Source organism: Lysobacter korlensis, from assembly GCF_042434515.1.
Genome location: NZ_JBHLTG010000005.1, coordinates 165692 through 577183 on the forward strand (window position 1 = coordinate 165692; position 411492 = coordinate 577183).

The window sequence follows — 411492 nt, forward strand, 5'->3', positions numbered from 1 at the left end:
CGCGACCCGCAACAGGAGGCCACAGTGACCGAGACGACGAGCCCGCCGACCCTGGAGATGGTGGCCGCGGTGGCCGGCGTCTCGCGGTCGACGGTGTCCCGCGTCGTCAACGAGTCGCCCAAGGTGACCCCCGAGGCGGTGGCGGCCGTCAACGCGGCCATCTCCAAGCTCGGCTATGTGCCGAACCGGGTCGCCCGCTCGCTCGCCAGCCGACGCACCTTCTCCATCGCCCTCGTCATCCCGGAGACCACCGCACGGTTCTTCGCCGACCCGTTCTTCGCATCCGTCGTGCAGGGCGCGGCGTTCCACCTGGCGAAGACGGAGTACACGCTGACGCTGCTCATCTCCTCTGAGACGGACCCCGAGAAGACCAGGCGCTACCTTCAGGGCGGGAACGTCGACGGGGCGCTCATCCTCTCTCACCACACCGACGACCGCTCGTACTCGGAACTGGCAGGGCGACTGCCCGTGGTGTTCGGCGGCCGCCCGATGAGCCAGGAGGGCGAGGACGCCTACGTCGTCGACGCCGACAACCGTGCGGCCGCGGAGCAGGCGACGCGGCACCTGATCGGGCGCGGCCGGACGCGGATCGCCCACATCGCCGGCCGGCCGAACATGGGCGCGTCCGTCGACCGGCTGGACGGGTGGCGGCGAGCGTTGAACGCCGCCGGGCTTGCATCGGACCTCGTCGAGGGCGGCGACTTCACCCCGCACGGCGGCGCGGATGCGATGCGGCGCCTGCTGGAGCGGGATCCCGGCCTCGACGCGGTCTTCGCGGCGAGCGACCAGATGGCGTCAGGTGCGCTGGCCGTTCTGAAGGAGCGCGGACTGCGCGTGCCCGCCGACGTGGCCGTGGTCGGCTTCGACAACAACGACTTCGCGCGATCATCCACGCCGCCGCTGACGACCGTCGAGCAGCCGCCGACGGCTCAGGGGGCGAAGATGGCCGAGGTGCTGGTGCGGCTCATCGAGGGCGAAGAGGTGGAGCACTTCACCTTGCTGGAGACTCGCCTGATCGTGCGGGAATCTTCCTGACTTCTCCAGGCTCGCGCCGTAGGTTGGCGCCATGCGCGTCGAACACCAACCGGACGCCGAGCGCTATGTGCTGCTCGACGGCGAGGAGATGCTCGGTCTCCTGGACTATTACGTGACCGGCAACACCATCCGCTTCACCCACAGCGAGATCGACCCGGGACGCCGCAACGCGGGCCTCGGCGGCAAGCTCGTGCAGGACACCCTCGACCAGGTGCGGGCGGAGACGAGCTATCGCGTCGACCCGGCATGCCCGTTCATGGCGGACTGGCTCGTCGAGCATCCGGAGTACCAGGAGCTCACGCAGCGCTGAACCGGCGGGCGCTCGTCGACCGACGCCCGGTTCGTACTAGCCCTTCGTTGCGCCCGCGGTGACGCCCGCCGTGATCTGGCGCTGGAAGATCAGGTAGACGATCACCAGCGGGATCACCACCAGCAGCACGCCCGCGAGGTACACCGGCACGTTGTCGGGGTACTGACCGCGCAACGCGCTGACGCCGACCATGACGGTCCGCTGGCTCGGCGACTGCATCACCAGCAGGGCGATCAGGATGTCGTTCCAGCAGAACAGCGCGTTCAGGATGCCCATGGAGAGCAGCGCCGGCCGGCCGAGCGGCAGCATGATCCGTCCGAAGACGCCCCAGATGTTGTTCCCGTCGACGCGTGCGGCCTCGGTGATCTCCTTCGGGATGCGGGCGAAGTAGCTCGTCATGAAGTAGACCGTGAACGGCAGGAACTGCGAGACGTAGGCGACGATCAGCCCCTGGTAGGTGTTCAGCATTCCGAGGTCGTTCAGCGTCTTCACGAACGGCACCATGATCACCTGGAACGGGATCATCATCGCGGCAAGGATGATGAGGAACGTCGCCTTGCTGCCCCGGAACGTGAGGTGGCTGAGGGCGTATCCGGCCATCGAGGCGAGGACCAGGATCAGCACCACGGACACCGCCGTGACGAGCGCGGAGTTGAGGAAGTAGCGCCCCATGTTCGCCTGTGTCCAGGCGTCGATGAAGTTCTGCACCTGGAAGGACTGGGTGAGCCCCATGCGGTCCAGCACGTACTCGCGGCGGGATTTCAGCGCGATGTTCAGCGAGTAGAGCATCGGGTAGATGGTCGCGATGGCCAGCAGTGCCATCGGCACCGCGATCGCCCACTTCGAGATCCGTTCGGTGCGCATCAGACGTCCCTCGTTGCGCGCCGCAGCACGCGGATCTGGATGAGCCCGATCACCAGGACGATGAGCAGCAGCATCACCGATGCCGCCGAGGCGAGGGCCGGGCGGGCCTCGCCGTTCAGCTTCCAGATGAGGTACTCGGGCAGGTAGGAGGCGGCGCCCGGACCCCCCGCGGTCATCGTGTAGAGCAGGCCGAAGAGACCGGTGAGCATGCCGATCGTGGTGGTGACGAAGACGAACTGGATGGTGCGGGACATCTCGGGGATGATGATGTGCCAGATGGTCTGCCCCAGGTTTGCGCCGTCGATCTTGGCGGCGTCGAGCAGCTCCTGATCGAGGGTCGAGAACCCCGCGAGGAAGATGACCATCGCCATGCCGAAGGTGGCCCAGATGTGGGTGGTCAGCACGCTCGGCAGTGCGGTCGCGGTCTGTCCGAGCCAGTCGACGACCGGGAGGCCGAGCGACCTTGCGAACTCGTTGAGCGGCCCGTTGGCGGCGAGGACGATGTTGAAGATCGCGCCGATGATGATCGGCGACAGCACCACGGGCAGGAAGTACACGCTGCGGTAGAAGCGGTGGCCGGGCACCTTGAGGAAGAGGAAGGTGGCGAGGATGCCGGCGACCAGCACCTCGATCGGCACGAAGAGCATGACGACGAGCACGTTCCGCATCGACGCCTGGAACCGCTCGTCACCGAAGAGGGTGAAGTAGTTGTCCAGGCCGATGAACATGCCGTTCAGTTCCTGGTCCCCGGTGAAGGAGAAGTTGATGCCGAGGCCGAGCGGGTAGATCCGAAAGAACGCGAGGAGCAGCAGCGCCGGCAGCACCAGCAGGTACGGCGCGGATCCCTCGACGGTGAGGAGGCGGTTCTTCTTCTTGCGGCGGGCCGGTGCCCCCGCTGAGCCGGCCCGCGGGGGGACGCCCTCTCGGGCGTCCCCCCGGGGCCGGGTGACGGTGGTCACAGGATCAGCCCTGTTCCGATGCCGCCAGCTGCGAGGCCGCATCGTCGACCGTGACCTCACCGATCAGCAGCTGCTGACCGAGTCGGTGCAGCAGGTCGAGCGTCTCACCGCTGAGCGCGGTGTGCAGCAGCGGCTTGGCGGTCGGCAGCACCTCCACCATCTGCTGCGCGGACTGGATGTCGGTGTCGATCTCGATGCTGGTGTCGGAGACGATCTGGCCACCGGCGACCGAGTAGTCGGCGAGCGCCTGGGTGTCGACGGTGCTTCGGATCCAGTCGACGCCGAGCTCCTTCTTCTCCTCGTTGATCACGGCGTAGCCGATGCCGCCCTCGATGGGGAGCGCCAGCTCGGTGCCCTCGTTGACGGTGACCGGCATCATGAACCTCAGGTCGTCGCCCAGGAACTCGTCGAACTGCTTCCAGTGCGCGGTGCCGGAGGTGAGGCCGATGACCATCGCGGCTTTGCCGCCCGAGAACAGGTCGAACGAGTCGTTGAACATGGCGGTCGAGTTCGCGCCCTCGTTGTACCAGCCGTCTTCGCTCGTCTGCGCCCACAGCTCGAGCGCCTGCTTGGTGTGCTCACTTTCCCAGTCGCGCTCACCGTCGATCCAGGCGTCGTACTCCTCGGGCGTGAAGATGCCCGAGCCGAAGCCGGAGATGAAGAACTCGATGCCGAGCCCTTCCTTGTTGCCGAGTGCGAAGCAGGAGACGTCGGTCTCTGACTTGATCGCCTCGCAGGCTGCGTCGAGCTCGTCCCACGTGGTCGGCGGCGCCTCGGGATCGAGCCCCGCCTCTTCGAAGATCGCGGCGTTGTAGTAGATGGGGAAGCCCTGGAGGAATGTCGGCGCGGAGTAGGTCTCGCCGTCCGCCTCGAACGCCGGCCAGCCGGCCAGCTGGTCCTGCAGGTCGGCGAGCTCCTCGGTGACCGGCACCAGCGAGTCGACGCGGCTCTTCAGCTGCGTGCCGCCGTTGAACAGCGCGACGTCGGGGCCGGAGCCGGACTCCATCGCGCTGCCGAGCAGCGTGTAGTACTGGTCGAACGGCTGCGAGACGATCTCGACCTCGACGTCCGGGTGCAGTTCGTTGAAGGCGGCGAGCACCTGGTCCTGGTAGGCCTGCGCGGGAGCATCCGCGGAGCCCCAGTTCCAGACCGTGAGGGTGCCGGACTCGGAACCGCCGCCACCTCCTCCTCCGGTCGCGCCGCCGGAGGGTGTCGTGCTCGCGCCACCGCATCCGGTGAGCGCGAGTGCGGCGGCTGTGACGACCGCTGCGGACCCAATCAATCGCTTCATTGCGAGTGCCTCTCGTTCTTCGTTGAGCGTTTCGGTCGAAGCGCCCCGGCTTGGTGCGCGGCGGCGGGGCGAAAACCGCCTCACCGATACTCGCAACCTAGTTCTTCATACGTATGATGTCAAATGTTTATCAGGCGATTGCGATGTCCGGCAGCGTCGGGCGCCGAAGCGGATGCGTCCGCTGATCGGATGGCCTCTGGCCCGCGCCGGAGACGTCCGGCACGTCGATGCCCAACTGGTCGGCCGGACCGCCCGGCAGCACGCGGAAGTCGCGGCCATCGAGGTCGGTGAAGCCCGGATCCGCCACCAGGGAGCGCAGGTCCCGTCCGGCGTCGCGCCACACCTCATCCATCGCCTCGCGCAGCTCCCACCGCATCCCCTCGGCGTAGCCACCGTTGGCCGCGAACAGCGCCCCCGGGACCGGCCGAGGGTCCCAGAACAGGTTCAGCTCACTGTCCACGACCAGGTTGCGGATGTCGCGGTGATCCTGTCTTCCGGCGAACGCCGGAGTGCCGTTCCCGACGACGATGTTCCGCTGAAACGAGAACGCCCGGTGCGCCTCCGGCTTCGTCACGGCCACCTGGCTCTCACCGCCGAAGGCGAAGATGTTGTTCCGCACGACGTTCTCGCGGCCGTAGTTGACGTGGAACGCCTGATGGCTGCAGTCGTAGACGACGTTGTCCTCCACGATCACGTGCGACGATCCCTGGTCGAGGTAGATCCCCCAGCCGCCGTAGTTGCGGCACCGCACGTCGTGGATGTGGTTCCCGCGCACGATGGTGCCGGGCGCGATGCCGAGGAGGTAGATCGCGCCGGTGTCGTTCAGCCTGCCCTGCCCCAGCCGGTGCAGGTGATTGCCGACGATGAGATTGCCGCTCGACGGGCTCGGCACGTAGTCCCACACCCAGCCGACCGAGATACCCGAGTAGAAGAAGTCGGAGATGTCGTTGTGCGCGATCACGTTGTCGGCGCCGTGCTGGAACAGCACCGCGACGGCGTTCGGGTAGACCCTGCCGCCCGTGACCATCACGTTGTCACTCACCTCGTTGGCACGGCAGAAGGACGGCGACCCGGGGTCGGCCGACCCGCCCGCCCGCACCGCGCCGGCGCCGAGGTCGCGCAGGAGCATGCCGCTGACCAGGTTGCCCCGGCTTCCGGCGGCGAGCTGGATGGCGTAGCCGTCGACACGCTCGATGCCGCCGCCCACGAGCACACAGTCCCTCGCCCCTTCGAGAAGGATTGCGCCGGATGCCTCGGTGGCGCCCTGCACGGCGGCCGCGAAGTCGACGTCGGTGGCAAGCAGATCGTCCTCCCGGACCCCGAACGGCGCCCGCGCAGCCGGCATCTCGGCGAAGCCGGCGCACCGGAAGACGATTCCCTCGATGCGGACGTCGCGCACCGGCCGGCCGGCGGACGGATCCCCGACCACCCGGAGGAACTGTTCGATCGCCGGCACGCGAATCGTGGTGGCCTCGAGCGTCTCGGTCGGGAGGGGCGCGTAGAGCAGCGTGGGCTCGGGGCGTCCGGAGACGGCGCCCGTGCGGTCGAGGTACCACTCGCCGGGCTCCTCACCGAATGCCTCTCCGACGTTGTCGAGCCAGTACCGGGCGAACTGCCTCGTCGCGTCGTCGCGCAGGGCGAAGATGCTGTGCCGGCTGCTCACCACCTCGCGGCGCGTGTCGTCGATCGAGGCGATCGGCATCCGCTCCTGCACCCAGAAATGCGGAACGACGACCTCCACCTCGGTCGGATCCGCGAGCGGCGGCAGGTCCCCCTCGGCGTACCGGAACCGGTCCGCAGCGTCGAAGAGGGTGCCGTCGAAGTCGCCGCGGACGTCGAGGCCGACCTGCTCCTCGATCCGCAGCTCGCGACCACGCGGGAATCGGGGGCGCGATCGGCGCTTCCCGTTCACGTAGAGGCTCACGAACCGCCGGTCCGGCGCGGGCGCCGCCCACACCCGTCGACCGCGGACTTCCGTCTCGGCCCATCCCGAGAGCTCGGCGGAACCGTCGAACACGACGCCGTCGCCAGTGGCGGCGATGGTGGTGTGCGAGTCGTCGGGGCCGAGCTCCAGCGTCTCCCGGATCCGGTGATCGCCGGGCATCACCCAGATCACGGCCTGCTGGCCGGGCTCGCGGCGCCGGCGGACCAGCCGCATGGCCTGGGCGAGCTCCCGCACCGGGTAGCCCGCGGACCCGATCCCGTGGTGCGAGCCGTGCGGGCCGAGATAGACCTCGAGGCGGTCGGTCGGCATACGGAACCCCTTTGGTCGAGTCGACGCTGCCGGCGCGCACGGCGAACCGGTCGCGCCGAATCGATCATAGCGCGCTAAGACGTGTGATGTATGCTCTTTCACGCGGACCCCGCCGGTCCGTGCTCTCCACCGGCAGAGGAATCAAGGACGATATGAAGATCACCGGCTACCGCTGCCTCCGAACGTTCCATGACTGGAGACGGCCGGTCGGAGACGTCAACGGCGTCATCGCCTCCGGGCTGACGGATGTCCCACTCGTGCTGCTGGAGACCGACGAAGGCGTGACAGGAATCGGCATGGGCTCCCACGCCGACGTCGACCGGCTGTTCCCGGCGATCGAGGGCGAAGACCCCCGCGCCGCTCCCGCGCTCTATGACCGGATGCTCGCGGCCGTGTTCAAGACCGGCCACGGCGGCGCGACCTTCGGGGGCCTGGGCACCCTCGACTCCGCGATCTGGGACCTCAAGGCGAAGCTCGCCGGCGAACCGCTCTGGCGCCTGCTCGGGGCACGGGACCGCTTCGTGCCCGGCTACGCTTCGGGGCTCGACATCGCCCTCGACGACACCGAGCTCTCGGGCTTCTACACCTCGATGGCCGAGCACGGGTTCACCAGCGGCAAGCTGAAGGGCGGCCGCGACGTGGACGCCGACGCAGCCCGGCTCGACATCCTCGCCGACGCGCTGCGCCGGAACACCGCCAAGCCCGCACTCATGATCGACGCCAACGAGTCGTGGAACCTGAAGCAGGCCATCCGCTACGTCACCGCGATGGAGCAGCGGGTGGATCTGACCTGGGTCGAAGAGCCGCTGCGCCGCTGGGACGCCGCCGGCCACGCCCGGCTCAGCCGATCCGTGAAGGCGGCAGTCGCGACCGGAGAGAACCTCACCGGTCTGGAGCAGTACGCGCCGCTCTTCGAGCACGGTGCCGTCGACATCGTGCAGGCGGGCGCGGTCTGGGGCGTCACCCACTTCCTCCGGGTGGCTGCTGCGGCGCACTCGCGGAATCTGCCGATCAGCCCGGTCGGGCTCAGCGCCAACGCAGCGGTAGCACACGCGGCGTCGTCCGTGCCGAACCACCTGACCGCCGAGGTGCAGGACCTCGGGACTCCGTTCGGCGTCACGCTCGACCAGCACTGCGCGGACGGCGGCATCGTGCTCGGCGACGGCCCCGGCGCCGGCATCGAGGTCGACGAGGACGTGATCACCGCGGGCAACAACGACGGGTCGTGGGCGGTCCCGGCGGGTCCGCACGTGCGGCCGCAGCGGGCGGGGCTGAGCCTCGTCTCCGAGGCTCACGAGTTCCCGAAGTGACCCCGCAGCGTTGACGAGCTCACCGGTCCGTACGATGAATCCTGCACGAGCGCTCGACGAGGAAGGACGACGCATCCGCACGCGATCCACTCCGCGAGGTCTTCCGCTCACCGAGGTCGGCTTCGGCGCGGCCCAGCTGGGCAATCTCAACCGGGAGACCACCGACGAGGCGTCCACCGCGGCCGTCGACGCGGCCTGGGATGCCGGCGTGCGGTACTTCGACACGGCGCCGCACTATGGCATCGGTCTGTCGGAGCGGCGGCTGGGCGCAGCCCTGGCCGGCCGGCCGCGGGACGATTTCGTGCTCTCCACGAAGATGGGGCGGGCGCTCGTCCCGACGCCGGATCGGGCTGCCGCCGGGGAGCTGGATGACCACGATTTCGTCACACCGGCGACCCATCGTCGCGAGTGGGACTTCAGTCGGGACGGCATCCGGCGCTCGCTCGAGCAGAGTCTGGACCGGCTGGGGCTCGACCGGGTCGACATCGCCTACCTGCACGACCCCGACGACCACTGGGAGGCGGCGTCGACGACCGGCATCGCCGCGCTCGTCGAACTGCGCGACGAGGGCGTCGTGCGGGCGATCGGGGCGGGCATGAACCAGTCCGCGATGCTCACGGAGTTCGTGCGCCGGTGTGACGTCGACATCGTGATGGTCGCGGGGCGCTACACGCTGCTCGACCGCAGCGCGGCGGACGACCTCCTGCCGATGGCCGAGGCGCGGGGTGTGGCGGTGGTCGCGGCGGCCGTCTACAACTCCGGACTCCTGAGCCGCGCGGAGGTGACCTCGGACGCCCGGTACGACTACGACACCGCGCCTCCCGAGGTGATCCAGCGCGCTCGCGCCATGGCCGCCGTATGCGCCGAGTACGGCGCGACCCTTCCGGACGCCGCTGTGCAGTTCCCCTTGCGGCACCCCGCGGTCACCTCGGTCGTGGTCGGCACCCGCACACGCGAGCAGGTGGCGTCGAGCGTCGCCCGGTACAGCGCGCCGATCCCCGAGGAACTGTGGGCGAGCCTGGAGGGCGCGTGATCCTCGACGCCCATGTGCACGTGTGGGACCCGGCCCGCGCCGACTACCCGTGGCTCGGGAACGGCACGGGAGGCCTGAACCGCGCGATCGGTCTGGACGAGCTCACGCCGACGCTCTCCCGGCTCGGCATCGGCGGCGTCGTGCTGGTGCAGGCCTCCGACAACACCGAGGACACGGACCTGATGCTCGAGACGGCGCGGCGGCATCGGGAGGTCGTCGGCGTCGTCGCCTGGGCTCCCCTGGACCGGCCGGACCAGCTCCCCGAGCGTCTCGCGTCGCTGACCGGGTCGCTGCACGTTGTCGGCATCCGCAACCTCATCCACGAGCGTGAGCCGGAATGGCTGCTCCGGCCGGAAGGCGATCGGAGCCTCGCCGAACTCGCCCGCTGGGAAATCCCGCTCGACTTCGTGACCGCCGGTCCCGCGGCGCTCGCGGAACTCCCCGTCCTGCGCAGGCGGCATCCGGACCTGAACGTCGTCATCGACCATCTCGGCAAGCCCCCGATCGGCGGCGCCGCAGAGGAGCGGTCCCAGTGGCGCCGGCTGCTGGCCGAAGCCGCGGCCGACCCGCGCACCCACGCGAAGCTGTCCGGGCTGTACTCCAGCACCGGGGATCTCGGCGCCTGGACCACCGAACAGCTGCGCCCCTTCGTCGACGACGCCCTCGAGCTGTTCGGCGCCGAGCGCCTGATGTACGGCGGCGACTGGCCGGTCAGCGACCTCGCCGGCGGCTACGACCGGTCGTGGGCCGCGATGACCGAATTGCTCGCACCTCTCAGCGCTCATGAGCGGGACGCCATCCTCGGGGGCACCGCCGAACGCTTCTACGCACTCGACACACTAGGAGACGAATGAACATCGCACGCCTCGGGCCCGCCGGCTCGGAGATCCCGGTCCTGCAACGCGACGGGGTCAGCTACGACCTGTCGTCCCTCACATCGGACGTCGACGGCGCGTTCCTCGGCTCCGGCGGCGTCGACCGCGCGCGGGCGGCCCTCGAGGCGGGCGAGCTGCCGGAGCTGGCCGACGCTTCGGAACTGCGCGTCGGCGCCCCGATCGCCCGGCCGGGGAAGGTGGTCTGCATCGGCCTGAACTACCGCGACCACGCCGCGGAGTCCGGTGCGGCGGTTCCCGAGGAGCCGGTCGTGTTCATGAAGGACCCGTCCACGGTGGTGGGCGCCTTCGACGACGTGCTCATCCCGCGCGCCTCGACGAAGACAGATTGGGAGGTCGAGCTCGCCGTCGTGATCGGCTCGACCGCGCGATACCTCTCGTCCCCCGACGATGCGCTCGGGTGCGTCGCGGGGTACGCGGTCTCGAATGACGTCTCCGAGCGGGAATTCCAGCTCGAGCGGGGCGGGCAGTGGGACAAGGGCAAGAGCTGCGAGACGTTCAACCCGCTCGGTCCCGTGCTGGTGACGGCAGATGAGATCGCCGACCCGCAGGCGCTCGGTCTGCGGCTGTCGGTCAACGGGGTGCAGCGGCAGGACGGCAGCACGGCGAACATGATCTTCCCCGTCGCGCACATCGTGTGGTACCTCAGCCAGTTCATGGTCCTGCACCCGGGGGATCTGGTGAACACGGGCACGCCCGCAGGTGTCGCGCTGGGCATCGCCGGCACCCCGTACCTGCGGGACGGCGACGTGGTCGAGCTCGAGATCGACGGACTGGGCGCGGCACGGCAGCGGATGGTGCAGGCGTGAGCGCGGCGTCGGGCATCGGCAGGGACTTCGAGGGGCTCGTCGCCATCGTCACCGGCGGCGGCTCGGGCATCGGTGAGGCGACCGCGCGAGCGCTGACCGAACGCGGCGCCCGCGTCGCCGTCTTCGACCTCAACGTCGACGGCGTTCCGGAGGCAATCGCCGGTCATCCGGTCGACGTGCGAGACCGAGCCGGCGTCGTCGCCGCGGTGGAGACCGTGGCGGCGGACCTCGGCGGCGTCGACATCGTGGTCAACAGCGCCGGGATCGGCGCCATCGGCACGGTCGAGGCGAACGACGACGACGAGTGGGCGCGCCTGTTCGACATCAATGTGACCGGCACCGCCCGGGTGGCGGCCGCCGCCCTGCCGCATCTGCGGCGCTCTCGGGCCGCGTCGATCGTCAACGTGTCATCCGTCGCGGCCAGCAACGGCATCCCGGACCGAGCGCTGTACAGCGCGACGAAGGGCGCCGTGCAGGCGCTGACCTTCGCGATGGCAGTCGACCACGTGCGAGAGGGCATCCGGGTGAACTGCGTGCGGCCGGGCACCGCCGCGACGCCGTGGGTGGAACGGATGCTGCAGAAGGCCGCCGACCCGGTCGCGGAGCGCGCGGCGCTCGACGCCCGCCAGGCGATCGGACGCCTCGTGACGGCCGAGGAGGTGGCCGGCGCCATCCTGTACCTCGCGTCCCCCCTCTCCGGCTCGACCACGGGCACGGCCCTCGACGTCGACGGCGGACTGACCACCCTTCGGCTGCGCCCCCAGTGAGTGCGGCCGTGCGGCGCTTCGGGATGGCGGCGCGACTGCGTCCCGAGCTGCGGGAGCGCTACCTCGAGCTGCACCGGAACGTGTGGCCGGAGGTGGAGGCGACGATCACGGCGTGCGGCATCCGGAACTTCACGATCTTCGTGACGGGCGACGTGCTGTTCGGGTATTACGAGTACGTCGGCGAGGACTACGAGGCCGACCAGGCGCGGATGGCCGCCGACGAGGCGACGCAGCGCTGGTGGGCGGAGACGGGCCCGTGCCAGCTGCCGTTCACCGAAGGGTCGGACGCGCCGAACTGGGAGCCACTCGAAGAGGCGTGGCACCTCGACTGACCCGAATCCGGCCCGGTTCGGCGGAATGGGCCGCCGCGGCCGCCCGCGCACGCCGATTCCGGCCGTTCTCGCGGGAGACCGGATCAGCCGCGCTTGGCGTTGGGCAGCCGCCTGCGCTGCCAGGCATCCATGATGTGCTGCCGCATGGCGGCCTCCGCGGCGGGCGCATCCCCCGCGGCGATCGCATCGAGCACCCGCTGGTGCTCGTCGAGCGTGGCGTGGAACGCCGCCTCATCCGCAGCGCCCACGAACCGGTTGCTCTCGCGGGCGCGCTGGAAGAGCACCTTCGTGATGTTCTCGGCGAGGCGGTTGCCGGACATCGCCATCACGAGGAAGTGGAAGTCGACGTCGGCCTGACCGTACGCCTCCCCGTCCGCGATCGTCTCGGCCATGTGGTCGAGCGCGGCGCTCAGCCGCCGCAGCTCGTCCTCGCTGCGGCGCTCGGCTGCATCGGCCGACATCGAGCCCTCGAGGGCGCTGCGCACCACGGCGAGCTCGTCGAGCACGCCGAGGGAGTCGTCGTTCTCCACCAGCGCGGTCAGGACCACGGGGTCCAGCATGTTCCACGACTCCGCCGGCTGCACCTGCGTGCCGCGCCCCTGGATGACGGTGACGAGTCCCTTCTCCTCGATGCGCTTGACGGACTCCCGCACGACCGTGCGGCTCACCCCGAAGTGCGCGCTGAGTGTGCCTTCCGGGGGCAGGGAGTCCCCCGGGGCGACCTCACCGGTGACGATGGCGCTCACCAGGTCATGGACCACGGCGACCCCGAGACGGGCGGCGGGGGTACGGGCGTCGGACGCGCCGAGGAACGAGCGCGCCCCAGCGGATGCCTGGGTCATTCGGTCAGTGTACGACCGAACGCCGATTGGTGCGACGTATTACCGATCTTCGGACAACGGGGCGCGCGGTCAGCTGTCGCGGGGCAGCTCGATGCGCACGTTCCCCTGGTACACGCCCTTGTCGCCGTCCCCCGGCACCGGAGCCGGTGCAGGCAGAACGGTCTGACGGTCGAGCTCGATGGCGGCCTCGTAGCGCGATGGGTTGAACACCTCGTCGCCGATCACCATGGGGCTCGCGCCGCCGCCGGAGGACTTGTTCTTGTCCGAGAGGTCGATCCACCCCTTTCGCTGCGCCACCGCGGCGAGCGCGATCAGGGCCACCGCGAGCGCAGCGAAGATCAACCAGTCCACCCGCTCAGCCTACGCTGGCCCGGCGACACAGAACGCCGCCGGGCGCGTCCCTCAGGTTGACGTTGAGCCCGTGCCCAGGCGGTCGCGCGATCGGCGGTCAGGGAACCCGTCGCAGCCACTCGTCGCTCGCGAACTTCTCGTCCGCCAGCTGTCGCGCCCGCGCCAGCTCGTCCGCGGTCAGTTCGCCCGGCACCGCACCGTACAACCCGGTGAAGGTTTCGACCATCCGCTCGAGAATCTCCCGCCGCGGCAGTCCCGTCTGGCTGCGAAGCGGGTCGACGCGCTTCGCCGCGCTGGTCGTCCCCTTGTCGCTGAGCTTCTCGCGGCCGATGCGGAGCACTTCCGTCATCCGCTCGCCATCCATGTCGTAGCTCATGGTGACGTGGTGCAGCACCGCGCCGCTGCCGAGCCGCTTCTGCGCGGCGCCGCCGATCTTCCCCTTGGGACTCGAGATGTCGTTGAGCGGCTGGTAGAACGCCTCCACACCGAGCGAGTTGAGGGCGACGATCACCCACTCGTCGAGGAACGCGTAGGAGTCGGCGAAGCTCATGCCCTGCACCAGCTCGATCGGCGCGTGGAGCGAGTAGGTGATGACGGCGCCGGCGTCCATGAACATGGCGCCGCCTCCGCTCACCCGGCGCACCACCTCGAAGCCGTACTTGGCGGCGTTGTCGAGGTCCACCTCGTTCTGCAGCGACTGGAAGCTGCCGATCACGACGGCGGGGCTGTTCCACTCCCAGATGCGCAGGGTCGGTGGTCGTCGCCCGGCGCCGACCTCCTCGGTGAGCACCTGGTCGAGGGCGAGCTGCATTCGCGGGGGATACGCCTCACCCCAGACGAGCTGCCATTCGTAGTCGCGGAAGCTGGTCGCGCTGGCGAGCGCCCGGCGGATCGCGACGGCGACCGCCTCCGGTGTGAACCCCAGCAGCACGGCACCCTCCGGCAGCGCCCTCGACACCGCGGTCGCGAGCGTCTTCGCGTCGCTGTCGGCCGGCAGGCCGTTCACGGCGGCGTCGATCAGCTCCAGCGCGGAGTCGGGCTCGAGGAAGAAGTCGCCCGCAAGGCGGAACCCCGCGATGCGCCCGGCGGCAACCTCGAGGTCGACCACGACGAGCTTTCCGCCGGGGACCTTGTACTCACCGTGCATGCGCCCTCCCCGGCCAGGCTACCAACCCACGGCGGCGCCGTCGGCGCTCCCGGACCAGGGGTCCGCTCACCCGGCAGTGCTCTTGCCGAAGCGGGCGTCCAGCCACTCGATCAGGTCGGTGAAGACCTCGTCGCGGTTGGTCTCGTTGAAGATCTCGTGGCGCGCATCCGGGTAGATGATCGCCGTCACGTCGCTCGCGCGAGCGCGCTTCAGGTAGCTCGCGGCAAGCTTCCGGATGCTGGCCTCGCCGCCCAGCGGATCGTCACTGCCGATCGCGATGAGAATGGGCAGGTCCTTGGTGAGCCGATTCGGCATTCCGACGAGGCGGAGCGCCTCCTTGAACCCGAACAGCTTGCGGGCGTTCGCGTCGAAGCAGAGCGGGTCCTCCTGGAACCGGCGGGCGACCTCCGGATCGCGGCTCAGCCATTCGAAGCCGGTGGTGCCGAGGTGGGCGTGCCGCTTGTTGAGCGCTCCGCCGTTCATGTAGCCGGGCAGGCGGTACGCGGTGCCCGTGAGGACCAGCCCGTCGTAGTCATGCGCGTGCTTGTTCACCAGGATCTGCGCGAGCAGGGAACCCCAGCTGTGCCCGAGCAGCACGATCGGCACGCCCGGGTGCTCGGCGCGCAGGATGCCGGTGAGCTGGTGAATGGCGCGGAGCGTGGCGTGCTGCCCGCCGGGTCCCAGCTTGCCGAGCTTCGTGGTGTCGCTCTCCCACTGGCCGAGGCCGGTCTGTCCGTGGCCGCGATGGTCATCGGCATAGACGCTGTAGCCGGCGTTCACCAGCTCCTGCGCGAGCTGCTCGTAGCGTCCGGCGTATTCGCCCAGCCCGTGCAGCAGCTGCACGACCGCCTTCGGCCGGCCATGGATCCAGGCGTAGTAGGAGACCTCCACACCATCGGCGTCGACGAACGTGAAGTCCCGCCGCTCTGCCGTGAATCGAACCATCCTGCCTCCTTCGCCCGCTCAGTGTACGCCGGACTTCTCCAGGTGATTAGCGGGGCTAACTTGTTACGCTGGAAGCCCGTGCCGGACTGTCGCCTCCACCAATCCACTCCGCGCGTTCACCCCGCCCTCCCCGCGGTGACCGCACGGCCTCCTGAGCGCGATGACGCCGCCCGCCTCGTCACCCGGGGCCGGCGACCGTGAGCACCATGTTCCACTCCCTGCGGTCGTTCAACTACCGGCTGTGGTTCGCCGGCGCGCTCGTGTCGAACATCGGCACCTGGATGCAGCGAACGGCCCAGGACTGGATCGTGCTGACCGAGCTCACCGACCACGACGCCGTGGCCGTCGGCATCACGATGGCGCTCCAGTTCGTGCCGCAGCTGCTGCTGCTGCCGTGGACCGGCGTCATCGCCGACACGTTCAACCGGCGCAAGCTGATGCTCGCCACCCAGCTCTCGTCCGCGGTGCTCTGCCTGGTGCTGGCGCTGCTGGTGCTGACCGGCACCGTGGAGCTGTGGCACGTCTACGTGCTGGCGACGCTGCTCGGGGTCTCGGCGGCCCTCGACGCCCCCGCGCGGCAGACCTTCGTGGCGGAGCTGGTGAGCGACTCGAAGCTGCCGAACGCGGTGGCGCTCAACTCAGCGTCGTTCCACGGCGCTCGCCTCGCCGGCCCGGCCGTCGCCGGCCTCCTGATCGCATTCGTGGGCGCGGGCTGGGTGTTCGCGATCAACGGGCTGACCTACGGCGCCGTGATCGCGGCGATCCTGTTCATGCGGGTCGTCGAGCTCAGGGCCGCGCCGCGCGCGAAGCGTGCGAAGGGGCAGCTTCGTGCCGGATTCCGCTACGTGCGCTCCCGATCGGACATCGTCGTGGTGCTCGTGATGATCTTCCTGATGGGCACCTTCGGGTTCAACTTCGCGATCTTCATCGCCACCATGTCGACCGTCGAGTTCGGCCGGGGCGCCGCCGAGTACGGCATCCTCTCGTCGGTGATGGCGGTCGGCTCGCTCGCCGGCGCCCTGCTCGCTGCCCGCCGCGAGCGTCCCCGGATGCGGATCCTCGTCGCCGCGGCCGCCGGATTCGGGTTCGCCTGCACCGCCGCGGCGTTCGCACCGAGCTTCGAGCTGTTCGGGCTGGCGCTGACCCTCGTCGGGGTCACCTCCATCACCCTCATGACGAGCGCCAACGCGTATGTCCAGACGACCACGCCGGCGATGCTCCGCGGCCGCGTGATGGCGCTCTACATGGCCATCTTCACCGGCGGCACGCCGATCGGCGCGCCGCTGGTCGGCGCGGTCTCGAACGGGCTCGGGCCGCGCTGGGCGATCGGTGTGGCGGCCGCCGCCGGGATCGTCGCCGCCGCGGTCGCCGTCGTCTGGGTCGTGCGGTACCGCGGTGTGCGGGTCGCGTACGACCGGTCCGCGCGACTGCGGCTGCGGCTGCGCTACCAGCCGCCGCCGAGGGATCCGAGCGGGGAGCCGGCTGCTCCTCCCGCGTGAGAGCATGCGACCCCGGTCGCTGGGCGTTTCGAAGCGGCGGTCCTTCGACGGGCTCAGAAACCGGGGCTCACGCCTCGCGCGTGATCTCGACGCTCACGAAGAGCTGCGACGAGTGCGGGCCGTCGTACACGCCCCGCAGCGGCGCAACGTCGGAGTAGTCGCGGCCGCGGCCCACCATCACGTGGCGGTCGCCGATGTCGATGAGGTTGGTGGGATCGAAGCCCCGCCACGAGCCGGCGTACCACTCCACCCAGGCGTGCGACTCTCCGGTGATCGTCTCGCCGATCGCGGCGTTGGGGCGGGGATGCAGATAGCCCGAGACGTAGCGCGCCGGGATCCCGACCGACCGCAGCGCGCCCAGGGCGAGATGGGTGATGTCCTGGCACACGCCACGCCGCTGCTCCCATGCCTCCGCCGCCGTGGTGCTGACCCCGGTAACGCCCGGCATGTACTCGACCGCCTCGCCGACGGCCGTGCAGATGGCGAGCGCCGCCTCGCCGGGGGTGCCGGGCGTTCCGGCGACGGAGCGGGCGAGGTCCTCGACCTCTGCCGGAGGCCGGGTGCGCGCCGTCTGGCCGAGGTGGTCGATGAACTCGGTGGCCGTCTCGACGACGGCGGAGAGCTCATCCCAGCCGAGCGTCTCTGTCGGCTGCCGGCGCGGGCGGACCTCGACCACGCTCTCCGCGGTGAGCGCGAGCTCCCGGTGCGGCGCGAGGATGTCGAACGAGCTCACCCGGGTGCCCCAGTAGTCCACGTAGTTGTGCGCGTTCGACACCGGCGAGACGTCGAGGTGGGAATAGAGCACGAGCTGCCCGTCGGCGCTCGCCGGCAGCATCCGCGCTTCGTTGTACGACGCGGTGACCTCGCCGGCGTAGGTGAAGCCAGTCTTGTGCCGGATCCGCATTCGGCTCATGTCGCGTCCTCCCCCACCCAGGTCGGCGCAGCGTTCGTCGGGAAGTAACGCCGGCGGATCGCCTCGCTTGCGGCGCTCGTCGCCAGCTGCACGCCGTCCATGCGCCGGGGCAGGTCCTCGAGGATCTCCGCGATCGGCCGGTACTCCAGCTCGCTGCGGATCTGCCCGAGCAGCCGCTGCGACTGATCACTCACCCCGACCCGGCCGCTTCTGGGCTCGAGCTCCCGCAGGCACTCCTCCGCCCGGCTGACCGAGAACAGGATGCTGCGCGGGAACAGCCGGTCGAGCAGCAGGAACTCGGCGGCGTTGCGGGCACTCGGCATCCCGCGGTAGGTGCGCAGGTACGCCTCGTAGGCGCCGCAGCTGCGGAGGATGGTGGTCCAGCTCGGGCCGCTCGCCTCGGTGAGCGCGCGGGTGGCGAGCAGGCGCGCCGTCATGTCCGCCCGTTCCAGGCTGCGGCCAAGGGTGAAGAAGCTCCACGCCTCGTCGCGGGAGGTGGCGGACTCGATGATGCCGATGGCGAGCGCCGAGCGTTCGCGCACCCAGCCGAAGAACTCGTGCACCTTGTCGCCCGGCACGCGTCGCGGCATCCGCGCCCGGGTGGTGTTGAGCACCTCCCAGAGCTCGGTGCTCACGATCTCGCGCGCCCGGCGGGCGTTCTCGCGCGCCGCGTGCAGCGAGTAGGCGATCGAGGCCGGCTGGTTGCGGTCGATGGCGAGCAGGTCGAGCACGTCGGCACGGGTCAGCTCGGTTCCCTCCGGCGCGTCGGTGCCCATGACGCTGAGCAGCGACCGGCAGGCGATGTCCTCCTCGATCCAGGGGTCTTCGAGCAGCAGCTGCAGGTGCACGTCGAGGATGCGGGCGGTGCCGTCGCTGCGCTCGACGTACCGGCCGATCCAGAAGAGCGACTCTGCGATGCGGCTCAGCATGCGCTGCCCCCGGAGCACGCACTGTTCCCGTTCCGGCTCGATGCGCCTGCCGCGGCGGACACATCGAGCCGATTCGGGAACACCGAGGGCGCCTGGAGCGCCTGCTGCTGTTGCTGCTGCTGTTGCTGCTGGTCGCGGCGGGGGTCGTCCTGCGGGTTGTGGTCCTGCAGGTGCTCCGCGGCGAGGATCGGGATGGCGCCGGTCGGCGATGCCTGATCGCCGACGAGCTCCTGGATGCTGTGCTCCGGCGTGCGGATCGGCTCACGGCCGACCACCCAGGTGTCCTTCGACCCGCCGCCCTGGCTGCTGTTGACGACCAGCTGCCCCTCCGGCAGCGCAACCCGGGTCAGGCCGCCGGGCAGCACCCACACGTCGCGCCCGTCGTTCACGGCGAACGGCCGAAGGTCCGCATGCCGTGGCCGCATGCCGGAGTCGACGAGCGTCGGGATGGTGGACAGCTGCACCACCGGCTGCGCGATCCAGCCGCGGGGATCCGCGATCAGCCGCTGCCGCAGCGCCGCGAGCTCATCCGTCGACGCCGCCGGCCCCACGACGAGGCCCTTGCCGCCGGACGCGTCCACCGGTTTCACCACCAGTTCGTCGAGGCGGTCGAGCACCTCCTCCAGCGCACCCTGCTCCTCGAGCCGCCAGGTGTCCACGTTCGGCAGGATCGGGTCCTCGGCCAGGTAGTAACGGATCAAGTCGGGCAGATAGGTATAGACCAGCTTGTCGTCGGCGACGCCGTTGCCCACCGCGTTCGCGATGGTGACGTTGCCGAGCCGTGCCGCGAGCAGCAGCCCAGGGGAGCCCAGCATGGAGTCGGCGCGGAACTGCAGCGGATCCAGGAACTCGTCGTCGACCCGGCGGTAGATCACGTCCACCCGGCGCGGACCGGCGGTGGTGCGCATCCACACCCGCCCGCCGGAGCAGAACAGGTCACGCCCCTCCACCAGCTCCACGCCCATCAGGCGCGCCAGCAGCGTGTGCTCGAAGTATGCCGAGTTGTAGACGCCGGGGGTCAGCACGACGACCGTCGGATCATCGACGCCCGACGGTGCGGATGCGCGGAGCGCCGAGAGCAGCTTGTGCGGGTAGTCGCCCACCGGCCGCACCCGCATGGAGACGAAGAGCTCCGGCAGCGTCTGCGCCATGACACGGCGGTTGGAGATGACGTAGCTGACGCCGCTCGGCACTCGCACGTTGTCCTCGAGCACCCGCCAGGCGCCCTTCTCGTCGCGGATGAGGTCGATGCCGGAGACCTGGATGCGCACGCCGTTCGCACTCGTGATGCCCGCCACCTCGCGGTGGAAGTGGCTGGACGAGCTGATCAGCCGCGCCGGGATCACCCCGTCGCGGACCGCCTTCTGCGGCCCGTAGATGTCGGCGAGGAACGCTTCGAGGGCGAGCACGCGCTGCTTGACGCCGGACTCCACGGTGCGCCACTCGGACTGCTCGATCACCCGCGGCACCGCGTCGAGCGGGAACGGGCGCTCCTCGCCGGCGAAGTCGAACGTCACGCCCTGTGCCAGGTAGGAGGAGGCGAGCGCCTCGGTGCGGCCGCGGAGCTCAGCCTGCGTCATCCTGGCGAGCGCGGTGTGGATGTCCCGGTAGGCCGGACGCACCTGCTCCGGGTCGGCGAACATCTCGTCCCAGGCGGCCGGACCACGCCGGGTTGCCACCTCGGCCCCATAGCCGTCGAAGAGGTCCGCCATGATGTGAGCCTAATGAGGGCGTGTTGCCGGGAGGTTTCCGGAACCGGAGCGCACCGAAAGCATCCAGCGCGCGCTCAGTGTCCCGGCGCGGGGCATCAAGCCGGCTGCGTCTCTCGCCGGGAGCTGGCGCGCACGCGAAGCTCCGGCGTGAAGACGACCTGCGTCTCGGCCGGCGGGTCTCCGGACACCACTGCGAGCAGCAGGTCGACCGCGGCGACCCCGAAGTCCTCGTGCGGCGGTCGCACGGAGGAGATCGGCACCAGCGCGTTCTCGGCGTACTCGATGTCGTCGTATCCGACGAGCGCGATGTCGTCCGGCACGCGGACCCCGCTCGTGACCAGGGTCTGCGCGATGCCGATCGCGAGCAGGTCGTTCACCGCGAAGACGCCGTCCGGGCGCTGCCCGGCGCTGCGCGCGACGAGCCCCTCGGCCACCGCGTGCCCCTCGGCGATGATCCGGTCGGCGACATCGATCACCTCGAGCGTCACGCCGGGCGCCTCGCGAACCGCGTTGCTCGCACCTTGGAGCCGGTCGCCGACCTGCCGGATCGCGAGCGGACCGCCGATGAAGGCGAGCCGGCGGCATCCGCCCTCGATCAGATGCTTCGCGGCGAGGTAGCCGCCGGAGACGTCGTCGATGGAGACGGACGGCTGCGCGGGCGAGCTGGAGCGCTGGCCGACCAGCACGGACGGGGTGCCGCGGGATCGGGCACCCGCCAGCCGGTCCTCGATGGGCCGCGGGGAGGCCACCAGCATGCCGCGCACCCCGTGCTCCTCGAACAGCTCCAGGTACGCGTCCTCCCGGGCCCGGTCACGGCTCGAGTTCGCGATGAACACGGCGAGTCCCGCCTCGGTGGCACGCTGCTCGACCCCTTCCGCGATCGTCGCGAAGAACGGGTTGCTGACGTCCGGCACGATGTACGCGATCGTGCTGCTCTGCCCGAGGCGCAGCTGCCTGCCGGCGTTGTTGCGCACGAAGCCGAGCTGCTCGATCGCGTCGGCGATCCGCCGGGCCTTCTCTTCGGAGACCCGGTCGGGGTGGTTCAGGTAGTGGGAGACCGTGCCGAGCGACACGTCGGCGAGGCTCGCCACCTCCCGAATGCCCACCCTGGCCATCGACGCTCCCGGCTCCGGCCGCGATCCGGCCTCTTGAAACGTGTCAAGCGTACCGACCGGATCCGTCGGATGACGAGGAGACGCACGCGATGATCGCGATTCGGTCAGATGCTCGGGGAATTGCGCGAGCATTCGGCAGAAGCGCGATCACCAGGGCTCACGAGCGTCCCAGCGTCGATGCGCGCGCCACCAGCTCCGGCTGGAACACCACGTGCTCGCGCGGGCTCCGCGGATCGGCGGCCTCGCGCAGCAGCAGCTCGACCGCGCGGCGCCCGATCAGCACGCTCGGCTGCCGGATGGATGAGAGCGGCACCACCGTCGCCGATGCGAAGTCGATGTCGTCGTAGCCGATCAGCGCGATCTCCTCGGGCACGGCAACGGAGCCGGACATCACCAGGGCCTGCAGCGCCCCGACGGCGAGCAGGTCGTTGGCGGCGAAGACGGCATCCGGACGTTCGTCCCGGGGGCGCTCCCGGATGCGCTCGCCCGCCGCCCGCCCGGCGAGCACGGTCTGCGCGTCGGTCTCCACCACCTCGAGCGTCGCTCCGGGCACCCGCGCCACGGCGCGACGGGCGCCGGTGAGGCGGTCCGCGACTTGGCGGATGTCCATCGGCCCACCGACGAAGGCGATCCGCCGGCGACCGAGGTCGAGCAGGTGCTGCACGGCGAGCTCGCCGCCCGCCACGTCGTCGACGGCGACCGAGGAGAAGCTGAGATCCTCATCCGCCCGGTCGACGAGCACCGCCGGGATCCCGTGCGCGCGCAGGCGCTCGATGCGCGGCATCGCGTGTGCCAGCGGGGAGATCAGCACGCCGAATACTCGCTGCTCCTCGAACAGATCGAGGTGGGCCGCCTCGCGCCGGGCGTCTTCGTCGCTGTTGCCGAGCAGCACCGAGAGCGACGCCTCAGCGGCACGCTCCTCCGCCCCGCGCGCAAGGTCCGTGAAGAACGGGTTGCGCACATCGAGCACCACGAGCCCGATCGTGCGGCTGCGCCCGACGCGGAGCTGCCGCGCCACGTCGTTGCGCACGAAACCCAGCTCCTGGATCGCCGCCTGCACCCGTTCGACGGTGTCCGGCGACACCTTCTCCGGCCGGTTGAGCACGTTGGAGACTGTGCCCACGGAGACCCGGGCGAGCTCGGCGACATCGCGCACGCTCACCGCCATGCGGTCTCCTTCCCCCGGCCGGGCCGCCGGGCGATCGTCGACGCGGCGAACAGTCAGACTACCGGGCGATTGAAACGGTGCAATGCTGGTGCGGTGTTCTCGCTGATCGCCCCTGGATCCATTCTCGAGCAGCTGTACACCGGCGCGGTGTGGAGCGAGGGACCGGTCTGGCTCCCGGAGTCGCATTCCGTGCGGTGGAGCGACATCCCGAACAACCGCATCCTGGAGTACGACGCCCGCTCGGGCGAGACCCGGGTGCACCGCGAGGACGTCGAGTTCACGAACGGCAGGACGCTCGACCTCGACGGTCACGTCATCCAGTGCTGCCACGGCAGGCGCTCGGTCGAGCGGGAGGTCGACGGAGTGCCGACCACGATCGTGGACCGCTTCGAAGGGCGACGCCTGAACTCCCCGAACGACGTCGTCGTCGCCTCCGACGGGGCCATCTGGTTCACCGACCCGCCCTACGGCATCCTGTCCGACGTCGAGGGGCACCAGGCCGACCCGGAATACGACGGGTGCTTCGTGTTCCGCTACGACGAGGCCGCGGGCGTCCTCGCACCGGTCATCACCGACATGGTGCATCCGAACGGACTGGCATTCTCGCCGGACGAGCGGGTGCTGTACGTCGCCGACACCGCGTGGGTCCTCGACCGCTCCGCGCCGCACCACATCCGCGCCTACGACGTCGTCGACGGCCGGTGCGAGAACTCGCGGGCGTTCGCCGAGATCCTGCCCGGCGTCCCCGACGGGTTCCGCGTGGACGTCGAGGGACGGGTCTGGACGTCGAGCGAGGACTCGGTGCAGGTCTTCGCGCCCGACGGGGAAATGCTCGAGCGCATCCCCATCCCGGAGAAGGTGGGCAACCTCTGCTTCGGGGGCGTGGACGGCAGCGACCTGTACATCGTCGCGTCGACGAGCCTGTACCGGATCCGCACCACCACGCGGCAGGCGGGCCGGCCCATCCGCTGAACCGAGGCCCGCTGACCGAGCTAAGGTCAGGCTTGCAGCAGCACGCTCCAGGACGTGCGCTCCCGGGGGATGCGGTACCCATCCGGGAGTGCCGGGCCGCACGATGCTGAGCCGATCCCCTGCTGCGCGGCATCGACGTTCAGCCACACCGCGCCGGAGTCGACAAGGTCGTGCGGTTTCCTCGCCCGCTCCAGCTCCTCGGAGGTCCAGCGCCGCACCGTGAAGGCGAAGGTGGGCGCACCGTCGACGCGCAGCTCCGGCAGGCCGGCTCCGGTGAGCCGCAGCCATCTCGTGTCAAGGTGGTTGCCGTTCTCCTGCGGGACCGGGTACGGCGTCTGCAGCCCGTCGATGCTCGTGCGGAAGCGGCCGACGCGGGCGGCGGCCTGCGAGTCGACGTAGGACTCCCCCGGGCCGCGGCCGAACCATTCGGCGTTCGCGTAGTCGCCCGGCAGCCGGAAGCGCAGCCCCAGCCGCGGCACCACGATGTCGCGCTGCCGGAACGGAGTGTCCGTCCAGGCGCCCTCGAAGTCGACGTCCACGTCGAGGCGCACCGCGGAATCGGCGACCGCGGTCCAGCGGAACACGGAGCGGAGGCCGTGGTTGTGCGCGGCGGTTCCGGTGCGTCCGCGCACCACGAGCGTGCCGTCGTTCTCGACAGCGACCTGGTCGGTGCGGTGCAGCATCCGGTCGAGCCCCACCGCCTTCCAGACGGACGCGAGGTCGTTGCGGCCACCCTGGCCGCGGTCGTTCTCCGTCGGCGCCCGGTACACGTCGAGCTCGGGCCCGTCGAGGGGGATGCCCGCGAACTCGGTGAGGCGCCCGTTGCGGGCGTCGAATACGGCGGGACCGAGGCGGAGCACGGAGGCGGTCAGCGGCATGGTTGCTTCGACGGGGTCAGCCACCGGCGTACTGCGATCCCTGAGCCCGTCGAAGGGACCGTTCAAAAGACCCTGGCCCCATGCGACGACGTGGCCGGCAGAAGCCCAGGAGGCATCGGCCGCGAGCATGGCCTGCACCGTCAGCCATGTCTCCCCAGCCGCCTCACGCGGTCCGGCCGGGAGCGGGACCTCGACCGTCTCCCCAGGCAGCACGAGGGGAACGTCGAGCGCGCCCGACGCGACCTCGACGCCGTCGTCCTCGAGCGTCCAGCGGAACGCGAGGTGCCCGGTGGTGAGGAAGTCGTACCGGTTCCGCACCGTCACCCGATCGGAGATGGAGACCCGCACCGGCTCGAGCACCTTCGCGAGCTCGGCCAGACCGGGCGACGGCGTGCGGTCGGAGAAGAGCAGCCCGTCGAGGCAGAACCGGCCGCCGTTCGGGGAATAGTCGACGTCTGCGCCGTGCATCGTGAACTCGGCGCCCGCCAGATCCACGGAGCGGAAGCCATGATCGATCCACTCCCAGACGAACGCGCCGCAGCACCGTTCGGAGCCGCGGAGGATGCGGTCGTAGTCCGCCAGCGACCCTGGCCCGTTTCCCATGGCGTGCGCGTACTCCACCAGCAGGAACGGCAGCGACCGGCGCCGGGCGTCCTCCTCGTCGGTCACGCGCTCCGGCCGCGGCTCCTCCCGCCGGGCGATGAGCTCCAGCGCCTCCAGCGACGGGTACATGAGCGAATAGAAGTCCGAGTTGCGATAGCTGGGGTCGCGCTCGTAGAGGATCGGCCGCGACGGATCCCGGTCGCGGATCAACCGCTCCAGCACGCCGAACGTCTCGCCGGTCCAGCTCTCGTTCGCCATCGACCAGAGGAGCACGCTCGGGCGGTTCTTGTCCCGCTCGACCATCCGGCGCACCCGGTCCTCGAGCGCCGCCCGCCACTCGGGCAACGCCGGCGGATTCCGGGCCCAGCCGTCGTAGATGAACCCGTGCGTCTCCAGGTCGCACTCCTCCACCACCCACATGCCGAGCTCGTCGCAGAGCCGCAGGAACTCGGGATGTGGCGGGTAGTGGCTGGTGCGGACCGCGTTGAGATTGGCGCGCTTCATGAGCAGGATGTCCTCGCGCATCGTCGCGACGTCGAGGGTCCGACCCGTGTCCTGGTCGTGCTCGTGGCGGTTCACCCCGGCCAGGAAGATGCGGCGCCCGTTGGCGAGGAGCACGCCATCCCGGATCTCCACCCGGCGGAAGCCGACGGCCAGCTCGACGGTCTCCCCCGCGGACCGCAGCACCCCGCGGTAGAGCCGCGGCGACTCGGCGCTCCACGGTTCGACCGGCACGGTGGCCGTCTCGCCGGCCGGCATGCACACGCCGAGCTCCGGAATCTCCACCGTCGCCGGAACGTCGGTGTCGACCCGCAGTGTCCCGGTGCCGGTGGCGGCGTCGTAGTCGGCGTGCACGAAGTGGTCGTCGATCGCAGCGGTGGGCCGCGCGAGCAGCTCGACATCGCGGAAGATGCCGGGCAGCCACCACATGTCCTGGTCTTCGAGGTAGGTTCCGCTCGACCAGCGGTGCACCCGCACGGCCAGCACGTTCGCCCCCGCCCGGACCGGCGCGTCGAACTCGAACGGCAGCCGGCTCCCCGTCGACCAGCCGAGCTCCGCACCGTTCAGCCACACCTTGGCGCACGAATCGACGCCCTGGAAGCGCAGCACACCGTCGCCGTGCCAGTCCTCGGGAACCGTGAACACCAGGCGGTAGTCCCCGGTCGGGTTCTCGGTCGGGACCCGCGGCGGATCGAGCGGGATCGGCAGCGCGGTGTTGGTGTAGAGCGGCCCGTCCGCGGTGCCGCGCAGGGAGCGCGGCGCCTGTTCACCGGGCGGCGTGACGTGCTGGAGCACCCAATGCCCGGGCACCGCGACGCGGTCCCAGGGGGAGTCGTCGAAGTCATCGGCGAGGAAGGCGTCGCCGGTGCCCTCGGCCGTCGGGGACAGCCGGAACGCCCACATGCCGTTGAGGTTCAGCCGTCGTGCGTCGGACAGCGCGTCGGCGCGCGGGCGTCGTCTGCCGGAGCCTGGCGCGAAGGATTCGACGTAGGGCTGCATCCTCGGTCTGCGGGCCGACGTCAGTCGGTGACGGGGCTGGGGGCGGGACCGAGCGCCTCGAGGTCCGCCCACAGCTCGTCAGGGATGCCGGTGGTCCGCAGGCGCTCGAGCTCGGCGATCCGCTCGATCTTGGAGACGCCCACGACGGTCGAGTGGATCATCGGCGAGCGCAGCGAGTAGTGGAGCGCGACGGCGGGGAGGGTCACGCCGTGCCGAGCCGCCACGTCCTCGGCTCTGGCGACCCATTCGAGGAGCGCCGGCGGGCTGGCGGTGTAGTTGTAGCTGCCTCCGCTTGCGGCACCCTTCGCGAGGAGGTTGCCGCCGAACGGCGCCGCGTTGAACACCGCCATCCCGCGGCTCGTGGCCTCCTCGATCAGCGGCAGGGCGCTCTGGTCGACGATCGTGTACCGGTTGTGGGTCAGCAGCGCGTCGAAGAGGCCTGTGCCGACGTACTGGGCGACGAGGCCGACCCGGCCGGCCGCGATGCCGATCGCGTCGACGAGGCCCTGATCCTTCAGCCGCAGCATCCCGGCGACGGCGCCGCGCGGCCCGGTCGCCTCCTCGAAGCTCACCGAGTACGGATCGTGCAGATGCAGCAGCGGGATCCGCTCCACGCCGAGGCGGGTGCAGCTCTCCTCGAAGGACCAGAGCACCCGGTCCTCGTCGAAGACGCCGGTGGCCACGTCGCGGTCGGTCTTCGTGACGATCGCGCGTCCCGGCCCGATCCCAGCGGATGCCGCGATGCCGAGCACGGCCTCGCTGCGTCCCTGGGCGTACTCGTTCGACGTGTCGACCAGCGCGTACGGGCCGCTGAGCATCGCCTCCGCGAACTCGACCGCCGCCTGCTCCCCTGGGCCCCCTGGGACCGTGCCGCGACCGAGGTACGAGGTGCCCAGCGTGATCGGGCTCGCCTTCAGGCTGGTCCGGGGCAGCTCGCGCGTCTCAACCGGTTGTGCGTTCATGCGTAGATCCTCTCCGTTCGGTCGCGACGTGTCACCCCTTGACCGCGCCGCTCGCAAGGCCCTTCATGATCTTCTGGTTCAGGGCAACGAAGAGCACGAGGAGGCCGAACACGTTGATGCAGATCCCCGCGAAGAGCGGCCCGTAGTTCAGCTGGCCGTACTCGCCGGCGAAGTTCAGCAGGCCCGCCTGGATCGGGCGCAGATCCGAGTTGGTGGTGAACGTCAGCGCGATGAGCAGGTCGTTCCAGATGGAGAGGAACATCACGAGCCCGATGGTGAACAGGGAGTTCCGCACCAGGGGCAGACCGATCGAGAAGAACGCCCGAAGCATGCTGGCGCCGTCGATCGTTGCGGCCTCGAACAGCTCACGCGGAATCGACCGGAAGTACGCGGCCATCATGAACACCGTCAGCGGCATCCCGAGACCGGTGTACGTGATGATCATCGGCCAGTACGTGCCGCTGATCCCGAGCTGGAAGTAGGTGATGAACAGCGGGATGAGGATCATCTGCCCGGGGATCATGATCCCCGAGACGAAGAGCAGCAGGGTCAGGTTCCGGCCCTTCCACACCATCACCTCGATGGCGAACGCCGCACCGACGCCGAACAGCAGCACCATGGTGAGCGACGGCGCGGTGACGATGACCGAGTTGAGGAAGTTGCGCCCGATCTCACCCGTGGTCCACGCGTCGATGTAGTTCTGGAAGTTGAACCCCTCCGGGAGCGCGAAGGTCGACTCCTGGATGAACTCCCGCTGCGTCTTGAAGGAGCTGAGGAAGAGCCAGACGATCGGGTACAAGCCGACCGTCATGAGGACGATGATGCCGATCCAGGCGGGGACGGCCGCCCGGAAGCGGCGCGCGCTCCACTTCCGGCGCTTCCGCTCCGGTGGGGTCGGGTTGTGCTCGGTGTGGAGCGGGGCGGTCTGCTGGATGATCGTGGTCGACATGGGTCAGGCCTTCGTCCGGTCCTTGCGCGCGGACCCGAAGATGAACAGGGTCACGAGCAGGCACATGATGGTCAGCACCAGGGCGAGGGTCGACCCGTAGCCGTAGTCCTGGAAAGTGAAGGTGGTCTTGTACATGTAGAGGGTCAGCGGCTGCGTCGACGTGCCCGGCCCTCCGTCGGTCAGCGCGAGCACCGAGTCGAACACCTTGAGCGTCACATTGAAGCTGAAGATGACGGAGGAGAGCAGCACCGGCAGCGACAGCGGAAGGATCACGCTGCGGATGAGCCGCCATCCGTTGGCGCCGTCGATGCGCGCCGACTCGATGATGTCCTCGGGGATGTCCAGCAGTCCGGCGTAGAGCAGGATCGCGTAGAAGCCCATGGACGACCACAGCTCCATGATGACGATCACGATGAAAGCGCTGTCGGCCTGCCCCAGCCACGCGATCGGCTGCATCCCGAGTGCGCTCAGCAGACCGTTGACCGGCCCCTCCTGCGGGGCGATCTCGAAGAATGAGCTGAAGAGCAGCGCGACCGCGACGGTGGGCAGCACGGTCGGGAAGAAGATGATCGCCCGGATCAGTGCGGAGGACCGCCGCAGCACGAAGACGTAGAAGAGCGCGAGCCCGTAGCCGAGCAGCACCTGGCAGATCGTGACGATCACCGCGTACTTCATGCTGAACACGATCGCGTTCAGCAGCTCCGGGTCGGAGAAGAGCTTGACGAAGTTGTCGACGCCGACGAACTCGAACCCGCGGAGGTTCCCCTCGAAGAACGAGAGCCCGAACGACCAGATCACCGGACCGAGCTTCACGGCCGTGTAGAGCAGAAGCGCCGGACCCAGCAGGATCAGGATCGTCTTTTTGTCCCCGAGGACGGATTTCATGACTTGCTGGCCTCCACGCTGATGCCGGACATTTGTGACCGGGCGGCCGGAGGTGCGTTGCGCCTCCGGCCGCCCGGCTGGGGATTGCTGGTTACTGGTCCGCCTCGACCGCAGCCTGCACTGTGGCGGCGAAGTCCTCCGCCGACATCTGACCGGTGAACAGCGGAACCGCGTTCTCACCGGCGGCCTGCGCCGCACGCTGCCCGAACGCCGCCTCGAACCAGGTCACGGTCTCCTCGACCTCGGCCATGGTCTCCTGCACCTCAGCGGTGAGCGGGGGCACCTCGCCCTCGATCGGCTGGTTCAGCGCGAAGCCGGAGATGACACCCTGCTCGTTCATGACGCTGGAGCCGTAGTACTCGGTGATGCAGGTGAGCCAGTCGCCGACGCCCTCGTTGTAGAGCTCAGCGGAGAATGCCGTCGGCGCGCCGGCGTTGGCCGGGTACTGGTTGATGTCACCGGCACCACCCTCGACGGCAGGGAACGGCATGAAGCCGATGCCGTCAGCGCCGAGCTGGTTCAGCTCCTCGTTGTTCACGTCCGCCAGCATCCAGCTGCCGTTGTAGACCATGCCGGCATTGCCCGTGAGCAGCTCCGAGACGGCGGTCTGCATGTCCATCGTCGCGAGGCCCTCGCTGAAGTACGGCTCGAGCTTCGCAACCTCGGCGATGCCCTCGACGTACTCCGGGTCGGTGAGCTTCGCGTCGCCGGCGACGACGTCCTTGATGGCGTCCGGACCGATCGAGCGGAACAGGTAGTTGCCGACGTAGCGCAGCAGCGTCCACGACTCGGCACCCGAGGCCGACAGCGGCTGGGTACCGGCTGCGTCGAGCGCCTCGACGACCTCCAGGAACTCATCCCAGGTCTGCGGCTCCTCGAGACCCAGCTCCTCGAACTTCGCCTTGTCGTAGAAGAAGCCCTCGATGTTGAACTGGTACGGCATGGACACGAACCGGTCGCCGTAGATGTTCTTCACCGTGGAGATCGCGGCGGGAAGGATGTTGTCGATCACACCCAGCTCGGTGAGGGTCTCCTCGAGGTTCAGCGTGATCTCGTCGTCGCCGAGCGCGCCGCCGGGGCGGAGCTCGGAGGTCGAGCCGACGAACATCTCGGGAAGCGCGTTCTGGCTGGCGAGCAGCACCACGCGCTGGTTGACGTCGGCCTGCGGGAGGGTCTCCACCTCGAGCGGCATGGCCTCCTCCTCGGCTGAGCACTCGTTCTCGCCGAGTGTGGCGATCGCGTTGCGGATGACCTCGTTCTCGTTCTGCGCGAGGTAGTCGAAGGTCGCGGCCTCTCCGCCACCGCCGCCACCGCCTCCGCCGCCGTTTCCGCCGCCGTTGCCGCCACCGCCGGCGCAGCCGGCGATCGCGATCGCGGCGAATCCCGCGATGACTGCCAACCCGGCGCGCCGCGGCGCGACCCGGTTGATGCGTGCTGTGGACACAGTTCCTCCTTGAAGTGTGACGGCCGTTTTGACACGTTTCAATCGGCCACAGTATGTGCCTCGTTCGGCAGTGTCAAGCGATGTCACGGTTGAGATCGCATCATGTTGACACGTTTCAATTTGTTGCCGGTCGACGCGATCTGCCCGGTGACCGCTCATCCCGGCGAATCGGGATGAAGGCTCAAAGTGCATAATCCTTCGACCACGAATGATGATACTCTCATCGCACCCGACAAGGCCACCCCGTCCGAGTCACAGGTTGGCAACGGGATTCGGGCAGCATCGCCGCACGCTCACGGATGGGAGTCGACATGGCACCCCGGTACACCGTCGACGGCCAGATGCGCCTCCTCGTCAAGGTGGCTCGGATGTACCACGAGCGCGGGATCCGTCAGGCGGACATCGCCGAGATCCTGCACATCTCGCAGGCCAAAGTGTCGCGGCTGCTGAAGCGCGCGGTCGACGTCGGAATCGTCCGCACCACCGTCATGGTGGCCCCGGGCATCCACGCGTCGCTCGAGGAGCAGCTGGAGGAGCGCTTCGGACTGCTCGAAGCCGTCGTCGTCGACATCGACCCGGACGACGACGAGCGGGCGGTGCTGGGAGCGATCGGCGCCGCCGCCGCGAGCTACCTCGAGGCGACCCTCTCCGGCAGCGACCGGATCGGCACGTCGTCCTGGAGCCAGACGCTGCTCGCGATGGTGGACCGCATGCGCCCCCTGGCGACACGGGGCGCCACCGAGGTGGTGCAGCTGCTCGGCGGCATCGGCGTGCCCGAGGTGCAGAACCAGGCGCAGCGGCTCGTCGGCGAGTTCGCCCGCATGCTCGGCGCCGAGCCGGTGTACGTGCACGCACCCGGCATCGTCGCCGACCGCGCCATCCGCGATGCGCTGCTGCAGGATTCGTCGCTGACCGAGGTGCGGCGCCGCTGGCGCGAGCTCACCATGGCGGTCGTCGGCATCGGCAGCATCGAGCCGTCGGAGCTGCTCGCCGAGAGCGGCAACGCCTTCGAGCCGGCGGAGCGGCGGCATCTGCTGGATGTCGGCGCCGTCGGCGACATCTGTCATCACGTCTTCACCGCCGACGGCACGAACGTGGACGGCGAGGTCGCGGACCGCACGATCGCCATCCCGGTCGACGACTTCGTCCGCATTCCGCGGCGCATCGGTATCGCGGGCGGACCGAGGAAGCAGGAGCCGATCCTCGGCGCGCTCAACGGCCGCTGGGTCAACGTGCTGGTCACCGACCTCCGCACGGCGGAGGCGCTCGTTGACGCGAAGGCGCTCACTCCGTAGGTCGAGGAGACCCCGCCAGACCTCGGCGCTCGCCGAGCGCCGGGTCCTCAACCAGCGGCAGTGGGCAGTCCCTCGACCAGTTCGCGAAGGCGCTTCACGCCCGACTTCAGGCTGGTGAGCACCGGAACGTCGACGTCGACCGCCGAGGCCGCGCTCGCCATCGACGCTTGGGCAAGCACGATCACGTCCGACTCCGCCGCTGCTGCCTCGATCGCGGCCACGACGAGCCGGTCGTGCTCCGGGCGGTCCCCGGAGGACACGGCGGCGAACGCGCCCTCGACGACGACGCTGCGGATCTCGGGCTCGCGGCCGGCGAGCGCGGCGCGTTCGCGGATCAGCCGGGTGGTGGGCGCGCTGGTCGTCGGCAGCGTCGCGATCACGGTGATCCGGCTCCCCGTCGCGACCGCCTCGTCGGCCATCGCCTCATCGATGCGCAGGATCGGAACACCGACATCCGCCGACGTCGGCGCCGCGAGCTCGGAGATGGAGGAGCAGGTCAGCAGGATCGCCGAGGCGCCCGCTTCGACGGCCGCCTTCGCCAGTTCGCCGACTCTGGTCGGGACCGATGGCGCGACGGCGGCGTCGCCGAGATCCGCGACGATGCGATCGTCGAGGTAATTGATCGGCGTCGCGTCGGGCAGCTCCTGCTTCACGAGCTCCATCACGGGCGAGATCACGACCGCGCCGGTGTGCAGCAGTGCGATCCGTGTTGGGCTGGCCATGCGTCCTCCTCGTTCGACCTGCCGAGGTTAACACACCGAACTCGCATTTTGAATATCCATGCAGGTTTGCGAGAATAGTCACGCCGACGGAGCCAGTCGATCGAATCCCCGTCTCCGGCGCGCCACCAGAGGAGACACTGAACCGATGACGATGACCACCTCAGGCACCCATGCCGAACTCGATCCGCTCAGCGCCGCGCACGTGAAATGGTCCGGCGGCTTCTGGGGCGCACGACTCGAGCGCACCCGCGTGGTCACGGTGCCCTCGATCTGGGAGTCGCTCAGCTCGTCGGAGGTGAGCGGCGGCTGGCGCAACTTCCTCATCGCCGCAGGGGAGGCAGAGGGCGAGCACAAGGGCCCACCGTTCCTCGATGGGGACTTGTACAAGTGGCTCGAGGGTGCCGTCAATCTGCTGGAGACCGGCCCCGACCCCGAGCTGCAGGAGCTGGTCGACACGATCGCCCGGAAGATCGCATCGGTGCAGCGCGAGGACGGCTACCTGCACACCCCGACGCTCATCTCGGCTCGGAACAACGAGAAGGTCGACGCGCTCGCGGATCGCTTCAACTTCGAGACGTACAACCTCGGGCATCTCATCACCCTCGCGGTTCGCCACCACCGGGTGACCGGCCGCGAGGTCCTCCTCGATGTCGCACGCGGCGCCGCAGGGTGGCTCGAGGACCTGGCGGAGGGGCACACGGCCCAGCTCGCGGCGAGCGCGATCTGCCCGTCCCACTACATGGGGGTGCTCGACCTCTACCGCGAGACCGGTGACGAGCGCTACCTGCGCCTCGCCGAACGGTTCGTCGAGATCCGCGACGAGTACCACGGCGGCGACGACAACCAGGACCGCATCCCAGTGCGCGAGCAGCGGACGGTCGACGGCCACGCGGTGCGGGCCAACTACCTCTACGCCGGCCTCGCCGATCTCGTGCTGGAGACGGGTGACCCCGAGCTGCGCGAGGTGCTGGAGCGCCTCTGGCACGACGTCGTCGACACGAAGCTGTACCTCACGGGCGGCTGCGGCGCGCTCTACGACGGCGCATCGCCGTACGGCTACCACTGGCAGGCTGAGATCAGCCGCGTGCACCAGGCGTACGGCCGTCCCTACCAGCTGCCGCAGACCACCGCGCACAACGAGTCCTGCGCCAACATCGGCATGATCCTGTGGAGCGAGCGGATGCTCGCGCTCACCGGCAAGGCCGAATATGCCGACGTCATCGAGCAGATCGCGTACAACAGCCTGCTGTCGAGCATCAGCCTCGACGGACGCCGCTACTTCTACACCAATCCACTCCGGCAGGTGCGGGAGCTGCCGTTCCCGCTCCGCATGCCCGGCGAGACCGCCCTGCGCCCCATCCCGGACCCGCCGCCCTCGGACGAGCGCCTGCGCGCCGAGTACATGAGCACGTTCTGCTGCCCGCCGAACATCGCCCGCACCCTGGCGCGGTTCCACGAGCTCGCGATGTCCACATCGGCCGATGGGCTGTGGGTGCACCTGTACAGCGACGCCGAGGCGAATGTCGATCTCGGCAGGGGACGCAGGCTCGGCCTGCGGGTCGAGACCGACCAGCCGTGGGATGAGCGCGTCACGATCACCGTGACGGATGCCGGCGGCAGCGTCCCGCTGCGGCTGCGGATCCCGCGGTGGGCAGAGGGCGCGACGATCACGGTCAACAGCGGCGCGGTCGAGGTCGCGCAGGCCGGCGATTACGCCGTCCTGGACCGCGAATGGCGGTCCGGCGACACCGTCGAGCTCACGCTTCCGTTGCGCGTGCGGCTCCAGCGGGCCCACCGCCTCGCCGAGGAGGCGACCAACCAGATCGCGGTGACCCGGGGTGCGGTCGTGTACGCGCTCGAGAGCACCGACCTACCGGGCGACGTGCGCCTCGAGCAGGTGGCGCTCCGTCGCGGCGTGGAGTTCGCGCCGGCGGAGATCGAGCTCGAGGGCGAACGGGTCGTGGCGCTCGACGGGGAAGCCGTCGTGCTGCCGACGGAGACCGATGAGGCGCTCTACACCGACCTCGAGAACGGGGAGCTGCGGACCATCCCGGTGCGGCTGATTCCCTACTTCGCGTGGGGCAACCGCGGGCCGTCGGAGATGTCCGTCTGGCTGCCGCTGATCTGGTGACCGACGTGACCCAGACCCTTCCGGCGACCGGTTCGCAGACGGCCGAGCCGCCCACCGCCCATGTGATCGCGACCTACCACATCGAGACCTCTCTCGAACTGGAGCGCGCGGCCGAGGTGCTCGCCGGGGAGCAGTCGACCGGAACGTTCGTGCGGGTGGCCCGTGAGTCCGACGACGTCCGTGCGCGCTTCGCGGCGCAGGTCGAGTCGCTCGAGGAGCTGCCGCTCACCGGCTCCTCGCCGCTTCCTGGGGCGGTGGGCGACCCGGCCACCCGCAAACGGGCACGGCTGAAGCTTCGGTTCCCACTCGACAACTTCGGACCGTCGCTGCCCAACCTCCAGGCCGCCGTCGCCGGCAACCTGTTCGAGATCAAGGAGCTCGCCGCGATCAAGCTCGTCGACCTGGAGCTGCCGCAGGCGTTCGCGGACCGCTACCGGGGTCCGGCGTTCGGCGTCGAGGGCACCCGGCGGCTGATGTCCCGCCCGAGCGGGGCGATGATCGGCACGATCGTGAAGCCGAGCATCGGCCTGTCGCCGGAGCAGCTCGCGGAGCTGGTGGGCGAGCTCGCGGAGGCCGGCATCGACTTCATCAAGGACGACGAGCTGCAGGGCAACGGCCCCAGCGCGCCGCTCGCCGAGCGGGTGCGCGCCGTGATGCCGGTGCTCGAGCGGCACGCCGATCGCACGGGCGGGAAACCCATGTACGCGTTCAACATCACCGACGACATCGGGATGCTGGAGGCCAATCACGACCTCGTGGTCGAAGCCGGCGGCACCTGCGTCATGGCGTGCATCAACATGATCGGCCTCGCCGGCGTGGAGTTCCTGCGCCAGCACTCCGTCGTGCCGATCCACGGGCATCGCGCCATGTTCGGCGGCATCAGCCGCTCAGACCAGCTCGGATTCTCCTTCCGCGCATGGCAGAAGCTCGCCCGCCTGTCGGGGGTCGACCACCTGCACACCAACGGCATCAGCAACAAGTTCTATGAGAGCGACGCCGAGGTGCTGGACTCCATCGCCGCGGTGCGCGAGCCGCTGCTGGACCAGCGTCCGATCGTGCCCGTGCTCTCGTCCGGTCAGTGGGCCGGACTGGCGCACGCCACGTACACGGCGACCGGCACGACCGACCTGCTGGTGCTCGCCGGCGGCGGCATCCACGGGCATCCGGACGGCTCCGCCGCGGGTGTGGCGGCGATGCGTGATGCGTGGGCGTCGGCGGAGCGCGGCGAATCGGTGGAGACGGCACTCGCCTCATCCGCGCCCTTCCGCCGTGCCACGGAGGTCTTCGGGGCGCCGCGTGCCTGAACCCGGCTCATCCGGTCTGCGTCTCGCGTTCTACGGGGACGACTTCACGGGGAGCGTCGACGTGCTGCTGCAGCTGACGCGAGCGGGATGGCGGAGCCGGCTGTTCCTCGGGCTGCCGGATCCGGACGAGCTGGCGGCGGCGGCAGCGGAGGTTGACGCCGTGGGGATCGCGGGCATCGCCCGATCGCTGCCGACCGACCGGATCGATGCGGAGGTGCGCCCCGCGCTCACCGCCCTGGCGGAACTCGTCCCGCCGATCGTGCAGTACAAGGCCTGCTCGACCGCCGACTCCTCCCCCACGGTCGGGAGCCTGGGCCGGGTGATCGAGATCGCCCGCGAAGTCTTCGGACAACGCTCCGTCCCGGTGCTGTTCGCCCAGCCGGACTTCGGCCGCTACACCGCGTTCGGCCACCACTTCGCCGCCGAGGGCGGCACCGTGTACCGGCTGGACCGCCAGCCCACCATGTCGAACCACCCGGTCACCCCGATGCGGGAGTCCGAGCTTGCGAGGCACCTGGCACTGCAGACCGACCTGCCGATCGGCAGCCTGCACCACCTGGATTACGTGAACGCCGAAGCCCTCGCCGCCCTGCTCGCGGAACGAACTGATGCGGCGGTGGTGCTCGACGCGCTGCACGATGAGCACGTGGCTCTGGTCGGCGCGGCGGTCGCCGCCGGGGCATCCGCGAACCGCCCTCGCTTCGCGATCGGCTCGGGCGGTCTGAGCAAGGGACTCGGACGTGCACTCGGCCGCACTGGCGACGGGGGTGGCGACTCGATCCGCCCCCTCAACCCGACAGGCCCGGTCCTCGCCGTGTCGGGAAGCCGGTCTCCGCAGACGTCGCGCCAGATCGAGGATGCCAGCCGAAACGGCTGGAGCTCCCTTCCGCTGCCACTGGATGTGCCGGACCCGGTCGGTGCCGTGCGGGACCGGGTGCTTGCGGAGCTCGGTGCCGGCCGGAGCGTCGTGGTCGCGACCGGCGATTCGGAGGCATCCGCGGAGGGCGACGAACTCGTCGCGATCCTGGCCGCACATCTGGCCGCACTGATCGAAGCGGCGCTGCGGGCGGATGCCACCAGCCGTGTCATCGTCTGCGGTGGCGACACGTCGAGCCGGGTGGTGCGGCTACTCGGCGCGGACTCACTGACGATCGCCGCGAACCCGATGGGGAACGTCGTGGTCTGCGCGCTCGCGTCGACCGAGTCGTGGCTCGACGGCACCGAGATCCTGCTGAAGGGCGGCCAGGTCGGCCCGGTCGATCTCTTCGAGCAGATCCGCCTCCTCGGTTCCGACGGTCCGTGAGCCTGCCGAAGGGACCCGAGCGGGCGACTCGGAAGGTTACTTCGACAAGCTCAGCGACCGGCGCATCTCGTTAGCAACGCTAAGAAAGCTATGCTGGCGCCCATGAGCGTCTCGATCGCCCGGCAGAGCACGGAGCTGCGGATGGCGGTGTTCCGCCTCTCCCGACGGCTCCGCCTCGAGAGGACCGACGACGACCTCAGCGATTCGCAGTTCGGCGTGCTGGCGGTGCTGAACCGGTTCGGTCCGCACACGCTGTCGATGCTCGCCGAGCGCGAGCGGGTGTCGCCGCCGTCGATGAACCGGACGGTGAACTTCCTCGAGGCGCGCGGCTACCTCCGGCGCGACGCGGACGCCGCGGACCGGCGGCGCTCCAACATCCTGATCACCGAAGAGGGCGCGAGGCTGGTGCGCGAGACGATCGCGAAGCGGGACGCATGGCTCACGTCGCGGATGCGCGGACTCACGGCCGAGGACAGGGCGACCCTCGCCGCGGCCACGGACATCCTGGACCGACTCGCGTCCGAGTGAGTCGCCCGGCGGTTACGCCAAGACTGTCGCGCGGAGGTGGAGGACCCAATCCTCGTCGTCGGGCGCGGTGAAGGCCTGGTCGCCCGCCGTCACATCGAGCGTCGAGTGCGACTCGCCCGTGCGCGGATTGAACCACTCCCCAGTGCCTTCCGGCGCGACGAGCGACGCTGTTCCGCCGTTCGGGAAATAGACGACGTACTCCTCGTCCTCGGCGGCGAGGCAGAACACGTCGTCGTCCGTCGTCAGCAGCCGGTCGTTCGGCCGCATCCGCCAGAACCTCAGCGCCCGTGACTCGACGAACTCCACCTGCCGGCGGATGTCCTCATAAATCGGCGGGACGCCGTCGAGCCCGAACTTCACGGACTCCCCGAGCCGGTCGCCGATCACCGCGGGATAGTGGCGGTCACTGCGTCCCATCGCATAGCCGGCGGTGAACGCGACCCAGTAGAGGCGTCGCTCCGCCTCATAGTGCCCGTTGTTCCCGGCCGTCATCTCGCCGATCACCACGGGGCGGCCGAACTTCCACATCATCTCGCCGAACGCGTTCATCGCGCGGTACCAGTCGCGCGGATACTCCTTCGGGTAGTTCCGCGGGTCCTGCGTGACGATGAAGTTGTTGTAGGCCGTGGTGACCATGACCTCCTGCCGCCCGGCGTCGCCGAACGACTTGAGCCGCTCGTACGGATCGCGACGGTTCAGCCAGTCCACCCAGTACGAGAACCAGGCGCCCGGCACCGCGGGATCGACGAAGGCCTGCGGGAGGCGCTCGTCGTTGATCCGGGCGAGGTTGCCGTTCTCTCCGCCGAGCGCCCACACCACGTTCCAGAACGCGCCGAACCGCGCCCAGGTGTACTTGACGTACCGGCGGGTGTACTCGACGTGCACGTCATTCCGAAGATCGAAGACCTCCGGCCAGCCGAACCCCTTCTCGTTGCCCTCGAGCCAGCCGCCGTTCGCGACGTTGATCGGGTGATTCGCCCACTCCCGCGACCGCACGACCGAGTTGTCGTAGAGCAGCTCCATCGCGAAGAAGATGCCCTTCTCCTTCGCGTGCGCGGCCTGCCGGTCCATCCGCTGGTAGTAGTCCAGATTGAACCGGTCGCGGTCGATGCGGTTCGTGTCGGCGTCGACCACCTTCCACGGCCAGCGGAACGACGTGTCGGTGATCCGCGACTGCCGCGCGTAGAGCTGCCCCATGTCGACGATCAGATTGATGCGGTGCTCGGACAGGATGTCGAGGTAGGTGAGCCAGTCCCGCTCGCTGGGCTGCTGGAAGTCGACGTCCTCGAAGCCGAGCGCCTGCCCGTAGTTGCCGGACCGGTTGGCGACGTGTGGATACCAGCCCTCGTTCGCCACGAAGAAGTGGCTGCCGTCCTGCCGCTCGAACCAGTTGCCGAACAGCGTGCCGGTGCGCAGCGACCCGGACGAGACGGCCGGCGTGCAGGTGAAGTCGCCGGATGCGGCGAGCGCCGGGTCATTCGACGTGGTCGTGTACGCCCACTCCCCTTCGTGCATCGGCGCGAAACGAACCCGCCACACGTGCCGCCCGTCCTCCACGCCGTCGTAGAACCCGTCGACGACGTGGCGGTGATCGTCGTGCTCGAACACGGCCAGAACGTCGACCTCGAGGAACGGGTTCTCGTACTCAGCAGCCGACGTGAGGGTCGCTTCGAACACTTCCCACTTGGGCGTTGCGGACACGGGGAACCTCCGATCCGGGATGCGGGGAGTCGTCGGCGCGCTCCGCTGTATCGCACTCCGGGATCTTCACGCTAACTCCGGCCCCTCCCGGCGGTCAAGAGGTTGCTTAGCATTGCTAATGAGTTAGGCTAACGATCATGCGAATGGCGGCCGATCCGGCAGCGCATCTCCACGCCTTGCCGGGAACGCGGATCACTCTGCCGCGCACATGAGACGCACTTTCCGGTCGCTTGGGACCCACAACTTCCGGCTCTGGTTCTTTCCCGGGCTGGTGTCGAACGTCGGCGCGTGGATGCAGGCGACGGCGGTGAGCTGGGTGGTGCTCACCGAGCTCACTCCGGGCGACGCCGTGGCCGTCGGCGTGACGATGGCGCTGCAGCTCGCCCCGCAAATCGTGCTCGTGCCGATCACCGGGCTGATCGCGGACCGGATCGACCGGCGGAAGCTGCTCATCGCCAGCTCGATCGCACTCACCCTGCTCACCATCTGCATCGGTCTGCTGCTTGCATCGGGGCTCGCGGAGCTGTGGCACTTCTTGCTCTTCGCGCTGGTCTTCGGCCTCATCACCGCAATCGACCAGCCGGCCCGCAACACGATCGTCTCGGACCTCGTTCCCGAGCGCGACATCCCGAACGCCGTCGCCCTGAACCTGGCGAATCACCACGCCGCGCGCCTCGTCGGCCCCGCGACGGCCGGGGTCATCATCGCGACCCTCGGCTCCGGCTGGGTGTTCGTACTGAACGCGGTCACATTCCTCCCCCTGATCGCGGGACTGGCGCTCATGCGCAAGCGCGAGCTCGTCCCCGTCGTCCGCGCCGCGCGGCAGCGGGGGGACGCCCTCGCCGGATTCCGGTACATCGGGCGGCGGCCGGACCTCGGCGTGCTGCTGGGGATGATCTTCCTGCTCGGCATCATCGGCATGAACTTCCAGCTCTTCGCCGCCACGATGGCCGTGGAGTTCGGTGCAGGCCCGAGCGAGTTCGGGCTGCTCACCTCCGTGATGGCGACCGGATCGCTTCTGGGGGCGCTGCTCAGCGCCGGCCGCGAGCGCGCGCGGCTGCGGGTGGTGCTGATCGCGGGCGCGGCGATGGGGACGCTGTGCCTTCTCGCGGCATTCATGCCCACCTTCTGGACCTTCGCGTTCGTCACCGTGTTCATCGGCCTGGCGGGCGTCACCACGTTCACGACGGCGAACGGCTACGCGCAAGTCGCGACGCAGCCCGCCCTCCGCGGTCGGGTGATGTCGATCCACATGGCGGTGCTCGCCGCCGGCACCCCGGTCGGCGCCCCGCTGATCGGGTGGATCACCAACGAGTTCGGTGCCCGCTGGGCGCTGGGGTCGGCGTTCCTGCTCTCGGTCGCGGCCTGTGTGGTGGGGCTCGGCTGGTACGGCCTCCGCCGTCGCAGACGAGACAACGAACCCCCCGCCACGCGGCCCGGCACGACGGGCGTCACCGAGCCGCTGCCTCGACCGGAAGGAACCGCATGACCTACGACCCCACGTGGGAGTCGCTGCGCGCCCACCGCGTCCCGACCTGGTTCTCCGATGCGAAGTTCGGCATCTGGGCGCACTGGGGACCGCAATGTGTCGCGGAGTCGGGCGACTGGTACGCCCGGCATCTGTACGGGCCGCACCCGTCGAACGCGGAATGGGAGGTGCGGCGCCCGCGACGGCAGCACGCACACCACCTGGCGAACTACGGTCCGCCCTCCGAGTTCGGATACAAGGACCTGTTGCCCCTGTGGGGCGCGGAGCGGTTCGACGCCGAGGCGCTGATGGAGCTCTACGCCGCCAGCGGCGCGCGCTATTTCATGTCGCTCGCGGTGCACTGCGACAACTTCGCACTCTGGGACTCGCAGGAGCAGCCGTGGAACGCGGCCCGCATCGGTCCCCGCCGCGACATCGTCGCCGAGTGGGAGCGCGCCGCGCGGAACGCCGGCCTGCCCTTCGGGCTCAGCTTCCACAACAACTGGACCTGGCGCTGGCTCGACACCGCTCACGGCACGGACACCGACACCGACCTGCCGCATGACGGCCGGCTGACCCGCGCCGATGGGTCGGGTCTCTGGTGGGACGGCCTCGATCCGCACGACCTCTACCTTCGGCCGCGGAGCCCCGGCATCCCGCCCGATCCGGCGTGGATCGCGCGCTTCTGGCGCATGGTGCGGGAGGCCACCGACCGCTTCGAGCCGGATTCGGTCTACTTCGACGATCTCCGCCTTCCCTTCGACGAAGGCAGCGAGCTGCCGGCCGCTCCCCCGGACCGGGAGGGCCTCCGGTTCCTCGCCGACTACTACGCCCGCTCGCGATCCGGCGGCGTGGTGACGATCAAGAACGTGCCCGACGCCGACCGCACCGCGGTCGTCCTCGATTCGGAGCGACGGCAGCTCGACACGATCCAGCAGCACCCGTGGCAGTTCGACACCAGCGACGGGGAGTGGTTCCGCTGCGTGAGCGACGAGGACATCTTCCACCCGCGCAAGAGCGCCCGGCAGGTGATTCGCACGCTGATCGACGTGGTCAGCAAGAACGGCACGCTGCTGCTGAACATCCCGCAGTCGGCCGACGGGACGATCGACGAGCACTCCCGACGGCTGCTCGAGGACGTCGGCGCGTGGCTGCGGATCTGCGGCGATGGCGTCTACGGCACACGGCCGTGGCGGGTGCACGGGGAGGGGCCGACCGCGCTCGCCGCCGCCGAGGGCTACAACGAGGCGGATCTCTACTTCTCCGCCGCGGACGTCCGCTACACGGCCGCCGGCGGCACGGTGTATGCGACCCTGCTGGGCTGGCCGGAGAACGGCGAGGCGGTGCTGCGCGTCTTCGGTCGCGAGGACGGTCCGGTCACCGGGGCAACGCTGCTGGGGTGGGGACCGGTGGAATTGCGTCAGGAGGACGACGGGCTCCACATCCGGCTTCCGGAGGCGTCGCCGACGAAACACGCCGGGATGATCCGGATCGACCGGGGCCGCAGGAAAATCGAGACGCGGTGAGCGCGCTCACCAGTCGTGGATGGTGCCGTCGGCGAGCCGGTTGAACGGCAGGTAGGCCTGCACGTATGGGTACTTGCCTGCCTCGTCGGTGTCGAGCTCCACACCGAGACCGGGCTGGTCGCCGGGGTGCAGGAACCCGTCCTGCCAGCTGAAGGACTGCCGGAACACCGAGTCGGTCTTGGCGCCGTGCTTCATGTACTCCTGGATGCCGAAGTTGTGGATCGCCAGCCCGAGATGCATCGCGGCAGCCATGCCGACCGGAGAGATGTCGGTCGGCCCGTGCATGCCGGACTTGATCTGGTACTGCGACGCGTACTCCAGCACCTTCTTCAGATGCGTGATGCCACCCGTGTGGGTGACGGCGCTGCGGACGTAGTCGATCAGCTGCTCACGGATGATCTGCTGGTAGTCCCAGACCGTGTTGAAGATCTCCCCGATGGCGAGTGGCGTGGTGGTGTGCTGCCGCACCAGGCGCAGCGCCTCGGGGTTCTCGGCAGGGGTGCAGTCCTCCAGCCAGAACAGGTCGTACGGCTCCAGCGACTTGCCGAGCTGCGCCGCCTGGATCGGGGTCATCCGGTGGTGGCCGTCATGCAGCAGCGGCAGCTCCGGGCCGAACTCGTTTCGCACCGCCTCGAACACGGTCGGCACGTGCCGCAGGTAGGAGCGCGTGTCCCAGTCCTCCTCGTTCGGCAGCGCGCCCCGCTGTGCCGGCTCGTGATCGTACCGCACGCCGGTGTTCGCCTCGAAGGTCGCGTTGGATGCGATGCCGTAAATCGACTTCAGCCCCGGCACGCCGGTCTGGATCCGGATCGCCTTGTAGCCGGCCTCCTGGTGTTCCCGGACGCTGTCGAACAGCTCCTGCGTGGTCTTGCCCGACGCGTGACCATACGCGAGCAGCCCGTTCCGTGATGCACCGCCGAGCAGCTGGTAGAGCGGCATCCCGGCCGCCTTGCCCTTGATGTCCCAGAGCGCCATGTCGACCGCGGCGATGGACGCCATGGTCACCGGCCCCCGTCGCCAGTAAGCGCTGCGGTAGAGGAACTGCCAGGTGTCCTCGATGCGGCTGGCATCGCGCCCGAGAAGCAGCTGCACGACGTGGTCGCGCAGGTAGCTCACCACGGCGAGCTCCCGCCCGTTGAGGGTTGCGTCACCGAGCCCGGTGATCCCCTCGTCGGTAGTCAGCTTCAGCGTGACGAAGTTCCGGTCGGGGCTCGTGACGACGACTTCGGCTTTCTCGATGATCATGATGGTCCTTCCGCCTTCCGAATCCATTCAAGCGACGGATCCCGCCGGTGTCTGGAACCGGCGAGGTTCCGGACACGCTCGCCTAAGACCCCGCGATCACCCCTCGGGCCGATACTCGTCCCGCCAGGCGTGCTCGGCGCGGAAGCCCAGCTGCTGCTGCGCCTTCCGCGTCGACATCAGCGACTCGAACTCGCCCAGGTCGTCGGCGACCGGCGTGCCCGGGAACCAGCGCTCGGCGAGCTCCGCCGAGGGGATGCTGTTGCCGCTCTCGGGGGCGGCGATGTTGTACACCTCGAGCCCTGGCTTGCCGTTCGCGAGCGCGAGTGCCACCGCGAGACCACCGTCGCGGGCGTCGATGTAGGAGCCGAGCAGATCCCGCCGGTACGTGGGCTCACCCGCGCGGGCGAAGGTGCCGTAGTCCTCCGGGGCGACGATATTGGTGAAGCGCAGCGCGGTGATGGACAGCTCCGGGTCCCAGCGCACCAGCTGCCCCGCCAGAGTCTCCTCGAGCACCTTCGTCAGGCCATAGGTGTTGTTCGCGGCGGTGTAGCTCTCGTCGACCGGCAGCGCCGGCGGCGGCTCCTCGAAGGGGAACCCCATCGCGGTGATGCTGGAGGCTGAGACGATGCGACGGATGCCGGCGCGGTGGGCGGCGAACAGCACGTTGAACGACACCGTCATGTTGTTGTGGAACGTGGTCGCGTCCGGCACCAGGCCGTTCACCGGGATCGCGGCGAGGTGCACGACCGCGTCGAGGCCGCTGTGGCGGGCGGTCACGCCAAGCAGGGTGTCAAGGGTCTGCCCGTAGTCGGTGAAGTCGACGCGGGTGAACAGACCGCCGTGCGGCGCCGGGTTGAGGTCGAGCCCCAGCACCGAGTGCCCGTCGGCGGTCAGCCGTTCGATGGTCGCCCGCCCGAGCTTGCCGGAACTTCCCGTCACCGCGATGCGCACAGCACTCTCCCTCGTGTCGTTCCAGTGGCTCGGATCATTCTGGCGGACGGCACCTTCACGAAACGCGGGTGATGCGCAGGGCGATGGCCGCGCCCGCCGGCAGCTGCACGGCGCCGGGCGCCGTGGCGGCGTTCCGCCCCACATGATCGAGCTCGAAGATCTCGTTGACCGGTGTGATGGTCATGTGCCACGTGTCGAGGATTTCGACGCGGAACCGGTCGCCGATCTCAAGTCGCTCCCCCTCCACACCCTGCGGCAGCCAGAAAGCCCAGGACCCCGGGCTGCGCCTGCCGAGGTAGCGCAGATACATCCGGCCCGGGATGCCGACCGTCGAAGTGTCGTCGTCCCACTTGTCGATCGGGTCGAGCCCGACACCGTCGACCTCCTCGAGGATGCGCCGCAGAAACTTCAGCCGGGCGGGACTCGTCCCCTGGAATCGCCCGCCGGAGACGATGTGGAGGCTGTCGCGTTCGTCCCGGAAGCTCTCCCCGTGGCTCGCGTATACGCCGCTCACCGTGGCGATCCAGAACCGGTGGACGAGCTCTTCAGGGGTGAGGTTCCCCCACCGCTCCACGGTGTCGCCCTCGTACTTGATCTCGTCGAGCACGATCGGCTTCCGGTACGCGTCCCGGTAGAGCACCGCACGGCCCGGCTCCGCCACCGCCCACCCGTTCTGGATCGATGCGTGGGTGACCCACGGCTTGTTGTAGTCATAGAGACGGAGCCAATTGTGAATGGAGCGCAGCCGCCCATACGGGTCGATCGCCTCGAGCTGGCGGAACACGTCGTCCCACCGCTCCTCCGGCCGTTCGTGCTGGTCGTACTCGTTCGCGAGTGACCACCACACGTTCCGGTACGCGGACAGGCGCGCGACGAGGTAGCGCAGATACGTCGCGTCCTGCTCCGCGGTGAGCCCGTCGAGCCCGTACTGGCCGCGGTCATAGGGATGGAGAATGATGACGTCCGCCTGGATCCCCCGCTCCAGCAGATCGGCGACCGCCCCGTCGATCTGCTGGAAGAACTCCGGATCGGGGCGCTCGACATCCCAGCCGCCGTCGTCGGTGCGGGCGAACGGGAACCGCTCGGGGATGTGTGCGATGTGGTTTCCGCCCTGCGGAAAGACGAGGAACCGCAGCTTGTCGAAGCCCGCCTCCGTCACCGCGTCGAGCGTCTCCAGATACAGCTCGGGCGGCTGGTGCACCCAGTTGTAGACGGTCGTCCCGACCGGGCGGTATGGCGTGCCGTCGGCGTGCGCGAAGTGGAACATGCCTGCGACGAAGACGGGCCCGTGGTTCCCGGCCGTCGGTTCGGACGCCCGGAACCCGCCCTCGAGGCCGTCCAGCCCCGCTGCGTTGCTCGTGATGCGGTACCGCCAGTGCCCCGGCGTCGGCGGCGAGAACCGCACGAGGTACCGGCCATCCCCGTCGTAGAAGCCGTCGACGGTGACCTCGTCGGCGCCGTTGCTGAACGTCGCGCTCAGCGCGACGTCGCGGAACGGGTTTCCGGAACTCGGTCCGTCGAGGACCGTCTCGAACACACCCCACTGCTCGATGGTCATTGGAATCGGTCCTCCGTCGGATCTTGCCACCAACATAGCGCTCCTTTGAAACGTGTCAATCTCTAGCGCGTGCGACAGTTGTTTGCATTACGCTTTCTCTTGAAACGTGTCATTTCTGACGCCCGGCCGACCACAATGAGGTGCATCCATGACGGTGATCCCGTCCGCTCCCACATTCGAGCACCACCGCGAGCCGCTCGGCATCGGCGAACCGCGGCCGCGGCTGTCCTGGCGCACGACGGCGCCCGGCTCGTGGTCGCAGGATGCGTACGAGATCGAGGTGGAGCGCGGCGACGACACGAGCTCATTCCCCGGCATCGGCGACGCGCAGGTGCTCGTCCCCTGGCCGGATCAGCCGCTGAAGTCCCGGGAGCGAGCGCGCGTGCGGGTCCGGGTGACGGGTGCCGACGGTTCCGTCTCGGAGTGGAGTGAGTGGGCGCCGCTCGAGGCAGGACTGCTCGATCCCGACGACTGGACCGCCGCGCCGGTCGGGGGCGCCTGGCCGGAGGACCGCGACTCCGACGACCGTCGCCCGTCCCTCGTCCGCCGGGAATTCGAGGTGCGAGAGGGGCTCGTCGCCGCACGCCTCTACGCGAGCGCGCACGGGCTGTACGAGGTGGAGCTGAACGGGCGGCGCGTCGGTGACGACGCGATGTCGCCGGGCTGGACCGTCTACCCGAAGCGGCTGCGCTACTACACCTACGATGTCACCGGCCATCTCACGTCAGGCGGCAACGCGGCCGGCGCGTGGCTCGGCGACGGCTGGTACCGCGGCCGGCTGGGCTGGCGGGGCGGCTTCCGCAACCTGTTCGGCGACGACCTGTCGCTGATCGCGCAGCTCGAGCTGCACTACGCCGACGGGACGATCGACACGATCGCGACGGATGAGTCCTGGCGCGCCAGCGTCGGCCCGATCCTCCGCACCGGCAACTACGACGGCGAGGACTACGACGCGCGCGAAGAGCTGCCGGGGTGGTCGTCGCCCGGCTTCGATGACTCGGCCTGGACTCCGGTCGCGCTGCGGCACCGGGATCCCGCGACCCTTGCGGCCCCGACCGGACCACCCGTGCGGTGCACCGAGGAGCTCCTGCCGGTCGACGTCTGGACCAGCCCGACCGGCCGGACCGTCCTGGACTTCGGGCAGAACCTCGTCGGCCGTATCCGGATCCGGGTGTCCGGCCCGGCCGGGCACACCATCGCGTTCCGCACCGCGGAGGTGATCCAGAACGGCGACATCTACACCCGACCGTTGCGCGACGCTCGGTCCGCCGACTCTTACACGCTCGCCGGGCGGGAGGTCGAGGAGTGGGAGCCGCGGTTCACCTTCCACGGCTTCCGCTACGCCGAGGTGACCGGCTGGCCGGGCGACGTGGCGGAGGCGGTCGCCGCCGGTGCCGTCATCGCCCGGGTGTACCACACCGATCTGGAGCGCACCGGCTGGTTCGAGTCCTCCGACCCCCTCGTGAACCGGCTGCATGACAACGTCGTGTGGGGGATGCGCGGCAACTTCCTCGACATCCCCACCGACTGCCCGCAGCGCGACGAACGTGTGGGCTGGACGGGCGACCTGCAGGTGTTCGCGCCGACCGCATCCTTCCTCTACGACGTCTCCGGGATGCTCACCGGCTGGCTCACGGACGTGGCGCTGGAGCAGCTGCCGGACGGCACGGTGCCCTGGTACGTGCCGGTCATCCCGGCCCACCACATGTGGACGCCGATCCGCCCCGGCGCCGCTTGGGGCGATGTTGCCGCCTTCACCCCATGGACCCTCTACGAGCGCTTCGGCGACACCGGCGTGCTCGCCGCGCAGTTCGACAGCGCACGGCGCTGGGTCGACCTGGTGGCCGGCATCGCCGGCCCGTCCCGCCTCTGGAACACCGGGTTCCAGCTCGGTGACTGGCTCGACCCCGACGCCCCGCCGCAGGACCCCGCCGACGCGAAGACCGACCGCTATCTCGTCGCGACCGCGTACTTCGCCGCCTCCGCGCGGCGGGTCGCCTGGATGGCCGACGTGCTCGGACGCCGGGACGAGGCGCGCCGGTACGCCGCCCTCGCGGACGAGGTGCGCGACGCTTTCGCCGCCGAATACGTGCTCCCGGACGGACGGATGACGAGCGACGCGCAGACGGCGTACGCCCTCGCCATCGCGTTCGACCTGATCCCGGACCGGAGGAGGCGGACCGCCGCCGGCCGCCGGCTCGCCGAGCTCGTCGCGGCGGCGGGCAACCGCATCTCGACCGGGTTCGTCGGCACGCCGCTCGTCTCGGACGCCCTCACCCGGTCGGGCGCCGTCGACACGGCGTACGACCTTCTGCTCGAGCGGGAGTGCCCCTCCTGGCTCTACCAGGTGGAGCAGGGCGCAACCACGATCTGGGAGCGCTGGGACAGCATGCTGCCGGACGGGACCGTCAACCCCGGCACCATGACCTCGTTCAACCACTATGCGCTCGGCGCCGTAGCCGACTGGCTGCACCGCGTCGTCGCGGGCCTCGCGCCCGCCGAACCCGGCTACCGCCGGATCCGGTTCGCGCCGCAGCCCGGTGGCGGGCTCACCTGGGCGAATGCCCGGCATCGCACGCCGTACGGTGACGCCGCGATCGAGTGGCGACTGGTCGACGGGGAGCTCGTGGTTGAGACCGAAGTGCCGACCGGAACCCGGGCGATCCTCGAACTGCCCGGCGCACGCGCGGAGGAGTTCGGTCCGGGGCGCCGCACGCACCGGGTGCCCGCGCCGGTGACCGTCTGAGCGAGGTGAGGAGCAGCCGGGCTACCGGCTGCTGACCGGCGCCTGGATTCCGCGAGCAGCCCGACGGTCCGCGGCGGCGGCCGGGGCGACCGCGATCAGCAGCACGCCGAGTGCCAGCACTTGGCAGACCAGCATGATGCCCACGGTCGGCAGCATGCTGCCGAGGCCGATCAGTCCGGCGAGGGGTGAGATGAGGGCGCCCAGTCCGGCGTTCGCGGCCCCGAGCAGGGATGCGGCGGTCCCGGATCGCGGCTTGTGATCCTTCAGCGCGAGCGCCTGGCTCGCCGGGTTGAACATCCCCAGGGCGGTCGTGAAGAACCACAGCGGCACCAGCAGCCCGAGGAACCCCGTGCCGGGGAGCAGCACCGCGCTCACCACCAGCACCACGGCGGACACGCACATCCCGATGCCGGCGCCGACGGCGATTCGGGCTGCGGACACGCGCCGGGCGAGCCGGGCGCTGAACTGCGCACCGAGCACCATCAGGCCGCCGTGTGAGGCGAACACGAGTGCGTACTGCGTGGGACTCAGCCCGTACAGCCCCTGGAAGAGGAACGCCGATGAGGCGAGATAGGTGAACATGCTCGCCCAGACCAGCGCGGCGACGGCCACCGTCGCGAGGTAGACGCGATCGCCGAGGAGCGTGCGGTAGTTCCCCAGCGTGACGGAGAGCACCCGGCCGCCGGGCGTCTGCCGCTCCGGCTCCCGGAGCGCCAGCGTGATCAGCACGACGGTGAGCGCGCCGTATCCGGCGAGCACCCAGAAGATGCCCCGCCACGACATCACCTCGAGCAGCATCGCCCCGAGCGACGGTGCGAACAGGATCGCGGTGCCGTTGACCATCGCGAGCCGCGCCAGCATCCGGATGAGCTCCGGACCCGCGAACGAGTCCCGAAGCACGGCGAGGATGATGATGCCGCTCGCCGCCGACGCCATGCCCTGGAACACCCGCCCCACGAGCAGCACCTCGATGCTGGGAGCCAGCGCGCAGAGGATCGAGGAGAGCACGTGCGCCATGAGCACGACGAGCAGCGGCCGCTTCCGTCCGACCGCATCGGACACCGGACCGGTGAGCAGCTGCCCGCCCGTCATCCCGAGGAACGCTCCCGTGAGCGTCGCCTGCACCAGCGCTTCGCTGGTGCCGAAATCGTCGCGGATCTCGAGGAAGCTCGGCAGGTACAGATCCATCGCGAGGGTCCACACCATCTGGGTGAGCCCGAGCACGACGACCAGGCGCAGCTTCGCTCCCCGAGTCATCGGCGGCGCAGCACCGCGAAGCCGAACGGCTCCAGCGACAGTGCTTTCACCTGCTCTCCGGAGGCCAGGTCGTCGACGGGCTCTGCGATCGCGATCCGCTCGGCCATGGTCCCGTGATTGATCACGACCAGCACGTCCCCGCGCTCGGTGACCTCGACCGTTGCCGGAAGTCCCGAGAGGCTGGGCTCGACGCCCGCCTCGTCCGCCAGATACCGGATCAGCTCATCCGCGCCGGACTCGGAGGGCACGGTGGCGAGGTAGTAGGCGCGGCCGGCGCCGGACTGCCGCACCGTGAAGGCCGGTCGTCCGGCGGTGCGGCCTTCGGCGAAGGTGCCGAGCACCTCGGCGGAGTCGACGGAGAGCTCCTCCGCGAGCAGCTCGCCCGCGAACTCCCCGACGACGCTGTCCACCGGTGCGGAGGTCTGGCCCAGCTGGCCGGGGAACGCGAGGGCGCCGAAGTCCTCCACCCGGATGCCGAGCAGCTCGCGGAGCTGGGTCAGGTACCCGCCCGGCCGGAAGCGGTCGTCCTCGTCGACCACGTCGCTGAACGCGGTGGCGAGCAGATGCCCGCCCGCGTCGACGAACCCGCGCAGGTTCGCCGCACCCTCTTCGGTCAGCAGGTACAGCTGCGGGGCCACGACGAGCGAGTATCCGGTGAGGTCGCCGGTCGGCGGAACGACATCGACGGAGAGGTGCCTGCGGTGCAGCGCCCGGTACCAGCGCTGCACCAGCTCGAGGTAGTCGAGGATCACCGGGTGGTCCGGATTCCGGAGGGCCCACCAGTTGTCCCAGTCGAAGACGATCGCCACCTTGGCACCGCTTCCGCCGGGCAGCTGCGGCAGAGCGGCGAGCTCGCCGCCGAGTGCCACCACCTCCCGCCACGTGCGCGTGTCGAGACCGGCGTGCGGAAGCATCGCCGAGTGGAACTTCTCGGCACCGCCCTGCGACTGGCGCCATTGGAAGAACAGGATGCCATCGGCGCCGCGGCCGACCGCCTGCATGCTCAGCGCCGCCATCTGGCCCGGCGCCTTGGGCGCGTTGCTGGGCCGCCAGTTGAGGGCGTTGGTCGACTGCTCCATGAGCAGCCACGGCACCTCGGGCTTCAGCGAGCGGACAAGGTCGCGCTGGAAGGCGGCCGCCCGGAAGCTCTCGGGATCGTTCGGGTCCGGGTAGGCGTCATCCGTCACGACGTCGACCTCCTGCGCCCACCGCCAGTAGTCGAGCGGTGCGAAGGCGCCCATGAAGTTCGTGGTGACGGGCTGCGTGGCGCCGGCGTCCCGGATCGCCTGCTTCTCCATCTGGAACAGCTCGAGGAAGGAGTCGCTGGTGAACCGGCGGAAGTCGAGCAGCTGTGTCGGGTTATGGCTGTAGGGCGCCTTCCGTGGCGGGAACACCTGGTCGAACGAGCCGTAGAGCTGCGACCAGAACGCGGCGCCCCACGCGCTGTTCAGCTCCTCGATCGTGCCGTACTTGCGCTCGAGCCATTCACGGAACGCGTCTCGCGCGTTGTCCGAGTAGTCGGCGTGCAGGTGGCAGGCGTACTCGTTGTTGACGTGCCAGAGCACGACGGCGGGGTGCGACGCGTACCGCTCCGCGATCGCCGTGACGAGCTCGCGGGCGAGCCGACGGTAGACGGGCGACGCGGGCGCGTAGTGCTGGCGGCTGCCGGGCCAGTAGGTGGCGCCGTTGTCGTCCTGCGGGAGGATCTCCGGGTATTTCGCAGACATCCACGGCGGCGGGGAGGCGGTGGCGGTGGCGAGGTCGACGGCGATGCCGCCCTCGTGCAGCAGGTCGATCACCCGGTCGAGCCAGTCGAAGTCGAACAGGCCCTCCTCCGGCTGGATCCGCGACCAGGAGAAGATGCCGAGGCTCACCATCGTGACGCCCGCCTCCCGCATGCGGCGGACGTCCTCCGGCCACACCGCTTCGGGCCACTGTTCCGGGTTGTAGTCGCCGCCGTAGTGCATTCCGTCTCCCGCCTCGATTTGGCGACCACCCTACAGGAAAGCGATTTCCTCCCCCTTCGAGAATCCGCCATCGTGGCGCGAATCCGTTCCGGACCGTGGCGGCACGCAGCCGCAGGCGCTCTGTGCGGCTCCGCTGGAACGGACGCCGCAGCCGTTACGCTCGCGTCATGACTCCCAACCCCTACCGGGCGACGCTCCTCGGTCTCGGCATCGGCCTCGTCGCCATCGGCGCCGTCACGCTGATCGTCGGAATCGTGAAGCAGAACTCCGTGAACGAGTTCGACGCCTTCGGCGACTTGACCGCCGGACTGGGTGAGCTCGCCTGGGGAAGCGGTATGGCGAGCAGCGGGCTCTTCGTCCTCGTCCTGTGGCTGGTCGTTTCGGCGATCCTCCATGCGCTTGCTCCCGCCGAGGACCCGGTCGAGCGGCGGGCGCGCCTCTCCGCCGAGCAACGGGGGTAGCACCGCGTTCCGGCGCGCTGGCTACTCAACCGGCGCGGCAGTGCGCCGTGGCCGCTGCGGGATCGCGAGGATCGCGAGGATCAGGCAGCCGATGCCCGGCACCACCAGGGGCAGCAGTTGCCAGCTGACGGCGCCCACGAACACCACACCCGCCAGCAGGTACAGCACGGCCACGGGATCGCTCCGCCACTCGGGCCAGCATCCGCGCAGCGCCGCGAGCCAGCCGCGCTCCGGCTCCCACAGCCGCGAGGCGGTCAGCAGCGTCGTGGCGACGACCGCGAGCCCCACCCAGCCGACGGCCAGCGCGAGACCCGCGCCCGGGACGACGCCGTCGTATCCGAGCATCAGGTCCACGGCGAGCACGGCGACGAGCAGCGTGAAGCCGAGCCCGACCGGGAGGCTGCGCAGCAGATTCCGGGGGGCCAGGTCACGCCAGACGAGCTCCATCGACGACGACTCGCCGCGCACGAACCGGCGAAGGTGGCGTGTGCCGACGGCGAAGGCCAGAGGAATGCTGACCACCGGCAGTGACAGCCCGGTCACCAGGATGCCGGTGAACAGCACCTCGCCGAACAGGGCGAACTTCGCGGTCGCACCGGGCAGCCTCCCCGGATCGTGCCCGTCACGCGCCGGCCCCGCGCCCGATCGCTCGTCGCGCCGGGCGGCCCGTTCGGCCCGCCGCTCCTCGCGCAGAGACCGCTCGGCCATCCGGCGTCAGCCCTTCAGGCCCTGCGTGGCAACACCCTGCACGAGGAAGCGCTGGAACACGATGAAGAAGATCAGGATCGGCACGAGCGCCAGCATCGACACCGCGACGGTGGCGCCGAAGTCGGACGTGCTCGTCGCGTCGTTGTAGAGGCGCAGCGCGATCGGCAGCGGGTATTTCTCCGGTGTCGTGATGTACAGCAGCGGGCCGAGGAAGTCGTTCCACGTCCAGATGAAGGCGAAGATCGCGGAGGTGATCAGCGCCGGCCGGATGAGCGGCACGATGATCGAGGTGAAGATGCGGATGTGGCCTGCGCCATCGATGCGCGCGGCCTCCTCCATCTCGCGCGGCAGCTGCCGGATGAACTGCACCATCAGGAAGACGAAGAACGCCTCCGTGGCGAGGAACCGGCCGATCAGCAGCGGGACGTAGGTGTCCACCAGGCCGATCTTCTGGAACAGGATGTACTGCGGGATGATCAGCACGTGGAACGGCAGCAGCAGCGTGCCGATCATGGCGGTGAAGAAGACGGCGACACCCTTGAACTGGATGCGGGCGAACGCGTAGGCCGCCATCGCGGAGGAGACGATCGTGCCGACCACCGCCAGGCTCGCGATGATCAGCGAGTTCGCGAAGAAGCGCCACAGCGGTGTGCCGCCGATGCCCTCCGCGACCTTGATGAAGTTCTCGATCGTCGGGTTGTCCGGGATCAGACCCGGGTTCGACCCGAACTCCGACGACGGCTTGAACGTCGCGAAGATCAGCCAGACGAGCGGGTAGAGGACCAGGAATGTCAGGATCGTCAGCACCACCGCCCAGACGATCGTCGGGACGAGCTTGCGCCGGTTCCGCCGGCGACGCGGCATGGGCGGCAGCGCCCCGGCGACGGCGGCCCTCTCGGGCGTGATCTCTCCGGTCGCCGTGGTCATCGGGAGTCCCCTCCGTAGTGAACCCAGCCCTTGGAAGTCTTGAACAGGATGACGGCGATGATCGCGACCACGATCAGAAGCGCCCATGCCATCGCTGAGGCGTAGCCCATCTGCAGGTCAGCGAAGGCCCGCTTGTAGAGATACACCGTGTAGTAGTTCGTCATCCCGGCCGGACCGCCGCTGCCGTTCGAGATGATGAACGCCGACGCGAAGATCTGGAATGCGTTGATGGTCTCGAGCAGCAGGTTGAAGAAGATCACCGGCGAGAGCATCGGCAGGGTGACGCTCCAGAACTTGCGGAACGGTCCCGCGCCATCGACGTTCGCCGCCTCGTAGAGCTCCATGGGAACCTGCTTGAGTCCGGCGAGGAAGATCACCATCGGAGCGCCGAACTGCCAGACGGCCAGGATGATCAGCATCGGCACGACGAGGTCGACGTTCGCCACCCAGCTGCCGAGCTCGATGCCGAAGAAGCTGAGGCCCCGGTCGACCGGTCCGTTGCCCTGGAACATCGCCCGCCACACGATCGCGACGCTGACGCTCGCGCCGATCAGCGACGGCGCGTAGAAGGCGGAGCGGAAGAACCCGGTGCCGCGGTCCTTGTAGTTCAGCAGCATCGCGATGCCGAGCGCGGCGGCGAGCTTGATCGGTGTGCCGACGAGCACGTAGACGAGCGTGATCCCGACGGACTGCATGTAGTTCGGGTCATCCGTGAACATCCGGATGAAGTTGTCGAATCCGATCCAGCGGGGGTCGGTGAACAGGTTGTACCGGGTGAACGCGAGATACAGGGAGATCAGCATCGGCCCGAGGGTCAGACCGAAGAACCCGATCAGCCACGGCGCGAGGAAGCCGTACCCGGCGAGGTTCTCACGCCGGTGGCTGCGCCGCTTCTGCGGACTGACCAGCGGGCCACCCGCCCGGCGCCGGAGCGCCGGGCGGGTGTTGTCCACCGCGGTTGGAGTAGCCACTGTGACAGGTGCTTGACTCACGGGTTCCTCCAGTAGTCGGTGGTGCCGATTCTGCTACTTCGTGCTGATTACCGGGTGTGCCGTTTTACTGGCTGAGGACGACGTCCATCTCGTTGAAGAACTCGGTGGCCGCCTCCTCCGGCGTGGTGGCGCCGAGGTTGAGGTCGACACCGAGCACGCGGAATTTCTCCTCCAGGGTGCCGTAGCCGACGATCGGCACCGGCGGCGCGTCGCCGAGGCGGTCCGCGATGGAGGCCTCGTAGTCGGCGATCTGCTGCGACAGCGGGTCGAGCTCAGCACCCTCGAGCTGCGTCTGCGATGCCGGCAGGCCGCGGTTGGTGCCGAAGGCCTCACCCGTCTCCGGTGCATTCACCAGGAAGTCGAGGAGCGCGACGGCCGCCTCGGGGTTGTCCGTGTTCGCTGCGATCGCGTGGAGCATCGAGGGCTTCAGGTAGAGGTCCTGCGCTCCCTCTTCAGCCGACGGCGGCGCGACGAGACCGAGCTCGGTGTACTCCTCGCCGAGGTTTCCGAGATAGCCGGCGCCGAAGTTGTCCCACGTCAGCTCGCTCGCGGTGAGTGCCGAGTCGAATCCCGACAGCGGGTAGACCTCCTCCAGGCGCTGCCCGGGGATGACCGTGCCGTTCTCACGGATGTCGGAGCCGAGCTCCCAGAACTCGACGAGCTGCTCCTGTGTGAAGTTCGGCTCGCCCTCTTCGGTGAAGAGGTCCTCGCCCTGGGCGCGCAGCCAGAGCTCGAAGTTCTGGATGCGCGACGTGTAGTCGGTGCCACCCCATGCCTCGACCCCCTGCTCCTCGGCGGCCTCCGTCACCTCGGCCATCCACGCCTCGTAGTCCTCGTACGTGCCGCCGCCCTCGTACGGCTCGACGCCGATCTCTTCGAGCAGCTTCGGGTTGAGGTACATGCCCCACGCGTTCGTCGACGTGGTGATGCCGTAGGTGGTGTCATTGACGACGCCGATGTCCAGGATGTTCTGGGCGAGGGGCTCCGTGTCGATGCCGCTGCCGAGGTACGGACCGAGGTCGAGCAGCAGGCCGTTATCGGCGTACTGGCGCAGGTAGGAGTAGTCGAACTGCATGACGTCGGGCAGGCCACCGCTCGTGGCCTCGATCTGGCGCTTCTCCCAGAACTCCGGGAACCCGAGGAAGCTGGAGTTCACCGTGACGTTGGGGTACTCCTCCTCGAACGCGGCGATCGCCTCGTCGTACATCGCGGCACGCACGTCGTTGCCCCAGAAGGCGAAGTCGAGCGTGACCTCTTCGTTCGGGTCGAGCGTCTCGGCGCCACCGCCGCCACCGCCGCCCGCGCAGGCGCTCAGGGCGAGCGCTCCAGTGATTGCGCCCGCCGCAATGGCGGTGCGTCGCTTCGTGAATCGGAACACCGTTGTTGTCCTCCTGGAACCTCGTTGTCGCCTGGTGCTTGGAACGCCGGGAAAGCGCTTCCCCGATAGCATAAGCGGCGGCTCGGGACAAGGCAAGTCGAGCCGGGAATGTTCTTATAACGATTCACTCAGCGCGGAGCGGGGCAATAGGAGCGGGGAGGAATCGTCCCGGTCACACCGCAGATTTCCGCGCTCCGCCCGGAGCCGGGCCGCCTGGAGAACGGTCGTGCGCGAGGCGGGATGCTCGGCCGCGTCGAGCGCGCCGTCCCAGTCCGGATGGGTGAAGTAGACGATACACGCCTCGTGCTCACCGGTTCGGACCACGTCGGCGTGCCTGCCGAACGTGCCATCCGCCGTCCGCCTGCCCGGCCGGCTGAGCAGCAGTCCGCGGTCCGCCTGCTGCACGGTCCACCGCACGCCGTCGGACGAGCGATAGACCCGCTGGCCGCGCCACTCGTCGACGATGAGCCAGTACCAGCCGCCGAGGCGGAACACGTTCGGGCCCTCGTGCGGCCGCCCGCCGATCACCCGGCCCTCCACCGTCCAGTCATCGAGGTCGCGACTCGTCGCCGCCCACGTGGTGGAGCCGTCCGCCTCGTCCTTGTACCAGAGGCGCCACAGGCCGTCCCCGCAGCGTTCGACCGCGGCGTCGATGACCCGGTCGGAGCTGAGCGGGATGTTCCTGACGAAGCGCCACGCACCGAGGTCGTCGCTCCAGTACTCGGCGATCCGACGCGGGACACCATCCCAGCGGTCGGGCACGCCGTCGATGACCGTGACGTATGCACGGTAGCGGGCACCGTCCCAGATCACCTCGGGCGCCCAGTGGGTGACGCCAGGCGTGTCGAGCCCGGGCGCGGTGCCGCGGTACCGCCAGTGCTCGCCGGTCTCGGACACCGCGACACCGATGGCGCTGCCGTGCACCCAGGCGACGCCCGGCCCGCCCGCGGTCGCGCGGCGCTGGGTGTAGAACATCCCCCACTCGCCGGTCGCCTCGTTCCGGATCACGACCGGATCCGCGGCCCCGTCGTACACCGGGTCGCGGAAGAGCGGCGCGTCAGGCACGGTTCACGTCCGGCGCGCTCATGTCACGCGCGGTGCCGCAGGTCGGTCACCGTGCTCTCGAGGCTTGCGCCGATGCCCGGAATGCCACGCAGCTCCTCCCGCCGCACCGGGGCACCGGTCGTCGAAGATGCATAGAGCGCCGCCACGATCTCGAAGCTCCGCGCCGGATCCGCCACCACGTCGGGCAGTGGGGAGCCCGCACGCAGGGCCGGGTACACCTGCCTGAGCAGGTCGAGATGCCCGCTCGCGCGTTCCGTCTCCGGGAAGTCCCACGACGCATCAGGCTCGACGCCGGGAGCCGGGGTGATCGACCAGTTCACATGCGAGTGCCCGTACAGGTGGTCCACGGTGATGGTGGCCCGTTCGGTGTCGATCCGGATCGAGCTGGTCTCCCGCGGGGACAGCACGCTCGTCACCGCCGACGCGACGGCGCCGCTCTCGAACCGCAGCACCGCCGTCGACAGGTCCTCCGTCTGCACGTCCCGCGCGAGCCGCCATAACCGTCCGTCGACACTCGACCACTCGCCGAGCAGGAATGCGAGCAGATCGAGCTGGTGGATGCCATGGCTGAGGGTCGTACCGCCGCCCTCCGTCGACCATTTGCCCCGCCACTCCACCTCGAAGTAGGCAGGTCCCCGGTACCAGAGCGTGTTGCAGAGGGCGACAAGCGGTCGTCCGAGGCTGCCGCCGGCCAGCAGGCGACGCACGTGCTCTGCCGCGCTGCCGGTGCGCTGCTGGAAGACGACGGCGAGCTCACGGCCGGCCCGCTCCCCCGCCGAGACCATGGCGTCCAGCTCATCGAGGGAGAGCGCCGGCGGCTTCTCCACGACCACGTGCGCGCCGGCGTCGAATGCCTTGACCGTCTGCTCGGCGTGCGCACCCGGCGGCGTGCAGATATGAACCACGTCGATCCCGCCGGCGGCGAGGAGCTCGTCGAACGAGTCGTACGACCTGGGGATGGCGTGGGTCGCGGCGAACGCCGCCGCCCTCCCCGGAACGGCGTCAGCGGCCGCGACCAGTTCTGCGCCGTCCAGCTCGGCGAGCGCCTCGGCATGGAGGCGGGCGATGGCACCCGTTCCCACGAGCGCGGCACGCAAGGGCGCGTCGGTTCGGTGTGCGGTGTGCGGTTCGGTCATGGTCGTCCCCTCTTCCTCCGACGGCCGAGGCCGGCGCGTTCCAGTTCGAGCTCGTCCGGGCGCGGGATACCGTCGACGACGGACGACGGCCAGCGAGGGTCAACGCTCAGCACCTCCACGCCGTGCTCGGTCGTCACCACGGTGTCCTCGACCTTGACGAGCGGGGCGCTGGGATTCCACGCGAACGCCTGATGCAGCCGGATCGGGTCTGCCGTGGCCGGCGTTGCGCGAGGGTCGCGGCCCGCGTAGCCCGCGGCGCCACCCTGGTGATGACGGCGCCATTCGCCCGCGGCGAACCCATTGGCGCCGTATGCGGCGATGCCGGCCTGGAACGCGTCGGCGAGGGTCGAGCCCGGACGGGATGCACCGAGAAAGGCCGCTTCCACCCGACGGAGGCGATCGGCGGCCTCCGTCTCGTCCGGCCGGGCGGCGCCGAAGCGGATCCATCGGGTGGCGTTCAGGATGAGACCGTTCCGGCGGGCGCAGACGACCAGCATGGCGCGGTCGCCGAGCGGTGCCTCGGTGGGGAGCGGATGCCGGTGCGCGAGGCGTTCCCGGCCCGCCGCCAGCAGCACGACCGGATCCATCCCGCGGTCGAGCAGCTCCGCGCCGACCCTGGCGGCGGCCTGACGCTCGGTGAGCTCCGGCGTGAGGGTGCTGAGGGCATCCGTCATCGCTGCCGCCGCATCGCGGCCGAGTGCACGGAACCGGGCGAGCTCCGTCGGCAGCAGCTCGGCGCGGGCACGGCGGAGGTCGTCTGCGACGTCCGCCTCGGGAAGCACCCTGCCCGGTGCGACCGTGCTCGGGTCCAGGGTCTCGTGCCACTCGACGGCGGACGTGCGGATGTCGTCCGGCAGCTCCTCGGCGACGAGCCGGTCCAGCTCGTTGCCGAAGGTCAGCACGACGTCCTCCGTCGCCGTCACCACCACGGCGAGCACCGGATCTCCGACGAGGCTCACCTGCACACGCGCACCGTCGAGGTACCAGGCGAGCGCTGGGGTGCTCCGCAGCACCAGCGCATCCGCGCCGCGTTCCTCGAGGATCGCGAGCACCCGCCGCCGTTTGATCTGCCGGTCGGCGGGCGACGGCGCCGAGTGCGGTCTGCCGTTCACGGTCTCCGCCCCGTGCTGTCGCGCACGACGAGCCGCGGCCGGAAGAGCACCGCATGCTCGGCGGGATCGCCGTCGAGAAGGGCCTTCAGCCGCTGCCAGGCCTGGGCGCCCAGCTCCTGTCTCGGCACCGACATCGTGGTGAGGCTGGGGGTTGCGAAGCGGGCGGTCGGCACGTCGTCGAATCCGGCAACGGCGAGACGGTCCGGCACAGGCACATCGAGCTCACGCAAGCGGCTGAGCAGGCCCAGCGCCACCATGTCGTTGAACGCGAGTGCGGCCGACGCACCGGTCGCGAGCGCGTCCTCCGCCGCTCGGTACCCGTCGTCGAGGGTGGATCCGACTGCGAGCTCGGTGATCCGGAACTCCGGATGCGTTGCGCGGAACTCGCGGAGACCGGCCAGGCGCTGCGCATTGGACGTGCTGGCGGGAGGGCCGGCCAGATACACCACATGCGTGTGACCGATTCCGAGCAGGTGCGACGCGAGCTCGCGGATTCCAGACGCGTAGTCGACGCCGACGCTGGCGGCCGCGGATTCGGGAACGGCGCGGTTGACGACGACCACGGGGTGCGAAGCAGCGATAACCTCGGCGAACTCGCGGTCCGGCATGCGCGGCGCGCACAGCACGAGCGCGTCGCAGCGGCGTCGCGCCTCGAGGGACGCGGAGCGCTCTTCCGCGGCGTCCTCCGCGGTGTCGGCGACCAGCACGCGGTACCCGTCCCGCGCCGCGCTGCGGCTGACCCCGCGCAGGATCCCCTGGAAGAGCGGGTTCTCGAGGTCGGGCACGATCATCGCCACCGTGCTGGTCCGCCCGCGCACGAGGCTCTGCGCCGTTGCGCTCGGCCGGTACCGCAGCTCCGTGACGGCCTGCCGCACCCGGGCGGCGATCGCCGGGTCGACGGTGGTCTTGCCGTTGAGCACGCGGGAGACGGTCGCCTGCGACACCCTGGCGTGCAGCGCGACATCGACGATCGTCGTTGCCCGGCGTTCCGCGATCACCGCTCTCCAGTCCTTCCCGGCCCAGGCCGGAAACCGTTTCCTGACCCTACCCGGCGCCCGACCGGCCGACAACACGCGAGTCCGATTGCGGGGGATGCGGCGCTGACGTAGGGTTGCGAGAAAGCGTTTTCTCACCCGAGCGATGGAGGCGGCGTGCGCGTTGTGGTCACCGGCGGGTCGGGCCGACTCGGACAGAGCGTGGTCACGGCCCTGACCGCCGCCGGTCACGAGGCGCTCTCGGTCGACCGGGCCGCGGTCGATCGGCTGTCGTGCCGGCAGGCGCAGATCGACCTTCGCGACCTGGCGGCCACCAAGGAGCTGTTCACCTCCTTCGCCCCGGACGCCGTCGTGCACCTCGCGGCCATCGCCGTGCCGTTCAGCGCGCCCGAGGACGTGATCCTCGCGACGAACACGCAGCTGGCGTACTCCGTGTTCGACGCCGCGGTCGCTGCGGGAGCCCGCGCGGTGCTCGCCGCGAGCAGCCCGACCGTGCTGGGCTACGGATCGCCGACCGGGTGGACCGCGCGCTCCCTGCCACTCGACGAGGACGCTCCACGGCTGCCGTGGAACGCCTACGCGCTGTCGAAGCAGCTCATCGAGGACATGATCGGCATGTTCGTGCGCAGGGTCGGCGACGGTGTGCGCTTCGGGTCCTTCCGGCCGTGCTTCGTGATCTCGCCGGAGGAGTGGGCCGGCGCACCGACGCAGCAGGGGCACACCCTGGAGGAGCGGCTCGCCGATCCGGCACTCGCCGCCGTGAGCCTCTTCAACTACCTGGACGCGCGCGATGCCGGCGAATTCGTGGTGGCGTGGCTCGAGACGAAGCGGCCCGTCCCGAACGGCACCGGCTTCTTCGTCGGCGCCTCGGACGCCCTCGCAGTGAAGCCCGTCGCCCAGCTCTGGCGCGAGTACGCCCCGCAGCTCGGAGAGAGCGCATCCGCCCTCACCGGCACGGAACCCGTGTTCAGCAGCTCGCGGGCGGAGCGGCTGCTGGGCTGGCGGCCGCGGCGGAGCTGGCGAACCGAGCTTCCTGCGGATGCGGTGGCGCGGCTTACCGGAGCATCCGCACCCGAGTCCACCCCCGAGCCGAACAGGATCGAGCCGCATGATGTCTGACACCTCCCGCGCCGCCGACGCTGAGCCGCTGTCGCTCGACGGCATCCTCTTCTTCCCCGTCACGCCGTTCACCGCCGACGGCGGGGTCGACCGCGACGTGCTCGCCGAGCACATCCGATCGAAGCTGCCGTTCGCTCCCGGCGGCATGTTCCCGGCGTGCGGCACCGGCGAGCTGCACGCGCTGAGCACGGCGGAGGCCGCGATCGTCGTCGAGGAGGCGGTCGCCGCCGCCGAGGGGCGGATCCCGGTGGTCGCGGGCACCGGCGGGCCGCTCGGCTCCGCGCTCGAGCTTGCGCGCAACGCAGAGCGGGCAGGGGCGGACGCCCTTCTCGTGCTGCCGCCGTATCTGGTGCAGGGCCCTGGCGCCGGCGTGACCCGGTACATCGAGGAGCTCGCCGCTGCGACCAGCCTCCCGGTCATCGTCTACTCCCGGGCGAACGCCCGCTTCACCGCGAGGCAGATGCGGGAGCTCGCCCTGAACCCGAAGGTGATCGGATTCAAGGACGGGGTCGGCGACATCGGGCTGGCGCAGGAGATCTCGCTGTCCGTGCGGGAGGTGCGGCCGGACTTCCTGTTCTTCAACGGGCTGCTCACCGCCGAGCTCACCCAGGGCGCCTACCGGGGGATCGGCATGCCGCTGTACTCGTCCGCCGCGTTCGCATTCCTGCCGGAGGTCGCGAACCTCTACTACCGCGCCTTCTCGGCGGGCGACGAGGACCTGCGGAACCGGCTGCTGCGCGAGTTCTACGTGCCGCTCGTCACGCTCCGTGACGAGACGCCAGGATTCGGCGTCTCGCTGATCAAGGCCGGATGCCGGCTGCGCGGGCTCGACGTCGGCGGCGTCCGGGCGCCGCTCGTCGACCCCTCGCCCGAGCAGCTGGGCAGGCTCGAGCGGCTGGTCGAGCGGGGACTGGAGCTGGCACAGGAGCTCGAGGGACCGTTCGCGTGACGATCACCGGGCTCGCCGTCCGGAGGATCCGGCTGCCCCTCAGCCGCCCGTGGGGCGCGGACGTGCGGCACGTCACTGTGCTCGCGGTCGACGTGACCACCTCCGACGGCGACACCGGACACGGCTTCTCCTGGACGCCGAGCATCGGCGCATCCGCCGTGCAGGCCATGCTCGAGGAGGACATCAGCGGCTTCGTCACCCGCCGCGACCCCGACCCGGAGCAGCTCTGGGACCCCCTCTGGCGGCACCTGCACGAGGCGGGCGGCGGCGGGATCACGACGATCGCGATGGCCGGCGTCGACCTCGCGCTGTGGGACCTGGTGGCCCGACGGCGCGGGGAATCCGTGGTGGACGCTCTCGGACGGCGGCAGCCGACCGCAGAGGTCTATGGCAGCGGGGTCAATCTGCACTACCCGCTCGACGAGCTGTGCCGGCAGGCCGAGCGCTGGGTCGCCGCGGGATACGGGGCGGCGAAGATGAAGGTGGGGCGTCCGGATCTCGCGGAGGACGTCGAGCGGGTCGCCGCCGTCCGCGGCATCCTCGGGCCGGACCGCAGGCTCATGATCGACGCCAACCAGCGCTGGGACCTCGACACCGCGATCCGGGCGCTCGCCGAGCTGCGCGCCTTCGATCCGGCCTGGATCGAGGAGCCGCTGCGCGCGGACGACCTCGCATCCCACCGGATACTTCGCGAGGCGACGGATGTGCCGCTCGCGCTGGGCGAGAACCTCCACACCCGCTACCGGTTCGCCGAGTTCTTCGAAGCAGGGGTGGTGCAGTTCGCGCAGCCCAACGTCGTGCGCGTGGGCGGCATCACCCCGTTCCTCCGCATCGCCCGGGATGCGGAGGCGGCAGGCGTCAAGGTGGCGCCGCACCTGCTGTTCGAGCTGTCCGGGCAGCTCGCGCTCACGCTCCCCCACCCGGCACTCGTCGAGAACGTGGAGGACGCGTCGTTCTCCGACCTGGGCGCCCTCGCCGAGGATCCCCCGGTCACCGTCACCGGAGGCGAGCTCCGCTTCACGTCGAAGCCCGGCCTCGGCATCCGCTTCCGCGACGACCGGACGTGACGGCGGAGCGCTGAGCTCAGTGCTCTGGCGGCCCCCAGGTCTGCAGCCGGCCGCACATTCCGAACAGCCGAGAACCGGGTCGCGGCTCACCCCGGACGACCGTGCCGTCGGCCAGATGAGCGCCGTCCCCCGCCGTGAGCGCCTCAAGCTGCCGGCGTGTCCGCTCGGTCTCCGCCTCGACCGTCTCCGCCCACAGGCCGCGCCAGCGCTCGACCCGCGGCCGCACCAGCTCGGTGGCCCGCCGATGGAAGTCGGTGAGCGCCGCGGGACCATGCTGTTCGACGGCCGCGCGGAGCTCCCGAAAGCCCTCCAGCGCGAGGTTCCGCCTCCAGCGCGCACGCTGCTCGCGCTGCCGCTCCGGCCAGTCCTGCGACAGCGACGCCGCCGCTTCGTAGGCGACGGCGTCGGCGAGGATCTCCGCGGGGAACGTGAACACGGCATCCCCCGCCTCCGGCAGGCCGGCGTTCTGCATGATGACGACGAGCTCGAGTCCGCCGTCGTTCACCAGTCTGTGGATCGTGCCGGGACTGAACCAGACCAGCGTCCCAGGGGCGAGCGGATGCTCCGCCGCGCCGCCGGCGCTGAGCGTCTGCACGGACCCTGCACCGGCGAGCACGACGTACCCCTCCGTCGACACGGTGTGCAGGTGCGGCGTGCCGCCGCTCACGCCGTCCTCCGACTCCCAGTCGTAGACCCGCAGGCCGCTCACCGCGGTGCCGCCTGGGAACAGCGGCACAGTCACGGACGCAGCTCCCCGGCGATCGCGCGGAGTTCCTCGCCGTCGAGCCTGAGATCGATGAACACGAACCGGTGCTGCAGGCGGAGTGCTCCACCCTCCGGCACGGCGATCGCCTCGTCGAACGACGGTGACGGTGCGAGCGCAGCGAACGGCTCCGCCCGGACGAACCACTTGATCGGAACGGCGGCGCTGGACGTGCCGGCGTAGGCGATCACGGTTGCACCGCCGTCGAGCTCGTCGTGCTCGCCGGAGAAGGACACCCACTCCGCCTCGCTGCCCATCACGTCGTCGGGTGAGGACCCGGTCGAGGATCTGACGGCGCCGCTCGTCCACGACCGCGGTCCCCGCCAGAACAGGCCGGTGTAGCCGGCGTTCTCCCGGCCGAGCGTGGTCGGGCTGCCGAAGACCAGCTCCGACCCGCGGACGTTCACGAGCTCGGTCGTGAAGTCGAGGACCCAGAGGGCGCGGTTCGCGTCGACCGAGAAACGGTGGCTCCGGGTCTCGGCGACCCAGCGCTCGCCCGTGGATGAATGCCAGGAAAGCTCCTCCAGAAACGAGACGGCCGCGCCGGCGCGCTCGACCGAGCGGAAGCGCTCATGGCGCATGCTGCCGAGGTTGTCGCGCCACTGATAGCCCGCGTCGCGCGAGAACGTCGGGCCACCCCAGAAGTTCTCACCGGAGACCTCGGACCAGGTCATCGAGAGGCCCTTGTGCCAGCGGTGGTCCCACGGGCGATAGACCGTCAGCGGGGCCCCGGTGAGCGTCCGCAGCGGATGGAAGAACGGCTTCGGCGATTCCTCGGTCGGCGCATCCGGTTCGAAGACGTACCGGGCGAGTTCCGCGTTCCCCGCGCGCACGACGAGGGCGTCCGGCTCTTCACGGATGGACAGGTCACCGGCCATGCTGCGTCTCCCTCCCCGGTGGATCAGACCCCGAGCTCGAGGTCCGCGATCCGCACCGGAAGCCCGGTCTCCAGGGACCGGTTGCCGGCGATCCCGACGGACACCGCCCGCACACCGTCGGGGTAGCCTGCGACCCGGTGCAGCGGCTCGTCGAGCTTCGTGCGGGAGAAGAGGTGCTGCAGTAGGTAGGCGTCGCCGCCGCCGTGGCCGCCGATTCCCTCCGGGATCTCGACCTCCTCGGCCTGCTGCCAATGCCGCTGCAGGAGCAGCCGCTCGCTGTTCGGGCGGAGGTCGCCGTCCGGAGAGTACGTGGGGTTGGCGCTGGGGTCCACGACGACCCGGCCGTCCTCGCCGATTCCGACGGAGCCGCGCTCCACGACCTCGAGCTCTGCGCGTCCCTCGGTGCCGTTCACGGCGACGCGGTAGCCCTCCCAGGGGCTGTGCGCATTGAGCGAGTAGCTGAGCGTCGCACCGGAGTCGTAGTCGACGACGAGCGCCAGGTTGTCCTCGATGGTGATGCCCTCATCGAAGACGTCGCGGTCGCGCAGATAGCCGTCGTGCTGCTCGTTGTCGAGGTACAGCGCCTTCGCCTTCGGATCCGCCGCCAGGTCGAGCGAGAACGGGTCGCCCTCGGCGTGCCCGGTGCCCCGCTCGGGCCGGTCGGCGAGCCCGCGGGTGCGGGCGTTCTCGGCGCCGTAGAACTTCAGTCCGCCGCTCGCGAAGACGCGGGCGGGGGCGGCGTCGATCCACCAGTTCACGAGGTCGAAGTGGTGCGAGGCCTTGTGGACCAGCAGGCCGCCGGAGTTCTTCTTGTAGCGGTGCCAACGCCGGAAGTAGTCCGCGCCATGCACGGTGTCGAGCACCCACTCGAACGTGACCGACGTCACCGTGCCGAGAGCCCCGGAGGAGATCAGCCGCTTCAGCGCGCTGTTCCGTGGGCTGTAGCGGTAGTTGAACGTCGTGATCACCTCGCGACCGCTCTGCTCCATCGCGGCGGCGATGCGGCGGACGCCCTCGGCGTCGATCGTGAGCGGTTTCTCCACCACCACGTCGGCGCCGGCGAGCAGTGCGCGGGAGACGTATTCCGCATGGGTGAAGTCGGGCGTCGTGACGACGACGCGGTGCACCCCGCTCTCGCCGATCATCCGCTCGATCTCACCGGTCTTGTAGCGCGCCGGTACGGGCAGCCCCGCGTCGCGGAAGATCTGCTCGTAGAAGTCGAGGCGCCCGGGGTTGGTGTCGCTCCAGGCGACGAGCTCGGCGACGTCGCCGTGGTCGCCGGTCGCAGCGCGGAGGTACATCTCCGCCCGGGAACCGGTGCCGATGATCCCGTAGCGTTCCGTGTCGGGCATTGCCGATCCCCTCGCGTCGTCGCCGCTGTTGAGAAAGCGTTTTCCTGCAGTCAGTTCTATCAGCCCGCATCGGCGCCCGCAAACGCGGGGGCGAGGGCTCAGGGGCCGTACAGGTCGCGCCGATCGGCGCCGAGCCGCAGTCCGCCGGCGTGCACGACGACCTCGTGCAGCTCGGGGCGCACCGTGGGCGTGTTCATGCCGCGGTGGAGTACCAGCATCAGTGTGCCGTCGAAGGTCTCGAACAGCATCCCGTGCCCGGCATTGCCGTCGACCAGCACGTCGCCCTGGATCCAGGGGCCGAAGAGGGAGCCGCTCGGCGAGACGGCGTACGTCTCCACGTACTCCCCGGCCGCTCCGTCCGCGCGGTACGACGCCCACAGCATCGCGAGGGCGCCGCCGGGCAGCCGCCGCAGCTGCGGCCCGTCGGTGACATACGGCGGCAGCGCCGCCGTGCCGGGGGTCCGCGTGCGGAGCCACGACGCTTCGGAGCCACGGAAGAGGTGCACGGGGTCCCCGACGGCTGAGCCGAGGTCGTCGGAGAGGCGCACCGCCTCCATCGTCCCATCCAGCAGCTGCACCCATTCGTGGGCATAGACCATCCAGGGCGTTCCGTCGTCGCCGACGAACAGGGTGCCGTCGAGCGCCATGAAGTCCGGTGGGGTCGTCGGACGGTCCGTGCGGATCAGCCGGAAGGGCCCCTCCGGCCGGTCCGCGACGGCGATGCCGACGCCGCGCATCGTGGGCTCGTACCGCGCACCCGTCCGCGCGTTCGAGACGGCGAACTCGTTCTCGCCCCGACGCACCGGGGAGAGCGCGGTGTGCGGGTCGTGCATCGTCAGGAACAGGAAGTACTGACCGCGGTAGGCATGAACCTCCGGTGCCCACGGCGCTGTCCCGGGGTCCGGCCACGCGCCGTCCGGCACCCGGAAGACGACCTCGGGTCCCGCCCAGTCGCGGAGGTTCTGGCTGGTGTATGCGACGATCCCGGTTCCGCGCCCGTCGGCCCGGCCGTCGTAGGCGGTGTAGAGCAGATACCGGCCGCTCGCGCGGTCGGTCAGGAGGAACGGGTCGTGCACCGGGATGCTGTGCAGCGGCGCTGTCGGACGTCCGGTCGGTGGCATGACGGTTCCTTTCCGGTCGAGGTATTGAAGCACGCCTCACGAGACGCGGAATGCGCTTTCTCGGAAGAGCGATGCAAGAATCCGAAGCGACCGCGCCGGCAGAGCGCCGCCGCGGCGGAGAGGAACGCATGGTCGACGGAGTGGTCGCGCCCGGGTTCGAACGGGTACGCGAGCAGTTCGCAGAGGGACTCGAGCACGGCGGTGGCGCCGCCGTCGCGGTCTACGTCGGGGGCTCGCCGGTGGTCGACCTCTGGGGCGGCGTCGCCGACCGGCACACCGGAAGAGTCTGGGAACGGGACACGCTCGGTGTCGCGTTCTCCTGCACCAAGGGCGTGCTGGCGCTGGTCGTCCTGGCGCTCGCCGAGCAGGGTCGGCTCGACCTGAACGCTCCGGTGGCGCGGTACTGGCCGGCATTCTCCCGGGCGGGAAAGTCGGAGATCCCCGTCCGCTGGCTGCTGAATCACCGCGCGGGACTCATCGCGGTCGACGAGCACCTCACGCGCGATGAGGCACTCGACTGGGAGCACGTGATCCAGGTGCTCGAACGCCAGGCCCCGAACTGGGAGCCCGGTACCGGGCACGCGTACCACACGCTCACCTTCGGCTGGCTGGTCGGCGAGGTGATCCGCCGGGTGACCGGTCGGATGCCGAGCGAGGTGATCCGGGAGCTGACCGGATCGATCGCTCCGGACTTCTGGCTGGGCCTGCCACCCGTCCACGAGGCGCGCCGCAGCCGCCCGTACTGGGACGAGGCGGCCAGGGCGGCCGTTGCGCCGGCTGACCCGCCCGCGGAGCCGGTCGTCCGCGCCTCGACCCTCGGCTCCGCCTTCCCGCAGGACCTCATCGCCGACGGGCAGGGCTTCGACGACCCGCGGGTGCTCGAAGCGGAGGTGCCGGGCGCCGGGGGCGTGAGCACCGCCCGCGACCTGGCCGCGATCTTCTCGGCCGCCGTCCGCGACACCGGCGGGGTGCGGCTGCTGAACGAGCGGTCCGCCGCCGCGGCTGCGACCGTCGAGAGCAGCGGCCCGCCGGTGTACGGGGGGCAGCCGCCGTTCGCCGCGTTCGGTCCCGGCTTCCACGTGGCCTCGGCCGGCAAGCCGTTGTTCGGGCCCGGATCGTTCGGGCACGCGGGCATGGGCGGACAGGCGGCGTTCGCGCATCCGGAGCTGGGCGTCGGCTTCGGCTACCTCACCACCCGCCTGGTTCCGGGCGACGAGGCGCTTGCGATGGGGCTCATGCGCACGGTCGCCGACATCCTGCGCGGCTGAAGGCTCCGTGATTGTCGCCGTTCCGGTCCAGTGCGTCCGCCGCGGCGGGCACAGTGGACCGGAACGGGAACAGTTGGACCGCGGAGGCTCGAGGGCGAATTCGGAGTGCACTTTCGGGATCCATGGGTTATGGTGTGAAACGATTCATTAGTCATCCGCGATCTCAAGGGAACTCCTCAATGACGAGCGCCAGCCGACGCCGCGTGTGCTTCCAGCTGCAGGTCAAGCCGGAGCGCCTGGCCGAGTACCGGGACCGTCACGCGGCCGTCTGGCCGGAGATGCTCCGCGCCCTCAAAGACACCGGCTGGCACAACTACTCGCTCTTCGTCCGAGACGACGGCCTCCTCATCGGCTACTTCGAGACCGACTCCCTCGACGCCGCCCGCGAAGGCATGGCGGCCACCGACGTCAATGCCCGGTGGCAGGCGGAGATGGGTGAGTTCTTCGTCGACCTCGAAAGCTCCCCCGATGAGGGCTTCCTCGAGCTCACCGAGGTCTTCCATCTCGAGGACCAGCTCGACTCCCTCGACGCCGGGACCTCTGGACCCGCGCCGTCTCAAGCCCCCGCCTCCTGAACCGCTGCACGACATCAGACAAGGAACACCGTGACGCTGAATTCCCAGATCCTCGGCCAGCTCGAGCAGCAGGCCATCGAGCTCCCCTCGTGGGCCTTCGCCAACTCCGGCACCCGCTTCCGGGTGTTCGGCCAGCCCGGCGTGCCGCGCGACCCGTTCGAGAAGATCGCCGACGCGGCGCAGGTGCACAAGGTCACCGCACTCGCGCCGAAGGTGGCGCTGCACATCCCGTGGGACAAGGTCGACGACTACGCCAAGCTGCGGAACCACGCCGAGGACCTGGGGGTGGCGCTCGGGACCATCAACTCGAACACCTTCCAGGACGAGGCGTACAAGTTCGGCAGCCTCGCCCACTCCGACGCGGCGGTCCGGCAGAAGGCAATCGACCACCACTTCGAGTGCATCGAGATCATGAACGAGACCGGGTCGCAGGACCTCAAGATCTGGCTCGCCGACGGCACGAACTATCCCGGCCAGGACGACATGCGCGGTCGGCAGGACCGGCTCACCGAATCGCTCGCGAAGATCTACGAGCGGATCGGAGAGAACCAGCGGCTGGTGCTCGAGTACAAGTTCTTCGAGCCGGCGTTCTACCACACCGATGTTCCGGACTGGGGCACCTCATACGCCCAGGTGGTCGCCCTCGGCGAGCGCGCCTTCGTCTGCCTCGACACCGGCCACCACGCGCCCGGCACCAACATTGAGTTCATCGTCATGCAGCTGCTGCGGCTCGGGAAGCTCGGCTCCTTCGACTTCAACTCGGCCTTCTATGCCGACGACGACCTCATCGTCGGGGCTGCGGATCCGTTCCAGCTGTTCCGGATCCTGGTGGAGGTGGTCCGCGGCGGCGGGTACGGCCCCGACAGCGGCGTCGCGTTCATGCTCGACCAGTGCCACAACGTCGAGAAGAAGATCCCCGGCCAGATCCGCTCCGTGCTCAACGTGCAGGAGATGACCGCCCGGGCGCTGCTGGTCGACCGCGACGCGCTCGGCGCGGCGCAGCAGGCCGGGGATGTGCTCACCGCCAACTCGATTCTGATGGATGCGTTCTACACCGACGTGCGGCCCGCCCTCGCCGAGTGGCGCGAGTCCCGGGGGCTCCCCGCCGACCCGATGGAGGGCTACGCGGAGAGCGGCTACCAGCAGAAGATCGAGGCCGAGCGCGTCGGGGGCGAGCAGGCCGGATGGGGCGCGTGAGCGCAACGCCGCTGATCCTGGTGCTGCCCGGCGGCGGCTACAGCATGCTCGCCGACCACGAAGCCGAGCCGGTCGCGGCCTGGCTGCACGGGCTCGGCTGGGACGCCGAGGTGCTGCGATACCCCATCGCGCCGGCACGCTACCCGGAGGCGCTCGACACGGTGCGCCGCCGCATCCGCGAGCTCCGCGCGTCCGGCAGGGAGCGGATCGGCGTACTCGGCTTCTCCGCCGGCGGGCACCTCGCCGGCTCCGTCGCCCTGACGCCGGGCGAAGCGGGCGAGCGCCCGGATTTCGCGGTGCTCTGCTACCCCGTCGTGTCGATGATCGACGACCCGCATGAGGGCTCGCTCGAGAATCTGCTCGGCGACCAGCGTCACCTGGCCGGGGACGTGTCGCTCGAGCGCCTGGTGACCCCGGACGCTCCGCCGATCTTCCTGTGGCACACGGCGGACGACGAGGCGGTCCCGGTGCGCCACAGCTACGTGCTCGCCCAGGCCCTCGCCGAGCGGCATGTCCCGCACGAGCTCCACGTGTTCCCGCATGGCCCCCACGGCATCGGCCTCGCCGGGGGATTCGGCGCCCCCGCCGCGTGGACCGCACTCTGCGCCGAATGGCTTCGTGCCACGGCGCCCTCCCAGCCGCATTCCCGCCCGCACCTCACGGGCGCCGCGCTCTCGACGATAGGAGTCCGATGAACAGCCAGAACCCTGCAGCGGAGCTGATCGCCCGCTCCAACCGCCTCGGCGCCGACCCGCGGAACACCAACTACGCCGGCGGCAACACCTCCGCCAAGGGGACGGAGACCGACCCGGTCACCGGGCAGCCCGTCGAGCTGCTCTGGGTGAAGGGCTCCGGCGGCGACCTCGGCACCCTGAAGGAGTCCGGGCTCGCCGTGCTGCGACTGGACCGGATGCGCGCACTGGTCGACGTCTACCCCGGCGTCGAGCGTGAGGACGAGATGGTCGCCGCGTTCGACTACGTGCTGCACGGCAAGGGCGGCGCCGCCCCCTCGATCGACACGGCCATGCACGGCCTCGTCGAGAAGGCTCACGTCGACCACCTGCACCCGGACTCCGGCATCGCGTTCGCCACGGCCGCTGACGGCGAGCGGCTGACCGCTGAGGCCTTCGGCGGCAAGGTGGTCTGGGTGCCGTGGCGCCGCCCCGGCTTCCAGCTCGGCCTCGACATCGCCGAGATCCAGCGCCGGAACCCGGACGCGGTCGGCTGCATCCTCGGCGGCCACGGCATCACCGCGTGGGGCGACTCCAGCGAGGAGGCTGAGCGCAACAGCCTCTGGATCATCGAGACCGCGCAGCAGTACCTCGACGAGCACGGCAAGGCCGACCCGTTCGGCGCCGCCGTCGAGCAGAACGCTGCCCTGCCGGACGAGGAGCGACGCACCAAGGCGGCGGAACTGGCACCGACGATCCGCGGCATCGCGTCGGCCGACATGCCGATGGTCGGCTCGTTCACGGACGACCCGCGGGTGCTGGAGTTCCTCGCCTCGGAGAACGCCCCGCGCCTCGCCGCGCTCGGCACCAGCTGCCCCGACCACTTCCTCCGAACCAAGGTGAAGCCGCTGCTGCTCGACCTGCCGGCGAACGCGTCCGTCGAGGACTCGATCGCCCGGCTGAAGGAGCTCCACGAGGAGTACCGAGCCGACTACACCGCGTACTACGAGAAGCACTCCAACCCGGACTCCCCCGCGATGCGCGGGGCCGACCCGGCCATCGTGCTGGTGCCGGGCGTCGGCATGTTCAGCTACGGCAAGGACAAGCAGACCGCCCGCGTCGCCGGCGAGTTCTACCTCAACGCCATCAACGTGATGCGCGGCGCCGAGGCGATCTCGACCTACTCCCCCATCGACGATTCCGAGAAGTTCCGCATCGAGTACTGGGCGCTCGAGGAGGCGAAGCTGCAGCGGATGCCGAAGCCGAAGTCCCACGCCACCCGCGTCGCGCTCGTGACGGGCGCGGCTTCCGGCATCGGCAAGGCCATCGCCGAACGACTCGCCGCCGACGGCGCCTGCGTCGTGATCGCGGACCTCGACCTCGCCAAGGCGCAGGAGGCAGCCGCCGAGATCGGAAACGCGGACGTCGCGCTCGGCGTGCAGGTGAACGTCACCGACGCGGCCGCGATCGAGCGGTGCGTGCAAGATGCGGTGCTCGCCTTCGGCGGCATCGACATCGTCGTGAACAACGCCGGCGTCTCGCTCTCGAAGCCGCTGCTCGAGACCACCGAGAAGGACTGGGACTTCCAGCACGACATCATGGCGAAGGGCTCGTTCCTCGTCTCCAAGGCCACCGCGCGGGTGCTCATCGAGCAGGGCATGGGCGGCGACGTCATCTACATCGCCAGCAAGAACGCCGTGTTCGCAGGCCCGAACAACATCGCCTACTCCGCCACGAAGGCCGATCAGGCGCATCAGGTGCGGCTGCTCGCGGTCGAGCTCGGCGAGCACGGCGTGAAGGTGAACGGCATCAACCCCGACGGCGTCGTCCGCGGCTCCGGCATCTTCGCCAGCGGCTGGGGTGCCAACCGGGCGAAGACGTACGGCATCCCGGAGGAGGACCTCGGCAAGTTCTACGCGCAGCGCACGATCCTCAAGCGCGAGGTGCTGCCGGAGACGGTCGCGAATGCGGTGTCGGTGCTCACGGGACCCGACCTGTCGCACACCACCGGGCTGCACGTGCCGGTCGACGCGGGCGTCGCCGCCGCCTTCCTTCGATGACGGTCACGGTCGCCGCGGTCGACCTGGGTGCGACGAGCGGCAGGGTTATGCTCGGGCGCGTCGGGCACGATGAGCTCACCCTGCACGCCGTCGCGCGGTTCCCGAACACGCCCGTCCGCACGATCGACGGGCTGCACTGGAACGTGCTCGAGCTCTACCGCAGCGTCGTGGCCGGCCTCACCACCGCAGCCCGGGACTTCGCCCTCGACTCGATCGGCATCGACTCCTGGGCGGTCGACTACGCCCTGGTGCGCAACGGCCGGATGCTCGGAGTGCCGTACCACTACCGCGACGAGCGCACCGCCCTCGGCGTCGAGCGGGTGCACGCAACGGTGCCGGCGGACGAGCTGTACCGCGAGACGGGACTGCAGCACCTGCCGTTCAACACGCTGTTCCAGCTCGCGGTCGAGGAGCTCGACCCCCGCGACCGGATGCTGCTCGTCCCCGACCTGCTCACCTACTGGCTGACCGGAGAGCAGATCGCCGAGCGGACCAACGCGTCCACCACGGGGCTGCTCGACCTGGGAACCCGCGAGTGGAACGCGTCGCTGATCGCGCGGCTCGGCTATCCGCGGGAGCTGTTCCCCCGGCTGGTCGACGCCGGCACCGCCGTCGGGCCGCTGCTGCCCTCCGTGGCGGCGGAGCTCGGCGGCACGGGCGCCCCCGTCGTCACCGCGATCGGCTCCCACGACACAGCCAGCGCCGTGGTCGCCGTCCCGGCCGTCACCGACGACTCCGCGTACATCAGCTGCGGCACGTGGGGGCTCGTCGGCGTCGAGCTCGAGCATCCGGTCGTCACCGACGCCAGTCGCATCGCCAATTTCACCAACGAGGGCGGCGTCGACGGCCGGATCCGCTTCCTGCACAACGTGATGGGGCTGTGGCTGCTGACCGAGTCGGTGCGAGAGTGGGAGCGCGCCGGGGACCGGATCGACCTGCCGGCGCTGCTGCAGCGGGCGGCGGCCATTCCGGGCGACATCCCCGTCTTCGATGCCAACGACCCCGAGTTCCTGCCGCCCGGCAGCATGGCGACCCGTATCCGGAACCACTGCGCGAGCCATGGCATCGCGCTCCCCGACGATCCCGCCTACGTGGCGCGCGTCATCGTGGAGAGCCTCGCCGGCGCGTTCGCCGACGCCGTCCGGAAGGCGGCGGAGCTCTCCGGGCGCGGTGTCGGCGTCATCCACATCGTCGGCGGCGGATCGCAGAACGCGCTGCTCTGCCAGGCGGTCGCCGACCGCAGCGGCCTGCCGGTGCACGCCGGACCGGTCGAGGCGACCGCCCTCGGTAACCTGCTGGTGCAGGCCCGAGCGCTCGGCGAGCTTCGCGGCGACCTGACCACCCTGCGCGCCCTCGTGGCGAAGACGCACAGCCTGTCCACGTACGCTCCGCGCATCGCCGCGGCGCGCTGAACTCGAACGAACCCACGAAGGAGACCCTCATGGTGAAGCGCCAGATCCCCAAGGTGCGCGACCTCGCCCCGCTGATGCGGTTCAAGAAGCCGACGCTGAACCCGAAGACGCGGCGGCTGCAGTCGGCGCTCACCGTGGAGGACCTGCGGCGCATCGCCAAGCGCCGCACCCCGAAGGCGGCGTTCGACTACACCGAGGGCGCCGCCGAGGCCGAGCTGAGCCTGCGCCGGGCGCGGCAGGCGTTCCGGGACATCGAGTTCCACCCCGCCATCCTCCGCGACGTCTCCAGCGTCGACACCGGCTGGGACGTGCTCGGCAGGCGGGTCGAGCTGCCGTTCGGCATCGCACCGACCGGGTTCACCCGGATGATGCAGACCGAGGGCGAGATCGCCGGCGCGAGCGCCGCGGCTGCAGCGGGCATCCCCTTCGCCCTCTCCACCATGGGCACCAGCGCGATCGAGGACGTCGCCGCCGCCGGCGGACCGGACGGACGCAACTGGTTCCAGCTCTACATGTGGAAGGACCGCGAGCGCTCCATGGCGCTCGTCGACCGGGCAGCGAAGGCCGGCTTCGACACGCTCCTCGTCACCGTGGACGTGCCCGTGGCAGGTGCACGCCTCCGCGACAAGCGCAACGGCTTCAGCATCCCGCCGGCGCTCACGCTCGGCACGGTGGTCAACGCACTCCCGCGGCCGGCCTGGTGGATCAACTTCCTCACCACTGAGCCGCTCGCATTCGCGTCGCTCAGCAAGTGGTCGGGCACGGTCGGCGAGCTGCTCGACACGATGTTCGACCCCACCGTCACCTACGACGACCTCGCCTGGATCAAGGCGCAGTGGCCCGGCAAGGTGGTGGTCAAGGGTGTGCAGACCCTCGACGACGCCCGGCGGCTCGCCGACCTCGGCGTCGACGCCATCACCCTCTCCAACCACGGTGGCCGGCAGCTGGACCGTGCGCCCATCCCGTTCCACCTGCTGCCGCACGTGGCGCGCGAGGTCGGCAAAGACCTGGAAGTCCACCTCGACACGGGCATCATGACCGGCGCCGACATCGTCGCCTCCGTGGCGCTCGGCGCTCGGTTCACGATGATCGGCCGCGCCTACCTCTACGGGCTGATGGCCGGCGGACGGGCAGGCGTGGACCGCACCATCCTGATCCTGAAGGACGAGATCGCCCGCACGATGAAGCTGCTCGGCGTCTCCACGCTCGAAGAGCTCAACCCGAGCCACGTCACCCAGCTGGTCCGGCTCGCGCCCCGTGCGCTGCCTGCCGGGACTGCTGAGGCGGTCGCGGCCGCGCGGCCGAAGCGCCCGGCGAGCGAGCAGAAGGAGACGGCCCGGCCGGAGGTCACGCCCTCGGTCGGGTGAGTGCCGCGGCGTTATTTCGGTTGGATGCCGGGGCGCAGCCAGACCTTGTCGTCGTCGACGCGGTCGAGCTCCTCCACAGACAGGTATCGGTCGCCGGTGAAGAGTCCCTTGTGGATCTTCACCCAGCCGAGACGGCTCAGCCGTTGCGCTTCGTGTCGAGGAAGGTCCGCGTCCTCGAGCGCTCCTGCCAGCGGTTCGTCGGCTCCGACGGCGAACTCGTCCGTGCCGTCGCCCGCCTGGAAGTCCCGGATCTTGCCGACGTCCTTGCCGTCCGCGTCGACGACGTGCATGCCTTCCCGGATCTGCGTCATGATGTCCACCGCACGCTCCTTTGCGTTTCCGTTACATCGAGGCTACGCCTGTACGGCGTCTGGCGGGAGTGCCGTTCTGCGGGACGCTCAGCCCAGGTCCACCCCGGTGAGGGCGTGGACGCGCACGACCGTCTCGCCGGGGCGTTCCACCACGGTGAGGAGCACCGCACCGCAGTTGGCGCATCGGGCGACGAAGCCGGCTCCGGTGTACACATGGCTCTGAGCCAGCGACCCGGACTGGCCGCACTCGGCGCAGCTGCCCACCTCCGCGGTCCGATCGGTGCCGTACCGCTCAGAGAGCGGGCCGGCCAGCACGTTGCCGTCCAGGTGAGTGACCATCACGTTCCTCCGAAGCGTTCGGTGCGGATCCGAGCGGGCGGGTGCCCCTCGGCGACGAGCCAGGTGGCCACGGTCTCTACGAAGCGGGTGGGACCGCAGACGTAGACGGTGGCGCCCTCAGACGGCGCGAACACCGCGGTCGCGAGCCGGTCGCGAGTGACCCGCCCGGGCGGCGAACCGTCGCCGGAGGAGCGGGTGTAGACGAACTCCACATCGAAGTTCTCGGCCGCGGCGAGCGCCGTGAGCTCGTTCCGGTAGAAGACCAGCTCCGGTGACCGCACCGAATAGAGCAGCCGGAACCGGGCAGCGGAGCCAAGGCGGGCATGGGCGCGCGCCATCGCCATCAATGGGACGCAGCCCGATCCTCCGGCGATGAGCTGAACCGGCTCCTCCTGCTCCGGCCGCCAGATGAACCAGGTGCCGAGCGGCCCGCGGAGCTCCAGGCTCTCCCCCACCTCGACGTCCTGCACCAGGTAGGGGGAGACCTCGCCGGTCTCCACCTGGTCGACCGAGAGCTCGACGCGCGTGCCGGGGCCCTCGCTGGCGATCGAGTACGACCTGCTCGCCTGATAGCCGTCCGCCGAGGTGAGGCGCAGGTCCAGGTGCTGTCCGGCGATGTTCCCCGGCCAGTCGGGGACCTCGAGGGTCAGGGTGCGGGCGTTGGGCGTCTCCGCACGCGCCGCGACCACGGTGCCCACCCGCCACGTCACCGTGCCCAGCCCCGTCCCGGATCAAGAGCCCCAGTAGCGCTGCTCACGCCACGGGTCGCCGTACAGGTGGTATCCGTTGGTCTCCCAGAAGCCCGGCTCCTCGGTCTCCTCCAGCCTGAGTCCCCGAACCCACTTCGCGCTCTTCCAGAAATAGAGATGCGGCACCAGCAGCCGGGCGGGTCCACCGTGCTCCGCCTCGAGCGGCTCTCCCTCGAACTCGTAGGCGACCCACGCCTTCCCGTCGAGCAGGTCCTCCATCGGGACGTTCGTCGTGTATCCGCCATAGGAGTAGGCGGTCGCGTACGGGAGGTCCGCCTCGACGTCCTCCATCAGCGTGTCGATCGCGACGCCGCGCCAATGGGTGCCGAACTTCGACCAGTGGGTGACGCAGTGGATGTCCGTCTCGATGTCCTCGGCCGGCAGCGCCAGGAACTCTTCCCACGACCACCGCAGCGTCTGCCCCGGCGCCCGGATCTCGAACTCCCACTCGTCGGTCGAGACCTCCGGCGTGGGGCCGTAGGAGAGCACCGGGAAGTCGGAGGTGACGAACTGGCCGGGCGGCAGGTTCTCGCTCGACTCGCGGCGGCGGCGGCCGAAGCCCGTGTTGATGATCCCCATGGCGCGTCCCTTCCCAGCCCGGCCGGGTGATGCTGCGCTTCACACCGTATTCCCGTCGGCGCGTGAACGCGAGTGCTTCTTCGCCATCGGCACCCCGCCGATCGAGGCGGTGCGCGAGCCGTTCCGCCGCTTCAGTCGAGCGTGCCGAGCAGGCTGGTCGCGACGGTGCTGTGCACGGATTCCGTGTCGGACGGGTGATAGATCCCCGCGAGCACATCGCGCTGCAGGCGCGACAGCTCCGCGCCGTTCCGGTAGGCCCCGCCGCCGGCGATCCGCATCGCCTGGTCGACCACGTACCGAGCGGTCTCCGTGGAGCGGTGCTTCACGCCGGTGAGCAGGCGGAACCAGTCGGCGCCGTGGTCCGCGAGTCCATCGACGTCCGCGGCGAGCGACTCGATCTGCGGAGCGAGGGCGTCGAGCGCAAGCGCGGCGTCGGCCACCCGCCAGCGGATGTCCGGGTCTTGCGAGTACGGCCTGCCGTCGTTCTTGCGCGAGGTCCGCCGGGATGCCGCCTCCACAGCCAGCTCGACCGCCCGGTCGGCTATCCCGGCGTAGACGGAGGAGATCAGCAGCAGGAAGTTCGCGAAGATGCCGAAGATGAACGGATCGGCGCTCGGGCCGGCGGGGAGGATGCGAGCGATCCGCTCGGGGGTCACGATCGCGCCCTCGAGCACGGTGGTGTGGCTCTGCGTGGCGCGCTGACCGAGGGTGTCCCAGTCGTCGAGGGACCGCCAGCCGGGCGTCTCGCGGATGAGGAAGCCGTGCACCAGCCGGTCACCGTTCCGGCCGAAGACGCCGAGCCTGGTCCACGCCGGTGAGAGCGAGGTGAAGATCTTCGTGCCGGTGAACGCGTAGCCGCCGTCGGGTCGCGGCTCCGCGAGTGTTGCGGAGTCGAACAGCACAAGGTCGTTGCCGGCCTCGCTGTTGCCGAACGCGAACAGCTCGCCGGCCCGCGCGTCGGCGAGCACCCAGTCGAGGGAGGGGTCGCCGCGCTCCGCGAGCACGCGCGCGACACCGGTCCACACCAGGTGCATGTTGATGCCGAGAGCGGTGGCGGGCGCGTGCGCGGCGAGCAGCCGCTGATCCCGTGCCGTCGCCAGCAGCGACCTGGGCCGCAGATACCCGGCCGCGCGGAGCTCGTCGAGGTCCTCCCAGAAGAAGGCGTTCTCCCGGTCGTACCCGGCGGCCCGGGAGCGGATGCGCTCCACCAGGTCGGGGGCGAGCGGCGAAGCTGCGTTCGTGGAGGGCGCGCCGTGGGAAGTCACGACGCCCAGGCTACGCCGGGCGTCCCGCTCGCTCCTCCGGTGGCTCCTGCGCGGCAGAGCGGGTCAGGTGCGCAGCCGCTCCCGGTAGCCGCGGCCGGGATGCCAGGATTCGATCCTGAGCTCTGACCCACTCGGTGCGATGCTGGTGAGCACCGCCTCGGTGATGTCCAGCTCGAAGTACGCGCCTCCCGGCATCCCCTCCCGCGGCGAGACCGTCACCGCCGTGCCGGAGAGCTTGCCGTCTCCGGCCCACGCTCGCACATCGTCCGGCGGCTCCAGGGTCGGCGAGTGGATCGCGACCCGGGGGTCGCGCAGCAGGTCCGCCAGCTTGCGCGAATCGGGCATCGCCCCGAGCAGCACCCGCTCGTCCTCGATCACGAGCTCGGTGCCGCTGATCCGCGGCGATCCGTCGGCGCGCAGAGTGGCGATGGTCTTGTTCGTGCCGGCGTCGAAGACCGCCCGGAGGCGGCGCGCGAAGTCCGGCGCGTCGCGTGCGATCTCGGCCCAGCTGCTCACACCTCCATGGTGCGACGGACGGCCGACACGGGGCCAGAGCTCCGACCGGACTGGTGCCCGCTTCTCGCCGCCTGCTAAGACTGGATCACCCGACCCCTCCACCCGAAGGAGGCAGCCATGGCGCTCCCCAGCGCAACGATCAGCCATGTCGTCACGCAGCCGAATCCTCGGCTGCCGCCGCTCCCCGTGCTCGGCACCGCCGGCGGTGTCCCGCTTCTTCTGATCGCCGGGGCTGCCGCCGCCGCCGTGATCCCGTCGCGTCGGCGGGGGAAGGACGGCACATGACCGTGAGTCGGGCCACCCGCGTCACTGCCCTCGTCGCAGGCGCGGTCACGCTGCTGAGCGCCCTGAGCTTCGCGGTGTTCGGGTTCAACGCGGGAAGCCTCGCTGTCGTCGTCGTCGCCGGGCCCGTGCTGTTCGTTGCGAGCGCGGTCGCCTTGTTCCAGTGGGGGAACACTCCGGCTCGATCCCGGCGCATCGCCACCGGCTTCGGCTGGTGCGCTGTGGTCGCCGGGGCGGGGCAGCTTGCTGTTGGCGTCGCGCGGTTCCCTACCACCGCGGTCTTCGTCGACGCGGTGTTCGCGCTCGGCGCCGGAGCGCTCAGTGTTGCGATGGGGGTCACCTGGCTGCGCGCCAGTCGCCACATCGTCAAGCAGGTCGCGGACGGTGACACCCAGCCGCCCGCCTGACCGCGGGTGATCAGGGAGACTGGGATCATGATCACCGGCCACGCGACCGTCCTCTCGGTGTCGCGGAATGCCGCACACCGGTTCAGCAAGGCACCGTGCGAGGCGATCACCCTGCTCTCCGGACTCGGCGTGGAGGGCGATGCGCACGCGGGCATCACAGACCAGCACCGCTTCACCAAGCGCCGCGACCCCACCCGGCCGAACCTGCGGCAGGTGCACCTCATCCAGAGCGAGCTGTTCGCGGAGCTGGCGGACCGTGGCTTCGAGGTCGGCCCTGGGGAGCTCGGCGAGAACGTCACCACCCGCGGGATCGATCTGCTCGCCCTGCCGGAGCGCGCCCGGCTGCACCTGGGCGGCGAGGCGGTCGTCGAGGTCACGGGGTTGCGCAACCCGTGCAAGCACATCGACGGGCTGCAGGCCGGGCTGCTCAAGGCGGTGATCGCCTCAGGGGTCGGCCAGGCGGTGCCGCAGCGCACCGGCGTGATGTCGATCGTGATCGCCGGCGGCGTGGTCCGGCCGGGCGACGCGATCCGAGTCGAGCTCCCCGTCGGCGAGCACCGGATGCTTCAGACCGTCTGAACCCGCTCCGCCTCGTCGCTGCCGTGCGGCGATGCGCCGCCGAGCTCGTCGAGCACGGCCTCCAGCTGGTCGACCGCCCACTCCAGGTCGGCCTCCTCGATCACGATCGGCGGGGCCAGCCGGACGGTGGAGCCGTGGGTGTCCTTGGCCAGCACGCCCCGCTCCATCAACAGCTCGCACACCCGCCGCCCGGTGCCGAGGGCCGGGTCGATGTCGATGCCGGCCCAGAGGCCGGCGCCGCGCACCGCGACGACCCCGCGCCCGAGCAGGGCGCGCAGCCGCTCATGCAGGATCATCCCGAGGCGGCGCGCCCGCTCCTGCGGCTCGCCCGTCTCGAGCATCCGCACGACCGCCAGGCCGACCGCGGCGGCGAGGGGGTTGCCGCCGAACGTGGAGCCGTGCTCGCCGGGCCGCAGCACCCCCAGCACGTCGCGGTTCCCGACGACCGCGCTCACCGGCACGATGCCGCCGCCGAGCGCCTTGCCGAGCAGGTAGAGGTCGGGAACGACCCCGGCGTTGTCGCACTGGAACGTGGCACCGGTGCGTCCGAGGCCCGACTGGATCTCGTCGGCGACGAACAGCACGTCGTGCGCCCGTGTGATGCGGCGGACCTCCGGCAGGTAGTCGTCGGGCGGCACGAGGACGCCCGCCTCGCCCTGGATCGGCTCGAGCAGCACGGCGACCGTGGTCTCGTCGATTGCAGCCTCGAGGGCGGCCGCATCCCCGTACGGGACGGTGACGAAGCCAGGCGTGTATGGACCGAAGTCGGCGCGGGCCTGCTCATCGTCCGAGAAGCTGATGATGGTGGTCGTCCGGCCGTGGAAGTTGCCGCTCGCGACGACGATCGTCGCCCTCCCCTGCCGCACACCCTTCACCCGATAACCCCAGGCGCGCGCCACCTTGACGGCGGATTCGACGGCCTCGGCGCCGGTGTTCATCGGCAGCACCATGTCCTTGCCGGCGAGCGCGGCGAGCGCCTCGGCGAAGGGCTCGAGCCGGTCGTTCCGGAACGCGCGGCTGGTCAGGGTGATGCGATCGAGCTGCGCGCGCGCGGCCGCCACGAGCTCCGGGTTCCCGTGACCGAAGTTGACTGCCGAGTAGGCGGCGAGGCAGTCGAGGTACCGGCGGCCGTGGACATCCGTCACCCACGCCCCCTCCCCGGACGACAGCGTGACCTCGAGCGGTGAGTAGTTGTGCGCCAGATGCGCGTCCGGTTCGCGGTTCGGCCGGGCGCTCATCGCCGCAGCTCCAGGGTGCAGCACTTCACGCCGCCGCCGCCGCGCAGCAGCTCGGACAGATCCACGCCGATCGGGCTGTATCCGGCCTCGCGGAGCTGCCGGGAGAACGTGGTGGCGCGGGCGGCGATGACGACGTTCTGCCCGTCGCTGAACGAGTTGAGGCCGAGCACCGCGGCATCCTCCTCGGTGGCGAGGATCGCGTCGGGGAAGCGGTCGCGCAGAACCTCGAGGGATGGCTCGTCGAAGGCGGAGGGAAGGTAGGCGATCCGCGGCCGGTCGGCGCCGGGGCGGGCGTCGAGCACGGCGACGGCGGTGTCGAGGTGGTAGAAGCTCGGGTTCACGAGGTTCAGGCTGACCACCTCGCGGCCGAACAGCCGTGCGACCTCCTCGTGACTCGCCGTGGCGCTGCGGAATCCGGTTCCAGCGAGGATCACGTCGCCGACGAGCAGGAAGTCGCCCTCGCCCTCGTTCACGCTCGCCGGCTCACGGGCGTCGAACCCGGCGTTCGCGAACCACTGCAGGTACGCCGGACCTTCCGGCTGCCGCTCCGGGTGGGTGAAACTCGCGCCGTAGGCGATGCCATCGAGCACGAAGCCGCCGTTCGCGGCGTAGACCATGTCGGGCAGACCCGCGATCGGGTCGATCAGCTGGACATCGAAGTCGAGGTCGAGGTAGGTGCGGTACAGCACCTCCCACTGCTGCACGGCGAGCGCCGTGTCCGTCGGAAGCTGTGGGAACATCCATGGATTGATCCGGTAGCTCACGGTGAAGTGATCCGGGCGGCACATCAGCACGCTGGGGCGCACGGCAGCCGAGGCCGGAGCCTCGGCGGTCGTCTGAGTCATCGTCATATTGTCAGGATCGCAGACACGATGCGCGCGGATCGCGGCATTCCACGCAACGATCGTGCGAGCGAGGTGCGCGCGACGCTCGATCTCGGCATACAGTGGGTTCATGGACGACCTCGACGCCGGCATCCTCGAGGAGCTGCGGCAGAACGCCAGGGCCAGCTACGGCGACATCGGCGCGCGGATCGGGCTGTCCGCATCGGCGGTGAAGCGTCGGGTCGACCGGCTGGTCGCCGACGGCGTCATCCGGGGCTTCACCATCCAGGTGGATCCCGCGGTCGACGGTCTCGCGACCGAGGCGTACGTCGAACTGTTCTGCCGCGGCACGGTTGCGCCTCGGGAGCTGAAACGCATCCTCTCCGGGGTGCCGGAGGTGGTGGATGCCGGCACGGTGACCGGGTCCGCCGACGCCATCGTCCACATGCGCTCGCGTGACATCCCCTCACTGGAGATGGCGCTGGAGCGGGTGCGGGTGGCGCCGAACGTCGACCACACACGAAGTGCCATCGTGCTGTCGCGGCTGATCAACCGGAATTACGACTGAGCTCCGGATGGCGTTTCTCGGGCTGGCACTCGACGCGGAATCCGCGGTGCCGACGTTTCTGCAGCTGCGGGCGCAGCTCATCGACCTGGTGCGCAGCGGCGCGCTGACGCCCGGAACGCGCATCCCGACCGTGCGTGCGCTTGCCGGAGAGCTCGGGATCGCCCCGAACACGGTGGCGAAGGCCTATCGGCAGCTGGAGGAGGACGGCATCCTCGAGACCCGTGGACGCAACGGCTCGTTCATCAGCCCGCAGGGCGGCGCCGCGGAGCGGAAGGCTCAGGAGGCTGCCTTGGCCTACGCCGCGCGGGTGCGCCAGCTCGGGATCCCGCCCGAGCAGGCGCTCGGCTACGTCGAGGCCGCCTTGCAGGGCCACTCGGAACCCCCGTGGTCGGCCCCCGGGGAGGCGGCGCCATGACCAGCGGGAATGCCCACCGGCGGGGAACCGCCGTGACCATCACGAGCCCCGGCACCGTCGAGCTCCTCCCGATACCCGACGCCCGCGATCCGCTGACACCGGCGTCCCTCGAAGTCGTCGGGCGCACGGTCTGCAGCCTGGTGAGCCCGGGCACCGAGGTGTCGGGCGCATTCCGCCCCGGCCCCGAGCGGCCTGCCCGCTATCCGGTCACCCCCGGGTATGCAGCGGTGTTCCGGGTCGAGGCGGTGGGCTCCGAGGTTCCAGGCCTCGCCGTCGGCGACCTGGTGTACACGCAAGGCGGACATCGCAGTCACCAGCGACGCCCCGCGGATGAGGTCGTGCGGCTGCCGGAGGGGCTCGATCCGTTCGCCGCCGTCTTCGCCCGGCTGATGGCCGTCCCGATGGCGACGCTGAGCACGACCGCTGCGCGACCGGGCGATCTCGTGGGGGTCAGCGGCCTCGGCCCGGTGGGCCACCTGGCAGCGGTGATCTTCGCGGTCAGCGGGTACGACGTGACCGCGTGGGATCCGCGGGCAGAGCGACGTGCACTGCTGCCTGCCGCCGTGCGGACCCTGCCCACCCCGCCGGAGCCCGAGCCGATCGGCCAGTTCGGAACCGCGGCGGGATTCGACCTGGTGCTCGAGTGCTCGGGCAACGACGGGGCCGCCCTCGAGTGCGTGCGCCGGGTGCGCGCGCTGGGTGAGGTTGTGCTGGTCGGCACGCCGTGGACCCGGCGCACGGACGCCACCGCCCACGAGCTGCTGCACGAGGTGTTCCACCGCTACGCCGTGCTGCGCAGCGGCTGGGAGTGGCAGCTTCCTGCATCCCCGACGCCGTTCACCGGACGAAGCGCCGCACGGAACCTCGAGCTGGCGTTCCGCTGGCTGCGCTCAGGGACGGTCGGCGTGCAGCACCTCGCCGACCGTCGCGCACCGGCCGACGCGCAGGACGTGTACGACGAGCTCGCGGCGGGGACCGCCGAGCGACTCACCACGGTCTTCGACTGGGGCGTCTGAGGCGCCCGTCCGCTTCCCCCTCGTCGATCCGCGGACTTCCGACCCGACTCGACGGCATGTCGTCTCCGATGTCCGCGACTCGGGACAGCACGGCGCCGGTCACCCTGAGGTGACCGGCGCCGTTCGGTGCTGCTGGGTGCTGCGGGTCAGGCGGCGACCTCTGCGACGCGGACGGTGCGCAGTGCACCGGCCCAGGCCACGAGCTGGTCGAGCTGCACGCCGAGCGCGGTCTCATGGCTGTCGGCCGGGGTGAAGGTCGCGAAGTTCTCGAAGTCGGTGAAGATCGACATCGTGACCTGCTGACGCACGTCGGCGACCTGGAGCTCGCCGAGGATCAGCCGGAGATGCTCGGCGGCGCGGGCGCCACCGACGCTGCCGTAGCTGACGATGCCGGCGGCCTTGTTGTTCCACTCGGCCGAGAGATAGTCGATGGCGTTCTTGAGCACACCCGACGTCGAGTGGTTGTACTCGGGAGTGACGAACACGTACCCGTCGTACTCGGCGATCTTGGCGGCCCAGCGCTTCGTGTGGTCGTTGGCGTACTGGCCCATCGCGGGCGGAAGCGCCTCGTCCAGGTGCGGCAGCGGGAAGTCGACGAGGTCGATGATCTCGTACTCGGCGTCGCCGCGGACGTCTGCGACGTCCTTCACCCACTGGGCGACGGCGTCGGCGTGGCGGCCGGGGCGAGTGCTGCCGACGATGATCCCGATCTTGAGCATGATGTCCTTTCAGAAGTTGATGTGTCAACCATAAGTCGTACTGGTTGATGTGTCAACTTCCTGCTAGCCTGTTCTCATGAACTCCGCAGGAAGCGCGACCGCGACCGCCGAGTGGGCCGTCTCTTCGCAGGAATGGGACGCGTGGCGCTCCTTCCTCGACATGCGGACGTTCCTCGATCGCGAGCTGGAGCGACAGCTGCAGCGGGACGCCGGGCTGAGCAGCGCCGACTACGGCATCCTCACCACGCTGTCCACGGCCAAGGATCGCCGGCTGCGGGCCAGGGAGCTCGGCGAGCTTCTCGCGTGGGAGAAGAGCCGCGTGTCTCATCAGGTGTCCCGAATGGAATCGCGCGGCCTCGTCGAACGTCAGGAGTGCCCGGAGGACGCGCGCGGCACCTGGATCGCCATCACGCCGGAGGGTCGCCGCACGATGCTGCGCGCCACCCGTGATCACGGCGCGACACTCCGGAGGTACTTCCTCGATGTGCTCGAGCCCGGCGAGCTGGAGCAACTCGCACACCTCTCCAAGCGCGTGCTCGGCGTGATCAACCCGTCCGCCTGCGAGATCGCCGAGTCGCCGGACGCATAGCGACTCCGCACCGGCGGACCGGTGCGGCGGGGTGCGGCGGGGTGCGGCGGGGTGCGGCGGGGTGCGGCGGGGTACGCCAGAATCGAGCCATGCAGTCCCCGAATCACGACGTCGTCGTCCTGGGCGGCGGTCACAACGGCCTCACCGCGGCCGCGTACCTCGCGCAAGCCGGGCGCTCCGTCCTGGTGCTCGAGAAGCTGGACGGCTTCGGCGGCGCCGCCGTCTCCGCAGCGCCGTTCCCCGGCGTCGAGGCGCGGCTGTCCCGCTACAGCTATCTGGTGAGCCTGCTCCCGGAGCGGATCCGCACCGAGCTGGGGCTGCGCATCGAGCTGAAGCGCCGCCGCGTCTCGTCGTACACGCCGAACCCCGGCGGCGACGGCGGGCTGTTGATCGACACCGAGAACCCGCGCACGACGAGCGAGTCGTTCGCGGCGCTCGGTGCGCCATCCGACGCAGCCACCTGGAGCGCCTTCTATTCGAGGGTCGGCACCCTCGCCCGCGCGCTGGCCCCGACTCTGCTGGAGCCGCTGCTCACCCGCCGCGAGGCCAGGACGCTGGTCGGCGACGCGGCGTGGAACGAGTTCATCGACCGACCGGTGGGCGAGACGATCGAGCGATCGTTCTCGTCCGACCTGGTGCGCGGCGTGGTGCTCACCGACGCCCTCATCGGAACCTTCGCCCCCAACATCGACGACACGCTCGCCGGCAACCGCTGCTTCCTGTACCACGTGATCGGCAACGGCACCGGGGAGTGGGACGTGCCGGTCGGCGGGATGGGCGCCGTCAGCGGAGAGCTCGCGAGGGCAGCCCGCCTCGCCGGTGCAGAGCTGGTTCCCGGCGCCGAGGTGACCCGCGTGACCCCGGACGGCGAGGTGACCTACGTGGTCGACGGCGACGAGCGGGTCGCGTTCGGGGCTCACCTGCTCGCCAACGTCGCGCCGGCGGTGCTCGACCGGCTGCTCGGCGAGCCACAGGCCGACGGCCCGGCTCCGGAGGGCGCCCAGGTGAAGGTCAACCTGCTCGTCTCCCGGCTGCCGCGGCTGAAGAGCGGCATCGATCCAGCGGTCGCCTTCGCCGGGACGCTGCACGTGCACGAGACCTGGGGAGAGCTCGACGCAGCCTTCCGGAGCGCCGCGGCGGGGAGCATCCCCGACCCGCTGCCGTGCGAGGTGTACTGCCACACACTGAGCGACCCGACGATCCTCTCCCCCGAGCTCGCCGCCTCCGGGGTGCACAGCCTCACCGTCTTCGGGCTGCACACGCCCAGTCGGCTGAATGCGGACCGCCAGGAACTTCAGCGCCGCGTGCTGGCGTCGCTCGATTCGGTGCTGGCCGAGCCGCTGGAGTCGTTGGTGCTGCCGGACACCGACGGCCGCCCGTGCATCGAGACGAAGACCACAGAGGACCTCGAGGCCGCGCTCGGACTGCCCGGCGGGAACATCTTCCACGGCCCGCTGTCCTGGCCGTTCGCCCCCGACGACGCGCCGCTCGCCACGCCCGCCGAGCGCTGGGGCGTCGCGACCCGGCATCCGCGCGTCCTGCTCTGCGGGTCGGGCGCGCGCCGGGGCGGTGCGGTCAGCGGCATCGGCGGCCACAACGCGGCGATGGCGGTGCTCGAGACCGGCTGACGCCTTCCGGCGGCGCCCTTCCGGCGCTATGGTCGGCGCATGTCGCGTGCACTCGCAGACCGCATCGAGGGGACCGTGCTCACTCCGGCGGAGCCGGCGTTCGCCGAGGAGGCCGCGGCGTTCAACACCGCCGTGGTGCACACACCGGACGTGATCGTCGGCGCCGCCTCGACGGCGGACGTCGCGGCCGCGGTCCGGTTCGCCGCCGAACACGGCTCCCCGGTCACGGTGCAGGCCACCGGGCACGGGGCGCACACGCCCATCTCCGGCGGACTCCTCATCTCGACCCGTCGCCTGCAGCAGGTGAGCGTCGACCCCGCGACCCGTACCGCAACGGTCGGCGCGGGTGCGCGGTGGGCCGCAGTGCTGGAGGCGGCCGCCGAGCACGGCCTCACGGGGGTGCCCGGCTCGTCGCCGAACGTGGGCGTCGTCGGATACCTGCTCGGCGGCGGGCTCGGCCCGCTCGCGCGCAGCCACGGCTTCTCATCCGACTACCTGATCGGAGCGACCATCGTCACGGGGACCGGGGAGATCCTGGAGGTGAGCGAGGACGAGAACGCGGAGCTCCTGTGGGCTCTCCGCGGCGGCAAGGGCGGTTTCGGCATCGTGACGGAGGTCCGGGTGCGGCTCGTCCAGCTGTCGACGCTGTACGCCGGCGCCCTGTTCTTCGACACCGAGCACATCGAGCAGGTGCTCAGAACGTGGGTGGACTGGACAGCGGACGCCGACCCGGACGTGACCACGAGCGTCGCGCTCGTGCGGTTCCCCGACCTCGACCTCGTGCCCGAGCCCTTCCGCGGACGGCACTTGCTCAGCCTCCGGTTCGCCTATCCCGGCTCCGATGACGAGGGCGCCCGGCTGGCGGAGCCGTTGCGCACCGCCGCGCCGGTGTACCTCGACATGCTCGGCGAGCTGCCTGCGGAGCAGATGGGGGCGATCCACAGCGACCCGGATGAGCCGGGTCCGGGCTGGAACCGCGGACTGCTGCTGGACGCGATCGATCAGGACTTCGCCACCGCGCTCCTCGGCGCGCTCGGGCCGGGAGCCGATGCGCCGTTCATCGCGGCGGAGCTGCGGCACCTGGGCTCGGCCGCCGCCGTGGATCTCCCTGCCGGCTCGGCGGTCGGCGGGCGCGACGCGGCCTTCACGCTGGTGCTCATCGGTGTGCCGGATCCGTCACTGTTCGACTCCGTCCTCCCACGCGCCGGAGACGCGGTGATCGACGCCATCCGGCAATGGGTGCATCCGCGCACCAACATCAACTTCGCAGGTCACCCGGCGACGACGGAGGAGTTCGAGTCGGCCTGGCCGGTGACGTCGCTGCCGCGCCTGGCGGGCCTCCGGCGCCGTCTCGACCCCGCCGGGATCTTCCCGTTCGGCCCCGTCTCCGTCTGACCCCTCGCCGACCTGCGCGGTCGCCGCTCGGCTCAGTGGCCGCGGTGATCCTGGAGCGTCATCCTCGGACCGCGCCGCGGTGCCGTTCTTCCGCTGATCCAGACCAGCCGGCAGACCCGCTGCCGCGAGCCGCGCCACGGCTCGAGCATGGTGAGCATCTCCTCGTCGTCGATCCGCCGCCCCGCGAGGGCCCAGCCGACGTGTTTCGCAAGGTGGAAGTCGCCGACGCTGACCGCGTCCGGGTCACCGTGCGCCCGCTGCATGGTCTCGGCCGCGGTCCAGATCCCGACGCCGGGGATCGAGCGCAGCGCCCGCTCCACCTCCGGCCCGCCGCGACCGCCCCTCAGCGTCCGCTCGAGCGACGCGGCGACGCGGAGGCAGCGCATGACCGTGTCGGACCGCTGCGGCCCGACTCCCGCGCGGTGCCACTCCCAGGACGGCACGCGGAGCCAGGTGGCTGTCGACGGGAAGACCCGCATCCCGAGCGGCGCGGGACCGGGCGCCTCGTCGCCGTGCCGGTCCAGCAGAGACCGCCACGCGCGGTGTGCCTCCAGCACGGTCACCTTCTGCTCGAGCACCGCGGGCAGCAGCATCTCCATCACCAGCCGGGAGCGGGTGAGACGCAGCCCCGGGTTCCGGCGCAGCACCTCGGCGAGCTGCGGGTGGGCGGCGAGGTCGAGGCCGCTCCAGTCATCGCCGGCGCCGAGCAGCTCCGGCACACCGGCGATGGCCCACTCCGCGCCCGGCCCCCACGCGGTGGCGCGGATCTCCGCCGTCCCGTGCAGATGCAGCGTCGCGGGGCCCTCCGGTGTGCGCATCGTCCGCCACACCGCGCCGGCATCCCACCGCATCGTGGGATCGAGCCGGCCGCGCTGCAGCGGACCCAGCGTGAGCCGCAGGTCGACCGGATGCGGCGGCGTGTAGCTGTCGCGAACCGGTCTCACCCCAGCACCCTACGCGGGTTCGCGGACCTCCAAATGCGCCCACACGCGCATCGGCCCGACGACGCGGAAACCCGCCGCAAGCGGCGCGGCCACCGACGCCGCCGGCTCGAAGCCGACGAGCGGGGCGTGCCCGAACCGTGCGTGGGCGAGCCCCGCGAGCGAACGCCACGCATCCACCCGCTTGCCGTCGCCGAGGAACACGTCGTGCAGCCCGATCACGCCGTCGCTGGAGTGCAGGATGGCGCCGGCGAGGAACCGGCCGTCGACCACCCATTCGAGCACCACGACCTCGGCGACGTCGAGGATCGACGGCTCCAGCTCGTTCAGGGATCCGTGCTCGGCGAGCCAGTCCGGGAACCGCTCGCGCGACACCCGCTGCCATCCGTCGATCCCCACCGGCTCGACCGACGCGCCGGCGCCGACCTCGGCGAGCGCGATCCACTCGGCCTCGAACACGCGCCCGAACCCGTACCCCGTGAGCTCCTGGTCGGCGAAGCTGTCGACGACGGTGAGGCCCGTCGTCGCGTTCCGAATGGCACCCCAGTCCGGTTCCGCCCTCGGACGCAGCAGCACCACGTCCGAGTGACCCTGCGGCATCGGAACATCAGCCGCCCACAGGTCGTCCGTGCGAGTGGTCGAGATCCGCAGGCTCCGGGCGATCAGCTCACACCAGTCGGCGTGGTTGCGGGCGGCGGCGGCCGCCAGGGCATCGTCGGGCTGCTGCATCGGCCCATGCTATCTGCGGCGCCTCGGCAGGCACACCTTAGGATCGTGCGGTGCCCGTCCGGAAGATCCTGCTGTTCTATTCGCTTGCTCCCCTGGCAGACCCCGAGGCGGTGCGGCTCTGGCAGCGCGACCTCTGCGAGTCGCTGTCCTTGCGCGGGCGCATCCTGATCTCAGCACACGGCATCAACGGCACGGTCGGCGGCGAGCTCGGGGACGTGAAGCGCTACCTGCGGAAGACCCGGGAATATGCGGCGTTCCGCGACCTCGACGTGAAGTGGGGCGAGGGCACGGGGAACGACTTCCCGCGCCTCAGCGTCCGGGTGCGCGACGAGCTGGTGAGCTTCGGGGCGCCCGACGAGCTGGTCGTGGACGAGCAGGGCATCGTCGGCGGCGGCACCCGGCTGACACCGGAGCAGCTCCACGAGCTGGTCGCGGAGAAGGAGGTCACCTTCTTCGACGGCCGGAACGCGTTCGAGGCGCAGATCGGCCGGTTCCGGGATGCCGTCGTGCCGCCCGTCGCGGCGACCCGCGACTTCGTCGGGCTGCTCGACTCGGGGGCGTACGACCACCTGAAGGACTCGCCCGTCGTGACGTACTGCACGGGCGGCATCCGCTGCGAGGTGCTGAGTGCGCTCATGGTGAAGCGCGGGTTCCGGGAGGTGTACCAGCTCGACGGCGGCGTGATCCGGTACGGAGAGCGCTACGGGGACGAGGGGCTGTGGGACGGGTCCCTGTACGTCTTCGACGGGCGGGGCAGCGTCGACTTCGGCGCGAACCCGGCCCCTCTCGGACGCTGCCTGGAGTGCGGTGCCGCGACAAGCCGGATGCAGAACTGCGCCGACCTCGCGTGCCGCGAGCAGCTGGTGGTGTGCGAGGACTGTGCCGGGGCAGGGGCGGTGCCCTGCGCCCGGCACGTCCTCACTCAGTAGCAGGCAGGAGGCCTAGCCGCAGGTGTAGGTGACGCCGTCGACGACGTGCTCGCCCGGGCCGAGCTCGGCACACATCTGGGCGACGTTGCTGAACAGCGCCGCACCACCCACGATGAAGACGATGGCGAGGATGATTCCGATCACCATGAAGATGATGCTGAGGATGATCGCTGCCTTGGCCGGGCCGTTCTTGAAACCGGCCTTCTTCGACTGGTTCAGGGCGACGATCCCGAGGATCAGGCCGAGCAGCGCGATGAAGAACGAGGCGACCAGCGCGACGATGCCGAGCGTCTTGCCCGGGTTCTCGACCTCGGTCGGCTGGCCTGCGTAGGCGGGGGTCTGGGACATTCCATTGCTCCTTGGGCTGTGGCGCTTCCTATGAGCGCGCTGGGAGCACGATAGCGGAGGCGATTCCTCCGATGGCGGAACGGCGCGACATGATAGGGATCATGAAGATCGGAATTCTCACGAGCGGCGGCGACGCCCCCGGCCTGAACGCGGTCATCCGGGGCATCGTCTATACGGGCATCCAGGTGTACGGGCACGAGTTTGTGGGGTTTCTGAACGGCTGGAAGGGTGTCTGCGAGCAGACCGCCACGCCGCTCGAGCGGGCGCAGATCATGGGCATCAGCAAGCAGGGCGGCACCATCCTCGGCACGAGCCGCACGAACCCGTTCGAGTTCGGCGGGGTACCGCGCGTGCGGGAGGTGCTCGAGCAGCAGGGCCTCGACGCCCTGATCGCGATCGGCGGTGAGGGCACGCTCGCCGCCGCCAAGCGGCTCACCGACGAGGGCCTGCCGATCGTCGGCGTTCCGAAGACCGTCGACAACGACCTGTCCGCCACGGACTACACGTTCGGCTTCGACACCGCGGTGCAGATCGCCACCGACTCGATGGACCGCCTGCGCACCACCGGCGACTCGCACGGCCGGTGCATGATCGCGGAGGTGATGGGCCGGCACGTCGGCTGGATCGCGCTGCACTCCGGCATGGCCGCCGGTGCGCACTGCATCCTCATTCCGGAGCGGAAGACCTCGCTCGACCAGATCTGTGATTGGGTGACGTCGGCACGGGACCGCGGCCGCGCTCCGCTCGTCGCCGTGGCGGAGGGCTTCTCCCTCGATTCGATGACCGACGTGCACTCGGAGCGCGGTCTCGACGCGTTCGGCCGGCCACGGCTGGGCGGCATCGGGGAGATGCTGGCGCCGCTGATCGAGGACCGGACCGGCATCGAGACCCGCGCCACGACTCTCGGTCACATCCAGCGCGGCGGCACTCCGACCGCGTACGACCGGGTGCTCGCCACCCGGCTCGGAATGGCGGCGCTGCACGCGGCGATCGCCGGTGAGTGGGGACGGATGGTGGCGCTGCGCGGAACCGACATCTTCACCGTGCCGTTCGAAGACGCCCTCGGCAAGCTCAAGACCGTGCCGGACGAGCGCTACGACGAGGCGCGCATCCTCTTCGGGTGACCACCGCAGCGGCGGACGGCCCCGAAGGCTGCCGCAGGGCCCGCCGTAGGGTGGGAACATGACGCGCGGATGGGTGGTGCGGCGCGGCGAGAGCGCCGAGCTGGCCGAGGTCGACCGATTCCTGCATGGCGGCGACCAGGCCGGCGCCGGCGACGTGCTGATCGACGTCTCGCACTCGTCGATCAACTACAAGGACGCCCTTGCGCTCCGCGGGCAGCCGGGCGTCGCGCGGGTCTCGCCCCTCGTGCCGGGCATCGACCTGGTCGGCACGGTGGCAGAGTCGGCGGACCGTCGGTGGCGGCCCGGCGCGGCAGTGCTGGTGAACGGCTGGGGACTCGGCGAGACGCACCACGGCGGCCTCGCGGAACGCGCCCGTGTCGACGGGTCGTGGCTGGTGCGCATCCCGGGCGGCATCTCGCCCGAGCGGGCGGCAGCGATCGGCACGGCGGGGTTCACGGCGGAGCTGGCGGTGCAGGCTGTCGCGGATCGTCCAGCCGGGAACGTGCTGGTGACCGGCGCGACCGGCGGCGTCGGCTCGATCGCCACGGCGCTGCTCGCGGCGCGCGGTGCGCGGGTCGTCGCCGCGACGGGGCGCCTCGCCGAGCGCGACTACCTCACTGGGCTGGGCGCCGCCGACGTGCTCGACCGACGCGAGCTCGAGGAGTCAGGGAAGCCCCTCCAGTCGCAGCGCTGGGCCGCGGCCGTCGACTCGGTCGGGGGCGTGCCCCTCGCCAACATCCTGGCGCAGACGGTGTACGGCGGTCCCGTCGCCGCGTGCGGCCTCGCCGCCGACGCGTCGCTGCCCGCCACGGTGATGCCGTTCATCCTGCGGGGCGTTCGGCTGCTCGGGATCAACTCCGTGCGGTGCCCGGAGGACCGGCGCATCGCCGCGTGGGCCGGGCTCGCCGCGACACTCGATCTGCGGCTGCTGGACTCCATCACCACCACGGTGCCGCTCGCCGACGCCGCTCAGGCCGCCGAGGACCTGCTCGCCGGACGGCTGCGTGGCCGCGTCGTCGTGGACGTCCGCGCCTAGGAGGTCCGCGTCGCCGCTGCCGCTGCAGCAGCAGCCGCAGGCAGGGCCTCGAGGATCCGGTTCACCGCCGCGTCGTCATGTGCCGCCGACACGAACCACGCCTCGAACACGGAGGGCGGCAGCGAGACGCCCGCGTCGAGCGCCGCGTGGAAGAACGCCGGGTAGCGGAACGCGTCCTGCTCCCGCACCTCCGCGTAGTTCCGTGGGGCGCCATCCCGGAAGAAGACGGAGAACAGCGTGCCGGCGCGCGCGACCGTGTGCACGACCCCGGCCGACGTCAGCGCATCCTGCACCCCCGTGACCAGCGCGTCGGCCACCTCCGACATCCGCCGGTACACGGCGTCGTCCGCCGCGACCAGCGTCGCCGTGCCGGCAGCCACCGCGAGCGGGTTCCCGCTCAGGGTGCCCGCCTGGTACACGGGTCCCATCGGCGCCAGGTGCTCCATCACATCGCGGCGTCCGGCCACGGCGGCGAGCGGCAGTCCACCGCCGACCACCTTGCCGAACGTGACGAGATCCGGCGCCCACTCGGCACCGTCGGCTGCCTCGACGCCCCACCAGCCGGACGCGGACGCGCGGAACCCGGTGAGCACCTCGTCCACGATGAGCAGCGCACCGTTGCCGGCGGTCAGCTCGGCGAGGGCGGCGTTGAACCCGGGCTCCGGGAGCACGACGCCCATGTTGGCGGCGGCTGCCTCGACGATGACGCCGGCGATCCGGCCCTCGTACTTGACGAACGCCTCGCGCACCGCCTCCACGTCGTTGTAGGGCAGCACGACCGTCTGCGCCGCGATCGCCTCGGGGATTCCGGCCGAGGCGGGGAGCGCAAGCGTCGCGAGACCCGACCCGGCTTCGGCGAGGAGGGAGTCCGAGTGCCCGTGGTAGTGCCCGGCGAACTTGATCAGCAGGTCCCGGCCGGTGAACCCCCGCGCGAGGCGGATCGCCGTCATCGTGGCCTCGGTGCCGGTGCTGACCAGCCGGACGCGCTCCACCGGCCGTCGCTCAGCCACCGCGTAACGTCCTGCGATGAGCTCGGCGAGCTCGGTCTCCCCGGGGGTGCTGGCCCCGAACGACAGTCCGCTGGCCGCCGCCGCCTGGACCGCCTCGACGACCGCCGGATACGCGTGACCGAGGATCGCTGGACCCCAGGAACCGACCAGGTCCACATACTCTCGGCCCTCGACGTCGGTGACGTACGGCCCTGCGGCCGAGACGAGGAAGCGCGGGTCGCCGCCGACGGCGGCGAACGCGCGGACGGGCGAGTTCACCCCGCCGGGGATGCTGCGCTTCGCGCGCTCGAACTGCTCGGCGTTGCCGGGGATCGCCGGGCTGACGGGATCGCTCATGTGGTCGTTCCTCCCGCCTGGCGCAGCCGTTCGGCAGCCTCCAGTGCGAAATAGGTGAGCACCGCATCGGCGCCGGCACGGCGGATGCCGAGGATGGACTCGTCCACCGCCTGCTCCCGGTCGATCCATCCGTTCTGGGATGCCGCGACGATCATCGAGTACTCGCCGCTGATTTGGTACGCCCACACGGGCACGGTGCTCCGCGCCGCCGTGGCCGCCAGCACGTCGAGGTAGCCCATGGCCGGCTTCACCATGACCACGTCGGCGCCCTCGGCGAGATCGAGGTCCGCCTCGCGCAAGCCCTCCCGTCGGTTGCCGGAGTCCAGCTGGTAGGTGCGGCGGTCGCCGGAGAGCGATGACTGCACCGCCTCACGGAAGGGGCCGTAGAACGCCGAGGCGTACTTGGCGGCGTAGGCGAGCACCGCGGTGTCGGTGTGCCCTGCGGCGTCGAGCGCGTCCCGCACGGCGGCGACCTGGCCGTCCATCATGCCGCTCAGCCCGAGCAGGTGGGAGCCGGCGGCCGCCTGGACGATCGCCATCTCCCGGTAGCGCTCGAGGGTGGCGTCGTTGTCCACACGGCCGCGGTCGTCGAGCACACCGCAGTGGCCGTGGTCGGTGAACTCGTCGAGGCAGAGGTCGGACTGCACGACGAGCGCGTCGCCGACCTCCTCGACGGCGGCACGGATGGCGACGTTGAGGATGCCGTCCTCGGTGGTCGCACAGGTGCCGACCGCGTCCTTCTGCTGCGGGATACCGAACAGCATGACACCGCCAATGCCGAGCTCCGCCGCGCGCACCAGCTCGGCGCGAAGGGTGTCGAGCGTGTGCTGCACGACCCCAGGCATGGACGCGATCGGCACTGGCGCGTCGATGCCCTCGCGCACGAACATCGGCAGGATGAGCTCCGCCCGGTGCACGCGGGTCTCCGCGACGAGCCGGCGCATCGCCCGGGACGTGCGGAGTCGACGGGGACGGACGACCGGGCCGTTCACACGACGCTCCCTGCGTGCTCGACCAGCGCCTCGACCAGGCCCTCCGCTGTGCGGGTCTCCGCGATGACGTGCACGGGCAGGCCCGCGCCGCGGGTGTCGAACGCGGTGCGCGGTCCGATGCACGCGAGCACCACCTGTGGCGGCAGTGGGGCGAACTGCTTGGCGATCTCGCGGGCGACGCTTCCGGAGGTGACGAGGATCGCGGAGATCCGGCCGGCCGCGACGTCGGCGCGGATGTGCTCGGCGACCGGAACGCCGACCGTGCGGTAGGCCGTGATGAACTCGGTGTCGAAGCCGAGCTGCGAAAGACCCGCGACGAGGGTCGGCTCGGCGATGCTCGACTGCGGGATGAGCACCCGACCACGGATCTCCGTCTTCGGCCACTCCTTCACCAGGCCCCTGGCACTGTTGTCACGCTCCGGCACGAAGTCAACGGTGTAGCCGGCGAGGTTCAGCGCGGCAGCCGTGGTCTCACCGACCGCGGCGACCTTGGTCGCCGCCGGTACCTTGGTGCCCTGGCTGACCAGCACGTCGACGGTGGTCGCGCTGGTCACGACGAGCCACTCGTATCGGCCTGCTTGGAGCCGTTCGAGCGCGGCGCTGAGCGCGGCTGGGTCGTCGCTTCCGGCGAAGTTGATCATCGGGGCGATCACCGGCACGGCGCCGTGGCCGCGCAGGACCGAGGCGACGTTGTCCCCCCACTTGCCGCCCCGCGGCACCAGCACGCGCCAGCCTGCAAGCGCCTTCATCCGGCGGCCCCGGACGCATCGGTCGGCTCGGCCGCACCGCTCGAGCCGAGCGGGGCGAGTTCCGCCGCCCCGAGATCGAGCAGCTCGCGGGCGACCCGCTGGGAGACCTCCCCGGCCGGGTCCGCCGAGTCGTCGACGTAGGCCGCGTGGGAGCTGGTGAGCTGGTGCTCGCCGTCGACCGCGTAGACGCGCGCTGAGAGGAACAGCAGGCCGTCCTCGATCATCGCGGAGGCACCGACGGGCGCCGCACAGCCGGCTTCGAGGAGCGCGAGCACCCCGCGCTCGGCGGAGACGGTGATCCGGCTCGTGCGGTGCTCGAGGGCGGAGACGAGCTTCTCGTCGCCCGCCCGGGTCTCGAGCGCCAGCGCACCCTGACCCGGCGCCGTCGGCCACGGCGACAGCTCGAGCAGCTCCGTGATGGCGTCGCTCCGCCCCAGGCGGCTGAGGCCCGCGGCGGCGAGCACCACGGCGTCGAGGTCGTGCCCCACCCGGCCGAGCCGGGTGTCGACGTTGCCGCGGATGTCGACCACCTCGAGATCCGGACGGCTGGCCCGCAGCTGCGCCCGCCGTCGCGGCGACCCGGTGCCGACCCGGGCGCCTCCTGGCAGCTGCGCCAGTCGCAGCCCGTCGCGGGCGCAGAGCGCATCGCGGGCGTCGGCCCGCTTCGGCACTGCCGCGAGCGCCAGCCCGTCGGCGGGCGCGGTCGGCAGGTCCTTCAGGGAGTGCACGACCACGTCGCACTCGCCCGCCAGAAGCGCGTGGCGGAGGGCGCTCGCGAAGATGCCAGTGCCGCCCACGTTCTTCAGGGACTCCGTGGAGGTGTCGCCCTCGGTCGTGATGCGGACGATCTCGACCTCGCGGCCCGTCTTCGCGGCGATCGCGTCGGCCATGGACCCGGTCTGGGCCAGCGCCAGCGCGCTGGCGCGGGTACCGATCCGGAGCTGGTCGGTCATGGGGCGATCCCCGAGACGGCCGGCTTGAAGCCCAGCCGCGTGTTCTCACAGCATCCGGGGCGGCAGACGTCGTACCAGGGGCCGAGCGCTGTGGCCGCGGCACGCTCGGCGGCGGGGGTTCCGGCGAGCCGCTCGATCACGAGATCCACCAGCCCGCTCACGTAGGCGGGGTCGACACCAGGCGTCGGCGTGCGGACCGCGACGATGCCGTGCTCCTGCGCGGTCTCCATCGCCTCCGTGTCGAGGTCCCACATGACCTCCATGTGGTCGCTCACGAACCCGAGCGGCACGATCACGACCGCCTTCGCCCCGTCCGCGGCGATCTCCGCGATCACGTCGTTGATGTCCGGCTCGAGCCACGGCATGGAGGGTGGCCCGCTGCGGCTCTGATACACCAGCCGCCAGGCGGGCGCCTCGGCGCCGGGCTCCGTCGCGCCCGCCATGACCACCTCGGCGACGGCGAGGTGCTGCGCCTCGTACGCGCCGCCCGGTCCGAAGTCCCGGTCCCGGGGGCCGCTCTTCTCGGCGTCGACGCTCGGGATGCTGTGCGTGGAGAACAGCACCCGCGTGTCCGCCACCGCGATCCCGCGCTCTGCCAGGCCGGCGAGCGCTGTGCGCACGCCCTCCAGGAACGGCTGCACGAATCCCGGCGAATCGAAGAACTGGCGGATCTTGTCGATCTGCATCCCGTCCATCAGCCCCGTCTCATCCAGGGCGAGGGCGAGGTCCTCCCGGTACTGCCGGCACGACGAGTAGGAGCTGTACGCGCTGGTCGCCAGCGCCAGCAGCCGGCTGTACCCGCGGTCCCGGGCGTCCTGAAGCGCCTCGCGCAGGTACGGGTCCCAGTTGCGGTTGCCCCACAGCACCGGCAGGTCGATGTCCCGGCGAGCGAGCTCAGCCTCGAGAGCGGCCTTGAGCTCCCGGTTCTGGGCGTTGATCGGGCTGACGCCTCCGAAGTGGCGGTAGTGGTGCGCGACCTCTTCGAGGCGTTCGTCGGGGATGCCGCGCCCGCGCGTGACGTTCCGCAGGAACGGGATCACGTCGTCCTGCCCCTCCGGCCCGCCGAAGCCGGCGAGCAGCAGGGCGTCGTACCGCACCGGCTCCTCGACGTGCTCGGGACCACCGGCCGCAGCAGGGCTGGCCGCGAGCACGCGGACCTCAGCAGCAGCGCCGTCCGGGGAGGCGCTCACGCGACCACATCCTGGAGCTCGGAGACGTCGATCCGGCGGCCCGTGAAGAACGGGACCTCCTCCCGCACGTGACGGCGGGCATCCGTATGGCGCAGGTGCCGCATGAGGTCGACCAGGTCGACCAGCTCGTCCGCCTCCAGCGCCAGGATCCATTCGTAGTCGCCCAGCGCGAAGCTCGCGACCGTGTTGCTGAGCACCTGCGGGTACTCGGCGCCTTTCCGGCCGTGGGAGGCCAGCATGCCCCGACGCTCCTCATCCGGCAGCAGATACCACTCGTAGCTGCGCACGAACGGGTAGACCGTGACCCAGCGCTTCGGCTCCTCGCCGCGAAGGAACGCCGGCGAGTGGCTGCGGCTGAACTCAGCGTCGCGGTGCACGCCCAGCGCGTTCCACCGCGGGACCATCGTCGACAGCAATCCCTGCCGGGTGAGCACACGAAGCGCCCGCTGCAGCGCCTCCGGTGCTCCGCCATGCAGCCAGATCATCAGGTCGGCGTCGGCCCGGAGCGAGGAGACGTCATAGAACCCGCGGACGGTGACCCCGAGCTCGGCGACGGCCTGGAGCCCGGCGTCGATCCCGGCCTGCTTGGACGGGTTCGCCGGGTCGCGCCGCAGCACCGCCCAAAGGGTGTAGCCGTCGACGGCTGGGTTCACAGCGACATCCGCGGTGGAGGTCCCGGTGCCGCTTTCGGGTGCGGGCACGGTGGGGCTTGCAGTCATGAGACCATCCTCCCCCGCCTTCCTGCGCAGACAAAAACGGGGCCGTGCGGGCCGTCGGCGCACGAACTTCAGCGCGGCCGCTCTGCTCGGGCGGCCGCGCTGAAGTCGAGTGCAGGGGTGAGGTTTCTCGTCAGTCGTCGCTGAAGATCGCCCAGGCGACCGTGCCGAGCACGACGATGCCCGCCGCCGTGGCGCCGACGATCCAGGGCACCGGCTTGTCGCGGTACGACGCCTCGGCCTTCTCGCGGTAGCGGGTGAAGGCCGTCTTCCCCTGGTCGCGGTAGCGGATGTAGGTCGTCTTCCCCTGGTCGCGGTAGCGGACGTAGGTCGCCTTGCCCTGGTCGCTGTAGCGGACATAGGTGGCCTGACCCTGCTCGCTCAGCCGATTGAGGTGCTTCTTGACATCGAGCTTGTCCTCGATGCTCGCCAGGGTGCTGTCGAGCTGTGCGCGGGTGGCGGTGATCCTCGCCTGCACCTCCGGGTATTCGGCGTCGCTGCTCATATCTCGCTCCGCCTTCCGTTGCCCTTGATGACGTTCACGTCACGCTGCAGGTTGCGCATCGCCCGCTCAGGCGTTGGCGGCAGCGCCTTCTGCACGGCCTTGTAGCCGATGAAGGCGAGCACCGCGGCCACGATCAGCAGCACGAGCGCGACCAGGAGCGCAGCCAGCCACGGCGGCATGACCTCGCCGAGTCCGAGCACCGCCGCGGTCAGCAGCATGGTGACGAACAGCAGCAGCACCACCAAGGCGGCGACGATGAGGCCCGCCCCGACCCCGAACTTCTTCGCCTTGGCCGTGAGCTCGAGCTTCGCCAGCTCGATCTCACCCTTGACGAGGTCGGTGACAAGGCGCGGCACATCGCTGATGAGAGCGAAGAGGCCCTTGCGCTCCGGTCTTGACGTATCAGTCATTCGAGCCCCTCGGTGGGACGACGCGGAGGGCGCCGCCTAGCTGCTTGTGGACGGCGTCGTGGTTCCGGGGGTGCCCGTGGATGTGCCGGTCGTCCCGGTCGTTCCGGAAGTCGTCCCGCCGGTGGTTCCTCCAGTGGTTCCGCCGCCGCTCGAGCCGCCGCCGGACTTCTTCTTGCCGGTCACGGAGTCGGTGACCTTCTTGGCGTTGTCCTGGACGAAACCGGCAACCTCCGGTCCCTTCTCCTTCACGAAGCCCTCGACCTGCTCCACGCGCTCCTGGACCCTGGGGTCGTTCCAGAACTTGTTGGCAGTGCTCACAAGCTCGTTGTACTTCTCGCGACCTGCTCGTGCACCGAGCACGTAACCGACCGCCACTCCGGCGAGCAGAAGAATTTTGCCTCGCATGGGTCCTCCGTTCATTGGTGTCTCCACCGTAGTCGGGGGCCCAGGTCAGTGAGCGTCTCCTTCGAGGAAACTCCCAGCGGTCTCTCTGGCTTGGCGGACGACCGCGGCGAGCCCGGACCCGGCGGCGGCCTCGCCGACGCGGAACGGCCGGGCCTCCGATGGCTGCTCGGGCTCGGCCCGGCGCCACGGCACGACCGCGCTGCCCACGACGGAGCCGGGGGCGAGCGTCACGCCAAGGAGGGTGGAGGCGTCACGCCGGATGCCCTCGGCGTCGGGCACGCGGTCGGGTGAACCGTCGTAGGAGAGTCGCAGCACATGGCGCCCGGCGCCCGCCATGTCGGCGACCCACTGCCACTTGGCAGTGACGTGGGTGAGCGCTTTGGCGCGCACTCCACGGGCGCCAGGGGCGACGAGCACACCGGTGCCGCGGGGCGCCGCGTCGAGCCGGGCATCGTCCACCACGAGGGTCGCGAGCGTCACCTCGGTGCCTGCGGGCGGGTCGTCGCCGGTCCGGGAGGCGGCGATCACGACGTCCCCGGGGAGGCGCTCGTCGGGCGATCCGGCGACGGCGACGGCGACGGTGACGCCGTCGATGTCGATGCGGCTCGCCGTCACTCCGGTCCGCACGTCGACGCCGAGCCGGCCGAGGTCGGCGAGCAGCGCATCGACGAGCACCGAGACGCCGCCGCGGATGCCCTGCACGAGTGCTCCGGCGGGAGCGGCGGCCCGCAGGTCGCGCACACCGCGGGCGAGGGAGCCCTCCCGGAGCATGGCGATCCGCACGCCCGGTGCGACCCGGTCGAGCGGCAGGTCATCCGGGTGCGCCGAATGCACCCCCTGTGCGACGGGCGTCACCAGCTTGTCCAGCACGGCGTCGCCCATCCGGCGGCGCACCAGCTCGCCGAGGGTCGCCGACTTCGCGCCCACCGGGCCCGGCAGCAGCGCGTCGGAGAAGAAGGCGCGGGACGCCGCCGCGGCGCCGAGCACCGCGATCACGTCGGAGGCGAGCGGTGAGCCGGGGATGCCGAGGATGCTGGTGGCGGGCAGCGGGAGGGCGCGACCTTCAGCCTGGTACAGCCACGCCCCGGCCGGCGAGGGGGAGACGATGTCGTGCTGGAGCCCGAGCTCCGCGGCGAGCGCCGCCACGGTGCCGCCGCGGGTGGCGTATGACTCGGCCCCCGCATCCAGGTCGATGCCGGCAACGGTGTGGCGGGAGAGCTGCCCGCCGACGCGGTCCGCCCGCTCCAGCAGGATCACCCGCCGGCCGGCCCGGGCGACGTCCCGGGCGAACACCAGCCCGGCGATCCCGCCGCCGACGACGATCACCGGACGGTCGTCGTCGCGCCGCAGCTCTGCAGCGGGGCGGTCACTCGTGTCGCTCATCTGTTCCCTCGCTTCGTGCTGCCCTTCCCGCGGCGCGGGTCAGAGTGAGTGAACCAGCTGCACCACACGGCTGAGGACATCGGGGTCGGTCTCGGGCGGCACACCGTGCCCCAGGTTCACGATGTGGGATGGCGCGGTGCGCCCTCGCTCGACGACGTCGCGGACGTGCGCCTCGAGTGTCGGCCACGGTGCTGCCAGGAGAGCCGGGTCGATGTTGCCCTGCAGCGGGGTGGTGCCGCCGAGCCGCCGGTTGGCCTCGTCGAGCGGGAGCCGCCAGTCGATGCCGACCACGTCCGCGCCGATGTTCCGCATCTCGGGCAGGAAGTCGCCGCCGCCCAGCCCGAACGACACCACCGGCACATCGAGTCCGCGAAGCGCGGAGAGCGCGCGCTTCGAGTGCGGTGCGACCCGGCGCAGGTAATCGGTGCGGGACAGCGATCCCACCCACGAGTCGAACAGTTGGCCGGCGCTCGCGCCTGCCTCGATCTGCGCCCGCAGGAACTGCCCGGTGACGTCGGCGCACCAGTTGAGCAGGGTGGCCCAGGAATGCGGGTCGGAGTACATCAGGGTGCGGGCGCGGAGCTGATCCTTCGACGGCCCACCCTCGACCAGGTATGACGCCAGCGTGAACGGGGCGCCGGCGAACCCGATGAGCGGAGTCGATCCGAGCTCCTCGACAGTGCGGGCGACGGCCTCGCGGATGGGGGCGAGCGTCTCCGGGTCGAGCGGTCTGAGCTTCAGGATGTCGCTCGCCGAGCGGATCGGCTCGTCCAGCACCGGACCCCGCCCCGTCACGATCTCGACGCCGACGCCCGCGAGCTTGATCGGCACGACGATGTCGCTGAAGAAGATGCCGGCGTCGACGCCGTGCCGCCGGACCGGCTGCAGGGTGATCTCGCTCGCCAGCTCCGGCGTCAGGCAGGCGTCGAGCATCGCGGTGCCGACCCGCAGCTCGCGGTATTCGGGAAGTGAGCGCCCTGCCTGGCGCATGAACCACACCGGCAGGGTCTCCGGGCGTTCGCCGCGGAAGGCGCGGATCAGGGGGCTGCGCGAGGTGCGGCCGTCGGAAAGCGGATGGGACGTGGGCAGAGGCACGCGCCTAAGTCTTTCACGCGGCGGGTGGCGCCTCCTGCGGGCGGTCGCAGGGCGCGCACGAAGCGAGCGCCCTGCTGCGGACGCGTACCATTGAGGAGTGCTCCTGTGCCTCACGGCGAATCATCGCAACGCGAGTTTCGACCTCCTCGACCGCCTGTCGGTCGCGGCACCCTCGGCGACTGCGGAGCTGGTCGCACAGAGCACAAAGGTGCGCGGAGCCGTCGTGCTCGCCACCTGCAACCGCTTCGAGGCCTACCTCGACGTCGACCCGTCGGATGCCACGCTGCTCGAGTCCGGCTCGGACGCCGTGCAGGCCACCGTCCAGACGCTCGGTGCGGCGAGCGGCGTCGACCCCGCCGAGCTGCAGGGTGCGATCCGGGTGCTGCGCGGCGACGATGTGGCGCACCACCTGTTCTCGGTCAGCGCCGGCCTCGAGTCGGTCGTCGTCGGTGAGGACGAGATCGCCGGCCAGGTGCGCCGTGCGCTGGACTTCGCGCGCAAGGACGGCACCACGTCGTCCGCGCTGGAGCGCCTCTTCCAGCACGCGACCCGCACCAGCCGTCACGTGCGCACCACCACATCGCTCGGCGGTGCCGGGCGATCGCTGGTGCGTCTCGCGCTGGAGCTCGCATCGAGCAGGGTCACCGATTGGGCCGAGGCTCGTGTGCTGGTCGTCGGCACCGGGCAGTACGCCGCCACGACGCTCGCGGCGCTCCGCGACCGCGGTGCCGCAGACGTGCGCGTGTACTCCGCGACCGGGCGGGCGGCGCGTTTCAGCGCGAAGTACGGGGTGCGACCCGAGCAGAATCTGGCGGACGCGATCGGCGACGCGGACGTGGTGATCACCTGCACCGCCCGGTACAGCGTCTCCCCGGCGGATGTGCCGAACGCCGACCGTCGGCTGGTGATCGACCTCGGCCTGCCGAGGAACGTCGACCCGGCGGTCGGCAGGCTGCCCGGTGTGGAGCTGCTGGACCTCGAGGTGCTGAGCTTGCACGCCCCGCTGCCGGAGCTGAACGCCGCCTCGGACGCGCGGGAGCTCGTCGGGTCGGCGGCGAGCACGTTCCTCGCCGAGCGTGCCGCGGCGCCGGGGATCGTCGCGCTCCGCAAGCACGTCTACGACGCGCTCGATGCGGAGATCGGCCGGGTGACGGCTCGCGCTGGCGCGGACGCCGTTTCCGCCGATGCCACGGTCGCCGCGCTGCGACACCTCGCGGGGGTGATCCTGCACACGCCGTCGGTGCGGGCGCGGGAGCTCGCTCGGGACGGGCACGCAGACGAGTTCGAGGCTGCGTTGGCGACGGTCTTCGGCATCCAGATCGAGCAGGCGCCCGCCTCGCTGCCCGCCGGGTTCGCCGCCGACGGTGACGCCGAGGACCGGACCGCCTAGAACGTCGCGGCGGGTCGGCCCTAGACTTCGGCGGCATGACACCGTTCGACTTCGAGGAACCGATCCGCACCGAACGGGTGCTGATGCGGCTGCTCACCGAGGCGGACATCGACGCGGTGTACTCGTACCAGTCGCGGGATGACGTGTGCCGGTACCTGCTGTTCGAGCCGCGCGACCGGGAGACGGTGGCGGCGAAGGTGCGGGAGCATGCGACGCACTCGCGGCTGGAGAAGGACGGCGACTACCTGCAGCTGGCGGTCGAGCGGGTCGCCGACGGCCGGGTGCTCGGCGACATGTACATCACGGTGAAGAGCGCCGAGAACCAGACTCTCGAGCTGGGGTGGACGTTCCACCCCGATGCCCACGGGCAGGGCTTCGCCTCGGAGTGCGCGACGGCGCTGCTGCGGCTGGCGTTCGATCGGATGGGCGCGCATCGGGTGATCGCGGAGCTTGATCCCCGCAACGAGGGCTCCATCCGCCTGTGCACGCGGTTGGGGATGCGCGAGGAGGCGCACTTCCGCGAGGATCTGTGGTTCAAGGGCGAGTGGGCGGACACGGGGGTGTACGCCATCCTCGACCGTGAGTGGCGTGCGCTCGGCGCGTGATGGTCAGGCGACGCTGAGCTGGATGAGCGCCAGCAGCGCCAAGCCGTACGCCTCGGCGGGCTCGGGGTGTTCGAAGGATCGGCCCTCGCCGTGCAGTTCGATCTCGACGCGGTAGGCGTCGGTCAGGCGGGTGAGTGAGCGGAACGTGGTGCGGAGGAGTTCGCGCAGCTGGTCTTCCCGTGGCAGCCAAAGCGCGTCTTCGAGGGCGACGGAGTCGAGCGCCCATTCGGTGGTGCCGTTGAACCCCAGGATCGATCCGGTCGGATAGTGGTGCGCCTCGATCGTCATGTCGCTGACGGTGAAGACGTCCACGTCGAGGTCCGGCACGTTGATCTGGAACTGGTCGCCGGACTGCGGGTGCCAGACAAGACCTGCTGAGCGCAGTTCGTGTGCCAGCTCCGGCGAGATCATGGGGCCATTATCCCGATGCAGCCCGAGTCGAAGCTGGGGTATCTGGGGCAGCGCAGGGTCGGAGCCGGGTGCTGGATCCGCGAGCGGGTCGCCTGAGCGGGGTGGTGGAGAAGCAGGGACGATATCGGCGGAGTTGCTTGTGTGCTTTCCGCCCACAGCGTTTTCGCCCGGGGTGCCGTTCAGCCGGCTCGTCGTCGGCGTTGCAGGTCGGCGAGGGCGTGACTCTTCGACGGCATGGGGATGGGTGTCTGGTCGGGGTCGCGTTCCCGCGGTGGGATCAGGAGGTAATTCGCCCCGTCGCGTTTGATTCGCCAATGGTTGTTGTGGATGAGCATGTGGTGGTGCCGGCAGAGCAGGATTCCGTCGGCGAGGTCGGTTCTGCCGTCGCGGGCCCATTGATGGAGGTGGTGCGCTTCGCACCAGGATGGGGGCCGGTCGCAGCCGGGGAACCGGCAGCCGCCGTCCCTGGTAGCCAGCGCGATCCGCTGCACCGCTGTGTAGAGGCGCTGCTCGCGGCCGACGTTCAGGCACTGCCCGTCGTCGTCGAAGCGGATCGGGATGATCCCGGTCTCGCAGATGGTGCGCCGCACCGTGCCGATCGACACCGCGTCCGAATGGCCCTCGAGCCAGCCGATCCCCCGGTTCTGGGTGCCGGTTTGGTCGCCGTCGGGCTGCTGCACGTCGTCGGAGGTCACCAGCACCCGCACCGCGGGCTTGCGTGTGCCGACGATGCTGCCCGGGTCGGCGGTGACACCGAGCCGAATCAGCTCGACGAACCCATCCGCCTGCAGCTGCTCCGAGGTGCGCGGATCGTCCAGGATCCGCTTCGCACGTTGCTGCTCGGCCGCGTCCACGAATCGGGGACCACCCCGCCGTGGTGCGGTGATCGCCTCAGCGGCGGCGAGCACCTCCGCACCCCCGGACTCCGGAGCCAGCAGACCATCGACCCGAACCATCCCGTCCCGGCGTTTGAACACCCGCAGATAGCGCAGCTCATGCCGCCGCCGCTCCCGCTCGGCCACCCCGGCCGCGTCGATCTCGTCCCGCACCGCCCGGGCACGCTTGAACAGCTGATCCGCGTGAAGCACCGCGGCCTCGGTCACCAATGACCGAGCGGCCAACGTCAGCTGCGACACCGTGACCGTCTCCGACGGCACTCCCAACCCGGACCGGATCGCGTCCGCCGCCGCCACCGGCAGGGAGCCATCCGAGACCGCACGACCCACCGGCGCCAGCCACGCCGTGCCGGTGCCATCCCACGGCCCCTCCACGGCCGGCTCAGTCGCCGGAGAGCCACCCGGATCAGCATCATGGTCCGGCCCGACACCCGCCTCGGGACCGGACGGCAGCAGCTCGGCCTCGGCCATCACGTTCCCGACCCGCACCAGCGTGGCCGCCTCCCGCCCGGTCGACCCGGTCAGCTGCTGCACCAACGACTCCGCCGTCCGCGCACCGGTCCGCTGCGCCAGACCCGCATAGCCAAGCTCCGGCCGAGACCGCCACGCGACTTCACCCGCAGTCGCCGCGGAACTGGCCCGAACCATCCGGTCCACGTCCGCCAGCAGCCGCTGCACCTGCATCAGCTGGTCGTCATCCAGCGGCGCCAGCTGCTCCCGGCTCGTCGGCAGCTGCGACACGGTCGCTTTCGCTTCGACGAGAAGGTCCACCACTGCTGGCATGCCTCCATTCTCCCACGAGGAGAACGTTTGTTCTAGTAGATGTGGAGAAGTTCTCTCCACAGATTTGCTGGTGAGAGGCTGGTTCACCACACCTGTGAGGGAGAGGTGTCGATTGCCCGTAGGCGAAGAAGATGGAGCGAGGCTCGTGATCAGTAGCCGACGGCGTCGGCTCCGAAGTCGGCCTGTTCCGGCGTGAAGCCGTCGAAGACCAACTGGTCGATCAGCCCCTGGCGGGAGAACGAGGTGAACTCGAGATACGACTCCGCCTTGCCTGCGGCCTGCGCGTTCCAGTCAGGGTCCAAGTAGTCGACGGCGAACGTGGCTTCCTCGGTGCTGAAGCCCTCGAACTCCAACTGCTCGATGAGACCCGTGCGGGAGAAGTCGGTGAACGATAGGTACTGCTCCGCCTTCCCCACCGCATTCTGCTGGCCGAGCGTCAACTCAGGCTTCTCCTCGACGGTCAGAGTCACCGTGCTGCCCTCGGTGGCGGTTTCGCCTGCCGCCGGCGATGTGCCGGTGACTGTCGCGTCCATGTCGTCCACGGCGAGAACCTCGAAGCCGGCGGCTTCCAGCTGAGCGATGGCGTCGCCGGCGGGGATTCCGGTGACGTCGGGGACGGTGACCTCCGCGGGCGGCTCCTCCTCGACGGGCTCCTCCTCGACCGCCTCTTCGGCAGAGGCCGCGGGGGTGGGCGTCTGCAAAGCGGCAGGATCGACGCGGGGGCGGTTCAGGGATCCGATGACGATCAACAGCAGCAGCACCGCCCCGACTGCGCCGAGGGTGATCCAAAGCCCCTTCTTCGACTTTTTCGCCGGGGCCGCGGCGGCCGCCGGGGCCGAAGCCTCGACGGGCAGCCATGCGAGTGAACCGTCGGACTGCTGCGTAAGGCGGTGGCCGTTCGCCACGTCGCCGACTTTGTAGTCGGGAGCTCCTGGCGGATCGCTCGGTGTGCTCGCGCGGGAAGCAGCCCCCACCGGGGTGGTGGCCTCAACCGGGACAGCCGCGACCGGCAGCCACGCGAGCGAACCGTCCGCTTGTTGAGTGAGGCGGTGGCCGTTCACGACGTCGCCGACTTTGTAGACCGGATTCTCGGTGCTCATGCTGACTGTCCTTCGGTTGGGCTCCGATCGGGCGGGCGCCGACTTGGGAACCCTGGAATCCGATGTGAGCCGGTTCGTCAGAACGTAGCGTTCGACCGGATCGTGGTAAAAGCACCACGCCGGATCGGGGGTGGACGCCGGAGCGGCAACGCTCGGTAGCGTTTCTGTCATGGCGGCTCGAGGATGAAGCGTGCGATCGTGATCGGCGGCACCGGGCAGATCGCCCGCGCTGCGGCTCCGGCGCTCGAGCAGGCGGGGTTCGCGGTGACCCTTGCCTCGAGGAGCGGGGCAACAGTGGGGAACCGATCGGCGATCGCGCTCGACCGCGAGGACACCGAGGCGCTGCGCGACGCTGCCGACGGGTTCGACACCGTCGTAGACACCGTCGCCTTCACCACTGCGCACGCGGAGCAGCTGCTGTCGCTCGATGCGGGGAACCTTGTTGTCATCTCCACCGGTTCGGTGTACGCCGACTCCGACGGACGCTACCTGGATGTCTCGGAGGAGACCGGCTTCCCGGAGTACCCCGATCCGGTGACCGAGGACCAACCGACCGTCACTGCCGAGGGGCCCGGGTACTCCGCCGACAAGTCGGCCATGGAGCGGGTCCTGCTCGCCGGAAGGACACCGGTCAGCATCCTCCGTCCCGGTGCGATCCACGGACCCGGGGGCAGCGCCCCGCGGGAACTGTTCTTCGTGCAGCGGGCGCTCGACCGGCGCCGGCGCGTACCGCTGGCCTATGGCGGACGCAGCCGCTTCTCGACGAGCGCCACCGCGAACATCGCCGCCCTCATAGCGCTCTGCGCCGAACAGCCCGGCAATCGGGCGCTGAACGCGGTGGACGATGAAGCGCCCACCGTCGCCGAGATAGGACAGATCATTTTCGGCGCGATGGGCTGGGATGCGGAGATCGTCCCGCTGGAAGGCCCGCCGGTCGAGCGCGTGGGCGCATCACCATGGGGCGTGCCGTCCCCGCTCGTGCTTTCGATGGACGCCGCGCACCGGCTGGGGTACCGGCCCGCGGCGACGTACGCGGATGCTGTGCGCGACGCGGTCGAATGGATCCTGGAGGAACTGCGGGACAGACACTGGCGTGCGGCATTCCCGGCTGAGGGCGCGCGAATAGAGCAGTGGTTCCCGTACGAGGCGGAGGATGCGCTTCTCAAGCGGCTGAACGGGCCGGTGTAGCATCCGCTGCGAGCCTCAGTGCACGTACTCCAGCACGTCGTACCCGATGGTGCGCATCGCATCGAGCACGCGCAGGCGGTCCGAGAGGTTCTCGTCCGAGAACTGGACCGCGACCGCGTATGCGACGCTCGCCCGCGACCCGCGCAGCACCCCCACCTCGGCACGCACGCCCAGGTCGGTGCCGGTCTTGTTGATCACCTGCGTGTGATGCTCGGGACCGCGGTGCGAGAGCGGATCGAGGCCGAACGCGCTCGCCACCATCGACAGGTCCGTGTTGAGCGACAGCCAGCCGAGCACCCGGCCGCTCGTCAGCGGGTCGACGATCTCACCGCGGGCGAGCGCGGCGAGCAGCCAGCTCAGCTCCGCCGCCGAGCCGACCGACAGCTGCGGCGCGTCGTCCGGGCCGCGGGTGTCGCGGACATGGTCGAGCAGGGCGGTGCTCATCAGGCCGAGCGACTCCGCCCGGGTGCGCACGGCATCCAGGCCCACCTGCCGCAGCAGCACGTTCGTCGCCAGGTTGTCGCTCGTGGCGCCGATGAGGGTCGCAAGGTCTGCGACCGGCAGCGACGGCGCCTGCAGGTGCTGCCAGACGCCGCTGTCACCGACCAGGTCCCTCGGCGTCTTGTCCAGGATGCCGTAGCCGGCATCGTCGCGGCCGGTGAGGCGGGCCGAGATCTCGATGAGGAGCAGGATCTTGCCGATGCTCGCGGTCGGCAGCACGATCCGGTCGTCGATGGCCACGAGCACCTGGCCCGTCTCGACGTCCACCGCCTTCGCCGACACCTGCGCACCCTCGTACGCGAGATTCCCGAGCGCGCTGAACGTGCGGGCGAAATCCCCCCTCTCGACCTCCCCGCGGTGCCTGCCCACCCGCGGCGAACGCCTGCGCTGCGCGCGCTCGCGCGTCCGAGCGCCGTCTGGCATTACCGATCCCCCCGAATCCGGCCGCGTCACCAGATGGTGACGCGCTCCTCCGGGTCGAGCCAGAGCTCGTCCTCCTCGGTCACACCGAATGCCGCGTAGAACTCGTCGATGTTCCGCACGATCTGATTGCAGCGGAATTCGTTCGGAGAGTGCGGATCGATCGACAGCAGTCGCAGCGCCTCCTCGTCGCGCAGCTTCGCCTGCCACGCCTGCGCCCAGGACAGGAAGAACCGCTCGGCGCCGGTGAGCCCGTCGATCACCGGCGGCTCTTCGCCCGCGAGGGAGAGCTGGTACGCCTTCCAGGCGATCCCGAGCCCCCCGAGGTCACCGATGTTCTCGCCGATCGTGAGAGCGCCGTTCACGGTGTGATCCGGCAGCTGCCGCGGCGACAGCGCGTTGTACTGCTCGATGAGTGCCCCGGCGAGCCGCTCGAACGCCGCGCGGTCCTCGTCCGTCCACCAGTCGATCAGGCGCCCGTCACCGTCGTACTTCGATCCCTGATCGTCGAAGCCGTGACCGATCTCGTGCCCGATCACCGCGCCGATCGCGCCGTAGTTCGCCGCCGCGTCCCTGGACGCGTCGAAGAACGGGAACTGCAGGATGGCGGCTGGGAAGACGATCTCGTTGAAACCGGGGTTGTAGTACGCGTTGATGGTCTGCGGCGTCATGAACCACTCATCGCGGTCGAGCGGCTTCCCGATCTTGCCGAGCTCCCGCTGGAACTCGAACTCCGAGACCGCTCGCACATTGCCGATCAGGTCGGCCAGGTCGATCTCGAGCTTCGAGTAATCCCGCCACTTCACCGGGTAGCCGATCTTCGGCGTGAACTTCTCGAGCTTCTCGAGCGCCTTCGCCCGCGTCTCGTCCGTCATCCAGGAGAGGTCCTGGATGCTCTGCCGGTACGCCTCGACGAGGTTCTCGACCAGCTCGTCCATCGCCACCTTCGCCGCCGGCTGGAAGTGCCGCTCGACGTAGATCCGGCCGACCGCCTCGCCCATGGCGTGCTCCACCAGCGAGACGCCGCGCTTCCACCGCGCCCGCAACTCCGGCGTGCCGGTCAGCACCCGGCCGTAGAAGTCGAAATTCGCGTTCACGAACTCGGTCGAGAGGTAGGCGGCGTTCGAGCGGATGACCTGCCAGCGAAGCCAGTCGCGCCAGCTCTCCAGCCGGTCCTCGGTGAGCACGCCGCCGAGGCTCTCCAGGAAGCTGGGCTGCCGGACGACCAGCTCGTCGAACGCCGCGTCGGGGGCCCCGAGCGCCTCACGCCAGAGCTCGAACGGCAGCCCGGATGCCGACACCACATCGGTCCAGGCGCGCAGGTTGTAGGTCGCGCTGCTGTCGCGGGAGCGCACGTTGTCCCAATGGTGCGACGCGAGCTCCGTCTCCAGCGCGAACACCCGCTCGGCGCGGTCGGCCGCGCCGTCGATCCCGGCGAGCGCGAACATCTTCTCGAGGAACGAGCGGTACTCGGCCCGCACGGACTCGAACTTGTCCTCGCGGTAGTAGGACTCGTCGGGCAGCCCGAGGCCGGCCTGCTCCAGGAAGACCAGGTAGCGCTCCGGGTTGCCGGGGTCGTTGTCGACGAACAGCTGGAACATGCCGGAGATGCCGCCCCGCTCCAAGCGGGCGAGCACCTTCAGGAACTCGGGAACACTCGACCCATGCTCGATCTGCGCCAGCAGCGGGCGGATCGGCTCGGCACCGAGCTCCTGCACCCGCGTCTCGTCGAGGAAGCTGGAGTACAGGTCGCCGAACTTCCGCTCCTCGGTGCCCGGCTCGGCCCGCCGTGCTTCTTCGAGGATGTCGCGCACCGCCTGCTCCGCCTCCTCGGCGAGCACCAGGAACGACCCGTAGCGGGCCTTGTCGTCTGGGATCGCGGTCCGCTCGATCCACCTGCCGTTGACGTGCCGGTAGAGGTCGTCCTGCGGACGGACGCCCGTATCGAGTTCGTCGAGCAGGATGCCCGACGCAAGCGAACCGTTGGACTCCGAGGCGCGCGTAGTCATGACTGCAAGCGTATCTGTGCCCGCTGGCCACTTCGACGTGCCTCAGGACAAGCACTCGGGTTCTCCGCCAGACCGGAGAAGTAGAGTCGCCGAGTCGGGTGATTCCGCCCGGTCGTGCGACGAGGGAGTTCCACATGACCGCACTGCGAGTGCTGTTCATCGGCGGCAACGGCATCATCAGCTCGGCCTGCAGCGCGCTTGCCGTGCAGCGCGGGATCGAGCTGACCCTCCTGAACCGGGGCGAGAGCACCACCCGGCCGCCGATCGAGGGCGCGCGCCACCTGACCGGAGACGCCGACGACGCCGAGTCGATCCGCGAGGCCGTGAAGGGCCATGAGTTCGACGTCGTCGCCAACTTCCGCTCCTTCACGCCGGACCAGGTGCGCGCCGATCTCGAGATCTTCTCCGGACGGGTCGGCCAGTACGTCTACATCTCATCCGCATCCGCGTATCAGAAGCCGGTCGCACGCCTGCCGATCACCGAGTCGACGCCGCTGCGGAACCCCTGGTGGAAGTACTCGCGGAACAAGATCGCGAGCGAGGACGTGCTCGTCGCGGCATATCGCGAGAGCGGATTCCCGGCGACGATCGTGCGTCCGTCGCACACCTACGACCGCACCCTCATCCCCCTCGACGCCGGCTGGACCGCCATCGAGCGGATGCGCCAGGGCAGGCCGATCGTGATCCACGGCGATGGCACATCGCTCTGGACGATGACGCACAACACCGACTTCGCGAAGGCGTTCGTGGGCCTGCTGGGGCATCCGATGGCGATCGGGGACACGTTCCAGATCACCTCCGACGAGGTGCTGACATGGAACGGCATCGCCGACCTGCTCGCCGCAGCCGCCGGCACGGAGGCGAACGTGGTGCACGTCGCGTCGGACCAGCTCGCCAAGCACATCCCCTCGATGGGTCCAGGCCTCCTCGGCGACAAGGCGCACTCGGTGATCTTCGACAACAGCAAGGTGAAGTCCGTGGTGCCGGACTATGTGGCGACCGTGCCGTTCGTCGACGGGGCGAGGGAGATCGTCGACTGGTACGACGCCGATCCCGCCCGCCGCAAGGTGGACGCCGAGCTGGACCGCGCTCTCGACGAACTGGTCGAGCGCTTCGGCTGATCGGCCGCGGCCGCGCGCGCTCCGCACGACGGGCAGGCTGTGATTTGCTGGTGCGCGTGAGATCGCGTCGCGCCCGGCTGATGCGCGGCGGGCTCGCCGGCGCGGCGCTGCTGGTCGTCTCGGCGTGCAGCGCGATCGCCCCCGCGGCATCCCCTCCCCCTGTCGAGCTCCCGCCGTGGTACGCCCCGTTCGACTACCAGCTCGGCGGCGCATACTCGCCTCCGGCCGACGTGGCCCTGGTGGTCCGTGACAGCACCGAGCCACCGGCGACCGGCCTCTACTCGATCTGTTACGTGAACGGATTCCAGACACAGCCGGGCGCCGACTGGCCGGACGACCTCCTGCTGCGTGAGAACGCCGGGGCGCCGGTCGTCGACCCGGATTGGCCTGACGAGCACCTGCTGGACATCTCCACCGAGGCGAAGCGGGAACTGATCTTCGAACGCCTGGCCGTGTCGATCGCCGCGTGCGCGGACGCTGGGTTCCAGGCGGTCGAGTTCGACAACCTCGACTCGTACTCCCGGTCGGACGGGCGCCTGACGCTCGAGCATGCGATCGACATGGCGAGGCGGCTGGTGCTGCGCGCGCACCAACTGGGACTCGCGGCCGGGCAGAAGAACACCCCGGAGCTCGGCAGCCGGGGCCGTGAGGAGGCCGGCTTCGACTTCGTCATCAGCGAGGAGTGCGACCGCTTCGACGAGTGCCGGGTGTTCACCGACTCGTTCGGCTCGAGTGTGTTCAACATCGAATACGCCGACGCGCTCCGCGGTTCGGCCGAGGAGGTCTGCGGCCGCCCGACCACCCCCTCGGCAACCATCATCCGCGACCGCGACCTGATGCCCACCGGCTCCCCCGGCTACTTCTTTCAAGCGTGCTGAGCCGTCTGCGGTCGCCGCTCGACCGCGAGATCTTCCGGCTCGCCCTGCCCGCGCTGGGCGCGCTGGTGGCGGAGCCCCTGTTCCTGCTGGTCGACACGGCACTCGTCGGGCGCCTCGGCGCCGAGCCGCTGGCGGGCCTGGCGATCGCGGGCACCATCCTGCAGACGGCGGTCGGCCTGCTGGTCTTCCTCGCGTACGCCACCACCCCGGCCGTGGCCCGGCGGCTCGGATCCGGCGACCGGCCGGGCGCAGTCCGCGCCGGGATCGACGGGATGTGGCTCGCCGCCGCCCTCAGCGTTCCGCTCGTCGCGGTCGGCGTGCCGCTCGCCGGCCCGCTTGTGGCGGTGTTCGGCGCGGATGCGGAGGTCACCGGGCAGGCGGCGACCTATCTGCAGGTGTCGGTCTGGGGCCTTCCCGGCATGCTGCTGGTGCTCGCCGCCACGGGACTCCTGCGCGGTCTTCAGGACACCCGCACCCCGCTGATCGTCGCCGCGGCGGGATTCGGGGCGAACGCCGTGCTGAACATGCTGTTCATCTTCGGGCTGGGGCTGGGGATCGCCGGGTCTGCGCTCGGGACGGTGGTCGCACAGTGGGGCATGGCGGCGGTGTATCTCGGAATCGCGGTGCGCGCCGCGCGCACCACGGGGATCAGCCTCCGCCCCGGTCTCGCAGGGGTGAGTGGCGCGGCGGCGGCCGGCGGATGGCTGCTGCTGCGCACTGCGAGTCTCCGCGCCGCGATGGTGGCGACGGTGGCGGTCGGCACGGCGATCGGCGCCATCGAGCTCGCGGCGCTGCACATCTCGCTCACCCTGTTCGGCACACTGGCCTTCGTGCTCGACGCGCTGGCGATCGCCGGTCAGGCGATGATCGGCCACGACCTCGGTGCTGCGGCCCTTCCCCGCGTGCGCGCCGTCACCTGGCGGCTGGTGGAGCTCGGGGTCGGCGGCGGGGTGCTGCTCGGTGGGATCGTCGCGCTGCTCAGCCCCGTGCTCGGCCCGGTGTTCACGGCGGATCCCGCCGTGCACGAGGCGCTGCTGCCGGCGCTGCTCATCCTGGCGGCCGGCATCCCGCTCGCCGGCCTGGTGTTCGTGCTCGACGGTGTGCTCATCGGTGCCGGCGATGCACGGTACCTCGCCTGGACCGGGATCGTGAACCTGGCGCTCTACGCGCCACTCCTGGTGCTGGTGGCAGGCGCATCCCTTCCGTCGCCGGTGGAGCTGTTCTGGCTGCAGGCGGCCTTCTCACTCGGCTATCTCGGTGCCCGGGCGCTCACCCTCAGCCTGCGTGCCCGAACCGACCGCTGGATGCGGGCCGGCGGAGGGGCTGAGCCGGAGCCGCAAGAGCGATCCGCTCAGGACGCGGAACCGGTTCGTCGAAGATCCGGCGGCATGTGCCGCTCGAACCACGCCACATGCCGCGCGACGAAGTCGACCACCGCCGGGAAATCCCCGACGACGTGCCCCTCCTCCGGATAGGTCACCAGCTCAGAGACCGCACCTCGCATCGTCAGGGCCCGGTGCAGCTCCAGGCTCTGGCTCGGCGGCACGTCACGGTCGAGCGCGCCGGTGATCATGAGCACCGGCGTCTCGATGCGCGCCGAGTGCATCAGGGGACTTCGCCGGATGTATTCGCCGTTCGGGTCGAGCGGCTTCCCGGGCAGGAAGAACAGGTCGAAGTCGGAGATCCACGTCGTGTGGTGAAAGCTCACCCAGTCCGTGAGACCCGACACCGCGACCACCGCCGCGAACCGCTGATCCTGTGTGGGCAGCCAGAGGGCCATGGTGCCGCCGTAGCTCGTGCCGGTGAGCCCGACCCGCTTCACATCGATCAGGCCCTCCCCGGCGAGCGCATCCACCGCGGTGAGGAAGTCTCCGGTGTCCGCACCGTGCATGTCGCCTGCGATCAGGCGCGCGAACTCCTGCCCCTTCCCGGTGCCGCCGCGCTGGTTGACGTACAGCACGGCGTAGCCGCGCGAGGCGAGGAACGGCCCCGTCGAGCCGCGCATGGCGTACTGGTCGTGCCAGGTCCACACCGGTCCGCCGTGGATGTCGAACACCACGGGATACGGGGCGGTCGCCACCTCCGCGGGTGGGGTCACCAGGAACCCGTCGAGCGGCAGGCCGTCCGCCCCCGTCCAGTGGACGCGCCGGATGTCGCCCGCCTGCGCCAGCAGATGCTCCGATCCCGCATGCGACAGGTCCGCCAGCATCCGCTCCTCCCCGTCCCGCACGGCGACGGCGTGCGGTGCACGCCGGTAGCTCTCGGCGAGCGCGTAGATCGTTCCGGCCGCATCCTGGACCGCCTGCGGGTACACGCCGCTGGTGGAGCCGTCGCTCACCCAGAGCTCCCGGGCAGCGCCGGTCTCCAGGTCGATCTCGCCGGCGACGGTCTGCTGACCGCGGACGCCGGCGAAGAAGAGCACATCGTCGCTCCGCCAGGCGGAGTGCGCGACGTCGGTGCCGAGGGTGTCCAGCCGGCGCCCGGGCGATCCGCCCTCGAGCAGCACCAGGTCGCCCGCGACGAGGCTGCGATCGCTGGAGAATGCTTCCACGACCGCCACCCGGGAGCCAGCCGGTGACGCGGACGGCCTGCCGAGGTGCACGTCGCTGGTGTGCAGCGCCCGCGGCTCGACCGGGCCGGCGTCACCGGCCCCGACGTCGAAGCGCACCAGCTGCGCGCGGTACCAGGCCTCCTCGCCGGGCGCGGTGCTCACGATGGCGACGATCTCGGGTCCTGCCCAGACCGCCTCCCACACCGTCCACCCGGGGGCCGAGATGCGCCGCGCCGCGCCGGACGCGACATCGATCACCTGCAGCTGCCGCCATCCGGCCGGCGCGGCGGGCCGGTCCACCTTCGGCCACCAGGAGGGTGCGCCGGGCCGCGTCGCCGACTCCTCCTCCCGCACCGTGACGAGCAGCCGGTCTCCGGCGGGCGACCACTCGAGGTGCTCCGGCACACCCTGCAGTTGAGGCCCGTGGGTGAGCAGCTCCGGGTCGCCGGGCGCCGTCCACACCACCTGCTGCACATGCTTCTTCGCCCGGTCCGAAAGGTACGCTAGGCGTGTGCCGTCCGGCGACCAGCGGGGCAGCCGGTCGTGGCAGCCCTCGCCGATCGTCCGGAGCTCGCCGCTCGCGGTGTCCAGGAGGGCGATGGTGGTGTGTCGCCCCGAATCGAGGCTGACCCTGCGGCCGGCCGTGAAGGCAAGGATGCCGCCCTCCGGCGTCACCGCCGGATCGCTCCCGGTGGACACCCGGCCGAGCCCGGGACCCTCCACGGCGGTGAACCACTCCCATGCGTCGCGGTGGACTTGGAGCTCATCTGGATCCAGTCCGTCTGCGATGGGGTGCTGCGTCATGGCGTCTCTTCCTCGAGGCGTCGTCCGGCGGGGTTCGCCGGTCGGATGCAGGCCGAAGCCCTGGTGCGTCTGTCAAACGTATTGCAAACGGTCAGTCACCGTTCGCGAGCAGGGTCACGCCCGCTAGCGTGGGCTCGTGATCTCGACCCACCGGCATCGCGGCATCGTCGCCGCGACGCAGCGAACCAGCGTCGCCGCCGACACCGCGGCAGCCCGGGTGGCCACATGAAGCTGACCATCCTCGGCGGTGGCGGGTTCCGCGTCCCCTTCGTGCACCAGGCGCTGCTGCATGGTGCTGGCGTCGCCAAGGTGGACGAGGTCGTGCTCCACGACACCGACGCCGACCGGCTCACCGCCATCACGCACGTGATCGACCAGCTCGCCGCCGACACCGCCGGCCGGCCGGTCCTTCGCAGGACGACGTCCATCGACGATGCGGTCGATGGCAGTGACTTCGTATTCGCCGCGATCCGCGTCGGCGGCGTCGACGCCCGGGTGAGCGACGAGCGGGTGGCGCTGAGCCTCGGCGTGCTCGGACAGGAGACGGTCGGACCCGGTGGGATCGCCTACGGCCTGCGGACGATCCCCGTTCTGGTGCAGATCGCCGAGCGGATCGCGAAGCGTGCTCCCTCCGCGTACGTGATGAACTTCACCAACCCGGCCGGCATGATCACCGAGGCGATGCAGGGGGTGCTCGGCGACCGCGTGCTGGGGATCTGCGACACGCCATCGGACCTCGGCCGGCGCGTCGCGCGTGCGGTCGGAGCCGATCCGGAGCGCCTCCAGCTGGACTACATCGGCCTCAACCACCTGGGCTGGATGCGGCGGGTGCTCGCCGACGGCCGCGACGTGCTCCCGGACCTGCTCGCCGACGACGAGCGCCTCGCGACGCTGGAGGAGGCGAAGGTCTTCGGCGCCGCGTGGCTCCGCGCCCTGAAGTCGCTGCCGAACGAGTACCTCTATTACTACTACCGGAACCGCGAGGCGGTGGAGAGCATCCTCCGGTCGGCGCGCACCCGCGGTGAGTTCCTCGCCGACCAGCAGACGGACCTGTTCCGTCAGATCCTCGCGGACCCGGACCGGGCGGCGGAGCTGTGGGGCGAGGCGGTGTCGCAGCGCGGCGCCAGCTACATGGCGGAGGCGAAGGGCGGCTCGCAGCCCGCCGGTGGGGCTCCCGCCCCAGATGTCGCGGAGCCGCCGTCCGCCCGCGGAGGCGCGCGGCCCGTGGGCGCCCACGACCTCGCCGCGCACGGCTACGCGGGCGTCGCCCTGCAGGTGATGGGTGCGATCGCGCAGAACCGCCGCGCGACGATGATCCTCAACGTCCGGAACGGCACCACCGTCGCGGGACTGCCGGAGGACGCCGTCATCGAGGTGCCGTCGATGGTCGACGCGAACGGCGTGCACCCGCTCGCGACCGCGCCGCCCGACCTCCACCAGCTGGGGCTGATGCAGCAGCTGAAGGCGGTCGAGCGCGCCACCATCCGCGCCGCGCTCACCGGTTCGCGGTCCGACGCCGAGCTCGCGTTCGCGATGCACCCACTGGTCCGCTCGCTCGACGTGTCAGCGCAGCTGGTCGAGGGCTACGTCGCCTCGGTGCCCGCGATCGCCGAGGTGCTCCGCCGATGACTCCTTCGCCGACCCTCGCCGATCCGTTCGACAGGTTCAGGGACCGCGCAGATACGTTCGACGTATTCGTGCAGGGCACGGTGTTCCTCGACATCGTGATGACCGGCCTCCGGGCGCGCCCGGCTGCTGGAACCGAGGTGTTCACCGACGGCATGGGCTCCTGCCCGGGCGGGATCGCGAACCTCGCCATCGCGTCGAGCCGGCTCGGGCTGTCGACGAGCCTCTCCGCGGCCTTCGGAGATGACCTCTACGGCGACTTCTGCTGGGGCACCCTCCAGGATGCAGAGGGCGTCGATCTCAGCCGCTCGCGGCGGATGCCGGGCTGGCCCACCCCGGTGACGGTGTCCATGGCCTTCGCCGATGACCGGTCCATGGTCACGCACATGCGCCCGACGCCGATCGGCGAGGACGAGCTGGTCGGCACGCCGCCGGAGGCACGCGCCACCATCGTGTACCTCTCGCACGATGCGCCCGCCTGGCGGGAACGCGCTCGCGAGCAGGGCACACTGGTGTTCGCGGACGTCGGCTGGGACGGCGGCGAACGGTGGTCATCGGCGGTCCTCGATCAGCTGTCCGGCTGCCACGCGTTCTTGCCGAACGACGTGGAGGCGACCGCGTACACGCGGACCGACGACCCCGAGGCGGCGCTGCGCCGGCTCGCCGACCTGGTGCCGATCACCGCCGTCACCTCCGGGTCGGCTGGCTCCCGCGCGATCGACCACGTCACCGGCGAGCAGGCGTGGGCACCGGGCGTGCCCGTCATCGCCCAAGACACCACCGGGGCCGGCGACGTGTTCGACACCGGATTCACGCTCGGCACGCTGCGCGGCTGGCCGCTGGCGGACCGGCTGGCGTTCGCGAACCTGTGCGCCGCGCTCTCGGTCCAGCATGTGGGCGGCTCGCTCGCTGCGCCGGGCTGGGGCGACATCGCCGACTGGTGGGCCGATGTCCGGCTGCGCGCCCGGAACGGCGACCTGGCCACCAGTGAGCTCGCCCGCCGCTACGGCTTCCTCGACGACGTCGTTCCGGACGGGACGATTCGCACCGTGCGGCGGGCCGCGGCGACGCTCGCCCGGAATTCCGACGCCTGACCGCATCCGCACCCGGAGGTTCTCCCGTGAAGACCAGCTGGCGCCATGTCGTGCTCGGAGCCGGAGTGATCGGCACCGCCGCGGCACTCCGCATCGCGGAGCGTGGCGACGGTGATGTGCTGGTGCTCGAGCAGTACCGCCTGGGACACGACCGCGGCTCATCGAACGACCACTCGCGGATCATCCGCCACACGTACCACAGCGCGTCCTACACCGCGCTGACACCGCAGGCGTTCGCCTCATGGGAGGACATCGAGGAGCGCACCGGACTCGAGCTCGTGCTGCGCACCGGCGGACTGGACCTTTTCGATGGTGCGCACGGCGAGCAGGACCTCACCGCCTACCGCACCGCCCTCGACGCCGCCGGCATCGCGTACGAGCCGCTCGACGTGGCGGGGCTGCGGGCGCGCTTCCCGCAATGGCGGATCGGCGATCACGTCACCGGGATGTTCCAGGCCGACGGCGGCATCCTCGACATCCGGCGGGCGGTCGCCGCGCAGGTGGTGCTGGCGCGACAGCTCGGGGTGACGTTCGCCGACGAGACGCGGGTCGAGCGGATCGACCGGGACGGGTCGCGCATCGTCCTCTCCACCGACCGCGGCAGAGTGGAGGCCGACCGGGTCACCCTCGCGACGGGCTCCTGGGCCGGAGAGCTGCTGCCCGACCTGGGGGTCCCATGGCGGATCACGCTCAGCCAGGAGCAGGTGTCGTACTTCGCCCCGGCGATGGTGCGCGAGTTCACGCCGGACCGGTTCCCGATCTGGGTCTACCACGGCGAGGAGATCTGGTACGGGTTCCCGGTGTACGGGGAGGTCGCCGTGAAGCTGGCGCGCGACCTGGGCAAGCGGACCATCACTCCGGAACAGCGCACTCCGGAGCCGGACCCGGCCGAGACCCGGCTGCTGTCCGGCTTCCTGGAGCGTCACCTGCCCGGCGCCGCCGGACCGGAGGTGCTCTCCAAGGTGTGCGTCTACGACATGCCGCCCGACAAGGAGTTCATCGTCGACCTGCTGCCCGGGGATCCGCGCATCACCGTGGCGATCGGCGGATCCGGTCACGCAGGCAAGTTCGCCGCCTTCCTCGGCGAGGTCGTCGCCGATCTCGCCACGACCGGATCGACGGCGCATCCGGTGTCCATCTTTCGCGCGGACCGCCCAGCGCTCGTCGACCCGGCCTTCCCGCGCACGAACCGGCTGAGCGCGGCCCGTTGAGGCTTGGATCCCGGCCGGATCGGCGCATCGGGCCGCCGCGGCGGACCGCATCCGGCGAAGTGGCCCCCATTCGCGAATACCCCACCGTCACACGCACGGGGACTTGTTAGCGTAGGCGGGTCGCTGTGTCGCGTCGGCCATCCCTTCTTCTCGTCAGGAGCTCCTGCGTGACCACCTCGGTCATTACATCCCGTTCCCAGCTCGTCAACTGGCGGAACGCCGTATTCGTCCTCTTCGCGGTCAACGGGTTCGGCGCGGCGACCTGGATCGCGCGGACCCCCGCAATCCGTGACGCGCTCGACATCACCATCGCCCAGATGGGGTTTCTCCTCGTCGGCATCTCCGGCGGGTCCATCGTCGGGCTGCTCCTGTCGAGCCACCTGCTGCATTGGCTCGGCACGAAGCGGACCATTCTCGGCTCGCTCGCGATCGCATCGGTCGGCCTGCTGCTGATGGGACTCGGCACGGAGGTGCTCGCGAGCTACGCGTTCACGTTCCTAGGACTCGCGCTGTACGGATTCGGCACCGGGCTCTGCGATGTCGCTATGAACGTCGAGGGCGCCGTCGTCGAACGTACGGCGAAGAAGAACCTCATGCCGTTGATGCACGCGTTCTGGAGCCTCGGCACGGTCGCGGGAGCCGGGGTGGGTGCGGCCGCGGCGTACGCGGACGTCGGCGTCGGAATCCACCTCGGGGTCGTGTCCGGGCTCATGCTCGTCACCGCTTTCGTCGCCACCCGCCCGCTGCGCGGCGACGCGATCGCCGAGCCGGAGTCGGCAACGGACCGCAAGGAGCGCAGTGGGTTCGCCGCTCGGATGGCGATCTGGCTGGAGCCCCGCACGCTGCTCATCGGCTTGATCGTGCTCGGCATGGCGTTCGCGGAAGGCAGCGCAAACGACTGGCTGGCGCTCGCGATGGTCGATGAGCGCGACGTGTCGTACGCGACCGGCGCGCTGCTCTTCGGTGTGTTCACCGTGGCGATGACCGTGGGCCGCGTGCTCGGTGGCCCGCTCCTGGACCGCTTCGGCCGGGTGCCCGTGTTACGGGTCTCGGCAGCGCTCGCGGTCGTGGGGCTGCTCGCCGTGATCTTCATCGACCAGCCGGTGGTCATGGTGTCGGGCATCGTTCTCTGGGGACTCGGCGCCTCGCTGGGCTTCCCGGTCGGGATCTCCGCCGCTGCAGACGATCCTGCGAAGGCCGCCGCCCGGGTGAGCGCAGTCGCGACCATCGGCTACCTCGCCTTCCTCGCCGGACCGCCGCTGATCGGCGTGCTCGGCGACAACATCGGGCTGCTCCGCGCGCTGCTGGTGGTGGTGGTGCTCATCACGGTCGCCGGACTCGTGTCGTTCGCCGCCCGTGAGCCCGCCGCGAATTCCAGCAGGTAGCCTCTTCGGGTGCGTCTCGTTCTTGCCCGCTGCTCCGTCGACTATGCCGGCCGGCTGAGCGCCCACCTGCCGCTGGCGACCCGCCTCATCCTCGTGAAGGCGGACGGCAGCGTGCTCGTGCACTCCGATTCGCTCAGCTACAAGCCGCTCAACTGGATGAGCCCGCCATGCACGCTGTCGGAGTTCGAACCGGACGAGGACCAGCGCGCCGCCGGTGTGAGCGCCGTCTGGAAGGTCATGCACACGAAGACTGCCGACCTGCTGCTGATCAGCCTTCACGAGGTGCTGCACGACAGCAGCCACGAGCTGGGCGAGGATCCGGGGCTCCAGAAGGACGGCGTCGAGGCGCACCTGCAGAAGCTGCTGGCGGAGCAGATCAGCCTGCTCGGCGACGGCCACCGCTTGGTGCGCCGCGAGTACATGACCGCGATCGGGCCGGTGGACATCCTCGCCACCGACGGCACGGGCTCCACGGTGGCGGTGGAGATCAAGCGCCGCGGCGACATCGACGGCGTGGAGCAGCTCACCCGCTATCTCGAGCTGCTCAACCGGGATCCGCTGCTGGCACCCGTCAGCGGCGTGTTCGCCGCGCAGGAGATCAAGCCGCAGGCCCGCACGCTCGCCATCGACCGCGGCATCCGCTGCCTCACCCTCGACTACGACGCCATGCGCGGCGTCGACGACCCGCATTCGCGGCTGTTCTGAGGCCGCGATGACCGACTACACCGCCGTCCTCTTCGACCTCGACGGCACGATCACGGACTCCGCCCCGGGCATCACGGCGACGCTCGCCTACACATTCGAGCGGATGGGAATCCCGGTGCCCTCCCCGGCCGGCCTCCTCGAATACGTCGGCCCGCCCATCCTGGACTCATTCCGCGATCTCGCCGGCATGAACGAGGAGCAGTCCGCCCGGGCGCTCGAGATCTACCGGGAGAAGTACCTCGACGACGGCGCGTACGACTCCACGGTCTATCCGGGGATGCCGGCGCTGCTGCGCGACCTTGCCGGGGATAGCCGAAAGGTGTCGCTGGCGACCTCGAAGCCGGAGCTCCCGGCGACCCTGATCCTGGAGCACTTCGGCCTCGCCACCTACTTCGACGTGATCACCGGCGCCTCTGCCGACGAGGTTCGCAGCGCCAAGACGGATGTCGTCGCCGAGGCCCTGGTGCGGCTGCGCGGCCTCGGCGCGGACCTGTCGCGTCCCGTGATGATCGGCGACCGGCACCATGACGTCGAGGGCGCCGCCGATCACGGCGTGCCCACGATCTTCGTCGACTGGGGCTACGGCTCACCCGCCGAGGCCGCCGGAGCGGTCGCGGTCGTCTCCACCCCCGAGCAGCTGCGCGAAGCGCTCCACCTCCGGAACGGAACCCCTCATCTGTCGTAGCTCCAGCTGCGTCCCGAGGAGCGGCGGCGGGATCACCTCGCAAGCCGGTCGACCGCGGCGCCGAAGAGCGCCGGCATCCGGGTCGCCGTCGGCACGAGCAGCCCGCGGGCGGGTGAGGTCGCCCAGGTGACGAGTCCCGTCGTGAGGGTGCGGAACGCACGGGTCTCACGTCGCCACGAATCTTCGTAGTCTTCGGGCTGACCGGACGCGATGGCCTCCACGGCGGCGCGTGCCAGGGCGAAGCCGAGCCGGAGCCCCTCTCCGGTGAGCGCATCCACGTACCCGGCGGCGTCACCGACCAGCAGCACCCGGCCGTTCGTCCGCGATCGGGTGCGGCTGCGGAACGGCCCCGCGCCGCGGAGCGAGCTCGAGACGGGTGCGCCGGCCAGCCGTTCTGCGAGTGACGGCACCGCGGCGAGCGCCTGCTCGAACCGGGAGCCCATCGGCCCCAGCATCGCCACGCCGACCTCTCGCTCCCCCACGGGCGTCACGTAGAATTCCACATCGGCCGCGTAGATCACCTCGATCAGGTCGCTCCACGGCTCCAGCGCGTAGTGCCGCCGGATGCCGAAGCGTCGCGGTCCCCGACGCGGCGGCAGCGCCAGCCCCGAGCGCCGCGCCACCGTGGAATGCAGGCCGTCGCAGCCGAGCAGCCACCGTGCCGCGATTCCCGCCGCCACCACCCGGTCCGCCCGCTGCTCCACGCTCGTCACCCGATCGCGGAGCCGCTGCACACCCAGCTCCTCCGCCCGCTCGGCGAGCTGCCGGTGCAGCGTGGTCCTCCGCACCCCGCGGCCGGGCAGCCCCGTGAACCGGTGGTCCACGATGCGTGCGCCGTCCCGATATCGCACACCGTTCAGGTCGACCCCCGGCGGGTCGACACCGAGCCGGCCGAGAAGGGGGAGCGCGCCCGGCATCAACCCCTCGCCGCAGGCCTTGTCGATGGTGCCGTCGCGCTGCTCGATCAGCGTGACGCTCAGCCCGGCGCGCCGCGCCTCGATGGCTGCGGCGAGTCCGACCGGCCCGCCGCCGACGATGCCGACGTCCACCGTCATGAGCGCGAGTCCCCGGTCACGACCGCAGAGCGGCCAGCGCTTGGTTCTCCACGGGGATCCGGAAGCGCAGCAGCAGCCAGGCATTCAGCACGGTGAACACGACGGCGGTGATCCACGCGGTATGCACGAGTGGCAGCGCGATGCCCTCGATCGCGACGACCCAGTAGTTCGGATGCCGGAGCCACGGCAGGCGGTACGGCCCCCGGCGCACGAGGTCGAGTCCCGGCACGACGATGACGCGAGTGTTCCACTGCCGCCCCAGGGACGCGATGATCCAGTACCGGCCCGCCTGGCAGAGCAGCGCCACGACGAGCATCGGCCAGCCGAGCGCGGGAAGGAACGGCCGGTCGAGCAGCACGACCTCCGCCACGCAGGCCACGAGCAGCCCGGTGTGCAGGGCCACCATGAACGGGAAGTGGCTGCGGCCGTACTCGATCCCACCCCGTTCGAACGACCACTTGGCGTTCCGCGTCGAGATGACGAGTTCCACCAGCCGCTCCACACCGGTGGCGAGGACGAGCAGGAGGTATGCGGTCATGCCGCCCAGCGCAGCAGCACGAGCTCGGCGCTGACGCCGGGGCCGAGCGCGAAGAGCAGTCCGTTCGTGGCGGCGGGCTGTGCGCCGATGTCGGCCAGCACGTGCAGCACCGAGGACGACGACAGGTTGCCGACCCGGTTCAGCGAATCCCAGCTGGCGGCGAGCGCGGACTCCGGCAGCCCCAGCCCGGTCGCGAACGTCTCCAGCACCCGCGGCCCGCCCGGATGCGCCACCCACGCGCCCACATCGGCGACGGTGAGCCCGTGCCCGGCGAGGAACGCCGAGACGTCTGGCTCGAAGTTCGCCTCGATGGCGGCGGCGACGCCCGAGCTCAGCACGATCTGGAATCCGGTGTCCCGGACATCCCAGCCGATCACGTCCGAGGTGTCCGGATAGAAGCCGCTGCGGCTGTCGATGATCTCCGGTCCGGCGATGCCGAGCTCCGCGGCGCGTTCGGCACCCGCGATCACCACGGCAGCTGCGCCGTCGCCGAAGAGGCCGCTCGCCACGAAGTTCGCCATGGAGTCGTCGCTGCGCTGGACCGTCAGCGAGCAGAGCTCGACGGAGAGCAGCACGGCGATGTCCCGGGGACGCCCCAGCAGATAGTCGTGGACGCGGGCGAGCCCCGAGGCGCCCGCGACGCAGCCGAGGCCGAACGACGGAACCCGCTTGATGTCGGGACGGAGGCCGAGACGCGGGATCAGCCGGGCGTCGATCGACGGGGCCGAGAGCCCGGTCACCGAGGTGAAGAAGAGGTGGTCGATGTCGGCCGGCTCGAGCCCGGCCGCGACGAGCGCGTGACGTACGGCCCGCTCCGCAAGGTCGGTGCCGACCCGGATCCAGTGGTCGTTCGCGGTGCCGAACGAGCCGAGATCCCGATACGCGTCGATCGGCAGCGCGGTGTAGCGGGTGCCGATCCCTGTGCCGGCGTGCAGCCGTGCGAGCACCGCGCGCTTCGAGGCGTCGGCCGTGAGGAACGACCCGAGCTCCTCGGTGATCTCCAACTGGCTGTAGGCGTAGTCCGGAAGCACCGGGGCGATGCCGATGATCCGCGACATGTCCGCAAAGTACCACGCAGCCCTGTGCGTCCGTCCAAGCCGTCATTTGCAGACTTCTGTCGGCCCCGGGAAGGGATCAGACGGGCACGCGGCTGTCGGACTGCACGCGCTGGCGGTAGATGCCCCGCCCGATCAGGTCGACGAGACCCGCGGCGCGCGGGCTCGCGGCGATGGCGGTGCCGATCCGGGCGCTAGCCTCAGCGAACCGGTCCTCCGCGAGCACCCGGCGCACGGCGTCGGCGACGGCGTCGGCGCGCGGGCTGCCGGTGCGCAGATTGACTCCCGCACCGCTCCACTCCACCCGGGCGGCGACCTCCGGCTTGTCTTCGGTGTCGCCGGCGACGACGAGCGGGATACCGCGCTCGAGCGCCTGGTGCACACCGCCGTAGCCGCCGTTCGTCACCATGACGTCGACCAGCGGCAGCAGCTTGTCGTACGGCAGCATCGGCGCCACCCGCACGTTGGCCGGCACGGGCCCGAGCTCGTCGACGGGGCGGCCACCGGTGCTCACGACGACCAGCACGTCGTCGTCGGCGAGGCCATCGATCGTCGGCCGCACCAGCTCGTCGAAGTCGCGGTTCGCGATGGTGCCCTGCGTCACGTGCACGACGCGCTTCGCGGAGGCGAGGTCACCCCACCAATCCGGGAGCGGGATGCTGGACGGCTCCACTCTCGTGACCGGGCCCACGAATCGCACGTTCCTCGGCAGGTCGCTGCGGTGGTACTCGAACTCCGGCACGGTGCACTGTGCGACGAGGTCAACCAGGGCTGCCGACTCGAGCAGCGACCCGGGCATCCGGTGGCCGGTGAGCTCCTCGATCCGGCTGCGCGCCTCGCGCTGCAGCGGTCCCAGCACGACCCGGTCGGCGCCGAAGGCGAGCAGCCGGTTGCGGAGCCGGCCGACCGGGCCTTGCATCGGCAGCAGGCCGAGCCCGAACGGCGCCGTGTCGGCGCTCGGAACCGCGAGCGGGATGATGCCGAGGCTGACGAGGAAGGGCCGCGAGTCGAGCGGCTCGAGCGCGAGTGCGCCCATCGCGGCGAACATGGTCTCGGCGATGACGGCGTCGGTGGGCTCCGCGGCGAGCGCGGCACGCACGGCGTCGAGCTGCGCGGGGACCGGTGCGAGGAAGATGTGCTTCACGTCGAACTTCACCCGGTTGAGGCCGTCCACGGCGGAGCGGCCGGGGAACGCCGCGTTGAGGTCGCGGTCGTCGTAGTCCGCCTCGGCCGGAAGCGGCAGGAACTCCGCGCCGGCCGCGACGACCGCGTCGCGGTACCGGGCGCCGGTGAGGAAACGCACATGCCAGCCGGCGTCGCGGAGTGCGCGTGCCACGTTGAGCATCGGTGCGACGTGTCCGTGCACCGGGGTGCTGCAGAGGAGTACTGAAGTCATGGCATAAGTCATGCGGGCGGCTCGTCCCACGCAGCAGGGGCTGCCACCCCGAATCGCGGCACCGCTGTCCCGACGCGCCCCGGGACAGGGCTCGCCCGCGGAGCCGGACGGCGGCTCCTCGCATCTGTCGGCCTGAGACCCGGACGTAAACTCGGCGCATGATCTCCTCCGCACAGTCCATCGCCATCCTCGGAGGCGGATCGCTCGCGACGTCGATCTTCGCCGGCCTCAGGCGTGCGCACGCGACGTTCGCGGATGTCCGCGTGACGACGCGCTCACCCGGAAGCGCAACGGGCTGGCGTGAGCTGGGGGTTCCGGCTGTGGCGACCGAGGACGACCCGAGCGCGAACAAGGACGCAGTGCGCCACGCCGACCTCGTGCTTGCCGCGGTGAAGCCTGCGCAGACACCGGCGCTCGTCTCGGAGATCGCGGACAGCCTTCGGCCCGGTGCCGTGGTGGTCAGCCTGGCGGCCGGCGTACGCTGCGCGACGCTCGAGGACCTGCTGCCCGAGGAGGTGGGCGTGATCCGCGCGATGCCGAACACCCCGGCGGCAGTCGGCGCGGCGATGACGGGGCTGTCCCGCGGCGCACATGCGACCGACGCTCAACTGGAGCACACGGCCGCGTTCTTCCGGCTCGTCGGCGAGGTGCTCGTCGTGGAGGAGGCGCAGATGGACGCCTTCGCGGCGGTCGCGGGATCGGGACCCGCCTATGTGTTCTACTTCATCGAGCAGTACACCCGAGCCGCCGCCACGCTCGGCTTCGACCAGGAACAGGCGCGCGTGCTCGCCGAGCGGACGTTCGCCGGCGCAACTGAGCTGCTCATTTCGAGTGGCGCCGAACCGGCAGAGCTCCGCCGACGGGTCACGAGCCCGAAGGGAACGACGGAACGGGCGGTCGCGAAGCTCGAGGAGGCGGAGCTGGAGGCGCTCTTCACCCGCGCTGCCGCGGCCGCGATCGAACGCGCCCGCGAGCTCTCACAGGCCGTCTGAGCCCCTCCTCAGCAGGTCGACCCCCCTTCCGCTGCGTGCAGGGGATCAGCACCCGCCATAGGTCAGCGCCAGGCGTTCAGGATCCCGGGGTTCAGCAGAGCGGGGTCGACGAGCTCGTGCCGCAGCGCGAACACCAGGCCGAACACCAGCAGCGCGACCGCCACCAGCACGGCGATGCCGATCCCGATCCCCCGGCCCATGCTCCGGCGGCGGGATTCGGGCACCGGAGGCTCTGCTGGGCGCACGTCGGTGCGGGCGAGCGCCGGCACCGTGCTCACCGGCACGGTGCTCACCGGCACCGATTCTGATGGGCTCATCGCTCCATTCCCTTCTCTTTCTGAGGCGCGGGTTGCGCCCAGGACCACCGTCGCCGTCGGCCGTCCCGGGCACCCAGTGGCCGAAACCCCGCGGCCGTCACGCGAAATGTCCCGAATCGATCCGGGACACCGGTCCCGTGACGCAGCGGTGCCGACCTGTCACGATGGTTCGCGTGCTGAAAATGCCTGGTGAGACGAGCGCGCGCGTCGTGGCGCTCGTGGCGCTGGGCCTGGGGCTCGCCGGGTGCATCGCCGCCATCGCCCTCGACGTCGTGATCGCACGGCTCGGCGAGACGCCACCGATGTCCGCCGGCTGGTCCGGCGCGCTGCCCGGACTCGCCATGCTGCTCCCCGGCGCGCTCCTCTTCTGGAGGCTGCCGTGGCATCCGATCGCCTCCGTGCTGCTCGGCTTCGGGATGCTGTGGTGCATCGACGGGACCGCGTCCGCGTGGGTGAACTACGCCGCGCTGATCGACCCGGACGCCCCGCTCGCGACCTTCGCGTTCTGGTTCTACGCGCGGTTCGGGGCGGTGCTCCTGCTGCCGTTCCAGCTGCTGCTGCTGCTCTTCCCCGACGGCCGTTTCCCCAGGCGCGGTCCGTGGCGGGTCGTGGCCATCGCGAGTCTCGTCGCCGTCTGCATGATGCCGCTCGCCGAGATCCTGGCGCCCCGTGGTGTCGGAGACGGTTTCGGCGACCCGCACGCGAGCGAGGTGCTCCGCTTCGATCAGCCCGTCTTCACGCTGCCGCTGACCCCCGAGATCTGGGGTGTGATCGGCGTGGTCGTCACCCCGGTCGTCGCCGCCGGGACGTTCGGCTGCCTCGCGGTGGCACTGTCCCGCCGGATCGGCGCCAGCCCGGAGCAGCGCTCCCAGCTGCGGTGGCTGCTGTGGGCCGGCGTGATCTTCATCCTCGACCTGACCGTCGGATTCGTGGTGCTGCCGGAGGGCGTCGTCCGGGAGATCGTCGGCATCTTCGTCATCGCCCTGTTCTGCGTCGCCGTCGTGATCGCCGTCACCCGCTACCGGCTGTACTCGATCGACCGGCTGCTCAGCTGGACCCTCGTCTACGGCCTCATTCTCGGTGGCGTGGTCCTCGTCGACGTCGCACTCGTCGCGCTCGTCGGCTCGGTGCTCGACGAGCGCACCAGCGCGATCGTCGCGGTGCTGATCGTGACGATGCTCTACGCCCCGCTGCGAGAGCGGCTGTTCTCGCTCGCCAGCCGTCTGGTGAACGGCCGGCGCGACGACCCGTACGGAGTCGTGTCGGCGCTCGCGACCCGCCTCGAGGAGTCGGCCGAGTCCGAGCGACAGCTGGAGGACCTGGCGCACGCCGTCGCGGAGGCGTTCGCGTCGTCGTACGTCCGGGTCGAGCTCGACCGGCCGAGCGGCCAGCGCATCGTCGCCGAGAGCGGCACCCCGCGGGCCGAGACGATCACCCTGCCGCTGGAGTATCGTGGCGCGTCGATCGGCCGGATCGAGATGGAGCCGGGACGCCGCCCCAGACTGTCCGAGCGCGACCGGCGTCTGCTCGACGATGTCGCGCGTCAGGCGGCCGCCGCCGTCCTCGCCACCGAGACCAGCACCGAGCTGCAGCGCATCCGCGCGCGCCTCGTCACCGCGCGGGAGGAGGAGCGCTCGCGGCTCCGCCGGCAGCTGCACGACGAGCTCGGCCCGCTTCTCGGCGGCATCAAGCTCCGCCTCGAGGCGGCGCGGAACCTCGGACCCGAGCGGGTCGATGAGGCGCGCGACCTGCTCAGCGATGCAGCCGCAGAGACCTCAGGCGCGGTCGCGGACATCCGGCGTCTTGTGCATGATCTGCGCCCACCCGCACTCGACGACCTCGGCCTCGCCGGCGCGCTCGCGCAGCTCAGGGAGCGCTTCGAGGGCGCCGAGGACCTCGAGATCGAGCTGCACTTCGATGTGCCGGTGAAGCTGCGCCCGGCGGTGGAGGTCGCGGTGTACCGGATCGTCGCCGAGGCCCTGCAGAACGTCGCCCGTCACTCCGGGGCGAAGCACTGCTGGGTCACCGTCGGCGCCGACTGGCCGGACGCCGATCGCATCGCCGTCGAGGTGCTCGACGACGGCGCCGGCATCGCGCCCGACGCGTTCGCGGGTGCGGGCCTCGCCGCTCAGCGTGAGCGCGCGCTGGAGCTCGGCGGCTCCTGGTCGGTCACCGAGCGGGCCGGAGGCGGCACACGGGTGCTGGCCCTGTTGCCGCTCGGAGCCGAGATCCTGAGCGGCGCGACGTTCGAGCCGGTGCCGGCATGAGCGGCGGCACGGCGGCGGCCGGACGCGACGCGATGGCACAGGGGACGGCGGACGAACGTCGCCTGCGTTCCAGCCGCATCGCGGTCGTCGTCTCCGGCGTGCTGTTCCTCGTTATCACGGCGGGCACGATCCCCGCAGACCTGGCGGTGGCGCGGGCCGGCGCCGGCGTGCTGGAGCTCGGCTGGACGACCAACCTCTCGGGCGCCGCGCTCATCGTGACGGGGCTGCTGCTGCTCTGGCGCCTGCCGTGGCACCCGATCGCGACGCTTCTCACCGGCTTCGGCCTGTTCTGGGCGCTTGACGGACTCGCCGCCGCGTGGGCGAATTACGCGGCTCAGCTCGACCCCGAGGTGCCTCTCGGCACGCTCGCCTACTGGTTCGTCGAGCGAATGGGCGCGGGGCTGCTGCTGTTCCTGCCCCTGTTGCTGGTGCTCTTCCCGGACGGGAGGCTGCTGCCGGGAGCATGGCGGTGGGTCGGCATCGCGAGCATCGTGCTGGTCTCGATGATCCTTGTCGGCGGTGTGCTCGCCGACTTCGACCAGGTGTACATCGAACAGGCGAGCACTCCCGAGCGGGAGGCCCTCGACCAGCCCTGGTTCGTGCTCGCATTGCCCGATGCGGCATGGCCGGTGTTCTACGTGGTGACGCAGACCGCTCCGATCCTCGGCACCCTGCTCGCGCTCGTCGTGGCCATCGCCCGATACGTGAAGTCCGACACGGTGGGCCGCTCGCAACTCCGCTGGCTGCTGTGGTCGGGCGCCGTCGTCGCGGTGCTCCTCATCTTCAGCCGCTCCTTCCCGGACGGCTGGGTGATCTGGCTCTTCTTCGTCGCATTCACCCTCATCTCCGTCTCGGTGATGGTGGCGGTGCTGCGGTACAAGCTGTACTCCATCGACCGTCTGCTCAGCTGGACCCTGGTCTACGGGGCGCTCCTCGCCGGTGTGCTGCTCGTCGACGTGGTGCTCGTCGCGGTCATCGGAGCGGCGATCGACGAGCGGACCACCGCCCTCTTCGCGGTGCTCGTCGTCACCCTGCTGTACGCGCCGCTGCGGGAACGGCTGTTCCGGCTCGCGAGCCGCGTCGTGAACGGCCGCCGTGACGATCCGTACGGCGTCGTCTCTGCCCTCGCCGGACGGCTGGAGGAGGCTGCCGACGCGGGCGAGCAGCTCGAGGAGGTCGCGAAGGCGATCGCCGACGCCTTCGCCTCTCCCTACGTGCGTGTCGAGCTGGACCGGCCGGCCGGCGGGACGCTCGCCGCGAGCGCGGGCACCCGGCACGGCGAGACCACCAGCCTGCCCCTGCAGTACCGCGGCGTGCCCATCGGGCGCGTGGTCATGGAGCCCGGCCGGCGTCCGCGGCTGAGCGACCGTGATCAGCGCCTGCTGGTCGACCTGGTGCGCCAGGCCGCCGCCGCCATCCGCGCCAGCGAGCTGAACGCCGAGCTGCAGCGGATCCGTGAGCGCCTCGTCGCTGCCCGCGAGGACGAGAAGCACCGTCTCCGCCGCGACCTGCATGACGGCCTGGGCCCCCTCCTCGCGAGCATCCGTCTGCGCATCGAGACAGCCCGCAATCTGGCAGCCGTCGCCCCGGAGAAGTCCTCGGAGTTCATCCAGTCGGCGATCGCCGACACCACCGAGGCGGTGGCGGACATCAGCCGGCTGGTGTCCGACCTGCGACCCCCGGCGCTCGACGAGCTGGGCCTGGTCCGCGCCCTCGAGCAGCAGTGCGAACGTTTCCGCTCCGCCGACCGCACCGTGCGATTCGCCTCTGATGCCGCCGGGCCTCTCACTGCGGCGGTCGAGGTTGCGGCCTACCGCATCGTCTCGGAGGCACTGAACAACGTCGCGCGGCACTCCGGCGCGACGGAGGCCGAGGTGCGCCTGGAGTACGCGGATGGCGCGCTGAGCGTCGACGTGCGTGACAACGGCCGCGGTATCCGGGAGGATGCGGTGGCAGGGGTGGGCCTGGCGTCGCAGCGCGAGCGCGCCGTGGAGCTCGGAGGCACGTGGGAGGTCACCGCGCGACCCGGCGGAGGAACCATCGTTCGGGCCGTCCTGCCCGTTCTCGAAGAGAAGGAGCTGGCTCATGCCTGACGACGACATCCGGATCGTGCTCGTCGACGACCACCCCGTCTACCGTGAGGGCCTGTCGGCACTGCTCGGCTCGATTGACGGTGTGAGCGTGATCGGCACCGCCGCGGACGGTGAACAGGCGATCGCGCTCGTCTCGCGCGAGCAGCCAGACGTGGTGGTGATGGATGTGCAGATGCCAAACATGGACGGCATCGAAGCCACCCGGCAGATCGTGGCCGAGAGCCCGCACATCGGCGTGGTGGTGCTCACCATGTCAGAGGACGACGAGACCGTCTTCCAGGCGATGCGCGCGGGCGCCCGAGGCTATCTGCTGAAGGGGGCCGGCCAGGAGGAGATCCTGCGCGCGATCCGGTCCGTGTCGAGCGGCGAGGTCGTGTTCGGGGCTGCGATCGCGCGTCGCGTCGCGGAGTTCTTCGCCGGCGGGCAGAGCGCCGCGCCGACGCACTACGCGTTCCCCCAGCTCACCTCACGCGAGCGGGAGATCCTCGAGCTGCTCGCGGGGGGACGCAGCAACCCGCAGATCGCGACCACCCTGTTCCTCTCCCCGAAAACCGTCCGCAACAATGTGTCGAACATCTTCACCAAGCTGCAGGTGGCGGACCGAGCCGAGGCGATCATCCGGGCCAGAAACGCGGGACTCGGTCGCTGACAGCCGGCTGACAGGAATTCACCCGCCTCTCAGGTGCACCGGCAACGCTGGGAACACCCCAACGAAAGGAGCGGCCAATGGGACTCGACGACAAGATCCAGAACGCCAGCGAGAAGTTCGGCGGCAAGACGAAAGAGAACGTCGGTGAGGCCACGGGCGACCGCGACCTCCAGGCCGAGGGCAAGGCTGACCAGACGAAGGGCAGCCTGAAGCAGGCTGGCGAGAACATCAAGGACGCGTTCAAGTAGGCACACGTCCACACACACGAAGGGCCACCGGAGATCCGGTGGCCCTTCTGCTGTGTCAGCGCGCGGCGTACAGGTCGTAGCGCGTGGTGCGTGCACCGACCATGAACCAGGCCAGCGCACCGAGGAGCGGAATCCCGAGGATCACCACGATCCACATCAACCGCACCGGAAGGATCAGCCACGGCGTGAGCACCACTTGCCCAGCCGCCACGATCACGATCGTGAGCATTCCCGCAAGCGCGATCGCACCGCCAGCGAGCCCCAACAGAACCATCGAATCCATCTCGAACCCCCCTGTTCCCCCTGGGAATATTGGGCTCAGGGTAGGTGCTGCGCTGCTCCCGCGCCGTTGCGTCCCCCGGCGTGTCGGGGAAACCGCCGACCCTCGCACTGGGGGTGTGTGGCTCGCAACCCGACCGGTCGGCGCCCCGTATTGCACCCTCCGGCGCTCAGCAGCAGGAGCCGGCGACGTCCGTCGAGCACACCCCAGTGGCGGGAAGCCGCAGCTGCACCCGGGCCGCCGACTCGAGGTCTCCGTCGAGGTACGCGGCGACCGAGCGCACCTGCTCGTAGCCGGTGGCGAGCAGGAACGTGGGCGCGCGACCGTAGCTCTTCATGCCGACGACGAAGAAGTCCTTCTCCGGGTGGCGCAGCTCCGCGAAGCCATGCGGCTCAACCGTGCCGCATGAGTGCACGTTCGGGTCGATGAGCGGCGCGAGGCGGCGGGGCGCCTCGACGATCTCATCGAGGTCCAGGCGGATCTCACGAAGCATTCCGAGGTCGGGCCGGAACCCCGTGGCGGCCACGACCTCGTCGGTGCGCAGCTCGACCGGTTCCCCGGCTTGCGTTCCAGCCAGCGCGACGGCACCATCCTCGGCCCGATGAAGCCGCGAGAGCTCGAACCGGCGCACCAGCTGAATCACACCGGAGTCCACCAGCCGCTGCAGCCGGCCGCCGATCGCGGCGCGGGCGGACAGCCCGTCGTCCTCGGACGACCCGATCCGCACTGCGCCGTCGTTCCGGATGGCCCACGTGACGCGGGTCCCGGGCGCTTCCGCGGCGAGCGCCGCGAGATTCAGCAGCGTATTGGCCGCGGAGTGACCCGCCCCGAGCACGGTGGTGTGCCGGCCCGCGAAGCGTTCGCGGTGCGCCCCGAGCACGTCGGGCATCGCCGGGCTGATCGCGTCCCGGACGTTCTCGGCACCGAGCGGCTCAAGCCCGTTCGAGGCGAGACCGTTGGGATGGAAGAAGGTGCCCGACGCGTCGATCACCGCGCGCGCGGTCAGCTCGGTTCCCCCGTCGGGTGTGACCACCCGCAGGGTGAATGAGGCGTTCTCCCGCCCGGCGGAGCGCGTGCGGTCCATCCCCGTCCGCGTCACGGCAGTCACCGCACTGCGGGTGCGGATGTGCGACGCGAGCGCGGCCGCAAGCGGGGCGAGGTACCCCTCGACCAGCTCGGCACCCGTCGGGATCGCCGCCGCGCTCGGCGCCGTCCAGCCGTCCGACTCGAGCAGCCGTCGCGCGGCGGGGGCGATCAGCAGCTCCCACGGTGAGAACAGCCGAATGTGGCCCCACGCGGCGACCGCCGCCCCGGCGGAGTCGCCGGCCTCAAGCACGATCGCCTCCACGCCGCGTTCCCGCAGCTCCGCTGCGGCGGCGAGGCCCACCGGACCGGCTCCGATGATGGCGACGGGCAGGTCGCGGCCGGTCTTTGCGACCACGGCCGTCTGGCGGGTGTCGAGCAGCGTCATCCCGGCCTCAGCAGCAGACCGGCGCGGTGGACACTGGAACCGCGGCCGCGACGGGCGACGGTGCCGGGCGCTCTGCACGCGCAGGCCGCCGCCGCGCGGTGCGCTCCGCCTTCTCGAGCAGCTCACGGTGCTCCACGTGGTGGACGGCGAGCCAGCCGTCCGCATTCATTCCGTACATTCTCCGCTCCCTGTGATCCTGCATCGACGGTCATCGATGAACGTCGATGAACCCGAGTATTCCGGCTATATCGATGAGTGTCAATGTTCGATAGGATGAACGCATGGCATCTGGCACGGTCCTCCCGATCGCAGACGTCGCAGCGTGCTGCGCACCCCTCACGCGCGACACGCTGGCCGCCGAGGACGCGGAGAAGCTGGCGCGATCGCTGAAGGCGCTGGCGGACCCCGCCAGGCTGCGGCTGGTGTCGCTCGTGGCGGCATCCGACGGCGCGGAGGCGTGCGTGTGCGACCTCACCGAGCCGCTCGGTCTCAGCCAGCCGACCGTGTCGCACCACTTGAAGGTGCTCGTCGACGCCGGCTTCCTCACCCGCTCGCAACGGGGAACCTGGGCGTACTACACGCTCGTCCCGGGATCGCTGGACGCCGTCTCGCGGCTCCTGGTCAGCGCCCGATCCTGAGCGAATCCCGGAAATCCTGCGCACCGGGCGCGTCGCATTTCGCCGTTCCCCATGCATAGGTATGCTCGACGCCAGGTACCCCATGAGCAGCAAGCGCGAGAACAGCACCGACGATCCCGACCGCGAGCGTGACGCCTCGGTCCCCCTCCTGCGCACCTGGTGGAGCGAGCTCTCCGTGGCCGCAAAAGTGCTCGTTCCCATGACGGCCGCTGTGCTGGTCTTCGTCACCGCGAACGCCATGCCGGCGTTCATCTTCTGACAGCCGAATCTCAGTCCCGCAGCTGCTCGAGGACCGTGGCGAAGCGGATCAGGGCGTGCGCCGGCGAGCCCGCCGCTGCGACGAAACCGTCGGGCCGCACGAGATACAGCCGGTCGCGGCGCAGCTCCGCGGAGAAGCCCGGCGACGCGAACACCTGAACGTCGACGCCCAGCCGCGCTGCGGTCGCCTCCGCCGCTGATCGCAGGGCGCGCGAATAGGCGTGCACCTGCCAGGTGAACGAGCGCAGGCAGGCGAAGTTCTCGCCGCTCCACCTCAGCCGCCGTCCGACGACGCGGCCGCGGCGGCCGCGTGATGCCCATTCGGCCTCAGGCGACATCCAATAGTGGATGCGCGTCTGCGAGAGGTACGAGAACAGCCGGGCCCCGAACGGCAGCCGGGGGACGACGCGCACCGCGAACCGCCCAGCGACCGGCATCACGCGGCTCCGCACGAAGCGCGCCAGTCCGTGCTCCGACGTGACGGCGCCGAAGATCCGATCCGTCGTCGACACCAGCCGCAGCGCCACCGGGCGACGTTCGGCCCCGTACCGGTCGAGGGACCGCTCCCCCGCGCGGCCGGTCAGCACGTCGCCCAGCTTGTAGGCGAGATTGTGGGCGTCCTGCATGCCGGTGTTCATTCCTTGCGCGCCGACCGGCGAATGGACATGGGCGGCGTCACCCGCGAGGAAGAACGGTCCGTCGCGGAACTCCGCGGCGATGCGATGGTGCACACGGTAGGTGGAGAACCAGCGGGCGCGCTCGTAGGTGACGGAGAACACGTCGGACAGCCGGGGCCGCACCGCCTCCTCGGCCACCGCCTCGCCCGTCGGGTTCCGCACCACGCCGAGCAGGCGCGCGTCCTCGCCGCCCATCGGGAAGGCGAGCAGGAAGTCGAGCGGCGCCATTCGGATGTTGATGTGGCCGGGCACGATGCCCTGCGCGCGCACACCGTCGAGCACGAAGTAGGTGTACGGATTGGTCTCGCCCTCAAACGGGATGCCGCGCAGCTTCCGCACCAGGGATGACGTCCCATCGGTTCCGACGCAGAAACGCGCCCGCACGCTGCCGTCGGAGAGCACGGCCCGCACCGGTCGGACACCGTCCAGCAGCTCGAGGCTGAGCAGCGCCGAGTTCCACCGCACTTCTCCCCCGAGCCGCCGGAGGTTCTCCACCAGCAGCTCCTCGTTGGCGCTCTGCTCGAGCACGTACATCCGCGGGAAGGGACTGACCCTGCCCCCGAGCGCCGGCAGGCTCACGGCCCGGAACGCGGTGCCGCGGTACCCGGGGACCACCCCGCGCGCGGGCGTGCAGCGGGCGAGTACGCGATCCGCCATTCCGAGCTGGTCGTAGAGCTCCATGGTGCGCGCCTGCACGCCCAGCGCACGTGACTCTCGCGTCGGGCCGGGCTTGCCGTCGATCAGCAGCGCCGAGACGCCGAGCTTCGCGAGGCAGTTCACAAGCATGAGGCCGGTGGGCCCGGCTCCGACCACGAGCACGTCGGTCGTCTGCTCCGCCACGCGATCCTCAGTCCCCGTCGTCGTCGGCGAGTTCGCCGTGCCAGGCCTCGAATCCCTCGTGCACGGCGAAGGCGGCGATCACGAATCCGGCGACGGGGTCGAGCCAGGCCGCTCCGGTGAGCGCGAAGAGTGCCAGGCCGACGAAGGTCGAGATGCTGAGCAGCACGCAGATCCGCGTCTCGGCCGCGTCCGCCAGGATCAGGTTGTCGCCGAGGCGCAACCCGACTCGGCGCTTCGCGGCAGCGAGGACGGGCATGACGAGGAGCGACGCGCCCAGCACGACCAGTCCGAGCACGCTGGTGTCCGGCCGCTCCCCCGACATCAGGCTGAGGATGCCGTCGACCGTCACGTAACCGGCGAGCAGGAAGAAGGTGAGCGCAACGAGCCGCAGCGCCAGCCGCTCACGCGCCTCATCCGGCCTCCCCGACCGCAGCCGCGCCGAGAGCCGCAGCGCCACCAGCACGCCGGAGATCGACTCGATGCCCGAGTCGATGCCGAACCCGATGAGCGAGACCAACCCGGCCGCCACGCCGGCACTCACGGCGACGACTCCCTCGACCACGTTGTAGCCGACGGTGAACTGCGCAAGCCGGAGGCCACGGCGGGTGAGGCGGTCGACGTCGGTCGCGGTGTCAGGCACATGCCCTCCGATCGGGGAACCAGGCGTCCTGCTGCCACGGTATGCCGTCCCGCCGGATCCGGCCACCCCGCCTGCGCCGTCCGTCTGCCACCCCCGGAAGCCCGGCGCAGGTTCAGCCCGTAGTGTCGTACTGTGAGCGACTCGAGCATCTCCGCGCGCCCGCGGACCGCCCTCCGGTCGGGCCGCTTTGGCGCCGCAGCGCTCTCTGCACTGCTGCTCGTCGGCTGCGCCGTGAACGAGACGGCTGCGGAGCCCGGTCCCCTCCAGGGCGTGCTCGTCGGCGCCGGGTCCTCCGCTCAGTCGATCGCCCAGGAGGTCTGGGTGTCGGAATTCCAGACCGCGAACGGCGGTGTCCGGATCGACTACGACCCGGTCGGCTCCGGCGCCGGACGTGAGCAGTTCATCGAGGGCGGAGTGGACTTCGCCGGTTCCGATGCGGCACTGAGTGAAGACGACCTCGAACGGGAGTTCGCAGGCTGCGCACCCGGCTCGAAGGCGCTCGACCTCCCGGTCTACGTCGCCCCGCTGGTGCTCATCTTCAACATCGACGGCGTCGAGCGGCTGAACCTCGACCCGGATGCGATCGCCGGGATCTTCTCCGGCCGGATCGAGCGCTGGAACGACCCCGCGCTCGCGGCGCTGAACCCCGACGTGGAGCTGCCGGACGAGATCGTCACAGCCGTCCACCGCTCGGACCCGTCGGGCACCACCAAGAACTTCACCGACTACCTCCACGCGAACTCACCGGAGATCTGGCCCGACGAGGCGGCCGACGAGTTCCCGTACGGCGGCGAGGCAGCGCAGGGCAACTCCGGCGTCGTGAACTCCGTGACCACCGGGCGCAACACGATCGGGTACGTGGATGCGTCGCGCGCGGACGACCTGCCGGTCGCGGCGCTGCAGGTCGGCGACGAGTTCGTCGAGTACTCCGCGGAGGCCGCCGCCAGGGTCCTCGACGAGTCGCCGCTCGCCGAGCGCCCGAACGAGCACGATCTCGTCGTCGAGGTCGACCGCACCAGCACGGCGGACGGCGTGTACCCGCTGGTGCTGGTCAGCTACGCCATCGCGTGCGAGGAGTACCCGGACGAGCGGACCGCCGAGCTGGTGCGCGCCTACCTGAGCTATGTGGCCAGCCGCGAGGGTCAGCTCGAGGTCTCGGACCTGGCGGGCTCGGCGCCGCTCTCCGAGGAGTTCTCCGCGGAGGTGCTGGAGGCGGTGGCCGCGATCCGCTGAGCGGATCCTTCCGATCCCGCCGCTCCTACCGTACGGCGGGTACCGTTGGGGCATGCCGGATTTCCAGCAGGCGGCGAACGCGCTGTCCCGCGCGGAAGACGACCCTGCGGCCATGACGCAGGCGCTCGTCGACTTCCTGCCGGTGAGCGGGGCGTCGGTCTCCACCATCGGCGACTTCCTCGGCACCGAGACACTCGCCGCCAGCGACGGGGTGATCGCACGGATCGATGAGCTGCAGTTCGATCTCGGCGAAGGGCCGTGCTGGGACGCCCTCGCCACACTGCAGCCGGTCATCGAGCCCGATCTGGAGGGACGACCGCAGCACAGCTGGCCCGCGTTCTCCCGGGCGCTCGCGGACCACGGCGTGGCAGCCATCTTCGCATTCCCGCTCGCCGTCGGACCGCTGCGCATCGGCGCCATCGACCTGTACGCCATCACTCCGACGCCACTCGGCGAGGAGCGGACGACCGAGGCGACCGCGCTTGCCTCCATCATCAGCCGGCACGTGCTGCGCGATGCGCTCCGCTCAGCGGGCAGCGACGGTCAGGGCGCCGCGGGGCCGTACTCCCGCCGCGCCGTCCACCAGGCGACCGGATTCGTCATCGCGCAGTGCGGGATCTCGGCTGAGGACGCCCACCTGCTGATGCAGGGTCATGCGTTCGCCCAGGGCCTGTCCATGGATGAGATCGCCCGCGACGTGATCTCTGGCCGGCTCACCTTCACCGCGACCGGCACGACGATCGGAGATTCCCGATGACGGCCGTCACCCGCGAGGCGCAGCTCTTCGAGAGGCTCGCTTCGCTCGCCGACACCCTGGTGGCCGGCTACGACGTCGTCGAGCTGCTGCAGGGGCTCGTGGACTCCTGCGCCGAGCTGCTCGACGTCAGCGCCGCGGGGCTGCTGCTCGCCGATGCCGACGGGCACCTCGAGCTCGTGGCCTCGACGAGCGAGGAGAACCGGCTCGTCGAAGCCATGCAGGTGGCTGCCGCGGCGGGACCGTGCATCGAGTCCTTCCGAACCGGCTCGGTGGTTTCGCTGCCCGACGTGAGGGACGCGCCGCCGGAGTGGCCGGACTTCCAGCGTGCCTGCATCGAGAACGGATTCGCGTCCGTCTACGCGATTCCCCTTCGGCTCCGGGACACCACGATCGGCACGCTGAACCTGTTCCGTCCGGCGCCGGGGCCGCTGAATGACCGCGACGCCCAGGCGGCCCAGGCGCTTGCCGACATGGCCACCATCGGCATCCTGCACGAGCGGACCTGGCGGGAGGCGGACACCGTGCGCGCTCAGCTGCAGGCGGCGCTCACGTCGCGCATCGTCATCGAGCAGGCGAAGGGAGTGCTGGCGCAGACACACCGCATCCCCGTGGACGACGCGTTCCTGGTGCTGCGGAGGTATGCGCGGGACCACCAGCTTCCGCTCGGTGAGGTCGCTCAGCGGCTCGTCGATCGCACGCTGATCTTCTAGCTGTCGCGCTACAACTCAGTATTCGTAACCCTCCATCGCAGGAGCGACCTCCGCTGCGACGGCATGCATCGGGCTGCTCAGCCTGGTCACATCCGCACGCATCCGGTCGACGAATGCGCGGTCGGTCAGTTCCCGGCCGGCCAGGTACATCGTCTCCGTAGCCATCTGCGTCGTGGCGGTGAGGAGGACGGCGATCCGCCCGATCGACCCGTCCACCGCGCGCGTCGGAACCGAGACGATGTCGACCTGACCGCGCACCGCCACCCATCGCGCGTACTCGATCAGCACCTGCGCGATGTCGGACCCCGTGACGAAGGAGCTGCCGGCACCGTGATGCACGCGTTCCACAGCCACCTCCGATTGACGTCGATCATGTTCGACGGTCCCGAGGTTCAGGGCCGATCCGCGACGGTACCACGCAGGGCCCGGGATACCCCTGTGCGTCTGCGGAGCATCAGCACCTTGCGCGGCCCCCCGTGCGGCAGCACCATGGGCTGTGTCGACCGAAGGAGCGCCGATGGAACGCCGTAGCGTCGTCGGCCAGGCCGTCGCCGACCACATCGACACGCATCTGGTGCGCGGTGAAGCCGGACGGACCCCTGATGCCGCCTGGTACCGTACGGGCGCACCGACCGAGCATCTCAACGGCGTCGTGTGGCTCTCCGGGTCCGCCGACGCGGAGTTCGTCCGGCGTCTGCGGGAAGGCTTCGCCCCGACACCGTTTCTCTGGAACGCCTGGCCGGAGCTGAATCGGGGGCGCGACGACGCGGCCCTTCTCGCTGCCGGGCTCGAGTTCCAGGAGGAAGAGCCGCTGATGACCATGCCGCTGGACCGCGCGCCGCGGGGTGAGACGGCGGCGGTCGTCGACGTGACGAACGATTCGCGCATCCAGCACTGGCTCCGAGTGTGGATCGGGGACCCCTCCTTGCCGGACATGCCCGACATGGCCGCAGCGGTCCGGCTCGCCGGGAACGCCGCCCGGTATCTGCTGCTCGAGCAGGATGGGGTGCCCGCGAGCTGCGCCACGGTGGTCGTGGCAGGCGAGGTCGGCGCGGTGGAGAACGTCGTCACACGATCGGACCTGCGCCGCCGCGGGCTCGGCACCACGGTCACCGTAGCGGCCCTGCAGCACGCGCACGCGATGGGCGCGCGGCGGGCCGTGCTGACCGCGTCGCCCGATGGCGAGGGGATCTACCGGCGCCTCGGCTTCGACCCCGTCACCACGGTGCGCCGCTACGCCTGACTCCGCGCCGCAGCCGACGCCGGGTCACAGCACGCCGGCGGCCCGGGCTGGTGCGGCGTATGCGGCCGCAAGTGCTTCCAGATCGTGATGCGCGTTCAGGCCGCTCGGGTTGGGCACCACCCACAGCTCGACGCCCGCCAGGTCATTCGGCTGTCGGCCGAGCGTCGCCTTCGGGATGCCGAACGCGTGCCGGTATGCGCTCACCCCTGCGATGGCGACGACCCGCGGCCGCCACAGCGCCACCCGTTCCTCGAGCAGCAGCGCACCCGCCCGGAGCTCCCCCGCGGTGAGCTCGTCGGCGCGAGCCGTCGCCCGGGCGACCAGGTTCGTGATGCCGATCCTGCGCGAGATCAGATGCCCCCGGTCGGCGTCGCCCATTCCGTCGCCGGCCCGGATCTGGTGGCGGGTGATGCCCGCTGCGGCGAGCGCGGGGTAGAACCGGTTGCCCGGACGGGCGAAGTGGGCGCCCGTCGCCGCGGTCCACAGTCCAGGGTTGATGCCGACGAAGAGGAGCCTCAGGCCTGGTCCGACGAGGTCATCGACGGTGGCGTCGCGGAAGGCGAGGAGCTGCGCGCGGGTGAATCCCATGTCCTCGCCTTCCGTCCGTGGGCGTTCGCCGGAGCCGGATTTCGTCTCCATGATGCCGGACGACTAGGAAACCTCGCGCAAGCGCTTCAACCCGAACGAGGTGCCCGCCATGCTCGCCTGCCTGTGGGCCATCTGACGCCGGTCGGCGGCATCCGCGACGACGAGGTTCGGGCGGAACTCCACCGATCGGATGTCCTCGATGCCGGCCCACTGAAGCCAGTCGTTCAGGTACGGCGCCTGGAAGTCGCTGCCGAAGGCGGGCGCCCGGTCGGGGCCGTACACCGCGCTGGTGTACAGCGCCGCGGCCCGCTTGCCTTGGAGCAGACCCGTGTAGCCGGTGTCGGCGTCGAACCCGAAGAGCATCCCAGGCTGGCTCACCACGTCGATGAACTGCTTCAAGATGTAGGGGATTCCTGCGTTCCACATCGGCACGCTGAACAGGTACAGGTCGGCGGCGGCGAACCGCTCGAACGCGAGGCGGGCGCGGTGCCAGGCGGTCTCCTGCGGACCGACCGGCTCCTCCCCGGCGAAGATCCGCATCTTGGCGCCCGCACCGTCCGGTCCGAACGACGGGAGCCGGCCGTCCCAGAGATCCCAGTGGTCGAGAACGACCTCCGGTCGGATGCGGCGGAACGCGGCGAGGAAGGTGTCGGCGAGCGCGAGCGATTCCGAGGCGTCCCCGCGTGGCGAGGAGGAGATGTGCAGCAGCGTGGTCATGAGTCGGTTCCTTGATCCCGTGTCGATTGTGTGCGGACGCACATTGTTTATGTGCGTGAGCACATTATCGCTATGTGCGCGCGCACGCAAGTGGTACGCTCAAGGACATGCCGGACTCGGACGCCGAACGCGCGTGGGCAGCGATCCTGCGGACGCACGCCAGATTCGTCCCGCGACTCGACAAGGAGCTGCAGCGCGCCACCGGCCTGCCGCTGGCCTGGTATGACGTGCTGCTCGAGCTGTCCGCCGCTGGCGGACGACTCCGGATGAGCGAGCTCGGCGAACGGGTGGTCCTCAGCCGCACGCGGGTGAGTCGCATCGTCGACGACCTCATCGGCGCAGGTTTCGTGGCACGCGAGGCGAACCCGGCGGATGGCCGATCCTCCTACGCGATCCTCAGCGAGGAAGGGGATCGGCGGTTTCGTGAGGCCGCCAAGGTGTACCGGAGCGGCATCGAGCGTGAGCTCGCCGGTCGCGCCGACGGCGCGTCATTGCGCTCGCTGGCCACGACGCTGGAGCGGATCCTCGACTCGGACGGCGGCGACTGACCGCCGCGATCGCTCAGATGGACGGCCGGCGCTTGTCCCGGAGTTTCTGGACGAGCTCCCGGGCCTTCCGCTGGTTCTCCGGCTTCCGCGCCTCGCGCATGGCGATCTGCGCGGCCTTGGCGGCCACGCCACTCCGCAGCGCCTTCTTGAGGAATCCCATGGTGTGCCTCCGATTCGTGCTCTCCAGCCTAGAAACGCACCCTTGGCAGTCCGCTGGAGGGGATGCCGTTCCTCAGTGCCTGCCCCAGGGATTCACGGTCGGCACCCAGCGTCGCGAGGCCTGGCCGGGCGGAACGCCCGGTGGAACAATGACCGCATGACCGAGGTCACCGATTACATCGCCTCCCTCGATGAGCCCGGCCGCTCGGTGATCGCCGGATGGCGCGACCGCGCACTCGCGCTCGTCGCCGGCCTGGAAGAGGGCACGAGCTACGGAATGCCCGCGCTGCGGTACCGCGGCCGTTCGCTCGTGAGCGTGATCGTGAGGAAGGGAGGGGTATTCGGTCCTCCCGTTCAGCGCCGAGGTCGTCGCCGACGCGCTGCCCCAGCTGGACGGCTTCTCATCGACGAAAGGCGGCATCCGATTCTCCGACGACCAGCCGCTCCCCGACGGCGCATTCGAAGCGCTCGTACTCGGGCGTCGGGACGAGATCGACGCCGCGATCGACGGCGGGTGAAAGTTCTGACGGCGTGCCGGACCTGAGCTGATCGTGACATCGGATCTCGAGCGGCGACGCGCGTTCGACGACTTCGTGCGCGAGGTCGCGGATCCGGTGCGCCGCTTCCTCCGGCGCCGCACCGACGCCGACACCGCGGACGATGTGCTGAGCGACACGATGCTGGTGTGCTGGCGGCGCTTCGACGATCTGCCGGCGGCCGGTGAGCGCCTGCCGTGGGCTTACGTCGCCGCACGAAACTGCCTGCGCAACGCGGAGCGGTCGGCGCGACGCCGGAGCCGGCTCACCGCCCGCATCGTCGCGCTCGACCCTCCCGCGTCGTCCGTGCCGCCGGCGGACGCGGATGCTGCGGACGCCGTGGAAGTCCATGCCGCGCTCGCCGCGCTGCGCCACAGCGACGCGGAGGTGCTGCGCCTGTGGGCATGGGAGGAGCTCACAGCCGAGCAGATCGGGCGGGTGCTGGGCGTGTCGGAGAACGCGGCGGCGATCCGTCTGCACCGCGCGAAACGACGGCTCCGCGATCGGCTCGAAAGGAACGAGGGGGGACTCGGACATATCTCCAGTGAAGAAGGAGCGAGACGATGACCGGGATGCAGCCCTTCGGTTCCGACGACGACGGCCTCGCCCGCCGGTTGCGCGAGATCGACCCCGCGCGCGGAGTCGCTCCGCTTCCCGAGCACCGGATCGAGGAGATCATGACCCACACCACCACCGACGGCCCCTCCGGGGACACGCAGCCGATCGACCCGCGCGCCGTGCAGGCCCGACGCCGCGGCATCGTCGCCGCCATCACGACCGCCGCGGCGGCGACCGCGGTCGTCACCGCGGTGATCGTCGCCCGGCCTGCCGGCGGCGACACTCTGGCGCTCTCGGCACCCGATCCCGGCGTGTCCACGGCGTGCGCGCCGCTCGCAGCGGAGTTCATCGCCGACACCGACGTCGCGTTCGAAGGACGCGTGACCGGAATCGACGGCTCGACAGTCCGACTGGAGGTGCTTCACCAGTACACGGGCGAGCCGGCGAGTACGGTCACGATTCCACAGGGCACCGAGGACCTGATCGAGTTGACGACCGGGCGCTTCGAACTGGGCGGCACGTACCTGATCAGCGCGGTCGCCGGGGTGGTCACCACGTGCGGGCAGAGCGGGCCCTCCACGCCGGAGCTGAAGTCGCTCTACGAGGCCGCGTTCTCCTGAGGGTTGCGCAAACGGCTGCTCGACCGTTCGCGGCATAGCCTTGATCAGTGCCGACCCAGAGCGATGTGCGGAGCCGAACCGATGCGCCGGGGCGGCTGCGACGAGTCCTCCCGGTCGCCGTCGCGCTGGTGGTCGGTGCGGTCGCCCTGCGCATCCTGTCGCCCGCTGAGGACCTGAGCGTTCCAGACGTCCTCAGCGACTTCACCACCCTGACCCTGAGTGTGGTCATCGAGTCGCTGCCGTTCGTGTTCCTCGGCATTCTGCTGTCGATCGTCGTTCAGCTTTGGCTGCCCGAGCACCTGCTGCATCGGGTCCTTCCGCGCAATGCTGCGGGGCGCAGGCTCGCGATCTCGCTCCTCGGCGTCCTCCTGCCCGTGTGCGAGTGCGGCAACGTCCCGTTGGCGCGGGGACTGATGATCCGCGGATTCAGCGTCTCGGAGTCGATCACCTTCCTTCTGGCGGCGCCAATCCTGAATCCGGTGACGATCATCACCACGTATCAGGTGTTCGGGTGGGACAACGGCATCCTGGCAGCCCGGATCCTGGGCGCACTGGCCATCGCGAACCTCGTCGGGTGGCTCTTCAGCCATCACCCGCGCCCGGGCGCGCTCCTGACCAGCCGCTTCCGCGCATCCTGCGAGTCGCCGCATCACCACTCCCATGGCACGGCGTCGCGGATGACGGAGAGCCTGGCGCTGTTCCGCGGTGAGACTGCGGCGATGCTGCCGGCGCTGTTCTTCGGGTCAGCGATCGCGGGCCTGATCCAGGTGGCGGTGTCCCGCGACATCCTGATCGCGCTGGGCGGCGACCCCGTCTGGTCGGTGGTCGCCCTGATGGCGCTCGCGTTCGTCGTGTCGCTGTGCTCGAATGTCGACGCGTTCTTCGTGCTGGCTCTCGGGTCCACCTTCATGCCGGGATCGATGGTCGCATTCCTGGTGTTCGGGCCGATGATCGACATCAAGCTGCTCGCGCTGCTCCGGACGACCTTCACCACCCGGACGCTGGCAACACTGACGGGCCTGGTCGCGCTGTGCGCCGCCGCACTCGGGCTGGGGGTGAACCTTCTTGCTTGACCGCATGACCGGACGGTGGACCGGCATCCTGCTGTCGCTCGTCGTCGTGATCGGGACGCTGTGGCTGGCAGCCACCGGCGACCTCGACCTGTACGTCCACCCGCGGTACTTCACATTCACTCTCGTCATGGCGGGAATCGGTGGCATAGTGTCGCTCGCGGCGCTGCTCTTCCTCCCGGGACGCGAGGAATCCGGGGAGGCGCACGAGGCGGATGAGGCCACCGCGCGGACGCAGACCCACGCTTCCCCGTTCCTGCGGGTCGGCGGCCGGCTGCTCGTGCTCGCGGCCGCAACCGCGGGCACCCTCGTGCTGCCGCCGGCGACGCTGTCCCCGGCGATCGCCGGAAGCCGCGAGCTCAACGCCGCCTCGGCGACCGAGACCGAGGTGGACGCAGCGCAACTCGCCGGCAGTGACGGGTCGACGTTCACCGTGAAGGACTGGGCGAGCCTGCTCCGGCAGGGGATGCCGGAGCAATTCTTCACCGGCAAGGCGGTCGAGGTCACCGGCTTCGTGCTCGCAACGGAGTCCGACGACACGTTCTACCTCGCCCGCTACCTGATCACGCACTGCGCCATCGACGCGCAGCCCGTCGGCGTCCCGGTGCACTGGCCGGGGTGGAGGGAAGAGCTGCGCCCGGATGGCTGGCTCTCGCTCGCCGGGGCGTTCGACTCGAATCCCAGCACATCCGCGGACGCGCCGATCGTGCTGATCCCGACCGACAGTGAGCAGGTCGAGGAGCCGGACGACCCCTATGTCTACTGATCGCGGCCGGGCCGAGCGCCGACGTATCATTCGCTTCCGCAGGCTCGTCGCCGTCACGGTAACGATATTGGCGGCCCTGGTCGTCGGCCTGACCCTGGCGAACGCCTTTCAGGGGCCTCGGCTGGCCGGCGCCGAGGTGAACACTGAAGCGCTCGTCTCCCGCCCCGCTCAGAACCTGGTACTCCGGCCTCATCAGCGCATCCAGCCCGTCACCGCCTCCGATGTGCGGGTCCAGCCGAAAACATCCGTGACCGTGACCAGCGACGATTCCACCGTCACCATCCGCTTCGACGAGATGCTCGCCTATGCCGCCGACTACACCGTCACGGTCGACGCCGCAACGGCAGCCACAGGCGCGCGGTCGACCCTGCGCTACACCTTCCAGACGCCCGATGCGAGCGTCTTCTCCCTGGTCCGTTCCGGGGCCGGACAGGATGACCGGATCTTCCGCCGCCAGGTCGCGGGTGGCGACGCGACGGAGGTGTTCGCCGCTCCCGCGATCCAGGAGTACGCAGTGGTCGGCGACCAGCTCGCCGTCGTCACCATCGGAGCGGGGCAGACCAGCACGCTGCAGATGAAGCCGGTTGCGGGTGGAGCAGCAGCGGGAATCACCCTCCCGGCCGCCGGCACCGTCACCCAGCTCGCGGCGTCCGGTGCGTCGAACCTCCTGGGCTTCATCTTCACCCCCGAACGCGTCGGAGACACGACCCCGGCGCGCACGCTCATCGTGTACGACGCCGAGTCCGGTTCGGGTGTGGGACGGGAGGTGCTGGGCATCGACGGGACGCCGCTCCGGGTCGTGGACTGGACCTTCGTCCCCTCCTCGACCTCGGTCGTCGCTCAGGCGGCCGATGCGAACCTGTACCTGATCGACGTTCTGGCGGGCGACCCGCCCGTTGCCCTCGGTCAGCATCAGGAGCTTCGCAATTTCATCCCCGGCACTCGGACCCTCACCGTCGCGGATGCGAACGGAGCGACCGCGATCGACCTGGACACCGGAGAGAAGACGCCGCTCTCGCTCCCGTCGGACGGATCGACCGAAGACGATTCCGCAGGCCAGGTGATCATCCTGGGCGAGGACCGCTACCTCGAAACCCTGATGACGCCGGAATACCGCCCTGGTGTCACCCGCCTCAACCCGCGAGTCCTCCACGTCGACGACAGCGGCCCGCGGGTGCTCTACGAACCGGCCACAGCGGACACCGACATCCGCAGCATGTGCCTCTCGCCGAACGGCCGCCAGCTCGCAGTCGAACTGCTGCCCGGTGACCGGCAGCCTGACGGCTACCCCTACGAGCCCGCTTCGACCGGGATCACGACGGTGCTCATCGACGTCGCCACGGGCTCCACGGTTGGCGGCATGAACGGATTCATGCCGAGCTGGTGCTGATCATCGCCACCGTCGCCTGGGGGATGACTGAAACGGAAAGCCCGAAACTTGGCCGAAGCCGGGTCCGGCAGCGGACGCCGAGTGCGGGGACACCGCACGCCGCCGCCAGATACCCAGAAGGGGCCCCCTAGGGTCGATCATGTGGAGTTCTCACTTGACCTGACGCCCGACCTGCTCATCGCGTTCCTGACGCTCTTCATCTTGGAGATCGTCCTCGGCGTCGACAACGTGATCTTCATCTCGATCCTCGCCAGCAAGCTGCCGGTGGAGCAGCAGGCGAAGGCCCGCAACCTCGGATTGACCCTCGCAATGGTCATGCGCATCGGGCTGCTGTTCGCCGCGTCGTGGATCATCACACTCACGTCGGATCTTTTCGAGCTCTTCGGCATGGGATTCTCGGGGCGTGACCTCATCCTGATCCTCGGGGGGCTGTTCCTGGTCTACAAGGCCGTCACGGAGATCCACGAGAAGCTGGAGGGTGAGGAGTCACACGGCACCGGACGGGTGGCGACGGCGACCTTCGGCGCCGTGCTGATCCAGATCCTCCTGCTCGACATCGTGTTCTCGTTCGACTCCGTGATCACCGCCGTCGGCATGGTGGACAATCTCCTCGTCATCATCGTCGCGGTGGTGCTGTCGTTCGGCCTCATGCTGTTCTCGTCGAAGTACATCTTTGCGTTCGTCAATCGGCACCCGACCGTCAAGATGCTCGCCCTCGCCTTCCTCGTGCTCATCGGCGCATTCCTCATCGCGGACGGATTCGACGTGCATGTCGACAAGGCGCTGATCTACGGCCCGATCGCATTCGCGATCGCCGTCGAGGCGCTGAACATGATCCAGCGGCGGCGGCACGCGAAGCGCACCGGCAAGGACGTTGCACCGGTGCCGCTCCGTCACGCCTACTCGAAGGCCGACGATCACGCTGCCGTCGCCGCCGCGACGTCGCGAGCGGCCGATGCCGGTGCCGTCACCCTCTCTCGGAAGCCGGTCACCGGCGCGATCCGGGACGGCGACGGCCACCAGGAGACATCGGGCCTCGGCTGAGGCGACACGGAAAGGATCACACATGCAGCCGCTTCTCTTCGGTCTCGACTTCCTCGACGCCGATTGGCTCATCCGCTGGTTCGGGCCATTCGTGCTGCTCGGCGTGGCCGCAGTCGTCTTCATCGAGACGGGCTTCATCGTCCTGTCGTTCCTCCCCGGCGACTCGCTCCTCTTCACCGTCGGGCTCCTGACCGCAACCGGTTTCATCGGAGTTCCGCTCTGGGCGACGATCGCGGTGATCTTCGTCGCCGCCTTCGCCGGCGATCAGGTGGCGTACCTGATCGGACGGAAGGCGGGCCCGGCCGTCTTCAAGCGCGAGCGAAGCCGCTTCTTCAACCCCGAGAACGTGGAGCGGACGAACGCCTTCTTCTCGAAGCACGGCGGCAAGGCGATCATCATCGCCCGGTTCCTCCCCATCTTCCGAGCGTTCGTACCGGTGGCGGCCGGGGTCGGCCACATGCCGTACCGGCGCTTCGTGCTGTACAACATGGTCGGCGCTCTGCTGTGGGGCGTCGGACTGACGCTGCTCGGGTACTTCCTCGGGCAGATCGACTTCGTCGCCGAGTACGCCGAGTACTTCATCATCGGCATCGTGCTGCTGTCCGGCATCCCGATCCTCCGGGAGCTCTACAAGGCCGGCAGAGGAAGGGTCAGCGCGCGCCGCAATCCGGCGGATGAGATTCCCGAGACGATCAAGAACATGCCATCCGACTGATGCCCGGCCGGCCTAGCCGAGAAGGTCGAGGTCCGAGGGCGGAGCTGCCGGTGCGGCTGCCTCAGTCCTGCGCTGGCCGCCCCGCTGCGCGGCGGCGCCGGCGAGGACGACGGTCAGGATGCCGGCGAGCTGGAGCAGCGATGGCGTCTGGGAAAGCACGAGCAGGCCGAGCACGAGACCGATTGCGGGTTCGATGGCCATCAGCGTTCCGAAAGCGGTATGGGTCATCCGGCGCAGCGCCAGCATCTCGAGCGCAAACGGAAGCACGGGGAGCAGGAGAGCGAGCCCGGCGGCGGCGATGACGACCTCGAGCGTGACATGGCCGAGGGCCTGCGGAATTCCGACGATCGCCGCCGTGGCGGCGGCGACCGGGATCGTGAAGGACAGCGCGCCGATGCCGGTGAACCGATCGCCGACGCGCTGCGTGAGCAAGATGTAAACGGCCCAGCCGAGCGCCGCGAGTCCCGCGAACCCGACACCGAGGAGGTCGACAGTGCCGCCCCATGGTTCCGTGAGCAGGACCACGCCGACCAACGCGAGAACCGGCCAGACGAGCGCCGCCCTGCTGCGGCCGCGTACGGCTGCGACGGTCAACGGCCCGAGGAACTCGATCGCGACCGCGGTGCCGAGCGGGATCCGCTCGAGGGCGGCGAGGAACATGATCGTCATGAGCCCCGTGGCGACGCCCAGACCGAGCAGTGCCGGAAGGTCCGACCGGCGCAGCGAGCGCAGCGGCGGCCGGGCGATCACGAGGAAGATCAGGGCTCCCATGCTGAGTCGCAGCCAGGCGGTGCCCGCCGGCCCCACTGTGGAGATAAGGCCCACCGACAGAGCGGATCCCAGTTGCACCGACAGCATCGCTGCGACGGCCAGGCCCCACGGCGGCACCGGAAGGCGGGAGGCGGGAAGTGCGGTCATGACACTTCGGCCCCGATTCCGCGCCGCGCAACGGTGACGTCACGACCCAGCCGAGTGAGACGAGCGCTGAGATCGGCAGCGGCGTCGTCGAGCGCAGCGTTCGACATCGGGTCGAGCGGGTCGAGGGTGAGCCGGTTCACTCGTGCACCTCGGATCGGGTCGTGGCGCCCACACCGGGCTCGAATACGGCGAGTGAGAACCGCGCGCGCTCCGAGCTCGGGTTGACGTAGGAGTGAGCGACATCCCCTGGAAATGCCACCGCATCGCCGGCCTCAAGTGTGAACGACTGCTCCTCGACCTCGATCAGGATGGTGCCTTCCTGCACCTGCAGGAGCTCCTTGGTTCCCGCGCTGTGGGCCCCGCTCCTGTGATGATCTCCCGGACCGAGGGTCCAGTCCCACAGCTCCACCACATCCGGCGACTCGGTGCCGGCCACCAGCACGCCGCGGCCGCCCGCTGCGCCGCTCCACAGCGTGGCGCCGTTCCCGCGGCGCGTCACCCGGACCGGTCGGGGCTGCGGCGGCTCCACCAGGGCAGGCAGACCGACGCCGAGCGCGTCGCTGATTCTCAGCAGCGTGCCGACGCTCGGGTTGACCGTGCCCTGCTCGACGTTGACGAGCATCCGGCGGCTCACGCCCGCAGACGCCGCCAGCTGGTCGAGTGTCCACTTGCGCGCTTGCCGCTCCTGGCGAACCCGTGCGCCGATCACCGTTGCCAGAATCGCGATGCCGTCGTCCATGAGTGCATGATACTGCACTTCTAGTGCACCGCGCGACGGAGTGCCGGCGCGTGCGGTGACCCCCGGCTCCTCCCTACTCCGCGGGAACGAGGTCGTAGCCGGCCTCGGTGACCGCTGCCCGCACGTCGTCGCGTCGGAGCGTGCTGGAGCTCGCCACGGTGACGCGCGAGACGCCGCCGGCGTTCAGGTCGACGTTCACCGCTTCGACACCGTCGAGCGCCGAGAGCTCCTCAGTCACGCTCCGGACGCAGTGCGAGCACGTCATCCCCGCGACGAGGAAGTCTTCCGACTCCGTGCCGGACACGGCCGGCTCGGCGTCGCCCACCCCGTGGCTGGGGGCGCAACAGGCGCAGCCGCTGTTCGCATCGGTCAGGATGAGGTCGTTCTTGCCGTTGGTGGCGCTCATGGCGCTGTCCTCTCTTCGTGGTGCGGGGAGCTGCGAGGCGGGGCCGAAGGTCAGGAGCGGACCAGGCGTGCGATGGCGAGGGATGCCTCGCGGAGCTTCTCCTCGGCGACGGGTCCGCCCTGCTCGCTCGCCTCAGCGACGCAGTGGCCAAGGTGGTCGTCGAGCAGCGCCAGGGCGACGTTCTCCAGCGCCTTGGTTGCGGCCGAGACCTGCGTGAGCACGTCGATGCAGTAGGTGTCTTCTTCCACCATCCGCTGGATGCCACGGACCTGACCCTCTGCACGGCGGAGCCGCTTCAAGAGGTCTTCCTTGTTCGAAACGTATCCGTTCACTTCTCGCCCTTCTCGCATACCCGGGTGGGGTAAGCCCAGTAGGCCACATCAGCCGCCGGGCTGTCAAAAGCAAATCGTTCTTGACGAGTATACCCTACCCGGGTATACCTTTTACCCCCCGGGGGTATATCGTCCTCCTGAGATCGAGAGGTTCGGAAATGACTGCAATACAAACCCGTGGCGGTGGCCGGCGAGGTCTCGGACTCGCCCTGATCGCCGCGGCACAGTTCGTGGTGATCATGGACACGAGCATCATCGGCGTAGCGCTGCCGGACATCCAGCAAGCGCTTGGGTTCTCCCCTGAGTCGCTGTCCTGGGTGTTCAACGCGTACGTCGTCGCGTTCGGTGGCCTGCTGCTGCTCGGCGGTCGCCTGTCCGACCTGTTCGGAGCGCGGAAGATGTTCACCACCGGCTGGCTGGTGCTGATCGCCGGCTCCATCATGGCCGGAGCGGCAGGCACCGCGGGAGTGGAGATCGCCGGGCGCGCCGTCCAAGGGGCCGGAGCCGCGCTCATCGCGCCGGCCGCCCTCACCCTGCTGATGACCTTGTTCGGCGGAACCGCGGAGCTCGGCAAGGCATTCGCGGTGTACGGCGCGGCCGCACCGATCGGCGGCACCGCGGGCGTCTTCCTCGGCGGCGTGCTGACCGAGTACATCAGCTGGCCGTGGGTGTTCTACGTGACGGTGCCGATCGCCGCGATCGTGGTGCTGCTCACACCGTTCGCCCTGCCGCCGGTGGCCGGGGTGCCGCACGGTCACATCGACCTTGCGGGCGCGATCACCGTCACCGCCGGCCTGGCCTCCGTGGTCTATGGCGTGGTCCGCGCCCCTGAGGTCGGCTGGGGATCGGCGGAGGCGCTGATCGCACTCATCGGTGGCGGGCTGCTCCTGGTGGCGTTCATCATCATCCAGTCCCGGAAGCGGCAGCCGCTGCTCCGCCTCGGGATCTTCCGCACTCCGCAGCTCGGCGCGGCGAACGTGGCGCAGCTCCTGCTTGGCGCGGCGTGGGTGCCGATGTGGTTCTTCCTCAACCTGTACCTCCAGCAGGTGCTTGGAGCCGGAGCGTTCGCGTCAGGTGCGGCCCTGCTGCCGATGACGGCGCTCATCGTTCTGGGGATGGTGGCCCTGGCGCCGCGACTCCAGGCGAAGTTCGGGGCGAAGCCGCTGATCGTCAGTGGGCTTCTCGTGCTCGGCGCCGGCCTTGTCTGGTTGGCTCTGGTCCGGCCGGACGGCTCCTACGTCGCCGACGTCCTCCCCGCATCACTGGTCGCCGCGCTGGGGATGGCGCTCGCCTTCGTTCCGTCCCTTGGGACGGCGATCGGTGCAGCCCGGCCGGAGGAGACCGGTGTCGCGTCGGGGCTGGTGAGCACCAGCTACCAGATCGGCTCGGCGGTGGGCTTGGCGGTCCTGACCGCCGTGGCGGCAGCCTTCACGGGGCCGGCTCTGGACGCCACCGCACTGACGTCCGGCTACTCAGCGGCGTTCGCTGGTGCCGCGATCGTCGCGTTCGTGGGAGCGATCGTCGCGGCAGCCACGCTCCGGAAGACGTCCGCGCCGGCAGAGGCACTGGAGGCGGAACTGGCGGCCTGACGACCAAGACGAGCGGGGTGCCGGGAGACCGGCACCCCGCTCGTCGGCTGGCTCGAAGGATCTACACGCCGGGCTCATCCCGGTGGGCGAGGAGCTGTGCACGGAGACCGGAGTCCTCCTGCTGCATCCAGTATTCGGTGATCATGCCACCCGTAACGCGGTACACGGCGCTGGCGACGGTTCGCAGCGGTCGGCCGGTCGGGGCGAACCCGTCGACCGGGGCACGGTGCCAACCGGTCTGCGTCCAGCGGACATAGACCTTGTCGCCGTCCGCGATGAACTCGTCGATGGTGAGGCTGAACGGTCCGTACGTCGCGACCATGTCGCGCACATGTTCGGTGTAGCCGTCGGGGTCGCGCTGGATGGTGTCCGGGGAGTCCGCGCGCACTTGGTGCGCGAGAACGGCCGGCGCGAGATACTCCCTCGCGAGCTCCGGCCGGTCCCCCGACCGGACGACGCGGAAGAACTCCGAGACGGTCTCTTCCGGCGTTCTCATCTCGCTGATCCCTGTTCCGATCCGGCGGCCTGCACCGGGTTCCCTTCCGTGAACCTCGCGAGCAGTCGGGTCAGGAGAACCTCGAGGTGCTCCTGCTCAGTCGCGGACAGCGGCGAGAGGATCTTCCGCTCGGTGTCGGTACGCAGCGTCGAGCCGGTCGCTGCGATCGACCGGCCGGCCTCGGTTGCCCGGACGAGGATCTGGCGCCGATCGGCCGAGGCCGCGGACCGCTCGACCAGGCTCTGCGCTTCGAGGCGGTCGAGCCGCTTGGTCATTCCTGCTCGCGTCACGGTGCTGAGGTCCGCGAGCGCGGACGGCGTCATCTCGCCCGCCCCCAACGACGTGAGCACAGCAAGCTCACCTCGGTCCAGGCCGAGGTCCCGGAGGACGAAGTCGATCACACCGCCGCTCAGCTGCGCCAGCTGCTCGATCTTCTCGAGGGCGCTCATGCGGCTGACTCGCGGTGCCGTTCCAGTGCCGCTTCCATCATGGGGAGGGGTCGCGCGCCGACGATCCGGTCGACCAGCTGGTCACCGCGGTAGACCAGCGTCGTGGGCATCGACATGATGCCGTGCTCAGCGGCCAGATCCGGCTCCTGGTCGACGTCGATCTTCTTGATGGAGATGTCGGGGTGCCGCGTTGCCAGTTCGTGCATCACGGGCTCGAATGCTCGGCAGGGTCCGCACCATGCGGCGCCGAACTCGACAAGGGTGAACTGAGAAGTGTTGTCGTTCGTCATAGTTGACTAGCTTACTATCTACCGGGCAAACATGCATGGCTCTCCGATTCGATCACGGAGTCATGCGACTATCTTCGTGTGCGCGCAGGTAAGCAGGTATTCGATCGTGACCCTGACAGCCAGTACGTGGAGCTCGCTGTCGAAGTGTTCACGATGCTGGCCGACCCGACACGAGTGCGGATAATCCTCGCCCTGCGTGACGGTCCGCAGTCGGTGAATGTGCTCGCCGAGCTGGTCGGCAAGAGCCCGGCCACCGTGTCGCAGCACCTCGCGAAGCTTCGACTCGCGCGAATCGTCTCTCCCCGACACGACGGGACGCGCGTCTTCTACTCGTTGGAGAACGAGCACGCGCAGGAGCTCGTTCATGATGCCATCCTGCAAGCCGAGCACAGCCTGGGCGGGACCCCGCGGCATCACCGCGCGATACATGAGGAGCAAGCCAAGTGACCGTCCACCCCCGCGGACAAGGACATGCTCACGGTCACGGTGAACACGACCACGACCATCCGTCGGGCTTCGGACGCTGGGTTCGGGACGTGTTCATCCCGCACAGCCACGACGCAGCGGACTCCATCGACGACGCCGTCGAAGCAACCGGCGAAGGCATCCGGGCGGTCAAGATCAGCCTGGTCGTGCTCGGGATGACCGCGCTCGCACAATGGGCGATCGTGGTCATCAGCGGCTCGGTCGCTCTCCTGGCCGACACCATCCACAACTTCTCCGACGCCATGACCGCGATCCCGCTCTGGATCGCGTTCGTTCTCGGTCGTCGAGCGGCGACTCGCCGGTACACCTACGGGTACGGCCGTGCCGAGGATGTCGCCGGCCTGTTCATCGTGGCGATGATCGCCCTCTCCGCCCTCGTCGCGGGGTGGGAGTCGGTGCACCGCCTCATCGACCCGCAACCGGTCACCAACCTCGGCTGGGTCCTGGCCGCCGGTGTCGTCGGCTTCGCCGGGAATGAGATCGTCGCCGTCTACCGGATCCACGTCGGACGACGCATCGGATCGGCGGCACTGGTGGCTGACGGAATGCACGCCCGGACGGACGGTTTCACCTCCCTGGCGGTCGTCCTCGGCGTGGTCGGCATCTGGCTTGGCTTTCCACTCGGCGACCCGATCATCGGCCTTCTCATCACTGCGGCGATCCTTGTGCTGCTCTGGGGAACGGCGCGTGACGTCGGACGCCGCCTGCTCGATGGAGTCGACCCCGACTTGGTCGCGGCGGCGGAGCACGCGGCGCTTCACGTCGTCGACCGGCCGGAGCTCTTGACGACCCGGCTGCGGTGGTCCGGTCACCGTCTTCACGTGCAGTTCTCGGTGGCCGTTGCGCCGGGGGTCACCATGGACGAGTTCGCGCGAGTCAGCGCGGACGTCTCTGCGAGCGCGCGTCACGAGCTTCCCGCGATCGGCGATGTCACGGTGCTCCCTGTTATCGCGACCGAGCCGACGACTCGGCATCCCTAGTGATGCGTGTTGCATCACCCTCAGCCCGTTCCGTCGGCGGACACGAGCACCGGATCATCCGTCTCCTCGAACCCGCCTCACCGTTTCCCGGCCTCGGCACTCAGGAACTCGGTGACCTTGTCCGCGATCTCGGGCGAGTGAGTCCAGTGGAGGTAGTGGCCGCCATCGAGCTCGACCAGTTCGCCGCGTTCGAGGTTCTCGAGCTGGATCTCATGAAGCTCGCGCCAGCGCGGCTGGTTGTCCTTCTCCTTGATGAAGGAGAGCACCGGGAGGTCGCTGGGATAGGTCAGGTCGTCGACCGATGCGAAGTTGCGTGCTCCGTGGTTCGCTTCGTCCGTGACTGCGGGGTTGCCATAGTTCCAGTTCGTCATCGAGCGGATCTGTTCGCGCTCGCCAGCCGTGAAGTCGTCGCCATCGGGCTCGGCGAGCGCCGGCATGATCGCCGTTGCGACCCGAGGCAGTCCCGTCCATGCGACCAGACGATCAAGCGGGCTGGCAGCGCCCGCGAGTCCGTTCATCTGCCCTGGGACTGACGCGTCGATTCCGACGACCGCGGAGACCTCGTTGGGGTAGCGATTCGCGTAGTAGAGCGTGTAGAGACCGGCGATGGAGTGCCCCATCAGGACGTAGGGTTCGTCGACCCCCACCTTCGTGAGCGCGGTGTGGAGCTCTGCGGTGATGTTCTCGACGGTGCGCGGCGGCGCATCGAGGTCGCTGAGGCCGTAGCCGAACCCCTCGACGACGACCACTTGGCAGCCGTCGAGTTCCCGGATGAGTGGTCCGAAATCGGCGACGGGAGCGGCGGTGCCATATCCGGTGAGCATGACGATCGTCGGCCCGGTCGTTCCGTGCCGGTAGACATTCAGCGAGCCGCCCGCTACCTCCACGCGTTCGCCGTACGACAGGCGCTCACGCTCGCTCCGCTCCAACACGGCATTGGCGCCGGCTGACACGAGCACCGCGGTCGCCACCCCCGCCGCGATGATGCTCACCCCGCGAAGGAGGCGCCTCGAACGGTGCCTGCGCGGCGATGGTGCTGGGGCGAGTCCGGGAACCTCGTCGCCGTCAGGTCGATCGGCGGCGGTGCCGAGCAGGGGTGCTGGGCGGACCACTTCGGTCTCCTTCACTCCGTCGTCGACGGCGCTCGTGGCGCCGAGTCGCCTCGTCTGGTTGGTCGCTTCCATCACGTTAAGGTGCCTTCGTTCGCTTCGGTCCGGATCCCGGCTGGACCCCATGAATCGAAGGTAGGAAATCGCGGAGCATCGCAAATCGGAGTGTGGTACCGACACAGGCGCGGACGTCGTGCCGTGGTACTACTCGAAGCAATCCTCAGCGGCAGAGCCGCCGGCGTCGATGAGCTGGCGGGTACTCCTCCCGCGGCGTCGGCTGTCGGCATGGGAGGGCTGTCCCGCCACGGTGTGACGGGACAGCCCTCCGAAGACGCAGTGATCGTTGCTCAGTGGTGGTGGTGTGCTTCGTGACCGTGTGCTGCGCCCACCGGTTCGGGCTGCACCGCCGCGTTGCTGTGGTCGTCAGCGGCTCCGGATGTCTCGGTGCGGTGCCCATGGTCATCGGTGTGGCCGTGATCGTGCGGTTTCGAGGCTGTGCGCCGGTCGAGCAGCGCCCAAGTGACCGCTGCGATGACGAGTCCGGTGGTGGTGATCAGTCCGCCGATCCAGTTCACCGATGCCAGCCCGAGGCCGCCGTCGATTGCGGCGCCGCCGAGGCTGATTCCGATGGCGCTGCCGAGTGTGAACGCTGAGATGTTCGCGGCGGACGCCACGTCGGGGGCATGGCCGGCAGCGCTCATCACCCGCAGCTGGAGAGGTGCGACCACAGAGAACGCGGTCACACCGAAGACGAAGGTCATGACCACTGCGGCGATCGGGTTCTGGATGGCGAAGGTCATCGCGAACAGCACCACAGCGAGTGCTGCGAGCGTCCCGAGCACGGTGGGCATGATCGCCTTGTCGGCGAGCTTGCCGCCGAGCGCGTTTCCGACGAACAGGCCGGCGCCGAACAGCAGGAGCAGCGGGGTGATCCATGCGGCGTCGAACCCGGTCACCTCGGTGAACTGAGGTGCGAGGTAGACGAAGCTGGTGAACACGCCGCCGTATCCGAGCAGTGTAGTGAGCAGGGCTCCCCACACGGCTGGCCGGGTCAGGGCGGTGAGCTGTTCCCGCAGTGTGGGTCCGTGCCCGCCGCCGCCGAGGTGGGCGAGGGCGTGGGCGTCAAGCCCCTCGAACTCGCTTCCGGGTGCAGGTGAAGCGTGGTCGTGCCCATGTGACGCGGCCGGATTGTCGATGTGCTCGACGAGACCGTGACCTCCTGCCGACTGGTGTGCGTGCGCCTCTACGGACTCGTGGGGGTGGTGATGGGCATCGGCCGTGTGCGCCACCTGCTTCGCGGTTCGCGGGAGGGAGGTGAGCAGTCCGAGCAGTGCGATCCCGCCGAAGATCACCAGCGTCCAGAAGGTGAACCGCCAGCCGAAGGCCTGACCGACTGCGGCGCCGAGCGGGGCGCCGAGCACCGTGGAAGCCGTGAGGCCGGAGAAGACGATCGCTACCGCCCGCCCCTTCCTCGTCGCGTCGACGAGCTCTGCGGCGAAGACGGCTGCGATTCCGAGGAAGGCCCCGTGGGCTGTGGCGGAGACGACGCGTCCGGCCATGATCAGCTCGTAGCCAGGCCCGAGCGCGGACAGGGTGTTGCCGAGGAGGAACACGGCGGTTGTCAGCAGCAGCATGGACCGGCGGCCGAACTTGGTGCCGATTGCGGTGAATACTGGGGCGCCGATGGCGACGCCGAGCGCGTAGACGCTTTCCAGTGCGCCGACCTGCCCGTATGTGACGCCCAGGTCTTCGGCGATTTCTCTGACGACCCCGGCGACGATGAACTCATCGGCTCCCATTGCGAATGCGCCGATGACCATTGCCCAGATCGCGAGCGGCAACGTTTTCATTTCTGCAACTCCTTCCTGATGCGGTTCGTGGTGCCCGGGTCGACCTGTATCGGCTCGTCGCGCCATGCACGTCGAAACGGTAATACCCCCCGGGGGTATTCCCGAGTCGCAGAAGTTTTCTCTGCGGAGGCGGTTGTTCTCGACGCAGCGTGCGAGAGCCGGGACGAAACCGCGACGCGGCACAGCGAGGTCGCGCCCGAGTCGCAACGGAACCGGATCCCGGACAGGCAGGCGGGTCAGCGGCTCATGCGAAGTGCGGCGTAGGCGATAACGGCGGCGGGAACAAGCAGGGCGAAGGTGGCGGCCATCGCAGGTGCCAGGCCGATCCCGCCTTGGAGCGCGCCGACGCCGATATAGATCAATCCGGCAGCGGCGTGTGCGACACCGATGACCACCCCAGCGGCGGCAGCCGGTGCCCCAGGGACGGCCGCCTGCGCCGCAACGATGAGCAGCGGTTGGCTCGCGTAGATCAACGCCCCCGCGACCGCCCCGACAGCGACGGTCGCCGGTCCCGGCGGGAGGAAGATCACCGCGATCATCGGCACCACCGCAGCGAGGAGGGTGATGCCCGTTGTGCGCGCGTACCCGAGCTTCTCGCCGAGGGCGCCTCCCCCGATGGCGCCAAGTCCTGCGGCGAGCGAGAACGCGGCGAGTATCCACCCGAGCAGCGGCGCGTCCGCGGCAAGCCCAGCCTCGACGACCAGCCACAGTGGCACGGAACTCGTGAAGGTGATGAACACCAGGCTGACCAGGGTGCCGGCGACGGTCAGAAGCACGATCTTCCGGTTGAGGAGGAGACCGCTCCGCCGTCGCCGCACCGCTCGACGCCGGTGCGGCTCCCATTGCGGCAGCAGCGCGGCGATCGCGACGGCGAGGAGCAAACCGGGAAGCATCAACCAAGGTCCGACTCCGACTCCGTACACCGACACGAGGGAGAGGATGACGACCGGGCCGGCGGCGAATCCCGCCATTCCGCCCGCCGTGAACATCCCGACGGCAAGGCCGGGGTTCTTCGCGCTTTCACCTCCGACGATGCTGGTCGACACCGGATGCAGTGCGGCCGAGCCGATGCCGCCGAGGACCAGCAGGAGCGCGAGGAGGATCACGTCTCCTGCCGTGGAGACGAGGCTGAGCGAGATCGCGGCGAGCGCGACGCCGATTGCGGCGACCCGGCGCAAGCCGATCCGTTCGGCGAGGGCGCCCAGGAATGGCTGGGTGACCGAGGAGCTGACGCTCCACACCGCCACGAGCAGGGCGAGCGTCGTCGTGCTGGCGGCGAATCGGGCATGAAGCATGGGCAGGAGCGCGCCGAGCACCGCGGTGAGTGCGTCATTGACGGCGTGAACGACGGCAAGGAAGGCAGCGATATTGGTTCCGGTGAGAATGCCGGGTCGGCGGATCACGTGTGACACTGTGCGTCCTTTCACCGTGCCGATGGTTCGGGCTTCGACTCAGGCAGGCGCGTGGCCTGCGACAGTGCCGCACAACGGCGTCAATGGCCGCCGTATTCCCGTTCAGTCGCTGGTCCCTCAGGGTTGCTCAGCGGAAATCTCGACTCGGCCTCGCAGCCTCGCCGCCGCGCCGGATTCCCCTTGGATCTGCGACGCAGAGTAAGCGCCGCAAGCGGAGGGCCAAGAGCCTCGCCGGCACGGGCCCACCGTGTCACGGGCCCACCGTGTCACGGGCCCGTATCAGGGGGGCCGCGCTGCTCAGATCGTTCTCCCGGGCGACCGTGTACAGACTTGGGGCGGGCTGAAACTCCGACATCGTGCGACTCAGTTCAACGAACTCCGGGCTCGTGATCGCCGTGCACCAGTCCTCCACCGAGCCGATCTCGGCCACGTTGATGAAGCGATACTTCGCGTCCGGTTGCAGCGCTCGATGCAACCGCGTGGCCTCGTCTCCGGCGGCCGCCTGCAGCAACTCGCTCGCTCGTTCCCACAGTCGCAGGAACTCTTCATCCCGATGGTCCACCCGGTATGACCTTGCGGCCACCGCGCCCGCATCGCCTCGAAATCGTCCGCCTCTTCGTAGTCGGCCAGGATTCGCCGTCGCAACGGAACGAGAATCGCGACAGACAGAACGAGGGTGAGGAGGAAGCCCACGATGGTCGCGATGCCCAGCCCCCGGGCGATCCCATCTCTGTTCAAAGCGAACACAGCGCCTGCGAGAATCGTGATGACCAGGAGGAACGGCTGCGAATGCCGCTCGCGGGTCACGTGGGCGGTCCGCCGTGGTCACCACCGGCATCGGCGCGGTACAGGAGGGCTGTCGTCGAGCGGCTCAGCGTTCTAGCTTTGCATTGAGATGGACGCGAGGTCTCCGGCTTGCGACGCGGCGCCACACGTGCCGCAGTATGCGCGCGCCGTTCCCCGGGTGAGCGCCGGCTAGAGGTGTCGTGGACGACTCGGCAGCCGAGCAACTGAGGCGGACAGCCGTGGACCCGGGCGGCGGGAGCACACCCGCGGACGCGACAGCGTCCAGCACCGGCGAACCAGCCGGTCACACTGCGCCATTCACGGAGCGCATCCTCTCCCGCCTCCCGGGCAGCCGACTCGGCTGGATCATCGCGTGGTCGCTCGTGCCATGGGTGAATGTTGCAATCGTTCTCACCTCCGGCGGGCTGGAGTGGGTCACGACGGCTGACCTCAGTTCGGAACTCCTCAATCGCACGGCTGTCTCCGTCGCGGTGCTGCTTTCTCTGTGGGGAGCGGCGCGCATCGACCGCGATCTCAGCCGGCTCCGCGTCACTCTGACCCACGCCGTCGAGCAGGAGCGCCCGGACGTCGACAGAATCTTCCGCGGCATCGACAGCAGCGCGGGACCGCTCATCCTTACCGCAGCAATCGCCGTCGTACTCCCATTGGACGAGGCGCTCCACGGAGATACCGGCGCGGCCATCCTCCAAGCCGCCACATGGCTCATCTTCGGCATTCCCCTCTCCACCGCGGTGTGGGTTTACCTCGCACTCCAGCTCGGCCTTGACCGCCTCGGACGCGGGCGGCTCACCCTGCGCACCTACAGCGGCGATCGCACCCTCGGCCTGGAACCCGTTGGCGCGCTCGCCTTCACCGGCTTCTGGATGCTCTTCGGCGCGGTCACACCGATCGTGCTGACCAGTTCCGCGGATCTCCCCACCGTCATCGTCGGCAGCCTTGTGCTGCTTGTCGCGCTCTGCCTCTTCTTCCTTTCCGTACGTGGGCTGCACCGGCAGATGACGGCCATCAAGCACCGCGAGATGCACCGCGCGGCAAACCTTTACGCCCAGGCATACGAGAAGGTGCAGGAGAACCCAACGCTCGACGTGCTGGAACAGCAGACCCCGCTGCTCAACGCGGCGGAGAACTTGGAGAAGCGAGCCGAGCGGATACAGGTCTGGCCATTCGACGAGCCGACCTTCGCACGGGCCGCGACCATCGCGACGAGCGCAGTGGCGACGATCGTCGCTCGGATGCTGCTGGCACCGACAGGGCTCTGACGAGCTTCCGACGCCTTGGATCGGCCCGTCCGCAGTCGCTTCCGAGCTCAGGAGCGAACGGTCGCCGTCGTCGGCCGGCGGAAGGGTCCGCAGAGAGGACGCCGTCGCACCCTCGACTTGCATACATACCTACCGGGGGTATTATGGAGTCGCCGGGGTACCCCCCGGGGGTATGAGAAGGAGGCTGCAAATGGCTACGACCGAGTATCAGGTGACCGGGATGACCTGCGGACACTGCGAGATGTCTGTCCGCGAAGAGGTCGGACAGATCGGCGGTGTCGCGGACATCGAGGTGAGCGCGAGCAGCGGCAAGCTCGTCGTGACCGCGTCCGAGCCGATCGACGACGCCGCTGTGCTGACCGCGGTGGACGAGGCTGGCTACTCGGCGGTGCGGGTCTGATGAACGCTGCGGGACGGCTGGGGCTCTACGCCGCAGGGGTGGCTGTGGCCTTCGCCGGTGCCTACGGTATTTCGGCCGCCGTCGTGCCCGCTGGGCTGGCGGCGGAACTGACGAAGGGAAGCAGCATGCAAGAACACCAGGGCATGGCCCACGGCGCATCGACGAACGAAGCGCTCCCGGGTTTGTCGCTCTCTGCGGGGGGTTACGTTCTGTCCTCAGTTCACGCACCCGCCGCCGTCGGCGAGTCCGGTGAGCTGAGTTTCAAGATCCTCGCCGACAACGGCGAGCCGCTCCGCGACTTCGAGCGCTCGCACGAGAAGGACCTGCACCTGATCGCGGTCCGCTCCGACGGTGCCCACTTCCGTCACGTGCACCCGGTGCTGAACCAGAAAACCGGCACCTGGTCGCTGCCGTGGGACTGGGAGGCAGCGGGGACGTATCGCGTGTACGCCGACTTCGCCCCTGCGGTCGAGGGCGGCCCGGACAAGCTGACTCTCTCGCGGACGGTCGACGTCGCCGGTGAACTCGTGCCGGCCACCGCAACCGAAACGAGGACGACAGCTCACGTCGACGGCTTCAACCTGTCGCTTGAAGGTGACCTCGTCGCGGGTTCCACCAGCGAGCTGACCATTTCCATCAGTCGTGATGGCGAGCCGGTTACCGGATTGGAGCCGTATCTCGGTGCGTTCGGCCACCTTGTCGCACTGCGCGAAGGCGATCTCGCCTACCTGCACGTGCACGCCGAAGGCGATGAACCGCAGCCCGGGGACACCTCCGGACCCGAGATCGGTTTTGCAGCCGCGGCACCCACCGCCGGCCGATACCTGCTGTACCTGGACTTCCAGGTTGCCGGTGAGGTGCACACTGCGAAGTTCGTGCTCGACGCCGGCCACGGCACCGGAACGCACGACGACTCCGGATCGCACGACGACTCCGGATCGGATAGCGACTCCGGCTCACACGGCCACTGACGATTCGGCGCCGGTTCGCCGGAGTCACTTGAGAGAAGGATGTTCATGAGCACCACAGCGCCCGCGGACGCGCAGTCCAGCATCGAGTTGGAGATCGGCGGGATGACCTGCGCCTCCTGCGCGATGCGGATCGAGAAGAAGCTGAACAAGCTCGACGGGGTCGCCGCGACAGTCAACTACGCCACCGAGAAAGCAAAGGTCACCGTCCCCGACGGGTTCGACGCGACCCTGCTCATCGCGGAAGTGGAGAAGACCGGCTACACCGCCGCCCTTCCCACACCGAAGGTGACGAAGAAGGACGCGGCACCCGAAGAGGACTCCGACCCGGAGTTCACGGCGCTGCGCAACCGGCTGTTCGTGTCGATCGCGCTGACGGTCCCGGTCATCGCAATGGCGATGATCCCCGCGTTGCAGTTCACGTACTGGCAGTGGGCGTCGCTGGCGCTCGCAGCGCCGGTCATTGTGTGGGGCGCTTGGCCGTTCCACAGAGCAGCCTGGGCCAACGTGAAGCACGGCACCGCCACGATGGACACGCTCATCTCGATGGGCACCACCGCCGCGTTCCTGTGGTCGCTGTACGCCCTGTTCTTCGGCACCGCCGGCGTCCCGGGAATGACGCACCCGTTCGAACTCACCCTGGCGCCCTCTGACGGTGCAGCGAACATTTACCTCGAAGTCGCCGCCGGCGTGACGATGTTCATCCTTGCCGGTCGCTACTTCGAGAAGCGGTCGAAGCGGCAAGCTGGCGCCGCGCTCCGCGCATTGCTGGAGATGGGCGCCAAGGAGGTTTCTGTGCTGCGCGACGGGGTCGAGACCAAGATCCCGGTCGAGGAGCTGGAAGCCGGGAACGAGTTCATCGTCCGGCCGGGCGAGAAGATCGCCACCGACGGGGTCGTCGTCGCAGGCACCTCCGCCGTGGACGCGTCGATGCTTACCGGCGAGTCCGTTCCCGTCGAGGTTGGCGAGGGCGACACCGTCACCGGTGCCACCGTCAACGCTGGTGGGCGTCTTGTAGTCCGCGCGACCCGGGTCGGGTCAGACACGCAGCTCGCGCAGATGGCGAGGCTCGTCGAGGACGCGCAGACCGGCAAGGCGGAGGCTCAGCGCCTCGCCGACAGGGTCTCCGGCGTATTCGTTCCGATCGTGATCGTGATCGCATTTCTCGCGCTCGGGGCCTGGCTGGGTGCTGGGTTCCCAGTCGCGGCGGCATTCACCGCCGCGGTCGCGGTGCTTGTCATCGCCTGCCCCTGCGCCCTTGGGTTGGCAACCCCGACCGCGCTGCTGGTTGGCACCGGCCGTGGCGCCCAGATGGGCATCCTGATCAAGGGCCCGGAGGCGCTGGAGTCCACCCGCAAGGTCGACACGGTGGTGCTGGACAAGACCGGCACGGTGACCACTGGCAAGATGACGCTGGTCGGCGTGATCGCCGAGCCGGGGACTGACCGTGACGAGCTGCTGCGGCTGGCAGGCGCGCTGGAGGACGCCTCCGAGCACCCGATCGCGCAGGCGATCGCCAAGGCGGCCACGCAGGAGACCGGGACGCTGCTGACGCCAGAGAGCTTCGCGAACGTCGAGGGCAATGGTGTGCAGGGAATCGTCGACGGGCACGCCGTTGTCGTCGGGCGTGAGTCCCTGCTCGCGGAGTGGTCGCTGCCCCTCAGCCAAGCCCTCGCCGACGCCAAGGCTCGCGCGGAAGGTGAAGGCAAGACCGCGGTCGCCGTTGGCTGGGACGGTGCGGCTCGGGGCATCCTCGTCGTGGCCGACACCGTGAAGCCCACCAGCGCCGAGGCGATCCGGCAGTTGAAGGCGATCGGCTTGACCCCCGTGCTGCTCACCGGCGACAACCGGGCCGTGGCCCGTCAGATCGCCGCCGAGGTCGGGATCGACGAGGTAATCGCCGAAGTGCTGCCCAAGGAGAAGGTCGACGTCGTCACCCGTCTCCAGAAGCAGGGCAAGATCGTCGCGATGGTCGGCGACGGCGTCAACGACGCACCTGCCCTGGCGCAAGCCGACCTCGGCATCGCGATGGGCACCGGAACAGATGTCGCCATCGAAGCGTCCGACATCACCCTCGTGCGCGGGGACCTCCGCGGCGCCGTCGACGCGATCCGCCTCTCGCGGAGAACGCTCGGCACGATCAAGTCCAACCTGTTCTGGGCCTTCGCCTACAACGTGGCTGCGATTCCCGTGGCCGCCCTCGGGCTGTTGAACCCGATGCTTGCCGGCGCCGCCATGGGATTGTCCAGCGTGTTCGTCGTCGGAAACAGCCTGCGCCTGCGCGGCTTCCGGAGCACATCGCTCTAGATCCGCCTGGCCGATTCACCCACACCAAGAGAGAAGAAGGAGAACAACCATGGGCACCGAGCACGGTCACCACCACCTTCCCGTCACCGAGACGACCGGCAACGCCTGTTCCGGTCACCACGCCGCTCCGGCGGAGGCGGCCACCGGCGACCTCGCCGTCTGCCCGGTGATGGCCGGCAGCACCGTCGTCAAAAGCGTCGCCGAGGCACAGGGCCTCTTCCGTGACTTCGACGGCACCCGGTACTGGCTCTGCTGCGCTGCATGCGGACCGCTCTTCGACGCCGACCCGAACACGTACGCCAACGCCGCCTGAGCCGACAGTGGGGGCTCGCGACACTTGTTGCAGTATCGCCAGCCCCCGAATCGCGCTCTCGCCCGAGTTGGAAGGAACTGAATCCATGCCCAAACACCTAGTTCTGATTCTGGGTGCTGGCGCCGCCGGAACCGCTGCGGCACAAGTTCTCAAAGCCAGCGATGCGGTGTCCGTGGAGCTCGTCACCCGGACCGGGGAACTCCCGTACAACCGCACGTTGGTGAACAAGGGCGTCGCCGTTGGCATCCTTACGGCTGAGCAGGCGACCGTGCCAGCTCACGGTGCAGTCGGAGACACAGCGGAGCTGGTCGACCCTGCTTCGCGGACCGTTCACTTCGCCTCCGGCAACATCGCCCGCTGTGATGCGCTGGTAGTGGCGACGGGCAGCACGCCGAAGAACCTCGCTAGCGTCGTCCCGGGCGCAGCGGAAGCGACCGCAGCGGGGCGGCTCACGACGCTGCACTCGCTCGACGATGCCGTCAGGGTTCGGAGCGTTCTCGCTCGGCAGGACGCCCCGTCGCGCATCGTCATCTTCGGCGCCGGCCTAGTGGCCGCAGAAACCGCGTCACTGCTGCGCGAAAGAGGGCGTCACATCACCCTCGTCGCGCGGTCGACCGAACCGGGAGCTACCGCGTTCGGTCCCGAAATCGCTGCGCGGCTTGCCGCCGCCCACCAAGAGCACCTCGCAACCGCGTTCGGCCGAACAGCCACCGCGATCGAGGTCGACAGCGCTGGGCTCACCATCGCGCTCGATGACGGGTCACGTATTCACGCCGACCTGGCGATCGTCGCTCACGGCAGCACTCCGGCGGCTCCCGCCCCGTGGTTCGCCGGCGTTGCCGTCGACGAGCACCTGCGAACGCGGTACCCAAGGGTCTATGGGGCCGGAGGATCGGCCATCCACACCGACGCGATGCTCGGAACGTGGCGCATCGACCACTGGGCCGACGCGGTCGCGCAGGGTGAGCACGCCGCTCGGGTCCTGCTGCACGATCTTGGGTTCGGCGCCGATCCTGGACCGTATCTCCCCCGCAGCCCCTACACCGCGCTCATTCACGGGCGGACCGTCGCCGGCGTCGGTATGACAGGCGGATATGGTTCCGCGCGAGTCGTCGCGCCGGACCCGTTGGTTGTCGTTCACAAAGAGGACGACGACTCCATCGGCGCTGTCGGTATCGACGCCACAGCATCCGTCTTCGAGTGGATTCCGCGGCTTCACAGCGGCGCAAGGGTCCCCGGTTGACCCTGGCACCAGGCCTCGCGGTCGAGAACTCCCCCGTGTCGGGCATTGCTGCGGGTGGAGTGGGTCCAGTACCTGATGTTCGCCCTGGCGAATGTGTCCGGCAACCTTCGGAAGATCAAGGCCTTCCTTGACGGACTCGAAGGGCCGCGGGACGGCAAGGGCAGCACGCGCGACGTCCCGAAGACCCGGGCGGCTCGCCGGCCAGCGGAAACTCTGCTTCCGCGCAAGGCCCAGCAACAGGACGGCCGGCGCAAGTCGCCACGACCGCCTAGCTAGCCATCATCAGCTAGAACCGAAACGCACGACCGAGGGGTTCTCCCCTACCCAGAAACGCCCGCAACTGTCGGAAAGCCGTCGGAGCGGGCGTTTTCTGCGTCGGACCGTGTTGCCCGCTACGAACAAACGGCTCTCGATGCGCCACAGAGGCGGATGGAGAGCCGTTTGAAGTAGTTTCGCGAACTCGGTACCCCGAGATACGCGAACACCACGTTGTGTGGTGTTCGTGAAACTTCACAGCCCTTGTGAACAATGGACCTCTTCCGTACGTGCCCCATTGCATTTCCAGGCTTAGCCAGAAAACGTTCCAGCATCCTTCCCAGCGATTGCCTACTGCTGTGGCCTTTAGGCGCGGCCGAGCGTCGCGTCGAAGGCGGAAGCGCAGGTGCGTTCGGTTTGTCCCATTCAGGGGCTTCCGTTAGAAGAGCGGACGGAGGGCCGCAGCGTCCCTCATCACCATCTGCAACACGAAACGTAGGTCCTGGATCAAATTCGACTGCATTGGTCGTCGCTGCAGGGCCAGGTGGAGACCTTCGACCGCTCCGGGCGGGGCCAACCAGACAAGACCCGCGCTCACGAGATTGCCAGCCCGAAGCAATCCGCCGGTCTTTTCCTCCTGCACAAAGCGGACGCCTTCGCGCCCCCCGGCGGGCATTCCCGCGTAAACGTCTTGGAGCCATTGGTTCGCGCGCTCAACAGTCTCGCGAACTGCGAGCGGGTCCGTTGGTATCTCCCGCGATCCGGCCGGCTGGCCGGGTGGTGGTGCGATGGAATCAGTGACCGTCATGACGGTATTTTTCAGCCGCTCTTCAACCAGCTCGAGTGAGCCACGTGGACAGATCTCGGCAAGGAATCCGACCAGAGACTGACTGAGCCCCAGATATGGGCCACCGTCGTGGGTCAGAAGCAAATGCCGGTCCGTAGACCCGATACGTTGCTTGAAGTGCTTCTTCCACTCTGCGGCGTTGACCATAATCACGTTTCTACCGCACGGTCTGGAGCGTGACGCTTAGGCACGTAGCCGGAGTTCCGGGGGCCGAGACCGTTGGATCAGATAGTTAGAAGCACCATGCGATCAGCGGCGTTAAGAGGCGCTCGCCCGCACTGGGTCCGGACGAGGTCAATGACGGTTACACGGCGTGCCTCCTTCCGAGCAGCCTTTACCAGCGAGCCGAGACTGGATTTCCATGACTGCCGGAACCAAGGCATAGCGGTGCTCATCACGGCCATCGTGCGCCGGGACCGCCGCCAAAGGGCGGCGACTGAAAGCCAGCATCTACGTGTCGATCTAGAGGCGCAGACGCTCACCCAATCGCGTGCTTAGCCTCGGCCTTACGCCTGGATGCCCATCAGGCTCGAACGTGCCGGTTGCGGATCGGTTTACGGCATTCCCATGTAAAGCCGGGATAGGTCAGCGACCGTGGTCTTCGAGTCCTTGACGTAACCGCACTCCAACGCCTGTTGTGCGAGTTGGATGGACGACATGTGCATCGCGAGGGTCAATGTGCCACGGACAATCTCGTCGGTCGGCTTCGCTCCGACCTCGTCGAAGGCCGCGAGGAAGCGATCCTTTGCCAGTGCAATGTTCTTCGTATCGGTACTAGTAAGAAGGGCGGCGTAGGAAACGGCACGCATCAGGAAGAAGTTGGCGATGCGGTCGTCGGTCAGCTCGCGCTTCAGAGCCGCGGCGCTGAAACTGTCATCACCTGATGCGACGATCAAGGTAGCGATTGCCTGCGCGAGATTCCCGAGGGTAACCACTGCGGCCTCCGGGTTTTGCAGGAGTGCGGCCTGAAGCTCCACCAGAGCTACCCGGTTCTGAGCGGTGCTCGCTGGAGATTGGTGCGGCATTGGGGTGCGGTCGCGCAGGAGGTTCGTCGTAGCGAGTACGAGCTTGTCGGTGAGCCGGTCGACTCGCTCGAGATTTTCCGCCTCAGAGAGGTTATCCATGCAGTGAACCCTACTGGCGCCTCGATAGGACGCGATCGGCGACTGCCCGGTGGAGAATCGTCTTACGGACACTCGCCGACTCACCTGCGCTGCGTTAATCGGCCTCTTCCCGCCGTGATCACCGGCTCGCGCGAAGCAATAGCTCGTTCGCCAGCGCTTGGTTGTGGTGGCGCCCGAGCGGAGCGGACCCTTGCCGCATCGCTGTTACGACAAGCCGGTACACAGCGTCGAGCACAGTTTGCTCCCGTACCAGGGCGGGAAGGTCGCGAAGCTCGACACCGACCGCGGCGACGTCCGCTATTGAGCCGTAGTCGGGAAAGGTCACCGCCTCGTTCGGGTCGTAGCCCAATGCGATGATCCTCTCAAGAATCCGATTCGCCTCCGGCTCTCGCTCCTCGGTGAGATTGAGCCACGCCCACCGCTCGACGGCGGCACCCCCGGTCACCTCGTGCACCCGTAGGATTTCGAGCCGGCCAGCCGACAAGGTGAGCATCCGGTGGGACCCTTCGGTCTGGCCAGTCGACGGCAACGCAGACACCGTCCATAAGGCGCGTTGCGACAGGGTTGGCGCTGGCACCGCCTCCCGGATCAACACAGAAGTAGCAGCGGCGAGGTGCTCCCAGCCAGTCCGTTGCTGCAAGCGCGCGAACCGTGCCTGCTCCGCTTCGGTGGGAGTTGGGAGAGTGCCGATCTCGAGACCGCCACGCCGGGCGCGATCCCAGGGCAAGGCCAACGAGACTCCCTCGCGGACCTCGACGATGGTGTCCTGGCCGCCTCCGGGCCGACCGGTGAGCAGTTTGTTCCGCAGGTTCACCCGAAGGCTCTCGGCATGTCTGATCGCCGCGACCTCGAGTCGGTCCAGATCCTCGGCCGCACACGGCGCAAACTTGACCCGGACAGCGTCCGCCCAGCGACGTCGGTGCGTGGCCAACCGCGACCGTACCGCTACCGACTGGCCGACATACGAGTAGCCGTCCGCAAAGTCCAGCCAGTAGATGCCTGTCCGGGATTCACTCGCCGGCAGCATAAGTGCAAGCGAGGCGCCATCCTCGATCACATGTTCCGTGAAGCGAAGCTCTGGCGGCGCCGCTACAGCCCGGTCCTCGAAGGTCATGCACGCGACCATAGCGGTGACGCACGACGCCGCCTTGCCGGCGGATCGCTCTCGGACAGGTCTACTGCTCGCTGACGGTTAATGCGAGTGTGGTGCGCATGGTGGCTTCTCTCGCTACCTTTGTGCCTGCCAGATCGCAAGACGCGCACCACAGCTTTTTCCAGGGCGGAATGATCGGGCGACGTCCGCGGCCTCAGATACCTTTTGTTTGGGGCTCTTTCACCCCGGAAGTGGTGACCTTGAGCGACAAGATCGAACTCATCAGCGACGGGGACGGCGTCGCGGTCTTCGGCGAACCGATGACCGTCGAGCGTTTTCTCTCCTCCGCAGGTGTCCCGTCAAAGGACCTGCAGCTCACGACAAAGCTCAGGCCGGCCCTGAACGCGGGCTCCGGCATCGCGCAGGCCGGGTCACAGATCGCGGCCAACTCGGGCCGGTGGGTGCAGCTCACGGAAGAGTCCGCCAAGGCGCTCAAGGTCGGTAAGGCGATGAAGGGGTCGTCCGACGGCCTCAGCCGGGCGGTCGCGACGACCGGCAAGGGCAAGATCACCAAGATCCTGGAATTCACCAAGCCCGGCACGGTCGGCTCCATGCTGACGAATCCGGCAATGCTGGCCGGAGCTGCGGGGATCATGGCGCAGTTCGCCATGCAGCAGACGATGGAGGAGATCACCGAGTACCTCGCCGTCATCGACGAGAAGGTCGATGACATCCTCCGCGCCCAGAAGGACGCCGCTCTCGCGGAAATGATCGGCGTCGGCTGGGTCGTCGATGACGCCATGCTGAGGCGCGAGCACGTGGGACGGGTGTCCGACGTGACCTGGTCGAGTCTGCACGGCGCGGCGCAGACGATCGCCACGGCACAGGCGTACGCCCTGCGTCAGCTCGACGCCCTAGCCGAGAAGATGGAGAAGAAGTCGCGAGTTGGGGAACTCACGAAGCTTTCCGGTACGGCCGAAGCGACGGTCGAGGAGTGGCTGGCGGTGCTGGCGCGATGCTTCCAGCTCCAGGACGGCCTGGCGGTGCTCGAGCTTGACCGGGTCCTGGACTCCAGCCCGGGTGATCTCGATCGCCACCGGGCCGCGGTGCGCGCAGCGAGGCAGAAGCGACGTGACCTCATCTCGAAAAGCACGGCGCGGCTGCTGTCCCGTATGGACGCTGCCGCAGTGGGCGCAAACGAGCAGGTGTTCTTCCATCCGATCAAGGCCGGCAGGGTGGTGCGCTCCGGTAACGAGGTCGCGAGCGACATCGTGACCTTTCATGAACGGCTCGGTATCGAAGTGGGCAGAGCTGCCGTTGAGGTCAAGCCCTGGCGGGAGGCCGCCATCGACGCCCGCGACGATGCCGTCGGGATCAGCGAGCGCGGCGCCAAAGCGGTGGGTCGTTTCAGCGTTAGGACCCTCGAGGGCGCCAAAGCGGGCACCGAGAAGCTTGCCGAAGCGGCAACGGAGCGGCTGCCGTGGCGCCGAACCGACGCCCAGTCCCCCGTTCCGACCGAGCAACACATCGCGGTGGAGGGCGCGCAGCCCGAGAACACGCCGAGCTGAGCAACCGATGCCCTTGACTCTCGGCCCGCTGCTGCTCGACGCGGGTATCGACCACGCCACCGCGCTTGTCATGCGTCACGCGTACGTGCGGGAGCACGAGGACAGTGGCCTACAGGGGATTCATGCGGATTCCACCGACGCCGAGATCCTGCAGTACACCCGAACTCAGTCCTCGGACACCAGGCGTTTTCCCCTCGACCCGCCTCGTGTTTGGGTGGTATTCATCCGCGAGGGCGGCGACCAGGCACGGCTCTGGTCGGTAGTAGAGAACCGCGGCGAAGTGGCGAGCGACGGGATCCTGCGGACCTTCGATGTCGTACAGTCCGAACACATGGCGGACCTGCGCGGTCGACTGGTAATTGGGTGGAAGTCCCCACGCACGTGGCGCATGAGCGGCACCGCTGCCGCCAAGTACCCGGTTATGGGCATCGCCGACGCCGAGCCGATCCCCTTTCCCGGGTTCGATCGGCTCGTTCTCAGCCACGCACAACTGCAAGCCGTGATGCGGGAGCATCGCTACGCCGCGTGGCGAACGGCTCTTGCATCGGTCTTGGGGATCTACCTGATCACTGACACCAGCGACGGGCGCCACTACGTCGGCAAGGCGGACGGGGAGGAAAGCGTTCGGCAGCGCTGGAGCGCCTACGCGACCAACGGGCATGGCGGCAACGTCGAGCTCCGTGGTCTCGACCCTTCGAACTTCCGCTTCTCGCTACTCCGGGTCTTCGACCCGGCAACGCCGAAGCGCGATATTGAGCTGGCCGAGAGCCACTTCAAGGAAGCCCTCGGCACGCGCCGCCACGGGCTGAACCGGAACTGATTGCATCGCACCTGATCCCCCGACCCGGAGGGCCTTCAACATCTCTGAACTGGCCGGCCTGGCTCGCCGGGACAAGGGATAAAAGCACACGGCCTAACCACAAGCTAATACGCCGAAGAGTCCCATGCGTTTCCCGGCCTCTCATTGAGTTGGTCGGCACAGGCCGGCGAGTTGGGGGGAGTGGATCTGTTCTCGCTGGCACCCCTGAACGACCCGATGAAGTCACGGTAGTGGCGGATCCCGCGGCTGATCCATCTTCGCAACGACATTCGCGCCCTCGTATGTGGCCTACGGCGGAAAGATAGTCCAGCGCAACGAGCGGGGTAGTAGTGGGAGGCCGGGCCGAAGGAGCTTTCCGTCGACGCGCCCGGCCACGCTGTCGCCGAGGCGCGGCTGATCATCTCACGTTGTGCTCGAGCCTCGGCGCTATGACCGTGAAGTAACGGGTCGTGGTAGACGGCGGCGCTGATGGCCACACTCGCAACCATCTCCGGTAACGTCCGCAAGCTGAAGACCTTTATCGATCGCCTCGGCGGCCCTCGTGACCCGAAATCGCCCGAGCGCGCCACCCGTGCGCCACGCCGCAGTCCGAAGCAACGGCTCGCGATGAAGCGGGCACCGCAGGACGGCCGGTCCCACCGACACCCGGCGCGAACCTAGAATCCCCAGGGCGCAATTTCCCAACAGCAGCACTTCCGGCGCTTCGCCATGCCCGAAATCGGCTGAGCAGGCTGGAGACGGCGTCATACGCGCCCTACGAGATGAAGATCGCAGGCCGCGTCGGCGCTCTCGCCACCATCAGGCGTTCCAAGAGCCGCCGAAGCCTCGACGTATCCAGTTCTACGATCCGGGTTCGCGCAGATTCACGAACACCATGTTGTGTTGTGCGCGAGGGGGGACTTGAACCCCCACGCCCTTGCGGGCACTGGCACCTGAAGCCAGCGCGTCTGCCAATTCCGCCACTCGCGCAGGAGGCCGCCTGAGCGGCCAACCCAGTGAGATTATCACAGCCGCCCAAGCACCGCGGACGGGCCCGGGCGGCCGACCGTGGCCGGTTTCGCCGCCGCTCCCACAGCCCGCGCTCCACGTTCCTTCAGGCCGGTCCCAGTAGCATGTGCGCAGGGCCGACGGCCGGGAAAGGGACACCGTGGGGCTACTGGACAGTTTCGAGCAAGGTCTCGAGCGCGTGGTGAACGGGGCATTCGCCAAGACGTTCAAGAGCGGGCTTCAGCCACTCGAGGTGACGAGCGCACTGCGCCGGGAGCTCGACACGCGCGCGGCGGTGGTCGCACGAGACCGCATCCTGGTGCCGAACAAGTTCGTGGTGCGGCTCAGCCCGCGCGACTACGAGCGGATGTCGCAGCTCGGCCCCGCGCTGATCGACGAGTTCACCCAGCTGGTGCAGCGCCACGCCACGGCGCAGCACTATTCCTTCGCGGGTGGGATCAGCATCCGTCTCAAAGAGGACGAGTCGCTCGCCCAGGGCATGTTCGAGATCGACTCCGCGAACGTTCAGGGCCGAGTCAACTGGGTCGCAGTGCTCGACATCGACGGTAAGCGGTACCCGCTGCATGCTGGCCGCACCGTGATCGGCCGCGGCAGCGATGCCGACATCACCCTCAATGACACGGGCACGTCCCGCCGGCACGTCGAGGTTCTATGGGACGGCGAGCGCGCGCAGGTCAACGACCTCGGCTCCACCAACGGATCGAAGCTCAACGGTTCCCCCGTGTCGAAGGCGCCACTCCCGCCGGACTCCGTCATCGACATCGGCCGAACGCGTATCGTGTTCCGAGTGCTCGCCCAGTCCGCCGACGTCGACCAGTTCGCCGATCCACGCCGTGAGGACAGGGCGCGCTGAATGGATGAACTGACCCTGCTGCTGCTGCGCCTCGGGTTTCTGGCGCTGCTCTGGATCTTCGTGTTCTCCATCGTCTATGCGCTCCGGTCGGACCTGTTCGGCAACCGCGCGCGCCGCGACCTGGAAGCCGGAAGCGCCGCTCCGGCGCCGGTCGCGGGCCCCGCACCCACACCCGTTCCGCCGCAGGCCACCGTCACGGAGCGGCTGGCCGCTCAGCGCCGGTCCCCGTCCACACCTCCCCCGCCGCTCAGCAACGGCGCGCCGGTGCGCGCCAGCCGGCTCGTGATCACCGGCGGGCCGAAGGAGGGCCTGGAGGTCGAGCTGCCGACCGAGCAGCTGACCATCGGCCGGTCCAGCGAGTCGGGGCTCGTCATCCGTGACGACTACACGTCCACGCATCACGCGAAGCTGATGCTGTGGAACGACCGGTGGGTGATCCAGGACCTGGATTCCACGAACGGAACCTTCCTCGACGGACAGCGCGTCACCGTGCCGGTCGAGGTCCCCCTGAACACTCCCGTCAAGATCGGCACGACGAGCTTCGAGTTGCGGCGGTAGCGCATGGCGAGCACGAGCGCCGCTGTCTCGCACGTCGGCAAGGTCCGATCGAAGAACGACGACTCCGGCTACGCGGGACACCACCTCTTCGTCGTGGCCGACGGCATGGGCGGTCACGCCGGCGGTGACGTCGCCTCCGCCATCGCCACCACCCGGATCGCGGAGATCGATGAACAGTACGCCTCCGCCGCGGACGCGGAGTTCGCACTGCAGTCCGCGCTGATCGCCGCGAACTCGCTGCTGGCCGAGACGGTGTTCGAGCACCCCGAGCTCACCGGGATGGGCACCACGGTCAGCGGTCTGGTGCGGGTCGGCGACCAGGTCGCCATCGCCCACATCGGCGACTCCCGCGTCTACCTGCTCCGCGACGGCGAGCTGAGCCAGATCACCGCCGACCACACCTTCGTGCAGCGCCTCGTCGACAGTGGACGCATCACGCCGGAAGAGGCGGCGGTGCACCCACGCCGAAGCGTGCTCATGCGGGTGCTCGGTGATGTCGACGCCGCGCCCGAGATCGACACGTCGATCCTCGACACCCGTGCCGGGGACCGCTGGCTGCTCTGCTCCGACGGCCTCAGCAGCTACGTGTCCGAGGACAAGATCCTGAACGTGATGACCAACTGTCCGGACGCGGATGAGGCAGCCCGGCAGCTGGTCAAGGAGAGCCTCGACGCGGGTGCGCCCGACAACGTCACCGTGATCCTCCTCGACATCGACGAGAGCCGCGACACCCCCGACACGGCTGTCGGCCTGGTCGGGTCCGCCGCCGCACCGCTGAGCTTCGAGCCGGAGCCCGCTCGCCGCGCCGTGCGCCTGCCCACGCTGCTGCTGCACCCGCTGAAGACGACGGTCGAGGACAGCCACTTCGAGCCCGAGTCCGACGAGTACCTGCAGGAGCTCATCGCGGAGGACCGGCGTCGCGCGCGCCGCCGGAGGATCACCTGGCTCACGGTGATCGTGCTCGCCGCCCTGGCCGTGATCGCCATCGTCGTGCTGGCATACCAGTGGACGCAGTCGCTGTATTACGTGGGCGCGGATGGCGGACAGGTCGCCATCTTCCAGGGGGTGCAGCAGGGCATCGGCCCCATCCCGCTGTCGAGCGTGTACGAGCGCACCGACATCCGTCTCGACGATCTCCCGACCTTCACGCGCGAGAGTGTCGAAGCGACCATCAGTGCGGACGATCTCGAAGAGGCCCGCAGCATCGTCGAGCGATTGGGGGCGACCGCGAATGACTGACGCCAGGACGACGCCTCGCGGCAACACCGCGCCCATCGGGGGCAAGCAGACCGTGCAGGAGAAGATCCGCGTGCGGCTGCGCGAGCCCGCCCGGCTGCGGAACCTCGAGCTGGTGCTCCTGCTCGTTGCGATCGCCATCAGCCTCGGCGCGATCGTGCTGGTGCAGCTCGGCGCGATCGGCAGCCTCGACAACGGGATGATCACGCTCGCCGCGATCCCCTGCGTTCTGGCGCTCGTCGCGCACGTGGCGCTCCGCGTGTCCGCCCGCGACGCCGACCCATTCCTGCTGCCCATCGGCCTGACCCTCAACGGGCTCGGCATCGCGATGATCCACCGGCTGGACATCGCCGAGGACACCACCGGCTGGGGCGGCTTCGGCGTGCGGCAGATCGTGTGGACCATCATCGCGATGGTGCTCGCCATCGCGGTGCTCGCGCTGATCCGCAACCACCGGGTGCTCGCGCGATACCGCTACATCGCGATGTTCACGGCCATCGTGCTGCTGCTCCTGCCGATGCTGCCCGGCATCGGCCAGACCATCAACGGCGCCCGGCTGTGGGTGGCGATCGGACCGTTCTCATTCCAGCCGGGCGAGCTGGCCAAGATCGCACTCGCCGTGTTCTTCGCCGGGTACCTGATGACGGCACGCGAATCGCTGTCCATGATGGGCAAGAAGTTCCTCTGGATGCGCTTCCCGCGCGGCCGCGACCTGGGCCCCATCCTCGTCATCTGGGCAGTTGCGATGGCGGTGCTGATCTTCCAGCGGGACCTCGGCACGTCCTTGCTGTACTTCGGCCTCTTCCTGGTGATGATCTACGTCGCGACCGGCCGCGGCAGCTGGATCGTGCTCGGCCTCACCCTCTTCTTCGGCGGCGCGCTCATCGCGGCGAACACCCTCGGCTACGTGCAGGGTCGCGTCAACTCCTGGCTGAACCCGTTCGACGCCGCCCTCTACGAACAGGGCGGCGGCAGTTACCAGCTGGTGCAGGGGCTCTTCGGGTTCGCGAACGGTGAGCTCATCGGCACCGGTCTCGGTCTCGGCCGGCCCGACATCGTACCGCTGGCGGAGAGCGACTACATCATCCCGTCGCTGGGCGAGGAGCTGGGGCTCGTCGGCGTCTTCGCAATCCTCGCGCTCTACCTGCTGTTCATCTCGCGCGGCTTCCGGATCGGCTTCGCCGGCCAGGACGACTTCGGCCGGCTGCTGGGGGTCGGTCTCTCGTTCGTGCTGGCGCTGCAGGTCTTCGTGGTCATCGGCGGCGTGACCCGGGTCATCCCGCTCACCGGTCTCACCACCCCGTTCCTCGCTGCGGGCGGATCCTCGCTCGTCGCGAACTGGATCATCGTGGCGCTGCTGCTGCGACTGTCCGACACTGTCCGCGGTGAACCGAGAGGGGGTGGGGACCGATGAACAAGGAACTGCGCCGCGTCGGCATCGTCGTGCTGCTGATGTTCGTGAGCCTCTTCGTCTCCACGAGCGTGATCCAGGTGTTCCAGGTCGACTCGCTCAAGTCCGACGGACGTAACGTCCGCACGCTGTACGACAGCTACTCCGCCCGGCGCGGCCAGATCCTGGTCGACGGGGAGGCCGTCGCCCGGTCCGTGCCGGTCGACGATCAGTACAAGTTCCTGCGCGAGTACACGAACGGCGAGCTGTACGCGCCGGTCACCGGATATTTCACCCTGAACCAGGGCACCGCGGGCGTCGAGGGTGAGCTCAACGACTTCCTCAGCGGCAGCGCAAACGAGCAGTTCCTCGACCAGGTGACGGCGATCTTCACCGGGCAGGAGCCGAAGGGCGCCTCGGTGGAGCTGACCATCGATCCGCAGATCCAGCAGGCGGCGTGGGACGCGCTCGGCGATCAGTCCGGCTCCATCGTCGCGATCGACCCGAAGACCGGCGCGGTCCTCGCCATGGTGTCGAAGCCGAGCTACGACCCCAACCTGCTCGCGGGCCACGACATCCCGAAGGTGATCGAGAACTACAAGCAGCTGCTCGAGGCCGACGGCAGCCCGCTCGCCAACCGCGCGATCGCCGGCGACCTGTATGTGCCCGGCTCGGTGTTCAAGGTGCTGATGACCGCCGCCGCGATCGACAGCGGGAAGCTGGAGGAGGACAGCGCGGTGCCGAATCCCACGGAGCTCCAGCTGCCGCAGAGCAGCGCGGTGATCACCAACGCCGGCGGCGCCCCGTGCGGTCCGGGTGAGGAGGCGACCCTCGCCACCGCACTGCGGCTCAGCTGCAACATCCCGTTCGCGCAGTTCGGGCAGGAGCTCGGCGCGGACACGATCGCCGAGTACGCCGAGCGATTCGGATTCGGCGACTCCATCGAGGTGCCGATGTCGTCGACGCCCAGCCAGTACCCGACGCCCGAGAGTGAGGCGGAGCTGATGCTGTCGTCCTTCGGACAGGCCAGCGTGCGGGTCACTCCGCTGCAGATCGCGATGCTCTCCGCCGCCGTCGCCAACGGAGGCACCCTGATGCAGCCGACGGTGGTCGAGGAGATCATCGCCCCTGATCTCAGCGTGGAGCGCGGGTTCGAGCCCACCGTGTACAGCGAGCCGATCAGCCGCGAGACCGCGGAGACCGTTACCCGATTGATGGTCGACAACGTCGCGGACGGGGCGGCCAGTAATGCCAGAATTGATGGAGTCGACGTGGCGGGTAAGACGGGGACTGCGGAGAACGGGGAGGGTGAGCCATACACGCTGTGGTTCACAGGATTCGCCCCCGCGAACGACCCACAGGTGGCGGTGGCGGTCGTTGTGGAGAACGGGGGCGGACGTGGTCAGGATGCCTTCGGCAACCAGATCGCCGCGCCCATCGCGAAGAAGGTCATTGAGGCGGTGCTGAGCAGATGAGACCCACGAGCGGCCTCACCTTCGGGGGCAGGTACCAGCTGGCGAACCGCATCGCCATCGGCGGCATGGGTGAGGTCTGGCAGGCCACCGACGCCATCATCGGACGCACCGTCGCCATCAAGATTTTGAAGGACGAGTACCTCGGCGACCCCGGCTTCCTCGAGCGGTTCCGCGCCGAGGCTCGGCACGCCGCCCTGGTCAACCACGAGGGGATCGCCAACGTCTTCGACTACGGGGAGGAGGACGGCAGCGCCTTCCTCGTCATGGAGCTGGTTCCCGGTGAGGCCCTCTCGGCCATCCTGGAACGCGAGCGCGTGCTGTCGACCGACCGGGTGCTCGACATCGTCGCCCAGACCGCGTCCGCCCTGCACGCCGCCCACGCGGCCGGCTTGGTGCACCGCGACATCAAGCCCGGCAACCTGTTGATCACACCCGAGGGACGGGTGAAGATCACCGACTTCGGCATCGCCCGCATCGCGGACCAGGTGCCGCTCACCGCCACCGGCCAGGTGATGGGCACCGTGCAGTACCTCTCGCCGGAGCAGGCGAGCGGTCACCCGGCGTCCCCCAGCACCGACATCTACTCCCTGGGCATCGTCGCCTACGAGGCGCTCGCCGGCCGCCGCCCGTTCACGGGCGAGTCGCAGGTGGCCATCGCGATGGCGCAGATCAACGAGACGCCGGCCGACCTGCCGGGAAGTGTCGCGGAGCCCGTGCGGAACCTGGTGATGTCGTGCATCGCCAAGCGTCCAGAGGATCGCCCCGGTTCCGCCGCGCACCTGGCCCGCGCGGCACAGGCGCTCCGCCGCGGCGACGTCTCCGGTGCGGCGGCAGCCGTGCCTGCGATCGCCGGGTTCGGCGCGTTCACCCAGCCGATCGCGACCTCCGCCGGGATGACGGGCGCAACGCGCGTGCTGACGACCGCGGTTCCCGGGGCAGGTGAGCCGACCGACACCGCCGTGACGGAGACGGAGGAGCGGAAGCGCAGCCCGTGGACCTGGCCGCTCATCGCCCTCATCGCCCTGCTCGCGATCCTGATCATCGGCGGCATCATCGCCCTGGTCGCCCAGCCCGGGGACACGCCGGCGGCTCCCACCAGCAGCAGTCGCCCACCGACCAGTGCCGTGCCGACATCGGAGTCGCCAGAGCCTGAGCCGACTGTGGAACCGATCGTCATCAGCGAAGACGACTTCATCGGAATGACGGAAGCCGAATTCCAGGACGCGATCGCCGACCTTGGACTCGTTGCGAACACTGTGGAAGAAGGCGCTGCTCCGGACGCATCCGGCGTCGGGCGAATCTACGATGTGAACCCGACGGGCAATGTGGCGCCGGGAACCGAGATCACGGGCCGGTTCTACGGCGCCGTGGAACCGCCACCGACGCCGCCCGCTCCGAGTGCGGTCGGTGTCCCGAGCGGAGTACAGGCGGCCGGTGCCACGGTCCAGATCAGCTGGTCCGCCTACAACCGGTGCCCGAACGGCTTCCCCCTGACCGGATACACGTTCAACATCGGGAATGCGACGAACCCGAGCCGATCGAATCCCGTGAACCCCGGCGCGACGAACATGACCATTCAGCTTCCTGCGGAGGGAGGCCAGACGGTCATCTCGTACGTCGCCAATTGCAGCCAGCTCGAGTCCGAGCGCTCGGGCGATGCCGTCATCAACAGCGAGGTGCCACCTGCGGAGGAAGAACCGCCTGCGGAAGAGCCGCCGGCGGAGGAAGAACCGGCCGAGTGACACGAACCGAGCCTCGCTCACAACTACACTGACTACGCGACGGGGGAGAGGAGGCGAGCAGTGACGGACAGCGCGATCCAGACGATCCGCACGCTCGCCGGACGGTATGAGATCGGCCCGCTGATCGGCCGTGGCGGGATGGCCGACGTGCACGTCGGCACCGACACACGCCTCGGCCGCCGGGTGGCGATCAAGCTGCTGAAGCCGACCCTCGCAACCGACCCGGTGTTCCGCACCCGCTTCCGGCAAGAGGCGCAGGCGGCCGCGAAGATGGCGCACCCGACGATCGTGCGCGTCTTCGACGCCGGCGAGGAGACGGTCCGCGACGAGCACGGCGATGAACACCTCGTCCCCTTCATCGTGATGGAGCACGTCGACGGGCGGATGCTCAAGGACATCCTCGCCGAGGAGCCGTTCGCCCCCAAGGAGGCTGCTCGCATCATCAGCAGCGTGCTGACCGCCCTGGAGTACTCGCATCGCGCGGGCGTCGTGCACCGCGACATCAAGCCGGGGAACATCATGATCACCCCGGCCGGCCAGGTGAAAGTGATGGACTTCGGCATCGCCCGCGCGATCTCGGAGTCCGCGGCCACGGTCGCGCAGACCACCGCGATCCTCGGCACCGCGCAATACTTCTCCCCCGAGCAGGCGCGGGGCGAGTCGGTCGACGCCCGCACCGACCTGTACTCCGCCGGGGTGGTGCTCTTCGAGCTGCTCACCGGCCGGCCGCCCTTCCGGGGCAACAGCCCGGTGGCCGTTGCCTACAAGCACCTGAGCGAACCGGCGCCGCCCCCCAGCAGATACCACCCGGGTGTGCCGCCGTCGATGGATTTCGTCGTGCTGCACGCACTTCGGAAGGACCGCGGCGAGCGCTACCAGTCAGCGGCCGAGTTCCGCGAAGACCTGGAGAAGGCGGCGCTTGGCGTCACCCCGTTGCGTCCCGCCGACGAGCCCCCGGTGGCCCCGGGCTTCGACACCAACACGCTGTTCGGGCTCGCACCGACCGCGACTGCGGCGAAGGAAGCCGTCCACCGGCAGTTGACGGTCGACGAAGACGACCCCATGGTCCGCACCCAGACCAGGCCGCCGGTGGCGTGGATCTGGGCAGGCATCACCATGCTGGCCGTCATCCTCGCCGCTGTGCTCATCTGGGTGCTCACCCTGCCGAAGCCGCAGGTCGAACTGGCGAACTCCATCCCCGTGCCGGATGTCACCGGCATGACGTGGGAGGAAGCGGAAGCGCTGCTCATCGAGCAGAACCTGGAGCCGCAGCGGTTCTCCGAAGCGAGTGCCACGGTGCCCGTCGACCTGGTGGTGCGCACCGATCCTCCGGCCGAGGACGTCCGGGTGACGCCCGGGCAGGAGATCCGCGTCTGGGTCTCCACCGGGCCGCAGCAGGTCCAGGTGCCGAGTGTCAACGGTCGGTCTGAGGCGGATGCCCGCGCCGCCCTCGAAGAGGTCGGACTCGTGCCGGGCGCCACCTACACCCAGAATTCGCCGACGGCCGAGAAGGGCGTCGTGCTCGAGATCCGTCCGGTCGACGTGAAGATCGCGAGTGGTCAGCTGCCCGAGGCCACGCGCGTCGACCTGGTGGTGAGCACCGGTCTGGTGACGGTGCCGGACGTGCGCGGGAAGCCGTCCGAAGAGGCGGGCGCGCTCCTCAGTGAGGCGCAGCTGCGCGTGGACGTGGCGGCGAACAACGGCTGCGCCGGCGGCGTGGTCAACTGGCAGTCGCTGACCCCCGGCGACCACCCGCAGAACTCGGGAATCACGATCGAGATCTGCACCGGCTGACGCGGGTGGCCGGCCGCTCGGACGGGAAGCTCTCAGCTGAGCTTGACCAGCGGTGTCAGATCCTTGGCACGCTCTGCGGCCTCCGGCAGGCCGCTGCCGGCCAGCCAGTTGCCGAGCATCCGGTAGCCGCCCTCGGTCAGCACCGACTCCGGGTGGAACTGCACTCCCGACACCGGCGAGCTCGAGTGCTGGAGCCCCATGATCACGCCGCCGGTCGTGCGGGAGGTGACCGCGAGCTCTGGGGGCAGCGTGCCGTCGACGACCGCGAGCGAGTGGTACCGCGTCGCGGTGAACGGCTGCGGAACCCCGTCGTAGAAGGGGCTGTCGTCGTGGGTGATGAGCGAGGTCTTCCCGTGCATGAGCTCCTCCGCGTGCGTGACGGTCGCTCCGAGCGCCTCCGCGATCGCCTGGTGGCCGAGGCAGACGCCGAGCAGCGGCGTGTTGGAGGCGATCGCCGCCTTCACGACGGGAATGGAGACACCGGCGTGCGCGGGGGTGCCGGGCCCGGGTGAGATGAGCACGGCGTCGTACTGCCGCACCTTTTCGTACGTCTCGGTCTCGGAGAACGCGTCGTTCCGCAGCACCTCCGTCTCGGCACCCAGCTGCAGCAGATAGCCGTTCAGGGTGTAGACGAAGCTGTCGTAGTTGTCGAGGACGAGAACGCGGGTCACGGATCTACCGTAACGTCCGCCGGCGCGACGAGCTCGTTCACCCAGGGGAAGACCCATGTTGCGAGCGCGGTGAGCACCACCGCGATGAGCAGCAGCACGAGCAGCATCCGCACCCACCAGGGGCCGGGAAGCACATGCCAGAGCGCTGCGTACACCGTCACCCCTCTCCGGCTCGCACGGTCTCGGCGATGTCCGCCGGCGCCCCGCCCTCGCGCGGGTACCAGGCCTCGAAGGTGGCATACGCGATGAGGCGCTCCGCGGTGGAGAAGAGCGGATGGCAGGTGGTGAGGGTGAGGACGCGATCACCCGGCTGCGCGTCCGCGTGCTGCGGCACGGGTGCCAGCACATCGACCCCCGTGGGCGGGACGTACTCGGTGCTGCGGTAGGCGTACTCGTACCAGCCGTCTGCGGTCTCGATGAAGATGCTGTCGCCCACGCGCAGCGAGTTGAGGTGCTCGAACGCTCCCCCGTACGCCTTCCGGTGTGCCGCGACGGCGAAGTTGCCGACCTCTCCGGGCATCTGCGTGCCGGTGTAGTGGCCGATTCCCAGGCTGGTGCTGTTCAGCACGGAGTTCCCGACACCCTCGCCGATCACGCGCGCGTAGTCCTCGCCGAAGCGGGGAATCATCAGCGTGGCGAATGCCGCGCCGCGTCCGGGGACGGCAGCGACCACCGGCTCCTCATCCGACGGGCGCACCACGTCGGAGGCGGGGGTGGCCGTGGCGCCCACAGGCACTTCCTGGTGCTGCTGCTGCCACTGATCGGCGAGCCGGTCCGCCGCGGTCTGCTGCTGGGCGCCGACCACGATGTCGTTGAACCACAGCTGCCAGCCGAGGAAGAGGAGCACCAGCACGCCTGCTGTGACGAGCAGCTCGCCCAGGACCCCCACGATGCTGATGCGTCTGCGCCGGACCCTGCTGTGCGGGCTCCCGGCCTCCTCGCCGGGCGCGTCCTGCGGGTCGGTCACACCAGCGATCATAGGACGGATCGCGGTGCCCGCCAGGGAGGCGTCTCGGCCCCCCGCAAGGCGGTCAGGCTACACTGAGCCGCATGGCGAGAACCTCTGCTGGCTCATCCTCTGACCGCCCGGCGACCCAGGGCTCGGGCGAAGTCGCACCCAACCCGGTGTGGTTCAAGCCGGTCATGTTCGGATTCATGCTGATCGGCCTGGTCTGGATCATCGTGTTCTACCTCAGCCAGAGCCAGTACCCCATCCCCGCGCTCGGCACGTGGAACATCCTCGTCGGCTTCGGCATCATGTTCATCGGCTTCCTGATGACCACGCGGTGGCGCTGACGACCGGCACAAACGACCGATCCGGGGTACAAATCACAGCCCTGTAATTATCCCCACTGTGGATCGCCTGTGGATAACTTTCCCGCCGTGGCCAGGGCGGCAGCTCAGTAGCTGACGAAATATCGCGACAGCAACACCGCAACCAGCACGATCCCGACGCCGATCAATCCGATCAACTGGGCAGGCTGCTGCGATGGCCGGCGGGTGGACACGAGCACGAGCGCAACGAGCGCCCCCGCGACCGCGCCGCCGAGGTGCGCCTGCCAGGAGATGCCCGGCAGGAGGAACCCCAAGGCGAAGTTCAGTCCGATCACGATCAGCAGCTGGGTGGCGTTGCTGCCGAGCCGGCGACTGATCACGAAGTACGCGCTGAAGAGGCCGAAAATCGCCCCCGAAGCGCCGAGCACCGGCGTCGCGGGTGACAGCACCATCACGGCCGCTGCACCGCCGATGCCGGACAGGAAGTACAGGGCCAGGAACCGCCCTCTGCCGAGCAGATACTCCAACTGGGTGCCGAACAGGTACAGCGCGTACATGTTGAAGAGGATGTGGAAGAAGTTCGCGTGCGCGAACATCGACGTGAAGACCCGCCACGGCTCGACCAGCGTCAGTGGCGGGAAGTAGATCAGGTAGCGACCGACGAGTCCGTTGGCCCCGCCGGTGAGGAACATCACGGCGAACACCGCCACGCTGGCCAGGACCAGGGCATAGGTGACGATCGGCCGATCCCCCGGAGCCCGGAGGGTCGTGAGCAGCCGGGACTTGGTCCGTGGTGCCGACTGCCGCGCCTCCCGGACGCACTCGGGGCAATGCACCCCGACCGGCGCGGTGGTCTGGCATTCACCGCAGATCGGGCGTCCGCAGCGCTGGCAGAGAACCCAGGTCTCGCGGTCAGGGTGGCGATAGCAGACGCTCGCCCCGGGCGTCGACGCTGGATCGCTCACCGCTGGGGCTAGTTCTCCGTGATCGTGACGCTCGAGATGACGACGTCCTCCAGCGGCTTGTCGCGTCCATCGGTCGGCACCGCCTCGATGGCGTCGACCACCCGCTTCGAATCCTCATCAGCGACGACGCCGAAGATCGTGTGCTTGCCCTGCAGCCAGGGCGTCGGAACGGTGGTGATGAAGAACTGCGAGCCGTTCGTGCCGCCGCCCGTGATCCGGTCGCGGCCGGCGTTCGCCATCGCCAGCACGTACGGCTCCGAGAAGTTCAACTCCGGGTGGATCTCGTCGTCGAACTGGTAGCCGGGACCACCGACACCCTGTCCGAGCGGGTCCCCGCCCTGCAGCATGAAGTCCTTGATGATGCGGTGGAAGATCACGCCGTTGTACAGCGGCTCGTTCGACTTCTGCCCGCTCTTCGGATGCGTCCACTCGATCGCGCCGGTCGCCAGCCCGACGAAGTTCCGCACGGTCTTCGGTGCGTGGTCGCCGTACAGGAGAACTCGGATGTCGCCGACGGAGGTGTGGAGGGTCGCGGTCGCGGTGTGCGTTGGCATTCAAGAATTCTCGCATAGCGCATCACGTCAGCTGTCAGGCATCATTCAGGGTGAAGCGATTGCCTAGGGGGAAGGCGCGACCTCTCCGGGGCCGCCTGATGTCAATGGCCGATCGACCGCACTGCCCTGTCTGAGGAGGATCGATGGGATCGGAACGCAAGCGCCGCGCCAACATGCGAGGGGTCCTCAAGGACAACCGCAGCGCCGTCGGGCTCAAGGAGCGCGACCAGGCCAGCAAGGAGAACATGCAGACGCTCCTGGAGGAGCAGAAGGCGGTGCTCGAGCATGCCGCCGCGATCGTCAAGGACGCCGGGCTCCAGCTCGGCGCGTTCACTCGAGAAGAAGTCACTCCGAAAGTCAGGGACACAATGACGAACACCATGAAGCCGCTACTCGCGGGCGGAGTCGCCGCAACGGCGCTCGCCAGCGAATCCGCGAAGAAGAAGATCGCCGAGGGGGTGGGCAAGGCTGCGGAATTCGGCAAGAAGATCAAGACGGAGGGCACCTCCAAGGCCACCCTGCTGGCGCAGAAAGCTGGCCTGGTCGAGGTGAAGCCGGCTCCGAAGAGCCCAGGCATCGGCCGCTACATCCTGATCGGCCTTGGCGTGGTCGCGCTCGCCGGACTCGTCTACGCGGTGTGGCAGACCCTCCGCGCCGACGACGACCTGTGGATCGAAGACGAGCCCGAGGCCCTCGACGAGGACCTCTCGATCGAGCCGGAGTCGAACGCACCGGCGTCGAACATCTGAAGTCTCCCCAACGACGAAGGGCGCCCCGAGGGGCGCCCTTTTTCGTGGAGCCTAGGAGATTCGAACTCCTGACATCCTGCTTGCAAAGCAGGCGCTCTACCAACTGAGCTAAGGCCCCGGGACTGACTTCGGTCCCTGAGCTTCGCTCAGCGACCGGGTGTACTGCGTGGGGCTACGAGGACTTGAACCTCGGACCTCTTCGTTATCAGCGAAGCGCTCTAACCGCCTGAGCTATAGCCCCCTGGACCGCATTCGAGAGTACCGTAACGTCGCGGATTTCCCGAATCGATCCGTGCCCGATCAGGTGTTGGTGAACCCGACCAGGAGCCCGCCGGTGAGCCGCACACTGAGGTTGTAGAGCATGGAGATGACCGCGCCGAGCACGGTGACGCTCACCACGTTCAGCAGGGCCACGATGAGCGCGAACATCATCACCTGCGGCAGCCCGATGGTGTCGGTGAGACTGAAGTCGTTGCCGATGATGTCGGTCAGCATCGCATCGAGCTGCGCGAACACGGATGTCGAGTTCAGGATCACCCAGATGAGGAAGGTCGACACCACGAGCGCGATGCCGAAGCAGAGTGAGACGAGGAAGGACAGCTTCAACGCCGACCAGAAATCGATGTACACGAGCTTCAGGCGCACCTGCTTCGCAGACGGCGACTTGGTCGTCTTGCGCTGAAGCCTCTCGGCGACGCTACTCATCCGTGGACTCGTCCTTTCCGAGGTCCCCCGCCAGATCTGGCGCACTCTCGACGTCGTCACCGAGTGGTGACTGAGCATCTAGATTACGTTCAGAGTTGCGTGCAACCGCGATGATTCTGTCGTCGTCGGCGAATCGCGCGAAGACCACCCCCATGGTGTCCCGGCCCTTCGCCGGCACCTCCGCAACAGCGGATCGCACCACCTTACCGCCGGCAAGGACCACGAGCACCTCATCTTCGGCGCCCACGATCATCGCGCCGGCGAGGTCGCCGCGTGATTCGTCGAGCTTCGCCACCTTGATGCCCAGGCCGCCGCGGTTCTGCAGCCGGTACTGGTCCACTGCGGTGCGCTTTGCGTAGCCGCCCTCGGTCACAACGAACACGAATGAGTCGTTCGCCTGCCCTGAGCCCGCCGAGGGGTCGGACACCACGGATGCGGACAGCAGCTCATCCTCACCGCGGAAGTGCATGCCGATGACACCGGACGTCGACCGTCCCATCGGACGCAGCGCCTCATCCGACGCGGTGAAGCGGATCGACATCCCCTTCCGCGAGACGAGCAGCACGTCGGAGTCCTCGTCGACGAGCATCGCGGAGACCAGCTCATCACCCTCGCGCACGTTGATGGCGATGATGCCGCCGGCGCGATTCGTGTCGTACTCGGTGAGCGCGGTCTTCTTGACCAGGCCCTTGCGGGTCGCGAGGGCGAGATACCTGGAGACGCTGTAGTCACGGATGTCCAGCACCTGCGCGATGGACTCGCCGGGCTGCAGCGCCAGCAGGTTGGCGACGTGCTGGCCCTTCGCGTCCCGGCCCGCCTCCTGGATCTCGTACGTCTTGGCGCGGTACACCCGCCCGGTGTTGGTGAAGAAGAGCAGCCAGTGATGGGTCGTGGTGACGAAGAAGTGCTCCACGACGTCATCCGCGCGCAGCTGCGCCCCGCGCACGCCCTTGCCGCCGCGCCGCTGGCTGCGGTAGTTGTCGCTGCGGGTGCGCTTGATGTACCCGCCGCGGGTGAGCGTGACGACCATCTCCTCTTCGGGGATCAGGTCCTCGACGTTCATGTCGCCGTCGAAGCCGAACATGATCTCGGTGCGGCGGTCGTCGCCGTACTTCGCCACGATCTCGCCGAGCTCGTCGCTGACGATCGACCGCTGGCGCTCCGGCTTCGCGAGGATGTCCTTGTAGTCGGCGATCTCCGCCTCCTTGGCGAGGGCCTCGTCGATGATCTTCTGTCGTTCGAGGGCCGCCAGCCGGCGCAGCTGCAGCTCGAGGATCGCGTTCGCCTGCAGCTCGTCGATGTCCAGGAGGTCGATCAGGCCGCCGCGCGCCTCGTCCACGGTCGGCGAGCGCCGGATGAGGGCGATCACCTCGTCGAGCGCGTCGAGTGCCTTCAGGTAGCCGCGGAGGATGTGCGCCCGCGCCTCCGCCTCGGCGAGACGGTACCGGGTGCGCCGCTGGATCACGTCGATCTGGTGCGCGGTCCAGTAGGTGATGAACCCGTCGATGGCCAGGGTGCGGGGCACGCCGTCGACGATGGCCAGCATGTTGGCGCCGAAGTTCTCCTGCAGCTGGGTGTGCTTGTAGAGGTTGTTCAGCACCACCTTGGCGACGGCGTCGCGCTTCAGCACGATGACCAGACGCTGCCCGGTGCGGCCAGACGTCTCATCGCGGATGTCCGCGATGCCGCCGAGCTTGCCCTCCTTGACGAGGTCCGCGATCTTGATCGCGAGGTTGTCCGGGTTCACCTGGTACGGCAGCTCCGTCACGACCAGGCAGGTGCGGCCCTGGATCTCCTCGACGTTGACCACCGCGCGCATCGTGATCGATCCGCGCCCCGTGCGGTACGCGTCGTGGATGCCCTTGACGCCGAGGATCTGTGCGCCCGTGGGGAAGTCGGGGCCCTTCACCCGCTGCATGATCGCTTCGAGCAGCTCCTCCCGCGGCGCCTCCGGGTGCTCGAGATGCCAGAGCGCGGCGTCCGCCACCTCTCGGAGGTTGTGCGGCGGGATGTTGGTGGCCATGCCGACCGCGATCCCGACGGAGCCGTTGACCAGCAGGTTCGGGAACCGGCTGGGGAGCACTGTCGGCTCCTGGGTGCGGCCGTCGTAGTTGTCCTGGAAGTCGACGGTGTCCTCGCCGATGTCGCGGACCATCTCCATGGCCAGCGGCGCCATCTTCGTCTCGGTGTACCGAGGAGCCGCTGCGCCGTCGTTGCCCGGCGAGCCGAAGTTGCCCTGACCGGCCGCGAGCGGGTAGCGGAGGCTCCACGGCTGCACCAGACGCACCAGCGCGTCGTAGATCGCCGAGTCCCCGTGCGGGTGGAACTGCCCCATCACATCGCCGACGACACGGGAGCACTTGGAGAACGCCCGGTCCGGGCGGTAGCCACCGTCGTACATCGCGTAGATCACCCGGCGGTGCACGGGCTTCAAGCCGTCCCGCACCTCGGGGAGTGCGCGGCCCACGATGACGCTCATGGCGTAGTCGAGGTAGGAGCGCTGCATCTCCAGCTGCAGGTCGACCTGCTCGATGCGGTCGCCCGGGACTGCTACGCCGGTTTCGGTTTCGTCTGCCATGTGCCTTCTTGTTTCGGTCGAGTCCGGTCCCTGAGCTTGTCGAAGCGACGCGCGTCAAGTACTTCGGTTGGTCCCTTCACTTCGACGAGCTCGGGGAACGGGTACTGAATCAGATGTCGAGGAAGCGGACGTCCTTGGCGTTCTGCTGGATGAACGTCCGGCGGGATTCCACGTCCTCGCCCATCAGGGTGGCGAACACGCCGTCCGCCACGGCCGCGTCGTCGAGGGTGACCTGCAGGAGCGTCCGGGTGTCCGGATCCATCGTGGTCTCCCACAGTTCCTTGTAGTCCATCTCGCCGAGGCCCTTGTAGCGCTGGATCCCGTTGTCCTTCGGGATGCGCTTCCCCTCGGCGAGACCTGCCTCGAGCAGTGCGTCGCGCTCGCGGTCGCTGTAGACGTATTCGTGGGGCGAGTTGGTCCACTTCAGCTTGTACAGCGGCGGCTGCGCGAGGTACACGTAGCCCATCTCGATGAGCGGCCGCATGTAGCGGAACAGCAGCGTCAGCAGCAGGGTGGTGATGTGCTGGCCGTCGACATCGGCATCGGCCATCAGCACGATCTTGTGGTACCTGGCCTTCGAGGTGTCGAAGTCCTCCCCGATCCCCGCGCCGAACGCCGTGATCATGGACTGCACCTCGTTGTTGCCGAGCGCCCGGTCGAGCCGCGCCTTCTCGACGTTCAGGATCTTGCCACGCAGCGGCAGGATGGCCTGTGTCTCCGGGTTCCGGCCCTGCACCGCAGAGCCGCCGGCCGAGTCGCCCTCGACGAGGAAGATCTCGCTCTTCGACGGGTCCTTGCTGGCGCAGTCCTTCAGCTTCCCGGGCATGCCACCCGACTCCAGCAGGCCCTTCCGCCGAGTCTGCTCACGGGCCTTGCGGGCCGCGATCCGGGCGGACGCCGCCTGGATGGACTTGCGGATGACGTCACGGGCCTGCGTCGGGTTCCGGTCGAACCAGTCGCCGAGCTGGTCGCCGGTCACCTTCTGGACGAACGACTTCGCCTCGGTGTTGCCGAGCTTCGTCTTGGTCTGTCCCTCGAACTGCGGCTCGCCGAGCTTCACCGAGATGACCGCGGTGAGCCCCTCGCGCACATCGTCGCCGGAGAGGTTCTCGTCCTTCTCCTTGAGGATGCCCTTCTCCCGCGCGTACCGGTTCACGAGCGACGTGAGTGCAGCGCGGAACCCCTCCTCGTGCGTGCCGCCCTCGTGGGTGTTGATCGTGTTGGCGTAGGTGTGCACGCTCTCGCTGTACGAGGTCGTCCACTGCATCGCGACCTCGAGCGCGATCTTGCGCTCGGTGTCCTCGAGCTCGAAGGAGATGATGTCCGGGTGGATCACCTCCACCTTCTTCGCGGAGTTGAGGTACTGCACGTAGTCGACGAGGCCCTGCTCATAGAGGAACTCGTCGGAGCGGTGCTTCCCCTCCTCGTCGAGCTGCTCCTCATCGCCGTGCACGCGCTCGTCGGTGAGGGCGATCTTGAGCCCCTTGTTCAGGAACGCCATCTGCTGGAACCGGGTGCGCAACGTCTCGTAGTCGAACTCGGTGGTCTCGAAGATCTCGCGATTCGGCCAGAAGGTGATGGTCGTCCCTGTGCCGTCTGAGGCCTCGCCCTGCTCGAGCGGTGCCTCCGGCACGCCATGGTGGTACCGCTGACGCCACACGGACCCCTGCCGACGCACCTCGACCTCGAGCTTCTCGGACAGCGCGTTCACGACGGAGCTGCCGACGCCGTGGAGGCCGCCGGAGACGGCGTATCCGCCGCCGCCGAATTTTCCGCCGGCGTGCAGGATGGTCAGCACGACCTCGACGGTCGACTTCTTCTCCACCGGGTGGACGTCCACCGGGATGCCGCGGCCGTTGTCGATGACGCGCACGCCACCGTCCGCGGTGATGGTCACCGCAATGGTGTCGCAGTAGCCGGCGAGCGCCTCGTCGACGGAGTTGTCGACGATCTCATAGACGAGGTGGTGCAGTCCGCGCGGACCGGTCGACCCGATGTACATGCCCGGGCGCTTGCGGACGGCCTCGAGGCCCTCCAGCACCTGGATCTGGTTCGCACCGTAGCCGTTGTCCCTCGGGTTGTCGGCCGGTCGAGAGGGGTCGGTCGGATTCGAAGACATGTGGAATTGGGCTCCTGTCGCGTCGTGCGTGTCGGCACAGCTCTCCCCAGGGCGATGGGCCTTGGGTGAAGCGCCGACCAGAACCGCGCGAATCGCGGGCCGGACGACCCTGCAATTCTACCAAAGACGACACGCCGAACTCGGGCAAACGGGCCCTGTGAGCCGATTTCTTCGCTCGGGCGGACTGTTTTGTCTCCTCAGCCGTAAGTATCGCGAGGACCGCGCCCTGGAATCACTCTGGGGCCGCGTTTCCAGGACGGGACACCCGGCCCTTCGAAGCGCACCGACTCGATGCCGGCATCCGGGAACCGCTGGGCGATCTTCGTGGTGATGTCGGCGCGCATCAGCCGGAGCTGCGTCGCCCAGGCCGTCGAGTCGCATTTGACGATGAGCACACCGTCCTCGATCCCCGCCGGAACGGAGTGGGCCGCGGTCTCCTCGCCGGTCAGCGTCGCCCAGGATGCGAGCAGATCGGACTTCGCGAGGGACGACGTCCAGCCCATGTTCCCGGTGAGCGAGTCCAGAACGCTCGACAGCCCCTCGGGGTCCCGGCCACCTCCGAACGGGACGGTGGCACCGGGCTTCCGCTCGGCGCGCTTGCGGGCGTCGGGGCTGCGGTCGGCGGCGTTGCCGAACACCTGGCGGAAGCGGGAGTAGACGCGGACCGGCTCCGAATCCTGCAGCTCAGCCCTCATCCGCCTTCACCCCCGACTCCAGAACCTGACCCTGACGGATCGAGATCGCCGTGGCGGCGAGCTCGTCGGGTACATCATCGCGCACGGCCGCGGTGATCAGCACCTGCTCGAAGTCCCGCACCGCGGCGCTCAGCCGCATCCTGCGATTCTCGTCGAGCTCGGCGAAGACGTCGTCCAGGATCAGCACCGGGTCGCCGACGCTCGAATCGCGGCGGAGCACGTGGGCCGAGGCCAGCTTCAGGGCGAGCGCGAACGACCACGATTCCCCGTGGCTCGCGTACCCGCGCGCCGGCAGGCCGTTCAGAACGAGCAGCAGGTCGTCACGGTGCGGACCGAGCAGGGTGACGCCGCGCTCCAGCTCCGAACGCCGTTTCGCGGCGAGCGCCTCCCGGAACGCCGGCTCCAGCATCTCGAGCGTCTCGGTGGTGGGCTGCTCGATCGTTTCGGTCTCCGGATCCGAGCCGAACACGCTGAGGACCGGTGCAAGCGTCGCTGAGTGCTCCGCTCCGGCGACCGTCCGATACGCCTCCGCGACGTGCGGTGACAGCTCTTCGACCAGCCGGGCGCGGGCACGGATGATCTCACTGCCGAGCGAGACCAGCCGCTCATCCCAGATGTCGAGCGTCCCGAGCTGCGCGGCGCCGACCCCGGACGTGCGCGCGGATTTCAGCAGCGTGTTGCGCTGCCGCAGCACGCGGTCGTAGTCGGACAGGATGCCGCTCACCCGTGGAGAGAGCAGCACCAGCAGCTCGTCGAGGAACCGCCGCCGCCCGGACGGCTCACCGCGCACCAGCGCGAGATCCTCCGGCGCGAACAGCACGCTCGAGAAGTACCGCGGCAGCTCACGGGTCTTGATCGCCGACCGGTTGACCTGCGCACGGTTCGGCGACGACTTGTTCAGCTGCGCCTCGACCAGGAGGCTGCGGTCGCCGTGCTCAAGGCGGGCGCGGATGATGGCGCTCTCCGTCCCCGCCCGGATCATCGCCTTGTCGGTCGGCACCCGGTGGGAGCCGAGGGTGCTGAGGAATCCGAGGGATTCCACGAGGTTGGTCTTGCCCTGCCCATTGCTGCCGACGAACAGCGTCGGCCCGGGTCCGAGGTCGACCTCGGCGGTCTCGTAGTTCCGGAAGTCCGTCAGGCTGAGGTGACGCACCAGCACCAGGCGGGCGCTCCTAACTCGGCGGGCGGACGGCGTGCCCGCCGAATTGCTTGCGAAGCGCCGCGACCGCCTTCATCGACGGCGAGTCGTCCTGCCGCGACACGAAGCGCGCGAAGATCGACGCGCTGATCGTCGGCACCGGCACGGCGTTCTGGATCGCCTCCTGCACCGCCCAGCGACCCTCGCCGGAATCCTCGACATAGCCGGCGATGTCCTCGAAACCGGGGTCCTCTTCGAGCGCCCGCACCAGCAGCTCGAGCAGCCAGCTGCGCACCACGGTGCCGCGCTGCCATGCCTTGAAGGTGCCGGGCACGTCGTGAATGATGTCGTTCCGTGCGCTCAGCAGCTCATAGCCCTCGGCCCAGGCCTGCATGATCGCGTATTCGACGCCGTTGTGCACCATCTTCGCGTAATGCCCGGCGCCGGTGGAGCCGGCGTGCACGAATCCTTCTTCCCGCGGGCCCTCCGGGCGCAGGGCGTCGAAGATCGGCATGGCCCGCTCGATATCGACCGCGTCGCCGCCGGCCATCAGGCCGTAGCCGTTCTGACGGCCCCAAACTCCGCCGGAGACCCCGACATCGACGTAGCGGATGCCCTTCGCCGCGAGCAGCTCGGCGTGCGTGGCGTCGTCGGTGAACTTGGAGTTCCCACCCTCGATCACGAGGTCGCCCTCCGAGAGGGTGCCGGCGAGATCGGTGATCACCCCGGTCGTGATCGGTCCGGAAGGCACCATCACCCAGACGATGCGCGGAACCGGCAGCGCCTCCGCCAGCTCGGCGAGCGTCGCGACATCCGTGACGTCGGCATTCGGATCGAAGCCGGTGACCTCGAGCCCCTTGTCGCGCATCCGCCCGCGCATGTTCCCGCCCATCCGGCCGAGTCCGACGATTCCGAGGTGCATGAGCGTGCCCTTCTGTATGGCATTCCGTGTCGCGGAGCCGGACGTGCCGCTCAGCGCAGCAGCAGGTTCGGCTGCAGCAGGTAGCGGTAGTCGTCGGCGCCCGGCTGGTCCTTCGACGATTGGCTGGTGATGAGCACCGGACCCGGCTTGTTCGGGTTGTCGGTCTTCGTGAATGAGATGCGCACGTACTCCGAGTGGACTGCGCCGAGCCCGTCGAGCAGGAATTGCGGCTTCAGCGACACGACGGTCTCCCCGCCGGTCAGCAGCGCGTCGATGGTCTCCGACGCCTGTGCCTGCTCGGAGCCGATGGCCTCCAAAGTGAGGCCGTCGAGGTTGAACGTGTAGCGGAGCGCCGCCTCCCGCTCGAGCACCAGCGATACGCGACGTGTGGCCTCGATGAGCTCGGCCGTGTTCATGACGGCGTAGTTGTCGACGGTTTCGGGGAAGAGCCGGCGCACCGGGGGGAAGTTGCCCTTGATGAGCAGCGAGGTCACAGTCTTCTTGTCGGCCGTGAACGCGATGAGCTCGCGGTCATCGCCGGTGGAGATCGACACCGAGATCGTCCCGCTGTGGCCGAAGGTGCGGCCGACCTCGCTCAGCGTGCGCGCCGGCACGAGCGCCGTCACCGCGTCGCCGCCCTCGGTGCCGCCATCCCAGTCGATCTGCCGGATCGCGACCCGGTACCGGTCGGTGGCGACGAGCGAGAGCGAGTTCTCGGCGATCTCGAGCTGCACGCCGGTGATGACGGGGGTGACGTCGTCGCGTGATGCCGCCACCGCGACCTGTGCGACGGCGGTGGAGAAGTCCTCGGCCGGCAAGAGTCCGGAGCGACCGGACACCGACGGCAGGGTCGGGTATTCCTCGACCGGCATGCTGAGCAGGGTGAATCGGGCCGAGCCGCAGGAGACCGTGATCCGACCCTCATCCGTGCTGAAGACCACTGGAGCAGCTGGAAGCCGGCTCGCGATGTCGGCCAAGAGGCGCCCGGAGACGAGGATCCGGCCCTCCTCTTCGATTTCGGCGGAGATCTCGGTCTGCGCCGACACCTCGTAGTCGAACGACGAGAGACGGAGTCCGGTCTCGGACGTCTCGATCAGCACACCGCTCAGGATCGGCAGTGTCGTCCGCTGCGGGAGGAGCTTCACCGCGAAGGAGACGGCCTCGCTGAATACGTCCCGGTTGACCTGGAACTTCACGCTCGTTACCCCATCGTTCGTTGGAATGGCCGGTTCAATACTGGCACAGGGCGCTGACGGGGAAATTTGTCATGAAAGTTGTCTCGTCCTCTATCAATTCTTAAAAGAGATAAGAGTCTTAACGGCTGTGGGAACTGTGGATAAGGCGCTAGCGTCGTTCCAGCGAGCGGGAACTACAACGGTGAAAGTTGTTGGCGCCGTGTGGACGTTAAGCGAATAGTTGCGAGAGCTTCGTCAAGCGCGACAGGCCGTTTCACAGACCTTCACCATGAACTCACAGCCAGCGGGCCGCTTATCCACCAGATTCCACAAGTTCTCCACAGTGTGAATTTCTCCACCTAGGGGTGTTGCGGACGAAGCGGGTCGGTTTTCTGCGTTCGGAGCGCGGACGGTGCACGGGATCTCGACCGGTTCCGGTGCGGGGTCCTCTAGCGGTGGTGCTGCTTGATGCGGCTCGTGAGCTCGGTGACCTGGTTGTAGATCGAGCGACGCTCCTTCATGAGCTCGCTGATCTTCTTGTTCGCGTACATGACCGTCGTGTGATCACGATTGCCGAACAGCTGCCCGATCTTCGGCAGCGACAGGCTGGTGAGCTCACGGCACAGGTACATCGCGATCTGCCGGGCCGTCGCCACAGCCTGTGAGCGGGAAGAGCCGTACAGGTCGTCGACCGTGAGCTTGAAGTAATCCGCCGTGTGATTGATGATGTCGACCGGCGAGATCACGTTGTCGTCGTCGAGCGTGATGATGTCCTTCAGCACCGTCTGCACCAGCGACATGTCGACCGGTGTGCGGTTGAGGTTCGCGAACGCGGTGACCCGGATCAGGGTGCCCTCGAGCTCCCGGATGTTCGACGACACCTTCGACGCCATGAACTCCAGGATGTCGTCGGGGACCTGAAGCTTGTCGCTCTGCGCCTTCTTGCGCAGGATCGCGATGCGGGTCTCGAGGTCCGGCGCCTGCACGTCGGTGATCAGGCCCCACTCGAAGCGGGATCGCATCCGGTCCTCGAAGCCGGTGAGCTGCTTCGGCGCCAGGTCGCTCGTGATGACGACCTGCTTGTTGTGATCGTGGAGCGTGTTGAACGTGTGGAAGAAGGCCTCCTGTGTGGAGTCCTTGCCCTGCAAGAACTGGATGTCGTCGATCAGCAGGATGTCGATCTCGCGGTAGCGAGACTGGAACACCGACGCGCGGTTGTTGGCGATCGAGTTGATGAAGTCGTTCGTGAACTCTTCGCTGCTGACGTAGCGCACCCGGATGCCGGGGTACAGGCTCTCGGCGTAGTGGCCGATCGCATGGAGCAGGTGCGTCTTGCCGAGCCCGGACTCCCCATAGATGAACAACGGGTTGTAGGCCTTCGCCGGCGCCTCGGCGACCGCGACCGCGGCGGCGTGCGCGAACCGGTTCGAGCCCCCGATGACGAAGTTGTCGAAGCTGTACTTCGGGTTCAGGCGCGACTCGTTCCGGCGAGGACCGGATCCGGAGTCCGGGATCGCGGAGACCACGTTCGGCTGGATGTACGGCGACTCGCTCTGGATCTCGACGGGCGTGTCGAGGATCGCGTGCGTGATCTCCGGGTTCACGACGATCGCGAAGTTCGAGATGTCCGCGCTGGTGTCGAGGGTCGAGATGGCGCTCAGCAGCGGGCCGCGGATTCTCTGCTCCAGCATTCCGCGGGTCAGCTCGTTGGGGACCTCGAGGTAGAGGGTTCCGGCCATGACCCCGCGGGGCTCGACCAGCGAGATGAAGCCCTGCAGCTGCGGCGTCACTCGGTCGTCCCGGAGCAGGGTGGACAGCACAGACCCCCACAGCTCGCGGGTCGGGTCCGGTGCTTCCGCCATGATTCCCTGCATCCTCCTGCACGTTGTTCACAGGGTTATCCACCGGTGAAAAACGGCGGACCTCTGGGCCGAGTGCGGTCGCCCCCAGCGAAACCGCGCTCCTAACCTTAGTTGGAGGCGGCATGTCGTTATCAACCCAGTATCCCCATGTGGATAAAGTTCGCGCCGCTGTGCACAGTTTGACCAGTCCGGCCGGAACGCGTAGTTTTAACCGGTTGACTTATCGCCCCTGAGGCGACTTCCTTCCTACCTTTTCCCGGCGAACTGCTGGGCCGTGGAGACAGATCATGAGCAAGCGCACTTTCCAGCCGAACAACCGCCGCCGCGCCAAGGTGCACGGCTTCCGTCTTCGGATGCGCACCCGCGCCGGCCGCGCCATCCTCGCGGCCCGTCGCCGCAAGGGCCGCACCGAGCTCTCCGCGTAAGACGGTCCGTGCTCGCCCGTGTGAACCGGGTGAAGACTCCCGACGAGTTCCGCCGGATTCTGCGCCGTGGCCGCCGTGTCGGCGGTCCCCTTTTGGTGGCGCACACGCTCCACACCGACGGTGAACCGGTGCGCTTCGGATTCGTCGTCGGCCGTGGTGTCGGCAACGCGGTCGTCCGGAACCGGGTGAAGCGCCGGCTGCGCGCCATCGCATTCGGCTTTCTTCCTGCACTCCCTGCCGGAACCTCGGTGGTCGTGCGGGCGCTGCCTCCAGCCGCCTCGGCCACCTTTCCCGACCTGAGCGCCGGGCTTCGGGAGGCGCTGGATCGCGCGGTGGTGCCCGAGTGAGAACGATTCTCGTTTTTCTTTGGCTGCTCCCCCGCAATCTCTGCGTGCTGATCCTGCGCGCGTACCGCGCGGTCATCTCCCCTCTGTACGGCCAGGTGTGCCGCTACTACCCAAGCTGCTCGGCGTACACTTTGGAGGCCATCCAAATCCATGGCGTCGTCCGCGGGATCTGGATGGGAAGCCGCCGGATCGCGCGGTGTCACCCCTGGGCGGCCGGAGGCGTGGACGATGTTCCGCGGCCCGCGGAGCAGCGCTACGGGGTAACGCGCTTCGGTTTTGTCACAGTTCAGGGCCACGGAAAGGGCTGACCAGCACTCGCATGGACATCTTTGCGTTCTTCAATACCCTTCTCTGGCCCATCCGGTGGGTGATCGAAGCGATCCTGGTCAGCTTCCACTCGCTCCTGACGGCGGTCGGTCTCGACTCTGCGGCGGGTCTCACCTGGGTGCTGTCGATCGTCGGACTGGTGCTCGTCGTGCGCGCCGCCCTGATCCCGATCTTCGTGCGTCAGATCAAGAGTCAGCGGCGAATGCTGGAGATCGCGCCCCAGCTGAAGAAGATCCAGGACAAGTACAAGGGCAAGCGCGACCAGTTCTCCCGCGAGGCGATGTCGCGGGAGACGATGGAGGCCTACAAGAAGGCCGGCACCAACCCGTTCGCCTCATGTCTGCCCCTGCTGCTGCAGATGCCGATCTTCTTCGGCCTCTTCTCTGTGCTGAACGACGCGGCGCAGGGCAAGCGCGGCGTCGGGATGCTCGATCAGGAGCGGGCCACCGAGTTCGGCGGAGCGGAACTGTTCGGCCTCGCTCCCCTGGCTGAGAGCATGTCGACGGCCAGCAACGGTGCGGTGATCGTCATCGCCCTCATCATGATCGTGCTGATGACTGCGTCGCAGTTCATCACCCAGCTGCAGATCATGTCGAAGAACCAGTCTCCGCAGATGAAGGAGAGCCCGATGTACCGGCAGCAGAAGGTGCTGCTGTACATCCTTCCCCTGGTCTTCGCCTTCTCCGGCTTCGCCTTCCCGCTCGGCGTGATGTTCTACTGGCTCACCTCGAACTTCTGGACGATGGTGCAGCAGTTCATCGTCATCCGGAACCTGCCGACGCCGGGCAGTGAGGCGGCCCAGGCTCGCGAGGCGCGGCTCGCGAAGAAGCGCCGTCGCAAGGGCATCGAGGACCCGCAGCCCGACAGCGCCACCATCGTCATCGAGGAGCCGCCGAAGAAGGCGCAGCGGGTGCAGCCAGTCAGTAAGAACCGAGCCAAGAAGCAGAGCGGACCGAAGAAGTGACCGAGACCTCGCAGCAGACCGAACAGCCCACGAGCGACAGCGTCGCGCCGAGCGCCGACCAGCTCGAGGTGGAAGGTGACGTGGCCGCGGACTACATCGAGGAACTGCTCGACATCGCGGATCTCGACGGTGACATCGACATCACCGTCCGCGCCGGCCGGGCTTACGTGTCGGTGACCTCGTCCGGTGACAGCAACCTGCGGGTGCTCTCCAAGCCGGATACCGTGGCCGCTCTTCAGGAGCTCACCCGCATCGCGGTGCAGACCAAGACCGGGGCGTTCTCCCGGCTCATCCTGGACGTGGGCGGATCGCGCGACGCGCGCGCGGCCGAGCTCGCCACACTGGTCGACCGGGCCGTCAGCCGTATCGAGGAAGGCGCCGCATCCGCCGCACTCCCCCCGATGTCGAGCTATGAGCGCAAGCTGGTGCACGACATCGTCGCGGAGCGCGGGTTCCTCTCGGAGTCCGAGGGCGAAGGCGCCGACCGGCACACCGTGATCCGCCGCGCCTGAGCCCGACGTTTCACGTGAAACATTGACCCCCGGCGCCGCTCCGGAGGCGAGCCTCGAGCCTGAGCCTGCTGCTGCGACCCAGCTGTTCGGCAACTCCATCGAGCTCGCACGCCGCTTCACCGACGATCTCGCCCGATACGGCGAGGAGCTCGGGCTCATCGGCCCGGTCGAGCTCCCACGGCTGTGGAGCCGGCACGTGCTCAACAGTGCGCTGCTCGCTGCGCTCCTCCGCCCCGGACGGGTCGGTGATGTGGGAAGCGGCGCCGGTCTCCCCGGTCTGGTGCTCGCCATCGCACGGCCGGACGTCGATTTCGTGCTGATCGAGCCGATGGAGCGGCGCGTCGACTGGCTGCTCACCGAACGCGATCGGCTCGGGCTGACGAACGTGGAGGTCGTGCGGGCGCGCGCCGAGGAGGCGCAGCTCGAGCAACCGCTGGATCAGGTGACGGCGCGGGCCGTGAGTGCGCTGTCGAGGCTGATCCCATGGTGCGCTCCCCTGGTGCGGCCCGGCGGCGACTTGCTGTTCCTCAAGGGCGCACGCGTGGCAGACGAGGTCGCGGCGGCGAGCAAGGTCATCAAGAAGTGGCACCTCAAGGACGTCGAGATCCTCGAGCTGGGCGAAGGCCTCGTCCCGGAGACGACGCGTGTCTTCCGCGCTCGGGTCGGCTGACGCCCAGCATCCGGATCACCGTCCGCGATGTTTCACGTGAAACACCGCGGAGGTCGTGCCCGGGGTGCTGCATGATCCTCCGCGCGGGTCCCTTCCGGGCCGCTCCTGGCGATGAGGGCAGAGCGTCAGGTCCGGTTCCGTCGGACGGCCGTCCGAGACCCGTCCGTGGGCGGTATCCGCGCCGGGGTCGACGGTCGATTCGGGCTAGAGTTGACTGAGAGCGCGGTGTGGTGCGGGGGTTTCTGGCACGCGGTGCGCAACCTGGGATTGCTCGGCGTTCGTCGCGATGTTTCACGTGAAACATGCGGCCGCGCCACCAGGACATCGGATTGTTTCACGTGAAACATCTGCGGAGGGGACATGCACGCGGTGACGACTGACACCTCATTCGACGACTCGACGCCGCTGGCGCGCGAGATCGCGGACCTGACCCGTCGGCGAAGCGCGCTGGCCGACTACTCGCTGCCGCTCCCCGAGCGGCCGAGGGTGTTCACGGTGGCGAACCAGAAGGGTGGCGTCGGGAAGACGACGACCACGGTGAATCTCGCGGCGGCACTCGCTCGCGGCGGCGCCCGCGTGCTGGTCATCGACCTCGACCCGCAGGGCAATGCCTCCACCGCGCTGGGGGTGGACCACAGGGCCGAGACACCCAGCGTGTACGACGTGCTCGTGAACGAGGAGCCCATCGAGTCGGTGATGCAGCGGAGCCCGGAATCGCCGCTGCTCTACTGCGTTCCGGCCACCATCGACCTCGCCGGCGCCGAGATCGAGCTCGTCTCGCTCGTGGCCCGGGAGACCCGGCTCCGGAACGCGCTCGACGCCTTCCTGTCCTCGGCCGAGCCGGCGTTCTCCTATGTGCTGATCGACTGCCCGCCGTCGCTGGGGTTGCTCACTGTGAACGCGTTCGTCGCTGCGCGGGAGGTGCTCATCCCGATCCAGTGCGAGTACTACGCGCTGGAGGGCCTCAGCCAGCTGCTCAACAACATCCAGCTGATCGAACGGCACCTGAACCCGGACCTGACGATGTCGACGATCCTCCTCACCATGTTCGACGGACGCACCAATCTCGCGAACCAGGTGGCGCAGGAGGTGCGGGAACACTTCCCGAAGGAGACGCTGGACGCCCTGATCCCCCGATCGGTGCGGATCTCCGAGGCTCCGAGCTACGGACAGAGCGTGATCTCGTACGACACGAACTCCCCCGGGTCCGTTTCATACCTGGAGGCAGCCGCCGAGATCGCCAGACGCGGGGAGCACAGACGAGGAGAGAACAGGTAATGGCAGCACCGAAGCGCACGGGTCTCGGGCGAGGAATCAGCGCGCTCATCCCCACGGCCGATCCTGCGTCGGCCAGACCGGTCGACGTGTTCTTTCCCGATTCCGGGGTTCCCAACGGGAAGGGGAACGGGAACGGGAACGGCTACGGGAGCGGCAACGGTCATCCGACCGTGCATGGGCAGGATCTGGTGGAGGTGCCGGGTGCGCGTCTGCTCAATCTCCCGCCGGATGAGATCATCCCGAACGCGCAACAGCCGCGCACCGAGTTCCGGCAGGAGGAACTCGACGAGCTGATCCACTCGATCCGCGAGTTCGGCGTGCTCCAGCCGATCGTCGTGCGGCCGCTCGTCAACCCCGTCGATGGCGCGAAGTACGAGCTGATCATGGGTGAGCGCCGGCTCCGCGCCACCAAGCACCTCGGACTCGAGGCGATTCCAGCGGTCGTGAAGGACACCGCAGACGATGCGATGTTGCGTGATGCGCTGCTCGAGAACATCCACCGCGCACAGCTCAACCCACTCGAAGAGGCGTCCGCATACCAGCAGCTGCTCTCGGACTTCGGCATCACCCAGGAAGAGCTCGCAGGGAGAATCGGCCGGTCAAGGCCGCAGATCACCAACACCATCCGGCTCCTCCGGTTGCCAGGCAGCGTGCAGAAGCGTGTCGCCGCCGGCGTGCTCAGCGCCGGGCATGCCCGCGCGATCCTTGCCGCGGGTGACGAGGACTCGATGGAGAAGCTGGCCGACAAGATCGTCAACGAGGAGCTCTCGGTGCGCGCCGCCGAGGCTGTCGTGGCGGCCGGACCGCTCAGGAAGAAGAACAAGCCGAGCGCCGGACGCAAGCAGGATCAGCTCAACGAGATCGCCGAGCGGCTCGGCGACCGGCTGAACACCCGCGTGCGGATCGCACTCGGCGCCTCGAAGGGCAGCATCACGATCGATTTCGCCAGCGTCGGCGATCTGAACCGCATCCTCGGTGAACTGGGTGAGCCCGGCTTCTCCTGATTTGCGGCTGTACCCCGAATACTCCGGTGGTTGAGGAGCCGCGAAGCGGCGTACCCGCCGTTCGAGCGGCCCCGACTCGGCGTATCCGCTGGACGAGGAGCCGCGAAGCGGCGTACCGAGACCCACGCCCGTTTGCCCAGGCGGTTCCGATACGCGCTGCACGCTACTCGATCAGCGAGAATGCCCTCACCCAGATGCTCAGCGCGAGCCCGACGCTCAGCGACCGGCGACCGCCCTCGGCGTGATCAGCGACCGAGTAAGCGCAAAGGAAAAGTCCAGGTCAGGCGCGGGATTCCCGGAGCGCGGCCTCGGCGAGGGTCGCGTACGCCCAGCCCAGGTCGTACCCCGCCGCCTCGAGCGCTTGGGGGTAGAGCGAGGTCTCGGTCAGACCGGGCAGCACGTTGGCCTCGAGGAACCACGGCGTGCCGGCGGCATCGACGATCAGGTCGACACGTGACAGGTGCCTCATGCCGAGCGCGGTATGCGCGGCGACCGCGGCGGCGGCCGCCCGCTCGGCGACGTCGTCCGGAATGCGGCCAGGCACGTAGAAGCTCGTCTCCCCCGCGTTGTACCTCGCTTCGAAGCTGTACACGCCCGAGCGAGGCACGATCTCAACCGCCGGGAGCGCCACCGGACCGGCCCCGCTGTCGAGGATCCCGATCGCGATCTCGGTGCCCGCGATCTTCTGCTCGATGAGCGCAACGTCGCCGTAGGTGTACGCATCGACCATCGCGCGCGGCAGCTCTGCGGCGTCGTCGACGATGGTGACGCCCTGCGCCGACCCGCCCTGGGCCGGTTTCACGACCACCGGCACGGGCAGCTCTTCGGCGATCGCCTCGAGCACGGAGTTCGCACCGAGCTCGCGGAAGGCCTCGCGCGGCAGCGCCATGGACGTCGGCGTCGCGACATCCGCCCGGCTGACCAGCGTTTTCGCGGTCGGTTTGTCCCAGGCGAGTCGCGACGCACCGCTGCGCGACCCGACGAACGGGATCCCCGCGAACTCCAGCAGGCCACGCAGCGCGCCGTCCTCGCCGCTCGCACCGTGCAGTGCCGGCCAGACGACGTCCGGACGGCTGTCCCGCAGATACGCGAAGAGCGAGGCGTCGGGATCCCGCAGCTCGACCGCGATGCCGTGGGCGGCGAGGCTGTCTGCCACCCGCCGGCCCGAGCGGAGGGACACATCGCGCTCGTGTGAGATTCCCCCGGCGAGCACGACGGCTCGTTTCACCGCGTTCTCTGTACTTCTGCGTTCGGCCACCCCTCGACTATCCCAGGTTCGGCGGCGGGCTGATGTAGTGGCGCTCGATCTCGCGCCGCGTCAACGGACCGGTCTGCGAGAACTCCTGCAGCAGCTCCAGCTCACCGTTGATCACGGTGGCGAGGCGCCGGATCCCCTCGCGGATGAAGTCGGGAGACGGGTAGCAGAACGACAGCCGCATGTTGCAGCGGCCTCCGCCGTCCGCGTAGAAGGCGGTGCCGGGTGTGTAGGCGACGAGCTCCTTGACGGCTCGGGGAAGCATCGACTTCGAGTCCAGGTAGTTCGGGAGGGTGAGCCACACATAGAAGCCACCCGTCGGCACGGTCCAGCTGAGCTTCGGGAGGTGCTCCTGGAGCGCGCTCAGCATCGCGTCGCGTCGCTCCTGGTAGACGCCGCGGAAGATGTCGATCTGCCCGCGCCAGTCGGCGGACGACAGGTATTCGGAGATCACCAGCTGGGTGAACGAGCTGGGCGACAGCACCGCCGCCTCGTTCGCGAGCACGAGTTTCTCCCGGATGGCGTGCGGGGCGACCGCCCAGCCGACCCGCAGACCCGGGGCGAGGGTCTTCGAGAATGTGCCGAGGTAGATGACACCGTCCTGATCGACGGAGCGCATGGCGTGCGGGGGCGGTGAATCGAAGTAGAGCAAGCCGTAGGGGTTGTCTTCGACCACGAGGATGTCGTTCTCGCGTGCGATCTCGAGGATCTCCATCCGCCGCGTCCAGGACAGGGTGACGCCGGCCGGGTTCTGGAAGGAGGGGATCGTGTAGAGGAACTTCATCCTGCGCCCGGCCGCCTTGAGGTTCGCGATCGTCTCGCGAAGCGCCTGGGGGATCATGCCCTGCTCGTCCATGGCGACGTGGGACACCTCGGCCTGGAAGGAGCGGAACACCACCAGGGCGGTGACATAGCTCGGCCCCTCGGCGATCACCACGTCGCCCGGGTCGAGGAACAGCTTCGCAACCAGTTCCAGCGCGTGCTGCGATCCGGTGGTCACCACCACGTCGTCCACGGATGCCGAGATGCCCTCGAGCGCCATGACGTCGAGGATCTGCTCCCGGAGCAGCGGAACGCCCTGCCCGGAGCCGTACTGCAGGGCGACTCCCCCGCGGTTCATCATGGTCCGCTCCATGGCGCTCGTCACGAGTTCCGGCGGCAAGGCCGAGACGAACGGCATGCCGCCGGCGAGCGAGACCACCTCGGGACGGGAGGCGACGGCGAACAGAGCACGGACCTCGGAGGCGGTCAGGCCCGCCGTGCGCTCCGCATAGTGCGAATACCAGCGATCGAGGTTGTTTCCGTTGACGCTCAAGGTTCATCCGTTCCGGCGAGGATCGTTCAAGGATAAGCGGAAACGAAAGCGGCCCCCCGATCGGATCGGAGGGCCGCTTCCACGTTTCACGTGGAACCGTGGCTGCCGCTCAGGCCAGGAACTCCGCGAGGTCGGCCTCGAGGGCCGGCTTCGGCTTCGCACCGATGACGGTCTTCACGACCTCGCCGCCGCGGTAGACCTTCATGGCCGGGATCGAGGTGATCCGGTACTTCATCGCGGTCTGCGGGTTGTCGTCGACGTTCAGCTTGACGATCTCGAGCTTGTCGGAGTGCTCCGCGGCGATCTGGTCGAGGATGGGCGAGACGGCGCGGCACGGACCGCACCACTCTGCCCAGAAGTCGACCATGATCGTCTTGTCGGAGTTCAGGACCTCGGTCTCGAACGTCTCGTCCGTGACTTCACGGGTTGTGGACATGTTTCCCTCTTCTTTCTGCGTCAGGTGAGGAACAGCCGGGTCAGGCCGGCTGGGTCAGGGCGTCCTGCGGAAGCGACGCGAGATAGTGCTCGGCGTCCAGCGCCGCCACGGTGCCGGAGCCGGCCGCAGTCACGGCCTGCCGGTAGGTGGGGTCGATCACGTCGCCTGCGGCGAAGACGCCGGGCAGGTTCGTGCGCGAAGTGCGTCCGTCTACCGCGATGGTGCCGAACTCGGTCAGCTCGAGCTGCCCGTGCACGAGATGCGTGCGAGGGTCGGCGCCGATGGCGACGAAGAGTCCCTGCACATCGAGGGTCGTCTCCTGACCGGTGGTCACGTCGACGACGCCGATGCCGGTCACCTCCTCGTCCCCGTAGATGTGAGCCACTTCGGAGTTCCAGACGAACTCGATCTTGGGGTTCACGAACGCGCGGTCCTGCATCGTCTTCGAGGCGCGCAGGGTGTTCTTGCGGTGCACGACGTAGACCTTGTCGGCGAACTTGGTGAGGAAGGTGGCCTCCTCCATGGCGGAGTCGCCTCCGCCGACGACCGCGACCTTGCGCTGCCGGAAGAAGGCGCCGTCACAGGTGGCGCACCAGGAGACGCCGTATCCACTGAGGCGCGTCTCGTCGGCGAGCCCGAGCTTGCGGTAGGCCGAGCCGGTGGCGAAGACCACAGTGAGGGCCTCGTGCACGTCGCCGTTGCCGAGTGTCACGCGCTTGACGGGGCCGGTGAGATCCAGTGAGGTGACGTCGTCGTAGACGATCTCAGCGCCGAACCGCTCTGCCTGAGCCTGCATCCGCATCATCAGGTCGGGGCCCATGATGCCCTCGGGGAATCCCGGGAAGTTCTCGACCTCGGTGGTCTTCATCAGCTCACCGCCGAACTCGACGGAGCTCGCGATCACCAGCGGGGAGAGGTTCGCACGTGCCGCGTAGATGGCGGCGGTGTAGCCGGCCGGACCGGACCCGACGATGAGAATCTGACGCACGAAACGGCATCCTTCCTGTGACCGGAAGCAGGCCACGCGATGTGCAACACATCCTAACCGGCCCCTATTCCGCGTCCCCCGCAGCGGCCGGGCCCGGCGATCCGCCGGCCGGGCTGGGCTACCGGCCCCGCCGGAAGCGGCGGAGCACAGGGCCGATCACGGCGACCAGGTCCGGATTGCGGCTCGCGGTGAGGAGCCCGAGATAGGCGAGGCCCATCGCCGTGCCGGCGACGACGACGGTCAGGAGGGCTTGCGGAATGCCCGACTGGGCGAAGCCACCCGGCGTGAAGCCGCCGAGCGCAAACACCGCCCCGGCGCCCAGGACCCCCGCCGTCACGGCGAAGACGGCGTACTGCACGTGGCGGCGCACGAGGAGGCGCCCGTCGACCCCGCCGAGCCGCCGGCGCAGCAGCGCGGCGAGGAGCACGGCCTGCACGGTCCCCGCGATCGAGGTGACGAGGGCGAGGCCGACAGCGATCCACTCGACCGGAAGGCCGGCGACGAGCAGCGTGCCGAGCACGAACAGGGCGGCCTGCGCCACCTGGACGAAGAACGGTGTCCGCGTATCGTCCAGCGCATAGAAGGCCCGCTGAAGCACGAACAGTGCGCTGAACGGCACGAGCCCCACGAGGAACCCGATGAGCACCGAGGCCATCGCGCCGACGTCGTCGAAGGACTGCTCGAACACGCGGGCGAGGGGGAACGACACCACGGCGACGGCGACGGCTGCGAAGACGATGACCAGGCCGATGCCGCGCAGCGCGGCGGACACGTCGGAGCGGAGCGCTGCCGTGTTGCCCCTGCTGGCGTCGCCGGCCATGCGGGTGAAGTATGCGGTGGCCACCGAGACGGCGATCACCGAGTGCGGCAGCATGAAAATCAGCCACGAGTTCTGCAGCGTCGCGATGGAGGCGGTGTCGGCGGTGCTGGCGATGGACGCGACCCGGCTCTGCACGATTCCGGCCAGCTGGGTGACGAGCACCATGCCGAAGACCCAGCCCGCGGCGCGTCCGGTGCTTCGGAGACCGACGCCGCGCCATGCGAAGTCCGGCTTGAAGCCGAGCCCGGTGCGCCGCCAGAAGACGGTGAGGATGAGCGCCTGCGCGGCGACCCCGAGTGTGGCGGAGCCGGCGAGCAGCGCAACCAGCGCCGGGGTCCACACCATCGGTGACCTGAGGGAGTCCTGGTCGAACAGGGAGGCGAGCACCAGCAGACCAGCGATGGCGACCAGATTGTTCAGCACCGGCGCCCACGTGAACGGCCCGAACGCCTGACGGGCGTTCAGCACCTCGCCGAGCAGGCTGTAGAGGGCGTAGAAGAAGATCTGCGGCAGGCACCACCACGCGAACGCGGTGGCGAGCGCCATGGTCGCCGGATCGAATCCGCGGTCGCCATCCGCCGATCCCTGCGCGTACAGGCGGACCAGGAGCGGCGCGGCGAGCGTCGCCACGAGCGTGAGCCCGGCGAAGACGACGATGCCGAGGGTGACCAGCTTGTTGATGAAGGCCTGCCCGCCATCGGAACCGAGGCTCGCACGCACGATGCTGGGCACCAGCACGGCGCCGAGCACGCCGCCGGCGATGAGCGCGTAGATGTTGTTCGGGAGCTGGTTCGCGAGGCCGAACGCGTTCGCGCTGGCGCTCCCGACCTGGCCGATCGTGTTCGCGAGGACGATGACCTTGACGAATCCGAGCACCCGGGAGACCAGCGTGCCAGACGCGAGCAGGGCGCTCGCCCGCCCGATGCCGGGTCCGTCTGACTCAGTCATCGGCGATTCCCCGGATGCGGTCGCGGCGGTTCCGGCGGGACGTCCGGTAGAGGCCGGCTGCGATGAGCCCGACCACCAGCACGCCGAGGCCGATCGCGACGGGGGTTCCCCAATCCGCCTGCACGTTGAGCGTCAGACTGGTCGCCCCGCCGATCGGCACCCCCACCGGCGTGCTGAGGCTGATCAGGATCGTGGCGCGCCCGTTCGCCAGGGGACGCACCGGGAGAACGAACTCCCGGGCCGCGGAGTTCGCCTCAACGGGGATCTCGACGCGGCTCTGCTCGATATGGAGCTGCGGCGACAGGGACCGGACCTCGACCAGGACCGTCACGGGAACGGGGAGGTCGTTGGCGATGGACACCGGCAGGCGCTGCAGCTCGTTGTTGATGTTGAGATCGCTGCTTTCGACCAGCCGGACCGACCGGCGGAGCTCGGCCGACTCGTCGATGAACTCCGCCACCTGATCGATCCAGGCGTCAGGCGTCTCACGCCAGGACTGGGAGAGCAGGGCGAGCGCACGCAGCCGGCGTGGAGCCGTGATGTCGGCCGGATCCGCGGCGACCGTCGCGAACTCGGCCTCCTCGCCGTTCGCGACGATCAGCCGGCGGATCGCGTCCAGCCGGTCCTCGTCGACCGGGCGGTCGACGAGGCGGGTGCCGCGCGCCGGGCGGTCCAGCAGCGCGCTGAGCGACGTGGCGTCCACCCAGTCCAGGCGATCGAGCGCGGCGACCGTCTCGCCGGCCCGCGCCTGCAACGACACCCTGGATCGGTCCAGCGTCGCGAGGCTGAGCGGCGGCGTCCCGTCATGCTCGGTGGTGACGGCCGCCAGCGCCGCCCCCAGGGCAGCCACCGCTGATCGCCACTCCTCGGTGGTGCGTGCCGCGGCGGCATCGCGGAGCAGCGTGGACAGCAGGAGGTCGGCGACGAGCACGCTGCGATCGCCGATGCGCCCGTGCGCCTGTGTCGACTCGGAACCGGCGCGGACGTTGCCCTCGGCGAGGATCGTGGTGGTCAGCCCCTCTGCCGCGGCGAACGTGTCGAGGTCCCCCTCGACGACGGTGTTGTCAGCGGGCCAGGCGATCCCCTCGAGCGTGTAGTCCCAGGCGAGCAGCTCCTCGGTGGTCGGCACGTCCGGCTCACCGGGCGCCGGCGACGCAGTCGTGGTCGGTGCCGCCGGGTCGGGGACGGCCGACGCGCTGGGCGTCGCGTCCGGCGCGGGCGTCGCCGGAGCATCCGTCTCGGGTGTGGGTTCCGCTGCCGGGAACAGTGCGGGATCGAGGGCGAAGCCGAAGTTCTGCGGGGTGAGCACACCGCCGCCCGACTGCGCCGCGGCCGCGAGATCGGTGTCGCCGTACGCCAGCGGGAACGTCTCGTTCGGCACCGCGTCGAGGCGTGCGAGCCAGTCGACGGCGCTCTCCGGGGCCGCGGAGCCGAGCACGCGAATCGACACCAGGATCATCGGGTCGATTCCGATGGCGATCGGGCGGCCCTCGACGGCGTCGAGCTGGCGGGTCAGGAGCCCCGCGGCGCTGGTGTAGCGCGCAAGGTCGTCCGCCTCGATCAGTCCTGTCTCGGTCGACGGCACGGTCATCGGAACCGCGGTTGCGAACGCCGCCTCCCGGGCCGGATCGGAGGGAGCCCACACCACGCTGGTCCGGCCGATCACGGTGTCGGCGTCCCCAGCGCGGTACTCCACCCACAGCGGTCTGGCGCCCCACGGGCTGCCGTCCAGGAACTCCAGCTCGTCGACCGGGATGGTGAAGGCGACCGCGCGGGTGCTCGCGCCGCGGTCGAGCTCCGGCACGTCCTCCTCGTCCAGTGCCCTGCCCCCGGGCAGGGATGCGTCGTCGCGGGGAAGGAGCCAGGCGCCGATGTCCGCAGACGATTCCAGGCGGTCGTCGCCCAACAGCAGCCGCGCCGACCCTTGGGGCAGCGGCTCGGTCCCGGTGTTGGTGATGACCACGGAGACGCGAAGGTCCTGCTCGGGACGGACTACGCCGGATGCCGCAGGGGCGACCGTGACGGTCGCCACGGGCGCCGCCTCCTCGACCGCGGCGGCGAGGGCGGGTGGCGCTGCAGCGGGATCGACGGCAGTGCCGACCCCAGCCACGCTGAGGCAGAGCGCAAGGGACGCGCGGAGCCACCTCTGGGACACGGGTCGGCGAGAAGAACTCTCCGCCGACATGATGCAGAAGTTTACGTGGCACCCGTCGGGGGAGGAGATCTCTAGACTGGGCGAGTTATGGAGAGCGCAGCCTCGGCCGTTCGCCGCCTGACCGAACTCGCCGACCAGCGTCCGATGCAGCGACTCGCGACCGCGTTCTCCGAGGCCGGCCACGAGCTCGCCCTCGTCGGCGGGCCCGTCCGGGACGCCTTCCTCGACCGGCCGATCAGCGACCTCGACTTCACCACCGACGCGCGACCGGACCGCATCCTGGAGCTGCTGAAGCCGCTCGCGAGCGCGCACTGGGACGTCGGGCGGGCGTTCGGCACCATCGGCGGGCGCATCGACGGACTGACGGTGGAGATCACCACCTACCGCGCCGATTCGTACGAACCGGATACGCGCAAGCCGACCGTCGAGTTCGGCTCCAGCATCGAAGACGACCTTGTCCGCCGGGACTTCACTGTGAACGCGATGGCGCTTCGGCTGCCGCAGCGGCAGCTGGTGGACCCGCACGGCGGCGTCGAGGACCTGATCGCCAAGCGCATCACGACGCCGGGCGAGCCGGCGGTGTCGTTCGGTGACGACCCCCTTCGGATGATGCGTGCCGCCCGCTTCGCGAGCCAGCTCGGCTTCGAGGTCGATCCAGGCACCGTAGTGGCGATGCGGGAGCTCGCGCCGCGCATCTCGATCATCTCCGCGGAGCGGATCCGGGACGAACTCTCCAAGCTGCTCTGCACCGACCGGCCCCGCTCCGGCATCCAGCTGCTCGTCGACACCGGACTCGCCGAGCTCGTCCTGCCGGAGATCCCGGCGCTGAAGCTCGAGATCGACGAGCACGCCCACCACAAGGACGTCTACGAGCACTCCCTGACTGTGCTCGACCAGGCGATCGAGCTGGAGCAGAGCCGGAACCCGGGCAGCGACCCGGATCTGGTGCTGCGCATCGCGGCGCTGCTGCATGACATCGGCAAGCCATCGACGCGGCGGATCGAGCCGGGCGGCGCGGTGAGCTTCCATCACCACGACCTCGTCGGCGCGAAGCTCGCGTCCCGGCGGCTCAAGGCGCTGCGCTTCGACAAGGACACCATCACCGCCGTCGCGCGGCTGATCGAGCTGCATCTGCGCTTCTTCGGGTACACCGACGGCGCGTGGACGGACTCCGCCGTGCGCCGCTATGTGCGCGACGCCGGACCGCTGCTCGAGCGGCTGCACATCCTGGTGCGCGCCGACGTCACCACCCGCAACCGGCGGAAGGCGGACCGGCTCGGGTTCGCGTACGACGACCTGGAGGAGCGCATCACCGCGCTCCAGGAGCAGGAGGAGCTCGCGGCGCTGCGGCCGGACCTCGACGGCGAGGCGATCATGCGGATCCTCGACCTGAAGCCGGGGCCAGACGTGGGCGCGGCGTACCGCTTCCTCATGGAGCTGCGGCTCGACGAGGGCGCACTCGGCCCGGAGGAGGCGGAGCGCCGCCTCCGTGGGTGGTGGGCGGTGCGAGCCGCCGGCGGAGGTTGAGGAGGCCGCGACCTTCGCTCGTTGAGGAGGCCCACGCGGTCAGTCGGCGCCGCCCGCCGTCAGTTCGGTGATGAAGCGCTCGAGGAGGTCGCGGGCGACCGGATCGGGGTGCTGCGCCGGAGGGGACTTCATGAAGTAGGCGCTCGCCGCCTCGAGGGGACCGCCGATGCCGGCATCCAGCGCCAGCTTCGCCGCTCGGACGGCGTCGATCACGACGCCGGCCGAGTTCGGGGAGTCCCAGACCTCCAGCTTGTACTCGAGGCTCGTCGGCGCACCGCCGAAGCCGTGTCCCTCCAGGCGCACATACGCGACCTTCCGGTCGGTCAGCCATGGCACGTGATCGCTGGGACCGATGTGCACGTCATCGGCCGGCAGGTCACCGACCACGTTGCTCGTCACCGCGCGGGTCTTCGAGATCCTCTTCGACTCGAGGCGGCTGCGCTCCAGCATGTTGCGGAAGTCCATGTTCCCGCCGACGTTCAGCTGATAGGTGCGGTCGAGCACGAGGCCGCGCTCCTCGAACAGCCGCGCGAGGACCCGGTGCGTGATGGTCGCGCCGAGCTGGCTCTTGATGTCGTCGCCGACGATCGGCAGGCCGGCCGCGGTGAACTTCGCCGCCCAATCCGGGTCGCTCGCGAGAAAGACCGGCACCGCGTTGACGAACGCCACTCCGGCCTCGATCGCAGCCTGCGCGTAGTGGCGCACCGCCGCCTCGGCGCCGACCGGCAGGTAGCAGACGAGCACGTCGGCATGTGCGGCGCGAAGCTCCGCCGCGACCTCGACGGCCGGGTCCGCCGACTCATCGATCGCGTCGCGGTAATACTCCCCCAGCCCGTCGAGAGTCGGGCCGCGTCGCACGGTCACGCCGGTCGGCGCGACGTCCGCGAAGCGGAACGTGTCGTTCCGGCCCGCCCAGATCGCGTCAGCGAGATCCGCGCCCACTTTCGCGGCATCCACGTCGAACGCGGCGACGAACTCGAGGTCCCCGACCTCGTACGGGCCGAACCTGGCGTGCATGAGACCGGGCACACGGGTGTCGTCGCCGGTGCCGGCGTAGTGGGTCACGCCCTGGACGAGCGAGTTCGCGCAATTGCCGACACCCGCGAGAGCAACGCGAATGGCCATGAGAAGTGCTCCTTGGGAATTCCACACCGTTTGTGGGTTATGCACAGTTCCGTCTAGACTGTGCAGGTTGTCCTCGCCCGGAAACGGGCGGACACGATGCACATACCCTCCTGCTGCAGACCGTCTGCAGCCGTTCTAGTCCAGAGGAGGTGGGTTAGCTATGCATCAGTACGAATTGATGGTCATCCTCGACCCGGAGGTCGATGAGCGCACCGTCGGGCCCAGCCTAGACAAGTTCCTCGGGGTCATCCGCAACGACGGCGGCACCATCGACAACGTCGACATCTGGGGCCGTCGCCGCCTCGCCTACGAGATCAACAAGAAGTCCGAGGGCATCTACGCCGTCGTCAACTTCACCGCGAACTCGGACGCGACCATCGAGCTCGACCGTCAGCTGAAGCTCTCCGAGGCCGTCATGCGCACCAAGGTGCTGCGCGCCGAGGAGGCCATCGCGCAGGTCGCCGCCGCCGCGCAGCGCGCCGACGAGAAGGCGGCCCGCAAGCGCGCCGCCGCTCCGAAGGTGGCCGCCGCGAAGGACAGCGAGTAGCCATGGCGGGAGAAACGATCATCACGGTCGTCGGGAACCTGACCGCCGACCCGGAGCTGCGCTACACGCAGAACGGGCTGGCCGTCGCGAACTTCACGATCGCGTCGACCCCCCGCTCCTTCGACCGCGCGAGCAACGACTGGAAGGACGGCGAGGCGCTGTTCCTCCGCGCGTCCTGCTGGCGTGAGTTCGCCGAGCACGTCGCCGGCTCCCTCACCAAGGGAAGCCGCGTCATCGCGCAGGGCCGCCTGAAGCAGCGCTCCTACGAGACGAAGGAAGGCGAGAAGCGCACGAGCATCGAGCTCGAGGTGGACGAGATCGGTCCGTCGCTGCGCTACGCCACCGCACAGGTCACCCGCGCTGCGGGTGGCGGCGCCGGCGGCGGAGGCCGCGGTGGCGGCGGCTACCAGGGCGGCGGCAACCAGGTCGCCGACGAGCCGTGGTCCGCGAGCGGTCCGGCGGCATCCGGCGACGTGTGGAACACCCCCGGCAGCTACAGCGACGAAACCCCCTTCTGATCCTCATCCCCCTCCGGGCCTGATCCAGGCCCTGGACACGTACAAAGGAAAGCACCATGGCAGGAAAGAGCAGCGGCGACCGCCGCAAGCCACTGCGCGGAGCGAAGGGCGGCAAGCCCGCCGCCCCCGCGAAGTCCATCCGCGTCGGCGTCATCGACTACAAGGATGTCGCGACGCTTCGCAAGTTCATCTCCGAGCGGGGCAAGATCCGCGCTCGCCGTATCACCGGTGTCTCCGTGCAGGAGCAGCGCCTCATCGCCCGCGCCGTCAAGAACGCGCGCGAGATGGCGCTCCTTCCGTACGCCGGCTCGGGCCGCTAGGAGGACGCATGTCGAAGCTCATTCTCACTCACGAGGTCACCGGCCTCGGTTCCGCGGGTGACGTCGTCGAGGTCCGCGACGGGTACGCCCGCAACTACCTGATCCCGCAGGGCTACGCCGTGTCGTGGAGCCGAGGCGGCGAGAAGCAGGTCGAGTCGATCAAGGCCGCTCGCACCGCTCGCGAGCTCGCCACGCTCGAGGAGGCCCAGGACCTGAAGGCGAAGCTTCAGGCCACCAAGGTCAAGCTCACCGTCAAGGCGGGCGCCGAGGGGCGCCTGTTCGGCTCGGTGCGCACGCAGGATGTCGCAGAGGCCGTGCAGGCCGCCGGCATCGGCTCGCTCGACAAGCGCAAGATCGAGATCCTCACCCCGATCAAGAGCGTCGGGGAACACGAGGCGTCGGTCCGGCTGCGCGACGACCTGGTCGCCACGATCACCCTTCAGGTGGTCGCGGCCAAGTAGCACTCGGCACTTCACGAAGACGGCGGCGGGCTACGGCCCGCCGCCGTCTCGCGTTCCGGCACCGTGGGCCGACGCCCGCGGTGTCCTGACGGGCCCGCACGGCTCCCTGGCCGGCGCCGTGAGACGCGAGCGTGCCCGACCGCCGCCGCGGGTGTCCTGGCGACGCCACGAGGCGCACAGCGGACCGAGGGCGTCCTGTGTCCGGGTGACGCCCGGCGATCGGCACAGAGGGGATCGGGTGAACGCGCGTTTTCCCTTCCGGAGAATCGCTAGCGCGTGTCGCGGACGCTTGTCAAGCGTTTTTGTGCACAGGAGCGGAGGGAAAATCTCAACCCTCAACCACCGGTCGAGGTCTCTTCCTCAGCGATGCCTGTGCAAACTGAAAGCCCAGGTCAGACCTGGCAACGGAAGGTTATCCACCGGTGATTCCACAGCCTGTCCCACAATCTTCTGCACATGTGAAGCGGCGTTTCTCGCAACACTTTCCACAGCCCTCTCCACATGTGTGGTTGTGACCTGCTCCGCGCGCTCCTTAGTGTGTGACAGCGCCGTCCGGCAGAAGATTCACGGGGGATCTCCGCACACCGCGGAGTGTCGGAGGCGGGCGCTACACAGAGGCGTAGCGTCAGCAGGGGAGGTTGGGTATGTCGATCGCTCACTTGGGACTGGCGGGAGAGCCGCGCACCGGTTCCACCGAACGTTCGACCGACCGCACGCCTCCGCACGACCTGCTCGCGGAGCAGAGCACACTCGGGGGGATGCTGCTCAGCAAGGACGCGGTCGCAGATGTGATCGAGACAGTGCGCGGCACGGATTTCTACATTCCGAAGCACGAGATCATCTACGGCGCGATCCTTTCGCTCTACTCCCACGGTGAGCCGACCGACGTCATCGCGGTCAGTGACGAGCTGACCAAGACCGGCGAGCTGACACGGGCCGGGGGTGCGGACTACCTGCACACCCTCACGGCGCTCGTGCCCACTGCGGCGAACGCCGGCTTCTACGCCTCGATCGTCGCCGAGAAGGCGGTGCTGCGGCGGCTCGTCGAGGCGGGCACCCGCATCGTGCAGATGGGGTACGCCAGCGAGGGCGAGGTCACCGACCTCGTGAACAACGCCCAGGCGGAGATCTACGGCGTCGCCGGCGGCGTCACTGCCGAGGACTACGTGCCCCTCACCGAAGCGGTCACGCAGGCGATCGACGACATCGAGGCGGCCGCGGGCCGGGACGGGCAGATGACCGGGGTCCCGACCGGCTTCACCGACCTCGACCGGCTCACCAACGGCCTGCAGCCCGGCCAGCTCGTCATCATCGCCGCACGCCCCGCGCTCGGAAAGTCCACCGTGGCGCTCGACTTCTGCCGTGCCGCATCGATCAAGCACAACCTTCCCTCGATCTTCTTCTCTCTGGAGATGGGCAAGAGCGAGATCGCGATGCGTCTGCTCTCCGCCGAGGCGTCGGTGCCGCTGCAGAACATGCGCAAGGGCACCGTCGAGGCACGCGACTGGACCACCATCGCGGCAACCCGGGGACGCATCGCCGACGCCCCGCTCTACATCGACGACAGCCCGAACATGACGCTGGTCGAGATCCGCGCGAAGTGCCGCCGCCTGAAGCAGAAGGCCGGTCTCAAGATGGTCGTCATCGACTACTTGCAGCTGATGACGTCCGGAAAGAAGGTCGAGTCGCGCCAGCAGGAGGTCAGCGAGTTCTCGCGTGCGCTGAAGCTGCTCGCGAAGGAGATCGAGGTGCCCGTGGTTGCGCTGTCGCAGCTGAACCGTGGTCCGGAGCAGCGCGCCGACAAGAAGCCCGCGATCAGCGACCTCCGCGAGTCCGGCTCGCTGGAGCAGGACGCCGACATCGTGATCCTGCTGCACCGCGAGAGCGCGTACGAGAAGGAGAACCCGCGCGCGGGCGAGGCCGACTTCATCGTGGCGAAGCACCGCAACGGTCCGACCGACACCGTGACGGTCGGCTTCCACGGCCACTTCTCGCGCTTCGTGGACCTGCCGCCCGCGTGACGCTTGAGCCCGGAGGAACGTGCCGAGGACGCGACGCCTAGACTCGTAGCGAACGTCCTCAGGAAGGCAGCAGCAGTGACCAGCACGTCAGCCCGCCCGGCATCGGCGATCCACTGGTCCCTTCCGGCGGCACGTGCCGTTCCGGCGCTGATCATCGCGGTGCTCATCACGTTCTCGCCGAACCATTCGGCGTCGTTCGGTCTCGCCGTGTTCGGCACGTTCGCGCTCGCCGACGCTGCGCTGCTCGCCGTGCTGGTGCGCCGCGCGGTCGCCGAGGTGCCGCTGCGGCGGCTTCTGTTCGTGCGCGCCGGCGTCTCAGCCGCCGTCGGCGCCGCCGCGCTCGCGCTGGTCGGTGCGGGTGCGGCGACCCTCCTGCTCCTGATCGGCGCCTGGGCCGGCACCATCGCGATCCTCGAGCTCTACGCCGCCGTGCGGAACGCGTCGCGGGTCGACGGTGCGAAGGATCTGTTCTTCACCGGCGCAGCGTCCGCGGTGCTTGCCGTCGTCATGCTCGCCGTTCCCGCGGACCTGAATCAGGGGTTCCAGGGGACGGAGGGCGGCGGCGTGCTCACCTCGGCGATCATGGGCGTCGGCGTGCTCGGCGCCTGGGCGGCGATCACCGGCCTCTTCCTCGCCATCGGCGGACTGTCGCTGAAGCCCGCACCGCTCGGCTCGCGCGCCTCGGGCCGGAGCGCCTGAGCGTGCAGGAGCCCACTCGAAGGGAACGCGCGCGTCCCGCTGAGCTCGTCGGCATGTCCGCCATCATCGCCGGCTTCGTGGGGGTGGTCGTGCTGATCTCGACCCGGGACTACCAGAGCGAGGGCGGGCCGATCCTGACGCTCATCGCGTTCGGCGGCACCTTCATCGTCGCGCTGTTGATGTTCGCGATGCTGGCCCTCGCCGAGAAGCCCAACACGCCGCGGAACGGCGAGACCCTCCCGCCGGACGACCCGCCGTCGGACCCTCCCGCGCACCAGCCGGCTGCGCCGGAGTAGGCCGGACCCGACTCGTCAATCGGCGGGCAGGTGGTCCACGAGGTCCGCGGCGAGGCCGGTGTACGTCGGCGGGGTCAGCTCGCGCAGGCGGGCCTTCGCCTCGTCGCCGATGTCGAGCCCGTCCACGAACTCCACCAGCTCCGCCTGGCTGATCCGCTTGCCGCGGGTGAGCTCCTTCAGCAGCGCATACGGGTCGGCGATCGAGCTGCGGCCGGCGGTCACCTCGGCGCGGATCACCGTCTGGATCGCCTCGCCGAGCACCTCCCAGTTGGTGTCGAGATCGGCGCGCAGTCGTTCCTCGTTCACCGCGAGCTCACGGAAGCCGCGGCCGATGTTGTCGAGCGCCAGCAGGGAATGCCCGAACGCCACGCCGATGTTCCGCTGCGCGCTCGAGTCGGTGAGGTCGCGCTGCAGACGGGAGGTCGCCAGCGTCGCAGCGAGTGACTCGAGCAGCGCGCTGGAGAGCTCCAGGTTCGCCTCGGCGTTCTCGAACCGGATCGGGTTGACCTTGTGCGGCATCGTGGACGACCCGGTGGCACCCGCCTGCGGGATCTGCGCGAAGTAACCCATCGAGATGTAGGTCCACACGTCGGTGCAGAGGTTGTGCAGGATGCGGTTCACGTGGCTCATCCGCGAGTACAGCTCGACCTGCCAGTCGTGCGACTCGATCTGGGTGGTGAGCGGGTTCCAGGTGAGTCCGAGCGAGGTGACGAACTCGCGGGAGACGGCAGGCCAGTCCGCGTCCGGATCGGCGGCCAGGTGCGCGCCGAAGGTGCCTGTCGCGCCGCTGAACTTGCCGAGGTACTCGACCGCCTCGACCTGGGCGGCGATGCGCCCCAGCCGGTGTGCGAACACGGCCAGTTCCTTGCCGAGCGTCGTCGGGGTCGCCGGCTGGCCGTGCGTGTGCGCCAGCATCGGAACGGCGCGATGCGCGACGGCGAGCTCCGACAGCTGGGCGATCACCCCGCGGAGCTTCGGCAGCCACACCGATCGGACCGCGCCGGAGACCGTGATCGCGTACGCGAGGTTGTTGATGTCCTCGCTGGTGCATGCGAAGTGGGTGAGCTCGGCGACATCGTTCAGGCCGAGGCCGGCGATCCGACGCCTGATGAGGTACTCCACCGCCTTCACGTCGTGCCGCGTGGTGGCCTCGAGCTCCGCCAGCTCGTCGATCTCCTCCTGGCCGAACTCGGCGACGAACGACCGCAGGGCGCGCTGCTGTGCGGCCTCCAGCGGGGACGCGCCGAAGAAGCCGCCGTTCGTGAGATGGAGCAGCCACTCCACCTCGACGTGCACACGCGCCTTGTTGAGGCCGGCCTCGGAGAGGTACTCGCCGAGCTCTGACACGGCGGCGCGGTACCGCCCGTCCAGCGGACTGAGCGGCTGTTCTGCCATCGGGCTCATGCGACTCCCTGGCGGATCGCCGGCTCGATCTGCGAGATCAGCCCGGCGCTCGCGCGCTCGATCATGGACAGCACGGCGTCGAAGCGCGATGCATCCGAGTAATACGGATCCGGAACGTCGATCGCCGCCGCGGCGGGATCGAAGCTCAGCAGCAAGTGGATCTTCGCCCGGTCGGCCTCGTCCCCGGCCCACGCGCGGAGGATCCGCTCAGAACTCCGGTCGAAGGCCACGATGAGGTCGAACCGGTCGAACCACGCGCGATCGAACTGCTTCGCCCGATGCTCGATCCCGTCGTAGCCCCGAGCGGACAGCGCGGCCAGCGTGCGGGCGTCCGCCTGCTCGCCGACGTGCCAGTCCCCCGTGCCTGCCGACATCACCGAGATCGAGGACTCCATGCCGCGACGCGCGGCGAGGTTGCGGAACACGACCTCCGCCATCGGCGACCGGCAGATGTTGCCCGTGCACACGAAGCAGACACGGAATAGCGCCGACGAATCGGAGGGAGGGCGCAAGCTCATTGCTTCATTGTGTCCCAGTTTCCGCTCGCTCACAGTCCCACGGACGGCCGCAGAATCCGGGCTCGTGGCACCAGTTCGAGGGTCATCGGGCGGCGCGCGGAGGATGAGTCCGAGGGGAAGGGCACACCATGGCGGCGGGGCTTGATCGGCTGATCGCCCTGGAGCGCGCGCTCGACGACGTGCGGATCGCGGTCCGCATGCTTCCGGACGGCGCCGCGTTCTCATCGTGGCGGGGACCTGCCCATGATGCCTTCGTTCAGGCCTTCAGCGGGCTTCCCGGACTGCTCCACTCGGCAGCGGCCTCGCTCGACCGGGAGCGGAGCCGCGCACTGCTGGAACTTCGGGCCGAGCACGACCCGGCGGAGCGGTGAGGTGACCACCACGGATGATCTGCTCCTCTCGGGCGGAGGCAGTGTCGCTGTGGCGACCGAGGCGCTCTTCCGCATGGTGGCGGAGCTCCGGACGCTCGCGAGCCACGCCGACGCGGCCGCGATCCGGGTCGCCGCCGTGCCCGCGGACCCGGGCGTCGCCGCCGCCGAGTCCGCCGCCGACCTCGCCGAGGCCAGCCGTGCGCTCCGCAGCGCCGCCGCGCGAGCCGCAGCGCTCGCCGTGGCGCTGCAGCGTTCCGCAGAGAACTACGGCGAACTGGAGCGGCGGGCGGTGCGTCTGTCGAGGGCCTTCGAGGGGCTTCTGGCGGAGCGGGCGGGCGCCTGGCTTCCGGCGCTGCTGCTGCCACTTCTCCCGCTGGCGACGGCCGGTGCCGCAGGCCTGCTGCTCGGCGCGCTGCTGAACCCCGAGGGTGCCGAGCGGGCAGCGGGCGGCCTGTCGCGCGGGCTCCAGCGGCACGGCCGTGCGCTGACCGATCCGGTCGCGGTCTCACTGCTGCGCTCGCTGGTGCTGAACGCCGACGACTTCGGCGCCGGGATGCTGCGGACCCCGACCGGTCTCGCGGGGCTGCTCGGCGAGGGCGGCGCGGATGTCGTCGGGCTCACCGGGACGGCGTCGATGGTCGTCGCGCTCGCGACCCGGTTCGGGGTGCTTCGAGAGAGCCCGGTCGAAGTGCAGGCGGTTCGTCACACCCCCGCCGCGGCGCCTCCGGCCGGATTCCGGGACCGCGCGGACCGGGTGCCGCGCGGACGGAGTCAGATCCGCATCGAGCGGTACTCATTCCGCGCGGCGCCCGACCGGTTCGAGGTGTTCCTGGGCGGCACCCGGGCAGCCGGCCTCCTCGGCGGCGAAGAGCCATGGGACATGACCAGCAACCTGCACGCGGTCGCCGAGCTCTCACCTGGCTCGCTGCGGGCCGCCGAGGAGGCGATGCGACGCTCCGGGATCACTGCGGAGAGCGAGGTGGTGTTCACCGGCTACTCGCAGGGCGGCCTCCTAGCCACCCAGCTCGCCGCGTCGGGCGACTGGAACACGCATGGACTGGTCACGTTCGGCGCTCCGGTCGGCCGGATCGAGGTGCCGGAGGGATTCCCTGCGGTGCAGGTGGAGCACACCGATGACCTGGTGCCGGCATTCGGCGGGGATCGCACGGACCTGGGTCCGCTGGTCGTGCGACGCGAGGCGTTCGCCGGCCGGGAGCTTCCGCCCGACGTGGCGGTGCCGGCTCACGGGCTCGTCGAGTACCGGTCGACCGCCGGGCTCCTCGACGCCGCGCGCTCCCCTGCCGTCGCATCCGCGGCCGCATGGCTGAATGCCTTCGGCTCCGGCGCAGAGCGGATCGATGCCACCCTCTACCGGTCGGACCGGATCCCGGGCGCGTGACGCCCGGTCAGTCGCGGCCGACGAACGGCCGCAGCACGATGCCGATGATCCAGCTGAACAGCGCCAGGACGAGCGCTCCGAGCACGCCCCACCAGAAGCCTTCGACCTCCAGCCCGAAGCCGATGAGGTCGGAGATCCAGGCGACGAGCAGCAGCAGCAGTCCGTTCACCACGAGTGCGATGAGGCCGAGCGTGAGCACGTAGATCGGGAACGCCACCACACGGATGAAGTTGCCGATGACGCCGTTGACGATGCCGAAGATCAGCGCCACGAGCAGGTAGGTGAGAACCGCCTCGAGGGTGCCGCCCTCGGTGCCGGGATCAGCCCCCATCGGGGTGAACGGCACGACCTTCACCCCGGCGACGAGAAGCGTTGTGAGCCACAGGGCCAGGGCGTTGATGAGCAGCCGCACCACGAATCGCTTCATGGGTCCAACTATGCCGCCCGCCGGCGACGGGGTGCAACGACCCCCCTTCGACCGGCTCGGGGCAGGCCTAGGCTGATCTGGTGAACGACACCCGGGTCAGCCTCCGTCCCGAGATCGTCGCGCTCGCCGCCTACCGGCAGGGGCGCGCGGCGCGGCCGGACGGCTTCAAGCTCTCCTCGAATGAGAACCCGCACGAGCCGCTTCCCGCCGTGCTGGACGCCATCGCCCAATCGTCGATCAACCGGTACCCGGATGCCGGTGCGACGGTGCTCCGCGGCCGGCTCGCCGAGAAGCACGGTGTCGCCGAGGACCAGGTGCACGTCGGCGCCGGCTCCGTCTCGATCCTGGCGCAGCTCATCACCGCGGCGGCGGGACCTGGCGATGAGGTGGTCTTCGCCTGGCGGAGCTTCGAGGCATACCCGGGACTCGTCGTCGTCGCCGGGGCGACCGCCGTGCCGGTGCCGAACCGCCCGGATGCCGGTCACGACCTCGACGCCATGGCCGCCGCCGTCACCGAACGCACACGGCTCGTCATCCTCTGCTCCCCCAACAATCCCACCAGCACCGTGATCACCCGGCAGGAGTTCGACCGGTTCATGGCCGGCATCCCGCGCACCGTGCTGGTTCTGCTCGACGAGGCGTACATCGAGTTCGTCGAAGACGAGGATGCCGTCCAGGGCATCCCGCTCCTGCCGGAGCACCCGAACCTCGTCGTGCTGCGCACCTTCTCCAAGGCGTATGGCCTGGCGGGCCTGCGCGTGGGCTACGCGGTCGGGCCGTCCTATGTGCTGGAGGCCGCCCGATCCGCGGCGATCCCGCTGTCGGTGACCGAGCCGGCCCAGCGCGCCGCCCTCGCCTCCCTCGACCACGAGGACGAGCTCCTGGAGCGTGTCCGGCGGATCCAGCGGACCAGGCACCGCGTCTGGCGCGGGCTCGACGAGCAGGGCTGGCGGCTGCCCCAGCCGCACGGCAACTTCGTGTGGCTGGCCACCGGGGCCGGCACCGACGAGGCGACGGACCGCTTCGCCGACGCCGGACTGGTGGTCCGGGGCTTCTCCGGGGAGGGGATCCGGGTGACCATCGGGGAGGAATCGTCTGTGGAGACACTCCTACGGGTGGCGGCTGAGGTTGTCGGGTCCCTGACAGAGTCGGCTCAGGGTGGGCGTTAGATTAGACCAATGTCCTACACCGAGGCCACGGTCCAGGTGCTCTCGGCGGACGGGCGGTTCGCGCCGACCGAGAACGCGGCGGAGTTCCTCCCCTACGTCGAACGGCTGACCGACGACCAGCTGCGCGACTTCCACCGCCACATGGCCGTCATCCGAGCGGTCGACCTCGAGGCGAGCAACCTGCAGCGCCAGGGTCAGCTCGGCATCTGGATTCCCAGCGTCGGCCAGGAGGCGGCGCAGGTCGGCTCCGCATTCGCGGCACGGCCGACGGATCACATCTTCCCCGCCTATCGCGAGCACGCCGTCGCCCGGATCCGCGGCGTCGACATCATGCGGATCATCGAGATGCTGCGCGGGCTCAGCCACGGAGGCTGGGATCCGGCGGAGCACAACAACTTCCACCTCTACACGCTGGTCATCGGCTCGCAGGTGCTGCACGCCACGGGCTACGCGATGGGCGTGCAGCTCGACGGCAACCCGGACGATGAGGCCGTGATGGTCTACTTCGGCGACGGCGCGACGTCGCAGGGCGACGTGAGCGAGGCGCTGGTCTTCGCCGCCAGCTACGCCACCCCGCAGGTGTTCTTCCTGCAGAACAACCACTGGGCGATCTCCGTGCCGGTCGACCGGCAGTCCCGCATCCCGCTGTATCAGCGGCCGGCGGGCTTCGGCATCCCCGGCATCCAGATCGACGGCAACGACGTGCTGGCGAGCTACGCGGTCACCGCGGCGAGCCTCGACGCGGCGCGCAGCGGTGGCGGTCCGCGCTTCATCGAAGCGCTCACCTACCGGATCGGCGCGCACACCACCTCGGACGACCCGACGAAGTACCGGGACAACGAGGAGATGGCCTTCTGGGTCGAGCGCGACCCGCTCGCCCGCTTCGAGGCCTACCTCCGCTCCCGCGGCGAGGGCGACGCGTTCTTCTCCTCCGTCGCCGAGGAGGCGGCGGACCTGTCGGAGGACGTCCGGAAGAAGACCTTCGCCCTCGGCAGCGTCACGCCGGACAAGATCTTCGATCACGTCTACACCGATCCGCACCCCGTCACCCAGGCTCAGAAGGCGTGGCTCGAGGAATACGAGCAGCGGTACGCGGATGCCGAGGGGGGCGCAGCATGACGACGTCGCTCTCCATGTCGAAGGCAATCAACGAAGGCCTCCGCCGCGCCATGACCGACGACGACAAGGTGCTCCTCATGGGCGAGGACATCGGGCGGCTCGGCGGTGTCTTCCGCGTGACCGAGGGACTCCTGGCGGAGTTCGGCGAGAACCGGGTGCTCGACACCCCGCTCGCGGAGTCGGGCATCATCGGGGCCGCCATCGGACTCGCGATGCGCGGGTACCGCCCGGTGTGCGAGATCCAGTTCGACGGGTTCATCTTCCCCGGCTTCGACCAGATCACCTCGCAGCTGGCGAAGCTCACCTCCCGGCACGAGGGCACCGCCAGCTTCCCGGTCGTCATCCGTGTGCCCTACGGCGGGCACGTGGGCGCCGTGGAGCACCACCAGGAGAGCCCGGAAGCCTACTTCGCCCACACGCCGGGCCTGCGTGTGGTCAGCCCGAGCACGCCCCAGGACGCCTACTGGATGATCCAGCAGTCGATCGCCTCCAGTGACCCCGTGCTGTTCTTCGAGCCGAAGAGCCGCTATTGGCCGAAGGGGGTCGTCGACCTGGAGCAGCCGACCGCCCCGCTGCACTCCACCGTCGTCGTCCGCGAGGGCACCGACGCGACACTCGTCGGCCACGGTGCCATGGTCGCCATGCTCCTCCAGGCGGCGGAGATCGCGGAGAGCGAGGGCACGAGCCTCGAGGTGGTCGACCTCCGCTCCCTGTCGCCCGTCGACTACGACCCCCTCTTCGCCTCGGTCGAGAAGACGGGGCGTCTCGTCGTCGCGCAGGAGGCGCACGGCAACGTCAGCGTCGGCTCGGAGATCGCCGCCACCGTGACGGAACGCGCGTTCTACTCGCTCGAGGCGCCGGTGCTGCGGGTCTCCGGATTCGACGCGCCCTTCCCGCCGGCGAAGCTCGAGAGCGTGTTCCTGCCGGACGCCGACCGCATTCTCGACGCGGTCGACCGCGCGCTCGCCTACTAGCCGAAGGAGCCAGCTTGGCCACCTCACATTTCCCGCTCCCGGATGTCGGCGAGGGTCTCACGGAGGCCGAGATCGTCGCATGGCGGGTGCGGCCCGGCGACCCGGTGACGATGAACCAGGTGATCGTCGAGATCGAGACCGCGAAGTCGCTGGTGGAGCTGCCCTCGCCGTTCGCCGGGACGGTCAGCGCGCTGCTGGTCGACGAGGGCGCGACGGTCGAGGTCGGCACCGACATCATCGCGATCGACACCGCCGGTGGCGCGCCCGCAGCTCCGACGCGTGCGCCGTCCGCCACTGCGGTCGACGGAGTCGTCGCCGATGCCGCCGCCGACACGGCCGCGACGGTCTCCAAGGAGGAGTCGCCCGCGAACCTGGTCGGCTACGGCGCCAAGACGCATGGCGTCTCCCGCCGCCGGAAGCCCGCCGAGCGCCCGGCACCCGCCCCGGTCCCCGCCCAGGCGGTCCAAACCGCGCCGGCCGCGGCGGTTGCGCCGAGCGTGCAGGGCGGTCCCGCGGGCGGCCCGGTGCTCGCCAAGCCGCCCGTCCGCCGTCTCGCCAAGGACCTCGGTGTCAACCTCGCCGCCGTCACCCCGACCGGGCCGGCGAACGACGTGACGCGGGAAGACGTCCTGCGCAGCTCGCAGCAGGTGAGCGTCTTCCGCAACGTGCGCACTCCGGACTGGCCGGCCGAGCGCGAGGAGCGCATCCCGGTGAAGGGGGTCCGCAAGGCGATCGCGAAGGCGATGGTGGACAGCGCGTTCACCGCCCCGCACGTCAGCGTCTTCGTCGACGTCGACGCCACCCGCACGATGGAGTTCGTGCGACGGCTGAAGAACTCGGCCGACTTCGCGGGGGTCAAGGTGTCGCCGCTGCTCATCATGGCGAAAGCCATCATCTGGGCCGTGCGCCGGAACCCGACGGTGAACTCCACGTGGACGGATGAGGAGATCATCATCCACCACTTCGTCAATCTCGGGATCGCGGCGGCCACGCCCCGCGGCCTCATCGTGCCGAACGTCAAGGACGCGCACACCATGTCACTGCTGAATCTGGCGCAGGCGCTGGAGCAGCTGACCGTCACCGCGCGCGAGGGCAAGACCCAGCCGGCCGAGATGGCCGATGGCACGATCACGATCACGAATCTCGGATCGTTCGGCATGGACACCGGCACCCCGATCCTCAACCCGGGCGAGGTCTCGATCGTCGCGCTCGGAACCATCAAGCAGAAGCCGTGGGTGGTCGACGGCGAGGTGCTCGTCCGCTCCGTCGCCACCCTCGGCGCCAGCTTCGACCACCGCGTCGTCGACGGCGATGTCGCCAGCCGCTTCCTCGCCGACGTGGCGAGCATCGTCGAGGAGCCCGCGCTGCTGCTCGACTGAACCCCGCCTGCCTCTGGCGAGCACACATCGCCGGCTTCCTGGGCTACGCTAGTGATAACCGTAATCATTAGCCACGGAGCCGGAGCTTGAACGCCATGCACGTACGCAGTCACCTCATCCCGGTCGGGTTCGTCGCCACCGCACTCGTTCTGACCGGGTGCGCCGCGTCGCCGGGTGATGCCGAAGCCGTGGGCGGGCGGCTGCAGGTCGTGACGTCGACGGACGTCTACGGCGACATCGCCGGCCAGATCGCCGGCGGCGCCGCGGACGTGGTGTCGATCATTTCGGGAGCGACGCAGGACCCGCACAGCTACGAGGCCACCACGCAGGATCAGCTGACGCTGTCGAAGGCGGACCTCGTCGTCGCCAACGGCGGTGGCTACGACCCGTTCATCGACACGATGCTCGATGCCTCCGGTGCCCCAGACGTCGTCGTGGTGACCGCCGTGGACGAATCGGGCCTGCTCGAGGACGAGGAGCACGCCGACGAGGAGCACGGAGACCACGGACACATCGAGGGCTTCAATGAGCACGTCTGGTACAGCCTGCACGCGGTCGAGCACATCGCCGAGGCCATCGCACGAGAGCTCGGCGCTCTCGATGACGGGAACGCCGAGACGTATGCGCAGAACCTGGCCGTGTTCGCCGGACGAATCGCGGACCTGGAGGAGGTCGCGCACGGGATCCACGAAACGGCGGAGGGCAAGGCCGCGATGGTGACCGAGCCGGTCGCCGAGCACCTGCTCGACGAGCTGGGACTCGACAACGTGACGCCGGCCGAGTTCGTCGAAGCCGTCGAAGAAGGTTCTGACATCTCCCCCGTCGCGCTCCAGGAGACGCTCGACCGCCTCGGCGACGGCTCGGTCGCGCTCCTCGCGCACAACGAGCAGACGACCGATCCGGTGACGCAGCGGGTGCGGGATGCCGCGAGCGCGGCCGGTGTTCCGGTCGTCTCACTCACGGAGACGCTTCCCGACGGGGTGGGGTATCTGGAGTGGATGGAGAGCAACCTCGCGGAGCTCCAGGCCGCGCTCGGCGGGTGATACTGATGACGAGGATCACTGACCTGGGAGCCGGCACAGCCCGCATCCCTCTCGCGGAGGAACCCGTGCACCCGTCGACGAAAGACCGTGCCCAAGGCGGTCGCGTCGTGCTGAGCCTCCGGTCGGCGAGCCTCGCGTTCGGGGACCGGACGCTGTGGAGCGGGCTGGACCTCGATGTCCGCGCCGGCGAGTTCATCGCTGTGCTGGGTCCGAACGGCACCGGCAAGACCAGCCTGCTGAAGGCGATCCTGGGCCAGCAGCGGCTGACCCAGGGCGAGGTCCGGTTCCTCGACTCCCCCGTGCGCCACGGCAGCCGCAGCATCGGGTACATCCCGCAGCAGAAGCTCCTCGACCCCGGCACACCCCTGCGGGCACGCGACCTCGTCGCCTTCGGCATCAACGGTCACCGGTGGGGCCTGCCGATCACCACGGCCGCTCTGCGCGCCGAGGTGGACCGCATCCTGGAGTCCGTCGGAGCTGACGAGTACGCCGACGCTCCGGTCGCCACCCTCTCCGGCGGGGAGCAGCAGCGTGTCCGCGTCGGTCAGGCGATCGCGGGAACGCCGCGGCTTCTGCTCTGCGACGAACCGCTCCTGTCGCTCGACCTGCAGCACCAGCGCGCGGTGAGCGAGCTGATCGACCGCAAGCGCCGCGAGCTCGACACGGCAGTGGTGTTCGTGACCCACGACGTCAACCCCATCCTCGGAATGGTCGACCGCGTGCTCTACCTCGCCGGTGGCCGATTCCGGATCGGCGCGCCCGATGAGGTGCTGCAGTCGGAGGTGCTCTCCGACCTGTACGGCACCCAGGTGGAGGTGCTGCGGAACCGGGGACGGGTGGTCGTGCTCGGCGTTCCCGACGGGTTCGGCACACATGACCACGACGGGCACCACCTGGAGGAGGAGCACTGATGACCGGGTGGCTGGTGTGAACTTCGACTTCGGCGAGTACCAGCAGCTGGTCGCGCTGGTGCAGAACTCGATCTACGCCGGTGCGCTTCTCGGGGTCGTGGGCGGGCTGATCGGCATCTTCGTCATGCAGCGCGATCTGCAGTTCGCCGTGCACGGCCTTAGTGAGCTGTCCTTCGCCGGTGCCGCAGCCGCGCTCCTGTTCGGCGCGAATGTCGTGCTGGGAGCCACGGTCGGATCCCTGCTCGCGGCCCTGGTGATCGGGCTCGTCGGTGTGCGGGCCCGCGAGCGCAACTCCATCGTCGCGGTGCTGATGCCGTTCGGGCTCGGGCTCGGCATCCTGTTCCTCGCCCTCTATCCCGGGCGGAGCGCCAACAAGTTCGGCCTGCTCACCGGACAGGTGGTCTCCGTCGGCGACGAGCAGCTCGGCCTCCTCCTGGCCATCTCCGCCCTGGTCCTGCTCTGCCTGCTGGTCATGTGGCGGCCCCTCAGCTTCTCCAGCGTCGACCCGGACGTCGCACGTGCACGGGGACTCCCGGTGACGGGGATCTCCATCGGGTTCATGATCCTTCTCGGGCTCGCCGTCGCGGTGTCCATCCAGATCGTCGGCGCGCTTCTGGTGCTCGCGCTGCTGGTGACGCCCGCCGCGGCCGCGATGCGGGTCACCGCCTCCCCCGTTCTGACGCCGCTGCTCAGCGTCGTGTTCGCCGTGACGGCGATGGTCGGCGGGATCCTCCTGGCCCTCGGCGGCGGGCTGCCGATCAGTCCATTCGTGACCACGATCTCCTTCGCCATCTACCTCGTCTGCCGGGTCGTCGGTCGCAGGCGCCGGTCCCCCGGCCGGCAGCGCCGGCAGGTCGCCCGGGTAGCATCGAACGCATGAAGCGCAAGACCTGGCAGCGGGACGCGGTGCGGGAGGCACTCGCCGACTCCCCCGGCTTCGTCAGCGCCCAGACGCTTCATTCGGCGCTCCGCGACAGCGGGTCGTCCATCGGTCTGGCGACCGTGTACCGTGCCCTGAACGACCTGGCTCAGGAGGGTGAGGCCGACTCGCTGCAGCAGGAGGGCGAGAGCCTCTACCGGGCCTGCACGCCAGGCAGCCACCACCACCATCTGATCTGCCGGAGCTGTGGCAAGACCGTCGAGATCGAGGCGGATGCCGTCGAGGCGTGGGCGAGAGAGGTTGCGGTCGGGCACGGCTTCACCGACCCGAGCCACGTCGTCGACATCTTCGGCGTCTGCGCGGATTGCGCGCAGAAGCGAGGGCCTGCCGGTCGCTGAGCCGGCCCTGCTCCCCCATATTTGCGCGGACCCGCGCGGCCACGTAGGATTTCTCTTTGGCTGTGCGCACCCGCACGGACCCTGTGCGCAAATCCCTTCTCCTCGCGAGTCGGTGTTGTGCGTGCCGACAAGTGATCTTGGGCGGAACGAGAAGAAGTTCCGCGGTATTTGGAGGAGTCATGGCAGCTGTCTGCCAAGTGACCGGAGCCGTTCCCGGTTTCGGTCACAACATTTCGCACTCGCACCGCCGGACGAAGCGCCGCTTCGACCCGAACGTGCAGAAGAAGACCTACTACGTCCCGTCCCTGCGCCGTAACGTCACCCTGACGCTCAGCGCCAAGGGCATCAAGGTGATCGATGCGCGCGGCATCGAGTCCGTGGTCAAGGACATCCTCGCGCGTGGGGAGAAGATCTGATGGCCAAGCAGCAGGACATCCGTCCGATCATCAAGCTCCGCTCCACCGCGGGCACCGGGTACACCTACGTCACCCGCAAGAACCGTCGCAACGACCCTGACCGTCTGGTGCTGAAGAAGTACGACCCCGTCGTCCGCAAGCACGTCGACTTCCGCGAGGAGCGGTAATCCATGGCAAAGAAGAGCAAGATCGCCCGCAACGAGCAGCGCCAGATCATCGTGGACCGCTATGCGGCGAAGCGCCTGGAGCTGAAGAAGGCCCTCATCGACCCGAACGGCACGGACGAGTCCCGTGAGGCGGCTCGCGTCGGACTGCAGAAGCTCCCCCGCGACGCTTCGCCGGTGCGTCTGCGCAACCGCGACGCGATCGACGGACGCCCCCGCGGAAACCTCCGCAAGTTCGGGATCTCGCGCGTTCGCTTCCGCGAAATGGCGCACCGGGGCGAATTGCCTGGCATTACGAAGTCAAGCTGGTAGTTTCGACCCATGTTCGGCGTGCCTACGCGCCGTCGGACCGAATTCCATAACACGACGTCCGAGGAGGACAGATGAACCGCACCGAGCTGGTTGCCGCAGTCGCGGCAGAGTCGGGTCAGAGCCAGGGTGCCGTCAACGGCATGCTGGACGCTTTCTTCAACGTGGTCTCGAAGACGGTGAGTGAGGGCAACAAGGTCTCGATCCCGGGGTACCTCGCTGTCGAGCGCACTGAGCGCGCCGCCCGCACCGGCCGCAACCCGCAGACCGGTGAGAGCATCGAGATCGCGGCGAGCAAGGGTGTCAAGCTCAGCGCCGGCAGCAAGCTGAAGGCTGCCGTCAAGTAGCACGACGCACGATCGACGTCGAAGGCCCGGCTGTGCAGCCGGGCCTTTTGCGTTGCCCGGCCCCCGCGCCTGGTCGCTTCGAGCGGGTGAGGGATTGTCGGGCCCAGCGTTTGGTTCGACGGCTCCGAATAGAGTGATGTGGTGTTGCGACTCGCCCGGCTGACGGGACCGGCCGCCCTGGTGCTGGCGGGGTTCGTCGCCCTCGTCGCCGCTCTTCTCGTCGGCGGCGGAGCCGACACCCCGGGGTTCGGGACGGATCCCGGTGCGCTCGTGCGTTTCGGCCTGCCGACGGCGAAGCTGCTGGTGAACCTCGCGACCGCGCTGACCCTCGGCGCTTTGGTGCTCGCCTGCTTCGCGCTCAGCGCCGCGGAGCGGGCGTTCGCCCGCGCCCTCGACGTCGCGGCCGGCGCGGCGGCCGTCTGGACCGTCGCCTCCCTCGCGGCGAGCCTGCTCACATTCCTCTCCCTGGGCGTCGAGCTGACCCTCGACGACCGCTTCGGTGAGGGGTTCTCGGCCTTCCTCACCACGGTCGAGCTGGGCCAGGCCTGGCTCGGCACCACGCTTCTCGCCGCCGCCGTCACCGTCGTCTGCTTCGCCGTGCGGAACCAGACCCTGCTCGCGTTCGTCGCCGTAGGGGTGGTGCTCGGTCAGCTCCCCCTCGCGCAGCAGGGCCACGCCGGCGGCACGGAGGACCACGGGGCGGCCGTGATCGCGCTCTGGATGCATATCGCCGGCGCCGGGGTCTGGCTCGGTGGCCTCGCCACCATCGCGTTGCTTCTCCCGGAGCTCCGCGGCGAGCGGCTCGGCAAGGTGCTCCCCCGCTATTCGACGCTCGCCATCGTCTGCTTCACCATCGTCGCCGCGAGCGGGTATGTCCGCGCCGAGATCGCCATCGGCGCGATCGAGCGGCTCGCGAGCCCATACGGCCTGCTGGTCCTCGCGAAGGTGGGCGTGCTCGTCGCGCTCGGCCTCTTCGGGGCCGTCTACCGGCGGCGGCTGATCGCGCGCATCGAGGCCGCAGACCGGCCGGCCGGCCGCATCTTCGGCATCCTCGCCGTCGCGGAGCTGGCGTTCATGGGGGTCGCCAGCGGTGTCGCGGCGGCGCTCGGCCGAACCGCCCCGCCAGACCCGGAGATCCCGGCCTCCGAGCTGGCGGAGCCGACCCCGGCGCAGCTGCTCACCGGCAGGGAGCTGCCGCCCGAGCCCGACATCTGGTCGTACCTGACGCAGTGGAACCTCGATCTGCTGTGGATCCTGGCGTGCGCCTTCGGGCTGTTCTTCTACCTCGCCGCGGTGTTCCGGCTCCGCCAACGCGGCGACTCCTGGCCAGTGCTCCGCACGGTGGCGTGGATCTCAGGGCTCGCGCTCCTGTTCCTCATCACAAACGGCGGCCTCAATGTCTACCAGCCGTACCTCTTCAGCGCGCACATGCTGGCGCACATGGCGCTCGGCATGATGGTTCCGTTGCTCCTCGTGCCAGGCGCCCCGATCACCCTGGCGCTGCGTGCCATCCGCAAGCGCACCGACGGTTCACGCGGCGGCCGGGAGTGGCTGCTGGCCGCCGTCCACTCGCGGTACGCAGCCGTGCTCGGGAACCCGGTCGTCGCCGCCGTGCTGTTCACCGGTTCGCTCTGGCTCTTCTACTACTCGCCCCTGTTCAGCTGGGCGATGACCGACCACGTCGGCCACCACTGGATGGTGGTGCACTTCCTCGCCACCGGCTTCCTGTTCGTGCAGGTCCTGATCGGCAGCGATCCGCTGCCGTACCGCGCCCCGTATCCGCTGCGGCTGGTGCTGTTGCTGGCCACGATGGCGTTCCACGCCTTCTTCGGTCTCGCGCTGATGACCGGATCCGGACTGCTGCTGGCCGACTGGTACGGCGCGATGGGACGGGAGTGGGGGGATCCTCCGCTGGTGGACCAGCAGAACGGTGGCGGGATCGCCTGGAGTGTGGGGGAGATCCCCACGGTGATCCTGGCCATCGTCGTCGCGCTGCAGTGGGCGCGCAGCGACGATCGGGAGGCGAAGCGGGTGGACCGCGCCGCGGATCGCGACGGCGACGCCGAGCTGGAGGCGTACAACGCCATGCTGGCTGCTCGTGCGGAGCGCGACCGGACCGACGCCGACCGTCGCTGAGCAGCCGTTCCCGCATGCTGACGGCCGGAGGGGGCGGGCGGGGGAGTGCTCCTACTCCAGCGCCTCGATGTAGAGGCGGCCGTTCGCCTGGAAGCTGATCAGGAGGCTGACGGTGAATGGCACGTCCTCGTCGAAGCGGGTGACCGTGCCGTCGAACAGCGACCGGATGTCGACCCGCAGCCGCACGGCGGCCTCGGTGGGCGGCATCAGCCAGGTGCCGGGCTCTTCTGCCGGACGGAGTGTCACCGGGGGATACTCCGACATCGTCCACCGCGGCTCGGACTCGATCCGGTTGGCGACCTGCTTCCCGAACGGGCACCCGGTCGGCAGCAGCACGCGCTGTTCCGCGCACGCGTCGAGATATCGGCCGAGGTCGCGCTGCACCTCCGCGACGAAACGCTCGTTGGCTGCGACGTCGACGCGGGCTTCTGCCAGCTCCCCGGAAGCGCTGACGGCGACCTCGACCTCGGCCGCTTCGAGGTAGGTCGTCTCGTGGCCGAACTCGTAGGCGCCCGGGGCAAGCACGCGGTACGTGCGGGGCTCGTTCGCCGCGCCGACGACCTCCAGTCCGTTGACGTCGAACCTGGGATCGTGCAAGACGGTGACCTCCACCTGGGCCACGGGGGGCTCGGCGAAGCGCCAGGCGCCGAACACGCCGAACCGCGTGCCAGCGGGCTCCAGCAGGAACTCGGTCCGGCCGGCGCCGGCGTCGGTGCGGTAGTCGAACTCGACCCGGTGCGTCCCATCGGGGAGCTGCTCGTCCGAGCGCTGATGGATGTCGGTCAGCCGGCCGAGCGCTCTGGCGTCGAGCAGCACGTCGCGTTCTGTGGGGGAGACCCCGGCGAGCTCCAAGGCCCCGGGCACGTCGTGTCGCGCGAGCGCCTCCAGGTAGCTCCGCACCAGGCCGCCTGGGCTGAACAGCGTCGCGTTGAGCGCCACGACGACAAGCGCGAACGACACGACGAACAGCGCGAACAGGGCCGCCCAAGTCCCCACGATCCTGCGCATTCTGACATCCTATTTTCGCCTCGCTCGAGTCGCCGACCGGCGCGGGTAGATTGAAGTTCCCGACCCGAGGAGCCACGTGTTCGAGCAGAAGCTCTCACCGGAGCAGGCTGCGGTCTTCGCCGCGATCGAGAACACGCGCGAGCACGTCTTCGTCACCGGCCGGGCGGGCACCGGCAAGTCGACCCTGCTGAACCATCTCTCCTGGCACAGCTCGAAGCAGATCGCCATCTGCGCCCCGACCGGGGTGGCGGCGCTGAATGTCGGCGGGCAGACCATCCACTCACTGTTCCGGCTGCCGATCGGGGTGATCGCGGATTCCGAGATCGAGCAGGGGCCCGAGGTCCGGAAACTGCTCGGCGCCATGGACACCCTTGTGATCGACGAGATCTCGATGGTGAACGCGGACCTGCTCGATGCCGTCGACCGGAGCCTGCGACAGGCGCGGCAGCGTCCGCAGGAGCCGTTCGGCGGCGTGCAGCTGGTGCTGTTCGGTGATCCGTACCAGCTGGCCCCCGTGCCGGGCGACGGCCAGGAGCGCGCCTACTTCGAGGACCACTACCGCTCGATGTGGTTCTTCGACGCGAAGGTGTGGCAGGAGGCCGACCTGCGCATCTTCGAGCTCACCACCATCCACCGTCAGCATGAGGATCAGTTCAAATACCTGCTGAACGGAGTGCGGTTCGGCATGGTCACCGCGGAGATGGCCCGGGTGATCAACGAGACGGGCGCCCGGCCCGCGCCGGAAGAGGGCGCCATCACGCTCGCCACCACCAACTCGGCGGTGAACCGGATCAATGCGATCCGGCTCGGGAGCCTTCCAGGCCGGGTCCGCACGGCGAAGGCGGAGGTGAACGGCGAGTTCGGCGGACGCTCGTTCCCCGCCGAGGAGGCCCTCGAGCTGAAGGTCGGGGCGCAGGTGATGTTCCTGCGGAACGATCCGGACCAGCGCTGGGTGAATGGATCCATCGGCACCGTGAAGACCGTGCGCGACACGGTGTGGGTCGACATCGACGGGGAAGCGCACGAGGTGCTCCCGGCCACCTGGGAGCGGTTCCGCTACTCGTACTCGGCGGCGACGAAGCGGCTCACCAAAGACGTGGTGGCCGAGTTCACGCAGTTTCCGCTGCGCCTGGCATGGGCGGTGACGATCCACAAGTCGCAGGGCAAGACCTACGACAAGGCGATCGTCGATCTGGGCACCCGTTCGTTCGCGCCCGGCCAGACCTATGTGGCGCTCAGCCGGATCACGGCACTGGAGGGTCTCTACCTCACGAGACCCATGCGACCCTCGGACATCCTGGTCGACAAGGACGTGCAGCGGTTCATGGCGTCAGCGGTGCGGGCGCGGCCGGTCGCCGCGGGCTGACCCTCCCGCCACGGTGCGGAGTCAGTGACCGCCGTGGTCGAGCAGCTCCTCGGGCACGACGCCGTGCCCGTGCGGCATCGCGCCGGCACCGGCCTCGGTGGCTGCCAGCGCCGGCGTCACGAGCGCGGCCGACGCGAGGGCACCCGCGATAAGCGCGGCGAGGAAGCGGCCGGCGGGAACGGGCGTGGGGGAGTCGGCGACGGATGCGCGTGCGCCGTTCCGCACGCGCCGGCCTACGACGAGGGCCGCAAACAGCTCGAACGCGCCGGCGACCGCCATCGGCAGCAGCGGAAAGGGCTGGAGCAGCTCGCCGGAACCACCCGCAGCCGCGCCGAGCAGCAGCACCGCCCACACGGCCAGCGGCGCCAGCGCGACGGTGAGCACGGCCGCCGGTGCGGCGATGCGGTCGCGCATGAAGGTGGCGACGCCCCAGGCGAGCTCGGTGAGCGCCAGGGCGGCGAGGAGCACCGCGAGGGGGAGGGGAGCCGTCGCGGCGAGTGCCGCGTGGATGATGCCGGTGCAGATGGCAGCGAACGCCAGCCACATGCGTGTCACCGGTGACATCCGGCTCCCCTCCTTGCTCTCACGGTTCCGGCTGGATCAGCGTGCGGTCGCCGCGCGGCGCACGTCGCGCTCGGCCCCGAGTCCGACGGCGAGCAGCACGATGGCGCTGGCGAAGTGGAGGACGTTGTCCGCCGCGTTCAGCGCCAGGATGTTCGCCGGGTTGTCGCCGGCGATGAAGAGGCCGATCAGACCGACGAGGAGGTACGCAGCACCGATGGTGGTGTTGGTCGCCTTCGCGGCCGAGACGCTGGACAGGCCTCCGATGAGCAGCGCTGCTCCGATCAGGAGGTGGACGATGTTGTGGAAGGGGTTCACCTCGAAGATGCCGAGGAGCAGGTTGCCTTCGGTCGCGAAGAAGTCCACCCCGCCGGTGACGAAGAATCCGAGGATTCCGACCAGCAGGTAGACCGCGCCGAAGATGACGCCCAGCAGCCGGTTCGGTGATTTTGTCAGGGCGACTGTGTCGTTTCTAGCCATTGTTCGTGCCTTTCTGGTGCGAGAGCGCGGCTGTTGCCGCTTTACCTGACATTCGTACTCGCCTTGGAATCGGATTGGAGCAACCATCCGGTCGGCTCACAGCTTGTTCCCAGTCCGGTCACATGAGAGTTAAGGGCTGGCCTGGCGGGTTTTCCGGGGCGTCTGGCCGGATTTCAGCGGCCGCCTCACCTCCGGGACGCCAGCATTGAGGCATGACGATCGTGCCGGACACGAAGGACTGGACCTGGGTGCTGGAACGCGCCTGCCCGCAGTGCGGCTTCGACGCCTCCGCGTTCGCCGCCGCGGACGTGCCGGACCGGATCCGCGCTGACCTTCCCGCGTGGGCGGCCCGGCTGGCTGAGCCGGATGCGCGGACCCGACCGGACGAGTCGACATGGTCTGCCCTCGAGTACGGGGCGCACGTCCGCGACGTGTTCCGGCTGTTCCGGGTCCGGCTCGCGCTCATGCTGAACGAGGACGATCCGCTCTTCGCGAGCTGGGACCAGGACGCGACGGCGCTCGAGGACCGCTACGACCGCCAGGATCCCGCTGCCGTCGCGGGGGAGCTGGTCGCGGCGGGGGAGGAGCTCGCTGCGGACTTCGAGCGCGTCGGAGGAGCACAGTGGCATCGTCCGGGACGACGCAGCGACGGTGCCCGGTTCACGGTGGACAGCTTCGCCCGGTACTTCATCCATGATCCGGTGCACCACCTCTGGGACGTCACCGGGGTGCGAAGCGGCTAGTCGAGCAGCTCCCGCTGCAGGAAGCCCGCCGTACGCGCGAACGCGAGTGCCGCCGCTCGCGGCTCGTACAGCTCCGGGATCGCGGCGTTCGCGAACGAGTGGACGGTCGCGAGATAGTCATGACGCGCGACCGGGGTCCCATGGTCCTTCAGCCGGGCCACGAACGCGTCGGGCTCCTCGTCGTCCTCCCATTCGTCGATCTCGGCGAAGTGCAGCAGAACAGGGCAGGGCAGCACCGCGGCGGTCTCGGGCCCCAGAGTCGCGTAATACGCGACCACGGCATCCGACGCGCCCGTCTGGGCATGGGCCAGCGCGAGCCAGCCGCCCACCGCGAAGCCGATCACCCCGAGACGCGATCCGGCAGCGGCCGCCACGCAGTCGTCGATGAGGGAGAGCGCCGGTTCCAGCGCCAGCCCTGCCATGAGACGTTCGGCGCCCGCCGCATCCGTCGTGCCGACACCGCCGTAGAGGTCGGGCGCGGCGACCCGGAACCCGTGGGCGCTGAGCGCCGCGCAGTAGTCGAGCACCGCTGCGAGCCGGCCGTACCCGTCGTGGAGCACGACCACCACCGGCGCGGACTGCTCGCCGAACCACAGCGTCTCGCCGGGGGAGGGGACCGGGATGACCGCGTCGTCGGGTTCAGTCATGGGCTCATTCTGCAACTTCACGGGAGCGACCCCGTCCGGGGCCGCGCAAACTGAGTGTCCGCCGTGAGATCGCTTGGCGCGGTGAATGGACGCAGGGGCGGCTCCTGGTGGGGCCGATCGCAGGGTGGCTCGCAGCGCCGAGCGGGGATGTTACCCTTGTTACCGATCCGTTACATCTTTCTCGCGGGTTTCACCGAGTGTCGTGCGCTGCGACTCAGTTTCGGGGTGCTAGAGCGAGAACCTCGCGAGGAGCGCCGTTCTGCTGCACGACACCCGAGCCCTGTCCGGCCACGCCCGCCAGCTCGAAACGATTCAATCGCCCGCCCGTCCGCTGACCCGGCGTGAGGCCCGCGAGTTGGACGCCCGTTCGTCGCGTCGCCGCAGGGCTGTCGTGCCCGAGCTTCGCCTGCGTCGTCTCGTCCGGAAACTCCTGCCGGTAGGGGCCCTGGGCCTCTCCGCGGCGCTGCTGGTCAGCGTCACCGTCCCGGCGAGTGCGCTGACCCCCATGTTCGAGGCGACCGCGACGACGACCCCGATCGCGGCGGCCGGGGCTGTCGAAGCCGGCACGCAGTCGATGGAGGTCGCCGAGGTTGAGGCGGTCGACGCCGAGCGCGGCGACTACAAGATCGTCGTGAAGCCCAAGCCCAAGCCCAAGCCGAAGCCGTCCCCCGCGCGGTACGAGGTGGCCTCGGGAAGCACCGCTCCCGTGTCGTCGGCTGCGCCGACGGTCGCGGCCTCTGGCGTCGTCCGCTGGCCGGTCGACAGCCTCAAGGTCAGCGACGGGTTCGGCTACCGCGTCTCGCCGTGCGCCGGCTGCTCGTCCAACCACATGGGCACCGACTTCACGCCGGGAAGCGGCTCGCCGGTCTACGCCATCGCTGCCGGCACCGTCTCGGTGGTGGCGTCGAGCGGCGGCTACGGCACTCACGTCTACATCGACCACACGGTGAACGGCCAGTCCGTGCGGAGCCTCTACGCCCACCTGCAGGCCGGCTCTGCGGCCGTGTCGGTCGGGCAGCAAGTCGCCGCCGGAGCATACCTCGGCGCGGTCGGCATGACCGGATCCGCCACCGGACCCCACCTGCATCACGAGATCCTCGTGAACGGCGTGAACGTCGACCCCTACGCCTGGCTCAGCGCCAACGTCGGCTGACTGGGGGTCAGCCGATACCGGTGGTGTCCGCGTCGGTCTCGGTGGAGTCTTCGGGGATCGTCGGCACCGCGGCTCGGGCAGCCTTCCGGGAGGCGGCGACGTATTCGCTCGGATTCGACGCGGCGGGCTGATTGAAGATCTCGCGCAGCACCGCGGGGTCGACCTTCGGACGGCGGTGCTCGTCGAGGAGCCCGTTGGTCTCCTGGAGCGTGTCGGTCAGCTGCGTCCAGCAGAAGCCGATGATGGCCGGGTTGCCGAGCAGGGGACGAACCAGCTCGTCGACCTTGGCGGCGAAGGTCTCGGCATCCGGCACGGCGCTGTAGCCGTACCAGTCTTCCCCTTCGGAGGGGTGGAAGCTGATCCCGCCGAACTCGGTGATCATCACCGGCTGTCCGTCGTGCTGGTGATCGCCGACGAAGAGCCGCATCTCGTGCGGTCCCCAGCCGCCCACCTCCGCGGCCGCCCCGGCATACCGGGCCTCGAGCAGGTGGCCCTCCGGCGCGTAGTCGTGGATGCCCAGGATGTCGGTCGCGGTGTGCTCCCAGCCGTCGTTCGCGATCACCGGTCGTGAACCGTCGAACGCGTGCGTCAGGTGGTAGAGCGCCTGGGCGAAGTGGCGCTGCTCCTCACGATCGGCGATCCAGCGCACACCCCAGCTCTCGTTGAGCGGCACCCAGGCGACGATCGACGGTGCGCTGACGTCGCGGCGGAGCACCTCCAGCCACTCCGCCATCACCCGCTGGACCATCGTGGGGGAGTAGCCGTAGCTGCTCGGCATCTCGCCCCACAGCATGAGCCCGAGCCGGTCGCACCAATAGAGGAAGCGCGGGTCCTCCACCTTCTGGTGGATGCGCAGGCCGTTCAGACCGAGCTCCTTCGCGAGCTCGACCTCACGCTTCAGCTCGTCGCCGGACGCGGCGAGATGGCTCTCCGGCCAGAAGCCCTGGTGCAGCGCCATGCGGAGGATCGACGGGTGACGGTTGAGCAGGAACCGGCCCTCGGTCGCCGCGACCGAGCGCAGCCCCAGGTAGCTGAGCAGCACATCCGCCCCGGCCCCCTGGCCGAGGATGACCTCCGCGTCGATCAGGTTCGGGTGACTGGGGGACCAGAGCGCCCAATGCAGGTCCTGATCGTGGGTGAGGGCCGGGATCGCGATGTGGATCGTCGCCCGCGAGCCTGCGACGGCGGTCGTCTGATGCGCCAGCTCGAGGTCTCCTTTGCGCAGGACGATGCGGACCGGGGTCCCCTCAGGCACGGGGCGGTTGAACTCGAGCTCCGCGCGAACCGTCGCGTGCTCGATGCGCGACGACCAGGTGACGCGTGCGATGTGCGTACGGGGCACCCGCTCCAGCCAGACCGGCTGCCAGATCCCCGTCGTGCGGGAGTACCAGATGGCGTGCGGGCTGTCCTTCCAGTCCTGCTTGCCGCGGGGCTGGCTGAGGTCGTCACTGCGGTCCTCCGCACGGACCGTCACCCGCACACGCCGGCCCTCCGCGCTCGGGCGCAGCGGGACGGAGAAGGGAGTATGACCGCCCTCGTGCTGTGCGAGAAGCTCACCGTCGGCCCACACCTGCGCCCGGTAATCGACTGCGCCGAAGTGCAGCAGCCAGAGCCCCCCGTCCGTCCGGGTGGGGAGGTCGACGTCCCGCTCGTACCAGACGACGTTCCAGTGCGCCGGGTCGCCGATGCCCGAGGCGGCGGACTCGGGCGGAAAGGGCACCACGATCTCACCGTCGATGCGGCCGGCGGCGGCGAACCACTCCTCAGTCAGCCCGAGGTCCTCGCGGTCGCCCGCGAAGCGCCAGGTTCCGGTCAGGTCGAGCCAGTCCTCACGCACGAACTGCGGGCGAGGGTGCGTCTCACGCAGGGCGTCGAGCTGGCGCGCAGCAGCGCCGGGAGAAGGTGCGACCACGTTGTCTCCTCGAGAGGGATGCTTGTGCGCCGTCGGGCGGCCCGCGTATGGAAACGTTACCAGCCTGCACACAGCGGGAAGCGCGCACCGGACGCATCGCCGAGGGAACTCATGCCTGGCCGCGAGGCGCTGCGCAGGAACGCCGGTCGCACGCTAGCCTGCCCGTGGGGGCTTCGCATCGTTCAGCTACTGAGCCGGTGCAGACACGGATGAGCGGGGTCCTTTCCCGCCTCCGGCGGCTGTTGCTCTGCTCATTCCCGGCCTGACCGAGGACGCCGGCATTTGACCGCGATTGCGAAGACCGCGCCCACGTCGAAGCGTGAGCTGCGCCGGGAGATCCAGACGCTGCGGGCGATCGCGGTGCTGCTGGTCGTCGTGTTCCACCTGTGGCCGAACCGGCTGACCGGCGGATACGTCGGTGTGGACGTGTTCTTCGTCATCTCAGGCTTTCTCATCACCTCGCACATCCTGCGCGACGTCGAGCACGAGCACTTCCGCCTGATCCGCTTCTGGGCCCGTCGCGTTCGCCGGCTGCTTCCCGCTTCCCTTCTGGTGCTCGCGGTCACCGCCCTGGCGATCGTCGGGCTGGCTCCGCAGCAGCACTGGCAGCAGTGGCTTCGTGAGATCGCCGCCAGCGCCGTCTACTTCCAGAACTGGCTGCTGGCGGCGGACTCCGTCGACTATCTCGCGGCGGACAACACGGCCTCACCGGTTCAGCACTTCTGGTCGCTGTCGGTGGAGGAGCAGTTCTACATCGTCTGGCCGCTTCTCGTGCTCCTGGCGGTCGCCGCCGCGAAGCGGTTCGGGATCGGCAAGCGGCGCGCGGTGTTCGCCATGCTCGCGGTCACCGTCGCGACATCGCTCGTGGTCAGTGTGCTGCTCACGCAGCACGATCCGGGCGTCGCCTATTTCGCGACGCCGGTCCGCGCCTGGGAGTTCGGCGCCGGAGCGCTCCTCGCGTTCGCGCCGTCGTCCGAAGCGGTGTCCGCCGGCCTGCGGCGGATGGCGTCATGGGGAGGACTCGTCCTCATCGGCGCTGCCGCCCTGGTCTTCACGGCCGCAACGCCGTTCCCCGGTTCCGCGGCGCTGCTGCCGGTCGTCGGCACGCTGCTGGTCATCTGGGCGGGGGAGCCCGGCGGACGACTGAGCACCCGGGCGCTGATGGCTGCCGCCCCGGCGCAGTTCCTCGGCAACATCTCCTATTCCATCTACCTCTGGCACTGGCCGCTCATCGTGCTGATGCCGTATGTGCTCGGCGGTGACCTCACCACGGGGGCGAAGCTCGCCGTCCTGGCCGCATCGGTGCTGCTCGGCTGGGCGACGACCCGGTTCGTCGAGCAGCCGTTCCTCGCCCGCAGCGCCGGGCTGCGGCACCGCTTCACCTTCGCGGGCGCCTTCACCGTCACCGCGGCTGTGGTCGCCTTCGCCGGTTTCGGATGGAACGCCGTGCAGCTGCAGGTCGAGTCCGACCTGCGCGCGGCCTATGCGGCGGTGGCGAGCGGGATGCCGTGCCTCGGCGCCGGCTCGTGGGCAGCAGACGGCGCGGCCTGCGGCGATCCATTGGTGAGCACCTCCTTCGTGCCCTCGGCTCTCGCCGCCTCGCGGGACACGACGCGGACGCAGAGCACGCGCTGCGGCTCCACGTCGAGGGAGGATTCGGAGGCCAAGGCATGCGAGTTCGGCAACCGGACGTCGCAGGTGCGGATCGCGCTCGTCGGCGACAGTCACATGCAGCAGTACGCCGGCGCATTCGAACGGGTGGCCAACGACAACGGCTGGGCAATGGACCTGTACAGCAAGGGCCGCTGTCCGTTCTCCGATGTCCGCCGGGCGGGCGAGCACATCATCACGGAAGCATGCACGGGGTGGGTGGGCAACGTGAAGGCCGCGCTGCTCTCCCGGGACTACGACCTCGTCGTGACATCGCAGGTCAGCGGCGTGGAGTGGGCGCCCCCCGCCGGAACGTCGGTCGAGGACTTCGCCGAGGGCGGGCTCGCGCGCATGTGGGGCACGCTGAACGAGGCCGGACTGCCGGTCGCGGTGATCCGGGACTCGCCGCGGCCGGTCCCGCGCGTTCTCGAGTGCCTGTTGGACGTTGACACCCCGACGGAGTGCGACAACCCGCGAGCGACGGCACTGCCGTACGACCCGCAGCCTGGAGCGGTGCAGCGGATGCAGACCGACGACACCTTCCTGATCGACCTCACCGACTTCTACTGCGGACCTGAGCGGTGCTCCTCGGTGATCGGCGGCGTCCTCGTCCACCGCGACGCCAACCACCTCACCAACACCTGGTCGCTCACGCTCGCCGGGCAACTGGGCGAGCGAGTCGGGGCGCGGCTCGAGCGCGACCCGGTCCTGAGCGTCGCGTCGGCTTCCGCCGGCTGACCGGACCAGGGGCGGGCTCCCGGCGACCGTCGTGAGACAGGCCGCGACCGAGTCGAGAACTGAACGTTGGAGCGAGTGACGGGAATCGAACCCGCGCTATCAGCTTGGGAAGCTGAAGTTCTGCCATTGAACTACACTCGCGCAGCCGGGAAGGCCGGAAACCATTCTAGTAGTCTCGGGCCATGCTTCTCAGCGACCGGGACATCCGGACCGAACTGGAATCCGGGCGGATCGGTCTCGACCCGCTCGACATGGGCATGGTGCAGCCGTCGAGCGTGGACGTGCGACTGGACAAGTACTTCCGGTTGTTCGACAACCACAAGTACCCGTTCATCGACCCGGCGGAGGACCAGCCGGAGCTGACGCGCCTCGTCGAGGCGAAGACGAGCGAGCCGTTCATCCTGCACCCGGGGGAGTTCGTGCTCGGATCGACGTACGAGCTCATCACCCTGCCCGACGACATCGCAGCGCGGCTGGAGGGCAAGAGCTCCCTGGGCCGGCTCGGCCTGCTGACCCACTCCACCGCCGGATTCGTCGACCCCGGGTTCTCTGGCCACGTGACGCTCGAGCTCAGCAATGTCGCCACCTTGCCGATCAAGCTGTGGCCGGGGATGAAGATCGGGCAGCTCTGCTTCATCAAGCTCTCCTCACCGACCGAGCGCCCATACGGATCGAGCGAGTACAGCTCCCGCTATCAGGGGCAGCGGGGTCCGACCGCGTCGCGCTCCTTCCAGAACTTCCACCGCACCGAGGTCGGCGACCGCTCGCTCTGAGGCTGCCTCCCCGAGTCGGGTGCCCCGGTGCGGGTGCAGCGTCAGACGCTGGCGGGCCATTCCTGCAGCTGCAGCGCGAGCCAGGGACTGAACGCGTATGGGGCGGCGAGCACGGCGGCGCGGAGGGCATCCGGCTCCACCCAGGCGTGCTCCGCCACCTCGTCCGGTCGCGGGTCGAGGGCGGATGCGGTGACGGCCCGGTACACGGGGCACAGCTCGTTCTCGACGATCCCGGAGGCGTCGACCGCGCGGTAGCGGAAGCCCGGGACGACGAGCTCGACCGCTCGCACAGCCAGCCCGAGCTCCCGCTCGGCGCGTCGGCCGATCGCATCCTCCACCGGCTCGCCCGGCGCCGGATGGCCGCAGAAGCTGTTCGTCCAGACACCCGGCCACGTCAGCTTCTGCAGCGAGCGCCTCGTCACCAGCACGCGGCCGTGCTCGTCGAACACGTGGCAGGAGAACGCGAGGTGCAGCGGGGTGTCGGCGGAGTGCACGGTGCGCTTGTCGGCGACCCCGATCGGCGTGCCGTCGTCGGCGACGAGGATCACGCTTTCTCGCTCAGGTTCAGTGTTCAAGGCCCGCGCTAGTCTGCATCAATGGAGGGTTTCGAGCTGCTCGCCCCCGCAGAGTCGCGGCAGGCGCAGGTCGACGCGGTCCTCGACCGCTTCTTCAGCCTATCCAGGAAGCGTGCGGCTCCCCTGGGACCCGAATACGCCGGACTCTGGGACGCGCTGGAGGCCAACACGAGCGGCGGCAAGCGGATGCGGCCCCGCATGGTCTTCGCGGCGTACCAGTCGCTGGGCGGCACCGATCTGCAGGCCGCCGCCTACGTCGGCGCCGCCTTCGAGCTGCTGCACACCGCACTGATCGTGCACGACGACGTGATCGACCGAGACTTCAGCCGGCGAGGCGTCCCGAACATCGCAGGGCTGTACCGTCAACGCGCCACCGCGTCGGGGTCGGATGCCGTGGCGGCCGAGCATCGCGGCATCTCCGCGGCGGTGATCGCCGGCGATCTCGCCCTGTTCAACTCCTGCCGGCTGGTCGACCGGAGCGGGGTGAGCGGCGAGGTGCGCACCCGCCTGCTCGAAGTGATGGACGAGGCGCTGTTCGCCAGCGCCGCCGGTGAGCTCATCGACGTCGACTTCTCGTTCGGGGCGGACATGCCCCGGGTCGACGACATCCTCACGATGGAGCGGCTGAAGACCGCGGTGTACTCGTTCGAGTGTCCGCTTCAGGCGGGCGCCATCCTCGCCGGAGCATCAGAGGAGACCGTCGCAACCCTCGCCGACTTCGGCCGTGAGATCGGCATCGCGTACCAGATCGTGGACGACGTGCTCGGCGTCTTCGGACGAGAGCAGGAGACCGGCAAGTCCACCGTCGGCGACCTCCGCGAAGGCAAGCGCACGGTGATGATCGCGTACGCGACCACGACGCCCGACTGGGCACGCATCGAGCCGCTTCTGGGCCGGCCGGATCTCACCGACGAGCAGGCGGCCGAGGTGCGCGGACTGCTGATCTCGACCGGCGCGCGCTCGTTCGCCGAGGGGCTCGCCCGCTACTACGCCAACCGCGCGCTGGCCAGGCTCGCCGAGGCGCACATCCCGCATGCGCTCCGCACGGAGCTGCACCCGCTCGCCGACACCGTGCTGCGCAGGGTGAAGTGACTTCTCCCGAGCGGCTCGCGCTGTACACCAGGGTCGCGGAGCGCAGCGCCAGCACGGTGATCGCCGGCTACTCGACATCGTTCCGTGCGGCGTCGCGCCTGCTCGCCGGGGACGTGCGTCAGCACGTGGAGAACATCTACGCGCTCGTCCGGATCGCCGACGAGATCGTCGACGGCGCGGCGGAGGACGCCCGGCTGGACCGGGAGACGGCCGCCCAGGCCCTCGACGAGCTGGAGCGCGACACGGCCACGGCGATCGAGCGCGGCTACAGCGCCAATCTCGTCCTGCACGCGTTCGCCGGCACCGCCAGGCAGGCCGGCTTCGGCACGGAGCTGACCGCCCCGTTCTACGCGTCGATGCGCATGGACCTCACCCGTGCCGAGCACGACGCGGAGAGCTTCGAACGATACGTGTACGGATCCGCGGAAGTGGTGGGGCTGATGTGCCTGCGCGTCTTCGAGCGCGGCCGCCCCGCAGACCCCGCGCGGACGGCCCGCCTGGAGGAGGGCGCCCGCCGCCTCGGCGCCGCGTTCCAGAAGGTGAACTTCCTGCGCGACCTGGCAGCGGACTTCGAGGCGCTCGGCCGCAGCTACTTCCCAGGCGTCGACGTGGCCCGGTTCACCGAGGCGGACAAGCACCGCATCCTCGACGACATCGACGCCGACCTGCATGCCTCAGCCGCGACCATTCCGGAGCTGCCGGCGAGCGCCCGGAGAGCCGTGGCGCTGGCGCAGGGCGTCTTCACCGAGCTTGCCGAGCGGATCCGGCGCACACCGGCGGATCAGCTGCTCCGCTCCCGGGTGCGGGTGCCGGACCCGGTGAAGCTGCGGATCGCGGCGGCGGCCGCCGCGGGATGGGTGCCGAAGCCGTGAGCGGACCGACCGAGAACGCCGCGACGCCCGGCGACGGGCGCTCGGGAGACGACGCACGACGCAGCGCGATCGTGATCGGCGGCGGGATCGCGGGCCTCGCGGCGTCCGCGCTGCTCGCCCGCGAAGGCCACGACGTCACCCTGCTCGAGCGGGGGAGCGAATTGGGCGGCCGCGCCGGCAGCTGGGAGCGGGACGGCTACCGCTTCGACACCGGACCGTCCTGGTACCTGATGCCCGAGGTCTTCGACCATTTCTACCGGCTGCTCGGCAGCACGGCGGAGGAGCAGCTCGACCTGGTGCGGCTCGATCCCGGCTACCGGGTGTTCTTCGAAGGCGAATCCGAGCCGATCGACGTGGCCGGCGACCGCGACCGCAATCTCGAGCTCTTCGAGTCGGTGGAGCCAGGCGCCGGTGCGAAGCTCGCCCGGTACCTCGAGTCCGCCAAGGACACCTACGAGATGGCGACCTCCCGCTTCCTCTACACCAGCTTCGCGGCGCTGGGGCCGGTGTTCGATGCCAGAGTGGTGGCCAGGACGCCGAGGCTGCTGCGCCTGCTGACCGAGTCACTGGCGCGGTTGGTCGCCCGCACGGTGGACGACCCCCGGCTGCGGCAGATCCTCGGCTACCCAGCCGTGTTCCTCGGCTCCTCGCCGTACAGCACGCCGAGCATGTACCACCTGATGAGCCACCTCGACATGACGGACGGGGTGCTGTACCCGCGTCGCGGCTTCACCCGGGTGATCGAGAGCATCGCGACACTCGCGGAGCGGGAGGGGGTGCGGATCGTCCGCGGCGCCGACGTGCGCGGCATCCTGGTCGAGAATGGTGCGGCGACGGGCGTCCGATACGTCGCGGCCGATGCGGAGCACACGATGCATGCCGACCTCGTGGTCAGCGGCGCCGACCTGCACCACACCGAGACGCAGCTGCTGCCCGAGGAGCACCGGACGTATCCGGAGAAGTACTGGACGAGCGCGGTGCCCGGACCGAGCGCGGTGCTGCTCTATCTCGGCGTCCGCGGGGAGCTGCCGCAGCTCGAGCACCACACTCTGCTCTTCGCCCGCGACTGGGAGCGCAACTTCGGCGACATCTTCGGACCGAACCCGCGCATCCCGGAGCCGCCGTCGATCTACGTCTGCAAGCCGAGCGGCATCGACCCGACCGTCGCCCCGGAGGGCAGCGAGAACGTCTTCGTGCTGGTACCGGTGCCGGCGGACCCGTCGATCGGCCGCGGCGACGAGGACGGCGACGGGGACCCGCGGGTGGAGGCGATCGCCGACCGGGTGATCCGGCAGATCGCCGACTGGGCCGGCATCCCGGACCTCGCTGATCGCATCGAGGTTCGGCGGACGTTCGGTCCGCGTGACTTCGTCGACCGGTACAACGCGTGGCGGGGCACCGCGCTCGGACCCGCGCACACACTGCGGCAGAGCGCGTTCTTCCGCGCCGGCAACAAGAGCAGGAAGGTCGAGAACCTCTTCTACGTCGGCGGGTCGACGATCCCCGGCATCGGGCTGCCGATGTGCCTGATCAGTGCCGAGCTCGTCGTGAAGCGCCTGCGGAACGATGTGTCCGCTGGTCCGCTCCCGGAACCGCTGTGACCGGACTGGTGTACCTGGCGGCGCTCGCTGTCTCGCTGACCGGCATGGTGGTGCTCGATCGCCGGTTCGGCCTGTTCTTCTGGCGTGATGCGCGCCGGGCGGCGATCGTGCTGATCTCCGGGGTGCTGTTCTTCCTGCTGTGGGACCTCGCCGGCATCGGTCTCGGCATCTTCTTCCGTGGCGCCGGCAGTGAGCTGATGACCGGCCTGCTGCTGGGGCCGGAGCTCCCTGTCGAGGAGGTGCTCTTCCTCACCCTGCTCTGCTACCTGACGATGAACCTGTACGCCGCGGCGGGGCAGTGGCAGACCTCGGTTCGCGCCGCCGGTGGACGGCGGGGCCGATGACCTATCTCGCGCTCAACGCGGTGTTCCTGCTGGTCGTCGGGGTCGTGGTCGTCCTCGCCGTGCTGCGCTCGAGGGGACGCGGCGGCGGGATCCGCTGGCGGCCCCTCGCGATCGCGGCGGGAGCGCTCCTGCTGCTCACGGCCGTCTTCGACAACGTGATGATCGCGGTCGGCCTGGTCGGCTACGACGCCGACCGGATCAGCGGCCTCCGCGTCGGGGTCGCGCCGATCGAGGACTTCGCGTACGCGATCGCCGCCGTGCTGCTGCTCCCGGCGATCTGGCACCTCACCGTTCGGGTGCCCCTCCCGGCGGCGCCGGACCCGGCGGCACAGGACCAGGATGCGCAGGGCCTCGATGCTTAGGGCCTCGATGCTTAGGGCGCTGCTGCTGTCGTCCCGGCCGCTCAGCTGGATCAACACCGCATTCCCGTTCGCCGCCGCCTACGTGCTCACAGCAAGGGAGGTCGACGTCCGGCTGGTGCTCGGCACGATCTTCTTCCTGATCCCCTACAACCTGGCGATGTACGGCATCAACGACGTCTTCGACTACGAGTCGGACCTCCGCAACCCGCGGAAGGGCGGCGTCGAGGGCGCGCTCCTCGACCGCAGGCTGCACCGCGCGACACTGTGGGCGTCCGCGATCACCACGGTGCCCTTCTTGGTCGCGCTGGTGCTGCTCGGCGATCCGGCGTCCTGGCTCGTTCTCGCGGTGAGCATGTTCGCTCTGGTCGCCTACTCCGCGCCCGGGTTGCGCTTCAAGGAGCGGCCGTTCCTCGACTCCGTCACATCGAGCACGCATTTCGTCAGTCCCGCGGTCTACGGGCTGGTGCTCGCCGGGGCGGCGTTCACGCCGCAGCTGCTGGCGCTGCTCGCCGCGTTCCTCCTCTGGGGGATCGCGTCGCACGCGTTCGGCGCCGTTCAGGACATCGTCGCCGACCGCGAAGCGCGCATCGGCTCGATCGCCACTGCCATCGGCGCCAGAGCGACCGTGCGGTTCGCCGCCGCCGCTTACGCGGCAGGGGCGGTGCTGCTGCTCTTCACCGACTGGCCGGGGCCGATCGCCGCCGTGCTGCCGCTCCTGTACGTGGCCAACGTGGCGCCGTACTGGTCCGTGTCCGACGCGGACGCAGAGCGGGCGAACCGGGCATGGCGCCGATTCCTCTGGCTCAACTTCGGGACCGGGTTCCTCGTGACGATGCTGCTCATCTGGTACGCGCTCCGCTGAGCCCGGAGGCTACTCCGCCGACCAGCCGAGGTTCCGCGCCATCCGCTCGAGCGTTCCCAGCGTGAGCCGGTACTCGTCCTCGGAGACGCCCTCGGTGCTGCCCGTGCGCAGCTCGGCGACGACCTCGGCCAGGCGAGCGTGGGCGTTGGCGCCGCGTTCGGTCAGCCGGTACTCCTCGCCCGCGACGGCGACCCAGTCGCTTTCGATCAGCTCCTCCAGCTGCGCGGCGACCGGCATCCCCTCGTCGCTCGTGAACGGCGCCACCGCCCGTTCGACATCGGCAGCGGTCGCGCCACCGTCTGCCACCACGTTGAGCAGTCGCCACTGACCGCGGCTGACGCCGTGCTCGTCGAGCACCGCCGCGAATCGCTCATCGAGCAGACGGTCGACGAGCTTGAGCCAGAACCCCAGAGGACGTGAATCGGCCACGGGTCCAGCGTACGCACGGCGGCGCGAGACGCCAGGCTCAGTAGCGGAAGCCGAGCTCTTCCGGGTAGTCGTCCAGGTCCGTGAGCTGGACGGTCGCGCGCCGCAGGTGCGCCAGCACGAGACCGAGGCTGTACGGACCGAAGCTGATCCGCGCGACGCCCAACTCCGCGAGGCGGCGAAGCGGGGGAGCGGACGGGTTCCCGACGACCGAGACCGGACCGTGGATCTCCTCGATCGCGCGCGCCAGGCGGTCAGCGCTGCCGTATCCGATCACGAAGACGCAGTCCGCACCCGCCCGAAGGTAGGCGTTCGCCCGCGTCATCGCGTCGTCCCACTCCTGCGGCGCGACTGCGAGCGCGTCCATGCGGGCGTTGATCACCACGGGCACCCCGGCCCGCTGCCCGGCCGCGCGCGCGGCGGCGATCCGCTCGGACTGCTCGTCGATCGGGCGGAGTGGATCCGGACCGTCGCCGAGGCTGTCCTCGAGGTTGATGCCGACGGCGCCGGTCTCCAGCAGCCGCGCGACGTTCTCCCCGACACCAGCCGCGGTGGGGGAGTAGCCGCGTTCGAAGTCGATGGTGACCGGCAGGTGCTGCACAGCGCCCACCACGCGCCGCGCAGCCTCGATCGCCTGGTCGGCGCTCAGCCCCTCGCCGTCGGGCAGCCCGTGCGCGTACGACACCGAATGGCTTGCGGTGGCCACGGCGCGCACGCCCGGCGTCTCACTCACCACCCGGGCGGAGACCGCGTCCCAGACGTTCACCAGCACGAGTGGGGACCCGGGGACGTGCAGCGAGCGCAGGAGGGTGGCCTTCTGCGCCTGCGGCGCGTCCGTCATCCCCATCGTTTTCACCTTCCGAAGTTCAGCGGGCGGCCTGTGGAAGCTTCACCAGACGGAAGAGGACCAGGCCGACGAGCAGGAGCAGCAGGATCCCGACGATGCCCCATGCCTGGACACCGCCCGAAATGCCGATGAAGAGGCCCCAGAGCGCCGGCGACATGAAGCTGGTGGCACGTCCCGTCGTGGCGTAGAGGCCGAACAGCTCTCCCTCACGCCCCAGCGGGGCAACGCGGGCCAGCAGGGAGCGGCTCGCCGTCTGCGCAGGCCCGACGAAGGCTGCAAGGATCAGCCCGCCGATCCAGAACACCGGCTGGCCGAGATCCCGGAGCAGGAAGACGGCCGTTCCGACGATCACCAGTCCGGCCAGTGCCGTCGTGATGACCGGGCGCGGACCCACACGATCGTCGAAGCGCCCCGACAGGATCGTGCTGAGCCCGGCGACGACGTTGGCTGCCACACCGAAGAGCACGACGCCGAAGAAGTCGAAGCCGAACGTGATCGCGGCGATCGAGCCGGCGAACGCGAACACCCCCGCCAGGCCGTCGCGGTATACGGCGCTCGCGAGCAGGAACCAGAAGATCCCGCGCTCCGTCCGCCAGATGCGTCTGATGTCATGCACCAGCACGACGTACGACTGGAAGAAGCCGACCGGCCGCCGTCCGGGGGCGGGGGGCGCCTCCGGCACCGCAAGGAACAGGGGAATCGCGAAGAGAACAGTCCACGCGGCGCATCCCACGGCCACGAGCCGGAGCCCCGTCTCCTGCGGAAGACCGAACCAGTCGTTCATCTGGATCGCGATGACGATGGCCAGCATGAGGATGCCGCCCAGGTAGCCGAAGCCCCACCCCAGGCCGCTCACCCGACCGACCGTGGCCGGCGTCGACACTTGAGTGAGCATTGCGTAGTAGTTCACCGTGGCGATCTCACTGAACACGTTCGCAACGGCGACGAGGATCGCTCCGAGCAGGAAGAAGCCCGGCTGCGGCGCGACGAAGAAGAGCGAGGCCGTCGCGACGACGAGCAGTCCAGTCCAGAGTCCCAGCCTCAGCTTCCGGCGTCCCGCGGTGTCGTCACGTTGGCCCAGCACCGGGGCCAGCAACCCGACGATGAGCGCGCCGGCCGCGATCGCCCACCCCATCAGCCCTGACAGGTCGTCCTCCGTCTGCCCCGGCGCGAGGAACACCTCAGACTGCAAGTAGAGCGGTGCCCAGACGAAGCTGAGGATCACGGTGTTGTACGGCTGAGCCGCCCAGTCCCACAGCGCCCACGAGAGCACCTGCCGACGGGGGACGTGCTTCCCGCTCTGCCGTTGAAGGCTTGTCTCGCCGATCGTGGCCGCGTCGCTCATGCCCAAAACCTAGCCCGGGGGAGGTGTCCGGCCGGTGAACGACGCAGACGGTCAGCCTGGGCAGCTCACGAACGCGGCTGATAGCGTTCGCATCGGCCCGGTTCGGGCCGGACTCCAGGTCTACGCGCAACGGATCGCAATGCAGCCCAAACCCCGTGTCGTGGTCGATCCCCACTTCTGGTCCATGGATCGACTGTTCTCGCCCGCCGATCGCGAGCGCCTCGAGCAGACGGTGGACGTCGTCTGGGGCCGGGACGAGCCGATGCCGGTCGAGGAGGCGATCCCCGAGCTGGAGACAGCCGAGGCGATCGTCTGCACCTCGTGGCGGTACGGCGAGGTGGGGGAGAACTTCCCCGACCTGAGGGCGATCATCGACGTCTCCGGAGGCTTCCCCACGGCGCTCGACTACGAGGCCTGCTTCACCCGCGGCATCCATGTGCTCTCCGCCGCGCCCGGCTTCGCCCGCCAGGTCGCCGAGATGTCGCTCGGACTCGCCCTCGCCTGCAGCCGCGGCATCGTGTCCGCTGACCGCGCCATGCGCGCCGGCACCGAGCAGTGGCTCGGCGCCGGCAACCGTGACAGCTTCCTGCTCTACGGCAAGCCGGTCGGCTTCCTCGGGTTCGGCAGCATCGCGCAGGCCCTGCAACCCCTGCTCGCCCCCTTCGGCTGTCGCATCTCGGCACACGACCCCTGGCTCGGTGACGGGTACCTCCGCAGGTGCGGGGTCGAGCCGGTGGATCTCGAGACGCTGGTCTCCGGATCGCGCGTGCTGTTCGTGCTGGCGGCGCCGAGCGTCGAGAACCGCGCCCTGCTCTCCCGGGAGGTGCTGGAGCGCATCCAGCCTGGCGCCGTGCTGGTGCTGATCAGCCGCGCGCATGTCGTCGACTTCGACGCGCTCACCGACTTGGTCTCCGATGGCCGGTTCCGGGCTGCGATCGACGTGTTCCCGGCGGAGCCGCCGCCGCTCGACCACCCTATCCGCCGAGCCGAGGGCGCGGTGCTGTCACCGCACCGGGCGGGCAGTGTCCCTGAGGGGTTCTGGGAGCTCGGCGAGCTGGTCGTCGACGACCTGGAGATGCTGGCGAGAGGGCTGCCGCCTCGCCGCCTGCAGCCCGCGGCTCGCGAGGTGGTCCGCCGTCTCGTCCATCCCTGATGGCACGGAGCGGCGGTCGTCTAGGTTAGGGAGCCATGGCGATACGAACCGTGGCGGACCAGCTCCGGCACGCGTACGCGGCCTTCGGGTCGCATCCCGCCCTGCTGACGCCCGAAGGATGGGTGACGTTCCGGGAGCTGGAGCTCGTCGCCCGAGGGGCGGCGGAGCTGCTCGCGGACGAGGGGGCGGCGAAGGATGCCCGGATCGTGCTGTACCTGGAGAACAGCGCCGTGCTCCGCGTGCTGGAGCACGCCATTCTCGGGTTCGGGATGGTTCGGGTCGCGCTGTCGTCGCGTCTGCATCCGCGGGAAGTGGCGGCCATCGCCGTCGACTGTGACGCGCCGCTCGTCTGTGCCGGTCCGGACGTCGCCGCGGACCTGCGGCTGGCGCTGGAGGCGGCCGGATCCTCCGCAAGGGTGCTGGAGTTCGCCGATACGGGCGGCGGGCACACGCCGGCCACGCTCGCAACGCGTTCCGTGACAGGCGGCGCCCCGGAACCGGCCGCGACCCCGGACGACATGGCGATGCTCATGTACAGCTCCGGTACGACCGGCGAGCCGAAGGGCGCCGTGGTCACGCACGGTGGGTGGGTCGCTCAGACTCGCAACGCGCTGGCGGTGCTGCCGGAGATCCGCCCCGGCGACGTGGTGCTTGCGGTCGCCCCGATGACACACTTCGGCGGCACGATCGGGCTGAACTGCGCGGTCAGCGGTGCGGCCACGGTTCCGATGGCACGCTTCGACGCCGGCTCCGTGATCGAGGCGGTCGCACGTCACTCGGTGACGGTGTTGCCGCTGGTGCCGGTGCTCCTCACCCGGCTGACCAGTGCCATGACGGGCGACGACCGGCTCGTGCCGCCGCTGCGTGCCGTCCCGTACGGCGGCTCGCCGATCGCGGCCGAGGCGCTTGCGCTCGCCGCCGAGCGCCTTCCCGGTGTGCTGTCCCAGTTCTACGGACTCGCCGAAGCCCTCGCGCCGGTGTCGTGGCTGTCGCCGGAGGAGCACGACGCGGCAGCGCGCGACTTCGCAGCCGGAGGCGAGAAGACCGACCGGGCCCGCGAGCGGCTCTCCTCCGCCGGGAGCTGGATTTCGGCTGTGGAGGCACGCCTCGTCGATGGTGAGGTGGTGGTGCGCGGCGACGTGGTGCTCCCGGGATACTGGAGCCGGCCGGAGCTGACCGCGCGCGTGCGAACACCCGACGGCTGGTTCTTCACCGGCGACCTTGCGCGCATCGACGACGACGGATACGTCCATCTGGTCGACCGCAGGAACGACGTCATCATCTCGGGCGGGTTCAACATCTACCCCGGCGAGGTGGAGCGGGTGATCGCGGGGGTGGAGGGAGTCCTCGACGCGGTCGTGCTGGGGCTTCCGGATGACCGCTGGGGCGAGGGGGTGCACGCCGCCGTGGTGCTCACCGAACCCGCGCGAAAGCAGTACTCGGGTCCGGATGGGGCGATCGCGCTGCTGCGCACGGTCACCGAGGCCTGCCGGAGCCGGCTCGCCGGCTACAAGAAGCCGCTCCGGGTGCACGTGGTGGACGCCATTCCGCGGAACGCATTCGGCAAGGTGGACCGCCGAGCCCTCCGAAGCCGGCTTCTCGACGCCGAAGACTGAGAGTTGAGCCGTGCCGGCTCAGATTCGGCCCGGAAGATTTGACAGCCGACGCCGTCGAACTAAACTTGATAGTGCAAGACTCAAGTTCCGCTGTGGAATTGCGTGAACGGACGATCAAGGAGAGACAGAGCACTATGGCTCGAGCAGTAGGAATCGACCTCGGTACGACCAACTCGGTCGTCGCAGTCCTCGAAGGCGGGGAGCCGACGGTCATCGCGAACGCGGAAGGCTTCCGCACCACCCCGTCGGTGGTGGCCTTCACCAAGGATGGCGAGGTGCTCGTCGGCGAGACCGCGAAGCGCCAGGCCGTCACCAACGTCGATCGGACCATCGCCTCCGTCAAGCGCCACATGGGCACCGACTGGAAGAAAGAGATCGACGGCAAGCGCTACACCGCGCAGGAGATCTCCGCGCGCATCCTGGGCAAGCTGAAGCGCGACGCCGAGCAGTACCTCGGCGAGCCGGTGACCGACGCCGTCGTCACGGTTCCCGCGTACTTCAACGACGCAGAGCGCCAGGCCACCAAGGAGGCGGGCGAGATCGCGGGCCTCAATGTGCTGCGCATCATCAACGAGCCCACTGCGGCGGCCCTCGCCTACGGCCTCGACAAGGGCAAGGAGGACGAGCTCATCCTCGTCTTCGACCTCGGTGGCGGCACGTTCGACGTCTCCCTGCTCGAGGTCGGCAAGGACGACGACTTCTCCACCATCCAGGTCCGCAGCACCGCCGGTGACAACCGCCTCGGCGGTGACGACTGGGACCAGCGGGTCGTGCAGCACCTGGTCAAGCGCTTCAAGGACTCCACGGGCGTCGACGTCTCGAACGACAAGATCGCCCTGCAGCGGCTGAAGGAGGCGGCGGAGCAGGCGAAGAAGGAGCTCAGCTCCTCGACCAACACCAGCATCCAGCTGCCGTACCTGTCCCTGACGGAGAACGGCCCCGCGAACCTCGACGAGACGCTCAGCCGTGCCCAGTTCGAGCAGATGACCTCCGACCTCCTCGACCGCACCAAGAAGCCGTTCGAGGACGTCATCCGCGAGGCCGGGATCAAGGTGGCCGACATCGCGCACGTGGTGCTCGTCGGTGGCTCGACCCGCATGCCCGCGGTGAGCGACCTGGTGAAGAAGCTCACCGGTGGCAAAGAGCCCAACAAGGGTGTCAACCCGGACGAGGTCGTCGCCGTCGGCGCCGCCCTCCAGGCCGGCGTGCTGCGCGGTGAGCGCAAGGACGTGCTGCTGATCGACGTCACCCCCCTGAGCCTCGGCATCGAGACCAAGGGCGGCATCATGACGAAGCTCATCGAGCGCAACACCGCCATCCCGACGAAGCGGAGCGAGACCTTCACCACCGCCGACGACAACCAGCCGTCCGTGGCGATCCAGGTCTTCCAGGGCGAGCGCGAGTTCACCCGCGACAACAAGGCGCTCGGCACGTTCGAGCTGACCGGCATCGCGCCGGCGCCGCGCGGCATCCCGCAGATCGAGGTCACCTTCGACATCGACGCCAACGGCATCGTGCACGTCTCGGCGAAGGACAAGGGCACCGGCAAGGAGCAGTCGATGACCATCACCGGCGGCTCGTCGCTGCCGAAGGACGACATCGAGCGCATGGTGCGCGAGGCCGAAGAGCACGCCGCCGAGGACAAGGCGCGTCGTGAGGCGGCCGAGGTGCGCAACAATGCCGAGCAGCTCGCCTACTCCATCGACAAGCTCATCAAGGACAACGAGGACAAGCTCCCCGCCGACGTCAAGAGCGAGGTGCAGGCCGATGTCGACGCCCTGAAGACCGCGCTCGCCGGTGACGACGACGCGGCCGTGAAGACTGCGTTCGACAAGCTGAACGAGAGCCAGACCAAGCTCGGTCAGGCGATCTACGCGCAGCAGCAGGAGCAGCCCGCCTCCAACCCAGGCGCGGGTGAGCAGCCCGCCGACGCATCCGGCAGCGACGAGGACATCGTCGACGCCGAGGTCGTGGACGACGAGGAGCCGCGGAAGTAACGATGGCCAAGCACACGAACGAACCCACCCCCGATTCGCCCGACGACAAGGACCCCTCGGCTGAGCAGCCGGTGATCCGCGACAAGCGACGGATCGATCCGGACACCGGGGACGTCCGTGCGCCCTCGGAGGCGGGCCCTTCGACGGGCTCAGGGGCCGCCTCCGAGGACGGCGACACCGCCGACATCGACGGCATCGACGAGCTCTTCTCCGCGGAGGGCCCGGATGTCGAGCTCTCCGCGGAAGATCAGCAGATCCTCGACCAGGCGGAGCAGGACCTCGTCGCCGAGATGCGCAACGACATGCTGCGCGCGCAGGCGGAGCTGGTGAACTTCCGCAACCGGGTCGAGCGCGACCGCGCCGCGAACCGTGAGGCGGTCGTCGCCGAGGTGCTGCGCTCCTTCCTCCCGGCCCTGGACGACCTGGCCCGCGCCGAGGCGCACGGCGATGTGCCGGAGGGCAGCGGCATCGCGCTCGTGGCCCAGCGGATCCGCGGCAGCTTCGAGAAGTATGGCGTCCGCACCGTGGGCGGCAAGGGCGAGCCGTTCGACCCGCACTACCACGAGGCGCTCGTGCAGCTGCCGTCGCCGGACGTGCAGGGGCCGACGATCGCCGACGTCATCGAGATCGGCTACGCGATCGGCGAGCGCCTGCTGCGGCCCGCCAAGGTCGCGGTGTCCGTCCCGGAGTAACCCATGGCCAGCCAGGACTGGTTCGACAAGGACTTCTACGCCATCCTCGGCGTTTCGAAGGACGTTTCGGACAGTGACCTCAAGAAGGCGTACCGCAAGCTCGCGCGTCAGTATCACCCGGACTCCAACTCGGGGAATGCCGCCGCAGAGGCGCGCTTCAAGGAGGTCAGCGAAGCGTATTCCGTGCTCTCCGACAAGGAGACACGGGCGGAGTACGACCAGGTCCGGGCCATGGGCTCCGGCGCCCGCTTCACCGCCCACGGCGGGGGCGGCGCCGGTGGGTTCGAAGACGTCTTCGGCGGCATGTTCGGCCGGGGCGCCCGCACCAGCTACAGCCAGGCCGACTTCGACGATCTGCTCGGCGGGATGTTCGGCGGTGCCGACCGCTCCGCCGGCGGGTTCCGCTGGGGCGGCCCGACCAAGGGGCGGGATGTCGCGGCGAACGTCACGCTGGACTTCCTCACCGCGATCCGCGGCGAGACGGTGTCGCTGTCGCAGCCGTCTGGCAAGCCGCTGCGTGCGAAGATCCCCGCCGGCGTCAGCGACGGGCAGCGGATCAAGCTGAAAGGCAAGGGCGAGCCGAGCACCGACGGCGGTGAGCCGGGAGACCTCGTGCTCACCGTCTCGGTGAAGAAGCACCCGGTCTTCGAGCGGGACGGGAACCACATCCGGCTCGATGTGCCGGTCACCTTCGTCGAGGCGACACTCGGGGCCACCATCGAGGTGCCGACGCTCGAGGGGGACACGGTGCGGCTGCGCGTCGCACCGGGCACCCCGAGCGGGCGGGTGCTCCGCGTGAAGGGGCGAGGCGTCGCGCAGGGGACCGCCAAGGGCGATCTGCTCGCCACCGTGCAGGTGGCGGTGCCGAATCACCTCAGTGCGGAGGCCCGCAAGCACCTGGAGGGCTTCGCCGAGGCGATGCCGCAGGAGAACCCGCGCGACGATCTGATGATCCGCGCGCGCCAGGACGCGTAGCGGTCGCTCGGACGAGAGGAGGGGCCCGAGATGGATGAGTTCTCCCCGATCTTCCCGATCGCGGTCGCGGCGGAGCTGGCCGCCATGCACCCGCAGACGCTCCGCCAGTACGACCGGCTGGGCCTTGTCAGCCCGACCCGCACGGCCGGCAAGTCGCGCCGCTACTCGATGCGCGACGTGGCGCAGCTGCGGGAGATCGCCCGGATGAGCGCCGAGGGGCTGAACCTCGAGGGCATCCGCCGCATCCTCGAGCTCGAGAACGAGGTGACGGGCCTTCGCCGACGCGTGCGCGAGCTGGAGGCTGCGCTCGCTGACGAGATGCTCAACCGCCCGGGGCGGCGGATCTTCGCGGCCGGCGAGTCCGGTGACGTCGTGCCCCTCCGTGCGGGCACCCGCACCCAGCGCAACACCCAGCTCGTGGTCTGGAGGCCACTCGGGCGCGGCTGAGCGATCGCTCGTTCGCTGGAGGCGAGCGCCGAGCGGCCGGCTCGAATGGCGGGATTCGGGACCACGACATAAAATTGAGTCAATGAGACTCAAGTTTGAGGAGAGCTGATATGGCGAACATGCAGGGCGCCCCCTCCAGCCAGGAGGACCAGAAGAGCGCGCTCGAGCAGTACGGCATCGACCTGACGGATCTGGCCAAGGCCGGCAAGCTCGACCCGGTCATCGGCCGCGACTCCGAGATCCGGCGGATCAGCCAGGTGCTCACCCGCCGCACCAAGAACAATCCCGTGCTCATCGGCGAGCCCGGTGTGGGCAAGACCGCCGTGGTGGAGGGGCTCGCCCAGCGCATCGTCGCGGGCGACGTCGCCGACTCGCTGAAGGACAAGCAGCTCGTCGCACTCGACATCTCCGCCCTCATCGCCGGTGCGAAGTACCGCGGCGAGTTCGAGGAGCGGCTGAAGGCCGTGCTCAAGGAGATCAACGACTCCGACGGCCGCATCATCACGTTCATCGACGAGCTGCACACCCTCATGGGCGCGGGCGGCGGCGAAGGGTCCGTCGCGGCGGCCAACATGCTGAAGCCGATGCTCGCCCGCGGGGAGCTGCGAATGATCGGTGCGACGACGCTCAACGAGTACCGGGAGTACATCGAGAAGGATGCCGCGCTCGAGCGGCGATTCCAGCAGGTGTACGTCGGTGAGCCCAGCGTCGAGGACTCGATCGCCATCCTCCGCGGGCTCAAGGAGCGCTACGAGGCGCACCACAAGGTGACCATCGCCGACTCCGCGCTCGTCGCGGCGGCCGTGCTCTCGAACCGCTACATCGCGGCTCGGCAGCTGCCCGACAAGGCGATCGACCTCGTCGACGAGGCGGCGAGCCGGCTGAAGATGGAGATCGACTCCTCCCCGGTGGAGATCGACGAGCTGAAGCGCGCCGTCGACCGGCTGAAGATCGAGGAGCTCGCGCTCAAGAAGGAGAAGGACGACGCGTCCCGCGAGCGGCTGGCGAAGCTGCGTGAGGACCTCGCGGAGCGGCAGGCGCAGCTGGATGAGCTGCAGGCCCGCTGGCAGGCCGAGAAGGCGTCGCTGCACGACGTCGGGGATCTGAAGAGCGAGCTCAACGACGCCCGCATCGCGCTCGACCGTGCCATGCGCGAGGGTCGCTACCAGGACGCATCGAAACTCAACTACGAGACGATCCCGGGGATCGAGAAGCGGCTCGCCGAGGCGGAGCAAGCCGAGCAGACCGGTCCTCGGATGGTGAACGACCAGGTGACCGACGAGGACATCGCATCCGTCGTCGCTGCCTGGACCGGCATCCCCGTCGACCGGCTGACGCAGGGCGAGAGCGAGAAGCTGCTGAACCTGGAGGCGGAGCTCGGCCGCCGCCTCATCGGGCAGCGGGACGCCGTGCGGGCCGTCAGTGAGGCGGTTCGGCGCAGCCGTGCGGGCATCTCGGACCCGGGGCGGCCGACCGGGTCGTTCATGTTCCTCGGCCCCACCGGCGTCGGAAAGACCGAGCTGGCGAAGGCGCTCGCCGAATACCTGTTCGACGACGAGAAGGCGCTCGTCCGGATCGACATGAGCGAGTACGGGGAGAAGTTCTCCGTCTCGCGCCTCGTCGGCGCCCCTCCCGGCTACATCGGCTACGAGCAGGGCGGTCAGCTGACCGAGGCGGTGCGCCGGCGGCCGTACTCCGTGATCCTGCTCGACGAGGTCGAGAAGGCGCACCCGGAGGTGTTCGACGTGCTGCTGCAGGTGCTCGACGACGGCCGCCTGACCGACGGTCAGGGCCGCACCGTCGACTTCCGGAACACGATCCTGGTCCTCACCAGCAACCTCGGCAGCCAGGTGCTGATCGACCAGGGCCTCAGCTGGGACGAGAAGCAGGAGACGGTGCAGCAGCTGGTGCGCCAGGCGTTCAAGCCCGAGTTCGTGAACCGGCTGGACGACATCGTCGTGTTCGCGCCCCTCACCCTGGAGGATCTCGGCCAGATCGTCGAGCTCAACATCGACCGCCTGTCGCGGCGGCTGGAGGGCCGCAGGCTCGAGCTCGCCGTCACCCCGGCCGCGCGCCGCTGGCTCGCCGAGCGCGGCTACGACCCGGTGTACGGGGCCCGGCCGTTGCGCCGGCTCATGCAGCGGGAGATCGACGACAAGCTGGCGAAGGCGCTCATCGGTGGCGAGGTCCACGACGGCGACACCGTCCGGGTGGACGTCGGCCCGGACGGCCTGACGGTGGAGCGCTTCGAGTTCGACGAGGTCATCGAGGCCGAGGTCATCGAGTAGCGCTCGGGGAGCCTGTCGAAGCGGCCTTACGGGCAACCGGCTGGATCCTTCACTTCGACGACCCCGCGCAAGCGACGGGCTCGGGTCCGTGAACTCTCCAGCCGCAGATCGATAGGTTCGCGCCCATGCGTGCAGCGGTGATCCATGGCGAGAGGGACGTGCGGCTCGAGGAGGTGCCCGACCCGGTGCTCTCCACCGGGGGCGACGCGATCGTGCGGGTGGTGGCGGCGTGCGTCTGCGGGTCGGACCTCTGGCCGTACCGCGGCGTCACCCCGGTGCAGGAGCCCCGGCGGATCGGCCACGAGTTCGTCGGGGTGGTGGAGGCCGTCGGCGAGCACGTGGAGCGCATCCGGGTCGGCGACTTCGTGATCGCGCCGTTCTACGACTGCGACATGACGTGCGAGAACTGCCCCAACGGGATCAGCACGTCGTGTCTGAACGGCGGATGGTGGGGGAGCGACGACCGGATGGGCGCCTTCGCAGACGGCGGGCAGGGCGAGCTCGTGCGGGTGCCGCACGCCGACGGCAGCCTTGTCGCGACGCCGGGAACCCCGGCTCCGGAGCTGATCCCGGGACTGCTGACCCTCAGCGATGTCGCCGGCACCGGTCACCACGCCGCCGTGTCCGCCGGGGTCGGCCCCGGCACGACCGTCGTGGTGGTCGGCGACGGCGCGGTGGGGCTCTGCGCCGTCCTGGCTGCCAAGCGGTTGGGCGCCGAGCGTATCGTCGCGATGTCCCGTCACGAGGACCGGCAGGCGATCGCCACCCGATTCGGCGCAACCGACATCGTGGCGGAGCGCGGCGACGCCGGCATCGCCCGGGTGACGGAGCTGTTCGGCGGAATCGGTGCGGACTGCGTGCTCGAGTGCGTCGGCACCAAGGAGTCGATGGACCAGGCGCTGCGCACCGCGCGTCCCGGCGGCACCGTGGGCTTCGTCGGCGTGCCGAACGGCGGACCGGAGCTGCCCCTGGGCTTCATGTTCTCGAACAATGTCGGCGTGAACGGCGGTGTGGCACCGGTGCGCAACTACATCGAGGACCTGCTGCCGGAGGTGCTCGACGGACGGCTCGACCCGTCACCGGTCTTCGACCTTCAGCTGCCGCTCGACCAGGTCGCCGAAGCCTACGCGGCGATGGACGAACGCCGGGCCGTCAAGGTGCTGCTGCGCCCTGACCGGGTGTCTCCAGCAGCAGGTCACGCACCTTCCGGCGGAGCACCTTCCCGATGAGGGACTTCGGCAGCTCCTCGACCGCGACGACGCGGCGGGGGATCTTGTAGGGGGTGAGGAACCGGCGGCTGTACTCCCGGAGGCCCTGCTCATCCAGTGTGGCGCCGTCGCGCAGCACCACGGCGACCGCAACCTCCTCGCCGCCGTCCCTCCCTGGGAGCCCGACCGCCGCGGCCTCGAGCACATCGGGGTGCGACCCGAGCGCCTCCTCGACCTCACTGGGGGAGACGTTGAATCCGCCGGTGATGATGAGCTCCTTCATGCGGTCGACGATCCGCACGAACCCGTCGTCGGCGACCTCCACGATGTCGCCGGTGCGCAGCCAGCCGTCCGGGAGCAGCGCCTCGGCGGTCGCGTCCGGCCGGTTCCAGTAGCCGGAGAACACCTGCGGGCCACGCAGCAGCAACTCTCCGCGCTCGCCGAAGCCGAGGTCCTTCTCGGGGTCCTCCGGGTCCACGACTCGGATCTCGGTGCTCGGGAACGGGACGCCCACGGTGCCGACGCGCCGGCTCGGCCCGATCGGGTTCCCGAGCGCCACCGGTGACGACTCCGTCATGCCGTACCCCTCGACCAGCAGCCCACCGGTCACCCGCTCCCAGCGCTCGACGGTCTCCGGAGGCAGGGCCATGGCGCCGGAGATCGCGAACCGCACGGTGCTCAGGTCGGCGCCGCGCTCCTCCGCCGCCTGGGCCAGCCGATCGTAGATCGGCGGTACCGCGGGGAGGAACGTGGGCGGATGCTTCTTCGCCGCCTTCAGCACGAGGTCGACGTCGAACTTGGGGAACAGCACCAGCGTCGCGCCGATGCTCATCGCGAACGTGACGCACAGCGTCAGGCCGTACGCGTGGAACATCGGCAGCACGGCGTAGAAGCTCTCCTCACCGGGCTGCAGCCCCGGCACCCATGCGCGGCCCTGCTCGGCATTCGCGCGGAGGTTCCGGTGCGTCAGGACGGCACCCTTCGGGCTGCCGGTGGTCCCGCTGGTGTACTGCAGCACCGCGATGTCGTCGGCCTTCGGTCCGCGAACGTTCTTCCCGATGCGCCGGTGCTTCAGCAGCCGCTCCCAGCGGAGGATGCCCTTGCCATGCGGCTCGGCAGTGAGCGAGTCGCGCGCGCGCCGGGCGGCGGGCAGCGGCAGGCGAAGCGCCATCCGCGTGCCGAGCGGCATCGCCCGAGTGAGATCGACCGACACCAGCGTGGTCACCCGGATGTCGGACGGGAAGTCCAGCACCGTGTCGCACACCTTGTCCCAGGCGATGGCGACCCGGGCGCCGTGGTCCTCGAACTGGTGCCGCAGCTCCCGCGGCGTGTACAGCGGGTTGTGCTCCACCACGATGGCACCGAGCCGGAGCACGGCGTAGAAGGCCACGATGTGCTGAGGGCAGTTCGGCAGGATGAGTGCCACCCGGTCTCCCGGCTTGACGCCGAGCTTCCGCAGACCCTCGGCGACGCGGTCGATCTGATCGCCGAGCTCCTGGTACGTCGTGCGCGCCCCGAAGAACACCAGTGCGGTGTGCTTCGCGTAGTGCTCCACGGAGGACCGGATCATGCGGAGCAGGTTGCCTTTCGGCCTGGGGATGTCGTGCGGCACACCCTCGGCGTATGCGGGAAGCCAGGGGCGGCTGGAGAACACGGATGGGGTGTGGGCGTCGGTCACACCTCAAGTATCTGGATGCCGCCTGTGCCGATCCGGGGAGCGGTGCGCCCTTCCGCCCGGTGGCGCGGCCGACTAGCGTCGGACTCAACGAACGCGAAGGGGCGATCATGGCGAATCACACCTACCGAGTCACCGAAATCGTGGGCACCTCACCGGACGGGATCGATCAGGCGATCCGCAACGGGCTGAGCCGTGCGGCCGAGACGGTCCGGCACCTGGACTGGTTCGAGGTGGTGTCGCAGCGCGGTGAGATCGAGAACGGCCAGGTCGCGCATTTCCAGGTGACGATGAAGGTGGGCTTCCGGCTCGAGGATCCCGAAGAGGACGACTGAACCCTGCTCCGCCGTGTCCGCGCTACTGCAGCGCGGACAGCACCTCCCGCTCGAACAGCTCGACGCTGCTGCGGTCGTAGGCCGCCTCCGGGAAGTAGTGGATCGAGTAGGCGAGGCCGAGCTCCTTCATGTGCGAGAGCCGCTCGACGACCTGCTCCGGCGTTCCCACGCCGAGCGCGTGCCCGCTCCGGTAGTCCGCGACGAACTTCGCCGCACCCGCCTCGCCGAGGTGCGGTGTCACGCGCGCCTCGATCGCATCGATGCGGTCGGTGACCTCCTGCTCGGTCCGGGCGACGATGGTGTTGTAGTTGGCGCTGCGCACGATCGCGTCGAAGTCGGTGCCGACCTCTTCGGTGTGCCGCCGCAGCAGCTCGCTCTTCCTGGTGAAGTCGTCCGGGTTCCCCGCGAAGTTCGTGTACCGGGCGTGCTTCGCCGCGATCCGCAGGGTCACCTTCTCGCCGCCGCCGGCGATCCACAGCGGGATGCCGCCTTCCTGCAGCGGCAGCGGCCGGACGATGGCGCCGTCCACCTGGTAGTGCTCGCCGTCCAGGGTGGCGGTGCCGGTGGTCCAGGCCTGCCGCATGATCTGCACGCCTTCGTCGAGCCGCTTCAGCCGCTCACCCGCACGGGGGAAGCCGTAGCCGTACGCCAGCCACTCGTGCTCATACCAGCCTCCGCCGATGCCCATCTCCAGCCGGCCGCCGGAGATGATGTCGACGGTCGCCGCCACCTTCGCGAGATAGGCGGGATTGCGGTAGCTCATGCACGTGCACATCTGACCCAGCCGAACCCGGCTCGTCCCGGCCGCGAACGCCGCCATCAGCGTCCACGCCTCGTGGGTCGCCTCGTCGCTCGGCTCCGGGGTGGTGTGGAAGTGGTCGTAGACCCAGATCGACTCCCACGGACCCGAGTCGGCGTGCTGCGCGAGGTCGCGCATCACCGCCCAGTGCTCCGCGGGATCGATCCCCACGAGGTCGAACCGCCAGCCTTGAGGGACGAACATTCCGAAGCGCATGCTCCGACCCTATGGATGGGTCCACCGTGAGAACGCTGAGCCACAGCCTTTCCCGAGCCGCGGGCTTCGGACACGACACGCCGCCGAGTCGTGTCCGTTCCCCGCGACTCGACGGAAGGGGTCAGGCCAGCGCCTCGCGCACGGCGGCGGCGAACCGGTCGACGTCGTCCTCCGTGGTGTCGAAGGAGCACATCCAGCGCACCTCGCCCTTGGCGGCGTTCCAGTCGTAGAACCGGAACGTCTGCCGGATCCGGTCGGCGGCGCCCGGGGGAAGCAACGCGAAGATCGCGTTCGCCTCGGTCGCCTGGCTGAACCCGATCCCGTCGATCGACTCGACCTCGGCACGCAGCCGCGCCGCCATGGTGTTGGCGTGCGTCGCCGAGCGGAGGCCGAGGTCGTCGTCGAACAGCGCGAGGAGCTGGGCGCTCATGAACCGCATCTTGCTGGCGAGCTGCATGCTGAGCTTGCGCAGATAGATGAGCCCGCTCACGCGCTCCGGGTTCAGCACCACGATCGCCTCCGCGCCGAGCAGCCCGTTCTTCGTGCCGCCGAAGCTCAGCACATCCACACCCGCATCGGTGGTGAACTCCCGGAACGGCACGCCGAGCGCCGCCGCGGCGTTCCAGATCCTTGCCCCATCGAGGTGGAGGGCCATCCCGCGCTCGTGCGCGAAGTCCGCGATGGCACGCACCTCCGCCGGTGTGTAGAGCGTGCCGAGCTCGGTGGTCTGCGTGATGCTCACGGCCAGCGGCTGCGCCCGGTGCTCGTCGCCCCAGCCCCACGCCTCGGTGGCGATCAGCTCCGGGGTGAGCTTCCCGTCGGGGGTGCCGACCGGCAGCAGCTTGAGGCCGCTCACCCGCTCGGGGGCGCCGGCCTCGTCGGTGTGGATGTGCGCGGTGCCGGTGGAGATCACGGCACCCCACCGGGGCAGCATCGAGGTGAGCGCGACGACGTTCGCGCCGGTGCCGTTGAAGACGGGGAACGTCTCCGCCTGCTCGCCGAAGTGCTGCCGGATCGTCTCCTGGAGGCGCTCGGTGTAGACGTCTTCCCCGTAGGCGACCTGGTGTCCGCCGTTCGCCGCAGCGAGGGCCGCGAGCACCTCCGGGTGCACCCCGGAGTAGTTGTCCGAGGCGAAGGTGCGGAAGGCGGGATCGTGCAGGCTGGTCACGATCCCATCCTTCCAGGATCCAACCGGGGAACTCGCCGGTCGCTTCGACGGGCTGGCGACCGCGATCGGCTATTCGCCGGGCGCCGCCAGGTCCTCCATGATCTTGTCCATCACCTGAGTCCAGTGGGTCAGCATCCGCTCACGCTCCGCTGCGTCCGCAAGGCGCTCCTGGTGGATGCCGATGGTCGTTCCGGATGCCGCGGGACGGACGCTGATCTGGAGCGTGGAATCGTGCCGCCAGTCCGTCGGCCGCCAGGTGATCCGCAGCTTCTGCCCCTCCGTGAAACCGCGAATCTCGCCCTCGACGCCGTCCGCCGTGGTGTACCGGTCGCCCGTGTTCGTGCCGAGCTCGGCATGGCCGAGCCAGCGGCGGCGACCCGGCCCGATGAGGTAATCCCAGACGTCCTGGGAGGGGAGCGGAACGGTGCGGCGGACGCCGAGCTCCCAGCCGGCGTCCTTGGTGAGGCCTGTCGGTGTCATGCTCCAGTTCTACGCCCGGTGCCTGACATCGCCCCCCGAAATGCGCGGTCGGCTGCACGAATCTGCGGTTCAGCCCTTCAGCGCCTCGCTCAGCTTCACCCGGGGCCCCGTCCGGAGCAGTGAGTTCTCGTAGATCCGCGCACCCGCGATCACGACCGCCGCGGTCGTCACGACGATGATCGCGAGGGAGAGGATCGGCTCCCACCACTGCGCCTCACCGAGGAAGATCCGCATGGGCATCCCGACCGGTGCCGAGAACGGCACGTAGGACATGATCGTCAGCACCAGGTCGTTGTCGTTGAAGAAGATCACCAGGAAGTACGGGATCATCACGAGCATCGTCACCGGGGTGGTGACCGAGCCCACGTCCTCCTGCCGGGACACGAGCGCGGAGCTCGCGGCGAACAGCGCGGCCAGCAGCAGGAACCCGATGCCGAAGAACCCGATGAACCACAGCACGCTCGGGCCGAGCGAGCCGACGAGGTTTTGCTGGCCGGTGAGTGCCAGGGCGAGGGTCGCGGCGATCGCGGTGAGCACGATCTGCCCGAGTGCGAGTGCGCTGTTCCCGATCACCTTGCCGGCGAGCAGGGCGCGCGCCGGGATCGCGGACATCAGGATCTCCACCACGCGCGTCTGCTTCTCCTCGACGACGCTCTGCGAGATCGTCGCACCGAACGTGATCGCGGAGCTGAAGAACACCAGTCCGAAGCCCAGCGCGACGAAGTAGATGAGCATGTCGCTCTGGTCCGCGGGATCGAGCAGCTCCACCTCCGGACGCACGCTGAGCAGCTGCACCAGGCCGCTCGGTGCCGACTCGAGGGCGACGAGCCGATAGCCGAGCTCGTCCTCGGTGGGCAGGATCGCCGCCTCGACGTCGCCGTTCCGGACGAGCTCCTCGGCTTCTTCGGCGGACCCCGCCGAGGTGACGTCGAGACCGTCCACCCCCGCGACGATCGACGCGGTGCCGCTCACGGTGGCGACCTTCGGATCGCCGGCGTTCTGCGCGACCAGTTGCCCGATCACGATGGAGCCGATGATGAGCACCAGCAGGAACAGTGCGGAGAAGAGGAACGCCTTGCTGCGCAGCTTCGTGATGATCTCGCGTTCGGCGACGAGGGTCGCGCTCTGCCAGAACGTCGGCGCGGTCGTGCCCGAGACGGTGCGGGGACGCGTGTTCGCGGTCACTTGACCACCTCCTTGAAGATCTCCGTGAGGGTGGGACGGTAGGGGGAGAAGGAGCGGACGGCGCCGCGGGAGAGGGCGTCACGGAGCACGTCCTGGGCGGTGGCCTCGTCCGCCTCGAAGCGGGCCCAGCCGCCGTCGAATTCGCGGACGGCGATGCCGGGCCGGGAGCGCAGCCAGGCGGCGTCGCCCGGGGTCTCCAGGTCCCACGCCAGCGTGGAGTGCGAGGTGCGCAGCCGCTCCTTGGGCCCCTTCGCCCTGATGCGGCCATCCGCGATGACGACGAGGTCGTCGCACAGTCGCTCGACGAGTTCCAGCTGGTGGCTGGAGAACAGCACGGGCACTCCCTGCGCGGCGCGCTCCTGCAGCACGCCGACGACCACCTCGACGGCCAGGGGGTCGAGCCCGGAGAACGGCTCGTCGAGGATGAGCACCTCGGGGTCGTGCACCAGGGCGGCGGCGATCTGCGCCCGCTGCTGGTTGCCGAGCGACAGGCTCTCGACCGTGTCGTTCGCGCGTGGTCCGAGCTCCAGCCGGTCGAGCAGCTCGGTCGTGGCGGCGTTCGCCGCGGATCCGCTCATCCCGCGCAGGCGCCCCAGATAGGCCACCTGCTCCGCCACCTTCATCTTCGGATAGAGCCCGCGCTCCTCCGGCATGTAGCCGAAGCGGCGGCGATCGTCGCTGCGCACCGGTGCGCCGTTCAGCCGCACGTCCCCGGAGTCCGCGCTGAGCACGCCGAGGATGATGCGCATGGTGGTCGTCTTTCCCGCGCCGTTGCCGCCGACGAAGCCGGTGAGCCGGCCTGCGGCGATGTCGAACGACACGTTCTCGATCGCGGTGCGCTCGCCGTAGCGTTTCGTCACCGAGTCGATGCTGATCATCGAGGCCCTTCCTTTCGCGGTTCCCTCAACGGTAAGAAGCGGCGGGCGGGTCGCACATCGCCCGCCGGGCTGAACGCGTGCTCCCCCGCGCGGCGGAGCAGCTTCGGATCCGGTCAGCGGCGAGCTCAGCCGGGCATGAGCCCGCGCTCGTGCGCGTACACGACGGCGTGGATGCGATCCCGCAACCCGAGCTTCAGCAGCACCTTCGACACGTGCGTCTTCACGGTCGCCTCGCCGAGGAAGAGCGCTCTGGCGATCTCGGCGTTCGTCATCCCCTTGGCGACGAGGCCGAGCACCTCGCGCTCGCGCTCGGTGAGCGAGTCGACGGCGGGATCCGGCACGGCAACCCTCCCGGAGGCGAACCGCTGGATCACCCGCCGGGTGACGTCCGGTGCGAGCAGCGCATCGCCGGCCGCGACCGTCTGCACGGCCTCGATGAGCTTCTCCGGGGAGGCGTTCTTCAGCAGGAACCCGCTGGCGCCCGCCCGCAGCGCCTCGAAGAGGTAGTCGTCGCGGTCGAATGTGGTGAGGATGAGCACCGCTGTGCGGGATCCGAGCGCTGCGATCCGCCGAGCGGCTTCCAGCCCGTCGACGTCGGGCATCTGGACGTCGAGGCAGATCACGTCGGGTTCGAGCTCCGCGACGAGCCGCACCGCGTCGTCGCCGGTGCGCGCCTCGCCGACGACGGTCATGCCCGGCTCGGACTCCAGGATGACCTTCAGGCCGCCCCGCATGAGGTCCTGGTCGTCGGCGAGCACGACGCGGGTCATGTTGTCCCTCCAACGGGCACGGCGGCCCTCACGACGAAGCCGCCCCGCGCCCGCGTTCCGGTATGCAGCGTGCCGCCGACGGCGGCCATCCGCTCACGCATTCCGACGAGACCGAGATTCGAACCCTGCGCCGGCTCATCGGGACGGCCGCCGGTGTCGGTCACCTCGAGCTCGATAGTCTCGTCGAGGAACCGCAGCCGCACATCGATCGTCGTGTCCCGTCCGGCGTGCTTGAGGCTGTTCGTGATCGCCTCCTGGGCCACCCGGTAGAGGGCTGATGCGACGGTCGCCGGGGTCGGCCGCGGGTCGCCGATGCTGCTGAACGAGATCGACCTCCCCGAGCTCCCCGCCTCATCGACGAGCTCCGGCAGACGCTCCAGCCCCTCCGTGCTCGGCGCTGAAGCAGGCTGCTCGAGCGGGCCGGAGCGGAGCGTGCCGAGCATGCGCTGGAGCTCGTCCACCGCCTGCCGCGCGCTCGCCTCGACTGCGACCAGGGAACGCTCGGCCCCATCCGGATCGGCACGCAGCACCCGGCGGGCGGCCCCCGCCTGCACCCCCATGACGGCGACGTGGTGGGCGACGACGTCGTGCAGCTCGCGGGCGATGCGGATCCGCTCCAGCACGACCGCCTGCTCGGCGAGGGCTGCACGCTGCTCCGCCAGCTCCGCGTTGCGGTGCTCGAGCTCGGCGCGGTCGCGGGCCGAGGCCCACGCGCGATCGCCGAAGAAGTACGCGGCGCCGAAGTAAAGCAGGTTGATGAGCACGTTGATGAGGCTCAGTGCGACCGCTGACTGGATCGGGGCGTCACCGGGAATGAGCTCATCGAGCAGCTCCGGGTTGGCGAACCGGATGCCGAGGTCGAGGAACAGCCAGAGGAACATCGCGAGGATGATTCCGCCGCGGACCAGCATGGCGCGTCCGCGGTGCCGCGCCCACGCGCCGGCCGAGTAGATCGCCACGAAGAGATTGATGCTGCCGAAGAGCAGTTCCGGCACCCGCGCGATCATGCCCAGCATGAATGCGGCCGCAATGATCACCGCGACGAGCAGCGGGGACCGGCGGCGGAAGGCCAGCGGGGCCGTGCTGAACACGACGAAGGAAACGCTCGCCCACCAGGGCGCCGGACGCTCGTAGACCTCGCCGATGGTGTAGAGCGTCAGACTCAGCGCGGTGCCGAGCGCCAGCGCTCCCGCGAGGAGGACATCCCGGCGGAGCTGCTCAGGGTCAGGGCGCGGTCGAGCCCAGTCGGCGTCGAAGGTCTGCCCCGTCATGCGACCACGGTAGCCGCTCCGCCCTTCTGGGCCATCCCCCGCCGGGGGGAGTGCACCTCCGCCACCAGGTGGAGCATGCCGATCCCCGAGCCGGCTACCGCAGCCGCCGTGGCGCCAGCACGTGGAGCAGCGGCAGCGCCGCGGCGCCCATCAACACCCAGCTGAGCACTTCATCGGCCGGGCGGAGGAGCGCGCCGGCGAGCAGGAGCACCGAGAACAGCACCGCCGATGTGGCGCGGCGCACACTGCCATCGAGCACACGCAGGCGCTGCTCGACCTCGGGGGCGCGGACGGCGAGCTCGCCGCGGTCGAGGCGCGTGGCGAGCGCATCCACTCGCTGAGGCAGGCGGGCGAGCGCGGATCCGATGGTGACCGCCTCGCGGCCGAGCATGCGCAGGGCGCCCGCGCCGCCGCCGCCCAGCAGCGTGCGGGCGAAGGGGTCGACGGCGTCCCACATGTTGAAGTCGCGGTTGAGGGCGCTCGTAACGCCCGAGAGGAGCGAGATGGTGCGGATCAGCAGCAGGAAGTTCTCGGGAAGCTGGAACGGGAGGGTGCGGACGACCTCGCTGAACTGCGTGGCGAACGCCTGCAACTCCCGTGGGTCGAGGCGCATCAGCTCTCCGACGCCCATGCCGCCGAAGCGGTCGAACATCGCGGTCATCGCGCGCTCGACCTCGACCGTGTCGGCCGAAGGAAGCAGCACGCCCAGGCGCTGGATCGACACCACCAGGGCGCGGGCGTCGCGCGCGACGACGGAGAAGATGAACTGCTGGAGCCCTTCACGCAGTTCGTCGGTGATCTCGCCCATCATGCCGAAGTCGATGAAGGTGAGGCCGAAGTCGCCCGGGCCGCCCGACGGACCGGGCGTGATGAAGATGTTGCCCGGATGGGGGTCGGCGTGGAAGAACCCGGCGACGAAGATCTGCTCGAACGTCGCCCTCGCGAGCTCGGCCGCCACCGCCACCGGATCGATGCCGGCGGCCTGCAGCGCGGCGACGTCGGTGATCTTGATGGCGGTGACGTCGGAGAGGGTGAGCAGGCGCCGGGCGCTTCGCTCCCAGACCACGACCGGCGTGCCGACGCGCTGATCCTCGGCGAAGTCCGCGGCGAAGCGTTCGATGTTGACGGCCTCGTGAACGTAGTCGATCTCCTGCAGGCTCGTCGTGGCGAACTCTTCGACCAGCGCCGGAGCGTCGGCCCGTCGGGAGACGACTTTCACCCGCGAAAGCCAACGCGCGACCCGGCGCAGGGCGGCCAAGTCGACTTCGACGATCCGCTCGATCCCGGGTCGCAGCACCTTGACGACGACGTCGGTGAAGCCGAGGTCACCGGCGATGCCGGGCGAGAGGCGGGCTCGGTGAGCCTGGCCGAGCGAGGCCGCCGCGATCGGCGTCGGGTCGAAGAACGTGTACGCCCGATCGAGCGGAACGCCGAGCTCGCGTTCCGCCTGCTCGACGATGCGCGCGAACGGCTCAGGAGCCACCTCGTCCTGCAGCCCCTCGAGCTCGCGCGTGATCTCCGCCGGCAGCACGTCGAGTCGCGATGACAGGAACTGTCCGGCCTTGATCATGAGGCCACCGAGGTCCGTGGCGAGGGTGTGGAACCGGCGCGCGAGTCGCTGCACCCGCCGGATGCGCCCCCGAGCGGCGAACCGCGTCAGGCCGATTCGCGGCAGCACGAGCTCGAACCACCACACCTGCACGAGCGCCCGCGCCGCGAACCGCATGATGCGGCGGTAGCGCGCCCGCAGGGCATCGTCGACCTGCGGGCTGGGATCGCCGCCGGTGGACGGCACCAGGTCAGTCCTCAGCGAGGATCGCGTAGACCTTGCGGCGCGCCTCATCGAGAACCGCTGCGGTGCGCTCCTTCTGCTCGGGGGTGCCGCTCTGTGCGACCTGTGCCGCCGCCTGTGCGAGCCTGACTCCCGCTTTAGGCACGGCCGCCGAGGCGTCGAACCGGCGCTGAGGCGAGTCGCCGGACGACTCGCTCGAGGCTGCCGCTTCAGCCGCGGCTTCGCGGCCCGCGACGGTGAGCTCGTAGACGATGCGCTCTCCGTCGTGCTGGGTGCTGACGAGGCCTTCATCCGTGAGCTGCTGCAGCATCGGGTAGACCGCGCTCGCGCTCGGTATCCATGCACCGTCGCTGCGGGCCGCGATGGTCTGCATGACCTGGCGGCCGTTCTTCGGCTCCTGCGCCAGGGCGGACAAGATCGCGGCGCGGATGTTCTCGTGCGCCGACCACGTCGATGAGCGCCCGCCGGAGCGAGACGCGAAGGCGCCGCGGAGGCTTTCGACGGCGTCCCACAGATAGAAGCCTGCTGAGGATGAGGTTCGCATGAAGTGTCCCTTCGAGCCGGGGCGGGAGAGGCGCCACTCGGAGTGTCTCCGCCATGCAGACGATACGGCGGTCACCTGGACGCGCGCCAGTGCGGCGGTGCGGTGGGCGGCCTGCTCGGTCAGTCCTCGGTCGGCAGCAGCGGGATGCGGGAGCCGTTGATTTCGGCGGCCGGGCGGTCCCAGAGCCGCGCGACCGCCTCCGCCACCGCGTCCACCGGCGTCGCATCGTCGCCGAGCGACTTCACCACGAACGTCACCGCCGCCGCGGTCCCGCCCCTCCGCCATCCCGAGGCGACCGCGGCCACCCATGCTTCCGCGGCGGCCTTGAGCGCCGAATAGTTCGCATTGCCCCAGGTCGGCGACGAAGCACTGATGCTGCCCACCATCGCCAGCCTCCCGGCGTCGGAGGCGGCCAGGTCATCGTGGAACGCGAGAGTCGCGTAGCGCAGGCTGGTGACCAGCTGCGGCTCGAGCCAGTCCCACCCTTCCGGATCCGACCCGCCACGCCAGCCGCCGACAAGATGCACCAGGCCGTCGACGTGTCCGTGCTCGCCGCGCACCGCCACCCTCAACGCCCCCACCGCCTCCAGGTCGGTGAGGTCGCAGACATGACGACTGGCGGCGGCGACACCGTCCAGGCGGGTCGCGTCGCGGCCGACCGCTGCGACGGTGAACCCCTCGCGCTCCAGACGCTCGCACACGGCGCGACCGGCAGAGCCGGTCGCTCCGGTCACCACGACGACGCGGTCAGTCACGGCCGGTGATTCCCGCCGTCGACTCGATCACCGGGCCGAGCTTCTTCTGCAGCGCCTCATAGAACATCGACAGCGGGAACTCGTCGTCGAGCACCGCATCCGTCAACTCTCGCGGCGTACCGGCCAACGGCAGGTCGCGGGTCGCCCACTTCGACGCAGGATGCGGGGTGAGGGTGGAGGAGACGAGGTCGTAGGCGGCGAGCCAGTGCGCGGTCTTCGGGCGGTCGATGCTGCGCCAGTACAGGTCGCCGATCGCGTCGGAGAGAGCGATCACGACGTCCGGCACCTCGTCCCAGTCGATGGTGAGGCGGGTGTCGGTCCAGTGCAGCACGTGATGCTGGTGCAGCCAGGCGAAGAGCAGCTGCCCGCCCAGGCCGTCGTAGTTGCGCACCCGCGACCCGGTGATCGCGAACCGGAAGATGCGGTCGAAGATCACGGCGTACTGCACCAGTTGCGCGCGCTCCCGGGTGACCGGGTCGGTGCCGTCCGCGCGGGCCAGCTTCACCGCCTGCACGAACGCGGTCAGGTCGCAGCGCAGCTCCTCCAGCGAGTAGAGGAAGAACGGCATCCGCTGCTTGATCATGAACGGGTCGAACGGAAGGTCGCCGCGCATATGCGTGCGGTCGTGGATGAGGTCCCACATCACGAACGCCTGCTCGGTGAGACTCTGGTCGCCCAGCATCCGCTCGGCGTCCTCCGGCAGCTCCAGGTGGGTGATGCCGGCCGCGGCACGCACCACCCGGCGGAATCGCGCGGCCTCCCGGTCCGCGAAGATCATGCCCCAGGTGAACGGAGGGATCTGCCGCATCGCCACGGTCTCCGGGAACAGCACGGCGCTGTTGGTGTCGTAGCCGGCGGTGAAGTCGAGAAAGCGCACCGGCACGAACAGCGCGTTCGAATAGTCGCCGGCCTCCAGCGCGGCGAGGAACTCGGGCCAGATCACCTCCGTGATCACGGCCTCGACGCGGCGGTCGGTGCTGCCGTTCTGGGTGTACATCGGGAACACGATGACGTGCGCCAGAGAGTCGATCCGCGCCTCCTGCGGGGCGAACTCGACCAGTGAGTCATGGAAGTCCGGCACGGCGAAGCCGCCGTCCGACCAGCGGCGGAAGTCCTCGGCGCACGCGGTCAGGTATCCGGCGTCGTGCGGCAGAACGCCCGCGAGCACCCGGAGCGCCTCGCGGATCCGGTCTGCGAGGCCGGACGCCGACGGGTGCATCGTCTCGTCTGGGATGCTGCCGTCATTGACCTGCAGGGGGCGCAGCTCCGTGACCGCGGCCTTGAGGTCGAGCCATGCCGGGTGCGCGGCGACCGGATGCGCCGCCGGCCCGATCGCGGTCGGTCCGGGCCCAACGACTTCGAAGTTGTCGGCAAGCTGCGTCAATGGTCCTCCTTGGGCTCGATTCCGAGCCTAGAGCCGGATTCGTGCACGGGACTTGCATCCGCGCAGTGATCTGTATGCCTCTGAGTGGATCGGCGCAAGTTCTGTGCGCCGCGCCGCTGCGCCACACTTGAGAGGTGACAGGCGTGCTGCTCGGCTTCTTCGTGATCGGAGTCATGATCGCCGTCGGCTTCGTCACCGGCAGGCTGGGTGTGCTCGGCGAACATGGCCGCACCGTGCTCGCACGGCTGGTCTTCTTCGTGCTGTCGCCGTTCCTGCTCTTCACCGTGCTGGCGGAGGCCGATGTGAACCTGCTGTTCTCGTCGCTGCTTGCCGTGTCGGTGATCGCCGCCTTCGCATGCTTCCTGATCTACGGGCTCGTGTCGTCGCTCATCTGGCGACGGTCGGCCACGCAGACCGTCGTGGGATCACTGGCATCCGGGTATGTCAACGCGAACAACATCGGCATTCCCGTCTCGCTCTACGTGCTCGGGAACGCCGCGTATTCAGCACCGCTGCTGCTCCTCCAGCTGCTGGTGATCACCCCGGTCGCACTCGGCATCCTGGATGCGAGCAGCAGCGGATCGCGCTCCGTCGGCAAGGTGCTGCTGCGGATGCTGACGAATCCGATGATCGTCGGCTCGGCGCTGGGCGTGCTGCTGAGCGCGATTGGTGTCCAGCTGCCCGACGCGGTGATGGAGCCATTCCGCCTGATCGGCGCGGCCGCGATCCCGGTGATGCTCGTCTCGTTCGGCATGTCTCTCTCCGGCTCGCGACTGCTGGCACCCGGGACCGGGCGGCGAGACGTGCTGCTCGCCGTCACGCTGAAGCTCACGATCATGCCGCTCATCGCCTGGGCTGCCGGACGATTCTGGTTCGGCCTCGACGGGCAGGAGCTCTTCGTCGTCACGGTGCTGGCTGCTCTGCCTGCCGCGCAGAACGTCTTCAACTACGCGCAGCGATACGAGCGCGGCGAGATCGTCGCGCGAGACGCGGTGCTGCTCACCACGATCGGCTCCGTGCCCGCGCTGCTTCTCGTGGCGGCGCTTCTCGCTCCCTGACCCGGCTGCTGTGTCAGAAGATCATCGGCCGATCGTCGTCGCCGTCGGCCGCGTCCAGGTCCAGGTCGACGACCACCGGGACGTGATCGCTCGGCGCCGTGCCCTTGCGCTCGTTTCGGTGGATGGACGCGGCGGTGACGAGGTCGGTGAAGTCCTTCGAGCCGAGGATGAAGTCGATCCGCATCCCTTCGTTCCGCGGGAAGCGCAGCCGCTTGTAGTCCCAGTACGTGAAGCCGGTCGGAACGAAATCGCGCACGATGTCGTGGAGTCCGACGGCCTGCAGCGCTGCGAACGCCTCCCGCTCCGGGGCGGAGACGTGTGTGCTGTTGAGGAACACGCTGATATCCCACACGTCGCCGTCGAGCGGGGCGATGTTGAAGTCGCCCATTACGGCGAACGGGCGTCCCGGGTGCTCGGCGAGCCAGGTCGTGGTCGCCTCCGCCAGCCGCTCCAACCATTCCAGCTTGTAGAAGTAGTGCGGATGCCCGAGCTCGCGGCCGTTCGGCACGTACAGGCTCCACATCCGCACGCCCTCGACGGTCACGCCCATCGCGCGCGCCTCGGTGGGGAGCGAGCCGTCCGGCAGGGCCGTGCCGAAGCCGGGGACCCCGGGGAAGCCGAGCTCCACGTCCTCCATCGGCAGCCGGCTCGCGAACGCCACGCCGTTCCACTGGTTCAGGCCGTTCAGCTCCACCTCGTAGCCCGCCGCGGAGAACGACAGGTGCGGGAACTGATCGGCCGTGCACTTGATCTCCTGCATGGCCAGCACATCGACGTCCTCACGCACCAGCCAGTCGGTGACCCGATCAACCCGGGAGCGGATCGAGTTCACGTTCCAAGTCGCCACGCGCATGCCGCCACGCTACCCGAGGGGCCCGACCTCCTCGGCCCCCGGTCGGGGGGTCGGTAGGCTTGATCGGGTGACGAACGCCCGGCTCCAGCTCATCGAATTCGTGAAGGCGGAAGCCGTGTTCCACGGGGACTTCACCCTCACCAGCGGCAAGCAGGCGAGCTACTACATCGACATGCGGCGGGTCAGCCTGGACGCCCGCGTCGCCCCGCTGATCGGTCAGGTGATGGTCGATCTGATCGGCGACATCCCGGAGGTCGCGGCGGTGGGCGGGCTCACCATGGGCGCCGACCCGATCGCCGCCGCCGTGCTGCACCAGGGCGCCGCCCGGGGCAAGAGCTACGACGCGTTCGTCGTCCGCAAGGAGCCGAAGGATCACGGCCGCGGCCGTCAGGTCGAGGGTCCGGACCTCGAGGGCAAGCGGGTGATCGTGCTGGAGGACACCTCCACGACCGGCGGCTCCCCGCTCAAGGCCATCGCCGCCGTGGAGAAGGTGGGCGCCGAGGTGGCCGCCGTCGCCGTCGTCGTCGACCGTGCGACCGGCGCGCGAGAGGTGATCGAGGCGGCGGGCTACCCGTACCTGGCCGCGCTGGGGCTCGCCGACCTCGGACTGGAGCCGTGACGGACGACACCGACCGACCCCGGCGCGCCCGCCGAAGCGCCGGCGCAGGCGACCCTGCCCGGACCGAGACGTCCGCGGCCGTTCCGATCGCGGCGACCGGGGCTGCGCGGCAGGACGAGGGGCCGGCCACCGAGGCGTTCCGCTGGGACGCCCCGGCCGAGGACGACGCGACTCAGGCGTTCCGGTGGGACGTCGACGGTCCCGACACTGATCCGGCGCCCGTGGACCCGTCCCTGGACGGTGCACCATTCCCCGAGGGTCAGCCGCCGACGGAGGCGATGGCATGGGAGACCGCCGTCGTGCCGGCGGTCGCTCCCGGTGGCCCCGTGCCGCGTTCCCCCATGCCGGGGACCCGTCCCGAGACGGGACCTACAGGGATCGAAGCGCTCTTCCAGCCGGGGCAGTTCCGCGACTTCGAAACCACCGCGGTGCTGCCTCAGAAGACCCCTCCGGCGGGCGCGACCGCGGTGCGCGCCGCCCGCACCCGCCCGTCGCTCACGTCGGCGCAGCGGTCCCTGCTCTGGGCTGCGGGCATCCTGGTCGCCATCCTGGTGCTGATCGCACTGTTCGCGATCGGACGCCGCCTTCCCGCGATGTTCGCCGCCCCGCAGCCAGTGGAGACGTCGACCCCGACGCCGACACCGACGCCGACGCCGGTCGACCCCGCGGCCGGACCGGTTGCCCCGGGCGGATACGCCTGGGATGAGCTCCGCGGCGGCGAGTGCCTCGACCCGTACGAGTCGGCCTGGCAGGAGGACTACACGGTAGTCGAATGCTCCGGCCCGCACGCCGCGCAGCTGCTGGTCCGCGGCATGTTCCCGGACGAGGTGGCACCGGATGGCACGTACCCCGGCTTCGAGGAGCTCGCCGGGCAGATCAACCTGCTCTGCACGGATCCGTCGGTCATCGACTACGGCGCCGCCCGGCAGTTCGACGACATCGTCGTCGAGGGCGCGCACGCGGTGAACGCCGAGGAGTGGGACGAGGGCCACCAAGAGTACTTCTGCTTCCTCACCCGGTCGGGCGGCGATCCGCTCGAGGGCACCCTCGCCGTGCCGCCGGCAGGGTAGGCGCGCTGCGGCGCTCGGCGAGTCGGCCCGGATGGCTGCGTCCAGTGCCCGGGACCGGCCGTTCGCGCACCTCGATGCGGTCGCATCGACGCGGTCGGCTCAGTCGTCGAGGAGCTGATGCACCCCGTCGAGCACCTCGTCCGGCCGGAACGGGTACCGCTCGATCTCCGCGCGGTCACTGATGCCGGTAAGCACCAGGATGGTGTGCAGCCCGGCTTCGATGCCGGCGACGACATCGGTGTCCATCCGGTCGCCGATCATCCCGGTCTCCTCCGAGTGCGCGCCGATCTGGTTCAGCGCGGACCGGAACATCATCGGGTTCGGCTTGCCGACGACGTATGGCTCCTTGCCGGTGGCCTTCGTGATGAGCGCCGCCACGGCGCCCGTCGCCGGCATCGGTCCCTCGGCGCTGGGTCCGGTCGCATCGGGGTTCGTCGCGATGAAACGCGCGCCACGGCCGAGAAGACGGATCGCCTTGGTGATCGCCTCGAATGAGTAGTTGCGGGTCTCGCCGAGCACCACGAAGTCCGGATCGGTCTCGGTCATGATGTAGCCGGCGTCGTGGAGGGCGGTCAGGATGCCGGCCTCGCCGATCACGTAGGCGGAGCCGCCGGGCTTCTGGGACTTCAGGAAATCGGCGGTGGCGAGCGCGGATGTCCAGATCCGGTCCTCCGGCACGTCCAGCCCGGACGCGCGCAGGCGAGCGCTCAGGTCGCGAGCCGTGAAGATCGAGTTGTTCGTCAGCACGAGGAACGGTGTGCCGTCGTTCTTCCACTTCCGCAGCAGGTCGGCCGAGCCGGGGAGCGCCTCGTTCTCATGGACGAGCACGCCGTCCATATCGGTCAGCCAGGACTTGATCTCCGCACGGTTCGACACCGGGCCATCGTAGCGACCGGACGTTCCGCTCCCGGTCCGCCGGGGCCCCGCCATTCCGGCGGGCCACCCGCTGTGGAATGGTGGGTGTGTGCTGCTGGAGGACATCGTCCGGCTCCGCCGGGCCCGCGACGTGATGGACCGCGACTACGCGAAGCCGCTCGACGTCGCGGCGCTGGCCCGGGTCGCCCTGATGTCGCCCGGCCATTTCTCGCGGAGCTTCCGGGCCGCCTACGGCGAGACGCCATACGGCTATCTCCAGACGCGACGGATCGAGCGGGCGAAGGCGCTGCTGCGCCGGGGCGACCTGTCGGTGACCGAGGTGTGCTTCGCGGTGGGATGCACGTCGCTCGGGTCTTTCAGCTCCCGATTCACCGAGCTGGTCGGCGAGAGCCCGAGCGCGTACCGGGGGCGGAACCACGACGAGGTCGCCGCCATCCCGCCGTGCCTGCTGAGAAGCTCGACGCGACCGGTCAGGAATGGAGAAGCGAAGCGCGTCGCCGAGCCCATAGCGTGAATCGCATGGAAATCAAACTCTCACAGACATTCATCGCCGTCGACGACCACGACAAGGCACTCGGCTTCTACCGCGATGTCCTCGGCCTGGAGGTGCGCAACGACGTCGCCTACGAGGGGATGCGCTGGGTGACGGTCGGATCTCCGTCGCAGCCCGACGTGGCCATCGTGCTCGAACCGCCGATCGCGGATCCCAACGTCTCGGACGCCGATCGGCAGGCCGCCGCGGAACTGCTGGCCAAGGGACTCCTCCGCGGCGTCAACTTCGCCGTGGACGACGTGGATGCGACGTTCGAACGCATTCAGGCGGCGGGAGCGGATGTGCTGCAGGAGCCGATGGACCAGTTCTACGGTGTGCGGGACTGCGCCTTCCGGGATCCCGCCGGCAACGAGCTGCGGTTCGCCCAGCCGAAGGGCGCCTGAGCGACCTCAGTCCGCGTACCGGTGGAGCGGCCGATGATCGCGCTTGTGTCAGATGAGCGTGAGATTCGGCGATCATTCGACGGGAACCCGATCATCCGTGATTCGACATAACTAGGGTTACGCCATGGAACCCCTCCAGCGCGTCACCGCCCCGACGTGCGAGGTGCTCCAGGTGCTGCTGGATGCGGACGAGCCGGTCTGGGGCCTGAAGATCATGAGCGCCAGCGGGCGGCCGTCGGGCACGATCTACCCGATCCTCGACCGCCTCGAGCGTTCCGGCTGGGTGCGATCCGAGTGGGAAGCGGACGACGCGCGACCCGGGCCCCGCCGCAGGCTCTACCAGCTCACCGATGAGGGGGCCCCGGCGGCCGAGGCGCTGCTCCGTGCCAGGGCCGAATCGCCGCCCGCGCCGCGACCGAGCCGCGCGCGCACCGGGTAGCCGGTCAGGCCGGGCGAGGTCGCACCACCGTCGCCGCGGACCCGAGCCGCCGCTCCATGACGGTGACCGCCTCGGAGTTCGAGTCGACCAGCACGAACCGGCGGCCGAGCGCCTGCGCGACGGCGCCGGTGGTGCCGCTGCCGGCGAAGAAGTCCAGCACCCAGTCGCCCGGCGCACTGGACGCCTGGACAATCCGACGCAGCACGCCTTCCGGCTTCTGCGTCGCGTATCCCGTCTTCTCCTTGCCGGTGGGCGAGACGATGGTGTGCCACCAGACGTCCGTGGGGAGCTTGCCGAGCGCCGCCTTCTCCGGCGTCACCAGCCCCGGCGCCATGTACGGCTCCCGGTCCACCGCCTCCGCGTCGAAGTGATAGCCGGTCGGGTCTTTCACGTACACCAGGATCGTGTCGTGCTTCGACGGCCAGCGCGCCTTCGTGCGGGCGCCGTAGTCGTATGCCCAGATGATCTCGTTCAGGAAGCACTCGCGTCCGAACAGCGCGTCGAGCGCGACCTTGGCGTAGTGCACCTCCCGGTAGTCGAGGTGCAGGTAGAGGGTGCCGCGGGCATCGAGCAGCCGCCACGCCTCCTCGAGACGAGGCTCGAGGAACCCCCAGTAGTCGGCGAAGCGGTCGTCGTAGCGGAACAGGGCGCCCTTCACCGTCTCGTAGGTCGCGCCCTGGAACCCGGTGCGTGTGCCGCCCGCCGCGCGCTGCGTGGTGAGGCTCTGCCGCACCTGCTCCCGGCCGGTGTTGAACGGAGGGTCGAGATAGATGAGGCGGAAGGACCCGTCGGGCAGCCCCGCCGTCACGCTCACGTTGTCGCCCTCGACGACGAGGTTCGGCCCGTCGGGAGTCCAGAGCGGCGCGGTCATGCCCCGAGGTTAACAGTGGCAAAGCGGCAGTCGAGGAAAGGCGCGGTCCGTGACCAACGGGCCTTACATACGCAGCTCTCGGTCGGGATACTCATACACGAGCCAGCGCCCGGAATCGAAGGAGTTCGGGATGCCGTCCGCGACAATCCGCCATACAAATGCGGCTGTTCAATCTGGCGTGGGATCAACGGAGCGTCGAGTCTGATCCGCCGGACACGGGGCGGGGATGGCTGAACGGATGCGAGTTCCGAGAGAGAGTCCGAATTGACTGACAAGCGTCCGGCATCCCACGTCGAGCTCGTCCCGGTGGACGAGGACGTGCTGGACGAACTCGTCGTCGTCGCCACAGCGGATGCCGATCCCGACGATGTGACCCCGCCCTTGGGCGTGGGATGGACCGTGGAACGGATCGCGTGGCTGCGGAGATTCCACCGCGACCGCAGGGTGGAACTCGCGGGCGGCGACGAGGAGACGATGGCGGTCCGGGTCGACGGGCGGATCGTAGGGTCGACCCGGTTGCACCGGTTCTCGCCGGACGACCCCGATGCGCTGGAGTGCGGCTTGTGGCTCGGGCGGTCCGCGCGCGGGCAGGGATTGAGTCACGCGGTGCTCGACCTCGTGATGGCGCGCGCGGTCCGGGCGAGCGCCTCCCGCCTGATTGCGCACACAACCGCGGGCAACGCTGCGGCGCTCGCAGCGTTGCGGCATGCCGGCGCGACCTTGGAGCACTGCAGGGGCGATGCCGTGCTCGCTGTGATCGATCTCCAGGAGCGTCCCCATGAGACTGCAGCGATGAGTGCCGGTCGTGACTGATCCCCTCGCGCCAATCTTCCTCGTCGGTTCTTCCTCGCCGCCGGTTCAAAGGCCGATGAGCACCAGCGCTGCCGCGCTCAGCGCCAGTCCAAGTCCTTCGCGCAGAGTCCACCACCGCCGAGCGGCGATGGCTGCTATCACAACGGTGACCGCGGGGTAGAGAGAGGTGATGACGGCCACGACGGTGAGGTCGCCGATGCGCACGGCTGTCTGGAAGCTCGCTGTGGCCGCGCCGGCCGCCATGCCCGCCGCCATCGCGATGATGCCTGCCGCGCGTGGGGGACGACGCAGCGGCCGCACAGCCGTCAGCACCACGGCAGCCAGAACCAGCACCGAGACACCCTGACTCGCGGCGAGCGGGACAAGTCCGCCCCCGGGCGATGTCTGGCCAAGAGAGGCGAACTGCAGCCCGAACCCGGCACCGGCGGCAGCGCCGATCAGCACGCCGCGCAGGTCGCGCCGCAGATGACTTCCTCCGCTCGAGACGAGCCAGATCGCGGGCACGGCGGCGGCGAGCCCGACGATGGCAATCGGCGACAGTGTCTCGCCTGCCATCAGCCCCGCGGCGACGGGGATCGCGATCGCGACGATGCCGGAGGTGGGGGCGACCGAGGTCGCCCCGTGGTGGGCGATGCCGTGGTAGATGAGGACATTGCCCGCCGCGCTGCCGATACCCGCGACGGTCGCCCAGATCAGGTCGGCCGTACTCGGCTCGCGAGCGGCGAGGGGGAGTACGACAAGCAGCAGCGCGACGACGCACGCGAGGGACTGGCTGATCAAGGCCACGACACGGGCGTCAAGCCGCCCCGCCGCAACACCCCCGGTGAAGTCGGAGACCCCGTAGCAGAGCGCAGCAGCTGTCGCCAGCACGATCGCGAGCATCGCTGACGTCAGGACCGCGCGGTCGCGGGTGCTGCCGGACGCGGGACGGATGCCGGGCTCACCGTGACACGGCGGCTCGAAGCGCCCCGGTGACCAGTCCGTCGATGAGGAAGCAGCGTCGGTATTCGCGGCGAACGGAGGTAGTGGTCATGGCGGTGCTGATCATGCTTGCCCCCTTGGGCTTCGGCGAGCGCAGATGCAGAAAACTGGTCCCCGTACTCAGTCGGCTCGATGGGTCCTCCGGAACGTTTCCGACGCTACGGACGCAGACGGTCCCGCGGAGGTGCCATCAGTCATTTCGAGTCCGACGGCGGAGGGCCTGCACGCCGCGGCTGAGACGGGTCACTGAGGCGATGTGGTGGTGTCGCGAGCTCTCGGGTGTTGCGACGATGGCGGACTGAGCCACTCGGCGAGCGAAAACCCCGCGGACGAATCGAGTGTCCACCCGTCTACCCTGAGCGCGTGCCGAAACCAGCTCCTGAGCCCGGACGCGGCTCGTTCGGTCTGCTCTGGATCTCGCAGGCGCTGTCGCAACTGGGCACGAGCATCTCGACGCTTGCGTATCCGCTGCTCATCCTCGACGCGACCGGTTCGGCGCTGAACGCCGGCATCCTCGCGGCCGTGTCGGCGGCGGTGTCGCTGACGGCCAAGCTTCCGGCGGGCCTCATCGCTGACCGCTGGCGCTACCGGTCCCTGATGCTGGTCGGGGATGCGGCGCGGGCGTTTCTGCTCGCCACGATCGCGACGGCTGTGCTGTTCGGGTTCGCGACGCTGCCGTTGCTCATCGTGCTCGTCGCGGCAGAGGTGGCGCTCGGCGCGGTGTTCGGGCCGGCCGAGTTCGCGCTGCTGCGGCTGCTGGTGCCGGCCGAGCGGAGGGCGATCGCAGTCGGGCAGATGCAGTCCAGGTCGCAGCTCGCGGGCCTGCTCGGTCCGCTCGTCGGCGGCGTGCTGTACGCCGTGCACCCGGCGCTGCCGTTCGCGCTCGACGCGGCAAGCTATCTCGCCTCGTTCGTGCTGGTGCTCGGGGTGCGGTCGCCGCAGCGGGGCGCGACGGCTCGTGGGGGTGAGGCGTCGCTTCGCGAGCGCCTCGGTGCGGGATGGGCGTGGCTGCGCCGCGACCGGTTCCTCTTCGCCGCCGGCTTCTGGGTCGCCGCCCTGACCAGCGTCTTCGCAGCGGTCGGGCTCGCCATCCTGGTGTTCGCCCGGGACCGTGGCGCGAACCCGGCGGAGCTCGGGGCGATGTACGCCATCAGCACCGCGGGTGGTCTGGTCGGCGCCCTCCTCACGCCCTGGCTGCAGCGGCGACTGTCCCCGGTCGCGATCCTGCGCTCGGCCGCGCTGGTCGACACGGCCGCCACGCTGGTGCTGCTGCCGCTCGAATCGCCGTACGCCATCGGCGCAGCCGGTGCCGCGGCGTTCTTCCTCGCGCCGGCCGTCTCGGCCACCCTGTTCGGCGAACTGTCGAGGCGCTGCCCCGATGAGCTGGTGACGCGCGCCCAGTCTGCGCTCGCACTGGTCGTCGGCGCGTTCGCACCGCTGGCGCCCGCCGCGATCGGCGCCGTCATCGACGGGTTCTCACCGACCGCCGCCGTCGGGGTGTGCGCGGCCGCCTTCGCAGTCCTGCTCGTCCTCGCGCTGGTCGTTCCGGCGCTTCGCGCGACGGCGCCCGGCGATCCCCCGAGCTAACGTGATCTCAATGAATCCTCCCGAGCCGCCGCCCACGCACGAGCTGTCGACCAATGGCGTCGGCCCGTGGCCGGGGGAGTGGCCGACCGGGGACCAGTGGGACCCGGAGCTGCTGACGCACGGTGACAGCCGCAACGTCGTCGACCGCTACCGGTACTGGCGGATGGAGGCGATCGTCGCCGACCTCGACACCCGGCGGCATCCGTTCCACGTCGCGATCGAGAACTGGCAGCACGACCTCAACATCGGGTCGATCGTGCGCACCGCGAACGCCTTCGCGGCGGATGCGGTGCACATCGTCGGGCGGAAGCGCTGGAACAAGCGCGGCGCGATGGTGACCGACCGCTATCAGCATGTGCTGCACCATCCGGATGTCGAGACCTTCCTGGCGTGGGCGCGGGAGCATGCGCTGCCCATCGTCGCGATCGACAACGTGCCCGGATCCGTTGCCATCGAGACCTACCGATTGCCGGAGCGATGCGTGCTGCTGTTCGGTCAGGAGGGACCAGGACTGTCCGAGGCGGCGCTCGCCGCCGCCGACGTGGTCGTGGAGATCACCCAGTTCGGCTCCACCCGGAGCATCAATGCCTCCGCCGCGGCCGCGATCGCCATGCACTCCTGGATCCGGCAGCACGCGAGCCTTGAGTCGTCTCCGGGCGCTTGACCCGCCATGCGTGATTCGGTGGAGTGGACCCATGAGCCTCAGCGACCTCACCGATGACCTTCCCGCCCGGCTGCTGCGGGAGGAGCGCGCCGGCTGGGAGGCCCTCCGTGAGGGCCGCGGGGCCGCACACTACGGGCGGAAGATGACCACTGACGGCGCCATGATCGTCCCCGGCGCGGTGCTCGACCGGCAGCAGACGGTCGAGTCGCTGCGCGACTCCGGATGGGACGACTTCGAGTTGCACGAGCCGCGCCTCGTCCGCCTCGGGGATCACGCCGGGGTGCTCGTCTACCGGGCGGTGGCGACGCGCGGAGACGTCAGGTACGAGGCGTGGATGAGCACCACCTACCTCTGGCAGGACGGCGGATGGAAGGTGGCTGCGCACCAGCAGACCCCGGTCTGATTCGGGTCGGCGGCGGCCGTCGATAGGATGGGGTGTAATCCCCCGCGAATCGAAAGGGATCCCCCATGCCAGCAGTCGTCATCGTCGGCGCCCAGTGGGGTGACGAGGGCAAGGGCAAGGCCACCGACCTGCTCGCCGGCCGCATCGACTACGTCGTGAAGTTCAACGGCGGCAACAACGCCGGTCACACCGTCGTCATCGGAGACAAGAAGTACGCCCTGCACCTGCTGCCGTCCGGCATCCTCACCGAGGGCGTCACGCCAGTGATCGCCAATGGTGTCGTGGTCGACCTCGAGGTGCTGTTCGCCGAGCTGGAGGCGCTCACGGCGCGCGGCGTCGACGTCTCGAAGCTCATGGTCAGCGCGAATGCGCACGTGATCACCCACTACCACCGCACCCTCGACCGGGTCGCCGAGCGATTCCTCGGCAAGCGGCAGATCGGAACGACGGGCCGCGGCATCGGGCCCACCTACGCCGACAAGATCAACAGGGTCGGCATCCGGATTCAGGACCTGTTCGACGAGAACATCCTCCGCCAGAAGGTCGAGGGCGCGCTCGACATGAAGAACCACCTGCTGGTGAAGGTCTACAACCGGCGGGCCATCACGGTGGACGAGGTCGTCGACGACCTGCTCAGCTACGCGGAGCGTCTCCGCCCGATGGTTGCCGACACGGCGCTCGAGCTCGACCGCGCGCTGGCCGGCGGCAAGACGGTGCTGTTCGAGGGCGGTCAGGCCACCATGCTCGACGTCGACCACGGCACCTACCCGTTCGTCACGTCGTCCAACGCAACGGCCGGCGGCGCGGCGACGGGCGCCGGCATCGGACCCGGCAGGATCGAGCGGGTGATCGGCATCGTCAAGGCGTATACGACCCGCGTCGGTGCTGGCCCGTTCCCCACCGAGCTGCACGACGAGCAGGGCGAGTGGCTGCGCTCGCACGGCTTCGAGTTCGGCACCACGACGGGGCGTCCGCGTCGCACCGGCTGGTACGACGCCCCGATCGCCCGGTACTCGGCTCGTATCAACGGCGTCACCGACTACGTGATGACGAAGCTCGATGTGCTCACCGGACTCGAGAAGATCCCCGTCTGCGTCGCCTACGAGGTGGACGGGAAGCGGTTCGACGAGGTGCCGGTGTCGCAGTCGGACTTCCATCACGCCAAACCGGTCTACGAGGAGCTGCCCGGCTGGGACGAGGACCTCACCGACGCGCGGGAGTTCACCGACCTGCCCAAGACGGCGCAGGACTATGTGCTCGCTGTCGAGGAGATGAGCGGAGCGCGCATCTCCGCGATCGGTGTCGGCGCGGAGCGCGACGCCGTCGTGGTGCGGCACGACCTCCTCAGCTGATTCTCCTCAACCGGCGATCAGGGGTGTCACCTCAGCTGTTGAGCACCGCCAGCCCGGCATTCAGCGTCGTCGCGAACAGCACCCACGCCCAATACGGCACGAGCAGCCAGGCCGCCGCCCGGCTGATCGGCCAGAACCGCAGCATCGTCAGCAGGATGGCGACGTCAAGGGCGAGGATGATCCCGAGCGCGATCCACAGAGCCGCCGGGCCGATCAGCGGGTACGCGCCGAAGAACGCCGGTGTCCACACGGCGTTCAGCACCAGCTGCACAACATAGGTCCACAACGCCGGACGGGCCCCGGCCTGATCCCGGCGCAGCCACACCAGCCACGCCGCGACCGACATGAGCGTGTACAGCACCGTCCAGACCGGGCCGAAGAGGAAGTTCGGGGGATTCCAGAACGGCTTCTGGGCATCCGCATACCAGCCGTCGACGTTCGACAGAGTGGACAGTGAGCCGAACGCCGCCACGGCGAACGAGATCGCCAGGAAGACGACCAGCATGAGCAGCGCCCTGCCGGTGCCCTCCCGGCGGACGCGTGCAGGCAGGGACAGGTTCGCTGCAGACATGCGGTGCTCCTTCCGGTCCCGACGCTACGCATGCAACCTGCGGAACCCTTCAGGACCGCGCCGATAAAGTCGAGCCCATGGCCGCCCGACGTCCGCCGCGAGAGATGCTCCAGGGACGCTTCGTCCGGCTGGAGCCGCTGGTCCCTGCGGCGCTGCCGGAGCTCGCCGACGTGCTGCGCCGCTCCGAGGTGTTCGCGGGCGGCTGGGGCGGCGGACCGGCAGGCCTCCCCGCCTCGCGTGAGGCGTTCGTCGCCTGGTTCACCCGCACCTGGCCGTTCGGCGGCAACGTGTACGCCATCCGGATCGCGTCCGGGCCCGATGAGGGCCGCATCGTCGGGACGAGCACGCTGACGGACTTCGACCTCGAGGCGGAGCGCGCGCACCTCGGGTGGACCGCGTACGCCCCGGAGGTGTGGGGAACACAGGTGAACCCGGAGTCGAAACTGCTCCTGCTCGGGCTCGCCTTCGACAGCGGGTTCGGGCGGGTGAAGCTGCAGGCGGATGAGCGGAACACGCGTTCCCGGGAGGCGATCCTGCGGCTCGGCGCGACGTACGAGGGCATCGCCCGCCGGGACATGCTCCGGGCGGACGGCTCCTGGCGGAACACGGCGGTCTATTCGATCCTCATCGACGAGTGGCCGGAGGTGCGGCGCCGTCTCGAGCAGCGGCTGGAGCGGTTCGGCGGGCAGCCGGTGAGGTTCGGACTCCCGCGGGTGGGCGGCGAGGGCACCGCCCGTTAGGGTCGAAGCATGACCGACGGCAGCACGCAGACCAGCCGAGTTCTGGGCGACGCCGAGCACGAGGCGATCGAGGAACTCAGCGCTCTCCGGCAGAGTATCGACAACATCGACGCGGCGCTCGTGCACATGCTCGCCGAGCGGTTCAAGTTCACGCAGCAGGTCGGCAGGCTGAAGGCCGCGACGGGCATGCCGGCGTCGGATCCGGAGCGGGAGCGGGTGCAGATCGCGCGCCTGCGGTCTCTGGCCGAGCAGGCGCACCTCGATCCCGCCTTCGCGGAGAAGTTCCTGAACTTCATCGTGGCGGAGGTCATCCACCACCACGAGCGCATCGCCACGACCGGCACCGTCGACCCCGCGTAGGGCGACGGTGCGCACGCTGCCGTACTTCGACGCGACGGCGGTTCATTCCGCACTGGATGCGACAGCGGCGGTCGAGGCCATCCGCGGTGCGCTGCGGGCCGGTTTTGCGCCATCGTCCGACATCCCGCGTTCGAGCGTGCCGCTGCGGCAGGGGGAGTTCCTGCTGATGCCGTCGGACGCCGGCCGCAGCACCGGGATCAAGGTGCTCACCGTGGCGCCGGGCAACCCCTCGCGGGGTCTCCCGCGCATCCAGGGGCTCTACCTCCTCGCGGACGCCGAGACGCTCACGCCGAGCGCGCTGCTCGACGGCGCCGCCCTCACGATCGTCCGCACCCCTGCCGTGTCCTTCGCGCCGATCATCGACCCGATCCGCCACCGCCAGGATCCGCTCGACGTGGTGGTGTTCGGGGCCGGTCCGCAGGCGGTCGCGCACTTCGAGACGCTGCGCGCCCTGCTCGCCGGCGCGCGCGAACTGGGGGAGGTCACCACGGTGGTCCGCGACCCGGACCGGCTCCCGGCGGGCACGCGGGCGAGCGCTGCAGCGAGCGGGGAGGTGCGCGCGGCACTCAGCGGGGCCGGACTCGTGATCTGCGCCACCACCGCACGGACGCCCCTGTTCGACTCATCAACGCTTCGCGACGACGCGATCGTGATCGCGGTCGGGTCTCATGAGCCGGACGCGCGCGAGCTCGACTCGGCACTGATGGCCCGCGCACAGGTCGTGGTCGAAGATCCCGCGACCGCGCTGCGGGAGGCGGGTGACGTCGTGCTCGCCGTTGCGGAGGGTGCCTTGGACGCTGCCTCGCTGCATGCGATGGGCGACGTCGTCGGCGGCGTCCCGCTTCCGGCGAAGCGCCCGATCGTCGTCAAGACGACCGGGATGTCGTGGGAGGACCTCGTGATCGCCGAGGCGGTGGTCGGCCATGGAGAGGCTGCGGGTGAGGACGAGAGCGGACGCTCAGGCGCGGCTTCCTAGGCTGAGGCGATGACCTGGATTCCGAGCAAGCCGCCCCGACAGGAAGGCCGCGTGTTCGCCGTCACCGGCGGCAACGCGGGACTCGGCTACTTCGCTGCGGAGCAGCTGGCCGGCACCGGGGGCCGGGTGGTCCTCGCGAGCCGCAGCCGGGATCGCGCGAAGCAGGCGATGCGCGCCATCCGCGCGGTGCACCCGGATGCCGACCTCGGGTTCGTCGAGCTCGACCTGTCGTCGCTGCGGTCGGTGCGCAGCGCGGCCGCCGAACTGCGCGCAGAGCCGCGACTGGACGGGCTGGTGCTCAACGCCGGCATGGTAGCCGGCTCCACCCGCCGGCACACCACCGCCGAGGGCAATGAGCTGGTGTTCGGCACGAACTACCTCGGCCACTTCGCCCTCACCGCGCTGGTGTGGCCGTCGCTCCTCGCGTCGCCCGTCGCCCGTGTCGTCGGGCTCGGCAGCTTCGTCACCCACATGGTGCGGCTCGCCGCGGACGACCTGCAGAGCGAACGGCGCTACGGGTTCTTCCGCGCCTACGGCTTCTCGAAACACGCGATCCAGGGGTTCGCGCTCGAGCTGGCCCGCCGAATCGACGCCACGGGTCGCGGCGCCGCATCGCTGATCGCGCAGCCGGGCTTCGCCATCGATGGGCTGAGCGATCCGCGGCCCGGCGTCCTCGACCCGAAGGAGTACCCCTTCCAGCGGCTGCTTGCGCCGATCGCGCAGGGCAAGAACCGGGGTGCCGCGCCGATCGTGCGGGCGCTGCTCGACCCGGAGGCGCGCAATGGCGAGCTCTTCGGTCCCGGCGATCCGCTCACCCTCACCGGCTGGCCCGTGCGTCGCATCCCGGCCGCCTCGAGCGCCTCGCCCGCGTTCGGCGAGCTGCTCTGGCGCCGCTCCGAGGAGTGGACGGGCACCGAATTCATCGTGTGACGCGAGTTGCGGCAGATCGCTGTCTCAGCGGACGGAAAGCGACGATGTGCCGCAATTCGCGTTGGGGCTAGCCCGAGACGGGCTTGTGGTATCCGACGATGGGTCCGAACCGCTCCGGCAGCGTCGCCCGGTGCGTCGACCGCAGCTCGTCGAGCTCCACCGAGAACAGCCCCTGCACGTCGAGCGCGGCGCCGTCCGTCACCCCGATGCGCAACGCCGGGTAGCCGCGGCCCTCGCAGAGGCCCGTGAACTTCACGTCGTCCTCCCGTGGCACCGTCACGATCACGCGGCCGGTCGACTCGCTGAAGAGCGCGGTCGAGACATCCACACCGTCGCGCTCCTGGATCTCGTCGAGCCAGACCCGCGCGCCGACTCCGAAGCGCAGCGCGCTCTCGACGAGGGCCTGGGCGAGGCCACCGTCGGCGAGGTCGTGCGCCGATGCGATCAGCGACTCCTTCGCCCCGGCCGAGATCAGCTCGGCGAGCTGGCGTTCCCGGTCGAGGTCGACCGCCGGCGGCCTCCCGCCGAGGTGACCGTGCACGACGCCCGCCCAGGCTGAGCCGTCGAGCTCCTGCGCGGTGGTGCCGAGCAGGTAGATGTTGTGCCCTTCGTCCTGCCAGCCGGAGGGGATGCGACGGGCGACGTCGTCGATGACCCCGAGCACGGCGACCACCGGTGTCGGGTGGATTGGCACGTCGCCGGTCTGGTTGTAGAACGACACGTTGCCGCCGGTGACCGGGATCTCCAACTGCAGGCAGCCGTCGGCGAGCCCCTCGACCGCCTTGGAGAACTGCCACATCACCTCGGGGTTCTCCGGGGAGCCGAAGTTGAGGCAGTCGGAGACGCCGACCGGTGTCGCGCCGGTGACGGCCACGTTCCGGTACGCCTCCGCGAGCGCCAGTTGCGCGCCCTGGTAGGGGTCGAGGAAGCAGTACCTCCCGTTCGCATCCGTGGCGACGGCGAAGCCGAGGCCCGTCTCCTCATCGACGCGCACCATGCCCCCGTCGTCCGGGTAGCTGAGCGCGGTGTTCCCCATCACGTATTTGTCGTACTGGTGGGTGATCCAGCTCTTGTCCGCGAGGTTCGCGCTGCCGGCCAGCTGCAGCAGCTGCGAGCGAAGCTCGTCCGGCTCCGTCGGCCGCACCAGCGAGGAAGCGGAGTCGGCCTGAACGGCGTCGAGCCATGCCGGATACGCGATCGGACGCTCGTAGACCGGCCCGTCCACCGCGACGGTGCGCGGGTCGACGTTGACGATCTCCTCGCCGTGCCAGTGGATGACGAGCCGGCCGGTGTCGGTGACCTCACCGAGCACGCTGGTCTCGACATCCCATTTCTCGGTCACGGCGAGGAAACCCTCCAGCTTCTCCGGCTGAACGACCGCCATCATCCGCTCCTGGCTCTCCGACATGAGGATCTCCTCGGCGGTGAGCGACGGGTCGCGCAGCAGCACTTTGTCGAGTTCCACGAACATCCCGCCGTCGCCGTTGGAGGCAAGCTCCGAGGTGGCGCAGCTGATGCCTGCGGCGCCGAGATCCTGGATGCCCTCCACCAGGTCGCCTGCGAAGAGCTCGAGGCAGCACTCGATGAGCACCTTCTCGGCGAACGGGTCGCCGACCTGCACGGCCGGACGCTTCTTCGGCTGGGCGGGGCCGGATCCGCTGTCGTCCGCGGTGAACGTGTCGGAGGCGAGGATGGAGGCGCCGCCGATCCCGTCGCCTCCGGTGCGGGCACCGAACAGCACCACCTTGTTGCCTGCTCCGCGGGCGTTGGCGAGGTGCAGGTCCTCGTGCTTCAGCACGCCGACCGCGAGGGCGTTCACCAGCGGGTTCGCCTGGTACACCGAGTCGAAGTAGGTCTCCCCGCCGATGTTCGGCAGGCCCAGGCAGTTGCCATAGAAGCTGATTCCGCTGACGACGCCCGGAACCACCCGGGCGGTGTCCGGATGATCGACGGCGCCGAAGCGGAGCGCATCCATCACCGCGACCGGACGGGCGCCCATCGAGATGATGTCGCGCACGATGCCCCCGACGCCGGTCGCGGCGCCCTGGAAGGGCTCGACGTAAGAGGGATGGTTGTGGCTCTCGATCTTGAACGTCACGGCCCAGCCCTGGCCGATGTCGATCACGCCGGCGTTCTCGCCCATGCCGACCATGAGGTTCTGCTTCATGGCGGGGCTGACCTTCTGGCCGAACTGGCGCAGCCACACCTTGGAGCTCTTGTAGGAGCAGTGCTCGCTCCACATCACGGAGTACATGGCGAGCTCACCGCTGGTGGGGCGGCGGCCGAGGATCTCACGGATCGAGGTGTATTCGTCCGGCCTCAGCCCGAGTGCGGCGTACGGCTGCTCCCGGTCCGGAGTCGCGAGGGCGTTGGAGACGGTGTCGGCGACGACGGTCGTGGGAGTGCTCACGGGGCGTTGGGCTCCTAGGGGGAGGGCGTGCCGGTCGTCTCCAGTCTAGCTTCGGCGAGCAGTGTCCCTGCCGCGCCGTCCGGTGGCCACACGCCCGACAGGGCGGTGAGCGCGGCCGTGCGCAATCCCTCCAGCTGGTCCATCTCGGCGGCATCGAACGGCTGCTCGCGGATCCGCGCCGTCAGCCGCTCGAGCTGCTGCCGGATCACCGCTTCCAGGTCCGCTCTGCGGTTCGCGAACGCGAGTTCCCGGAGCAGCTGCAGCATTCGCGCCGCGACCCCGATGTCGCCGGCTCCGTAGTGGCGGAGCTGGCCGAGGCTGAGCTCGATCAGGGCAGGCACGTCCATGATCTTGCGCAGCAACCGCGGAGTGCCGTCCCCGTCGGCGAGGACGGCGCTCTCGGCGGGCCGCTGCACGAGCAGGCAGAGGATCGCCGAGGTGTGGCTCAGCGCGTGGACGGCGGTGGTGGGGTCGTTGATACCTGGCGACACTGCCTTCAGCGCGACGTCGGCGAGCTGGCGCAGGCCGAAGCCGACGTCTTCGGCAGCGGTGCGCTCGTATTCCAGGTCGTGCGCCCGCACGATGCAGTCCTGGATCTCGGAGCGGGCATCCTCGTCGGGCTCGGCGCCGAGCGGCCACCAGTATGCGAGCGGACTTCCCCTGACCACGCTGGCTCCGACGGTCACCTCTTCCGCGATGCCGAGGCCGAACCGCTGCGCCACCTCGATCAGGGACGTGCGGTCGAGTGAGACGAGGAAGCCGGATTTCTGCGCGATCACCCTGGCGGCGGCGGCGGGACGGTCGAGCGCCTCCGCGCCGGCGGAGTGCTCGGGCTGGGGATCCGGCATCCGCTCGATCACCCGCGCGGTCTCCTCGTTCACGTTCTTCAGCATCGTCTCGACGCGCAGCTGCCGCGCCAGGTGGGCGAGGAACAGGGCGAGCATGATCACGCTCGCCAGGGTGAGCAGCGACGCCACCGTGACCGCGATCTGCGGGACCTGCTCCGGTTCGGTCTGGGTCTCGCTGCGAACGGTGCGCAGCACGGTCAGCGCGTAGGCGAACGTGCCGAGGAAGACCGACATCGTCGCGTGCACCATCCGGTCGCTCGCGAACAGCCGCAGCAGCCGTGGCGACGCCTGGCTGCTCGCGAGCTGCAGTGCGACGACGGTCAGCGAGAAGGTGAGGGAAGTCGCGGTGATGAGCGACCCGGCGATGGCGGACAGCACCGTGCGCGCGGCGTCGGCGCCGCCGCCGAACAGCAGCCCGGTGACGAAGTCGGACAGCCCCGCGTCGATCCGCTCGTCCACTTCCGGGATCAGCACGCCGGCCACGACGGCGACCAGGATCCAGAGGGTGGGGGTGGGCCAGATGCTCGAGCGGATCGCATCGCGGATGTTCGCCCAGCGATTCCGGAGCGGCCGGCGGAGCCGTGTCATCGCTTCAGACTAGCGACGGCGGCACACCGCGGCGACGGGCGCAGCGAGCGCCGTCGTGACTCGGCCCCGCACCGTCCCTCCATCCAGCGGCGGAAGCCGGGTCCACCCAGCGGCTGATGCGCCGCCCGCGCGGGATGCGAAAGAGTGGAGACGCAGGGGGCCCGACGGTGCCTCAGGAAGGTTCGGTGCGATGCCCAGTGGAGTTCCCATCCGGTTCGAGGGGGTGTCCAAGCACTTCGGTTCGGTCCAGGCGGTGAACGACCTGAGCTTCACGGTCGAACCCGGCCGGGTGACCGGCTTCCTGGGCCCCAACGGCGCGGGGAAGACCACGAGCCTGCGCATGCTGCTGGGTCTGGTCCGTCCCACCTCCGGCAGTGCGACATTCGACGGCACCGCGTATCGCGACCTCGAGCGCCCGCTGGAGACGGTCGGCGCGGCCCTGGAGGCGGCAAGCTTCCACCCGGGCCGGAGCGCCCGCAATCACCTGAACGTGTATGCGATCGCGGCGGGGCTCTCGGCGACGCGCGTGGATCGGGTGCTCGATCAGGTCGGCCTCACCCAGTACGCCGACCGGCGGGTGGGCGGCTACTCGCTCGGCATGCGCCAGCGGCTGGGACTGGCGAACGCCCTGCTCGGCGACCCTGGCGTGCTGGTGCTCGACGAGCCGGTGAACGGACTCGACCCGGAGGGCATCCGCTGGATCCGCGGATTCCTGCGTGAGATGGCCGCGGAGGGTCGTACCGTGCTGGTGAGCTCGCACCTGCTCAGCGAGGTGCAGCAGAGCGTCGACGACGTGGTCATCCTCGCGAAGGGGCGCCTGGTGCACCGGGGACCGCTGACCAGCCTCGGCGCGGAGTCGACGGTGCGGACGACGGTGGACTCCCCGGACCGCGCGGCGCTGCGGGCGGCCCTGAGCGAGACGGGCCACCGGTTCGAGGAGACCGCGGAGGGCTTCGTCGTGCTCGACGTCGGCGCGACGGAGGTGGGCAGGACCGCGCATCTTGCGCGTGTGCCGCTGAGTGCGCTGCACGCACAGCAGTCAGGGCTCGAGGACCGGTTCCTCGCGCTCGTCAACGGGGAGGGGTTGCGATGAGCCTCGCGATGCGTGTGGTGCGCTCGGAGTACACGAAGGTCATCAGCACCCGGATGTGGTGGGTGCTCGCCCTGGTGATGTTCGGGTATGTGGGCCTCAGCACCGCGGGGATCTCGCTGGTGTTCGGCTTGAACCTCGGCGGCGACGGGGGTGGAGCTCCCGGCACGCCACCTGGCGGCCCGTCCTTCGATCCGAGCGCGCTGCCGCCGCTCATCTACAGCTTCGCGAGCTCGATCGGGTACGTCTTCCCGCTCCTGATCGGCGCGCTCGCCGTGACCAACGAGTTCCGGCACCAGACGCTGACGCCGACCTTCCTCGCGAGCCCGAGGCGTGGGCCGGTGCTCGGCGGGAAGCTCGCGAACGGGCTGCTCTTCGGCGCGCTCTACGGGATCGTCGGCCTGCTGGCATCCGTCGGCATCGGGGCACTCATCCTGAGCCTGCTCGACATCGACCCGTTGCTCGGCGAATCGGACACCTGGGCCCTGATCGGCCGCGTGGTGCTCGCAATGGCGCTGTGGGGTGCGATCGGCGTCGGCGTCGGCACGCTCATCCCGAGCCAGGTCGGATCGATCGTCGTGATCCTCGCGTTCACGCAATTCCTGGAACCGATCCTGCGGCTGGCTGCGAGCTTCGTCGATGTGCTCGGCGAGGTTGCGCAGTACCTGCCGGGGGCTGCGAGCGACGCGCTGGTTGGAGCAAGTTTCTTCGCCGTCGCGGGCCCCATGACGGGACCGGCGCTTCAGTGGTGGCAGGGCGGGCTGGTGCTCGCCGGATACGCGGTGCTGTTCACCGTGCTGGGCTTCGTCACCTCCTGGCGCCGTGACGTGACCTGAGCGTACGGTTCTAGCATGGCTGAAAACCTGACGCAGCCGACCGACGCCGACGTCGACGCGTTCCTGGATTCGGTGCCGGACGAGCGGCGGCGGGCCGAAGGCCACGCGCTCCGCCGGCTGATGGAGCGGGTCACCGGCCAGGAACCGGTGATGTGGGGCCCGACGATGGTCGGCTTCGGGAAGGAGCATTACCGGTACGAGAGCGGCCGCGAGGGTGACCAGTTCGTGGTCGGCTTCTCACCCCGGAAGGCGGCGCTCACCCTGTACGGGCTGAACAGCCCCGGCGGGGAGCCTGACCCGCTGATGGCGCAGCTCGGGCCGCACACCACCGGCAAGTCCTGCGTCTACGTCAAGCGGCTCGACGCGGTGAACGCCGACGTGCTCGAGCGGCTCATCCGCCGCAGGCTGGAGCAGGCCGCGACGTAACGGCTACCTGGCCAGCGCGCCCTGCAGCACGGAGGTGAACATCGCCAGACCGTCGGTGCCGGAGCGCATCGCCTCGGGCATGTCGGGGCCGAAGCCAGGCTCGACGGCGTGCTCGGGATGCGGCATCAGGCCGACGACGTTTCCGCGCTCGTTGGTGATGCCGGCGATGCCGTTCAGCGATCCGTTGGGGTCGACGTCGAGGTAGCGGAACACCACCAGGCCTTCACCCTCGATCCGGTTCAGCGTCTCCGTGTCGGCGAGGAAGCCGCCCTCCCCGTTCTTCAGCGGGATGGTGATCTCCTGCCCCGCTTCGTACTGGTTCGTGAAGGCGGTGGAGGTGTTCTCGACGCGCATGTTCTGGTCGCGGCACACGAAAGTGCCGAGCGCGTTCCGCACCAGACCGCCGGGCAGCAGATGCGCCTCGACGAGGATCTGGAAGCCGTTGCAGATGCCGAGCACCGGCATCCCGCCGTTCGCGGCGTCGATCACCTCCGCCATGATCGGCGAGCGGGCGGCGATCGCGCCGCAGCGCAGGTAGTCGCCGTAGCTGAAGCCGCCGGGCAGCACGATGGCATCGACGCCCTTCAGGTCGTGCTCGCCGTGCCAGAGGGCGACGGGCTCACCTCCGGCCAGGCGGATGGCGCGCTGCGCGTCGCGGTCGTCCAGCGATCCGGGGAAGGTGATGACGCCGATGCGCATCAGTGGGTCTCTCCCGGCGCGCCGTTCCCCTCGACGCGGATGTCGACGACGTCCTCGATCACCTGGTTGGAGAGCATGTCCTCGGCGATCTCGCGCACCTCGTCGAGCAGCTTCGCGTCGACCTCGCCGGCGACCTCGAGCTCGAACCGCTTGCCGATGCGCACACCGGAGAACTCGGACTTGCCGAGGCGGGCGAGCGCTCCGGCGACGGCCTTGCCCTGCGGGTCGAGCAGTTCGGCCTTCGGCATGACATCGACGACGATCGTGGGCACGCGGAAACTCCCGGGGGTCGCGGGGTGGATGCGCTCAGTCTACGTGAGGACGACTCGGTGCCGGGCGCGGGATGCGGTGCCCGCGATCAGCTCCGCGTTCCGCTCATCCGGGCCGAGCGCCCACGCCTCCGCCGCCTCGGGCGACTTGCCGAAGGCGACGTGACGGTCGATCAGACGGCGCAGCCGGACGTCTCGCGGCACCTCGACGTAGAAGGTGACGTCGAGCAGGCCCGCCGCGCCCTCCCAACCCCCGGAGTCGAGCAGCAGGTAGTTGCCCTCGACCACCACGACCGTGTGCTCCGGACCGATCCGGATCGCGTCCGGCACCGGCTCCTCGACCGTGCGATCGAATCCGGGCGCCGGCACGGCGCCGTCGTTCGCGCGAACCCGGCGCAGCACGTGAAGGAATCCCGGAACGTCGAACGTGTCCGGCGCGCCCATCCGGTCGCGGCGCCCGAGGTCGACGAGCCGCCGCTGAGGCAGGTGGAACCCGTCCATCGGCAGCAGCGCCGCCTCGGCCCCGAGCCGCTCGACCAGGCGGGCGGCGAGCGTCGACTTCCCGGCCCCCGGCGCACCGGCGATTCCGACCACGGTGCGGCCGCTTCCGGCGGCCGCATCCCGCACCGACGTGACGACCTCGTCGACGCCGCCGATCACGGCCACAGATGTGCCGCCTTCTCCAGCGCGAAGTCCGCCCAGTCGCGGTAGCCCTCCTCGCTCGGGTGGAACCGGTCGCGCGCGAAGAATTTCGCCGAGTAGGTGGGTGGAGGCGGTGACATGTGCGCGCCCGGGTCCCGGGCGACCTCTCGATGTGCGGCGTGCTGCAGGTTCTCGGCGTGGAGGCTCAGCACCCAGCGCAGCGGGTTCGGCATCACCGTGAACCATGAGAAGACGGGAAGGTTCGCCACGACGATCCGTGCCTCCGGGCTCCGGTCGCGAAGGGACGTGAGCACGGCGCGGAAGTCTTCCCGGAACGCCGCACGTGAGCGGAAGGCGAGCGTGTCGTTCGCGCCGATGGAGAGGAACACGACGTCGTATTCGTCCTCGACCGCCTTCGGCAGGAAGCGCGCACGCAGGTCCTTCGAGGTCGCGCCGGCCTGGCCGAGGGCCAGCCAGCGGACGCCTCGCCCCGTGCGGTCGGCCAGGACGCGGGCGAGATTGCCGCCGAGCCCGTGCTCCGGATCCTTGACACCGACGCCGGCCGCGGTGGAGTCGCCGAGCACCAGCATGCGGAAGGGATCCGGTCCGTCGACCGTGCCGCGCCAGGGCAGCTTCGCCGGCGGCAGCCACGGGATGGCGGTCTTCATCCGCTCGCCCTGCCGGCGGAGCACCGGTGACAGCACGAGCGCGATCACCCGGCTGAGTCGGTGCAGGGCGAACATGATGCCACGGTAGCCCCGTGATGCTCAGCACTCGCCGAATTTCGCCGAGTCGCGGCATGCCACCCCGAGGTGCGGCGATTCGCCGCGATCCGGACGGGTCCCGAGCCGCTTCGGTAGGGTCGCGGCCATGTGGCATGCGATCGCCGACCTGCTGCTCACGCTCATGACGTTCATTCCGGCTTTCGACCGATCCGGTCCGGCCGGGATCGACGTGAGTGCCGATCGCACCAGACGCCGCATCCTCGTGCTCAACACCGGACCCGGGTCGGCTCGCGCGGTGCGCGTCGTTGTGCGTCAGAGCGCGTCAGAAGCGGAGACGGCGGCGATCCCGCTCGAGAGGTCCGGCTCCATCCGTGCGTTGGGCCCGGAGAAGTGGAGGTGGCTGGACGTTCTGGGTGAACCGGCGCCGGGGGAGTGGACGGTGCGGGTCTCCTGGCGAGAAGACGGCCGGGAAGCCACGGCTGACTTCCCGCTCGCCCCCTGATCCGCGCGGGTCCGTTCCCCGGCCGGACGTGGCAGGAATCCGCCTCGACACCCGCGCCGGGGCGTGCCAGTGTTGCAGGCGATCCTCCTTCGTTTCTCATCGGAGTAGAGGTGTGCGGAGGGCAGCGGATGACGTCGACAACGGACTACGACCTCGCCGCCGTTCAGCGTCGCGTGGTGCGTGTGCTGGTCGCCGGTCAGGTGCTCGGCGGTCTGGGTATCGGCGCCACGCTGGCCATCGGAGCGGTCCTGGCCGCTCAACTCGCCGGCACGGAGGCGTGGGCGGGCGCCGCGGCGACCATGAGCACGCTGGGCGCCGCCGCCGCGTCCATCCCGCTCGCCCGCCTTGCGGCTCGGGCGGGACGGCGGACCGCGCTGACCACCGGAGTGCTCACCTCAGCGGCCGGCTGCGTCGTGACGGTCGCGGCCGCCGGAATCCCCTCGTTCCCCCTCCTGCTGCTCGGGTTCGCGCTGCTCGGCGCGGGCGTCTCCGTCAACCTGCAGGCCCGGTTCGCCGCGACCGACATCGCATCCGCGGAACGCCGCGGACGGGACCTCTCGATCGTGGTGTGGTCGACGACGGTCGGGGCAGTGGTGGGGCCGAACCTCTTCGGACCAGGCGAGGTGATCGCGGAGGCACTGGGCATGCCGGAGCTCACCGGCTCGTTCGTCATCGCGGTGGCGGCGCAGCTCGCGGCGGTCGCGGTGTACCTGGTGGGCCTCCGGCCCGACCCCTACCTGGTCAGCCGGACGCTGCCGCCCGCACCTCAGGCGCCGGCCGCGACCAGCGAGGTGCGCGCGCACCGTCTCGTGATCCTGGCGATCGGCACAATCGGCGCCAGCCACGCCGTCATGGTGTCGGTGATGTCGATGACTCCCGTCCACCTGGTGAACCACGGCGCGACACTCACCATCGTCGGCCTCACCATCAGCCTGCACGTCGCAGGGATGTTCGCCGTCTCCCCGGTCTTCGGCTGGCTGAGCGACAAGATCGGCGCCATCAGCACGATCCTGATCGGGCAGGCGACGTTCGTGCTGGCGCTCGTGTGCGTGGCGCTCGGCGCCGACGACACCACGCTGGTCACGGTCGGCCTGATCCTGCTGGGCCTCGGCTGGAGTGCATCGACGGTGGCCGGATCCGCCCTCGTGGCCCAGGTGGTGACCGGGTCCGCTCGCACGCGGGTGCAGGGCCGCACCGACCTGGTGATGAACATCTCCGGTGCGGGCGGCGGTGCGCTGGCTGGGCCGGTGCTGGCCCTGATCGGCTACTCGGGACTCGCCTGGGTCGCGCTGGTGCTCGTCGCCGCGGTGGTCGCCGCGGTGCTCGTGGTGACCCGCACCCGCACGCCGGAACCGGCCCCCGCCGCCTAGCATCCGGAACAACCCCGCTCGTCGGCGACGTCGCCGATCCGCGGAAGGTCAGGTCGCGGCGGCGGTGATCCGCACCAGGTTCGCCCAGGGGTCCTCCAGCTCGACGGTGCGGCCGTCGTCCCGGGCGGCGACCCCGTAGTGCTCCATCCGCTCGGTGAGGGCGCCCACCTCGTCGGTGGTGGGCACGACGATGTCGACCGCGCCGAGCCCGAGCGTGCGCGAACGGCGGCCGGCTCCCGCGCTGTTCCACACGTTCATCGCCATGTGGTGGTGATAGCCGCCCGCGCTGACGAACAACGCGGATCCGCCGAGCTCCGCGGTCGTCTCGAACCCGAGCCGGTTCACGTAGAACTCGCGCGCCGACTCGACGTCGCCGACCGACAGGTGCACGTGACCGACGACGGGTCGGCTGTCGTGGGGGCTGTCGACGGCCTCCTGGGTCAGGTGCTCCCGCAGGAAGCGGTTGGGATCGAGGTAGACGGTCGACATCTCGACGCGGCCATGCACCCAGCTCCACTGCGTCCGGTCACGATCCCAGTAGAGCTCGACCCCGTTCAGCTCAGGATCGTTGAAATAGAACGCCTGACTCACCAGGTGGTCGGAGCTGCCGGTGAAGAGTCCGGGATGCATCGTGGCGACCCGGTAGATCGCGCCGGCGAGCGCCGCTTGGGTGTCGAACAGGATCGCGGTGTGGAACAGCCCCGCGGATCCCGGCGATGCGTGCCTCAGCTCCGGGGAGTGGCGCAGGCGCACGACCTCGACGCTCCCGCGTCCGAGCGTCACCAGACCACCCGCGGCCGACAGCACATCGAGCCCGACGGCGTCGCGATAGAACGCCGTCATCGTGTCCGGATCGGCGACGTCGAGAGTCACCGGGCCCATGGCGGTGTCGGCGGCGAGTCGGTCGGCCATAAGGAGTGCAACGCGGGGAGGGAAAGAAGGATTCCGGATTCCGCGCTGCGATCATCGGCATCGCAGTCCGCTGGCAGGTCCGTCGCTGGATAATCGACCATGCGCGCCATCGTCTTCACATCGGAGGGCAGCCTCGCCCTCGAGGATCGCCCCGAGCCAGAGCTCGGTCCGAAGGACGTGCTGATCGAGACGGCGGCCGTCGGAGTGTGCGGAACGGACACGCACGTCTTCGACGGCGAGTTCGAGGGCACCGTCTACCCGCTGGTCCCCGGCCACGAGGCGACCGGCGTCGTGCTCGCCGTCGGGTCGGACGTCTCCACGGTGAAGCCCGGAGCGCACGTCGCGGTCAACCCGAGCACCACCTGTGGTGAGTGCGAGTTCTGCCTGAACGGCAGGAGCAACCTCTGCCGCTTCTGGAACGGACTCGGCGTGGTCGCATCGGACGGAGCCGCTCAGGAGCGCTTCGTCGCACCCGCCGCGAATGTCTACCGGCTCCGTCCGGAGACGGATCTGCACCAGGCGGCGCTGATCGAGCCCCTCGCGTGCGCGATCCGCGGATACGACCTGCTTCCCCGCCGGATGGGCGAGCACTACCTGATCTACGGCGCCGGCACCATGGGCCTGCTGATGGCCCAGCTCGCGCCCCGTGCCGGAGCCGCCAGCGTCACGATCGTCGATATCAACGAGCGCCGCCTGCAGACCGCAAAAGAGCTCGGCGTCCAGCATGTGCTCCTGAACGCCGAGGACGCCGAACGCGCTGAATGGGACGTCGTGATCGACTGCACCGGCAGCATCCGGGCGATCGAGAACGCGCTGCCTCGGGTGAAGGCCGGCGGCGCATTCCAGCACTTCGGCGTCGCGCCGGTCGGGGCGGCGGCGCAGTACTCCCCGTTCCGGGTGTACCGGGACGAGATCAGCATCGTCGGCACCATGGCGGTGCTGAACACGTTCGGCCGCGCCGTCGAGATGTTCGAGGCGGGCGCGATCGACCCGAAGCCGATGATCAGCCATTCGTTCACGCTCGAGGACTACGCCGACGCGCTGCAGATGTTCCGCGACGGCGTCGGTCGAAAGCTGCAGATCAGGCCGAACGACACGGAGTCGCGGACCCTGATCCCGTGACCCCAGGACGCCCCGAGATGCTGACCGTCGTCCTCGACGATGACCCGACGGGAACCCAATCGGCGACCGACGTCACCGTGCTGCTCAGCTGGGACGTCGGCGCGATCCTCGACGTGCTGCGCAGGGAGGGTGCCGTCTACCTGCAGACCAACTCCAGGGCGCTCAGTGAGCCGGCGGCGACGGAACTCGCACGGTCGATCCGGGCGGACCTGCGCGCGGCGGAATCGCTGCTCGGGGAGCGCATCCTCGTCGTGCTGCGCGGCGACTCGACGCTGCGCGGCCACGTGTTCGCGGAATCCGACGTGTTCGCCGACGCGGCGGGCCCGATCCTGTTCGTGCCGGCGTTCCCTGCCGGGGGCCGGACGACGCTGGACGGGGTCCACCGGGTGAGGATCGACGGGGTCGACAGGCCCGTCGCGGAGACGGAGTTCGCCCGTGACCCGGTGTTCGGCTACCGCAGCTCCGACCTGCGGGACTGGGTGCGCGAGGTCGGGCGGCGATCGGCGCGGCCCGTCCCGCTCCGGCGGCTCCGCGACTCCGCCGGCGCGGCTCTGACCGCGGAGCTCCGCACCGCCTCGCCGGACGAGGTGGTGGTGCCGGACGCGGTCACCGACGACGACCTCCGGCTGATCTCCCGAGCGCTGCTCGCGGCGATCGACCAGGGCGCCTCGGTTGCCATCCGGTGCGCCGCCACCCTTGCGGCCATCTGCGCCGGCCGGCTGAGCGACGGATATCTGCCGCGGCCGATCGGTGCCGACGCCCGGCGCGGCGTCGTCGTCGTCTGCGGGTCCCACACCGCCGCGGCGTCGGAGCAGCTCGAATTCCTGCTGCGCTCCACTGGGGACGAGGCGATCGTGATTCCGACGGATGCGGCCCTCGAGTCACCGGAACGGGCGGGCGCCGATGCAGCGGCCCGCGCGAGAGCCCGCCTCGAAGAGCGCAATCGGGTCGTCCTCGCAACGGAGCGGTCTCGCCGCGAGACCCACAACACCCTGGCGCACGGTGAACGCGTGATGCGTGCGCTGACCACCGCAACGACCGCGCTCCTCGGCAGCGCCGGGGTGCTCGTCTCGAAGGGCGGGATCACCTCCGCGGAGGTGGCGCGGCTCGCGACCGGCGGGACCCGCGCGCATGTGCGCGGTCAGCTCGCACCCGGCATCTCGGTGTGGGATCTGGAGAGCCCGTCCTGGCAGGGCACCCAGGTGGTGGTGCCCGGCAACGTCGGCGGCCGCGAGACGCTCGTCGACGTGCTGGACGCCATGGGGAGCTGGAAGGAGGCGCACGGGTGACGGGATCGGGTGTGGACGTCGTGATCACCGGGGGCGCCGGTTTCCTCGGCACGGCGCTCGCTTCGAGGATCCTGGCGGCCGGGTTCCTGACCGTGGAAGGTGAGACGCGGACGGTGGGCCGCCTCACCGTGCTGGATCTGCAGCCTCCCCCGGGCGGCGCGCCGTCGGACCCGAGGGTGCGGGTGCTGTCGGGGGATCTCGTCGAGCTGCTGGCCGAGCTCGGCGAACCGGACGTCATCTTCCATCTCGCCGGCGTCGTCAGCGGTGCGGCCGAGGCCGACTTCGACCTGGGCATGCGGACGAACGTCGAGGCGCTCGTCGCCCTGCTCGACCACTGCCGGCACGGCGCCTTCCGTCCCATGGTGGTGTTCACCAGCTCGCTCGCCGTGTTCGGCAGCGATCCAGCTCCCGGCCCGATCGGCGAGGTCGACGACGACACCCTGCCGAGGCCGCAGTCGAGCTACGGGACGCAGAAATTCATCGGCGAGCTGCTGCTCGCCGACTACACGCGGAAGGGATACGTCCGGGGGCGCGCCGTGCGGCTGATGACGGTCTCCGTCCGGCCGGGGACGCCGAACGCCGCTGCGTCGAGCTTTCTCTCCGGCATCATCCGGGAGCCGATCGCCGGGAAAGGGTCGGTGTGCCCCGTTCCGGCGGACACGCCGGTCGCGCTGTCGTCGCCGGCGCTGACCCTCGACGGGATCCTGCGCGCGGCGGCGGCCGACGGCACCGCCTGGGGAAGCCGGACGGCGATGAACCTGCCGGCGCTCACGACGACCCCCGGCGCGATGCTCGAAGCACTGGACCGGGTGGTCGGCCCGGGCGCGAGCGCGCACGTGTCGTTGCAGGAGGACCCGGTCATCTCGGCGATCGTGACCAGCTGGCCGGCGCGATTCCGCACCGAGCGGGCGAATCGGCTGGGGCTTCGTGCGGCGCCCTCCTTCGACGACATCATCCGGGAGTACGTCGCCGGGCTGGAGAGGTCTCCGGTGGCCCCTTAGGCGGGTCGGCCGGTCAGTCGCTCCACGAGCTCCCGGTACCGGGCTGCCGTGCGCTCCACGATCTCGTCCGGCAGCACCGGCGGGGGAGTCGTGTCGCGCACCGCGCTCGGCCAGTTCTCGCTCAGCCAGTTGCGCACGATCTGCTTGTCGAAGCTGTCGTGCTTGCCGGCGGCGTAGGCGGCGGCATCCCAGTAGCGGCTGCTGTCCGAGGTCAGCACCTCGTCCCCGAGGGTCAGCATCCCGGAGTCGTCGCCGAACTCGAACTTCGTGTCGACGAGCACGAGGCCGCGCTCCTCGGCGATCCGGGCGGCGCGCTCGAAGATCGCGAGGCTCGTGGAGCGCAGTGCCTCTGCCGCATCCCCGCCGACGAGCTCGATCACGCGCCCGAAGGTGATGTTCTCGTCATGCGCGCCCAGCTCCGCCTTGAACGCGGGGGTGAAGATCGGCTGCGGCAGCCGGTCGCCGTCGCGCAGTCCCGCGGGCAGCGGCACACCGCACACCGCCTGATCCCGTTGATACTCGACCCAGCCGCTTCCGGTCAGGTAACCGCGCACGACGCACTCGATCGGATACATCCTCAGCCGCTTGACGACCATGGCGCGTCCGGCGGCCTCATCCGGAACCGCGTCCGGCAGCACGTGAGAGGGGAACTCCGCCAGCTCCCCGAACCACCACAGCGAGAGGCCGGTCAGCAGCGACCCCTTGCCGGGGATGCCGGGCTCGAGCACATGGTCGAACGCGCTGACGCGGTCGCTCGCGACCACGAGCAGCCGGTCCGCATCGCCGTCCAGCGGCCGGTAGAGGTCGCGCACCTTTCCCGAGTAGACATGCTCCCAGCCGGGAACCGGAACGACGGAGGTCACGGCACCACGCGGGCGGCGATGTCGGTGCGGTACTGGCCCCCCTCGAGGGAGATCCGCTCCAGGGCGCCGTAGACGAGCCGTCTGGCCTCCGCGAAGTCGGGGGCCGTCGCGACGACGCTCAGCACCCGGCCGCCGGTGGCGAACAGCTCGCCGTCGCGCTCCGCCGTCGCTGCGTGCACGATCCGGGCATCCTGCACGTCGTCGAGTCCGCGGATCGGCCGACCGGTGACCGGTGACTCCGGGTAGCCCTCGCTGGCGAGCACGACGGTCACCGCGACGTCATCGGAGAACTCCGGCCGCTCCAGCTCGGTGAGCCGTCCGGTCGCGGCGGCGAAGAGCAGCCTGCTGAGGGGTGTACGCAGCCGCGGCAGCACCACCTGCGTCTCCGGGTCCCCGAAACGGGCGTTGAACTCGATCACCCGGATGCCGCGCTCGGTGAGGATCAGGCCGCAATAGAGCAGGCCGAGGAACGGCGTCCCTTCCCGCTCCAGCTGGCGGATCGTCGGCAGCGCGATGGTCTCGACCACCTCGTCGACGAAGCCGTCGGGCAGCCACGGCAACGGCGAGTAGGCGCCCATCCCGCCGGTGTTCGGACCCTCGTCGCCGTCGAGCAGTCGCTTGTAATCCTGAGCGGGGCTGAGCGGCAGGACGTCGTGCCCGTCGCTCAGCAGGAACAGCGAGACCTCCTGCCCGTCGAGGAACTCCTCGATCAGCACGCTGCCCTGGTGCAGGTATGAAGTGGCGTGCGCGATCGCCGCGTCGCGGTCGGGAGTGACGAGCACACCCTTGCCGCCCGCGAGCCCGTCGGCCTTCACCACATACGGCGAACCGAGCGAGTCGATCGCCTCGATGGCCTCGTCGAGGGTGCCGGCGCGCACCGCTCGGCCGGTGGGCACGCCCGCCTCGTCCATGACCCGCTTCGCGAACGTCTTGCTGGACTCCAGCTGCGCCGCCGCGCGGCTCGGCCCGAACACCGGGATGCCGCGTGTGCCGACCGCATCGGCGACGCCCGCGACGAGCGGCGCCTCGGGACCGACGACGACGAGCTGGATGTCGTTGTCGAACGCGAAGTCCGCTACGAGGTCCGCGTTCTCGGCGTCGAGATGCACCACCTCCGTCACCCGGGCGATGCCGGCGTTCCCTGGAGCCGCGATCACCTCGTGCGCCTCCGGCTCGCTCAGCAGCGCCGAGACGATGGCGTGCTCGCGAGCACCTGAGCCGAGTACCAGAATCCTCACCGGTCCAGCGTACCCAGCGCTGTTAGCGTGACGGGCATGGCCAGAGCCCGCATCTCAGCCGCCTCCGGTGAGGAGGCGGTCGATGCGGCCCTCGCCGGCGCCACCGGCCGCGAGACCATCGCCACCGCCGTGCGCTATCTGCTGCAGCTGCTGGACGAGCGGGCGCCGGGCAACGCCGTGGAAGTGAGGGTGCCGCCCTATGGGGCGGTGCAGGTGATCGAAGGGCCGGCGCACACCCGCGGAACGCCGCCCAATGTCGTCGAGATGGATGCCGCCACCTGGATCGCGCTCGGGACGGGTTCGCTGGCCTGGCCGGAGGCCCTGAGGGCGGGCCGCATCTCGGCGTCCGGCCTCCGCGCCGATCTGTCGGAGCACCTGCCGATTCGCCCGTCCGGCGCCGACGGCGGGAGAATGGGACCGTGACCGACGATGGCGGAGCCGACCGCGATGAGGTGCGCGTCCGGCGCACGCCCAAGTACCCGGCGTTCCTGACCATCGGCGGCGGGATCGGCGCCATCGTGGCGTTCACCCTCACCGCGACGCGCGAGGTGGACCCCGAGGTGGGCTTCCTGCAGATGTTCCTGTTCCTGGCGCTGTTCGGCATCACGATCGGGATGCTGTTGGCCGGGATCACCGCCCTGATCTTCGAGCGCGTCTATGCGCGACGGACCACGACCGTCACCGCGGAGCGGAGCGAGATCACCGCGCCGTCGCACCCGCCCGTGGCGGAGCCGGCGATCGAGACGCTGCCCGCCGAGGCGCAGGCCGACCCCATGCCCCGCGACGGGGAAGCCGATGCCGGCCTTCCCGCCGACCGCCCCGACACTCGCGATCCCGGCACCGGGCCGGCCCCGCGCGACTGACCGGACAAGGGCCACTTCGGCGGATGCGGCCCGCCGCGGCGGCCCGGGTACGCCGAACCGGCCCGTCCCCGGCGGTCAGCTGTTCTGGTTGCGCTCCACCCACTCCAGGTACTCGGGGGTCACGGTGCCCGTGACGTACTCCCCGGTGAAGCAGCTCATCTCGAGCTCGGTGATGTCGGATCCCTCCAGGATCGCGTCGCGCATGTCGGCGACCTCCTGGTAGATCAGGTAGTCGGAGCCCAGCTCCCGGTTGATCTCCGGAATCTTCCGCCCGGCCGCGATCAGCTCGCCCCGGGTGGGCATGTTGATGCCGTACACATGCGGATGCCGCACCGGAGGAGCCGCGGAGGTGAACGTCACCTTGTTGGCGCCCGCCATCCGCGCCATGTCGACGATCTCCCGGGAGGTGGTGCCGCGCACGATGGAGTCGTCGACGATGAGCACGTTCTTGCCCTTGAACTCCGAGCTCATCGCGTTGAGCTTCTGCTTCACGCTCTTCGAGCGCTGCTCCTGCCCGGGCATGATGAACGTGCGGCCGACGTAGCGGTTCTTGTAGAAGCCCTCACGGTATTCGATGCCCAGCTTCTGTGCGACCTGCATGGCAGCGGGTCGGGAGGAATCCGGGATGGGCATGACCACGTCGACGTCGCCGCGCGGCGTGTACTGCGCGATCGTGTCGGCGAGCCGGTTGCCGAGCCGCAGCCGCGCCTCGTACACCGAGATGCCGTTCATGATCGAGTCGGGCCGCGCGAGGTAGACGTATTCGAACGAGCACGGCACCAGCCGCGGGTTCGCCGCACACTGGCGGCTCTCCATCTGCCCGTCCATCGTGATGTAGACGGCCTCGCCGGGCGCGACATCGCGCACGACCTCGTAGCCGGCGCTCTCGAGCACCAGCGACTCGCTCGCCACGACCCATTCGTCGTTGAGCAGCCCGCTCGACCGGCGGCCGAGCACCAGCGGACGGATGCCGAACGGGTCCCGGAACGCCAGCAGGCCCTGTCCGGCGATGAGCGCGATCGACGCGTACGAGCCCTCGACCCGTTCGTGCAGGCGGCTGACCGCCGCGAACACCTCATCCGCTTCGAGCTCGCGCGCATCCGCCCGGCCGGTGAGCTGCGCCTGCAGCTCGTTCGCCAGCACGTTCACAAGCAGCTCGGTGTCGGAGCTGGTGTTGAGGTGGCGCCGGTCCACCTGGAAGAGCTCCTTCGTGAGCTCCCGTGTGTTGGTGAGATTGCCGTTGTGCACCAGCACGATGCCGTACGGCGCGTTCACGTAGAACGGCTGCGACTCCTCCTCGGCGGACGCGGATCCGCGCGTGGTGTAGCGCACGTGGCCGAGGCCCATCGTGCCGAGAAGACTCCTCATGTCGCGGGTGCGGTACGCCTCACGCACCTGGCCGCGGGCCTTGTGCATGTGGACGATGCTGCCCTCGCTGGTGGCGATGCCGGTCGAGTCCTGACCGCGGTGCTGCAGGAGGGAGAGGCTGTCGTAGACCTGTTGATTGACTGGGCTCGCCGAAACGATGCCCACGATGCCGCACATGCGGTACGGACTCCAGACCGTAGAGTGGGAATTGCCGGGGGTAAGTCTTTCACGCCGCGATGGGAACCAAGGAATGGCCGACAGCTATGCGGAGGCCGGCGTCGACACCGCGGCCGGAGATCTCGCCGTCGAACTGATGAAGTCGGCGGTCGCCGAGACGCACGGACCCAATGTGCTGGGCGGCGTGGGCGGGTTCGCCGGGCTCTACGACGTGTCGTTCCTCAAGGAGTACGATCGCCCGCTGCTCGCGACGTCCACGGACGGCGTCGGCACCAAGGTTGCGATCGCGCAGGCGCTCGACAAGCACGACACCATCGGCCAGGACCTCGTCGGCATGGTCGTCGACGACATCGTGGTCGTCGGCGCTCGCCCTCTGTTCATGACCGACTACATCGCCTGCGGCAAGGTGGTGCCGTCCCGGATCGCCGACATCGTCGCCGGCATCGCGCGCGCCTGCGCCGACACGGGCACCGCGCTCGTCGGCGGGGAGACGGCGGAGCATCCGGGGCTCCTCGGCCCCGACGACTACGACGTCGCCGGCGCCGCGGTCGGCGTCGTGGAGGCCAAGGACCTGCTCGATTCGTCGCGGGTCCGGTCCGGCGACGTGGTGCTGGCGCTGGAGTCGAGCGGCCTGCACAGCAACGGCTTCTCACTGGTGCGGCACATCCTCGCGCAGCGCGGGATCGGGTACACCGACCGGCTGGAGGACTTCGGCGGACCCGTCGGGGAGGCGCTCCTCGAGCCCACGCGGCTCTACACGGCGCCTCTGCTGCGACTGCTCGGCGACGATGAGATCGGCACCGGACTCCACGCGCTCAGTCACGTCACGGGGGGCGGCATCGCCGCGAACCTGGCGCGGGTGCTCCCGGAGGGCTCCTGGGTCGAGGTGGACCGGTCGACCTGGTCGCCGCCGACCGTCTTCCAGGCGCTCACTGCGCTCAGCGGTGCGTCGCTGGAGAGCACCGAGGGCACGTGGAATCTCGGAATCGGCATGCTGGCCGTCGTCACAGCGGGGTGTGCGGAGGCCGCGATCGACCGGCTCGCGGAGGACGGCATCCGCACCTGGATCGCCGGCGAGGTGCGCGACGAGTTCCAGGACCTGACCGAGTTCGAGCAGGGCGCGAAGGGCGTGAACGGCGGAGCCGTGCGCCTGGTCGGCAGCTACGCCGACTGACTCGGTGAGGGAGGAGCGCCGCTGTGCGGCTCCTCAGCGCGCGCGGGCCGCTTCGTCACCCGGAAGGCGACGCGAAGTCACGCGGTGCGGGTCTCGCCCTGCTCCGCTCCGACCTCGTCGTCGTCTGACGACGCGTAGTCGGCCCACTTGTCCTCGTAGTCGCTGTGGCCTGCAGAACCAAGCTCGCGCTCGAGGGCGCTGTAGTTCGTGTCCGGGCTGAAGTACTTCAGCTCCCGGGCCACCTTGGTGTGCTTTGCCTTTTGACGGCCGCGCCCCATGCGTGACCCCCTCATGAACTCAGGAATGCGAATGGCGTAAAAATCTGTCGTTCAGCGTATCACGGAGCGCTGAGGTCCCGTCCAGGCAGCCGACCGTCGCGACTCCGGCGACGGGTAGCCTTGGACGGTGCTCCCCGCCGCAACGGACACCTCCGTCGTGATCATCGGCGCAGGCCAGGCGGGTCTCTCGACCGCCTACTACTTGCGCCGCTTCGGCCTGCAACCGGGCACCGACGTGGTGCTGCTCGACCGAGGGCCGGGCACGGGCGGTGCGTGGCAGTTCCGCTGGGAGGCGCTTCGGCTGGGCTTCGCCCACCGGGTGAATGACCTGCCCGGCATGGAAGAGCTCGGCGTCAGTTTCGAGACCGCGGAGCGCACCCTGCCCGCCCGCGACGTCGTCGCCGACTACTACCGACGCTACGAGGAGCACTACGAGCTGCAGGTGGTCCGGCCCGCCGAGGTGTACTCGGTCGAGAACTTCGGGGCGGATCTGATGGTGCATTTTCGCGGACCCGGTGGCGACGACCAGGTGTCCACCCGCATCCTGGTGAACGCGACCGGCACCTGGGGTGCACCATTCGTGCCCTGGTATCCAGGCTTGCGGAACTTCCGCGGCCGGCAGGTGCACACCAACGATTACCGGAGTGCCGAGGAGTTCGCCGGGCAGAAGGTCGTGGTGATCGGCGGCGGCACCTCCGCGATCGGATTCCTGCTCGAGCTGGAGCACGTCGCCGACCGGCTCACCTGGGTCGCCCGCCGGCCGATCAGCTTCCTCGACGAGCAGGAGCTCAACATCGAGGCCGGCAAATCGTCGGTGGCGCTGCAGGACGAGGCAGCTCGGGAGGGTCGCGCGCTGCCCAGCATCGTGAGCACGACCGGTGTTCCGCGCAGTCGCCGCATCCAGGCGGCGATCGACCGCGGCCTCCTCAGCGCCCGGCCGATGTTCTCCTCGATCGAGCCGGATGGGGTGCGCTGGGCGGATGGGACGTTCGAGCCCGCGGATGCGCTCATCTGGGCGACGGGATTCCGGCCGGAGCTGCGCCATCTGGCGCCGCTGAAGCTGCGTGAGAAGGCCGGCGGCATCGCGGTCGGCAACGGTGTCTCCTGGCGCGACGGACGCATCTTCTTCGCCGGCTACGGTCCCGCCGCAAGCACCATCGGTGCGAATCGGGCGGGCCGGGTCATCGCGCGTCAGGTGCTGACGAGCCTCTCCCACCTCTGACCCCCTGCCACCTTTCATCATTCAGGACCTCCCGATGCCGACGGGGTTTCCGAGACCGTTGAGATCGCAGCAGCAGTCACCAGCCGCACCTGCCACACGGAGTCCGGAATTTCGAAGGTTCGGGTGGTCAGGCGAAGAGGGCCACCGCCATCCAGCCGGCGCAGACCGCGGCGATGCCGAGGACGAGGCTGCCCAGCACGTTGCCGACGGCCCACCACCGGCGGCCGGCCTGGGCAATCTGCACCGTGCCGACCGCAAGTGTGCTGAAGGTGGTGAGGCCGCCGGCAACACCGCCGAGCACGACCAGCTCCCACTCGGCCGGAAGCGCCCCCGCCTGCACCATGCCGAGCGCGGCGCCGCCCATTGCGGATCCCATCACGTTCACCAGCAGCACCGCCCAGGGGAACGGCGTCGGACCGACCGAGCGAGTGACGAGGTAGCGGGCGACCGCGGCCAGACCCCCGGCCAGCACGGCAGCGCCGAACACGGCTGGGATCATGCGCGCCGCCTTCGTGCCGGTCTTCTCGGTGCCGATCGCCTCATGGCCGATCCGAGCGCCATCCCGGCGAGAGCGGCGAGGACTCCAGCGACAACGGAGACGAGCAGCAGCACCGCGGCGCTCAGGAGCGCGCCCGAGCCGGTCAGCGCCACCGTGGCAACGGTGATCGCCGAGAACGTGGTGAATGAGCCGAGGAGCCCGGTGGTGACGCCCGCGCGCAGCCACTCCGGGGCGCGCTGCGACAGCATCGCGACGACGAGCCCGAGTGCGAACGAGCCGACCGTATTGACGACAAGCGTCGACCACGGAATCCCGGCCCCCGGAGCCGGGGCGGCGAGGTCGATCGCGAGACGTGCCGCGGTGCCGAGCGCTCCAGCGGCGAACACCGCCAGGAGGACGAGCGCCAGGGGAGGTTCGCGATGAGCTGCCTGTCCGGTCCCTTCGACGGGCTCAGGCGCCGGCTCTCGTTCGGCGCCTGAGGTTCCTTCGACGGGGTCGGGGACCGGGGCGCTCACAGGCCCGAAGCTTAGCCGCGGGGCGTCGTCAGACTTTCGCGCACCCGGTGCCGGAGCTCATCCAGCCCGCCGCGGAGCTCGCGCACGGTCTCCGCCGTCAGTTCGCCCTCGACGACGGCTCGGCGCAGGTCCGAGCGCAGCTCGGCGCGGAACTCCGCGAGCGCGGCCTCCGCCTCCTGCAGCCTGCTCCGGCTCTCCACCCGCACCGACACGTTCTCGGTGCGCCCCGAAGCGCCAGCCGATCTTGACTCATCGCGCGCCTCCCTGGCGTTCGCCGCAAGATCCGCCCGCAGGGTGCGCATCGCCGCGTTCACCGACGAGCGCACCTCGTCCGCGAGGCGCCGCACCGAGTCGCTCAGCTCGCTCTCGATCCCGTCGAGCTCGCCGGCTCGGGCCCGCAGCTCTTCACGACCGGCATCGGTGATGTCGTAGACGCTGCGCCGGCCGTCCTCCCGCTTGGTGATGAGACCGTCCTCCACCAGCTTCGCGAGCCGCGGATAGATCGTGCCCGCGCTCGGCACATAGGTGCCGCCGAAGCGCTGCTCGAGCGCCTGGATCAGCTCGTAGCCGTGTCGCGGCTGCTCGTCCAGCAGGCTGAGCAGGTACAGCCGCAGGTGGCCGTGCCCGAACACCGCGGGAGTCATGCTCGCACCGTGTGGAGAACCGACACGTTGCCGGAGACGGTGTTCGCCACGAAGTCGACCCACGACGTGTCCAATTGCCCGTAGGTGGCGGTGTATCCGCCACGCACACCACGCAGGGAGCTGTCGTCGAGTTGCAGCCTTCCGGTCACCGTGTGGATCCGGTATCTCGCCGGCACGCCGTCGTCGAGCCGCATCGTCACGGCCCCGCTGACGGTGTTCACGCGCACGTCGTCCGGAGTGCCGCTGAGGTCCAGGAACACGTCCCCGCTCACGCCGTCGCTCGAGAAGCGGTGCACCGCACCGCTGACCGTGACGTCGCCGCTCACCGTGTTGACGTTCGCGTTGCCGGTGTGGTTCCGCACCGAGAGCTCGGCGTTGACGGCGTTCAGCTGCAGATCTCCGATGACGGAGTCGACGACGACGCTGCCGCCGACGGTGCTGATGACGGCGTCGTCCGTGAGCCCGCTGACCAGCGCCTCAGCGGAAACGACCCCGAGGCGCAGCGCCACCTGGCGGGGCACCATGATGCTGAGGTCCGCCTTCGCGGTGCCCTTGAACGCCCGAACCGACTCCAGCCAGTTGTCCCAGCTGAGCTGCGGGTGGTCCACCACCAGCACGTCGCCGTCGAGTGTGATCTTGAGCTCTCGCCCGGTGACCGAGTGCACCTCGACCCGTGCGCTGGGCTCGTCGTGCGCCACGATGTCCACCTGGCCGCCGACCAGGCCCACCTTGAGCCTGCGGACCACCTCGAGGTCGATGACCTTCGGGCCGGAAACCAGCCACTTCTCCTGCGCCATCAGGCGCCTCCTTCCAGTCGCGATATATCGCGTTCGCCGCTCACGATATATCGCGTTTGCCGAGTCGCGCAAGTGCGCGAAGGGTCCCGGGTGTTGACATTGACGCGACGTCAACCCGTAGCGTTCTGGACATGGAAGTGCGAATGGAGTGGCCGATCCACGAGGTGGCCAGGCTGACGGGCACCACGAGCCGCACACTGCGGCACTACGGAGACGTCGGGCTGCTGGCGCCGAGCCGGATCGGGCCGAACGGATACCGCTACTACGACGAGGACGCCCTCACTCGCCTGCAGCGCATCCTGCTGCTCCGAGAGCTGGGCTTGGGGCTTCCGACGATCTCCCAGGCGCTGCACGGCCAGACCGAGCATGCCGAGGCTCTCGGCGCGCACCTCGACTGGCTGCGCAGCGAGCGGGACCGGATCGATCGGCAGATCGCCAGCGTCCGCACCACGATCGAGAAGCTGAAAGGAGGTGAACAACTGATGGCACAGGAGATGTTCGACGGATTCGACCACACCCAGTACAAGGAGGAGGTCGAGGAGCGCTGGGGCAAGGAGGCGTACGCCGAGGGTGACCGCTGGTGGCGCGGACTGAGTGACGCGCAGAAGCGCGAGTTCACGGACTCGCACAAGCGGCTCGCCGCCGACTGGTCACGTGCGGCGCTCGCCGGAGTCGATCCGGCGAGTGACGAGGCCCAGGCGCTCGCACAGCGCCACTACCAGTGGCTGACGGCGGCGTACCAGGGAAAGGCTCCAGTCGCGGAGCACCTGGTCGGGCTCGGAGAGATGTACGTCGCAGACCCGCGGTTCGCGGCGAACTACGAGTCGACCCCCGGGGACGGCGGCGCCCAGTTCGTGCGTGATGCGCTGAAGGAGTACGCGGCACGCAACCTCGCGTAGAACTCTGTCGCTGAGTCTGTCGAGGCGGCCCGAATGGTCCCTTCGACAGGCTCAGGGACCGACTCACCTCTCAGGAGGGGAGGGTGGGGATGCGGCGGTAGCCGTCGCGGGCGACGACCACGACGGTGGCGAGGATCGCCCACGCCGAGATCGCGGCCAGCGGCAGCAGCGTGGCGATCATGCGGGAACCTCCTTTCCGGTCGCGAGCACCTGCGGGGTGCGGTCCAGCGGAACGGTGAGCAGCGGAAGCGTGACGTTCACCATCGGCCCGATCAGCAGCGCGAATGCGACGGTGCCGATGCCGACGTTGCCGCCGAGGATCCAGCCGACGCCGAGCACGGTGAGCTCGACGATGGAGCGCCCCACCCAGATCGGCCAGCCGGTGCGGCGGTGGATGCCTGTCATCAGTCCGTCGCGCGGGCCGGGACCGAATCCCGCTCCGATGTAGAGACCGGTCGCGACGGCGAGGAGCGCCAGCCCGCCGGCGAACAGGACGCCCTGCGGGAGGGGCTCCGTCTGGGTCGGGATGACCGCGAGACCGACCTCGACGCTCGGGCCGATGAAGAGGACGTTTGCGATGGTGCCGAGTCCCGGCCGCTGGCGGAGCGGAATCCACAGCAACAGCACCAGGGCGCCGACGAGCACCGTGATCAGGCCGAAGCCGAGACCCGTCTGGCGGTCCACGCCCTGGGTCAGCACATCCCACGGCGAGACGCCGATCGCGGCGCGCACCATCATGGCCAATGCGATCCCGTAGAGGAAGAGGCCGAGGGCCAGTTGGCTGAAGCGGCGTGGGAGGCGCGGTCCAAAGTGCATGCTCGCAATCCAATTGCACGATTGGCCTTCCGGCAAGAGGCCAATCGCGCTAAAGTGGCCGGATGACGACCGCCCTCTCCGCGCGCGCCCTGGCATCCCTCCTCGCCGGCTGGCACACCATCGGCGGCGGCCCGGCCTACTCGCTGCTGGCCGACCGGATCCGCCTGCTCATCCTGGACGGTCGCATCGCCCTCGGCACCCGGCTGCCGGCGGAGCGGGAGCTCGCGACTCAGCTCGAGCTCAGCCGCACCACGGTGAGCGCCGCCTACGGCGCGCTGCGCGAGACCGGCTACCTGACGAGCATCCGCGGCTCCGGGAGCGTCGCCCGGATGCCGCTCGCCGGCTCGATCGCCCCCGACCCTCAGCAGAGCGAGCTGCTCGACCTCAGCAAGGCGACGCTGCCGGCGATCCCCGCCGTCGCGCGCGCCGCGGAGACCGCAGCCGCACAGCTGCCCGCGTACCTCGGCGAGTCCGGATTCGACCCCATCGGCATCCGTGTGCTCCGCGAAGCGCTCGCACAGCGGTACACCGAACGCGGCCTGCCGACCGATGCAGATCAGATCATGGTCACCGTCGGCGCCCAGCACGCGATCGCGCTCATCGCCCGCACGCTGCTGTCGCGCGGCGACCGCGCCCTCATCGAGAACCCGACCTACCCGCACGGCCTCGAGGCGCTCCGCGGCGCGGGCGCGCGGATGGTGCCCATCTCGGTCACCACGGACGGCGGCTGGGATGAGGACGGCACCGAACAGGCGATCCAGCGCAGCAGCCCGGCGATCGGCTACCTCATGCCCGACCACCACAATCCGACCGGGGTCAGCATGCCGCCGGAGCAGCGCGCGCGAGTGCTCGCGCTCGCCGAGCGGCACGGGACCTCCCTCATCGCCGATGAGACCATGGCGGAACTCGGCTTCGGCGGGGATCCGGAGCATCCGCCGTTCGCCGCGTTCGGGCGGGCGCTGACGATCGGCTCCGTCGGGAAGACCGTGTGGGGCGGGCTGCGGCTCGGCTGGATCCGCGCCGACCGCTCGGTCATCCAGCGACTGGTGCGTGCCCGGTTCGCCGGCGACCTCGGCACCCCCATCCTCGAGCAGCTGATCGTCACCGCGCTGCTACCGGACTACGACCGGATCCTCGAGGAGCGACGGGCGCTGCTGAGAACCGGGCACGACTTCCTCGTCCGCGAGCTCCGTACCCGCTTCCCCGATTGGGAGGTGCCATCGGCGCAGGGCGGACTGACGCTCTGGGTCAACCTGGGCGTTCCGGTCAGCTCTCAGCTCACCCTCGCGGCCCGAAACGAGGGGCTGACCCTTGCCGCGGGCCCCCGGTTCGGCCTGGACGGCGCATTCGAGCGGTTCCTGCGGATCCCGTTCAGCTACCCGCAGGACCAGACGCTACGCGCAGTGGAGGCGCTGCAGCGCGCCTGGCAGACGGTGCTCCGGCACCCGGTGCCGGCCTCCGACGAGCTGCTGCCGCAGGTGATCTGAACCGCCGTCGCGAACCTTGCCGCACGACAGTGCTGGGATACTGCTAGGGCCGGCGATCGCCCCGGCGCCCACGCTCTGACGGGAAGTCGCCGTGCACCTTCTGGCCGTGTTCAGCCTCCGCAACAGGGCGCTCATCGCCCTGGTCTCGGTGGTCATCGCGATCTTCGGCGGGATCGCGCTCACCTCCCTGAAGCAGGAGCTCATCCCCTCGGTGAGCTTCCCGCAGCTGGTGATCGTCACCTCCTACCCGGGCGCCGCGCCGGAGGTGGTGAACGAGGAGGTGAGCACCCCGATCGAGACGGCTGTGCAGGCCGTGCCCGGCATCGTCGGGACCACCGCCAATTCGAGCACGAACGTCTCCACGGTTTCGGTCGAGTTCGAGTACGGGACGGAGATCGCGCGAGCGGAGCAGCGGGTGCAGCTCGCGGTCAACCGGATCGAGTCAAGGCTTCCGGCCGATGTCGACCCGCAGATCCTCACCGGGAGCCTCGACGATCTGCCCGTCATCCAGGTGGCGGTCACCAGCGATCTCGACCCCCGCGATCTCTCCGAGGCGCTCGAGAGGTCGGCGCTGCCCGACCTGCGTGCCCTCGACAATGTGCGCGAGGTCAGCGTGCTGGGGGAGACCGGCCGGCGGGTCACCATCACCCCCGACACGGGGGAGCTCGTCGCGCGCGGACTGAGCCAGCGGGCGATCCTCGACGCGCTCGACGACAACGGCGTGCTGATCCCGGCCGGTGAGGTGACCGAGGGCGACGACACCCTCAGCGTGCAGGCCGGCAGCCGCCTCGGCAGCACCGATGACCTTGCCGCGCTGCCGCTGCTCGACGGCAACCGGGCGACCCTGCTCGGCGACGTGGCGACTGTGGCGCTCGCCGACGACCCGGTGACCGGCATCTCCCGCGTGAACGGAGAGCCCGCGCTCACCCTGGCCATCACGAAGACGCCCGACGGCAACACCGTCGATGTGTCCCGTGAGGTGCGGGCGATGCTGCCCGACCTCGAGGACGCGATCGGCAGCGGCACCCGCCTCATCGTCGTGTTCGATCAGGCGCCGTTCATCGAGGAGTCCATCGAGAGCCTCGCCACGGAGGGCGCACTCGGGCTGCTGTTCGCGGTGATCGTGATCCTGGTGTTCCTGCTGTCGATCCGCGCGACGCTCGTCACCGCGATCTCGATCCCCCTTTCGCTGCTCATCACGTTCATCGGACTGCTCGCCTCCGAGTACACGCTCAACATCCTGACGCTCGGCGCACTGACGATCTCCGTCGGCCGGGTGGTCGACGACTCGATCGTGGTGATCGAGAACATCAAGCGGCATCTGGAACTCGGTGAGGACAAACTCGCAGCCATCCGCACCGCCGTCCGCGAGGTTGCGGTTGCCATCACCTCCGCGACGGTCACCACGGTCGCCGTCTTCCTGCCGCTGGCGCTCGTCGGGGACATCACGGGAGAGCTGTTCCGGCCGTTCGCACTGACCGTCACCATCGCGCTCGGGGCGTCGCTGTTCGTGTCGCTCACCATCGTGCCGGTGCTCGCGTACTGGTTCCTGGGTCGCGACCGGCACCCCCACACGGCGATCCGCCGCACCTCGGACGACGACCGCGCCACCCGTCTGCAGCGCGGGTATCTGCCCATCCTCGACTTCACCCTCAAGCGGCCGCTGGTCACGGTGCTGCTCTCCCTTCTGATCCTGGTCGGAACGGGCGCCCTCGTGCCGCTGATGAAGACGAACTTCATCGGCGACAGCGGCCAGAACACCGTCACGGTGACTCAGCAGCTGCCCGCCGGGACGAGCCTCGATGCGCGAAGCGAGGCGGCCGCGCAGGTCGAGGACGTGCTGCTCGGCATCGACGGGATCGAGACGGTGCAGCTCTCGGTCGGCACCGGCGGCTCGTTCACGCGCGCGTTCTTCGGGCGGACGGACACCACGTTCTCCATCACAACGGCGGACGACGCCGACCAGGAGGTGCTCCGCGCGGACGTGCGCGACGAGATCGACGCACTCTCCGACGACGCGGGCGAGCTGACCCTTGCCGCTGCAGGCTCGGGCTTCGCCTCGTCCGACATCGAGGTGGACATCAGCGCGAACGGCCAGCAGGATCTGGAGACCGCCGCCGACGACGTGCTCGCGGCGGTGCGCGACCTGGACGTCACCGCGGAGGCCACCAGCGACCTTGCCGAGCGGCAGCCGTACCTCGCCATCGAGGTCGACCGGGAGGAGGCCGCGCAGGCCGGGCTCAGCGAGCTCGCGGTCGGCGGCATCCTCGCGCAGAGCACCCTGCCGGCGTCGGTCGGCTCGGTCGTGATCGACGAGTCGACGCTCGGGATCTACATCGCCGACCCGGATGCGCCGGACTCGATCGAGGAGTTCCGCGACTTCCCGATCCCCACACCGTCCGGACTGGTGCCGCTCGACTCACTCGCCACGGTGGAGGAGGTCGAGGGACCGGTCAGCATCACCACGGTCCGCGGCGTGCGCGCCGCGACGGTGAGCATCACCCCGAACTCCGACGACGTGGGCCGCGCGTCCGCGGCGGTCCAGGAGGCGGTGGACGCGGTGGAGCTCCCCGCGGGCGCCGATGCGGAGCTGAGTGGTGTCACCGCGGAGCAGAGCGACGCGTTCGCGCAGCTCGGCCTGGCGCTGCTCGCCGCGATCCTCATCGTCTACACCGTGATGGTCGCCACCTTCAAGAGCCTCCGGCAGCCGCTGCTGCTGCTGGTGTCGATCCCCTTCGCCGCGACCGGCGCCATCCTGCTGCAGATCGTCTCGGACATCCCACTCGGCGTGCCGTCACTGATCGGCGTGCTGATGCTGATCGGCATCGTCGTGACGAACGCCATCGTGCTCGTCGACCTGGTGAACCAATACCGCGAACGGGGCTCCAGGGTCTACGACGCGATCGTGCGCGGCGCCAGCCGACGGCTCCGGCCGATCCTGATGACGGCGCTCGCGACGATCTTCGCGCTGCTGCCGCTTGCGCTCGGCATCACCGGGCAGGGCGGGTTCATCTCGCAGCCGCTCGCGATCGTGGTGATCGGCGGCCTGCTGTCCTCGACCCTCCTGACGCTGGTGGTGCTGCCTGCGCTCTATTACCTGGTCGAGGGCTGGCGCGAGCGTCGATCCGAGAGGTCCTTGGCGAAGCAGAGCGACAGAGGGTCGTTGATGTAGGGACCGAAGTTCGGGATCCGGACGTAGCCGTGCTTCTCGTAGAGCGCGATCGCCTCCGGCTGGCGCGGCCCCGTTTCGAGCACGAGGCGCGAGACGCCGAGGTCGACGGCGGTCCGCTCGAGCGTCGTCAGGAGGGCGGTGGCGACCCCGGCGCCCCGGGCCGCGGGCGCGACGAACATCCGCTTCAGCTCCGCCTCGGGCGTCTCGCCGCCTGGTGCCGCGAGCACGAGCGCGGCGATGCCGACCGCGACGCCCTCCCGGCGTGCGACGAACAGCCGAACCTCGGGGTCCGCGAGCGAGGCGAGGTCGAGGGCGTAGTAGCTCTCCGCGGGATACAGGCTCAGCCCGTGCGCGTCACCCTCCCGGACGAGGTCGGCGACCCCACGTGCGCTCGGATGCTCCACCGCGACGGCGACCGTCATCCGAGCTCCCGCAGGAAGAAGTCGCGGATCGCCACCCGCATCGGCTCGTTGAGCAGCGCCACAGAGTGCAGCATCCCGTCCACCACCGCCAGCTGCACCGGCACGCCGGCTGCCTCGAGCGCCGCCGCGAACGTGCGCGACTGCGCCAGGGGGATGCGCTCATTCGCGGCATGGCCGATGAAGAACGGGGGATCCGTCGGGTCGATCCAGGAGAGGGGGGAGGCAGGCTCGGCGGCGTCGCAGGACGGCGCCTCGAGGCAGCCCAGGTATGACGCCTGCACCCGGGCGAAGTCCGCCGCGACCGGTCCGGATGCCGCAGAACCGGTCAGATCGGCTGGACCGCTGAGCTCGGCGACCGCGGCGACCCGCGTGCCCTCGGTCAGCGGTCCGGTGCCCTCGGTGCCGAGCAGGGCCGCGAGGTTGCCCCCCGCGGATCCGCCGAACGCGCCGATGCGGGCCGGATCGACGCTGAACGCCCTCAGCTGTTCCGGCTCCCTGATCCATGCCACCGCCGACCGGACGTCGTCCGGCTGAGCGGGGAACGTCCACTCCGGCGCCAGCCGGTAGTTGATCGAGAAGACGACGAAGCCGTCGCTGGCGAGCCATTCGCAGACATTCCGCCAGTGGGGGTCGGTCTTGTCCCCGCGGCTCCAGCTGCCGCCGTGGATGGAGACGACTGCGGCGCGCAGTCCGGGGGAGCCGTCGGGGGCCTCCGGTGGCAGGCAGACATCGAGCAACAGGGGTTCGCCGCCCGCGGTGGCGTACTGCTCATCCTCGAGCACGGTGACCCCCGGGTACGAGGGCAGCTCGACCAGGACTGGTTCCGCGACGGCCTCGGCGGCGGCTCCCGTGACCGGCGGTCGCTGTACGCCGCCGCTCCCGGCGCAACCGACCGCAGCGAGCGCGAACAGCATCGGGACCGCGACCAGCCGCGCGCGCATCCACCGGTGTCGCTCTCGGCGGATTGGCAGGAACATCTTGGCATCACCATAAGTGCTGGCAGCGCTTTTCGCGTAACGTAGGAAGGTCGGTCTTGGACACGCGGGCATCCGCGAGCGTTTATGTGAGTCCTCGGACCGTCTTTCCAGCAGTCAGCTGGAGATCACTGTGATGTGAGCGGTCCCGGCCAACGTCTGCCCGGGTTTTCTTCCATTCGTACCCGGAAAGTACCTCATGCCTGAATTCAAGCGGGCTGCGCAATCGCGCGCCCAGAAGCCCACCCGATCCCCCGGCGGTCGCGCCGGCGCGGCGAAGGCGGGCAGCAAGAGCCCGAAGCACCGCGGGTTCCGCGCTGAGGAACAGGCGGCACCGAAGCGCCGCTGGACCTCGGAGGAGCGGATCACCCGCGGTCGCGCCGCCGAGCGTCCGCGCGGCGGGGACTCCCGTCGTGAGCCGGCGGCGGACTCCCGGCCGAACTGGGAGCCGCGCCAGAAGTCGTCGGCGCCGCGCAAGTCCTGGGAGACGGACCGACGTTCCGCTCAGGAGCGAAACGACCGGCGGGCCGGCGGCGCCCGTGCCGGTTCCGGGCCGCGCGGCGAGCGTGGCGGCCGCGAAGACCGAGCCGCTCGTCCCGAGCGCGGGTTCCAGGAGCTCCGAGCCGACCGCTCAGAGCGTCCTTTCCGGGGCGACCGCGAGCTCCGTCCGGCACGTTCCTTCCGCGAGGACCGCGATGCCCGCCCCGAGCGCAGCTTCCGCCCCGACCGTGGCGAACGTCCGTCGCCCAGCCGCTCCTTCCGTGAGGCGCACGGCGACCGCGCTGAGCGCCCCGCGCGCGTCTCCAGCGACCGTCGTGAGCGCTACGACCGTGCCGAGCGACCGGTGGAGCGGGAGTCCGACTTCTACCCCAGCAAGGACGCGCAGCACTTCACCCCCGAGGACGACGTCGTGCTGGAGCGCCTCGAGGCGCAGGCCGTGGAGGCGTCCGATGTCGAGGGTGTGACCTTCACCGACCTCGGCCTCGGCAGCAACATCACCCGTGTACTGGGCGAGCTCGGCGCCGAGTCGCCGTTCCCGATCCAGGCGGCGACCATCCCGCAGGTGCTCGCCGGTCGCGACGTGCTCGGCCGAGGCCGCACGGGCTCGGGCAAGACCATCGCGTTCGGTGCGCCGCTCGTCGAGAAGCTCATGGAGAACGGCGGCGGGCTGAAGCGTCGCCCTGGCCGCAACCCGCGGGCGCTCATCCTCGCGCCGACCCGTGAGCTCGCGCTGCAGATCGACCGCACGGTGCAGCCGATCGCGCGCAGCGTCGGCCTCTTCACCACGCAGATCTACGGCGGGGTGCCGCAGCAGCGGCAGGTCATGGCGCTGCAGCGCGGCGTCGACATCGTCATCGGCACGCCCGGCCGCATCGAGGACCTCATCGAGCAGGGCAGGCTCGACCTCAGCGAGGTCGTGGTAACCGTGCTCGACGAGGCCGACCACATGGCGGACCTCGGGTTCCTCGAGCCGGTGCAGCGGATCCTGCGGCTGACCGCCCCGCACGGGCAGCGGCTGCTCTTCTCCGCCACCCTCGACGCCCGCGTCGCCGCGCTCGTGGAGGAGTTCCTGAACGACCCGAGCGTGCACGAGGTCGCCGGTGAGGATCAGGCGTCCTCGACCATCGACCACCGCGTGCTGCTCATCGACCAGCGTGAGAAGGCGGCCATCATCGAGCAGCTCGCGGGCGGTGCGGGCAAGACCCTCGTGTTCGCCCGCACCCGTGCCTTCGCGGAGCAGCTCGCCGACATGCTCGAGAACGCCGACATCCCGGCCGTCAGCCTGCACGGCGACTTGAACCAGGCCCGCCGCTCACGGAACCTTGAGAAGCTGACGAGCGGGCGGGTGAACGTGCTCGTCGCGACGGATGTCGCGGCGCGCGGCATCCACGTCGATGACATCTCGCTGGTCATCCAGGCCGATGCTCCCGACGAGTACAAGACCTACCTGCACCGCTCCGGACGCACCGGCCGCGCGGGCAAGGTGGGCACCGTCGTGACGCTGGTGCCGCGGAACCGCCGTCGCCGGCTCGAGGAGCTCCTCGGGCGTGCGGAGATCGAGGCGTCGTGGACCCCCGTCGCCGTCGGGGACGAGCTGCTGAACGACCTCGCAGCGGTCTGATCCGGCACCGCTTGCAGCCCGTCCGGCCCTTCCCGGGCCGGGCGGGCTTCCACGTCCTGGCTCAGCGCACCGGGGGTCGCCTCAGGGACCGCAGGTACCGTGGCCCCATGAAGCTTCTCGCCGGGCTGTCGGCAGCGCAGTTGGCCGTGCACCTGCAGGCGGCACGGACCGGCATCCGGCATCGCGTGCCGGTCGAGCTCCCGTTCGCCACGGGAAACCCGGACACGGTCGCCCGGGACATGTGGACGATGGGCTCTGGCATGTCCGCGCCCTGGCCGCTGCTCGCCCTGCATGCGGCCGGCACGACGGCGCTCTTCGTCCGGGATCGGTTGTGGCTGCGACGTGCGATTGGCGGGCTCGGTGCCTGGTATGTCGTCTGGTATCTGCTCGAGCGGAACGTGCGGGAGTCGTTCCGGCGGCCGAACGAGCGAACGCCCTCCCATGCGTCCGCTGTCGGGCTCTCGGCGGCGATGGCGGTCGTCGGGCTGACCCGGCGCCGCTGAGCTACGCCTGCGACAGCATGCCGGCGGCCGCGAGGGCGAGCACCAGGCCGACCCACTGCACCGGGGCGATCCGCTCGCGGAGCACTGTGGCCGCCAGCAGGATCGTGCCGGCCGGGTACATCGCCGTCAGCACCGACATCACCGACAGCTCGCCGACGCGCAGCCCGAACAGGATCAGCGCGTTCGCCACCGAATCGAGCACCCCGACGCTGACCGCGAACCAGAGCCCTGGGCGCCAGCCGCGTGCGGCGGCCACCGCAGTCGTCCGGGGGCGCCGCGCCATCGCCAGTGCGATGAACCCCACGACGAGGAACATCGTGGTGCTGTTCACCGCCCGGTTGACGACGAGCGGCACCAGTCCGGAGTCATCGGGTGTGAGGTCCATCAGGATGAGGAACGCGCCGATCAGCGCCCCGGAGGCCGTCGCCATCACCAGTCCGGGCAGGGTGGGCCGCACAGCCCCGCGCTCGGGCACGAAGCCGACCAGCACCACGGCCACGAGGGCGATGCCGATGGCGACGTACCCGATCGGTGACAGCCGGTCGCCCTGCAGAAGCCCCCACGTCGCCGGCACGATCGCGGAGACGACGGCCGTGAGCGGGGAGAGGATGCTCATCGGTCCGATCGCGAGGCACGCGTACAACAGCCCGATTGCTGCGGCGCCGACGATCCCGGTGACCGCGCCGAGTGCCACCGCCGCTGTCGACCACTCGCCGCCGAGCACCGCCAGAGCCATCAGCATCACGACGAACCCGGTCGCGGCGGAGATCGCGACCACGCGGATCGGGCTGATCCGCTTCGCGGCGACGCCGCCGAGGAAGTCCGCGGCGCCGAAGATCAGCGCACCGCTGAGGCCGACGAGGACGGTGAGCATGAGGATTCAACGCTAACGCAGGCTGCCGGAGGGACCTGCCCGCTCCGACGCCTGCGTCAGCGGCCGGGTAACACGGTGGACACCCGGTTACCAGCCCATAGGCTTGATCCGCCTCTGTATCCCGACCCGAAAGCTCTCGCCATGGCTCGCATCCACTCGTCGATCACCGAGGCCTTCGGCCGCACTCCGCTCGTCCGCCTGAATCGGGTGACCGACGGGGCCGGCGCGACGGTGCTCGGCAAGCTCGAGTTCTACAACCCCTCGGCAAGCGTCAAGGACCGCATCGGCATCGCCATCGTCGACGCGGCGGAGGCCTCCGGCGAGCTTCCCGCAGGCGGGACCATCGTCGAGGCGACCAGCGGCAACACCGGCATCGCGCTCGCGATGGTCGGCGCCGCACGCGGCTACAAGGTGGTGCTCACCATGCCCGAGACGATGAGCCGCGAGCGGAAGCTGCTGCTGAAGGCGTACGGCGCGGAGCTGCTGCTCACGCCCGGCTCCGAGGGCATGCGCGGCGCGGTTCAGAAGGCGGAGCAGGTCGTCGCCGAGCGCGACGGCGCGGTGCTCGCCCGCCAGTTCGCGAACGAGGCGAACCCGGCCATCCACCGTTCCACCACCGGGCCTGAAGTCTGGGAGGACACCGACGGCGAGGTCGACCTCTTCGTCGCCGGCATCGGCACGGGCGGCACCATCACCGGCGCTGGCGGGTTCCTCAAGGAGCAGAAGCCCGGCCTGCAGGTCGTCGCCGTGGAGCCGGAGGAGTCGCCGATCCTCAACGGCGGGGACCCCGGCCCGCACAAGATCCAGGGCATCGGTGCCAACTTCGTGCCGGCGATCCTCGACCGCACGGTCTATGACGAGGTGATCGACGTGAACATCGCACAGTCGGTGGCGATGGCCCGGCGCCTCGGCACCGAGGAGGGCATCCTCGCCGGGATCTCATCCGGCGCGACGGTGCACGCCGCGGTCGGGCTCGCGAAGCGGCCGGAGAACGCCGGGAAGACCATCGTGGTCGTGCTCGCCAGCTACGGCGAGCGGTACCTCTCCACCGTGCTGTACGAAGACCTCGAAGTCTGACGTTGAGCGTTCGCGAGGACATCGCGAGCGCGCGACGTCGCGATCCGGCCGCGCGCAGCGCGTTCGAGGTCTGGCTCACCTACTCCGGCCTGCACGCCATCTGGGCGTACCGACTGGCCCACCGGATGTGGCGAGTGCGCTGGCTGCGGCTGCCGGCGAGGGCATGGTCGCAGTTCGCCCGCTTCCTGACCGGCATCGAGATCCACCCGGGCGCGACGATCGGGCGGCGGTTCTTCATCGATCACGGCATGGGCGTGGTGATCGGCGAGACGGCGGTGATCGGTGACGACGTGATGCTCTACCACGGCGTCACGCTCGGCGGCACGACCGCGCGGCGCGAGCAGCGGCATCCCGTCCTCGGTGACCGGGTCGTCGTCGGCGCAGGCGCCACGATCCTCGGGCCGATCCTGATCGGCGCCGACAGCGTCATCGGCGCGGGAGCCGTCGTCATCCGGGATGCGCCTCCGCACTCCCTCCTCGTCGGCGTGCCGGCGAAGGCCCGGCCGCAGCGGCACGACTACACCAGCGACTTCACCTGGGACATCTGAGTAACCCGGGGGACCTCACAGCGAGTGGCTCTCGCTCCGGGGCGTCGGAGGGCGTGCCTAGACTGCTCCAGTGACTTCGCCGCTCTCGGTTCTCGAGAAGACCTTCGGATACGACTCGTTCCGTGGTCAGCAGGACGAGATCATCGACCACCTCGTCGGCGGCGGCGACGCCCTCGTGCTCATGCCCACCGGCGCCGGCAAGTCGCTCTGCTACCAGATCCCGGCGCTCGTGCGCAGCGGCGTGGGCGTCGTCATCTCGCCGCTCATCGCGCTGATGCAGGACCAGGTGGATGCGCTGGAGGCGGTCGGTGTGCGGGCCGCGTTCCTGAACTCGACCCAGTCCCAGGCGGAGCGTGCCCGGGTCGAGCAGGCGGTCGTCGCCGGAGAGCTCGACCTGCTCTACCTCGCTCCCGAGCGGCTCAGTGTCGCGTCCACGGCGGCGCTGCTCGACCGCGCGCCCCTCGCGCTCTTCGCGATCGACGAGGCGCACTGCGTCGCCCAGTGGGGTCACGACTTCCGCCCCGATTACCTCTCCCTGTCGATGCTCCACGAGCGGTGGCCGGACGTGCCGCGGATCGCGCTCACCGCCACGGCCACTCGCGCCACCCATGCGGAGATCACCCAGCGGCTGCGACTCGACGGCGCCCGCCACTTCGTGTCGAGCTTCGACCGCCCGGACATCCAGTACCGCATCGTGCCGAAGACGCAGCCGATGACACAGCTGCTCGAGCTGCTGCGCACCGAGCACCCCGGCGACGCGGGCATCGTCTACTGCCTCTCCCGCGCGTCGGTGGAGCGCACCGCCGCAGAGCTGCGGTCGCACGGCATCCCGGCGCTCGCCTACCACGCCGGCCTCCCCGCCGAGGAGCGAGTTGCGTCGCAGGCGCGATTCCTGCGCGAGGACGGCATCGTCATGGTGGCGACCATCGCGTTCGGCATGGGCATCGACAAACCGGATGTCCGCTTCGTCGCGCATCTGGACCTGCCGAAGAGCGTCGAGGGCTACTACCAGGAGACGGGGCGCGCCGGCCGCGACGGCCTGCCGGCGACCGCGTGGCTCGCCTACGGCCTGCAGGATGTGGTGCAGCAGCGGCAGCTGATCGACCGTTCCGAGGGCGACGCCGCATTCAAGCGCCGTGCGAGCGCCCACCTCGACGCCATGCTCGCACTCTGCGAGACGATCGAGTGCCGCCGGGTGCAGCTGCTCGGCTACTTCGGCCAGGAGAGCACCGCCTGCGGCAACTGCGACACCTGCCTCACCCCGCCGGAGTCGTGGGACGGCACCGTGGCGGCGCAGAAGCTGCTCTCCACCGTCGTGCGGCTGTGGCGGGAGCGGCACCAGCGGTTCGGCGCCGGGCACGTCATCGACATCCTGCTCGGCAAGCGAACACCGCGGGTGGAGCAGCACGGCCACGATGCGCTCACCACCTTCGGGATCGGTGCCGACCTCAGCGACCAGCAGTGGCGTGCCGTCGTGCGGCAGCTCCTGGCTCAGGGTCTGCTCGCGGTGGCGAGCGACGGGTACGGCACGCTGGTGCTGACGGACGCCTCCGCTGAGGTGCTGAGCGGCAGCCGCACGGTGCGCCTGCGCCGCGACCCGGAGCGCACGGCCACCCGGCGGCAGCGCCGCGGCGCTGCCAGCGGCGGCGACCTGCCGGTCGGCGCACAGGCGCTGTTCGAGCAGCTGCGCGCCTGGCGGGCCGGCGCGGCGAAGGAGCGCGGCGTTCCGGCATACGTCGTCTTCCCTGACGCGACGCTGCGGGAGCTCGCGACTCGGCGCCCTGCCTCCCTGCAGGACCTGTCAACGGTCGGCGGGGTGGGGGAGAAGAAGCTCGAGGCGTTCGGCGAGGCGCTGCTCGACGTGCTGCGCGCACATGTCGACGCCTGAGCCGCGGCTGCACACCGAGCGGCTGCTGCTCCGCGGCTGGCGGGAATCCGACCTCGAGCCGTTCGCCGAGCTGAACGCCGACCCCGAGGTCATGCGGTACTTCCCGGCACCGCTGACCCGCGCGGAGAGCGACGCCCTGGCGGGTCGCGCGGCGGCATCGCTCGCGGAGCGCTCCTGGGGCCTCTGGGCTGTCGAGCGGGACGGCGAGTTCCTCGGTTTCACAGGTCTCGCGGAGCCACGGTTCGAGGCGCACTTCACGCCGGCCGTCGAGATCGGGTGGCGGTTCGCGCGCTCAGCATGGGGCTTCGGCTACGCAACGGAGGCGGCGACACGGGTGCTCCGGTTCGCGTTCGAAGAGCTGCGACTCGAGGAGGTGGTGTCCTTCACCGCGGTGCAGAACCGGAGGTCACGAGCCGTGATGGAGCGGATCGGCATGGAGCACGATGAGGCCGACGACTTCGATCATCCGGCACTCCCCGGAGCGTCGCCGCTGCGCCGCCATGTGCTCTACCGGGCCCGGACTCGCTTGGAGGACCCTATGAAAATCGGTTCAAGCTGAGGACTGCCTGTTAAACACTGGCTGAAAGCGGTTGCGATTGGGCCTAATGAATCCATACCACCTACGCCCCCGCCAGGGGGTCATTCCCGAGGGGTGTATCGATCGGGCAAGGGAGCAAGCATGACGATTCTGGCTGAGAAGGGAACACGGGTCGATTCGGCAACGGAGCCGAACCGCACGACGTGGCAGGCGGTGCAGGCGGGCCTCTGGGTCGGTCGGCGCGGCGGCGAGTTCGCCGGCATGATCGAGCAGCAATGGGGCAAGGGCTACCTCGTCACCACGCGACTGGGCAAGTGCCTCGGCACGTTCGCGACGATGGAGGAGGCGCAGAGCGCTCTGCGCTGACGCCCGATGCCGCTGACGTCCGCAACGACGCGGACGACCCGCGAGAAGAACCGCCCCGCTCCTCGGACCGGGGCGGTTCTTCCTGTACCGAGTCGGTTCAGTGCTTCGTCGACTCGCGGACTTCTGACGCGACTCGACGGCGTTTCGTGTCAGATCTCCGCGACCCGTGGAAGAGGAGCGGGGGCTACTGCTGCTGGGGGGCTTCGGCTTCCTGCTTCTCCAGCTCGGCGAACACCTTCTCCATGTCGAGGCCTTCGACGGCGGAGATGACCTGTTCGAGGGCGGGCGCCGGCAGGGCGCCGGGCTGCGCGAAGACCAGCACGCCGTCGCGGAACGCCATGAGTGTCGGGATCGAACGGATGCCGGCCGCGCCGGAGAGCGCCTGCTCCGCCTCGGTGTCCACCTTTGCGAAAGTGATCTCAGGATGCGCCTCGCTCGCGGCCTCGAAGACGGGAGCGAACGCGCGGCACGGCCCACACCATTCGGCCCACCAGTCGACGAGGGTGATCCCCGGGGCGGTGACGACGGACTCGAAGTCCTGGGCGGAGAGTTCGCGGGTTGCCATCGGTTAAGGCTACGACCGAAGCCTGGGAGCGACCGTAACCGCCGGGGACGCTGGACCGGGGGAACGGCGCCCCGAAGTCTGGGGCGCCGTTCCCGAAGGCGGTCTGGAGCTGCCTACCTCGAGATCTCCTCCACGACCTCGCCGACTCGCGGCTCCGACATGGTGCGGGCCACGTCTGCCTGGGCGAGCATGCCGACCAGCTTGCCGTTCTCGACGATCGGCAGACGACGGACCTGGTGGTCCTCCATCACGCTGAGCGCGTTCTCGATCTGGTCGTCCGGTCCGACGGTGTAGACCATCTCCGAGGCGATGGAGTCGACCGTTGCCGAAGAGGGGTCGCCGCCCTCTGCGATGCACTTCACCACGATGTCGCGGTCGGTGACGATGCCGGTGACCCTGCCGTCGGCGTCGCAGATCGGCAGCGAGCCGACGTCGGCGTCACGCATCCGCTGTGCCGCCGTGACGAGCGTGTCGTCAGCGCTGAGGTGCTCCGGGTCAGGGGTCATGAGTTCACGTACCTGTGTCATGGATGTCCTCCGTCGTGCGCGTCGCCGGGGCACGGTGCCCCGGCGTTTTCGACGCTAGTGAGGGCGCCCGTCGCCGGCACCCAGCTCGGAGCGAGCCGGGAGCCAACGCTCAGGGGGCGAACAGGGTGATCCCGGAGCACACGTGTTCCTGGCGACACGCCTGGGGTTGGCTGGGAACCCCGAGCGGCGTCCGCGCTTGCGGCTTAGCGTGGCAAGCACGTTATCGGTCGCGCCGCTCGATGCCCACCCCGGCCGGCCGGACGATGCCCGGGGGTTTCGAGCAAGGGGGCCCCCGGGCATTCTTCCGTCCGGCGCGCTCGTCCGCTCAGGCGGTTTCCTGCACATCTGCGGTGCCAGCGCCGGCCGCGGTCTCGCGCGTCGGGCGCGGCATGCCGTCTGCCGTGACGAGAGTCGCCCGCTCCCGGCGGTCCGCGACGCGCAGGACGCGGCCGACGAGCAGGGCGACCGCGAGGGAGGCCACGAGCCACCCCGCGAGCACGACGAGCACGATCTCCATAGAACATGCCTAACGGACGAGCGGGCCGGTTGGCGGAAGACGCCCCCGATCTGGGGGTATCCGGGGCCGTTTTCCCTGCCGTGGGCGAGCAGAAGCGGCTCGAAGGGTGAATACGCGTGAACTTTTGCGCCGATTTCAGTAGAGTCGTCCGTGGCTGACGGCCCGACTCGGACCACGTCGGCCGGAGTTCGATGCCGAACAGGATGGGTTCTTTCAATGAGGAAAAGTCCGGTCGCGACGCGCTCGCGTGAGCGTCCCTTCCTGGCATCCGGAGCGACGGCATGAAGCTCGTGCTCGACACCGACATCGGCGGCGACTTCGACGACGCCAACGCACTCGCCCTGCTGCTTGCGGCCCCGGAGCCCGACCTCGTCGCCGTGACCACCGTCGGTGCCGGCGCGAGCGCCCACCGACGGGCTCAGGTCGCCAAGGCGATGCTGATGGACGCCGGCCGCGGCGATGTGCCGGTGCATGCCGGCGCCGACTCACCCGCCGTGCGCAACGAGGTGCTCGACAGTCTGTCGCCGGAGCACTGCCTCAACGCGTGGGAGAAGGGGCTCGCAGGCATGACGGTCGAGCAAGCGGACGCCGCCGACGCCGTGATCACGCTCGCCCAACGGCACGGAGCGGACCTCGTCCTGCTCTGTATCGGCGCGCTCACCAACGTGGCGGAAGCGATCCGGCGGAACCCGCAAGCGATGGCGCGCGTCGGAGAGATCGTCGCCATGAGTGGCGCATTCCACACACAGCACCGTGAGGCGAACGCCGCGATCGACCCAGAGGCCGCCGACACGGTGTACCGGTCGGGGATCCCGCTCCGCCTGGTCGGCTTCGAGGAGGCAGCCCGGGCGCGCCTCGATCTCGACGCATACCGGGCTGCGGCGACCGCGTCGCCGGTCGCCGCGATGCTCGCGAAGCTCGCTGCCGTGTACGCGGAGGCGTACCGCACGACGGAGGTGACGCTCTGCGATGTGACCGCCGTCGCCGCGGTGCTGCATCCGGAGTGGTTCACGTTCCAATCCGCGAAGGTCGCCGTCGAGCTGAACGGATCGGTCACCCGGGGCATGACCATCGCCGAGGCGGACCCGTTCTTCAACCGCGTGCCCTCGGGCTCCGCGGTCTCGATCGCCGCCGACGGGCGTCCTGACCTGGTGCTCGACCTGTTCCGGACGCGAGTGCTCACCGCAGGTCCGGCGCGGGAGGAGGGAGCCACGTGAGGCTCGCGCTGATCGGCGCCGGACGCATCGGCCGCATCCACGCACGCAACATCGCGACGCACCCCGACGCGGAACTCGCGCTCGTCGCCGACCCGGTCGCGGGAGCGGCGGATGCCGTCGCCGCGCCGCTCGGCGTGCGCACCAGCGCCGACGTCGCCGACGCGTACACCGCCGACGACGTCGACGCCGTCGTCATCTGCTCCCCGACACCGTTCCATGTCGAGCACATCACGGGCGCGATCGCCGCGGGCAAGGCGGTGCTCGTCGAGAAGCCGGTCGACCTCGACCTTGCCCGTGTCGACGAGTGCATCGCCGCGATCGCCGGTGCCGAGCACCGCGTGATGGTGGCCTTCAACCGCCGGTTCGACACGGGCAACGCCCTCGTCCAGCGGCGCCTTGCGGAGGGCGAGATCGGACCGCTGGAGCAGCTCACCATCGTCAGTCGCGACCCCGCACCGCCGCCCGCGTCCTACATCGCCCAGTCGGGCGGCATCTTCCGCGACATGACCATCCACGACTTCGACCTCGCGCGCTTCCTGCTCGGCGATTTCGTCGAGGTGCACGCCATGGGGCAGCGGCTGGATTCCGGCATCGCGGCCGCCGGCGACTTCTCCGCCGCGGTCGTCACCATGAGCACCGCGACCGGCGCGGTCGCCACGATCATCAACTCCCGGCACTGCGCCACCGGCTACGACCAGCGGATCGAGGCGTTCGGCGAGTCGGGGTCGCTGGAGACCGTCAACCAGCTGACCTCGACCGTCCGGTACTCGGGACCGTCGACGTCCGGGGCAGCGTCGCCGTACCTCGACTTCTTCCTCGAACGCTACGCCGACGCCTACCGGGCGGAACTCGACGCGTTCCTCAGAGCCATCGGGGACGGCGTGGCGCCGAGTCCGTCGATCTTCGACGGGCGGGAGGCGCTGCTGCTCGCCGACGCGGCGACCCGCAGCGCCACCACGGGGGAGCGCGTCCGGGTGGCGCCGCGCACACATCCGAAGGAGCCGAACCCATGAGAATCGCCGGAGCACCGATCAGCTGGGGTGTCTGCGAGGTGCCCGGCTGGGGACACCAGCTCGACCCGCAGCGCGTCCTCACCGAGATGGCGCGCCTCGGGCTGACCGCCACAGAGTTCGGGCCGGACGGCTGGCTGCCGCGTGACACGGCGGAGCGTGCGCGGCTCCTCGCCGACGCGAACCTCTCACCCGTCGGGGCGTTCGTCCCGGTCGTGGTGCACGACCGCGACACCGACCCGCTGCCCGACGTCGAGCGGGCGCTCGAAGGGTTCCGGTCGGCGGGCGGGGACGTGCTGGTGCTCGCCGCCGCCTCCGGAGCAGACGGGTACGACGCCCGCCCCCTGCTGAACGAGGAGGAGTGGGAGACCGTCTCGGCGAACCTCGACCGGATCGCCGAGCTGGCCGCCGACTACGGCGTGAAGCCGAGCCTTCATCCGCATGTCGGCACCATGGTGGAGACGCGCGAGGAGGTGGAGCGGGTGCTCGAGCACTCATCCATCCCGCTGTGCCTCGACACGGGGCATCTGCTCATCGGAGGCACCGACCCGGCCGAGCTCGTCACGAGGTACGCCGACCGCGTCAATCATGTGCACGCCAAGGACGTGCGGGCGAGCATCGCCGCACAGGTCCGCAGTGGCGAGCTGACCTACACCGAGGCGGTGCGGCGCGGCATCTACGCGCCGCTCGGTCAGGGCGACGTCGACTTCGCCGCCATCGTCCGCGCCCTCGACGGTGCCGGGTACGACGGCTGGTACGTGCTCGAACAGGACACCATCCTGCCCGGCGAGCCGCAGGACGAGGGCCCGGTCGGGGACGTGCAGCAGAGCCTCGCCTACCTTCGCGGACTCGAATAGGAGGCACGGATGGCCCGCACCAATGAGTGGTTCTTCCGGAAGGGCACGCTGTCGTCCGCGGGATGGGAGAGCGTTGTCGACGCGCCCCGGCCCGGATGGGGCCACACCGGGCTGCGAGTCGGGGAGCTGCCCGCCACGGGGGAGCTCCGCGTGGATGCCGGTCCAGTGGAACGGATGATCCTGCCGCTCTCGGGTGAGGTCACGCTGGAGTGGGAGGGCCCACGCGGCAGTGGCCGCATCTCGCTCGAGGGGCGGCAGTCGGTCTTCGACGGACCCGCGGACGTCGCCTACCTCGGTGTCGGCACGCGGGCGATTCTCACCGGCACGGGGCGGGTCGCGGTCACCGAGGCGGAGGCCGACCAGGAGCTCCCGGTCGCTGTGCTGCGGAAGGCCGACGTGCCCGTCGAGCTCCGCGGCGCCGGCACTTCCAGCAGGCAGGTGCACAACTTCGGCGTGCCGGGGGCTCTCGAGGCGCAGCGCCTGATCGCCTGTGAGGTGATCACCCCGTCGGGCAACTGGTCGTCGTATCCCGCCCACAAGCATGACGAGTCCCTGGACGGCACAGAGAGCCGCCTCGAGGAGATCTACTACTTCGAGGCCGACGTGGATCGCGGAGGCCCCACGCCGTCCGACGTCGATCCGTTCGGGATGTTCAGCACCTACAGCTCGCCGGCGGGAGAGATCGACACCGCCGCGCTCGTCCGCACCGGTGACATCGCGCTCGTGCCGTTCGGGTACCACGGCCCCGCCGCCGCGGCGCCCGGCTACGACCTCTACTACCTCAATGTCATGGCCGGTCCCGAGCCGGAGCGTGCCTGGCGGATCACGGATGACCCAGCACACGCCTGGCTGCGGCAGCTGTGGGAGCGGCAAGCCCCCGACCCGCGCCTCCCGTTCGGACCGAGAGAAAGCAGCGATCGATGACGACCAAGCGGATGACCGTCAGCCAGGCGCTTCTGGAGTTCCTGGCGAACCAGTGGACCGTCGATGGGGACATCCGTGAGCGCACCATCCCAGGGATGTTCGGCATCTTCGGACACGGCAACGTCGCCGGCGTCGGGCAGGCGCTGAAGCAGCACAGCGTCGAGCAGCCGGGTGTTCTGCCATACCATCAGGCGCGCAACGAGCAGGCGATGGTGCACCAGGCGGTCGGTTATGCGCGGATGCGCCGTCGCCGTGCGACCTACGCGTGCGCCGCGTCGGTCGGCCCCGGCGCCACCAACATGCTGACGGGCGCCGCGCTCGCCACCACCAACCGGCTTCCGGTGCTGCTGCTGCCGAGCGACACGTTCGCCACCCGGGTCGCCGACCCGGTGCTGCAGCAGCTCGAGCAGCCGCATGACATCGGCATCAGCGTCAATGATGCATTCCGTCCGCTGTCCAAATTCTTCGACCGGGTGCAGCGTCCGGAACAGCTGTTCTCGATCGCGCTCGCCGCGATGCGGGTGCTCACCGACCCGGCAGAGACGGGTGCGGTGACCATCGCGCTGCCGGAGGACGTGCAGGCGGAGGCCCTCGACGTGCCGATCGAGTTCTTGCAGCCGCGTGAGTGGCATATCCGGCGTCCGCTCCCCGAGGCCGGTCCGCTGGCCCGGGCGGTCGAGTCGATCCGCGGGGCACGCCGTCCGTTCCTGATCGCCGGCGGCGGTGTGCTGTACTCGGGTGCCGAGAGCGCGCTGCGCGAGTTCGTGGAGGCCACCGGCATCCCGGTGGGCACCACCCAGGCGGGCGGCGGATCGCTGAGCTGGAATCACCCGCAGTACCTCGGCGGGGTCGGCGCCACCGGCACGACCGCCGCGAACCGCCTCGCCGCCGAAGCGGACGTCGTTCTGGGCTTCGGCACCCGCTACAGCGACTTCACCACCGCCAGCCGCACCGTGTTCCACGACCCCGGCGTGCGGTTCGTCAACGTGAACGTCACCGGATTCGACGCCTACAAGCACGGCAGCCGGCTCCCCGTGATCGCCGACGCGCGCGAGACGCTCACGGCGCTGATCGAGGCGCTCGCCGGGCACGCAGTCGACCCGGCATACGCGGAGCGGATCGCTCGGGAGAAGGCCGAGTGGGATGCGGCGGCGGACGCCGCCCTGGCGCCCGATGACGCGCCGCGGCCCGCGCAGGCGCGCATCATCGGAGCGGTGCAGCGGGTCAGCGAGCCGACCGACGTGGTGGTGCAGGCGGCAGGATCCCTCCCCGGCGATCTGCACAAGCTGTGGCGGGTGCGCGACCCGCTCGGCTACCACGTCGAGTACGCGTACTCGACCATGGGCTACGAGATCCCCGGCGGGCTGGGCGTGCGGCGGGCGGCCCCCGACCGGGACGTGATCGTGCTGATCGGCGACGGCTCCTACCTGATGCTGCACACCGAGCTCGTGACGGCGGTCGCCGAACGGCTGAAGATCATCGTGGTCCTGATCCAGAACCACGGCTTCGCCTCGATCGGCCATCTGTCGGAAACCGTCGGATCCGGGCGGTACGGCACCCGGTACCGCTTCCTCGATGAGACGCACGGCTTCGATGCAGGCGACGTGCTGCCGGTCGACCTGGCGGCCAACGCCCGCAGCTACGGAATCGACGTCGTCGAGATCGCGCCCGGCACGGACGCCCTCGACCGGCTCTCCGACGCGGTCGCCGCCGCGAAGGCATCGGAGACCAGCACCCTCATCCACATCGAGAGCGACCCCCTCCAGTACGCGCCGGACGGCGAGGGCTGGTGGGACGTGCCGGTCGCGCAGGTGTCGACCCTCGACAGCACGCAGCGCGCCCGCCGCGAGTACGAGAGGCAGCGCGCCGCGCAGCGGCCGCTGCTCGGCTGATGGGTTTCACGGCCGCAACCGATACCCGGTCCCTGAGCTTGTCGAAGGGCCGCAACCACAGAAGAGAAGTCGATGACAACCACGGCACTGCTCGAGGCCACGCAGACCACCCCCACGGCCCTCTGGAACGACTCCGCCGACCTCGAGGAGCTGCGCGAATCCATCGGCTTCGGCGCGGTCGGCGCGACCTGCAACCCCGTCATCGCGCTCTCCGTGCTGAAACGCCACCCCGACGTGTGGGTGCCGCGGATCCGTGAGCTCGCCGAGGAGTTCCCGACCGGCTCTGAGGCGGAACTCGGCTGGAAGGCGGTCGAGCGGCTCTCCCGTGAGGCGGCCGAGCTCCTGCTGCCGGCATTCGAGCAGCACGGCGGCCGGAACGGGCGGCTGTCCGTGCAGACCGACCCGCGGCTGCACCGAAGCAAGGACGCACTCGTGGCGCAGGCGCTCGCCTTCGACCGGCTGGCGCCGAACATCATCGTGAAGATCCCGGCAACCCGCGTCGGCATCGAGGCGATGGAGGAGGTCACCTACCGCGGTGTCAGCATCAACGCCACGGTGTCGTTCACCGTTCCGCAGGCGATCGCGGTCGCGGGGGCGGTCGAGCGCGGCCTCGCACGGCGCGAGGCGGACGGCCACGACGTCTCAGCCATGGGGGCGGTCTGCACGATCATGGTCGGCCGCCTCGACGACTGGCTGAAGCACACCGTCGAGCGCGATCGCATCCTCGTCGACCCGGGCGCGCTGGAGTGGGCGGGCGTCGCGGCGTTCAAGAACGCCTACCGCGTCTACCGTGAGCGCGGCTACCGGCTGCGCCTCCTCTCCGCCGCGTTCCGGAACCACATGCACTGGAGCGAGTTCCAGGGCGGCGACGTAGTCGTCTCGCCGCCGTACGAGTGGCAGTTGCGGATCAATGAGAACGACATCCGGCTCGGGTCACGGATCGACGAGCCCGTTCCGGCGGCGCATCTGGCGGCGCTCCAGGAACTGCCCGACTTCCGTCGTGCCTACGACGAGAACGGCATGGCGGTGGAGGATTTCCAGGACTACGGCGCCACTCGGCGCACGCTGCGACAATTCCTCGACGCGACCGCCGATCTCGAAGGGCTGGTGCGGGACGTGGTGGTTCCCGCGCCCTGACGCACGTTCGCGCGTCAGGGCCTGATGTTGTGGTTGCGCCCGAAGAGGTTGTCCGGATCCCACGCGCGCTTCGCCTCCCGCAGGCGGCGGAGCGTTCCGACGGGATACATGCGGTCGACCTCGTATCCCTCGGTCGACACCGTGAAGTTGCCGTATATGCCGAGCGTCTGCACCCGGACCGTGTCCCACACCGCCCGCAGCCGGGCGTACTCGGTGTCCGGCGCATCCGGCGCCAGGAACGCCGCGGAGATCAGCAGCACCTCCGCGGAGCGGTACGGGAACGCCGTCGCGTCCGACGGCACCCGGTTGTAGGCCCCGCGCAGATAGCGGATCATCAGCACCGCAGGTGACGAGTCGGCCGAGGCTTCGACCACCGCCTGGATGAGGTCGTCGGTCAACTCCTCGGCGAGCCCGTTCCCGTCCACCATGGGCGGCAGCTCCGCCGGACCCATGTCGGGGGCGAGCACGTCGGCGTACGACTTCGGAGCGATCTCGCTCGAGGCGACACCGGGGATCCGCAGCAGGGGGGCGATCGCCGCTGCGGCGGCCTCCTCGTCGTCGCCGGCATAGCAGACGACCAGCTGTGGCCCCGCCGGCCCGGGCATGCCCATCGGCGGCATGGCGATGAACGTGACGTTGAGCTCCTCCGGGGCGGACCGCATCACGTCTCGCCACGCGCTCAAGAGGGCGACCTGGTCGACGTCCTCCTCGAAGAGGATGACGCCGGACACGACGCCGGGGAGCCGGTGCGCGAGGAAGTCGAAGCGAGTGACGACGCCGAAGTTGCCGCCGCCTCCCCGGATAGCCCAGAAGAGCTCCGGGTTCTCGTCCTCCGCTGCCCGAACGACCTTCCCTGCCGCGGTCACCACCTCGGCGGACACCAGCTGGTCGAGTGCCAGCCCCCAGAGCCGCACCATCCAGCCCACGCCGCCGCCGAGCGTGAGGCCGCCGACGCCGACGCTCGCGGTGTCGCCCGAGCTGATCGCGAGGCCATGCCTGCCGATGGTCTCGGCGACCTCGCCCCAGGTCGCCCCGCCGCCGACCCGCACGAGGTCGTGGCGCACTTCGATTTCGCGCAGGTCGCGGAGGTCCACGATGAGGCCGCCGGGCACCTGTCCCCAGTGACTGTGCCCGCCGCTGCGGACACCGAGCGGCAGACCCTCGGCCGCGGCGTACCTCACACCATTCGCGACGTCCTCCGCGGTCCGCGCGCGGATCACGACGTCGGGCGCATCCTTGCCGGAATGCCCGGCGCGCATTTCGGGAAAGCCATCGTCCGTCTCGGTGTAGACGGCCCCGCTGATGGTGGTTCGCAAGTTCTCGATCGTCATCGTTCGCCCTTCAACGGTCCACCATCTTGCTCCCGATGGGCAGGCTCGTAAAGAGCCAGTAGTCATGGTTCCCGGTCTCCCGTCCTGCGTCGTGCCGGGCGGACAGCGCCGAGACCCGGCGGGCCGGGGGCTACGATCAAGCGGGTGACCAGCGTGCCGGCGACAGACCCACCGAGCGTCCTCGTCGTGGGGGAGGCGCTCGTCGACATCGTCCGCGCGCCGGACGGCGACCGGGAGTTCCCCGGCGGGAGCCCGCTCAACGTGGCATTCGGACTTGCGCGGCTCGGCATCGCCACGACACTGCAGACCCGGATCGGCCGCGACGCACATGGCGAGCGAGTCCGTGGACACCTCGGCTCGGCCGGCGTCGCGTTGTGGCCGGGATCGGAGGACGCGCCCCGAACGTCGACGGCGGTCGCCCGCATCGGGGCGGACGGCACGGCGAGCTACGAGTTCGACATCCGCTGGGACGTCGAGCCGATCGCGGTCCCGCCGGTGTTCAGCGCAGTGCATGCCGGCTCGATCGCCGCGTTCCTCGAGCCTGGCGCGACAGCTGTGCGCCGCACGCTCGCCGGCGCGGCCGGTTCGGCCCTCGTCACCTTCGACCCGAACATCCGGCCGGCTCTCGTCGGTGCCCGCCAGTCGGCTCTCGCCGCCTTCGAGGAGACGGTGGGACTCGCCGGCGTGGTGAAGCTCAGCGACGAGGACGCCGAATGGCTCTATCCCGGTTCGGACGTCGACGACGTGCTCGCGCGCGTGCTCGACCTGGGGGCGGACCTCGCCGTGTGCACGCTCGGAGCGGCCGGGGCGCGGCTGCGGACGCGGGCGCACGCGGTGAACGTGCCGGCGGTCCGGGTTCCCGTCGCCGACACGATCGGCGCCGGCGACTCGTTCATGTCGTGCCTGCTCGCCGAGCTGCTGCAGCGGGATGATCCGCCTCGCGAACTCGACTCCGCGGCGCTGAGCGCGGTGGGGGCGATGGCCGTGCGAGCGGCGGCGATCACGGTCGGCCGTCCGGGTGCGCAGCCGCCGACCGCTGCCGAGCTCGGGGAGCTGCTCTAGGCGTCAAGCCTTCCGCGGCGCGGTCGCCAGTGCTCAGACGGCGGGCGTGGGACAGTACACCCTGGTGGCGTGCGATTGATCGGCGGTCCGCTCGACGTGGTGATCCACCATCGGCTGCCCGCACATGGGGCACGGCGGGTTCGCCGGGGGCGTGTACGGCCGTTCGGGTCGTCCGGCGCCCAGCTGTGCCGGGCCGAACACCGGGAACAGGGCCCGGTTCAGCCGCATCGACCACGGGTCCCGCTTGCGCTTCGCCACACCGCTCCAACCGTTAGTGCACTAAGAATCAGTGTAGCGGTTAATATGGAGGCATGCCGGACGTCGCCAAGGCCGAAGACCTGCTCGCACTCGAGCGGCAGGTGTGCTTCGCGCTCGCGGCCACCAGTCGCAGTGTGATCGGGCTGTACCGGCCGATTCTCGAGCCCCTCGGGCTCACGCATCCCCAGTACCTCGTGATGCTGGCGCTCTGGGAGCAGAGCCCCAGAACGGTGCGGAGTCTGGCGGAGTCGCTGTATCTGGAGCCGGCGACTCTGACTCCGCTCCTGCGGCGCTTGGAGGGCAGCGGCTACATCACGCGAGCGCGGAATGCGGCGAACGAGCGGGAACTCAAGGTCGAGTTGACGGCGGCCGGCGGCGCGCTGCGTGAGCGCGCCGAGCAGGTCCCCGTCGCAGTCGTCGAGAAGCTGGGCATCCCGGTCGAGGCGCTCGAGGAGCTGCGAGACCGCCTGAACGAGACGCTGGCGGCCACCCGCCGCGCCTCCGCGAGTGCATAGCAGGCGCACCGGTCTTGCCGGAGGGCGGGAATCGGTCGCGTCCGCATGCACGTTTTCCTCAATCTGGCAAGTGCTTGAGCGCTGGCTGAGGACACCGTGGGCACCCGCTGAAATACCGTCACGCGCCGACACGCCGGGGTTATCGTCGGAACAGTCAACGAAACGGCAAACCCGGTGTGAACCGGCGACGCAAAGCCACGGGACCCAGTCGGGTCAGCCGGGCTACCGAAGGGCGAGACCCTTGTTCGCTTTCGTTCAACAGGAGAAGTTCTGGCATCGCCGTACGGCGTCGCAACTCCAATACGGACAACTGATCTGACCAACGCGTGATCGGGCACCCTGCCTCGCATGGATGCGGATCGATCCACCCCGACCGGCACATCCGGTCACCACAGCCTTGCCCGGCGGCAACACCTGGGTGCCGCCGCGCATCTGAAAGGACACAGCAATGAGTACTGCAGATTCGAACGACCGCCCCTCGGGCGGCGCCGTGCCCGTCGACCCGGACGACACGCTCCGCAACCGAGTGGTCGACCGGGAGAAGGAGGAGTTCGGCGGCATCAAGTGGGGCTCCGCGTTCTTCGGCTGGCTCACCGCCACCGGGATGGCAGTGCTGCTGACGGCGCTGCTCGCAGCAGCCGGCGCCGTCGTCGGCCTCACCACAGGCACCGACCCGCAGGAGGCGACCGACGCGGCCGCACAGAACCTGGACGCGGCAAGCATCGTCTCCGCGATCGTGCTGCTCGTGGTCCTCTTCGTCGCCTACTACTGCGGGGGCTACGTCGCCGGACGCATGGCGCGATTCAACGGAGCCAAGCAGGGCCTCGCTGTCTGGCTGTGGGCCCTGATCTTCGCCATCGTGCTGGCCATCCTGGGCGCCGTGCTCGGCAGCCAGTTCAACGTGCTCTCGGGCCTCAACGCGTTCCCGCGGATCCCCGTCAACGAGGGCACCCTCACCGTCGTCGGCATCATCACCGCGATCGTGCTGGCGCTCGTGCCGCTCATCGGAGCGGTCCTCGGCGGCAAGGCCGGAATGCACTACCACCGCAAGGTCGATCGCGCCGGTCTCGGCCGCTGACCTGCGGAGCACACCACCAACCACACAAAAACCCACCGCGGACGAAGTCCGCATCCCCCCCGCACGACGGGGGCAACAGGGAAAGAAGGGAAACACAATGATCAGCAGTGACAACATCGCATCGCTCATCGGCGCCGACGTCCTCGACAAGGACGGCGACAAGATCGGTTCCGTCGGCCAGGTGTACCTCGACGACAACGACGGCCACCCGAGCTGGGCCAGCGTCAAGACGGGCCTCTTCGGCACGAAGGAATCCTTCGTCCCGCTCGAGGACGCGACCTGGGCAGGCGACGAGCTCCGGGTGAACTACGACAAGGACCGCGTGAAGGACGCGCCCCGCGTCGACGCCGACCAGCACCTCGAGCCCTCTGACGAGGACGAGCTGTACCGGTACTACGGCATGACCGCGGGCTCCTACGGCACTGACACCGGTTTCACCCAGGACACCACCGGCACCGACTACACCACGACGGACACCGACCGCGCCTACACCGACACGGACCGGGACCGTCGGGACACGGTCGGACACGACACATCCGGCCCCACCACCGACGACGCCATGACCCGGTCGGAGGAGCAGCTGCACGTCGGCACGGAACGCGTCCAGACCGGCAAGGCCCGGTTGCGCAAGTACGTCGTGACCGAGAACCAGTCGGTAACCGTCCCCGTGCAGCGTGAGGAAGTGCGGATCGAGCGCGAGCCCATCACCGACGCCAACATCGGCGACGCCATGGACGGACCCGCGATCAGCGAGGAGGAGCACGAGGTGGTCCTCTCCGAGGAGCGCCCCGTCATCCAGAAGGAGGCCGTCCCGGTCGAGCGCGTCCGCCTCGACAAGGACGTCGTCACCGAGCAGCAGACCGTGAACGAAGAGGTCCGCAAGGAGGAGATCACCTTCGACGGTGACGACCGCAACAGCGGGCGCTCCAACCTGTAACACCCGCGCCACCCGCGCACCGCGCCGCCGCCGCATCCCGATGCGGCGGCGGCGTTTCCTACCCCGCCCCAAGAAAGAGAGGTTCCCATGAACGATTTCATGGTCGTCCTGCAAGACGGACTCGCGTCGGTGATCGACTTCATCCCGAAGTTCCTGCTGTTCCTCGTCATCCTCATCGTCGGCCTCATCGTGGCGAAGGTGCTCTCGAAGGCCCTCGACAAGCTGCTCGAGCGCGTCGGCTTCGACCGCGCCGTGGAGCGCGGCGGCGTCAAGAAGGCCCTCGAGAAGTCGAAGTTCGACGCCTCCGACATCGTGGCCAAGCTGCTGTACTACACGCTGGTGCTCTTCGTGCTCCAGTTCGCGTTCGGTGTCTTCGGGCCGAACCCCGTCAGCGACCTGCTCGAAGGCATCATCGCCTTCATCCCGCGCATCATCGTCGCCATCATCATCGTGATCCTTGCTTCGGCCATCGCAGCCGGCGCCAAGACGCTGATCCAGGGTGCGCTCGGCGGGCTCTCCTACGGCAAGATCCTCGGCAACATCGCCGCGGTCTTCATCCTGTTCCTCGGCATCACGGCTGCCCTGAACCAGGTCGAGATCGCCACGACGGTCACCACCCCCGTCCTCATCACCGTGCTCGCCACCATCGGCGGCATTCTCGTGGTCGGTGTCGGCGGCGGAATGATCCAGCCGATGCGCGCCCGCTGGGAGGCGTGGCTGCAGAAGGCCGAGGTCGAGCTCCCGGCCGCCAAGGCCTCGGTGCAGAATGCGCCGAGCGTCAAGGAGCAGGCGCAGACCGCGACCGCGAAGATGAAGAGCAGCGGCGCCGCCGGAGGCTCGACCCGGCCGGCCGGCTCGGGGCAGTCCTCGCTGTAGTTCCCGGCCGCGAACGACGAACGCGCCTCCGCTGACCACGTTGCGGGGGCGCGTTCCTCTTTCGCCGGACACCATTCCGCTGATTGAGTAGGACACACCCGCTGGTCGAGCTGTCGCGGGGGCGGCGTGCCGGAACAGCCCGCGGAGCGACCGCTGGCGGCAAGGAGAAACCATGTCATTCCAGGCGTACCTCGACGCGATCGAGGACAAGACCGGCAAGACGCCGAACGAACTGCTGGCCGAGGCCCGTGCGAAGGGGTTCGACGCCCCCGGTGTCAGGGCGGGCCAGATCCTCGAGTGGCTGAAGGACGACTACAGCCTCGGCCGAGGCCACGCGATGGCGATGGTGCACGTCATCACCAAGGGCGACACCATCAGCGAGAAGCACGTCGGCACCGACGGGGTGCATCGCGACGAGTCGACCAGGCTCCGCCTGGACGGGAAGGCCAACCGCTGATGGCCGACGCGTCGCTCACCGCGGATCAGCGGCAGGAGATCCTCAACGCCGAAGTCGCTCGATACGCCGCGGAGGGATGGACCGTGTCCAGCGTCGCCGGGGCGCAGGCCGTGCTGCAGCGGAAGAAGCGGATCGGCTGGTTCTGGAACCTGCTGCTCACCATCGTCACGGCCGGCCTGTGGCTGATCGTCGTGATCATCCGCGTGGTGAACCGGAAGATCGAATCGGTCATGATCACGGTGGACGCGTACGGGCGGCTGAGCCGCCGCTGAGGCGGTGACGACCCGGTCCGCGATCTCGCTCGCCCTGCTCGGCAGCTGATCCGGGGAATCGCTCTGATCAGCCGGCAGGTGCGGGGCCGGACGACCGGCGGATCACCAGCTCCGCCGGTGTGATGTCGAGCGGAGGCTGCTCGGTGCGTTCGATGCGCGCCAGAAGAGTGTTCAGCGATTGGCGCCCGCGGCTCTCGAAGTCGAGGCGAAGGGTCGTCAGGGGTGGGTCGAAATAGGCGGCCTCGGGGATGTCGTCGATGCCGACGACGCTCACATCCTGGGGGACGCGCAGGCCGCGCTCCTTGAGCGCGAGCATTGCCCCGAGCGCCATCTGGTCGTTCGACGCGAGATAGGCCGTTGCGGGGGGCAGCTCGCGCAGCTCCGAGATCGCCTGGTACGCGGACTTCGCGGACCAGTCCCCGAACAGGACGCCGGCTGAGCGAAGCCCCTGGTGCTCCACCGCGGTCTGGTAGGCGAGGAGCCGGTTCCGGCTCGGCGACCAGTTCTCGGGCCCCGCGATGTGCGCGAAGCTCCTGTGACCGAGCCCGGCAAGATGGCCGATCAGCGCCGGGATGCCGTTCTCCGCCAGATCCGACCGGTGGCCGGCGGCGGCGTCGTCGGCCTCCGAGTAGACGTACGCGGGAACCCGGAAATTCGTCGTCTCGAATGCGCGCCGCATCTCGTCCGTGGACGCCAGCGCCAGCACGCCGGCGAGCTCGTGCTGGGTGAGCAGCTCGAGCGACTCCTCGATCGCGCGCGGATTGTGCACGTCCAGTGAGACCAGGTCGAGCACGTAGCCCGCTTCCCGTGCGGCCGCGCTGGCACCTTCGGCGATGCGGATCGGACCGACGAGCGAGATGTCGTGCGTCAGGGCGCCAATGCGGTGGGAGCGGCCGGACTTCAGGCTGCGCGCGGTCAGGTTCGGCCGGTATCCGAGCTCGTCGAGCGCTCGTGTGACCTTCTGCCGCGTCTCCGGGCGGATGCCGTCGAACCCCTTGAGGAAGCGGCTGACCGTCTGATGGGAAACCCCGGCCGCCTGGGCGACGTCGTAGATGGTGGCGGCCTTGAAGGGCGCCGGTCGGATGGACGGCTCGAGCGGCCCAGTTGCGTTGACCAATGCCGATCCTTCCCGCTCGAACGGTGGCGCCGAGGCCCAACGATAGCGAATACAGTCCCAGGCGATTGATGCTTGACAAGGCGATGTTATCGACAACATGCTTGATATGCCGTCATGTTGTCGAAAACATGTTCGGCTCGAGCTCGGCTGTACCGAGCTTCTCCCCAGCACACGACACCGGAGTCACATGCGCGAGTTCCGCCCCACAGCATCCGCACTGGAAGGCCGAATCCTCTTCGGAGCCGCCTACTACCAGGAGTATCAGGAGGGGGGAACGCTCGACCGGGATCTCGATCTCATGGCTGAGGCGGCCTTCACCGTGATCCGCGTCGGTGAGTCGGTGTGGTCCACCTGGGAGCCGCGCGACGGCGAGTACGACCTCGACTGGATGCAACCGGTGCTCGACGGCGCCCACGACCGCGGGATCGGCGTCATCCTCGGCACCCCGACGTATGCGATCCCGCCGTGGCTGCAGACCAAGCATCCGGAGTTCGCGATCCAACGGGCGGACGGCTCCCGGATCGGCTGGGGCGCGCGTCAGGAGGTCGACTTCACCAATCCGGAGTTCCTGCCCTACGCCGAGCGGGTGATCCGCAAGATCCTCGAGCGCTACGCGTCCCACCCCGCCGTCATCGGGTTCCAGGTCGACAACGAGCCTGGCGCACACCTCATCCACAACGAGCACACGTTCGCCGCGTTCCTCGAGTGGCTCCGGCAGAAGTACGGAGACGTCGGGACCCTCAACGAGGAGTGGGGACTCGTCTACTGGTCGCACCGCATCGCCGAGTGGGAGGAGCTCTGGACACCGGACGGCAATGCGATGCCGCAGTACCAGCTCGAGTGGCGCCGGTTCCAGGCCAAGCTGGTGAACGACTACATCGCCTGGCAGTCGCGGCTCGCGAACGAATACGCGAGCGACACCCAGTTCGTCATGACCTGCATCTCCTACGAGCGGCTCCCGGTCGAGGACGACCGCCTGGTCGAGTCGCTCGACGTCGTCGCCGGCAATCCGTACTACCTGATGCAGGACGGCCTCGCGGTGGAGAAGGAGATGCCCCGGACCGCACGGTGGTGGACCACCGGCGTGTGGGCGCTGTTCGGGCAGGGCGACCGCATGTACGCGACGACGCACAGCCGGTACCTGGTGACCGAGACGGCGGCCAGCTCGATCGGCGGACCGTGGCAGAACCTGCCGCCCTATCCGGGGCAGCTGGCACAGGCGGCGCTGGCGCTGATCGCCCGCGGCGCCACCATGATCGAGTACTGGCATTGGCACACGCTGCACTTCGGCGTCGAGACCTACTGGGGCGGGATCCTGCCGCACAGCCAGCGGCCCGGACGTCTCTACCGGGAGGCCGCGGAGCTCGGCGCGCTGCTCGGCGAGCTCGGCCCGCAGCTCGCCGGCTACGTGCCGGACGCCGACATCACCTTCCTCTACTCCAACGACACGAAGTGGTCGTTCGACTCCTACCCGCCGCTTCCGGATGCCGCAGGCAATCCGGATGCCGGCTCGTACCTCCGCATTCTCGACACCTTCGCCCGCGGCGCGTTCGAGGCGGGACTCCAGGCGCGCCTCGTCCATGCGAACGCGCTCGACGGAGCAGACGTCGAAGCATTCGTGGACGCGCACCCGGTCGTCGTCGCCGCCGCGTTCTACGTCGCGACCGACGCGCAGCTCGAGTTCCTCCGCGCCTACGCCGAAGCCGGTGGTCACCTCGTGCTCGGCATCCGCACCGGGTACGGCGACGAGCTCGCCCGCGCCCGCAAGGAGGTCGCCCCAGGACGCTTCGCCGACGCCGCCGGCGTCTGGTACGACGAGTACTCCAACATCGCGGAGCCCGTCGCGGTGGAAGCTGAGAACGGCTTCCAGCTCTCCGACGGTGCGGCCGGGACCGCCTGGGTCGACGCCCTCCAGCTCGACGGTGCGGAGCCGCTCGCGCGCTACGTGCATCACGTCCACGGCGCCTCCCCGGCCGTCACCACGAGAGCCGTCGGCTCCGGCCGCATCACCTATGTCGGCACGCTGCCGAACCGCGAGCTCGCGCGGGACGTCGCGTCGTGGCTGGTGCAGGATCCGATCGCGGGCAGCTGGTCGCATGACCCGACGGTGACCGTGTCGTCGGGCGTCGCGGCGTCCGGAACCCGGTTCTGGTTCCTGCACAACTGGTCCGAGCGTGCGGCGACCGCCGTCGCGCCCGTCGACCTCACCAACAGCGCCGGCGGGGCTCGGGTGAGCGCCGGCGCCACCATCTCGCTCGACCCGTGGGCCGTGGAGGTCTTCGGGGAGAACTGAGCGCCCCGGTCGGGGCGACCGTCGGAACGAACGAACGGAAAACAGAAAGGTACGAAATGTCAGCATCAAGAACAGCAGCGAAGCTGGGCTCCCTCGTCGTCGCGGGAGTCGTCGTCCTCACAGCCTGCTCACCCGGTGGGGGTGGCGGCGGCGGTGGCGGCGGAGGTGGCGAGGCGATCACGGACGAGCAGCGCGAAGAGGCACTGAGCACGCCCACCGAACTCACCTTCTGGACCTGGGTCCCCGACATCGAGAACCAGGTGGCCCTCTTCGAGGAGGCGTATCCCGAGATCGACGTCACCGTCGAGAACGTCGGGCAGGGGCTGCCGCACTACCAGAAGCTCCGCAGCGCGCTCGAGGCGGGCGAGGGGGCCCCGGATGTCGCACAGGTGGAGTACCAGTACATCCCGTCCTTCGTGCTCAGTGAGTCGCTCCTCGACCTGTCGCCGTACGGCGCCGGTGACATCTCCGGCGACTTCGTGGACTGGGCCTGGCAGCAGGTCGCGCCTGGAGAAGCGGTCTGGGCGATCCCGCAGGACGTGGGACCGATGGGTCACCTCTACCGCGAAGACATCTTCGCGGAGGCGGGCATCGACGAGCCGCCCGCGACGTGGGAAGAGTATGCGGAGGCCGCGCGGGCGGTGAAGGACGAGACCGGTTCGTTCATCTCCAACCTCGGTGCGACGCAGGCCGGCCAGATGATCGGCTTCATGTGGCAGCGCGGCGCGAAGCCGTTCGGCTACGACGGCGAGGAGACGGTGTCGATCAACGTCAACAGCGCGGAGGCGAAGGAGGTTGCGGCGTACTGGACCGAGCTGATCCAGGAGGACCTCGTCTCGGTCGATGTGGACTTCCAGGACCAGTGGTATCAGGGTCTCGCCAACGGCAAGTACGCCGGGTGGCTGACCGCCGCCTGGGGTCCGATCTTCCTGCAGGGCACCGCGGAAGGCACGTCGGGGCTCTGGCGCGCGGCTCCGCTGCCCCAGTGGTCCGAGGGTGAGAACGTCGCCGGAAACTGGGGCGGGTCCGCGGACGCGGTGCTCGCGTCGAGCGAGAACCCGATCGCCGCGTACGAGCTGGCGAAGTTCATCAACCACGACGAGGAGTCGGCGATGACGTTGGCGACGGAGCAGTTCCTGTACCCGCCGCAGCTGTCGGTGCTGGAGAGCCAGGAGTTCCTGGAGCAGGAGTCCGAGTTCTACGGCGGGCAGCAGGTGAATCAGCTCTTCGCTGAGATCTCCGAGACCGTCGACACCGAGTTCGAGTGGCTGCCGTTCATGGACTACGTGTACTCCAGCTACGAGGAGACGATCGGCACGGTGGTCGCCGACAAGGGCGACATCGCCGCCGCGCTCGACGAGTGGCAGGACCAGCTCGTCAGCTACGCGGAGGACCAGGGCTTCACCGTCGAGTGACCCGCGACGGGGCGTCGCCGGACCGCATCGGCGGCGCCCCGATCCCCCGAGGTCCACGGCCTCACCCCAGAGAGCGACCATCCATAGGAAGAAGGAGCCGCTGTGTCGCACACTCCGGCGCTCAACGTCGAGCGCCCGCCATCCGCCCCGCCGCCGAAACGCCACACCAGCTCTACCAGGCGCAAGCAGAACATCGCCGCGTACCTGTTCGTGCTCCCGTTCTTCGTCGTGTTCCTCACGATGCTCGTGGTGCCCCTCATCTACTCGGGATACCTGAGCCTCTTCGAGAGTCGCCTCATCGGCGGCGAGGTGTTCTCCGGCCTCACCAACTACATCCGCGCGGTCACCGACAGCGCCTTCCTCGGGGGCCTCGGCCGGGTGGCCCTGTTCCTGATCATTCAGGTGCCGATCATGCTGTGCCTGGCACTCTTCTTCGCCCTCGCGCTCGACACCGGTCGTGCTCGCGGATCGAAGGCGGCCAGGCTGCTCATCTTCATGCCGTACGCCGTGCCGGCGGTCGTCGCGACGCTGATGTGGGGCTACCTGTACGGTCCCGACTTCGGTCCGATCGCCCAGATCTCCCGCGCCGTCGGATTCGGGACACCCGACTTCCTGTCGCCGGCGAACATCCTCGGCTCGATGATGAACATCGTCACGTGGGAGTTCATCGGCTACAACATGATCATCATGTACGCCGCGCTGCGGTCGATCCCCTCCGAGCTGTACGAGGCGGCGGAGATCGATGGTGCGGGCCAGTTCCGTGTCGCGTGGAGTGTCAAGATCCCCGCCATCCGGCCCGCCATCCTGCTGACCGTGATCTTCTCGATCATCGGATCGTTCCAGCTCTTCAACGAGCCGAGCCTGCTGAACGCCATCGCACCGGATGCCATCACCAACTCGTTCACGCCGAACTACTACGCGTACAACCTCGCCTTCATCAACCGTGAGCTCAATTACGCCGCCGCGATCGCGTTCCTGCTGGGAATCGTCATCGCGATCGTGTCGTACGTCGTCCAGCTCACGGAGCAGCGACGCGAGCGTCGAGAGGCGGGACTGTCATGAGCTCGATCGAGGCCCGCGCCACCATTCCCGTCGAGGAGGTGACGGCTCAGGAGCGCCCGCGGCGCCAGTACGCACCAGAGCGGCGGCGCAGCACGCTGCTCACCGTGCTGCTGTGGCTGGCTGTGCTGTATTTCGTGCTGCCCCTCTGGTGGCTCTTCGTGTCATCCACGAAGGACAACTCGTCCCTGTTCGCCACCTTCGGCCTGTGGTTCGGTGGGGGATTCTCGCTGCAGGAGAACCTGGAGACGCTGTTCACCGTCCGGGGCGGCATCTTCGCCCGGTGGCTGCTGAACACCGTCTTCTACGCGGTCGTCTCGGCCGTGGGCGCAACGCTCCTGGCCACGATGGCGGGTTATGCGTTCGCGAAGTACCGCTTCCCGGGCAGCAAGATCCTGTTCAGCCTGACGCTCGGCGCCGTCATGATCCCCCTCACCGCGCTGGCCCTGCCGACGTACCTGCTGTTCTCGTCGGCCGGCCTCACGGACACCCCGTGGGCGGTCATCGTGCCGTCGCTGGTGAGTCCGTTCGGCGTGTACCTCATGCGGGTCTACGCGGCCGACGCCATTCCGGACGGGCTGATCGAAGCCGCTCGGGTGGACGGGGCGGGGGAGTTCCGCATCTTCTGGCAGGTGGGATTGCGCCTGCTCGGGCCGGGCCTCGTCACGGTGTTCCTGTTCACGCTGGTGGCCACGTGGAACAACTACTTCCTGCCGCTCATCATGCTGAACAGCTCCGACCTGTACCCGATCACCGTCGGGCTGGCGCAGCTGCAGTCCGCGGCGAACGCCGGCGGCGGATCGCAGGCGCTGTTCTCGACCGTGATCACAGGGTCGTTCGTGTCGATCCTTCCGCTGATCATCGCGTTCCTCTTCCTGCAGCGGTACTGGCAGTCGGGGCTCGCGACCGGCGGGGTGAAGGGATGAGCCGGTCGGCCATGTGCCTGCCGGTCGAGGGGGGACGATCGTGACGATCTGGTACGGCGGGGACTACAACCCGGAGCAGTGGCCTCGCGAGTTGTGGGACGAGGATGTGCGGCTCATGCAGCGCGGCGGCATCAGCCTCGCCACGGTGGGCGTGTTCTCCTGGGCGCGGCTCGAGCCGCGCCCAGGGGAGTACGACTTCGCCTGGCTGGACGACGTGCTCGACACCCTGCACGCCGGCGGGATCCGGGTCGACCTGGCGACCGCCACCGCGTCGCCGCCGCCGTGGCTGGCGAGGCGGCATCCGGAGATGCTGCCGGTGACGGAGACCGGCGTGCGGCTGGAGGTCGGCAGCCGTCAGCATTACTGCCCGAGCTCTCCCGTCTACCGGGAGCACGCACGCAGGCTCGTCTTGTCGCTCGTCGAGCGGTACGCGGCACATCCTGCACTCGAGCTCTGGCACGTGAACAACGAGTACGGCTGTCACGTCAGCCACTGCTACTGCGAGGTGTCGGCCGCCGCGTTCCGGAGCTGGCTCCAGGCCAAGTATGGCGCGATCGAGGACCTCAACCGGGCCTGGGGCACGGCGTTCTGGTCGCAGCGGTACGACTCGTTCGACGAGGTCGAGCCGCCGCGTGCGGCGCCGACGTTCCGCAACCCGACGCAGCTGCTCGACTTCGACCGGTTCTCGAGCGACGAGCTGCTCGCCTGCTATCAGGCGGAGGTGGAGGTGATCCGGGCCGCGTCCGACGTGCCCATCACCACCAATTTCATGGGCTTCTTCAAGCCCGTCGACTACTGGCGCTGGGCCCCGCACATCGACGTCATCTCGGATGACACGTATCCCGACCCGGCCGATCCACGGTCGCCGGCGTACGCGGCGATGGTCCGCGACCTGATGCGCTCGCTCGGCGGCGGCGCGCCGTGGCTGCTCATGGAACAGTCCCCGAGCGCGGTGAACTGGCGTGCCCACAACGCCGCGAAGGTGCCGGGTCAGATGCGCGCGTGGTCGTACCAGTCCGTGGCGCGCGGCGCCGACGGCATCCTGTTCTTCCAGTGGCGGCAGTCTCAGGCCGGGTCGGAGAAGTTCCACTCCGGGATGGTGCCGCACGGGGGCACGGACACCCGGGTATGGCGGGAGATCGAGCAGCTGGGTGGAGAGCTGCGGCGGCTCTCCGGGGCCGAGGTGGGTCTCGGGGGAAGCCGGACTCGCGCGAGCGTGGCGATCACGCTCGACTGGGACAGCTGGTGGGCAGTCGAGCAGCCCGCGTCGCCGACGGCCGTGTCGTACGTCGAGATCCTCTTCGCCTGGCACCAGGCCCTCACATCGCTCGGCCTCACGGTGGACTTCGTGCGTGCCGAGGGGGATCTGTCCGGGTATCGGGTCGTCGTCGCACCGACGCACTTCGTCGCCACCGACGCGCAGGTCGAGAATCTGGCCTCCTTCGCGGAGGCGGGCGGCTCGCTCGTGGTCGGCTTCGGCACCGCCATCACCGACGAGCAGCTGCACGTGCGGCTCGGCGGGTATCTCGGCGAGCCGCTGCGGCGGACCCTCGGCGTGCGGGTGGAGGAGTTCGCCCCGCCGGCGCCGCCCGACCTACGGAACACCGGCCGCGAGCCGGCGCCGCCGGTCTTGTTCGACGGCGAGTTCCTCGGCGGTGCCGGGGCCGGAAGCGTCTGGAGCGAGTACGTGCGCGTCGACGACGCCGAGGTGCTCGCGACGTTCACCGAGGGGCCGCTCGCGGGGTGCCCGGCCGTGACCCGACGGGCGGCGGGGGAGGGGACCGCGTTCTACCTCGCGACGCTGCCTGATCCGGCGGTGCTGCGGCTGTTCGTCTCCAACGTCATCGACGCGGCGGGCGTCCCGATTGCCGCGCCGGCGACCGACGGGGAGCAGGTCGAGGTGGTCCGCCGCGGGGACCTGGTGTTCGCCATCAACCACGGATCCGCCGACGCGGAGCTGCGGCTTGCCGGCACAGACCTCCTCACCGGGTCGAACGCATCCGGCCTGCTGCTGCCGCCCCAGGGGGTGGCCGTCGTCAAGCCGTGAGGAGCGGGGAGGGCGTCAATCGTCGAACACGACGGCGCGGACGGGCGCCCCGTCGCCGGCGAGCCGGAGCGGGAAGATGCCGATCCGCACTTGCGACGGCAGGTCGCTGACCGCGGCGAGATTCTCGACGATCAGCCCGTCGGCCCCGAGCACCAGCTGGTGCACCGGGAAGTCCGCCACCCCGGCCGCGTCGGTCGGGTCAGGGCTCAGCGTGTCGACGCACAGCACCCGCATGCCGCGCTCGAGCAGCAGCCGGGCCGCCTCCACCCCGACTGCCGGATGGGAGAGCGCCCGCTCCGAGCCGAAGTGCTGCGCCCACCCCGTGTCGATCACCACGATCGGCGGAACCCGATCGGGCAGAGCGCCGAGCTCGTCGACCCCGATGACGGCGTGGTGGGCGAGCCCCGGCACGTGGATGACCAGCGCGTCGCCCGCCAGCTCGTCGAGGCGGACGGCATCCATCGTCCGCCCGCCGGCGACGGTGTGCGCAGGCGCATCCACGTGGGTCCCGGAGTGCGAGCCGAGGTGCAGCGCGGTCACCGCCGCCCCGTCGCGGTCCAGTTCCAGCGCCGGCTGCAGGTCCACCGCCGGGTCGCCGGGGTAGACCTGCATGCCGGTGGTGAGCGGGTGGCTCAGGTCACGCATGCGGCGCGGGTGTCCGTTCGGCATCCAGCAGATGTGAGCTTCGCCCGGCGGGTGCGGACGAGCGCTCCCGCATCGACACCAGCAGATACAGCACGAACGTGAGCAGGAACGCGGGGATGGTCGCCCCGATCGGCGTCGGCCACAGGTAGGTGAACACGTAGGCGGCGACCGCGCCGATGAGCCAGACGGCCACGGCCGCCCAGTTGACACCGGCCAGATACCAGTAGCGGCCCTCGCGGGCGCGGAGGATGTCGGCCGTGTAGACGCCGCGCTTCGCGATGTAGTAGTCGACGATCATGATCGCGAAGACGGGTGCGAAGAGCGCCCCGATGGTCACCAGGAACGTGGTGAACTGCTCGAGCAGCCCGAACCAGGTCGCCCCGACGATCGAGATCACCCCGAGGATGAGGGCGGTGGGCAGGAACTTCAGCTTCTGAACGCCGGGCACGGCGTTCACAACCGTCGTGACCATGCCGTAGACCACCATCGTGTTGGTCGCCATGACGGAGAGGAAGATGACGAGAGCGAGCGGCGCACCGAACGGGGCGACGATCGTCACCGGGTCGAACGGGATCGCCTCACCGGCCGAGAGGAGAACGAATGCGATCGCGGTCGCGCCGACGGTCATGGAGATCACGGTCGACAGGGTGTAGCCGATCCCGGACCCCACGATTCCGGCCTTGCCCGATCGCGCGAACCGGTTGAAGTCGGCCGAGAGCACGGTCCACGAGATGGCGGTCGCGATGACGATGTCGAGCACCAGGATGGGCGTGTACCCCAACGTCGGGTCGGCGGGGATCGACGCGAACTGGGCGGGGGTGTAGGTCGAGAACGCGACGACGAAGATGTAGGCGATGATGCCGAGGATGAGCACGGCGAGCCATGGCTCGACCTTTGCGATGCCGGTGTGGCCGAAGATCGCGAGCAGCACGACCAGGGTCTGGCACAGCACCGCGAAGAGGACCGGGCTGGAGAACCCGGTGACCGATTCGACCATGAAGTTGAGAGCGATGCCGGCGAGCATCGCCTGCACCCAGCTCCACCCCATCAGGATGACGACGTTGGCGGTCACCGGAAGCAGGCTGCCGCGCGTGCCGAACGGTCCACGCGTGAGGGCCATGGTGGGCAGACCTGTGCGGGTGCCGATGTTGCCGACCGTCACGAGCACCGCGGCGCCGATGAGCGTGCCGACGACGATGAGCAGCACCACCAGCCCGTACTCGACGCCGGGCACGAAGAGGGTGCCGGTGAGCAGCGTCGTGACGACGAGGTTGGCGGCGAGCCAGATCATCCCGATGCGGGGGAGGGTGAGGTGGCCGCGCACTGGGCCGGCGTCATCGGAGTGTTCCTCGAGGTAATGGTCGAGGCGGGAGTAGAGCGACATTGCTGGGTTCTCCTGTCGTGTCGATCGGCGGGTCAATCCGAGGCGGCGGGCATCGGCGAGAGGTGCTCGTGGATGGCGACCAGACCGGAGCCCGTGGCGTCCGTGCCGGCGGCCAGGCGGAAGACGATGGTCTCCCGTTCGCGGTACGACTCGGTCCCTTCGCCGGTGTCGACGGTGGTGTCCACCGTGTGTGTGAACACCGCTCCGCCCGGGAAGGTCTGCGGAAGCGGGTCGCTGGAGGTGCACGAGATCACGCGCCAACCGCTCCCCACCCAGCCGGCCCAGATCCGCTCGTAGGCGGCGCGGTTCGGGAGGCGCTCGGCCTCCGTGTGGAACACGAAGGTCGCGTCGGGAGCGAACGTCGCGAAGTAGCGGTCGCCGTCGGTGGCGGCGAAGGCGTCGACGATGGCGGACGCGGCCGCCAGCACGTCGGCGGCGGTCGGCTCGGCCGGGTCGGTCATTGCGGCTCCATTGCTCGGGAACGGGTGTCAGTGCTGCGGTTCGCGATCCTGCGTCGATCGAGGCGCCATCGCGCTGAGCAGCTCGTAGGCCACGTGGCTGGCCGCGATCGCGGTGAGCTGGGCGTGGTCGTACGCGGGTGCCACTTCCACGATGTCCGCGCCGACGATGCTGCGGTCGTCGAGCGCGCGGAGCATGCGGAGCAGCTCACGGCTCGTCATCCCCCCGGCCTCCGGCGTGCCCGTTCCCGGCGCGTGCGCGGGGTCGAGCACGTCGATGTCGATCGAGATGTAGACCGGCGCGTCGCCGATCCGCGCTCGCATCCGGTCGATCGCCGCGGCGACCCCGTGCTCCTCGAGGTACTCGCTCGTGACGATCGAGAACCCCAGCCGCGCGTCGTCCTCCAAGTCGCTCTTCGCGTAGAGGGGACCGCGGATGCCGACATGCATGCTCGCGGTCAGGTCGATCAGCCCCTCCTCCGACGCCCGGCGGAACGGTGTGCCGTGCGTGGTGGGCGCGCCGAAGTAGGTGTCCCAGGTGTCGAGATGCGCGTCGAAGTGCAGCACCGCGACGGGGCCGTGCTTCCGGGAGACGGCGCGCAGCAGCGGAAGCGCGATGGTGTGGTCCCCGCCGATCGTGAGCAGCCGGTCGGCATGCTCGGCGAGGGCCACCGCGCCCGCCTCGATCTGGCCGACCGCCTCGGCGATGTCGAACGGATTCGCCGCGATGTCACCCGCGTCGGCGACCTGCTGGGAGCCGAACGGGAAGACGTCCTGCGCGGGGTTGTACGGGCGGAGCAGCCGCGACGCCTCGCGAACGTGCGACGGCCCGAACCGGGCGCCGGGCCGGTAGCTCACCCCGGAGTCGAACGGCACTCCGGCGATGGCCACATCGGCTCGGCCCACCTCATCGAGACGCGGCAGCCGGGCGAACGTCGCGATGCCCGCGAACCGCGGCACCACGCTGGCGTCGACGGGCCCGCGGATCCCGGCCACGTCAGCGTCGTGAGGACCGCTAGCCGGCTCGTGTTGCATGGTGGACAACTTTCAGTGGCGGCATAGGAAACTTGCCGTCAAGATATTCCCGCACGAGCGCCGCCGTCAAGGGGCGAGACGGACGGCGCCGCGCGTCTGGTCGCGTTCAGGACGGGCCGGTGCCCGAGCCGGGCAGCAGCACCCAGATAAGGTCGGCGCCCACGGTGTCATCGGCCCACCAGTTGTGCGGCTGCCGGCCATCGAAGGTCAGCGAGTCCCCCGCGCGAAGCGTCCACTCGGCGTCCGTGAACGCGATCCGGATCGCACCTTCCAGCACGTGGACGAGGTCGAGCTCGGCGCTCACCGTGTAGAACTCCGCGCCGCCGTTGCCGCCCGGTCCCACCCGCGAGCGGACCACCTGCACCCGCTCCTCCCGGCGCGGACTCACCAGCCGTTCGACCGCGTTCACACCGCCGAGATCGATCTTCGGGGCCGACTCCAGGGGAACGTATTGCGCGTCGGTGGAGGCGAACAGCGATCCGATGTCGATGCCGAGCACATCACACAGCTGGATGAGGGTGGACACGCTCGGTGAGGTGAGGTCGCGCTCGATGCGGCTGATGAACCCCTTCGTCAGCCCGGTGGAGCTCGCGACCTGCTCGATCGTCAGGTGCTTCGACTGCCGGGTCGATCGCAGGCGCCGACCGATCGCTGCGCGTTCCGCGGGCGTCGAGACGGGAAGCGGACGCATGCGCCACCTTTCTCGAGGACCGGCACGGGTGTGGTTGCGCAACCGATGTCACGGTAGCGCAACGCGGTTCCCGAACAGCCGCCTATGCGGGCGGCACCACCTCGAAGTGGCGCACGACCTCGTCCCGCTCGACCAGATACCGATCGTCCTCCGGGTAGTACACCGCTCGATCGATGTCCTGGCCCGCGAAGGCCTCGATCGCAGCCCGGGACTCCCAGTGCGACACGGCCAGGATCTCGGTCACGCCGTCGGGCAGGTCGCGGAGCAGGAGGTACGCCTCCAGGTTCCCCGGCGTGCTCCGGTACTCCCGGATGCCGGTCTCATCCACATACGCCGCATACACCTCCCGGTCCACTGTTCGGATCTTCCCGCTCCAGATCCGCATGATCGTCCGTTCGGTGCGTTCTGCCATCGCCTTCCCTTCTCTCGTGCTCACCAGCCGCTGCGCGTCGGCGTGTGCCCCTCCCGGGCGTCGTCGGGCATCGGCATCTCGGCCCGGAGCCCGAGCAGCCGGATGGGCCGGTCGGGCTCTCGTCTGCCGGCAAGCGCCAGCGCGCCGGTGAGGACGGCGTCGCGGTCGAACGTCTCGGGGATCTTCTTCTGGAACGTCTTGGTGAAGTACGGCGCGTAGCGCACCTTGAGCGTCAGGCCGATCACCGGCCGCCCTTCCGCCGCGACGTCCTTCAGCACCTGATCGACCAGCTTCTGCACCGCGTCCTCCACCTGCGCGGGCTCCGTGAGGTTCTGCTGGAACGTCGTCTCGCGGCTGTGTCCGCGCGCCACCCACGGTGTGTCGTCGACCACGTGCGTGCCGTCGCCGCGGCCGAGCTGCGCATACCAGGGCCCCATCTTCGGACCGAATTCGGCGACCAGGCTCTCCGGGGTGATGGCGGCGAGCTCAGCGACGGTGTTGATGCCGTGCTTCGCCAGGCGGCCGGCGATCTTGCTGCCGACGCCCCACAGCTCGATCGTCGGCCGGTGGCCCATCACCTCGAGCCAGTTGTCGGCCGTCAGGCGGAACATCCCGCGCGGCTTGCCGAACTGCGTCGCATTCTTGGCCCGGACGAGGTTGTCGCCGATGCCGACGCTGCAATGCAGCCGGGTCCGGTCGAGCACCGCCCGCTGCAGCCCTCGGGCGTAGCCCTCCGGATCGTCGGTCTGAATGCCGACGAACGCCTCATCCCAGCCCAGCACTTGCACGACGGCTCCGGGCTGGGCCCGCAGCGTCGCCATCACCTCAGCGGACGCGGCGGTGTAGGCCTCGGCGTCCACTGGGAGGATGATCGCCTCCGGCGCCTTCCGCGCCGCGAGGCGCAGTGGCATCCCGGAGCCGACCCCGAACTCACGGGCCTCATAGGAGGCGGTCGACACCACGGCGCGCTCGGTCGGGTCGCCGCGTCCGCCGACGATCACCGGCTTGCCCGCGAGCTCTGGGCGCCGCAGCACCTCGACGGCGGCGATGAACTGGTCGAGGTCGACGTGCAGCACCCACGGACGGCTCTGGGTCACGCGCCTAGTCTGCCCGCCGCATCGCGATCCCCGGAAGGGCGCAATGGCTGCGCGGGCCGCGGCAGGGAGGGCATGGATAGGCTCACAGGATGGGTATCGACGGCGAACCTCATCCGCACTGGTGGCGCCGCCTGCTGTGGCTGCTGGCCGCGGTCGGAGCGCTCCTCGTCGCGGCGTCCCTGCTGGCGCCATGGGTGCTCGGCCATGATGTGAGCTTCGCTGGTTCCCCGATCCGCAACTACATCGACGTGAATGGGGAGGCCAACCTCCCGACTTGGTGGAGCACCACGCTGCTCGCGCTCGCCGGCGTCTTCTCCGCCGCCGTGGGCATCGTGCACCGCGCGACGGGCGAGTCGGGCGCGTTCCGCTGGGCTGTGATGGCCGTGCTGTTCCTTGCCATGTCCGTCGACGAGTTCACCAGGGTGCATGACCGGATCCAGCATGCGTGGCGGGCGCTGTTCGGCGCTGATCCCTTCACATCCATCGAGTGGATGCTCATCCTGATCCCGGTGGCGCTCGTAGTCGCTGTCGCGGTCCTGCTCCTCGTGCGTCCCCTGCCGCGTGTGCCGAAGGTGCTGCTCGCCATCGGCGGCGCTTGCTACGTGCTCGGCGCGGTCGGAGTCGACGCGCTGGCCGGGGCCGGGCTGCCACTTCTCGACAGCGGCACGATGGGACGCTTCCTCCTGCTCAATCTGGAGGAGCTGGGCGAGTTCGTCGGAGCCGCGTTCTTCGTCGTGTTCCCGCTGTCGGCGTTCAGCCTCAGCGTGACCCGGCACGGAGCCGTCACCCTCGAGCTCACCTCACGGGCGGGCGCAGAAACCGCCTGAGCGCATCCGCCGAGCCCCGGCGGAACGAGGCGCGAGGCGTCATGTGGTCGACAGCGCCAGGGCGATCGTGCCTGCGTAGACGGCCGGAATCGCGACGCCCTCGAATCCGATGCCCCTGCGCTCCCGAACCAGGAGCCCGGCGGTGAGCACCGTGGTCATGAGGATCGTGCCGCCGAGCAGCACAAGGCTGGGGCTGCCGGCAGCCTGGTAGATGCTGCCTTCGGTGTACGCGGCGTCCGCGACGAAGATCAGCAGCGTGTCGAAGACGTTCCCGCCGATGATGTTCCCCACCCCGAGGGTGAGTGCCCCCATCCTGATCGCGGCGATCAGGGTGACCAGCTCCGGCAGCGAGGTGATGGCGGTGGTGACCGTGAAACCGGTGACCCCGCTTGGCCACCCCGTGGCGGCGATGAGCCCGAGTCCCGCCTGACCGATGACCCAGCCCGTGACGCCGACGATGAGCGCGAGCAGCGCCAGGGTGCCCCAGAGCCTGGACGTCGAGCGCGGATTCGCATCCTGATCATCGTCCTCGCGGGTGTCCGACGTCATCGCGGGGGACCACATCGGTGCCTCGTGCATCCGGCGGACCAGGACGAGACCGTACGCGTAGAGCAGCGGCAGCAGCAGCGTCACCGGATGCACCCATCCGAGCGTCAGCTCCGGAGTGGCGTACGCGACGACCGGGAGCGCCAGGAGCGCCACCAGTACCAGCGACTGCAGCAGGTTCTCCAACGACGCTGCGGCGTGTTCCAGGTTCGCCCTCCGGTACAGCAGGTCGGCGATCGCCAGCCAGACCGTTTGCACTGCGACACCCCCGATGGGGTTCGCCAGCGCGAATGCTGCGTCGCCCTCGAAGGCACCGGTCGCAGTCGTCACGATGCCTGGCAGCGATGTCACCGCACCGAGGAACAGGGCCCCAGCCACCGCCTTGCCCATGCCGGTGCGGTCGGCCAGCGCATCCGCCGTGCGGGCGAGGCGTGAGCCGGCGAGCACGAGCGCGACGATCGAGACCGCGAGCCCTGCGATGCTCGGCCAGAGCGCCCAGGTGCTCACTGCAGCGCCGCCGGGTCACTCGCCGCCGGAGCGAGGCCACCCGCCTCGACCACGCCATCGAGTGAGATGAACGCCCGAACCACACAGAAGCTCATCCTGACTCCTCCCTGTGCTGCCGTGAACCGCCGGGTCCGGGCTCACCGGCCCAGTCTGCCGCCGCATGCCCCTCCCTGAAACATCACGGTCATGAGCAAGGACGCTAGATTTTGCTCCGACGACGTCGAGGGGTGAGAGCCACGTGAGTCGGTAGCTGATCTGCGAGATCAGGTGGTGGCCCGGACTGGCATCAAGCACACGTTTGCAGATGCACGCCCTCTGTCAACATGGACACGGGATGTACCGGAGTGAGACCGGCAGATAAGCTTCGAGGTCCTCGCTCTCCTCGACGCGGGAGTCAGCCTTACAATCCGCCGATCCTTCCGGTGGCTGCGCGGGACACAAGCAAGGGGCAGGCGCAAGCGCTGAAGGAGAACCTCCGGGTGGAGTTATCACCACGGGCCGATCTCCAGACTTTGTACGGAGGCTTCAATGGAAACCAAACCGCAACTCTTGACCGCCTCCCCAAGCATTGCGACGTTCGTCGTAGCCATCGTCGCGCTCGTCAGCGTTCTGCGGGTACGCCGGCGTGGCTGACGACAAGCTCGCGCAGCTCCGGGCAAACGCGCAGCGGCGGGCCGAGCTCCTTAAGGAGCGTGATCGGCTAATCGCCCACGCTCGAGCCGAGGGTGTCCAGGTGACCGCCATAGCCGCCGCTGCGGGCCTGTCGCGGATGCAGGTGCACCGAATCCTTGGCACCGGATCCGGGTGATTCGAGCGGGCGTTCTCTGCCGTGGGCTTCACTGCGGGCTTAGAAAACTTCAGTACGGGCTAGAAGAGAAAGGAGCCGCCGTAGCGACTCCCTCACGACTGTGGCTCCGACCGGCATCGATCCGGTGACCTTTCGATTTTCAGTCATGTTATGGCTGCTCCGCGGAGTAGTTGGATCGAGAGAACGACAGACAGTCTGGCGGCGCGGGTGGCTGTGCGCGCCCGTTCAAGACGCGGTCGGGCGACTGGGTTCGTTGCCAATCGCGGGTACGGAGCAAGTGCGCGTCTTGCGCGGAGCTGTACCGCGGAGACTGGGCTGCTATCGCGCGCTCAGGGGTTTTCGACGGTCGTGTTGAGCTGTACCGCTTCTATCTGCTGACGCTGACGGCCCCGTCGTTTGGGCGGGTGCATCGCGTACCGAGGTCGCAGGGCGCCCGGGCGAAGCGGTGCGGCTGCGGTGCTGTGCATGATCTGCGGGACGCAGGGCTTCGAGGCGTGCCGCTCACGCCGTCAACTTATGACTACGCGGGTCAGGTGGCGTGGAACCGGGATGCGGGCCTGCTCTGGGATCGCACGCGTAAGCGGATTCGGGACCGGTGGGAGTCGGTGGAGTTCTTCATGGTGCGGGAGTGGCAGGACCGCGGCGTCTTGCATCAGCATGCGCTCATCCGGATCAAGCGCCCTGAGGCTCCGAATCCACAGGCGCTGCGCGAGGCGGCGCGGACAGCGGAGGCCGTGTCACGAGTCGATGGAGGTGTTGTCGGGTGGGGGGCGCAGACGGATGCGGCGGCGTTCCGGGCGGACGGCGATGGGGCGAAGACGATCTGGTACCTGTCGAAGGCGCTCAACTATGTGATGAAGGACACCGCGTTGACGGCGATGGGCGGGCGCGGCAGCAACCTGGCGTGGGCGCACCTGGCGGCGTTGGGGCTGGCGGCTCGTGCCATGCGCTGCTCCCGGGAGTGTGCGCCGGACGAGTGCGCGAGTCGCGTACATGACCGGTACGGGTCGCGTTCGCATGTGGTCAGCGCGTCACGCCGAACTCGGCACCGCTCGGGGTGGTCGTTCACGGGCGTCACGCGCGGACTGCAACGCCGGATGCGTGCTGCTTGGGCGGAGGCGCGCGCGCAGGCCGCCCCGGCGGCCGAGCACGCGTCGGCGCCCAAGCGGCAGGAGGGGGCGCAGCTTGCTCGGGTGGAGTTGTCGCGACGGATCGATGTTGCCCGCGCCGCGGTGCTCCCGTGAGGCAGGGGAGGGGGTGATCGATTATGGCTGCTGCTGACTGTGGAACCTGCGAGCTCATGGGCTACCGCTCGTGCGATGTGTGCGCGAACGTTGTGTTCCCGGAGAACCGGAAGAACAGCCCTGTGGGGCGCGAGCTGTGCGGGTACTGCTTGGCCGACCTGGTGCGCTAGCTTCGCCGTCAACGAGGGCATCCCGCCGATAGCCAGAGGCACCGTCCCGGGAGTGCAGGGCGTCAACCCCATAGTCCGACGGATGCGCAGCAGGGTTGACGCCCGAAACGGAGGGCCGATGCTGGCGGCTGCGGTGGGATGCCCGGTTAATACGTTCGAGTCCGTGTGTGGGGAGTGGCCGCGTGCTCGGCGATATCGCGCCAGGAGATAACGACGATTATCGAAACGATAGAGAACGTCGAAGTGTCGGTGGACCGTGTTATCCTGAAGGGGAACCGAAAGGGGGGTTACGGATGCCATTCGAAGTTTTCGACAAGCGGATGGCGCCTCTTGCAAAGGCGCCGAGTATAACGATCCAGAAGCGCGGCATTTTCTCGATTAACAAGGCTGCGCACAAGCTGATCGGCGAGCCCGAAACGGTGGAGCTGCTTTTCGACGCAGAGGAGCAGATCATCGCAATGCGCCCTTCGAATGAGTCGCATGCCTACGGGATTCGTCCTCAATCGGCTCAGCGAGACGCTGGGCAGGTGATTTTGTCGGCTACAGCCTTCACGCAATACTTCGAGATCGATACGAGCGTTAGCCGTCGCTTTAAGCCGTATGAGCAAGATGGCATGCTCTGCATCGACCTCAAGGGTCCGAGCGTCGAAGTCAAGGGGAACCGGGCGAAACGAGAGGAGCCCGAAGAGTGACTTAAAAAAATTCTGGCCCGACTCCGCACGAAGGGAGCCAGGCCAGATACCGGCCCGGGGGCGCGGCGATTGACTTGGTCGGTCATCTCCAGCGTACCGAAGTTTGATGAGACAGGTAGTCTCGACTTCTTCCTCGGGTCCTTACGAGGAAGGAGGGCAGAAATGCCCACTGTAAGTTCGCACTACGGAATTGCCGGCCCTGTGCCGTTCGTCGACGTTGAAACGGACGTCGACAACCGGCTGTACGTCGATCCGCATGCCATTCGGCTGCGGGGTGCACCGCAGCCGTTCACGGACGGAGCACTGCGGTGCATTGACACCTTTTTCAACGAGGTGACTGGAAGCGTTATCGCTGGTACGCCTGCCAGCCACGCTTATGGGCAGCGTCTCCTGCAGCATTTTGTCGAGCCGTGGGAAACGCGGCTGGGGATGGCTGCAGAGGGATTCCATGGGCATGGTGGCGCCGAAACTGTCGGCTCCTGGATCTGGAACACCCTCGTCAGCGATGTTGAGGCGTTGGTGCGCGTGAGTGTGCTCCGTCAGCTCGAGGATCTCGCATTGTTCGTAGACGGCGTCGACCGCGACATCACGTCAGACGTGACCACGCGCATCATCTACGGCCCGTTGGCGAAGTTTACGGAGTCGATGATGAACGCCTACCCTCAGTTCACGGCTGGCCACCACGAGGTCCGGGTCTATGGCAAGCAGGTCTGGAACCCGGTGGACCGCATTTGGGATCGGGAGCAGGTCGCGTTGCCTGTCGTCGATGGGAAGCCGCTGCTTCTCGTTCCGAAGGGGTGGGCGAGACCGACTTTGCTGATGTCGGCCGGGCGTTTCTACGAGACGAGTGTGCTGTCATTTGCCCAGTTGGAGCAGGCGGTGTTGGCATCGAACGGCAAGTTGATTAAGACGCCCAAGGACCGGCTCAAGAAGCAGGCAGGACTCGGTCGGGGCCGCATAACAAACCTCCGCGTTACTATGCGAGCGTTTGAGAACGAGCAGGACCTGCTGGCGTCGTTCAAGGCGTTCGTTGCGGCTCGTTTTCCGGACACTGAGGCCGGAGGCGCCGTCGCGTAACTCCTGAGCGCCCCGGCGTACCGTATTTCATGGCGGTGCTGCCGGGGCGCTTCGTCGCGCGAAGCGCGCTCTTGATCCTGTAGGGGAAATTTCGGGAGAGGGATCAGTCGTTGCGCTCGCGCGTCACCGGGTGCTGGTTCCAACGGTTGATTGTGGCAGTGCTTACGCCAAGAAGTCGCGCCGCGTCACGCTGCGTCATGCCAGAGCGAAGTGCGTATTCGGCTATCGCTCGTTCCCAGTAGTCATAGTTGCGGCGGAATGATCGCATCCCCATAAGGGTCCGCTGCAGCCGGTCGGACTGTTGACGCGCTACGTCCTCATCCAGCTCGTCCACGCCGATTTCGTCGACCTGTCGGGCGAGGCGGCGAAGCTCCTCGTCGTCAATCAACTGGCTCACGTCAGACAGCTGCCGTGCCAGCTCGCGAAGCTGCATTCCCACCTCGAAGAAGGTCACCTCGTCCACGCGCGCCGAGTCGTCGTCCGGCTCGTCGGTTCGCCTGCCAGGGGTTCTCGCCACGACGCCAGAGTAGCGATGATCCCCGACGTTCGCCGAGGCGTTATCGAGCAGGTCCGCTCTGCAGCGGCGCGTTGTGTTGTAGATCTAGAACGACTCCGTCTAAGGTGGAGTCGTTCTAGAACGGAGACGTAATGACCACAGTCGAAGAGGTCCTGGACCGGTATTGGCCAGTGATTCGGGGGCGCGTCTCGGGCGGGACCGCTCGCGGATACTTCTCTGCGTACCGGAGGCGGATCGCGCCGCTCCTTGGGGGTCGCGACGTTGAGGACCTGACGACTCTGGACGTGGAGCTGGCATTCTCTATGTGGTCGGGGTCAAGGTCGACCAAGATCGACGCCCTCTCGATGCTCTCCCATATCTGCGACGTCGCGGTGCAGGCACGTTTGATCCCGACTAATCCGTGCCGGGGTGTGAAGCTCCCGAAGGATCAGGCCGCCGACCCATCGGGACGCGCTCTGAACCTCGAAGAAGTCCAGAGGCTTATTGGCTTCCTGCCTGAAGACGGCCCCTACCGCCGGTTCGTTCTCGCGATGCTCCTCACCGGTTGCCGGTTGGGGGAGGTGGCCGGCATGCGCGTATCGGACGTGGACCTGGAGTCTCTGACCATCCGAGTGGCCCGTACCGCTTCCGCTGGTTTTTCGGGGCAACTTGTCGTGGGGCATACCAAGGGGAGGCGGGTTCGTGTCGTGCCGATCGCTGACCCTCTGCTTCCCCTAGTGCTGGAGGCGACGCGGGGCCGTTCGCCCCACGATTTGCTTTTTCCTGGGCCGCGAGGTGGCCACATCAATTCGCAGAACCTCAGCAGGGCGCTCCGCTGGCACAAGCTGCGGGACCGCATCAAGTCCTTCCCCACAGGGGAGCCTCCGCTGCACTGGCACGACCTTCGCCACACTGCCGCCGTGAATTTTTTCATCGCGGGCCTATCGGCTCCCGACGTGCAGGCGGTTCTGGGTCACTCCTCGCTCGCCGTCACGCAGCTCTACGCCGACACGCGCCGGGACGCCGCTCGACGCGCAGGTACTGCGCTATCGACCTTCTACGCCCCGGTCGGACTATCGAAAGGGACCGGAGGTGAAGCGGGAGAAAGTGGCCTATGACCTGGCCTTTTCGAAGTGGCTCCGACCGGCATCGATCCGGTGACCTTTCGATTTTCAGGCGTGCTGCTGATGCTGCGGCGTCTACATGGAACAAGGCCAAACGGGTCCCTCCGGGTGCGTTCGCCCGTACAAGAGGAAGTCCGGCGACTTCGTCCGCTGCGGTTCTCGTGTGCGCTCGACGTGCCCGTCGTGCGCGGAGCTGTACCGGGGGGACTGGGCAGCGATCGGTCGCTCTGGTGTCTTTGATGGGCGGGCCGAGCGGTACCGCTTCTATCTGCTGACGCTCACCGCGCCGTCGTTCGGGCGCGTGCACCGGGTGCCGCGTTCGAAGGGCTCGCGGCCGAAGCGGTGTGGGTGCGGTGCCTTGCACGAATTGCGTGATGCCGGCCTTCGTGGTGTCCCGCTCGATCCGGCGACGTACGACTACGCGGGTCAGGTGGCGTGGAACCGGGATGCAAGCGTGTTGTGGGATCGCAGTCGCAGGCGGATCCGGGACAGGTGGGAGTCGGTGGAGTTCTTCCTGGTGCGGGAGTGGCAGGACCGCGGTGTCTTGCATCTGCATGTGCTGGTTCGGATCGACCGCTCTGAGGCTCCCGATCCTCGGGTGCTGTGTCAGGCGGCACGGACAGCCGAGGCGGTGTCCCGGGTCGATGGAGGGGTGGTCGGGTGGGGCCCCCAAGCGGATGCGAAGGCTTTCCGGGCGGACGGTGGTGGGGCGAAGACGATCTGGTACCTGTCAAAGGCGCTCAACTATGTGATGAAGGACACGGCGTGGGCGGCGATGGGTGGGCGCGGGAGCAACCTCGCCTGGGCGCACCTGGCGGCATTGGCGCGGGCGGCTCGTGGGATGCGTTGCTGTCGGGAGTGCGTACCTGAGGAATGCGCCAGTCGGGTACATGACCGATACGGGTCGCGTTCGCATGTCGTGAGTGCGTCACGCCGAACGCGAAACCGAATCGGCTGGTCGTTCACTGGCCTCACGCGGGGGCTGCAACGGCAGCTTCGTGCCGCTTGGGCGGAGGCGCGTGCGCAGGCCGCCCCGGCGGCCGAGCGCGCGCCGGCGCACGGGCCGCAGGAGGGGGCGCGGCTCGCGAGGGTTGTGCTGTTGCGGCGGATCCATGTCGCCCGTGCGGCGGTGCTCCCGTGACCCAGGTGAGGGGGTGATCGATCATGGCTGCTGCGGATTGTGGAACGTGCGAGCTCATGGGCTACCGCTCGTGTGACGCGTGCGGGAACGTCGTTTTCCCGAAGAACCTTGAGGACAGCCCTAATGGGCGGGAGTTCTGCGGATATTGCCTGGCGGACCTAGGACGCTAGCTGCGCCGTCAACGAGGGCATCTCACCGATAGCCAGAGGCACAGCACCGTGAGCGGAGGGCGTGAACCCCGAAGTCCTATGGATGCGCAGCAGGGTTGACGCCCGGAGCGGAGGGGCGACGCTGACGGCTTCGGTGGGATGCCCGGACGGTTCGGGCGCTCGGACGGTCGACGGGTATCTGCCCAATTGAGGATCAGCCATCAGCACTTGCAGCTGATCCCGCCCGCCGAGTGGTTCAGTCGTAGTTTTTCTGGTCGTAGGACGTCCAGAACGACGTGGCAGTAAGACGGGTGTTCCAGATGCGACGTGGTCGGGCCGGTCGGATTTCCTTACTCGCCCTGTAGTTCGCCGCGTCGAACCACGACGCGGTCTCCACCTTTGCCGTCCCCAAATCAAGAGCGGCGTCCAGCGCCGGTTCTAAGTCGGTGTCTTGCGAGGCCAGAATCACCAAGTCGATCGCATCGTTCTGAGCCTCGCGCACAAGCGCGAGAGCGCACAGCACGTCGATGCCCTTCTCTTGCTTGCCTGTGACGATCGGCCGCCCGTACACGTCAGTTGCTTTTCGACCATCGGCGGTCCGCTGGTAGGTGTACTTGAGCGGTCTGTGGGTAACGGCGACGCGAGGGTCGCTTTCCCATTCCGCCTTCTGGGCCAGGTTTCGTGCGTACGGCTTGGCGTCCACCTCAGCGGACGGCAGCCCGCGATACACCAGCACTTTGCTCAGTACAGCGTCTGCCATTCCGGGGCGCTGGTTTCCATTGCGCCGGATCACCAGTTGATTAGCGAAATGCAGCGGATGCACTAGACACTCGTGCGGTGCCTTATACGGCTCGAAAAGGTTCAACCCAACGAGGTGAACGTTCTGGTAGTCGATGATCACAGCGGCGCGTAGGTCCGGCATTGGCCCCCCGGGGTAAAAAAAGCCCCACCAGTCCCGGAGGACGGTGGGGAGTTATGGCTCCATACTTACACATTGACAGTTGTGATTGATACCAGTTCGCCGCGAGCGAATGACCCCAGTATGGGCGACTTGTGCCTTATTGACTAGCAATGCCCCGAATTGACGGCGGTTCTTCACAAGTACGACTCCCAGCGCTACTAGGCTTCGGGCCGTCCAGCGCTTGGCTCCAGGTTCAGACAAAGGGCCCGAAGCCTAGTAGCGCTGGGACCCCTCGGGATGAGCGCTAGAGCTTCGCTTGCCAGGTTTGTACTACGAACTCCACGACGGCGACTGTCGCGTTGAAAGCGAGACGGCCGTGGCGCGGTTCAGCGGGGCTGATGTCCGGTTGCCCATGTCCTGTCCCGACCGCGTTCCGGGTTTGAGTGATGCCGAGAACTGTGGATGCGAGGCCCTGCATGGCGGTTGCAACGGCAGCTGACCCCTTGAGGTGGCCGTCGACTGCGTTCGTCTCCAGTGTGAGTGCCTGCGCGACCTTGCCATACAGCGTCGGCATGCTGTCGCGATGTGTGAACTCCACATTGCAGTCCGTCAGTATTTGTTTGAATAGGCCTTCAAGCAGGTTCTTACATTCAGAGATAGCTGCCGCCGGATCCCGGTCGATGTCGCGTGCGATACGGCGGAGGTGCTGGTGCAGAGCCTTACTGTCAGCAAGCGCTGGATGCTCAAGAAGAGCGGACTCGTCCGGTGAGTGGTACGGGCCGCCGTCGCGCCAACTCTGAACCCGGCGCCCCGTCGCGGAAGTCAGAAACGCTTGCCGCAGCTGCTCGCTCGTCATGCCCGCCGGCAACGCACGCGAAACCAATTTCACTACGTAGGCCGCAGATACGTGCCCGTCGATCCGCCCGGGGAATAGGTACTCTCCCGGACTGCTGAGAATGTCGCCGGCCAGTGGTGGAGGTACGGGAACTAGGCGGATACCGCCGGCCTTCCCGAGAACCCGGAGAAAGTAGTCGCCGTCGTGTTGCTCAATGTCCGCCGACCTGCAAGTCGCAATTTCCATAGCGCTGAGGCCTGCGTCGGCGCTAAGGCGAATCATCAAGGCCGCGCGTGGGTCGGCGTTCTTGAGTGCTTGATTTACCGCCCTACGAGCGGCAGGTCTTGGGACGCTCCGTGGTACGGGCAACGAGGGCAACGCCGTTGTGGGATCACTGGGGATCGCGCCCGTTCGGTGGGCCCAACCGAAGAAGCTCACCATGCTCGCTCTAACGCCTCGACGCGTGTTGGGTGACCAGTTCGGTTTACCTAGGAAACGGACCACGTGCTCTGGACGAACCTGTCCAGGATTGGCTTGCTGCGCTCGCGCGAACCGACGAAGGTGGTGAAGGCGCAATGTGACTGTGCCGGCCGACTTTCCGGACGCGATGAGGAAGTCGCGATAGCCCTCCAGAGATACCGGCCAGGAGGGACCGCGGTTATCCATTGATCCTCCGAGCATGGGTAGGCTGCGCGGCGCGCATCAGACCGTGCACAGCAACGTTGCCATCGAAGCGCACCTAGCGCGCCGAAGGCGCGCTCTTGATCCTGTGTGGGAAATTTCGGGAAGGGCACGTCACTTCGGATTTCGCCCGAGCACGAAACCGCCGATGAAGGCGATGATGGTGCCCCCTATTGCCGCGGCGAAGGAAAGGGAGATGAGAAGGTTGGGTGAGTGCATTACGCCCAAGATCACCAGCACAGCAACCACCCAAACCGTGGACAACACCGCGCACGCAGCGGAGGTCCATCCGAAGGTACGCGCCTGCGAAGCGGTCGGCTCTGGGACGTTATCGAAATCGCTCATGTTGCCTCCCGAACAAGTCCGTTGAGCTCTCATTGTTGGGGTACCGGGCGAGAAGCACTAGGTGAGCCGTGCCGGGCACTATCGTCTGACGTCGGTTCGTCGGTACTCCGTCTTAGGCTGTAGTCGCAGAGTGTCGAACTAGCGGACGGTGATGCTGTGGCGGATTTTCGTAGTGAGCGAATGCCATCGCCAGAGGGCGAGGGCAACGCGAAGCACGCGCTCGAACAGGCGTGGGCCGCGTACTATCGCGTGAATCGCTCAGCGAACAAGCCGCTATTTGCGGTATTCCCGGCGTTGAAAGCAGCGCTCAAGGGTTATGCCGCGTCGAGCCTCCTGGACGTCTTCGGCTTCTGGGTTATGTGGCGACTGAACGGCGGGTTCGAGGGGACGCAGAAGGCGCTGGGGCTAAGTCGCCCGGCGATGTATCGGCGTATTGCGATGTTCCGCGAGGTCTTCAAAGAACACCCGGACGTTTTCGAAATCCCTGGCATCACGGTCGATCCGGTGGCGTTTGCAGAGGGCATGAAGGCGCGCGTCGAGCAACGGGACGGCTAGTCACGATTTCTTGACTAGCCAGCTGCGTCTGTTCTAGTCTTCAAATGTGTTACTAAATCAAGGGGCCGGGCAGGGCCGTCCGTGGTGACGGTCAATGAGGCATTCGCGCGGCTATGGCCCGCGGTCGCGTCCCTGCTCTCTGATGGAACGGCGCGCGGATATCTAGTCGCCTGGCGGCGGCGTGTCCGGCCGACGTTCGGCACGCGCGAGCTGTCGGAGTTGACTCCGTTCGACGTGGAACTCGCGTTCGCTACGTGGTCGGGCGCGGTGTCGACGCGCAAGGATGCCGTGGCGATGCTCTCGGCTCTGTGCCGCGCGGCGCTCAAGGCGCGGCTGATAGCAGCGAACCCGTGCGTCGGGGTCGAATACCGCCGTCTGCAATCGGGGGATCCCACGTCGCGGGCGCTGAGCCGGCACGAGGTCGACCGACTCCTCGCGGTGCTGCCGCGCGACGGCTGCTATCGGCGCTTCGTACTGGCCATGCTTTACACGGGCTGTCGGTTCGGTGAGGTCGCGGGGCTGCGCGTGGCCGACGTTGATCTCGAAGGGCTGACGATCCGCGTGCAGCGGACCGCCTCACCGGGGCGGCATGGCGAGATCGTCGTCGGGCCGACCAAAGGTCGCCGGGTGCGCGACGTCCCGATGCCTGAACCGTTCGTGCCCGAGCTGCTAGCAGCGATGGAGGGCAAAGGCGATCATGACTACCTGTTCACCGGGCCGCGCGGCGGGTTTCTCTCGTCGGGGAACCTTTCGAGGGCGCTCGACTGGCACGGTGTCCGCGATCGAGTGAAGACGTTCCCGCCTGGTGAACCCGCGTTGCACTGGCACGACTTGCGGCACACGGCTGCGACGCACCTATTCCTGGCCAACGTTCCAGCAACGGACGTGCAGGCGATCATGGGCCACTCAGACCTTGCAACGACACAACGCTACGCGGACACCCGGCGCGATGCCGCGCGGCGTGGCGGTGCCGCACTCACGGCGTATTACGCCCAATCGAATGGTCAACTTCAAGGGGGTGAAAGCCCGGCTAAATCGGCGGCTGACCTGGGAAATTAGAAGTGGCTCCGACCGGCATCGATCCGGTGACCTTTCGATTTTCAGTCGAACGCTCTACCAACTGAGCTACAGAGCCTGACGATACGCACATGTCGCATCTCGCGACCCTGACGGGACTTGAACCCGCGACCTCCGCCGTGACAGGGCGGCACGCTAACCAACTGCGCTACAGGGCCATGCTGCTATTCAATTATGGATGCTCCGTGACCCCAACGGGATTCGAACCCGTGTTGCCGCCGTGAAAGGGCGGAGTCCTAGGCCACTGAACGATGGGGCCGAGACGCTCTGGTGAGCGTCAAAGCAACCGACGCTCAAGCATACGAGAGGGGCCTGGAAAAGCCAAAACGCCCTGGATGCCGCGACACGGCCCTCGGACGGGGGACTTTGCGAAAACGGCACGTAGGGTTCAAGCTGTTATTGAACCTTTGGGTTCGGGGGGATCCGGACGCAGTTGACGTCACGCTAACGTCAGCCGCCGGAGGACTGCAGGTCGGGGATTATGTACACGAAGTTCCGTGGGGGAACCGTCATGTCGCGCACGCGCGGCATGCGACTGATTGCCGCGCTCGCCGTGGCCGCCGTGCTGGTCAGCACCGCGATCGCGGCGGGCCCGGTTGCGCCCGCGTTCGCGAAGGACTGGCCGACGTGGGACGAGGTGCGCGAGGCGCGCGCCGACGTGAAGTCCGCCAAGGCGGAGATCACGCGCATCGAGGGGATGCTCGAAGAGCTCCGCGGCGCCGCTGCGGCCGCCGCGGCTGCCGCCAGCGAGGCGAACCAGGTGTGGGTCGCCGCCGATGAGGCGTTCCAGCTCGCCCACATGAAGGCCGAGGCGCTCCAGCAGGAGGCCGATGAGGCCAAGAAGAAGGCCGAGGAGTCCCGGTTGCAGGCCGGCCGGCTCGTTGCCCAGTCCGCGCGCCTCGGGGGCGGCGACGTCGGAGCATCGCTCTTCGCCGACGCCGAGAACGCCGATGACCTGCTGCAGATGCTCAGCCGCGCCGGACAGCTCTCGCAGCAGACCGAGGCCATCTACACGCTGGCGATCCAGCAGAAGAACACCGCGCAGGCACTCACCGACGAGGCGGAAGCGGCGAGGGAAGTCCGCGAGGCGGCCCGCAAGGAGGCCGAGGAGCTGAAGATCATCGCCGAGGCCGCCGCCATGGAGGCGCAGGCCGCACTCGCGGAGCAGGAGGCGCACGCCGCGGAGATGGAAGCGCAGCTCGCCGCGCTGAGGGACCGCGAGTCGGACATCAACGCCGCCTGGTCGGACTACCAGGCCGAGCAGGAACGACTCCGCATCGAACAGGAACGAATTCGCGCCGAGCAGGAGCGACTTCGCCTGGAGCGGGAGAAAGAACTGGCCGAGCAGTGGGGCCCCGGCGCAGGCGGCAATGTCAAGCCCGGCGTCTCCGGAGGCTGGACCTGGCCGTCACCCGGCTGGATCAGCGGCAACTACGGCTACCGGCCGAAGCCGACCCCGACCTCGCCCGCGTTCCACTACGGGACCGACATCGCGGCCGGCTACTGCGGTGCGCCGATCTACGCGGCCTCCGGCGGCACCGTCTCATTCATCGGCTACAGCCCGTATGGCTATGGCAATCACATCCTGATCGACCACGGCGACGGCGTGAGCACCCGCTACGCGCACATCGCGCACGGCGCGGTGAAGGTCGGCTGGGGCCAGAACGTCGCGCCGGGGCAGCTGATCGCGCTCACCGGCACGACCGGCAACTCCACCGGCTGCCACCTGCACTTCGAGGTGCGAATCCATGGCGCGGTCACCGATCCGATCGCCTTCGTGCGCAGTCGCGGAGGATCGATTTGAGCAGTTCCGTCTCCACCCGGACCAAGCCGCTGAGCGCGATCGCGCTCGCGGTGACCGCTGCGCTCGGCACCACGGTGGGCGCGGCCGGTCCGGTGCAGGCGGCGCCCGACTACCCCACCTGGGACGAGGTCGAGGCGGCTCGCGATAACGAGCAGCAGGCACGCGCGAAGATCGCGGAGATCTCGGGGCTCCTGACGTCGCTGCGAACCGCGGCGGAGGACGCCGGCCGATCTGCCATGCAGGCGGCCGAGCGCTACAACATCGCGCTCGACGATCTGGATGCCGCGACCGCGCGCGCTGAGCGGCTGGAGAAGGACGCGAAGGACGCCGCCGCCCGCGCAAAGGAATCGGCGCAGCGTGCCGGCGCGATGATCGCTCAGCTGGCCCGGACCGGCGGCGGCGACGTCACCGTCGGGCTGCTCTTCGACGAATCGAAGGACGGCGACCTGCTCGCCCGGCTGGGCGCCCTCAGCAAGCTGACTGAGCAGTCCGCCACCATCTACGAGAAGGCCATCGCCGACCGCAACCTCGCCCGGTCGCTCACCGGGGAGGCGCGGGCCGCTGAGACGGAACGGGCGAAGCTCTTCGACGACTCCAAGCAGATGCTCGCCGACGCCCAGTCCGCGGCGATCGCGGCGGAGGATCTGGTGGTCGAGCAGCAGGAGGCGTCCGACGAGCTGTACGCGCAGCTGGCATCGCTCAAGGGCACCACCGCGGAGATCGAACGGGAGTTCGCCGAAGGACTCCAATCGGTCCCCACGCCCTCCTTGCCGACCCTTCCGAGGCCCGGCGGCGGGCAGCAGAACCCGCAGCCGAACAACCCGGATCCCACACCGAGCAATCCTGCGCCGAGTAACCCGGCGCCGAGCAATCCTGGGCCGAGCAACCCGGCGCCGAGCAATCCTGCGCCGAGTAACCCGGCGCCGAGTAACCCCGCGCCGAGCAACCCGGCGCCGAGCAATCCCGCGCCGAGCAACCCGGCGCCAAGCGACCCACCACCCAGCAACCCGGCGCCGCCGCCGCCGAACGCCGGCAAGGTGCAGACCGCCATCGCGTTCGCGAAGGCGCAGCTCGGCGACCCGTATGTGCTCGGCGGCACCGGTGACCCCGGCTGGGACTGCTCCGGACTCACCAAGTACAGCTACAACGCGGCCGGCGTCTATATCGGCAGCCACTCATCGACGAACCAGTACTTCACGATGAAGGGGCAGGGCCGCCTGGTGCCGCTCGCGCAGATGAAGGCGGGCGACCTGCTCTGGTACACCTCGAGCGGCGGGCGCGACTTCTACCACGTTGCCCTCTACATCGGCGGCGGTCAGATGATCGAGGCCCCGTATCCGGGCAAGACCGTGCGCATCGTGCCGGTCCGCTACGGCGAGCTCTGGAGTCAGGCGGGTCGCCCCACCGGCTGAGCCGAGCTATTGCCAGGGGTCAGTGCGCCCCGGGAACGTAGGCCTTCAGACCGGCCTGCACGATCGCCTCAGCCTCGGCGGCGTCGCCCCAGCCCTCGGTCTTGACCCACTTGCCGGGCTCGAGGTCCTTGTAGCGCTCGAAGAAGTGCTCGATCTCACTGCGCACGTGCTCCGGAACGTCGGTGATGTCCTGGATGTGCTGCCAGCGCGGGTCCTTGTGCGGGACGCAGACGACCTTCGCGTCGCTGCCGGCCTCATCCGTCATGTTGAAGACGCCGACCGGGCGCACCTTGATGCCGACACCGGGGAACGTCGGATACTCGAGCAGCACCAGCGCATCGACCGGGTCGCCGTCGAGGCCGAGGGTGTTCTCGAAGAAGCCGTACTCGGTCGGGTAGACGAACTGTGTGAAGAGCACCCGGTCGAGGAAGACCCGGCCGGTCTCGTGGTCGACCTCGTACTTGTTGCGGCTCCCTCTCGGGATCTCGATCACGACGTCGTAGTCGGCCATATGCGGGTTCTCCTTGCCGGGTCTGGAACGCAATAACGTTAGCGGATGACGTCCGAGCGCCCGCCGGGGGATCCGTCCGCCGTGAGCGGGCCGGCGCAGCGGCGTCCGAGACTCACGCCTGCGGTCGCGGACCTCCGCCGGGCGGTCCGACGCTCGCTCGCCGACCTCGAACCTGGGTCGCTCGTGCTGGTCGCGCTGAGCGGGGGACCGGACTCACTGGCGCTCGCCACCGCCACGGCGTTCGAGGCACCGCGAGCCGGACTTCGCGCGGGCGCCGTGATCGTCGACCACGGGCTGCAACCGGGCTCGGATGCGGTGGCCGACCAGGCGCGGGCGCAGGCGCAGGAGCTCGGCCTCGACCCCGTCCGGATCGAACGCGTCACGGTCGGCGCCCGCGGAGGCCCGGAGGCAGCGGCACGCACCGCACGCTACGCCGCCCTGGAACGCGCGGCCACCAGGACGGGCGCCGCCGCGGTGCTGCTCGGGCACACCCTCGACGACCAGGCCGAGACGGTGCTGCTCGGACTCGCTCGGGGAAGCGGTGCGGGAAGCCTCAAGGGCATGGACGAGCTGAACGGGGTGTACCGACGGCCGCTGCTCGGCATCCGCCGTGCGACGACGCTGCAGGCGTGCGCCGATGCGGGCCTCGGCCCGTGGACCGATCCACACAACGCCGACCCGGTGTACGGCCGGGTGCGGGTCCGTGAACGGGTGCTGCCCGTGCTCGAACGGGAGCTCGGTCCGGGCGTCGCGGAGGCGCTGGCCCGCACGGCGGATCAGCTGCGTGAAGACGCGGCCGCTCTGGACCACTTCGCAGAGGAGGTCGCCGAGGAGCTGGTGGAGCACGCCGAGGCGGGCCTGTCGCTGCCGGTCCGGGCACTCGCGGCGAACCCTCCGGCCCTCCGCCAGCGACTGATCCGCCTCGCCGTGCTCGGCGAGTTCCATGTGTCGCTGAGCCGCACGCAGACGCTCGAGGTCGCCCGTCTGGTCACCGACTGGCACGGCCAGGGTCCCGTCCATCTGCCCGGCGTTAGGGTGGAACGCGAGGCGGACCTGCTGCTGTTCACCGCGGTGGAGTCCACGCCCGCTCCGGCACGCGACGACGACGACGCATCCTGAACACCGAACCCTCCGAACACGAACAGGGACCGCATGGAACTCGACGACGTCCGCGACGACCTCACCGATGTGCTGATCAGCAAGGAGCAGATCGCCGGGAAGATCGGGGAGCTCGCTCGGCGGATCGAGAGGGACTACGACGACCAGCGGCCGCTGCTCGTCGGCGTGCTGAAGGGTGCCGTCATGGTGATGGCGGACCTCGCCCGCGAACTGCGGATCCACATCGACATGGACTGGATGGCGGTGTCGTCCTACGGCGCCGGCACCAAGTCGAGCGGCGTGGTCCGTATCCTCAAGGACCTCGACACCGACTTGACCGGGCGGCACGTGCTCATCGTCGAGGACATCATCGACTCGGGACTCACCCTGTCGTGGCTGCTGCAGAACCTGGAACGCCGCGGCGCCGCCTCCGTGCGGATCTGCGCGCTGCTGCGGAAGCCCGACGCCGCGAAGGTCGATGTGCACGTGGAGTATCTCGGCTTCGACATCCCGAACGAGTTCGTCGTCGGGTACGGCCTGGATTACGCGGAGCGCTACCGGAACCTGAAGGGCGTGGCGGTGCTCGCTCCCCACGTCTACGAGTGATTTTCTAGGCCGCCGCCAAGGTGCCTCTCGCACCGTTCCCCCTGCGGCGAACACTGGCCAGCCGCTTGCTGGAGAGGGGTAGCCTGTGACCACCATGGATTTCAAGCGCATATTCAAAGGACCGATCGTCTGGATCGTCCTTGGCGCCCTCGCCTTGCTGCTGGGGTTCAACCTGCTGAACGTCAACGGCTTCCGCGAGATCACCACGCAAGAGGGCCTCGACCTGCTGCGCGGGAACGGCGTAGAAGAGGTCAAGATCGTCGACATCGAGCAGCGAGTCGACCTCGTGCTCGCTGAGCCGTTCGAGGCGAGCGAGCGGGTGCAGTTCTACTACGTCGCTCCGCGCGGCGAAGAGGTGCTGAACGCGATCAACGCCTCCGATGCGAGCTTCGACGACGAAGTGCCGCAGGCGAACTTCTTCACCTCGCTGCTGAGCATCCTGCTGCCGTTCCTCATCATCGGCGTCATCTTCTACTTCCTGTTCATGCGCGTGCAGGGTGGCGGCAACCGCGTCATGCAGTTCGGCAAGTCCCGCGCGAAGCTGGTGTCGAAGGAGAGCCCGAAGGTCACGTTCGCGGATGTCGCGGGCGCGGACGAGGCGGTCGAGGAGCTCGAGGAGATCAAGGAGTTCCTCAAGGAGCCGGCCAAGTTCCAGGCGCTCGGCGCGCGCATCCCGAAGGGCGTGCTGCTGTACGGTCCTCCCGGAACCGGCAAGACCCTGCTCGCCCGCGCCGTCGCCGGTGAGGCCGGGGTGCCCTTCTACTCCATCTCCGGATCGGACTTCGTCGAGATGTTCGTCGGCGTCGGCGCGAGCCGGGTGCGCGACCTGTTCGAGCAGGCGAAGCAGAACGCCCCCGCCATCATCTTCGTCGACGAGATCGACGCCGTCGGTCGCCACCGCGGCGCCGGCATGGGCGGCGGCCACGACGAGCGCGAGCAGACGCTGAACCAATTGCTCGTCGAGATGGACGGCTTCGACGTCAAGACCAACGTCATCATGATCGCCGCCACCAACCGGCCCGACATCCTCGACCCGGCGCTGCTGCGTCCCGGCCGCTTCGACCGCCAGATCGGCGTCGACGCCCCCGACCTGCTGGGCCGCAAGACGATCCTCGAGGTGCACGCCAAGGGCAAGCCCATGGACCCCGACGTCGACCTCGAGGTGCTTGCCCGGAAGACCCCGGGCTTCACCGGAGCGGACCTCGCCAACGTCCTCAACGAGGCGGCGCTCCTCACCGCCCGATCGAACGGGCAGAAGATCACCAACGACGCGCTCGACGAGGCCGTCGACCGGGTCATGGCCGGCCCGCAGCGCCGCACCCGCGTGATGAAGGACAAGGAGAAGCTCATCACCGCGTACCACGAGGGCGGTCACGCCCTCGCCGCCGCGGCGATGCGCCACACCGACCCGGTGACGAAGATCACGATCCTGCCCCGCGGTCGCGCGCTCGGCTACACGATGGTGCTGCCGCTCGAGGACAAGTACTCCGTCACCCGCAACGAGCTGCTCGACCAGCTCGCGTACGCCATGGGCGGCCGCGTCGCGGAGGAGATCATCTTCCACGACCCGACTACCGGTGCGTCGAACGACATCGAGAAGGCCACCGCGATCGCCCGCAAGATGGTCACCGAGTACGGCATGAGCGCACACGTCGGTGCGGTGAAGCTGGGCCAGTCGAGCGGCGAGGTGTTCCTCGGGCGCGACATGGGCCACCAGCGCGACTACTCCGAGTCGATCGCCGAACGCGTCGACGGTGAGGTGCGCAAGCTGATCGAGCAGGCGCACGACGAGGCGTACCAGGTGCTCACGGCGAACCGCGACATCTTGGACCGGCTGGCGACCGCGCTTCTCGAACACGAGACGCTCGACCACAACGCACTCGCCGAGATCTTCGCCGACGTGCGGAAGCTGCCGGAGCGCCCGCAGTGGCTCTCGAGCGACAAGCGGCCGATCTCCGATCAGCCGCCCGTCGCGATCCCTGCGAAGGCGCCGATCGACCCGGGCATGGTCGACGGCGGCGTGGACTCCGACCCGGGGGCGCCCCGCCGCACCACACGGCCCCGGAAGTCGCCCGGCATCGCCACCGCATAGCCTTGGCCGTCGACAGCGAGCGGATCCAGGCGGCGGTCGCAGAGCTCCTGGCCGCCATCGGCGAGGATCCCGCGCGCCCGGGGCTCGTGAACACGCCCGCCCGGGTGGCGCAGTCGTACGCCGAGTTCTTCTCCGGCCTCGACGCGGACCCGGCTGCGGAGCTCGGCAACGGAGTGCCGGCCGGCGAGCAGACCGGCGAGCTGGTGCTCATGCGCGGGATCGACTTCCGGTCGATGTGCGAGCACCACCTGCTGCCGTTCACCGGCGTCGCCCACGTCGCCTACGTGCCGGCGGAACGGCTCGCCGGCCTCGGACGGCTCCCGCGGGTCGTCGACGCACTCGCGAGCCGTCCGCAGCTGCAGGAGCGCCTCACCGACCAGATCGCCGACGCGCTGCAGGCCGGCCTCGAGCCGCGGGGCGTGCTCGTCGTCCTCGACGCGCAGCACGACTGCGTCTCCACCCGCGGCCCGCGAGCCGCCCGCAGCAGCACCGTCACGGTCGCGAGCCGCGGTTCGCTCGCGACGCAGGAGGGCCGGGCGGAGGCGATGGCGCTCATCACGGCGGGTGGGGCGTGACCCGGATGCCGCGACCGCTCATCGTCGGTGTGCTCAACGTCACCCCGGACTCGTTCAGTGACGGCGGCCGGTGGGATGCCCCGGCGGCGGCGATCGCCCGCGGAATCGAGCTGCACCGGCAGGGCGCCGACCTCGTCGACGTCGGCGGGGAATCGACCCGTCCAGGCGCTGACCGGATCCCTCCCGAGGTCGAACGCGAGCGTGTCGTGCCGGTGATCGCGGAGTTGACGGCCGCCGGTGTGACCGTCAGTGTCGACACCCTCAACGGGTCCACCGCGGCCGCCGCCGTCGAGGCCGGCGCCGCGTACATCAACGACGTCTCCGGTGGCCTCGCGGATCCCTCCATGGCGGCCGTCGTCGTGAACAGCGGAGCGTGGTTCATCGCCTCGCACTGGCGCGGGCCGAGCGCCAGCATGGAGACCCTCGCCGACTACGACGACGTCGTCGCCGACGTCAGGGACGAGCTCCGCCGCCGGCTCGACGCGCTGATCGAGGTCGGCGCCGACCCCGAGCGGTTGATCGTCGACCCCGGACTCGGCTTCGCCAAGCGCGGCGAGCACAACTGGCGGCTGCTCGCGCATCTGCCGGAGCTGGCGTCGCTGGGGCACCCGGTGCTCGTCGGCGCCAGCCGCAAGCGGTTTCTCGGCGAACTGCTCCCGGAGGGTGCGTCCGTCGAGGACCGGGACGCGCCGACCGCCGTCGTCAGCGCCTTGGCCGCGCGTGCGGGTGCCTGGGGTGTCCGCGTGCATGACGTGCCCTCGACCGTCACCGCGCTGAACGTCGTCGACGCATGGGACGGGGGGCTCGCATGACGGGGGACCGCATCCGGCTCGTCGGGCTCCGTGCATTCGGCCACCACGGCGTCTTCCCGGACGAACGCCGCGACGGTCAGGAGTTCCTCCTCGACGTCACCGCCTGGCTCGACCTCGCCCCGGCCGCCGCGAGCGACGACCTCACCGAGACCGTCCACTACGGCGAGCTGGCGGAGGCGCTGGTGCACGCGGTGGAGCGGGACCCCGTCGACCTCATCGAGACCGTCGCGCAACGCTGCGCCGATCTGGTGCTCGCTTACGACGCCGTGCAGCGCGTCGAGGTGACCGTCCACAAGCCGGCCGCGCCGATCGCGGTGCCGTTCACCGATGTCGAGGTCACCGTCGTGCGGGAGAGGGTCCGATGACCAGCCGGCGGACGGTGCTCGCGCTCGGGAGCAATCTCGGTGAGCGCAGGCCCACCATGCTGGAGGCGGTGCGCCGCATCGCCGACCTGCCCACCACGGAGCTGCAGGCGATCTCGGAGCCGATCGACACGGTCGCGGTGAAGCCGGAGGGCGAGGACCCGACCGCCCCCAAATACCTCAACTCCGTGGTGATCCTCACGACCGCGCTCGCGCCGGAGACGCTGCTGGATGAGCTGCATCGGATCGAGGCCGACCTCGGCCGGGTGCGCGCCGAGCGGTGGGGGGACCGCACACTCGACATCGATATCGTCACAATGGAAGGCGTGGTCATCGACAGCGCCCGGCTGACGCTCCCGCACCCGCGGGCGCACGAGCGCCGCTTCGTGCTGGAGCCGTGGGCGTCGATCGATCCGGACGCGGAGCTGCCGGGCCGCGGACGCGTCGATGAGCTGCTACGACGACTGGGAGAGGGCGGATGAAGCACACCAGGCCCTCCACCATGATCATCTTCGCCGTGATCGGCGTCGTCGGCGGGTGGTTCCTCGACGCCGCCCTCGCCGCGATGGGCGAGCCGGTCGTGGTGCCGCCGTACTCACTCGCCGTGGTGCTCACCATCCTCGCGGTGCTCGTCGTGGTCGCCGCCGTGCCGGTCCGTCGTGCCGTTAAGGACGGCACGCGGGTGGACCCGTTCTACGCCATGCGCGTGGTGGTGCTTGCGAAGGCCTCGACGCTGACCGCGTCGCTGCTCGCCGGCGGCGCCGTCGGCATCCTGGTCTATCTGCTGTCGCGCCCGGTGGTGCCCGGGCCCGGCTCGGCGCTGATGGCGCTGGCGGCGGCGGGCGGCGCGATCGCCCTGCTGGTGGGTGGGCTCATCGCCGAGCGGATGTGCACCGTGCCGCCGGAGGACGAGGACAAGGACGGCCCCGCGGGAGTCACCGCGGCCTGACGAGCCTCGTTGGTCGAGCAGCCGCCAAGCGGCGTCTCGGAACCATCCCACCGTGGCGGGTTTCGATACGGCCCTGGGGGGCCTGCTCGACCACCGTGGTCGATCCTGCCTTGGCGGGCCGACCTTCGACGAGCTCAGGACGGCGCTCGACCACTGCGGTGAGTACGGTGGGACGGTGAGCGCAATCGAACTGCCCGAGGCGCAGTGGAACCGGGTCTCGCCCAAGTACGTGGTCGTCGACATGGTCGGGCTGCTGATCTTCGGCGTGATCGCCACGGGCGTCACCGCGGTGTGGCCGATCCTCTCCGGGGAGCCGCTCGCCTGGATCCCGGCCGCGGTGCTGGGGGCGGTCTTCCTGATCAGCGTCGCGCTCACCCCACGCCGGGTGCGCTCCATCGGCTACCAGCTTCGCGCTGATGACCTGCTGTTCCGGCGCGGCATCATGTTCCGCCGCATCGTCGCCGTGCCGTACGGCCGCATGCAGCTGGTCGACATCAACCGCGGGCCGATCGACCGTGCCCTCGGCCTCAGCGAGCTGAAGTTCGTCACCGCCGCTGCGGGCACGGGCGTCGTGATCCCGGGGCTGCCCGAGGCGGACGCCGACCATCTGCGGGACGAGCTCGTGGCGCTCGCCGAGTCGCGCCGGGCGGGACTGTGACCGACCCGGGCGGCCCGGCCGACGGACCTCCGCTCGACGCATCGCCGGCGCCGATGGCGGTCCGGCCGACCGGTCTCGCCGACGGCGAGTGGCACCGCCTGCATCCCGCCACGCCGCTGCTCCGCGGTGGCATCGGGCTCGTCGCCCTCATCGGCGTTCTCATCGCGAACCTGCGGGAGCGCATCCTCGGATTCTTCGTCGACGACCCCGGCTTCCAGTCGGAGGGCGACCCCATCGACTTCGTGGTGCAGGAGGGACTGGTGGGGCTGGCGCTGCTCGCGGTCCTCGTCATCCTGCTGCTGTCCGTGCTCGGCTTCTATCTCTCCTGGCGGTTCCACACCTTCCGTGTGACGCAGGAGGTGGTCGAGGTGCGCAGCGGCATCGTCTTCCGCACCAACCGCAAGGCGCGCCTGGACCGGGTGCAGGGCATCAACATCAACCGGCCCTTCTTCGCGCGCCTCTTCGGCACGGCGAAGCTGGAGATCACCCAGGCCGGTCAGGACGCCAACGTGCAGCTGTCGTATCTGGCGACCGGGCAGGCGGATGACCTCCGGCGCGAGATCCTGCGGCTCGCGTCCGGCGCGGTGGAGCAGTCGTCCGCCGGCGTCGCCGGCCTGCCGGAGGAGGCACGCCGCAGCGTGCTGGAGAAGCGGGTGTCGGAACTGCTGGCTCCCGAGCTCGATCCGAAGCTCGCCGCCTCGGAGTCGGTCGTGAAGATCAACCCGGGCCGGCTCGCCGGATCCATCGTGCTCAGCGAGTCGACGCTGATCTTCGTCGTTCTGATCATCGCGGCCATCGTGCTGGTCGCGGTGACCGGTGAGCTGGTTGCGATCTTCGGCATCTTCCCCGGGATCATCGGCCTCGGCGGCTACCTCGTCTCCCGATTCACGAAGTCGCTGCGCTACTCGATCGCCAGCACACCGGACGGCGTGCGGGTCGGCTTCGGTCTGCTCTCGACCAGCAACGACACGCTGCCGCCCGGCCGCATCCACTCCGTCTCGATCAGCCAGTCGATCCTCTGGCGCCCCGCCGGCTGGTGGCAGATCAAGGTGAACCGGGCCTCGCGCTCGGCGAACTCGTCGCAGCAGCAGCAGCGCTCCGTTCTTCTGCCGGTCGGTGACCTGGACGAGGCGATGCGGGTGCTTGAGCTGCTGCTTCCCGGGCTGCAGCGGGTGGACCTGCTGCGCGAGGGGCTCGTCTCCCGCGGCGGCGCCGGCGACGGCTTCGTCAACTCGCCGAGGCGTGCGGTGTGGCTTCGCTGGTTCAGCCGGCGCCGGAACGGTTTCGCCATCCTCCCCGACGCCGTGGTGCTGCGCCGCGGTGCGATCTGGCGGGAGCTGGTGCTGGTGCCGCTGCCCAGGCTTCAGAGCGTCGCCATCACCCAGGGTCCGCTGGTGCGCGCCCTGGACCTCGCCGCCGTCCACCTGCACACCGTGGCCGGCCCGATCTCTGGACGCCTCGGCGCCGTCGACCGGCAGGCGGCGCTCGGGTTCTTCTCGGACGTCGCCACGGCGGCGATCGAGTCGGCGCAGTCCGACACCTCGCACCGCTGGCGGTCGCGGGAGTCCGTCTCGTGAGCCGCTCGTGACCGAGCGGTCTGGGCGGCTCGGCGTCGGCATCGTCGGTGCCGGCCGCGTCGGTCCGGTGCTCGGTGCCGCGCTCGCCGGAGCGGGCCACGCCATCGTCGGCATCTCGGCGGTGTCGGATGCCGCTCGGGAGCGCGCCGACGCGATGCTGCCGGCGGTGCCGATCCTCGAGGTGCCGCGGATCGTGGAGCGCAGCGAACTGGTGCTGCTCGCCGTCCCGGAACCGGAGCTTTCGGGGCTCGTGAGCGGTCTGGCGACGGTCGGGGCGTGGCAGCCCGGGCAGCTCGTCGTGCACACCGCGCCGGGCGTCGGTGTCTCAGTGCTGATGCCTGCGCTGAAGGCCGGTGCCATCCCGCTCGCCATCCATCCCGCGATGAGCTTCACCGGCACGAGCATCGACCTCGTGCGACTCCGGGACAGCTACTGCGCCGTGACGGCACCGGCGCCGGTGCAGCCGATCGGCCAGGCGCTGGTGGTCGAGATGGGTGCCGAGCCGGTGCTCATCGCGGAAGCGGATCGCCCGGCGTGGGCCGAGGCGGTGTCCACCGCCACCATGTTCCCGACCGCGATCGTGGCGCAGGCGCTCGGCATCCTCGACGGCCTCCACGTGCCCGACCCGGGTCGCGTGCTGGCGCCGCTGATGCGCACCGCGGTCGAGAACGCGCTCTCGGCCGCCTCCCCGGACATCATCCCGCCCGACGAGCTGTGACCCGAGGTGCGCGCAGGGTTGCCGCGATCCCGCGCACTAGCATCGGTTACGTTCCCGAACTTCGAAGGCCCAGGAGGCCGTGTGACCCTTCCGGTCGTTCTCGGCACCATCGCGTCGGCACGCGAGACGCTCCGCGGGAAGGACGTCGCCCTCGTGCCCACGCTCGGCGCGCTCCACGACGGCCACCTCGCCCTCGTCGATCGCGCGCTGGAGCTGCGCGGCACGGTGGTGGCGTCGATCTTCGTCAACCCGCTGCAGTTCGGGACGGGCGAGGACCTGGAGAAGTACCCCCGCACCCTCGAGGACGACCTCGCCAAGCTGGGTGAGCGCGGCGTGGCCTTCGTATTCGCCCCGAGCGTCGAGGAGATGTACCCGGACGGTGTGGCCGAGACGCGGGTGACGGCCGGGCGGGTGGGCGATACCCTCGAGGGGCGCTCCCGGCCCGGGCACTTCGACGGTGTGCTCACCGTGGTCGCGAAGCTGCTCAATGCGGTGCAGCCAGGCGTCGCGGTGTTCGGTCAGAAGGACGCCCAGCAGGTGTTCCTCGTGAAGCGGATGGTGCGCGACCTGAACTTCCCGGTGTCGATCGAGGTCATCGAGACCGTCCGCGCCGAGGACGGGCTCGCTCTCTCCAGCCGGAACCAGTTCCTCAATCCGGCCGAGCGACGCGCCGCCCGGGTGATCCCTCGGGCGCTCGAGGCCGCCGAGTCCGCCGCAGAGCGGGGCATCGACGCGGTGGTCGCCGCCGCGCAGGGAGCGCTGATGGGGGAACCGCTCGTCGAGCTGGACTACCTTCGCCTGGTGGACCCGTCGACATTCGGCCCGCTCGATGACGGCTACCGCGGACCCGCGACCGTGCTGATCGCCGCCCGCGTCGGCACCACCCGCCTCATCGACAACGCGCCCATCCTGCTCGGCCGTCGCTGACATCCGCCACGACTGTTCCCATTCCGGCCCAGTGCGTCCGGCAGAGCGGGCGCACTCGACCGGGACGGGAACTCCCACGGCCGCAACTAGCATGGTCGGGGCACTGAACCGGGAGATCACTTGAGCGACACACGCACGGAAACCGAACTTACGCCTGCGGAGATCTCAGAGCAGAAGGCGGTCCGGCTCGCCAAGCGTGAGCGGATGCTGTCCGCCGGCGTCGACGCCTACCCGGTGGCCCTGCCGATCACCGACACCATCCCGGCGGTGCGGCAGCGCTACCCCGAGCTGGAGCCGGACACGAAGACCGGCGTCGAGGTGTCCATCGCCGGACGCGTCGTGCACCTGCGGAACACCGGCAAGCTCTGCTTCGCGGCGCTGCAGTCGGGCGACGGGGCCCGCATCCAGGCCATGGTCTCCCTCGCCGAGGTGGGGGAGGCGTCACTCGAAGAGTGGAAGGAACTCGTCGACCTCGGCGACCACCTGTTCGTGCGCGGCGAGGTCATCACCAGCCGCCGCGGTGAGCTCTCCATCCTGGTGCGGGAATGGCGGATCGCGGCCAAGGCGATCCTGCCGCTGCCGAACCTGCACGCCGAGCTCAACGAGGAGACGCGGGTTCGCCAGCGCTACCTCGACCTCATCGCTCGGGAACAGGCCCGGTATGTGGTGCGCGCCCGCGCCGCCGCCAACACGTCCCTGCGTGCGACATTCGCGTCGCACGGGTATCTCGAAGTCGAGACGCCGATGCTGCAGACCATGCACGGCGGCGCGGCGGCACGGCCCTTCGTCACCAATTCGAACGCGTTCGACACCGACCTGTATCTGCGCATCGCGCCGGAGCTGTTCCTCAAGCGCGCCGTCGTCGGCGGCATCGAGCGGGTGTTCGAGATCAACCGCAACTTCCGCAACGAGGGGGCGGACTCGACGCACTCACCCGAGTTCGCGATGCTCGAGGCATACCAGGCGTACGGCGACTACGAGCAGATGGCGGCGCTCACCCAGGAGCTGGTGCAGAACGCCGCGGTCGCCGTCACCGGCAGCCACGTCGTCACCTGGGCGGACGGCACGGAGTACGACCTCGGCGGTGAGTGGGACCGGATCGGCATGTACGAGTCCCTCTCCGACGCGGTCGGCAGGGAGATCACCCCGGCGACCCCATCCGACGAGCTGGAGGCGCTCGCTGCGGAGGCCGAGCTCGAGGTGCACCTGCCGACGCACGGCAAGCTCATCGAGGAGTTGTGGGAGCACCACGTGAAGGGCTCCCTCGGGCGGCCCACGTTCGTGATGGACTTCCCCGTCGACACGTCGCCGCTGGTGCGGGAGCACCGGTCGAAGGCCGGTGTGGTGGAGAAGTGGGACCTCTATGTGCGCGGGTTCGAGCTGGCCACCGCCTATTCGGAGCTGGTCGACCCGGTCATCCAGCGCGAGCGGTTCGTGGAGCAGGCGAAGCAGGCCGCCCGCGGCGACGTCGAGGCGATGCGCCTCGATGAGGAGTTCCTGCGCGCGCTCGAGCACGGCATGCCGCCGTCCGGCGGGATGGGCATGGGCATCGACCGGCTGCTGATGGCGATCACCGGCCTGGGGATCCGCGAGACGATCCTGTTCCCGCTGGTGAAGTGACCCGATGACCGAACCGAAGCGCGGCCGCCCAGACCGCAAGCCCGTCACCTGGAACCGCGTCGCGGTGTGGGTGATCGTCGCTGCGATCGGCGCCTACCTGGTGGTCACCGGGATCTTCGGCATCCTGGCCAAAGGTTAGGCTGGAGCCGTGCCACAGGAATTCTGGGCGAACGCCATCTTCTCGCTCATCCCGACGGTCGTCGTCGGGCTGATCTTCTGGTTCACGATCCGCGGCATCCTCCGTGCCGACCGCTCCGAGCGCAAGGCCTACGCCGACATCGAGGCCGAGGAGCGCGCCCGCGCCGGCCTGCCAGCCCGCGACGCCTGAACCGAGTCGACCGGCTCCGGGACTGAGGTCTCAGGCGACCGGACCGATTCACCCCCGGGTCGCCACCGATCAGTCCCATGTATCACCATCGTGGGCGCTCTACCGTGGCCTCATCGATGTACTCAGCGACACAGCTTGACCCCACGCAGCGATGAAGAATGCGACCTTGACGCTTCCTGAGAAGGGAGCACCGTATGAAAGCTGCACGTCGAACCGGTATCACGGTGGCACTGCTCACCGGCTTCCTCCTGGCAGGCACCCCGTCAACGTTCGCGGGCTTCGGCTGGCATGCGGCGGCCGACAGACCCCGCGTAGGCGCGCTCCCGGATACGACAATCTCGGCTGAGGAAAGCTCGTACTTCGCGACCCGAGGAACGGGTGACTCGCCGATGCATGAATTCCTGGTGTCGGTGCTCAACGATGTGCACAGGTACTGGTCGAAACAGTGGTCGGCGTACGGCTATCCCATCCCGGATGTCGCATTCCGGTTTCCTGCGCCCGGAGAACAGGTGCCGATCACCGTTGAATGCACACGAGACGGGACGGGCCTCTCCAACGACGCCACCGCCCAGTACTGCGCCATCGACGACGGGATCGTCATCTCTCAGGCGATCGCTGACCTCATCGGCAGAGGTGAGGTCGAGGTGAACGACGATCACATCGATCGGTACCGACCTGGCGACTTCTCGGTGGCGTACGTCGTCGCCCACGAATACGCCCACAACCTGCAGGCGGAGCTCGGCCTCATCGGCACCTCGGCCAACGGCAGAGCGCGACGCTACCCCGTTCACACAGAGGAGTTGCACGCCGACTGCTGGTCCGGCGTCTGGGCCCGGTCGGCATCCGACCGGCGGATCCTCGATCCCGGCGACATCGGGGAGGCGATACAGACCACCATGGACTTCGGAGACTACGAAGTCTGGGCGCACGACCATCATGGGACGCCGGCCCAGCGCGCCGACGCGTTCCTGGCCGGCCTGGCTGGCGGCGCACCCACCGTCTGTGACGGCTACCTGCAGACCGATTAGGCGCCGAGGCCGGCGTCCCGGGCGGCGATGACCGCCTCGGTGCGACCGGCGACGTGCAACTTGCCGAAGATGTTCGAGAGATTGTTTCGCACCGTCTTCGGTGAGAGGTAGAGCGAGCTCGCGATCTGCTGGTTCGACCGGCCCACGGCGACCATCTCCAGAATCTCCCGCTCGCGGGGTGTGAGCTGCGGGAACGGCAGCGCCGAGTCCTTCGAGATCGTGCCGACGAAGAACTCGCCGATCCGCGCCGCGATGCTCGGGCCGAAGATCGCGTCGCCGCCGGCAACGGCGCGGATCGCCCGGGAGATGTCATCCTGACGCGCGCCTTTCAAGAGGTAGCCGCGGGCCCCGGCCCGCATGGCGTCGAACACCGTCTCGTCGTCCTCCGACATCGTCAGCACCACGATGCCGATCTGCGGATGCTGCGCCACGATCCGGCGGGTGGCCTCGACGCCGTCCATCACCGGCATCTGGATGTCCATCACCACCACATCCGGCTTCAGCCGGGCGACGACCTCCAGCGACTCAGCCCCGTCGCTCGCGGTGCCGATCACCTCGACGCCGTCGATGGACGACAGCAGCACGCTCAGCCCGTCGCGATAGACGGGGTGGTCGTCCACCAGCACGGTGCGGATGACGTCAGACACGGGTTGCCTCCTCCTGCCGTTCGGCGAGCGGCAGTTCCGCCCGCACGGTGGTGCCGCCTTCCGGGCGGTCAAGCACCGCCAGCGTGCCGCCGAGCTCCTCCACCCGCTCTCGCATCGAGCGGAGACCGACGCCGCTCACCGCGTCCGCGGGGATACCGATTCCGTCATCGTCGACCTCGACGACGAGGGCGCCGTCTCGTACAGCGAGCGAGACGCGAACCCGGGATGCTCCCGAGTGGCGGTGGACGTTCGTCAGCGCCTCGCCGACGATGCGGTAGACGGCCACATCGAACGCGGGCAGCAGCGGCGGAATATCCGCATTGAATGTGACACGCGGCCCACCGGTGCTGCTGAACCGCTCGCACTGCAGCTCCAGCGCCCGCACGAGTCCGAGGTCGTCGAGCGCCGGCGGGCGCAGGTCGTGCACCACCCGGCGGATCTCCGCAACCGCCCCCGCGACATCCTCGGCGACCGTCTCCAGCACGGCGTTTGCATCGTCCGGGCGGGTGTGCGTGAGGTTCTTCGCCGCGTCCACCCGCATCGTGACACCCGCGAGGGCGGGGCCGAGGCCGTCGTGCAGCTCGCGGCGGAGGCGGTGCCGTTCGTCCTCCCGGGCGCGCACGAGGCGCTCTCGAATGGACTGCAGCTCCCGGCTCGCGGTGGTGGCCCGCACCGCGGCCACCGCCTGACGCACCAGGTCGGCGAGCAGCCGTTCGTCGCGGTGGCTCATCGTCCTGCGTCGCCCGGGTGCCATCTCGAGCGCCCCGATCCGCTCTCCTCGGTAGCTCAGCGGCATGACGAGTGGGTCTTCCGGGCGCGATCCCTGCACCGCGGTCAGCCGCTCACCGCCGGGCTGGTCGATCGTCACGGCGACGTAGGGGGATGCGAACGCGCTCGCCACCGAGCGGGCGATGTGCCGCAGCTGGTCGTCGGCCTCGTCGGAGTCCTCGAGCCGCCGCGCGAGCGATGACATGACGCCGTACGGGTCGCCGCGGCGGCCATTGACGAGCCGGTTCGCGAGGCCGAGCACTCGCTCGCGCAGCGGCGCGTAGGCGAGGAAGACGAGCACGACCGAGGCGATGGCCAGTGTCTGCTCGCCGATGAGGTGCCCGACCGCGGCGAGCAGCAGCACGTCGACGGTGACGATGCTGCCGAGCAGCAGTGCGTACACCACCGTCCAGCTGAAGACCTGGTCGATGCTCGCCAACCGGTAGCGGTTCACCGCGAACAGGATCGCCACGCACACCGCGACCGTCGCGGCGATGTTCAGGAGCTGCGCCGCGTGGTACGGGACGACCGAATAGTTTCCGAGCAGCACAGCCAGAAACAGCGCCGCGCCCCACACGATCCAGCGGAGCTGCCGACGGCGGGTGAGATCAGCGCCGATGCGGCGCGACGCGAGCACGAGGATGCTCAGGAGCACACCGAGGGTGGCGAGCACCGGCAGCGTGTAGAGGATGGCAGTCCAGAAGCCGGGGGGAAGCTGGACCCCCCAGTACGCGCTGTCCCACGTCCGGATCCGGGAATCGGGCTGGCCGAACAGGCTCCGCAGCCGGTGCCACGGCGCCGCCGCGTACGCGGCGACGGCAAACGCGAAGATTCCGAGCGCGGTGAACCCCAGCCACCGACACGGCCCGCGCGCCGGCAGGCGGCCGTCGGGAAAGAAGAGGAACACGACGGGCAGGGCGAACACCGTGACGAAGCCGAAGCGCTGGTTCAGGTAGTAGGCCGGCTCGGTCAGCGGCGACTCGATGCCGAGCGCAGCCACGCGGTTCACCCATGCTGCCGATGCCCCCACGAGGGCACCCGCGAAGCCGAAGCCGAGCAGGATGAAGGCGACGGAATGCTCCTGCGCGCGGCGCAACAGCAGGGCGCCCGTCATCGCCAGCACAAGACCGGGGATCGCGGCTGTCCATCCCGCCGAGACTGACGCCCGGAGGCCGGAGGTGAGCAGCACGACGTCTAGCACGATCGCCGTCGCAGTCAGCAGCAGCGTGGTCGCGAGCACCGCGCCGGCGGACAGCTGCGCTGCGCCAGACCGTCTGCTGCTCGCGTTCACGTTCAACATGCTGGCAGGAACGCGTCCCGCTGTCTCTGGGCGATCGTCCCGATCGACCCGGGAATGCTCCCGCCGGGCCGATGAGCACAGCCCCTGGGCGCCCGGGCTGAGCAAACGCGATCGTGGGATCGCCGGAGATCCCGGCGACACCTTCTTCAAGGAGCGCACCATGCACACCTCCTCTCCCATCCGTCGCGACCGGTCTGCGGCCGCCGCCGCCCCGTTCGTGGTGCCGCCGGCGTTCGTGCGGCTGACCGGTGCGTTCAGTCTCGCCGCGATGCTGCTGTTCGCCGCGACAATGGTGCTGCCGCTCTGGCCGTGGCCGGAAGCACGAGGCTACGGCGCGATCGCCGCAATCGGCTTCCAGGTATCCGTTGCGCTGCAGCTGATCATCGTCTGGCGGACGAACGCGGTCGGCTCACATCCCGCCTGGCGGGCGCTCGTCGTCGTCGCGGCGATTACCGCGGTCGCCGGTGCCACCGCCGAAGCGGTGGACAACCTCACCCCCAGCGCAACCACGTTGACGGTCGCCAACGCCACCTGGTTCCTGCTCATGGCGGCGATGGTCGTGGTGGGCGTCGGCGTCGTCCGAAGCGGTGAGTGGCGGCCGCCGCTGCGCTACCTCCCCCTGCTTGCGCACTCCTGGCCGATCGTGTTGATGCCGGCGACGGTGCTGCTCGGCGACGATGTCGCGTGGCCGCTGTACTCGGGCTACCTGTTCCTGGTGCAGACGCTGCTCGCCGTCACCCTGCTCCTGCGGCCGGATCTCACCGGAGCGCGCCGCGCCCGCACCGAGACGGCGGGGTGAGCCCTCCGGCCGCGCGGCACTCGGTCAGCCGCGCGGCCGGAGCCGCACGTGCGGCATCTCCGGCGCCGGCAGTGGCGGCAGCGGGTCGTCAGGGATTCGGCCGAAGCGGCGCTCGCCCAGTGCGGGCGTCGCGATCTCCTCGTTCCATCGCCGCCGCGCCTCGACGATCTCGTCGTGGCTGCGGCCGATGAAGTTCCACCACATGACGATCTGCTCACCGAGCGGCAGCCCGCCGATCAGCAGCAGCCGTGACGACGCGTCTGCCTCGATCCGGATGGTGTCGCGGCCGGGCGGCAGGTAGCCGAGATGCGCTTCGGGTAGGTCGTTGCCATGAACGCGGACCTTCCCGGTGTCGACCAGCACCCCATGCTCGAATGAGCGCTGCACGGGGATGTCGAGGGTCGCGCCGGCAAGGAGGTCGAGCTGCGCGCCGACCAGCGGGCTGAACGTCGTGGCTGTGCTTCGGGCCCCGAACAGCTCGCCGAGGAACACCCGGACGCTCGCGCCGCCGATTTCGAACGGCTCCGGCACGTAGTGCTCGAAGAACGGGTCGATGCCGAGCTTCTCGGCCGGCAACGCGAGCCACAGCTGCGCACCGTGCAGCACCTGTGTGGCATCGGTCGACACTTCGGAGTGCTGGATGCCGCGGCCCGCGGTCATCAGGTTCATCTCACCCGGCCGTACCAGTGGGTGCGCTCCGGTGCTGTCGCGGTGCTCGATCTCGCCGGAGAACAGCCAACTCACCGTCGACAGCCCGGTGTGCGGATGCGGCGGCACGACCATCGGCTTCGTCTCCGGACCGTACGAGTCGAGGAAGCACCACGCGCCGATCAGGCTCCGCGCCTTCTGCGGCAGCGTGCGCCGAACCGGCAGGGCGCGGGGGCCGCCGAGCGGCACCTCCCGAGGCTGCAGCACCATGAACTCCGCGGCCGGCGGCGTGCCGACGAGCACCGCGTCCAAGTCGATGCCGAATGTGCTCACAGGACGATTCTCCGCCCGATCGGGCCCTATTGCTGCTGGTCGTCGGCTGGTGGCTCTTCCGCGGGCGGTTCCTCGGCAGGCGGCTCCTCCGCAGGGGGCTCCTCGGCGGGCGGTTCTTCAGCCGGGGGCTCCTCGGCGGGGGGTTCCTCGGCGGGCGGCTCTTCAGCCGGGGGCTCCTCCGGAGCCGGCTCCTCGGGCGCCGGCTCGACCGGTTCCTCCTCGTCCTCGGTCGGCGTCGGACTGGGCGACGTCTCGCGTGTCGGGCTCTCCGTCGGCGCGGCGACCGGGCCGTTCTGGGTGAGCAGCAGCGCGGCCACCAGGCCGCCGATGAGCGCGAGTGCGGCAAGGAGCCCGAGCACCCATGGCCAGGCGCGGCGCCTTCGGTCGACGGTCTCGGTGGCGCCCGCCCCGCCCACGGCGGCAGAGCCTGCCGGGGCGATCGGCTGGGTGGGTGCGCCGCTGTAGACGGGGACATGACTCGCGACGACGTCCGGTTCCCCCGCCGCCGCTGCGCCGGCCGCCCCGCCCGCCCCGGCGGGGGCGATGAGCTCTGTCGGCGCGTCGGCCGCGGAGTTCGGCCGACCGTCGCCTGTGCCCTCCGCCGTCGGCAGGATCTTGGTCGGCGCTTCCTCGCTGGAGATCGGCTCGGTCGGCGGTTCTGCGCCTGCCGTCCGCTCGGCGTCCGGGTCCTCACGCGGGGTGTCGGTCATCGGGCCTCCTTCGGGGCCAGCCTATGGGCGGGCGTCGTCGCCCTGCTGAACTGCGGTGATCCGCCTTCACCGGGCGTTCATCCAGCACTGCAACTGCGACCATCCCACGCGCACCTCCGCCGTTCCCCGGGCGTTCTCAGACACGTCACGCCCCCAGCGAACAGGGGAGTTTTCGCGGAGCCCCGTCGTTACTCTCTTTGTATCGGAGCCGCCAACCTGCATCGGCACCGGAGGAGATAGAGATGTTCGAGAGATTCACGGACCGCGCCCGTCGCGTTGTCGTCCTGGCCCAGGAAGAGGCCAAGATGCTCAACCACAACTACATCGGCACGGAGCACATCCTGCTCGGTCTCATCCACGAGGGTGAGGGCGTGGCAGCGAAGGCGCTCGAGTCGCTGAACATCTCGCTCGACGCCGTGCGCGAGCAGGTTCAGGACATCATCGGCCAGGGGCAGCAGCAGCCGACCGGCCACATCCCGTTCACCCCCCGCGCCAAGAAGGTGCTCGAGCTGTCGCTGCGCGAGGCGCTGCAGCTCGGCCACAACTACATCGGCACGGAGCACATCCTGCTCGGCCTGATCCGCGAGGGCGAGGGCGTCGCAGCCCAGGTGCTCGTGAAGCTCGGCGCCGACCTCAACCGGGTGCGTCAGCAGGTGATCCAGCTGCTCTCCGGGTACCAGGGCAAGGAGCAGGTCGCCGTCGGCACCAGCGAGCAGGCGGCCGACAAGGGCAGCCAGATCCTCGACCAGTTCGGCCGCAATCTCACGCAGGCCGCCCGCGAGGGCAAGCTCGACCCGGTCATCGGGCGCGAGAAGGAGATGGAGCGGGTCATGCAGATCCTCTCCCGCCGCTCGAAGAACAACCCGGTGCTGATCGGTGAGCCCGGCGTCGGCAAGACCGCTGTCGTCGAGGGCCTCGCCCAGGCGATCGTGCGCGGGGATGTGCCGGAGACGCTGAAGGACAAGCAGCTCTACACGCTCGACCTCGGCTCCCTCATCGCCGGCAGCCGCTACCGCGGTGACTTCGAGGAGCGCCTGAAGAAGGTAACCAAGGAGATCCGCACCCGCGGCGACATCATCACCTTCATCGACGAGATCCACACCCTCGTCGGCGCGGGTGCCGCCGAGGGTGCGATCGACGCGGCCAGCATTCTGAAGCCGCTGCTCGCCCGCGGTGAGCTGCAGACCATCGGCGCCACCACGCTCGATGAGTACCGCAAGCACTTCGAGAAGGACGCCGCGCTCGAGCGGCGGTTCCAGCCGGTGCAGGTCAACGAGCCGTCGCTGCCGCACGCGATCAACATCCTGAAGGGCCTCCGCGACAAGTACGAGGCGTTCCACAAGGTGTCGATCACCGACGGCGCGATCGTCGCCGCGGCGAACCTCGCCGACCGCTACGTGCAGGACCGGTTCCTGCCCGACAAGGCGATCGACCTGATCGACGAGGCCGGCGCCCGCCTGCGTCTGTCGATCCTGTCCGCCCCGCCGGAGCTGCGTGAGTTCGACGAGCGGATCGCCGGCGTGCGCGCCCAGAAGGAAGCCGCCATCGAGGACCAGGACTTCGAGAAGGCCGCGAGCCTGCGCGACGAGGAGAAGAAGCTCCTCGGCGAGCGGCTGCGCCTCGAGAAGCAGTGGCGCTCGGGCGACGTGGCCGCGAACGGCACCGTCGACGAGGGTGTCATCGCCGAGGTGCTGGCGAACGCGACGGGCATCCCGGTGTTCAAGCTCACCGAGGAGGAGTCCAGCCGCCTCATCTTCATGGAGAAGTCGCTGCACCAGCGCGTCATCGGTCAGGAAGAGGCCATCTCGGTGCTCGCCAAGACCATCCGCCGCACGCGCGCTGGCCTCAAGGACCCGAAGCGCCCCTCCGGCTCGTTCATCTTCGCCGGTCCCACCGGCGTCGGCAAGACGGAGCTGGCCAAGGCGCTCGCCGAGTTCCTGTTCGACGACGAGGGCGCGCTGATCTCGCTCGACATGAGCGAGTACGGCGAGAAGCACACCGTGTCGCGGCTGTTCGGTGCCCCTCCCGGGTTCGTCGGCTTCGAGGAGGGCGGCCAGCTCACCGAGAAGGTGCGCCGGAAGCCGTTCAGCGTGGTGCTGTTCGACGAGATCGAGAAGGCGCACCCCGACATCTTCAACTCGCTGCTCCAGATCCTGGAGGAGGGACGTCTGACAGACGGTCAGGGTCGCGTGGTCGACTTCAAGAACACGGTCATCATCATGACGACCAACCTGGGCACGAAGGACATCACCGGCGGCCCGGTCGGCTTCACGATCGAGGGCAACACCGAGACGAGCTACCGTGCGATGCGCGGCAAGGTCGTGGAGGAGCTGAAGAAGCACTTCAAGCCCGAGTTCCTGAACCGTGTCGACGAGACCATCGTCTTCCCCCAGCTGAACCAGGACGAGCTGCTGCAGATCGTGGACCTGTTCATCAAGCGGCTCTCCGAGCGCCTGCTGGACCGCGACATGACGATCGAGCTCTCCGACGAGTCGAAGCGCCAGCTGATCAAGCTGGGCTGGGACCCGGCTCTCGGCGCCCGCCCGCTGCGGCGCGCGGTGCAGCACGAGATCGAGGACCGGCTCAGCGAGCAGATCCTGCACGCTCAGCTGACCGCGGGCGACCACATCGCGGTCGACTACCAGGACGGCGAGTTCGTGTTCACCACGACGAAGCGCGCCGGCTTCGCGGCGCCGCAGGAGCCGATCGGCATCGAGGCGTAGTCCTTTCCAGGGAAGCGCTCGGAGGGGCGGTGGGGGAACCCGCCGCCCCTTCGGCATTCCCGGGATGCGGAAGTCGAGCATCCGTCCGTTCCGAAAACGACGGAGATTCGGGGCGGATAGGCTTCTCACGGCCCCATCGGCGGCCGGATCGGCAAGATCTCCTTCGTTTTCGGCAGGACCGGGGTGCGCGTGAGCGGGTACACAGTGCGACGGGCGCGCACGACCGACGTCGGCGGCATCCAGAAGCTGATCGAACCGCTCGTGCAGCAGCGCATCCTGCTCGGCAAAGACCTCGTGGTGCTCTATGAAGACGTGCAGGAGTTCCGGGTCGCGGAGGCGGAGAACGGCGAGCTGATCGGATGCGGCGCGCTGCACGTGCTGTGGGAGGACCTCGGCGAGGTGCGCACCCTCGCGGTGGCGCCCGAATGGCTGAAGCGCGGGGTCGGCGCGGCGCTGCTCGAGCGGATCGAGGCCGACGCACGCGAGCTCGGGCTGACGCGGCTGTTCTGCCTCACCTTCGAGACGAAGTTCTTCGGCGCACGAGGCTTCCTGCCGATCGGCGAGAAGGTGGTCGAGCCGGAGGTCTACGCAGAGCTCGCCCGCTCGCATGACGAAGGCATCGCGGAGTTCCTCGACCTCGCCCGGGTGAAGCCCAACACGCTCGGCAACACCCGGATGCTGAAGGTGATCTGACCGAGGAGAGGTGAGGCCGCCGGAATCGCGGCGCGCATCCCAGGCCACAGCCACCGTGGCGGTTACCCTGGCCGCATGTCGACCTCCCGAACGCCGGTCGGCCCGTTGCCGCCGAAGGTCTACTGGCGACGCCGCATCGTCGTGGGGCTCGGGCTCCTCGCGGTGATCGTCGCCATCGTCCTCATCGTCATCCGCCCAGGCCAGGGCGGCGCGACGCCGCCGTCCGACCCGCCCGCGAGTTCTCCGGCCCCGAGCCAGTCGGCCGAACCGGACGCCGGCGAGACCGCCGAGCCGGACACGGACGCCGAGGAGGAGCAACCCGCCGACGGTTCCCCAGCCGCGTGCAGCGCCGCATCCGTGACGCTCGAGGCCGTCATGGACAAGGACAACTACGCTGCGGGGGAGCTGCCGCAGCTCTCCCTCAAGGTGACGAACACGGGCGCCACCCCATGTGTTCTCGAGGCGGGCACGGATGTGCAGGAGTACCGGATCACCAGCGGCTCGGACCTGATCTGGTCGAGCTCGCACTGCCTGCAGAACCCGCAGCCATCGGAGATCGTGCTCAAACCGGAGCAGTCGGTCTCGCCGACACCGTTCGAATGGAGCCGTGAGCGCAGCGACCCGAACACGTGCGATGGGGAGCGCCCGGCCGTCATCGGCGGCGGGGCGACCTACGTGCTCCAGGTCTTCGTCGGCGACCTCCAGTCCGAGCAGAACCGCTTCGTCCTGCTCTGACGCCCGGTCCCTGAGCCCGTCGCTCGTACCGAGCTTGCCGAAGTGAATGGACCCTCCGGGTCACCCGTTCGATCGCCCCCACGCCGTTCGTTAGCCTCGAAGCATGGCCCGACCGATCTCCGCCGACGACCGCAACTACTCAGCGCCGATGCTCGCCGCGGCGCTCGCGAAGCAGGACACCGCCGAGGTGGCGCTCGCGCTCCGCAACGGCAAGGTGGTCGTGCCGCTGCTCGATGTGCCGGGCCCGGATCAGGTGCGCGTCTTCCGCCGCGACGACGCGGACAAGTACATGCTGCTGCTGTTCTCGTCGGCGGAGAACTACGTGAAGATGGTGCCGACCGAGACGAATCAGCGGGTCGTCATGTACGACGGACCGGCGTTGCTCGACTTCCTGGAGCAGAATCAGGGCGTCATCGAGGCGGTCATCTTCGACCTGGCGGGTCCGGAGGCGATGCAGGCCGAGCCGGCAGAGGTCATCCGCGCTCTGAAGCTCGAGCGCCCGAGCAGTTAGAAATCCGGGATGGACGCGTCGTGCGTGCCCTTGCCCGCCTCGGCGAACGCACGTGAAACCGCATGCCCGAGCAGCTTGGATCCGCTGTCGACCAGGGTGGTGAACCCCAGCCGTCCCGCCTCCGCCGCCCGCTGCTTGCCCGAGGTCGCCGGCCGGATCTCCCCGGCGAGGCTGATCTCCCCCACGGCGGCGAGGGTGCCGGGGAACGCGATATCGCGGCTGGCGCTCATGAGCGCCAGTGCGATGGCGAGGTCCGCGCCGGGCTCCGTCACACGGATGCCGCCCACCGTCGACACGTAGACGTCGCAGTCGGAGAACTTCACCCTCGCCCGCTTCTCCAGCACCGCGAGCAGCATCGCGACCCGCGACGAGTCCACGCCGTTGACCACCCGCCGGGGCTGCGGTGCACCGCTCGACACGATGAGCGCCTGCACTTCGACCGGCAGCGCGCGGCGGCCCTCCATAGCGATGGTCACGCACGTGCCGCTCACCGGAGTGTCGCCGCGCGACATGAACAGGCCGCTCGGGTCCGGAACCTCCGCAATGCCGTCGCCGGTCATCTCGAAGCAGCCCACCTCGTCCGTCGGCCCGAACCGGTTCTTCAGCGCCCGCACGAATCGCAGTGCGGTGGCCCGGTCGCCCTCGAACTGACACACCACATCCACGAGGTGTTCGAGGAGGCGGGGGCCCGCGATGTTGCCGTCCTTCGTGACGTGGCCGACGAGCAGCACCGGCAGCGCCTTGTCCTTCGCCACCCGGATCAGGGTCGCCGCGACCTCCCGCACCTGCGCGGGTCCGCCGGCGAGCCCCTCGGTGAGCCCGGAAGACACCGTCTGCACGGAGTCGACGATCACGAGACTCGGACCCACCTCGTCGATCTGCCCGAGGATGGTGGCCAGATCCGTCTCGGACGCCAGATACAGCGACGGATGCAGCGCGCCGGTCCGCTCCGCGCGCAGGCGCACCTGGCTCACCGACTCCTCCGCGCTGACGTAGAGCACCTTCGCGCCCGCCGCGGCGGCGCGCGATGCGACCTCGAGCAGCAGCGTCGACTTGCCGACGCCCGGCTCGCCGGAGAGTAGGATCGCGGCGCCCGGCACGATGCCGCCGCCGAGCACCCGGTCGAACTCCTTGATGCCGCTCGGCCAGCGTGGGCTCGGCTGGGTGTTCACATCGGTGATCGGGCGAGCCGCGGATCCGGCCGCGAGCTGCAGCGGCGCCACCCGCACCGCCGGGGGAGCGGCTGCCTCGCCGACGGTGCCCCACGCCTGGCAGTCACCGCAGCGTCCCACCCACTTCAGCGTCGTCCAGCCGCAGTCCGAGCAGCGGTAGTTCGACGCGGTGCGGGCCATGCGAGCCACCCTACGTGCCGCCCCCGACGCCGCTTGTGTCCGGTCCCGGAGTGTGCAGAACCCGGCGGACACTGGACAGGGGACGGTCGGTCCCTGAGCTCGTCGAAGAACCCAGGCGGAGCCCAACCGTGCAGGCGCGCGCCGCTCATGCATTAGGCTTTTCCGCGGTGGCGTGTCCGAGCGGCCGAAGGTGCAACTCTCGAAAAGTTGTGTGGGTTAACGCCCACCGTGGGTTCAAATCCCACCGCCACCGCCATTGTCCTGTCTCAGGACATAGGAAACGCCCGAACCCTCAGTGGTTTGGGAGTTTCTTCGTTTTCTGGGGTTGGTAATCGCGGTTCGGGTCGAGTTCCAGTTCGCGGAGTAGTTCTCCGGTGGCG

At 69.5% G+C, this 411492-nt stretch carries 414 protein-coding genes, 8 tRNA genes, 1 pseudogene and 1 riboswitch; of the genes and pseudogenes, 230 read left to right on the plus strand and 193 right to left on the minus strand.

Annotation, left to right across the window (positions count from 1 at the left end; genetic code table 11):
* The first annotated feature begins 24 nt into the window (after positions 1-24).
* Together ACFFGH_RS20145 and ACFFGH_RS20150 are read left to right on the plus strand one after the other, a co-directional pair.
* The gene (locus tag ACFFGH_RS20145; RefSeq protein ID WP_386671644.1) at positions 25-1035 is read left to right on the plus strand and encodes a LacI family DNA-binding transcriptional regulator; all 1011 of its coding nucleotides are present in this window, start codon (positions 25-27) and stop codon (positions 1033-1035) included.
* A gap of 31 nt (positions 1036-1066) precedes the next feature.
* Entirely contained in the window at positions 1067-1345 is a 279-nt protein-coding gene (locus ACFFGH_RS20150; protein WP_386671645.1) for a GNAT family N-acetyltransferase, read from the plus strand.
* A gap of 36 nt (positions 1346-1381) precedes the next feature.
* Here ACFFGH_RS20150 and ACFFGH_RS20155 read toward each other — a convergent pair whose 3' ends face one another.
* The 4 genes from ACFFGH_RS20155 to ACFFGH_RS20170 form a co-directional block, all read right to left on the minus strand.
* Entirely contained in the window at positions 1382-2209 is an 828-nt protein-coding gene (locus tag ACFFGH_RS20155) for a carbohydrate ABC transporter permease (RefSeq protein ID WP_386671647.1), read from the minus strand.
* Positions 2209-3168, minus strand: coding sequence for a carbohydrate ABC transporter permease (locus ACFFGH_RS20160; protein WP_386671649.1), 960 nt, complete (start codon positions 3166-3168; stop codon positions 2209-2211). Before ACFFGH_RS20160 ends, ACFFGH_RS20155 begins: the two co-directional genes overlap by 1 nt.
* 4 nt (positions 3169-3172) lie before the next feature.
* Complete coding sequence (locus tag ACFFGH_RS20165; RefSeq protein ID WP_386671651.1) at positions 3173-4459, minus strand: ABC transporter substrate-binding protein; 1287 nt, start codon at positions 4457-4459, stop codon at positions 3173-3175.
* Positions 4460-4589: 130 nt separating this feature from the next.
* Positions 4590-6713, minus strand: coding sequence for a right-handed parallel beta-helix repeat-containing protein (locus ACFFGH_RS20170; RefSeq protein ID WP_386671653.1), 2124 nt, complete (start codon positions 6711-6713; stop codon positions 4590-4592).
* A 152-nt stretch (positions 6714-6865) separates the two neighbouring features.
* Between ACFFGH_RS20170 and ACFFGH_RS20175 the strand changes: the two genes are divergently transcribed.
* Genes ACFFGH_RS20175 through ACFFGH_RS20200 form a run of 6 tightly spaced genes read left to right on the plus strand, consistent with a single transcriptional unit; the run spans position 6866 to position 11857 of the window.
* A complete protein-coding gene (locus ACFFGH_RS20175; protein ID WP_386671655.1) occupies positions 6866-8023 on the plus strand; it encodes a mandelate racemase/muconate lactonizing enzyme family protein in 1158 nt (385 codons plus the stop codon).
* Positions 8024-8057: 34 nt separating this feature from the next.
* A complete protein-coding gene (locus tag ACFFGH_RS20180; RefSeq protein WP_386671657.1) occupies positions 8058-9056 on the plus strand; it encodes an aldo/keto reductase in 999 nt (332 codons plus the stop codon).
* Positions 9053-9910 (plus strand): amidohydrolase family protein, encoded by an 858-nt coding sequence (locus tag ACFFGH_RS20185; protein ID WP_386671659.1) that lies wholly within the window; start codon positions 9053-9055, stop codon positions 9908-9910. The genes ACFFGH_RS20180 and ACFFGH_RS20185 overlap by 4 nt, the downstream gene beginning before the upstream one ends.
* Positions 9907-10758: a fumarylacetoacetate hydrolase family protein gene (locus tag ACFFGH_RS20190; protein WP_386671661.1), complete on the plus strand. Its 852-nt coding sequence runs from the start codon at positions 9907-9909 to the stop codon at positions 10756-10758. Before ACFFGH_RS20185 ends, ACFFGH_RS20190 begins: the two co-directional genes overlap by 4 nt.
* Positions 10755-11525 (plus strand): SDR family NAD(P)-dependent oxidoreductase, encoded by a 771-nt coding sequence (locus ACFFGH_RS20195; protein WP_386671663.1) that lies wholly within the window; start codon positions 10755-10757, stop codon positions 11523-11525. Before ACFFGH_RS20190 ends, ACFFGH_RS20195 begins: the two co-directional genes overlap by 4 nt.
* Positions 11522-11857, plus strand: a complete 336-nt coding sequence (locus tag ACFFGH_RS20200; RefSeq protein WP_386671665.1) for an L-rhamnose mutarotase — start codon at positions 11522-11524, stop codon at positions 11855-11857. Before ACFFGH_RS20195 ends, ACFFGH_RS20200 begins: the two co-directional genes overlap by 4 nt.
* An 83-nt stretch (positions 11858-11940) precedes the next feature.
* On the opposite strand, the gene ACFFGH_RS20205 is transcribed toward ACFFGH_RS20200, so the two are convergent.
* From ACFFGH_RS20205 to ACFFGH_RS20220, 4 genes are all read right to left on the minus strand, one after another.
* On the minus strand, positions 11941-12699 hold the full coding sequence (locus tag ACFFGH_RS20205) for a FadR/GntR family transcriptional regulator (protein ID WP_386671667.1): 759 nt from the start codon (positions 12697-12699) through the stop codon (positions 11941-11943).
* Between the two features lie 69 nt (positions 12700-12768).
* Positions 12769-13050 carry a hypothetical protein gene (locus tag ACFFGH_RS20210; RefSeq protein ID WP_386671669.1) on the minus strand — a complete coding sequence of 94 codons (282 nt, stop codon included), beginning with the start codon at positions 13048-13050 and terminating at the stop codon, positions 12769-12771.
* A gap of 97 nt (positions 13051-13147) precedes the next feature.
* Positions 13148-14197 (minus strand): lipoate-protein ligase LplAB, encoded by a 1050-nt coding sequence (lplAB, locus tag ACFFGH_RS20215; protein WP_386671671.1) that lies wholly within the window; start codon positions 14195-14197, stop codon positions 13148-13150.
* A gap of 66 nt (positions 14198-14263) precedes the next feature.
* Positions 14264-15142 carry an alpha/beta fold hydrolase gene (locus ACFFGH_RS20220; protein ID WP_386671673.1) on the minus strand — a complete coding sequence of 293 codons (879 nt, stop codon included), beginning with the start codon at positions 15140-15142 and terminating at the stop codon, positions 14264-14266.
* Between the two features lie 206 nt (positions 15143-15348).
* Here ACFFGH_RS20220 and ACFFGH_RS20225 point away from each other — a divergent pair, with 206 nt between their 5' ends.
* The gene (locus ACFFGH_RS20225; protein WP_386671675.1) at positions 15349-16641 is read left to right on the plus strand and encodes an MFS transporter; all 1293 of its coding nucleotides are present in this window, start codon (positions 15349-15351) and stop codon (positions 16639-16641) included.
* Between the two features lie 67 nt (positions 16642-16708).
* Here the strand turns inward: ACFFGH_RS20225 and ACFFGH_RS20230 are convergent, their stop codons facing one another.
* From ACFFGH_RS20230 to ACFFGH_RS20250, 5 genes are all read right to left on the minus strand, one after another.
* The gene (locus ACFFGH_RS20230; RefSeq protein ID WP_386671677.1) at positions 16709-17554 is read right to left on the minus strand and encodes a transglutaminase family protein; all 846 of its coding nucleotides are present in this window, start codon (positions 17552-17554) and stop codon (positions 16709-16711) included.
* Positions 17551-18483 carry an alpha-E domain-containing protein gene (locus tag ACFFGH_RS20235; protein ID WP_386671679.1) on the minus strand — a complete coding sequence of 311 codons (933 nt, stop codon included), beginning with the start codon at positions 18481-18483 and terminating at the stop codon, positions 17551-17553. The genes ACFFGH_RS20230 and ACFFGH_RS20235 overlap by 4 nt, the downstream gene beginning before the upstream one ends.
* Complete coding sequence (locus tag ACFFGH_RS20240; protein ID WP_446686161.1) at positions 18477-20195, minus strand: circularly permuted type 2 ATP-grasp protein; 1719 nt, start codon at positions 20193-20195, stop codon at positions 18477-18479. Before ACFFGH_RS20240 ends, ACFFGH_RS20235 begins: the two co-directional genes overlap by 7 nt.
* A gap of 95 nt (positions 20196-20290) precedes the next feature.
* Positions 20291-21310 carry a LacI family DNA-binding transcriptional regulator gene (locus ACFFGH_RS20245; protein ID WP_386671681.1) on the minus strand — a complete coding sequence of 340 codons (1020 nt, stop codon included), beginning with the start codon at positions 21308-21310 and terminating at the stop codon, positions 20291-20293.
* Between the two features lie 157 nt (positions 21311-21467).
* Positions 21468-22478 (minus strand): LacI family DNA-binding transcriptional regulator, encoded by a 1011-nt coding sequence (locus ACFFGH_RS20250; protein ID WP_386671682.1) that lies wholly within the window; start codon positions 22476-22478, stop codon positions 21468-21470.
* Positions 22479-22571: 93 nt separating this feature from the next.
* On the opposite strand from ACFFGH_RS20250, the gene ACFFGH_RS20255 reads away from it, so the two are divergent.
* Entirely contained in the window at positions 22572-23450 is an 879-nt protein-coding gene (locus ACFFGH_RS20255) for an SMP-30/gluconolactonase/LRE family protein (protein WP_386671684.1), read from the plus strand.
* A 26-nt stretch (positions 23451-23476) separates the two neighbouring features.
* Here ACFFGH_RS20255 and ACFFGH_RS20260 read toward each other — a convergent pair whose 3' ends face one another.
* From ACFFGH_RS20260 to ACFFGH_RS20280, 5 genes are all read right to left on the minus strand, one after another.
* Positions 23477-26431, minus strand: a complete 2955-nt coding sequence (locus ACFFGH_RS20260) for a glycoside hydrolase family 2 TIM barrel-domain containing protein (protein WP_386671686.1) — start codon at positions 26429-26431, stop codon at positions 23477-23479.
* A 20-nt stretch (positions 26432-26451) separates the two neighbouring features.
* Entirely contained in the window at positions 26452-27393 is a 942-nt protein-coding gene (locus tag ACFFGH_RS20265; RefSeq protein ID WP_386671688.1) for an aldo/keto reductase, read from the minus strand.
* 31 nt (positions 27394-27424) lie between these two features.
* Positions 27425-28342 carry a carbohydrate ABC transporter permease gene (locus tag ACFFGH_RS20270; protein WP_386671690.1) on the minus strand — a complete coding sequence of 306 codons (918 nt, stop codon included), beginning with the start codon at positions 28340-28342 and terminating at the stop codon, positions 27425-27427.
* A 3-nt stretch (positions 28343-28345) separates the two neighbouring features.
* Positions 28346-29227, minus strand: coding sequence for a carbohydrate ABC transporter permease (locus ACFFGH_RS20275; RefSeq protein WP_386671692.1), 882 nt, complete (start codon positions 29225-29227; stop codon positions 28346-28348).
* Positions 29228-29318: 91 nt separating this feature from the next.
* Positions 29319-30671 (minus strand): ABC transporter substrate-binding protein, encoded by a 1353-nt coding sequence (locus tag ACFFGH_RS20280; RefSeq protein WP_386671694.1) that lies wholly within the window; start codon positions 30669-30671, stop codon positions 29319-29321.
* A 311-nt stretch (positions 30672-30982) separates the two neighbouring features.
* Here ACFFGH_RS20280 and ACFFGH_RS20285 point away from each other — a divergent pair, with 311 nt between their 5' ends.
* Entirely contained in the window at positions 30983-31966 is a 984-nt protein-coding gene (locus ACFFGH_RS20285) for a sugar-binding transcriptional regulator (protein ID WP_386671696.1), read from the plus strand.
* 47 nt (positions 31967-32013) lie between these two features.
* Here ACFFGH_RS20285 and ACFFGH_RS20290 read toward each other — a convergent pair whose 3' ends face one another.
* Positions 32014-32688, minus strand: coding sequence for an aspartate/glutamate racemase family protein (locus ACFFGH_RS20290; RefSeq protein WP_386671698.1), 675 nt, complete (start codon positions 32686-32688; stop codon positions 32014-32016).
* Between the two features lie 145 nt (positions 32689-32833).
* Here ACFFGH_RS20290 and ACFFGH_RS20295 point away from each other — a divergent pair, with 145 nt between their 5' ends.
* From ACFFGH_RS20295 to ACFFGH_RS20310, 4 genes are all read left to right on the plus strand, one after another.
* Positions 32834-34819 carry a glycoside hydrolase family 127 protein gene (locus ACFFGH_RS20295; protein ID WP_386671700.1) on the plus strand — a complete coding sequence of 662 codons (1986 nt, stop codon included), beginning with the start codon at positions 32834-32836 and terminating at the stop codon, positions 34817-34819.
* Entirely contained in the window at positions 34816-36123 is a 1308-nt protein-coding gene (locus ACFFGH_RS20300; RefSeq protein WP_386671702.1) for a RuBisCO large subunit C-terminal-like domain-containing protein, read from the plus strand. The genes ACFFGH_RS20295 and ACFFGH_RS20300 overlap by 4 nt, the downstream gene beginning before the upstream one ends.
* Entirely contained in the window at positions 36116-37426 is a 1311-nt protein-coding gene (locus ACFFGH_RS20305; protein ID WP_386671704.1) for a four-carbon acid sugar kinase family protein, read from the plus strand. Before ACFFGH_RS20300 ends, ACFFGH_RS20305 begins: the two co-directional genes overlap by 8 nt.
* 102 nt (positions 37427-37528) lie before the next feature.
* Positions 37529-37954, plus strand: a complete 426-nt coding sequence (locus ACFFGH_RS20310; RefSeq protein ID WP_386671705.1) for a MarR family winged helix-turn-helix transcriptional regulator — start codon at positions 37529-37531, stop codon at positions 37952-37954.
* A 12-nt stretch (positions 37955-37966) separates the two neighbouring features.
* On the opposite strand, the gene ACFFGH_RS20315 is transcribed toward ACFFGH_RS20310, so the two are convergent.
* On the minus strand, positions 37967-39655 hold the full coding sequence (locus ACFFGH_RS20315) for a glycoside hydrolase family 140 protein (protein ID WP_386671707.1): 1689 nt from the start codon (positions 39653-39655) through the stop codon (positions 37967-37969).
* 208 nt (positions 39656-39863) lie between these two features.
* On the opposite strand from ACFFGH_RS20315, the gene ACFFGH_RS20320 reads away from it, so the two are divergent.
* Complete coding sequence (locus ACFFGH_RS20320) at positions 39864-41144, plus strand: MFS transporter (protein WP_386671709.1); 1281 nt, start codon at positions 39864-39866, stop codon at positions 41142-41144.
* Complete coding sequence (locus ACFFGH_RS20325; protein ID WP_386671710.1) at positions 41141-42649, plus strand: alpha-L-fucosidase; 1509 nt, start codon at positions 41141-41143, stop codon at positions 42647-42649. Before ACFFGH_RS20320 ends, ACFFGH_RS20325 begins: the two co-directional genes overlap by 4 nt.
* A gap of 6 nt (positions 42650-42655) precedes the next feature.
* Here the strand turns inward: ACFFGH_RS20325 and manD are convergent, their stop codons facing one another.
* The 3 genes from manD to ACFFGH_RS20340 form a co-directional block, all read right to left on the minus strand.
* Positions 42656-43894, minus strand: a complete 1239-nt coding sequence (manD, locus tag ACFFGH_RS20330) for a D-mannonate dehydratase ManD (protein WP_386671712.1) — start codon at positions 43892-43894, stop codon at positions 42656-42658.
* 96 nt (positions 43895-43990) lie between these two features.
* Positions 43991-44845, minus strand: coding sequence for an NAD-dependent epimerase/dehydratase family protein (locus ACFFGH_RS20335; protein ID WP_386671714.1), 855 nt, complete (start codon positions 44843-44845; stop codon positions 43991-43993).
* A 55-nt stretch (positions 44846-44900) separates the two neighbouring features.
* Positions 44901-46403, minus strand: coding sequence for a DUF5060 domain-containing protein (locus tag ACFFGH_RS20340; protein ID WP_386671716.1), 1503 nt, complete (start codon positions 46401-46403; stop codon positions 44901-44903).
* A gap of 148 nt (positions 46404-46551) precedes the next feature.
* Between ACFFGH_RS20340 and ACFFGH_RS20345 the strand changes: the two genes are divergently transcribed.
* Complete coding sequence (locus tag ACFFGH_RS20345) at positions 46552-49149, plus strand: family 78 glycoside hydrolase catalytic domain (RefSeq protein WP_386671718.1); 2598 nt, start codon at positions 46552-46554, stop codon at positions 49147-49149.
* A 21-nt stretch (positions 49150-49170) separates the two neighbouring features.
* On the opposite strand, the gene ACFFGH_RS20350 is transcribed toward ACFFGH_RS20345, so the two are convergent.
* The gene (locus ACFFGH_RS20350) at positions 49171-50406 is read right to left on the minus strand and encodes a multidrug effflux MFS transporter (RefSeq protein ID WP_386671720.1); all 1236 of its coding nucleotides are present in this window, start codon (positions 50404-50406) and stop codon (positions 49171-49173) included.
* Positions 50403-52373 carry a beta-galactosidase gene (locus tag ACFFGH_RS20355; protein ID WP_386671722.1) on the minus strand — a complete coding sequence of 657 codons (1971 nt, stop codon included), beginning with the start codon at positions 52371-52373 and terminating at the stop codon, positions 50403-50405. Before ACFFGH_RS20355 ends, ACFFGH_RS20350 begins: the two co-directional genes overlap by 4 nt.
* A gap of 167 nt (positions 52374-52540) precedes the next feature.
* Between ACFFGH_RS20355 and ACFFGH_RS20360 the strand changes: the two genes are divergently transcribed.
* A complete protein-coding gene (locus ACFFGH_RS20360; RefSeq protein ID WP_386671724.1) occupies positions 52541-52834 on the plus strand; it encodes a hypothetical protein in 294 nt (97 codons plus the stop codon).
* Between the two features lie 21 nt (positions 52835-52855).
* Here the strand turns inward: ACFFGH_RS20360 and ACFFGH_RS20365 are convergent, their stop codons facing one another.
* The 8 genes from ACFFGH_RS20365 to ACFFGH_RS20400 form a co-directional block, all read right to left on the minus strand.
* Complete coding sequence (locus tag ACFFGH_RS20365) at positions 52856-53542, minus strand: hypothetical protein (protein WP_386671725.1); 687 nt, start codon at positions 53540-53542, stop codon at positions 52856-52858.
* Between the two features lie 6 nt (positions 53543-53548).
* The gene (locus tag ACFFGH_RS20370) at positions 53549-54469 is read right to left on the minus strand and encodes a carbohydrate ABC transporter permease (RefSeq protein WP_386671727.1); all 921 of its coding nucleotides are present in this window, start codon (positions 54467-54469) and stop codon (positions 53549-53551) included.
* A complete protein-coding gene (locus tag ACFFGH_RS20375; protein WP_386671729.1) occupies positions 54466-55440 on the minus strand; it encodes a carbohydrate ABC transporter permease in 975 nt (324 codons plus the stop codon). The genes ACFFGH_RS20370 and ACFFGH_RS20375 overlap by 4 nt, the downstream gene beginning before the upstream one ends.
* A gap of 85 nt (positions 55441-55525) precedes the next feature.
* A complete protein-coding gene (locus tag ACFFGH_RS20380) occupies positions 55526-56839 on the minus strand; it encodes an ABC transporter substrate-binding protein (RefSeq protein WP_386671730.1) in 1314 nt (437 codons plus the stop codon).
* Positions 56840-56953: 114 nt separating this feature from the next.
* Positions 56954-57904: a glycoside hydrolase family protein gene (locus tag ACFFGH_RS20385; protein ID WP_386671731.1), complete on the minus strand. Its 951-nt coding sequence runs from the start codon at positions 57902-57904 to the stop codon at positions 56954-56956.
* A 23-nt stretch (positions 57905-57927) separates the two neighbouring features.
* Positions 57928-59040, minus strand: a complete 1113-nt coding sequence (locus ACFFGH_RS20390; protein WP_386671733.1) for a Gfo/Idh/MocA family protein — start codon at positions 59038-59040, stop codon at positions 57928-57930.
* Complete coding sequence (locus tag ACFFGH_RS20395; RefSeq protein ID WP_386671735.1) at positions 59037-60152, minus strand: M24 family metallopeptidase; 1116 nt, start codon at positions 60150-60152, stop codon at positions 59037-59039. The genes ACFFGH_RS20390 and ACFFGH_RS20395 overlap by 4 nt, the downstream gene beginning before the upstream one ends.
* Positions 60149-61150 (minus strand): LacI family DNA-binding transcriptional regulator, encoded by a 1002-nt coding sequence (locus tag ACFFGH_RS20400; RefSeq protein WP_386671737.1) that lies wholly within the window; start codon positions 61148-61150, stop codon positions 60149-60151. The genes ACFFGH_RS20395 and ACFFGH_RS20400 overlap by 4 nt, the downstream gene beginning before the upstream one ends.
* A gap of 153 nt (positions 61151-61303) precedes the next feature.
* On the opposite strand from ACFFGH_RS20400, the gene ACFFGH_RS20405 reads away from it, so the two are divergent.
* From ACFFGH_RS20405 to ACFFGH_RS20415, 3 genes are read left to right on the plus strand one after another with little or no spacing between them, the layout of a single operon-like run.
* The gene (locus ACFFGH_RS20405) at positions 61304-62266 is read left to right on the plus strand and encodes an NAD-dependent epimerase/dehydratase family protein (RefSeq protein ID WP_386671739.1); all 963 of its coding nucleotides are present in this window, start codon (positions 61304-61306) and stop codon (positions 62264-62266) included.
* Positions 62256-63215: a 5-dehydro-4-deoxyglucarate dehydratase gene (locus ACFFGH_RS20410; RefSeq protein ID WP_386671741.1), complete on the plus strand. Its 960-nt coding sequence runs from the start codon at positions 62256-62258 to the stop codon at positions 63213-63215. The genes ACFFGH_RS20405 and ACFFGH_RS20410 overlap by 11 nt, the downstream gene beginning before the upstream one ends.
* Positions 63212-64282: a mandelate racemase/muconate lactonizing enzyme family protein gene (locus ACFFGH_RS20415; RefSeq protein WP_386671743.1), complete on the plus strand. Its 1071-nt coding sequence runs from the start codon at positions 63212-63214 to the stop codon at positions 64280-64282. Before ACFFGH_RS20410 ends, ACFFGH_RS20415 begins: the two co-directional genes overlap by 4 nt.
* Positions 64283-64298: 16 nt before the next feature.
* Here ACFFGH_RS20415 and ACFFGH_RS20420 read toward each other — a convergent pair whose 3' ends face one another.
* The 4 genes from ACFFGH_RS20420 to ACFFGH_RS20435 all read right to left on the minus strand — a co-directional run bounded on the left by ACFFGH_RS20420 (position 64299) and on the right by ACFFGH_RS20435 (position 68396).
* A complete protein-coding gene (locus ACFFGH_RS20420) occupies positions 64299-65024 on the minus strand; it encodes a cupin domain-containing protein (RefSeq protein ID WP_386671745.1) in 726 nt (241 codons plus the stop codon).
* Entirely contained in the window at positions 65021-65923 is a 903-nt protein-coding gene (locus ACFFGH_RS20425; RefSeq protein WP_386671747.1) for a DUF6807 domain-containing protein, read from the minus strand. The genes ACFFGH_RS20420 and ACFFGH_RS20425 overlap by 4 nt, the downstream gene beginning before the upstream one ends.
* A gap of 23 nt (positions 65924-65946) precedes the next feature.
* A complete protein-coding gene (locus tag ACFFGH_RS20430; RefSeq protein ID WP_386671749.1) occupies positions 65947-67275 on the minus strand; it encodes a Gfo/Idh/MocA family protein in 1329 nt (442 codons plus the stop codon).
* Between the two features lie 98 nt (positions 67276-67373).
* Entirely contained in the window at positions 67374-68396 is a 1023-nt protein-coding gene (locus tag ACFFGH_RS20435; RefSeq protein ID WP_386671751.1) for a glycoside hydrolase family 43 protein, read from the minus strand.
* 71 nt (positions 68397-68467) lie between these two features.
* On the opposite strand from ACFFGH_RS20435, the gene ACFFGH_RS20440 reads away from it, so the two are divergent.
* The 7 genes from ACFFGH_RS20440 (at position 68468) to ACFFGH_RS20470 (ending at position 76946) form a co-directional block, all read left to right on the plus strand.
* Positions 68468-69664: a serine hydrolase domain-containing protein gene (locus ACFFGH_RS20440; protein WP_386671753.1), complete on the plus strand. Its 1197-nt coding sequence runs from the start codon at positions 68468-68470 to the stop codon at positions 69662-69664.
* Positions 69665-69843: 179 nt separating this feature from the next.
* Positions 69844-70239: an L-rhamnose mutarotase gene (locus tag ACFFGH_RS20445; RefSeq protein WP_386671755.1), complete on the plus strand. Its 396-nt coding sequence runs from the start codon at positions 69844-69846 to the stop codon at positions 70237-70239.
* Positions 70240-70269: 30 nt separating this feature from the next.
* Positions 70270-71436: an L-rhamnose isomerase gene (gene rhaI, locus ACFFGH_RS20450; RefSeq protein WP_386671756.1), complete on the plus strand. Its 1167-nt coding sequence runs from the start codon at positions 70270-70272 to the stop codon at positions 71434-71436.
* Positions 71433-72131 carry an alpha/beta hydrolase gene (locus ACFFGH_RS20455; protein ID WP_386671757.1) on the plus strand — a complete coding sequence of 233 codons (699 nt, stop codon included), beginning with the start codon at positions 71433-71435 and terminating at the stop codon, positions 72129-72131. The genes rhaI and ACFFGH_RS20455 overlap by 4 nt, the downstream gene beginning before the upstream one ends.
* The gene (locus ACFFGH_RS20460) at positions 72128-74167 is read left to right on the plus strand and encodes a bifunctional aldolase/short-chain dehydrogenase (protein ID WP_386671759.1); all 2040 of its coding nucleotides are present in this window, start codon (positions 72128-72130) and stop codon (positions 74165-74167) included. Before ACFFGH_RS20455 ends, ACFFGH_RS20460 begins: the two co-directional genes overlap by 4 nt.
* A complete protein-coding gene (locus tag ACFFGH_RS20465; protein ID WP_386671761.1) occupies positions 74164-75579 on the plus strand; it encodes a rhamnulokinase in 1416 nt (471 codons plus the stop codon). The genes ACFFGH_RS20460 and ACFFGH_RS20465 overlap by 4 nt, the downstream gene beginning before the upstream one ends.
* A 29-nt stretch (positions 75580-75608) precedes the next feature.
* On the plus strand, positions 75609-76946 hold the full coding sequence (locus ACFFGH_RS20470) for an alpha-hydroxy acid oxidase (RefSeq protein WP_386671763.1): 1338 nt from the start codon (positions 75609-75611) through the stop codon (positions 76944-76946).
* Between the two features lie 11 nt (positions 76947-76957).
* Here the strand turns inward: ACFFGH_RS20470 and ACFFGH_RS20475 are convergent, their stop codons facing one another.
* The 6 genes from ACFFGH_RS20475 to ACFFGH_RS20500 form a co-directional block, all read right to left on the minus strand.
* The gene (locus ACFFGH_RS20475; RefSeq protein ID WP_386671765.1) at positions 76958-77266 is read right to left on the minus strand and encodes a hypothetical protein; all 309 of its coding nucleotides are present in this window, start codon (positions 77264-77266) and stop codon (positions 76958-76960) included.
* Between the two features lie 78 nt (positions 77267-77344).
* Positions 77345-77596 carry a DUF6510 family protein gene (locus ACFFGH_RS20480; RefSeq protein WP_386671767.1) on the minus strand — a complete coding sequence of 84 codons (252 nt, stop codon included), beginning with the start codon at positions 77594-77596 and terminating at the stop codon, positions 77345-77347.
* Entirely contained in the window at positions 77596-78306 is a 711-nt protein-coding gene (locus ACFFGH_RS20485) for a ferredoxin reductase (RefSeq protein ID WP_386671769.1), read from the minus strand. The genes ACFFGH_RS20480 and ACFFGH_RS20485 overlap by 1 nt, the downstream gene beginning before the upstream one ends.
* Before the next feature lie 21 nt (positions 78307-78327).
* Entirely contained in the window at positions 78328-78924 is a 597-nt protein-coding gene (locus ACFFGH_RS20490) for a molybdopterin-dependent oxidoreductase (RefSeq protein ID WP_386671771.1), read from the minus strand.
* A gap of 131 nt (positions 78925-79055) precedes the next feature.
* Positions 79056-80189, minus strand: a complete 1134-nt coding sequence (locus ACFFGH_RS20495) for an acyl-CoA dehydrogenase family protein (RefSeq protein WP_386671773.1) — start codon at positions 80187-80189, stop codon at positions 79056-79058.
* 63 nt (positions 80190-80252) lie between these two features.
* A complete protein-coding gene (locus ACFFGH_RS20500) occupies positions 80253-80705 on the minus strand; it encodes a pyridoxamine 5'-phosphate oxidase family protein (RefSeq protein ID WP_386671775.1) in 453 nt (150 codons plus the stop codon).
* A gap of 117 nt (positions 80706-80822) precedes the next feature.
* Between ACFFGH_RS20500 and ACFFGH_RS20505 the strand changes: the two genes are divergently transcribed.
* The 3 genes from ACFFGH_RS20505 to ACFFGH_RS20515 are packed head-to-tail and all read left to right on the plus strand — an operon-like array spanning position 80823 to position 81973.
* A complete protein-coding gene (locus ACFFGH_RS20505) occupies positions 80823-80990 on the plus strand; it encodes a hypothetical protein (protein ID WP_386671777.1) in 168 nt (55 codons plus the stop codon).
* The gene (locus ACFFGH_RS20510) at positions 80987-81394 is read left to right on the plus strand and encodes a hypothetical protein (RefSeq protein WP_386671779.1); all 408 of its coding nucleotides are present in this window, start codon (positions 80987-80989) and stop codon (positions 81392-81394) included. Before ACFFGH_RS20505 ends, ACFFGH_RS20510 begins: the two co-directional genes overlap by 4 nt.
* Positions 81395-81421: 27 nt before the next feature.
* Positions 81422-81973, plus strand: coding sequence for an MOSC domain-containing protein (locus ACFFGH_RS20515; RefSeq protein WP_386671781.1), 552 nt, complete (start codon positions 81422-81424; stop codon positions 81971-81973).
* Here ACFFGH_RS20515 and rocD read toward each other — a convergent pair.
* Positions 81961-83211: an ornithine--oxo-acid transaminase gene (gene rocD, locus ACFFGH_RS20520; RefSeq protein ID WP_386671782.1), complete on the minus strand. Its 1251-nt coding sequence runs from the start codon at positions 83209-83211 to the stop codon at positions 81961-81963. The genes ACFFGH_RS20515 and rocD overlap by 13 nt on opposite strands.
* Positions 83208-84056 carry a dimethylargininase gene (gene ddaH, locus ACFFGH_RS20525; RefSeq protein ID WP_386671784.1) on the minus strand — a complete coding sequence of 283 codons (849 nt, stop codon included), beginning with the start codon at positions 84054-84056 and terminating at the stop codon, positions 83208-83210. The genes rocD and ddaH overlap by 4 nt, the downstream gene beginning before the upstream one ends.
* A gap of 109 nt (positions 84057-84165) precedes the next feature.
* Between ddaH and ACFFGH_RS20530 the strand changes: the two genes are divergently transcribed.
* The 3 genes from ACFFGH_RS20530 to ACFFGH_RS20540 are packed head-to-tail and all read left to right on the plus strand — an operon-like array spanning position 84166 to position 86034.
* Complete coding sequence (locus tag ACFFGH_RS20530; protein ID WP_386671786.1) at positions 84166-84603, plus strand: Lrp/AsnC family transcriptional regulator; 438 nt, start codon at positions 84166-84168, stop codon at positions 84601-84603.
* A gap of 7 nt (positions 84604-84610) precedes the next feature.
* The gene (locus ACFFGH_RS20535; protein WP_386671788.1) at positions 84611-85018 is read left to right on the plus strand and encodes a GntR family transcriptional regulator; all 408 of its coding nucleotides are present in this window, start codon (positions 84611-84613) and stop codon (positions 85016-85018) included.
* Positions 85019-85050: 32 nt separating this feature from the next.
* Positions 85051-86034 (plus strand): zinc-dependent alcohol dehydrogenase, encoded by a 984-nt coding sequence (locus tag ACFFGH_RS20540; protein ID WP_386671789.1) that lies wholly within the window; start codon positions 85051-85053, stop codon positions 86032-86034.
* A gap of 146 nt (positions 86035-86180) precedes the next feature.
* Here the strand turns inward: ACFFGH_RS20540 and ACFFGH_RS20545 are convergent, their stop codons facing one another.
* The gene (locus ACFFGH_RS20545) at positions 86181-86753 is read right to left on the minus strand and encodes an NADPH-dependent FMN reductase (protein ID WP_386671791.1); all 573 of its coding nucleotides are present in this window, start codon (positions 86751-86753) and stop codon (positions 86181-86183) included.
* Positions 86754-86829: 76 nt separating this feature from the next.
* Between ACFFGH_RS20545 and ACFFGH_RS20550 the strand changes: the two genes are divergently transcribed.
* The 3 genes from ACFFGH_RS20550 (at position 86830) to ACFFGH_RS20560 (ending at position 90365) form a co-directional block, all read left to right on the plus strand.
* Positions 86830-87342: a MarR family winged helix-turn-helix transcriptional regulator gene (locus tag ACFFGH_RS20550; protein ID WP_386671793.1), complete on the plus strand. Its 513-nt coding sequence runs from the start codon at positions 86830-86832 to the stop codon at positions 87340-87342.
* 89 nt (positions 87343-87431) lie between these two features.
* Positions 87432-88970 (plus strand): phytoene desaturase family protein, encoded by a 1539-nt coding sequence (locus ACFFGH_RS20555; RefSeq protein ID WP_386671794.1) that lies wholly within the window; start codon positions 87432-87434, stop codon positions 88968-88970.
* Between the two features lie 39 nt (positions 88971-89009).
* Positions 89010-90365, plus strand: coding sequence for an FAD-binding oxidoreductase (locus ACFFGH_RS20560; RefSeq protein ID WP_386671796.1), 1356 nt, complete (start codon positions 89010-89012; stop codon positions 90363-90365).
* Positions 90366-90397: 32 nt separating this feature from the next.
* Here ACFFGH_RS20560 and ACFFGH_RS20565 read toward each other — a convergent pair whose 3' ends face one another.
* Together ACFFGH_RS20565 and ACFFGH_RS20570 are read right to left on the minus strand one after the other, a co-directional pair.
* Entirely contained in the window at positions 90398-91309 is a 912-nt protein-coding gene (locus ACFFGH_RS20565) for a DNA-3-methyladenine glycosylase family protein (protein ID WP_386671798.1), read from the minus strand.
* A 9-nt stretch (positions 91310-91318) separates the two neighbouring features.
* On the minus strand, positions 91319-92035 hold the full coding sequence (locus tag ACFFGH_RS20570; RefSeq protein WP_386671800.1) for a hypothetical protein: 717 nt from the start codon (positions 92033-92035) through the stop codon (positions 91319-91321).
* Positions 92036-92085: 50 nt separating this feature from the next.
* Between ACFFGH_RS20570 and trhO the strand changes: the two genes are divergently transcribed.
* Entirely contained in the window at positions 92086-92964 is an 879-nt protein-coding gene (gene trhO, locus ACFFGH_RS20575) for an oxygen-dependent tRNA uridine(34) hydroxylase TrhO (protein WP_386671802.1), read from the plus strand.
* 12 nt (positions 92965-92976) lie between these two features.
* On the opposite strand, the gene ACFFGH_RS20580 is transcribed toward trhO, so the two are convergent.
* A complete protein-coding gene (locus ACFFGH_RS20580; protein WP_386671803.1) occupies positions 92977-93312 on the minus strand; it encodes a hypothetical protein in 336 nt (111 codons plus the stop codon).
* Between the two features lie 101 nt (positions 93313-93413).
* Here ACFFGH_RS20580 and ACFFGH_RS20585 point away from each other — a divergent pair, with 101 nt between their 5' ends.
* Together ACFFGH_RS20585 and ACFFGH_RS20590 are read left to right on the plus strand one after the other, a co-directional pair.
* The gene (locus tag ACFFGH_RS20585) at positions 93414-94436 is read left to right on the plus strand and encodes a 6-phosphofructokinase (protein ID WP_386671804.1); all 1023 of its coding nucleotides are present in this window, start codon (positions 93414-93416) and stop codon (positions 94434-94436) included.
* Positions 94437-94494: 58 nt separating this feature from the next.
* Positions 94495-95472, plus strand: coding sequence for an MDR family oxidoreductase (locus ACFFGH_RS20590; protein ID WP_386671806.1), 978 nt, complete (start codon positions 94495-94497; stop codon positions 95470-95472).
* On the opposite strand, the gene hemL is transcribed toward ACFFGH_RS20590, so the two are convergent.
* The 11 genes from hemL to hemE all read right to left on the minus strand — a co-directional run bounded on the left by hemL (position 95469) and on the right by hemE (position 105216).
* Entirely contained in the window at positions 95469-96818 is a 1350-nt protein-coding gene (gene hemL, locus ACFFGH_RS20595) for a glutamate-1-semialdehyde 2,1-aminomutase (protein WP_386671808.1), read from the minus strand. The two genes, ACFFGH_RS20590 and hemL, sit on opposite strands and share 4 nt — an antisense overlap.
* A complete protein-coding gene (gene hemB / locus ACFFGH_RS20600) occupies positions 96815-97810 on the minus strand; it encodes a porphobilinogen synthase (RefSeq protein ID WP_386671809.1) in 996 nt (331 codons plus the stop codon). Before hemB ends, hemL begins: the two co-directional genes overlap by 4 nt.
* Positions 97807-98559, minus strand: coding sequence for a uroporphyrinogen-III synthase (locus ACFFGH_RS20605; RefSeq protein WP_386671811.1), 753 nt, complete (start codon positions 98557-98559; stop codon positions 97807-97809). The genes hemB and ACFFGH_RS20605 overlap by 4 nt, the downstream gene beginning before the upstream one ends.
* Complete coding sequence (gene hemC, locus ACFFGH_RS20610; protein ID WP_386671813.1) at positions 98556-99512, minus strand: hydroxymethylbilane synthase; 957 nt, start codon at positions 99510-99512, stop codon at positions 98556-98558. The genes ACFFGH_RS20605 and hemC overlap by 4 nt, the downstream gene beginning before the upstream one ends.
* Complete coding sequence (locus ACFFGH_RS20615; protein WP_386671815.1) at positions 99509-100702, minus strand: ferrochelatase; 1194 nt, start codon at positions 100700-100702, stop codon at positions 99509-99511. The genes hemC and ACFFGH_RS20615 overlap by 4 nt, the downstream gene beginning before the upstream one ends.
* Positions 100699-101421, minus strand: a complete 723-nt coding sequence (gene hemQ / locus ACFFGH_RS20620) for a hydrogen peroxide-dependent heme synthase (RefSeq protein ID WP_386671817.1) — start codon at positions 101419-101421, stop codon at positions 100699-100701. Before hemQ ends, ACFFGH_RS20615 begins: the two co-directional genes overlap by 4 nt.
* A 130-nt stretch (positions 101422-101551) precedes the next feature.
* Positions 101552-101923: a hypothetical protein gene (locus ACFFGH_RS20625; protein ID WP_386671818.1), complete on the minus strand. Its 372-nt coding sequence runs from the start codon at positions 101921-101923 to the stop codon at positions 101552-101554.
* A complete protein-coding gene (locus ACFFGH_RS20630; protein ID WP_386671820.1) occupies positions 101920-102333 on the minus strand; it encodes a phage holin family protein in 414 nt (137 codons plus the stop codon). The genes ACFFGH_RS20625 and ACFFGH_RS20630 overlap by 4 nt, the downstream gene beginning before the upstream one ends.
* 36 nt (positions 102334-102369) lie before the next feature.
* Positions 102370-102738, minus strand: coding sequence for a hypothetical protein (locus ACFFGH_RS20635; RefSeq protein ID WP_386671822.1), 369 nt, complete (start codon positions 102736-102738; stop codon positions 102370-102372).
* A gap of 45 nt (positions 102739-102783) precedes the next feature.
* Positions 102784-104121, minus strand: a complete 1338-nt coding sequence (locus ACFFGH_RS20640; protein WP_386671824.1) for a protoporphyrinogen/coproporphyrinogen oxidase — start codon at positions 104119-104121, stop codon at positions 102784-102786.
* Positions 104122-104160: 39 nt separating this feature from the next.
* Positions 104161-105216, minus strand: coding sequence for a uroporphyrinogen decarboxylase (gene hemE / locus ACFFGH_RS20645; RefSeq protein WP_386671826.1), 1056 nt, complete (start codon positions 105214-105216; stop codon positions 104161-104163).
* 97 nt (positions 105217-105313) lie between these two features.
* Between hemE and ACFFGH_RS20650 the strand changes: the two genes are divergently transcribed.
* Together ACFFGH_RS20650 and ACFFGH_RS20655 are read left to right on the plus strand one after the other, a co-directional pair.
* Positions 105314-106606, plus strand: a complete 1293-nt coding sequence (locus tag ACFFGH_RS20650; RefSeq protein WP_386671828.1) for a glutamyl-tRNA reductase — start codon at positions 105314-105316, stop codon at positions 106604-106606.
* A 35-nt stretch (positions 106607-106641) separates the two neighbouring features.
* Complete coding sequence (locus tag ACFFGH_RS20655) at positions 106642-107211, plus strand: GNAT family N-acetyltransferase (RefSeq protein WP_386671830.1); 570 nt, start codon at positions 106642-106644, stop codon at positions 107209-107211.
* Positions 107212-107214: 3 nt separating this feature from the next.
* Here ACFFGH_RS20655 and ACFFGH_RS20660 read toward each other — a convergent pair whose 3' ends face one another.
* The 3 genes from ACFFGH_RS20660 to ACFFGH_RS20670 form a co-directional block, all read right to left on the minus strand.
* Positions 107215-107622: a hypothetical protein gene (locus tag ACFFGH_RS20660; RefSeq protein ID WP_386671832.1), complete on the minus strand. Its 408-nt coding sequence runs from the start codon at positions 107620-107622 to the stop codon at positions 107215-107217.
* 179 nt (positions 107623-107801) lie between these two features.
* A complete protein-coding gene (locus tag ACFFGH_RS20665; RefSeq protein ID WP_386671834.1) occupies positions 107802-109301 on the minus strand; it encodes an HNH endonuclease signature motif containing protein in 1500 nt (499 codons plus the stop codon).
* Positions 109302-109450: 149 nt separating this feature from the next.
* Positions 109451-110401, minus strand: coding sequence for an Ltp family lipoprotein (locus ACFFGH_RS20670; RefSeq protein ID WP_386671836.1), 951 nt, complete (start codon positions 110399-110401; stop codon positions 109451-109453).
* Between the two features lie 183 nt (positions 110402-110584).
* Between ACFFGH_RS20670 and ACFFGH_RS20675 the strand changes: the two genes are divergently transcribed.
* Entirely contained in the window at positions 110585-111589 is a 1005-nt protein-coding gene (locus ACFFGH_RS20675) for an NAD-dependent epimerase/dehydratase family protein (protein ID WP_386671838.1), read from the plus strand.
* 15 nt (positions 111590-111604) lie between these two features.
* Here ACFFGH_RS20675 and ACFFGH_RS20680 read toward each other — a convergent pair whose 3' ends face one another.
* Positions 111605-112513 carry a serine hydrolase gene (locus tag ACFFGH_RS20680; RefSeq protein WP_386671840.1) on the minus strand — a complete coding sequence of 303 codons (909 nt, stop codon included), beginning with the start codon at positions 112511-112513 and terminating at the stop codon, positions 111605-111607.
* Between the two features lie 26 nt (positions 112514-112539).
* Positions 112540-114519, minus strand: a complete 1980-nt coding sequence (locus tag ACFFGH_RS20685) for a M13 family metallopeptidase (protein WP_386671842.1) — start codon at positions 114517-114519, stop codon at positions 112540-112542.
* Between the two features lie 134 nt (positions 114520-114653).
* Here ACFFGH_RS20685 and ACFFGH_RS20690 point away from each other — a divergent pair, with 134 nt between their 5' ends.
* The 3 genes and pseudogenes from ACFFGH_RS20690 to ACFFGH_RS20700 all read left to right on the plus strand — a co-directional run.
* The gene (locus ACFFGH_RS20690) at positions 114654-115640 is read left to right on the plus strand and encodes an SDR family oxidoreductase (protein WP_386671843.1); all 987 of its coding nucleotides are present in this window, start codon (positions 114654-114656) and stop codon (positions 115638-115640) included.
* A 50-nt stretch (positions 115641-115690) separates the two neighbouring features.
* The gene (locus ACFFGH_RS20695; protein ID WP_386671845.1) at positions 115691-116518 is read left to right on the plus strand and encodes an endo alpha-1,4 polygalactosaminidase; all 828 of its coding nucleotides are present in this window, start codon (positions 115691-115693) and stop codon (positions 116516-116518) included.
* Positions 116512-117693 (plus strand): annotated as a pseudogene (locus tag ACFFGH_RS20700) (MATE family efflux transporter); the annotation flags it as partial. The gene ACFFGH_RS20695 and the pseudogene ACFFGH_RS20700, both read left to right, overlap by 7 nt.
* A 176-nt stretch (positions 117694-117869) precedes the next feature.
* Here the strand turns inward: ACFFGH_RS20700 and ACFFGH_RS20705 are convergent.
* Positions 117870-119873, minus strand: coding sequence for a prolyl oligopeptidase family serine peptidase (locus ACFFGH_RS20705; RefSeq protein WP_386671847.1), 2004 nt, complete (start codon positions 119871-119873; stop codon positions 117870-117872).
* Positions 119874-120098: 225 nt separating this feature from the next.
* Between ACFFGH_RS20705 and ACFFGH_RS20710 the strand changes: the two genes are divergently transcribed.
* From ACFFGH_RS20710 to ACFFGH_RS20735, 6 genes are all read left to right on the plus strand, one after another.
* Positions 120099-121502, plus strand: a complete 1404-nt coding sequence (locus tag ACFFGH_RS20710) for a 6-phospho-beta-glucosidase (protein ID WP_386671849.1) — start codon at positions 120099-120101, stop codon at positions 121500-121502.
* Positions 121499-122593, plus strand: coding sequence for a carbohydrate kinase family protein (locus ACFFGH_RS20715; RefSeq protein WP_386671851.1), 1095 nt, complete (start codon positions 121499-121501; stop codon positions 122591-122593). Before ACFFGH_RS20710 ends, ACFFGH_RS20715 begins: the two co-directional genes overlap by 4 nt.
* Positions 122594-122619: 26 nt before the next feature.
* Positions 122620-123804: an N-methyl-L-tryptophan oxidase gene (gene solA / locus ACFFGH_RS20720; RefSeq protein WP_386671853.1), complete on the plus strand. Its 1185-nt coding sequence runs from the start codon at positions 122620-122622 to the stop codon at positions 123802-123804.
* Between the two features lie 167 nt (positions 123805-123971).
* Positions 123972-125189 (plus strand): MFS transporter, encoded by a 1218-nt coding sequence (locus ACFFGH_RS20725; RefSeq protein ID WP_386671855.1) that lies wholly within the window; start codon positions 123972-123974, stop codon positions 125187-125189.
* Positions 125190-125198: 9 nt separating this feature from the next.
* Complete coding sequence (gene nucS / locus ACFFGH_RS20730) at positions 125199-125894, plus strand: endonuclease NucS (RefSeq protein ID WP_386671857.1); 696 nt, start codon at positions 125199-125201, stop codon at positions 125892-125894.
* 7 nt (positions 125895-125901) lie between these two features.
* Entirely contained in the window at positions 125902-126579 is a 678-nt protein-coding gene (locus ACFFGH_RS20735; RefSeq protein ID WP_386671859.1) for an HAD hydrolase-like protein, read from the plus strand.
* Between the two features lie 32 nt (positions 126580-126611).
* On the opposite strand, the gene ACFFGH_RS20740 is transcribed toward ACFFGH_RS20735, so the two are convergent.
* From ACFFGH_RS20740 to ACFFGH_RS20755, 4 genes are all read right to left on the minus strand, one after another.
* Entirely contained in the window at positions 126612-127634 is a 1023-nt protein-coding gene (locus tag ACFFGH_RS20740) for an NAD(P)/FAD-dependent oxidoreductase (RefSeq protein ID WP_386671861.1), read from the minus strand.
* Positions 127635-127650: 16 nt separating this feature from the next.
* The gene (locus ACFFGH_RS20745) at positions 127651-128172 is read right to left on the minus strand and encodes an isoprenylcysteine carboxyl methyltransferase family protein (RefSeq protein WP_386671863.1); all 522 of its coding nucleotides are present in this window, start codon (positions 128170-128172) and stop codon (positions 127651-127653) included.
* Entirely contained in the window at positions 128169-129230 is a 1062-nt protein-coding gene (locus ACFFGH_RS20750) for a type III polyketide synthase (protein ID WP_386671865.1), read from the minus strand. The genes ACFFGH_RS20745 and ACFFGH_RS20750 overlap by 4 nt, the downstream gene beginning before the upstream one ends.
* Positions 129231-129306: 76 nt before the next feature.
* Positions 129307-130623, minus strand: coding sequence for a glycosyltransferase (locus tag ACFFGH_RS20755; RefSeq protein ID WP_386671867.1), 1317 nt, complete (start codon positions 130621-130623; stop codon positions 129307-129309).
* A 158-nt stretch (positions 130624-130781) separates the two neighbouring features.
* Here ACFFGH_RS20755 and proC point away from each other — a divergent pair, with 158 nt between their 5' ends.
* Positions 130782-131615 carry a pyrroline-5-carboxylate reductase gene (gene proC / locus ACFFGH_RS20760; RefSeq protein ID WP_386671869.1) on the plus strand — a complete coding sequence of 278 codons (834 nt, stop codon included), beginning with the start codon at positions 130782-130784 and terminating at the stop codon, positions 131613-131615.
* 62 nt (positions 131616-131677) lie between these two features.
* Here the strand turns inward: proC and ACFFGH_RS20765 are convergent, their stop codons facing one another.
* Positions 131678-131932, minus strand: a complete 255-nt coding sequence (locus tag ACFFGH_RS20765) for a hypothetical protein (RefSeq protein ID WP_386671871.1) — start codon at positions 131930-131932, stop codon at positions 131678-131680.
* A 182-nt stretch (positions 131933-132114) separates the two neighbouring features.
* Between ACFFGH_RS20765 and ACFFGH_RS20770 the strand changes: the two genes are divergently transcribed.
* The 4 genes from ACFFGH_RS20770 to ACFFGH_RS20785 all read left to right on the plus strand — a co-directional run bounded on the left by ACFFGH_RS20770 (position 132115) and on the right by ACFFGH_RS20785 (position 137189).
* Positions 132115-134199 carry a sensor histidine kinase gene (locus ACFFGH_RS20770; RefSeq protein ID WP_386672421.1) on the plus strand — a complete coding sequence of 695 codons (2085 nt, stop codon included), beginning with the start codon at positions 132115-132117 and terminating at the stop codon, positions 134197-134199.
* Positions 134196-136292, plus strand: a complete 2097-nt coding sequence (locus ACFFGH_RS20775) for a sensor histidine kinase (protein ID WP_386671873.1) — start codon at positions 134196-134198, stop codon at positions 136290-136292. The genes ACFFGH_RS20770 and ACFFGH_RS20775 overlap by 4 nt, the downstream gene beginning before the upstream one ends.
* On the plus strand, positions 136285-136941 hold the full coding sequence (locus tag ACFFGH_RS20780) for a response regulator transcription factor (protein WP_386671875.1): 657 nt from the start codon (positions 136285-136287) through the stop codon (positions 136939-136941). Before ACFFGH_RS20775 ends, ACFFGH_RS20780 begins: the two co-directional genes overlap by 8 nt.
* Positions 136942-137018: 77 nt before the next feature.
* The gene (locus ACFFGH_RS20785; RefSeq protein WP_386671877.1) at positions 137019-137189 is read left to right on the plus strand and encodes a CsbD family protein; all 171 of its coding nucleotides are present in this window, start codon (positions 137019-137021) and stop codon (positions 137187-137189) included.
* A gap of 55 nt (positions 137190-137244) precedes the next feature.
* Here the strand turns inward: ACFFGH_RS20785 and ACFFGH_RS20790 are convergent, their stop codons facing one another.
* The 3 genes from ACFFGH_RS20790 to ACFFGH_RS20800 all read right to left on the minus strand — a co-directional run bounded on the left by ACFFGH_RS20790 (position 137245) and on the right by ACFFGH_RS20800 (position 139118).
* Positions 137245-137472, minus strand: coding sequence for a hypothetical protein (locus ACFFGH_RS20790; RefSeq protein WP_386671879.1), 228 nt, complete (start codon positions 137470-137472; stop codon positions 137245-137247).
* A 166-nt stretch (positions 137473-137638) separates the two neighbouring features.
* On the minus strand, positions 137639-138940 hold the full coding sequence (locus ACFFGH_RS20795) for an FAD-dependent oxidoreductase (RefSeq protein ID WP_386671881.1): 1302 nt from the start codon (positions 138938-138940) through the stop codon (positions 137639-137641).
* A 7-nt stretch (positions 138941-138947) separates the two neighbouring features.
* The gene (locus ACFFGH_RS20800; protein WP_386671883.1) at positions 138948-139118 is read right to left on the minus strand and encodes a hypothetical protein; all 171 of its coding nucleotides are present in this window, start codon (positions 139116-139118) and stop codon (positions 138948-138950) included.
* Positions 139119-139221: 103 nt separating this feature from the next.
* Between ACFFGH_RS20800 and ACFFGH_RS20805 the strand changes: the two genes are divergently transcribed.
* Both ACFFGH_RS20805 and ACFFGH_RS20810 read left to right on the plus strand, forming a co-directional pair.
* Positions 139222-139578: a metalloregulator ArsR/SmtB family transcription factor gene (locus ACFFGH_RS20805; RefSeq protein WP_386671884.1), complete on the plus strand. Its 357-nt coding sequence runs from the start codon at positions 139222-139224 to the stop codon at positions 139576-139578.
* Between the two features lie 82 nt (positions 139579-139660).
* Positions 139661-139837 carry a hypothetical protein gene (locus ACFFGH_RS20810; RefSeq protein ID WP_386671885.1) on the plus strand — a complete coding sequence of 59 codons (177 nt, stop codon included), beginning with the start codon at positions 139661-139663 and terminating at the stop codon, positions 139835-139837.
* A gap of 10 nt (positions 139838-139847) precedes the next feature.
* On the opposite strand, the gene ACFFGH_RS20815 is transcribed toward ACFFGH_RS20810, so the two are convergent.
* On the minus strand, positions 139848-141353 hold the full coding sequence (locus tag ACFFGH_RS20815; protein WP_386671886.1) for an FAD-dependent monooxygenase: 1506 nt from the start codon (positions 141351-141353) through the stop codon (positions 139848-139850).
* Between the two features lie 7 nt (positions 141354-141360).
* On the minus strand, positions 141361-141993 hold the full coding sequence (locus tag ACFFGH_RS20820) for a cation diffusion facilitator family transporter (protein WP_386671888.1): 633 nt from the start codon (positions 141991-141993) through the stop codon (positions 141361-141363).
* A 132-nt stretch (positions 141994-142125) separates the two neighbouring features.
* Between ACFFGH_RS20820 and pstS the strand changes: the two genes are divergently transcribed.
* From pstS to ACFFGH_RS20835, 3 genes are read left to right on the plus strand one after another with little or no spacing between them, the layout of a single operon-like run.
* Entirely contained in the window at positions 142126-143226 is a 1101-nt protein-coding gene (gene pstS, locus ACFFGH_RS20825) for a phosphate ABC transporter substrate-binding protein PstS (protein WP_386671890.1), read from the plus strand.
* A gap of 52 nt (positions 143227-143278) precedes the next feature.
* Positions 143279-143983 carry a GAF and ANTAR domain-containing protein gene (locus tag ACFFGH_RS20830; RefSeq protein WP_386671892.1) on the plus strand — a complete coding sequence of 235 codons (705 nt, stop codon included), beginning with the start codon at positions 143279-143281 and terminating at the stop codon, positions 143981-143983.
* A complete protein-coding gene (locus ACFFGH_RS20835; protein ID WP_386671894.1) occupies positions 143980-144693 on the plus strand; it encodes a GAF and ANTAR domain-containing protein in 714 nt (237 codons plus the stop codon). The genes ACFFGH_RS20830 and ACFFGH_RS20835 overlap by 4 nt, the downstream gene beginning before the upstream one ends.
* A gap of 15 nt (positions 144694-144708) precedes the next feature.
* On the opposite strand, the gene ACFFGH_RS20840 is transcribed toward ACFFGH_RS20835, so the two are convergent.
* Positions 144709-145041, minus strand: coding sequence for a hypothetical protein (locus ACFFGH_RS20840; RefSeq protein WP_386671895.1), 333 nt, complete (start codon positions 145039-145041; stop codon positions 144709-144711).
* A gap of 169 nt (positions 145042-145210) precedes the next feature.
* Between ACFFGH_RS20840 and ACFFGH_RS20845 the strand changes: the two genes are divergently transcribed.
* Positions 145211-145936 carry a GNAT family N-acetyltransferase gene (locus ACFFGH_RS20845; protein WP_386671897.1) on the plus strand — a complete coding sequence of 242 codons (726 nt, stop codon included), beginning with the start codon at positions 145211-145213 and terminating at the stop codon, positions 145934-145936.
* 24 nt (positions 145937-145960) lie between these two features.
* Here the strand turns inward: ACFFGH_RS20845 and ACFFGH_RS20850 are convergent, their stop codons facing one another.
* Together ACFFGH_RS20850 and ACFFGH_RS20855 are read right to left on the minus strand one after the other, a co-directional pair.
* Positions 145961-146524, minus strand: a complete 564-nt coding sequence (locus tag ACFFGH_RS20850) for a mismatch-specific DNA-glycosylase (RefSeq protein WP_386671899.1) — start codon at positions 146522-146524, stop codon at positions 145961-145963.
* 63 nt (positions 146525-146587) lie between these two features.
* Positions 146588-147241, minus strand: coding sequence for an FMN-dependent NADH-azoreductase (locus ACFFGH_RS20855; RefSeq protein WP_386671901.1), 654 nt, complete (start codon positions 147239-147241; stop codon positions 146588-146590).
* Between the two features lie 107 nt (positions 147242-147348).
* Between ACFFGH_RS20855 and ACFFGH_RS20860 the strand changes: the two genes are divergently transcribed.
* On the plus strand, positions 147349-147789 hold the full coding sequence (locus tag ACFFGH_RS20860; RefSeq protein ID WP_386671903.1) for a MarR family winged helix-turn-helix transcriptional regulator: 441 nt from the start codon (positions 147349-147351) through the stop codon (positions 147787-147789).
* A 13-nt stretch (positions 147790-147802) separates the two neighbouring features.
* On the opposite strand, the gene ACFFGH_RS20865 is transcribed toward ACFFGH_RS20860, so the two are convergent.
* Positions 147803-147949, minus strand: coding sequence for a hypothetical protein (locus tag ACFFGH_RS20865; RefSeq protein WP_386671905.1), 147 nt, complete (start codon positions 147947-147949; stop codon positions 147803-147805).
* A 550-nt stretch (positions 147950-148499) separates the two neighbouring features.
* Between ACFFGH_RS20865 and ACFFGH_RS20870 the strand changes: the two genes are divergently transcribed.
* The 7 genes from ACFFGH_RS20870 (at position 148500) to ACFFGH_RS20900 (ending at position 154647) form a co-directional block, all read left to right on the plus strand.
* Complete coding sequence (locus ACFFGH_RS20870) at positions 148500-149051, plus strand: RNA polymerase sigma factor (RefSeq protein WP_386671907.1); 552 nt, start codon at positions 148500-148502, stop codon at positions 149049-149051.
* Positions 149048-149662, plus strand: coding sequence for a hypothetical protein (locus ACFFGH_RS20875; protein ID WP_386671909.1), 615 nt, complete (start codon positions 149048-149050; stop codon positions 149660-149662). The genes ACFFGH_RS20870 and ACFFGH_RS20875 overlap by 4 nt, the downstream gene beginning before the upstream one ends.
* Positions 149663-149709: 47 nt before the next feature.
* Positions 149710-150735, plus strand: a complete 1026-nt coding sequence (locus tag ACFFGH_RS20880) for a permease (RefSeq protein ID WP_386671911.1) — start codon at positions 149710-149712, stop codon at positions 150733-150735.
* A gap of 4 nt (positions 150736-150739) precedes the next feature.
* Positions 150740-151498 carry a TIGR03943 family putative permease subunit gene (locus tag ACFFGH_RS20885; protein ID WP_386671913.1) on the plus strand — a complete coding sequence of 253 codons (759 nt, stop codon included), beginning with the start codon at positions 150740-150742 and terminating at the stop codon, positions 151496-151498.
* 247 nt (positions 151499-151745) lie between these two features.
* On the plus strand, positions 151746-152888 hold the full coding sequence (locus ACFFGH_RS20890) for a hypothetical protein (RefSeq protein ID WP_386671914.1): 1143 nt from the start codon (positions 151746-151748) through the stop codon (positions 152886-152888).
* A 141-nt stretch (positions 152889-153029) separates the two neighbouring features.
* Entirely contained in the window at positions 153030-153932 is a 903-nt protein-coding gene (locus ACFFGH_RS20895) for a TerC family protein (protein WP_386671916.1), read from the plus strand.
* 22 nt (positions 153933-153954) lie between these two features.
* Complete coding sequence (locus ACFFGH_RS20900) at positions 153955-154647, plus strand: DedA family protein (protein ID WP_386671918.1); 693 nt, start codon at positions 153955-153957, stop codon at positions 154645-154647.
* Positions 154648-154659: 12 nt separating this feature from the next.
* Here ACFFGH_RS20900 and ACFFGH_RS20905 read toward each other — a convergent pair whose 3' ends face one another.
* The 5 genes from ACFFGH_RS20905 to ACFFGH_RS20925 all read right to left on the minus strand — a co-directional run bounded on the left by ACFFGH_RS20905 (position 154660) and on the right by ACFFGH_RS20925 (position 157042).
* Positions 154660-155565, minus strand: a complete 906-nt coding sequence (locus ACFFGH_RS20905; RefSeq protein ID WP_386671920.1) for an EamA family transporter — start codon at positions 155563-155565, stop codon at positions 154660-154662.
* Positions 155562-155705, minus strand: a complete 144-nt coding sequence (locus tag ACFFGH_RS20910; RefSeq protein ID WP_386671922.1) for a hypothetical protein — start codon at positions 155703-155705, stop codon at positions 155562-155564. The genes ACFFGH_RS20905 and ACFFGH_RS20910 overlap by 4 nt, the downstream gene beginning before the upstream one ends.
* Positions 155702-156304, minus strand: a complete 603-nt coding sequence (locus ACFFGH_RS20915) for a helix-turn-helix domain-containing protein (protein WP_386671924.1) — start codon at positions 156302-156304, stop codon at positions 155702-155704. Before ACFFGH_RS20915 ends, ACFFGH_RS20910 begins: the two co-directional genes overlap by 4 nt.
* A gap of 73 nt (positions 156305-156377) precedes the next feature.
* Positions 156378-156710 (minus strand): heavy-metal-associated domain-containing protein, encoded by a 333-nt coding sequence (locus ACFFGH_RS20920; RefSeq protein ID WP_386671926.1) that lies wholly within the window; start codon positions 156708-156710, stop codon positions 156378-156380.
* A 50-nt stretch (positions 156711-156760) separates the two neighbouring features.
* A complete protein-coding gene (locus tag ACFFGH_RS20925; protein ID WP_386671928.1) occupies positions 156761-157042 on the minus strand; it encodes a metal-sensitive transcriptional regulator in 282 nt (93 codons plus the stop codon).
* 158 nt (positions 157043-157200) lie between these two features.
* Here ACFFGH_RS20925 and ACFFGH_RS20930 point away from each other — a divergent pair, with 158 nt between their 5' ends.
* Positions 157201-158631, plus strand: a complete 1431-nt coding sequence (locus tag ACFFGH_RS20930) for an MFS transporter (protein ID WP_386671930.1) — start codon at positions 157201-157203, stop codon at positions 158629-158631.
* Positions 158632-158692: 61 nt separating this feature from the next.
* Here ACFFGH_RS20930 and ACFFGH_RS20935 read toward each other — a convergent pair whose 3' ends face one another.
* Genes ACFFGH_RS20935 through ACFFGH_RS20945 form a run of 3 tightly spaced genes read right to left on the minus strand, consistent with a single transcriptional unit; the run spans position 158693 to position 159866 of the window.
* Complete coding sequence (locus ACFFGH_RS20935; RefSeq protein ID WP_386671932.1) at positions 158693-159127, minus strand: ester cyclase; 435 nt, start codon at positions 159125-159127, stop codon at positions 158693-158695.
* Positions 159124-159576 (minus strand): MarR family winged helix-turn-helix transcriptional regulator, encoded by a 453-nt coding sequence (locus ACFFGH_RS20940; RefSeq protein ID WP_386671934.1) that lies wholly within the window; start codon positions 159574-159576, stop codon positions 159124-159126. Before ACFFGH_RS20940 ends, ACFFGH_RS20935 begins: the two co-directional genes overlap by 4 nt.
* The gene (locus tag ACFFGH_RS20945; protein ID WP_386671937.1) at positions 159573-159866 is read right to left on the minus strand and encodes a thioredoxin family protein; all 294 of its coding nucleotides are present in this window, start codon (positions 159864-159866) and stop codon (positions 159573-159575) included. The genes ACFFGH_RS20940 and ACFFGH_RS20945 overlap by 4 nt, the downstream gene beginning before the upstream one ends.
* Positions 159867-159944: 78 nt before the next feature.
* On the opposite strand from ACFFGH_RS20945, the gene ACFFGH_RS20950 reads away from it, so the two are divergent.
* Together ACFFGH_RS20950 and ACFFGH_RS20955 are read left to right on the plus strand one after the other, a co-directional pair.
* A complete protein-coding gene (locus ACFFGH_RS20950) occupies positions 159945-160313 on the plus strand; it encodes an ArsR/SmtB family transcription factor (protein WP_386671939.1) in 369 nt (122 codons plus the stop codon).
* A complete protein-coding gene (locus ACFFGH_RS20955; RefSeq protein ID WP_386671941.1) occupies positions 160310-161332 on the plus strand; it encodes a cation diffusion facilitator family transporter in 1023 nt (340 codons plus the stop codon). Before ACFFGH_RS20950 ends, ACFFGH_RS20955 begins: the two co-directional genes overlap by 4 nt.
* A gap of 77 nt (positions 161333-161409) precedes the next feature.
* Here the strand turns inward: ACFFGH_RS20955 and ACFFGH_RS20960 are convergent, their stop codons facing one another.
* From ACFFGH_RS20960 to ACFFGH_RS20975, 4 genes are all read right to left on the minus strand, one after another.
* Complete coding sequence (locus ACFFGH_RS20960; RefSeq protein WP_386671943.1) at positions 161410-162516, minus strand: alpha/beta fold hydrolase; 1107 nt, start codon at positions 162514-162516, stop codon at positions 161410-161412.
* Between the two features lie 272 nt (positions 162517-162788).
* Positions 162789-164291: an MFS transporter gene (locus ACFFGH_RS20965; RefSeq protein ID WP_386671944.1), complete on the minus strand. Its 1503-nt coding sequence runs from the start codon at positions 164289-164291 to the stop codon at positions 162789-162791.
* Between the two features lie 236 nt (positions 164292-164527).
* Positions 164528-165694 (minus strand): MFS transporter, encoded by a 1167-nt coding sequence (locus ACFFGH_RS20970; RefSeq protein WP_386671945.1) that lies wholly within the window; start codon positions 165692-165694, stop codon positions 164528-164530.
* 259 nt (positions 165695-165953) lie between these two features.
* Complete coding sequence (locus ACFFGH_RS20975; protein WP_386671947.1) at positions 165954-166265, minus strand: ABM domain-containing protein; 312 nt, start codon at positions 166263-166265, stop codon at positions 165954-165956.
* Positions 166266-166689: 424 nt separating this feature from the next.
* Between ACFFGH_RS20975 and ACFFGH_RS20980 the strand changes: the two genes are divergently transcribed.
* The 6 genes from ACFFGH_RS20980 (at position 166690) to ACFFGH_RS21005 (ending at position 173000) form a co-directional block, all read left to right on the plus strand.
* On the plus strand, positions 166690-167769 hold the full coding sequence (locus ACFFGH_RS20980) for a hypothetical protein (protein WP_386671949.1): 1080 nt from the start codon (positions 166690-166692) through the stop codon (positions 167767-167769).
* Between the two features lie 190 nt (positions 167770-167959).
* Positions 167960-168169 (plus strand): heavy-metal-associated domain-containing protein, encoded by a 210-nt coding sequence (locus ACFFGH_RS20985; protein WP_386671951.1) that lies wholly within the window; start codon positions 167960-167962, stop codon positions 168167-168169.
* Entirely contained in the window at positions 168169-169140 is a 972-nt protein-coding gene (locus ACFFGH_RS20990) for a DUF8832 domain-containing protein (RefSeq protein WP_386671953.1), read from the plus strand. Before ACFFGH_RS20985 ends, ACFFGH_RS20990 begins: the two co-directional genes overlap by 1 nt.
* A gap of 45 nt (positions 169141-169185) precedes the next feature.
* A complete protein-coding gene (locus ACFFGH_RS20995) occupies positions 169186-171444 on the plus strand; it encodes a heavy metal translocating P-type ATPase (protein WP_386671955.1) in 2259 nt (752 codons plus the stop codon).
* Between the two features lie 49 nt (positions 171445-171493).
* Positions 171494-171757, plus strand: a complete 264-nt coding sequence (locus ACFFGH_RS21000; RefSeq protein WP_386671957.1) for a hypothetical protein — start codon at positions 171494-171496, stop codon at positions 171755-171757.
* Positions 171758-171764: 7 nt separating this feature from the next.
* Positions 171765-173000: an FAD-dependent oxidoreductase gene (locus tag ACFFGH_RS21005; protein ID WP_386671959.1), complete on the plus strand. Its 1236-nt coding sequence runs from the start codon at positions 171765-171767 to the stop codon at positions 172998-173000.
* Positions 173001-173694: 694 nt separating this feature from the next.
* Here the strand turns inward: ACFFGH_RS21005 and ACFFGH_RS21010 are convergent.
* The 3 genes from ACFFGH_RS21010 to ACFFGH_RS21020 form a co-directional block, all read right to left on the minus strand.
* A complete protein-coding gene (locus ACFFGH_RS21010; RefSeq protein WP_386671961.1) occupies positions 173695-174249 on the minus strand; it encodes a hypothetical protein in 555 nt (184 codons plus the stop codon).
* A 407-nt stretch (positions 174250-174656) separates the two neighbouring features.
* Positions 174657-175226 (minus strand): hypothetical protein, encoded by a 570-nt coding sequence (locus ACFFGH_RS21015; RefSeq protein WP_386671963.1) that lies wholly within the window; start codon positions 175224-175226, stop codon positions 174657-174659.
* Positions 175227-175344: 118 nt separating this feature from the next.
* Complete coding sequence (locus ACFFGH_RS21020) at positions 175345-176340, minus strand: GIY-YIG nuclease family protein (RefSeq protein ID WP_386671965.1); 996 nt, start codon at positions 176338-176340, stop codon at positions 175345-175347.
* Between the two features lie 89 nt (positions 176341-176429).
* Between ACFFGH_RS21020 and ACFFGH_RS21025 the strand changes: the two genes are divergently transcribed.
* Together ACFFGH_RS21025 and ACFFGH_RS21030 are read left to right on the plus strand one after the other, a co-directional pair.
* On the plus strand, positions 176430-177887 hold the full coding sequence (locus ACFFGH_RS21025; protein WP_386671966.1) for a hypothetical protein: 1458 nt from the start codon (positions 176430-176432) through the stop codon (positions 177885-177887).
* A gap of 7 nt (positions 177888-177894) precedes the next feature.
* Complete coding sequence (locus ACFFGH_RS21030) at positions 177895-178707, plus strand: GIY-YIG nuclease family protein (protein ID WP_386671968.1); 813 nt, start codon at positions 177895-177897, stop codon at positions 178705-178707.
* 885 nt (positions 178708-179592) lie between these two features.
* On the opposite strand, the gene ACFFGH_RS21035 is transcribed toward ACFFGH_RS21030, so the two are convergent.
* Positions 179593-179676, minus strand: a tRNA-Leu gene (locus ACFFGH_RS21035).
* A gap of 178 nt (positions 179677-179854) precedes the next feature.
* On the opposite strand from ACFFGH_RS21035, the gene ACFFGH_RS21040 reads away from it, so the two are divergent.
* Genes ACFFGH_RS21040 through pknB form a run of 7 tightly spaced genes read left to right on the plus strand, consistent with a single transcriptional unit; the run spans position 179855 to position 188763 of the window.
* Complete coding sequence (locus ACFFGH_RS21040) at positions 179855-180568, plus strand: FHA domain-containing protein (RefSeq protein ID WP_386671970.1); 714 nt, start codon at positions 179855-179857, stop codon at positions 180566-180568.
* On the plus strand, positions 180569-181126 hold the full coding sequence (locus tag ACFFGH_RS21045; RefSeq protein WP_386671972.1) for an FHA domain-containing protein FhaB/FipA: 558 nt from the start codon (positions 180569-180571) through the stop codon (positions 181124-181126).
* A 3-nt stretch (positions 181127-181129) separates the two neighbouring features.
* Positions 181130-182365 carry a PP2C family protein-serine/threonine phosphatase gene (locus tag ACFFGH_RS21050; RefSeq protein ID WP_386671974.1) on the plus strand — a complete coding sequence of 412 codons (1236 nt, stop codon included), beginning with the start codon at positions 181130-181132 and terminating at the stop codon, positions 182363-182365.
* A complete protein-coding gene (locus ACFFGH_RS21055; protein ID WP_386671976.1) occupies positions 182358-183776 on the plus strand; it encodes an FtsW/RodA/SpoVE family cell cycle protein in 1419 nt (472 codons plus the stop codon). The genes ACFFGH_RS21050 and ACFFGH_RS21055 overlap by 8 nt, the downstream gene beginning before the upstream one ends.
* The gene (locus ACFFGH_RS21060; RefSeq protein WP_386671978.1) at positions 183773-185227 is read left to right on the plus strand and encodes a peptidoglycan D,D-transpeptidase FtsI family protein; all 1455 of its coding nucleotides are present in this window, start codon (positions 183773-183775) and stop codon (positions 185225-185227) included. The genes ACFFGH_RS21055 and ACFFGH_RS21060 overlap by 4 nt, the downstream gene beginning before the upstream one ends.
* Positions 185224-186969 carry a serine/threonine-protein kinase gene (locus ACFFGH_RS21065; protein ID WP_386671980.1) on the plus strand — a complete coding sequence of 582 codons (1746 nt, stop codon included), beginning with the start codon at positions 185224-185226 and terminating at the stop codon, positions 186967-186969. The genes ACFFGH_RS21060 and ACFFGH_RS21065 overlap by 4 nt, the downstream gene beginning before the upstream one ends.
* A 60-nt stretch (positions 186970-187029) precedes the next feature.
* Positions 187030-188763, plus strand: a complete 1734-nt coding sequence (pknB, locus tag ACFFGH_RS21070) for a Stk1 family PASTA domain-containing Ser/Thr kinase (RefSeq protein WP_386671982.1) — start codon at positions 187030-187032, stop codon at positions 188761-188763.
* A 32-nt stretch (positions 188764-188795) separates the two neighbouring features.
* On the opposite strand, the gene ACFFGH_RS21075 is transcribed toward pknB, so the two are convergent.
* From ACFFGH_RS21075 to ACFFGH_RS21085, 3 genes are read right to left on the minus strand one after another with little or no spacing between them, the layout of a single operon-like run.
* Positions 188796-189434, minus strand: coding sequence for an anthranilate synthase component II (locus tag ACFFGH_RS21075; protein ID WP_386671984.1), 639 nt, complete (start codon positions 189432-189434; stop codon positions 188796-188798).
* Positions 189431-189595 carry a hypothetical protein gene (locus ACFFGH_RS21080; RefSeq protein ID WP_386671986.1) on the minus strand — a complete coding sequence of 55 codons (165 nt, stop codon included), beginning with the start codon at positions 189593-189595 and terminating at the stop codon, positions 189431-189433. The genes ACFFGH_RS21075 and ACFFGH_RS21080 overlap by 4 nt, the downstream gene beginning before the upstream one ends.
* On the minus strand, positions 189592-190401 hold the full coding sequence (locus ACFFGH_RS21085; RefSeq protein WP_386671988.1) for a class E sortase: 810 nt from the start codon (positions 190399-190401) through the stop codon (positions 189592-189594). Before ACFFGH_RS21085 ends, ACFFGH_RS21080 begins: the two co-directional genes overlap by 4 nt.
* An 83-nt stretch (positions 190402-190484) precedes the next feature.
* Here ACFFGH_RS21085 and ACFFGH_RS21090 point away from each other — a divergent pair, with 83 nt between their 5' ends.
* A complete protein-coding gene (locus tag ACFFGH_RS21090; RefSeq protein ID WP_386671990.1) occupies positions 190485-190730 on the plus strand; it encodes a cell division protein CrgA in 246 nt (81 codons plus the stop codon).
* A gap of 104 nt (positions 190731-190834) precedes the next feature.
* Here ACFFGH_RS21090 and ACFFGH_RS21095 read toward each other — a convergent pair whose 3' ends face one another.
* A complete protein-coding gene (locus tag ACFFGH_RS21095) occupies positions 190835-191674 on the minus strand; it encodes a rhomboid family intramembrane serine protease (protein WP_386671991.1) in 840 nt (279 codons plus the stop codon).
* An 8-nt stretch (positions 191675-191682) separates the two neighbouring features.
* A complete protein-coding gene (locus tag ACFFGH_RS21100; RefSeq protein WP_386671993.1) occupies positions 191683-192228 on the minus strand; it encodes a peptidylprolyl isomerase in 546 nt (181 codons plus the stop codon).
* Between the two features lie 143 nt (positions 192229-192371).
* Here ACFFGH_RS21100 and ACFFGH_RS21105 point away from each other — a divergent pair, with 143 nt between their 5' ends.
* A complete protein-coding gene (locus ACFFGH_RS21105; protein ID WP_386671994.1) occupies positions 192372-192977 on the plus strand; it encodes a hypothetical protein in 606 nt (201 codons plus the stop codon).
* Between the two features lie 45 nt (positions 192978-193022).
* Here the strand turns inward: ACFFGH_RS21105 and ACFFGH_RS21110 are convergent.
* From ACFFGH_RS21110 to dnaA, 10 genes are all read right to left on the minus strand, one after another.
* Positions 193023-193095, minus strand: a tRNA-Ala gene (locus ACFFGH_RS21110).
* A 49-nt stretch (positions 193096-193144) separates the two neighbouring features.
* Positions 193145-193218 (minus strand) — tRNA-Ile (locus ACFFGH_RS21115).
* Between the two features lie 59 nt (positions 193219-193277).
* The gene (locus ACFFGH_RS21120; RefSeq protein ID WP_386671996.1) at positions 193278-193682 is read right to left on the minus strand and encodes a DUF3566 domain-containing protein; all 405 of its coding nucleotides are present in this window, start codon (positions 193680-193682) and stop codon (positions 193278-193280) included.
* Positions 193675-196260: a DNA gyrase subunit A gene (gene gyrA / locus ACFFGH_RS21125; protein WP_386671998.1), complete on the minus strand. Its 2586-nt coding sequence runs from the start codon at positions 196258-196260 to the stop codon at positions 193675-193677. Before gyrA ends, ACFFGH_RS21120 begins: the two co-directional genes overlap by 8 nt.
* A 109-nt stretch (positions 196261-196369) precedes the next feature.
* Entirely contained in the window at positions 196370-198379 is a 2010-nt protein-coding gene (gene gyrB, locus ACFFGH_RS21130; RefSeq protein ID WP_386672000.1) for a DNA topoisomerase (ATP-hydrolyzing) subunit B, read from the minus strand.
* 197 nt (positions 198380-198576) lie between these two features.
* Complete coding sequence (locus tag ACFFGH_RS21135; protein ID WP_386672002.1) at positions 198577-199074, minus strand: DciA family protein; 498 nt, start codon at positions 199072-199074, stop codon at positions 198577-198579.
* Entirely contained in the window at positions 199064-200233 is a 1170-nt protein-coding gene (gene recF / locus ACFFGH_RS21140) for a DNA replication/repair protein RecF (protein ID WP_386672004.1), read from the minus strand. Before recF ends, ACFFGH_RS21135 begins: the two co-directional genes overlap by 11 nt.
* 13 nt (positions 200234-200246) lie before the next feature.
* Positions 200247-201134, minus strand: a complete 888-nt coding sequence (gene gnd, locus ACFFGH_RS21145; protein ID WP_386672006.1) for a phosphogluconate dehydrogenase (NAD(+)-dependent, decarboxylating) — start codon at positions 201132-201134, stop codon at positions 200247-200249.
* Positions 201135-201184: 50 nt separating this feature from the next.
* Positions 201185-202330 (minus strand): DNA polymerase III subunit beta, encoded by a 1146-nt coding sequence (dnaN, locus tag ACFFGH_RS21150; RefSeq protein WP_386672007.1) that lies wholly within the window; start codon positions 202328-202330, stop codon positions 201185-201187.
* A gap of 428 nt (positions 202331-202758) precedes the next feature.
* Positions 202759-204171, minus strand: a complete 1413-nt coding sequence (dnaA, locus tag ACFFGH_RS21155; RefSeq protein ID WP_386672009.1) for a chromosomal replication initiator protein DnaA — start codon at positions 204169-204171, stop codon at positions 202759-202761.
* 287 nt (positions 204172-204458) lie between these two features.
* Here dnaA and rpmH point away from each other — a divergent pair, with 287 nt between their 5' ends.
* From rpmH to ACFFGH_RS21195, 8 genes are all read left to right on the plus strand, one after another.
* Positions 204459-204596 carry a 50S ribosomal protein L34 gene (gene rpmH / locus ACFFGH_RS21160; protein WP_022881903.1) on the plus strand — a complete coding sequence of 46 codons (138 nt, stop codon included), beginning with the start codon at positions 204459-204461 and terminating at the stop codon, positions 204594-204596.
* Between the two features lie 8 nt (positions 204597-204604).
* Complete coding sequence (gene rnpA / locus ACFFGH_RS21165; RefSeq protein ID WP_386672012.1) at positions 204605-204943, plus strand: ribonuclease P protein component; 339 nt, start codon at positions 204605-204607, stop codon at positions 204941-204943.
* Entirely contained in the window at positions 204940-205251 is a 312-nt protein-coding gene (gene yidD, locus ACFFGH_RS21170) for a membrane protein insertion efficiency factor YidD (RefSeq protein ID WP_386672014.1), read from the plus strand. The genes rnpA and yidD overlap by 4 nt, the downstream gene beginning before the upstream one ends.
* 11 nt (positions 205252-205262) lie before the next feature.
* Positions 205263-206234, plus strand: coding sequence for a membrane protein insertase YidC (gene yidC / locus ACFFGH_RS21175; RefSeq protein ID WP_386672016.1), 972 nt, complete (start codon positions 205263-205265; stop codon positions 206232-206234).
* Positions 206231-206746 (plus strand): Jag family protein, encoded by a 516-nt coding sequence (locus tag ACFFGH_RS21180; protein WP_386672018.1) that lies wholly within the window; start codon positions 206231-206233, stop codon positions 206744-206746. Before yidC ends, ACFFGH_RS21180 begins: the two co-directional genes overlap by 4 nt.
* Positions 206747-206768: 22 nt before the next feature.
* Entirely contained in the window at positions 206769-207416 is a 648-nt protein-coding gene (gene rsmG / locus ACFFGH_RS21185) for a 16S rRNA (guanine(527)-N(7))-methyltransferase RsmG (RefSeq protein ID WP_386672019.1), read from the plus strand.
* 360 nt (positions 207417-207776) lie between these two features.
* A complete protein-coding gene (locus ACFFGH_RS21190; protein ID WP_386672020.1) occupies positions 207777-208694 on the plus strand; it encodes a ParA family protein in 918 nt (305 codons plus the stop codon).
* Positions 208694-209698 carry a ParB/RepB/Spo0J family partition protein gene (locus tag ACFFGH_RS21195; RefSeq protein WP_386672022.1) on the plus strand — a complete coding sequence of 335 codons (1005 nt, stop codon included), beginning with the start codon at positions 208694-208696 and terminating at the stop codon, positions 209696-209698. The genes ACFFGH_RS21190 and ACFFGH_RS21195 overlap by 1 nt, the downstream gene beginning before the upstream one ends.
* Before the next feature lie 280 nt (positions 209699-209978).
* On the opposite strand, the gene ACFFGH_RS21200 is transcribed toward ACFFGH_RS21195, so the two are convergent.
* From ACFFGH_RS21200 to ACFFGH_RS21225, 6 genes are all read right to left on the minus strand, one after another.
* Positions 209979-210926, minus strand: coding sequence for a D-alanine--D-alanine ligase family protein (locus tag ACFFGH_RS21200; protein ID WP_386672024.1), 948 nt, complete (start codon positions 210924-210926; stop codon positions 209979-209981).
* A gap of 37 nt (positions 210927-210963) precedes the next feature.
* A complete protein-coding gene (locus tag ACFFGH_RS21205) occupies positions 210964-212268 on the minus strand; it encodes an aminotransferase-like domain-containing protein (RefSeq protein ID WP_386672026.1) in 1305 nt (434 codons plus the stop codon).
* Between the two features lie 109 nt (positions 212269-212377).
* Positions 212378-212704 carry a thioredoxin gene (trxA, locus tag ACFFGH_RS21210; protein WP_386672028.1) on the minus strand — a complete coding sequence of 109 codons (327 nt, stop codon included), beginning with the start codon at positions 212702-212704 and terminating at the stop codon, positions 212378-212380.
* A gap of 40 nt (positions 212705-212744) precedes the next feature.
* Positions 212745-213692, minus strand: a complete 948-nt coding sequence (gene trxB / locus ACFFGH_RS21215) for a thioredoxin-disulfide reductase (protein ID WP_386672030.1) — start codon at positions 213690-213692, stop codon at positions 212745-212747.
* Positions 213693-213810: 118 nt separating this feature from the next.
* The gene (gene murJ, locus ACFFGH_RS21220) at positions 213811-215460 is read right to left on the minus strand and encodes a murein biosynthesis integral membrane protein MurJ (RefSeq protein ID WP_386672031.1); all 1650 of its coding nucleotides are present in this window, start codon (positions 215458-215460) and stop codon (positions 213811-213813) included.
* Entirely contained in the window at positions 215453-217615 is a 2163-nt protein-coding gene (locus ACFFGH_RS21225; protein WP_386672033.1) for a DUF6049 family protein, read from the minus strand. Before ACFFGH_RS21225 ends, murJ begins: the two co-directional genes overlap by 8 nt.
* A gap of 87 nt (positions 217616-217702) precedes the next feature.
* Between ACFFGH_RS21225 and ACFFGH_RS21230 the strand changes: the two genes are divergently transcribed.
* A complete protein-coding gene (locus tag ACFFGH_RS21230; RefSeq protein WP_386672035.1) occupies positions 217703-219142 on the plus strand; it encodes a CCA tRNA nucleotidyltransferase in 1440 nt (479 codons plus the stop codon).
* A 39-nt stretch (positions 219143-219181) separates the two neighbouring features.
* Here ACFFGH_RS21230 and ACFFGH_RS21235 read toward each other — a convergent pair whose 3' ends face one another.
* A complete protein-coding gene (locus ACFFGH_RS21235) occupies positions 219182-220267 on the minus strand; it encodes an inositol-3-phosphate synthase (RefSeq protein WP_386672037.1) in 1086 nt (361 codons plus the stop codon).
* 160 nt (positions 220268-220427) lie between these two features.
* On the opposite strand from ACFFGH_RS21235, the gene rpsF reads away from it, so the two are divergent.
* The 7 genes from rpsF to ACFFGH_RS21270 all read left to right on the plus strand — a co-directional run bounded on the left by rpsF (position 220428) and on the right by ACFFGH_RS21270 (position 225129).
* Positions 220428-220814, plus strand: a complete 387-nt coding sequence (gene rpsF, locus ACFFGH_RS21240; RefSeq protein ID WP_446686162.1) for a 30S ribosomal protein S6 — start codon at positions 220428-220430, stop codon at positions 220812-220814.
* A gap of 2 nt (positions 220815-220816) precedes the next feature.
* Complete coding sequence (locus ACFFGH_RS21245) at positions 220817-221332, plus strand: single-stranded DNA-binding protein (RefSeq protein ID WP_386672039.1); 516 nt, start codon at positions 220817-220819, stop codon at positions 221330-221332.
* A 56-nt stretch (positions 221333-221388) separates the two neighbouring features.
* Positions 221389-221652 (plus strand): 30S ribosomal protein S18, encoded by a 264-nt coding sequence (gene rpsR, locus ACFFGH_RS21250; RefSeq protein WP_386672041.1) that lies wholly within the window; start codon positions 221389-221391, stop codon positions 221650-221652.
* A gap of 8 nt (positions 221653-221660) precedes the next feature.
* Complete coding sequence (gene rplI, locus ACFFGH_RS21255) at positions 221661-222113, plus strand: 50S ribosomal protein L9 (protein ID WP_386672043.1); 453 nt, start codon at positions 221661-221663, stop codon at positions 222111-222113.
* Between the two features lie 644 nt (positions 222114-222757).
* Complete coding sequence (gene dnaB, locus ACFFGH_RS21260; protein ID WP_386672045.1) at positions 222758-224134, plus strand: replicative DNA helicase; 1377 nt, start codon at positions 222758-222760, stop codon at positions 224132-224134.
* Positions 224135-224209: 75 nt separating this feature from the next.
* Positions 224210-224833 carry a hypothetical protein gene (locus ACFFGH_RS21265; RefSeq protein WP_386672046.1) on the plus strand — a complete coding sequence of 208 codons (624 nt, stop codon included), beginning with the start codon at positions 224210-224212 and terminating at the stop codon, positions 224831-224833.
* A 53-nt stretch (positions 224834-224886) separates the two neighbouring features.
* The gene (locus ACFFGH_RS21270; RefSeq protein ID WP_386672048.1) at positions 224887-225129 is read left to right on the plus strand and encodes a hypothetical protein; all 243 of its coding nucleotides are present in this window, start codon (positions 224887-224889) and stop codon (positions 225127-225129) included.
* 15 nt (positions 225130-225144) lie between these two features.
* Here the strand turns inward: ACFFGH_RS21270 and purB are convergent, their stop codons facing one another.
* Together purB and ACFFGH_RS21280 are read right to left on the minus strand one after the other, a co-directional pair.
* Positions 225145-226533: an adenylosuccinate lyase gene (purB, locus tag ACFFGH_RS21275; protein ID WP_386672050.1), complete on the minus strand. Its 1389-nt coding sequence runs from the start codon at positions 226531-226533 to the stop codon at positions 225145-225147.
* Positions 226530-227051: a low molecular weight protein-tyrosine-phosphatase gene (locus ACFFGH_RS21280; RefSeq protein WP_386672052.1), complete on the minus strand. Its 522-nt coding sequence runs from the start codon at positions 227049-227051 to the stop codon at positions 226530-226532. The genes purB and ACFFGH_RS21280 overlap by 4 nt, the downstream gene beginning before the upstream one ends.
* 128 nt (positions 227052-227179) lie before the next feature.
* On the opposite strand from ACFFGH_RS21280, the gene ACFFGH_RS21285 reads away from it, so the two are divergent.
* Positions 227180-227422 (plus strand): hypothetical protein, encoded by a 243-nt coding sequence (locus ACFFGH_RS21285; protein WP_386672054.1) that lies wholly within the window; start codon positions 227180-227182, stop codon positions 227420-227422.
* A 1-nt stretch (position 227423) separates the two neighbouring features.
* Positions 227424-228821, plus strand: coding sequence for an alpha/beta hydrolase family protein (locus ACFFGH_RS21290; protein WP_386672056.1), 1398 nt, complete (start codon positions 227424-227426; stop codon positions 228819-228821).
* Positions 228822-228828: 7 nt separating this feature from the next.
* On the opposite strand, the gene ACFFGH_RS21295 is transcribed toward ACFFGH_RS21290, so the two are convergent.
* Entirely contained in the window at positions 228829-229248 is a 420-nt protein-coding gene (locus tag ACFFGH_RS21295; RefSeq protein WP_386672058.1) for a phage holin family protein, read from the minus strand.
* A gap of 80 nt (positions 229249-229328) precedes the next feature.
* On the opposite strand from ACFFGH_RS21295, the gene ACFFGH_RS21300 reads away from it, so the two are divergent.
* The 13 genes from ACFFGH_RS21300 to ACFFGH_RS21360 all read left to right on the plus strand — a co-directional run bounded on the left by ACFFGH_RS21300 (position 229329) and on the right by ACFFGH_RS21360 (position 240493).
* Positions 229329-230417, plus strand: coding sequence for a histidinol-phosphate transaminase (locus ACFFGH_RS21300; protein ID WP_386672060.1), 1089 nt, complete (start codon positions 229329-229331; stop codon positions 230415-230417).
* A gap of 9 nt (positions 230418-230426) precedes the next feature.
* Complete coding sequence (locus tag ACFFGH_RS21305) at positions 230427-231536, plus strand: thiamine pyrophosphate-dependent dehydrogenase E1 component subunit alpha (RefSeq protein WP_386672062.1); 1110 nt, start codon at positions 230427-230429, stop codon at positions 231534-231536.
* Positions 231533-232510 carry an alpha-ketoacid dehydrogenase subunit beta gene (locus ACFFGH_RS21310; protein ID WP_386672064.1) on the plus strand — a complete coding sequence of 326 codons (978 nt, stop codon included), beginning with the start codon at positions 231533-231535 and terminating at the stop codon, positions 232508-232510. The genes ACFFGH_RS21305 and ACFFGH_RS21310 overlap by 4 nt, the downstream gene beginning before the upstream one ends.
* 14 nt (positions 232511-232524) lie before the next feature.
* Positions 232525-233889 (plus strand): dihydrolipoamide acetyltransferase family protein, encoded by a 1365-nt coding sequence (locus ACFFGH_RS21315; protein ID WP_386672066.1) that lies wholly within the window; start codon positions 232525-232527, stop codon positions 233887-233889.
* Positions 233890-233984: 95 nt separating this feature from the next.
* Positions 233985-234932 (plus strand): metal ABC transporter solute-binding protein, Zn/Mn family, encoded by a 948-nt coding sequence (locus ACFFGH_RS21320; RefSeq protein WP_386672423.1) that lies wholly within the window; start codon positions 233985-233987, stop codon positions 234930-234932.
* 5 nt (positions 234933-234937) lie between these two features.
* The gene (locus ACFFGH_RS21325) at positions 234938-235843 is read left to right on the plus strand and encodes a metal ABC transporter ATP-binding protein (protein ID WP_386672068.1); all 906 of its coding nucleotides are present in this window, start codon (positions 234938-234940) and stop codon (positions 235841-235843) included.
* Positions 235806-236723 (plus strand): metal ABC transporter permease, encoded by a 918-nt coding sequence (locus ACFFGH_RS21330; RefSeq protein ID WP_386672070.1) that lies wholly within the window; start codon positions 235806-235808, stop codon positions 236721-236723. The genes ACFFGH_RS21325 and ACFFGH_RS21330 overlap by 38 nt, the downstream gene beginning before the upstream one ends.
* Positions 236720-237121, plus strand: coding sequence for a Fur family transcriptional regulator (locus tag ACFFGH_RS21335; protein ID WP_386672072.1), 402 nt, complete (start codon positions 236720-236722; stop codon positions 237119-237121). The genes ACFFGH_RS21330 and ACFFGH_RS21335 overlap by 4 nt, the downstream gene beginning before the upstream one ends.
* 179 nt (positions 237122-237300) lie before the next feature.
* Positions 237301-237537: a 50S ribosomal protein L28 gene (rpmB, locus tag ACFFGH_RS21340; RefSeq protein ID WP_092550451.1), complete on the plus strand. Its 237-nt coding sequence runs from the start codon at positions 237301-237303 to the stop codon at positions 237535-237537.
* Positions 237537-237704 (plus strand): 50S ribosomal protein L33, encoded by a 168-nt coding sequence (gene rpmG, locus ACFFGH_RS21345; protein WP_089916186.1) that lies wholly within the window; start codon positions 237537-237539, stop codon positions 237702-237704. The genes rpmB and rpmG overlap by 1 nt, the downstream gene beginning before the upstream one ends.
* A gap of 3 nt (positions 237705-237707) precedes the next feature.
* Positions 237708-238013 (plus strand): 30S ribosomal protein S14, encoded by a 306-nt coding sequence (gene rpsN, locus ACFFGH_RS21350; RefSeq protein WP_386672075.1) that lies wholly within the window; start codon positions 237708-237710, stop codon positions 238011-238013.
* 71 nt (positions 238014-238084) lie between these two features.
* The gene (locus tag ACFFGH_RS21355) at positions 238085-238357 is read left to right on the plus strand and encodes an HU family DNA-binding protein (RefSeq protein WP_386672077.1); all 273 of its coding nucleotides are present in this window, start codon (positions 238085-238087) and stop codon (positions 238355-238357) included.
* A gap of 141 nt (positions 238358-238498) precedes the next feature.
* Positions 238499-240493, plus strand: a complete 1995-nt coding sequence (locus tag ACFFGH_RS21360; RefSeq protein WP_386672079.1) for a bifunctional copper resistance protein CopD/cytochrome c oxidase assembly protein — start codon at positions 238499-238501, stop codon at positions 240491-240493.
* Positions 240494-240544: 51 nt separating this feature from the next.
* Here ACFFGH_RS21360 and ACFFGH_RS21365 read toward each other — a convergent pair whose 3' ends face one another.
* The gene (locus tag ACFFGH_RS21365; RefSeq protein WP_386672081.1) at positions 240545-241501 is read right to left on the minus strand and encodes a hypothetical protein; all 957 of its coding nucleotides are present in this window, start codon (positions 241499-241501) and stop codon (positions 240545-240547) included.
* Between the two features lie 76 nt (positions 241502-241577).
* Between ACFFGH_RS21365 and ACFFGH_RS21370 the strand changes: the two genes are divergently transcribed.
* Entirely contained in the window at positions 241578-242867 is a 1290-nt protein-coding gene (locus ACFFGH_RS21370; protein ID WP_386672083.1) for an ATP-dependent DNA helicase, read from the plus strand.
* A gap of 21 nt (positions 242868-242888) precedes the next feature.
* Here the strand turns inward: ACFFGH_RS21370 and ACFFGH_RS21375 are convergent, their stop codons facing one another.
* Both ACFFGH_RS21375 and ACFFGH_RS21380 read right to left on the minus strand, forming a co-directional pair.
* Complete coding sequence (locus tag ACFFGH_RS21375) at positions 242889-243431, minus strand: hypothetical protein (RefSeq protein ID WP_386672085.1); 543 nt, start codon at positions 243429-243431, stop codon at positions 242889-242891.
* Between the two features lie 36 nt (positions 243432-243467).
* Complete coding sequence (locus ACFFGH_RS21380; protein ID WP_386672087.1) at positions 243468-243908, minus strand: DUF4383 domain-containing protein; 441 nt, start codon at positions 243906-243908, stop codon at positions 243468-243470.
* Positions 243909-244120: 212 nt separating this feature from the next.
* On the opposite strand from ACFFGH_RS21380, the gene ACFFGH_RS21385 reads away from it, so the two are divergent.
* A complete protein-coding gene (locus ACFFGH_RS21385) occupies positions 244121-244651 on the plus strand; it encodes a DinB family protein (RefSeq protein ID WP_386672089.1) in 531 nt (176 codons plus the stop codon).
* Here the strand turns inward: ACFFGH_RS21385 and ACFFGH_RS21390 are convergent.
* Positions 244648-245298, minus strand: a complete 651-nt coding sequence (locus tag ACFFGH_RS21390) for a dienelactone hydrolase family protein (protein WP_386672091.1) — start codon at positions 245296-245298, stop codon at positions 244648-244650. The two genes, ACFFGH_RS21385 and ACFFGH_RS21390, sit on opposite strands and share 4 nt — an antisense overlap.
* A gap of 391 nt (positions 245299-245689) precedes the next feature.
* On the opposite strand from ACFFGH_RS21390, the gene ACFFGH_RS21395 reads away from it, so the two are divergent.
* The gene (locus ACFFGH_RS21395) at positions 245690-246451 is read left to right on the plus strand and encodes a M23 family metallopeptidase (RefSeq protein ID WP_386672093.1); all 762 of its coding nucleotides are present in this window, start codon (positions 245690-245692) and stop codon (positions 246449-246451) included.
* Positions 246452-246458: 7 nt separating this feature from the next.
* Here ACFFGH_RS21395 and ACFFGH_RS21400 read toward each other — a convergent pair whose 3' ends face one another.
* Positions 246459-248363, minus strand: a complete 1905-nt coding sequence (locus ACFFGH_RS21400; protein WP_386672095.1) for a glycoside hydrolase family 2 protein — start codon at positions 248361-248363, stop codon at positions 246459-246461.
* 282 nt (positions 248364-248645) lie between these two features.
* Between ACFFGH_RS21400 and ACFFGH_RS21405 the strand changes: the two genes are divergently transcribed.
* Positions 248646-250751, plus strand: a complete 2106-nt coding sequence (locus tag ACFFGH_RS21405; protein WP_386672096.1) for an acyltransferase family protein — start codon at positions 248646-248648, stop codon at positions 250749-250751.
* A gap of 67 nt (positions 250752-250818) precedes the next feature.
* On the opposite strand, the gene ACFFGH_RS21410 is transcribed toward ACFFGH_RS21405, so the two are convergent.
* Positions 250819-250892: transfer RNA gene (locus ACFFGH_RS21410), tRNA-Gly, on the minus strand.
* Between the two features lie 41 nt (positions 250893-250933).
* Between ACFFGH_RS21410 and dcd the strand changes: the two genes are divergently transcribed.
* Positions 250934-251524 (plus strand): dCTP deaminase, encoded by a 591-nt coding sequence (dcd, locus tag ACFFGH_RS21415; protein ID WP_386672097.1) that lies wholly within the window; start codon positions 250934-250936, stop codon positions 251522-251524.
* A 41-nt stretch (positions 251525-251565) separates the two neighbouring features.
* Here the strand turns inward: dcd and idi are convergent, their stop codons facing one another.
* Positions 251566-252099 carry an isopentenyl-diphosphate Delta-isomerase gene (gene idi / locus ACFFGH_RS21420; RefSeq protein WP_386672099.1) on the minus strand — a complete coding sequence of 178 codons (534 nt, stop codon included), beginning with the start codon at positions 252097-252099 and terminating at the stop codon, positions 251566-251568.
* A 21-nt stretch (positions 252100-252120) separates the two neighbouring features.
* Between idi and ACFFGH_RS21425 the strand changes: the two genes are divergently transcribed.
* The 6 genes from ACFFGH_RS21425 to ACFFGH_RS21450 are packed head-to-tail and all read left to right on the plus strand — an operon-like array spanning position 252121 to position 257232.
* Positions 252121-253191 (plus strand): polyprenyl synthetase family protein, encoded by a 1071-nt coding sequence (locus ACFFGH_RS21425; RefSeq protein ID WP_386672101.1) that lies wholly within the window; start codon positions 252121-252123, stop codon positions 253189-253191.
* Positions 253188-254063: a phytoene/squalene synthase family protein gene (locus tag ACFFGH_RS21430; RefSeq protein ID WP_386672102.1), complete on the plus strand. Its 876-nt coding sequence runs from the start codon at positions 253188-253190 to the stop codon at positions 254061-254063. The genes ACFFGH_RS21425 and ACFFGH_RS21430 overlap by 4 nt, the downstream gene beginning before the upstream one ends.
* The gene (gene crtI, locus ACFFGH_RS21435; RefSeq protein ID WP_386672105.1) at positions 254060-255664 is read left to right on the plus strand and encodes a phytoene desaturase family protein; all 1605 of its coding nucleotides are present in this window, start codon (positions 254060-254062) and stop codon (positions 255662-255664) included. Before ACFFGH_RS21430 ends, crtI begins: the two co-directional genes overlap by 4 nt.
* A complete protein-coding gene (locus tag ACFFGH_RS21440) occupies positions 255661-256008 on the plus strand; it encodes a lycopene cyclase domain-containing protein (RefSeq protein WP_386672107.1) in 348 nt (115 codons plus the stop codon). Before crtI ends, ACFFGH_RS21440 begins: the two co-directional genes overlap by 4 nt.
* On the plus strand, positions 256005-256370 hold the full coding sequence (locus ACFFGH_RS21445) for a lycopene cyclase domain-containing protein (protein ID WP_386672109.1): 366 nt from the start codon (positions 256005-256007) through the stop codon (positions 256368-256370). The genes ACFFGH_RS21440 and ACFFGH_RS21445 overlap by 4 nt, the downstream gene beginning before the upstream one ends.
* Positions 256371-256377: 7 nt before the next feature.
* A complete protein-coding gene (locus ACFFGH_RS21450) occupies positions 256378-257232 on the plus strand; it encodes a prenyltransferase (protein WP_386672111.1) in 855 nt (284 codons plus the stop codon).
* Positions 257233-257241: 9 nt separating this feature from the next.
* Here ACFFGH_RS21450 and ACFFGH_RS21455 read toward each other — a convergent pair whose 3' ends face one another.
* From ACFFGH_RS21455 to ACFFGH_RS21465, 3 genes are read right to left on the minus strand one after another with little or no spacing between them, the layout of a single operon-like run.
* A complete protein-coding gene (locus tag ACFFGH_RS21455; RefSeq protein ID WP_386672113.1) occupies positions 257242-257661 on the minus strand; it encodes a winged helix DNA-binding protein in 420 nt (139 codons plus the stop codon).
* Between the two features lie 37 nt (positions 257662-257698).
* On the minus strand, positions 257699-258505 hold the full coding sequence (locus ACFFGH_RS21460) for an isocitrate lyase/PEP mutase family protein (RefSeq protein WP_386672115.1): 807 nt from the start codon (positions 258503-258505) through the stop codon (positions 257699-257701).
* Positions 258506-258524: 19 nt separating this feature from the next.
* Entirely contained in the window at positions 258525-259850 is a 1326-nt protein-coding gene (locus tag ACFFGH_RS21465; RefSeq protein ID WP_386672117.1) for an MFS transporter, read from the minus strand.
* Between the two features lie 139 nt (positions 259851-259989).
* Between ACFFGH_RS21465 and ACFFGH_RS21470 the strand changes: the two genes are divergently transcribed.
* The 8 genes from ACFFGH_RS21470 (at position 259990) to ACFFGH_RS21505 (ending at position 270247) form a co-directional block, all read left to right on the plus strand.
* Positions 259990-261003 (plus strand): NAD(P)-dependent oxidoreductase, encoded by a 1014-nt coding sequence (locus tag ACFFGH_RS21470; protein WP_386672119.1) that lies wholly within the window; start codon positions 259990-259992, stop codon positions 261001-261003.
* A gap of 35 nt (positions 261004-261038) precedes the next feature.
* On the plus strand, positions 261039-262619 hold the full coding sequence (locus ACFFGH_RS21475) for a class I adenylate-forming enzyme family protein (protein WP_386672120.1): 1581 nt from the start codon (positions 261039-261041) through the stop codon (positions 262617-262619).
* A 134-nt stretch (positions 262620-262753) separates the two neighbouring features.
* The gene (gene dnaK / locus ACFFGH_RS21480; RefSeq protein WP_386672122.1) at positions 262754-264616 is read left to right on the plus strand and encodes a molecular chaperone DnaK; all 1863 of its coding nucleotides are present in this window, start codon (positions 262754-262756) and stop codon (positions 264614-264616) included.
* Positions 264617-264618: 2 nt separating this feature from the next.
* Positions 264619-265308, plus strand: coding sequence for a nucleotide exchange factor GrpE (locus ACFFGH_RS21485; RefSeq protein WP_386672124.1), 690 nt, complete (start codon positions 264619-264621; stop codon positions 265306-265308).
* Between the two features lie 3 nt (positions 265309-265311).
* Entirely contained in the window at positions 265312-266283 is a 972-nt protein-coding gene (locus ACFFGH_RS21490) for a DnaJ C-terminal domain-containing protein (protein WP_386672126.1), read from the plus strand.
* Positions 266284-266313: 30 nt separating this feature from the next.
* A complete protein-coding gene (locus tag ACFFGH_RS21495; RefSeq protein ID WP_386672128.1) occupies positions 266314-266730 on the plus strand; it encodes a heat shock protein transcriptional repressor HspR in 417 nt (138 codons plus the stop codon).
* A 110-nt stretch (positions 266731-266840) separates the two neighbouring features.
* Entirely contained in the window at positions 266841-269018 is a 2178-nt protein-coding gene (locus tag ACFFGH_RS21500; protein WP_446686163.1) for an ATP-dependent Clp protease ATP-binding subunit, read from the plus strand.
* 125 nt (positions 269019-269143) lie between these two features.
* A complete protein-coding gene (locus tag ACFFGH_RS21505; protein ID WP_386672130.1) occupies positions 269144-270247 on the plus strand; it encodes a zinc-dependent alcohol dehydrogenase family protein in 1104 nt (367 codons plus the stop codon).
* On the opposite strand, the gene ACFFGH_RS21510 is transcribed toward ACFFGH_RS21505, so the two are convergent.
* Positions 270171-271904, minus strand: a complete 1734-nt coding sequence (locus tag ACFFGH_RS21510) for a long-chain-fatty-acid--CoA ligase (RefSeq protein ID WP_386672132.1) — start codon at positions 271902-271904, stop codon at positions 270171-270173. The two genes, ACFFGH_RS21505 and ACFFGH_RS21510, sit on opposite strands and share 77 nt — an antisense overlap.
* Positions 271905-272011: 107 nt before the next feature.
* On the opposite strand from ACFFGH_RS21510, the gene ACFFGH_RS21515 reads away from it, so the two are divergent.
* Positions 272012-272236, plus strand: coding sequence for a dodecin (locus tag ACFFGH_RS21515; protein ID WP_386672134.1), 225 nt, complete (start codon positions 272012-272014; stop codon positions 272234-272236).
* 22 nt (positions 272237-272258) lie between these two features.
* On the opposite strand, the gene ACFFGH_RS21520 is transcribed toward ACFFGH_RS21515, so the two are convergent.
* From ACFFGH_RS21520 to ACFFGH_RS21570, 11 genes are all read right to left on the minus strand, one after another.
* The gene (locus ACFFGH_RS21520; RefSeq protein WP_386672136.1) at positions 272259-273251 is read right to left on the minus strand and encodes an LLM class F420-dependent oxidoreductase; all 993 of its coding nucleotides are present in this window, start codon (positions 273249-273251) and stop codon (positions 272259-272261) included.
* Between the two features lie 121 nt (positions 273252-273372).
* Positions 273373-274419 (minus strand): threonine aldolase family protein, encoded by a 1047-nt coding sequence (locus ACFFGH_RS21525; protein WP_386672138.1) that lies wholly within the window; start codon positions 274417-274419, stop codon positions 273373-273375.
* Positions 274420-274488: 69 nt separating this feature from the next.
* Positions 274489-274899: an SRPBCC family protein gene (locus ACFFGH_RS21530; RefSeq protein WP_386672140.1), complete on the minus strand. Its 411-nt coding sequence runs from the start codon at positions 274897-274899 to the stop codon at positions 274489-274491.
* Between the two features lie 69 nt (positions 274900-274968).
* A complete protein-coding gene (locus ACFFGH_RS21535; protein WP_386672142.1) occupies positions 274969-276084 on the minus strand; it encodes an ABC transporter permease in 1116 nt (371 codons plus the stop codon).
* Positions 276081-276962 (minus strand): ABC transporter ATP-binding protein, encoded by an 882-nt coding sequence (locus ACFFGH_RS21540; RefSeq protein ID WP_386672144.1) that lies wholly within the window; start codon positions 276960-276962, stop codon positions 276081-276083. The genes ACFFGH_RS21535 and ACFFGH_RS21540 overlap by 4 nt, the downstream gene beginning before the upstream one ends.
* Positions 276963-277087: 125 nt before the next feature.
* Positions 277088-277732 (minus strand): response regulator, encoded by a 645-nt coding sequence (locus ACFFGH_RS21545; RefSeq protein ID WP_386672146.1) that lies wholly within the window; start codon positions 277730-277732, stop codon positions 277088-277090.
* Positions 277729-279003, minus strand: a complete 1275-nt coding sequence (locus tag ACFFGH_RS21550; protein WP_386672148.1) for a sensor histidine kinase — start codon at positions 279001-279003, stop codon at positions 277729-277731. Before ACFFGH_RS21550 ends, ACFFGH_RS21545 begins: the two co-directional genes overlap by 4 nt.
* A gap of 94 nt (positions 279004-279097) precedes the next feature.
* On the minus strand, positions 279098-280798 hold the full coding sequence (locus ACFFGH_RS21555) for an ABC1 kinase family protein (protein WP_386672150.1): 1701 nt from the start codon (positions 280796-280798) through the stop codon (positions 279098-279100).
* Positions 280799-280802: 4 nt separating this feature from the next.
* Entirely contained in the window at positions 280803-281339 is a 537-nt protein-coding gene (locus tag ACFFGH_RS21560; RefSeq protein ID WP_386672152.1) for a PadR family transcriptional regulator, read from the minus strand.
* A 119-nt stretch (positions 281340-281458) separates the two neighbouring features.
* Complete coding sequence (locus ACFFGH_RS21565) at positions 281459-282094, minus strand: SDR family oxidoreductase (RefSeq protein ID WP_386672153.1); 636 nt, start codon at positions 282092-282094, stop codon at positions 281459-281461.
* Complete coding sequence (locus tag ACFFGH_RS21570) at positions 282087-283478, minus strand: DUF6421 family protein (RefSeq protein WP_386672155.1); 1392 nt, start codon at positions 283476-283478, stop codon at positions 282087-282089. Before ACFFGH_RS21570 ends, ACFFGH_RS21565 begins: the two co-directional genes overlap by 8 nt.
* Positions 283479-283612: 134 nt before the next feature.
* Here ACFFGH_RS21570 and ACFFGH_RS21575 point away from each other — a divergent pair, with 134 nt between their 5' ends.
* Entirely contained in the window at positions 283613-284536 is a 924-nt protein-coding gene (locus ACFFGH_RS21575) for an AEC family transporter (protein ID WP_386672157.1), read from the plus strand.
* A gap of 13 nt (positions 284537-284549) precedes the next feature.
* Here ACFFGH_RS21575 and ACFFGH_RS21580 read toward each other — a convergent pair whose 3' ends face one another.
* Positions 284550-285389 carry an exodeoxyribonuclease III gene (locus ACFFGH_RS21580; RefSeq protein ID WP_386672159.1) on the minus strand — a complete coding sequence of 280 codons (840 nt, stop codon included), beginning with the start codon at positions 285387-285389 and terminating at the stop codon, positions 284550-284552.
* A gap of 67 nt (positions 285390-285456) precedes the next feature.
* On the opposite strand from ACFFGH_RS21580, the gene pyrE reads away from it, so the two are divergent.
* Both pyrE and ACFFGH_RS21590 read left to right on the plus strand, forming a co-directional pair.
* The gene (pyrE, locus tag ACFFGH_RS21585) at positions 285457-286008 is read left to right on the plus strand and encodes an orotate phosphoribosyltransferase (RefSeq protein WP_386672161.1); all 552 of its coding nucleotides are present in this window, start codon (positions 285457-285459) and stop codon (positions 286006-286008) included.
* Positions 286005-287078, plus strand: a complete 1074-nt coding sequence (locus ACFFGH_RS21590) for a hypothetical protein (protein ID WP_386672163.1) — start codon at positions 286005-286007, stop codon at positions 287076-287078. The genes pyrE and ACFFGH_RS21590 overlap by 4 nt, the downstream gene beginning before the upstream one ends.
* Positions 287079-287177: 99 nt before the next feature.
* On the opposite strand, the gene ACFFGH_RS21595 is transcribed toward ACFFGH_RS21590, so the two are convergent.
* Positions 287178-287954, minus strand: coding sequence for an HAD-IIA family hydrolase (locus tag ACFFGH_RS21595; RefSeq protein ID WP_386672165.1), 777 nt, complete (start codon positions 287952-287954; stop codon positions 287178-287180).
* 88 nt (positions 287955-288042) lie between these two features.
* Here ACFFGH_RS21595 and ACFFGH_RS21600 point away from each other — a divergent pair, with 88 nt between their 5' ends.
* The 3 genes from ACFFGH_RS21600 (at position 288043) to ACFFGH_RS21610 (ending at position 289329) form a co-directional block, all read left to right on the plus strand.
* A complete protein-coding gene (locus ACFFGH_RS21600; protein ID WP_386672167.1) occupies positions 288043-288468 on the plus strand; it encodes a helix-turn-helix transcriptional regulator in 426 nt (141 codons plus the stop codon).
* 5 nt (positions 288469-288473) lie between these two features.
* The gene (locus ACFFGH_RS21605; protein ID WP_386672169.1) at positions 288474-288890 is read left to right on the plus strand and encodes a VOC family protein; all 417 of its coding nucleotides are present in this window, start codon (positions 288474-288476) and stop codon (positions 288888-288890) included.
* Positions 288891-289014: 124 nt separating this feature from the next.
* The gene (locus tag ACFFGH_RS21610; RefSeq protein WP_386672171.1) at positions 289015-289329 is read left to right on the plus strand and encodes a PadR family transcriptional regulator; all 315 of its coding nucleotides are present in this window, start codon (positions 289015-289017) and stop codon (positions 289327-289329) included.
* 4 nt (positions 289330-289333) lie between these two features.
* Here the strand turns inward: ACFFGH_RS21610 and ACFFGH_RS21615 are convergent, their stop codons facing one another.
* A complete protein-coding gene (locus ACFFGH_RS21615) occupies positions 289334-290200 on the minus strand; it encodes a DNA-methyltransferase (protein ID WP_386672173.1) in 867 nt (288 codons plus the stop codon).
* A gap of 264 nt (positions 290201-290464) precedes the next feature.
* Here ACFFGH_RS21615 and ACFFGH_RS21620 point away from each other — a divergent pair, with 264 nt between their 5' ends.
* Positions 290465-291013, plus strand: coding sequence for a GNAT family N-acetyltransferase (locus tag ACFFGH_RS21620; protein WP_386672175.1), 549 nt, complete (start codon positions 290465-290467; stop codon positions 291011-291013).
* Positions 291014-291058: 45 nt separating this feature from the next.
* Here the strand turns inward: ACFFGH_RS21620 and ACFFGH_RS21625 are convergent, their stop codons facing one another.
* On the minus strand, positions 291059-291883 hold the full coding sequence (locus ACFFGH_RS21625; RefSeq protein WP_386672177.1) for a DMT family transporter: 825 nt from the start codon (positions 291881-291883) through the stop codon (positions 291059-291061).
* A 474-nt stretch (positions 291884-292357) separates the two neighbouring features.
* Between ACFFGH_RS21625 and ACFFGH_RS21630 the strand changes: the two genes are divergently transcribed.
* The 4 genes from ACFFGH_RS21630 (at position 292358) to ACFFGH_RS21645 (ending at position 296000) form a co-directional block, all read left to right on the plus strand.
* Complete coding sequence (locus ACFFGH_RS21630; RefSeq protein ID WP_386672179.1) at positions 292358-293581, plus strand: MFS transporter; 1224 nt, start codon at positions 292358-292360, stop codon at positions 293579-293581.
* A gap of 10 nt (positions 293582-293591) precedes the next feature.
* The gene (locus ACFFGH_RS21635) at positions 293592-294245 is read left to right on the plus strand and encodes a TrmH family RNA methyltransferase (protein ID WP_386672181.1); all 654 of its coding nucleotides are present in this window, start codon (positions 293592-293594) and stop codon (positions 294243-294245) included.
* A 31-nt stretch (positions 294246-294276) separates the two neighbouring features.
* Positions 294277-294648: a DUF4440 domain-containing protein gene (locus ACFFGH_RS21640; RefSeq protein WP_386672183.1), complete on the plus strand. Its 372-nt coding sequence runs from the start codon at positions 294277-294279 to the stop codon at positions 294646-294648.
* Between the two features lie 65 nt (positions 294649-294713).
* Entirely contained in the window at positions 294714-296000 is a 1287-nt protein-coding gene (locus ACFFGH_RS21645) for an adenylosuccinate synthase (protein WP_386672185.1), read from the plus strand.
* 31 nt (positions 296001-296031) lie between these two features.
* Here the strand turns inward: ACFFGH_RS21645 and ACFFGH_RS21650 are convergent, their stop codons facing one another.
* Positions 296032-296571: a TspO/MBR family protein gene (locus tag ACFFGH_RS21650; RefSeq protein WP_386672187.1), complete on the minus strand. Its 540-nt coding sequence runs from the start codon at positions 296569-296571 to the stop codon at positions 296032-296034.
* A gap of 77 nt (positions 296572-296648) precedes the next feature.
* Here ACFFGH_RS21650 and ACFFGH_RS21655 point away from each other — a divergent pair, with 77 nt between their 5' ends.
* From ACFFGH_RS21655 to ACFFGH_RS21670, 4 genes are read left to right on the plus strand one after another with little or no spacing between them, the layout of a single operon-like run.
* Positions 296649-297311 carry a GNAT family N-acetyltransferase gene (locus tag ACFFGH_RS21655; protein ID WP_386672189.1) on the plus strand — a complete coding sequence of 221 codons (663 nt, stop codon included), beginning with the start codon at positions 296649-296651 and terminating at the stop codon, positions 297309-297311.
* A gap of 9 nt (positions 297312-297320) precedes the next feature.
* Positions 297321-297671, plus strand: coding sequence for a chorismate mutase (locus tag ACFFGH_RS21660; protein ID WP_386672190.1), 351 nt, complete (start codon positions 297321-297323; stop codon positions 297669-297671).
* 7 nt (positions 297672-297678) lie between these two features.
* Positions 297679-298647, plus strand: a complete 969-nt coding sequence (locus ACFFGH_RS21665; RefSeq protein ID WP_386672192.1) for an ornithine cyclodeaminase family protein — start codon at positions 297679-297681, stop codon at positions 298645-298647.
* A gap of 9 nt (positions 298648-298656) precedes the next feature.
* Positions 298657-299577 carry an SDR family NAD(P)-dependent oxidoreductase gene (locus ACFFGH_RS21670; RefSeq protein WP_386672194.1) on the plus strand — a complete coding sequence of 307 codons (921 nt, stop codon included), beginning with the start codon at positions 298657-298659 and terminating at the stop codon, positions 299575-299577.
* 67 nt (positions 299578-299644) lie between these two features.
* Here ACFFGH_RS21670 and purL read toward each other — a convergent pair whose 3' ends face one another.
* Together purL and ACFFGH_RS21680 are read right to left on the minus strand one after the other, a co-directional pair.
* Positions 299645-301987 (minus strand): phosphoribosylformylglycinamidine synthase subunit PurL, encoded by a 2343-nt coding sequence (gene purL / locus ACFFGH_RS21675; RefSeq protein ID WP_386672196.1) that lies wholly within the window; start codon positions 301985-301987, stop codon positions 299645-299647.
* Positions 301988-302001: 14 nt separating this feature from the next.
* Positions 302002-303423 (minus strand): DUF2254 domain-containing protein, encoded by a 1422-nt coding sequence (locus tag ACFFGH_RS21680; RefSeq protein WP_386672198.1) that lies wholly within the window; start codon positions 303421-303423, stop codon positions 302002-302004.
* A gap of 190 nt (positions 303424-303613) precedes the next feature.
* Here ACFFGH_RS21680 and ACFFGH_RS21685 point away from each other — a divergent pair, with 190 nt between their 5' ends.
* The 3 genes from ACFFGH_RS21685 to ACFFGH_RS21695 are packed head-to-tail and all read left to right on the plus strand — an operon-like array spanning position 303614 to position 305775.
* The gene (locus ACFFGH_RS21685; protein ID WP_386672200.1) at positions 303614-304516 is read left to right on the plus strand and encodes an ABC transporter ATP-binding protein; all 903 of its coding nucleotides are present in this window, start codon (positions 303614-303616) and stop codon (positions 304514-304516) included.
* Complete coding sequence (locus ACFFGH_RS21690; protein ID WP_386672202.1) at positions 304513-305349, plus strand: hypothetical protein; 837 nt, start codon at positions 304513-304515, stop codon at positions 305347-305349. Before ACFFGH_RS21685 ends, ACFFGH_RS21690 begins: the two co-directional genes overlap by 4 nt.
* Positions 305350-305364: 15 nt before the next feature.
* Positions 305365-305775, plus strand: a complete 411-nt coding sequence (locus tag ACFFGH_RS21695) for a DUF1801 domain-containing protein (protein WP_386672204.1) — start codon at positions 305365-305367, stop codon at positions 305773-305775.
* Between the two features lie 3 nt (positions 305776-305778).
* Here the strand turns inward: ACFFGH_RS21695 and purQ are convergent, their stop codons facing one another.
* Genes purQ through ACFFGH_RS21715 form a run of 4 tightly spaced genes read right to left on the minus strand, consistent with a single transcriptional unit; the run spans position 305779 to position 308128 of the window.
* Positions 305779-306474, minus strand: a complete 696-nt coding sequence (purQ, locus tag ACFFGH_RS21700; RefSeq protein ID WP_386672206.1) for a phosphoribosylformylglycinamidine synthase subunit PurQ — start codon at positions 306472-306474, stop codon at positions 305779-305781.
* A complete protein-coding gene (gene purS, locus ACFFGH_RS21705) occupies positions 306474-306746 on the minus strand; it encodes a phosphoribosylformylglycinamidine synthase subunit PurS (RefSeq protein WP_386672208.1) in 273 nt (90 codons plus the stop codon). The genes purQ and purS overlap by 1 nt, the downstream gene beginning before the upstream one ends.
* 39 nt (positions 306747-306785) lie before the next feature.
* Positions 306786-307409 carry a nucleoside/nucleotide kinase family protein gene (locus ACFFGH_RS21710; protein WP_386672210.1) on the minus strand — a complete coding sequence of 208 codons (624 nt, stop codon included), beginning with the start codon at positions 307407-307409 and terminating at the stop codon, positions 306786-306788.
* Positions 307400-308128, minus strand: coding sequence for an SGNH/GDSL hydrolase family protein (locus ACFFGH_RS21715; protein ID WP_386672212.1), 729 nt, complete (start codon positions 308126-308128; stop codon positions 307400-307402). The genes ACFFGH_RS21710 and ACFFGH_RS21715 overlap by 10 nt, the downstream gene beginning before the upstream one ends.
* A 127-nt stretch (positions 308129-308255) precedes the next feature.
* Between ACFFGH_RS21715 and ACFFGH_RS21720 the strand changes: the two genes are divergently transcribed.
* Together ACFFGH_RS21720 and ACFFGH_RS21725 are read left to right on the plus strand one after the other, a co-directional pair.
* A complete protein-coding gene (locus ACFFGH_RS21720) occupies positions 308256-308612 on the plus strand; it encodes a hypothetical protein (protein ID WP_386672214.1) in 357 nt (118 codons plus the stop codon).
* A gap of 128 nt (positions 308613-308740) precedes the next feature.
* Positions 308741-309982, plus strand: a complete 1242-nt coding sequence (locus tag ACFFGH_RS21725; protein ID WP_386672216.1) for an MFS transporter — start codon at positions 308741-308743, stop codon at positions 309980-309982.
* A gap of 48 nt (positions 309983-310030) precedes the next feature.
* Here ACFFGH_RS21725 and ACFFGH_RS21730 read toward each other — a convergent pair whose 3' ends face one another.
* A complete protein-coding gene (locus tag ACFFGH_RS21730; RefSeq protein ID WP_386672217.1) occupies positions 310031-310894 on the minus strand; it encodes a VOC family protein in 864 nt (287 codons plus the stop codon).
* A gap of 99 nt (positions 310895-310993) precedes the next feature.
* Between ACFFGH_RS21730 and ACFFGH_RS21735 the strand changes: the two genes are divergently transcribed.
* From ACFFGH_RS21735 to denD, 3 genes are read left to right on the plus strand one after another with little or no spacing between them, the layout of a single operon-like run.
* The gene (locus ACFFGH_RS21735) at positions 310994-312016 is read left to right on the plus strand and encodes a zinc-dependent alcohol dehydrogenase family protein (RefSeq protein WP_386672219.1); all 1023 of its coding nucleotides are present in this window, start codon (positions 310994-310996) and stop codon (positions 312014-312016) included.
* Positions 312013-313305, plus strand: coding sequence for a four-carbon acid sugar kinase family protein (locus ACFFGH_RS21740; protein ID WP_386672221.1), 1293 nt, complete (start codon positions 312013-312015; stop codon positions 313303-313305). The genes ACFFGH_RS21735 and ACFFGH_RS21740 overlap by 4 nt, the downstream gene beginning before the upstream one ends.
* Positions 313302-314306 carry a D-erythronate dehydrogenase gene (denD, locus tag ACFFGH_RS21745; RefSeq protein ID WP_386672223.1) on the plus strand — a complete coding sequence of 335 codons (1005 nt, stop codon included), beginning with the start codon at positions 313302-313304 and terminating at the stop codon, positions 314304-314306. The genes ACFFGH_RS21740 and denD overlap by 4 nt, the downstream gene beginning before the upstream one ends.
* On the opposite strand, the gene ACFFGH_RS21750 is transcribed toward denD, so the two are convergent.
* Together ACFFGH_RS21750 and purD are read right to left on the minus strand one after the other, a co-directional pair.
* The gene (locus tag ACFFGH_RS21750) at positions 314303-315169 is read right to left on the minus strand and encodes a phosphoribosylaminoimidazolesuccinocarboxamide synthase (RefSeq protein WP_386672225.1); all 867 of its coding nucleotides are present in this window, start codon (positions 315167-315169) and stop codon (positions 314303-314305) included. The two genes, denD and ACFFGH_RS21750, sit on opposite strands and share 4 nt — an antisense overlap.
* The gene (gene purD, locus ACFFGH_RS21755) at positions 315166-316407 is read right to left on the minus strand and encodes a phosphoribosylamine--glycine ligase (protein WP_386672227.1); all 1242 of its coding nucleotides are present in this window, start codon (positions 316405-316407) and stop codon (positions 315166-315168) included. The genes ACFFGH_RS21750 and purD overlap by 4 nt, the downstream gene beginning before the upstream one ends.
* Before the next feature lie 36 nt (positions 316408-316443).
* Between purD and ACFFGH_RS21760 the strand changes: the two genes are divergently transcribed.
* The gene (locus ACFFGH_RS21760; protein ID WP_386672229.1) at positions 316444-316830 is read left to right on the plus strand and encodes a sterol carrier family protein; all 387 of its coding nucleotides are present in this window, start codon (positions 316444-316446) and stop codon (positions 316828-316830) included.
* Positions 316827-317270 carry a hypothetical protein gene (locus ACFFGH_RS21765; RefSeq protein WP_386672231.1) on the plus strand — a complete coding sequence of 148 codons (444 nt, stop codon included), beginning with the start codon at positions 316827-316829 and terminating at the stop codon, positions 317268-317270. The genes ACFFGH_RS21760 and ACFFGH_RS21765 overlap by 4 nt, the downstream gene beginning before the upstream one ends.
* Before the next feature lie 75 nt (positions 317271-317345).
* Here ACFFGH_RS21765 and purF read toward each other — a convergent pair whose 3' ends face one another.
* Positions 317346-318815 carry an amidophosphoribosyltransferase gene (gene purF / locus ACFFGH_RS21770; RefSeq protein ID WP_386672233.1) on the minus strand — a complete coding sequence of 490 codons (1470 nt, stop codon included), beginning with the start codon at positions 318813-318815 and terminating at the stop codon, positions 317346-317348.
* A gap of 73 nt (positions 318816-318888) precedes the next feature.
* Here purF and purM point away from each other — a divergent pair, with 73 nt between their 5' ends.
* Positions 318889-319989: a phosphoribosylformylglycinamidine cyclo-ligase gene (gene purM / locus ACFFGH_RS21775; protein ID WP_386672235.1), complete on the plus strand. Its 1101-nt coding sequence runs from the start codon at positions 318889-318891 to the stop codon at positions 319987-319989.
* 77 nt (positions 319990-320066) lie between these two features.
* Here purM and ACFFGH_RS21780 read toward each other — a convergent pair whose 3' ends face one another.
* Positions 320067-320267, minus strand: coding sequence for a DUF3073 domain-containing protein (locus ACFFGH_RS21780; protein ID WP_386672237.1), 201 nt, complete (start codon positions 320265-320267; stop codon positions 320067-320069).
* 127 nt (positions 320268-320394) lie between these two features.
* Here ACFFGH_RS21780 and ACFFGH_RS21785 point away from each other — a divergent pair, with 127 nt between their 5' ends.
* Positions 320395-321489: an FAD-dependent oxidoreductase gene (locus tag ACFFGH_RS21785; protein WP_386672239.1), complete on the plus strand. Its 1095-nt coding sequence runs from the start codon at positions 320395-320397 to the stop codon at positions 321487-321489.
* A 127-nt stretch (positions 321490-321616) separates the two neighbouring features.
* On the opposite strand, the gene ACFFGH_RS21790 is transcribed toward ACFFGH_RS21785, so the two are convergent.
* The 4 genes from ACFFGH_RS21790 to ACFFGH_RS21805 are packed head-to-tail and all read right to left on the minus strand — an operon-like array spanning position 321617 to position 323944.
* Positions 321617-321988, minus strand: coding sequence for a fluoride efflux transporter FluC (locus ACFFGH_RS21790; RefSeq protein ID WP_386672241.1), 372 nt, complete (start codon positions 321986-321988; stop codon positions 321617-321619).
* Entirely contained in the window at positions 321985-322503 is a 519-nt protein-coding gene (locus ACFFGH_RS21795) for a fluoride efflux transporter FluC (RefSeq protein ID WP_386672243.1), read from the minus strand. The genes ACFFGH_RS21790 and ACFFGH_RS21795 overlap by 4 nt, the downstream gene beginning before the upstream one ends.
* Positions 322504-322514: 11 nt before the next feature.
* Positions 322515-323147 carry a PadR family transcriptional regulator gene (locus ACFFGH_RS21800; protein WP_386672245.1) on the minus strand — a complete coding sequence of 211 codons (633 nt, stop codon included), beginning with the start codon at positions 323145-323147 and terminating at the stop codon, positions 322515-322517.
* Positions 323144-323944 carry a DUF4097 family beta strand repeat-containing protein gene (locus ACFFGH_RS21805; RefSeq protein ID WP_386672247.1) on the minus strand — a complete coding sequence of 267 codons (801 nt, stop codon included), beginning with the start codon at positions 323942-323944 and terminating at the stop codon, positions 323144-323146. The genes ACFFGH_RS21800 and ACFFGH_RS21805 overlap by 4 nt, the downstream gene beginning before the upstream one ends.
* Before the next feature lie 131 nt (positions 323945-324075).
* Here ACFFGH_RS21805 and ACFFGH_RS21810 point away from each other — a divergent pair, with 131 nt between their 5' ends.
* Positions 324076-324843: a MerR family transcriptional regulator gene (locus ACFFGH_RS21810; RefSeq protein ID WP_386672249.1), complete on the plus strand. Its 768-nt coding sequence runs from the start codon at positions 324076-324078 to the stop codon at positions 324841-324843.
* A gap of 177 nt (positions 324844-325020) precedes the next feature.
* Here ACFFGH_RS21810 and yczE read toward each other — a convergent pair whose 3' ends face one another.
* Complete coding sequence (gene yczE, locus ACFFGH_RS21815) at positions 325021-325659, minus strand: membrane protein YczE (protein WP_386672251.1); 639 nt, start codon at positions 325657-325659, stop codon at positions 325021-325023.
* A gap of 62 nt (positions 325660-325721) precedes the next feature.
* Here yczE and yczR point away from each other — a divergent pair, with 62 nt between their 5' ends.
* Both yczR and ACFFGH_RS21825 read left to right on the plus strand, forming a co-directional pair.
* Positions 325722-327146 carry a MocR-like transcription factor YczR gene (gene yczR / locus ACFFGH_RS21820; protein ID WP_386672253.1) on the plus strand — a complete coding sequence of 475 codons (1425 nt, stop codon included), beginning with the start codon at positions 325722-325724 and terminating at the stop codon, positions 327144-327146.
* Between the two features lie 91 nt (positions 327147-327237).
* Positions 327238-330318 (plus strand): efflux RND transporter permease subunit, encoded by a 3081-nt coding sequence (locus ACFFGH_RS21825; RefSeq protein WP_386672255.1) that lies wholly within the window; start codon positions 327238-327240, stop codon positions 330316-330318.
* Here the strand turns inward: ACFFGH_RS21825 and ACFFGH_RS21830 are convergent.
* Together ACFFGH_RS21830 and ACFFGH_RS21835 are read right to left on the minus strand one after the other, a co-directional pair.
* Positions 330240-330740, minus strand: coding sequence for a GNAT family N-acetyltransferase (locus tag ACFFGH_RS21830; RefSeq protein ID WP_386672257.1), 501 nt, complete (start codon positions 330738-330740; stop codon positions 330240-330242). The two genes, ACFFGH_RS21825 and ACFFGH_RS21830, sit on opposite strands and share 79 nt — an antisense overlap.
* On the minus strand, positions 330737-331717 hold the full coding sequence (locus ACFFGH_RS21835; RefSeq protein WP_386672259.1) for an alpha/beta hydrolase: 981 nt from the start codon (positions 331715-331717) through the stop codon (positions 330737-330739). Before ACFFGH_RS21835 ends, ACFFGH_RS21830 begins: the two co-directional genes overlap by 4 nt.
* A 196-nt stretch (positions 331718-331913) precedes the next feature.
* On the opposite strand from ACFFGH_RS21835, the gene ACFFGH_RS21840 reads away from it, so the two are divergent.
* Together ACFFGH_RS21840 and ACFFGH_RS21845 are read left to right on the plus strand one after the other, a co-directional pair.
* Positions 331914-333836, plus strand: a complete 1923-nt coding sequence (locus ACFFGH_RS21840) for a DEAD/DEAH box helicase (RefSeq protein ID WP_386672261.1) — start codon at positions 331914-331916, stop codon at positions 333834-333836.
* 107 nt (positions 333837-333943) lie between these two features.
* Positions 333944-334339 carry a hypothetical protein gene (locus tag ACFFGH_RS21845; RefSeq protein WP_386672263.1) on the plus strand — a complete coding sequence of 132 codons (396 nt, stop codon included), beginning with the start codon at positions 333944-333946 and terminating at the stop codon, positions 334337-334339.
* A gap of 1 nt (position 334340) precedes the next feature.
* Here ACFFGH_RS21845 and ACFFGH_RS21850 read toward each other — a convergent pair whose 3' ends face one another.
* Positions 334341-335213 (minus strand): EamA family transporter, encoded by an 873-nt coding sequence (locus ACFFGH_RS21850; protein ID WP_386672265.1) that lies wholly within the window; start codon positions 335211-335213, stop codon positions 334341-334343.
* A 141-nt stretch (positions 335214-335354) separates the two neighbouring features.
* Between ACFFGH_RS21850 and cysK the strand changes: the two genes are divergently transcribed.
* The 5 genes from cysK to ACFFGH_RS21875 all read left to right on the plus strand — a co-directional run bounded on the left by cysK (position 335355) and on the right by ACFFGH_RS21875 (position 339630).
* Positions 335355-336290: a cysteine synthase A gene (gene cysK / locus ACFFGH_RS21855; RefSeq protein WP_386672267.1), complete on the plus strand. Its 936-nt coding sequence runs from the start codon at positions 335355-335357 to the stop codon at positions 336288-336290.
* A gap of 2 nt (positions 336291-336292) precedes the next feature.
* Entirely contained in the window at positions 336293-336838 is a 546-nt protein-coding gene (gene epsC / locus ACFFGH_RS21860; RefSeq protein WP_386672269.1) for a serine O-acetyltransferase EpsC, read from the plus strand.
* Positions 336839-336908: 70 nt separating this feature from the next.
* The gene (recQ, locus tag ACFFGH_RS21865) at positions 336909-338726 is read left to right on the plus strand and encodes a DNA helicase RecQ (protein ID WP_386672271.1); all 1818 of its coding nucleotides are present in this window, start codon (positions 336909-336911) and stop codon (positions 338724-338726) included.
* Positions 338713-339285 carry a GNAT family N-acetyltransferase gene (locus tag ACFFGH_RS21870; RefSeq protein WP_386672273.1) on the plus strand — a complete coding sequence of 191 codons (573 nt, stop codon included), beginning with the start codon at positions 338713-338715 and terminating at the stop codon, positions 339283-339285. The genes recQ and ACFFGH_RS21870 overlap by 14 nt, the downstream gene beginning before the upstream one ends.
* Before the next feature lie 120 nt (positions 339286-339405).
* Entirely contained in the window at positions 339406-339630 is a 225-nt protein-coding gene (locus tag ACFFGH_RS21875) for a hypothetical protein (protein WP_386672275.1), read from the plus strand.
* 184 nt (positions 339631-339814) lie between these two features.
* Here the strand turns inward: ACFFGH_RS21875 and ACFFGH_RS21880 are convergent, their stop codons facing one another.
* The 3 genes from ACFFGH_RS21880 to ACFFGH_RS21890 form a co-directional block, all read right to left on the minus strand.
* Complete coding sequence (locus tag ACFFGH_RS21880; protein ID WP_386672277.1) at positions 339815-340195, minus strand: thioredoxin family protein; 381 nt, start codon at positions 340193-340195, stop codon at positions 339815-339817.
* Positions 340196-340308: 113 nt separating this feature from the next.
* Positions 340309-340722, minus strand: a complete 414-nt coding sequence (locus ACFFGH_RS21885; RefSeq protein ID WP_386672279.1) for a CBS domain-containing protein — start codon at positions 340720-340722, stop codon at positions 340309-340311.
* Between the two features lie 325 nt (positions 340723-341047).
* Entirely contained in the window at positions 341048-341239 is a 192-nt protein-coding gene (locus tag ACFFGH_RS21890) for a hypothetical protein (protein ID WP_386672281.1), read from the minus strand.
* A gap of 281 nt (positions 341240-341520) precedes the next feature.
* Between ACFFGH_RS21890 and ACFFGH_RS21895 the strand changes: the two genes are divergently transcribed.
* From ACFFGH_RS21895 to ACFFGH_RS21920, 6 genes are all read left to right on the plus strand, one after another.
* A complete protein-coding gene (locus ACFFGH_RS21895) occupies positions 341521-342456 on the plus strand; it encodes a nucleoside hydrolase (protein WP_386672283.1) in 936 nt (311 codons plus the stop codon).
* Positions 342453-343469 carry an inositol 2-dehydrogenase gene (gene iolG, locus ACFFGH_RS21900; RefSeq protein WP_386672285.1) on the plus strand — a complete coding sequence of 339 codons (1017 nt, stop codon included), beginning with the start codon at positions 342453-342455 and terminating at the stop codon, positions 343467-343469. Before ACFFGH_RS21895 ends, iolG begins: the two co-directional genes overlap by 4 nt.
* Positions 343466-344323, plus strand: coding sequence for a TIM barrel protein (locus ACFFGH_RS21905; RefSeq protein ID WP_386672287.1), 858 nt, complete (start codon positions 343466-343468; stop codon positions 344321-344323). The genes iolG and ACFFGH_RS21905 overlap by 4 nt, the downstream gene beginning before the upstream one ends.
* A gap of 9 nt (positions 344324-344332) precedes the next feature.
* Complete coding sequence (iolB, locus tag ACFFGH_RS21910; protein ID WP_386672289.1) at positions 344333-345247, plus strand: 5-deoxy-glucuronate isomerase; 915 nt, start codon at positions 344333-344335, stop codon at positions 345245-345247.
* Positions 345244-347139 (plus strand): 3D-(3,5/4)-trihydroxycyclohexane-1,2-dione acylhydrolase (decyclizing), encoded by a 1896-nt coding sequence (gene iolD, locus ACFFGH_RS21915; RefSeq protein ID WP_386672291.1) that lies wholly within the window; start codon positions 345244-345246, stop codon positions 347137-347139. The genes iolB and iolD overlap by 4 nt, the downstream gene beginning before the upstream one ends.
* Positions 347140-347211: 72 nt before the next feature.
* Positions 347212-348276, plus strand: a complete 1065-nt coding sequence (locus ACFFGH_RS21920) for a transaldolase family protein (RefSeq protein WP_386672293.1) — start codon at positions 347212-347214, stop codon at positions 348274-348276.
* A 14-nt stretch (positions 348277-348290) separates the two neighbouring features.
* Here ACFFGH_RS21920 and ACFFGH_RS21925 read toward each other — a convergent pair whose 3' ends face one another.
* Positions 348291-349607, minus strand: coding sequence for an FAD-binding oxidoreductase (locus tag ACFFGH_RS21925; protein ID WP_386672295.1), 1317 nt, complete (start codon positions 349605-349607; stop codon positions 348291-348293).
* A 144-nt stretch (positions 349608-349751) separates the two neighbouring features.
* Here ACFFGH_RS21925 and ACFFGH_RS21930 point away from each other — a divergent pair, with 144 nt between their 5' ends.
* The 7 genes from ACFFGH_RS21930 (at position 349752) to ACFFGH_RS21960 (ending at position 355062) form a co-directional block, all read left to right on the plus strand.
* On the plus strand, positions 349752-350669 hold the full coding sequence (locus ACFFGH_RS21930) for a carbohydrate kinase family protein (RefSeq protein ID WP_386672297.1): 918 nt from the start codon (positions 349752-349754) through the stop codon (positions 350667-350669).
* Between the two features lie 311 nt (positions 350670-350980).
* A complete protein-coding gene (locus ACFFGH_RS21935; RefSeq protein WP_386672299.1) occupies positions 350981-351442 on the plus strand; it encodes a MarR family winged helix-turn-helix transcriptional regulator in 462 nt (153 codons plus the stop codon).
* Between the two features lie 154 nt (positions 351443-351596).
* Positions 351597-351672: riboswitch (cyclic di-GMP riboswitch) on the plus strand.
* Positions 351673-351890: 218 nt separating this feature from the next.
* Positions 351891-352520, plus strand: coding sequence for a hypothetical protein (locus ACFFGH_RS21940; protein WP_386672301.1), 630 nt, complete (start codon positions 351891-351893; stop codon positions 352518-352520).
* 97 nt (positions 352521-352617) lie between these two features.
* Positions 352618-353457 (plus strand): DUF2382 domain-containing protein, encoded by an 840-nt coding sequence (locus ACFFGH_RS21945; protein WP_386672303.1) that lies wholly within the window; start codon positions 352618-352620, stop codon positions 353455-353457.
* A gap of 87 nt (positions 353458-353544) precedes the next feature.
* A complete protein-coding gene (locus ACFFGH_RS21950; RefSeq protein WP_386672305.1) occupies positions 353545-354333 on the plus strand; it encodes a mechanosensitive ion channel family protein in 789 nt (262 codons plus the stop codon).
* A gap of 172 nt (positions 354334-354505) precedes the next feature.
* Entirely contained in the window at positions 354506-354790 is a 285-nt protein-coding gene (locus tag ACFFGH_RS21955) for a DUF4287 domain-containing protein (RefSeq protein ID WP_386672307.1), read from the plus strand.
* Positions 354790-355062: a hypothetical protein gene (locus tag ACFFGH_RS21960; protein ID WP_386672309.1), complete on the plus strand. Its 273-nt coding sequence runs from the start codon at positions 354790-354792 to the stop codon at positions 355060-355062. Before ACFFGH_RS21955 ends, ACFFGH_RS21960 begins: the two co-directional genes overlap by 1 nt.
* A 67-nt stretch (positions 355063-355129) precedes the next feature.
* Here ACFFGH_RS21960 and ACFFGH_RS21965 read toward each other — a convergent pair whose 3' ends face one another.
* Complete coding sequence (locus ACFFGH_RS21965; RefSeq protein ID WP_386672311.1) at positions 355130-356179, minus strand: LacI family DNA-binding transcriptional regulator; 1050 nt, start codon at positions 356177-356179, stop codon at positions 355130-355132.
* A gap of 187 nt (positions 356180-356366) precedes the next feature.
* Between ACFFGH_RS21965 and ACFFGH_RS21970 the strand changes: the two genes are divergently transcribed.
* The 5 genes from ACFFGH_RS21970 (at position 356367) to ACFFGH_RS21990 (ending at position 363919) form a co-directional block, all read left to right on the plus strand.
* Entirely contained in the window at positions 356367-358472 is a 2106-nt protein-coding gene (locus ACFFGH_RS21970; protein WP_386672313.1) for a beta-galactosidase, read from the plus strand.
* 56 nt (positions 358473-358528) lie between these two features.
* Complete coding sequence (locus ACFFGH_RS21975; protein ID WP_386672315.1) at positions 358529-359887, plus strand: ABC transporter substrate-binding protein; 1359 nt, start codon at positions 358529-358531, stop codon at positions 359885-359887.
* Between the two features lie 102 nt (positions 359888-359989).
* Positions 359990-360949 (plus strand): carbohydrate ABC transporter permease, encoded by a 960-nt coding sequence (locus ACFFGH_RS21980; protein ID WP_386672317.1) that lies wholly within the window; start codon positions 359990-359992, stop codon positions 360947-360949.
* Positions 360946-361872, plus strand: a complete 927-nt coding sequence (locus ACFFGH_RS21985; protein WP_386672319.1) for a carbohydrate ABC transporter permease — start codon at positions 360946-360948, stop codon at positions 361870-361872. The genes ACFFGH_RS21980 and ACFFGH_RS21985 overlap by 4 nt, the downstream gene beginning before the upstream one ends.
* A gap of 40 nt (positions 361873-361912) precedes the next feature.
* Positions 361913-363919 (plus strand): beta-galactosidase, encoded by a 2007-nt coding sequence (locus ACFFGH_RS21990; protein WP_386672321.1) that lies wholly within the window; start codon positions 361913-361915, stop codon positions 363917-363919.
* A 15-nt stretch (positions 363920-363934) separates the two neighbouring features.
* Here ACFFGH_RS21990 and ACFFGH_RS21995 read toward each other — a convergent pair whose 3' ends face one another.
* The 7 genes from ACFFGH_RS21995 to ACFFGH_RS22025 form a co-directional block, all read right to left on the minus strand.
* Positions 363935-364564, minus strand: a complete 630-nt coding sequence (locus ACFFGH_RS21995) for a cyclase family protein (RefSeq protein ID WP_386672323.1) — start codon at positions 364562-364564, stop codon at positions 363935-363937.
* Positions 364557-365948 (minus strand): purine-cytosine permease family protein, encoded by a 1392-nt coding sequence (locus ACFFGH_RS22000; RefSeq protein WP_386672325.1) that lies wholly within the window; start codon positions 365946-365948, stop codon positions 364557-364559. Before ACFFGH_RS22000 ends, ACFFGH_RS21995 begins: the two co-directional genes overlap by 8 nt.
* Positions 365949-365980: 32 nt before the next feature.
* Complete coding sequence (locus tag ACFFGH_RS22005; protein WP_386672327.1) at positions 365981-366409, minus strand: nuclear transport factor 2 family protein; 429 nt, start codon at positions 366407-366409, stop codon at positions 365981-365983.
* A 27-nt stretch (positions 366410-366436) separates the two neighbouring features.
* Positions 366437-367402 (minus strand): agmatinase, encoded by a 966-nt coding sequence (gene speB, locus ACFFGH_RS22010; protein WP_386672329.1) that lies wholly within the window; start codon positions 367400-367402, stop codon positions 366437-366439.
* 145 nt (positions 367403-367547) lie between these two features.
* The gene (locus ACFFGH_RS22015) at positions 367548-368132 is read right to left on the minus strand and encodes a helix-turn-helix domain-containing protein (protein WP_386672331.1); all 585 of its coding nucleotides are present in this window, start codon (positions 368130-368132) and stop codon (positions 367548-367550) included.
* Positions 368133-368214: 82 nt separating this feature from the next.
* Positions 368215-368544, minus strand: coding sequence for a hypothetical protein (locus ACFFGH_RS22020; protein ID WP_386672333.1), 330 nt, complete (start codon positions 368542-368544; stop codon positions 368215-368217).
* 20 nt (positions 368545-368564) lie between these two features.
* The gene (locus tag ACFFGH_RS22025) at positions 368565-369641 is read right to left on the minus strand and encodes a DNA polymerase IV (protein ID WP_386672335.1); all 1077 of its coding nucleotides are present in this window, start codon (positions 369639-369641) and stop codon (positions 368565-368567) included.
* 89 nt (positions 369642-369730) lie between these two features.
* Between ACFFGH_RS22025 and ACFFGH_RS22030 the strand changes: the two genes are divergently transcribed.
* Positions 369731-370468 (plus strand): DUF8692 domain-containing protein, encoded by a 738-nt coding sequence (locus ACFFGH_RS22030; RefSeq protein WP_386672337.1) that lies wholly within the window; start codon positions 369731-369733, stop codon positions 370466-370468.
* A 39-nt stretch (positions 370469-370507) separates the two neighbouring features.
* Here the strand turns inward: ACFFGH_RS22030 and ACFFGH_RS22035 are convergent, their stop codons facing one another.
* Positions 370508-371521: a sodium:calcium antiporter gene (locus ACFFGH_RS22035; RefSeq protein WP_386672339.1), complete on the minus strand. Its 1014-nt coding sequence runs from the start codon at positions 371519-371521 to the stop codon at positions 370508-370510.
* A gap of 978 nt (positions 371522-372499) precedes the next feature.
* Here ACFFGH_RS22035 and ACFFGH_RS22040 point away from each other — a divergent pair.
* The 3 genes from ACFFGH_RS22040 (at position 372500) to ACFFGH_RS22050 (ending at position 375512) form a co-directional block, all read left to right on the plus strand.
* On the plus strand, positions 372500-373573 hold the full coding sequence (locus ACFFGH_RS22040) for a replication initiator (protein WP_386672340.1): 1074 nt from the start codon (positions 372500-372502) through the stop codon (positions 373571-373573).
* A 463-nt stretch (positions 373574-374036) separates the two neighbouring features.
* Positions 374037-374435, plus strand: coding sequence for a hypothetical protein (locus ACFFGH_RS22045; RefSeq protein WP_386672342.1), 399 nt, complete (start codon positions 374037-374039; stop codon positions 374433-374435).
* Positions 374436-374597: 162 nt separating this feature from the next.
* Positions 374598-375512 carry a DUF8370 family protein gene (locus tag ACFFGH_RS22050; RefSeq protein WP_386672344.1) on the plus strand — a complete coding sequence of 305 codons (915 nt, stop codon included), beginning with the start codon at positions 374598-374600 and terminating at the stop codon, positions 375510-375512.
* A gap of 103 nt (positions 375513-375615) precedes the next feature.
* Here ACFFGH_RS22050 and ACFFGH_RS22055 read toward each other — a convergent pair whose 3' ends face one another.
* Positions 375616-375975 carry a helix-turn-helix domain-containing protein gene (locus tag ACFFGH_RS22055; protein ID WP_386672346.1) on the minus strand — a complete coding sequence of 120 codons (360 nt, stop codon included), beginning with the start codon at positions 375973-375975 and terminating at the stop codon, positions 375616-375618.
* A gap of 185 nt (positions 375976-376160) precedes the next feature.
* Between ACFFGH_RS22055 and ACFFGH_RS22060 the strand changes: the two genes are divergently transcribed.
* Both ACFFGH_RS22060 and ACFFGH_RS22065 read left to right on the plus strand, forming a co-directional pair.
* Positions 376161-377126, plus strand: coding sequence for a tyrosine-type recombinase/integrase (locus ACFFGH_RS22060; protein ID WP_386672348.1), 966 nt, complete (start codon positions 376161-376163; stop codon positions 377124-377126).
* An 85-nt stretch (positions 377127-377211) separates the two neighbouring features.
* The gene (locus ACFFGH_RS22065) at positions 377212-378273 is read left to right on the plus strand and encodes a replication initiator (protein ID WP_386672350.1); all 1062 of its coding nucleotides are present in this window, start codon (positions 377212-377214) and stop codon (positions 378271-378273) included.
* Between the two features lie 405 nt (positions 378274-378678).
* Here ACFFGH_RS22065 and ACFFGH_RS22070 read toward each other — a convergent pair whose 3' ends face one another.
* The 3 genes from ACFFGH_RS22070 to ACFFGH_RS22080 all read right to left on the minus strand — a co-directional run bounded on the left by ACFFGH_RS22070 (position 378679) and on the right by ACFFGH_RS22080 (position 381184).
* Entirely contained in the window at positions 378679-379323 is a 645-nt protein-coding gene (locus ACFFGH_RS22070) for a PIN domain-containing protein (RefSeq protein WP_386672352.1), read from the minus strand.
* Between the two features lie 304 nt (positions 379324-379627).
* The gene (locus tag ACFFGH_RS22075) at positions 379628-380404 is read right to left on the minus strand and encodes an abortive infection family protein (protein WP_386672354.1); all 777 of its coding nucleotides are present in this window, start codon (positions 380402-380404) and stop codon (positions 379628-379630) included.
* A gap of 549 nt (positions 380405-380953) precedes the next feature.
* Complete coding sequence (locus ACFFGH_RS22080) at positions 380954-381184, minus strand: hypothetical protein (RefSeq protein WP_386672356.1); 231 nt, start codon at positions 381182-381184, stop codon at positions 380954-380956.
* Between the two features lie 180 nt (positions 381185-381364).
* Between ACFFGH_RS22080 and ACFFGH_RS22085 the strand changes: the two genes are divergently transcribed.
* Positions 381365-381739: a hypothetical protein gene (locus tag ACFFGH_RS22085; RefSeq protein ID WP_386672358.1), complete on the plus strand. Its 375-nt coding sequence runs from the start codon at positions 381365-381367 to the stop codon at positions 381737-381739.
* 81 nt (positions 381740-381820) lie between these two features.
* The gene (locus ACFFGH_RS22090) at positions 381821-382798 is read left to right on the plus strand and encodes a tyrosine-type recombinase/integrase (RefSeq protein WP_386672359.1); all 978 of its coding nucleotides are present in this window, start codon (positions 381821-381823) and stop codon (positions 382796-382798) included.
* A 3-nt stretch (positions 382799-382801) separates the two neighbouring features.
* On the opposite strand, the gene ACFFGH_RS22095 is transcribed toward ACFFGH_RS22090, so the two are convergent.
* The 3 genes from ACFFGH_RS22095 to ACFFGH_RS22105 form a co-directional block, all read right to left on the minus strand.
* Positions 382802-382874 (minus strand) — tRNA-Phe (locus ACFFGH_RS22095).
* Between the two features lie 26 nt (positions 382875-382900).
* Positions 382901-382974 (minus strand) — tRNA-Asp (locus ACFFGH_RS22100).
* 28 nt (positions 382975-383002) lie between these two features.
* Positions 383003-383075 (minus strand) — tRNA-Glu (locus ACFFGH_RS22105).
* 252 nt (positions 383076-383327) lie between these two features.
* Between ACFFGH_RS22105 and ACFFGH_RS22110 the strand changes: the two genes are divergently transcribed.
* Positions 383328-384620: a peptidoglycan DD-metalloendopeptidase family protein gene (locus ACFFGH_RS22110; RefSeq protein WP_386672361.1), complete on the plus strand. Its 1293-nt coding sequence runs from the start codon at positions 383328-383330 to the stop codon at positions 384618-384620.
* Positions 384617-386032, plus strand: coding sequence for a C40 family peptidase (locus ACFFGH_RS22115; protein ID WP_386672363.1), 1416 nt, complete (start codon positions 384617-384619; stop codon positions 386030-386032). Before ACFFGH_RS22110 ends, ACFFGH_RS22115 begins: the two co-directional genes overlap by 4 nt.
* A 19-nt stretch (positions 386033-386051) precedes the next feature.
* Here ACFFGH_RS22115 and ppa read toward each other — a convergent pair whose 3' ends face one another.
* Positions 386052-386576 (minus strand): inorganic diphosphatase, encoded by a 525-nt coding sequence (gene ppa, locus ACFFGH_RS22120; protein ID WP_386672365.1) that lies wholly within the window; start codon positions 386574-386576, stop codon positions 386052-386054.
* A gap of 12 nt (positions 386577-386588) precedes the next feature.
* Between ppa and tilS the strand changes: the two genes are divergently transcribed.
* The 16 genes from tilS to ACFFGH_RS22200 all read left to right on the plus strand — a co-directional run bounded on the left by tilS (position 386589) and on the right by ACFFGH_RS22200 (position 399893).
* A complete protein-coding gene (gene tilS, locus ACFFGH_RS22125) occupies positions 386589-387662 on the plus strand; it encodes a tRNA lysidine(34) synthetase TilS (protein ID WP_386672367.1) in 1074 nt (357 codons plus the stop codon).
* Between the two features lie 33 nt (positions 387663-387695).
* Positions 387696-388247, plus strand: a complete 552-nt coding sequence (gene hpt, locus ACFFGH_RS22130) for a hypoxanthine phosphoribosyltransferase (protein WP_386672369.1) — start codon at positions 387696-387698, stop codon at positions 388245-388247.
* 94 nt (positions 388248-388341) lie between these two features.
* Positions 388342-390339, plus strand: coding sequence for an ATP-dependent zinc metalloprotease FtsH (gene ftsH / locus ACFFGH_RS22135; protein ID WP_386672425.1), 1998 nt, complete (start codon positions 388342-388344; stop codon positions 390337-390339).
* A 2-nt stretch (positions 390340-390341) separates the two neighbouring features.
* A complete protein-coding gene (folE, locus tag ACFFGH_RS22140) occupies positions 390342-390914 on the plus strand; it encodes a GTP cyclohydrolase I FolE (protein ID WP_386672371.1) in 573 nt (190 codons plus the stop codon).
* A gap of 5 nt (positions 390915-390919) precedes the next feature.
* A complete protein-coding gene (folP, locus tag ACFFGH_RS22145; protein ID WP_386672373.1) occupies positions 390920-391726 on the plus strand; it encodes a dihydropteroate synthase in 807 nt (268 codons plus the stop codon).
* Positions 391723-392091 carry a dihydroneopterin aldolase gene (gene folB / locus ACFFGH_RS22150; RefSeq protein WP_386672375.1) on the plus strand — a complete coding sequence of 123 codons (369 nt, stop codon included), beginning with the start codon at positions 391723-391725 and terminating at the stop codon, positions 392089-392091. Before folP ends, folB begins: the two co-directional genes overlap by 4 nt.
* On the plus strand, positions 392088-392570 hold the full coding sequence (folK, locus tag ACFFGH_RS22155; RefSeq protein WP_386672376.1) for a 2-amino-4-hydroxy-6-hydroxymethyldihydropteridine diphosphokinase: 483 nt from the start codon (positions 392088-392090) through the stop codon (positions 392568-392570). Before folB ends, folK begins: the two co-directional genes overlap by 4 nt.
* Positions 392567-393037, plus strand: coding sequence for a DUF3180 domain-containing protein (locus ACFFGH_RS22160; RefSeq protein WP_386672378.1), 471 nt, complete (start codon positions 392567-392569; stop codon positions 393035-393037). Before folK ends, ACFFGH_RS22160 begins: the two co-directional genes overlap by 4 nt.
* Before the next feature lie 52 nt (positions 393038-393089).
* Positions 393090-393695 (plus strand): PH domain-containing protein, encoded by a 606-nt coding sequence (locus ACFFGH_RS22165; protein WP_386672380.1) that lies wholly within the window; start codon positions 393090-393092, stop codon positions 393693-393695.
* Positions 393692-395272 carry a PH domain-containing protein gene (locus ACFFGH_RS22170; protein WP_386672382.1) on the plus strand — a complete coding sequence of 527 codons (1581 nt, stop codon included), beginning with the start codon at positions 393692-393694 and terminating at the stop codon, positions 395270-395272. Before ACFFGH_RS22165 ends, ACFFGH_RS22170 begins: the two co-directional genes overlap by 4 nt.
* Before the next feature lie 7 nt (positions 395273-395279).
* Positions 395280-395990 carry a Rossmann-like and DUF2520 domain-containing protein gene (locus ACFFGH_RS22175; RefSeq protein WP_386672384.1) on the plus strand — a complete coding sequence of 237 codons (711 nt, stop codon included), beginning with the start codon at positions 395280-395282 and terminating at the stop codon, positions 395988-395990.
* A gap of 81 nt (positions 395991-396071) precedes the next feature.
* The gene (gene panC, locus ACFFGH_RS22180; protein WP_386672386.1) at positions 396072-396917 is read left to right on the plus strand and encodes a pantoate--beta-alanine ligase; all 846 of its coding nucleotides are present in this window, start codon (positions 396072-396074) and stop codon (positions 396915-396917) included.
* Positions 396918-397037: 120 nt separating this feature from the next.
* A complete protein-coding gene (gene lysS, locus ACFFGH_RS22185) occupies positions 397038-398537 on the plus strand; it encodes a lysine--tRNA ligase (protein WP_386672388.1) in 1500 nt (499 codons plus the stop codon).
* A gap of 4 nt (positions 398538-398541) precedes the next feature.
* Positions 398542-398676, plus strand: coding sequence for a hypothetical protein (locus ACFFGH_RS22190; protein ID WP_386672390.1), 135 nt, complete (start codon positions 398542-398544; stop codon positions 398674-398676).
* 9 nt (positions 398677-398685) lie between these two features.
* Positions 398686-398865, plus strand: a complete 180-nt coding sequence (locus ACFFGH_RS22195; protein WP_386672392.1) for a hypothetical protein — start codon at positions 398686-398688, stop codon at positions 398863-398865.
* Positions 398866-399059: 194 nt separating this feature from the next.
* Positions 399060-399893 (plus strand): neutral zinc metallopeptidase, encoded by an 834-nt coding sequence (locus ACFFGH_RS22200; protein ID WP_386672394.1) that lies wholly within the window; start codon positions 399060-399062, stop codon positions 399891-399893.
* Here ACFFGH_RS22200 and ACFFGH_RS22205 read toward each other — a convergent pair.
* Both ACFFGH_RS22205 and ACFFGH_RS22210 read right to left on the minus strand, forming a co-directional pair.
* Positions 399890-400540, minus strand: coding sequence for a response regulator transcription factor (locus ACFFGH_RS22205; RefSeq protein WP_386672396.1), 651 nt, complete (start codon positions 400538-400540; stop codon positions 399890-399892). The two genes, ACFFGH_RS22200 and ACFFGH_RS22205, sit on opposite strands and share 4 nt — an antisense overlap.
* Positions 400533-402599 (minus strand): sensor histidine kinase, encoded by a 2067-nt coding sequence (locus ACFFGH_RS22210; RefSeq protein ID WP_386672398.1) that lies wholly within the window; start codon positions 402597-402599, stop codon positions 400533-400535. Before ACFFGH_RS22210 ends, ACFFGH_RS22205 begins: the two co-directional genes overlap by 8 nt.
* Before the next feature lie 169 nt (positions 402600-402768).
* Between ACFFGH_RS22210 and ACFFGH_RS22215 the strand changes: the two genes are divergently transcribed.
* Complete coding sequence (locus ACFFGH_RS22215; protein ID WP_386672400.1) at positions 402769-403407, plus strand: hypothetical protein; 639 nt, start codon at positions 402769-402771, stop codon at positions 403405-403407.
* A 24-nt stretch (positions 403408-403431) separates the two neighbouring features.
* Here ACFFGH_RS22215 and ACFFGH_RS22220 read toward each other — a convergent pair whose 3' ends face one another.
* Both ACFFGH_RS22220 and ACFFGH_RS22225 read right to left on the minus strand, forming a co-directional pair.
* A complete protein-coding gene (locus ACFFGH_RS22220) occupies positions 403432-404388 on the minus strand; it encodes a pirin family protein (protein WP_386672402.1) in 957 nt (318 codons plus the stop codon).
* A gap of 26 nt (positions 404389-404414) precedes the next feature.
* On the minus strand, positions 404415-405098 hold the full coding sequence (locus tag ACFFGH_RS22225; protein ID WP_386672404.1) for a hypothetical protein: 684 nt from the start codon (positions 405096-405098) through the stop codon (positions 404415-404417).
* A gap of 242 nt (positions 405099-405340) precedes the next feature.
* On the opposite strand from ACFFGH_RS22225, the gene ACFFGH_RS22230 reads away from it, so the two are divergent.
* The 4 genes from ACFFGH_RS22230 (at position 405341) to ACFFGH_RS22245 (ending at position 409760) form a co-directional block, all read left to right on the plus strand.
* On the plus strand, positions 405341-407821 hold the full coding sequence (locus ACFFGH_RS22230) for an ATP-dependent Clp protease ATP-binding subunit (protein ID WP_386672405.1): 2481 nt from the start codon (positions 405341-405343) through the stop codon (positions 407819-407821).
* Positions 407822-408010: 189 nt separating this feature from the next.
* Complete coding sequence (locus tag ACFFGH_RS22235; protein WP_386672407.1) at positions 408011-408514, plus strand: amino-acid N-acetyltransferase; 504 nt, start codon at positions 408011-408013, stop codon at positions 408512-408514.
* A gap of 75 nt (positions 408515-408589) precedes the next feature.
* Positions 408590-409249: a hypothetical protein gene (locus tag ACFFGH_RS22240; RefSeq protein ID WP_386672409.1), complete on the plus strand. Its 660-nt coding sequence runs from the start codon at positions 408590-408592 to the stop codon at positions 409247-409249.
* Positions 409250-409352: 103 nt separating this feature from the next.
* Positions 409353-409760, plus strand: a complete 408-nt coding sequence (locus ACFFGH_RS22245; RefSeq protein ID WP_386672411.1) for an SseB family protein — start codon at positions 409353-409355, stop codon at positions 409758-409760.
* Here ACFFGH_RS22245 and radA read toward each other — a convergent pair.
* Complete coding sequence (radA, locus tag ACFFGH_RS22250) at positions 409757-411112, minus strand: DNA repair protein RadA (RefSeq protein ID WP_386672413.1); 1356 nt, start codon at positions 411110-411112, stop codon at positions 409757-409759. The genes ACFFGH_RS22245 and radA overlap by 4 nt on opposite strands.
* 166 nt (positions 411113-411278) lie before the next feature.
* Here radA and ACFFGH_RS22255 point away from each other — a divergent pair.
* Positions 411279-411368, plus strand: a tRNA-Ser gene (locus ACFFGH_RS22255).
* The last annotated feature ends 124 nt before the right edge of the window (positions 411369-411492 follow it).

Coding starts and splice junctions, on each gene's coding strand:
- ACFFGH_RS20290 (WP_386671698.1), bottom strand. CDS start 32,688: ATGGCCAGCCCAACACGGATCGCACTGCTGCACACCGGCGCGGTCGTG.
- ACFFGH_RS20240 (WP_446686161.1), bottom strand. CDS start 20,195: ATGGCGGACCTCTTCGACGGCTATGGGGCCGAGGTGGCAACCCGGCGT.
- ACFFGH_RS21135 (WP_386672002.1), bottom strand. CDS start 199,074: ATGAGGGCTGAGCTGCAGGATTCGGAGCCGGTCCGCGTCTACTCCCGC.
- ACFFGH_RS20590 (WP_386671806.1), top strand. CDS start 94,495: ATGACGCGCGGATGGGTGGTGCGGCGCGGCGAGAGCGCCGAGCTGGCC.
- ACFFGH_RS20180 (WP_386671657.1), top strand. CDS start 8,058: ATGAATCCTGCACGAGCGCTCGACGAGGAAGGACGACGCATCCGCACG.
- murJ (WP_386672031.1), bottom strand. CDS start 215,460: ATGACTGAGTCAGACGGACCCGGCATCGGGCGGGCGAGCGCCCTGCTC.
- ACFFGH_RS21640 (WP_386672183.1), top strand. CDS start 294,277: ATGAGCCTCAGCGACCTCACCGATGACCTTCCCGCCCGGCTGCTGCGG.
- ACFFGH_RS20665 (WP_386671834.1), bottom strand. CDS start 109,301: ATGCCAGCAGTGGTGGACCTTCTCGTCGAAGCGAAAGCGACCGTGTCG.
- ACFFGH_RS22085 (WP_386672358.1), top strand. CDS start 381,365: ATGCCATCGCCAGAGGGCGAGGGCAACGCGAAGCACGCGCTCGAACAG.
- ACFFGH_RS21425 (WP_386672101.1), top strand. CDS start 252,121: ATGGAGGGTTTCGAGCTGCTCGCCCCCGCAGAGTCGCGGCAGGCGCAG.
- yczE (WP_386672251.1), bottom strand. CDS start 325,659: ATGCACTTTGGACCGCGCCTCCCACGCCGCTTCAGCCAACTGGCCCTC.
- ACFFGH_RS21540 (WP_386672144.1), bottom strand. CDS start 276,962: ATGATCAGCATCGACTCGGTGACGAAACGCTACGGCGAGCGCACCGCG.
- ACFFGH_RS20555 (WP_386671794.1), top strand. CDS start 87,432: ATGCAGTCCCCGAATCACGACGTCGTCGTCCTGGGCGGCGGTCACAAC.
- ACFFGH_RS22015 (WP_386672331.1), bottom strand. CDS start 368,132: ATGCGTCCGCTTCCCGTCTCGACGCCCGCGGAACGCGCAGCGATCGGT.
- ACFFGH_RS21760 (WP_386672229.1), top strand. CDS start 316,444: ATGGCCAGAGCCCGCATCTCAGCCGCCTCCGGTGAGGAGGCGGTCGAT.
- ACFFGH_RS20340 (WP_386671716.1), bottom strand. CDS start 46,403: ATGACCATCGAGCAGTGGGGTGTGTTCGAGACGGTCCTCGACGGACCG.
- ACFFGH_RS20510 (WP_386671779.1), top strand. CDS start 80,987: ATGACCGTGAGTCGGGCCACCCGCGTCACTGCCCTCGTCGCAGGCGCG.
- ACFFGH_RS20155 (WP_386671647.1), bottom strand. CDS start 2,209: ATGCGCACCGAACGGATCTCGAAGTGGGCGATCGCGGTGCCGATGGCA.
- ACFFGH_RS22200 (WP_386672394.1), top strand. CDS start 399,060: ATGAAAGCTGCACGTCGAACCGGTATCACGGTGGCACTGCTCACCGGC.
- ACFFGH_RS21465 (WP_386672117.1), bottom strand. CDS start 259,850: ATGAGCGACGCGGCCACGATCGGCGAGACAAGCCTTCAACGGCAGAGC.
- ACFFGH_RS21840 (WP_386672261.1), top strand. CDS start 331,914: ATGCCTGAATTCAAGCGGGCTGCGCAATCGCGCGCCCAGAAGCCCACC.
- ACFFGH_RS22110 (WP_386672361.1), top strand. CDS start 383,328: ATGTCGCGCACGCGCGGCATGCGACTGATTGCCGCGCTCGCCGTGGCC.
- rplI (WP_386672043.1), top strand. CDS start 221,661: ATGTCGAAGCTCATTCTCACTCACGAGGTCACCGGCCTCGGTTCCGCG.
- ACFFGH_RS20790 (WP_386671879.1), bottom strand. CDS start 137,472: ATGGATTCGATGGTTCTGTTGGGGCTCGCTGGCGGTGCGATCGCGCTT.
- ACFFGH_RS20320 (WP_386671709.1), top strand. CDS start 39,864: ATGAGACGCACTTTCCGGTCGCTTGGGACCCACAACTTCCGGCTCTGG.
- ACFFGH_RS21780 (WP_386672237.1), bottom strand. CDS start 320,267: ATGGGGCGCGGCCGTCAAAAGGCAAAGCACACCAAGGTGGCCCGGGAG.
- ACFFGH_RS21695 (WP_386672204.1), top strand. CDS start 305,365: ATGGCTGAAAACCTGACGCAGCCGACCGACGCCGACGTCGACGCGTTC.
- rocD (WP_386671782.1), bottom strand. CDS start 83,211: ATGAGCGCCCGGCCGAACCGCGAACCGGACGCGCATCTGGCGCACAAC.
- ACFFGH_RS21950 (WP_386672305.1), top strand. CDS start 353,545: ATGAACGATTTCATGGTCGTCCTGCAAGACGGACTCGCGTCGGTGATC.
- ACFFGH_RS20960 (WP_386671943.1), bottom strand. CDS start 162,516: ATGGAAGCGACCAACCAGACGAGGCGACTCGGCGCCACGAGCGCCGTC.
- ACFFGH_RS20245 (WP_386671681.1), bottom strand. CDS start 21,310: ATGGCCAGGGTGGGCATTCGGGAGGTGGCGAGCCTCGCCGACGTGTCG.
- dnaB (WP_386672045.1), top strand. CDS start 222,758: ATGTCGATCGCTCACTTGGGACTGGCGGGAGAGCCGCGCACCGGTTCC.
- rpmH (WP_022881903.1), top strand. CDS start 204,459: ATGAGCAAGCGCACTTTCCAGCCGAACAACCGCCGCCGCGCCAAGGTG.
- ACFFGH_RS22045 (WP_386672342.1), top strand. CDS start 374,037: ATGCCATTCGAAGTTTTCGACAAGCGGATGGCGCCTCTTGCAAAGGCG.
- ACFFGH_RS20550 (WP_386671793.1), top strand. CDS start 86,830: ATGAACTCCGCAGGAAGCGCGACCGCGACCGCCGAGTGGGCCGTCTCT.
- ACFFGH_RS21190 (WP_386672020.1), top strand. CDS start 207,777: ATGCACGCGGTGACGACTGACACCTCATTCGACGACTCGACGCCGCTG.
- ACFFGH_RS20735 (WP_386671859.1), top strand. CDS start 125,902: ATGACCGACTACACCGCCGTCCTCTTCGACCTCGACGGCACGATCACG.
- ACFFGH_RS20635 (WP_386671822.1), bottom strand. CDS start 102,738: ATGCGAGGCAAAATTCTTCTGCTCGCCGGAGTGGCGGTCGGTTACGTG.
- ACFFGH_RS22075 (WP_386672354.1), bottom strand. CDS start 380,404: ATGGAAATTGCGACTTGCAGGTCGGCGGACATTGAGCAACACGACGGC.
- ACFFGH_RS21105 (WP_386671994.1), top strand. CDS start 192,372: ATGGGATCGGAACGCAAGCGCCGCGCCAACATGCGAGGGGTCCTCAAG.
- ACFFGH_RS21230 (WP_386672035.1), top strand. CDS start 217,703: ATGGAGAGCGCAGCCTCGGCCGTTCGCCGCCTGACCGAACTCGCCGAC.
- ACFFGH_RS20715 (WP_386671851.1), top strand. CDS start 121,499: ATGACTCCTTCGCCGACCCTCGCCGATCCGTTCGACAGGTTCAGGGAC.
- ACFFGH_RS20270 (WP_386671690.1), bottom strand. CDS start 28,342: ATGTCGACCACGATCATCCAGCAGACCGCCCCGCTCCACACCGAGCAC.
- ACFFGH_RS20785 (WP_386671877.1), top strand. CDS start 137,019: ATGGGACTCGACGACAAGATCCAGAACGCCAGCGAGAAGTTCGGCGGC.
- ACFFGH_RS21985 (WP_386672319.1), top strand. CDS start 360,946: ATGAGCTCGATCGAGGCCCGCGCCACCATTCCCGTCGAGGAGGTGACG.
- ACFFGH_RS20985 (WP_386671951.1), top strand. CDS start 167,960: ATGGCTACGACCGAGTATCAGGTGACCGGGATGACCTGCGGACACTGC.
- folK (WP_386672376.1), top strand. CDS start 392,088: ATGACCAGCCGGCGGACGGTGCTCGCGCTCGGGAGCAATCTCGGTGAG.
- ACFFGH_RS21355 (WP_386672077.1), top strand. CDS start 238,085: ATGAACCGCACCGAGCTGGTTGCCGCAGTCGCGGCAGAGTCGGGTCAG.
- ACFFGH_RS20625 (WP_386671818.1), bottom strand. CDS start 101,923: ATGAGCAGCGACGCCGAATACCCGGAGGTGCAGGCGAGGATCACCGCC.
- ACFFGH_RS20810 (WP_386671885.1), top strand. CDS start 139,661: ATGAGCAGCAAGCGCGAGAACAGCACCGACGATCCCGACCGCGAGCGT.
- ACFFGH_RS20755 (WP_386671867.1), bottom strand. CDS start 130,623: ATGACTTCAGTACTCCTCTGCAGCACCCCGGTGCACGGACACGTCGCA.
- ACFFGH_RS21100 (WP_386671993.1), bottom strand. CDS start 192,228: ATGCCAACGCACACCGCGACCGCGACCCTCCACACCTCCGTCGGCGAC.
- ACFFGH_RS21270 (WP_386672048.1), top strand. CDS start 224,887: ATGTCCGCCATCATCGCCGGCTTCGTGGGGGTGGTCGTGCTGATCTCG.
- purM (WP_386672235.1), top strand. CDS start 318,889: ATGGCCGACAGCTATGCGGAGGCCGGCGTCGACACCGCGGCCGGAGAT.
- ACFFGH_RS20770 (WP_386672421.1), top strand. CDS start 132,115: ATGCCTGGTGAGACGAGCGCGCGCGTCGTGGCGCTCGTGGCGCTGGGC.
- ACFFGH_RS20995 (WP_386671955.1), top strand. CDS start 169,186: ATGAGCACCACAGCGCCCGCGGACGCGCAGTCCAGCATCGAGTTGGAG.
- gnd (WP_386672006.1), bottom strand. CDS start 201,134: ATGCACCTCGGAATCGTCGGACTCGGCCGGATGGGCGGGAACATGCGC.
- ACFFGH_RS20410 (WP_386671741.1), top strand. CDS start 62,256: ATGATGTCTGACACCTCCCGCGCCGCCGACGCTGAGCCGCTGTCGCTC.
- ACFFGH_RS21830 (WP_386672257.1), bottom strand. CDS start 330,740: ATGACGGTCGCCGTCGCGGTGGAGCATCCGAGCGCACGTGGGGTCGCC.
- ACFFGH_RS22065 (WP_386672350.1), top strand. CDS start 377,212: ATGGAACAAGGCCAAACGGGTCCCTCCGGGTGCGTTCGCCCGTACAAG.
- ACFFGH_RS20345 (WP_386671718.1), top strand. CDS start 46,552: ATGACGGTGATCCCGTCCGCTCCCACATTCGAGCACCACCGCGAGCCG.
- ACFFGH_RS21500 (WP_446686163.1), top strand. CDS start 266,841: ATGGCGAACATGCAGGGCGCCCCCTCCAGCCAGGAGGACCAGAAGAGC.
- ACFFGH_RS20710 (WP_386671849.1), top strand. CDS start 120,099: ATGAAGCTGACCATCCTCGGCGGTGGCGGGTTCCGCGTCCCCTTCGTG.
- ACFFGH_RS21445 (WP_386672109.1), top strand. CDS start 256,005: ATGACCTATCTCGCGCTCAACGCGGTGTTCCTGCTGGTCGTCGGGGTC.
- ACFFGH_RS20585 (WP_386671804.1), top strand. CDS start 93,414: ATGAAGATCGGAATTCTCACGAGCGGCGGCGACGCCCCCGGCCTGAAC.
- ACFFGH_RS20685 (WP_386671842.1), bottom strand. CDS start 114,519: ATGACTACGCGCGCCTCGGAGTCCAACGGTTCGCTTGCGTCGGGCATC.
- rpmG (WP_089916186.1), top strand. CDS start 237,537: ATGGCCAAGCAGCAGGACATCCGTCCGATCATCAAGCTCCGCTCCACC.
- folP (WP_386672373.1), top strand. CDS start 390,920: ATGCCGCGACCGCTCATCGTCGGTGTGCTCAACGTCACCCCGGACTCG.
- yidC (WP_386672016.1), top strand. CDS start 205,263: ATGGACATCTTTGCGTTCTTCAATACCCTTCTCTGGCCCATCCGGTGG.
- hemL (WP_386671808.1), bottom strand. CDS start 96,818: ATGAGCGATCCCGTCAGCCCGGCGATCCCCGGCAACGCCGAGCAGTTC.
- ACFFGH_RS21650 (WP_386672187.1), bottom strand. CDS start 296,571: ATGTCTGCAGCGAACCTGTCCCTGCCTGCACGCGTCCGCCGGGAGGGC.
- ACFFGH_RS20355 (WP_386671722.1), bottom strand. CDS start 52,373: ATGCACTACGGCGGCGACTACAACCCGGAACAGTGGCCCGAAGCGGTG.
- ACFFGH_RS20845 (WP_386671897.1), top strand. CDS start 145,211: ATGGAACGCCGTAGCGTCGTCGGCCAGGCCGTCGCCGACCACATCGAC.
- purB (WP_386672050.1), bottom strand. CDS start 226,533: ATGAGCCCGATGGCAGAACAGCCGCTCAGTCCGCTGGACGGGCGGTAC.
- ACFFGH_RS21955 (WP_386672307.1), top strand. CDS start 354,506: ATGTCATTCCAGGCGTACCTCGACGCGATCGAGGACAAGACCGGCAAG.
- ACFFGH_RS21235 (WP_386672037.1), bottom strand. CDS start 220,267: ATGGCCATTCGCGTTGCTCTCGCGGGTGTCGGCAATTGCGCGAACTCG.
- ACFFGH_RS20930 (WP_386671930.1), top strand. CDS start 157,201: ATGACTGCAATACAAACCCGTGGCGGTGGCCGGCGAGGTCTCGGACTC.
- trxA (WP_386672028.1), bottom strand. CDS start 212,704: ATGTCCACAACCCGTGAAGTCACGGACGAGACGTTCGAGACCGAGGTC.
- ACFFGH_RS21905 (WP_386672287.1), top strand. CDS start 343,466: ATGAGAATCGCCGGAGCACCGATCAGCTGGGGTGTCTGCGAGGTGCCC.
- ACFFGH_RS21055 (WP_386671976.1), top strand. CDS start 182,358: ATGACTGACGCCAGGACGACGCCTCGCGGCAACACCGCGCCCATCGGG.
- iolD (WP_386672291.1), top strand. CDS start 345,244: ATGACGACCAAGCGGATGACCGTCAGCCAGGCGCTTCTGGAGTTCCTG.
- tilS (WP_386672367.1), top strand. CDS start 386,589: ATGACGTCCGAGCGCCCGCCGGGGGATCCGTCCGCCGTGAGCGGGCCG.
- ACFFGH_RS21790 (WP_386672241.1), bottom strand. CDS start 321,988: ATGATCCCAGCCGTGTTCGGCGCTGCCGTGCTGGCCGGGGGTCTGGCC.
- ACFFGH_RS20435 (WP_386671751.1), bottom strand. CDS start 68,396: ATGCCACCGACCGGACGTCCGACAGCGCCGCTGCACAGCATCCCGGTG.
- ACFFGH_RS21935 (WP_386672299.1), top strand. CDS start 350,981: ATGCCGGACGTCGCCAAGGCCGAAGACCTGCTCGCACTCGAGCGGCAG.
- ACFFGH_RS20945 (WP_386671937.1), bottom strand. CDS start 159,866: ATGACGAACGACAACACTTCTCAGTTCACCCTTGTCGAGTTCGGCGCC.
- ACFFGH_RS20535 (WP_386671788.1), top strand. CDS start 84,611: ATGGCGTTTCTCGGGCTGGCACTCGACGCGGAATCCGCGGTGCCGACG.
- ACFFGH_RS20505 (WP_386671777.1), top strand. CDS start 80,823: ATGGCGCTCCCCAGCGCAACGATCAGCCATGTCGTCACGCAGCCGAAT.
- ACFFGH_RS21730 (WP_386672217.1), bottom strand. CDS start 310,894: ATGGCCGACCGACTCGCCGCCGACACCGCCATGGGCCCGGTGACTCTC.
- ACFFGH_RS21800 (WP_386672245.1), bottom strand. CDS start 323,147: ATGACTCCCGCGGTGTTCGGGCACGGCCACCTGCGGCTGTACCTGCTC.
- ACFFGH_RS21890 (WP_386672281.1), bottom strand. CDS start 341,239: ATGGAGATCGTGCTCGTCGTGCTCGCGGGGTGGCTCGTGGCCTCCCTC.
- ACFFGH_RS21335 (WP_386672072.1), top strand. CDS start 236,720: ATGAAGCGCAAGACCTGGCAGCGGGACGCGGTGCGGGAGGCACTCGCC.
- ACFFGH_RS20630 (WP_386671820.1), bottom strand. CDS start 102,333: ATGACTGATACGTCAAGACCGGAGCGCAAGGGCCTCTTCGCTCTCATC.
- rpsN (WP_386672075.1), top strand. CDS start 237,708: ATGGCAAAGAAGAGCAAGATCGCCCGCAACGAGCAGCGCCAGATCATC.
- ACFFGH_RS20150 (WP_386671645.1), top strand. CDS start 1,067: ATGCGCGTCGAACACCAACCGGACGCCGAGCGCTATGTGCTGCTCGAC.
- ACFFGH_RS20530 (WP_386671786.1), top strand. CDS start 84,166: ATGGACGACCTCGACGCCGGCATCCTCGAGGAGCTGCGGCAGAACGCC.
- ACFFGH_RS20670 (WP_386671836.1), bottom strand. CDS start 110,401: ATGAGCACCGAGAATCCGGTCTACAAAGTCGGCGACGTCGTGAACGGC.
- ACFFGH_RS21305 (WP_386672062.1), top strand. CDS start 230,427: ATGTCCTACACCGAGGCCACGGTCCAGGTGCTCTCGGCGGACGGGCGG.
- ACFFGH_RS21970 (WP_386672313.1), top strand. CDS start 356,367: ATGCGCGAGTTCCGCCCCACAGCATCCGCACTGGAAGGCCGAATCCTC.
- ACFFGH_RS22215 (WP_386672400.1), top strand. CDS start 402,769: ATGCACACCTCCTCTCCCATCCGTCGCGACCGGTCTGCGGCCGCCGCC.
- ACFFGH_RS22245 (WP_386672411.1), top strand. CDS start 409,353: ATGGCCCGACCGATCTCCGCCGACGACCGCAACTACTCAGCGCCGATG.
- ACFFGH_RS21550 (WP_386672148.1), bottom strand. CDS start 279,003: ATGACGGGGCAGACCTTCGACGCCGACTGGGCTCGACCGCGCCCTGAC.
- ACFFGH_RS20740 (WP_386671861.1), bottom strand. CDS start 127,634: ATGACGGTGGACGTCGGCATCGTCGGCGGCGGGCCGGTCGGACTCGCC.
- ACFFGH_RS21850 (WP_386672265.1), bottom strand. CDS start 335,213: ATGCTCACCGTCCTCGTCGGCCTCAGCGGTGCGCTGATCTTCGGCGCC.
- ACFFGH_RS21385 (WP_386672089.1), top strand. CDS start 244,121: ATGACGATCGTGCCGGACACGAAGGACTGGACCTGGGTGCTGGAACGC.
- ACFFGH_RS21805 (WP_386672247.1), bottom strand. CDS start 323,944: ATGGCGCAGGAGAAGTGGCTGGTTTCCGGCCCGAAGGTCATCGACCTC.
- ACFFGH_RS22000 (WP_386672325.1), bottom strand. CDS start 365,948: ATGTCGCTCTACTCCCGCCTCGACCATTACCTCGAGGAACACTCCGAT.
- ACFFGH_RS21635 (WP_386672181.1), top strand. CDS start 293,592: ATGAATCCTCCCGAGCCGCCGCCCACGCACGAGCTGTCGACCAATGGC.
- ACFFGH_RS21655 (WP_386672189.1), top strand. CDS start 296,649: ATGGCCGCCCGACGTCCGCCGCGAGAGATGCTCCAGGGACGCTTCGTC.
- purF (WP_386672233.1), bottom strand. CDS start 318,815: ATGTGCGGCATCGTGGGCATCGTTTCGGCGAGCCCAGTCAATCAACAG.
- ACFFGH_RS21690 (WP_386672202.1), top strand. CDS start 304,513: ATGAGCCTCGCGATGCGTGTGGTGCGCTCGGAGTACACGAAGGTCATC.
- ACFFGH_RS21505 (WP_386672130.1), top strand. CDS start 269,144: ATGCGTGCAGCGGTGATCCATGGCGAGAGGGACGTGCGGCTCGAGGAG.
- ACFFGH_RS20860 (WP_386671903.1), top strand. CDS start 147,349: ATGCCGGACTCGGACGCCGAACGCGCGTGGGCAGCGATCCTGCGGACG.
- ACFFGH_RS20570 (WP_386671800.1), bottom strand. CDS start 92,035: ATGCAGCAGCCCGACGATGCCCTGGCGGCCGCCGCCGCCCGCAACCAC.
- ACFFGH_RS20865 (WP_386671905.1), bottom strand. CDS start 147,949: ATGGGATTCCTCAAGAAGGCGCTGCGGAGTGGCGTGGCCGCCAAGGCC.
- ACFFGH_RS20430 (WP_386671749.1), bottom strand. CDS start 67,275: ATGCCCGACACGGAACGCTACGGGATCATCGGCACCGGTTCCCGGGCG.
- ACFFGH_RS21515 (WP_386672134.1), top strand. CDS start 272,012: ATGGCGAATCACACCTACCGAGTCACCGAAATCGTGGGCACCTCACCG.
- ACFFGH_RS21580 (WP_386672159.1), bottom strand. CDS start 285,389: ATGCGCGTGGCGACTTGGAACGTGAACTCGATCCGCTCCCGGGTTGAT.
- ACFFGH_RS21485 (WP_386672124.1), top strand. CDS start 264,619: ATGGCCAAGCACACGAACGAACCCACCCCCGATTCGCCCGACGACAAG.
- ACFFGH_RS22020 (WP_386672333.1), bottom strand. CDS start 368,544: ATGGCAGAACGCACCGAACGGACGATCATGCGGATCTGGAGCGGGAAG.
- ACFFGH_RS22030 (WP_386672337.1), top strand. CDS start 369,731: ATGGGTATCGACGGCGAACCTCATCCGCACTGGTGGCGCCGCCTGCTG.
- ACFFGH_RS21330 (WP_386672070.1), top strand. CDS start 235,806: ATGACCACGACGGGCACCACCTGGAGGAGGAGCACTGATGACCGGGTG.
- ACFFGH_RS20560 (WP_386671796.1), top strand. CDS start 89,010: ATGTCGCGTGCACTCGCAGACCGCATCGAGGGGACCGTGCTCACTCCG.
- ACFFGH_RS20190 (WP_386671661.1), top strand. CDS start 9,907: ATGAACATCGCACGCCTCGGGCCCGCCGGCTCGGAGATCCCGGTCCTG.
- hemC (WP_386671813.1), bottom strand. CDS start 99,512: ATGACCGACCAGCTCCGGATCGGTACCCGCGCCAGCGCGCTGGCGCTG.
- ACFFGH_RS21610 (WP_386672171.1), top strand. CDS start 289,015: ATGGAACCCCTCCAGCGCGTCACCGCCCCGACGTGCGAGGTGCTCCAG.
- ACFFGH_RS20360 (WP_386671724.1), top strand. CDS start 52,541: ATGACTCCCAACCCCTACCGGGCGACGCTCCTCGGTCTCGGCATCGGC.
- ACFFGH_RS21940 (WP_386672301.1), top strand. CDS start 351,891: ATGAGTACTGCAGATTCGAACGACCGCCCCTCGGGCGGCGCCGTGCCC.
- rpsR (WP_386672041.1), top strand. CDS start 221,389: ATGGCAGGAAAGAGCAGCGGCGACCGCCGCAAGCCACTGCGCGGAGCG.
- ACFFGH_RS21685 (WP_386672200.1), top strand. CDS start 303,614: ATGCCCAGTGGAGTTCCCATCCGGTTCGAGGGGGTGTCCAAGCACTTC.
- lplAB (WP_386671671.1), bottom strand. CDS start 14,197: ATGCACGGTGAGTACAAGGTCCCCGGCGGAAAGCTCGTCGTGGTCGAC.
- ACFFGH_RS20220 (WP_386671673.1), bottom strand. CDS start 15,142: ATGGTTCGATTCACGGCAGAGCGGCGGGACTTCACGTTCGTCGACGCC.
- ACFFGH_RS20835 (WP_386671894.1), top strand. CDS start 143,980: ATGACGGCCGTCACCCGCGAGGCGCAGCTCTTCGAGAGGCTCGCTTCG.
- ACFFGH_RS22050 (WP_386672344.1), top strand. CDS start 374,598: ATGCCCACTGTAAGTTCGCACTACGGAATTGCCGGCCCTGTGCCGTTC.
- iolB (WP_386672289.1), top strand. CDS start 344,333: ATGGCCCGCACCAATGAGTGGTTCTTCCGGAAGGGCACGCTGTCGTCC.
- ACFFGH_RS20325 (WP_386671710.1), top strand. CDS start 41,141: ATGACCTACGACCCCACGTGGGAGTCGCTGCGCGCCCACCGCGTCCCG.
- ACFFGH_RS20285 (WP_386671696.1), top strand. CDS start 30,983: ATGGCACCCCGGTACACCGTCGACGGCCAGATGCGCCTCCTCGTCAAG.
- ACFFGH_RS20175 (WP_386671655.1), top strand. CDS start 6,866: ATGAAGATCACCGGCTACCGCTGCCTCCGAACGTTCCATGACTGGAGA.
- ACFFGH_RS20660 (WP_386671832.1), bottom strand. CDS start 107,622: ATGATCTCGCCGGAGCTGGCACACGAACTGCGCTCAGCAGGTCTTGTC.
- ACFFGH_RS21490 (WP_386672126.1), top strand. CDS start 265,312: ATGGCCAGCCAGGACTGGTTCGACAAGGACTTCTACGCCATCCTCGGC.
- ACFFGH_RS21925 (WP_386672295.1), bottom strand. CDS start 349,607: ATGACGATCGAGAACTTGCGAACCACCATCAGCGGGGCCGTCTACACC.
- ACFFGH_RS20170 (WP_386671653.1), bottom strand. CDS start 6,713: ATGCCGACCGACCGCCTCGAGGTCTATCTCGGCCCGCACGGCTCGCAC.
- ACFFGH_RS21960 (WP_386672309.1), top strand. CDS start 354,790: ATGGCCGACGCGTCGCTCACCGCGGATCAGCGGCAGGAGATCCTCAAC.
- ACFFGH_RS21875 (WP_386672275.1), top strand. CDS start 339,406: ATGACGATTCTGGCTGAGAAGGGAACACGGGTCGATTCGGCAACGGAG.
- ACFFGH_RS20545 (WP_386671791.1), bottom strand. CDS start 86,753: ATGCTCAAGATCGGGATCATCGTCGGCAGCACTCGCCCCGGCCGCCAC.
- ACFFGH_RS20690 (WP_386671843.1), top strand. CDS start 114,654: ATGACCGCACTGCGAGTGCTGTTCATCGGCGGCAACGGCATCATCAGC.
- hpt (WP_386672369.1), top strand. CDS start 387,696: ATGGAACTCGACGACGTCCGCGACGACCTCACCGATGTGCTGATCAGC.
- ACFFGH_RS20915 (WP_386671924.1), bottom strand. CDS start 156,304: ATGGACGACGGCATCGCGATTCTGGCAACGGTGATCGGCGCACGGGTT.
- ACFFGH_RS21470 (WP_386672119.1), top strand. CDS start 259,990: ATGCAGCCCAAACCCCGTGTCGTGGTCGATCCCCACTTCTGGTCCATG.
- ACFFGH_RS21645 (WP_386672185.1), top strand. CDS start 294,714: ATGCCAGCAGTCGTCATCGTCGGCGCCCAGTGGGGTGACGAGGGCAAG.
- ACFFGH_RS20425 (WP_386671747.1), bottom strand. CDS start 65,923: ATGGCCGGTGACCTGTCCATCCGTGAAGAGCCGGACGCCCTCGTCGTG.
- ACFFGH_RS20250 (WP_386671682.1), bottom strand. CDS start 22,478: ATGGCGGTGAGCGTGCGCGATGTCGCCGAGCTCGCCCGGGTCTCCGTG.
- ACFFGH_RS21810 (WP_386672249.1), top strand. CDS start 324,076: ATGGAAGTGCGAATGGAGTGGCCGATCCACGAGGTGGCCAGGCTGACG.
- ACFFGH_RS20850 (WP_386671899.1), bottom strand. CDS start 146,524: ATGGGATTCACCCGCGCGCAGCTCCTCGCCTTCCGCGACGCCACCGTC.
- ACFFGH_RS21475 (WP_386672120.1), top strand. CDS start 261,039: ATGGCGATACGAACCGTGGCGGACCAGCTCCGGCACGCGTACGCGGCC.
- ACFFGH_RS22060 (WP_386672348.1), top strand. CDS start 376,161: ATGACCACAGTCGAAGAGGTCCTGGACCGGTATTGGCCAGTGATTCGG.
- ftsH (WP_386672425.1), top strand. CDS start 388,342: ATGGATTTCAAGCGCATATTCAAAGGACCGATCGTCTGGATCGTCCTT.
- ACFFGH_RS20830 (WP_386671892.1), top strand. CDS start 143,279: ATGCCGGATTTCCAGCAGGCGGCGAACGCGCTGTCCCGCGCGGAAGAC.
- ACFFGH_RS20795 (WP_386671881.1), bottom strand. CDS start 138,940: ATGACGCTGCTCGACACCCGCCAGACGGCCGTGGTCGCAAAGACCGGC.
- manD (WP_386671712.1), bottom strand. CDS start 43,894: ATGATCATCGAGAAAGCCGAAGTCGTCGTCACGAGCCCCGACCGGAAC.
- ACFFGH_RS20440 (WP_386671753.1), top strand. CDS start 68,468: ATGCAAGAATCCGAAGCGACCGCGCCGGCAGAGCGCCGCCGCGGCGGA.
- ACFFGH_RS21065 (WP_386671980.1), top strand. CDS start 185,224: ATGAGACCCACGAGCGGCCTCACCTTCGGGGGCAGGTACCAGCTGGCG.
- ACFFGH_RS21010 (WP_386671961.1), bottom strand. CDS start 174,249: ATGGTCAACGCCGCAGAGTGGAAGAAGCACTTCAAGCAACGTATCGGG.
- ACFFGH_RS20655 (WP_386671830.1), top strand. CDS start 106,642: ATGACACCGTTCGACTTCGAGGAACCGATCCGCACCGAACGGGTGCTG.
- ACFFGH_RS21885 (WP_386672279.1), bottom strand. CDS start 340,722: ATGACACAGGTACGTGAACTCATGACCCCTGACCCGGAGCACCTCAGC.
- ACFFGH_RS21295 (WP_386672058.1), bottom strand. CDS start 229,248: ATGAAGCGATTCGTGGTGCGGCTGCTCATCAACGCCCTGGCCCTGTGG.
- ACFFGH_RS21615 (WP_386672173.1), bottom strand. CDS start 290,200: ATGACCGCGCCGCTCTGGACTCCCGACGGGCCGAACCTCGTCGTCGAG.
- ACFFGH_RS21120 (WP_386671996.1), bottom strand. CDS start 193,682: ATGAGTAGCGTCGCCGAGAGGCTTCAGCGCAAGACGACCAAGTCGCCG.
- ACFFGH_RS20805 (WP_386671884.1), top strand. CDS start 139,222: ATGGCATCTGGCACGGTCCTCCCGATCGCAGACGTCGCAGCGTGCTGC.
- ACFFGH_RS21660 (WP_386672190.1), top strand. CDS start 297,321: ATGACCGACGGCAGCACGCAGACCAGCCGAGTTCTGGGCGACGCCGAG.
- ACFFGH_RS21030 (WP_386671968.1), top strand. CDS start 177,895: ATGCCCTTGACTCTCGGCCCGCTGCTGCTCGACGCGGGTATCGACCAC.
- cysK (WP_386672267.1), top strand. CDS start 335,355: ATGGCTCGCATCCACTCGTCGATCACCGAGGCCTTCGGCCGCACTCCG.
- ACFFGH_RS21680 (WP_386672198.1), bottom strand. CDS start 303,423: ATGACACGGCTCCGCCGGCCGCTCCGGAATCGCTGGGCGAACATCCGC.
- ACFFGH_RS20765 (WP_386671871.1), bottom strand. CDS start 131,932: ATGAGCCCATCAGAATCGGTGCCGGTGAGCACCGTGCCGGTGAGCACG.
- ACFFGH_RS20855 (WP_386671901.1), bottom strand. CDS start 147,241: ATGACCACGCTGCTGCACATCTCCTCCTCGCCACGCGGGGACGCCTCG.
- ACFFGH_RS20990 (WP_386671953.1), top strand. CDS start 168,169: ATGAACGCTGCGGGACGGCTGGGGCTCTACGCCGCAGGGGTGGCTGTG.
- ACFFGH_RS21000 (WP_386671957.1), top strand. CDS start 171,494: ATGGGCACCGAGCACGGTCACCACCACCTTCCCGTCACCGAGACGACC.
- ACFFGH_RS20445 (WP_386671755.1), top strand. CDS start 69,844: ATGACGAGCGCCAGCCGACGCCGCGTGTGCTTCCAGCTGCAGGTCAAG.
- ACFFGH_RS22240 (WP_386672409.1), top strand. CDS start 408,590: ATGTCGACCTCCCGAACGCCGGTCGGCCCGTTGCCGCCGAAGGTCTAC.
- ACFFGH_RS20480 (WP_386671767.1), bottom strand. CDS start 77,596: ATGGTCACTCACCTGGACGGCAACGTGCTGGCCGGCCCGCTCTCTGAG.
- ACFFGH_RS21735 (WP_386672219.1), top strand. CDS start 310,994: ATGCGCGCCATCGTCTTCACATCGGAGGGCAGCCTCGCCCTCGAGGAT.
- ACFFGH_RS21325 (WP_386672068.1), top strand. CDS start 234,938: ATGACGAGGATCACTGACCTGGGAGCCGGCACAGCCCGCATCCCTCTC.
- ACFFGH_RS21895 (WP_386672283.1), top strand. CDS start 341,521: ATGAAGCTCGTGCTCGACACCGACATCGGCGGCGACTTCGACGACGCC.
- ACFFGH_RS21090 (WP_386671990.1), top strand. CDS start 190,485: ATGGCGAGAACCTCTGCTGGCTCATCCTCTGACCGCCCGGCGACCCAG.
- ACFFGH_RS20905 (WP_386671920.1), bottom strand. CDS start 155,565: ATGACCGCACTTCCCGCCTCCCGCCTTCCGGTGCCGCCGTGGGGCCTG.
- rpmB (WP_092550451.1), top strand. CDS start 237,301: ATGGCAGCTGTCTGCCAAGTGACCGGAGCCGTTCCCGGTTTCGGTCAC.
- ACFFGH_RS22230 (WP_386672405.1), top strand. CDS start 405,341: ATGTTCGAGAGATTCACGGACCGCGCCCGTCGCGTTGTCGTCCTGGCC.
- ACFFGH_RS20350 (WP_386671720.1), bottom strand. CDS start 50,406: ATGACTCGGGGAGCGAAGCTGCGCCTGGTCGTCGTGCTCGGGCTCACC.
- ACFFGH_RS20875 (WP_386671909.1), top strand. CDS start 149,048: ATGACCGGGATGCAGCCCTTCGGTTCCGACGACGACGGCCTCGCCCGC.
- ACFFGH_RS21520 (WP_386672136.1), bottom strand. CDS start 273,251: ATGCGCTTCGGAATGTTCGTCCCTCAAGGCTGGCGGTTCGACCTCGTG.
- ACFFGH_RS20460 (WP_386671759.1), top strand. CDS start 72,128: ATGAACAGCCAGAACCCTGCAGCGGAGCTGATCGCCCGCTCCAACCGC.
- ACFFGH_RS21670 (WP_386672194.1), top strand. CDS start 298,657: ATGACCTGGATTCCGAGCAAGCCGCCCCGACAGGAAGGCCGCGTGTTC.
- ACFFGH_RS20745 (WP_386671863.1), bottom strand. CDS start 128,172: ATGACCGCATACCTCCTGCTCGTCCTCGCCACCGGTGTGGAGCGGCTG.
- ACFFGH_RS20935 (WP_386671932.1), bottom strand. CDS start 159,127: ATGAGAACGCCGGAAGAGACCGTCTCGGAGTTCTTCCGCGTCGTCCGG.
- ACFFGH_RS20775 (WP_386671873.1), top strand. CDS start 134,196: ATGAGCGGCGGCACGGCGGCGGCCGGACGCGACGCGATGGCACAGGGG.
- ACFFGH_RS21365 (WP_386672081.1), bottom strand. CDS start 241,501: ATGCGCAGGATCGTGGGGACTTGGGCGGCCCTGTTCGCGCTGTTCGTC.
- ACFFGH_RS22225 (WP_386672404.1), bottom strand. CDS start 405,098: ATGACCGACACCCCGCGTGAGGACCCGGACGCCGAGCGGACGGCAGGC.
- ACFFGH_RS21390 (WP_386672091.1), bottom strand. CDS start 245,298: ATGACTGAACCCGACGACGCGGTCATCCCGGTCCCCTCCCCCGGCGAG.
- ACFFGH_RS21015 (WP_386671963.1), bottom strand. CDS start 175,226: ATGGATAACCTCTCTGAGGCGGAAAATCTCGAGCGAGTCGACCGGCTC.
- ACFFGH_RS20940 (WP_386671934.1), bottom strand. CDS start 159,576: ATGAGCGCCCTCGAGAAGATCGAGCAGCTGGCGCAGCTGAGCGGCGGT.
- ACFFGH_RS21995 (WP_386672323.1), bottom strand. CDS start 364,564: ATGCGTGACCTGAGCCACCCGCTCACCACCGGCATGCAGGTCTACCCC.
- purQ (WP_386672206.1), bottom strand. CDS start 306,474: ATGCGCATCGGCGTCATCACCTTCCCCGGATCGCTGGACGACCGCGAC.
- ACFFGH_RS21715 (WP_386672212.1), bottom strand. CDS start 308,128: ATGTTCGCCCTGCACCGACTCAGCCGGGTGATCGCGCTCGTGCTGTCA.
- ACFFGH_RS22190 (WP_386672390.1), top strand. CDS start 398,542: ATGACCGAACCGAAGCGCGGCCGCCCAGACCGCAAGCCCGTCACCTGG.
- ACFFGH_RS20920 (WP_386671926.1), bottom strand. CDS start 156,710: ATGAGCGCCACCAACGGCAAGAACGACCTCATCCTGACCGATGCGAAC.
- dcd (WP_386672097.1), top strand. CDS start 250,934: ATGCTTCTCAGCGACCGGGACATCCGGACCGAACTGGAATCCGGGCGG.
- ACFFGH_RS20705 (WP_386671847.1), bottom strand. CDS start 119,873: ATGACGCAGCACCCCATCGCAGACGGACTGGATCCAGATGAGCTCCAA.
- ACFFGH_RS20515 (WP_386671781.1), top strand. CDS start 81,422: ATGATCACCGGCCACGCGACCGTCCTCTCGGTGTCGCGGAATGCCGCA.
- ACFFGH_RS21380 (WP_386672087.1), bottom strand. CDS start 243,908: ATGGCTAGAAACGACACAGTCGCCCTGACAAAATCACCGAACCGGCTG.
- ACFFGH_RS20235 (WP_386671679.1), bottom strand. CDS start 18,483: ATGCTGAGCCGCATCGCAGAGTCGCTCTTCTGGATCGGCCGGTACGTC.
- ACFFGH_RS21460 (WP_386672115.1), bottom strand. CDS start 258,505: ATGGGGATGACGGACGCGCCGCAGGCGCAGAAGGCCACCCTCCTGCGC.
- ACFFGH_RS22160 (WP_386672378.1), top strand. CDS start 392,567: ATGAAGCACACCAGGCCCTCCACCATGATCATCTTCGCCGTGATCGGC.
- ACFFGH_RS20225 (WP_386671675.1), top strand. CDS start 15,349: ATGTTCCACTCCCTGCGGTCGTTCAACTACCGGCTGTGGTTCGCCGGC.
- ddaH (WP_386671784.1), bottom strand. CDS start 84,056: ATGACTCAGACGACCGCCGAGGCTCCGGCCTCGGCTGCCGTGCGCCCC.
- dnaK (WP_386672122.1), top strand. CDS start 262,754: ATGGCTCGAGCAGTAGGAATCGACCTCGGTACGACCAACTCGGTCGTC.
- ACFFGH_RS20165 (WP_386671651.1), bottom strand. CDS start 4,459: ATGAAGCGATTGATTGGGTCCGCAGCGGTCGTCACAGCCGCCGCACTC.
- ACFFGH_RS20490 (WP_386671771.1), bottom strand. CDS start 78,924: ATGGGGATCATCAACACGGGCTTCGGCCGCCGCCGCCGCGAGTCGAGC.
- ACFFGH_RS21720 (WP_386672214.1), top strand. CDS start 308,256: ATGTGGCATGCGATCGCCGACCTGCTGCTCACGCTCATGACGTTCATT.
- gyrB (WP_386672000.1), bottom strand. CDS start 198,379: ATGTCTTCGAATCCGACCGACCCCTCTCGACCGGCCGACAACCCGAGG.
- ACFFGH_RS20675 (WP_386671838.1), top strand. CDS start 110,585: ATGAAGCGTGCGATCGTGATCGGCGGCACCGGGCAGATCGCCCGCGCT.
- ACFFGH_RS21945 (WP_386672303.1), top strand. CDS start 352,618: ATGATCAGCAGTGACAACATCGCATCGCTCATCGGCGCCGACGTCCTC.
- ACFFGH_RS21280 (WP_386672052.1), bottom strand. CDS start 227,051: ATGAGCTTGCGCCCTCCCTCCGATTCGTCGGCGCTATTCCGTGTCTGC.
- ACFFGH_RS21450 (WP_386672111.1), top strand. CDS start 256,378: ATGCTTAGGGCGCTGCTGCTGTCGTCCCGGCCGCTCAGCTGGATCAAC.
- ACFFGH_RS20965 (WP_386671944.1), bottom strand. CDS start 164,291: ATGAAAACGTTGCCGCTCGCGATCTGGGCAATGGTCATCGGCGCATTC.
- ACFFGH_RS20900 (WP_386671918.1), top strand. CDS start 153,955: ATGCAGCCGCTTCTCTTCGGTCTCGACTTCCTCGACGCCGATTGGCTC.
- gyrA (WP_386671998.1), bottom strand. CDS start 196,260: ATGGCAGACGAAACCGAAACCGGCGTAGCAGTCCCGGGCGACCGCATC.
- ACFFGH_RS20365 (WP_386671725.1), bottom strand. CDS start 53,542: ATGGCCGAGCGGTCTCTGCGCGAGGAGCGGCGGGCCGAACGGGCCGCC.
- ACFFGH_RS21310 (WP_386672064.1), top strand. CDS start 231,533: ATGACGACGTCGCTCTCCATGTCGAAGGCAATCAACGAAGGCCTCCGC.
- yczR (WP_386672253.1), top strand. CDS start 325,722: ATGACGACCGCCCTCTCCGCGCGCGCCCTGGCATCCCTCCTCGCCGGC.
- dnaA (WP_386672009.1), bottom strand. CDS start 204,171: ATGGCGGAAGCACCGGACCCGACCCGCGAGCTGTGGGGGTCTGTGCTG.
- ACFFGH_RS20640 (WP_386671824.1), bottom strand. CDS start 104,121: ATGAGCGACACGAGTGACCGCCCCGCTGCAGAGCTGCGGCGCGACGAC.
- ACFFGH_RS20750 (WP_386671865.1), bottom strand. CDS start 129,230: ATGTCGCGGATCATCGGCATCGCCCCGGTGCTTCCGGACTACGCCTAC.
- ACFFGH_RS21835 (WP_386672259.1), bottom strand. CDS start 331,717: ATGTTCCTGCCAATCCGCCGAGAGCGACACCGGTGGATGCGCGCGCGG.
- ACFFGH_RS21495 (WP_386672128.1), top strand. CDS start 266,314: ATGGATGAGTTCTCCCCGATCTTCCCGATCGCGGTCGCGGCGGAGCTG.
- ACFFGH_RS21375 (WP_386672085.1), bottom strand. CDS start 243,431: ATGTCACCGGTGACACGCATGTGGCTGGCGTTCGCTGCCATCTGCACC.
- ACFFGH_RS20780 (WP_386671875.1), top strand. CDS start 136,285: ATGCCTGACGACGACATCCGGATCGTGCTCGTCGACGACCACCCCGTC.
- ACFFGH_RS21725 (WP_386672216.1), top strand. CDS start 308,741: ATGACGTCGACAACGGACTACGACCTCGCCGCCGTTCAGCGTCGCGTG.
- radA (WP_386672413.1), bottom strand. CDS start 411,112: ATGGCCCGCACCGCGTCGAACTACCGCTGCTCGGACTGCGGCTGGACG.
- ACFFGH_RS21545 (WP_386672146.1), bottom strand. CDS start 277,732: ATGACCCGCGTCGTGCTCGCCGACGACCAGGACCTCATGCGGGGCGGC.
- ACFFGH_RS21245 (WP_386672039.1), top strand. CDS start 220,817: ATGGCGGGAGAAACGATCATCACGGTCGTCGGGAACCTGACCGCCGAC.
- ACFFGH_RS20800 (WP_386671883.1), bottom strand. CDS start 139,118: ATGTACGGAATGAATGCGGACGGCTGGCTCGCCGTCCACCACGTGGAG.
- ACFFGH_RS20390 (WP_386671733.1), bottom strand. CDS start 59,040: ATGACCGAACCGCACACCGCACACCGAACCGACGCGCCCTTGCGTGCC.
- ACFFGH_RS20295 (WP_386671700.1), top strand. CDS start 32,834: ATGACGATGACCACCTCAGGCACCCATGCCGAACTCGATCCGCTCAGC.
- ACFFGH_RS20885 (WP_386671913.1), top strand. CDS start 150,740: ATGACCGGACGGTGGACCGGCATCCTGCTGTCGCTCGTCGTCGTGATC.
- ACFFGH_RS20680 (WP_386671840.1), bottom strand. CDS start 112,513: ATGCCAGACGGCGCTCGGACGCGCGAGCGCGCGCAGCGCAGGCGTTCG.
- ACFFGH_RS21605 (WP_386672169.1), top strand. CDS start 288,474: ATGGAAATCAAACTCTCACAGACATTCATCGCCGTCGACGACCACGAC.
- ACFFGH_RS21060 (WP_386671978.1), top strand. CDS start 183,773: ATGAACAAGGAACTGCGCCGCGTCGGCATCGTCGTGCTGCTGATGTTC.
- ACFFGH_RS20310 (WP_386671705.1), top strand. CDS start 37,529: ATGAGCGTCTCGATCGCCCGGCAGAGCACGGAGCTGCGGATGGCGGTG.
- ACFFGH_RS21045 (WP_386671972.1), top strand. CDS start 180,569: ATGGATGAACTGACCCTGCTGCTGCTGCGCCTCGGGTTTCTGGCGCTG.
- proC (WP_386671869.1), top strand. CDS start 130,782: ATGATCTCCTCCGCACAGTCCATCGCCATCCTCGGAGGCGGATCGCTC.
- ACFFGH_RS21870 (WP_386672273.1), top strand. CDS start 338,713: ATGTCGACGCCTGAGCCGCGGCTGCACACCGAGCGGCTGCTGCTCCGC.
- ACFFGH_RS20370 (WP_386671727.1), bottom strand. CDS start 54,469: ATGACCACGGCGACCGGAGAGATCACGCCCGAGAGGGCCGCCGTCGCC.
- ACFFGH_RS21560 (WP_386672152.1), bottom strand. CDS start 281,339: ATGCGAACCTCATCCTCAGCAGGCTTCTATCTGTGGGACGCCGTCGAA.
- ACFFGH_RS22005 (WP_386672327.1), bottom strand. CDS start 366,409: ATGACCGACCCGGCCGAGCCGACCGCCGCCGACGTGCTGGCGGCCGCG.
- ACFFGH_RS20265 (WP_386671688.1), bottom strand. CDS start 27,393: ATGAACGCACAACCGGTTGAGACGCGCGAGCTGCCCCGGACCAGCCTG.
- ACFFGH_RS21530 (WP_386672140.1), bottom strand. CDS start 274,899: ATGACACCGACAGGCCTCACCAAGGACGCCGGCTGGGAGCTCGGCGTC.
- ACFFGH_RS20230 (WP_386671677.1), bottom strand. CDS start 17,554: ATGAGCCGAATGCGGATCCGGCACAAGACTGGCTTCACCTACGCCGGC.
- ACFFGH_RS21920 (WP_386672293.1), top strand. CDS start 347,212: ATGACAACCACGGCACTGCTCGAGGCCACGCAGACCACCCCCACGGCC.
- ACFFGH_RS22080 (WP_386672356.1), bottom strand. CDS start 381,184: ATGAGCGATTTCGATAACGTCCCAGAGCCGACCGCTTCGCAGGCGCGT.
- ACFFGH_RS20275 (WP_386671692.1), bottom strand. CDS start 29,227: ATGAAATCCGTCCTCGGGGACAAAAAGACGATCCTGATCCTGCTGGGT.
- ACFFGH_RS21845 (WP_386672263.1), top strand. CDS start 333,944: ATGAAGCTTCTCGCCGGGCTGTCGGCAGCGCAGTTGGCCGTGCACCTG.
- ACFFGH_RS20580 (WP_386671803.1), bottom strand. CDS start 93,312: ATGTCCCAGACCCCCGCCTACGCAGGCCAGCCGACCGAGGTCGAGAAC.
- ACFFGH_RS21285 (WP_386672054.1), top strand. CDS start 227,180: ATGGCGGCGGGGCTTGATCGGCTGATCGCCCTGGAGCGCGCGCTCGAC.
- ACFFGH_RS21880 (WP_386672277.1), bottom strand. CDS start 340,195: ATGGCAACCCGCGAACTCTCCGCCCAGGACTTCGAGTCCGTCGTCACC.
- ACFFGH_RS20205 (WP_386671667.1), bottom strand. CDS start 12,699: ATGACCCAGGCATCCGCTGGGGCGCGCTCGTTCCTCGGCGCGTCCGAC.
- ACFFGH_RS21050 (WP_386671974.1), top strand. CDS start 181,130: ATGGCGAGCACGAGCGCCGCTGTCTCGCACGTCGGCAAGGTCCGATCG.
- hemQ (WP_386671817.1), bottom strand. CDS start 101,421: ATGACTGCAAGCCCCACCGTGCCCGCACCCGAAAGCGGCACCGGGACC.
- ACFFGH_RS21975 (WP_386672315.1), top strand. CDS start 358,529: ATGTCAGCATCAAGAACAGCAGCGAAGCTGGGCTCCCTCGTCGTCGCG.
- ACFFGH_RS21020 (WP_386671965.1), bottom strand. CDS start 176,340: ATGACCTTCGAGGACCGGGCTGTAGCGGCGCCGCCAGAGCTTCGCTTC.
- folB (WP_386672375.1), top strand. CDS start 391,723: ATGACGGGGGACCGCATCCGGCTCGTCGGGCTCCGTGCATTCGGCCAC.
- ACFFGH_RS21320 (WP_386672423.1), top strand. CDS start 233,985: ATGCACGTACGCAGTCACCTCATCCCGGTCGGGTTCGTCGCCACCGCA.
- ACFFGH_RS20465 (WP_386671761.1), top strand. CDS start 74,164: ATGACGGTCACGGTCGCCGCGGTCGACCTGGGTGCGACGAGCGGCAGG.
- ACFFGH_RS20470 (WP_386671763.1), top strand. CDS start 75,609: ATGGTGAAGCGCCAGATCCCCAAGGTGCGCGACCTCGCCCCGCTGATG.
- ACFFGH_RS20605 (WP_386671811.1), bottom strand. CDS start 98,559: ATGAAGGCGCTTGCAGGCTGGCGCGTGCTGGTGCCGCGGGGCGGCAAG.
- ACFFGH_RS21195 (WP_386672022.1), top strand. CDS start 208,694: ATGGCAGCACCGAAGCGCACGGGTCTCGGGCGAGGAATCAGCGCGCTC.
- rpsF (WP_446686162.1), top strand. CDS start 220,428: ATGCATCAGTACGAATTGATGGTCATCCTCGACCCGGAGGTCGATGAG.
- ACFFGH_RS20260 (WP_386671686.1), bottom strand. CDS start 26,431: ATGCAGCCCTACGTCGAATCCTTCGCGCCAGGCTCCGGCAGACGACGC.